Source organism: Paenibacillus cucumis (ex Kampfer et al. 2016), assembly GCF_019748695.1.
Classification (GTDB): Bacteria; Bacillota; Bacilli; order Paenibacillales; family Paenibacillaceae; genus Paenibacillus; species Paenibacillus polysaccharolyticus.
In genome coordinates this window covers 1-327,982 of record NZ_JACLIC010000020.1, presented here as the reverse complement: position 1 = coordinate 327,982, position 327,982 = coordinate 1, and the positions used below count along the sequence as shown (strand labels likewise).

General features: G+C 45.0%; 257 protein-coding genes, 2 pseudogenes and 1 other annotated feature. Of the genes and pseudogenes, 49 read left to right on the top strand and 210 right to left on the bottom strand.

Annotated elements, in window-relative coordinates:
- Nucleotides 1-117: 117 nt before the first annotated feature.
- The 9 genes from H7T88_RS12945 to H7T88_RS12905 all read right to left on the bottom strand — a co-directional run bounded on the left by H7T88_RS12945 (nt 118) and on the right by H7T88_RS12905 (nt 10,767).
- A complete protein-coding gene (locus H7T88_RS12945) occupies nt 118-465 on the bottom strand; it encodes a DUF4260 domain-containing protein (protein ID WP_154889033.1) in 348 nt (115 codons plus the stop codon).
- Nucleotides 462-1,121 carry a TetR/AcrR family transcriptional regulator gene (locus H7T88_RS12940; protein ID WP_221788785.1) on the bottom strand — a complete coding sequence of 220 codons (660 nt, stop codon included), beginning with the start codon at nt 1,119-1,121 and terminating at the stop codon, nt 462-464. The genes H7T88_RS12945 and H7T88_RS12940 overlap by 4 nt, the downstream gene beginning before the upstream one ends.
- Nucleotides 1,122-1,421: 300 nt before the next feature.
- Entirely contained in the window at nt 1,422-1,853 is a 432-nt protein-coding gene (locus tag H7T88_RS12935; protein ID WP_312027618.1) for a DUF3237 family protein, read from the bottom strand.
- Between the two features lie 224 nt (nt 1,854-2,077).
- Nucleotides 2,078-3,052 (bottom strand): sensor domain-containing diguanylate cyclase, encoded by a 975-nt coding sequence (locus tag H7T88_RS12930; RefSeq protein ID WP_221788783.1) that lies wholly within the window; start codon nt 3,050-3,052, stop codon nt 2,078-2,080.
- 2 nt (nt 3,053-3,054) lie between these two features.
- Entirely contained in the window at nt 3,055-3,681 is a 627-nt protein-coding gene (locus H7T88_RS12925) for a chemotaxis protein CheC (protein WP_090915994.1), read from the bottom strand.
- Nucleotides 3,671-4,045 carry a response regulator transcription factor gene (locus tag H7T88_RS12920; protein WP_090915992.1) on the bottom strand — a complete coding sequence of 125 codons (375 nt, stop codon included), beginning with the start codon at nt 4,043-4,045 and terminating at the stop codon, nt 3,671-3,673. The genes H7T88_RS12925 and H7T88_RS12920 overlap by 11 nt, the downstream gene beginning before the upstream one ends.
- Before the next feature lie 356 nt (nt 4,046-4,401).
- Complete coding sequence (locus tag H7T88_RS12915) at nt 4,402-8,877, bottom strand: carbohydrate binding domain-containing protein (RefSeq protein ID WP_221788781.1); 4,476 nt, start codon at nt 8,875-8,877, stop codon at nt 4,402-4,404.
- Nucleotides 8,878-8,919: 42 nt separating this feature from the next.
- Entirely contained in the window at nt 8,920-9,798 is an 879-nt protein-coding gene (locus tag H7T88_RS12910) for a carbohydrate ABC transporter permease (protein WP_221788779.1), read from the bottom strand.
- Between the two features lie 18 nt (nt 9,799-9,816).
- Nucleotides 9,817-10,767: an ABC transporter permease gene (locus H7T88_RS12905; protein ID WP_423246133.1), complete on the bottom strand. Its 951-nt coding sequence runs from the start codon at nt 10,765-10,767 to the stop codon at nt 9,817-9,819.
- Nucleotides 10,768-10,912: 145 nt separating this feature from the next.
- On the opposite strand from H7T88_RS12905, the gene H7T88_RS12900 reads away from it, so the two are divergent.
- Nucleotides 10,913-12,622 (top strand): sensor histidine kinase, encoded by a 1,710-nt coding sequence (locus H7T88_RS12900; RefSeq protein WP_221788775.1) that lies wholly within the window; start codon nt 10,913-10,915, stop codon nt 12,620-12,622.
- 9 nt (nt 12,623-12,631) lie between these two features.
- Nucleotides 12,632-14,272 carry a response regulator gene (locus H7T88_RS12895; protein ID WP_090915981.1) on the top strand — a complete coding sequence of 547 codons (1,641 nt, stop codon included), beginning with the start codon at nt 12,632-12,634 and terminating at the stop codon, nt 14,270-14,272.
- Nucleotides 14,273-14,389: 117 nt separating this feature from the next.
- Here the strand turns inward: H7T88_RS12895 and H7T88_RS12890 are convergent, their stop codons facing one another.
- The 7 genes from H7T88_RS12890 to H7T88_RS12860 form a co-directional block, all read right to left on the bottom strand.
- Nucleotides 14,390-16,027: an extracellular solute-binding protein gene (locus H7T88_RS12890; protein ID WP_186809677.1), complete on the bottom strand. Its 1,638-nt coding sequence runs from the start codon at nt 16,025-16,027 to the stop codon at nt 14,390-14,392.
- 219 nt (nt 16,028-16,246) lie between these two features.
- The gene (locus tag H7T88_RS12885; protein ID WP_260510878.1) at nt 16,247-16,825 is read right to left on the bottom strand and encodes a hypothetical protein; all 579 of its coding nucleotides are present in this window, start codon (nt 16,823-16,825) and stop codon (nt 16,247-16,249) included.
- A gap of 173 nt (nt 16,826-16,998) precedes the next feature.
- On the bottom strand, nt 16,999-17,712 hold the full coding sequence (gene bglS, locus H7T88_RS12880) for a beta-glucanase (RefSeq protein WP_090916502.1): 714 nt from the start codon (nt 17,710-17,712) through the stop codon (nt 16,999-17,001).
- A gap of 251 nt (nt 17,713-17,963) precedes the next feature.
- A complete protein-coding gene (locus tag H7T88_RS12875) occupies nt 17,964-18,806 on the bottom strand; it encodes a formylglycine-generating enzyme family protein (protein WP_221788773.1) in 843 nt (280 codons plus the stop codon).
- Nucleotides 18,807-18,899: 93 nt separating this feature from the next.
- Nucleotides 18,900-19,532 carry an endo-1,4-beta-xylanase XynA gene (gene xynA / locus H7T88_RS12870; RefSeq protein ID WP_154889082.1) on the bottom strand — a complete coding sequence of 211 codons (633 nt, stop codon included), beginning with the start codon at nt 19,530-19,532 and terminating at the stop codon, nt 18,900-18,902.
- Nucleotides 19,533-19,570: 38 nt separating this feature from the next.
- Complete coding sequence (locus tag H7T88_RS12865; RefSeq protein WP_221788771.1) at nt 19,571-20,338, bottom strand: alpha/beta hydrolase; 768 nt, start codon at nt 20,336-20,338, stop codon at nt 19,571-19,573.
- A gap of 56 nt (nt 20,339-20,394) precedes the next feature.
- A complete protein-coding gene (locus H7T88_RS12860; RefSeq protein ID WP_221788769.1) occupies nt 20,395-21,678 on the bottom strand; it encodes an SGNH/GDSL hydrolase family protein in 1,284 nt (427 codons plus the stop codon).
- 291 nt (nt 21,679-21,969) lie between these two features.
- On the opposite strand from H7T88_RS12860, the gene H7T88_RS12855 reads away from it, so the two are divergent.
- On the top strand, nt 21,970-23,112 hold the full coding sequence (locus H7T88_RS12855; protein WP_221788767.1) for a family 8 glycosyl hydrolase: 1,143 nt from the start codon (nt 21,970-21,972) through the stop codon (nt 23,110-23,112).
- Nucleotides 23,113-23,186: 74 nt separating this feature from the next.
- Here the strand turns inward: H7T88_RS12855 and H7T88_RS12850 are convergent, their stop codons facing one another.
- From H7T88_RS12850 to H7T88_RS12780, 15 genes are all read right to left on the bottom strand, one after another.
- Nucleotides 23,187-24,845, bottom strand: a complete 1,659-nt coding sequence (locus H7T88_RS12850) for an ABC transporter substrate-binding protein (protein ID WP_221788765.1) — start codon at nt 24,843-24,845, stop codon at nt 23,187-23,189.
- 16 nt (nt 24,846-24,861) lie between these two features.
- The gene (locus H7T88_RS12845; RefSeq protein ID WP_090915965.1) at nt 24,862-25,788 is read right to left on the bottom strand and encodes a carbohydrate ABC transporter permease; all 927 of its coding nucleotides are present in this window, start codon (nt 25,786-25,788) and stop codon (nt 24,862-24,864) included.
- 27 nt (nt 25,789-25,815) lie between these two features.
- Entirely contained in the window at nt 25,816-26,670 is an 855-nt protein-coding gene (locus H7T88_RS12840; RefSeq protein ID WP_090916500.1) for an ABC transporter permease, read from the bottom strand.
- A gap of 288 nt (nt 26,671-26,958) precedes the next feature.
- The gene (locus tag H7T88_RS12835; protein WP_221788763.1) at nt 26,959-29,274 is read right to left on the bottom strand and encodes a helix-turn-helix domain-containing protein; all 2,316 of its coding nucleotides are present in this window, start codon (nt 29,272-29,274) and stop codon (nt 26,959-26,961) included.
- A 318-nt stretch (nt 29,275-29,592) separates the two neighbouring features.
- Entirely contained in the window at nt 29,593-31,305 is a 1,713-nt protein-coding gene (locus H7T88_RS12830; RefSeq protein WP_221788761.1) for an RICIN domain-containing protein, read from the bottom strand.
- 91 nt (nt 31,306-31,396) lie between these two features.
- Nucleotides 31,397-31,558: a hypothetical protein gene (locus tag H7T88_RS12825; protein ID WP_221788760.1), complete on the bottom strand. Its 162-nt coding sequence runs from the start codon at nt 31,556-31,558 to the stop codon at nt 31,397-31,399.
- A 69-nt stretch (nt 31,559-31,627) separates the two neighbouring features.
- The gene (locus tag H7T88_RS12820) at nt 31,628-32,575 is read right to left on the bottom strand and encodes a carbohydrate ABC transporter permease (RefSeq protein ID WP_090915961.1); all 948 of its coding nucleotides are present in this window, start codon (nt 32,573-32,575) and stop codon (nt 31,628-31,630) included.
- 17 nt (nt 32,576-32,592) lie between these two features.
- Nucleotides 32,593-33,438, bottom strand: coding sequence for a carbohydrate ABC transporter permease (locus H7T88_RS12815; protein ID WP_154984047.1), 846 nt, complete (start codon nt 33,436-33,438; stop codon nt 32,593-32,595).
- 53 nt (nt 33,439-33,491) lie between these two features.
- Nucleotides 33,492-36,062 carry a DUF5696 domain-containing protein gene (locus tag H7T88_RS12810; RefSeq protein WP_221788759.1) on the bottom strand — a complete coding sequence of 857 codons (2,571 nt, stop codon included), beginning with the start codon at nt 36,060-36,062 and terminating at the stop codon, nt 33,492-33,494.
- Nucleotides 36,063-36,078: 16 nt separating this feature from the next.
- Nucleotides 36,079-36,714, bottom strand: coding sequence for a YIP1 family protein (locus tag H7T88_RS12805; protein ID WP_145412998.1), 636 nt, complete (start codon nt 36,712-36,714; stop codon nt 36,079-36,081).
- Nucleotides 36,698-38,122 (bottom strand): NHL repeat-containing protein, encoded by a 1,425-nt coding sequence (locus H7T88_RS12800; RefSeq protein ID WP_221788816.1) that lies wholly within the window; start codon nt 38,120-38,122, stop codon nt 36,698-36,700. Before H7T88_RS12800 ends, H7T88_RS12805 begins: the two co-directional genes overlap by 17 nt.
- A gap of 66 nt (nt 38,123-38,188) precedes the next feature.
- Nucleotides 38,189-39,064 (bottom strand): carbohydrate ABC transporter permease, encoded by an 876-nt coding sequence (locus H7T88_RS12795; protein ID WP_090915952.1) that lies wholly within the window; start codon nt 39,062-39,064, stop codon nt 38,189-38,191.
- A 2-nt stretch (nt 39,065-39,066) separates the two neighbouring features.
- Nucleotides 39,067-39,984 carry a carbohydrate ABC transporter permease gene (locus H7T88_RS12790; RefSeq protein ID WP_423246135.1) on the bottom strand — a complete coding sequence of 306 codons (918 nt, stop codon included), beginning with the start codon at nt 39,982-39,984 and terminating at the stop codon, nt 39,067-39,069.
- Nucleotides 39,985-40,042: 58 nt separating this feature from the next.
- Nucleotides 40,043-42,940, bottom strand: coding sequence for an extracellular solute-binding protein (locus tag H7T88_RS12785; protein WP_221788758.1), 2,898 nt, complete (start codon nt 42,938-42,940; stop codon nt 40,043-40,045).
- Nucleotides 42,941-43,046: 106 nt separating this feature from the next.
- Nucleotides 43,047-44,402, bottom strand: a complete 1,356-nt coding sequence (locus H7T88_RS12780) for an extracellular solute-binding protein (RefSeq protein ID WP_145412997.1) — start codon at nt 44,400-44,402, stop codon at nt 43,047-43,049.
- A 274-nt stretch (nt 44,403-44,676) separates the two neighbouring features.
- Here H7T88_RS12780 and H7T88_RS12775 point away from each other — a divergent pair, with 274 nt between their 5' ends.
- Nucleotides 44,677-45,441 (top strand): helix-turn-helix transcriptional regulator, encoded by a 765-nt coding sequence (locus tag H7T88_RS12775; protein WP_221788757.1) that lies wholly within the window; start codon nt 44,677-44,679, stop codon nt 45,439-45,441.
- A gap of 128 nt (nt 45,442-45,569) precedes the next feature.
- Here H7T88_RS12775 and H7T88_RS12770 read toward each other — a convergent pair whose 3' ends face one another.
- The 5 genes from H7T88_RS12770 to H7T88_RS12750 form a co-directional block, all read right to left on the bottom strand.
- Nucleotides 45,570-47,207 carry a response regulator gene (locus tag H7T88_RS12770; RefSeq protein ID WP_221788756.1) on the bottom strand — a complete coding sequence of 546 codons (1,638 nt, stop codon included), beginning with the start codon at nt 47,205-47,207 and terminating at the stop codon, nt 45,570-45,572.
- Nucleotides 47,192-48,949, bottom strand: coding sequence for a sensor histidine kinase (locus tag H7T88_RS12765; RefSeq protein ID WP_221788755.1), 1,758 nt, complete (start codon nt 48,947-48,949; stop codon nt 47,192-47,194). Before H7T88_RS12765 ends, H7T88_RS12770 begins: the two co-directional genes overlap by 16 nt.
- Before the next feature lie 38 nt (nt 48,950-48,987).
- Complete coding sequence (locus H7T88_RS12760) at nt 48,988-50,679, bottom strand: extracellular solute-binding protein (RefSeq protein WP_221788754.1); 1,692 nt, start codon at nt 50,677-50,679, stop codon at nt 48,988-48,990.
- 144 nt (nt 50,680-50,823) lie between these two features.
- Nucleotides 50,824-52,404, bottom strand: a complete 1,581-nt coding sequence (locus H7T88_RS12755; RefSeq protein WP_312027614.1) for a glycoside hydrolase family 43 protein — start codon at nt 52,402-52,404, stop codon at nt 50,824-50,826.
- 45 nt (nt 52,405-52,449) lie between these two features.
- Nucleotides 52,450-53,979, bottom strand: coding sequence for a glycoside hydrolase family 43 protein (locus H7T88_RS12750; protein WP_221788753.1), 1,530 nt, complete (start codon nt 53,977-53,979; stop codon nt 52,450-52,452).
- Nucleotides 53,980-54,185: 206 nt separating this feature from the next.
- Here H7T88_RS12750 and H7T88_RS12745 point away from each other — a divergent pair, with 206 nt between their 5' ends.
- Genes H7T88_RS12745 through H7T88_RS12735 form a run of 3 tightly spaced genes read left to right on the top strand, consistent with a single transcriptional unit; the run spans nt 54,186 to nt 55,827 of the window.
- Nucleotides 54,186-55,067 (top strand): AraC family transcriptional regulator, encoded by an 882-nt coding sequence (locus H7T88_RS12745; RefSeq protein ID WP_221788752.1) that lies wholly within the window; start codon nt 54,186-54,188, stop codon nt 55,065-55,067.
- A gap of 32 nt (nt 55,068-55,099) precedes the next feature.
- Nucleotides 55,100-55,540: a ribonuclease domain-containing protein gene (locus tag H7T88_RS12740; protein ID WP_221788751.1), complete on the top strand. Its 441-nt coding sequence runs from the start codon at nt 55,100-55,102 to the stop codon at nt 55,538-55,540.
- A gap of 11 nt (nt 55,541-55,551) precedes the next feature.
- Complete coding sequence (locus H7T88_RS12735) at nt 55,552-55,827, top strand: barstar family protein (protein ID WP_221788749.1); 276 nt, start codon at nt 55,552-55,554, stop codon at nt 55,825-55,827.
- Nucleotides 55,828-56,014: 187 nt separating this feature from the next.
- Here H7T88_RS12735 and H7T88_RS28735 read toward each other — a convergent pair whose 3' ends face one another.
- The 9 genes and pseudogenes from H7T88_RS28735 to H7T88_RS12695 all read right to left on the bottom strand — a co-directional run bounded on the left by H7T88_RS28735 (nt 56,015) and on the right by H7T88_RS12695 (nt 69,673).
- Nucleotides 56,015-57,325, bottom strand: a complete 1,311-nt coding sequence (locus tag H7T88_RS28735) for a carbohydrate-binding protein (RefSeq protein ID WP_423246134.1) — start codon at nt 57,323-57,325, stop codon at nt 56,015-56,017.
- Nucleotides 57,317-57,655: pseudogene (locus H7T88_RS29250) on the bottom strand (hypothetical protein); the annotation flags it as partial. The pseudogene H7T88_RS29250 and the gene H7T88_RS28735, both read right to left, overlap by 9 nt.
- Nucleotides 57,656-57,748: 93 nt before the next feature.
- Nucleotides 57,749-58,669: a carbohydrate ABC transporter permease gene (locus tag H7T88_RS12725; RefSeq protein WP_221788745.1), complete on the bottom strand. Its 921-nt coding sequence runs from the start codon at nt 58,667-58,669 to the stop codon at nt 57,749-57,751.
- 15 nt (nt 58,670-58,684) lie between these two features.
- Nucleotides 58,685-59,626 (bottom strand): ABC transporter permease, encoded by a 942-nt coding sequence (locus H7T88_RS12720; RefSeq protein ID WP_312027617.1) that lies wholly within the window; start codon nt 59,624-59,626, stop codon nt 58,685-58,687.
- A gap of 157 nt (nt 59,627-59,783) precedes the next feature.
- Nucleotides 59,784-61,463: an ABC transporter substrate-binding protein gene (locus tag H7T88_RS12715; protein ID WP_221788741.1), complete on the bottom strand. Its 1,680-nt coding sequence runs from the start codon at nt 61,461-61,463 to the stop codon at nt 59,784-59,786.
- Nucleotides 61,464-61,582: 119 nt separating this feature from the next.
- A complete protein-coding gene (locus H7T88_RS12710; protein WP_221788739.1) occupies nt 61,583-63,322 on the bottom strand; it encodes a sensor histidine kinase in 1,740 nt (579 codons plus the stop codon).
- Entirely contained in the window at nt 63,319-64,887 is a 1,569-nt protein-coding gene (locus H7T88_RS12705) for a response regulator (RefSeq protein ID WP_221788737.1), read from the bottom strand. Before H7T88_RS12705 ends, H7T88_RS12710 begins: the two co-directional genes overlap by 4 nt.
- 289 nt (nt 64,888-65,176) lie before the next feature.
- The gene (locus H7T88_RS12700) at nt 65,177-67,501 is read right to left on the bottom strand and encodes a glycoside hydrolase family 95 protein (protein WP_260510877.1); all 2,325 of its coding nucleotides are present in this window, start codon (nt 67,499-67,501) and stop codon (nt 65,177-65,179) included.
- Between the two features lie 183 nt (nt 67,502-67,684).
- Nucleotides 67,685-69,673 carry a hypothetical protein gene (locus H7T88_RS12695; RefSeq protein ID WP_221788735.1) on the bottom strand — a complete coding sequence of 663 codons (1,989 nt, stop codon included), beginning with the start codon at nt 69,671-69,673 and terminating at the stop codon, nt 67,685-67,687.
- 157 nt (nt 69,674-69,830) lie between these two features.
- Between H7T88_RS12695 and H7T88_RS12690 the strand changes: the two genes are divergently transcribed.
- The 3 genes from H7T88_RS12690 (at nt 69,831) to H7T88_RS12680 (ending at nt 73,038) form a co-directional block, all read left to right on the top strand.
- Nucleotides 69,831-70,691, top strand: coding sequence for an AraC family transcriptional regulator (locus tag H7T88_RS12690; protein WP_221788734.1), 861 nt, complete (start codon nt 69,831-69,833; stop codon nt 70,689-70,691).
- 59 nt (nt 70,692-70,750) lie between these two features.
- The gene (locus H7T88_RS12685) at nt 70,751-71,632 is read left to right on the top strand and encodes an AraC family transcriptional regulator (protein ID WP_221788732.1); all 882 of its coding nucleotides are present in this window, start codon (nt 70,751-70,753) and stop codon (nt 71,630-71,632) included.
- Between the two features lie 116 nt (nt 71,633-71,748).
- Complete coding sequence (locus H7T88_RS12680) at nt 71,749-73,038, top strand: glycoside hydrolase family 27 protein (protein WP_221788730.1); 1,290 nt, start codon at nt 71,749-71,751, stop codon at nt 73,036-73,038.
- A gap of 124 nt (nt 73,039-73,162) precedes the next feature.
- Here H7T88_RS12680 and H7T88_RS12675 read toward each other — a convergent pair whose 3' ends face one another.
- From H7T88_RS12675 to H7T88_RS12650, 6 genes are all read right to left on the bottom strand, one after another.
- Nucleotides 73,163-74,575 (bottom strand): MFS transporter, encoded by a 1,413-nt coding sequence (locus H7T88_RS12675; RefSeq protein WP_221788728.1) that lies wholly within the window; start codon nt 74,573-74,575, stop codon nt 73,163-73,165.
- A gap of 81 nt (nt 74,576-74,656) precedes the next feature.
- Nucleotides 74,657-75,247 (bottom strand): TetR/AcrR family transcriptional regulator, encoded by a 591-nt coding sequence (locus H7T88_RS12670; protein WP_221788727.1) that lies wholly within the window; start codon nt 75,245-75,247, stop codon nt 74,657-74,659.
- Nucleotides 75,248-75,332: 85 nt separating this feature from the next.
- Nucleotides 75,333-75,695, bottom strand: a complete 363-nt coding sequence (locus H7T88_RS12665; RefSeq protein WP_260510876.1) for a hypothetical protein — start codon at nt 75,693-75,695, stop codon at nt 75,333-75,335.
- Nucleotides 75,696-75,862: 167 nt separating this feature from the next.
- Nucleotides 75,863-76,591 (bottom strand): amino acid ABC transporter ATP-binding protein, encoded by a 729-nt coding sequence (locus H7T88_RS12660; protein ID WP_221788725.1) that lies wholly within the window; start codon nt 76,589-76,591, stop codon nt 75,863-75,865.
- Nucleotides 76,584-78,032 carry an amino acid ABC transporter substrate-binding protein/permease gene (locus H7T88_RS12655; protein WP_221788724.1) on the bottom strand — a complete coding sequence of 483 codons (1,449 nt, stop codon included), beginning with the start codon at nt 78,030-78,032 and terminating at the stop codon, nt 76,584-76,586. Before H7T88_RS12655 ends, H7T88_RS12660 begins: the two co-directional genes overlap by 8 nt.
- Nucleotides 78,033-78,362: 330 nt before the next feature.
- The gene (locus tag H7T88_RS12650) at nt 78,363-80,444 is read right to left on the bottom strand and encodes a serine hydrolase domain-containing protein (protein ID WP_221788723.1); all 2,082 of its coding nucleotides are present in this window, start codon (nt 80,442-80,444) and stop codon (nt 78,363-78,365) included.
- A 245-nt stretch (nt 80,445-80,689) separates the two neighbouring features.
- Between H7T88_RS12650 and pdxR the strand changes: the two genes are divergently transcribed.
- Nucleotides 80,690-82,117, top strand: coding sequence for a MocR-like pyridoxine biosynthesis transcription factor PdxR (gene pdxR / locus H7T88_RS12645; protein WP_221788812.1), 1,428 nt, complete (start codon nt 80,690-80,692; stop codon nt 82,115-82,117).
- A 71-nt stretch (nt 82,118-82,188) separates the two neighbouring features.
- Here pdxR and glyA read toward each other — a convergent pair whose 3' ends face one another.
- The 9 genes from glyA to H7T88_RS12600 all read right to left on the bottom strand — a co-directional run bounded on the left by glyA (nt 82,189) and on the right by H7T88_RS12600 (nt 91,353).
- Entirely contained in the window at nt 82,189-83,448 is a 1,260-nt protein-coding gene (glyA, locus tag H7T88_RS12640; RefSeq protein ID WP_221788722.1) for a serine hydroxymethyltransferase, read from the bottom strand.
- A 26-nt stretch (nt 83,449-83,474) separates the two neighbouring features.
- Nucleotides 83,475-84,680 (bottom strand): benzoate/H(+) symporter BenE family transporter, encoded by a 1,206-nt coding sequence (locus H7T88_RS12635; RefSeq protein ID WP_221788721.1) that lies wholly within the window; start codon nt 84,678-84,680, stop codon nt 83,475-83,477.
- Between the two features lie 20 nt (nt 84,681-84,700).
- Entirely contained in the window at nt 84,701-85,444 is a 744-nt protein-coding gene (locus tag H7T88_RS12630; RefSeq protein WP_090915889.1) for a YggS family pyridoxal phosphate-dependent enzyme, read from the bottom strand.
- Nucleotides 85,445-85,674: 230 nt separating this feature from the next.
- Nucleotides 85,675-86,607 carry a ribose ABC transporter substrate-binding protein RbsB gene (gene rbsB / locus H7T88_RS12625; protein ID WP_090915885.1) on the bottom strand — a complete coding sequence of 311 codons (933 nt, stop codon included), beginning with the start codon at nt 86,605-86,607 and terminating at the stop codon, nt 85,675-85,677.
- A 15-nt stretch (nt 86,608-86,622) separates the two neighbouring features.
- Complete coding sequence (locus H7T88_RS12620; protein WP_418792753.1) at nt 86,623-87,585, bottom strand: ABC transporter permease subunit; 963 nt, start codon at nt 87,583-87,585, stop codon at nt 86,623-86,625.
- Between the two features lie 10 nt (nt 87,586-87,595).
- Nucleotides 87,596-89,077 carry a sugar ABC transporter ATP-binding protein gene (locus tag H7T88_RS12615; RefSeq protein WP_221788719.1) on the bottom strand — a complete coding sequence of 494 codons (1,482 nt, stop codon included), beginning with the start codon at nt 89,075-89,077 and terminating at the stop codon, nt 87,596-87,598.
- A 14-nt stretch (nt 89,078-89,091) separates the two neighbouring features.
- Nucleotides 89,092-89,493 (bottom strand): D-ribose pyranase, encoded by a 402-nt coding sequence (gene rbsD / locus H7T88_RS12610; RefSeq protein WP_154889159.1) that lies wholly within the window; start codon nt 89,491-89,493, stop codon nt 89,092-89,094.
- Nucleotides 89,493-90,371 (bottom strand): ribokinase, encoded by an 879-nt coding sequence (rbsK, locus tag H7T88_RS12605; RefSeq protein ID WP_221788718.1) that lies wholly within the window; start codon nt 90,369-90,371, stop codon nt 89,493-89,495. Before rbsK ends, rbsD begins: the two co-directional genes overlap by 1 nt.
- Entirely contained in the window at nt 90,364-91,353 is a 990-nt protein-coding gene (locus H7T88_RS12600; protein WP_221788717.1) for a LacI family DNA-binding transcriptional regulator, read from the bottom strand. The genes rbsK and H7T88_RS12600 overlap by 8 nt, the downstream gene beginning before the upstream one ends.
- A gap of 267 nt (nt 91,354-91,620) precedes the next feature.
- Here H7T88_RS12600 and H7T88_RS12595 point away from each other — a divergent pair, with 267 nt between their 5' ends.
- Nucleotides 91,621-92,655, top strand: a complete 1,035-nt coding sequence (locus H7T88_RS12595; protein WP_312027613.1) for a DMT family transporter — start codon at nt 91,621-91,623, stop codon at nt 92,653-92,655.
- Between the two features lie 234 nt (nt 92,656-92,889).
- On the opposite strand, the gene H7T88_RS12590 is transcribed toward H7T88_RS12595, so the two are convergent.
- Both H7T88_RS12590 and H7T88_RS12585 read right to left on the bottom strand, forming a co-directional pair.
- Entirely contained in the window at nt 92,890-94,023 is a 1,134-nt protein-coding gene (locus tag H7T88_RS12590; RefSeq protein WP_090915870.1) for a serine hydrolase domain-containing protein, read from the bottom strand.
- 221 nt (nt 94,024-94,244) lie between these two features.
- The gene (locus H7T88_RS12585) at nt 94,245-94,442 is read right to left on the bottom strand and encodes a hypothetical protein (protein ID WP_145330658.1); all 198 of its coding nucleotides are present in this window, start codon (nt 94,440-94,442) and stop codon (nt 94,245-94,247) included.
- Nucleotides 94,443-94,623: 181 nt separating this feature from the next.
- On the opposite strand from H7T88_RS12585, the gene H7T88_RS12580 reads away from it, so the two are divergent.
- Nucleotides 94,624-95,295 carry a cyclase family protein gene (locus tag H7T88_RS12580; RefSeq protein ID WP_090915866.1) on the top strand — a complete coding sequence of 224 codons (672 nt, stop codon included), beginning with the start codon at nt 94,624-94,626 and terminating at the stop codon, nt 95,293-95,295.
- A gap of 86 nt (nt 95,296-95,381) precedes the next feature.
- Here the strand turns inward: H7T88_RS12580 and H7T88_RS12575 are convergent, their stop codons facing one another.
- Nucleotides 95,382-96,254, bottom strand: a complete 873-nt coding sequence (locus tag H7T88_RS12575) for a YitT family protein (protein WP_090915864.1) — start codon at nt 96,252-96,254, stop codon at nt 95,382-95,384.
- A 143-nt stretch (nt 96,255-96,397) separates the two neighbouring features.
- On the bottom strand, nt 96,398-96,754 hold the full coding sequence (locus tag H7T88_RS12570) for a MerR family transcriptional regulator (protein WP_090915862.1): 357 nt from the start codon (nt 96,752-96,754) through the stop codon (nt 96,398-96,400).
- Nucleotides 96,755-96,867: 113 nt separating this feature from the next.
- On the opposite strand from H7T88_RS12570, the gene H7T88_RS12565 reads away from it, so the two are divergent.
- Nucleotides 96,868-97,650, top strand: a complete 783-nt coding sequence (locus H7T88_RS12565; RefSeq protein ID WP_221788715.1) for an SDR family NAD(P)-dependent oxidoreductase — start codon at nt 96,868-96,870, stop codon at nt 97,648-97,650.
- Nucleotides 97,651-97,781: 131 nt separating this feature from the next.
- Here H7T88_RS12565 and nspC read toward each other — a convergent pair whose 3' ends face one another.
- Nucleotides 97,782-98,909, bottom strand: coding sequence for a carboxynorspermidine decarboxylase (gene nspC / locus H7T88_RS12560; protein ID WP_154889175.1), 1,128 nt, complete (start codon nt 98,907-98,909; stop codon nt 97,782-97,784).
- A 1-nt stretch (nt 98,910) separates the two neighbouring features.
- Nucleotides 98,911-100,155, bottom strand: a complete 1,245-nt coding sequence (locus tag H7T88_RS12555) for a saccharopine dehydrogenase family protein (RefSeq protein ID WP_154889177.1) — start codon at nt 100,153-100,155, stop codon at nt 98,911-98,913.
- Nucleotides 100,156-101,273: 1,118 nt separating this feature from the next.
- On the opposite strand from H7T88_RS12555, the gene H7T88_RS12550 reads away from it, so the two are divergent.
- Entirely contained in the window at nt 101,274-101,891 is a 618-nt protein-coding gene (locus H7T88_RS12550) for a TetR/AcrR family transcriptional regulator (RefSeq protein ID WP_260510875.1), read from the top strand.
- Nucleotides 101,892-101,972: 81 nt separating this feature from the next.
- Entirely contained in the window at nt 101,973-104,294 is a 2,322-nt protein-coding gene (locus H7T88_RS12545) for an MMPL family transporter (RefSeq protein ID WP_221788713.1), read from the top strand.
- 170 nt (nt 104,295-104,464) lie between these two features.
- Here H7T88_RS12545 and H7T88_RS12540 read toward each other — a convergent pair whose 3' ends face one another.
- The 6 genes from H7T88_RS12540 to helD all read right to left on the bottom strand — a co-directional run bounded on the left by H7T88_RS12540 (nt 104,465) and on the right by helD (nt 112,134).
- Entirely contained in the window at nt 104,465-104,890 is a 426-nt protein-coding gene (locus tag H7T88_RS12540) for a MarR family winged helix-turn-helix transcriptional regulator (protein ID WP_154889184.1), read from the bottom strand.
- Between the two features lie 121 nt (nt 104,891-105,011).
- Nucleotides 105,012-105,716 carry a response regulator transcription factor gene (locus H7T88_RS12535; protein WP_221788711.1) on the bottom strand — a complete coding sequence of 235 codons (705 nt, stop codon included), beginning with the start codon at nt 105,714-105,716 and terminating at the stop codon, nt 105,012-105,014.
- Between the two features lie 25 nt (nt 105,717-105,741).
- Complete coding sequence (locus H7T88_RS12530) at nt 105,742-106,092, bottom strand: DoxX family protein (protein WP_221788810.1); 351 nt, start codon at nt 106,090-106,092, stop codon at nt 105,742-105,744.
- Between the two features lie 337 nt (nt 106,093-106,429).
- Nucleotides 106,430-107,179 carry a gamma-glutamyl-gamma-aminobutyrate hydrolase family protein gene (locus H7T88_RS12525; protein ID WP_221788709.1) on the bottom strand — a complete coding sequence of 250 codons (750 nt, stop codon included), beginning with the start codon at nt 107,177-107,179 and terminating at the stop codon, nt 106,430-106,432.
- Nucleotides 107,180-107,399: 220 nt separating this feature from the next.
- A complete protein-coding gene (locus H7T88_RS12520; RefSeq protein WP_260510873.1) occupies nt 107,400-109,385 on the bottom strand; it encodes a methyl-accepting chemotaxis protein in 1,986 nt (661 codons plus the stop codon).
- A gap of 328 nt (nt 109,386-109,713) precedes the next feature.
- Entirely contained in the window at nt 109,714-112,134 is a 2,421-nt protein-coding gene (helD, locus tag H7T88_RS12515; RefSeq protein WP_221788707.1) for an RNA polymerase recycling motor HelD, read from the bottom strand.
- Between the two features lie 467 nt (nt 112,135-112,601).
- On the opposite strand from helD, the gene H7T88_RS12510 reads away from it, so the two are divergent.
- A complete protein-coding gene (locus tag H7T88_RS12510; RefSeq protein ID WP_221788706.1) occupies nt 112,602-113,582 on the top strand; it encodes an aldo/keto reductase in 981 nt (326 codons plus the stop codon).
- Between the two features lie 193 nt (nt 113,583-113,775).
- Here H7T88_RS12510 and H7T88_RS12505 read toward each other — a convergent pair whose 3' ends face one another.
- Nucleotides 113,776-114,816, bottom strand: a complete 1,041-nt coding sequence (locus tag H7T88_RS12505; protein ID WP_221788705.1) for an NAD(P)-dependent alcohol dehydrogenase — start codon at nt 114,814-114,816, stop codon at nt 113,776-113,778.
- Between the two features lie 211 nt (nt 114,817-115,027).
- Here H7T88_RS12505 and H7T88_RS12500 point away from each other — a divergent pair, with 211 nt between their 5' ends.
- Together H7T88_RS12500 and H7T88_RS12495 are read left to right on the top strand one after the other, a co-directional pair.
- Nucleotides 115,028-115,450: a MerR family transcriptional regulator gene (locus tag H7T88_RS12500; protein WP_221788704.1), complete on the top strand. Its 423-nt coding sequence runs from the start codon at nt 115,028-115,030 to the stop codon at nt 115,448-115,450.
- 23 nt (nt 115,451-115,473) lie between these two features.
- Nucleotides 115,474-116,388, top strand: a complete 915-nt coding sequence (locus H7T88_RS12495; RefSeq protein ID WP_221788703.1) for an AraC family transcriptional regulator — start codon at nt 115,474-115,476, stop codon at nt 116,386-116,388.
- Nucleotides 116,389-116,502: 114 nt separating this feature from the next.
- Here H7T88_RS12495 and H7T88_RS12490 read toward each other — a convergent pair whose 3' ends face one another.
- Nucleotides 116,503-117,543 (bottom strand): ABC transporter substrate-binding protein, encoded by a 1,041-nt coding sequence (locus H7T88_RS12490; protein WP_260510872.1) that lies wholly within the window; start codon nt 117,541-117,543, stop codon nt 116,503-116,505.
- 299 nt (nt 117,544-117,842) lie between these two features.
- On the opposite strand from H7T88_RS12490, the gene H7T88_RS12485 reads away from it, so the two are divergent.
- Nucleotides 117,843-118,655 (top strand): undecaprenyl-diphosphate phosphatase, encoded by an 813-nt coding sequence (locus H7T88_RS12485; RefSeq protein ID WP_090915833.1) that lies wholly within the window; start codon nt 117,843-117,845, stop codon nt 118,653-118,655.
- 143 nt (nt 118,656-118,798) lie between these two features.
- Here the strand turns inward: H7T88_RS12485 and H7T88_RS12480 are convergent, their stop codons facing one another.
- Nucleotides 118,799-119,488 carry a DUF8426 domain-containing protein gene (locus H7T88_RS12480; RefSeq protein WP_221788702.1) on the bottom strand — a complete coding sequence of 230 codons (690 nt, stop codon included), beginning with the start codon at nt 119,486-119,488 and terminating at the stop codon, nt 118,799-118,801.
- A gap of 301 nt (nt 119,489-119,789) precedes the next feature.
- Here H7T88_RS12480 and metE point away from each other — a divergent pair, with 301 nt between their 5' ends.
- The 3 genes from metE (at nt 119,790) to H7T88_RS12465 (ending at nt 122,920) form a co-directional block, all read left to right on the top strand.
- Entirely contained in the window at nt 119,790-122,087 is a 2,298-nt protein-coding gene (gene metE, locus H7T88_RS12475; RefSeq protein ID WP_221788701.1) for a 5-methyltetrahydropteroyltriglutamate--homocysteine S-methyltransferase, read from the top strand.
- A 304-nt stretch (nt 122,088-122,391) separates the two neighbouring features.
- Nucleotides 122,392-122,646: a (4Fe-4S)-binding protein gene (locus H7T88_RS12470; protein WP_260510871.1), complete on the top strand. Its 255-nt coding sequence runs from the start codon at nt 122,392-122,394 to the stop codon at nt 122,644-122,646.
- Entirely contained in the window at nt 122,639-122,920 is a 282-nt protein-coding gene (locus H7T88_RS12465) for a GNAT family N-acetyltransferase (protein WP_221788700.1), read from the top strand. Before H7T88_RS12470 ends, H7T88_RS12465 begins: the two co-directional genes overlap by 8 nt.
- Before the next feature lie 103 nt (nt 122,921-123,023).
- Here the strand turns inward: H7T88_RS12465 and H7T88_RS12460 are convergent, their stop codons facing one another.
- The 8 genes from H7T88_RS12460 to H7T88_RS12425 all read right to left on the bottom strand — a co-directional run bounded on the left by H7T88_RS12460 (nt 123,024) and on the right by H7T88_RS12425 (nt 130,808).
- The gene (locus H7T88_RS12460; protein ID WP_221788699.1) at nt 123,024-124,955 is read right to left on the bottom strand and encodes a fructose-1,6-bisphosphatase; all 1,932 of its coding nucleotides are present in this window, start codon (nt 124,953-124,955) and stop codon (nt 123,024-123,026) included.
- Nucleotides 124,956-125,389: 434 nt separating this feature from the next.
- Nucleotides 125,390-125,959 (bottom strand): redoxin domain-containing protein, encoded by a 570-nt coding sequence (locus H7T88_RS12455; protein WP_221788697.1) that lies wholly within the window; start codon nt 125,957-125,959, stop codon nt 125,390-125,392.
- Between the two features lie 31 nt (nt 125,960-125,990).
- Nucleotides 125,991-126,704, bottom strand: coding sequence for a heme ABC exporter ATP-binding protein CcmA (ccmA, locus tag H7T88_RS12450; RefSeq protein WP_221788695.1), 714 nt, complete (start codon nt 126,702-126,704; stop codon nt 125,991-125,993).
- On the bottom strand, nt 126,697-127,518 hold the full coding sequence (locus H7T88_RS12445; protein ID WP_221788693.1) for an ABC transporter permease: 822 nt from the start codon (nt 127,516-127,518) through the stop codon (nt 126,697-126,699). The genes ccmA and H7T88_RS12445 overlap by 8 nt, the downstream gene beginning before the upstream one ends.
- A 24-nt stretch (nt 127,519-127,542) precedes the next feature.
- On the bottom strand, nt 127,543-128,151 hold the full coding sequence (locus H7T88_RS12440) for a nitrous oxide reductase accessory protein NosL (RefSeq protein WP_260510870.1): 609 nt from the start codon (nt 128,149-128,151) through the stop codon (nt 127,543-127,545).
- Nucleotides 128,148-129,236 carry a right-handed parallel beta-helix repeat-containing protein gene (locus H7T88_RS12435; protein WP_221788691.1) on the bottom strand — a complete coding sequence of 363 codons (1,089 nt, stop codon included), beginning with the start codon at nt 129,234-129,236 and terminating at the stop codon, nt 128,148-128,150. The genes H7T88_RS12440 and H7T88_RS12435 overlap by 4 nt, the downstream gene beginning before the upstream one ends.
- A gap of 529 nt (nt 129,237-129,765) precedes the next feature.
- Nucleotides 129,766-130,443, bottom strand: coding sequence for a bacillithiol biosynthesis deacetylase BshB2 (gene bshB2, locus H7T88_RS12430; RefSeq protein ID WP_154889229.1), 678 nt, complete (start codon nt 130,441-130,443; stop codon nt 129,766-129,768).
- Between the two features lie 20 nt (nt 130,444-130,463).
- Nucleotides 130,464-130,808: a YojF family protein gene (locus H7T88_RS12425; RefSeq protein WP_090915805.1), complete on the bottom strand. Its 345-nt coding sequence runs from the start codon at nt 130,806-130,808 to the stop codon at nt 130,464-130,466.
- A gap of 225 nt (nt 130,809-131,033) precedes the next feature.
- On the opposite strand from H7T88_RS12425, the gene H7T88_RS12420 reads away from it, so the two are divergent.
- On the top strand, nt 131,034-131,804 hold the full coding sequence (locus tag H7T88_RS12420) for a DUF817 domain-containing protein (RefSeq protein WP_154889231.1): 771 nt from the start codon (nt 131,034-131,036) through the stop codon (nt 131,802-131,804).
- A gap of 22 nt (nt 131,805-131,826) precedes the next feature.
- Here H7T88_RS12420 and H7T88_RS12415 read toward each other — a convergent pair whose 3' ends face one another.
- From H7T88_RS12415 to H7T88_RS12380, 8 genes are all read right to left on the bottom strand, one after another.
- Entirely contained in the window at nt 131,827-132,546 is a 720-nt protein-coding gene (locus H7T88_RS12415) for a hypothetical protein (RefSeq protein ID WP_221788690.1), read from the bottom strand.
- A 209-nt stretch (nt 132,547-132,755) separates the two neighbouring features.
- Complete coding sequence (murB, locus tag H7T88_RS12410) at nt 132,756-133,649, bottom strand: UDP-N-acetylmuramate dehydrogenase (protein WP_090915799.1); 894 nt, start codon at nt 133,647-133,649, stop codon at nt 132,756-132,758.
- Nucleotides 133,650-134,143: 494 nt separating this feature from the next.
- On the bottom strand, nt 134,144-135,133 hold the full coding sequence (locus tag H7T88_RS12405) for an SDR family NAD(P)-dependent oxidoreductase (protein ID WP_154889237.1): 990 nt from the start codon (nt 135,131-135,133) through the stop codon (nt 134,144-134,146).
- Nucleotides 135,134-135,379: 246 nt separating this feature from the next.
- The gene (locus H7T88_RS12400) at nt 135,380-137,431 is read right to left on the bottom strand and encodes a serine hydrolase domain-containing protein (RefSeq protein WP_221788689.1); all 2,052 of its coding nucleotides are present in this window, start codon (nt 137,429-137,431) and stop codon (nt 135,380-135,382) included.
- Nucleotides 137,432-137,542: 111 nt separating this feature from the next.
- On the bottom strand, nt 137,543-138,841 hold the full coding sequence (locus H7T88_RS12395) for a sensor histidine kinase (protein ID WP_090915792.1): 1,299 nt from the start codon (nt 138,839-138,841) through the stop codon (nt 137,543-137,545).
- Nucleotide 138,842: 1 nt separating this feature from the next.
- Nucleotides 138,843-139,583: a LytR/AlgR family response regulator transcription factor gene (locus H7T88_RS12390; protein WP_154984092.1), complete on the bottom strand. Its 741-nt coding sequence runs from the start codon at nt 139,581-139,583 to the stop codon at nt 138,843-138,845.
- Between the two features lie 299 nt (nt 139,584-139,882).
- Nucleotides 139,883-140,455, bottom strand: coding sequence for an esterase/lipase family protein (locus H7T88_RS12385; protein WP_090916475.1), 573 nt, complete (start codon nt 140,453-140,455; stop codon nt 139,883-139,885).
- A gap of 212 nt (nt 140,456-140,667) precedes the next feature.
- Nucleotides 140,668-140,976: a hypothetical protein gene (locus tag H7T88_RS12380; protein WP_090915790.1), complete on the bottom strand. Its 309-nt coding sequence runs from the start codon at nt 140,974-140,976 to the stop codon at nt 140,668-140,670.
- A 213-nt stretch (nt 140,977-141,189) separates the two neighbouring features.
- Between H7T88_RS12380 and H7T88_RS12375 the strand changes: the two genes are divergently transcribed.
- A complete protein-coding gene (locus H7T88_RS12375; RefSeq protein ID WP_221788688.1) occupies nt 141,190-141,615 on the top strand; it encodes a hypothetical protein in 426 nt (141 codons plus the stop codon).
- Nucleotides 141,616-141,714: 99 nt separating this feature from the next.
- Here the strand turns inward: H7T88_RS12375 and H7T88_RS12370 are convergent, their stop codons facing one another.
- Together H7T88_RS12370 and H7T88_RS12365 are read right to left on the bottom strand one after the other, a co-directional pair.
- Entirely contained in the window at nt 141,715-142,947 is a 1,233-nt protein-coding gene (locus H7T88_RS12370; protein ID WP_221788687.1) for a sialidase family protein, read from the bottom strand.
- A 19-nt stretch (nt 142,948-142,966) separates the two neighbouring features.
- Nucleotides 142,967-143,335 (bottom strand): hypothetical protein, encoded by a 369-nt coding sequence (locus H7T88_RS12365; protein ID WP_154889250.1) that lies wholly within the window; start codon nt 143,333-143,335, stop codon nt 142,967-142,969.
- A gap of 178 nt (nt 143,336-143,513) precedes the next feature.
- Here H7T88_RS12365 and H7T88_RS12360 point away from each other — a divergent pair, with 178 nt between their 5' ends.
- Complete coding sequence (locus tag H7T88_RS12360; RefSeq protein WP_221788686.1) at nt 143,514-144,797, top strand: stalk domain-containing protein; 1,284 nt, start codon at nt 143,514-143,516, stop codon at nt 144,795-144,797.
- Nucleotides 144,798-144,919: 122 nt separating this feature from the next.
- Here H7T88_RS12360 and H7T88_RS12355 read toward each other — a convergent pair whose 3' ends face one another.
- The 8 genes from H7T88_RS12355 to H7T88_RS12320 all read right to left on the bottom strand — a co-directional run bounded on the left by H7T88_RS12355 (nt 144,920) and on the right by H7T88_RS12320 (nt 153,835).
- A complete protein-coding gene (locus tag H7T88_RS12355; RefSeq protein ID WP_154889254.1) occupies nt 144,920-145,138 on the bottom strand; it encodes a hypothetical protein in 219 nt (72 codons plus the stop codon).
- Nucleotides 145,139-145,208: 70 nt separating this feature from the next.
- Nucleotides 145,209-146,399 (bottom strand): Ger(x)C family spore germination protein, encoded by a 1,191-nt coding sequence (locus H7T88_RS12350; RefSeq protein WP_186812301.1) that lies wholly within the window; start codon nt 146,397-146,399, stop codon nt 145,209-145,211.
- Nucleotides 146,400-146,403: 4 nt separating this feature from the next.
- Nucleotides 146,404-147,519: a GerAB/ArcD/ProY family transporter gene (locus H7T88_RS12345; protein ID WP_221788685.1), complete on the bottom strand. Its 1,116-nt coding sequence runs from the start codon at nt 147,517-147,519 to the stop codon at nt 146,404-146,406.
- A 43-nt stretch (nt 147,520-147,562) separates the two neighbouring features.
- Nucleotides 147,563-149,404 carry a spore germination protein gene (locus tag H7T88_RS12340; protein ID WP_260510869.1) on the bottom strand — a complete coding sequence of 614 codons (1,842 nt, stop codon included), beginning with the start codon at nt 149,402-149,404 and terminating at the stop codon, nt 147,563-147,565.
- 165 nt (nt 149,405-149,569) lie between these two features.
- Entirely contained in the window at nt 149,570-150,451 is an 882-nt protein-coding gene (locus H7T88_RS12335) for a carbohydrate ABC transporter permease (protein WP_090915782.1), read from the bottom strand.
- A gap of 15 nt (nt 150,452-150,466) precedes the next feature.
- A complete protein-coding gene (locus tag H7T88_RS12330; protein WP_154889262.1) occupies nt 150,467-151,357 on the bottom strand; it encodes a carbohydrate ABC transporter permease in 891 nt (296 codons plus the stop codon).
- Between the two features lie 238 nt (nt 151,358-151,595).
- Entirely contained in the window at nt 151,596-152,873 is a 1,278-nt protein-coding gene (locus tag H7T88_RS12325) for an ABC transporter substrate-binding protein (protein ID WP_154889264.1), read from the bottom strand.
- Nucleotides 152,874-152,959: 86 nt separating this feature from the next.
- A complete protein-coding gene (locus H7T88_RS12320) occupies nt 152,960-153,835 on the bottom strand; it encodes an AraC family transcriptional regulator (protein WP_221788684.1) in 876 nt (291 codons plus the stop codon).
- 196 nt (nt 153,836-154,031) lie between these two features.
- On the opposite strand from H7T88_RS12320, the gene H7T88_RS12315 reads away from it, so the two are divergent.
- On the top strand, nt 154,032-154,457 hold the full coding sequence (locus tag H7T88_RS12315; protein ID WP_221788682.1) for a MaoC family dehydratase: 426 nt from the start codon (nt 154,032-154,034) through the stop codon (nt 154,455-154,457).
- Between the two features lie 75 nt (nt 154,458-154,532).
- Here H7T88_RS12315 and H7T88_RS12310 read toward each other — a convergent pair whose 3' ends face one another.
- From H7T88_RS12310 to H7T88_RS12215, 20 genes are all read right to left on the bottom strand, one after another.
- Entirely contained in the window at nt 154,533-155,132 is a 600-nt protein-coding gene (locus H7T88_RS12310; RefSeq protein WP_221788680.1) for a TetR/AcrR family transcriptional regulator, read from the bottom strand.
- A 16-nt stretch (nt 155,133-155,148) separates the two neighbouring features.
- Nucleotides 155,149-156,000, bottom strand: a complete 852-nt coding sequence (locus H7T88_RS12305; protein WP_260510868.1) for a CPBP family intramembrane glutamic endopeptidase — start codon at nt 155,998-156,000, stop codon at nt 155,149-155,151.
- A gap of 254 nt (nt 156,001-156,254) precedes the next feature.
- Nucleotides 156,255-157,445 carry an aminotransferase-like domain-containing protein gene (locus tag H7T88_RS12300; RefSeq protein ID WP_221788677.1) on the bottom strand — a complete coding sequence of 397 codons (1,191 nt, stop codon included), beginning with the start codon at nt 157,443-157,445 and terminating at the stop codon, nt 156,255-156,257.
- A 178-nt stretch (nt 157,446-157,623) separates the two neighbouring features.
- The gene (locus H7T88_RS12295; RefSeq protein WP_221788676.1) at nt 157,624-158,763 is read right to left on the bottom strand and encodes an NAD(P)/FAD-dependent oxidoreductase; all 1,140 of its coding nucleotides are present in this window, start codon (nt 158,761-158,763) and stop codon (nt 157,624-157,626) included.
- Nucleotides 158,760-159,488: an SAM-dependent methyltransferase gene (locus H7T88_RS12290; RefSeq protein WP_221788674.1), complete on the bottom strand. Its 729-nt coding sequence runs from the start codon at nt 159,486-159,488 to the stop codon at nt 158,760-158,762. The genes H7T88_RS12295 and H7T88_RS12290 overlap by 4 nt, the downstream gene beginning before the upstream one ends.
- On the bottom strand, nt 159,475-160,632 hold the full coding sequence (locus H7T88_RS12285; protein ID WP_221788672.1) for a type III polyketide synthase: 1,158 nt from the start codon (nt 160,630-160,632) through the stop codon (nt 159,475-159,477). Before H7T88_RS12285 ends, H7T88_RS12290 begins: the two co-directional genes overlap by 14 nt.
- Nucleotides 160,633-160,818: 186 nt before the next feature.
- Entirely contained in the window at nt 160,819-161,721 is a 903-nt protein-coding gene (locus tag H7T88_RS12280) for an alpha/beta hydrolase (RefSeq protein WP_221788670.1), read from the bottom strand.
- Nucleotides 161,722-161,789: 68 nt separating this feature from the next.
- Nucleotides 161,790-162,143 (bottom strand): MmcQ/YjbR family DNA-binding protein, encoded by a 354-nt coding sequence (locus H7T88_RS12275; protein WP_221788668.1) that lies wholly within the window; start codon nt 162,141-162,143, stop codon nt 161,790-161,792.
- A 106-nt stretch (nt 162,144-162,249) separates the two neighbouring features.
- Nucleotides 162,250-163,797 (bottom strand): DEAD/DEAH box helicase, encoded by a 1,548-nt coding sequence (locus H7T88_RS12270; RefSeq protein WP_221788667.1) that lies wholly within the window; start codon nt 163,795-163,797, stop codon nt 162,250-162,252.
- Between the two features lie 105 nt (nt 163,798-163,902).
- Nucleotides 163,903-164,532 carry a pentapeptide repeat-containing protein gene (locus tag H7T88_RS12265; protein ID WP_221788665.1) on the bottom strand — a complete coding sequence of 210 codons (630 nt, stop codon included), beginning with the start codon at nt 164,530-164,532 and terminating at the stop codon, nt 163,903-163,905.
- 54 nt (nt 164,533-164,586) lie between these two features.
- Nucleotides 164,587-165,396, bottom strand: coding sequence for a class I SAM-dependent methyltransferase (locus H7T88_RS12260; RefSeq protein WP_260510867.1), 810 nt, complete (start codon nt 165,394-165,396; stop codon nt 164,587-164,589).
- A 235-nt stretch (nt 165,397-165,631) separates the two neighbouring features.
- Nucleotides 165,632-166,735: a threonine aldolase family protein gene (locus H7T88_RS12255; RefSeq protein WP_154958656.1), complete on the bottom strand. Its 1,104-nt coding sequence runs from the start codon at nt 166,733-166,735 to the stop codon at nt 165,632-165,634.
- The gene (locus H7T88_RS12250; protein ID WP_260510866.1) at nt 166,732-167,193 is read right to left on the bottom strand and encodes a MarR family winged helix-turn-helix transcriptional regulator; all 462 of its coding nucleotides are present in this window, start codon (nt 167,191-167,193) and stop codon (nt 166,732-166,734) included. Before H7T88_RS12250 ends, H7T88_RS12255 begins: the two co-directional genes overlap by 4 nt.
- A gap of 179 nt (nt 167,194-167,372) precedes the next feature.
- Nucleotides 167,373-169,091 carry an ABC transporter ATP-binding protein gene (locus H7T88_RS12245; protein ID WP_221788664.1) on the bottom strand — a complete coding sequence of 573 codons (1,719 nt, stop codon included), beginning with the start codon at nt 169,089-169,091 and terminating at the stop codon, nt 167,373-167,375.
- A gap of 120 nt (nt 169,092-169,211) precedes the next feature.
- Complete coding sequence (locus H7T88_RS12240; protein ID WP_221788663.1) at nt 169,212-171,395, bottom strand: serine hydrolase domain-containing protein; 2,184 nt, start codon at nt 171,393-171,395, stop codon at nt 169,212-169,214.
- A 181-nt stretch (nt 171,396-171,576) separates the two neighbouring features.
- The gene (locus H7T88_RS12235; RefSeq protein ID WP_221788662.1) at nt 171,577-172,947 is read right to left on the bottom strand and encodes a sensor histidine kinase; all 1,371 of its coding nucleotides are present in this window, start codon (nt 172,945-172,947) and stop codon (nt 171,577-171,579) included.
- A complete protein-coding gene (locus H7T88_RS12230; protein ID WP_221788661.1) occupies nt 172,940-173,617 on the bottom strand; it encodes a response regulator transcription factor in 678 nt (225 codons plus the stop codon). Before H7T88_RS12230 ends, H7T88_RS12235 begins: the two co-directional genes overlap by 8 nt.
- A gap of 105 nt (nt 173,618-173,722) precedes the next feature.
- Complete coding sequence (locus H7T88_RS12225; protein WP_221788660.1) at nt 173,723-174,265, bottom strand: GNAT family N-acetyltransferase; 543 nt, start codon at nt 174,263-174,265, stop codon at nt 173,723-173,725.
- Between the two features lie 46 nt (nt 174,266-174,311).
- Nucleotides 174,312-174,560 (bottom strand): hypothetical protein, encoded by a 249-nt coding sequence (locus H7T88_RS12220; protein WP_221788659.1) that lies wholly within the window; start codon nt 174,558-174,560, stop codon nt 174,312-174,314.
- Between the two features lie 24 nt (nt 174,561-174,584).
- Nucleotides 174,585-175,718 carry an NAD(P)/FAD-dependent oxidoreductase gene (locus tag H7T88_RS12215; RefSeq protein WP_221788658.1) on the bottom strand — a complete coding sequence of 378 codons (1,134 nt, stop codon included), beginning with the start codon at nt 175,716-175,718 and terminating at the stop codon, nt 174,585-174,587.
- A gap of 235 nt (nt 175,719-175,953) precedes the next feature.
- Between H7T88_RS12215 and H7T88_RS12210 the strand changes: the two genes are divergently transcribed.
- On the top strand, nt 175,954-176,769 hold the full coding sequence (locus H7T88_RS12210) for an AraC family transcriptional regulator (protein ID WP_221788657.1): 816 nt from the start codon (nt 175,954-175,956) through the stop codon (nt 176,767-176,769).
- 4 nt (nt 176,770-176,773) lie between these two features.
- On the opposite strand, the gene H7T88_RS12205 is transcribed toward H7T88_RS12210, so the two are convergent.
- The 7 genes from H7T88_RS12205 to H7T88_RS12175 form a co-directional block, all read right to left on the bottom strand.
- Nucleotides 176,774-177,415 carry an HAD family hydrolase gene (locus H7T88_RS12205; protein ID WP_221788656.1) on the bottom strand — a complete coding sequence of 214 codons (642 nt, stop codon included), beginning with the start codon at nt 177,413-177,415 and terminating at the stop codon, nt 176,774-176,776.
- Nucleotides 177,416-177,455: 40 nt separating this feature from the next.
- Nucleotides 177,456-178,049 carry a DUF1349 domain-containing protein gene (locus H7T88_RS12200; protein ID WP_221788654.1) on the bottom strand — a complete coding sequence of 198 codons (594 nt, stop codon included), beginning with the start codon at nt 178,047-178,049 and terminating at the stop codon, nt 177,456-177,458.
- A gap of 79 nt (nt 178,050-178,128) precedes the next feature.
- Nucleotides 178,129-179,421, bottom strand: a complete 1,293-nt coding sequence (locus H7T88_RS12195) for an MFS transporter (protein ID WP_221788651.1) — start codon at nt 179,419-179,421, stop codon at nt 178,129-178,131.
- Between the two features lie 84 nt (nt 179,422-179,505).
- Nucleotides 179,506-180,537 carry a zinc-dependent alcohol dehydrogenase gene (locus H7T88_RS12190; protein WP_221788650.1) on the bottom strand — a complete coding sequence of 344 codons (1,032 nt, stop codon included), beginning with the start codon at nt 180,535-180,537 and terminating at the stop codon, nt 179,506-179,508.
- 44 nt (nt 180,538-180,581) lie between these two features.
- The gene (locus H7T88_RS12185) at nt 180,582-181,868 is read right to left on the bottom strand and encodes an aminotransferase class III-fold pyridoxal phosphate-dependent enzyme (RefSeq protein ID WP_221788648.1); all 1,287 of its coding nucleotides are present in this window, start codon (nt 181,866-181,868) and stop codon (nt 180,582-180,584) included.
- Nucleotides 181,869-181,923: 55 nt separating this feature from the next.
- Nucleotides 181,924-183,078: a glycosyltransferase family 2 protein gene (locus H7T88_RS12180; RefSeq protein WP_221788646.1), complete on the bottom strand. Its 1,155-nt coding sequence runs from the start codon at nt 183,076-183,078 to the stop codon at nt 181,924-181,926.
- 317 nt (nt 183,079-183,395) lie between these two features.
- Nucleotides 183,396-184,301, bottom strand: coding sequence for a LysR family transcriptional regulator (locus H7T88_RS12175; protein ID WP_312027612.1), 906 nt, complete (start codon nt 184,299-184,301; stop codon nt 183,396-183,398).
- Nucleotides 184,302-184,423: 122 nt separating this feature from the next.
- Here H7T88_RS12175 and dapA point away from each other — a divergent pair, with 122 nt between their 5' ends.
- Nucleotides 184,424-185,293: a 4-hydroxy-tetrahydrodipicolinate synthase gene (gene dapA / locus H7T88_RS12170; RefSeq protein WP_154889314.1), complete on the top strand. Its 870-nt coding sequence runs from the start codon at nt 184,424-184,426 to the stop codon at nt 185,291-185,293.
- Nucleotides 185,294-185,448: 155 nt separating this feature from the next.
- On the opposite strand, the gene H7T88_RS12165 is transcribed toward dapA, so the two are convergent.
- From H7T88_RS12165 to H7T88_RS12060, 22 genes are all read right to left on the bottom strand, one after another.
- Nucleotides 185,449-186,015: a TetR/AcrR family transcriptional regulator gene (locus H7T88_RS12165; protein WP_090915751.1), complete on the bottom strand. Its 567-nt coding sequence runs from the start codon at nt 186,013-186,015 to the stop codon at nt 185,449-185,451.
- Between the two features lie 120 nt (nt 186,016-186,135).
- The gene (locus H7T88_RS12160) at nt 186,136-186,741 is read right to left on the bottom strand and encodes a pentapeptide repeat-containing protein (RefSeq protein ID WP_090915749.1); all 606 of its coding nucleotides are present in this window, start codon (nt 186,739-186,741) and stop codon (nt 186,136-186,138) included.
- A gap of 86 nt (nt 186,742-186,827) precedes the next feature.
- Complete coding sequence (locus H7T88_RS12155; protein ID WP_154889316.1) at nt 186,828-187,436, bottom strand: GNAT family N-acetyltransferase; 609 nt, start codon at nt 187,434-187,436, stop codon at nt 186,828-186,830.
- Nucleotides 187,437-187,483: 47 nt separating this feature from the next.
- Nucleotides 187,484-187,846 carry an Asp23/Gls24 family envelope stress response protein gene (locus tag H7T88_RS12150; protein WP_186809671.1) on the bottom strand — a complete coding sequence of 121 codons (363 nt, stop codon included), beginning with the start codon at nt 187,844-187,846 and terminating at the stop codon, nt 187,484-187,486.
- Nucleotides 187,847-188,049: 203 nt separating this feature from the next.
- Nucleotides 188,050-190,161, bottom strand: a complete 2,112-nt coding sequence (locus tag H7T88_RS12145; RefSeq protein WP_221788644.1) for a S9 family peptidase — start codon at nt 190,159-190,161, stop codon at nt 188,050-188,052.
- Between the two features lie 18 nt (nt 190,162-190,179).
- Nucleotides 190,180-191,112, bottom strand: a complete 933-nt coding sequence (locus H7T88_RS12140) for an ABC transporter permease (RefSeq protein WP_090915740.1) — start codon at nt 191,110-191,112, stop codon at nt 190,180-190,182.
- Nucleotides 191,113-191,127: 15 nt separating this feature from the next.
- Nucleotides 191,128-192,045 (bottom strand): ABC transporter permease, encoded by a 918-nt coding sequence (locus tag H7T88_RS12135; RefSeq protein ID WP_145412920.1) that lies wholly within the window; start codon nt 192,043-192,045, stop codon nt 191,128-191,130.
- 104 nt (nt 192,046-192,149) lie between these two features.
- Nucleotides 192,150-193,721: an ABC transporter substrate-binding protein gene (locus H7T88_RS12130; protein ID WP_221788642.1), complete on the bottom strand. Its 1,572-nt coding sequence runs from the start codon at nt 193,719-193,721 to the stop codon at nt 192,150-192,152.
- Nucleotides 193,718-194,929, bottom strand: coding sequence for a M20 metallopeptidase family protein (locus H7T88_RS12125; RefSeq protein ID WP_221788640.1), 1,212 nt, complete (start codon nt 194,927-194,929; stop codon nt 193,718-193,720). Before H7T88_RS12125 ends, H7T88_RS12130 begins: the two co-directional genes overlap by 4 nt.
- Complete coding sequence (locus H7T88_RS12120) at nt 194,926-195,678, bottom strand: FadR/GntR family transcriptional regulator (RefSeq protein WP_221788638.1); 753 nt, start codon at nt 195,676-195,678, stop codon at nt 194,926-194,928. Before H7T88_RS12120 ends, H7T88_RS12125 begins: the two co-directional genes overlap by 4 nt.
- 267 nt (nt 195,679-195,945) lie before the next feature.
- Nucleotides 195,946-196,659 carry a glycosyltransferase family 2 protein gene (locus H7T88_RS12115; protein ID WP_312027611.1) on the bottom strand — a complete coding sequence of 238 codons (714 nt, stop codon included), beginning with the start codon at nt 196,657-196,659 and terminating at the stop codon, nt 195,946-195,948.
- Between the two features lie 169 nt (nt 196,660-196,828).
- On the bottom strand, nt 196,829-197,914 hold the full coding sequence (locus tag H7T88_RS12110) for a Gfo/Idh/MocA family protein (protein WP_154889579.1): 1,086 nt from the start codon (nt 197,912-197,914) through the stop codon (nt 196,829-196,831).
- A 12-nt stretch (nt 197,915-197,926) separates the two neighbouring features.
- A complete protein-coding gene (locus tag H7T88_RS12105; protein ID WP_260510864.1) occupies nt 197,927-198,850 on the bottom strand; it encodes an AraC family transcriptional regulator in 924 nt (307 codons plus the stop codon).
- 135 nt (nt 198,851-198,985) lie between these two features.
- Entirely contained in the window at nt 198,986-199,990 is a 1,005-nt protein-coding gene (locus H7T88_RS12100) for a Gfo/Idh/MocA family protein (RefSeq protein WP_221788636.1), read from the bottom strand.
- Between the two features lie 258 nt (nt 199,991-200,248).
- Nucleotides 200,249-203,053: an alpha-mannosidase gene (locus H7T88_RS12095; RefSeq protein WP_221788634.1), complete on the bottom strand. Its 2,805-nt coding sequence runs from the start codon at nt 203,051-203,053 to the stop codon at nt 200,249-200,251.
- Nucleotides 203,054-203,065: 12 nt separating this feature from the next.
- A complete protein-coding gene (locus H7T88_RS12090) occupies nt 203,066-203,890 on the bottom strand; it encodes a carbohydrate ABC transporter permease (RefSeq protein ID WP_123063799.1) in 825 nt (274 codons plus the stop codon).
- Between the two features lie 27 nt (nt 203,891-203,917).
- The gene (locus tag H7T88_RS12085; protein WP_090924060.1) at nt 203,918-204,784 is read right to left on the bottom strand and encodes a carbohydrate ABC transporter permease; all 867 of its coding nucleotides are present in this window, start codon (nt 204,782-204,784) and stop codon (nt 203,918-203,920) included.
- A gap of 301 nt (nt 204,785-205,085) precedes the next feature.
- Entirely contained in the window at nt 205,086-206,465 is a 1,380-nt protein-coding gene (locus H7T88_RS12080; RefSeq protein ID WP_154958680.1) for an extracellular solute-binding protein, read from the bottom strand.
- Nucleotides 206,466-206,485: 20 nt separating this feature from the next.
- The gene (locus H7T88_RS12075) at nt 206,486-207,787 is read right to left on the bottom strand and encodes a glycoside hydrolase family 125 protein (RefSeq protein ID WP_221788632.1); all 1,302 of its coding nucleotides are present in this window, start codon (nt 207,785-207,787) and stop codon (nt 206,486-206,488) included.
- 248 nt (nt 207,788-208,035) lie between these two features.
- The gene (locus H7T88_RS12070) at nt 208,036-209,223 is read right to left on the bottom strand and encodes a GntR family transcriptional regulator (RefSeq protein WP_312027616.1); all 1,188 of its coding nucleotides are present in this window, start codon (nt 209,221-209,223) and stop codon (nt 208,036-208,038) included.
- 247 nt (nt 209,224-209,470) lie between these two features.
- Complete coding sequence (locus H7T88_RS12065; protein ID WP_221788630.1) at nt 209,471-214,750, bottom strand: S8 family serine peptidase; 5,280 nt, start codon at nt 214,748-214,750, stop codon at nt 209,471-209,473.
- A gap of 650 nt (nt 214,751-215,400) precedes the next feature.
- Nucleotides 215,401-216,861: an alpha-L-fucosidase gene (locus H7T88_RS12060; RefSeq protein ID WP_221788628.1), complete on the bottom strand. Its 1,461-nt coding sequence runs from the start codon at nt 216,859-216,861 to the stop codon at nt 215,401-215,403.
- Nucleotides 216,862-216,980: 119 nt separating this feature from the next.
- Here H7T88_RS12060 and H7T88_RS12055 point away from each other — a divergent pair, with 119 nt between their 5' ends.
- Together H7T88_RS12055 and H7T88_RS12050 are read left to right on the top strand one after the other, a co-directional pair.
- Nucleotides 216,981-217,811: an AraC family transcriptional regulator gene (locus H7T88_RS12055; RefSeq protein ID WP_154889345.1), complete on the top strand. Its 831-nt coding sequence runs from the start codon at nt 216,981-216,983 to the stop codon at nt 217,809-217,811.
- Nucleotides 217,812-217,911: 100 nt separating this feature from the next.
- A complete protein-coding gene (locus H7T88_RS12050; protein ID WP_167375824.1) occupies nt 217,912-218,049 on the top strand; it encodes a hypothetical protein in 138 nt (45 codons plus the stop codon).
- Between the two features lie 168 nt (nt 218,050-218,217).
- On the opposite strand, the gene H7T88_RS12045 is transcribed toward H7T88_RS12050, so the two are convergent.
- Both H7T88_RS12045 and H7T88_RS12040 read right to left on the bottom strand, forming a co-directional pair.
- The gene (locus H7T88_RS12045) at nt 218,218-218,511 is read right to left on the bottom strand and encodes a DUF3817 domain-containing protein (protein ID WP_090924080.1); all 294 of its coding nucleotides are present in this window, start codon (nt 218,509-218,511) and stop codon (nt 218,218-218,220) included.
- A gap of 201 nt (nt 218,512-218,712) precedes the next feature.
- Entirely contained in the window at nt 218,713-219,681 is a 969-nt protein-coding gene (locus H7T88_RS12040; RefSeq protein ID WP_154958686.1) for a LacI family DNA-binding transcriptional regulator, read from the bottom strand.
- 168 nt (nt 219,682-219,849) lie between these two features.
- Between H7T88_RS12040 and H7T88_RS12035 the strand changes: the two genes are divergently transcribed.
- On the top strand, nt 219,850-221,283 hold the full coding sequence (locus tag H7T88_RS12035) for a glycoside hydrolase family 1 protein (RefSeq protein ID WP_154958687.1): 1,434 nt from the start codon (nt 219,850-219,852) through the stop codon (nt 221,281-221,283).
- A 173-nt stretch (nt 221,284-221,456) separates the two neighbouring features.
- Here the strand turns inward: H7T88_RS12035 and H7T88_RS12030 are convergent, their stop codons facing one another.
- The 3 genes from H7T88_RS12030 to H7T88_RS12020 form a co-directional block, all read right to left on the bottom strand.
- Entirely contained in the window at nt 221,457-222,026 is a 570-nt protein-coding gene (locus H7T88_RS12030; RefSeq protein WP_154958688.1) for a sugar O-acetyltransferase, read from the bottom strand.
- Nucleotides 222,027-222,280: 254 nt separating this feature from the next.
- Nucleotides 222,281-223,444, bottom strand: coding sequence for an MFS transporter (locus H7T88_RS12025; protein WP_221788626.1), 1,164 nt, complete (start codon nt 223,442-223,444; stop codon nt 222,281-222,283).
- 154 nt (nt 223,445-223,598) lie between these two features.
- Nucleotides 223,599-224,351, bottom strand: coding sequence for a TrmB family transcriptional regulator (locus H7T88_RS12020; RefSeq protein WP_090924049.1), 753 nt, complete (start codon nt 224,349-224,351; stop codon nt 223,599-223,601).
- A 183-nt stretch (nt 224,352-224,534) separates the two neighbouring features.
- Here H7T88_RS12020 and H7T88_RS12015 point away from each other — a divergent pair, with 183 nt between their 5' ends.
- The 3 genes from H7T88_RS12015 to H7T88_RS12005 all read left to right on the top strand — a co-directional run bounded on the left by H7T88_RS12015 (nt 224,535) and on the right by H7T88_RS12005 (nt 227,006).
- Nucleotides 224,535-224,663: a DUF4023 family protein gene (locus H7T88_RS12015; protein ID WP_090924048.1), complete on the top strand. Its 129-nt coding sequence runs from the start codon at nt 224,535-224,537 to the stop codon at nt 224,661-224,663.
- A gap of 296 nt (nt 224,664-224,959) precedes the next feature.
- Nucleotides 224,960-225,622: a potassium channel family protein gene (locus H7T88_RS12010; protein WP_154889357.1), complete on the top strand. Its 663-nt coding sequence runs from the start codon at nt 224,960-224,962 to the stop codon at nt 225,620-225,622.
- Nucleotides 225,609-227,006 carry a TrkH family potassium uptake protein gene (locus H7T88_RS12005; RefSeq protein ID WP_154889359.1) on the top strand — a complete coding sequence of 466 codons (1,398 nt, stop codon included), beginning with the start codon at nt 225,609-225,611 and terminating at the stop codon, nt 227,004-227,006. The genes H7T88_RS12010 and H7T88_RS12005 overlap by 14 nt, the downstream gene beginning before the upstream one ends.
- A gap of 108 nt (nt 227,007-227,114) precedes the next feature.
- On the opposite strand, the gene H7T88_RS12000 is transcribed toward H7T88_RS12005, so the two are convergent.
- On the bottom strand, nt 227,115-227,672 hold the full coding sequence (locus H7T88_RS12000; protein ID WP_221788624.1) for a helix-turn-helix domain-containing protein: 558 nt from the start codon (nt 227,670-227,672) through the stop codon (nt 227,115-227,117).
- 130 nt (nt 227,673-227,802) lie between these two features.
- Between H7T88_RS12000 and H7T88_RS11995 the strand changes: the two genes are divergently transcribed.
- Entirely contained in the window at nt 227,803-228,393 is a 591-nt protein-coding gene (locus H7T88_RS11995; RefSeq protein ID WP_221788622.1) for a LysE family transporter, read from the top strand.
- 58 nt (nt 228,394-228,451) lie between these two features.
- Here the strand turns inward: H7T88_RS11995 and H7T88_RS11990 are convergent, their stop codons facing one another.
- Complete coding sequence (locus H7T88_RS11990; RefSeq protein ID WP_221788620.1) at nt 228,452-229,429, bottom strand: MBL fold metallo-hydrolase; 978 nt, start codon at nt 229,427-229,429, stop codon at nt 228,452-228,454.
- Nucleotides 229,430-229,637: 208 nt separating this feature from the next.
- Between H7T88_RS11990 and H7T88_RS11985 the strand changes: the two genes are divergently transcribed.
- The gene (locus H7T88_RS11985) at nt 229,638-230,618 is read left to right on the top strand and encodes an alpha/beta hydrolase (RefSeq protein WP_221788618.1); all 981 of its coding nucleotides are present in this window, start codon (nt 229,638-229,640) and stop codon (nt 230,616-230,618) included.
- Nucleotides 230,619-230,733: 115 nt separating this feature from the next.
- Here the strand turns inward: H7T88_RS11985 and H7T88_RS11980 are convergent, their stop codons facing one another.
- The 3 genes from H7T88_RS11980 to H7T88_RS11970 all read right to left on the bottom strand — a co-directional run bounded on the left by H7T88_RS11980 (nt 230,734) and on the right by H7T88_RS11970 (nt 233,993).
- On the bottom strand, nt 230,734-232,215 hold the full coding sequence (locus H7T88_RS11980) for a DHA2 family efflux MFS transporter permease subunit (protein WP_221788796.1): 1,482 nt from the start codon (nt 232,213-232,215) through the stop codon (nt 230,734-230,736).
- Between the two features lie 70 nt (nt 232,216-232,285).
- On the bottom strand, nt 232,286-232,873 hold the full coding sequence (locus H7T88_RS11975; RefSeq protein ID WP_154889367.1) for a TetR/AcrR family transcriptional regulator: 588 nt from the start codon (nt 232,871-232,873) through the stop codon (nt 232,286-232,288).
- A 199-nt stretch (nt 232,874-233,072) separates the two neighbouring features.
- Complete coding sequence (locus H7T88_RS11970; protein ID WP_090924042.1) at nt 233,073-233,993, bottom strand: NAD(P)/FAD-dependent oxidoreductase; 921 nt, start codon at nt 233,991-233,993, stop codon at nt 233,073-233,075.
- 433 nt (nt 233,994-234,426) lie between these two features.
- Between H7T88_RS11970 and cyoE the strand changes: the two genes are divergently transcribed.
- Nucleotides 234,427-235,344, top strand: a complete 918-nt coding sequence (gene cyoE, locus H7T88_RS11965) for a heme o synthase (protein WP_251503345.1) — start codon at nt 234,427-234,429, stop codon at nt 235,342-235,344.
- A gap of 162 nt (nt 235,345-235,506) precedes the next feature.
- Here the strand turns inward: cyoE and H7T88_RS11960 are convergent, their stop codons facing one another.
- The 3 genes from H7T88_RS11960 to H7T88_RS11950 all read right to left on the bottom strand — a co-directional run bounded on the left by H7T88_RS11960 (nt 235,507) and on the right by H7T88_RS11950 (nt 240,918).
- Nucleotides 235,507-237,276, bottom strand: coding sequence for an ABC transporter ATP-binding protein (locus tag H7T88_RS11960; protein ID WP_221788616.1), 1,770 nt, complete (start codon nt 237,274-237,276; stop codon nt 235,507-235,509).
- The gene (locus H7T88_RS11955; RefSeq protein WP_221788613.1) at nt 237,273-239,018 is read right to left on the bottom strand and encodes an ABC transporter ATP-binding protein; all 1,746 of its coding nucleotides are present in this window, start codon (nt 239,016-239,018) and stop codon (nt 237,273-237,275) included. Before H7T88_RS11955 ends, H7T88_RS11960 begins: the two co-directional genes overlap by 4 nt.
- Nucleotides 239,019-239,679: 661 nt before the next feature.
- Entirely contained in the window at nt 239,680-240,918 is a 1,239-nt protein-coding gene (locus H7T88_RS11950) for an MDR family MFS transporter (protein WP_221788612.1), read from the bottom strand.
- A gap of 158 nt (nt 240,919-241,076) precedes the next feature.
- Here H7T88_RS11950 and H7T88_RS11945 point away from each other — a divergent pair, with 158 nt between their 5' ends.
- On the top strand, nt 241,077-242,846 hold the full coding sequence (locus H7T88_RS11945) for an ABC transporter substrate-binding protein (protein ID WP_221788610.1): 1,770 nt from the start codon (nt 241,077-241,079) through the stop codon (nt 242,844-242,846).
- A gap of 178 nt (nt 242,847-243,024) precedes the next feature.
- Here H7T88_RS11945 and H7T88_RS11940 read toward each other — a convergent pair whose 3' ends face one another.
- The 4 genes from H7T88_RS11940 to H7T88_RS11925 form a co-directional block, all read right to left on the bottom strand.
- Complete coding sequence (locus H7T88_RS11940; RefSeq protein ID WP_418792752.1) at nt 243,025-245,421, bottom strand: polyprenyl synthetase family protein; 2,397 nt, start codon at nt 245,419-245,421, stop codon at nt 243,025-243,027.
- Nucleotides 245,422-245,541: 120 nt separating this feature from the next.
- Complete coding sequence (locus tag H7T88_RS11935) at nt 245,542-246,339, bottom strand: sulfite exporter TauE/SafE family protein (RefSeq protein ID WP_154984141.1); 798 nt, start codon at nt 246,337-246,339, stop codon at nt 245,542-245,544.
- A 489-nt stretch (nt 246,340-246,828) separates the two neighbouring features.
- Nucleotides 246,829-247,584, bottom strand: coding sequence for an SDR family NAD(P)-dependent oxidoreductase (locus tag H7T88_RS11930; protein WP_154889381.1), 756 nt, complete (start codon nt 247,582-247,584; stop codon nt 246,829-246,831).
- Between the two features lie 365 nt (nt 247,585-247,949).
- On the bottom strand, nt 247,950-248,390 hold the full coding sequence (locus H7T88_RS11925) for a DUF6376 family protein (RefSeq protein WP_090924035.1): 441 nt from the start codon (nt 248,388-248,390) through the stop codon (nt 247,950-247,952).
- Between the two features lie 172 nt (nt 248,391-248,562).
- Between H7T88_RS11925 and H7T88_RS11920 the strand changes: the two genes are divergently transcribed.
- Nucleotides 248,563-249,531, top strand: a complete 969-nt coding sequence (locus H7T88_RS11920; RefSeq protein ID WP_221788606.1) for a bile acid:sodium symporter family protein — start codon at nt 248,563-248,565, stop codon at nt 249,529-249,531.
- Nucleotides 249,532-249,631: 100 nt separating this feature from the next.
- On the opposite strand, the gene asd is transcribed toward H7T88_RS11920, so the two are convergent.
- The 4 genes from asd to H7T88_RS11900 all read right to left on the bottom strand — a co-directional run bounded on the left by asd (nt 249,632) and on the right by H7T88_RS11900 (nt 254,441).
- Nucleotides 249,632-250,717: an aspartate-semialdehyde dehydrogenase gene (asd, locus tag H7T88_RS11915; RefSeq protein ID WP_221788604.1), complete on the bottom strand. Its 1,086-nt coding sequence runs from the start codon at nt 250,715-250,717 to the stop codon at nt 249,632-249,634.
- Nucleotides 250,718-250,881: 164 nt separating this feature from the next.
- Nucleotides 250,882-251,177: a binding site (T-box leader), on the bottom strand.
- A gap of 157 nt (nt 251,178-251,334) precedes the next feature.
- Nucleotides 251,335-251,634 (bottom strand): hypothetical protein, encoded by a 300-nt coding sequence (locus H7T88_RS11910; RefSeq protein WP_154958700.1) that lies wholly within the window; start codon nt 251,632-251,634, stop codon nt 251,335-251,337.
- A 144-nt stretch (nt 251,635-251,778) separates the two neighbouring features.
- Nucleotides 251,779-253,587: an ATP-binding cassette domain-containing protein gene (locus tag H7T88_RS11905; RefSeq protein WP_312027615.1), complete on the bottom strand. Its 1,809-nt coding sequence runs from the start codon at nt 253,585-253,587 to the stop codon at nt 251,779-251,781.
- Complete coding sequence (locus H7T88_RS11900; protein ID WP_221788600.1) at nt 253,584-254,441, bottom strand: energy-coupling factor ABC transporter ATP-binding protein; 858 nt, start codon at nt 254,439-254,441, stop codon at nt 253,584-253,586. Before H7T88_RS11900 ends, H7T88_RS11905 begins: the two co-directional genes overlap by 4 nt.
- 113 nt (nt 254,442-254,554) lie before the next feature.
- On the opposite strand from H7T88_RS11900, the gene H7T88_RS11895 reads away from it, so the two are divergent.
- Nucleotides 254,555-255,142: a biotin transporter BioY gene (locus H7T88_RS11895; RefSeq protein ID WP_221788598.1), complete on the top strand. Its 588-nt coding sequence runs from the start codon at nt 254,555-254,557 to the stop codon at nt 255,140-255,142.
- Between the two features lie 152 nt (nt 255,143-255,294).
- Here H7T88_RS11895 and H7T88_RS11890 read toward each other — a convergent pair whose 3' ends face one another.
- The 4 genes from H7T88_RS11890 to H7T88_RS11875 all read right to left on the bottom strand — a co-directional run bounded on the left by H7T88_RS11890 (nt 255,295) and on the right by H7T88_RS11875 (nt 261,119).
- A complete protein-coding gene (locus tag H7T88_RS11890) occupies nt 255,295-257,220 on the bottom strand; it encodes a beta-glucoside-specific PTS transporter subunit IIABC (protein WP_221788596.1) in 1,926 nt (641 codons plus the stop codon).
- Between the two features lie 210 nt (nt 257,221-257,430).
- On the bottom strand, nt 257,431-258,261 hold the full coding sequence (gene licT, locus H7T88_RS11885; RefSeq protein ID WP_090924027.1) for a BglG family transcription antiterminator LicT: 831 nt from the start codon (nt 258,259-258,261) through the stop codon (nt 257,431-257,433).
- Nucleotides 258,262-258,556: 295 nt separating this feature from the next.
- Entirely contained in the window at nt 258,557-259,999 is a 1,443-nt protein-coding gene (locus H7T88_RS11880) for a 6-phospho-beta-glucosidase (RefSeq protein WP_221788594.1), read from the bottom strand.
- A 289-nt stretch (nt 260,000-260,288) separates the two neighbouring features.
- The gene (locus H7T88_RS11875; protein WP_260510863.1) at nt 260,289-261,119 is read right to left on the bottom strand and encodes an amidohydrolase family protein; all 831 of its coding nucleotides are present in this window, start codon (nt 261,117-261,119) and stop codon (nt 260,289-260,291) included.
- Between the two features lie 211 nt (nt 261,120-261,330).
- Here H7T88_RS11875 and H7T88_RS11870 point away from each other — a divergent pair, with 211 nt between their 5' ends.
- Nucleotides 261,331-263,058, top strand: coding sequence for a cellulase family glycosylhydrolase (locus H7T88_RS11870; RefSeq protein ID WP_423246132.1), 1,728 nt, complete (start codon nt 261,331-261,333; stop codon nt 263,056-263,058).
- A 58-nt stretch (nt 263,059-263,116) separates the two neighbouring features.
- Nucleotides 263,117-264,016: a manganese catalase family protein gene (locus tag H7T88_RS11865; RefSeq protein WP_090924024.1), complete on the top strand. Its 900-nt coding sequence runs from the start codon at nt 263,117-263,119 to the stop codon at nt 264,014-264,016.
- Between the two features lie 161 nt (nt 264,017-264,177).
- On the opposite strand, the gene H7T88_RS11860 is transcribed toward H7T88_RS11865, so the two are convergent.
- The 20 genes from H7T88_RS11860 to H7T88_RS11770 form a co-directional block, all read right to left on the bottom strand.
- Entirely contained in the window at nt 264,178-266,166 is a 1,989-nt protein-coding gene (locus tag H7T88_RS11860; RefSeq protein WP_221788590.1) for a sucrose-specific PTS transporter subunit IIBC, read from the bottom strand.
- 26 nt (nt 266,167-266,192) lie between these two features.
- Nucleotides 266,193-267,683, bottom strand: coding sequence for a glycoside hydrolase family 32 protein (locus H7T88_RS11855; RefSeq protein WP_221788588.1), 1,491 nt, complete (start codon nt 267,681-267,683; stop codon nt 266,193-266,195).
- A 176-nt stretch (nt 267,684-267,859) separates the two neighbouring features.
- Nucleotides 267,860-268,843, bottom strand: a complete 984-nt coding sequence (locus H7T88_RS11850) for a LacI family DNA-binding transcriptional regulator (RefSeq protein ID WP_221788586.1) — start codon at nt 268,841-268,843, stop codon at nt 267,860-267,862.
- Nucleotides 268,844-269,076: 233 nt separating this feature from the next.
- Nucleotides 269,077-270,750 carry a ribonuclease J gene (locus H7T88_RS11845; RefSeq protein ID WP_221788585.1) on the bottom strand — a complete coding sequence of 558 codons (1,674 nt, stop codon included), beginning with the start codon at nt 270,748-270,750 and terminating at the stop codon, nt 269,077-269,079.
- A 562-nt stretch (nt 270,751-271,312) separates the two neighbouring features.
- Entirely contained in the window at nt 271,313-272,569 is a 1,257-nt protein-coding gene (gene rhaA / locus H7T88_RS11840) for an L-rhamnose isomerase (protein ID WP_221788584.1), read from the bottom strand.
- A gap of 14 nt (nt 272,570-272,583) precedes the next feature.
- Complete coding sequence (locus H7T88_RS11835; protein WP_221788583.1) at nt 272,584-274,653, bottom strand: bifunctional aldolase/short-chain dehydrogenase; 2,070 nt, start codon at nt 274,651-274,653, stop codon at nt 272,584-272,586.
- 244 nt (nt 274,654-274,897) lie between these two features.
- Complete coding sequence (locus H7T88_RS11830; protein WP_260510882.1) at nt 274,898-275,833, bottom strand: glycoside hydrolase family 5 protein; 936 nt, start codon at nt 275,831-275,833, stop codon at nt 274,898-274,900.
- A gap of 352 nt (nt 275,834-276,185) precedes the next feature.
- Nucleotides 276,186-278,561, bottom strand: coding sequence for a beta-galactosidase (locus tag H7T88_RS11825; protein WP_260510862.1), 2,376 nt, complete (start codon nt 278,559-278,561; stop codon nt 276,186-276,188).
- Nucleotides 278,562-278,622: 61 nt separating this feature from the next.
- Nucleotides 278,623-281,946: a DUF5107 domain-containing protein gene (locus H7T88_RS11820; RefSeq protein WP_423246131.1), complete on the bottom strand. Its 3,324-nt coding sequence runs from the start codon at nt 281,944-281,946 to the stop codon at nt 278,623-278,625.
- Between the two features lie 236 nt (nt 281,947-282,182).
- The gene (gene treR / locus H7T88_RS11815; protein WP_221788582.1) at nt 282,183-282,893 is read right to left on the bottom strand and encodes a trehalose operon repressor; all 711 of its coding nucleotides are present in this window, start codon (nt 282,891-282,893) and stop codon (nt 282,183-282,185) included.
- Nucleotides 282,894-282,950: 57 nt separating this feature from the next.
- Nucleotides 282,951-290,441 (bottom strand): fibronectin type III domain-containing protein, encoded by a 7,491-nt coding sequence (locus H7T88_RS11810; RefSeq protein ID WP_221788581.1) that lies wholly within the window; start codon nt 290,439-290,441, stop codon nt 282,951-282,953.
- 176 nt (nt 290,442-290,617) lie between these two features.
- Nucleotides 290,618-291,640 (bottom strand): SDR family oxidoreductase, encoded by a 1,023-nt coding sequence (locus H7T88_RS11805; protein WP_154958717.1) that lies wholly within the window; start codon nt 291,638-291,640, stop codon nt 290,618-290,620.
- A gap of 147 nt (nt 291,641-291,787) precedes the next feature.
- On the bottom strand, nt 291,788-292,213 hold the full coding sequence (locus tag H7T88_RS11800; RefSeq protein WP_154984154.1) for a cupredoxin domain-containing protein: 426 nt from the start codon (nt 292,211-292,213) through the stop codon (nt 291,788-291,790).
- Between the two features lie 102 nt (nt 292,214-292,315).
- Complete coding sequence (locus tag H7T88_RS11795) at nt 292,316-293,281, bottom strand: EamA family transporter (protein WP_221788580.1); 966 nt, start codon at nt 293,279-293,281, stop codon at nt 292,316-292,318.
- A 353-nt stretch (nt 293,282-293,634) separates the two neighbouring features.
- On the bottom strand, nt 293,635-295,842 hold the full coding sequence (locus tag H7T88_RS11790; protein ID WP_221788579.1) for a DEAD/DEAH box helicase: 2,208 nt from the start codon (nt 295,840-295,842) through the stop codon (nt 293,635-293,637).
- The gene (locus H7T88_RS11785) at nt 295,839-297,230 is read right to left on the bottom strand and encodes an ATP-binding protein (RefSeq protein WP_221788578.1); all 1,392 of its coding nucleotides are present in this window, start codon (nt 297,228-297,230) and stop codon (nt 295,839-295,841) included. Before H7T88_RS11785 ends, H7T88_RS11790 begins: the two co-directional genes overlap by 4 nt.
- 5 nt (nt 297,231-297,235) lie before the next feature.
- Entirely contained in the window at nt 297,236-298,816 is a 1,581-nt protein-coding gene (locus tag H7T88_RS11780; RefSeq protein ID WP_221788577.1) for a TerB N-terminal domain-containing protein, read from the bottom strand.
- 217 nt (nt 298,817-299,033) lie between these two features.
- Nucleotides 299,034-299,429 (bottom strand): diguanylate cyclase domain-containing protein, encoded by a 396-nt coding sequence (locus H7T88_RS28720; protein ID WP_260510861.1) that lies wholly within the window; start codon nt 299,427-299,429, stop codon nt 299,034-299,036.
- A gap of 12 nt (nt 299,430-299,441) precedes the next feature.
- Nucleotides 299,442-301,574, bottom strand: a complete 2,133-nt coding sequence (locus H7T88_RS11775) for a PAS domain-containing protein (RefSeq protein WP_260510860.1) — start codon at nt 301,572-301,574, stop codon at nt 299,442-299,444.
- 87 nt (nt 301,575-301,661) lie between these two features.
- The gene (locus H7T88_RS11770) at nt 301,662-302,258 is read right to left on the bottom strand and encodes a biliverdin-producing heme oxygenase (RefSeq protein ID WP_221788576.1); all 597 of its coding nucleotides are present in this window, start codon (nt 302,256-302,258) and stop codon (nt 301,662-301,664) included.
- Between the two features lie 381 nt (nt 302,259-302,639).
- Between H7T88_RS11770 and H7T88_RS11765 the strand changes: the two genes are divergently transcribed.
- The 4 genes from H7T88_RS11765 (at nt 302,640) to H7T88_RS11750 (ending at nt 305,502) form a co-directional block, all read left to right on the top strand.
- On the top strand, nt 302,640-303,464 hold the full coding sequence (locus tag H7T88_RS11765) for a Nif3-like dinuclear metal center hexameric protein (protein ID WP_260510859.1): 825 nt from the start codon (nt 302,640-302,642) through the stop codon (nt 303,462-303,464).
- A 367-nt stretch (nt 303,465-303,831) separates the two neighbouring features.
- Nucleotides 303,832-304,257 (top strand): DMT family transporter, encoded by a 426-nt coding sequence (locus tag H7T88_RS11760; RefSeq protein ID WP_090924008.1) that lies wholly within the window; start codon nt 303,832-303,834, stop codon nt 304,255-304,257.
- A gap of 33 nt (nt 304,258-304,290) precedes the next feature.
- Complete coding sequence (locus tag H7T88_RS11755; protein WP_221788574.1) at nt 304,291-304,989, top strand: Crp/Fnr family transcriptional regulator; 699 nt, start codon at nt 304,291-304,293, stop codon at nt 304,987-304,989.
- Nucleotides 304,990-305,007: 18 nt separating this feature from the next.
- Nucleotides 305,008-305,502, top strand: coding sequence for a DMT family transporter (locus H7T88_RS11750; protein ID WP_221788789.1), 495 nt, complete (start codon nt 305,008-305,010; stop codon nt 305,500-305,502).
- A gap of 190 nt (nt 305,503-305,692) precedes the next feature.
- Here H7T88_RS11750 and H7T88_RS11745 read toward each other — a convergent pair.
- From H7T88_RS11745 to H7T88_RS11695, 11 genes and pseudogenes are all read right to left on the bottom strand, one after another.
- Nucleotides 305,693-305,875: pseudogene (locus H7T88_RS11745) on the bottom strand (YebC/PmpR family DNA-binding transcriptional regulator); the annotation flags it as partial.
- Nucleotides 305,876-306,312: 437 nt separating this feature from the next.
- Nucleotides 306,313-307,338 carry a DUF4062 domain-containing protein gene (locus H7T88_RS11740; RefSeq protein WP_221788572.1) on the bottom strand — a complete coding sequence of 342 codons (1,026 nt, stop codon included), beginning with the start codon at nt 307,336-307,338 and terminating at the stop codon, nt 306,313-306,315.
- A 399-nt stretch (nt 307,339-307,737) separates the two neighbouring features.
- On the bottom strand, nt 307,738-308,274 hold the full coding sequence (locus H7T88_RS11735; RefSeq protein WP_221788571.1) for a hypothetical protein: 537 nt from the start codon (nt 308,272-308,274) through the stop codon (nt 307,738-307,740).
- Between the two features lie 84 nt (nt 308,275-308,358).
- Nucleotides 308,359-309,645 (bottom strand): hypothetical protein, encoded by a 1,287-nt coding sequence (locus tag H7T88_RS11730; protein WP_221788570.1) that lies wholly within the window; start codon nt 309,643-309,645, stop codon nt 308,359-308,361.
- A 9-nt stretch (nt 309,646-309,654) separates the two neighbouring features.
- A complete protein-coding gene (locus H7T88_RS11725; RefSeq protein ID WP_221788569.1) occupies nt 309,655-310,206 on the bottom strand; it encodes a hypothetical protein in 552 nt (183 codons plus the stop codon).
- Between the two features lie 492 nt (nt 310,207-310,698).
- Entirely contained in the window at nt 310,699-310,932 is a 234-nt protein-coding gene (locus H7T88_RS11720) for a hypothetical protein (RefSeq protein ID WP_221788568.1), read from the bottom strand.
- A 637-nt stretch (nt 310,933-311,569) separates the two neighbouring features.
- Nucleotides 311,570-312,286: a YebC/PmpR family DNA-binding transcriptional regulator gene (locus H7T88_RS11715; protein ID WP_090924069.1), complete on the bottom strand. Its 717-nt coding sequence runs from the start codon at nt 312,284-312,286 to the stop codon at nt 311,570-311,572.
- Between the two features lie 152 nt (nt 312,287-312,438).
- Entirely contained in the window at nt 312,439-314,160 is a 1,722-nt protein-coding gene (gene cysI / locus H7T88_RS11710; RefSeq protein WP_221788567.1) for an assimilatory sulfite reductase (NADPH) hemoprotein subunit, read from the bottom strand.
- Between the two features lie 53 nt (nt 314,161-314,213).
- Nucleotides 314,214-316,049 (bottom strand): assimilatory sulfite reductase (NADPH) flavoprotein subunit, encoded by a 1,836-nt coding sequence (locus H7T88_RS11705; protein ID WP_221788787.1) that lies wholly within the window; start codon nt 316,047-316,049, stop codon nt 314,214-314,216.
- A gap of 273 nt (nt 316,050-316,322) precedes the next feature.
- Nucleotides 316,323-321,575 (bottom strand): fibronectin type III domain-containing protein, encoded by a 5,253-nt coding sequence (locus tag H7T88_RS11700; RefSeq protein WP_221788566.1) that lies wholly within the window; start codon nt 321,573-321,575, stop codon nt 316,323-316,325.
- Nucleotides 321,576-321,979: 404 nt separating this feature from the next.
- Nucleotides 321,980-323,536, bottom strand: coding sequence for an ABC-F family ATP-binding cassette domain-containing protein (locus H7T88_RS11695; protein ID WP_090924001.1), 1,557 nt, complete (start codon nt 323,534-323,536; stop codon nt 321,980-321,982).
- 193 nt (nt 323,537-323,729) lie between these two features.
- Between H7T88_RS11695 and H7T88_RS11690 the strand changes: the two genes are divergently transcribed.
- Nucleotides 323,730-324,185, top strand: a complete 456-nt coding sequence (locus H7T88_RS11690) for an SET domain-containing protein (RefSeq protein ID WP_221788565.1) — start codon at nt 323,730-323,732, stop codon at nt 324,183-324,185.
- A gap of 240 nt (nt 324,186-324,425) precedes the next feature.
- Here the strand turns inward: H7T88_RS11690 and H7T88_RS11685 are convergent, their stop codons facing one another.
- The 4 genes from H7T88_RS11685 to H7T88_RS11670 form a co-directional block, all read right to left on the bottom strand.
- Complete coding sequence (locus tag H7T88_RS11685) at nt 324,426-325,034, bottom strand: DUF1349 domain-containing protein (protein WP_221788563.1); 609 nt, start codon at nt 325,032-325,034, stop codon at nt 324,426-324,428.
- A 288-nt stretch (nt 325,035-325,322) separates the two neighbouring features.
- Entirely contained in the window at nt 325,323-326,177 is an 855-nt protein-coding gene (locus H7T88_RS11680) for an ergot alkaloid biosynthesis protein (RefSeq protein WP_221788561.1), read from the bottom strand.
- The gene (locus H7T88_RS11675; RefSeq protein WP_221788559.1) at nt 326,167-326,613 is read right to left on the bottom strand and encodes a nuclear transport factor 2 family protein; all 447 of its coding nucleotides are present in this window, start codon (nt 326,611-326,613) and stop codon (nt 326,167-326,169) included. Before H7T88_RS11675 ends, H7T88_RS11680 begins: the two co-directional genes overlap by 11 nt.
- Nucleotides 326,614-326,693: 80 nt before the next feature.
- Nucleotides 326,694-327,278: a TetR/AcrR family transcriptional regulator gene (locus tag H7T88_RS11670; protein ID WP_221788558.1), complete on the bottom strand. Its 585-nt coding sequence runs from the start codon at nt 327,276-327,278 to the stop codon at nt 326,694-326,696.
- 164 nt (nt 327,279-327,442) lie between these two features.
- Here H7T88_RS11670 and H7T88_RS11665 point away from each other — a divergent pair, with 164 nt between their 5' ends.
- The gene (locus tag H7T88_RS11665) at nt 327,443-327,808 is read left to right on the top strand and encodes an iron-sulfur cluster biosynthesis family protein (protein WP_221788556.1); all 366 of its coding nucleotides are present in this window, start codon (nt 327,443-327,445) and stop codon (nt 327,806-327,808) included.
- Nucleotides 327,809-327,982: the final 174 nt, after the last annotated feature.

The window sequence follows — 327,982 nt, the reverse complement described above, 5'->3', positions numbered from 1 at the left end:
TTTAAGTGTCCATCTTATAGGGTACATTTTAAACATCTCGATGATGTGAGAGAGATCCTTTTTCGGGTGTCTATTTTTAAAGTAAAAATACTAATCTATCATAGATACCCTATTAGATTATACACGCTGGAGATGGGTATCCTTAAACTCCGTTTCATATTTCAAACCAAAACCAAACATGCGATCCATACCAATGTGAGCGATCCAGATGAAGCTGATCAACGTCAGTACTTCCATTTTCAACACGTACCCCGCTGCCAAAAATACCATAGGAATAATGTACGTATGTCCCACATTGTAGATTAGTGCGCCCAGTTTATTGTTAGCTACGTAGCCAATCATGAACACATCCGGGACGAGAAGCAACAGCAGGAAGAGCCACCAGGAATAATCATTGTAAAAGTAAATCGTTGTCGCTGCTGCGAGCACCAGCAAACCCTCTAATCGAATCCATAATCTAGTCATTTGGTTTGATCTCCTTTGTTTAAATGTAATTTATTTTGATTTTTATGTTCTCCATTGGGAGATTTCATTCCACTCAGCATCCACCCAATGCCCCGGGATACCTGTTCATGTGAGAGCGGCTGGGCTGACAGCAATACAGGCGATTGTAGCGTTAATCCGTCGAACACAGCTTGAATTAAGACTGCGAAGGTTTCTTTTTCACCTTCGTCCAGAGGCAGATCCAACCGATCAATGATTAATCGAATACCCGATTTCATCTCTTGATAGAGCTTTACTAACTCGTGCGCGAGTTTCTCATTACTGACACTTTCCGTCCAGAGACTGATTAACAGTGTAAACCACTCCGGGTTTGTTTTACGAAATTCAACGACGTGTTGTAACGCTTGCTGGAGCAATGCTGCAGGTTGTGCTGACATATCCAATTGTTGCAGGGCTTCCTTCATCCCCCGGTTAATCATCCATTCCCGCACAACCTCCACCAGAAGTGTTTCTTTCGTAGTAAAATGGTAGCCGATCAGTCCTTGTGCCACGCCAGCTTTGGCTGCAATTTCTTTCATGGTAGCTTTTGTATAGCCCACCTGACCGAACAATGTAAAGGCCGCTTGTAAAATGGCGTTTCTGCGCTCATCTTGATTTTCGGATTGTTGCTTAGACATTTAATTTCAACTCCAATACTGTTTGGTTGAACAGTCAATTTATGTCCTTATCTTAAAACTGTTTGGTCGAACAGTCAACATGTTTTTGACATTTCAAATTGTATGTTGATTATGCTGATTCGAAGAATATTGAAACGATGAGAAAAACAAACTTTATTAACATGGGTTACTTCCGTGAATACATGCTGTTAAACATGAAGAAAGCGTTGTTTGCCATAACAACGCTTTCGAGATATAAAGTGTCTCAACCAATTTTGCAAGATGTGTTCACGCACCGCCGTTCCCTTCAGCGACTTAAACTTATGACTTCACCTTGAAAATCTTAATATCTACACCGCCCTCTGCCGGATAACCCTCACCAATAAGCGCATCCACGTTCAAATATGATAACGCCTGACTGTTGGTTATAATTCGAGGTGAGGTGCGAAACAGCATGTCACCCTTTACTTCTCCGATATACCCATTATTTTCGATGTACATCTCACAAGCTTGCCCCGTATAATCTTGTCCCTGTAACATATATCTGGCTGACAAGCTGTGACGTCCTCCCGCTTTTCCAATAATTTGTGTATCCACGCCTCCCTCACGAACGAAGCCTTCGAAACAGGTTCCGGTGACATGTCCTGTAAACATAATCATCACTACTGAGTCTCCCTCTGCGCTCTTTAGCTCAATTGAATTTTCAATCTTAACGTGCACAGTAAACAACTCTTCCATCTCTAGCTTCGTCACCAATCATTGTCATCCTCTCTTGTCTGTTATTTCGTGATTCTACCCATGTATTGACCCTACCTTTCTTCACTTCGTCAGTTACTTAAGGACTCCTGCTAACAAGCGAGCTAATGAACAGCTTCTCTATGAAGCCTAACAAAAAAAGTTGCCAGAATAGCAACTTTGAGAGGTTGATCATATATTTTATAAGGATTGGAAGCAGACGCTTATAAAAGAACAATATATTACCAGACTTGATCCAGCTCAGGATGAAAGAAGGCATAACCACACTTTCCATTTTTCTTGATTCTGTACATGGCCATATCCGCAAGTTTGAGAAGTTCCGTTGCATCTTGTCCATGCTTTGGAAACAGACTGATGCCAATACTGGCAGACAGATGGATCTCAATGGCATTAACATGAATCGGGGCTTCAAACGCAGCAGTCAAGTTCCTGGCAACGATCTCCGCATCATCATCTTCCTTAAGCTGGTTCAAGATAATGCTGAATTCGTCACCTCCCAGTCTTGCTACGCAATCCGTACTACGAATATTGCCCTTCAATCGACGGGAAACTTCCATTAACACCTGATCACCTATATCATGACCATAGGTATCATTAATCTGTTTGAACCCGTCCGTATCGATATACATTACTGCAAACCGCGACTCACTTCTTAGCGCATTGCTGACAGCCCATGCAAGACGATCTTTAAAGGCTAAACGATTAGGAAGACCTGTCAAGGAATCATGCAATGAAAGATGTTTGCTGATTTTCTCGGAAACTTTGATCTTGGTATACTCCGTATCCAGTTCCTTAATCAGGTTTTTGAGTTTGTACACGCGAGTGCTCGTATTGGTTGTGTCGCTAATCTGCAGCAGTGCATAACTGTGATCATTTTCATAAAGGGGTTCAACATGCAGATTCTGTCTGTAAAAACTCTCATCTCCTCCATCCTTCGGAAGGACAAAAGATTTATGTAAAGCGCTGGAGCAGAATCTGCTCTGCCCGTGATACAGCGCATTTTGTATGATGTTCATGTACATATTAGCCTTGAATCTGGGGCAAATCTCGAGCAGGTTTTTACCCAGCACGTCTGCAGCGAGCATACCTGTTAAACGTTCCAACCAGCCGTTCCACACGAGAATTTTCAATTGTTTGTCGACAATCATAATGCCCATTTTGGTTTTGTTCAGCGCCTGTACAATGAGATTATCCATGGTTATCCTCCCAGTAGAGCATTTATCTTATCCAGCAGACTGGAGATGGAATCCATGCTCAATGCAATAACGATAATTCCTTTTATATCTGTATCCGCAAGTAAAAAGGAGGTATGCAACACCAATATGTACACTTCATTCTGAAGCAAAATTTGCGGGTCAGTTCGTGTAACATGAAGCAGCTCAATATCAGGCAGTACATACTCCAGCTTTATTTCGAGAAAATTTCCGAATTCGCCAATAATGGCATTGAGCAGCACATTGCTGATTTCCTGCAACACATCGAGATCCGTATCCATTAATAGACAATCGTTTGCATCCACGTTCTCTGTCAATTCTCCGAGACACATATTCGCTAACACTTTTGCCTGCTCGGCAGGAAACATCAGGAAAGCTTTGCCTTGGAACTGATACCCGAACTGCAACGATGACCGAAAGAGATGGCCTTCCGCAAATAAAATGTTGTACCTACGATCCTCGGGGTCTACTTCTTTAATGGAGATTAGATCAACCTCGGGGATATTGAGTACAATATGTTTGTCTACAATTTCCGATAACATATTAGCAGCTTGTCCGACGTAAACATTGACAAGTTCAGTAAGCAGATCTTTTTGTAGCTCATTCAGCATAACGTGCCACCTGAATCATTTGGAGCAATGTACCTGCTCTTTCTGCAGTTAAAGGTTTATTCAGGAATCCTGAAATGCCCAGCTCCTCCACTTCCTCACGGGTAGCCTTCTGAATATCGGCAGACAAAATAATAATTTTGACATTCTGATCATTCTCTCGAATCAAACGCAACATATCCTGACCATTCAGTCCTGGCATCAAAAGATCTGTTGTTATCAAATCAGGTTTGTAATCTTGATAAAGTTGGTAACCGTCTTCTCCGTTGGTGGCCGTTCGAATTTCGCAATCCGGAATATGATCGCTAATCAACTTGCTCATCAATTTCTGCACAAAAATCGAGTCTTCCACAATTAATACTTTCATGATTCTACTCAGTCTCCTTGATAAAGTTTTAAGGGCGCAAAGATATCAGGCGCTGTAGACAGTTTCTTGAGAAGGAGCTTCGCGCACAGGTGGAACCCCTTAAAAGTGACTGACGAATGAATTAGGCAAAACAATATAAATTATAGTTACTAGAAAAATAGATTGTCAACAATATTTAAAAATAAATTAAAACGTATTCATTTGTCAATGGAAGGGAATTTCCAAGGATTCACAAAGCAAAAAGGACGAGCAGATAATCTCCGCTTCGTCACTTCTTGGACTATATGCTTGATAATTGTCTTACATTTGGGAACATCTCCATTAATCATCGTTCCTTTACATCTTATAATAACGTTTTATTGTGTCTTCCCCATATTAACCAGCTGAACATCCGATAGTGTAATCGTGGTATCGGCTTGCTCAGTACCGTCGATCTTACCCATGTCAAACACAATCCGGCTGTTCGCATAACTCGCCTCTGTCGCCTGGAACGTAAATGTGAACTCTTGTTCTTCAGTGGTCAAATCCATTCGATCACCGTAGAATCCAGTCCATTTATAGTTTGCATCAACATCTACCCATCCAATCCCAACACCCAGCTTGCGTGCTTTATCCGCTTTTGCTTTGAATGTCAGTTTATATGTGTATCCTTGCTGCATGGCAAAGCCTTCCTGAATCAACTGCCGGTCCCATGGATTCTCCCCAACTTGCCCAATCCGAGCCTGCAACTTCTGATTGTCAGCGCTAAGCATCAAGTCTTCCGGCTTATTGCTGGCCGCATACGGGAACCAGCCGTTCGTTCCTTGCGTAAAGTCACCATTTTTGATGAGATTGACATGTACAGGTTGCCCACCCTCGTCTGCGCCGGGGTTGACCTCGAACAGCATTACATTTTGAATGGATACCACATGTTCGGCTGCCGGCTCCAGTGAATTACCCAGGCCGAAGTTTAATAAACCCGCCTCATCCGCAGTATCTCCCATCGTAAAGGTATAGGCATATGGCTGTTTCGTTGTGGCCAGTTCAGCTGCCTGCTCCAAATACTTCACATCATCACTTCCCGTTTGTGACACAACCACTTGCATTGGTTTCGGTACTGTAGCCGAAGCATCAAAGCTTAGACGATACGTTTTCCCTGCTTCAAGCGCTAGCTGTCCTTGCTGTAATATAGCATCCCACCAATTCTGGGTTGTACCAGGTACAGTTAAGCTAATGCCTTGGTCGTTACTATATGTCGCCGTAGTGACACTAGCAGGTACCATCCAATCCGATGTTGCTGTACTCAACTCGCCATTCTTTACTATACTACGAGAGATGTCCAGCCAGCGTGTGTTGTACTCGTTTCCTTCAAAATTCACGTAATACGTTGTTCCTGCTTTCAAAGATACCGACGGAAAATATACCGTTTTATATGTTTGCCAGCCGCCAGTATCTCCTAACGTAAGATTAGAACTTGCAACGGTATAGCCTTCTTCATCTTTGACTGTAAAACGTACCTTTGCATCAGCTTTTGCACTTGCCATCCGTGTGGAGAAGGCATATGCACCTTCATTCGCTGCAGTAATTTTGAATTGAAGTAGATCCCCTTCATCCATATAGCTAACATGCTCGCCGCCTTCATCGGAATTCTCAAGCTGTAATCCCTGCATCACGTAAGCATCTGCGGCAGGAATATGAGTATAATTCTGAATCGCTACCGGTTTACCACGTTTCGTCAGCCGCACATTATCTACATAAAGCTTGCCAGTAGCCCCGCCAAATAAAAGCTTTAATGTAGATGTTGCTGTAGCTTCACCTTCTCCGATCACAATTTCACCAGTGTATGTTTTCATATCAGACCCAATCTGAATCTGCTGGCCTTGATTAACTTGCACGTTATGGCCCTCCTCGGTAGATAAACCGATATCCATAACGCCTGTCGTATCTGCCTTGGCATCAAACGAGAACCCGTAGGTCGTGTTACCTTCTAACTTCATACCGGGCTGAACAACAGCTACCTGCTCAGGTTGACCATTTGTTTTCTTCACATCGACAACGAGTTGTCTCTCCATGATCGGGAATTTCAAGAAGTTATTGACGGATACCTGTGCTTCAGCATCGGACTGAATTTCAGTGTTCCAGAAGCCGAGCCGTTGTTTCCCTTGATCAAATGTACCATTGAATACGTAATTGCCATCCGGGAGTGCTTTTCGTTCCACTGGGAGTGGGTCAGCCTCCCCAATCTCTGTCAGTCTCACGTTGGTTACCGATACTTCGCCTTCGTTTAATCCCAGATTAAATTCGAAGCGTGCATTGTTGTCGGAACCATTACGCATGTTGAATTCGTATTCATACGGCTGCCAATCCGTTGTGACTGAAAATGCTATTTCTTCAGAGTAATTCGTCCAGCTTTTCTCAAACTGAGTTACTTTGGAGCGGATAATCCGGTTTGCAGAAGCTTTTGCATCAAACTGAACTTTATATTTTTTGTCTTTCTTGATATACATCGGCATTTGAGTTAACTGAACCGAATACGTTTCCGTTCCTGCTTTGGCGATTGTTACTTTGGCAACTTTGTCTTTCATCGGATCATCGACAACTTCAACCTTGCCCTCTCCGCCAGCATTTGTAATGAACTTCCAGTCCGCAGGAACACCATTTGCATCTGCACCTTTGGTGAAGCGTTCATTGTAAATCTGGTTACCGTCCGCTTGCGGTGCGCGCTGTTTCTCAGGCTCAATCGGACTGGAAGTCACGTCAGGCCATTGATCCATATTTTTATATGAATACACGCGTACAAAATCCACATTCATCTTCTCGGAAACAAAATCATTCTCCGGTGATCCCGGCCAGTCTCCGCCAACCGCAAGGTTGAGAATGAGATAGAACGGGCGATCAAACGGTGCAGGGAACGTGTAGCTTTCCGGCTGTCCAGCCGCTGTTGTCTGCCAGTTGTTAATCTGATGATGCAGTTTGCCATCTACATAGAACCGGATCATACCAGGTAACCATTCCACCTGAAAATCATGATATTCATCAGCAAATGATTCACCTTGTGGCAATGTAAATTTGCCCTGATCATGTCCGTGAGAGCCGTCTGGTTTCTTTGAATCGTAATGGATCGTGCTGTAGATTTCATGATCTTTGTTTTGGCCGCCAATCAGCTCCATTATGTCAATCTCACCGGAAGCAGGCCATCCACCATAATGCGCTTCATCCGTAGGCATCATCCAGATTGCTGGCCACATGCCTTGCTGGATAGGAAGCTTCGCTCTCACAACCACTTTTCCATACGTCCAGTCGCCCTTCTCTTTCGTAATCAGTTTGCCGGATGTATAATTTTTACTGCCCTTCTGCTCCCGCTTTGCTTCAATCTGCAACACATTGCGGTTGCCATCCTTCACAATACGTGTGTTATTCGGGCTGTAATATTGCAACTCATTGTTGTACACAAGCTCCGTATCCTGAACGGTCCATTTGGATGCATCCACGGAAGGCGCATTGAATTCATCATTCCAGACCATTTCCCACTGCTCATCCGGAATCGTTGTTGCCGGAATTGGTTTTTCACCTGAAGGAGTGCCCGGAACGGATGGTGTCGTTCCTCCTGAATTGGAAGATCCGCCCCCGCCTGAGCTAGAACTACTGCCACCGTTAGAAGTACCTGGTGTAGCAGTGTTTGGTTGCTCGGACTGTCCTGTCCCAGACGTAATGTTATCCTTATATTGCCCTGGTGCAACCGCTTTCCCATTTAGCAATACGTTGGTGGCATCTACGTCCAACAGTTTGATTTTACCTTTGCTGTCAATCATCGTATTACGGGCTTTACTATTTACCTTTAAAGTATTAATTGTACTCTCGGCAGACAATTCAACTGTAGCCTTGCGTTCGACAAATAGCTCTTCAACCTGTGTTGTCCCTCTGATCTTCACATGTACTGGACTCCCGTTTTTGTCGACCACAACTCGATTCAATTTGGAGTTATGAATATCGATCGAGTGGCTTCCTCCGCCCTTCACGATTACACTTCCAGTGACCGTTACTCCGTCGAGCATCACTGTACCTTCTCCAATGGCTTCAGTAAGTAACAAGTTTCCGTTAACTGTTATATTTTTCAGCGTCACATCTGTTGAGCGGACAATCAGATTTCCGTCTACATTGGATTCATAGGTGCCGGGTTTGCTATGAATATCTGCTATCAAAGTAGACATCATCGTAGCAGCTTCCGCTCTCGTAATGTTGGATTCAGGTGTTAGATTTCCATTGAATCCGTTTACAATTTTATTATTTACGAAGTAGTTCATCGCATTTCTTGCGTATTCAGCTACATCTTTTTCGTCTTTAAATGTAGAATCAAGCGCTTTATTCTCACTGCCTGTCGATAACTGAAACGCACGATCTGCCATCACGACAGCATCCTGCCGGGTAATCGGAAGCTGGGGAGACAGATGTGATGCATCGGTTCCCTGAATAATGCCTGATCCGCTTGCCCGTGTGACTGCATCATAATACCAGTCTTTTTCACTAACATCTGTGTATGACGCCGCTCCTGAGCCTCCCGCGAATCCGAACACCCGATCAAGCATCACAACAAATTCGGCACGGCTGATACGTTCACTCGGTCTGAATGTGCCATCCGCATAACCTTTAGTTAGCGCCATAACCTGCATACGCATCACAGCATTTTCAGCCCAATGTCCCTGCAAATCTTTGTACGGCGCCCGAAGCAGGCCTGATGCCTGCCCCTGCTCCGTTACCGTTTGTTGCTTCATCTGTTCTGCCCCGACTACTGCCGGAGCTGTTAGTGAAACCATCATGCTTCCTGCTACGAGACAAGCCAACCCTTTTTTCACTCATATTCCTCCCTAGAATGTGTGGTCACTTGCAGGGCAGTACTACTCTTTTACTGCCCCAATGACGATACCTTTAACGAAAAAGCGTTGCAAGAATGGATATATGACCAAGATCGGCAATGCCCCGATGAAAATCTGTGCTGCGCGAACCGTACGCTGGGAAACATTCTCCAGCATGGACGGGTCCACGTTGATTTTACTGAGGTCTTGTTGCACGATAATGGTTTGTAGCAAGGAAGCCAGCGGATAATTTTTGACATCGGACATATAGATCATGCCGTCGAACCAAGAGTTCCACTGACCTACCATGGTAAACAATGACAAGGTTGCAATCGCTGGCATGGACAGCGGTATATAAACCAGCGCGAGCGTTTTAATATGACCTGCCCCATCCAGGTAAGCCGCTTCTTCCAGCTCTTTAGGCAGACCGCGGAAGAAGTTCATCATCAGGATAACATTCCACACGGACAGTGCACCTGGCAGTACCAGCGCCCAGATCGTATCCATCAGACCCAGCTTCTGCACCAGGATGTAACTTGGAATCAGACCTCCGCTGAACAAAATCGTAAATACAAAGAACCAGGTGTAGATCGAGCGGCCTTTGAAATTCAGATCTTCCTTCGACAGCGGAAAAGCTGTCAGAAGCATAATCACCATACCGATTATAGTAGCAATGACTGTTCGTTTAACCGAGACCAGCAAGGAATTAATGAAATTGGAATTACCGAACGTTTTGACATATGCATCTGTCGTAAAGCCAATCGGCCAGAAGCCGACCAGATTGGATGAGGCCGGTGCCATGCTACTGAACGAAACGGCCAAAATATGAATGATGGGCAGAATGCAAAGCAGTGATAAGACGCCCAGGAAAATATAGTTCGCAACGCTGAATATTCGATAGCCTTTTGTTTTGTAATACAAGCCCTTTTCTCCTCTCTACTAGAACACGCGATAATTCGCCAATTTGTAAGCCATGCGATATGAGATAACGATCAGAATGGTTGCCACGACAGATTTGAAAAGTCCTACAGCCGTTGCAAAGCTCATTTTGCCGTTCAGGATACCAAGACGGTATACGAAGGTATCGATGATATCACCTTTGTCATAAACGAGCGGGTTGTACAGGTTGAACACCTGATCGAACCCAGCATTCAAAATGTTTCCGATCGAGAGTGTCATGAGTACGATCGTGATCGGCATCAGGGCAGGAATCGTAATGAACAGCGTTTGCTTGAACCGGTTTGCGCCATCCACTTCCGCAGCTTCGTACAGTGCCGGATTAATACCGGACAGAGAAGCCAGAAATACAATCGTGCCGAAGCCAAATTCTTTCCAGACATCACTAACAATGAGTGTTATCCGAAACCATGTTCCATCCCCCAGGAAAAAGATCGGATCTCCGCCCAGTGCAACGACCAGTTTATTCACCATACCGCCCTGCGGCGAGAGAATATCGAGCAATATTCCGCCCAGGATAACCCATGACAGAAAATGCGGCAGATACACCAGTGTTTGACTGACCCTTTTAAAAGCAGATATACGAACTTCGTTTAACAAAATCGCAAACAGAAATGGAGCAACTAAACCTGCGATAATTTTGAAAAATGCAATCACCAGTGTATTCCAGATGACCTGGCCTACGTCCGGGTATAAAAATAAATACTTGAAATTATCCCAACCTACCCATTTGGATTCGGTAAATCCGAGGTATGGTTTAAAATCCTGGAAAGCAATCACAATCCCGCCCATTGGTATGTATTGAAATACAATTGCCAGCAAAACCGCTGGTACGAGCATCATATGCAAGGACCAATTCCGTTGCATGTTCCAGCGCTGTCTTGCCTTGATGGCACGCCCTTTGCGAGGCGTTTCTAACGTATGTTCCTTCACCCCTACATCCCCCATGTTCTAAAATTTGTATTTTACAAGTGGATATGAACTTGTATATTAAAATTATAGCAACGGTTATTAGCAATCTATATCCTAATATTGCAACAACGATAACAATATTTTAATGAGTTGAGGAGGCCACGCATTGTTCGCTCGTCTGAATGTCTTTACCAAAATTACACTGTTATTTGTAGCATTGCTTGTCCTGGTTTTGTTTCTGTACACCTATTCGAACCGGGAAAGTGTACGGGTGATCGAACACGAAATTCAGAACAATACTATGAATCATTTGTCCACTTTTGCCGATTCTGTAGAATCCAATATCTACCAACTATCTCTCTATGGAATGTCCATTGGGCAAGATTCGAGCATACAGGAATATCAGCGGCCGGATTACACAGATGTGCCTTATGAACGTGTCAAAGTTGGAAGCGCTATTCTTGAAAAGATGAATCTGTATAATGCAGCCAGCAAATGGCATTCCACCATCACCCTTTATTTTCCAAGGTTGCAAAAAGTCATTTCTACGGATTATTATGCTTATATCCCGTATGCGGAGGATGAATTTTCCAAGCCACTTTCGAAATCATGGGCATATAAGCATAATCAATTCGAGTGGTACACGACCGATCCAACGACAGCGATTGACACCCCTGGGAAGTCGAGACTGATTACCAAGATCAGCTTTCCAGTACATCATTTGATCAATATGCTGGATCAGAACAAATTGAATAACAAAGGTGACCCCTTTATGTTCCATCCCGAGTTTGGCTTAATTAGCAACAGTAGTGGAAATGGCACATTGACTGCGATTCAGTCCAAGCTGAAAGAGATGTCGTTGCAGGGAAAAGGCGGATTCACCACGACGCTCGACCGCACAGAATACTATGTTTCGTACATAGAGTCAGGCAGTCTAGGATGGTACTATGTTGACTACGTGCCTATGCAGCAAATTCTAGGGCCGATCACAAATAGTCGCAATCTCTTCTACGCTTCCATAGCCGTTTTAATTGCCATGAGTGTTGTTGTGTTGTATGTGCTGTATCGTAGTGTGCAGCTTCCATTGCTTCAATTGGTGAAGGGAACGAACCGTTTGTCGACCGGAGATTTCTCTGTTCGATTACATCATTCGTCACGTAATGAGTTCAGTTTATTGTTTGCACGATTTAACATCATGGCACAGCGAATTCAGGAGTTGATTGAGAATGTGTACGAAGAACAACTCCGAAGACGTGAGGCCACACTGAAGCAGTTACAATCACAGATTAACCCGCATTTCCTATACAATTGCCTCTTCTACATCAAAAATATGGCGAGGATGAAAAATGAGAAAGCCGTTGTGGCGATGGCTCTTAATTTAGGTGAGTATTATCGATACATCACCAGGTCGGAGAATGATCAGGCCACCATCAAAGAAGAGTTGAACATGGTGAAAAATTACCTGCAAATCCAGGCACTCCGGCTGGAGCGAATGCATTTTACCATCGATGTACCGGACGATATGCTTCATAAAACGTTACCCCGTTTGAGCTTACAACCTATCGTTGAGAACGCTATCATTCATGGCATTGAACCCCGTACAGAAGACGGTCATATCAATATAACGGGTTATCATACGGATGAAATGTGTACGATCACCGTCGAGGACAGCGGGCTGGGTATGACCAAGAATCAGATGCAAGAATTGGTTGATAATCTGAACAAACCGCTTGATGGCAACATGGGATGCGGAACTTGGAATGTTCATCAGCGTTTGTCTTTTTTGTATGGTGAAGATGCGGGTCTAAGCTATGAACATACGCCTGGCGGAGGCGTTAAAGTAAGCATTACATGGTACAACAATATCAATGAGTAGGTGAAGTACATGTTACAGATTTTGTTAGTTGATGATGAACGTTCGGTAGTAGAAACGCTGGCGGAGACCATTCCGTGGGAAAGCTGCGGAATCGGCACTGTACACGAAGCGTTGTCAGGTGCTGTAGCGCTGGAAATTATGGAGAATCATGATATTGATATCGTAATCACTGACATTCGGATGCCGGAGATGTCCGGTATTGAATTAATCACGGCAATTCACGAAAAATGGTCGCATGTGCAGACGATTTTACTCTCGGGCTTTGCCGACTTCGAATACGCCAAACAAGCGATGGCTCAGGAAAGCTTTGATTATTTGCTGAAGCCTGTAAGTGATGAAGATCTGATCGAAACCGTACAGCGACTCGTTGACCGGATCAAGCAAAAATGGGAAGCGGCGGCCTCCTATCAACGTGCCTTACATGCATTCCAGGATAACTTGCCGTTATTGCAATCTACGATGCTTCATGAATTGCTGACAGGAAAAACCTATACCCCCTCCGCACTCGCGGACAAGCTGGAATTACTAAATCTGCCCTACTCGGTAGGTGAGGAGCTGGGCATGCTTGTCATTCGAATGGAAGAGCATCTATCCGAGATGGCTGACCATGATCTTTCACTGATGCAGTATGCCATTAGCAACATTATCAGCGAGGTGACGCAGCACCATTTTCATATGTGGCATACGCGGGATGTCCATGATTATCTGGTTGTACTGGTTAGTGTCAAAAAAGGCGGTATGCATAATGTGAGCAAAGAGGAGAAACCTCAAGCTTTGCTGGAACATTACGCTGCCCAAATTCAGACAAACGTTCAGTTATATTTAAAAGGGGCTATTTCAATCGCAGTCTCTCACTGGGGCAAGTTTCCTAATGAGATCGGAGAGATTTATGAGAGTGCTGTCAGATCCATGCGGAAGCGTATGGGACATGCTCAGGGCTTGTTCATTACGGCATCAGATGATAAGGATGTACATCCCCTTCCTGCCATCCGCTCTCTGTACAAACCCCCAACCTTAATTAGTCTTCTCGAAGCTGGTCGCTTTGACGATGTGGAACAGAAGATTGAGATCATTTTCGAAGAATTGCTCGAATCGGCCCAACATCATGATATCGCGGAAACAACGATTGAGGTTTATCATGCATTGGCTGGAGCCTTTGCTTATATCATCCACAAGAACGGAAAACAGATCTCTTCTGTCCTTCCTGCCGAAACGTATAAATACTTTCAGGCTCCAAGCTATGCTACCGCCCAGCAGTTGAAAGACTGGTCGATCCGCACACTTCATTCCATCAGTGAAGACGCAGAACAGGAGCTTAAGGATAATCACAGCACCATCGTTCGCAGTGTCAAAAGCTTTGTGGATTTGCATCTGGCTTCCGATGTTTCCCTACCGGCTATTGCCGATCATGTCCATCTGCACCCGGTGTATCTTTCCAAAGTGTATAAGGCAGAGACTGGAGAAGCGCTGACAGCCTATGTCTATCGGTTACGGATGGAAAAAGCAGCATACTATTTGCGTTCATCCAGCGCCAAAGTATTCGAAATTGCGGAGCTTGTGGGCTACAACAACACGGCGTATTTTATTCGGGTATTCAAAAAGTTTTACGATCTGACACCGCAGGAATATAGAGAGAATCTGCCGGTGTGAAGCAAAAAGGCCTCGCTGGAATGTTTCCAGCAAGGCCTTTTCTTTGTATTTTTCTACCTGCCTTAGCAGCTTGGTTAGAATGAAATAACGGACAAAATCAAGTTACTTCGCTCGTACTTACTTGCCGCTAGTTACGGATTGATACCACTCATTAACTTCCTTCGTATTTTGATCTCCACCGGAAGAATTCCACTTCTCTACAAACGTATCAAAAGCATCAACCGGAGCTTTACCATAGATGATTTGTGAGAACAGGTCCTTCTCCATTTTGGTTAAGATGTCGTTGTTCATTTGCATGGACATCGTTGGTGCACCTGTGAACATCTGTTTTAATGCGATATCTTTTTGATCCTGAACAATCTTCGCCGCTTCCACCATTGGTGCTGGTACACCAGACTTGAGTTTTTTCTCGAAAGGTGTTGTAGCTTCTTCACCGTTAGCAAACTTCGCAAGCGTAGTCATGTTCAGACTCGGGATACGTGCACCGTCAAACGTTAATGTGTATTTCTCAGGTGCATAACCGCCTGTCACACTAGCATCCGTTGTTACTTTGCCGTCTTTCATTGCCCAGTCGTAGCCTTCAGCGAAGCCGTGTTCGAATTCATCACCTGCTTTTGGATTTGCATAGTGATCAAAGAGATAGTTTTGATATGTGAAAAAGACTTCCGGGTTCTTCATATCTTTGTTAATCAGAATTACACCGTTGTCGTTCGCGGTACCGCGTCTGCCTGCTTTGCCATCAGGTCCAGATGGAATAGGGTAAGCTTTGTACTCCGCTTCCGGATTGTTTTTCTTCACATCTTCGAGCGGCCATGACGGCATCCAGTGAGGTCCGACAACAATTCCTGCTTTACCTGCTGTAAACTCTTCTGCTGCTTTGGTTTCATCATAGACCCCGGCTTCTTCTGGAATGTATCCTTTTTTCATCCAGTCAGCCAGTGTTGCCAAAGCTTGTTTTGCTCCTGGATTTACAGAGCCATACTCCAGTTTGCCTTCTGCGTTCAGATTCCACTGATTTGGCATCGTGCCATAGGCTCCGAAGACCCAACCAGCATCAGACATCCATGTGCTGAGCCAGTTTTTGAATCCGATGGTCAGACCGTAAGTGTCTTTTTTACCATTGCCATCTGGGTCTTTATTCGTAAACGTATCCATGATCACTTCAAGATCAGCCAGCGTTTCGGGCGCTTTCAGATTAAACTTCTTCATCCAATCCTCACGGATCCACATCACTGGATCACTGTTGTAGGAGTAATCCAGAATCGGAATACCAATTCGTTTACCATCCTGCATATACGGATACCATACGGAAGGATCTTCATTCACGGCAGCTTTCCAGGTATCACTTGCGTATTTGTCAAACAACTCTCCAGCATCGACGAACTTGCCCGTTTCAATCAGCTCACGTGCCAGATTGAAGTCGCCGCGATACGAGATGATGTCCGGCATTTCTGCATTGGAAGCCAGCGACAGACGAAGCTTCGTTTCAAACGCGTTGTTGGTGGATGGTGACACCCATTGATTTTTCAATTCAATGCCGAGCTTGTCTTTTGCCCATTTCGTGTGTACGTTATTGTCCTGATCTTCACCAGATTTGAATTTGATTTCGGGTCCCCAAGGACGTAAATAAGTAAGTTTTACGGGTGGATCATACTTCCCGTCCTTCAATTCCAGTGCAGTACTCGGTGTGCTCGGTGCAGCCTCTTTACTTGCTCCACTGTTACACCCGCTCAGAACTGCTGTAAGCGCCAACATTCCGGCCAAAGCCAAACCGCCAATCTTTCTTTTCCTGATTGTTCTCAACTTGTGTGTCCCCCTGTATGTAGTGATGTTGTCTACAGAGTCCATCATAATGAATGAACCATATGGATGCCCATACTAATATTGCAACATTTATTGTATTTATTTAGGATATTAAAAAGTGAATACATATGTTGCATTAGTACAATGTCTTACTTCTGTCTCTCTTGTTAATTAGGGGGAAAACACTTCCGGGTAATCACTCTTCCAAGCGCCCATACAGCCAATTAAGCAATACTTAACACATGTGATCACACTGCTGTCCTCATCCGTTTCATATTCAACAGAAATATTGATGTCGGATTTACGCCAAGCCAGATAAGGGCCACTGCCGCCAAGCCAGTCACCCTGCTCATAGATATCCGGTTGACCATATGCTTCAATCCATTCGTCAGGTGTTGCATTCATCGTTATGCCTTTGGGCAATTGTCCTGCAAACGGTTTTTTAATTCGATCGTCCGAACCCGGTGCAAGAAAATAAATCGCTCCAATGATCCACTCATCCGCAGGGAGATCATCACGTCCGGTTAACGTATTGATTTTGGGGGAGCGATACACATCAATACGCACAGATGCTTTAACAGACCAGATGATGTCATCCTGAAAAGGACCGTCTGGCTTCGCTATTCTTTTTACACCGAAAGATTCCAGTAAGGTTTGTACCTGCTTAGCATCATATGGTTGACCCAACAGTTCGATAAACTGCTCAGATGATTGATTGTTATTGGTATCGTTGTTGTTACTCATGTTCATGTTTTTCCATCCTCTCGAGTGAGATCGATTTTGCCCTTTTCTTTCATCATCTTACGTTTTATTCGTTCTGTAAAGATTGAAAATGAACATAAAAAACAGAGGAGCATGGGATGAGATCCCCTCCTCTGTTTCATGTGGCTATATGGCTACTCCTGAGTAGTCATAAGCTCCTGTTAATTACTTGTATATTTCACCCAATCATATTCGGCATGCAATGGATTAGCACCGTTATATGACCCCAGCCATCCGTCCACGCCAGTTCCATTCCAGATATTCATCATAATTTTACCCGGTGTTTTCGGAATATTGGTTGTAGCCGTATGTTTAAGCACACCGTCGACGTACCACTTAATGTGACCTGGCTGCCAATCAAACGCATACGTGTGGAATCCCTGGGACGCATCAAAGCCCAGATTTACGATTTTCTCATGATTTCCAACGCCGTTCGTATAATAATTGAATTGGACTTTCGTTGTGTCTTTGCCCAGGAACTCGATATCAATCTCATCCCATTGTGTGCCATGAGCAGGACCGGTATAGGTGAAAAAAGAAGATACAATTCCTGTATTTTTAGCAGGCTTCATGCTTACTTCGTACAGACCATACCCGTAAGTATTCGTTGACCGATATTCACCACAATCAAACTTGTTGTTTGAAGGACTTGTCAGACTCAACCGCAGCTTGCCATCATTCGTAAAATTAGCATTATTTGCCCGCCACGTACAATTGAACATGGAACCGTTGGAATACCCATCCGCCTTCTGCCAGGTACTTGCATTGTGATACGTTAACGGTTCCCAAAACACCCATCCCGCGAAAGCGCTTACCGAAATAAATAATGAAACCACTCCCGATACCATTAATGTGAACCATGTCTTCCTCTTCATCAATACACCTCCACCTTTGATTCCAACCATGTAAACAAATGAACACAACTCCTTTTCGTTCTTAGATTCAACAGCAAGTTAATCGATTTAATTATTTTTGTAAAGCGCTTACATTGGTTGGTATTTCCATTTTATATGCTACATAATGGACGAACTATAGCAAAGTTTAAAGAACTCATATTCATTTTTTAAGATTGCTTCCCTTTACCAGGCGAAATGCCTGAAGGCCCATTTTAAATGAACAGGCCTCGTTATTTACTACGTACGACTCGCAATCCCTGATCGGGACCAAGGCCATTCGCATCGAATTTTCCTGGATATGAAATCTCTTCTGTATTTACACTGCTGACCCAGCCGCCTCCCTTGCTGACTCTCCAAGTGTTATCCGGGGTTTCCGGGTGGCTGTGCCAGTCCCAGCACCATTCTCTAACATTACCAGACATATCATAAACGCCTAGTTCATTGGCCTTCTGCTGACCGACTGGCTTGGTTTGATTCCGATTGTTTTCAATGGCAGGCCAGTTCCAATCTCCTGTTAACGGTTTTTCACCGGCATTCATCCAGTACCACGCCACTTCGTCTGGATTGTTGCTTCCGCTATAAGTAAAATTCTCACTCTTTTGTCCGCCACTTGCGGCATATTCCCATTCTTCTGCCGTTGGCAGCCGATATCCATTCGCATCTTCATTGATGGTTACAGTCCATTTGACATTATCGTTTTCATTCTTATTATTCGTATCCATCGTTTCTTTATCAATGGTGTAATACGGTTTGAGATTTTCCTTCATGCTACGTGCATTACAGTATTCGATTGCATCGTACCAGCTCACTCTTTCCACGGGCCGGTCTTCACCTTTAAAACCAGAGGGATTGTCTCCCATAACGTCAGCCCATTGTTTCTGGGTTACTTCATATTTGCCGATATAAAAGTCAGACAGTGTGATATCTTTCCCGCTATAACTGGTTTTACTGCTCTTAAATGCTCCACCCTCTACCAATACAAGATCATCGCTCACGGTTGTACTGCCACCTGTCGAACAAGCACTTAATCCAACAACAGTTGCGATGAGCAGAAATACCATCCACTTTCTCATCTGGAAGTCTCCTTTAAAACGGGAATTGAGAGCAAGACAGATCCGTAGACCTGTCTTGCTTGAATCTAGGCTGGAAAAAAACGATAATGACGACTACCAGACAGTCACATTCGAGCTACCGCTACTTTGATATCCTTCAGTTGCCATCACTTGATAGGACCAGCTGTTCCCTAAGTACATTCCTTTGCTCGCCCACGCATTTACGTGATTCTGGAACGTAATTTGGGAGTTCACACCGATTGGACGTTTAGATTGTCTAACACTCCAGTATTGCGGGAATGTTGAATACCCGTCAATAGATGGCTGATTGTATCTCATGGTTGTATAGATGTCATACGTACCACCGTCACTAGTCATCGTGCCTTTGTAAGTTCCTGTCGGGCGGTATGTGCCCCAGTTATCTACCACATAGTATTCAATAAGTGCGTTACGGGTCCAGCCATAGAACGTCAGATAACCATTGCCGGAAGGTGAAAATACACCAGCGTTATAGTTAACCACACGATTAGGTGTGCCGTAAGTCCAACCTTTACCAACAACGAAATTCCCTGTATTTTGCCAATTGACACTGTAATTACCACCCGAACCGTTCACAGCATTAACGTAACCCCCGCCATCCGTCCAGTTCTGCCAGTAATCTGTAGCACCCGTCGTAGCGGCGAATACACCAAAACTCATGGAAGCTGCAAGAACAACGGTCAACAATTTTTTGCCGAATTTGAACATAGGGAAAAACCTCCTGATATTTTATTTTTTTAATTCACTTACCTGAAGAGACGCTGGGAAAAAAGATACAGATCATTTTTCCATACGGGCCAGTCGTGCCCTCCGCTTTCTTCATACCAAATATGAGGTACGCCATGCTGCTTCATATACTCATGAACATCAACACTAATCTGAATCAGATTGTCCTGATCACCACAAGACACCCAGAGCAATGACAGAAGCGATGTCGCTGTAGCGGGATCTGGAACAAGTACTTCCGGCGCTTTAGTGTTCGGCGCTGCTGAAAAAGCACCAACCCATGCAAAATGATCCAGATTACGTAGTCCAATGTTTAAAGACTGTCCTCCACCCATAGACAAGCCAGCAATGGCTCTTTTGTCCCTTGTTTGAGCTACCGGGTAACGGGACTCCATATACGGGATAAGATCCTGAATAAGATCCGATTCAAATCGTTCAAATGCCCGAATTTTCTCAGGATCAAAGAGGTCGCCTTCCGCAAGGTCGTTAGACATTGCACGCCCATTAGGACAAACAACAATCATCGGCTGGATGAGATGATCGGTGTAGAGGTTGTCCAGGATGATGGCAGGAGAACCATAGGTATGCCACTCCTTCTCATCCCCTCCAATTCCGTGCAGCAGATAGAGTACAGGATAGGTAAGCTCCGAAGAAAAGCCTGGCGGCGTATATACCATCGCTTTACGAACGTTGCCAACCGTCTTGGAATCATACTCTATCGTTTCAACTACGCCGCGTGTTATGTTATCACGATACTGGTCAAAACCAGCAGATGCTGAAGCTATCATTGGTCTTACTCCTTTCACGGTTAGCAAAATCCTCTAAACCTCAAATCAAGTTCCCGCTAATCAACGTAACCAAAACCCAGAATGGTGAACTGCTTGTCCTTCTGTCCAGGTGCCATGTCAATCTCAATAACATGTTTCCCCACTTCCTTGTTACTAAATAGAAGCATGGCATGGCAATGAGTCCAGTTCACTCGGTGCGGATCCGCCTCTTTGACAAGTTCACCATCTACTTTAATATGGGCCGTTCCGAAGCTATCACTGTCCGAGTCTTTAAAGATCAGGATGAGCCGGCTGCACCGCAAATGCAGCTCGAAACCTTTGTCACCAGCTGTTTCGCCAGGAACATACATCCAGTTGTTCGGAAAAAGCGGTGTACCATAATCATGATCGTCCATCTCGGTCATCTGGAGCTCTGTGTCTATGAGACTGAAGCTTCCTGATTCAATCTGGCCGATCTGCTCCCCGTTTTTCCGATCCAACAGTTTGACATTCACATAATCATTTCCAATAATAGGTAACTTCGTTAATTCATCTTCTTTCTGATCGAGATTCGTACGATCTGTTACACGAAACAAATTCGCCAGTGCATCCGCCATGATCCGATGTCCCACATTGGTGGGATGATAAATATCATGGAAGTACTGCTCTTTGGTTATTATGCCACCTTCATCTTTCGTCTTCTGAAACTGCTCTACAAGAGCATCCTTCATGCTCACCATAGGCAGATCATAATGAAAGCCTACAGGAGCGAGACGATCCTGAAGATTCCAATCATTTTTAAACACACTGAAAAGCAGGATGACCGCTGGTTCGTCACTAGAAGCAAGCGCTTTCAATACTAAGCTTTCGTAACAGTTTCCTCGCGTCTCATCGTCAGCATCGTTTACCGCAAACTCGATAATGACAATGTCCGGTTGCACGCTGCCATCCCGGAGCACATCCCGCTCATAACGAATGACGCCAAGTTGCGAAGGCGTCCCGCCTACACCCGCCTTGATCAGCTTTACTGCACTGCTGTCCATCGAAGCGAACATTTTTTTAAAGTGTTCATAAGAGTGGTAGGCATAACTTTGGAGATGAATCGGTGCTGCACCAGCGCCATGAGTAATCGATCCCCCAATAAAAGCAATGACAACAGATTCACCACGTCTGGCTTTCTCGATCGCTCTCTTTAATCTGACGTTGTTCCCCAAATTCAGGAGTGATCTGTCGATCATGTCAAGATAAGTCGGAGAGTTATAATCAAATTCAGCCTCAAATGATGAAACGGTAACTCCTACGGGATCACGTGGTGCATGGGTTCCTTGATTCTCATCTACATCTCCTGAATCGCCAAGCATGTTACATCCTCACCAACCTTCCAGCGAAAATTTACACTCTGAGTATTGCCATGTGAAGAAACCTGGACTTGACTGATGTCGATATCAGGCGGTTCCTTCTCTCCGAGTGTAGCGCTTACATAATTTAACAACAACCTGATAAACTATAGGACTTGCCTAAATATATCATCCGTATCACAAAATGGAAATAGATGGAATAACACACCTATAATTTTCCATGTAAACGCTTTAATTTGAGTAGTATTACGAATGATATACTTTCATATATAAGCATTTTAGAAGGAGGATCTCATGAATATCACAGGAAAAGGCGCTTATGAGACAGGTACATATGTCAATCTTTTTCACAAATCGGGGTATTACGAAGAAGAAATCAACGCAAGGCTGGAACAGACTTGGAATGATCTTTTTTATGGAGATGAACATACACGAATCTACTATCCTGTTGGCGAAGACAAAGCTTATATGTTGGACACGGGTAACGATGATGTTCGTTCCGAAGGTATGTCCTATGGCATGATGATGGCTGTACAGATGAATAAAAAAGAGGAATTTGATCGTCTGTGGAATTATGCTCATACCTATATGCAACATACGGAAGGACGATACAAGGATTATTTTGCATGGCATTGCAAACCGGATGGAACCCGTCTATCTCCGGGGCCTGCTCCTGATGGTGAAGAGTTCTTTGCCATGGCGTTATTTTTTGCCTCGAATCGCTGGGGTGATGGGCCGGCCCCTTATGATTACAGAACTCAAGCTCAGAAGATTCTACATGCTTGTCTGCATCAAGGAGAACAAGGTGAAGGCGATCCCATGTGGGAAGCGAGTAACCGACTAATCAAGTTTATTCCAGAGTTACCTTTCAGCGACCCTTCCTATCATCTTCCTCATTTCTATGAACTGTTTGCCGAATACGCGAATGAAGCAGATCAGACGTTCTGGAAAGAAGCTGCCGAAGCAAGCCGGGTTTATTTGCGTACAGCCTGTCATCCGGTAACCGGGCTTTCGCCTGAATACGCCAATTATGACGGCACTCCTGCTCCGATTCAGCCGCACGGGGATTTCAGGCATTTTTACAGTGATGCCTATCGCGTAGCAGCTAATATTGCCCTAGACTGGGAATGGTTCCGTAAAGATCCGTGGCAAGTGGAACAATCCAATCGGATTCAGGCCTTTTTCAGTGATATCGACGTAGCGGATTATCGCCGGTATACGATCGAGGGTGAGGCTTTTGACGAACCTGCACTGCATCCTGTAGGTTTGCTGGCAACCAATGCGATGGCTTCACTGGCAGCAGAGGGCCCTCATGCAGATGATTTTGTTCGGTTATTCTGGAACACACCGCTTCGCCAGGGAAAACGTCGTTATTACGATAACTGTCTTTATTTCTTCACCATGCTCGCCTTAAGCGGAAGATATCGGGCATATTAAGACGCAAATACGACAAAAAAGACGGGCCCACCGCATGCTGCGAGTAAGGTCCGTCTTTCCTTTAATTTGTTCTGTTATTTGGATGACACGGATGAAGCATCATACGCAGACTGCATAATTTCCAGATAACGATTCATATTCAACCCTTCCAGTCCTTTCACATACTCATCCCAGTCTTTATCCAAACTCTTTGCTCCTGTAACAAATTGTAACGCATTCTGGTCGATATAATCCTTGATATTGGTTTGCATCATGCTGGTTTCATCCGCAAGGGATGGATCAACCCACAATGCCCAATGCGGGAAAACCTCTTTAGGTTCTTTACCTTCCATCAACAATGTTGCTTCGTACAGGCGACGTTCATACCCATCGTTGGCATAGATATCTGTTCCCTGTACTTCTGCATCGCGATATGCCCGGTGATGATTGTACTGGCTTAATGCAGCCCAGCTGTCATTACGAGGTTCTTCTCCGGATGGAAGCGGAATCGCTTTATAGAGCGGCTGTACCTGATCATTCAGAGCCACTTCTCCCTCTTCCGGTTTGCGCCAGCTTAGGCCTTCTTCGCCCAGATATGAAGCCATAGCTCCTTCTTGGGTATAGAAGTAATCCAGCATTTTTATGGCTGTAATCTGCGTTTGCTCACTGGCTTTGTTGGTCAGTACAAATGTTGCACCAGGATCGACCGGATAGTTGTACGAAGCATATTCAGCATTTGGCCCTTTTAATGGTGGAATCGGATTGTAATCATTGCCGTACGGTGACCCTTCAGCCGTGGTTACGAACAAGGATGGATGCATAGCCGCTCCTGCACCCAGAAGCTGTGCGTCAGCATTGTCTCCAATTTTCTTGAAGGCACCTACATTTTGCGTAAAAGCACCCGGATCAATCAACCCTTCATCATATAAGGATTTGATGTACGTAAGACCTTCTTTCCACTCCGGTTTATTCGCCACCGTTTCAACTTTGCCTTGATTCAGGATGAGGTAATTCCGGTCATCGTCATAGATGAAACCATTCATCAGATAGGGAATAATGTGTACACCAAAGTTCTCCGTAGAACCACTCAGAGGTACTTCATCTGCCTTGCCGTTTCCGTTCGGGTCTTTCGTTTTAAACGCTTTCAGCATTTCCCGGAAATCTTCTGTCGTTGTTGGTTCTTTGATATTCAGCTGCTCCATCCATTTGGTATTCACCCACATCTTGTTTGGATACGAACAGTGGAAACACTCATTCAGCCCGGTCAGTCCATAGATTTTACCGTCAGGTGCGGTATTCATTGCTTTGTAGTAATCATTGCTATCGAGCACCTTCTTGATGTTAGGCGCATGCTGATCAATCAGATCATTCAGCGGCAGGATCACACCCTGTTGCCCGAACTTCAACAAGTCAGTCTGTGAGAAACGATCTACCCAAGGGATGAGCAGGTACAGATCCGGATAATCCCCGGAAGCCAGGGATATCTGTCTTTTTTCAGCTGCTCCATCAAAAGGAACTGTCGTCCAGTTGAACTTGATATTGAACTTTTCCTCCATTTTCTTCGTGAATTTATTGGTTGCGAGGTTCATATCCGATCCTTGGTGCACAAACACATTCATCGGGACTTTCCCGTCCGCATCCACTTCCCCATTGCTCTTATCGGATGACGAGCAGCCTGCTAGTACCAACGTAAGAACCAGCACACCTATTAATCCAAGCGCACTTATTTTCTTCAATAAAATCCTCTCCCTCATGAAAGTTGTAATTGACTTATCCTTTAACTGAGCCGATCAACATGCCTTGTACGAAATAACGTTGTACAAAAGGATAGATGATCAGAACCGGTAAGCTGGCCATGACAATCAAGGAGTACTTCATCAGTTCAGCCATTTGCTGTTGTTTGATCATTTCGGAAGCATCCATATTGCCTGAGCTACCTAGAATAAGAATACTTCGTAAAATCAGCTGTAGCGGGTAGAGCGACTGCGATTTCAGATAAATAAGTGCGTCGAAGTAAGCGTTCCATTGACCAACCGCATACATCAGCGACAGCACCGCAATAATGGGTTTGGCAAGCGGCAGGATGACACTGAAGATAAACCGAATGTCACTACAGCCATCGATATCAGCCGCTTCGGATAGCTCATCCGGTATGGAATTTTGAAAGAATGTTCGTGCAATAATGACTTGCCACACCCAGATCGCATTGGGAATCAGAAGCGCCCAGCGTGTATCGATGAGCCCCAGGGATTTAACAACGAGGTATGTTGGAATCAAGCCTCCGGCAAAGAGCATCGTAAACGTGATGAAGATCATCAGCGTACTGCGACCAACAAAGGTCTTTTTAGACAATGGATAAGCGATCATAATTGTTAATGCTACGCTGATGAATGTGCCACATGCCGTATAAAACAATGAGTTGGCGTATCCCATCAGCACCTGTTCATTTCTCAATACAGCCTTGTATCCTTCGAATGACAGATCAACTGGCCATAGCCAGACTTTGCCTGAAGAAACGGCTGACGGACTGCTGAGTGACGAACTTACGATGTAGATCAAAGGATACAGCACGGCAACCAGCACGAGTGACAGAATGATGTAGATTGCCGTAATAAACAAGCGATCCCCAGGCGATTCTCTAATGACAGGGTTTTTGTTTGCTCGTGAACGACCTGCCTGTGATTGTAAATTAGACATCCTTCAAGTCTCCTCTCCTCCGTGTGGTTACCATAGGCTTGTATTGGACAGCCGTTTTGCGGCTGCATTGACCGTTAACAACAAGATGAGATTAATGAGAGAGTTGAACAAACCAACCGCTGTAGCAAAGCTGTAATTGGCGTTTAATAGTCCCATTTTGTAAACATATGTGGAGATGATTTCTGAAGCAGACAAGTTTAACGGGTTTTGCATCAAATATATTTTCTCGAATCCTACCGCCATAATGTTCCCGACGCTCAAAATTAAAATAATGACGGCTGCCGGCAACAAGCCGGGCAAATCCACGTTAATAATCTTCTGCAGTCGATTGGCTCCATCCACTTTGGCCGCCTCATATAATGAAGGGTCAATGCCCGCAAGCGCAGCCAGATAGATGACTGCTGAATATCCCATGCTCTGCCATACATCAGAAAAAACATAGATTGAGCGGAACATGTCTGGATTACCAAGGAAATTCACCGATTCAAAGCCAAGTGCACCTGCAATGGTGTTGACAATACCAAGCCTCGGCGAGAGGAATAGCATAATGATCGATACCATAACCACCGTGGATATGAAATACGGTGCGTAGGTTACCATCTGCACGGTTTTCTTAAACTTCATGTTTTTGATTTCATTTAAAGCTAGTGCCAGCAAGATCGGGATCGGAAATCCGACGATGAGGCTGTAAAACGAGATGAGAAGCGTATTTTTGATTAAAGTCATAAAAGCGGGATTCTGGAAAAGCAGGTCGAAATACTTGGTGCCAGCCCAAGGGCTCCCCCAAATTCCTTTGATGACGTTATAATCCTTAAATGCAAGGACCGTATTCACCATCGGTACATATTTGAAAACGATAAAGTACACCACCGGAGGCAATATGAGCAGATATAACTGCCAATGCCTCCTGAAACTTCTGGCTAGCGCATGCTGTAATGTTGATCGCTTGCGCTCCTTCACACCGGACTTGCTTTCACTTGTTATTGTTGTTCTCAGAATCATCCCCCCAGTCAGTGAACCCTATGGTTGAAGTGAGCGTCACCTTGTTTTGGTAGCGCTTTCTTTGTGCCCATATCATAAGTTCGACCTGAGGGAATCGTAAAGGTACATCTCGGAAATCAGCGTACATTATACGCATAGATACTATATGAGCAGCGTACATTTAGCGACCTAATTATCCATCTTCCGAAATACACTTGGTGAAATGCCGCGTACACGCTTGAATGCTCTGCGGAATGAATGCGCACTGTTATATCCCGTAGAAAGTGCGATTTCATCGATGGTTTGGTCACTTTCCCGAAGCAGTCCAGACGCTGCATTGATCCTCACCCGCTCCACATAATCGGAAAGATTCTCTCCGGTATGCTCTTTGAATAGTTGGGAGATGAATTTTTCGGATTTCCCCATATGCTCGGAGATTCGGCAGATCGTCAAATTCGCGTCGCCATAATGATTTTCAATATAACACGTAATTTCTTGTACGGTATCCGCATGTGTGGATGATCTTTTTCGCAGCACTTCTTTGCACATATCTTCGGTTAAGCGCTTGAATTTACCACGTAATGCGGCAATGGAATCGGTAATCTGGATACTGGTGACACCATTTTTGTATTCTTCTGCAAAGGAATCATCGTGTTTGATTTTGGGCTCATCCAGCTTCAGGTATGTTCCCTTTAACTCCATAATAAATTGTTGTGCCATCTCATAGGAAAGTTCGCGCTCTTCGAAATTGCGTGCAAACAGCTGATCCAAAATACGAAGAGCCTCTTCCAGTTCTCCTGCCTTGATCGTATTCAGCAAGCGCTGTTCTGACTCAATGGGATAATAGTACATTTCATTTTCCTTCAATGTATCTTCAAATCGGACGAGCTCATCTGCTCCCATATGAATCGCATATTCCATGGCCTGTTTGGCTTCATCAAATGAACGGCCTGCATCATTCCAAACTTCGTATGCGGCTCCGGTACCGATTGTTGTTGATATCCGGTATTCCTTATAAATGAGTTCGGTTAATCTGCTGAGTTCAGACTCACAATGACGTATTGCTGTTTCCAGCGGCATCTCGGTTACGGGACATATAAAAGCAATCTGATCTGTGCCCCAGTCCGTCATCAGCAGACCTTCGTTCCATTCTGTCATCGTCTGTCTGATAATTAATTTCGCCACACCAAGCTCCTGAATCGTTTCTTCGCTATCCAGACTCGCATAACCGTTCACCTTGAGCAAACCAGTGATCCCCTGGCTGTTCTCAATGGATAGTTGTGTCTGAGAAGAAATAGCTTCCAGTTCACGAGTAGTATAGAACTCACCCGTAAGCAGACGTTTGATGAATCCATCGCGCAAGAGCGGAATTTGTTCATTCAGCGCGTTCTCCAGCGATTGATTATTGGCGATTAAATGATGAATATGGCTTGCTAGAAAATCATACTCATTACGCCTTTTACCTGAAGGTTCACTGACTTGTTCTCGGAAGGCAGACAACAGTTTGTAGATGGGGGCACTATTTCGATAGGCCAGGATCAGTCCAAAACCTAAACCAAGCGTCAATGTTGCAAGCGTAAAGGCCAATGTCACTTTCTTGATCTGATCCGCATTGGTCATAAGTGCTTTCTCGGGAATACCTGCCATGTAACTCCAGCCGTTTCGATCTGAATGAATGGATATAAGCAGTCGGCCATCTTCAATAGGCTGTACCTCATTCGAATCGTTACCCACATTTTGCGCCAAACGCTGCGCTTCTGCTTCTTCAATACCGCGTGAGAAGATAATTTCGCCGTTCGCATCTCGAACCAAAGTCCAGCCGCCATACTGATCAACGATATGCTGGGTCAGGCTAGCCATCTCATCTTCATCAATTAAAACACCAATGGTAGCCTGTGGTTTATTGAAACTATTCAGCGGCAAGGATTGCAGAAAGGTAATTGCCGGTGCGGTGGTACGCAAGTTGCTGCTTATTTCACGTTTGTAATTCTGAAGTGGAATAATCTCATTAAAGTGTGGCTTTTTCAATATGTTTTCGCTCCACTCTTCGAAGGTCATACCCTCCATTGCATTGGCTGCATAATAATGTTCTGGCCTGTAATAGACCGTATTCGGTGTAATAATGACGTTATAGTTTGGAATGTAAATAAAAAAATGGGATAAGTATTCGTTTGTACTGCTGTACATGGATAAACTTCGCTGCATTTTACCTATGCCATAAACATTGTAGGAATCCAGTGGTTTGGGATCGGCAATCAAACGGTACAGCTCCTGATTAATGGCTAATTGCCTCGTAAACGCTTCGACCTGTAGCAGATTCCGTTCAATGATTTCTTTGCCCAGATTCAGAGACTTCAGACTGTTCTCTATCGAGCTGGCCCTTGCCGCTTCAATGGATGCCCGATAAGAGGCGTATCCGGCGATCTGTGGAATCATTAGAATGATTAGATACGAAATCAAATAACGACGGAACATCGGTGAAAATTTGGACCATAGGAGCTTCAATGTACTCCCCCCTTTTTCTAATCAAGCGCTTACATTTAACGGTGTATGATCATCATTTCATGATACAACGGGCATTTCTGAACAGTGAAGGTACAACTTCTTCCCTATGGTACATTTACACCTGTAGCTATACAATACTTGATTTCTCCAGCGTAATGTGCAACTTCACGAGACAAAGGCAATGAATAACAACCTTTCAGTCATCCCATTTCGTTGTATCCATACATAGGTACAATAAAAATAACCTTCTCAAGTCATCAGATGACCTGAAAAGGTTATTTGTTGCCACTAATTTCGTGATGGAAATGTTGAGGTTAGTTAATTACTAACCGCTACGAATTTCCACTGTTGGTTCGTTGCGCCCGTGTAGGTGTTCTGTTGAAGTTTGGCTCCATCCGATGTGGAAGCGTTCTCAACTTCAATGGCTTTATTGCTGTTCACATTGATAATGCTGTAGTACCCATTGCCGAGATCATTCACTTTGAAATGCTGTGCCGTTGTATTGAGATTAGCCATAAGTTGCACAGCTTCACCATTGGTCTGTGTACCGTTACGAATGTCGATCACTTTATCAGGTGAATTCACACTCGTCAGCGTGTAGTTGCCCCCACCAATGGAGGTTAGCACCCACTTCTGAGGATTACCGCCCAGATCACTCCATTGTTGTAATTGGAGATTGTTCTGATTTTGCCCACCGGGAACATCAATCACTTTATTGGAATGGCGTGCTACAATTTTGTACGTTGCACCAGACACCAGACCTGTAGACGGATTTGTTGGATTGGTTGGAGTACCGCTACCATAATTCTGGGACCGTTCATTGTACCAGTTGAACAAGAAACGTCCCATCGCACTTCGAGATGCATCTCCATCCCACTTCAGTCCTGCGGTTGGATCAGCGAATGAACTGCGTGCTCCCGGTTCGAGGATAAAACCATTCATATGAGCCGCGATACTGACATTGCCTGCTGCATTGAAGATGGTTTTGGTATTCGTCCCAAAACCTTCATTACTACCATTGAACAGATTCCAGTAAGCTGAATCACCTGGTTTATTTTTGAACCATGTCACTTCCGTGATGTTAATTGGATATTTATCCGCAGCAGCCTTCACATTGGTGTTCCATTGATCTTGCAGAATGTTGAAGTTGTCATAGGCTCCGTACCCTGGATACCAGTGAACCGCATAACCGTAGTTATTCAGAGGGTCCGTCAACGGATGACTTGCTGTCAGGCTGTAGAACTGATTGTAACCCAGACCCGCAGCCCAGATGACGTTGTCTGCACCCTGATTACGAATGGTGGAGATCATGGAATTTTGGAAGTTACGCAAGTCATTCCAATGATCCACGAAATCATTTTCTCCGTTGTATCCACCCCAGTGTCCGTTGGCATACGATTTCACCGGCTCATTAATCAGTTCGAAGTGAACATTGTCTGCACTTTTAATCTCTGGACGGGAGGCAAGATAACCCCAGATTTGATTGAACTTCTGCAAGTTGGCAGCTGTCGTAGCCTGATCATCCTTCAAGGTGAAGTCCAAGCCCAGAACGACATATACCCCTTTGGTTTTTGCATACTGGATATAAGGAATGATGACGTTCTGCGTCACAGTCTGCACACCGGCAAAGTTATATGTACCTGCCGCCACATCTCCCATGTCCTGACGGTCAATGAACAGACGCACCTGATTCATTTTCCAGCCATGATTGCTGCCATATTTCGGACTGGTATCTGCAAATGTGTCTGTGATGTCTTTCAGATAGGCCAATGTTGCGGCATGACGATTGTTACCATGAAGGTTGAGGTAATAATTGCTGTCCTGATACGTCCAGTATGCGCCGGAGGGTTGATGCCAGCCATTAAGGAGTACAGGTTGATTGTTGCTGTTGACCAAGTGTTTGCCACTCACTTTTAGTTTCCCCATAGGCATACCTACCCAGGCATCAGCTTGGCTACCGCCCCAGGGAGCAATCGTAATCAGTAATGCCAGAACGAGTAAAAGCTTGCAAGACATCATGAACTTTTTCACTGCTATTCCTCCTGTTTGATTAAATTGGCTTACATTACTGCGATAGGAAGCTACCGTCAAACCTGATATTTAACAAGATCAACATTTAACCTCATCTAGACTCGGTTGGCGCGCGCTCCCTTAAGCCATTCCATATCCAATGATAACGCGGGTTGTAACACATAAGATTAGCTGTACGCCATTCGGTGAAACTCACCTCATTGAGGTAAGCTTCCTTGGAATAGTCCTTAATATAATTCTTGGAATCACTCATGAGATATGCCTCCTTTCGTTTAGGAATGTTTGAACATGTAATAGCTGTACACTTCTTCGCTCTAAACGGCTATCCTACGATACCTGTACGCTCCACACTTTCCACGAAATATCGTTGTACAAATAAATAAATGATAATTAACGGGAGAATTGCAAGCAGAATACCTGTATCCTGAATCATGCTCAGATAGAACGGATCGGCCTGAGAGGCTGCACCGTCTGTAACCTGTTGAGCGAGATTGTACGGCAACGACGATAACTGTGTTGACATGACTTTACTCGAAGTCAGATATGTTGTTGTGTAGAAGCTGTCGTTCCATTGCCATACGAAGGAAAACAGCATGACGGTGACCATGGATGGAATGGCATTCGGCAACATGATGCGAGTGAATGTGCGACTGATGCCTGCGCCGTCAACATATGCAGCCTCCTCTACTTCTTTCGGGATGCCTCTGAAAAATTGGCGGAATATGAAGATATACAAACCTGCCTTTAGTGAATTTGCGGTAACGGCTGTCAGAATAAACGGCCAGTACGTATTGAGCAAGTTCACCGGCTTCCCGGAAAACAGCGTCATCAGCCCCATCAAATCAAAGCTTTTCAGGTTCAGATACACCGGAATGAGAATGGTTGTTGGCGGCACCAGAATCGTCAGTATGACCCCTGCAAACAACCAGTTGCTTCCTTTGAACTTCAGTCTGGCGAATCCATAACCTGCAAGCGCACATGAGGCTGTAGTCAACAGTGTTGTTGTAGCGGACAATGCAAACGTATTAAACAGCGTTACCCAGTAATCCATGACACGAATGGCCTGCTTAAAATTGTCGATCGAGAAGTTCTGCGGAATCCATACAACTACTGCCGAATAGAGATCGCCCTTGGCCTTGATCGATGTGGATATTTTTTGGAATATCGGAAATAAAATAACAAAGGAAAGTCCGGTGATCAGAACAAATCGGATGATAGACCACAGCCAACTCTTCCATTGCTCAAGCGATAATAATCGTGATGTCGTCACGCGGAATGCCCTCCTTTCTAATCTTGATAGAAGACTCGTTTTGAGAAAATGATCGATACGATCACAAGAATGATAGCAATCGCTACGAAATATACCCATGCCATCGCGGAGCTAAGACCAAAGTCAAATTTCACAAATCCCGTGTCCCGAATCAATTTGGTCATCGCATTATTCGCAAAGGAGTCAATAATCGTATAGATCGCGTTCACAAAAATAAGCGGGCTGACCATCGGAAACGTGATTTTCCAGAAAGCCTCGTATCCTGTCGCCCCTTCCATCTTGGACGCTTCATAGAGCTGCGGGGAGATCGTTTGAATACCGGCCAGGAAGATCAAAATTTGTACACCCGATTGACTGACAATCTGGTAGATTCGATCAACTGCACCACTTAAATACGTAACAATCCATTCGCTTACGCCTGCATTAAGCATCAGGCCTTCCAGTTCCAATGTGCCAAAAGCACTTCCGCCTGTGCTGTTCTGGTTCACAGCTTCAATCAAACTTGTGCTTTCGAGCGACATAATGACGCCGGATGCCAGAATAACAGGCAAGAAAAAGATCGATCTTGCCACAGCTCGGCCTCTGAATTTCTGATTCAGAATGACTGCAAGAAACAAACTGAAAATGACAATAAGCGGTACATTCACAAGTACATCTGTAATGGACTCAATCAGTGCCCGGTTAAAGCTTGTATTTACGGTAAGTGCCTGAATATAATTGGCGAACCCCGTAAATTGAATCGCAATTCCTTCTGCGTTGGCTTGAATGGTGCTCATGCTGTATCGCAGAGACGCCAGTAGCGGAACGAAGAAAAACAATACAAATCCGATCAGCCACGGAAGTACGTAGATGACACCCCACATTGCTTTTTGCTGAGCATACGTACGACTTCCCCATTTCGATTTCAGGAGTGTCTTCAGAGCTGCTCACCACCAGTCACATAACTTAGGGCTTCAACGGTATGATTCTCTACTTCAACAGAAGAGTCATTGTAATTGACAATTACATATCCTCCGCCTTCATAGGTTGTTCGAAATACACCTTCACTCAAAGATTCATGAGTAATCATTGGACGCCCGGTGAACGACTTGTTTACTTGGCTAACTTCGGTATAAACCTCCGCTGCCAGATCCATCCATTGCTCGTAATTCGCGGCATAGAGATGGTTGTAATCCGTTTCTTTCACCACATGGCCCGGGGCATTAAACCAGGCAAAATAAGGGCTCGCTCCATATTCAATCAGCTTCAGCACATACTGTCTTGCATCGGTATACGTGGACAGATTATACGGAGAACCGGTATAAGGAATACGGCCGTGAACGACCAGCTGAAAAAACGGAACTTCTTCATCCTCCAGTTTGAACCGACTACTGCTCATCGGAGCATCCGTAAGGCCTGTAATGTAAGGAAGCGCGTAAGCGTTACCGCCTTCAGCCACAATGGAGCCTGCTTGTTGTTTAATTTGATCCAAAGATTTTCGAACCGTATCCAGTGCTTGTGTACGATCAAGCAATTTCTTCGGATTCATATCGCTGTTTAACTGTTCTGCCATATCTTTCAGAGAGATGCCTCCCGCCTGGAGTGGTTCCATGTCCTTCAGCATATCTGTTGTCACATCGTCAATCTCATTCGGTGAGAGGACATAGGAAGCCGATACATCCTTCGTCCGTCGCTCCAAAGCCAGATCCATTGGATAGAGGACCGCTGGTTCCTGTGTTAAAGACCGGGAAGCCTCATTCGATGGACTGAATCCTTTTTTCGATTGCACGTTAAGTACAGCTACATCCGGATAAAATCCGATTCCCGCTTCACTCGTAAAAGCGCTGAAATCTTTCATTCCTTTTTTTCCGCCAATTACTCCGTCCACCTTAATGGAATCCGGCAATCGGTGGTGCAGTCCGCCATTGAACCATCCGGCATAACGCACTTGAATGTTCGACACATTTTTTTCCATCAGCTTCGAAAGAATCTCTTTTCCTTCATCAAACGTCGTCAGAGCCTCCGTGGAATTATAAGGTATGCCGAGCATATGCTGTCTTGTTGTCATGCCTCCGAAAAGCTTGAGATAAAACGGGATCGTAGACTGCTCCTCAGACGATTTCATTTCAGGAAGTCCCCCGGTTTGCACCAGGTACTCCCGGTACAGTGAGGCCAGACCAGAATACGAAGCCTGCTCCTCGCCTACAAAAGCGTAACGAACCACAAAATCAGACGACGTCGGTTTATTCTGGAACTTCGGTAATGTGCGAACCATGTCACTGGACTGAAGTGTAATATCACTTTTGTTCACGACATAAAAACTGGGATATACGTTATTGTAGCTGTTCAGCTTCCCACTAATATCTGCATTCACTACAGCCACCGCATCCCCTTCTTCGATAATGCCCAGGAAAGCACCTTCCGGACGAATCACGCCAAAGACAGGCAATCTTGCTTTGCTTTCACTGGAACTGGCTTCACGCAGCTTCATCGTTAAGTCTGGACCGTAAATATCCTGCTGGTAGGATGGGTACTGTAACTTACCATTGTTGAAGTGGATGAGCGCTCCCGAACCATCTGGTACGAGAATCGATCCTTCTTCTTTGGAGCCTCCAGCTCCGAAGTACTCCAGCACAGACAGAGTGTTGATGGGATACTCTTCTGGAAAATGGATACCTGAAGCTGGCACTCGCACTTTAAGCTGCTCTCCGTCCAGTTCATATTCCATCGTGAGCATGAATAGACGTGGCCCGCTTCGTTCCTGCTCAATGCCATGCTCGGTGTGATCTTTGACAAGATCTTCTTCTGTGTATCCGGCGTCTTCGAAAGCTTTCAGTGCACGGGTAAGTTGCAGACCTTGCATAGCTTTGTCAATCCGATTGTATACGCCTTCATCTTTATCTTCTGCATATCCGACTTTCAAGGCCCGTTCGCCGGATTTATCGAGCTTAGCCAGCACATATTGTTCGAAACGCTCTTTGCTGATCTTCACTGGCAGATCTTCAATAGATCGCTCCGTGTTGCCAAATTGATAGTGAACGCGTACCCCGTTCGGTAATGTTTCGTAACTCACTTGTTTATGCCGAACACTGTCCGTGAACGAATTCACCATACTGCTCTGGCCTGAACTGTTGAAAAAGCTCAGTCTGGATTGGGAGGACAGAAGGTCCTTGTTAATTCCGGCTGCAATGCCATCCTTCTCGCGTTCTTCCGGGTTACTGCGCCAGATTTGTCCGCTTTTACTATGGATAACGGCAATTTCAGCAGTCTCCTCGTTGATCAACAACTGCAAAGCGTTGTTTCGGGCGATGCCGATCATGCCGGGAATGCGTGTATCACTAAAAGCAGATTTCAGTTTTTCTCCGGGAGGCAGGGAAGGAGTCTCCACTTGACTAACATCTGCTGCCGTCTCGCGAGCCGCCGTAGATGGCGAGAACTGACAACCGCTTAGAAGCAAGCTACTCACCAGCAGTATTCCGGTTATTTTTTTGGCTGCGGCATATTTCATTCTGATTTCCTCCTTCCTAGCCCCGAAGCACTAATTCCTGATAGATCGTGTAGACAAAAGAGACAATCTGCTGCACAAGGCTAAAGAACAACAAGCATAAGAAAGCCATAAATGCCATAGCTACAAGCGTGAGCAGCATCGTTAGAATCGTTTTGGCTGGGGTGTACTGATGCACAGTCATGTTGCCTACAAATAACAGGTACACGGTCCAGCAAACCGCAATCGCATTAGAGAAGTAATAAAATGCCGTTTCCTGTGCAGAAATAGCGAGACTCAGCCAGATCCACGGGAAATGCACCAGAAACATCGGAACCAGGGCAAAACACGTTGACATGAAAATTTCAGAGAACTTGCCCTCGCCATCCATCAATGTGGTTAGAGACCAGTTAGCCACACACCAGAACAACACGGGAATGACAACGTACACCATCTCAAGCAAGCTGTTCAGATATTTTGGATTGTTAAAGTTAATCAGAAAGCCACTGTACTGGGCTTGCAAAATTTTAGTGAAGACGAGCAACACCATAATCATTAAAGAGATCAGCAGTGTCGTTTTTTGATTCCGCTCATATTTCAATTCCCAATACCCGTCAAAGGGATGAAAAATAAGATGCAGCGGATACTGGTACAATTGTTTACTTGATGCCTGCATTCGTTGTCCTCCTTTTCTGCCTGCGAACGATGACGATGGTGACGAACGCAGCTACAGCCAGGAATATACCGGACATCACCCATGAAAAGTGTTCACGCATCAGTTCCTTCCGATAGAGAAGAAAAGCTTTGGAGTATCCTTGACGCTCCATGCTTTGCTTGAAGTATTGCGCCGACTCGGCATATTCTTTCTGGCGAAGCAACGCTTTACCAATACCTGCATAGGCATATTCCAGATTGGCATTCATCTCGGCAGCCTTCGCAAACAGTTCCGAAGACTGATCTTCTTCGCCATTGTAATAACTGCGCACGGCATCATGTAGTGTGCGTCCATACTCTGTCGTCTGGAATACGGTAATTTCACCAAGCGCTTTGTCCAGAACAAGCATCCGGTCTCCCGCTCGCTCCAGCGCGACAGGTGTATTAAACATACCCATCCGGTTCCCGATGCCGCCAAAAATATGGAGCAGATAACCGTCGCCATTATAGGTAAAGATGCGGCCCCTGTTTGAATCGAGTACAGAGTACATATCGCTGTCACCTACGTCGACATCAATCAGACGTGATGGTCCAGCTTCCGTGGTATACCTTAGATCACCTTGAGGTGCTGAATATCCTTCTCTCCGCAAAATGTCTGTTCCCTGAGCATTCAACTTCTTGATCGGATCTTTGCCGCGATCACCACTGGTGGCGTAGATGAATCCTTCTTCGTCCATATCCAGATTGGTGAACTCGGTCGGGGTAAACATGACCATCTGACTTCTCTGCTCCCGAGTAGCGAATCGTTTCCAGAGATATTCGACCGGATCAACCTGAACCCGATTTGCACCAATGAAGGAGGAGAACTCGCCATCGGCGCTGAATTCCATGAAGCCGTCAAATACACCTGCGGCCATTACGTAAATTCGCTCACCCTGATCCATCACAATCCGCATAGGTTTGAATTGAAAGTCCTCATTTAACAAGTCTGACTTCGGTTCAGATACAATTTTCACGAGCTGTCCCTTGTTATCCAAGTGCACAACCCGCTGATTATCCGAATCAGCCACCAGTAAATCCCCTTTTTCCGTTACAAACAATCCTTGCGGGTTTTTAAATTGATCTGTTTTGCCGTCATTTTGGAACGACTCAATTGTCCGTACTAGCTTGAAGTTGCGATCCATCTCGACAATTCGTCCATTACCCGAGTCAAGCACATAGACACGCTCATCTGCGGTAACATGCATATCACTCGGTTCCTTGAAAGGCGTTATATTCAGCTTCTTACCTGTAATAATCGTTGTGGCTTCATAAGCAGCCGGAGCTGGAACGGTATCTCCGTAATAGGAATAGTGATAGGCATCTGGATCACCGTCTGCGCTTGCAGGCAGTGCTGCTGAACTGAACAACAGGAGGCAGACCATGCCCATGATGACCCATTTACGTTCTTTCCATGTGCTTTTTCGCGTGCTATGCTGCACTTTGCTGCCTCCTTTCTATTCTTTCATGCCTGAAGTAGCCATCGTCTGCATCACACTGCTCTGAGAGATAACAAACAACGTGATCGGTACGATCATGAGCAGTAGCGCTACGGCAGCACCAACCCCTGCTCTGGCAATCCCGCCTTGTACGATCTGACTGAGTGCATAATGCAACGTTTTGAGATTTTCACTGTAAATAAAGCTACCGCCGTCTGTTCCCCATAGGGCAGGGAATTGCAAAATCATAAGTGTGAGCCATGCTGGCTTCACATTAGGCATCACAATGCTCCAAAAAATTCGATATTCATTCGCGCCATCAATTTTCGCTGCTTCCAGCAACGCATCAGGAATCTGTTCCATGAACTGTTTCATTAGAAATAGTCCTAGTGAGAACGCCAGCGAAGGAACAATGATGGAAGCGTGTGTGTTGATCCAACCAAGCCAGGACATCACCATGTAGTTCGGAATTGCCGTAACGTGCGGCGAGAACATCAATGACAGAATAACAATGGTGAATAATATTTTCGACCCCGGAAAACGATATTTCGCCAAGGGGTAAGCTGCTGCTGAAGCAAGCAAGATGTGCCCAGCTGTGCCCACTAGTGTAATGAGTAGTGTATTGGCAATATATCGAGATAAGGGGACCCAGGAATTGCCCATCAGATTAATCAAATCTGCGAAATTTTCTGTCGTCGGATTGTTCACCCAGAAGCGCGGCGGGAAGATAAACAGCTCATCCAGCGGCTTAAAGGCATTGTTGACCGCATAAATCAACGGAAGCACCATAAATGATCCGAACACAGCCAGTAGCGCAAACAACATGAAACTGACGGTAAATGACCGGTTAAGTCTCTTCGGCATGCCGAAGACGGCACGTACTTTGCTGGTCATCGTCATTCACCTATCTTTCTCAGCATTTTTTGCGTGAAAATGTTCGTTCCAAGCATCAATGCAAACAGCACGGTTGCGATCGCTGAAGCATACCCCATCTCAAAGCGAATCGTACCAAAGTCCATCAAATGGGTGACTACCGTATGCGCTGCATAGTTAACACTTGGGAATCCAGCCAAGGCAATCGAAATTTCGGCTACTGCGAACGATGCTGTAATCTGCATGACTGCACCAAACATCAACTGAGGTCTCATGGATGGCAGCGTAATATACCAAAGCTCCTGCCAGCGGTTTTTGATACCGTCCACCGTTCCGGCTTCCACGAGTGAGCGATCGATGGTCTGCAGACCTGCAATAAAAGCCAAAAAGCTGGTTCCGAGACTAAGCCATAGCTGCACCAATATAACGATGCCCAGTACATACTTCTCGTTAGAAAGCCACTGAATCGGCTCCAGAATCACGCCAAGGCGCATGAGGAAACCGTTCATATATCCGTAGCTGTCACCAGAGAAAATGATCAGCCAGATGAAAAATACATTACCTGAGATCGATGGGGCGTAGAAAACCAATGTCATAACTGCTCTGACTTTAGGAGACAGCTCATTGATAATCCAAGCAAATAAAAAACAGGCAATATAACTGACTGGACCCGTGATCACTGCAAACAACAACGTGTTTTTGAGTGCAATTAGGAATACGTCGTCGTTCAGGAACAACCGGGAATAGTTTTGCCAACCAACAAAACGTGGAAATTCAAGCATATTAAAGTGAAAAAAGCTGAGACCGAGCGATATGCCGACCGGAATAACCGTAAACATGAAAAAAATCAGCATAAATGGTGCCATTAAGACGTAATAATGCCTGCTGAGATACAGATTCCTTTTCAATAAGGACCACCAGCCGACCTGGCGTGTATGCATAACAGGAGCGGCGGCTGTCTTGGATGTTTTAGCTTGCAACCGTTACCCTCCCTTTCCTTTATTTCAGATTAAATTCCTTGCGTTTCAGTTCAATCTCATCGTCAATATACAGTACATAGTCTGATAAAGCCTCACGTGGATTTTCATTCGCATTAACGACTTTTCGGAAAGCATTATCCAAATGTCGACCTGTAAAATAACCCCCTGGCATCTGCGGAATCCCTTGCACCCATTCCCACTGCTTCTCCAGGTTCTGGTAATCCTTCACTGGCCAAGGTAACTGTTCTAATGCTTCAATGTTCGCTGTAGGGTAACGGGCAGCCGCGCCCATCAGACCTTCCATTTCTCGTCCGTACTCGATCTGGGTTGACTCATCCGTCCACCACTTCATGAATTTCCATGCCGCTTCTTTGTTGCTGGCATTTTCGAGCATCATGACTGCACTGCTCGCGCTAGCTACCTCATGCCGTATAGAACCATCCGGAAGCTGTGTGCCAGGCACAATCGTGAAGTCCCACAGGTTGCGGATTTCCGGTGCTAATACAGTCAGCATGTTATAGGTCGTGTAGTCGGCTATGCCGATTGGCATTTCTCCTGTACGGAAACGGTTTGGAAAATCGGCTTTCAACGGGAACTTGTAATTCGTATAAAATTGCGTCCAGCGTTTGAATGCCTCCATCGAAATTTCTGAATCAAGCGCACTCTTTTTCCCATCTTCGTTGTAGAACTTTCCATCATTCTGATATAAAAGCATTGCAAATGTGGCGTTAGGAACCATGTTGGCATTGTTCAGCGTATCTTCAATCGGCAGATAGAACTCCATATTGTGTTTCTGCAATACAGCGATCGCATTATACACGTCCTGCCAAGTTTTTGGTGGCTCCAGACCTAATTCATTCAATATATCCTTGCGGTAAAATAGCATTGGGAAATGTTGCTGCTCCGGTAGTGCGTACACTCCACCGTCATACTCATAAGGTGTTATTCCACTTGCCCGGAATCTGCTAGCCACCTCTTTGAAATCCGGAAACTTGCTTAGATCTGCTGCCGCATTTCTCATCGCATAGTTCACAGGAATATCTTCGCCCATTTGCATCGCCACATCGGGACCTTCTCCGGCCAGCGTTGCGGGCAACAAAATATTTGGCGGCACAAGTCTCAGCTGCACAGACACATCGGTATCCGGTGTAAACGTATCGTCAATCATGCCCTTAAGCACTTGAGCCTGATCCCGTCCGGTGGTGATCCATACGGTGATTGAGTCCTTCTTTTTCTCCACGTTACCGATACTGTCATAGTCTTCCGTGTAGGAAGCGACATAAGCACCCAGTTCATGCTTCACCTGTTGGAACGCAGACGCTTCAGCCTTTGGCATTTCTTGTCCTGAAGGAGCTACAACCAGGTAATCCATCGTAATCGGTTGCTCACGTACAGTCAGAATCCATGTGCCCAGGCCACCGACATTAATTTTGAATGTATCCAATCGTTTCGGAACGGTTTCCGGCCTTGCCGCCATATCCTTGAGCTGTACAACCATGGCATTCAGAATAGCTACTTTGTCACTCTGTTCTCCGGTTGCTTTTTCGAGATACTCCGCGACAGATGTGAGTACCACAGCTTGTTTTTCAAAAACCTCTATCATCTCTGGAATACGCTTCTCCAACTGATAATCCCGAAGTGGATCAGGTTTGTTGGAGGTAATCATTAGAATTTTGCGGTACATTTCATTCAGTTCAAGTACGCTTGATTCCACCGTTCGAAGTAACGGGGCAATATCGCCAAGTGTGACTGTCATCCGTAAGCGGTGTTTCCCCTTCTCCAGATGGAACTGATAGGGTTCTTCTTCACTGTTTCCAAGCACTTGTGTCTGCCAGGACGGACTATAATTGAAGCGAATTCGCTTCATCTCTTCAAACGGAACTTTGCCGTTAATGGTAAGACTGCGTGTGGCATAGATACCCCGAAGCTGATCCTGCTTCACTTTTAACGCAATCTGGTACAGTCCATCTTCAGGCACATCAATCTCCCATTCAACCCATTCCCCCGGAAGTTTCCAGTTCACGCCTCCGATGGCATTGATCCGAATTTTGGATACGTCGTAGGGTTCAAGTGATGGACTGGATCGATCCGAGATGGGCGCAAGTGTAGGTGAAGATTTGGTGATCGCTTCTTCGCCTTGCACTTTCAGCATGATGGGACTGGCTGGTTTTAAACCTAACGAATCATACGTCTTCTGGATTTCGGCATACGTAGGAACGGCCTCTTCCTGATACAGTTCGATGTAATCAATCGCCATACTCTCTCTGAGAGAAGTCAGAGATAATTGCTGGTTGCCTTTTTCAAAATAAAACTGAAACGGTTCCTCAAAATATCCGGCACTATCTCGAAACGAAGCGAGCTGCCATTCCGGCTTCTCCACCTGCCTTGGTCTGAGATCGTTGCCTCGATCATCCTGACGGACGTGATCTTCGCGATTGCCCCATACCCTGTCGAACAAAAGTACATCCGCTTCCCGGAAAGGAACTTCCCCGTTTAACTCCAGCTTGCGCTCAATTCCAGAACTTTTGCCTTCGACAGGATAATAATGAATGCGAACCTGATATAAACCACTCACTTGAACGGGAACATCCCAGCGAATGGTTCCGGATTCGGGTGTAATGACTGCACTGCCTTCCAACCCTTCATATCCTTGCACCACCTTGAACTCTCCGTTATCCGCCTCCGTATAAGCTTCACCTTGAATCCTTACGGTAGTGTCCGGTTTGGCAGTGCTCGCATACGTTTCCTGATAATGTTCATAACTTCGTGAATCCCTGGTGCCCGCTACAGCTTCAAAATCCTCAAGTGCATGCACTGTCCCGGGGCTCTGATTCTTGGATGGATAGATCACGATGATCGAGAACACCAAAGCCAGAACAAGTGCCAGAATCAGTACCTTTTTCTTACGTGACCGCATGTTTGCATGTATCCCCTTTCCTGTAAGCGTATCAGCAAAAGAATGATTGACTAACCCGGGCAGACCGCACTTGGTACTCGCGCGTTCTGCCCGTATTTAGCAGTGCTTATTTGTATACCTCATCAATAGCGGCTTGGAAAGGAGCCTTGTATTTCTCAATCAACGTAGATACGGATACGCCTTCTTTCAGTTCACCATCAAAATCCCAATAAGGAAGGGACGGGAACGTGTTATGGTCAAGAACAAGCATGCCAGCTGCCACTTCTCTGGCGTTGTTAATATCTGCTTCATCCGTCAGATGTCTTTCGAGCGTGGATTGTTCCGGATAGTCATAGATGGAATCAATCTCATTGATTTTTTCCCAGATGTACATCAGTTGCTCTGGATTCTCTACAGCTTTAGGGATCGTGATCGCTTGATAACGTGATTCACCAGAATGGTAGGCCGAAGCGCTTGGGCCTTTAGGATAAGGCAGGAAGCCGATATCATAGTCAGGCATATCTGTTTTGATGCCTTCAATCTCGTACATTGCGCCAGAATACATGAGTGTATTGCCTTGACGGAAGAAAGTAGCTGGTTCAGTCCAGTCGCCGCCTTCTGTTGGTCTGCCCACTTTCTCTGTAGCCAGTTTGTTCAAGAAATTAAGCGCTTCTTTTGTTTTCGGATCTTCAAGGTTCTGTTTATCCTCTTTGGTCAGTGAAGCTTCGTTGGAATACAGGATTGGTTCAAGCAGGCCCGTTTGAGCAAGGCCCCACGTATCCAGCTTGCCGTCATTATTCCGGTCTTTGTTGGCTTGTTTGGCTACAGCCAGGAAGTTATCCCAATTCCATTCGTCCGCATCAACATATTCCTGCAGTGGCTTCAGGCCAAGCTCTTGCATCAGAGTACGGTTGTAGAAAATACCGTTGATGAAGGAAGACTTATCTTCCGTAAATCCGTAACCTTTCCCTTCGTATTGCATATATTCCTTGGTTGTTTTTTGATTGAATACCTGATCGTTCTTGATATAATCATCTACCGGCCACAACAGATCCTGTTTGGTCAGTGCCGGAATAGCGTAGTTTTTACCGAGTCTGACAAAGTCGCCGAGCGGCTCGCCAGCCATTAATGAGGCTACAACTTTCTCCTGATATTCACCAAAATCGATGGATACATATTCGATATTGAAATTATGTTTTTTCTTCAAAGCTTCGAGATTCTCGAGTCGTTTGATATTGTCCGGATTGTTATCTGTAATTTGCATATCCCACCACGCCACAACCTTAATCGTTCTACCACCCATGTCAAAATCCATCTCCGGTGTAGAATTTTCATTTTTCGGCTCAGTTTCGGCTGGTGCTTGCTCCTCTTGTGGTGCCGGTTTTTCGGGTGCCGGCTCAGCAGCAGGTGCAGAACTACAAGCATTGATCATTAACATGACCGCAAACAAAAGACTCAGTAGCATAAACTTGTTTTTCTTCATTGTCTTCCCCCCTGATTGTCGTGTGCTACCAAAGTGTATCGTCCAAATGTAAGCGCAAACAACCCGCTTAAATACAGGTGTTTACCCGGGCAGATTATAGATCAGGTTCATTTGAGGAGTGAATTAGGGTATTTCACCTGCAATTGGTAAAGAAATGCACTATCTGCAAAATAATGCACATTGTATGCGCTTTCTTTTCTTCCCATAATGAAACTAAGCCTTATTTCAGTTAAACAGTGGATCGGAATATCAGGAGAAGGTGAGGTCATGCTTCATGTACAGTGTTTTACTTGTTGATTATAGCCGCCGCTTGAGTAGAGAGCTTGAACAGCTTCTGGAAGAAAACAAATTCCCATTTACAATTACAGATTCGGTTTCCTCTTCAAACGCTGCTCTTGCAGCACTATCCGATCGAGATTTCAGTGTTGTCGTCGTGCATACAGAGCAGTATGATACGGCAGGATTATGGTTGTGTCACCACATTCGAAAAACAAACGATATCCCTATTCTCCTGCTTGGTGGAAGGGATCAATTCAGACTAGTCCGCAAAGCATTAACTTATCAGGTGAATGATTATTTACCCTCACCTTTTAGCGCTTCCGCTCTTGTACACAGTTTATATGAACTTCTGAACAAACTTGGGCCTGTTCCTGTGAAAAAAAGCCCTGCCGTCAAGCCTACGATTCAGCTCAACGGCAAAGCGATGGATTCCAAGCATGTGATTCGGATCGTGAAAGCTTATGTAAGAGATCATCTGAATGAAGAAATTACGTTGAAAAAGATCGCTGACATGTTGCATTTCAATTGTGCCTATCTTGGTCAGAAGTTTAAAATGCAAGAGAACGTTTCCTTTAATGACTACATGTTGAAGGAGCGAATGAAAAAAGCCAAACAACTTCTCCTGTCCACCGACCTGCGGATTTACGAAATTGCTCTGGAGGTCGGATATCGGGATATCGATTGGTTTTATAAAAAATTCAAAGCTTACGCTGGGTCAAGTCCCAATGCCTATCGCAGACAAAAGGCTCACACCGCTTAATTAATTAAGTAATATACGGAGCCGTTTGTATTCGGAGCGTATCCCAGGCTACATATATATTGAAAATCTATCTAATAAAAAGCACGCAGGAGATGCTACTCCTGCGTGCTTTATTACGTTCTTATCACTTACCGATCCACCGAGCGAATCAGTAAGGATTCTCGATACTCCTGAGGAGTCATGCCCGTCTGTTTTTTAAACAGCCTGGTAAACGAATGAGCAGATTCATAACCGACCTGAAGGGCCACTTCCCGCACCATTAGCTCATGGTTCATGAGCAACTCCTTGGCCTTGCGAATTCGGCTATCATCAATAAATTCGGATAGATTAATGCCCATCTCCTGTTTGAAAAATCTGGATAGATACGAAGGATTAAAGTGATGCAGTTCTGCCAGTCGTACTAACGTAAGATCTTTTTCCAGATTACTCTTGATATAATTACATAAACTCTGTACGACTATATTCGCACGTTCCTCTTCGTTTGATCGTTTGAAGTTGACCAGTTCATCGGCTGCCAGATAGAGATATTGAACGGCATCTTTCATGCTTGGAAAATGGTCCAAATGCAGAAAACTTCGCTGATCCGGGGTTTTCTGCTTCAGTCCCCAGCGATTAAATGCTGCGTAAAAGGTCAATGCCAGATGATAGTATGTCTCCATGGCTCGCTCCATCGTCATATCCTGTTGAAGGAGCTCTCCCACAAGCTCTTCGAAGATATCATAGAAGGATTGAAAGCGTCCTGTCTCCAGAAAACCATTCATTGCTTCTACCCGGCTTGATATCCGCGGTGATTCCTTCGGCGTACCCGCTTGAGGCTCCTTGTAATTGTCTGTCAAAACCATCGACATGCCATCCCCGACTTTCATCCACTGTAACAAGCGCAGACGCTCGTATTGCTGCGGGAGTTGGAACCACTCACACCCCCGTCCACTAAGTGTGCATGCAATCGACACGCCCAGTGAAGCAAGACACGACTCCTGGACAAGCTCTAAGGTACCTTCCATGTATCTCGCAAAATGCTGGTCTGCATCTCGCTGGCCATCTTTAGGCTGAAGTAGCCACACCGTATCACCATAGTGATCCGTAGCACTGACACATTCCGTATATTCACTCATCAATGATGTTCCAATGATCCGAATAGATGATTCAGTACACCCTTGTTCAACTTCTGCCGGTTCATGTAGCTTATTCAATCTTGCAAGCACCAAAAACACCGGAGAATCAGCTTTTAGATGAATCTGCCTCTCTAGTAGTTCAGCCTGAAGTTCAATTAATGAAGCAGCAGTTGAACTTTCCTGAAGAAGCTTTCGGATGTATTCATCCTGCCTAAATGCGGTCAACCGGGATGTAATCTCGCTTTGTTGTTCCAGAAGATTATGCATATCATGACTTTGCCTGATCTCTTCCATAACCTGCTCCACCATGTGCATCACTTTATCGTACCCTTCTGTCTTAAGCAGGTACCGTACATTGTTCATCTGAAAGGCTTTGTATGCATATTCAAAATCACTGTGACCCGTCAGAAAAATAACACGGCACTGCGGCCAGCGGCTTTGAATCTCTTCCGTCAGCTCCAGTCCGCTCATGCCCGGCATACGAATGTCCGTCAACACAATATCAATTCTGGAGCGTCGCATCCAGGAGAGTGCTTCTGTAGCAGAGTATGCTTTGCATACATCCAGCCGATCCGGCATATGTCTCGCAAATGTTTCATACAAACTATCCGTAATGATCTCCTCGTCATCTACAATCAGAAGTCGATACATTCGTTTTCCCCCTCGTTCCACTGGATTCGGATGACAACCTTTAAACCTTGTAGCTCACTTCGTGACAAAAACAACCCGCTTCCTTCGCCAAAGGTCAGAAGCAATCGCCTATGAATGTTCATTAATCCCGTTATGTCATCTGTCGTTGCCTCACGATGCATGTTATGTTGCAACTTCTCTATATCTTCTGTCTGGAGATCATGCCCGTTATCTTCCACCGTAATTTCCGCCCATGATGACTCCATATGGAATTGGATACGTAGCAGACCTTCGGACGTATTTTTTTCAAGGCTATGCTCATAGGCATTTTCAATAATCGGCTGGATTACAAGTCTGGGAACCTGAATCTGTTGCATTTCCAGCGGAACCTCACCGAATTCAACCTTGATTCGTCTGGAGAATCGCAGTTGCTGGATATCCGTATAGATTCGGGAATGATGTACTTCTTCCTTCAGTGGCACATGATCTGTCCCATTGCGTGTAATGAATCGAAAATATTCACCGAGCATATTCGTAAATTGTTCAATACGATCCGTTTCTCCTGTTCGTGCAAGCGAGCTCAGAATGAAGAAACTGTTGTACAAAAAGTGTGGGTTAATCTGTGATTGAAGCTGCTTTAATTCAGCTCGCTGCATCATCATCGTTTTTTTGAAATCACGGTCAATCAGCAATTGCAGATTCTCGATCATATGATTAAAGCGGCCATACAAGAATCCGAACTCGTCTTTGCGATGATGTACAATCGGGATATCCAGCACCCCGCCCTCCATCTTTTTGAACCTTTTCACCAGCAATAATAAAGGAATGTGAATCAGTTTGTACGTTGAATAGAGATATGCTGAAATCGCAATAAACGATGTGATCGCAAATATCCATGCCCATTTATAAAATTTGCTCAAGGGTTTGGTGACCATTTTCTCAGGCAAATATGTAGCAATGGATAAACCAAGAGGTTCCATATGATGTTGGTTCACATGGTACGCTGTATCCTCAACATTTACGCGAAAGCTCTCAAGGGAGTTCTTTTGACTATATTCACGGTAGTTGGCAAGAATGATCTCGCGCTCTTCCCGGTCTAAAATAGCAAAACCTGTTTTGTCTTCAATAAGGAGGGAAGCACTTTCAGGGTATAGATTAAGTTGAGATAATTCATTCTGAAAAGCAACATTATCCAGTTCCACCTGAACAACAAACAACGGTGCGTCTCCCATTTTGCCTGTTAAACGGACAGCACTCAGATTCAGGGTATCGTCTTTAACTGTGAATCGAATGCTTTCTTCGTGCGTGAATGAACTGAAATAATCGTATGAGGTACTATTAAATTCATCAATTCCCTGCACCGCGGAGATACTCTTGTTGACTGTAGGAATATGTACATAAACGTTCTTGATATAAACGCTGCTGTTTTTGAAAGAGGCCAGCCGTTCGGACAAATAGTTTAATATTTCCCGTTTTTCAATCTGGTCCATATTGTTCCAGAGGATCGCCAGCCGATTCAGCTTGCGGTCCTCTGCAATGTCAAACTGCTGCAACTCCATCCACTCGATCTCCCGGTTAAGTTCTGTCGCGTATTGACTTAACCGCCTCTCTGTCGATAAAGAAATTTCCTGACTTGCCGTATCATAGCTCCAGTGGTACAGATACACGCCCAGAAGAATCAAAGGTATGACAAAAACCAGGTAGGTCATAATCAGCCGCGCAAATATACTGTTAAACCACGACTGTGCCGGTATCTTGAACAACGAACTCCCCTCCTGATTTCAGATCAAAGACACCTGCCTTAATAGGATAAAGCGAACGCCTGGTGATCCCTGGCGGCTTGCGTTCTATACCATGCGTTCACCTCCGATGTAATCTCTTTTCCGCCCAGTTCAAGCCAATCTACTACAAATTGATCGAATTCTTCGATAGGTGATCCATAAATAATATTCATAAATACTTCAAGCTGCAGATCCCGAAGGATAATCTGCCGATCTACCATCGTTTCCGTAATTCCGCCTGTGAATTGATCATACAGAAGCTGTCCATTCAGATCGTAATCATCCGCGATGCTAAACGCACCTGTTGGCCCGTAAGTCTGCTTCCATCCCCACCCGCTCTTCAAACCTTCTGATTCATAAGCAGCAATTCGCTTGTGAATCGCCAGCGCTTCGTTCTCCAGCACAGAAAAGTCACCTGTTGTACGTGCATCCCGAATATCTCGATATGCATCTAAATTTTTGGTTCCCGGAAAAGGAGTGACCGGAGACAGCATCCACACCGCACGTGAGTCGTCATTATAGTACGTTTCATATTCCGCATTCTGTCCCCAGTTTTTGTCCAGATGCAAATTCATCAGTTTAACGACGACTTCAGGATGGGCAAAACCTTTTCTCACAGCAAAGTAGTTTCCTGTATTGGAACGCAGCGGTACAACTCTGTTTCGACCTGTCTCAGCTACGATCGGATATGCCTGCCATTCTGCTTCCGGATCTTCATCACGGGTAGACTGGACAACAAAAGGAGTCCACTGCTCACCATAGAGCATGCCAATTTTCCCCTGATCAATGAGACGGTATGCCTTGCTTCCATTTTTGTAAGCAAAGTCCGGATCAAGCTGTCCCTCAAGGTACATGGTCTGTAATACTTCCAACGCCTTACGTACCTCAGGCTGTATGCCTCCATAGGTCAGACCGCCCTCAGGATCTTTAATCCAGATATTCGGAAACGCACCATACCCCGCCATAAATCCAGAAACGCCCATAACCGGGTCCCATAGATAACTCGTTAGCGCAAGTCCGTAGGTATCTTGTTCTCCATTACCATCCGGATCACGTGATGTAAACGCTTCCGAAACTTTCAACACGTCTTCTATCGTTTCAGGTGCCTGCAGCCCCAATTTATCCAGCCAATCTGTTCTGATCCACAAATACTGTGCCGTTTCAATGGAAGAAGAAGATTCGGGAATAGCCATTAGCTTGCCGTTAATCGTAGCTGCATCAAACGCCCCTTTCCCTTCGGCCTCCAAAATATTTTTGGTTAGTGGCGTGGCGAAATCACGATATACTTCCGTCAAATCTTCAATTAGATTGGCATTGCTCAGCTGCCTTAGCTGATATGGGTTAACTCTGACGACATCCGGGAAACGGCCGGCAGCAAGGGAAACCCCTAACTTTTGATTATACACATCGCCCGTTGCAATCCAGTCATACCGAATCTGAATACCAAGTTCCTGTTCGTACAAACGAGTCCAGCGGTTATCGACCAGTGTCTCACCGGGCAGTTGCTCAATCATGCGCTGTAAGTCTTCTCCCGTTTCTCTGACAAAAGAAACTTGAATGGGCGGGGAATAGGCCGCCAAAGATGAGGTCTGCTGATCCTTAGATAAGTTGTTGATATGACCGGAGTCTCCCTGCGTATGTCCAGTAGGTATACATACGGTTAGAAAGATAATAATCGTCCATCTTGTTTTGTACATCCATCGCTTATGCATGGTGACATGCCCCCATTTTGATTGAATGAACGTATCTATTTCTTTTTTCCATAATTGTTATCATTGTACAACATTTAATCTGTCATGAGTACGAAAAAGCCGCCGTTTGGCGACTTTTATTTATAACTCTGAGCAAGAATTGATTTACGGAGAGATATGATATTCAAAATTCGAAAAGTCGGCCATGCCCCCTATTTCTTGTGTGGAGATCAGAAACAATCCAATTCTACAGCCCATGAAGTGATCCAGCTTGTAGACCATTTTGTGCGGAATCCCGAGGCTCTTCCAATCTGCCCCATCCACATAGGCAAAGCGGCATTCATCTTGATTATCTATAAAATTGGCTGAGGCTTGCAGCTTCACTACAGGTCCTGTTACAGGTATGCGGGCGTACTCCGTGGCAGGCTCCTGGTCAATCATACTGCCAAATATGCTGTTATCCTGACTTACTCTGGCCTGCATAACGAGATAGTACTTGCCTTCATTTTTTGTCATTGCAATCAAACCATACGTGCCAATCAGAAAACATAAACCTGCATAATCACCATCGTTCAGGCCACTGCCATCCAATGTTACTGACGCTACACAAGCCGGCCCCATGGCCCGCTGAGTGAGTGTATTCACTGTAAACGTCAGGTTAGGGCTAAGTTGACCCGTTCGAATTCGGTACACTCCCGGTACTTCCGTAACAGACCACAGATCATCATGCGGTGTATGATTCCACTGCCAAACATCCCGAAGTCGCACATTACCCTGACCATCCAGCGTATATTCGAAACGATCGCTTGCAACCAGCGGTTGGTAACGGTAGCCCGGCCTTGTGCTGGCCAGATCGATTTGTTTCGGAGCCTCTTTTGCAAATACAGGTACGCCTTCCTCGAAACGCATCGGGACCAGAACCGGAATTCGCCCTACGGCCCCATGGTCTTGAAAAAGCACAGCGTACCAGTCACCATCCGGTGTATCCACGATTCCGCCTTGAGCAACCCCTGAATTAAAGTATCCCATATCATCATTGAACACTTCTCCGCCAACAAATGTACCATCCAGCATATCCGCCCTGTAACAAGCTTGCGTTCGTCGCCCTGCTTCCTTCGTCATATGAATCAGGAAGACATAATAGATACCTTCAATTTTGTAAAAATGTGCACCTTCATACCCCAAGTAGTGCGGCTGATGGTCTGTCACTAGGATGCGATGCCTCCCTTCCGGCTTGGGGCCGGAGAGATCGGTTTTTAATTCAGTTAAGTGAATCTCTCGATTACCATGTACCAGATACACCCGTTCGTCATCATCAAAAAATAACGAGCAGTCATGGTAGAATCCTTCTACAATCTGTTTATTCCAAGGTCCGGTTATCGTTTCAGAAGTATACAGATACGTTTTACGAGTATCATTGGCTACAAAAATGACGTAGAACTTGCCTTGATGATAACGGAGTGAAGCCGCCCACATGCCTTTTCCGTAGATCTGCTGCCCGTTCTCCAGCCGCTGGGCTGGTGTATTATCCAGTCTGTCATATACATACGAAGCGGTTTCCCATTGAATCAGGTCATATGACCGGAGAATAACACATCCAGGCATCATATGCATGGTCGTACTTACCATATAATACGTATCTTCTACCCGAATGACGTCCACATCCGGATAATCGGCCCATATAATCGGATTTGAATACATCGTGTAAAACACCTCTTTTCGGAGTTCAGCATCATAGCTGTTCACTCTGGCTCCAGCTCTCCAATCAACAGGAAAAATCCCTTCCTGATGTTAGGCTTCTTCAAACATCCATTGGTTTAAAAGGATGCATGGGTTTTCTTCTGATGGTTTCAGTACAAGATACAGGTCGTGTTCATGCTGAGCGCCAGTTATTGAAGTCGATGCCTCCATCCATTCTTGACCCTCCGCTGATGCAGGAATATGCACTTTTCCAATTAAATTACCGTCTTCTCGCCCTAGTCGAAGTTCAAGAGTACACGATCCACCTTGACTGCATACGGTTGCAGTAAAGCTTGCCGCCCCTTTTTGACCAAAATCCACACGCGAGATAGCAATCCAGCTTCCTTCATGCATCACACTGACAACTTCATCTGGTTTTGGAGACTGGCCTTGTGCCGCTTGCTCCGAACCCGAGCCACTTATTTGACGGGTGATCACTCCCGCATTCCAGCCAATCGTTGACCCGCTGACCTGTTGATATGGATTGAATGATTTCAGTTGATCTACACCTTCGTAGTCCGCTTGAATCGCTTTGATTCTTCCACTTGTCTCTTCGTACTGCACCTTGTTCAGATGTGTGGAACGATACCCTTCCGGGATATCCATCGCCTGGCACAGAGTCTGCGCATGATAAGCAATATACCACTCATTCCCCAGTGGGAAAATAGCATGATGATTGTTACCGCCAATCCCGAAGAAGTGGCCCGGGTTTTTAAGGATTGTTCCCTGATACGTCCATGGACCCATAGGCTGCGCACTTGTCATGTATACAATTTCTCCCGGCGGCGGGCTATCCTCGTCACGTTCAACTTGAAAAAAGTTGGAGCAGTAAGTGTAATAATAGATGTTATCATATTTATGTATCCCCGAATTTTCAAACATAAAAGGAGCAGGAATGATCTTGGCCTTACCCTCAACACTGACCATATCCTTTCCAAGTCTCATCACTCGCGCCGTATCCGGACGCTCTGGTTTCCCCTCAGGCACGCCTCCACCAAAATAAAGATAAGCTTGATGGTCATCATCCACAAGCACAGCAGGATCAAATAACCACGTTACGTCTTCAACACCCGGCGTTTCTCTTGTCACCAACGCTTTTCCGATCGGATCTGTCCAAGGCCCTATAGGTGTTGGTGCGCTCAGAACACCAATACCGCTGGCATTATTGGCAAAATATAAATAAAAACGATCTTCACCATTCAAATTGCGATGTGCAGCTGCTGGAGCCCAAGATTGGGAAGCCCAGGTAGCTGCCCCTTCTGGACCTGCTACTTTGATTTCCCCATGATCTGTCCAGTTGATCAAATCATCCGATGAGATGACTGTAATTTTATTGATCGACTGATAACTGTTTTTCTGAGGAATCTCATTCGCATCATACTCCAGTTTATCACTGGTCATATAGAGGTAGACCCGGTTATTAAACACGAGTGCATAAGGATCAGCTCCGAATTTGTGTGCCATTAGAGGATTAGCGTTGGGACGAAGCTTTCCAATCTCCTTTGGTGTATGCCGCAAGTGACCCGTTAAGCCAGCTTCAGTCTTCTGCTCCCCATTTTGTGCCATCGTTTCGTTGTTCATTTCATTTCCTCCCGCAAATAGAATGGATCTTGCATTATTTTCATATCTAATCAGGTATCCATATATTAGGGCACAACAAATAGAAAGCGTTTGCAAATCAAACGTTTTCATGATAGTATGATTACATTTTAAGTGAAACTAAGTCCAATTTCATTGCGTAGTTTGCATGTTTTATTGCGTGAAATGACAGGAGGTACTTCTACCATATGTCTTCTGATTATTTTTATGATGCGATTCAGCCAGAGCTTTTGTACCGCCATCCCCTAACAACCTACAGGTATGATTCCAGTTATCACCGCCACAACGCGTATGAAATCTACTTATTCCTGCAAGGAAATGTACACTTCTATGTCGATCATCGTTGTTATCCCATGCAGCGTGGTGACTTGCTTGTCATATCTCCTGAGGAGATGCATCGGACACTTATTGTGGACGAGACTGAATATGAGCGAATCACGATTAACCTCAAGAAAACCTATGTGTGCCAGCTATCCACAGTTTTGACGAATTTATTATCTTGTTTCGATCATCGCCCTGACGGAAGTGGCAACATCATTCATCTGAATGAGAACCAGTTAAATCAGCTTCTGTATTGGACCCGTCAGATTGAAGAATCTGCTGATTCTAACAAATATGGTGCAGACGTGCAGACCAATGCTGCTATGGCACAACTACTTGTTCTGATCAACCAGTGGTTTCAGCATAATTCCTTTGTACCCCAAGACATCATGCCTGAACTGGTACGCAGAACGATGGAATATATCGAAGCACACATCACGCAACATATTACTCTCGGACAATTGGCCGAACAATTTTATATGAACAGCACCTCCATCAGCCGGCAATTTAAAAAGCATACCGGGCTTACGCTTCGCTCCTACATTCTAGGTAGACGCATTGAACTTGCCAAAACACTTCTTACAGATGGACTGAGCATCACAGATGTTTGCTTCCAGTCAGGGTTTAGTGACTACGCCAATTTCATTCGTAGCTTTACCAAGATCGTTGGAATCTCACCGGGAAAATATATGAAACATCGGCAAGCCGAGCTTAGAATTGATTTGTTGCCGGAAACCGATTACCATTAAGAGCATTGTCATCATTAAAAGGAGATCAGAACATGCTTTTAAAAAAATGGTTGTATCCTCTATTCGTCTTGCTTTCCGTATTATTGCTTGCAGGTTGTACCTCACAGATTATTACCAATACCAGTTCTCACGCTGGTCAACCCTCCAAAGAGATGGGATTTCAGGAGGTCGCCGATTATATCAAAGAGCATCATGAACTTCCGCCCAATTATATTACGAAAAAAGAAGCTCGTAAGCTGGGCTGGGAGCCTAGTGAAGGCAATCTGGGTCAGGTCGCTCCAGGAAAGAGCATTGGCGGTGACGTATTCAGAAATCGCGAAGGGCTGCTTCCCAATAAAAAAGGTCGGATCTGGTATGAGGCGGATATCCATTATACTGGTGGAAAACGCGGAAGCGACCGAATTCTATATTCGAATGACGGTCTAATCTATCAAACCACCGATCATTATAAGACTTTTCAACAGATCAAATAACGGAGGAACACATGAATATCATTCAGATCGACGGTCGTTACCTTCTTAATCGGGAATCACTCCATAAGTTGTTACAAGATAAATTGCAATTGGATGAACATTACGGACACAATCTGGACGCTCTATGGGATGCCTTGACAGGTGAAGTCAAGATGCCGCTGACGATCCGCTGGAGTCACTTTGATATAAGCAGAGAAAAGCTCGGTGATTATGCAGATCAGGTTCTTGATTTAATGCGCGAAGCAGAGCAAGAGATTGACGAATTCTCATTAGAGTTATGGTCATAGTAAAACAGGCTGCCTAAGGGCAACCTGTTCTTTTTTCTTCTACTAAATTCTGCTATCTTATTTTAACTTCTTTTGACTTCAATTCCCTTCTATTTACTTCTTTGCCTCGTTCTTCTCGTTCTTCTCTTCCTTATATCTATACTTGCTCTTTTGCTTCTTGCCTTGTTCTCTTCATTAACATCTGTCCTTACGGTTGCACAACAAATGTTGTTACACTTTGGGCTGGCAGGTCTGCCGAGAATCCGTTGCCGGATATCTGCAACGCAGAGCCAGCCCCCAGATTACGTGTGCTGTCCGTTACCCAAGAGGATACAGTAGAGGCTGTTCCATTCTGTACAGTAAATCGCTGATTCACGCCTGATGTATTTTTGTTAATAGCAACGATAACGATTTTGTTGTTCGCTCCCTTGTATGCCGAGACATATACACCATTTGCCGGATTTTTGGTTGCATCTACTCTGACATCACCAGGGCGCACGAATTTGGAGTAATGAGCCATACTATAGCCACGTTTACTTATCGTTCCATCCTCTTTGATCGGTCCATAATGTCTACGGATATACCACCATACATACGTCTGAAAATTACCTTCAACCATTGCGTTATACATATGCTCCGCTACTCCTAAAGCTTCAGGCCAGCGATCTGCAGAATTGGTCTCGCTGTTCGGATAGTATACCTCTGTCATCCAAAGCTCTTTTCCTGCTCCCTTTTGTTCAAATAACGGATATGGAAAGTCGCTGTATTGCGTACCATACGTATGTGCACCCAAAATATCCATATTCGCAAGGGCTTGCGGATCATTCAAAATAGGGTCCGACATGTTTTTCACATAAGAGAAGGATTCCGGGGCAATGACCCGATTGTTGATGGAACCCGCGTTTTCTTTCATGAAACGAAGCATTTCCTCCGGAGACCACCATGTCCAGTCATGGGCATAGTCAGGCTCGTTTTGTACGGAAATCGCATACAAGTTGACGCCGTTATTTTTCATAAATGTATCGAATTCATTCAAATATTGAGCGTAAGCCGCGTATTTGTCGTACTTGAGTCGTTTGGCCTGTGTAATCTGCGTATATGCGGTTACGTTGATGTTATCAATGTTCGGTCCACCCGTTCCTGTAGTAACCAGCTTCAACGTGCTTGTGCCATTCACCATCGGTACCTGAATCGATTTGTCCTTCCAAGTGTTTCCACTGCCTGTAGCTTCAAATGGTACGTTACTAAGCGCTAATGTGCCGTTCACGTATACATCCAGGTTACTCGTTCCTGAAGGAAGTGAATACCGAATTTTAATGTTTTTGGTGCCGGTGCTGCCAATCAGAATCGTATTCCACTGAACAGCCGAGCCGCTCGCATTTTGGAAAGTAACATAACCTGATCCTGTATATCCTGTCAAAGAACTCCCCGCTACAGCCCCGGTCAACGTTGTCGAGGATTCAGCTTCATACGTTGAACCACCGCCCGAAGTAGTGCCGATGGTGACCAGTTCCGTCATATCTGTTGGTGGATTCCAAGGAGATGCAAATACAATCGCATCATGTTCAATCGCCTTTTTGGCTGTATCCACTTCCCGTTGCCAGTTGTTCTTGTTCTCATCAATCGGAATTCTTAGAACAGAGAAGCCCAGCTGGTTAGGCCCATTGCCAAAAGCGGTTTCCCTCTCAGAGGCAGTGAGATCACCAATCCAACCGGAATGTGTCATACCGCCAAAACCCCGAATCACTTGTTTGGGTGAAGTTACGTTAATTACAGCATCGTTCGCCGCCATTACTTTGGAGGAAGCAGGTACATAAAACAGGGGTAGTGCTGTTAACGCTGCAAGCATCGTACAGAGTGATTTTTTGAACATAGAATTCACGATTTCTCATCTCCCGACCATTCAAATTCAAACACAACAATCTTAACCTTAACCTAACTTTTATCCCTTTACGCCTCCGATGGTCATACCTTGAACGAAGTATTTCTGCAGGAAAGGATATACCATCAGAATTGGAACACTTGCAATAATAGTCATCGTTGCCCGAATAGAAGTTGGTGTCACGGCAACTCCGCTGTTCTCGGCAGACTGATACACATCACTTGCCGATGACGTTGCCGCCGTTGTTGACGTCTGCAAAATCTTCATCAATTCATATTGTAGTGTACTTAGCTCCTTGTTAGATGAGTTATAGAGAAAGACGTCAAACCAGGAATTCCATTGACCTACTGCCACGAAAAGAGAAACGGTTGCCATCGCTGGAATCGTTAATGGCAGTACCACTCGAATAAATGTCGTAAATTCTCCTGCTCCGTCAATGCGGGCCGACTCCAGAATGCCTTCAGGCAAACCTTCAATAAACGAGCGAATGACAATCATATTGAACACACCGATGACACCCGGAATGATATAAACCCAGAAAGAGCCAATCAGGCCGAGATCACGGATCAACAGATAACCCGGAATCAATCCTCCGCTGAAGTACATTGTGAAGACAAAAAACATCGTCACAAACTTACGAAGTACAAATTCCTGCCTGCTGAGTGTATAAGCAAGCATCGCCGTACAGAAAACAGACACGATCGTTCCGATAATCGTACGAAGCGCCGAGATCAGTGTGGCATGGTAAATGTCGGATTCTCCAAAAATATATTTGTAGTTATCCAGTGTCCACTCCCGAGGCCACAGATAAATGCCTCCGCGAATCGCATCATTTGCATTATTCAGCGAGACCGCGATCATATTAATAAACGGATAAATTGTAACAATCATCAAACAGATCATGAATGTGATATTAATGGCATCAAATGCCCGGTCCCCGGCACTGCTGTTCCGCAAGCGGGATGATTTTGCTTTTGGCATGGCCTAGGCCTCCTCTTAGAATAGTCTGCTTTCTCCCATTTTTTTGGCGATATAGTTGGCGGTAAAGAGGAAGATGAAGCTGACCACAGTTTTGAAAATCCCTGCTGCTGTACCCAAAGAGAAGTTCCCCATTCCCAAACCATACTTCAAGACAAAGATATCCAGGTTCTCAGAATAATCCATATTCATTCCGTTGCCCAGCAAATATTGAGGCTCAAACCCGGATTCAAGGATGCTTCCCATATTCATGATCAGCAAAATCACGATAACCGGTTTCAAACCTGGCAGTGTAATGTACAACATACGTTTGAAACGACTGGCTCCGTCAATCTCAGCTGCCTCGTACTGAGCAGGATCAATGGCTGTAATCGCCGCCAGATAGATGATCGTGTTCCAGCCGACATCTTTCCATACTTCGGTGGCCCCCAATATGCCCCAGAAATACTCCCCTTTGCCCATCCACAGCACAGGACTGTCGATCAAGTGCAGCTTCGTAAGAATGAGGTTGATGATACCATCAGGTGAAAGTACAGTAAGCACAATACTTGAAGCAACAACCCAGGAGATAAAGTGAGGCAGGTAACTGACCGTTTGTACAAAACGTTTAAAAACGATATTTTTCAGCTCGTTTAACAGAAGTGCCAGCGTTATCGCTGTAACAAATCCGAGTACCAGCTTAATAGAACTCATCACCAGCGTATTTCGCAACACCCGATAGAACGTATTATCTTCAAACAGGGTTTGGAAATGCTTCATTCCTACCCACTGTTGATCTGCGAAAGCTCTTGCCGGTTTGAAGTTCTGGAACGCCATCGTCCAGCCCCATAACGGCAAATATTTAAATACAAAAGCCCAAATCACAAAAGGAATACACATAAATGCCAAGCTGCGCTGCTGCAGCAGTCGTTTGTAGAAGCTGTTTCCTCGATCACCTTTTGGACGGGAAGCCCGTGGAATCGATTGAAGGGGTACATTTGGTTCCTCCACGATGCAGATACTCCTTTCCCTTTTCTGTTATTCGTGTGCGGAGAAAGATTTTATAGAGGGTTGTTCCCCTTTTTCTCCGGCACACGTAACAGTTTGTTTTATATTTTTTTGTATTTGTTGGATCGAATTACCACTTACCTGCAACCCGATTTTGAATGACTTCAGTCATTTTTTTCTCGTAACCTGCTTTATCCAGTTTGCTGAATTCGGCCATGTAAGCATTCCAAATATTATCGAAGTTGGAAGGCGCGCTCAGAATCATCTCAGGCAAATACTTGCGCTGTATATCATCTGATTTGGTGGTGAATACCTGTTCAGGTGAACCCTGCTCAAGAGCAATGGACCATGCAGGGAACCACGGACGCTCTTCCGGCTTGTTGAACAGTTCACTGAATGTTTTGATGCCATAAGCATCGAGGAATTTTTTATCACCTTCTGTATATGTTGCTGCGACAACTTCCGGCTGATTACCTGGATTGTATGCGTTCCCATCAGACAGCGTGGATTCTGTACCATAACGCGGCCAGTCATTGGCGAAATAAGCAAAGCCGAATTTGCGGCTCAGTTCTACATCGTCATGCATCTTCCGCTGTTCATCATTGGCGTAATAGAAGCGGCCCTTTTCATCTACGCTATATGTTTGATCCTTGATGCCCCACTGCACAAGGATCTGATTCTCCTCTTTGAGCAAATTATCAAAATACTTGATGATCCGTTCAGGGTCTTTCGCATTCACGCTAATTCCGGTTGCATAGTTGTTTACGAAACCGGGAGGATCAATGTATTGATCTTTGATGTTTTTGTCAAAGACGATTGGCAGAGGTGCGTAACGCTTTTCGTCAATCCCTGCTGCAAGAAGGTTATTGGTTGCATCTCCAACCTGCCATGCGTAGTTAAAATAACCGAGAACCCGCCCCGAGGTCAGTTTCGCTAAATACTGATCCTTATTCATCGTGAATGATTCCGGATCAAGTAAACCTTTTGCGTTAATTTCATTCAGTTTTTTGATCCAGCGTTTCTGTTCTTCCGTGCCTGAAACCGTTCTTGCGACATGGGTTTTCATATCTACCATAACGCCGCCGTCGTTAGGATATCCTGCAAGGTGCATAGCCGGATTCTGCAGGGTGAAGAAGTTATTGGCTACACCAGCTAGGGAAACAAACCCGATCGTTTCGGCTCCATCCACTGTAGGGTGTTTCTCCTTATAATCCTCGATCAGATCAAAATATTCATCCAGCGTCGTAATTTTAGGATAGTTAAATTCCTTCAATACAGAACGTTGAATCCAGAAAGCTCCCCCGCCAATGTTAGGACTGCCTGAATATTCGCCCTGGTTGGCTGTATAAGGCAGTGCATATATTTTACCGTCTTCCGGGTTTCTCATTTTGTCGAAGTACGGTCCATACACTTTCTTAATGTTCGGACCGTATTTTTCGATCAGATCATCTAACGGGATGTAAGCTCCGGCATCCAGCAATTTGGACATCTCTCCGCTGGAGGCGATAACATCAGGATAGTCACCGCTAGCAATCATAACCCCTGCCTTTGTGGCACTGTCACCAACGAGATATTCCATTTTAAAGTCCACACCCGTCTGCTTCTGCAGCTCTTTACCAATCGCCGTTTCACTTGCCAAAATGTCCTTCTTGCCAGAAGAAAACATATAATACGAGAATGTGACAGGGCTGTTATCATCTTCTTTTCCTGTAGATGAGACCCCTGGAGATGAGCTTCCAGACGAGCACCCAGCCAACAGGGATGCCAGCAATACGGCTAGTCCTGTCGTTTTCAAAAACGGTTTTAACATGTGTTTTGTTCCCCCTTTTTAGTTAAACGATGTATGTAAGCATTTTCAATATATCAAGATAACGCTTTCATAGTTACCCACAAAACTGTACATTGTTCTTAAAAAAGTATATCGAACTATCATTTACCTTCCGCCTCATCCCCATCAAGTGGAAGCCAGATTTGAATACATGTCCCCTTGTCTTCCTCTGATTGAATAGAAAAAGAGAATCGATCTTTGTAACAAAGCTTCAACCGGCTATAGGCATTTTTCATCCCTACATGCTCACCTATATCCATATTCTGTTCCAGATATCCTGCCAATTCTTTCAATCTGGCTTCGGACATACCAATACCGTTATCCTCCAGCCCGATATGAAGATTCTGACCCTCCAATTGAACCAATAACCGAATAATCCCTTCACCCGGTGTAGATTCAATACCATGTATGCTGGCATTTTCCACAAACGGCAGGATGACCATTTTCGGAATTCGGTACTTTAATGCGGCAGGATCAGCCTCAATGTAATACTGAAGTTTTTCTCCAAAGCGATATTTCTGGATTTGCAAAAAGCTGTCGATTAGCTCCAATTCCTCCTTCACAGTCACGTCATGCTGATTCCAGCTAATGGACTTACGGAACATTTTGGCCATATGATGCACAATCTTAGCGGTCTCTTTCTCGCCCTTGATCAGACTGCGCATCCGCACAGATTCAAGCGTGTTAAACAGAAAATGTGGATTAATCTGACTATGTAATGCATGAAGCTGCGCCTGCTGCTGTTTGAGCTCCAAATCTTTTTTTTGAATATCCGCAAGGTATACTTCATCAATCAGGTTCCGAATCGTCTCAGTCATCCGGTTGAATTCAGTTGTTAATTGACCAATCTCGTCCCTTGCATCTTCAGGAGGAATGGTCTGAAAATTTTGCGTTTTTACTTTTTTCATATGTTTGAGAATACGTACCAGTCTAACGTGAATGGATCGGGACATCGCCGCAATGATAATAGAAGGCAGCACAAAATTGATGCAGGCCAGCCAGACGACGAAGGATCGTGATTTACGAACTTCCTGTAACACAATTTCCTCGTCCATCACACCTTGCAGGGACCATCCTTGTAAATAGTTAATGCCAGAATAAACACGATCAAATCGAATCGTTTTATTAGGAAATTCCATCTCCCGGTATAGTTGTCCAACTGAAACATTCTCTGTTTTCGGATCATTCGAAAAGCGTATGTGACCTCCTGGATCAACCAAATACACTTTGCCATCAAAGCCGCTGTTACGAAACTGCTCATGAAGTAGATCCATATTAAAGTCAATTTTGAGTAGCTGTTCGATTCCACCCGTATCCATATTGTTTAACCGCTGCACGAGACTTAACATCTGATCGGTCGCAATCAAGGTTGGATAAGGAACAACATTATCCTGTAATTGCTTGTACCAGCTACTGTTGCGAACCGCTTCATTTAAGTGTTCAATGTAGCCTGAGGACAAAATCGTTGGATTGTCGGTATACACTTGGTACCAGCGAATGCCTTGACTCAGTTGACCGGAGAACTCTCCTTTGAGATAGGAGTTATATGCCCGAATATACTCCGAGTTACTTTCAAATGAACGAGATAACGTGTCATTGAATACAGGATCAGCATAGAGCGAATAAGACAGACCTACCCCTTGATCAATCGTCACACGTAATTCGTTTTTCAGGTTGTTTAACGCCATTCCGGCATCACGAGATTTCTGGTTACGGATATTGGCTGTGGTTACTTGATAGAAAACGACATTCGTCACAACAATCGGAATGAACACCGATAACACGTACATCAGCAACAATTTGTCCCGAAGCTTCATGTAGTTCCACTTCCACCTGATCATTGGGCCCCCCGCTGTCCATCCTCTTTGAGAAGATTACGGTAGGCTGTTGGCGTCATATTAACGATTTTCTCAAACTGAGTCACAAAATAATCCGCATTCTGAAATCCGATACGAGCCGCCACCTCATACATTCGCAGATCCGTCTGGCGAAGCAACTTCTGGGCTTCCTGAACCCGAAGATTCAGCAGATACTCATTAAAATACTGGTTGTAACTTTTACGGAAAAGTCGACCCAGATAGACCGGATTCATATAGAACTGGGCCGCTATACTTTTGAGACTGATATTCTCCATGTAATGGGAATCGATATATCGTTTGATCTTGTTGATATCTCCTTTGGACTGCTCCATCCGCAGTTGCGCAATATACTCCTCTGCTTCCTCCAATGCAGTCAAAAATGCAATTTTCAATAGTCGCAAATTCCATCCATCCTGACCTTGTTCGGCTAATAACTTGAGTTTCTGCAACCCTGCGTCCGTACCTCCCATTTCATGCACAACCGCGAGTATGCCTGTAATGCAGCGCAACAGAGAACCTGTAACTGCCTGAGTAGAAAACCGGCGAGAGTGAAACTTGTTGAACATATCGTGCACAATCTCATGACAAGCCTCACGATTTCGCTCTTCCAGACTTAGAATCAGGGGATCAACCTCTTCCTGATTTATGTTAAATACGTATAACGCTTTATCCTTCACTTCTGCATAATGGACAACACTTCCAGGCTCTGCAAACTTATGCTTGGATGCTTCCTCTGCTTCCGCATAAGACCGAGGTGCATCGCTCATGTCATCTATTAATGTACCTGCGTACAAGCCTACATCTGCGCCAAGGTGGTCGCTGAGCATGTTTTTAATCCATTGAATTTTATCGACTACACGTTGTTTTGGTGAGGGTTCCTTCAATAGAACAATCAAGGCAAATCTACCTAGCTGTTCCTCAATAACGTATAGGTTGAACCGATGATCCGCCAACGAATGAAGGATTTCATTAACCTGGTGAAGAGTCACTTTCCGGTGCTCTGAGCCTGTTTGTAATTCAAACAGCACAATGATCAATGACGTCTGATGGTCAATACCTAACATTTCTGCATACCGGATCTCATCTTCTTTTCGAATCTGACCCTTGATCATATCTTTTAACATAATTCGACTGGCTTGTCCTTCCTCCAAAAATGCATGTTTTCGCTTATTCTGGATCAGGTTAGCCGCCTTTTGCAGCGTTGCGGTCATTTCTTCGTCATCAATCGGCTTGAGGATGTAATCCTGAACACCGTACCTTATTGCTTGTTGTGCATACTTGAAATCATGGTAACCGCTAATGATAATAAATACAGGCTCTAGCGTAGGTGACTTGTCAACGGCACGGATGAGCTCGAGTCCATCCAATATAGGCATTCGGATATCGGTAATAATGACATCAGGATGTAAACACTCTGCCTTATTCAGCGCCTCCAGTCCATTCTCTGCTTCCCCCGCAATCTCCATGCCAAGACTGTGCCAATCAATCAGTTCATGCATTCCTTTACGGATATACATCTCATCGTCGACCAGAAGTACTTTTAACATATGATCTGCCCCTTCCCTTCAAGCGAAAATCGTTGAATGAAATCAACAAAAAACGGTATATTCCAATTATAATTAGAAACCGCTTACAATTCTGCAGCTATTTATACAAGATGGTTCTCATTCTATCCTTTGCCGTGAGCAAATTCATTGCGTGAATCGTTGATTTTATTGCGCGAAAGTACAGACATCAGCTTCATAATATAAAAAAAGCGAAACAGAACCGAGTTTAACCCGGACGTTTCGCTTAAGAAATAGAGGTGAATTTTATGCTATATCCTTATCCTTCTAATCAAGAGGTTACTTTCCACTTTTCCCCTTTTAAAATAATTGAATCTTGTGCACTCTGAAAATTCAGTTCTATATGTTGATCCAGATAAGAAACGCTGACTTTACTTGCCTCGCTTGCACGTATGCTGGCATGAAGCAACTTCCCTTCGCTCCATTCCATATCCACTTCAAATCCGCCGCGCGCTCGCAGCCCTCGAACGGAACCTGTAGGCCATGCTTTTGGCAACGCAGGAAGTAAACGAATCTCACCGCCGTGACTCTGGAGCAACATTTCGGCTATGCCTGCCGTACCTCCAAAGTTTCCATCAATCTGAAACGGAGGATGATCACAGAATAAATTAGGCAGTGTCGAGGAACGAAGCAGCTCCATAACGTTATCATGTGCCTGTTCAGCCTGCTCCAGTCTTGCCCACATGTTCAGAATCCAAGCCCGGCTCCAGCCCGTGTGTCCCCCGCCATGTTGCAATCTGCGCTCCAGCGTGATCCGGGCGGCAGTTGCTAATTCAGGAGTCGTTTTCGGAATAATCTGTGAACCCGGATGGAGCGCAAACAAATGTGATATATGTCTATGACCTGGTTCAAGTTCATCATAATCCTTGCTCCATTCTTGAATCTGTCCGTGTTTTCCCACAGCGATATCCGGAATGCGAGTTAATGCTTCTTGCAACTGTGATGCAAATTCCTGATCTTGTTGCAGCATGAGTGCACTTTCAATACACCGCGTGAACAGCTCCCGAATAATCTGGTTATCCATCGATGCCCCGTAACAAAGCGCACCCGACTCTCCATTATCCAGGATGTAGATATTTTCCGGTGAGGATGAAGGACATATCGTGAGATTCCCCTCCGGGTCTTGTACAAGGAAATCCAGAATAAACAAAGCTGCCTCTTTCATCGTGTCATATACTTTTTTCAAAAAAATCTTGTCCCTACCGTATTCATAATGATCCCACAGGTGAAGAGACAACCACGCGCCGCCCATCGTCCAGAAGGTCGACGTTAGACATACATCCTGCGGGGCAGGATCTGCCCATATGTCAGAATTATGATGTGCTACAAATCCGCTACAGCCATACATCTTGCTGGCCGTTTCCCTTCCACGTTCCTGTAGTCGCTCGATAAAATCAAATAACGGGATGTGACACTCCGGCAGATTACAACTCTCGGCTGGCCAATAGTTCATTTCTGTATTGATATTAATGGTGTATTTACTATCCCATACCGGAAGCATGTCTTTGTTCCATATGCCCTGCAGATTGGCAGGTAACGAACCGGGCCGGCTGCTGGAGATTAGCAAGTATCGCCCGAACTGGAAGTACAAACCTACGAGTTCAGGATCATCACCGCCTGCTCTAAGACGCGCGAGCCGCTCATTTATCGGCAGACTCATATAACTGGTATCTGTGCGTTCACCCTCCAGATGCAGATCCATTCGTGTGAACAGCGCCTGATAGTCAGTGATATGATCCTGAAGTAACTGCTCATATGTTTTGGCGGAGGCCATATCTATTCTTCGTAAACATTCCGACTCCAGATCTTCCTTGGCATAACGAAAATCGGTGCATGATGCTATTAGCACAGTGGCTGAATCCGCATTTAAAAGTGATAGTTGACCGCTCGAATACTGAAGTTCTCCTTGTTCGTTCATGACCCGAATCGCACAGCAAAAACGGATCCCCCCTTCTCCCCCGCTTCTTCCCCGGATAATCATATCGCCATTACTGCGTTGTTCGATTCGATCGATCAACGATTGGAATCCGACCGGATGTCTTAGCGCCCCCGATAACGGCGACCAATGTAACACGGAACCTCTGCCAAACAAGGCTGTGAATGATAATTCGCCCGGCACGCTACTAGACAGACGGACTGCCATGACCTGATCAGGATAACTTGAAAAATATTCTCGCTTGTGTTTTGTGTTGCCTGATGTGTACTGAACGCGAGCGATCCCTTGTTCCAAATCAAGATATCTCTGATACTCTGTTGCCTCCTCATCTGCATGATGCATGGCCATATAGAAATCACCAAGCGGTTCATAATGTCGTTGTCCATCAGGCACACCCACTAATGAGGTTAACGCTAGTTCCTCTGCCTGCCCAATCTGGCCTTGAAACAGAAGTTCCCTTATGTTATCCAGTGATTGAAGTGAATGCGGGTTGTTCCGCTCCATCGGTCCGCCGTACCAAAGGCTATCTTCATTTAACTGTACTCTCTCCAGTGCTGTTCTTCCAAATACCATACCACCAAGGGTTCCGTTTCCAATTGGAAACGCTTCTTCCCACTGCTCGGCAGGGTGATCAAACCAAATTTTATTCGTATTCATCATTATACCTCCAACGAGAGATGCCAAGGTTCACTGCTGCACTAGCAGCATGACGAACAGGACTCAATATGACCCATCTTACAGGCCGTATAATCAGTTTACTTTGTTCACCCGGCTTCGTTGAATGAAGAAAACTAACCTAAACCTTCACAATGCTAACCCGTTTGGAGGCATGATCATATCTATTCAATCGCTGGAGGTGACTTGATCCCAGTAGTCACCAACGAGACCTTCGATGATGGAGCCGCTGGCCCACGGCATCAGACAGAACCAGGTGCTTGCCGGCGTACCATCGGCATAAGTCTCCGTAACGAGTCCTTGCGAGTGACAAAAGCGCTCGGACATCCATCCTTTTTTGCCATAACCATATTCACCATCAACACGATTATAGGTTTGACAGCCCCAAGCGACCGTATCATTCATACGCTGACGGATATAGTCATCCTCACGTTGCTGAAGATAATATAAAAGCTCATCGACGAGATTGCTCGACATGGGATGAATGTGCGGATTAGCTACCGAAGTGACGCTTCCCCCCGAACTTGACCAGTTCAATGTACTTAGCGGCGGAATCTGCACTGGCGAGTTATAACAAAATTTAAAACTGAACTCGTAGCTGATGGCGTCTCTCATATGATTAAGGAACGTCTCCTCACCGGAGAGTGCATGCAAGAAACGGAGAGCTTTGATATATGCCAGAATGCCTTCCGAATCCACTGCTTTGTCCGCATCAAGCGGAGCACCGTAACATTCCATCTGTTTCACATAGGCATTGTAATAATGTGTTTCACTGCGTCTCATTTCCTCCAAATCGGATAAATCATTGATCAACCAGCTGTAATAAGCTTTCGCAGCAAGACACCACGCCCCGCTAAAAGCGTCATACTCCAGGCCTGCACCCGTGCGCTCGGATAATATCGTCGGATATTCGCCATCCGCATTTTTGCTCCGTTCCAGGCATTCAAGTACTTGCTTCACATAGGCGAGCCAGTCATCATGTCTAATCTGCCTTATGCGACATTCATAGTCATAACATTTGAGGATATAAAACATGGCTTGTGCAACGAGATAGGATGAGTGACCTGGTGTACGCATACCGTCAAACCACCAGCCTTTAATGCTCCATTTTCCATCCTGATAAGCATCATACGGAAGTCCTGACTCGGAATTCATCGCATTTTCGATAATGTTTGTGATACAGGACAAAGCCTGCTGACGCATGGGTTCATCGTTCTGACGCAATGCTGCAAGCAGCATGGGGGTTGCAATGGTCATGCCATTGGTCCAACTGATCGAGATGATTTTGTTATATCGATACCCCCCGCTCTCTGCGTCTTCGTACACAAAAGTAGAATAGTGACGGTCATCTGGAAGCCACGCGTAGTCTCGAACAGCAGCGGACATGTCGGATACGGCTGTGCGGATGTCGCTTCCTTGTCTAGGGTGTTCATGGTACTTTTGGTAGACATGCTCTAATGCAGGGTTAATACCCAAGGGCGAAGAGGATTCATAATCATATAATTCAAGGGTGAACGCCACCGATTCTCCTGCTTCCAACACAAAGACGCTCTCTGCCAAGGCTGAGCGCTCGTGCACAAGTCTTGATTTGATAAACAGCAACGGAGCATTCTCATACCCTAAGGTATAACCAACGGTGCCTTTCTCTATTGAACATGTGAAACCTCCATATTGTAGAAAAGTTCCTGTTTGACCCGGATACCACGGCTGCTTCTGTCCACTATGCTTGCTTTCCACCCAATATGGGCTTGCGCTGAGCCCGGCAATTCGGCCCGAATCATATACAAGTGCAGCCGGATGCGATAAACGATCGCTTCGAACCATCCACCACAGGGATGAAGGACGGGAAGGTGTTCCTTCACGAATTCTTGGAAATTCGTTAGGTACATTTTGGGGGGCTTCTCCCCGATTACGACCATACATAAAGGCAGGCAGAAAAAATCTGGGCTGCTGTTTGTCAAAAGCAAGTTCTACATGAATCACTCCACTCCACCGTTGACTGCCTTCATTCTTAATGGTAATCTGTGCCTGCTTTGGATCATCTGCACTTCCTGTCCCGGCACTCATATTTACGTTAGTCTGAAGATTATGCGTTCTCATTCCAGTATAGGCTGTCCCTTCCTGCCTTCTACTGCGTGCGGTAAAGATCAGTTCCATACAATCCTCCCTTTCTGTTTTCCCTACTCCTTCAGAAAACGCTTGCAAATTTTAAACCAAGATGCTAGGATGGTACCATTTTATAGGTTCAGGTTCGCAATTTCATTGCTTAGATCGTGATATTTATTGCGCCAAACGATTAGGAGGCTTTCATGATATGAATGAATCTCAGGAGTACCAGTATGATCCCATTCAGTTGGATCTGCTGTATCTGCATCGTGTCACGACCTACAATATGGGCACATTCTACCATCGGCATAATGGGTATGAGCTGTACATTTTTCTTCGCGGCAATGTGAATTTCTATATTGAGAATCGATGTTACCATCTGGAGCGAGGTGATCTTATTGTTTTAAGTCCAGAGGAAATGCATCGGTCTTTTGCACTCGACAAGAATGAATATGAACGAATCACAATTAATCTGCAAAAATCATATCTTAATCGATTATCCACATCATCTACCAACCTCTCTGCCTGTTTTGATCATCGGCCTAAAGGTAAGGGCAATATCATTCATTTGAATGAAGAAGAGTTAGAGCAATTTCTCAAACTTACAACCCAAGTGGAGCAAATGTTGCTAATCTCAGACTACGGTGCGGATATTATGAGAAATATGCTGATCGCCCGACTGCTTCTTATGACCAATCTGACTTTTAAACATACAAATTTTGTGCCCACCGACATTATGCCTGAACTGGTTCGTAATGCGATGGAATATATCGAAACGAATCTGACCGAATCTCTCACACTACAGCAATTATCAGAAAAACTATTTACCAACAGCAGTTATATCAGCCGTCAATTCAAAAAACATACCGGACTAACGATTCGAAACTATATACTTAACCGCCGCATCGAGCTCGCCCAAAACTGTTTATCGGAAGGTATGAGTATTACCGAGGCCTGTTATCATTCCGGATTCGGCGATTATGCCAACTTTATTCGCACTTTTACCAAGATGGTCGGAACATCGCCCGGCAAGTTTGCACGCAAACCTTCAGATCCAGAACTTAAATGATAGATAAATAGTGAACATAAGTGTACATTGAGCAGAGTATTCAAGATTGGAGGAAAGCGATGGATATTATAAAAGGGACCTATGGTTTTCGATTCGCTGAAGATCGTGAACTTGAGCTATGCAAGCTGTATGCAACGGGGAGCGATATCATTACTGATCCGTCGTATTACTGGGATGGGCTGGAACGAACGGATGGTCCTCTTCTTTTATTTCAGTACACCCTTGCGGGAGAAGGTATTTATGAAACAAATGACCGTACATACCGTGTGACCTCCGGACAGGCTTTTCTTACTGAGATCCCGAGCGCTCATCGATATTATTATCATCCAGAGTCTGATGAGCCATGGCATTTCATCTTCCTACTATTCCGTCCTGATCTCATTCAGGCTCATTGGCAGAAGTTTGTGCGAGAAGCAGGTGAGGTCGCTTTTCTCTCCATGGATTCTGCTCCCATCCGTCTGCTGCGAATGATTGTAACGGATGCGGCGGCAGGAAGGATAACGGACCCTTTGATTGCCTCATCCAGTGTGTATCAGTTCATGACAGAGCTTGTTCGTTTACAGACGACAACACGCCATAATCGGGAGAACTGGCCGGAACATATTCAGCAGGCTACGAAGTACATGGAAACCGATTACGCCAGTATGATCAGCGTGGATCAGCTTGCAGATCGTGTTGCTCTATCCAAATACCACTTTATTCGCAGATTCTCGGCTAGCACAGGTCACACTCCAGGTGCCTATCTTACCCGCGTTCGAATCGAGAAAGCGATGGAGTTGCTTCGCGGCACGACATTAAGCATTGAACAGATTGCGGTACAAGTGGGATACTCCAGTGGAAGTTATTTTATCAAAGCTTTTCGAGGATTAACTGGACTTACACCTGGGGAATTTCGAAGCGGTGGCGAAAGTCTCGTATACCGCAGATTATTTTTTGACTGACCGCAATATATTGCTATTGAAGACTTAACATTACTGTAGATTATTGTATTTTACTTCATTATGATGAATGTGACTGAAGCAATAATTTAAATTACGTCAGGTAAAGGAGCCTTCAAATGGATCATACTCTTGTTGCACCAACACCCCCTCTTGGCTGGAACAGCTGGGACTGCTACGGGGCTGCCGTCACTGAAAAGGAAATTCGCGGTAATGCGGAGTATATGGCTACACACTTGAAAGAATATGGTTGGAGTTACATCACCGTTGATATTCAATGGTATGAACCTCTGGCTAACTCATCGCAATACCGCCCTTTCGTTCCACTGATTATGGATGAATACTCACGTCTGATGCCTGCAGAAAACCGCTTTCCTTCAGCTGCGGATGGTCAGGGATTCAAACCACTTGCTGATTATGTTCACAGTCTGGGACTTAAATTCGGCATTCATATTATGCGCGGAATTCCAAGGCAAGCAGTTCATTCCGACACAGCTCTATTAGGAACAAACTCCACCGCCCGTGAGATCGCTCATACCAACTCCATCTGCCCATGGAATACCGATATGTATGGGGTGGATCACCACAAAGAAGGCGCGCAAGCCTACTATGATTCATTGTTTGAATTGTATGCTTCATGGGGTGTTGATCTGGTCAAAGTGGATGATATCGCTGCCTCCAGATTATATGACACACATCAGCCTGAGATTGAGATGATCTCGAAGGCGATCAAACGTGCCGGACGTCCCATGGTATTAAGTCTGTCTCCCGGTCCTGCCCCCGTGGAATACGCTGAATTTTTCGCGGAACAGGCTAACATGTGGCGGGTAACGGATGATTTCTGGGATCAATGGCCACTTTTGCTAGATATGTTCGACCGCTGCCGTAAGTGGCAGGGCCTTCCTAAGGAGGGATGTTGGCCGGATTGTGATATGTTGCCTCTGGGGCACATTGGTATTCGCTCTGTGGATGGAGGTGGAGCCGATCGGTGGACAAGATTCACTAAGGATGAGCAATTGACGATGATGTCTCTGTGGAGTATCTTCCGTTCTCCTCTCATCTTTGGCGGTGAGTTGCGGGATAACGATGACTGGACGCTGTCCTTGCTGACAAACCGTGAGGTTCTGCGTATGCATCGTGAGAGCCATAGTGCTAGAGAAGCGCTACATCAAGGCGATCTGATCGTATGGACGGCATCTCATGTCGATGGTTCCACTTATGCAGCTGTGTTTAATGTTGGCGAGCAGTCAGTACTCTCAGTGGAACTTAATCTCAATACAATTGGTTTATCCCCTTCTGTTGCAAGCCATGGAATTGAATTATGGAGTGGCGATGTGACAGAAGTTAACGAGGATATTTTACGCACGGATGTGCCTTCGCACGGTGTGCGCCTGTACCGTTTTGCGTGAACCATTTCGCCTGAACCGTTCCATAAAGAAGTGGCCTGTCGTTTATGACAGACCTCTTCTTCTCTATTTCTTTGAAAAAAAAACGGATTGTAACTATTGGCTTGGAAGAGCATTTTCGGCTTTATTAGAACAATGTAGATGATCCATTCATTTGTCCTTCGGGCTTACGATCAAAATGCCATCTATACACAAAAGTCATTACCACAACCAACATGGCAAGCACAATAAATAGATTACTATATACAAATGCAGATGATCGGCTGATAAAAGGATTGAAACGCATCTGCTGTGCTCCCCCGTCGATGACCTTGCCAAGAACGGTTGTAGATACAGAAGCCGCGATGAAATTAAACATCGACAGTAGTCCCATACCAATGCCGACCTGTTCTTTGGGAAGGGTCTGTGCGATCGTATTAGACAGCGCAATTTGCATATATGATTGACCAAGAACCGCCAAGATTAGAAAGGATGAAACGAAAAACAATGACACGCCGGCAGCAAACGATAGACTTATGAAGCCGATAACAAGCATCGTCGAGGCTGTATAAATCAAAAAGACATTGCCTTTATCATCAGCTAACGTTCCTCCTCGTCTTCCCAGTAATGCTGCAATCAGGGCCGATGGTAACATAATTAGACCTGTCAGAGCCGGATAAGCATCATACACATGGGTTAACAGTTGCGGGATAATAAATGGAATGCTAAATCCACATGCAACTAACACAAATGAAATAATCATTCCCCATGTATAGGAGCGGTTGCGAAAAACAGCTGGTTGCACAAACGGTGATGCTGCGTGGAGAATACGAAGGATAAACAAGGCTAAAACTACAATGCCCATTAGCAAATACCACAAATTTAATTGAGTCAGTGCGAGCAAAATGGCTCCAATGCTTACGGCGAGCAGTATGCCTCCGAGATAGTCCATCTTTTCATCCCCTCCCCTCTCATCATTCAAATACTTTCTATAGAAGGGGAGCGTCAACAGCGAAAGTAGCGGAATCGCAAATAGGAACTTCCAATTAAGTGCACTGGATACGAATCCGGCAACAATAGGACCTAACGCAGATCCCAGGGCGATTCCGATCGCAGAAGTACCGAGTGCCTGACCACGCTTGTTTGGCGGAAAATATCGAACTGGTATAATCATGGCCAGAGCTGGAATGACGGCAGCCCCTGCGGCCTGAATCAGACGAGCCAAAATAATCATAAAGTAGGAAGTAGAAAGAATTCCTATAACGGAGCCAGCAGCCAACAATAAGAGTCCAAATGTGATTAAATGTTTAATGCTATATCGATCTGTTAGCTTCCCGTAAGTGACTGTACCAACGGCGTATACAATTAAATATCCGGTAACGATCCAGCTTGTCTCAGAAGCTGACCGTTCGAATTGATCTCCAATGACGGGTAAGACAACATTAAACATCATTCCGTTCATTACGGAGATGATCAAAGTGAAGACAAGCACGCGAAGTAGTGCAGTTTCTTTGCCCGTTGCAGATGTATCCTGGATCTCTAAACTCTCTGCGGTCTTCATCGTTTCCCTCTTTTCCTTACGTTACTAAAAAATACGCAAAATTTACTGTCAGTACTTACTGTCATAATATGACTTAAAATACTAGGGCGTTAGCGCCCTAGTGAACGTCCATACACTTTCGGTAATCACATCTTCTAATGAAAGCCACGGAAAATGTACATGATCCTCCATATGGTTAATAAACAAGCCATAATTCAATGCCATGAAGGAGAAAGCCTGTAATTCAGCGTTGATCTGAATCACCTTGCCTTGCTCGTACATCGTTTGCAGATATCGGGTTAGAAGCTCAAGTAACTGCTGAGGATGTCTTATCGTTCGTGTTCTTAACTCCGGCAAATGATTCATTTCCTTCAGACTGATCATAAACAATTTACGGTTCTTATGCATGATTTCATGATAGGTTCTGCTGACTAACAATAAGTCAGAATGCAGATTCCACACGACTTTTTCCTCAAAAAGTCTTGTCATTTCCTCGACATAATGATATTCGTCAAATGCGCTCTCGAGCAGATTTAGTTTCGTACCAAAATGGCGAAATAACGTCTTCTCACTTACTCCCGCGGTTGAGGCAATCTCCTGCGTTGTAACACTTTTATATCCCTTTACCGAGATCAGCTCAATCGCCGTTAACATTAACTTCTCTCTTGTGTTCCGTTTACTTGAATTGGACATGAAGCTCTCCTTCTGCTCAAATGTCAGTGATCACTGTCATAAAAGAAGGTTACCTTTTGAATCACTCTTTGTCAAGTACTTCAACTCATTTCTGTTCCATCGCCTGCACAGCAAGTTGAAAAGCTCGAATTCTTCTCTCCAGTAAAGTATGTTGCGGTGTTCCAACTGTGGATTTATCCATCATCCGTTTAAGAGAAGGCAGGAGATTATTCATCACATGACGTGCCTCGGATATCTCCAGGCTGCCATAATGTTGATCAGCTCTCCCATTCCAGGTGTGTTCCAATATATACAAACTGACAATTAGCGCATGAAGTCGTTTTTCTAAAACCGATGTATTGGCTTCTTTCCCCAACATGTTCTTGAGAGCGTTCTCCGATTTTCGGATCACGGACTGAAAGGCTTCAATGGATTGTCGTTGTACAGTCTCAGATACGGATTCAATCATGGGCAAATACTCCTTTTCATAAAATTTATAAATGGTTTTATGTAGATGTTATATACAATATATTCACTGTTTCAGGAATCCTATTATAGTCTCTTATGGAATCAATGTACAAAACAAAAAAAGCCGCATATCGCGACTTTTTTTGTTGAACTAAGAAAAAACCGGGATTAGAGCACCTTTTCCAAAAAGCTGATTGTACGTTCGTGCTGCGGTTTGCCGAAGATCTGTTCAGGATTTCCTTCCTCAACAATATATCCGCCATCCATAAAAATAACCCGATCCGCAACTTCGCGGGCAAAGCCCATCTCATGCGTAACAATCATCATCGTCATGCCTTCGCTCGCGAGATCCTTCATGACACCAAGTACTTCCCCAACCATCTCCGGGTCAAGTGCCGATGTAGGCTCATCGAACAACATCACATCCGGGTTCATCGCGAGTGCGCGAGCAATAGCTACGCGTTGCTTCTGTCCGCCAGAGAGCTGGCTTGGAAAGCTCTCCGCTTTGTCTGCCAGACCGACACGGTCAAGCAAGCGAAGCGCGGTTTCCCTAGCCTGTTCTTGATTTAATTTGCCAAGTTCCATCGGCGCAAACATAATATTTTTGAGCACACTGAAGTGTGGAAACAGATTAAAGTGCTGGAATACCATGCCAATGTTCTCCCGAGCTTTGTTAAGATCGGTATCACGACTGTTCAAGTCTTGATCATCGACGATCACACGGCCTGCGGTAATGTCCTCCAGACAATTGATGCAGCGAAGAAATGTACTTTTACCCGAACCGGATGGGCCGATGACACATACAACCTCGCCTTCATTTACAGCCATGTCGATCCCTTTCAGCACCTGATTGGAACCGAAGCTTTTCTTCAGCCCTTCTACTTTAATTTTAGTCACGGCGAATCTTCACCTCCAGATAATCGGCAAGTCTAGTCAGTGCAATAATAACGATCAAGTACATTACAGCTACCGTTAACCATATGTCAAACGAGGATAAGGTTCTGGCAATAATGATTTTACCCGACTGTGTAAGCTCAACCAGCCCGATAACGGACAAGATGGACGTATCCTTAAGCGTAATTACCATCTGGTTAATAAACGAAGGAATCATAACACGAACCGCCTGAGGAATGACAATTTTCATCATCGCTTTGCGATATGGAAGACCTAGTGAACGAGCGGCCTCCATCTGTCCACGATCAATCGATTGAATACCCCCGCGAATAATCTCAGTAACGTAAGCTCCGGCATTTAAGCTCAGCGTCAGAATCGCCGCAAGGAACAGCGGCATCGTAAAGCCAAATGCCTGAGGAATACCGAAGTAAATGAAGAACGCGAGTACAAGCAACGGAATACCACGGAAAATATCAACGAATACGGTGGCAATGCCTCGCAAAACTCTGTTACGTCCTACTTTCATGAAGGCGAAGATCAAACCAATAATAAACGCGAAGAATAGAGACACGATGGTGTATAAAAGTGTATTCCCCAAACCTTTCAACAAGGCTGGAAAAGATTTGTATATAAGTTCCATACGCCCCAATTGTGCAACGGACTCCGCATTGTCACCTATATACTTATCTACAATACGCTTGTATTCACCGCTTTCCTTGATATTAGCAAGGCCTGCGTTAAACTTCTGCAGCAGCTCGGCGTTTTTACCTTTACTTACAGCAAACCCGTAAGGCGCACCTTTTTCTGGTTCTGTAACAACCTTCAGTCCGTTTTTCTGATTCTCCCCATATTTCAACACAGGGAAATCATCAAAACAGGCTGCAGAATTTCCCGTTTTCACATCATCATACATCTGTGCTGAATCATCAAAAGGTACAATGGTAAACCCATACTTTGATGCATTCGCTTCTGCAAAACGATAGCCTTCCGTCCCCGTTTTTACAGCTACCTTTTTACCGCGGAGATCTTCATAGCTTTTTACCGTATCATTGCTCGCTTTAACGCCCATGACAACGCCTGATTCAAAGTACATATCGGAGAAATCAAATTTGGTTTTGCGTTCATCCGTAATACTCATACCTGCAATGACGCCATCCACCTGGTTCGATTCCAGTGCCTGAACGGCAGCGTTAAATCCTAAGGCTTTGATCTCGTATTTAAAATTCTGATCCTTGGCGATTGCTGCCATGATATCCATATCGATGCCGACAAAATCGCCGTTAATTTCCTGAAATTCAAACGGTGCAAAGGTAATGTCGGTACCGATAACATAAGTTTTGCCCGAATCCGACTGTGCCTGCACACTTCCCGTCCAACCTGTAAAGCCGGACACCAGAAGCAGCACCATGGTAAGTATAAGTAATGTAATCCTGTTATTCTTCATATGTCCTCCTCGTCTTGACGTCATGCCATACGTATGTCCCGAATCATGCTAAGGTTATTATTCTCAGCTCTTGACCAATCAATGCTCTTTCTACCCACCTTCATTTTTGTTTCCATGGCATTTCTTCAATCCACTTGTAAAAGTCCTCTTATACTTACCCTGGTGGTCAGGTTGTCGAAACTTAAATTTTAAATTTGAAACATTAAAATGCAAAAAAGCCGCAAAATGCGACTTTTTGGCTATCTTATAGATAAGCATTAATTATAATTCTTAATAACGATCAGCAGTGTTTCAAAAACATATCATTTCGTTTATATCGTGGATTCATGCTTATTTTAACGTGATCTCAAAGACTGATCCTGCTTCACCTGCAAAGACAAGATAGCCTTTCTCGGGCAGTACCATTGTCGTCTGACCACTGACTACGCTGTGATTCAGACTGGCACCAGACGCATCATACACAACAAATGAACCATCGGAGGGTAAATTCACTTTCATTTCTTTTCCTCCGGCCGTAGTCGGAATCGAGAACCATTTGGCGTAACCATTCGACTGGATTGTCGTTTTTGATTGCTGACCTGCATAGATCGGTTTCACGATATCCTGGCTACCATATATATTGCCTCCTTGCGAGACATATTCCACACCGTCTTGTTTGAAAAAGGTAAATTCCATCGAGTCCCGACCCGCTACACCCGGAATCTGCAATTGATTCACAGCCTGATCCCCATCCGTAATAGCATTCGTATAAATATAACCTGGTAACTCACTTAACAACTGAATAGGTATCAGCGGCATTGCTGTATTATATAGAGTCGAGGTATGTTTCTCATTCACGAGTACATACGCTTTACCCACACGCGCTTGCCACGCAGCTTTGGCTTCGTCTGACAATAGATTGGCTTGAAGCTTTTCAGCCTTATACTCCGAAGAAGCAAGCTGACCGAGCCCAGGAGCCGATTGATACGAACGTGTCCAAAGATACGTATTTCCGTTATCTTCCTTAACAAATATCACTTTCTCCGTACCTGCCTCATTCACAAAAGAACCGTCAGCAATATAGGTGTACGTCTGTTTCGGGCTATTTGGTGTCGCTAACATCGACATCGTGAGTTGCCCATTCTCCTGAACATCCAGCTTCATCAACATGTTGGCTCCGCCACCATAGATTCCTGAACGTTTCATCTCTTCCTTCGGCATCTCTGCTTTCACAGGTACTCCATGTGACTTCTCCGGTTTACGCTCCGGAATCAGCTTCTTTTCTTCCAGGCTACTTAGCAACAGCTCTGTTGCAATCAATTGATTCGTTGAACTTGAACCTCCCGAAGATGTAACGGCTGCAGCCATATTATACTCAGGCAATACAATCAGAGAGGAATGATAAGCAATTGTATTTCCGCCTTTAGTCCATGCCTTGATCCCATACTGATTGAACGGAAACAAGTTTACACTATCCCACCCAAGTCCATACGCAATGGATGAATCACCGTCCTCTGGCCACATTCCCCTCTTGTACTCTTCCTGTCCGGTAGCTTTCGCTGATTCTTCGGAAAGAACACCATTCTTCTCGTTCGTGAATACTTGTGACAGCTTCACTAAATCTTCGGCTGTGGAATAGATGCCACCTGAAGCAATCATATTGGTTGTCTCCAAAGGCTGCCGTTCCTTCTTGGGGGAGTATGTCGTTGCCATGTGTTTCACATCGAGCGGATCTTGTGGCGTCTTGGTATGATTCATGCCTAGAGGTGTGGTGATATGACGATGCATGAATTCCGTAAAACTCAACCCGCTAACTCGTTCTACCAGAATCTCAGCTAATGAAAACCCGTCATTACTATAAACCGAGTAAGCTCCAGGATCTGCCTTCAAATGTTGTGAGGCTAGCTGTTCCAGTAATGTATCATGTGCGTGTGTATCTGGATCTTCGAACAGAATCGCGCTATTACTGGATGTGCCAAGTAATCCCGATGAATGATTTAACAGCATACGTACTGTAATCTGAGCATAACGCTTGTCCTTCATTTTAAATTCAGGAATATAACCCACTACAGGATCGTCCAATTTCACTTTGCCCTCATCCACCAACTTCATGACAGCGGTTGTGAGAAACATTTTACTTGTCGATCCTATGCCATACATGGTGTTTGACGTGAGTGGCACACGATTCTCCGGGTCATTCATTCCTGTCTGTCCAGAGAGAACGATCTCCCCTCCATCGATAAGTGCGTACTGTACACTCGCGACACCGTAGGTTTCGGTCAGTGTTTTCGTTTTCGCTGCAACTGATTTTTGAGTCAATCCGTAGTCTAGTTTACCTGGAAGCTCGGTAGCATATGCAGCTGTGGGCGTTAACATCGCAAATGCCAAGGTCATGGCAACGATGGACATTCTTTTTTTTCGTGTCAAATTCATCTTCTCCTATTCTGCTCTGTGGTCGTCGTGTATGAGCTGTTACCTAACGCAGTATAAACAAAGAAAATGAACTACCCACGTCCTGAATATGAACTGGAGATGAACAGGAAAAATATATTCATCGTGATTCATCATTGCAGCTTGAACCATTGTCATGATAATATTCCCTACAATGGAAGGCCCAAATTTTCATTATGTGCTATTAATATACAATCCATAAATTCAACAACAACGGAGTTGTTATGATGTTAAAAGTGAACCGAAATGATGACCGTCCCATCTGGCAGCAGCTGCTTGACCAGGCTATTCACAACATTACAACCGGGAACTGGCCTCCAGGTGAGCTGCTACTTCCGTCACGTGAGTTAGCTGGGCGAATCGGTGTTTCACGATCTACAATTCAGATCGTTTACGAAGAATTATTCAGCCGGGGTTATACAGTAACTTCACGTCGCGGTGGAACAAGAGTCAGTAGCTCGATCCAAGTGCTCCCTTCATTAGAAGAGGAGCCGCAATCCGGGCCTGTGCCTCCCGTATTGCCTTTAGTACACGAATCCATTGCCAAACTACAGAGTTGGTTTGGAGATCATGATACAACGCAGGTGGACATTGATTTTAACCCGCATGAGCCTTACATCGATGAGACGTTCACCCAATCCTGGAGAAAATCATTTTTGCAGGTATCTGCTGAACCCAACCTTGATATCTGGTCGTATGGCGATGCCAGAGGTTTCCTGCCGCTACGGGAACAGATCCAGCGCTACTTGTCATTAGAACGAGGAATTCATATTGAAGCTGATCAGATTTTGTTAACTTCAGGTGCACAGCACAGCATTGATTTGATTGCTCAGGCACTTCTGACTGAAGGAGACAGAGTGTCCGTGGAGGACCCCGGTTTTCCTGCTGCCTGGACCACCATGAAATACCGCGGTATGCAGATCGATGCCGTACCGGTAGATGAGCAGGGACTATGTGTAGATCGCATCCACCCGGAATCGAGGCTCGTATTTGTCACCCCTTCGCACCAATGCGCGACCGGAATCATCATGTCAGAGCCACGAAGACAGCAATTCATGCAGTTGGCTGGAAAACGTGGAATGTGGATTATCGAGGACGATTACGATAGCGAATTCAGATATCGTGGAGACCCGATTCCTACCCTGTTCAGCCAGTTGCCTCAGAATACGCTTTATATGATGAGTTTCTCCAAAATGATTGCGCCCGGTATACGTTTATCCGCAATTATAGGACCTCAAGCAGCGATTGAGCGGCTTACCCAGATTCATGAACTGACTTATCGCCATCTGCCCATAATGGAGCAGCTGACGCTGAATCATTTTATTGAGCGGGGGCAATTTATGCGCCACATGAGAAGAGTTCGTAACATTTATCGCCGCAGACACGAGGTCATGACCAAAGCGATCCATTCTTCCGGTCTTAGTTCGCGTTTTAGATTAAGCGGAGTAGAAACGGGATTACATATCCTTCTTGAAGCAGATGCGTCATGTGATGAAGCAGCAATAACCTCTGCCGCCCGCAAGCAGGGTGTCTGTGTTTATCCGTTGAGCAGATACTGTCTGGAGAGTGATCGTAAGGGGTGGGTATTAGGTTTTGCAAAAGTGGATGAGGCACGAATTGAAGAAGGCATCTCCCGATTTGCCCGCACCGTATAATAACAATTGAATAGAGCCCGCCGGCAATGCTCATGGATCATTAGAGAAGATTGCAGACGGGCTTTATCTATTTATGAGGTAAACGATGTCCCTGCTTCGTAGAGAGGAAATCGTGATGTGATTTCGCGCACACAGCCTGATATGTGCTGTTTTACTTTAGTGTTCGTTGGATTTTTAAAAGCAAGCGCGATAAGCTCGGCAATTTCTTTCATCTCCCCAGCACCAAGTCCTCTGGTTGTCATGGCAGGCGTTCCAAACCGAATACCGCTTGTAACTAACGGACCTGCTGTATCATGAGGAATCGAATTTTTGTTTGCCGTGATGCCTACTTCATCCAGCATGATTTGAGCGTCTTTACCCGTAAGACCAACGCTACGCAGATCAACGAGAATGAGATGATTATCAGTACCCCCAGAAACAAGTGAAAGCCCTTCATTGATTAGCGTTTCCGCCATTACTTTAGCATTATTCAGAACGTTGCTCATATATACAGTGAAATCAGATTGCAATGCTTCCCCAAAAGCGACCGCTTTTCCCGCAATAATATGCATAAAAGGCCCGCCCTGCGTTCCGGGAAATACAGCTTTATCGATGGCCTTTGCCCAAGATTCTTTACACAAAATAGCACCTCCACGCGGACCTCGCAGCGTCTTATGTGTCGTGGTTGATACAATATGTGCATGCGGTACGGGGTTAGGGTGTAATCCTGCTGCAACAATGCCCGCAATGTGTGCCATATCTACAAACAGTAAGGCTCCCACTTCGGAAGCAATTTGAGCAAAAATCTCAAAATCAATACGCCTCGGGTATGCACTTCCGCCTGCGACGATCATTCGTGGACGATGTTTGTGAGCCAGTTTTCGAACTTCGTCAAAGTCAATAAGACCTGTTTCTGGATCGACACCGTAGGGAACAAAGTGATAAAATCTTCCTGAAAAATTAACAAGATTCCCATGCGTCAGATGACCGCCATGAGAAAGATTCATTCCAAGAATCGTATCCCCCATCTGGACTGAGGCAAAGTATACTGCCATATTCGCCTGTGAACCGGAATGAGGCTGCACATTCGCATGTTCAGCACCAAATAATTGTTTCAGGCGATGATTAGCAATATCCTCTACCGTATCCACATGCTCGCATCCACCATAATATCTTCTGCCCGAATAACCCTCTGCATATTTATTGGTTAATACGCTGGCCGTGGCCTCCATTACGGCTTGGCTCACAAAATTCTCTGAAGCAATCAGTTCTATCGTATCCCTCTGCCTTGCAAGCTCGTGACGGGTTGCTGCTGCCAAAATTTCATCTTGGCTCTCTATATGTTTTAACATTCTGATCATCATCCCTTCCAGGTTTCTTAACCATTTGTTCCAAGTGGTTTTTTGGCAAATTTAAAATGAATTAGTAGATGCGCCATGACTCCAGCCACAAGTCCCCAAAATGCTCCGCCGATGCCAAACAAAGTTACATTAGCCGCTGTTGCTAAAAATGTAATTAATGCCGTCTCCCGTCCGTTCGGGTCCGCCAGAGCGTTAGCCAGGCTGCCGCCGATCGTTCCAAGTAAAGCTAGCCCTGCTAATGTGGCGATAAAAGCTGCGGGAAGAATCAAAAATAATGCGGCTAAAGTCACGCCAAAAATTCCGACAGTTATGTAGAAGATTCCGCAGGCAATGCCCGCAATATAACGCTTGGACTTATCTTCATGAGCATCTTTCCCTGTGCAAATGGCTGCGGTAATGGCTGCCACGTTAAATGCATGTGAGCCGAATGGTGCAGCGATTAGTGAACCCAGTCCGGTTACCGTTAATATAGGGTTAGCACTCGTTCGAAAACCATCATTGCGGAGGACCAGCATACCTGGCATGTACTGCCCCGTCAGCGTAATAATAAATAACGGCAGGGCCACACCGAGCAACGCTTGAATTGAGAATTCAGGCGCAGTGAATACAGGTAAAGCGACTGCGAGCTGAATGGAACTGAAATCCGTTTTTCCCATAATCACCAGGTAAATCAGACCGAGAACCAATATACCAACGATGGCATAGCGAGATGTAAACCGTTTTAATACGATATAGGCGGTGAACAACAGAATAACCAGTACAGGTTCGACCTTGGCCCCTTCAAACGCGGAGATACCAAACTGGAGTAAAATGCCTGCAAGTAAACCCGAAGCGATCCCTGGCGGGATCAATCGCACGAACCGTTCGAACAAACCAGACATGCCCAAAATGATAAAACCCACGGCTGATATCATATAAGCACCTACGGCTTCTGAATAAGGAGTTACAGCCAGCATGGAGACAAGGAAGGCTGCAGCTGGAGTAGACCACGCAGTAATGATAGGTTCTTTATAGCGGTAACTAAGCCATATCCCCGTGATCCCGACGCCAATCGAAATGGACCATATCCAGGATGCGGTCATTTCCGGGCTCAATCCAGCTGCTTTGGCCGCTTGAAACACAAGAATGAACGTCCCTCCGTAATTGACAATTACAGAAATTAAAGCAGCGGTCACTGGTGATATCAGATCGCGCCCGCGAATCTTATTAGATGCTGTTTTCAATGTAAACCCCTGCCCCTCAACTAATCTTCTATCTTTTTATGTTCGTTCCAGTAATATTCATCGGGCAGATAACGTGGGCCAAACACATTGGTTCCCACACGAACGATGGTCGCTCCCTCTTCAATCGCCATACTGAAATCACCGGACATACCCATCGATAACATTTCCATCTCGACGCGTGGGATGTTTCTCTCTCTGATCTGCATGCTGAGCTGTTTCAACAAGCGAAAACATTGGCGGGTCTCATCAGCTGATGCATGCAGCTTCCCTATCGTCATTAATCCTTTTACATGAAGCGTTTCAAATTGAGACAATTGTTCAACGAGCTCCACTGCATCCTCTGGAGAAGCACCGAATTTACTTTCTTCATAGGACGTATTAATTTGTACAAGAATGTCCATTGTCCGCTGTTCTTTGACAAGCTGATCATGCAAGACCTGCCCGAGCTTCAGACGATCCACCGAATGGATCATTGTCACATACTTAACTACCTCCTTAACTTTATTCGTCTGCAGATGGCCGATAAAATGCCATTCCAACGCTTTGGACTGCTCCATAAGAGGATATTTATCTCGCAGTTCCTGCACCTTGTTTTCTCCAAACAGATGTTCACCTGCCTGCACGGCAATCTGTAACTTCTCCAGCGGTACCGTTTTCGTGGCTAAAAGTAGCTGCACATCGTTAACATTTCGTCCAGAAGCCTTGCAAGCCAGTGCCATTTGTTTTCTAACCATTTTTAAATTTTCTTCAACCGGATAATCCAAGCCGGATGCCCCTTTCCACTCACCATTTGAATGACAGTATAACAATCTATGGATTGAATACATATATCCAAAGATATGATTTTTGAGCAATCCAAAACTCTGCAATATGCAATTGGAGTCACGAATGAGCTTGATTCCAGTTAAACCAACTATAATTCTCACAATAAAAAATCCCGCCTCCGGCTTTCTCAGCCAGAGCGGGATTCATACAATACCTTATAAATATTTGATTATTGATTCACGTTTTCCTTGGTTACCAGCTTCAATTCAGCCGGGATGGATTTCTCCACTTGTTTACCGCTCAGCACATCGAGTGCGGCTTGCAATGCAAGCTGTCCGATCAACTCAGGTTGTTGAGCTACAGTTGCTGTTAGTTTACCATCCTGAATCGATTTAATGGCATCATCATTACCATCAAATCCGATCACCGGGATATCTTTCCCCGAACTTTGGATTGCTTCAATGGCACCAAGAGCCATTTCGTCATTATGGGCAAACACGGCTTGCACTCCTGGATTACCTTGCAATAAGTTCTCCATGACATTCAACCCTTTGGAGCGGTCAAAGTCAGCGGATTGTTTCGCAACCACGTCCAGCTTTTGGTCTGCAATCTCGTGGAAACCTTTGCCACGCTCACGGGTAGCTGATGCACCCGGTACACCTTCAAGTTCAATCACTTTAGCACCTTCACCAAGCTGTTTCACGATATATTCAGCAGCCATGCGTCCACCCTTTGCATTATCGGAAGCAACAAGTGCTGCAACTTCACCTTTATCCGCAGAGCGGTCAAGCGTAATTACTGGAATGCCCACACTATTAGCGGATTGAACCGCTGTAGAGATTGCAGCGGAATCTGCCGGGTTAATCAGCAAAGCATCAACGCCTTGCTGAATCAAATCGTCCACATCATTCGTTTGCTTCGCAGAATCGTTCTGTGCATCTACGACAACAACCTGAATACCTTGTTTCTGTGCTTCGGCTACGACACCATCTTTCAGTGAAACGAAGAACGGGTTGTTCAGTGTCGAGATCGACAAACCGATTTTCTTCTGTTCCTTACCTCCGGCTGACTTTGGTTTCGCCCAGCCTGGCGGCTCCAGCGAACATCCGGCTAGAACAACGATCAGTATCATGCTAACAAGCGTTAGTGTCCATTTTTTCATGTTGTTTTCTCTCCCTTAAGCGGTTTTCTTGCGGTCCAGCAGGACTGCGATAGCAATAACGACACCCTTCACAACCATTTGGTAGAAGGAGTTCACACCGAGCAGGTTCAGACCGTTATTCAGCACACCAATGATCAGCACACCAATCAAAGTACCTACAATGCGTCCGCGGCCGCCGGAAAGGCTTGTTCCGCCCAGCACAACCGCCGCGATGGCATCCAGCTCATAAGATGTACCTGCCGTAGGTTGAGCGGAGTTCAGACGCGATGTCAGAATCGCGCCGGCCAGCGCAGCAAGCATACCTGCAAGGGAGTAGATCATAATTTTGACGCGGGATACTTTGATACCCGAGATGATGGAAGCTTTTTCATTACCGCCGATGGCGTACGTTTTGCGGCCGAAGGCCGTTTTATGCAAAATCGTCCACAGAATTACAAACGTAATCAGCATCGTAATTGCTGGTACTGGAATACCGAGCAAGTATCCGCGTCCAAACAATTGGAACAGCAGGCTATCGCCCAAACCTGTAATCGGATTACCATTGGTATATACCAGTGTCAGACCTCTAAAAATGGTCATCGTTGCAAGGGTTGCGATAAATGGAGCCATGTTACCCTTGGTAATCATCAGTCCATTCACCATACCCATGACTCCACCAAGGGCTACCCCAATGATGATGGACAGGATTGGATCAAGACCGGATAACATCATATTGGCTACGAAGGCACTAGATAGCGCAAGTATAGAACCAACCGACAAGTCAATCCCGCCAGTAAGAATAACAAACGTCATGCCAAATGCAATTAAAGCATTAATGGAAACCTGGCGTAGCAAATTTAGAATATTAAGTGGTTCCAAAAAGCTTGGATTGAGCACGGAAACAATCACAATTAGAATGATTAATCCGAGAAGTGGGCCGAGTTTTTGTGTTACGCTAGACAAGCGGAACCCGCTTTTGGCTGTTTTAGTATTCTGCATCGTTGTCATGTTACTGTCCCCCTGTAGCTAGAGTCATAATGTGTTCTTGTGTCGCTTGTTCCTTCGGTAGAACGCCGGTAATGTGACCTTCATGCACAACGGCAATGCGGTCGCTCATACCCAGCACTTCAGGCAGTTCGGATGAAACCATGATAATAGCTACCCCGCGATCCGTCAGTTCGTTCATGAGCTGATAGATCTCACGCTTCGCTCCAACGTCTACCCCGCGTGTAGGCTCGTCCAGAATGAGCACGCTTGGACCGATACCTACCCATTTGGCAATGACAACCTTCTGCTGGTTCCCACCGGACAAATTCCGGGCTGCGGTTTCCGAGGATTGGGTTTTGATCTGCAACCGTTTGATGAGTGTGTCTACAAACTCCTGCTCTTTCCCATTCGAGATGAAGCCTTTGTTGGAAAAACTGAATAGGTTCGTCAGTGCCATATTTTCACGGATGGAAAAGTCGAGCACCAGCCCTTCATCCTTCCGGTCTTCTGTTATAAAACCGATACCGTGCTTCACCGCATCCGCCGGTTTGCGAATGTTTACCTTTTTGCCACGTATCTTGATTTCTCCGCTGTCCAATCGATCCAGACCAAAGATCGCTCTCATGATCTCCGTACGCCCCGATCCCATCAGACCGGAGAAACCGAGTACTTCACCGGCTTTTACATCAAAGCTGACATTTTCAAATAATCCCTTCCGATTCGCTTCCCTCACCTCAAGCACGACTTCACCATATTTCGGATGACGGGACGGATAACGCTCAGTCAGTTCACGACCTACCATCTTGCGTACAACTTCATCAAAGTTTGTCTCGGGAATGGCTTTGGTATCCACGGTTCGCCCGTCACGCATAATGGTGATGCGATCACAGATCGTGAAAATTTCCTCCATTCGGTGAGAGATGTAAACAACGGATACGCCATTTTTTTGCACAGAACGAATGACCTCAAACAATTTCTGAATTTCACGTTCAGTCAAAGCCGCTGTAGGCTCGTCCATGATAATGACTTTGGCCTCGGTCATAAGCGCTTTAGCTATCTCAATCATCTGCTGCTGTCCGACAGAGCACTCTCCTGCAGGGCGTTCTAGCGGAATGTCCACCGAAAGTTTGGCGAATTGTTCACTAGCAAGCGCTTTCATTTGTTTTGTGTTCAGCAACCCCACGGAGGACGATATCTCTTTACCGATAAACAGGTTATCCAGTACCGTCATCTCAGGCCAGACATTCAATTCCTGGTGAATAAACGTAAGCCCAAGCTGCTCTGCTTCTTTTGGACTACCGAAGTACGTCTCTTTGCCATCAATCTCTATGGTTCCTTGATCCCGTTGGTGCAGACCGATCAAAATGTTCATCAGCGTTGATTTCCCGGCGCCATTCTCCCCCATCAGGGCATGAACCTCGCCTTCTTTTAATTCGAAATCCACACCGCTTAACACTTGATTTGTGCCAAACGCTTTATGGATATTATGCATCTGAATGTGCATGGTGCTGCCTCCTTTTAACCGAAATGAACTCCCGATTGTAAAATGCAATTGGCATACGGTGTAGCCTCGCCTGTACGAATAACGGCCTTCACTTGCCGGGTTAACGCTTTAAACTGCTCATGGTTCTGGCTATCATCTATGATCTGTGAATCAAATTTCTCATTCAGGTACGCAAGTGTCTGCGGATTCCCTTCATGGATTTCACTAGCGATGATCACTTTCTCAATGACCATGTCTTCCGCAATGATGTCCAGCACTTCACGAAAGCTTGGTGTACCAAGTTTGAGTGCCAGATCAATCTTGGGCACACCATCCGGAACGGGCAAGCCCGCATCCGCAATGGCAATTTGATCTGTGTGACCCAGATCAGACAAGATTTTAGAGATGTGACTGTTCAAGATGCCGTTTCTTTTCATTACAAGCTCTCCTCTACTTCGTCCCTGGTTGGCATACCGCCCTGTGCACCAAACTTGGTTACGGATAACGATGCCGCCCGATTGGCAAAACGCACACTGTCCTGAATCGACTTACCCTCAGCCAGAGCGACTGCAAATGCTGCATTAAATGTATCGCCAGCTCCGGTTGTATCTACAGCTTCAACTTTATAGGTTGGCACAAGTACCTCTTCATTACCGTCATAATATCGAACACCCTTACTGCCTTCCGTAATGAATAATTTGTTTGGATGTTGACGTAGCGCTTCCGCAGGCTTCATGCCTTTGAACAAAATTTCGGCCTCATGCTCATTAGGTGTAATATAAGATGCATTGTCGATCACCTCTTGTGGAACCGCACGGGCAGGAGCCGGATTGAGCAGTAAGGGTGTCTTGTATTTGGCACATAATTGGCTGACATGAATCACCGTTTCTTCTGGAATCTCTTGCTGGATCAGCACAATATCCGCGTTACGAATCGCTTCAGCAGCTTCATCCACATAAGCAGGTGTCACTTCGCGATTGGCCGCTTCGACCACCACAATGCTATTATCTCCCTCTGCCAAGATGATATGAGCTGTACCACTCTCCGAATGTGTAACCGGTTTCACATTGCTTGTATTTACACGATTTGCTTTAAAGTTTTCTAAAATGTCTGTACCGAATGTATCATCTCCAACACGGCCGATCATGACAACCTCGGCTCCCAAACGAGCTGCCGCCACAGCTTGGTTGGCGCCTTTCCCGCCGGGTACTGTCTTAAAACTTTCACCAAGCACGGTTTCTCCCGCGCCCGGTCTTCTGGAGGATGTCACAACCAAGTCCATTGAACTGCTACCAATAACACAAATGTTAGCCATCGTTTCTCACCTTTCTCGTTGTTCCCCGTTCAATGAAAGACACGGGCAACTGTATGTTTTTATTCTCCATCTTATTTTGCTCTACTAACTGAATAAGTAATCCTGCTGCTTCTCTGCCCATTTCATATGCTGGCTGCCTGATCGTAGACAATGCCGGTGACAACAATCCACTCATTGGAATATCGTCAAACCCGATAACCTGTACATCATTCGGGACGTTCCTCCCAATCCGGTAAGCTTCATGCAAAACCGCCATTGCGGCGATGTCATTACTGGCAATAACGCCGTCCGTGTCCGGAAATTTTCTGAACAGTTCCTCCGCCCATACACCTGCCTCATTAAATGAAAAAGAGGTGGTTTGAATGACCTCATGATCCAGTCCTGCTTCCCGGATGACTTCAATCGCTCCTTCAAACCGATCTTGAGCCGGCCGAATATGGGATGGTCCTTGCATAACGGTAATTCTTTTGCTGCCCCGTTTGATGATCTCTTTGGCAGCAAGCCTTCCGCCTTCTCTGCCGTCGGCATAGACCGAAGGTCGTTCCAGCGAAGTTCTGTCCAGAAAGACAACGGGAATCTTCAGCTTTTCATATATCGAAGAGTGAGGGTAATTGGTGGATGAGATCACACCCACTACGTTATTCTGGATAAACGTCTGGATGTAATCATGCTCCTTCCGTTCATCCTCATCACTGTTTCCAAATATTAAGCGGTAATCCTGCTCTTGCATCCGATCCTCCACCCCCCGCGCAAGCTGAGGGAAATAAGGATTCGCAATGTCTGGAAGCAGTAGACCAATCAGTTTCGACTTGCGTGTGTATAGTGAACGTGCCACTTCATTCGGTGAAAAGTGAAGTGCCTTGACAGCCTCTTCAACTTTCTTGCGAGTATCTGCGTGCACATAGCCCCTGTCATTAATCACTCTGGATACCGTGGCTACGGATACACCGGCCAGATTTGCTACGTCTTTAATTGTTGTCATGGAATGTTCTCCTTATGTGTAACCGGTTACAGACATAAATTATCACATTATTTTTCATTTGGCAAGCGCTCTGTTGTTGGAAATAAAATCCATACACACTTTTCTCGCGATCATCTCTGTAATTTCTCTCATCACTTCATAACAAGGTTGCCTGCTCCAATCCATTTTTCTTCCAACACAAAAGCAGGTTTTTATGATATGGTCTATAAGGCATGATTGTTTATTCTTACATACAGATGTGCACAACAAGCGAGGAGAAGATTAAGCGTGATCGAGAGAGATTCAACACTCATTAGTCCAAAGGCAACAGAACATACGCAAAGTGAAAGTACAGCACGAGAAAACAAAAATCAAGGGGAACAGGAGAATCTGAGCAAATTAAGCGATCCATTCATTGTGATGCTCATTGCAGGCTTATGCTGCTTATTATGGGGGAGTGCCTATCCTTCCATCAAACTCGGCTATGTTGCTTTTCACATTTTACCCGAAGACATTGCTTCAAAATACGTTTTTGCCGGGTATCGATTCAGTTTGGCAGGTATATTGCTGTTACTTCTATATCGCGTTGGTTTCAGACGCAAGCCAAAGCTTAGCGGACGTGAATGGGCAGGTTTGAGCATGCTAGGCGTACTGCAAACAGGACTGCAATATATGTTTTTTTATGTAGGCGTAGCCAACACCACCGGTGTCAAAGGGTCCATCATGAATGCAACAACGACGTTTTTCAGTGTTGTATTGGCCCATTTTATCTATAAAAATGATAAGCTGAGCCGTAACAAAATCATCGGCTGTGTAATCGGGTTTATTGGAGTCATTATCGTCAACTTTCATGCAGACTTACTTACCTTTTCATTCTCTTTCACAGGAGAAGGATTTATCATTATGGCCGCTCTCGTTTTCTCGGTAACAGCCATTTACGCGAAGCGTTTAACTGGAACAATTGATGTTATGGTGATCACCGGCGTTAGTCTTCTAGTTGGCGGATTGGTGCTGACTCTGCTCGGTCTGTCACTCGGAGGTCAAGTTACTCATTTTACATGGGAATCCACACTGAATCTGGTGTATCTGGCTTTGCTGTCATCCGTGGCCTTTTGCCTGTGGAATCTGCTTCTGAAGTACAACAAAGTAGGCAAAGTATCGGTTTATAATTTCTTAATCCCCATCTTTGGTGCCCTGTTATCCGCATTGTTTCTTGGAGAAACGATCTGGGAACTAAAAAATCTTGTTGCGTTAATATTAGTATCTGTTGGCATTTATCTGGTCAACCGTGTAAACGCACTTCGAATGACAAAAAGCCGCTAATCAGCGGCTTTTGTTTATAATATCACAATATGATCATGTAAGAGGAAACATCTCCCTCTAGTTCCAATTACCTAAACCATAATATCATACTTTCTCCCACGGTAAATGTAAATAATAAGGAGTACGTGGCCCACTCCTTATACCATTAAAACAAACAAAAACCCTGCTGTTTTTCCTTAGCAGGGTCCAAAATAAGTTAATATTAATCAGAATAGCATTCGAGCATACAGCTTTTTATAGGCAAGAATACACTACGTTGCGTAAACGGCGCTGCACATAATGCTCCTGGCTGTTCAAGAGATGTTGTGCATACATCACCGTCAGTCCAGAATCCGGATCGATAATCGCCATACAGCCTGCCGCACCGGCCCATCCAAATTCACCAACCGGACTCAGTGATCCACTGCCTGCTGGGGAGATATGTGTACGAACCCCGAGACCATAACCGTATCCATACATATGATCCCATGAAAAGTCTGGTCGTGTCATGTCATTTAGATGATCGGCTCTCATGAGCTCCACGGAAGCTCGGGACAAAATCCGCACGCCTTCAGGGCTTGTGCCAAATCCGGTCAGTGCATTCAGGAACTTGGCGTAATCGTTCACAGTAGATAACAATCCGGCACCGCCACTATCCAGTTCTGTACCTACACGGAAACCGTTGCCGTCCATTCGTACCGCTTTATCTTGCTCTTCATCAAAAAGATATTGCGGAATCAAACGAGATTGTTGAGCTTCATTCAGGTCAAAGGTGGTATCATGCATACCAAGTGGTTTAATGATCTCATCTTGCAAATACGTGCCGAATCGTTTGCCACTTACGACTTCGACCAGTGCACCAAGCACATCATGACACATGCTATAATTCCAGTGGGTACCCGGCTCAAACATGAGTGGTTCTTTGGCCAAAGCTCTCGCAAACTCTCGCGTTGGCAGTGTTCCATTCGTGCGTTCTACGGCTTCCTTGATACTTGGCGAATGGATATCATATGAAAAACCAGCAGTCATCGTAAATAGATCACGCACCGTTATTGGTCTTGTCGCTTTCTCATAGTACACCTCGCCATTCGGAAGTGCCTTTTTCACCTGCATTTCCTCAAATTCAGGTAAGTACTGAGAAAGCGGGTCAAGTAAAAGGATATCCCCTTTCTCAACCAGTTGCAGTGCAGCAACACAGGTCATAATCTTGGTCATGGAGTACAAATTAAAGATGGCGTTATCCCGAATTGGAGTCTTCTCCTCCAGATTCTCAAATCCATTGCGATACTGGAAAACGGTTTCGTTTTGATGCATAATAAGCACTTCTGCCCATGGAACTCTCCATGAGGTTAAACGATCAATTAATGAAGCAACCGGTTTAAAGTCCATATTTCCCCATCCTTATATGTAAAATTGTGTTGTTTGTGCCATGAAGAGCACTTAGCGAAATATACTTCTCTTCCCTACGACATATACTACTATACGACCTTTTGAACCTGTTGACTAGTTTGATTAAATGTTAATTTCGTCAGGCCAGATATTGCATTTCAAATGGCAAAAAGCCGATCCATAACTGGACCAGCTAATAACCTTAATATCATATTCGCACGTTAATTTGGATAAGATCGTCTATTCTCAACCGATTTCATACGATTCTGGTCATCCGTTACGTGATCCTGACTAAATTCCTGCCCTGCCTCCATCTCACCATGACCGGATACGTTGCGGGAGAAATTGGTAAATTGTCTTTTGTGCTCATCCTGTTCGTGCTTCTGTTTCAAAAGTTCCTGCGGGTCTTGCTTTGTCATCGCACTAACCTCCATATTGAAATGTCTTGTACGTCTTCTCACTACATAAATCGAACTAAAGAGAATTTGCACACCAATCCAGTTCGACTCATATACAAAAGCTTTCCATACAGAAGCCCCACTTATGCAAGTAAATGCAAGTAATCCAGGTTAACGCAAAGGAAAGGAGATCATTCCCAATATGACGCGCCTTCTCTTGTCTTATCCGCTGGGTGTGAACACCCCGGTGTACAAAGGTAATCCTCCCGTCGTGATACAGCAACAATCCAGTATCGCTCAAGGTGATGCCTACAACCAGTTTATTGTCTCAAGCCTTAATCATAATGGTACACATATTGATGCGCCGTGGCATTTTAATCCTCAAGGCAAAAAGATCAGTGAGATTCCGATAGATGATTTTATTTTTACACACCCCGTGGTGATTGATATTCCCAAAAGTGATGATGAGTTGATCACCAAAGCTGATCTGCAGCCTTATGAGCATCAGATCGCTGGAGCTGACCTGCTGCTGATTCGCACGGGATTTGGCAGAATTCGCTCATCTGATCCTGACAGATACGCCAATCATAACCCGGGTTTATCCGCCTCGGCAGCACAGTACCTGATGATTTTCAACTCCTTGCGTGCTATTGGTATCGATATGATATCCGCTGGTGCAGCGAATCATCCAGACGAAGCCGTTGCTTTTCACCAGATTATTCTGGGTAAAGGTCGGGTCGACGGTAAGTACATTCTCGTCATTGAAGATCTGAATCTGAATCAGGATCTTTCCCATATCTCTAGGGTCTACGCGATCCCTCTGTACATTGAAGGCGTCGACAGCAGCTTTGCTACTGTTTTTACGGAAGATTAAGGCTGGCTAGCGGAATGATTATGGTTTTGTGAAAAAAAGATAAGAAAAAGCGCCGACAAGAGGGCTGCTCTTATCAACGCTTGTTCTTAGTGAATGTCTTTCTTCTTGAAATTGCCGCCCTTCACTTCGGCTACATCGTAGACAACAACAAAGGCTGTAGGGTCAATCTCGTTAATGATTTCTTTGATTTTACTCTCTTCCATCCGGTTGATGACACAAGTGATTTCCTTGAACTGCTCGTTGGAGTATCCACCATATGCCTCGGTGTACGTTGCTCCGCGTCCGAGTCGATCACGAATAGTCTCCACCATGACTTCCGGTTGTGTCGTAATAATTTTGAATGTCTTCGAACCGCTCAAACCTTCTTCAACAATATGTATCACTTTAGAGGCAATGAAATAAGCGAGTCCTGACAAAATCGCACCTTGCAGACCAAATACGGTCGAAACAACGATAAATACAAACATGTTCAGGAATAGAATCAGGTCACTCGTTCCGAACGGAAGCTTACGAGATAACAATACGGCAAGCATATCAATCCCATCAAGTGCTCCGCCGTTACGTAGTGCAAGACCCATACCAAAACCGATAATGATACCACCCACAACCGTTACCAGCAACGTGTCCCCTTTAATAATCGTGGGCACATGATGCATCAGACTGGCACTAATCGCCAGTGACGCAATACCAATTACAGAGTAAAGTGCAAAGCTTTTACCAATTTGCTTGTAACCGAGCCACACAAACGGAATGTTTAGCAATCCGATGAGTAATCCGAGTGGCAATCCGAACAAATTCGAGCCGACGATACTGAGACCGGTTACGCCACCATCGGATACCTGGTTTGGAATCAATATGGCCTCCAGACCATAGGCCGTGATGAATCCCCCGATAATGATGAGTAGCGCTTTGGAAAGGATTTTGAGCTGGTTCGACTTGTGTGGTTTGTGTTGATGCATTCCATTTCCCCCTTGATAAACGATAAACACGATAGATTTTAACAAACATAAAAAATAGTCTATAACAAAAATCACACATTTGGCAATAGAAGGGCAATCCAAAAGTTAGTTCAGTCTTCCGATCGCATTCTTTCTACGTTACATTATTTCCCGATAAAGGATCGATATGCCGTGATTTTAAGTTCAAGCATTTCATTCGCCGCATGAAGGGTATTCATCTGATCTTCAACGGCTTTTTTATGGTTCTCGAGCAACTTTAAACGTTCTGGAGCCGTATGCTCACCTTCTTGAAATAAAGAAGCATACTGTTTGATTATCGCAATCGGCATTTGTGTTTCTTTCAGCTTGATGACAAACTGCAGCCATTTAAGATGCGACTCATTATAGCGCCTGTCCCCACTGGAGTCACGCAAAGGAATTATAATTTGTTCCTTCTCATAATAACGCAACGTATGTGCACTGATGCCCAGCATCTCGGCGACTTCTCCGATCGTATGCATGGTTGTTTCACCTCCTCCTTCGGATGGCTTGACTTAGAGTAAACTCTAATCAGTATAATCAATTCGTGGTCATCCCACAATATAGATTGAATTTATCTCAGGAGGAGTTTCATATGAAATATACCGTTATTACCGGTGCCAGCTCAGGTATCGGGTATGAAGCCGCTTTGGCTTTTGCAGCCAGAGGCAAACATCTCATTTTAGCAGCCCGCAGAACCGAAGCTTTGGATTTGTTAAAAAATAAAATCGCCGAACTCAACTCGGAACTCGATGTTGTTGTTCGTACAGTGGATTTGTCCATTGCCGCAGATGTACATGCTTTCTATGAAAGCTTGAAAGGTTACTCCATTGAAACATGGATCAACAACGCAGGCTTTGGCAACTTTGCTTCGGTCGGTGAGCAAAATTTGCCTAAAATCGAGCAAATGCTTCATCTGAATATTGAAGCACTGACGATTCTCTCCACTCTGTATGTTCGGGATTATGCCAATACTCCGGGCACGCAGATCATCAACATCTCTTCAGGGGGCGGCTACACTATTGTTCCAGATGCGGTGACCTATTGTGCCACGAAGTTTTATGTCAGTGCCTTTACCGAAGGGCTAGCACAAGAACTCCAAAGCAAAGGCGCTCCAATGCAAGCCAAAGTGCTGGCACCTGCGGCCACAGAAACTGAGTTTGCTGAACGTGCCTTTGATCTGGATCAGTTCCAGTATGAAGGCCGTGTGCCCAAGTTCCATACAGCCGAGCAAATGGCTGGATTTTTACTCGATCTCTATGACAGCAAACATGTTGTAGGTATTGTGAATGGTCTAACGTATGAATTCGAACTGAAGGACCCAATCTTCCCCTATGCCGCAAGAGCTGCAAGCAAACCTGTCGATTCTAACGAATAATAGAAGTAGCCAAAAAAAGGCTGTCCTCTGGTCATACGAAGCCTGTGACCTTGGACAGCCTTTTACTTGTACTGCACTATTATTACTCTCTATTGTAATATCTCTATATTGCTCGGATATATAATAAAGTATTATGCCAAACGCATTTTGAAATCCTGATATCCGAATTCACGTACAACTTCGCAATCTCCATCTTTGCGTTTAACCGCAATGGCAGGAAGCGGCATGCCGTTAAACGTATTGGTTTTAACCATGGAGTAGATCGCCATGTCTTCAAATACGAGACGGTCGCCTTCTTTCAAAGGCTCATCGAATGAATAGTCGCCAATCACGTCACCAGACAGACATGTTTGACCACCTAGACGATACAGGTGAGCTTTCTCGCCCACTTCACCCGATCCAATCAATGGCGGACGATACGGCATCTCCAGAACATCTGGCATATGACAAGTTGCTGAAGTATCCAAAATGGCAATATCCATGCCATTCTTGTGGAAGTCCAGTACGGAAGTCACCAGATAACCTGCGTTGAGAGCAACCGCCTCTCCCGGCTCCAGATACACTTCCAGACCATAATCATTTTGCATCCGTTTAATACAAGCTTCGAGTCTTGGAATGTCGTAATCTTCACGGGTAATATGGTGTCCTCCGCCGAAGTTAATCCATTCCATCTGCGGCAACCATTGTCCGAACTTCTCAACAAATGCATTCAACGTTGTTTCCAAGTCGTCCGAGTTTTGCTGGCACAGCGTGTGGAAGTGCAGTCCAGACACCCCTTCAAGCAACTCTGCACGGAAATCCTCCTGCTTCGCGCCGAAGCGTGAACCTGGAGCACACGGATCATAGATCTCGTGTCCTTCCTGAGTGGAGCATTCCGGATTCACACGCAAACCAACCTTACAGCCCGCTTGCAGTGCTTTATCCTTGAATTTTGCCAGTTGTGAAAAGGAATTAAAAATGATGTGATCACAGATCGAAACAATCTCATCCATCTCTTCCTCACGAAAAGCCGGAGCAAAGACATGATTCTCTTTGCCCATCTCTTCGTGACCGAGACGCGCTTCATACAAACCGCTCGCAGTCGCACCGCTCAGGTATTCTCCAATAAGCGGATACATCGCCGTCATGGAGAACGCCTTCTGCGCAAGCACGATTTTCGCTCCTGTACGCTGCATTACACCGTTCAGGATTTTCAAGTTTTTCTCAATCAGACCTTCGTCAACAACAAAACAGGGTGTCGGTAATTGCTCGAACCGCATGTTAGCGAACAAGCTCCGATTCTTTAGCTTTAGACTCTTCTGGCAGCTCATCCACGAGAACCGGATTGAAGTCTTCTACCCAAGGAAGTCCCCATTTGTTCAGTTCTTCCATGAACGGGTCCGGGTTGAACTCTTCCACGTTGTATACGCCTGGTTTGTTCCATTTTCCTGTCATCACCATAGCCGCACCGATCATAGCCGGAACACCAGTTGTGTAAGAGATCGCTTGGGAACCTACTTCTTTATAGCACTCTTGGTGGTCACAGATGTTGTATACATAATATGTTTTGTCTTGACCGTCTTTTTTACCTTTGAAGATACAACCGATGTTCGTTTTACCTACTGTACGAGGTCCGAGGGACGCCGGATCAGGCAGAACAGCTTTCAGGAATTGCAAAGGAATGATTTGTTTTCCTTCGAACTCGATCGGCTCGATGGAAGTCATTCCTACGTTTTCCAGAGCTTTCAGGTGAGTCAGATAGCTTTGACCAAATGTCATGAAGAAACGGATACGTTTCAAGCCAGGCATGTTTTTCGCCAGAGACTCCAGCTCTTCATGATACAACAGGTACATATCTTTTTCGCCAACTTCTTTGAAGTCGTACACACGTTTGATTTCCATCGGTTTAGTTTCGATCCATTCACCATTCTCCCAGTATCTGCCGTTCGCAGAAACTTCACGAATGTTGATCTCAGGGTTGAAGTTTGTTGCAAATGGGTAACCATGGTCGCCGCCATTGCAGTCGAGGATATCGATATATTCGATCTCGTCAAAATAGTGTTTCAATGCGTATGCGGAGAATACGCCCGTTACGCCAGGGTCAAATCCGCTACCCAGCAGTGCAGTGATGCCTGCTTTTTCGAAACGCTCTTTGTAATCCCATTGCCAGCTATATTCGAATTTCGCCGTATCTTCCGGCTCATAGTTTGCTGTATCCATGTAGTTTGTTTTCGTAGCCAGGCAAGCATCCATGATCGTCAGATCCTGGTATGGCAATGCCAAGTTCATTACGATATCCGGTTGGAACTCGTTGATCAATGCAATCAGCTCTTCTACATTGTCCGCGTCCACTTGAGCTGTTGTAATTTTTGTTTTGCCGCCATCCAATTTTGCTTTCAGTTCATCACATTTGGATTTGGTACGGCTTGCGATACAGATTTCTTCAAAAACCTCGCTGTTTTGAACGCATTTGTGTACTGCTACAGAAGCTACGCCGCCGGCGCCGATGATTAGTGCTTTTCCCATTTTCTCATTCTCCTATCCCCATAATCAGGTTTTTTAGTTTTTGTTTTTTTCGTAAAATTCCATGACGTTCGCAGTTGTATTGTTTCATTATGCAACGTCCACCCGCTCCTGATACAATAAAAAAAGCAAGGTGAAAAATGTCGCACTTTTGCGCACACCATCACACTTGCTTGTCGATATACATCATAAAAAAGACGTGAAGACTCCTTGACCAAAAAAGTCCATAAGAACCCCTTCAGCGGAAAGCTTCTTCATGTATATCAATATTGGATCAGAGTCTATATAGCAAATAATTCGCCTTTACCACTCTTATTGACCGTTTCACAAGTTGATGTGCAGATGCACTGGTTGTAAAGTAACCAACTTATAAAATTTGAGCTTTGAACTCAATCAATAAGGCAACAGAAGTTGCCAATCGGCATTTGACCCGGCTGTCCGTATGGCCTTAACTCCTTGGTAGAAGTGGTCAAAAATTATCTGCTGGAAAGCTCTAATTCATATTGATAAATCAACTTTCCAAAATCACAGGTATTACACTATCAGACGTTTCCCGAAAAATCAAGGGATATTTTAAAATTTATTTTTTATTTTATTAGATCAGGAATGAACTGTTCATCATAACCTTTAAAGTCAACTTCAGCGTTCTTCACTTGAGATCAAACTTTTCTGCATAAATATGCCCCCTCTTTTATTCAAGTCCACTTCTCACGTAATTATAGATAAAGTCATGACTGTTATATTTTAACTTCAGCCTCTACCCTTCTGTATTGATTTAATCGATATATCCTCCTAATGAAGCCATACTTTTTCGAAAGAACGTTTCTCCATTTGTCAATATAGTTCTCTGATGGTGGTTTACGAATAATTCAAACAATCTACAGGGATGTAATCCAAAGAGCATCAAAGCATGCACTGTGTCTATAAAGTACAAATTTTAAATCGAAATAAGGTGCATATTAATAAACTATTATTGGATATTCATTCACACCATTAATTTGCACAATGAGTAAATTTGCACATTGGGCAAATTGTTGTTATGATTATTTTCACAAAAGAGATACTGTGGATATTTTCCTTTAATCCATCTTAAGGAGGTGAACGCATAGGCGGTATAAATTATGAAACGAACGTTGCGACACTTAAAAAAAGAAGCCACGGAGAAAGCCCTTGCCGGAGTTGCTTTTAATCTGACGCTGGAGCATGGACTAGATGGATTTACGGTAGAAGATATCGTGCGACAGGTCGGATGCTCTCGTAGAACATTTGCCAACTACTTTACGTGCAAGGAAGAAGCTGTTGCGCTTGGAGCTCTATCTGTACCAAATACAGCCGAGCTTGAACATCTGATCACAGAGATTCCGGATCATGCCTCACTGCTGGAAATTATGTATGAACTGGTTAAAATGCAACTCACGTCCGAATTGATTGGCAGACTGCATCAACTTGTCATCTTGTCCCGAACCTATCCCGTGCTTGAACCTCACTATTTGGCAGCGATGCACAGACTGCAAACTCAGGCGCAGGAAACCCTGCTTGACCTGTCGAACGGCCAAAACGACGAAATCTATACTTACTTGTTGATCAGCGCTATTTATGGCACCGTGTTGCCCTTAATTGAAGGAAGACTGAACGTACTGTTGCCCGGTAAGCAAATTCCTGCCGACTCAGGTTCAGATGCAGTCCCGTTTGAGCAGTTTATGGAAACGGTGTTTGATCATTTGCGAAAAGGATTTTAAGCTCCTTCTTTTATCGTCTTTTAATCATAATCCACCATTAGAATTGTCATACTTATAATAGAAGGAGTGTAAAAAAGAGAAATGTCTACCTTATTATATAAAATAGGAAAAACTGCTTTTCGCAAGCCGGGATATTTTATTATTGGCTGGGTGATCATTCTGGGGATCGTCATCTCCATGATCAGTATCAACGGCGTGCACATCAGCTCGGAAATGAAAATTGAAGGAACAGAATCACAGAAAGTTTTGGATCAGCTTGCAAAAGAACTGCCTGCCGCCTCCGGCGGTCAAGGAAGCGTTGTGTTCAAAGCGCCGGACAACGAGCGGCTGGATACACCTGAACGTACCGCTGCCATTATGAAAGGTGTCAGCGAAGTATACGGGCTGGATAAAGTGATTAATCCAGCCGACTATGCAGCTGCGCAGGCGAATAACTCAGGGGCATCTGCGGACGCGGCTCAAGCGATGAACATGGCCCAGTCGGCTACAGCCTCGCCGCCTCCATACGGACCATTCATGGTAAACAACGTTCCCGTACCAGGTTTGTTAATCTCATCGGATGGTAGCACAGCACTGTTTCAGTTCCAATTCACGATTGAACAGTCTGCTATTACGCAAGATGTGTTTGATTCTGTTATTCAATCGGTCATGAAGGTTGAAGAAGGCACACAGATTAAGGTATTGCCTGGTGAAACGCTTAAATCCGTATCCATCGGGGTTGGTTCCGCCGAAATTGTAGGGCTGGTTATCGCGGTCATCGTACTGCTCATTACCCTTGGTTCCGTTGTTGCAGCAGGCCTGCCGCTGATCACAGCCCTTCTTGGTGTCGCTATTGGGGTTGGGGGAGCATTCTCGATCTCCAAATTTGTTGATATGCCAAGTGTGACATCCGTTTTGGCTCTAATGGTAGGTTTGGCTGTCGGCATCGACTATGCACTTTTCATCGTCAATCGTCAGCGCCGGATGATTATTGACGGGCGCCTAAGCGCACAGGAAGCTACAGCGCGGGCAATTGGCACATCAGGCAGTGCTGTATTTTTTGCCGGCTTAACCGTCATTATTGCCCTCTGCGGTATGCTCGTCATCGGACTCACTTTCTTGTCCACGATGGCACTCGTCGCAGCGGCAACGGTACTGATCAACGTATTCGTTGCATTAACCTTACTGCCAGCCTTGCTCGGCCTTGTTGGTGAACGAATCTGCTCGAAGAAAGCTCGTGCGAAAGCTATTAACTCATCAGAAGCGTCAAGTCATGGCGTGGCTAACAGATGGGTCAAATTCGTTATTAAACATCGCTGGGCAACCGTTATTGCGATTATCCTTGTCCTTGGTTTTGCCGCAACTCCGATTACTAAAATGGAAATGGGCATTCCGGGAGCTTCCTCAGCAAACCTGGATACGGATGCAAGACAGAGCTATGATGCCATTTCGAAAGGTTTTGGTGAAGGCTTTAACGGTCCGCTAATCCTGGTGGCCGAACCACGTAATGCCTCTGCCAAAATGACACCAGAGCTTCTGGGTGGACTCGCCATGGAGTTGCAGGGTCAGAATAACGTGGCTCAAGTCTCTCCTTTAGGGATGACGGAGGATTTGGCTATTTTCAGTCTCATTCCCAAGACAGGTCCTAACGATCAATTGACTAAGACGTTGGTTAACGACCTGCGGTCAGCAGACTCTAATATGGCTAAGACCTATGACGTCAAACTTGGTGTAACCGGACTTACCGCCGTAAATATTGATATGTCCGCCAAGCTGGCTCAGGTTTTCCCGATCTATGTAGGTATCATCATTCTACTTTCATTGATCATCTTGTTGCTTGTGTTCCGTTCGATCATCGTTCCGATCAAAGCAACGATTGGTTTCCTGCTTAGCATTCTAGCTACATTCGGCATGACAACCGCAGTGTTCCAATGGGGCTGGTTGCACTCCCTTTTTGGTTTCGATACAGGCGGCCCGTTACTCAGCTTCATGCCTATAATCGTAACCGGGATTCTCTACGGTCTTGCCATGGATTATCAGGTATTCTTGGTTAGCTCGATGCGCGAATCCTATGTTCATGGTCACCGTGGAACGGAATCCGTTATACATGGTTATAATCAGGTTAGTCGTGTCGTTGTTGCCGCTGCGGTTATCATGGTTTCCGTATTCGCTGGTTTTATCTTTACTGATGATGTCATGATTAAACAGATCGGCTTCACACTCGCGGTAGGTATTTTAGTTGATGCTTTTATCATTCGCATGGCTCTGGTTCCGGCCATTATGGCGATGTTTGGCGATAAAGCTTGGTCTCTTCCGAAATGGCTGGATCGCATCCTGCCTAATCTCGATGTGGAAGGCGAAAAACTGATTGCTTCCCTCAATGCCCAAAACGAAGTTAAGTCACAGTCGGGTTCCAAATCATAACGGATTTTCAATAATATATCTTCAACAAAAGACCTCCTCAGTTCATGAGGAGGTCTTTACATTAAGCCTATTATCTAACACAAAACTATCTAACCCAAACAACTCTCGCACATCAATATACATGCTATAGCATGTATTAAATGTTCTTTAACTCTCTATCTTAAATTCACTTAATCCTCTTGCACATTCATGTACAGCTTTTCTAATATTGCCTTTAATTGTTCCAGTTCCTCAGGCTCTATCCCTCGTGTAACATAGTTATGAGCGTCTTGGACCGTTAACAACAACTTTTCTTTCACTTCTTCTCCTTTGGGAGACAAATATAAATGGTGTGAACGTTTATCTTGATCATTAACGATACGTCGAACCATTCCTTTACGCTCTAGTGAATGGATCATTCGAACGACAGTCGTTTGATCCCGATCGATAGCCTCTGCCAGCTCTTTTTGAGTCGTAGCTTTATCGAGATCCATGAAAGATATAATACTCCATTGTTCAGGTGTGACCTCGTAAGGCTTCAATTGTTTGATAAAATAATTCGTAAGCTTGAGATCTGTCCGGTGAATTAAAAAACCAGTCACACTGTATAAGTCCATTGTTGTACCCTCATTCATCATTTTCTTACACCCAATTATAGGTGATCTGAACGAATGTTACAAACGACACTCATCAAGGAATGAAGCGGCTAAACTGATTTTCAATCAGATGCTTGCTTAATTAATCGATTTCAAATTTATATCCTAACCCCCATATCGTTTTGATCATAGAGGAGGAACCCGCCGAAATGTCATCCAGCTTTTCCCGAACTCGTTTGATGTGTGTGTCTACGGTACGATAATCCACACTATAATCATAATTCCACACATTTTGAAGTATATTCTCTCTCGAGAATAACTTATCTGGTGACGTCGCTAAATAAAATAACAATTCGTATTCTTTAGGAGTTAAATGAATCTCTTTCCCCCTAGAAGACAATTTGTGATCGTCTTCCAAAATGAAATCACGCAATTTCAATCTTCGATAAAAAGTAAGGTTGTCGTGATTCCCCGCTTGTCTTCTCCGAACGACACTTCTAATACGATGAACGACTTCACGTGGACTAAACGGTTTGGTGACATAATCATCCGCTCCTGACTCAAAACCTTGAATAACATCCTCTTCACTATCTTTTGCAGTTAAAATTAAGATGGGAGTTGTCTTATATTGACGTATTCTTGAAGTTACGAAAAAGCCATCCATGCTAGGTAACATGACATCAAGGATCAACAGATCGTAGTCATAACGAAGTGCTTTTTCCAGACCAATCTCTCCTGTGGTAGCTTCATCTACTTCGAAACCTTCTCTCTCTAAATACAACCGTAGAAGATTTCGAATTCTCAGCTCATCTTCAACAATTAGAATTTGTTGGGATTGTAGTCCCATCTTACGTCTCCTCCTTATTCAGCGCTTAGAAGAAATAATACAGTGATACAATCAAGCTAAGAACGAATAGAACAATGGCAGGAATGGCTTTTTGTATAGGATCTTTAGCTAAAACAATCAAAGTAAAGGCTCCAGCAATCATTGTACCCCCCAGTAACAATCCTGCCCAAAATGCAACACCAGGTACCCATATGCCAGCAAGCATACCCATAGCTCCAACAATCTCAAACGATCCGGTCAAAATATTAAAGAATGAAGGCAATCCAAAACGTTTGAATTCATCGGCCATCTTCCCCGAAATAATTTTGCTTCCTGTAACCAGGAAAAAGAGGCCTAACAGAACCTGTAAAACCGTAATAAAAATGAACATCGCTATCCTTCTTTCATTCGTTATTACATATAGATCGCGCAAATCAATTACATGCTATACCATGTATCTGGTCTGTGACTCTGCTTATGAAAAAGGTTATTTAGTTGCACTGACAGCTCTCACGTTTAACAACAACCATCAATCCCATTGGCATTCTATATGCTATAGCATATATTTTGTTTTAAATTTAATCTAATGTCAACCCCGGAGTATAACTTTATTGAAATGTAACCATTCATACGTTATCTCGAATAAAAAAATAAGAATCACTTTCAAGCGTATGCTCTAATCTATACTCGAAAGTGATTTTTGTGTTCAACCTTTCATATCCATCGAACTAGAATCAAGCCGTAATGTCCTGCACAGGGCTCTTAAATCGTGCTGAACTGCATGCTCTGACGAAAGCTGCAAATAACTGCTGACTGTACCCGTCCACGGCATAACTATACTCCGGATGCCACTGAACAGCGAGTACAAACGAATAACCTGGCATGACGACAGATTCAACTAATCCATCCTCCGCAATGGCAACAGCCACTAATTGATCGGATAACGTTTTGATGCCCTGATGATGATAGCTGTTAACCTGAATCTGATCCGTCTGCAAGATATCATGAAGCAGATTATCTTTTTCAATATGTACGGAATGTACGAGATTGGTGTATGGGGGTTTTTGCTGATGAACAATCTTCTGCTCTGCTTCCATATCTGTAGGAATATCCTGATATAACGTTCCCCCTAATATGGCGTTAAACAGCTGTAATCCGCGGCATATGCCAAAAGCTGGTTTACCAAGCGCTATTACTTTATGAAAAAGAAAAGCCTCCATCTGATCCCGCTCCATACACAACTCGCCACAGACGCTCTGCATCCGCTCATCATAAAGTTCCGGATTAACATCATGGCCACCAGTAAACAGAAATCCGTCAAAGGCGTGCGCTAGCGTTGTGATCATGTCCTCGTCTGTCGTTAATGGCAACATGACCGGTATACCACCTGAATCTTCAATGGCCTTCATATAGTGAGGAAGCATCCAGTAACTTTTTTTGTCCGTATCGTACAAAGGCAGTACCCCTATCATCGGCTTGTTCATCTCAAGCCACCTCCTGATTTATATTAGATTCAACGCTTCATTCGTTGTTTATGTTGTAATGGGGTTTACATTCAAGTTTGTTTTATTTTATCAGAGTTTTCGCTGAACAACATGCACAAAACCTTGCATTCCCTTACCTGTTACATCCTCTGTTAGCATGAGAAAAAATAGATTTCAACGTAAAAAAAGCCGCTAGATGCAGCGACTTTCCTTTGACGTCTTAGAGTGTAAATCGTTGAACCAGCTGTTGCATATTGTCAGCCGTTTGGGCCAGCTGAACCGTGGATGCCGAGATTTCCTCCATTGCAGCCATTTGCTCCTGTGCCGCTGCCGAGGTTGTCTGAGCACTGTCCGCAGACAGCTTCGAGATGTCCGCCATCTCGGTTACTGCAGCCGAAACTTGTTCGGTACTCGCAGACAGCTCTTCAGATATACTGGAGATATCCTGAATCTGATCTACTATTTTAGACGTGTGCTGTTCAATGTTTCGAATGGTTGTGGAAGCTTCTATGCTAATGCGCATACCCTGACTTACCTGATTCCGAACCTGCTGATTCATCAGCATTGTCGACTGTTCAATCAAGTTCAGCATGTGCTCAATAGTACTGCCAATCTGTTCGGCGCTTTGTTTGGACTGCTGGGATAGCTCGCGAACTTCCGAAGCAACAACCGCAAACCCTTTGCCATGTTCTCCAGCTCTGGATGCTTCAATGGAAGCATTTAATGACAACAGATTCGTTTGACGAGAAATATCTGCTATGGCATCGTTCATCTGACTTGCTTCCGAGGAAAGAGCAGACAATTGATTCATCAGTGAACTGGTTTCTTCCACGACTTCCAATATGAGTCCCATCTGTTCTTCCACTTGTTTAATCGTATCGCCACCGCTTACTACTGCACGTTCCGTCTCTTCGGCCGAATCCACAATCGTCGTTGCAGATGCTGCTATGGTGCTGATTCCTCTTGCCATCTCTTCCACAGCATTAGCGGTTTGACGCGAGCTTTCAGCTCCATTTACGGCTGTCTCAGCCGTTTGTTGCATAATCTCGGCTACATGCTGAACAGATTGGGTCGTCTGCTCTGTGCTCTCTTGAATCATCTGTGAAGATTCCCCCAGCAACGAAGAGGTCTTGTTCAGTTCAAGGACAACAGATTGAAGGGATTGAGTCATTTCATCAAAATCCTGAGCCAGCATACCAAATTCGTTAGCAGAATTCAGACCAACTCGCTCAGATAGATTGCCCTCACGTACTTTACGTGCAGCCACTCTGAGTTTTCTCATCGGAACAATAAAGGCTCTCAATATCAGAAAAATGATCCATCCGGCAATAAGGACCGAGATGCCAATGACCGTCAGACTTGTAATCAAAATTGGTTTGGCTGCAACAATAAAGTCTTCATGCCCCATAAGCACAATCACATTCCATCCCGTTAAGGCGTTAACACCGTTATATACATCCAAATCATATTCCAGGTCTGTACGTACAAAATGAGATAATGCCATAGGCTCATCCACATCAGACGCCGTATTAGGGTTTACCGGGATGCCTTCGATCAGCGGTCCACCCAGTTCACCGCCCCCTCCTTTGGAAATAGCCCCTGACCAAGCCGCTATGGAACGATTGCGATCCACAACAATTAAGCTGCCATTACCGCCAACCTCTATCGCGGCTATCTCTGTTGCTAATGAAGTCAGATCCAGTTGAATGCGTACAGCCCCTTTATCACCCGAAAGTCTCTTTGATATTTCTACGTATATTTTTCCGGAAGCTGCATCTTTGGTAATGTTTGAAAAATGAATTTTGCCACCATCGCTAATGGCGCTTTTGTACCATTCGGTATTGCGAACATCGGAGGTTGTTTCTTCGATATTGGAGTTCGTAATAAACTTCCCTTGTTCATTCGCCATGGAGAAATCCAGAATCTCCGGATATGTAGTCGAGAAACGATTCATGTCTAGCCTAACTTCTTCATACTGCTCCGTTCCTGGGTTTGTACCCACCAAATCGTCTATATAATGAAGTAACTTCACTCGCTCACCAACGGTGTTGTTAATATGCTGCCCTACCATCGTTAAGATCGTTTGGATGGGTGCTGTCATTTTTTGCTGAACCTGATCCTTGGCACTGGTATACGAAAAATATCCGATAAGTGCGGTAGGAATCAAAAGTACAGCAAGAAATGCGATTGTCAGACGTGTGCTCATCAAACGTAATGCCGAAATCCCTTTTTTCCAAAATGAAACCTTTCTCTTGTTCTGCTTCAATCCAATCTCCCTTTCTGAATCAAATCAGTTGACTTTTATTTAATAAACTCAGCTTCAATTTCGCCATCATCCTGCGTTAAAGACGGGAATGGAGCCAAGTTGATCATTGGATAAACGCAAAAAAACCCATGCATACACACACTCAGAGAAAAACTGAGTGCATGTAAACATAGGTATTGCCTGAAAAAATCAGTAACAAGCCTTATTTGAACCGTATCATAGCATAGACTGTAAAATATGTTAAGGATAAATATGGAAAAAGAGGCTCTTATACATTTTTCACATCATACAAGTTCTCAGGCAATGCCTGCAAAAAAGGCGACCAGTCCTTCGACGTATATAGATTCAACCGATGCATCGCGCGAGTACAAGCCGTGTAAAGAAGCTTGCGGTCATATTCTTCCCCATATCGAACTGCGGAGGCATCATATACAAGCACTGCATCGAATTCTACACCCTTGGCGAGGTAGACGGGAATGACCATCAGGCCTTTTTCAAACTGCTCCGTGTCTTTCGTAATCAGCCTTAGTCCCTCTACACCGACCTCTCGCAAACATTCATATGCAAGGTGACTCTCGGCTGCCGTTTTGGTTATGATCGCAATCGAACGAAAACCCTCTTTTTGAAGCGCCTCAACGTCAGATCGAATGAACTCATCACGCTCGTTCTCTCCTGCCTCCACCCGGATTAAAGCCGGCTTCTGGTCCCTTCTGTCAAAAGCAACAATCTCATCACCGCCAGGTAGCATCGCCTTCGTGAATTCAACAATTTCACGAGTTGAGCGATAGCTCTGTACTAGCCGAATAAGCGTCGTTTCTTTGTCCCCATATAACGAAATTAATGGCGAATCAGTAGCGGCAAGTTCTGTCGCCTGCATATAGATCGCTTGCCCGAAATCACCTAGTACCGTCATGCGGGCACGAGGGAACAGCTTTTTGAGATATTCATATTGAAATGCCGAGTAATCCTGACCTTCGTCGACGAACACATGACGGATATCCGTGTTGATTCGTACCCCTTCGATGATTTCTTTTACATATAAATATGGGGTAGCATCTTCATGGAACAGCTTGTTCTGACGCAACATATCTTTGGTTTGGGTACAGATTTCATCCCAGTGAGGTGGAACTGCCGCTCCATTCGTACGTTCTTGATAGGCTGCGGAATCTACAAATAGTTGTTCATAGGCTGATTGTACATTGACGAACTTGAACTTTCGGACACGCTGCCTTAGAGGCTTGAACCTTTGCTTCACTATTTTTCGCCGTAGCAATTCTTCTTCCCTCTCGCCAAAATCGAAAGCACCTTCATCCAGATCAGCACGCTTGCTTGCATTCTCTCTTGCCGCATACTGCTCCGCCACTTCGAACACAGCCTTTTCCTTGTGCAACTTACCGTACGCGTCTGCGTAGTCGTCCGTATCGAGATAATTCAACTCTTCCTCCACCCAGTCCGCTTGTCGTTCCTGTTGCTCTAGAACAGCCAGCTGTTTCAGCAACCATTCCTGCAATAACAATATGCGGCTTGGCAACGGAAGATGGACGTCATAAGTTGAAAATTGTGCCTTCATCTGAGCTGAAGTAATGAACTCTCGTTCACGGAACCGAATGCCGATAAATTTTAACCCTTCCCGACCCAGCCATTCCCCATAGTTCTTCAAAGCTTTCAGAAATTCCGCGGATGCTTTATAGCGAATGCCTTCCATACGAGCAGTGTAACCTGGTTCCGCACCAGCAGTAAGTACATACTCGATCTGATCAAGTGGATCTTCCGGACTCAAGCTCGATCCGAGCCAATAATTCAAGTATTCCTGAAACGTCGTCTGTTGAATGTTCTCTTCACCTAGCTCTGGCAAAACGGTCGAGATATAACTCGCAAACATCGGATTTGGCGAAAAAAGAACCATCTGATCTGCCTTGATCGTCTGGCGATGTTTATATAATAGATAGGCCACTCGCTGGAGCGCAGCGGATGTCTTTCCGCTACCTGCGGCGCCCTGAACAATCAGCATTCGGCTGCGATCATCACGGATAATGGCATTCTGTTCCTTTTGAATCGTTGCTACAATGCTTTTCATCTGAGAGTTCGCACCTTTGGAGAGCACTTCCTGGAGCATGGCATCCCCAATGGTTTCACTAGCATCAAACATGCCCAGCAACTGGCCATCCTGAATTTGAAACTGACGTTTCAGTTCAACCGTCCCCTCGATTTTCCCCATAGGTGTCTCATAATCTGCCGTACCGGAGCCATAGTCATAATAGAGACTCGCGATCGGCGTACGCCAATCATAGATGAGAAAATCCAAGCCTTCCTTGTCTGTAAAAGAAGACACCCCAATGTAAATTGGCTCCGTAAAACCAAGACCCTTTTCCTTAAAATCAATACGTCCGAAGTAAGGTAGAGGCAATAAACGATTTACATTTTTCCACTGCTGTACTAATAACTTATGCCCACGTTCTCGTTCAGCCAACACTCTCGCTTGCTGATTAATGGTATAAAAGGCTTCTTCAAAATCCGTGTATGAACCCGTATTAATCGTGACTTCTTCCCAGAAACGTTTACGAATTTCCGTAGCCTGATCCGCAAGACCTTTAACTTGGGGTTCAAGTTCAGCAAGTCTCGCCTGCAGTTCATTTCGCACGTAAGCCAATCTTTCTTTTTCCAATTGCCATTCGTTCGTTTCTGTCATATCGTTAACCACACTCCTCAGTCCATTTTCTTTGGAGAAAAAAAGCGCGTTGACAAACCGAAGAATCCGATGTATGATTAATTTAGGAGAAATAATGATACATCAATTACATATTCAACGAAATCAACTGCGCTCATGATTATATCACAGCGTATTTTTGCGTTCAATCTTTTTTTATTGTATTTACGGTCATGAGACCTCTGCATATCAAAGTTTCAACATTTAAACGATAGCTCCACTCTCTTTAAAGCCCTTTGGTCTGTTCCAAGGGGCTTTATTTTATTAGGTGCTCTACGTTTCTATACGTAAAAGAGTGCTACTCCCATTTTGATCGGATCAGGCAAACTTTTGATTGAAATGAACTACAGTTTCAATAGAGAATCATGACATAATAGAACAGAAAACAGCCATCCTATTAGATATGTGGAATACGTGGTAACTTTGAGTAGAAAGGAAATGTGATTACGATGGAATACGTTAAACTTGGTAATACAGGACTCGATGTCTCGCGCTTTTGTCTCGGATGTATGGGATTCGGGGACGCCAGTAAATGGGTTCACGAGTGGGTGCTGAACGAAGAAGACTCCCGATCCGTGATTCGCAAGGCACTGGATCTTGGTATTAATTTCTTCGATACAGCCAATATATACTCTCTTGGTACGAGCGAGGAATATCTGGGACGGGCTTTGAAAGACTACGCAGACCGTGATCAGGTCGTGATTGCGACCAAAATTCATGGACGAATGCATGAAGGCCCCAACGGCTCCGGGTTGTCCAGAAAAGCCATTTTAAGTGAAATTGACAAAAGTCTCAAACGCCTCGAAACGGATTATGTAGATCTATATATCATTCACCGCTGGGACTATAACACCCCTATTGAAGAAACGATGGAAGCACTCCATGATGTAGTGAAGTCAGGTAAAGCCAGATATATTGGCGCTTCAGCCATGTTCGCATGGCAGTTCCAGAAAGCGTTATATACAGCGGAGAAAAATGGCTGGACCAAATTTGTTTCCATGCAGAACCATTTGAACCTGATTTACCGTGAAGAGGAACGGGAGATGCTGCCACTTTGCAAAGAGGAAAAGATTGGCGTTACGCCATACAGCCCACTCGCTTCCGGCAGGTTAACAAGAGATTGGTCGGTGACGACGCATCGCTCTGAAACGGATATGATTCAGAAATCAAAGTACAATGCCACAAGTGACGCGGATCGCATTGTTGTCGAACGGGTGGCGGCTATTGCCGAGAAGTATGATGTGCCTCGTACACACATAGCGCTGGCATGGCTGTTACAGAAAGAGACCGTGACTGCTCCGATTATCGGCGCAACGAAACATTCACATCTCGATGTTGCCATAGGCGCATTGTCGGTAAAGCTTACCCTAGAGGACATCGCTTTTCTGGAAGGGCCTTATATTCCGCATCCTGTCGTGGGCGCACAGTAAACAACATTGATGGAGCACAAGAAATATTTATGATCTGTCAATGATATGGTCGTAAGGTTTACGGTCTTCAAAATGTTATCGTAACAACAATAGCCCCTCCTTTCCTTATGCGGAAATAGGGGCTATTTGCTGATGCATCAGTTTTATTTATTAAAGGCGAAGGCGTTAACTGAACTCCTTCCCCTCTGCTCTGTTAAATGGTGCTTGTATCAATAACAAAGCGATATTTCACATCTGAAGCGAGCACACGTTTATAAGCTTCATCAATCTGATCTGCCGAAATAACCTCAATGCTAGGGGCAATATCATGCTTAGCACAGAAATCAAGCATTTCTTGTGTCTCACGTATGCCGCCAATCATGGAACCTGCGAATGAACGACGATGTCCGATCAGCGAGAATGCATTGACGGGCAGTGGCTCTGGCGGAGCCCCTACATTAACGAGTGTGCCGTCCAACTTGAGCAGCGAGAAATAAGCGTTGATATCAATGCTGGCACTAACCGTATTAATGATCAGGTCTAATGAGCCTGCAAGCTTTTCAAATGTTTCCGGGTCGCTCGTTGCGTAGTAATGATCTGCGCCAAACTGCAATCCGTCTTGCTTTTTACTCAGGGATTGAGAAAGAACCGTAACCTCAGCTCCCATCGCATGTGCGATTTTAACCGCCATATGACCGAGACCACCCATCCCTACGACTGCGACTTTCTTACCCGGACCAGCGCCCCAATGATGCAACGGAGAATAAGTGGTAATTCCAGCGCATAGCAGAGGTGCGGCAGCATCCAGCTCAATATTATCAGGAATGCGCACTACAAAATCCTCGGTTACCACGATATGGGTGGAATAACCGCCTTGGGTTGGCTCACCGTATTTGTCTACTCCTGCATACGTTGGAATGTTACCTTTCAGGCAGTATTGCTCTTCTCCTTTACGGCAATTCTCACATTCGCCGCAAGAGTCGACCATACATCCAACACCTACGCGGTCGCCTACTTTATATTTCGATACACCACTACCTACTTCAGTTACAATCCCGGCAATTTCGTGTCCCGGTACGAGTGGATAATTAACGGGTCCCCACTCCCCATGAGCGGTATGAATGTCCGAGTGGCAGATGCCGGCAAACTTAATCTCAATTAATACATCCGTGGTATCCAGATCACGGCGGTTAATCTCTGCGGAACGGAAGGGTTTATCGGGTCCATCCACGGCTCTGGCTTTAGCTGTAATCAATAGTATAACCTCCTCATGATTTTGGAATCTTCTTTATCTTACGCCCTATAGTTAACTCTAGGTCAAATGTTTTGCTCTACTTTTTCTAAAAAAGTGTTCGTTTTGACATCACTCCTGACCGCATGATAGAATTCACTCGCGTCAGCGAATGCCATGCAGCCTATCGGCTTTAATCTCGATCTGATCTAGAACTGAAAGGAACAAACTCGATATGACCTATTCCATTAGTGAAGTCGCTAAAAAATTGGATCTGACTGTGTATACATTGCGCTATTATGACAAAGAGGGACTCATGCCCTTCGTCGAACGTAATTCGACCGGAACGAGACAATTCAAGGACTCCGATATTGATTTTCTGAAAATAATCCAATGTCTGAAAGCTACCGGAATGCCTATCAAGGATATCCGGGAATTCATAGCCTGGTGCTCGGAAGGTGATGCAACCTTGCATCAGAGGTACGATATGTTTACCGAGCGCAAAGCCAGCGTCGAGGCTCAAATGGAAGAACTCCGAAGAACAATGGCCGTTATTGAGCATAAGCGCAGTTATTATCAGCAGGCCATCGAAGCTGGAACGGAGAACATTCATAAAACTGCACTGGCTCCCAACCCAGAGCATGTTACAAGCTCCTAGAGGAAACGAAAGGAACTTATGTTATGACTATGCTATATCAGCAGCAATTAGATGAAGTTGCCAGACTTATTCACAAGTACACGGTCAATGAAGGTGTCCATTCAACCGAACTTCGCTCCCTTTCTCTGATTCGTGAATCTGACATCACTGAACCGATTTTCAGGTTGAACGAAGCTTCTTTTTGTATCGTCGTCCAGGGTCAAAAGGAAATGTTGCTGGGACAGGAACGTTTCCAGTACGGACCTGGCAGCTATATTGTAGCTACGATGGATTTGCCTGTAAGCGGCCAAGTCATAGAGGCTTCGCCTGTCGCTCCTTATCTCGCATTAAAGCTTGAATTCACAGGCAGTGAAATTTTGGAGGTAATTCAGCATACCCGTCTCTCCCCTAATTCGAACGATACAAACGATGTTACCAGACGAGCCATGTATGTGAGCAAAACTTCTCCAGAGCTGCTGAATGCCGTGATCCGATTAGCTCAGTTGCTTGAAGGGGATGCGGAGGATATCTTCATGCTCTTTCCATTGTTTAAAAAGGAGATTTTGTACAGAGTACTCAAAGGACCTCAGGGCAGTGCGCTGAAGCAGATGGCACAAGAAGGATCTCACGCGTACCGTATTCGTAACGTGATTGAACACATGGTGACACATGTTAGTCGGCCCGTCCGGATTGAAGAACTGGCAGAGCTGGCGAATATGAGCCAGGCTTCCTTCCATCGACATTTTAAAGCAGTCACTGCAATGAGCCCGCTTCAGTTCATCAAACAACTGCGGCTACAAGAAGCACGTCGTCTGTTAATGTCTCAAGCTGTAGACGCATCAGAGGCTGCTTATCAGGTTGGATACGAGAGCCCGTCACAATTCAGCCGTGAGTATTCACGCATGTTTGGTTGTCCGCCAATGGAGGATATTAAACGTTTGAGAGGCAGTACGTACTAATTTCATCTCCAGAAAATAATCCCGTTCCACGTAAAGAGACTCACACCTAAACGGTGAGAGCCTCTTTTTTTTCTTCGTTCCATTTGCTCTAAAATACAGTCTGCCTGCCCGAAACTACTTGGATGCCGAAAGTAAGCTATCCGTAATAAATTTAAGCTGTCCTTCCAACGATACCGGATCGTTATACGTATCAGACGATGGATCTAGCTGAAATACATGATTGGCTTTGACAGCCGGGAGGTTCTTCCATAACTTATTTTCGTAAATCTTTTTAGAATCACTCGTGTCCCCGGACCACGGGCTGGTGAAAATAATGTCTCCTGCATAATCCGGCAGCACTTCTATCGAAATGGAAGCCCAGCCTGTTCCGCTGTCAATAGCTTCCGCTTGAGCCTTGGTTGGTGCTTTCAGTCCAAACTCACCATAAATAATCTCTCCCCCGCGGCCATAGTTATGACCGAAGACATACAACCCTTTATCATACGGATTCAGGATCGATACGGTACGATTGCCTACAGCTGCTTCTACCTTCGGTTTCAACTCGTTAATCTGAGCTTCCCACTTGCTTATCCAGGCCTTAGCTGCTTCTTCCCTGTTTGTAAGTTTGCCCATCTCCAGCATTAAGTCTTTGTAGTTACGTTTACCGTACTCAATCTGAACCACAGGTGCAATCTGTGACAGCTTGTCGATGCCTTCTGTACCTGTGTACACAATAAACAGATCGGGTTTCAAAGCAAGCAGTTGCTCCGGTGTTGGCGGCTGATCACCTAAATCTGCTGTTCCTTGTGCAGCAAGCTGCTCTTTGATGTATTTGTTGTTCATCGCACCTGTAGTTGCTCCCACCACTGGAGCATCCAGTGCGACAAAGTATCCCGTAGAGAAGGCCGTCAGATCCACAATCCGTTTAGGATTTTTCGGCACTTTCACTTCACCAGCATCAGACTGGAATGAAACCATCTCATCTTCTGCACCTGCTCCTGTGTCTGTCGTACCATCTGAATTGTTACTGGTTTTGCTTCCCGCATCGGATGATACAGTAGTCTTCTCCGCCCCATCTTTAGCTGTATTTGAAGCTGACTGACCACATGCACTCAAGATCAGCATGAACACAAGCGCCATCATGATCCAAATTGAACTTCTTTTTGTACTACGCAAAAATAACCCCACCTTTAATGTATTGGATTCAATCAAATAAATGATATTGATAATCGTTATCAACGATATCACGACTCTAGCTTTTTTACAATACAAGTTTAATATATTCATTCCAAACTTCGTCTATTAAGTGAAAAAAGAGAATATACATCCCATTTCTACTGACAATTTCATTCCAAACTTGCCATCTAGTAAGTTAAAAGGCTATCATCATTAGAGTGGATAGAGAGATTTAACAAAGAGAATGATTTTAGAACATGATTTTTGAGAATGTAGAGAAATGTTTCAAGGAGGACAAGATGGATCAGATTATACTGTGGTTAAAGTACTTTTTTTTGGGTATCGTTCAAGGGGCAACGGAGCCGATTCCGGTCTCCTCCAGCGGTCATTTAATTATTGCCCAGCGACTAATGGGACTGAAGCAAAATGGCCTTTCGTTTGAAATTTTGACGAACACCGCTTCATTAATTGCCATTGTTTTTATTTTTCGGGAAGACATCATGAAGCTGATTACCGGTGGATGGGGTTACTTAACAACTCGTAAACCGGAATATCGGGCAGACTTTATGTTTTGCTTATATATCGTCATCGGTACGATTCCTGCTGCCGTTGCTGCTGTGCTGTTCAAAGATCAGATTGAGAGCATCTTCTCGTCAGTTTATACGGTTGCAGTCGCTCTGCTAATTACGGGTGTTGCACTCTGGCTTATTCGTAATCTGCGCGGTCGCAAACAGGACGGCGATTTGAAGATGAAAGATGCTGTACTGGTTGGACTCGCTCAGGCCGTTGCACTTATTCCGGGCATCAGCCGTTCGGGTGCTACCGTTATTTCGTCCATTGCGGTCGGTATGAAACAGGAAACGGCGTTAAAGTTCTCCTTTATGCTCTACATCCCGATCAGTATCGGCGGTGTGATTCTGGGTGCTTCAGATATAGCGCATGATCCTAACCGTGCTCAGCTTGCTATTCCTTACCTGATCGCGTTCATCACGACGCTGGTCGTTACCTATTTCTCAATGAGATGGTTTATGGGCATTATGGCCCGTGGCAATCTGAAGTATTTTTCATATTACTGTTTTGCGGCAGGAACATTGTTACTTATCTTTTTATAAAAAGGATCTCTATACACAGCAAAGGGACAACCATGGCGGTTGTCCCTTTGTGCTTGCAATTCGTTTTATCCGCTGGTTTCCTCTCATTCGCTCGGTTATAGCTTTTACTCTTACTAGTTCTACACTCCACTTTGATGCTGAGCTTACGGTTTGGCATATTGCAAAATGGCGATAGCCGCTTGTACTCGCAGTCCTTCATCTTTACTCAGCAATGCCTCTTGAAGTACTTGCAGCGCGCTATCAATCGTGGATTGCTCAACTCGTGGAAGTGTGTGATCATGTGTTAACGTTTTGAATAATTCTGGTGCTACCCGCTGAGTTTCTTGGTTCAATGCTGTCCCAACACTCCCCGCTGTATCGCTATTCCCCCTAAGAGCTTGATCCAGCCTCGCCTGCTTTACAGGCAACTTAAATTGGGCAACAACATTGGGTTCTTGCAGCAAAGTTTGCATGTGTTCATTAATATCCTCCAGCGGTACCCGTCCAAGCCAGGTTACACCCCTGCGGTGGCATATTAAGTCTTCGCTTGTGCCAATGGAGTCGTCATAATAATAATCACCAAGGTCTCCGACATACATCCAATCCTCATCCTTAATCACAACATAATCCCCGTCACTCATCCCGTCTGCAAACAGTTGGATCGTCTCCAAAACTTCGCCTGAATTATCAGCAATAATTCCATAGCGTTGCTCCAACAGTTCACATAATTCCTCCGATGACGCCCGCTCCAGATCGCCAAGCGCTGACCACGGAATGCCGATATAGTTATCCTCCAGAAAATTTTTTACTTTACTGACTCCGCCTACAATCGACTGCACATAAAACAGATTCACGGATGCCGCCTTCCCTTCCTGCTTGCCATAAGCTTAGTTAACCATTGGAACGCTCCTATGTCTACTTACATAGCAGATTATCTTCCTTCAATGGCGGTCACTGCTTCAAATCACCTTCGCTATCTCACCTTCCCTATCAAACAAACCATTCCTAATTAACTCTCTTGTCCCCGCTACTCAATCTTGTTAGTCCGGTCTGTTATAGCCCATAGCTATAGCTGGATATAATTTAATGGAATTACTTAATAACCATACTTCTGTGATACCTTGTTGTTAACACATTGCAGAGGGGTTATGGCAAATGACAAAAAGTAGCGTATTGGGATACCCGCGAATCGGAGCCGATCGGGAATGGAAAAAAGCACTTGAGGCCTTCTGGTCAGGAAAATTACAAGAAAACGAACTCCACGCGAGATTGCAAGAAATTCGTTTAGATCATTTGCGCAAGCAACAAACCAAAGGTATCGATCTGATCCCAGTGAACGATTTCAGTTATTATGATCATATTCTGGATACAGCCGTGATGTTTGGTATTGTGCCAAAACGCTTCGCTTATAACGGAGGCGCTGTGCCTCTCTCCACCTATTACGGCATCGCCCGTGGGACGAAAGATGCCGCAGCCAGTGAAATGACCAAATGGTTCAATACGAATTATCACTATATTGTACCTGAACTGAATGATGCTTCGCCGATTTTAACCGAGAATAAACCACTAATCGCATACCTTGAAGCCAAAGAGAAAATCGGCATTGAAGGTAAACCAGTCATCGTTGGACCGCTGACCTTCCTGAAGCTCTCCAAAGGCTATGACGCATCCGAAACGGACGCTTGGCTGGATCAGTTGCTTCCTCTCTACACTCAAGTGCTGCAAGAACTTGCAGATGCTGGCGTACAGTGGGTACAGATTGATGAGCCGGTGCTCGTAACGAAATTGAATGATGCGGATCTACAACGCTTGAACAAAATCTATACCGCTTTTGCATCAGCTGCTCCAGGTTTAAATATTTTGCTGCAAACGTACTTTGAATCCGTTGAAAATTACAACGAAATCATCAGCTTGCCAGTTCAAGGTATCGGTCTTGATTTTGTACATGGACTGGAAGGTAACTTGCAATCCGTTCAAACGAATGGTTTTCCGGCAGACAAAGTGCTTGGCGCAGGCATTATTGATGGACGTGGGATCTGGAGAGCATCCCTTCAAGACAAGCTGACATTACTCCAGACGCTTACTTCACTCGTTACCCCTGAAAGGTTAATTGTGCAATCCTCCTGCAGCTTGCTGCATGTACCTGTCACAACAGCACGCGAAGCTAAACTTGCTGCTGAGCTCAAAGATGCACTTGCATTTGCGGATGAAAAGCTGGATGAGATCGTTATTTTGACCCAAGCAATCCGCAGCACTGATGCGGACATCACCGCTAAAATTAAAGACGCCGAGCAAAAACTACAGGCATTGCAAAGCTCCGGAGATCGTAACCGCAAAGCCGTGCAGGAAGCCGTTGCTTCCATCCGTGTACAAGAGCCTAACCGCTTACGTCCATTTGCAGAACGTCACGCAGCACAGCAAGAAAAGTGGCAATTGCCTTTGTTCCCGACAACAACGATTGGCAGTTTCCCGCAATCCACGGAGGTTAGAAAAGCTCGCCAACAATGGCGTAAAAACGAACTGAGCAATGAACAATACGCTTCCTTTATCCGCGATCAGATTGACAGCTGGATTAACATTCAAGAAGAGATTGGTATTGACGTGCTGGTTCACGGTGAGTTTGAACGCACCGATATGGTTGAATTTTTCGGCGAGAAGCTGGCTGGATTTGCCTTTACGCAATATGGATGGGTGCAATCCTATGGCTCACGTTGCGTAAAACCACCTGTTATTTTCGGAGATGTTGAATTTGTAGGTGAAATGACGGTCGAGGAAACGAAGTACGCACAGTCGAAGACAAACCGTCCTGTTAAAGGCATGCTGACAGGCCCGATCACCATCATGAACTGGTCCTTTGTACGGGATGATATTGAACGGGAAACCATCGCGTATCAATTGGCATACGCACTCAGACAAGAGGTTGAAGCGCTCGAACAAGCAGGTATCGGAATGATTCAGGTCGATGAACCTGCCGTTCGTGAAGGCTTGCCGCTCAAGGAGAATAAACAAGCTAATTATCTGGATTGGGCGGTCAAAGCGTTCCGTATTACAACATGCACCGTACAGGAAACCACCCAAATCCATACCCATATGTGCTATTGCGAATTCCACGATATGATTGATTCTATCGAAGCAATGGATGCCGACGTCATCTCCATTGAAACATCGCGTAGCCATGGAGAGTTAATTCACAGCTTTGAAGAGAATACGTATGAGCTCGGTATTGGACTTGGCGTATACGACATCCATAGCCCGCGTGTACCAAGCGTCGAAGAAATGAGTAACATGATTGACCGTGCTTTGCGTGTGCTCGATCCGAAACTGTTCTGGATTAATCCAGACTGTGGTTTGAAAACGCGCGGACAGGAAGAAACCGTGGCTTCTCTGAAAAACATGGTAGATGCAACCCGGATTGCACGGGCGAAATACAGTGCTACTCCTGTTCTGAACTAGATAAGCTGAACAACTGATGGTTTATATGTACGTACGTTTCAATAAAAGATTAACTTAATCAGTATAGTCTCTGTTTTGTTCTAATAGGAACACTTATAAGCCGGAATCCTGTATCATGCAGGATTCCGGCTTTTTAACTTAAAATCAGTATAACATCCACGTATTAGGTAATTCGTCACCGTTGACTAATACATGATTCGTCATTATAATTCGGACATCGAGAGCCCGGCAGGCATGATTTCCATGAATGCATGGGTGAGCGATCTGTATAAAATTCTAACTCTACAGTGAAAGATGTGAAGAGATGATGGGTAAGGAGAAGTTATACTACGGTAAAGATATCGAGGTCATGTTTAATTCGGATGTATGCATTCATTCGGGTATCTGCGTAAAGGGCCTCCCTGCTGTTTTTGATTTGAGCAAACGTCCTTGGGTTGATCCCGATGGTGACACTTCGGAGGCTATTGCCCGGCATATTGACGCATGTCCAAGCGGAGCATTGACGTATAAGCTTCTAAATGATGAATTCACAACAAAGAAAGAGGATGAACATGCATAATGTAGAACATGAAGTTGCCAATAAAAGATTTCTTATTCAAGATCACGACGACATTGCTGCGGTGATGACATATGTAATTTCAAACCCAGAGCTGTACATTATTGATCACACGTTGGTCGAAAATGCATACCGAGGACAAGGACTTGGTGACGAGCTTATTAAAGCTATGGTGGAATACACGCGGGAAAACAGTATTAAGATTTTACCTTTATGTCCTTTTGCCAAGGGACGTTTCGAGCGTATCTCTGAATATGCAGATGTTCTCCATCAGTAATACGAATAATTGCAATTGATTTTTATAAGTGCAGAAAAAAAGTACAAAAATCCTCCCTCGATGGTCCCTAGTATGGAGGCTTTTTGTACTTTTGCATTTATTCTCATTTCATGTATCGATAGTCTAGTAGATCCTTCAAATTCGAGATTTTCTGCAGCAGTTTCTCCCCTACATTGGTTTCTTTCACCAGTTTTCGTTCCAGCTCTTTATCAACCAGTCTTTTTAAAGACAATACGTCCGTTCCGTTGCATAACACATCTTCTTTTGAATTGAATTTTTGATGGGCGACGAGTTGCATGCCAAAAGAGTTGTAAAGCAAGGTATATCCGGCAATGCCTGTTGTGGATTGATAGGCTTTGGAAAAACCGCCGTCAATCACGATCATTTTTCCGTTTGCTTTCACAGGACTCTCTCCACTGATTTCTTTGACTGGCGTGTGGCCGTTAATGACATGTCCATGATTCGGATTCAAATCAAACTCCTGCAAGATTCTTCGACAGATCTCTTCATTTTCACGTAAATGGTAATAAGGATTTTTTCTCTCCTTATGTGCTTCTTTTTCTTGAATAAAATAACGTTCAAAAGTAGTCATTTCTCTCTTGCCAAAGAGTGAGGAACATTCTCCTGTCCAGATGTACCATACCATATCCGTCGCCAGATCTTCTGTCTCTTCCGGATGGGCAAAGGCATAACGTAAATAATCTTCAAAAACATCAAGCAATTGACGTCCCGCATATGTCTTGTCTTCAATCTGCATTTCTTCCATATTTCCTTCTTCATCCATAGGAATACAGCCGTGGATTAACAAATTTCCGTTGTATTTTAAATAAAGGCTTCCCTTTTTCATGAGGAAATTCATATGTCTGGCCAGCTTTTCGGAATGCTGAACGGAGAACAGAAGTTTCTCCATCACTTGGCGTTCTTCCTCTAACAATTGCTCAGGCTTTTGCGGATTTACGGTTGTAAAACAGGTGTTTTCCAGCTTGTACGTTTTTCCACAGATCGTGATTTCATTTTTGTCGTAATCAATCTGTTCCAGCAAAAGTCTTTCAGACATATTAAAGTATGGGCGTCTCTTGATAATCGGGCTTTCAAGTTTAAACTGGATCATGGCAATGGCTTGGTGGATTTTGGTGATCTGCAGAATTTCCTGCTCTGAACCATTATGGCCAGTCTGCAGCTTAGGTCTGAAGGGCAGATTGTCTTCATAGTATTTCTCCGCCAAGTTTAGCAGTGGGCGCAGATTGATTCCGTATATATCCTCTATGATGTCCAGATTATTGTATCTGGCGCAGATCCGGATAATATTCGCAAGGCAGACCAGAGAACCCGCGTACGCACCGATCCAGAGGACATCATGGTTCCCCCACTGAATGTCTACAGAATGGTAATGGATTAACGTATCCATAATTTTATCAGGGTCCGGACCCCGGTCATAAATATCTCCAACCACATGAAGATGGTCAACCACCAGGCGCTGGGTCGTATACGCAAGGCCAATAATGAGCTTGTCCGCTTGGCCCAGGGATATTATTTGTCGATATATTTCCTCATAATAAGGATCTTTATTGTTGGTCGAATCCGTCTTGTATAGAAGCTCCTCTACAATATATACATACTGCTCCGGCAGAGCTTTACGCAATTTCGAGCGCGTATACTTGGAAGAGGCATAAGAAATAAGCTTAAGCATGTGTTCAATTGTTTGTCTATACCACTGGTTTAGAGCCGTTTTATTGCTCAGTTCTCCTATAACCAGCTGTATTTTTTCTTCCGGATAATAAACCAACGCTGCAATATCATTAATTTCCTGATCCGTCCATACCTCCCGGAACAATTCCTTGATTTTTTCTTTGACAGTACCTGAGCCGTTTCGTAGTACGTGCTGAAAAGCCTGGAACTCCCCATGCAAATCACTGACAAAATGCTCGGTTCCCTTTGGGAGATTGGAGATCGCTTCAAGGTTGATGATCTCGGTGATGATTTTTTCTTCAGTATCATATTTCTGGGCCAATAAATCTAGAAACTGCTCATCCAAAACAGATGTCCCCCTTCAAAGAAGTTATGTGGTATTGATTTTATAGTAAATTTCCAAGGGACTTTTACTTTTATGATTATCAGCGTTGTCCTCCCTAATCATACTCCAGTTCATCAACTATGAACAAATGGAACGAATTTGGATTGAGATTAGATTGAGACGTTCTGGAGTTAATTTAACCGAAGCAATAGCTCACCAGGTTAATAATGTATCGCTTGACCTAATTTCACCATAATCAATAAGAACATATCTTTGGGTTGAGGTAAAATAAAAACCGATGGGCATCTACATAAGTAAAGTTCCCATCGTTTTTTTTAGTTTCAGGTAGTTATTTGCAGGCCACAAAGGCAGTGAATCTTAAAAATAAGTTTAAAAATTATCCCTACTGATCATGAAAAGTTTACGCACTTGTAAGGCCCACCAATCGTCAACATTCACATGCTTTCCTCCAGCCATTGCTGCAAAGGAATATCCTCCGTCAGTTCACCGAGCAAAATATGGCTAAACTGTCCAGCTTGGTCAATAACCATCGTTGCTGGCAGGCCAGTGATACGGTACAGCTTGGATACTTTGCCCGTTGCGTCAATGATCACTGGGAAATCGAACTGATGACTTTTCATAAACTCGTTAATTGTGCCCTTGCTCTCCCCCACGTTAACAAACAGTGTCTCCACCTTATTTTGATTTTGCTGCGCTAGCTCGTGAACCAAGGGCATTTCCCTTACACAAGGCGTGCACCATGATGCCCAGAAGTTAATCATCACGGCTTTGCCCCGGTAATCAGACAACTGGACTTGCTCCCCTTTGGAATTAACTGCTGTAAACTCAGGAGCCTCGACTCCTGTACGAATTGGATTCCTACTTTTCGAATCAGAGTCCGATAAATTTGCCAGCACAGCCCATATACCTGTAGCCAATGCTGCCAGTGCAATCAACATCGTAAAAATCCGTTTTATTTTCGAACCCTTCTTCTGTCCGTCTTTTAGCCCACTGTTCCTATCCATTCTCTGCATCTTGTTTTGCATGAAATCACCTTCACTTTATTCCCAGACTCTGATGAAAAGCAGCATGAAGTGAACCATACTGATTCCGAATATCTTCTACGGTGCCTTCCCCGACATTACAACCTTGATTCATAAACATCACCTGATCTGCGATATCATTCGCCACTTCAAGCTGATGTGTGGAGAACACAACAATATGCCCTTCCTGTTTGATACCTCTCAGCAAATGTACGAATTCCTGCATCCAGAAGGGGTCCAGTCCATTGGTAGGCTCGTCCATGATCAGAAGAGCAGGCTTTGCAAGCATCGCCTGAGCAAACAATACACGCTGCCGCATCCCTTTGGAAAAGGTAGTTACCCGTTTATGTTTTTGCCCGTCAAGTCCAACCATCACTAATACTTCCTGCACCCTATCTCGGGGAAGTTTACGCAGAGATGCCCAGAATAATAAAGATTCCTCGGCCGTAAGACCTTGGCTGAACTGATAATCATCCGGCATATACCCAATCTGATTCGCATACCGTTTGCGATCCTGTGACCAGCGGACGTTATTCACCTGGATCTCTCCTGACGATGGACGCAGAATGCCTGCCAGCATACGTAACAAGGTGCTTTTGCCTGCACCGTTCCCGCCGCATACGGCAAGTACCTGACCAGAACCAAGATGAAAGGAGATTTCTTCGACAATGGTTTGTTTTTTGATTTGTTTGCCTAGTCCCTTCACAATAACTTCCGCTTCAAGCACGGGAACGCCCCCTTTCCCATATAACGTAAACAACAAGGATCGAGCAACTCACCCATAACAAGCACATTCCAACAAATATGGCACTGCCGCTTGGCTGTTGCACCCACGAAACCCATTGATAATACTCGGGCCCCAGTATAGAACCACCACCGAGCTTGATCACAATAAACAGCCGTACCAATTCAGCCGGGTTCAAAAAGGTTAACACCACCAGCAACGGTTTTATCCAGAGGTACGGCATTTGCCCTAATATCGCAAGTAATAATGTAGGCCAGCCAATAACGGCGAAAAACCAGATCGATACGGAAATCGTTAAAGCTTGCCAGCGATTGCGAGACAGTGAGCCGATCAGCAATGCAACACTTAGGAATAACAGCACAAGTCCACAAGAAAACGCTAAAAACAGTAGATAGGTCAGTAGATCGATCGGATTGCCAAGCAACCCGCTAACGAGCCCCATCAGGCCGTAGCCAAATGTCACGATGAGTAGCAGCACCGCGGCTAGTCCGAGATATTTGCCTGTAATGAACGATAACGTACCGATGGGATACGTCGATAGAAGCTGCCAGCTTCCGTCTTCCTTTTCAGCAGTCAATGAGAATGAACCCAGAAAAAGCGTCATTAGCGGCAAAAGATAGAGGATAAGGTTCAGCATAGAACCTGTCGTGCCCGAGTATCCTTCTACTGGATTCTGTGCATTTAGTAGTAATAAACTTAAGCTAAATGTGCAAAAAAGAACGAGAAACGAATATGACCAGGAGTTACGAAACCCCGTTTTCAACTCTCGTTTTGTTATTTGTAACATATCAGACATCGGCTTCAGCACCCCCCATCAGCATCAGTGGCTGCCTGATCCTTCTTTCGACTCACCTTCTTGATGCATATCTTTGCTCATATCTTCACCCATATTATGCTTCGAGCCTTGATCCGTCCCGCCCTCATCGTGACCATGTCCGTGCCCGTCTCCGTCTCCGTCCATATTCATGTTATCCATATTCTGAGTCCAATCATGAGAAGCAAGTTCATCCGCAGTCATAACCTTGCCTACACCCTGCTCGGCCACGAATGCCTCGGCAGAAGCTTTATCCTTGAAGTTAACAATGCCATACGCCATGGGTGTTCTGAGTGAAGGGTCATATACATAGGTCGCTTTATTGAATTCGATCCATTCCTTATCGTTATAATCACGCACATAGTCCATGCCAATGTTGTCTGTGCCGTTTTCTTTTTTCCATTCATTCATGCAGCCAAGGTCATCAAACTTGAAGTTTTTACCGTCCTTCGTTGTAAGCTGTGTGGCAAACGCATCATCCTTCACCTGCATGTTACAGATCGCACAGATATCCACGTCCTCGTTAATTGGCACAGCCGCATACTTCTGTCCACATGCCGTTAACATCACAGTACCTAAAAGCAACACCATTGCCAAAATCCATCGTTTATTCATTTTCTCCATACCCCCATATAGATCATCGTACTTGCAGACAAGCCAAGTAAAAGTAAACCAATTATCGTAACCGGACTTGGCCGGGTTCCCACATTTGTTCTATCTGTCCCGGATGTTCCCGATGTTGCTGCAACTTCAGTATGCTTTTTCACAATGCTCATCTGCGGTGATTCATCTGTTGTCCAGTTGCTTTTCCCTTCCGAGTGCAATTCACTGAGAAAGACCATGCCCGGGGATTGAAAAAACAGTTGATATGCTGCATTTCTGCTTATTACTTGTTCGTAGAACGGGTTGAGCGCATAGGAAAGCTCGCTGATTCCATCCTGATTCAGATCCAACCCCTGAAAGGAATCCCAATAGTTTTCTTTCAAAATATTATCCTTGCTGTCCATTGTCGAGGCATCAATAACGTTGGAAACAAATCGATTTTGCGTAAATTGATTTCCCTCAGCGAGCACCATCTGGATTCCAACGAAATTACTGATTACACCGTTGTCATCAATTTCATTGCCTGAGGACTCAGCGATATTCATGCCCACACGATTGCCCTCTACTGTATTGCCGTAGATCTTGGACTGATGCACGTCATAGAGCAAGATACCTTGCGAATGAACATTTGAACTTTGTTTGCGAAAGGTATTGCCTGATATAACTGTATTTTTAACCCCCATGATCATGGCACCTGTCATGTTACCTTCTCCTGTGTTATTCGTAACAGATGATCCATCGATATACATGCAATGAATACCGTACCTAGTTTGAATGAAACGATTATTGTTCACCGCTACGTTTCGGCTGTTCTCCACATAGATGCTATCGAGCACGCCCTCAATCTGATTCCCTTCAATCCTACTGTTATGCGAATTGTAGAGATCGATCCCGTTGCCTTTTTGACTGCTGGATACTGTACTTGCACCTGCCCATTGAATTGAATTATTTCGTATTACAGAAGTAGTCGCATCACGTAGAAGCAAACCAGCTCCCTTGGTACGAAGCTTAAGGTCAGATACTTCGTTATTGCTGCCCGTAATCTGCACAGCTGCTGCTGGCTGACGGCCGTTATGTTCGATTGTAAACCCTTCCAATTTCACACCTTCCGCCTGAATGGATATCGCACTTTGTTCCTGTTCATTATGGATGATAGCCGAATCATCCCCAATTAAAGTGAGTGCTTTAGAGATGAGAACGGGGGGCCTTCATATCGACCAGGTTCAAGATGAATAACCGCTCCGGCATCCGCTTGGTTTATGATGGGCTGAAGCAGGACGGGTTCACGATCTCCAGTGACTCCAGTAGCATTCACGGTAGTTTGAAACACTAGAAGGAGGCCCAGTCCGATCACGATCAGAGTATTCGCTGCAAGCCTACGGATATTGAATCGTTTATTAATGTTCATATTTTTGTTCCTGCATTTTTCATCCATATCATCCCCCCTTTCCTCCGTTCCTTCTTTTTGGTGTTACCTTAATGCGTTATCCCAGTCCTTCACACAGTGTATCGAAAATGATAAATTTCCCATATAGCCCCATCAGGCTATAGCTTGCTTACTTTTGTGTCCAAATTGTGATTGAATGAAAAAAAGCCGCCAAATTGGCGACTTTAGTAAGTTTCAACTTATGCAAATCGATAGGTCCAGAACCGCTCACGTCCAAAGCGTGCTTGAAGTTCTTCGTCGTTCAGCTTGCGATTACCAAGCAACTCTGCGGCTTGAAATTGCGAGCGGTGGGCACGAATCGAAGCCAGCTTTTGCGCCAGAAATTGGGAGACATCTACGGTTACATCTGGCTTGCCAATATGCTGCTCATGATTATTAGAAAAAGCTACGCAGTGAACGACAGGACGCTCTTCCAGCGGTAGACGGCTAACAACCCTGATCACCGCAGCTCCTGTCGCATCATGATCGGGGTGAACACTGTATCCAGGATAAAATGTAAAGATCAGTGATGGCTTAATCTCCTCAAGAAGAGCCATAATGCTGCCATCGAGCAATTGAGGATCTTCAAACTCTACCATTTTATCATGAAATCCGAGCATTCTTAAATCTTGAATACCAATCGCACTAGCCGCTTCAATAAGCTCATCTTTGCGGATAGATGGCAGGGTCACGCGGTTCGCGAACGGCGGAATACCCATGTTACGTCCCATCTCACCCAGCGTCAGACAAGCATATGTAACGTGTGCTCCAGAATCAATGTATTTGGCTAACGTGCCCGATACGGAGAATGCTTCGTCGTCTGGATGAGGATAAACCACCAGGATGCGTTGATGCTCATCGTGTGCATTCTTTGTCATATGTTGTTCCTCCACTTCCATTAGAACTTCTCCCGGCTCAGCTGCAGAGCCACAACCAGTTTGCCCTGGGTGTCATGGCCGGCCATAATCAATCTATCTTGTTCCTGCTCATCAATATGGGTTAGCCCTTCAGCATACACCCAGCCATCTGTCGTCTTGAGACCGACACGGTAAGGTCCCTCACCTGAAATGGAGCCCTGTGTATATCGAATGGCGGCATTGGTGATAAAAGCTGAAGCCGGATGCCGTGAACTATCGTAATGTTGAGCGTAAGCGCCCGTTGTCATCTCAAGATGCATATATACATCCTGATCAACAAGGCGATCGAGCCGAAGCTGGATATCTTGTGGTTGTATCAGTTGCATGACGGCCTCCTTGTTTCTTGTAAAGTATGAACTCCATTTTATCATATGCATCAAAGAATATACATTTAAAGCTGCTCAGTTGCATAAAATGACAGACAAAAATATGAACTTTCTTCTTTATTTTTTTCTATTTTTCAAATGGGACAAAATCGATTAGATTAATATAAGTGATCATGCACACTCAAATTTACTCCAGATCAGAAGTGTCAAAAGGAGCTACTTCCTATGAAATCAATCATTCAGTTATTGCATTTTGGCTATCATCAGGCCATGAGCTGCATTTTTCCCGTAGCCATTTTCGGTACACTGGCTCTTTCAACGATCATTCCATTTCCTTTTATCCACCGCTATGATGCCATTCTGCTTATTCTGCTTGCTGTTCAATATTTGATGTTTCGCACTGGACTGGAAACGTTGGACGAAATCAAGGTTATTTGCGTATTCCACGTAATCGGTCTCTTACTCGAAATTTACAAAGTACATATGGGATCATGGTCTTACCCGGAGCCCGCATACAGCAAAATATTTGGCGTTCCGCTTTACAGCGGATTTATGTACGCCAGTGTAGCCAGCTTCATGTGTCAGATCTGGCGAAGACTGCGTATGGATATGACCGGCTGGCCGGGCATGGTTCCCTCCATGTTACTCGGCGCAGCAATCTATCTTAATTTTTTCACCCACCACTTTATCCCGGATTTTCGCTGGTGGCTGACAGCCCTTGTCTTTGTTGTCTTCTGGAAAACGTGGATTATCTACCGGGTGCGCCATACAACCTACCGTATGCCATTGTCTCTTGCTTTCATTATCGTAGGTTTCTTTATCTGGCTGGCAGAAAATATCGCTACCTTCTTCAATGGCTGGAAATATCCGGATCAACATGAGAGCTGGCAACTGGTGAGCTTCAGCAAGATCAGTTCATGGTTTCTACTGGTTATTATCAGTGTAATCATCGTCGCTCAGCTCAAACACGTGAAAGCCAATCGCACAGCAAAATAATTTAAAGAAGAACATGTCCGGATCACATTGACGCTGACCTTTTCCCCAGCGTCAATGATCCGCTATCGTTTACCATTTCATTTTGTTTGCTGCCCACTTGTTTTCCCTCTTCATCATATATTTTAATGGTATAGGGTGTACCCTCCGATGAAGGCAGCATCACAAACCAGATATACTCTTCCATATCTGTTCTGATCAACTTGGCTTCAGTAATGGACATGGAGCCGTTCTGTTCTGTTTCAGCAGTTACACGCTGGATACCCGGATGCTCGATTGTACCAAACACCATTGGAAAAGGAGTTTCTATCCCTTCAAGCTTCGGTAAGTTCATATAATACAATGCATACTCAGACGGATCTATGTCTCCTATTCCATAACCTCCGCCCCACACCCACTTCCAGCCAAAACTATTTTTTCGTACGTACTCCAGCTGCATATTACTTGATGCTTCACTGTTCGTTCTCTGCGTAAACACGATCATACCGTCGTCCACAGGCTCCTGATGAACTACACGGACATTAGGAGTCGACGCTCTTAATTGTTGAACTGCATCCTCTGGCGTACTGCCGATCGGAATCGACATGGTTTCGTCCAGCCCCATAGCTTTGGACAATGTCTGATCCGCCAGACCACCCGGTTTTTCTTTTAAATACATATATGTGTTTACGGATATCACTGAGAGTACTAAGAGCGCTATCGTTGCGACTATAATATTGAGAGTCATTCCTTTTTCTTTACTCATGTTCGAGCCTCCTTCTTGAAAACAGATAAATTAACAATATAACATATAAACCCATCTAATATTACCAAAATTATCATAATCGTTTTTTCGCTTCTTATAAGATATAGCAAAAAAGCCGCCATATGGCGGCTCCATCTTATTAACGACTCATATTCTAGTCATGGCTTACACGTGCTTTAGTACCCCAGTCTTCATAAACTGTGCCTGAATTAATATTCTCCAAGGAATATCACTTCAGTTTCTAATTCCACCTGGAACGTGTCCCACACCTTTTTCTGAATAAACTGAATCAGATCCTCATAATCCTTGGCAGTGGCGTGATCCACATTCACGATAAATCCAGCATGTTTAGTCGAGATTTCAGCCCCACCGATGCGAGTGCCTTGCAATTGACAATCCTGAATTAGTTTACCGGCAAAATGTCCTTCTGGACGTTTGAACACACTTCCGCAAGAAGGGTATTCCAATGGCTGTTTCGATTCTCTCAGGAACGTTAATTCCTTCATCTTGCTAGAGATCTCCTCCTGATCCCCTTCGTTAAGCGTAAACTCGGCATCTAAAATAATATAATGATCCATCTTGAAAAGACTGTTGCGGTAACTCAGCTTCATCTCTTCACGAGGGATAACAACAACGTTGCCTTCACGGGTAATGACCGTCGCCTTTTCAATGACATCCGCGATCTGACCGCCGTAAGCGCCAGCGTTCATGTAAAGAGCGCCTCCTGTACTGCCAGGAATGCCACAGGCGAATTCCATACCCTTCAGGCTATGTGCCAAAGCGGCTCTGGATACGTCAATAATATCGGAGCCGCTCTGTGCCATGATACGTGTTCCACTGACTTCGATCTGATCGAAGCGGCTAAGCGAAATCGTGACTCCCCGGATGCCTCCGTCCTTAATAATAACGTTGGAGCCTTTACCAATAACGGTCAGCGGCAGCTGATGGCTGTTCGCAATTTCAACCACTTTGGTAATCTCCTCCACCGTCGTTGGATGCACGAGAATATCGGCCTTGCCTCCAATTTGGATAAACGTATGATTTTTTAGCGGTTCATTAAATTTTACTTTTTCGTTAGGTATGTGATTTTCAAAAATATTCATGATTTTCTCTCCCTGCGTTCTTCAAAAAGAACATGATTCCTACATTGTAAATCGAAACACACTCCAATGACAATCTATATAAGTTGAACCAAAGAATTTACACTATCCACTCCGATGACAGAATAACCTTCCAATCGCTGTTATCCCCAGATTTTTTTGATTCCCTTTTCCAAAGGAAAAAATCCGCTGATAAAGGCGACCGCTTTGCTTTTTCAGGTTTTTTCTGTCCTCTTCGTTCATGTGTAAATAAATAGTTCAACTTATATTTCCTTATATTTCCCTTTACAGGCCGATGAAATTCAACCGTATACTATCATGATATTCGCCTGTTTACTGAATAGATACTTGAATACAAGTTAAATTATACATGAACAACCATTTTCAGATTGTACGGCATCAAAAAAAGCAATAGCGCTGCGGATTTATCACCCGCAGCGCTTGAACATTCTAACACATATTCTTAAACTTCTCTATCTTCTGAATAGAAGTCCGCTTCATCCACGATCGTTATCCGGAATATCCGTCTTTGTCAATTCAGCAGATAACGCCCATAAGCGCTCCGCCTGTTCTGCATCAATCGCATATGGCTTCACGCCGTAAAAACCGCCATCTTCGGGAGCCATCTCACTGATATTGCAATCTTCACAGTACACACCGCCCATGCCTTCAAGCTTGGGAGAAGTCGCAGCCCACACCTGGGTTGCTGCACCCTGCTCCGGTGATTTGAACCCCGGATTAGCCACGTTGCCGGATTCATCAATCCAACCGAGAGCAACCATCTCATCTTTGGGCATATAACGCTGTAATGGAGTCATGATTCCACCCGGATGTACAGCAAATGCACGAACTCCATGCTGCTTGCCAAGTCTGTCGAGTTCTACCGTGAATAAGCTGATCGCTGTTTTGGACTGACCGTATGCCGGAAACTTCTCGTATCCCTGTTCAAAATGAATATCATGCCAGCGGATTGGGGAGAAATGATGTCCTGCAGAGGAAAGCGAAACGACACGGGCTCCACCTTCACTGACCAGCGCAGGCCACAATTGATTGGTTAGCGCGAAATGTCCCAGATGGTTCGTAGCAAACTGCGCTTCCCATCCCGGACCAATCCGGGTCTCTGGACAGGCCATGATACCTGCATTCAGGATTAACATGTCAATACTGCGTGCACTTGCAAGAAAACGTTCCGCAAATGCAGCAACACTGGACAAGTCAGCCAAATCAAGCTCGTCCACTTCCACGTTCTCAAGATCAGCCAGAGCTTCACGGGCAACATCTGGTCTGCGCGCAGTCACAACAACGTGTGCTCCCGCTCGAATCAATGCACGTGTTGTTTCCAATCCCAGACCGGAATATCCGCCTGTCACTAAAGCGAGATGCCCTGACAGATCCAGTCCGTTTAATACCTCATCCGCTGTACTACTCTTGTCAAAACCTGAATGTATGTTATGCTGAACTGTTCTTGTCTCTTTGTTTATGTTCATCTGACTCAGCTCCTTCATATTTGCACTTGTAACTGCTTATAGTATTTATCCCTATTAGGACTTCTATAATCAGTCTACACCCTAGAGTAAACTCGAAGTCAAATCATGCCCCTTAAAACGTCTATCCTGAAAATTCACCATTGATCTTCATTCGCCATCAGGATGAACAAAAAAGCCGCCATTCGGCGGCTTTATCCATATACATATATTTAAATGTACTGAAACATTTAACCATTTCTATTCTCTTTATTTCAGACGAATGTGGAAAACATCACCGGCGTTACCTCCAAATACGATAAAGCCTTTCTTCGGAAGTTTCGTGGACTGTTCACCAGTCGCGATAGAGAACTGTAGCGCCTGACCTTGATCATCATAAACCGCATAACCGCCGTGCTTAGGAGAATCCACCGTTATCGTTTTTTCAGCTGATTTCCCGTCAATCGCATACCATCGAGCTTGACCGTTAGCTGGTATAGTCGCAATTCCTGATTTCCCACTGAAAATAGGCCGAATCGCCTTTTCCGAGATGTACTGCTGTCCGTTCTGCGTGAGAATCTCAGCATCTTTTTTCATCATTAATTCCAAGTCGAATGCATCTCGGCCATTCATGACTGGAATCTCCGCAACATTAACGGCATAATTGACATCCTTGATTTGCGTCCCATTTACATAGCCATGCTCTGCGTTGACCTTAAAATTTTTAATAAGCTGTGATGGAACCAGGTAGAAGAGCGATGTGATTTTTTCGTCCAGCGCAAAATAGTTCACACCGTTCCGTGCAGCCCACTTCTCTTGGGTAACTGCATCCAGCTTGTTAGGCTCCAGCTTTTGATAATCGTACGTGCTCATGCCCATCTGTCCCAGTCCCGGCAAGCTAAGATATCCTTGGACTTTAACATAGGTCTTGGCGTTCCGCTCCTTTACAAAACTCACCTTCACGCTTCCGTCCTTGCCGGTAAAATACCCGTCACCTGTATACACATACTTTTGTTCAGCAATTAGTCCGCCCAGCATAGCTGGTAAGGTGAATGCTCCGTCTTGAATATTAATCTCCGTTGTTGCACCAACGGTCCCATACAAACCGGAGTAATCTTTCAACTCAGCAGGCATCTCGGTCTGGACTGGGACAGAGAAGGTGCGATCCGGTTTAATGTTGTCAATAATGCCCTGTTCCTTCAGTACTTCCAGCAACACTTTAGAGGCAAACATCTGGTCAAAAACAGAAGATCCACCTGAAGATAACACAGCCATGGATATGTCGTGCTCTGGAATCGTAATTAATGAAGCGTGATACATGATCGTATCGCCGCCCTTGGTCAGTGCTTTAATGCCATACTCACTGAATGGAGCAAGTTCTACTGCATCCCAGCCGAGTCCGTAGTTGAACGAATTGATTTCGTCAGACACCCATATGCCTTTGCGATATTCTGGACTTTGCATCGCTTTAGCCGAAGCCTTGGATAGAAGATCCGGGCGGTTACCCATCAGTACCTCAGCAAATTGCGTTAACTCCTCAGCCGTTGAATAAATGCCACCCGTACCGATGATATTGGCATTTTCAACAGGCATCTTTGATTTAAAAGTTGGCCAATAGGTTCCAGCTAATTTGTCTCTATTGAAAGAATCCAGTGGTGTCTTCGTAGAACCAAGTTGCAACGGCTTGCTGATAGACTGTTCCACATATTTACTGTAACTTTGCCCACTCACGCGCTCAACTAGAATCTCCAGCAATTGAAAGCCATCATTGCAATAAACGGAGTATTCCCCGGGTCTAGACTTGAGACGTTCGGCCTGAAGTTTGATCAGCAGTTCATCATGATTGCGTGTGTCGTTATCATCAAAAAGAATGCTGTTTCCATACTGCGAACCGTACAACCCGGATGAATGATTCATTAACATACGCGGTGTGATTTCTTTATAGCGGGGGTCTGCCATTTTGAAATCGGTAATATACGTAGTAAGTGGCTGGTCCAGGTCAACCTTACCAGAATCGACCAACATCATGACCGCAGTTGTCACCACCATTTTGCTTACGGAGCCTATACCGTACATGGTATCTTTGTCCACGGCTTTCTGGCTCGCCTTATCATGAAATCCAGCACCGTCAGATAAAATCATTTCACCTTTGTCCATAATCGCATATTGCATACTTGTGACGCCATAATTCTGAACCAGCATGTCAGCGAGTTGTTTAGCTTTCGCTTGGGTTGTCTGCTTTTCTGTCGCCTCAGCTTTAACATCTGCTACAGGCATGATGACAAGCATAAACGCACATAAAACCGTAATTATCCTTTTCATTCAGATTTCCTCCTTCAGATCGATATACTTGAATGAACTCATCATACCTGGCAAAGACGTGGCCTGCGGAAAAGAACCCCGAATGGAAAAAAACAACCCCTGAACGACAGTTCAGACGTTGTTTGTGTTGTAAGGAAGAACGACCATATTGTTAAAAGACCCTTGTCCTTGCTCAATGGTCATATGTCCTCCATATTTGCTACATATTCTGGATATATTGGTCAGGCCAAAACCATGAAATTCTGAATCCGTTTTGTCACTTTTCAGATCCGTTGCCGGTTGGGCGGTATGGTTCATAATCTGGATTACCAGAGCAGAAGCTGTAGAATGAATAGATACTACGATATAACGATCCTCGGCGACCCGTACTTTCTTGGATGCTTCAACAGCATTGTCTAGAATATTTCCGAGCACCACGCACAAATCATAACGCTCAATGCCTATGTGTTGAGAATGGAGATTGATGCGGGTATCGATTCGAATGCCGTTTGCCTGCCCGACGGTTAGCGTATTTGTAACGAGAGCATCAATGACCAGATTACCGCTATTCACACGTTGGTACGCATGCTCAATGGTGTTCATCGTAACATGCATATGCTCTGTTGCTGCCGCAAGTTCGTTACGTTTCACACACTCTTCGATATATAGAAACTGCTGATTGATATCGTGGATAATACTTTTAATGCTTTTGAAACTGTGCACGGTCTTCTCGTAGTTGGCATCCTGGTAATCCATCTGCCGCTGCAATTGTTCATTTTCATGAGCGAGATGCGCCTTCTCCACGATATTATCAAACACATACACAATAAATACGTTTAGAAAAAGGGAGCCCAGCACCGAAAAAATATAAAAGATATTTTTTTCGCTATATATTGAAATGACATTGATCTGGTACACCGTAATCGCAGTAACGATCAAAAATAAAAGATAAGACCTATGGTGCACCCGGAAGCTCCTGCGTTTGGCAATGAGATGAACAATGGGGATCACAACAAACATAATGCTGCATCCTAGCAGCAGAACTTTGGAGAACAACCATATCGCTTCCGGGCCATAGACAGGCACTTTCAGGTAGTCGATGCCGTCAATCACACTAAAAACATAAACTGAAATGATATTTACCGTGGTTAACAGCGCTGCATACATAACCGTAAACATAATCTTCAGTTTTAATTCTACCCGGTAGGATTGTGCCAGAGTGAAGATAAAAATCAATGCAAGCAAGGTCGAAAGAAAAGAAGGTAATCGCGTAGCCAAATAAAAGAAATTGAGCAGGACAAACACAACAAAATAAATCGTTCTGCGAGGTTTACGTCTGGATTTTCCCAGCACAGCATCAAAGTAATAATTGGCTTGAAAGGTCATGAGCAGGGTCAACAAAATGACGGGTACTAGATGCAAAATATTCATTTTATTGAACCCTCATGATCATATATTTGGTATACGTATCCTTGACTTCTTTGATTTTGGAACGACCTATCGGCAGAGAGGTTCCATCCAGCATCGTGACTTGTGCCCCCGTGAACTTGTGTACATGCATTAGATTAATAAGCACGGATCGGTGAATTTGCATAAAACCATGCTCTGTCAGCGTTGCAGCATAAGCCGATAGAATACCTTTCGTTTCATAAGAGTTATCACGAGTAATTACCTTTAGTTTGTTTTTAACCGTGAGGCTTTTGATTACCTCAATCCATAAAATATCTTCATATTTCAACATCAAATCATCGTAATCTGATTTAATCACCAGATACTTTTTATCCATAGCTTGATAATACTGATGCAGTTTGATCAACTTCTCTTCCAGCACAGCCTCTTGAATCGGTTTGATCAAATATTGGAACGTCATCACATCGAAACTTTGAACCATATACTCGGGATAACTGGTCAAAAACATGATCTGCACATCCATGATCTTGAGTTTTCTGATTTCCTGTGCCGTCTGTATGCCATTCAACCCACCCATCTCTACATCCAGAATAAGCAGGTGAAACGTCTCTCTCTGATCCTTATAATGAGCCAGGAGTTGTTCTCCTGAACTGAACATGGTGATATGAAACTCGATATTGGTTTTGAGCGAGAACGCTGTCAGCATATGTCTCATCAATTCTCGTTGCTGCTCGTCGTCGTCACATATCGCTACCTGATACATTTCATCCCGCCTTTCTCGAACACAAACCGTTTTTATTCATTCTAATATACTATCTTATCACGCTCAGATCGTTAAGAATGGATTGAAAAGCATTTACACTACCCTGAAATGCAAACGTAAAAAGAACAACGACGTGATCATGCGTCCTTGTTCCATCCTTTGGTTGTTTTTTGATCTTTCCACTTCCTTGGTTGTAAGCACCACCTTACTCTTGAACAAAAAAAAAACGACTGACCAGGAGTGGTCAGTCTTGTTAATACCGCTAATATAGGATGAGTATATAAGTTCTTCAACCACAGCTATTCGATGAGTGCGGCCTTAATCAATGCATTTACCCTTGAGTTATAGAGCAATCCGATATGAGTTACCAGACTAACGGAAATATTGTTTGCCCCGTCCAGTCTGGATAAAAGAGGCGAAACAATGGTGTCGCTGGTGGAGTAGATTGAGGTAACTTTAATGCCGCTTGGTGCGCTGTTCGTTGTCAACCGATTCGCCCCACCCAGCGTAATCAATTTATCCACCTTATCTATGCCACCGCGATTCAATATATAGTACAGGCTGTTAGCTCCACCCATGCTATGTGCAACGATATGAACTTTGGAATGCCCCGTTTGGCGAAGAACATCGTCCACAAATCGGCTTATCGCCGCAGAATTCAACAATTGATTCCCTGCTTTGCTCGGGAGATCAATGGCAAATAGCTCATTATTCGACCATCCTTCACCGCGCAGATACCTTTCAATTAAGGCAAAATTACTGTCCGAGCCTGTCAATCCATGAACAAAAACAATGGGTGTCCGCGCAGTGGCAGCAGAAGCTGTCGTACTCTGCCCAATTCCTGGTAAAGCAAAAGCAAAAATCGCACTCATCAAAACAATTAGCAGTGGTCTTAACCTTCTCAATCAGATCATCCTCCTGTAAATGGAATATCCACATTTTACAATTTAAAAATTGTAAAATAAATGGTATTTTAGTCTCATTTAACCAATGGAGTATGATGTTTACTGCTAATTATTTTGTCGAAATACAGAGGTTCTCCTCTTTCAGCCTGGCTCATCGTACGACTCGGAGCACGAGAAAACTATCCCTCTACAATATCCGCATGCAGCTGCGATGCCGCTTCCATCATAACCGGAACAATCGCTTCATTCGAAATAGCAACGTACAACTCCCCCATATACAATCGGAATGGGTATTGTTGTCCTTCATGCTCCCACATAAAAAAGTCACCCTCAATGGTCATCGTGCTCTCCGCGCCAACGATATTTAGCACTGTGGAGTAAGTAAACTCCGGCTTGGTAGCAAAATATGTGCTGCACTCCTCCAAAGAAATATGTTGTTCCGGATTGTTTTCCTGCATCGATCTCGTTATTTTAAAACGCTGGTTCATCTCGTTATGCCTCCAACTTCAAATTATTTGTTTTTTCTTCATATCATAGAAAGGTATTTTCTCATTTCGTTCTTAATGTGTCAAAACATACGTTCAAAATTGCTTTAATACTCCATCTAACTTTCCTAATTTGGCTAGTCCTGAGCGCTCGTCCATGCGAATGTGACCTCATTGAATATAGTATTCTATCTGAATGTGAAGGAGGAATATCACATGACCCAATTACTTGATGCAAGGGTGTCATTGAATGCAGCTACATTTAATTCCATTGCCATTCCTATTCCTGTCATCAATACACCTACATTATTTGCACAAATCGGGTTACTAACTGCTGGGGCAGGTCTTAATCCAAGAGTTTCTATGAAAGGAACGATTACAGTTCAGCTTCCACTCGCTCTCTTCCAAGTCCGAATTACGATTGTCCGTGGCACGGTTGCGACAGATCCTCTCATATATTCAGCCAATCACACGTATGGTCTGAACGGATTGCTTGTACCTGAAGTCATCATTTTTTCCGCCAATGATTATAATCCGCCTGTAACTCCGCAAATCACCTACACCGCTTTTATCAGTACCAATCTGCTTGGTACGGTCCGGGTAGGTCCTGAAAGCTTCGACGGATTTATCGTTTCGGATTAACGTTTAAGATTAAGGTCTCGTATGTAATCCTTAGCGCCCCCAAACGTGTAATCTACATCTGCATTGTAGATTACACGTTTGGGGCTTTTATATGTCCAGCTAATTTCCGAAATAAACATCCAGCTTACCTGTCGGAGGTGTAGTAGCCATCCACACGGCAGCCAGGTTATCCGGAGCATATGTAGCTGCTGTAATATAGTCACCGATTAGAACGGTTGGCACTGGGGAGACACCATTCGGATTAAAGGAGGTCGTTGTTAGCCGGCGATTACTGAAGCTTGCTCCGCCATCAAAGGACTCGGCAACAAAAACATCAAGCAGGAACCCGTCAATTTGATTGGAGTAATAGATTACCCGAATGGTTCCAGCAAATGGAGACACCGTGATGGCAGGAAAAAAGTTCTGTGTACCTGGCGGTGCGCTAGTAATGCTTATTGGATCTGACCAAAGAAGTCCATCGGGAGATTCACAAAGCAAAACATCGGTATACCCCGCGCGAGCGTCATTCCATACGGCATAAACGGTACCGCTGTTCGGTCCAATGGATATGTCTGCTGCCAAACTCAGATTGGTCTGCACTCGAAAATTATAGTTCGGAACAGGGAGCGGCGATGGCGCCGGCACAACGGAAGATATGAACGTAGACTGCCGTTCTATGGGCGGTTGATAATTGATTCCCCCATCATACGATATGCGTAGCAATGCCGAAGGGCTGGCTGGCCCTGTAATGATATAACCTGCATAGACTTCACCGGAGAAGCCAACGGCCAAAGCTGCCCGGTCATGGATTCCACGAGGACTCGATTGTCGATCCGGGGGTTCCCACGAGATTCCTTGATCAACAGATCTTTGAGTAAAAATAGCAGAAGAAGTTGTTGCAAGCGGTGTATAACCTACATACGCATGGCCTCGATATGGACTGCCAGGAGAGCGATCTACAGCAATGAAAGGTTCATCATTATGCACGATTGTTCCAAATCCTAATTGTACAATGACAGGCGGCTGCCAAGTTGCACCGTCATCAAATGAAGTATAACTTACAATGGTCCCGTCATTAATCCCGTTAAACACATGCACCGTGACGATAAAAGTGCTCGGAAACGTATAGTCGATGGTTGGTGCTTCCGCCCCCGAATAGCCTGCGGGTTGCGGAAGCACCGTTGTGGACCATGTCGTTCCACCGTCGATGGAGCGATAAAATCCTGTTAACGTTGGTCCCGTACTGGTATCTACAGCAACAACACACATAATATTAGGATTTAAAATATTTACTGCAATAGAGGGTTCAAACTGATTTCCCGCCAAAGCACCAGTAATATTTACAACGGCCATTCTCTTCACCTCTTTTCTTCTAAGGGATATTGGTGAATCGGTCAATTAACGTCATTTCAGATTGTAGAATGCGCTGTATAATCTGACCCGTAGAATCAACGCCATAGACATGGATTACCGTACTGGTTGCGCTAAAGAAATCACTTTGAACTTCAAAAAACGCAGCATTAATCAACGGATAGATGAAAGTCCTTGTTGCTTGCGGCAAGATTTCAACTAAATCATGACCAATAGGAATCCGAGTCAATTGAGTTGTATCCCACCTGAATACCTCCAATTCAACACTGACAGGAGCATTCAACGAATCGTTAATGCAAGTGACGATAATTTGTGTAGACTGTGTAGGACCTGAAGTTGGATTGTAGATAAACCCTGTAGAGTTCGGCAAAGAGTCACACTCCTTTCACACCATATACTCCACTATACTTTCCATTCAGCTTGTGTTATGCAGATTCTATGTTTTCTTGTATTGGAACAATATGAAAATTTTGTTATGATAGATTTGCCAAATTTCATTAGTTTGGTAGATTTACGCCAAACCACAACGCCTGGAGGTCCACCTATTTATGTTTATACAACGTACTGGGAAAATCGCTGTGGCAGCCGCCATGGTAATATCCATGATGGGCAGTATACCTGCAACTCAATCCCAAAAACTTCAAGCAGCCCCTGCGATCTCTGTTCAATTGGATCATGTACCCTTAACCTTCGATGCAGCACCCCGGATTGATAAAGGAGTAACCTATGTTCCATTCCGGACGGTCGGAGAAGCACTCGGCATTGGTATTAGCTGGAACAACAAAACACAGACCATGACCGCGGTGAACACATCCAAAGGAAAAACAACGAAAGTTGTTCTTCAGGTTGGAAGCAAGACAGCTACTGTAAATGGAGAGAAAGTGAATCTCCCTGCCGCACCTGTGCAACGGGAAGGACGTGTACTTATTCCGCTGAGTTCATTCAGTAGCCAATTCGATGTCCGTACAGGCTGGGATCAGGCTACACGAACCGTCTCTATGGTATCACCTCAACGTGAAATGCATCTCCGAGCGTTCTATGCCGTAAAAGCCTACCATGAAATCGATCTGTTACCTTCTATGAATTCGGTTGCTTTTGGATGGAGCCGCATTGACCGGGATGGTACGTTTACACTGGAAGGGAAAGAATATCAGGTTCCTGCTGCCGCGGGTGAAGTAACCCCTAAATCCATTGTAGCTGACGCGGCAAGTCAACAAATCCAGCCCAGTTTGATGGTGTATGCGCTGGATGGAAATGGCGAGCTAACTAAAGTACTGGGTGACAGCACTTTAAGGCAAAAATCCATTGAAGGCATTCAAGCAGCCATTCAGGAGTATGGCTTTGGTGGGGTTGTGCTTGATTTTGAGGGACTCGGCTTCAAACTGGACGCTGTAGAGCAACAACAATTGCTGAATCAGTATGTGAAACAGCTAAGGGAATCGCTACCTCAAGAGATCGCCATCTCTCTGGCTGTTCCTCCGCTCAATAGCGCCTACAAAGGGTATGATTACAAAACACTGGCTACGCTGGCGGATGACCTTATCATTATGGCCTACCAATATAATCCTGCAGGAACCAAAGCTCAAGTTGCGGAGCCGAACAGTCTGGTCAATCAGGCAATTGCACTCGCACTCAAGGCAGGAGTGCCCAAAGAAAAGATTTTGCTTGGCATCAACATCAATAGTGAGACACCTGCATCTGTCGGGGACAAGCTCGGACTTGCCAAGCGTTACGATCTGAAGGGTGCAGCCTTCTGGCGGCTTGGCCTATTCCGCACGTACAGCGCTGATATGCAATCTGCTGTGCAAGCATCGGTAATTAAGGAAGAATAAAGCTACCTTTTCATAGCTATATTGAACTTCATAATCTAATTCAAAATAAGCAGGAAAAAGCACGCTCCTTGACTGACTGTACAAGGAACGTGCTTTTTTGTGTACTTCATCACCTTCTCTTCTTATTTCATGACCTTATCTATACCGCCAAACAGCAGTTTAATGATCACACCCGGTCCCGGCAACTGGGGATCAAATAACAGGACCATGCCAATGACCGCACTGATAGCGCTGACTCCTGTTGTAATCATCCGGACTTTTTTTTCTTCGCTATGTTTCCATTCCACATAGATGATCGTTCCGGCTAACAACAGAATACCTAACATAGAAGCAATTTTCATAACTTATCACCTTCTGTCTATCATATCTCGTATCCCCATGAGTGATGGCATTACTTCCACAGTTAATCGCTCATCTCCCCTGCTCATCCGGGATGCCCTGAGGCCCGGCAGATTTACCTGTACGTACAACCTGCGCATGAATCTGGATATCCACATCAAGCTCAGAGTAGATCTGCTCCCATCTCTTCTCCTGCTCCTTCCACTGTTTCGGATAATATCTGCGGAACTCCACCGCGAACTTGAACAGATCCGTTCGCATCTCTCGCTGGGATAATCGAAGGGCCGACTCTGCCATGTCTTTCAATTGTGACGCCCAGGTTTCCTCCAGCTTTTTCAACACAGCAGGATCTGTGAGATCCCCGTTGGTTGTATTCAACAACACCTCTCCCCTTGCCTGTACATCCACCTGCATGCTCCACTGTGAACCCGAAATTTTCGGCTTCAAAATCGTCTTCACTTCTAGCGGCTGGATCGAAAAGGAACCTCTCTCAGGCTCTACATTTACAGGCATGATGATGTTGTTTAATTCATTAGCAAGCATTAAAATGCCAACGGTTAACGGCTCCTGTACACTCCGATTAAACCTATCGCCCTTATAAAGACTTAGTCCTTTGATATATGGCGTCGTTGTTAATTTATCCTGTCCCTCGTCAGGTGCAAGAGTCAACATACGGGACAAAATGACAGATTGGTTAGGGCCTTCAATGGATTGAGCGAGTTCCAGAACGGTTATCCGTGTACCTAGTTTCATATTGGCCATCTCACGCAAAGATTCCGCAGAGCTTCGTTCCAATGGGTCCAGCAAGGCAAGAATGTTTTTGGCAGGGTCAGGTGTTGAAAAAACATAAGCATGTTCCCTGATCTGGGGGTATCGAAGGAAAAAATCGATAAATTCGCGTATGCCTTTTTTTCCGGCGTCTTCGCTAATCACAATTACTTCGCAGTGTCCCCAAAACATATTTCTCGGCACTTTCCGTTGCAAGCGATTCAAAGCCTCTGCAATGGTATGACCTTCAGCCGATCGAGTTAGTGTTACCCCGCTTGGACTGCCTCCACTCCCCGTGCTGTCTCCTCCCCCAGCTTTACGGGGAATAAAGATCTGTGATGTCAGTTCGATCTGATCATTTTTGTAATCCACTCCGGTTGCCAGTACTATCGCGAGATCATTAATCTCAATCCGATCCCAGCATCCCGTGAGTAATGTGCAACAAAAACAGATAAGAAGCCAAGTATTGCATGCAGAGATCATTCTTTTTTTCATGGGATCAGCCATCCGTACGTTTTTTTCGCACATAAGCCCACCCCTTTTTCACCCAAGCTATCCCGTAAGTCACCCCTGGAAGAACCAGTAAAACGGCGATCGTATACAAATTGGCTGAAGGACTTACCAAACTGGATAACCCCGAACTGCTCGAAGCTACCCAAAACGAAAAAATCATACAGAGAAAAGAAAGCGGGCTCACTAGGGGCTTGTAATCCTTCAGACCGAACCATTCCGCTGTGGACGTCACAGATATATATAGAAATACGGAAACCTTCACAAACATACCAAAGATCCACACCGCAATTATGAGGGATTCAATATGTTGTAGAAAGTCTGCAATCGTAATGTACCGGGCAGCGATCATCACCGGGAAAACAAACGTATCTGTCAAATCTCCAATTAAAAAGAGACAAACCACATTAATAACGGTCATCACTATCGTTGTTGTCAATAAAGAGCCTAGCATCACACGAGCGGTTCTTTTTTTGCGATTTACATACGGCAGGAGAAAGGCAATTACGATATATTCACTGAACCAGGCGGCAGGAGCGAGCGCTCCTTTGACGGCAGGCATCGGCCCATTTTCCATAAAAGGAAACAATTCTGACGGGTGCAATTCCCCAATGAGCAGTACGAAGACGAGACCCAGCATAGCCATGACCAGTGTTACAAAAACCTGGGCTGTCCTGCCAACCACTTCTATGCCAAGTCTGACATTAATCGCACAAACGAGCATCATCGTGCCCATGATTACAAACATCGGTGTGCGCGGAAGTGCATTATTGGCGATAAACTCACCATATTCTCTTATAATCAGCCCGGTTAGATGAGGCATGAACAAAATATAAATAAGTCCGACTAGCTTGCCTGGAATGAGACCAGCCACGAGCACACTGGATTCAATGAGCGATTTTCCGGGGTACATCCGTGCTAGTCCAAGTGATATACCAATGGCGGCAAGTCCTATAACCGATCCAATAATAGGAGATAACCACATATCATGTCCGGCATAATGCATTGTAATTCCAGGTACAGACAAGATCGCAGTGGCAATAACAGCCGGGAAGATCATGAACGCCAGCTGTGTCTCCGATATTCTTCCTTGGTCAGTTAACATGAATCTTCCCGCCCTCTCCTACATCCTTTATGCAATCTAATCCCTATCGCGGCTTGTTCCAAGGTGCTGGACGCCACCACAGATCCTTCAACCCTTTGGCATTCGTTGGTGCAACCGGAGACAGATACGGCGCACCAAATGAGCGAAGACTGCTCAAATGAATGACGATCAAAATGATGCCCAACATAACACCGATTAAGCCCAGCGTTCCAGCCAAAATCATAATGGGAAAACGAAGAAGTCGTGTCGATATGCTAGCAGAGTAACGAGGGATCATAAAGGACGCAATCCCTGTGATCGCAACGATAATAATCATCGGAGCGGAGACGATACCCGCCGTGGTTGCAGCTTGTCCAATGATCAGTGCGCCAACGATACTGACCGCGGAACCTACCTGTTTCGGCAGGCGAACACCGGCTTCCCGGAGCGCTTCAAAGGCGATTTCCATAATCAGTGCCTCTACAAGTGCGGGAAAAGGAATCTCCTCTCTGGCTCTAGCGATACTGAGTAGCAGCACTGTAGGGATCATCTCCTGGTGATAGGTCGTGATCGCGACATAAGCCGAAGGCAACAACAAGGACAAAACATAAAATACGTATCGTAACCAGCGGAGGAATACGCTCATAAACACATATTGATAGTAATCTTCAGGTGACTGCAGCATGGAAAACAGCGTTACAGGAGCGACCAGTGTGAACGGTGTTCCGTCCACCAGTATCGCAAATCGCCCTTCCATCAGATTGGAGGCCACCACGTCGGGACGTTCTGTAGCAATCATCTGAGGAAAAGGAGAGAATCGCTGATCGATGATATCTTCCTCAATATACTGACTTTCCAGAATGTCCCGGACTCTTAACCGATCCAGTCGCTGCTCCACCTCTTTCACCAGTGAGGCATCAATAATACCCTCCACGTACGCAAGTGCAATGCTGGTATTGGAGCTTTCTCCAACGGTGCGTGTTCGGAATTTTAGTGCAGGTGTTTTGAGCCGTTTACGAACCAAAGAAAGATTCGTTGCGAGCGATTCAGTGAATCCGTCCCTTGCACCACGGACCGTTGATTCAGCTAGAGGCTCTTCTGTCGAACGATTAGCTGCTTTATACAGCGGATACGTTGTTGCGACATTGGAGCCTTCCAGTAACAGAAGTGCTTCGCCTGCCAATATCGCTTCTGCGGCCTCTTTCGACGTTTCAACGGTTTTTACGGAAGATAGAGGAACCTGAGCAGCCTCCATGCCAATCTCCTGAACTGGCGTTAGCACCTGACGCTCAAGCCGCTCCGTATCACATAAACCCACACAATATACACATAGTGCGGAGGTGAAGCCCGCGGTCTCGAATGAATGAAATATGACATCGGAACAGTCCGTAAATACGGCGCGTAATGTCTCTTCATCAATAACCAAATCTCCTGTTAAGGGCAAGTCCTGCTGCGTTTCTTGTTTTTCTTGATCCGATTGTCCCTCTTGATCCGATTGATCCTTGCCTTTGTTCTCTTTGTTCTCTTTGTTCTCTTTGTTCTCTTTGTTCTCTTTCTCTTTCTCTTTCTCGTTTGAATCCTGATCCGTATTTTTCTTCGCGTTTTGATCATTATTCTGTTTTGATTTTTCGCTGTTTTCGCTGTTTTCGTCGTTTTCTTTTTCTTTTTCTTGCTGATCTTGATCTTGTTCTTGTTCTTGTCTTTTTTCTTCTTTTGTATCCTGTTTCATATTTTGTTCGGTTGACCGCTCTGCACCTTGCTTCGAATCCTGTTGTTCCGTGGTGCTTGAGTTGGAATTGGAGTCTGTATTATTATTTGTGCTTGTGTTGGTATTGGTACTTGAGTTCGTATTCGTGTTTGAGTTTGTTCCTGAGTTGGTATTTGTATTTTGACTGTTTTGACTCATGGGCTCCACCTCCTTTCCACCGATTCGTCCAAGTATTCTCAGTAAAAGATATCATTTGCTTCCTTCACCAGAAATATGCAATCCGAACGACGAAAAGAGCCGCTCCGTGAGCGACTCTCTTCTAAACTAACATTTAACTGCCACTGCACAGATTGTGTGTATTAGCTATCCTTTTACAGCACCCAGTGCAACGCTTCCGATAATCTGCTTCGAAAATACGGCGAACACAACAATAATCGGCAATATCGAAATCGCTACGCCCAGATACAACAATCCGTAATCCATACCGTAGTAGCCCTGAACGAGAGCGACCAAGACGGGTAGCGGATACTTATCTAAGGAGAAAAAGAGTACGAGTGGTGTCAGAAAGTTATTCCATGACCCGATAAAGGTGAAAATCCCCAGAGCCGAGATCGCTGGCCCAAGGATGGGCAGTACAATCTGATTAAACGTCCTGAACTCATTTGCACCGTCTACTCTTGACGACTCAATGATCTCATCCGGAATACTGCTTTCCATAAACTGTTTGATGAAAAATACGTTAAAGGCATTCGCCGCCGCGGGTAAAATAATCGCCGCATAACTGTCCAGCAGGCCAAGCGTACTGAACAACCGGTATACCCCGATTAGCGCCAGTTGACCCGGAACCATCATCGTGGCGAGCAGAAACAGAAACAATCCGGTGCGTCCTTTGAAGTTAAACTTGGCAAAACCATAAGCCGTTAAAGCACCGATATACAGCGACAACACAGTAGAACTGCCAGCGATAAAGAAACTGTTGGCAAAGCCACGCCAAATGTTGATTTTTGAAGCCATATTCACATAATTGTCTATCAGAAACGCACCCGGAAGAAACGTAAAGCTTGAAGCAATCGACGCATTGTTATGTGTAGAATAGATCAGCATCAGGTAAAACGGAATCACACACAATACAGCGAGGGCGATCAGAAACAGATAAATGAGGATTTTCCCCAATGTCAGCCGCTGACGAAGCGCATGGTGTTGAACTACGGCCTCTCGCTGCGCGGCAACTTTAGCAGTTTGCATACAATCTCTCCCTCCCTATGAACGGCTCTTCCGTTTGGTCATGATGAAGGATGCAACCGATAACAGAATAATAATGATGAACAGACAAAATGCAATGGCAGCTCCATAACCAAAACGTGTACTTTGGAACGCTACATTATATAGGTACATGATGCTGGTCATTGCCGCACGGTCCGGCCCTCCTGTACCATTGGTCAACGTAAACGGCTGGTCAAAGATCTGAATGCCCCCAATGATCGAGGTAATAATCTGAAACAATATAATAGGTTTGAGCATCGGCACGATGATGTGCAGAAAAATATGTTTTTTCTTGGCACCATCGATTTGTGCAGCTTCTTGCAGCGCTGGATCTATCCCTTGTAATCCAGCCAGATAGATGACCATTGAATAACCAAAGTACTGGAAGAACAGAATGGATGACACGATTAGCCGCATAAACCAAGGGTCATCTTTCCAATTGATCGGGTCTTGAATTATCCCTGTCTGCACGAGAAAATGATTCAGTCCACCCGACTGCCAATCAAAGATCAGACTGACAAGCAAACCGAGCGAAGCAGCCGTAACGATGTTAGGGAAGAAGTATACCGCCCGGAAAATATCCCGTCCTTTTAACAACTTGTCGTTCAAAATAAAAGCAAGTACAAGGGAGACCGTCAGTTGTGGTACTACCGATACACCCCAAATGAAGAGTGTATTAAACAATGTTTTGTAGAAAAGCGGGTCTTGAAGCACCGCGACATAGTTACCGATCCCGACGAACTCAGGCGTGGTGATCCCGTCGAAATTCGTGAAACTGATATATAGCGAGTAGAGAATCGGATACAGTCCAAAGATGGCAAACACGATAAAAAAAGGAGCAATAAAGTAGTACCCGTAATGGTCTTTTCGAATTGTTTTGGCAAACATACGCTGTCCCCCAATCATCAACCTGGAAATGACTACTCTTATTAATTTATCTTCTAGTAAGTTCAACTAAGAGTTTACACAATCAACGGAGAGGACAGAAGAAAGCTGGAAAAGCGAAGCGGTCGCCTTTATCACCGGATTTTCCCCCTTTAGAAAGGGAATCAGAAAAATCTGGGGATAACAGCGATTGAAAGACTCTTCTGTCATCGGAGTGCTTGTGTAACCATATTTGTTCAACTTACTCTACCTCTAATTCCGGGAACCTTAAGCGCACGTCACGTTTGATGCGTTTTACCACTTCTTCCTTCGTCTGAATATCGCCGTTTAGATACAACTGCAGCAAGTTTCGATAGATATCATTGCTGATGATACCGTCATATTTAGTGCGTTCATACACCGGAACCTGCTTGGCGGCCTCTGAGAAAAATTCAAAATGCTTTTGTCCACCCAGATAGGCTGAAGTCAGCGAGTCTGCAAGCTGGTCATTCACGACCATGTTGCTCGTAAAGTAATCCTGCTCCTTGGCAAGTCCCGTCAGAAATTCGTGATTAAAGTTGTAAAATTCAATGAATTTCCAGGCGGCATCCTTCTGATCACTCTTGTTATACATCGCGATATAAGTCCCTCCTGAACTGAAGGACGAAGGCCCGTGTGCCAAACCCCATAACCCTTCGGTATCGGGTGCGTTTGCTTTGAATGTAAACTGCAATCCCCAAGTCGCCGCAGGATAGAACATCACTTCACCTTTTTGCATCGAGGCTGCATAACCTGCACTTCCATCCTCGTACTCACCAAGTACACGGCGCTCCCTTGCCTCACGCACCAGATCAAGCACCTTCATATACGTAGGATCAATGACGAGCTTCCCATCTTTCACCCAAGGAATGCCACCGTACGAGTTGGCTATCCCGTTCCAGTTCGCCAGTGCATGTACCTTGTTGCCACTTTGTTCTTGTACCTTTTCTCCGATAGCAAAAATCTTCTCCCATGTATCAATCTGGGCGCTGACTTTCTCTGGATCATCGGTACCCAGATATTCCTTCGCCAGATCACGGCGATAATAGATGCCACCAGGTGTACCTTGATATCCAATGGCGCGAACGTTCCCCTCACTATCCTGCTCATTAGCCTGAACAAAAGGGTACTGCTCCTTAATTAACTCGTTTGCATTGTATGGTGCAGCTGATAAATTTTCCAAATATGGTACATCAATAAGTTCCCGAATATTTGCATTTTCAATCATAAACACGTCGGGTGCTTTGGAACTGGTCTGAAGTGCTGATTTGAGCTTGGTCAGGTAAAAGTTGCCTGGAATATTAACGAAATTCACTTTGATATCTGGATACTTCTCTTCGAATTTCTCAATCGCATAGCCTGCCTCATCCGTAAAACTCCAGACCGTAATCTCCTGTTGCTTCGCTTGATTGGATGCACCTGTCTGACAACCGACGAGCAAGAGTATAGAACTTGCAAGCAGCGTGACTGGTACAACAAACCGCTTAAACCATCTCTTCATAAAAGTACCCTCCCTAAAAAGGAAACGCTTACAATTTATTTGAGTATAAGAATTTGAGCGGTGGCTTTCTCCACAAATATTGTCAATCATCCTTGATATTTTGCGATATTGGAACGATGACGTTTGCGAAATTCGGACGGCGTGCAGTTATTGTATTTTTTAAAAAGACGATTATAGGAGTTCACATTGTTGAATCCGTGACTGATCGCAATCTCCAAAATGGATTCCTGACGAAACAAAAGCGCCCACTCCGACTTAATAATGCGAAAATGATTCAAATATTCCATTAACGTGATGCCCTTGATTTCTTTGAATAGTTTGCAGATATGGAACTTACTGAACTTCATATGTTCTGCCACCTGCTCCAGCTTAATCGGCTCGGCATAGTGCTCTTCCAAATACTCGCATACGGATTCGAGAAACTCGAACTTTTTGGAAGATACGCAAGGCCAGCATGGCGACGAATCCGTTTGTGAAGCCGGGGGCGTGGTACGTAGTAACAAGACGATTAGATCATATAACCGGGATACCATAAGCCAGCGGTAACCGGGTTTCTGATTTGTTTTCTCCACGGCAATCGCATCAATATAAGGACCCGGGTTGGACTGACTGCCCGACGGAATGATGGACGTTTGATTCAAAAGTGTTCCCAGCTCTTGCATCTCCGCTTCACTCGTAAAGCTCCCGGTTAACAATTCAAGCCGAAACAGCAAAATCGTCAGCCTTCCGGTGCCTGGCATAAAATAATGCACGTCCCCCGGCTTGATTAGAACCATATCCCCTTGGTTCAGTTCAAATATTTGCTCATTTACACCGATTCGTGCATGTTTTCCAGTCACGATAACAAGTTCCACTTCATCATGCCAATGTGCCGCATAATTGAATTCTGCACCTGTATAAATTAACCGAATGGGAAACCCTTCGGCCATGTGACCTGTTTCGAGAAAAGTAGGTACGCCCATGTCATTTGCCTCCTCTTTTTTCCATACACATCTGCCTCATGTTTCTATACTTATGCCTGAATGTACTTCCCCGTTTCTCATATTCTATCTAAAATAGGACCAAACATCCAAATTTCTGATCTCAATGGTTAGGGAGATTGAACATAAGCATGTTAATATATGCTAAGTAAATCCAAAGAAATCGGAGTGGTCAAACATGAAATTCAGCGATTTTAAACTAGGACAGCGTTACGAAACCGGATCGGTTCTCTTAACGAGGGAGGACATTCTTCATTTTGCCGAACTTTACGATCCGCAATATATGCATCTGGATGAGGACAAAGCAAAAAAAGGACGCTTCGGAGATCTGATTGCATCAGGCATGCAGACCCTGAATGTCACGTTCCGACTATGGATCGATGTTGGCGTGTACGGTGAGCATATTATCGCTGGCACTGGCATGAACCATATTCAATTTTTGAAACCTGTCTATCCAGGGGATGAACTTCACGTTATCGCTGAAGTCACTGGACTTCGTCCGAGACGAACCGGGAATGGCACGGTGACGGTATTGCTCAGTACATATAACCAAAAGGGTCAGAATGTATTTCGGGCAGAATTGAGTGCGCTGGTGGACAATTAAAAGGCTAAAAAAAGAGTCGTCTACTCGGTAAAATGTTTGTATCCTACAAACAACCGAATAGTGACGACTCCCTGGTCAACCTATAGCAATGCCTTTTAGTAGCAACTTAACCGCTTTGACATGCAGAGCCGCGTATTCATCCCCGCTTAGATTTGGCTTAGTTAAGCAGAGTTGGGTTGCTCCAGCCAAGGTTGACATGACCCCAAAGCTCAATGTTTCGATGTCCTCATTCATAAAAATACCTTGATTAATCCCCGTCTGCAACACCTGCCTAATTGCAGTATAGGCTACTTCTGTGATCTCCTTTAATGTAGTCAATGACTCGGATTCACTAGAAAGTGTTCTGGAATACTCTTCAAGCGCCTGGATTAATGGACTTTCACAGTCTCTTCCGAATAAATCAGCCATTTCAAGCAGCTGTTCGCTGGGGGACGAAGTATGCTCCATCAAACGAAGCCATTTTTGTGACATTTGTTCAGTATGCTGAGTAAGCAGCTGGAGAAACAGTACCTCTTTATTTTTAAAGTGATGGTATAAGTTTCCTTTGCTCATCTGTGTCAATGCACATAAGTCATCCATCGTAGCTCGGTCATAGCCTTTTTCGATAAATAACTGTTTAGCATGGTTTAAAATGATTGTTTTAGCTTCCTCTGCTGGCAATCTTCTTCTGGTCATGAGTCCTCCCGAAACCTTACGAACGGTTCCTTTTATGCTTGAATAATTGAAAAGCAACATATGAGATAACGATAACAAAAATCCCAAAGAATGCAAATGGCATGTCTAATGTGTGGCGGTATACAACATTTTGCAGACCCATGTTTTCCAAAGTCGATGTTCCATATCCCCAGATGGATGTATTAAACATGTTCGTGGCAAAATGAATACCGATGGGAGCAGCTAGACCATTCGTATGGTAAGCTACGATTCCCAAAAAGAGCGCTACCAGCAAATAATACAGAGGTCCAAAAATCCCGTAATGCAGCATTTCGGGGTTAAACCCATGGAGCAGAGCAAAAATTAGGGAAGTGACCAAGATAGACCAGAATGCACTGCCTCTTAATGATCTGAACATACGGTACATATAACCTCTAAATAAAATCTCTTCAGCAGCACTTTGAAACAAAACCAAAGGAGCAGTTACTACGAGTACACCTAACCACGGAATCGGATCAAAATTAAGCGTAAAAGCTTGAGGATGCAAGGCGACATCGACAAGTAAATACAGGATAAGCGCAGTGAAGTACCATGCAAAATAAATAGCAAACTTGCGGAAATCAGGTCTTTTACCTTCAAACAAAAATGTTCTAAACGGGATTTTAAAGAAATACCTGGTGATCATGTAAACGCCGAGAATCAGGAAAGAAAAAGACAAATATAGTGTGATCAATTGAGGTAATCCGGAACGGGTAGCAGGAATCAGAGTATTTACTAAATGAAACCATAATATAGTACCACCCTGCCAAATGATCAAAATAAGTACGAAGCCTGCTACGGATTTTAAACTCAATGGGATCGGCGGCTGAAGGCCATAATTCCTTTTCATGATACACATCCATCTCTTATTGTATTTACCGACTATTTAGTCGGTAAATACAATATATATAGTCACGTAGACTTCTGTCAACATTGAACAAAATTTTAATGTTTGCTGTCGTGCAGATAAATATTCGGTTATGAAATGCTGTACCAGACTCACAGCCTCTATTTTCCCTTGTTATGCGAACCGTCTAGTAACGACTGGCTAATCTGATCATACAAAAAGCCGCCCATGGGCGGCTTCGTCATAAATTTGTTTTTTTACGAGAACGAGTTCCTTAACACTTGTCCAAGGATCTCCACACCTTTGGCAATTTGCTCGTCTGACGGTGTTGAGAAATTCAATCGAATGGCATTGCACGGATCTTGCTCATTCACGAGGAACGCATTTCCTGGTACTACAGCTACACCTTGCGCAGCAGCAGTTTTGGCATAATCCACCATCGGTACATGAGTAGGCAGATCACACCATAGGAATAGTCCACCATCTGGACGAGTATAGGTCACAGCATCGCCTAGATGCTCTTGTAGCTTGTCCATCATAAGTGTAGCCTTTCGGAGGTAGACATCACGAATAAGATTGATATGCCCTGCATAATCATATTCCGTCATAAAACGATGAGCCAGAATCTGCGGAAGCATCGCTGTATGTACGTCTTCTCCCTGCTTGGCTACAACCATCTTCTCCACGACTTCATGCGGCGCCTGTACAAAGCCAACTCGCAGTCCGGCCGACAAAATTTTGGAGAACGATCCGACATAGATGACCAAGCCGTCTTCGTCCATAGACTTAATCGTTGGCACATCCTCACCCTTAAATCGAAGCTCCCCGTATGGATTATCCTCCAGAATCATAACACCATATTTCTTAGCCAGTGCATAGATCGCTTGGCGCTTCTCCAGACTGGTGGTTACACCTGTAGGATTTTGGAAACTAGGAATAACATAGATCATTTTTACATTCGGCTCGGTTTGCAGCGCATGCTCCAGTTTATCAATGTCCATACCGTCCGTCTCCATCGGAACCCCTGCCAGCTTCGCACCGGAAGCACGGAAGGAATTCAGAGAACCGATAAAGCTGGGACTTTCGCAGATAATTGTATCGCCTTCATTACACAGCACTTTACACGCAAGCTCAATCCCCTGTTGTGCCCCTGACACGATAAAAAGCTGGTCGGACGGCTTACCTGTGTTGAAATTCTGCTCCAGGTGTTGCTGGAGTGCTTCACGAAGCGGTACGTATCCTTCCGTGATGCCATATTGCAACGCTGTAACCGGGTCTTGTTCCAGAATCGACTGGGTGAAGGTACGAATCGCTTCAATCGGGAACGTTTCTGGCGCAGGATTGCCTGCTGAGAATGGGATTACATTTTGACCTGAAGAAGCTTTCAAAATCTCACGAATAATAGACGGTTGCAGTGATGCAATCCGGTTGGAAAAGGTATAATTCATCTTTAGTAACATCCTCTCGGCATCTAATCTATCTGAGTTCTAGCTCTAATGATACATTAGACTCTATTATACGAGCATTTTTCAATTTGCCAAAGAGTCCTGCTCCTTTTTCATACAAAATGTTGTGAATCCTTGTTTCGAACACCTGTAGTAACGACAAAAAGCTGCTCTCGGCAGCTTATTTCATCTCAGACAGTCTCGTCGCTTTTACAACGTAGGTCGCAAGCCCAGGAAACATTCGAGCTAGAGCAGGATAAAAGCGGTTGGTTTTAGCAAAGGCAAGATTTTGAATCGTTCTGGCTCTTCGAAGCAATGGTGCGAACTCCCGATTCGCTTCGAGTGTATACTCGCTTTGCCATGTGGTATAGTCAACCTCGTCCTTAAGGTATGCATCTGTCCACCGCGCGCACACGATTGAAGAACGAAGGGCAACGGACATCCCGTCTCCGCACAGAGGTGGAATGACCATCATCGTATCCCCAATATGCGGATAATCGGACCACGGTTCCGGGACATTAGACAATTGCAAAGGCGCAACAGACACTTGGGTTCCCTGAATGGCTTCCCCTTCTGCTAAACGAGCCGTCAGATTTGCATTCGTCATCGCGGCCGCCTGCAAAATCTCTGTTACGGACTTGCCGCTCCCCTGTACAGAATCAAGTGTTAACAATGCGGCAACATTAACCGTGTCGTTTTCAATCGGGGATATGCCCACATAACCACCATCACAAAAATATAATTCTACCCTCGCCGGTATGTTAATACCTCTGTAATGAGATTTGACACCGACATATATCGTCTCGTCCCGAACCCCTTCTTCGCTACTTGTTCCTCTCAACTTTTTGCTGCCATATGCCCCGATAACCGCCTTGGCTTGATAACATCTCCGTTCATTGCCCTGCTTCACCTCGACTTCATAACTCTGATTTTCAAGTTGCCGGATCGAAGCAATATTCACTTTCGTTAAAATTTCGGCCCCGGCGGTATATGCCTGCTGATGCAGTAGTTGATCCAGCTCATATCGGCTTATTCCATAGGCAGATCCAGGCAAAGGTGCTTCAATCTCACCACCATCCGGCATCGTAATTCGAGCATGATCCATACTGCTGGATCTCTTCTCCTGATTCAATAGATGAATGCCAAGACGCTCCAGCATCTCCTTCGTTTCAGGTGACATGAACTCCCCACATGTTTTATGTCTGGGAAACTGTTGCCGATCGAGTAACAACGTTCGATGACCTTGCCTGGCCAGTTCGATCGCACAACTACTGCCCGCAATGCCAGCTCCAACAATGATTACATCGGTTGATTTCATCATGTTACGAGGCCTCCCTTTCGCGGAATCACCACAGAATATCGGAATAACGGTTTCCACTCATAGGTCATCGTGTCATGGTTCAACCGCTGCTTGAGTTCCTGCCAATCCTGATCTGTAAATCCCTTGGCTACCGACAACGGTCCGTCATGACGAATATAACGGTTACGCGAGATAAGTCTTGTTGTAATCCATACCGCTTTATAAGACACCGGATGACGGTGAATATCGTTGATAACCACACCATATCTCGAAGCACGAAGCATATGACCAACCATGTCCACAAGCTGTTCTCCTTCGAAATGGTGAATGAACTGTGAGCCTGTAACAATATCGGCTGAATCATCAGGCAACGCTGTTAGATCGGCACGCTGTACTCGAACACGAGGCTCGCTCTGAAACAACTGTCTTGCTTCTTCACAAGCCTCTTCGGTCAGATCCACTAGCGTAATTTGCATATCTATCCCTTGTTTTTTCGCCCAATGTAATAGCTTCTGATTCACATCTCCTGAACCCGCACCAACATCCAGCAGTGTTAGGGTATCCGGCTTACCGACGGATTTCCATAACTTCTCCACACCGGACACAGTGGGACCAGGAGCAGCAAATATTTTGTTCAACCGCCGTAAATGTCGCAACGCTTCACGCAGTTCTTCTCCACCCATCGAAAAGTCATCCATCAACTCTTCTTCCTTGGCACGACTGTTTAATCTCCTAAAGAAGGACATGATCCTGCTCCTCCATGACCGATGTTAACGCCGGAACATACGTGAATTTCATTAATTCTGCAGTAAGTCCGGGACCAAAAGCCATGGCTACGCCTTCCGTCGAGGATTGTTCCTGCTTTTTCATATCCATGCGCATCGCTTGCAGTACAAACAAGATCGTATTCGAAGACAAGTTGCCGTAATCTCTCAAAACATCCCGACTGTACTTCGTCTGTTCCGACTTCAAATTCATCACTTCCTGAACAGAATCTACGATTCCTCGTCCGCCCGGATGTATTGCCCATAGTTCGGGGAGCTGTTCACTTTGCAGCAAAAGACTCAGTTCTTCTTGCAAATGATTGCCAAGTAACTTCGGGATGCGTGGCGACAGATGCAAATCATATCCGTAATCGGCCACTTTCCACGTCATGTCCTCCGTCGAATCCGGTAGCAACACCGAATAGCCGGTTCCCAGACTCAGGTAGTCTCTGTGCTGCGCTTCTGGCGTACCCACGATGGATGCAGAAGCCGCATCTCCAAAGAACGACGCAGCAAACAGTGCCTCCCGATCTTGCACCGGCTGGAAATGAAGCGTGCATAATTCCACGCAAACAACCAACACTTGCGAGCCTGGAGCACCCTGTACGACGTCACGAGCCATCTGGATTGCTTTTAATCCTGCTGCACAACCCTGGAAAATAAGTGGTAATCGGTTCACTCGAGCAGAAAGTCCGAAATGTTGGATCAGTTGCACATCTAGTCCTGGCAGATACTGTCCGGTGCAGCTAACCGTTATCATATGAGTTATCGCTTCGGGAGAGATCTGCGCGTCTTGCATCGCTTCTTCCGCTGCTCTGATCGCCAGAGGAAGCGCCTCCCGCTGGTATGTATCCATGCGTTCCCTTGTCGTTGGAATATCTGTCTGTTCACCTAAGGGGATATAACGGCATTCTTCCAATGTTCCAAGATAACTCGGTTCCACGGTATACCGTGTCTCTACACCACAAGATTTGAAAATTCGCTTGGCAAACCTCGCCAAATCCGGTCGATCAAGCAGTGAAGAAGCGATAAGCTCCGCAATGTCCGGCTGAGCTACCTTGTGTACGGGGAGAGCCGTTCCCATGCCAAGAATGGCGATATCATTCAAAGAATGTTTTGAATTCATATGAACCTCCTGTTTTTTTGGTTATGATTACCTGCAATTAACACCTCTTACCCTTTATGAAAAAGTTGTAATCCCCAATTGTATATTTTATTAAGATGATGACATACTCAGAAGCCCCGTTTGACGAACTTTATAACTTCACACAAAAAAGCCGCCCATAGGCGGCTTCAACGTCATCGTTCTATATCAAACTTCTGCGCGGCTAAAAACGTTCCTCAACTTGTCACTCATCAAATACCAAGCATCTTCAGCCATTTCAACATCGCCATGATGTGTAAAACCGTGCACTGCCCCTGCGTACTCTTTGTGGGTCACCTTTACACCGTCTGCTTCCAGCTTCGCGGCATATGCACGCGCTTCTTCAGCTAGAGAATCTCTCTCCGCAGTAATAATCAGAGCCTCAGGCAAATTAGAGAGTGATTCGGCAAGCAACGGAGAAGCTAAGGGGTTCGAAGCATCCTCTGGTTTTGATAAATACATTGCATTAAACGTTCTAGCCACATGGGCTGGGATAGCTTCCGGAAAGTCAGGTTTCTCCCCGGGTTCTGTAGCCACGTCCAGCACAGCATAATCAATAATTTGGAGCAGTATTGGTAATTCGCCCCCACGTTCCCTATTCAGCAAGCATACCGATGCTGCCAGATTGCCTCCCGCACTATGACCACCAATAGCAAACATAGCTGCATTAGCGGAGAACTGATCTGCATTGGAATGCATCCATTTCACGACGTCATAACACTCATGGACAGCCGTGGGAAATTTGTGTTCAGGTGCTAACTTATAATCAATGTTTACGACGAGGCATGCTGCACGATCTGCAATCAAACGACACCAAGGGTCGTCCCCGTCAGCCTGACCCAGCACAAAGCCGCCTCCATGCATGTTAAAGAACACGGGCCAAGTTACGGCTTGTTCGTTCTTCTTGCGGTTCGGCACATACACCAACACCCGGGTTTCTCCGGCGGAGGTAGGAATCGTGTATTCTTTTACAGTAACATCATATGTAAGACTTGGTTGGAGACTCTGATCATTTCCCGAGCTTTGCTGACGCATTTGTTGAACCATGGCGATCTGCTGCTGTTGATCCATTCACATACACTCCTCATCATCTTTGTGTATTCCGAAAACTGCTACAACCGTATCTGGTCTCACTAAATCTATTCGCTCAGTGTCTCCTGAATCCTCTTTGGAAGCTTCTGCACGATCAAGTCATAGGAGTGATCAATCATGGCATATATGTCCTCATTCGGTAGGGAACCATCCAGTTTAACGGTATTCCAGTGCTTTTTATTCATGTGGTAACCGGGAATAACAGCCTCATGCTGCTCTCTCAGGTTCTCCGCAATGATCGGATCACATTTCAGATTCAAACGACTGTTCTCTCCATTGCCTTCAAACAGAAGTGCAAACATTTTATCGGCTACCTTAATCACTGCCGCTTCAGGCCCGAATGGAAATTCCTTCACAGCACCTTTTTTGCCAAGACAATAATTCATAATACTATTAGTCACAACATTTCCCCCTCTAAACTGAACTCGTTTATCTTCCATTTTAATCGAAGCCTTACACAAAGAAAACCTCCTCCAATAGATCGGAGAAGGCTTCGTTCCTAGTATGTTAATTAACTTTATCATTGCGCGTTTTGCTACGGCGCTGTTGGCTCTGATAGGAAGAACGGCTACCTGTTTGGCTATGATCTGCTTTACGCACTCTCTCAGATGACGATGCACCCTTAACTTTGGCTTGAGGGTTGTCGCTACGTCCGGAACGTGAACCATTCGAGCTACGCTCTTCGCTTCTACCACCGGATGCTACTTTGTCTCGTTTGGTAAACCATTCGGACTTTGGCTTACGCGCCGGATTGGCTTTGGATTTCGCCGGTTTATCCGCAGTAGCGCGATTAAATCCAGATCTACTGTCAGCTGTTCTGGAATTTGGCTTTGTCCGTTTACCTTGATTCGTTTGATTCATTGGTACAAACACAGGCATGTTCGTCATCGGGTAAGGATGATCCTTCACTTCGGGAATCGATTTTTTGATAACTTTCTCGATATCTTTCAGGAAAGGAAGTTCATCCTTCTCACAGAACGAGATCGCCATCCCGCTTTTCCCCGCTCGGCCTGTCCGTCCAATACGGTGGACATACGTCTCAGGGATGTTCGGCAGATTGAAGTTGATGACATGAGTCAACTCCTCCACGTCGATACCTCTCGCGGCAATATCAGTTGCGACCAGCACACGAGTTACACCACTTTTAAAATTATTCAGCGCCCGTTGGCGTTCGTTCTGTGACTTGTTGCCGTGAATCGCTTGCGCCGTTACATTAATTTTGGCCAAATCTCGCGTGACCCGATCTGCTCCGCGTTTCGTACGAGTAAACACCAGTGCAGTAGCAATCGATTTATCTTGCAAAATATGATTTAACATGTTCTGTTTTTTGCCTTGCTCCAGCAAATATACAGACTGTTGAATACGATCTACCGTTGATGATACCGGGGTAATCTCCACTTTCACAGGGTTCACCAATAGTGTTTGCACCATCTTCACAATCTCTGGCGGCATAGTTGCTGAGAAGAATAAAGTCTGTTTTTTGTTCGGCATCTTGGCGATGATGCGCTTCACATCGTGGATAAAACCCATATCGAGCATACGGTCAGCTTCATCGAGTACAAGAATCTCTACTTTGCTCAGATCAATCTGCTTCTGATTCACCAGATCCATCAGGCGTCCAGGTGTAGCAATGATAATGTCTGCTCCTTGTTGCAACGCGCGTTCCTGTACTTTTTGAGATACGCCCCCGACAATTGCCACAGAGCGAATGTCGGTGTATCTGCTGTACATTTTAATATTATCGGATATTTGAATGGCTAGCTCCCTTGTTGGGGACAAGATCAGTGAGCGAATCGCGCGGACGGATTTTACTTTTTGATCTGACTGTTTACCGGGAGACCCTTGTTTCTGCTTGCTGCCTTGACTCAACAACTGGATAATGGGCACCGAAAATGCCGCTGTCTTACCTGTTCCCGTCTGCGCACAACCAAGTAAATCTCTGCCCGCAAGCACGGCAGGTATGGATTGCTCCTGAATCGGAGTAGGTTTACTGTAATTTGCTTTTTTCAATCCTTCCAAAATCGGAGGGATAATATTTAATTCCTGAAATGTCATGTTATCTCCTTCATCTACGCACATCTCTACATAAAACGAATCTTTATGTCACACGTAACAGTTAAGGATAACACTAAATCACGATTCTGTATATCTTTTTGAACGTTATTTGATGATCAGTCCCATTAATCCGGCAAACGTTGCAGCTTGATGCGGTGCGATTGCGCACCCGGCCAGGTCCTCCAGCGTAAGAACAAGAGCATCAAATTCACTATCACTGAGGTCCAATCCTTTCATTGGTGTTCCGGTAAACGTCACCTGATCCAGTCTACACGCACCGAATGCGATCTTCTGTAATTTCAGATAGGCAAAGTCTGCACCGATCATACTACATTCGAGGTACTGCACTTGTTTAAGATGGGTAAAACGGAAATTGCTATAGTCACATATACTCTGCAGAATGCTAACGTTCTGCCACCTGCTGCCGGAAAAGTCCGTGCCGACCAGTTTGCAATTGACCCACTCCGTGCGATGCATAAACGTATTTTGCAGATTCACATTGGAAAAGTCGCAGTGCTCGAACCGCACATCCGTAAACTCACAATGTTCAAGTGATGACTCCAGAACGGTTACATGCCGGAACACCACGTTCTCGAATGATGCTTTGCTCACCTCCAGCATGTCCAGTGTCATATGTTCAAACAGTCTGTCCTTGTACTCTGTCTTCGAATCCAAAGTATAGGTCGGTTCAGATTCAAGCAACTGCAAGGTCAGCTTGGGTTTCTCTATTTTCATGCGAGCCTCCTCGGATTTTTGTGTGGTTTATGCCAGCCGGGCTATTCTCGTTCGTTAACCTTTTACAGCGACAACTCGCAATCTGGAGATATCCAGATTCCACTGCCCATCATGATAAAGCAACGGTTCTACTTTCTTTTCGACGATCCCCATAATCATCTCCTGCTCCGCTCTTTCAATATCATGGAACAGATACGATGCAAAGCTGCTCAGCCATTGACGGACTCCTTGTTTCAGCGGCCTCATCGTGTCGGTATGCTGTATGAATAACACTCGAAATCCATGTTGCTCCAGTAAGCTTGAAAATTCCCCCACAGTAGGGTGATACCACGGATTCCGCCCTTCCCATGTGTATCCTCTTGTGAGCAACTCGTCCCGAACCGCATGAAGAAGGATCGCCGTATTACCGCTTCCTGCAAACTCAGTAACAAGACGTCCTCCTTTCTTTAACGCTAATTGCACGGTTTTCAAGGCAGCTGGAGCATCAGCCATCCAGTGAAATGCAGCATGAGAAAATACAGCGTCATAACGTTCCTTTGTCCGATAATGAGCAGCGTCTGCGATCTGAAAATCCAGTCCGGGATGTTTCTCCATAGCCTGCGCAATACTCTCTTTCGAAAAATCAATTCCGGTGGTGATCGCTCCGGTTGCCGCAATTTTAGCTGTCAGTATGCCATTCCCACATCCCAAATCCAGAATCCGTTCTCCTGGAGATGGCTGTAACATCGTTAGGAGAGGCATGGATTGTATAGGAAGCATCGCTTGTAGAGTTTGGATCGCTTGAGTTGATTCATTTAAAGAAAAAGCAGACTGATTCCCAGCCAGTGAATTATTCGTTGAAAAGGATTTCTCTTCCGGTTGCATAACATCTCTCCTTCATATTAAAGACATAAAGTATCTACAATAACTTAAATCAATCAGAGAATGATGTCAATCTAATCTAACCACTTCTACATAAAATCCGGATTGGATCATTTCCATATAAAATAAAAAGAAGTGCCCTACAGGTTACATCTCACCTGCAAGACACTCTCCATTTCTATCTTAGGCACATCTCATCCTATAATTAGCTATAGAATGATCGTATGCACGCCTCTAATTATACCATTGCCGCTGTCTCTAACACCGCAACCGCTTCAGCGAATTCAGCTGGATCTTTATCCTTCTGCAGCAGTGATACAATATCACGCGTTAGTGCTTCTACGTTTTCTGGACGAGTGGCCCAACTGGTACAGAAGCGAACGGCACTGCGGGAATGGTCAACCTTTTCCCAAAATGTAAATGTGTAGTCTTGGCTCAATTGTGCCAGCAAGGAATCCGGCAAAATCGGGAACTGCTGATTCGTTGGAGAATCATACAAGAACTGCACACCATGTTGCTTAAGGATATCATAAATTTTCAAAGCCATATCTACGGCATGACGGGAAATTTCGAGATACAGACCATCTTCAAACAACGTTTCAAACTGAATACCTAGAAGTCTTCCTTTCGCCAATAATCCACCCTTTTGCTTGATAATATAACGAAAATCGCGTTTCAACGCATCATTGAGAATAACAACTGCCTCACCCATCAATGCACCAATTTTGGTTCCGCCAATATAAAATACATCGCAGAGTCGAGCAAGATCGGCCATCGTCATATCACAATCTTTGGATGCAAGAGCATAACCGAGACGTGCTCCATCCACAAAAAATGGCAGACCACACGCCTTGCTTACTGCATACAGCGCTTCAAGTTCAGCTTTGCTATACATTGTGCCATACTCGGTCGGTTGGGATATGTATACCATGCCCGGTTGCACACTGTGCTCTGGTGACGATTCCTGTGCATGTGCATCATAGACAGCTTTCACTTGCGCAGCCGTAATTTTGCCGTCCGGACTCGGAACCGTCAGCACCTTGTGTCCTGTCGCCTCAATCGCACCTGTCTCATGAACAGCAATATGGCCAGATACCGCGGCAATGACGCCTTGATGTGGACGAAGAATAGATGCAATTACCGTTGTGTTGGTCTGTGTACCTCCGACGAGAAAATGTACATCTGCCTCTTCTTGACCGCAGGCCTGCCGGATCAGCATACGTGCACGCTCACAATGATCATCTGTGCCGTAACCACTCGTTTGCTCCATATTGGTTTCCATTAATCGCTGCAAAATGCGTTCGTGCGCACCTTCGTTATAATCACATTCAAATCGTATCATCGTGCTCTCTCTCCTGCTTTCTTGTTCAGCTTCTCTTGGATGTTCATCATAGAGGCATATACCTCTTGAATCTCTTCTTCGTTTAAATTTTGCATTAATTTCATAATCTGCTGGTCGGATCGGTCATTCAGCTCATTAAACAACACTTGCCCTTTTTCCGTCAGGCGAATGAGGCTAACCCGGCTGTCTTCTGTGGAATCTACCTTAATGAGTAACCCTTCCTTCGTCAGCTTGTTCACGATGCGGCTCATATAGCTGCGATCAATGGTGAGGGTATCGACCAGGTTGTTCGCAATGCTTTCGCCGCGCATGCCAATCTCGATGATGACGCGTACCTCGGCAAAAGAATATCCTGTTCCGAGAATATGCTTATCAAGCACCCCGAGAATATTGGTATAAAAACGGTTAAACCGCCGCATGTCTGCCAGAACTTCCGGTTGAATATGTTGAGAGCTCATTACGAAACCTCCCTTTTAGTGGACATTGTCAACATTATATTAGTCAGGATTGTGGACACTGTCAACATTATTCTTCCAGTTCAACATCTCCAGACATCGAATATCTAAAAAAACACAAAAAAGCCGCGCATTGCGCGGCAACTTTAATGAATTTGAATCAATTTGTTGAAATTCCCAACCTAGGAGTGATTGTGTTGAACCTGATGCAGGCGGCTGTAGATACCTCCGGCAGCAACCAACTCTTCGTGATTACCTTGTTCAGCGATGCCATCGGTGTTCACCACGATAATACGATCTGCATTTTTGATCGTGGTCAGTCGGTGAGCAATCACCAACGTTGTTCTGCCTACCGACAATTCGGCGAGAGATTGCTGAATGAGTGCTTCTGTTTCCGTATCCAGGGCAGATGTCGCTTCATCCAAAATTAGAATGGGCGGATTTTTGAGGAACATGCGGGCGATGGACAGACGTTGTTTTTGCCCTCCAGACAGCTTCACCCCACGTTCTCCAATAATTGTGTCCATGCCGTCAGGCAAGCTCAGAATCAGTTCTTCCAGTGAAGCACGGCGAGCCGCCTCCCAGATCTGATCCTCGGTTGCGGTCAGATCGCCATATGCGATATTTTCCTTGATCGTACCCGAGAACAGAAATACATCCTGCTGCACGATCCCGATCTGTTTACGTAGAGATTGCAACTTAATGTCTCGAATATCCATCCCATCCACCGTAATTCGGCCTTCTTCTACTTCATAAAAGCGCGGAAGCAAGCTACAGATCGTCGTTTTCCCTGCACCTGAAGGCCCGACGAAAGCAACGGTTTCCCCAGGACGAACCGACAAGCTAATCTGATTCAAGATACGCCGACTGGACTCGTAACCAAACGACACATTTTCGAAACGGATCTCTCCCTTCACCTCACGCAATTCGACCGCCTCTTTGCGATCCGCAATCTCAGGCTCGGTGTCGATGATCTCCAGGTAACGTTTGAACCCCGCGATCCCCTTCGGGTAACTCTCAATCACGGCATTAATCTTCTCGATCGGGCGGAAGAAAATATTCGACAAGAGCAGGAACGCCATGAAATCGCCCATGTTGATTCTGCCATCGATGTAGAACCACGCTCCGCTGATCATCACAAACACGGTCACCAGACGCATCATCATATAACTGACCGAGATGCTTTTCGCCATCGTTTTGTACGCGAGCAGTTTGGTTAGACGGAAATTGGCATTATCTACAGCAAACAGCTTTTTCTCATGATCTTCATTGGCAAAAGACTGAACGACACGCATCCCGCCTACGTTGTCTTCAATACGTGCATTGAAGTTACCGACGTCTCCGAAAAGTCTGCGGTACGTTTTGGTCATTCGACCACCGAATACAATGATCACCCATGCCATAATCGGAATGATGATAAATGTCAGCAAAGCCAGCTCCAGATTGATATTGGCCATCAGCCAGAATGAGCCAATCAGCGTCATCACGGCGATGAATACATCTTCTGGTCCGTGGTGGGCCACTTCGCCAATATCATTGAGGTCATTCGTGAGATGACCGATCAGATGCCCGGTTTTGCGATTGTCAAAGAACCGGAACGAAAGCTTCTGCAGGTGAGCGAACATTTTCTCCCGCATATTCGTTTCGATGTTGATGCCCAGCATATGCCCCCAGTATGTAACAACGTAGTTCAATACCGTATTGAGTGCATAGATCGATAACAGCACGATACATGCCAGTAAAATCAGCGGCCAGTCTTGGCCTGGTAGCAGTTCATTGATAAACTTACTAACCGCAAGCGGAAATGCCAGCTCCAGCAAACCCGCAAATACAGCACAGCCAAAATCGATCAAAAACAGTTTTTTATACGGTCGGTAATACGAAAAAAAACGACGAAGCATTTCGATTCACACTCACTCTCCACATTCATATTTCGTTATACAGTGTATACCATTCTATACAGTCTTCCAAAACATGTAAACCTATTCTCGTTGATCGATAGCTAAAAAGCCTCCCCCATATCATAGAGAAGACTTTTTACATGTTGATTCTGTAAATACGTGCGAATACGCTTTCTTTTTTTTCAATGAAACTTCAAATCGAGAACCTGTCTCACCCGCGAATACAATACGCCCGTTTTCAGGTAGAATAACCTCATTCTTGCCACTAACCACTGTATGATTCACACAAACTCCTGTCTGATCATATACAGCAAAGGCGGCATTTGCAGGCATCTTCACTGTCATAACCTGACCTACGGCAGCTGATGGCACGGAGAACCATCTGTTATAACCTTCTGGCTGGATCGTTATCTTAGATTGATTGCCACTGTAAAGTGTCTGCACAATCTCTTCACTGGCGTATTCATAGCCTGTAAAATGAATATACTCTATACCATTTTTTCTGGAAAAGTAAATATCCCTCGCATCCCTGCCAGCCATGCCGGGAATCTGGAGTTGGTTCACTGCATGGTCGGCTCCAACAATTTTGTGGTTGATCATATACCCGGGAACGCCATTCCCTGTATCCAATGGAATGATTGCTGAAGAATGGAGATATGCCGTGGAGGTATATTTTTCATTCATCAAATAATACCGCTGCCCATCACGCTGATCCCATGCCGCCTGAATATCCTTAGGCAATTCATTGTTTTCGAGCTTTTGTGCCGTATATTCCGAGAAAGCAAGTTGTCCTAAGCCAGGTATAGACAGATAGGATCGAGACCACAAGTAGATATGACCATTTGACTCTTTAACAAATTTTAATTTTTTTGTGCCTTCCTTATTAACAAACGTTCCATCCGACGTATAGATATATTGATCCGAAGGACTATTCGGAACCATTTGGGGAGTTATCGACAGTTCTCCAGTAGAACCTACATCCACCTTCATAACCGAATTGTTGCCACCATAGATTCCCGCATACTCAGACATCTCTTTTGGCATATCCGCCTTTACAGGCATGCCAAACGACTTTTCAGGTATGCGTTCTTGAATGATACCTTTGGTCTCGAGTGCGCTAAGTAACAGTTCGCTCGCTATCAATTGGTCAATTGCGCTCGAACCTCCTGAAGAAGTAACGGCTGCAGCCAGATTATGCTCTGGAAGCACGATGAGGGATGAATGGTATGACACCGTATCTCCACCTTTTGTAACCGCCTTGATGCCATAATCATTGAATGGGAACAAGTTCACACTATCCCACCCTAATCCATAAGAGATAGAGGAATCACTCTCTTCTGGCCACATGCCTCTCTTGTATTCTTTTTGCTCCATGGCATGTACTGATTCACTAGAAAGAATCCCTTTAACCTCACCTGTGAAGATTTGCGAAAATTTCACAAGATCCTTAGCGGTGGAATATATGCCTCCGGTAGCGATGATATTATAATTCTCTTGAGGGAGCTGACCTTTATACAGCGGTGAATAGATTCCCGCCATATTTGCCGGGTTAACCACATCCTGCGGTGTTTTCGTATGCTCCATTTTCAAGGGCTCTGTAAAATGTTTGTGTATATATGCCGTAAAGCTCAACCCACTGACTCTCTCAACCAGATGTTCAGCTAATGTAAAAGCATCGTTAGAATATACCGAATATACACCTGGCTCTGCCTTTAGATGCTGCGTTGCTAGTTGATCCAAGAACGTATCATGTGAGAGCGTATCATTATCCCCGTACAAGGTTGCATTGTGACTTGAAGTACCAAGAAGACCCGCCGAATGATTCAATAACATGCGTGGTGTAATCTGATTATAACGTTGATCTTTCATCTTAAATTCTGGAATATAACGCGTCACTGGTTGATCCAGATCTACCTTGCCTTCGTCAACAAGCTTCATCACAGATGCTGTAAGAAACATTTTACTAGTCGACCCTATGCCATAGATGGTATCGGATGTGAGTGGAACTTCCCCTTTGGAATCATTTTTGCCTGTCTGGCCAGAGACTATAATCTCTCCCTGATCCATAAGAGCATACTGTACACTGGTTGTCCCGTATATTTCGGTAAGTAGGCTAGCCTTCTCCACCACTGTTTTTTTGGTAGTCTCATACATCAGGTCATTGCTCTTAGTGACAGAAGGTGCAGCCATAATAGTACCTGGTGTTAACATGATTATCATCAGACTCAACGCAACAATTGAAGTCCGTTTCTTAACTGTTGTTTTGATCATGCCCTTGTTGATCTTGATATCTTGGGTTATCATTCACATCTCCTCCTGTTCTGTGGTCAGACCTTCACCTCTCGATATGAAACAAGCTTAATTGATTCAGATGTACTCTTCATGAAGTCTATATGAACGGAACATGAACAAACTAAAAAAGCTACGTCACATACAAGCGAACTTGTACATGAACGTAGCAAAGAACCACACAAAAAGAAGTTGACTATCCTGCCGTCGGTGGACTAATTGGCAAGCTTACTATAAATGTTGTTCCTTGGCCCATTTTACTCTCCACCGCGATATCCCCTTTATGTAACGAAATAATCTGTTTCACGATCGCAAGCCCCATCCCGCTACCATCATATTTCCGACTATGGGAACGATCGGCCTTAAAGAAGCGCTCAAAAATACGCTTTTGATCCTCAAGAGGAATACCAATTCCCTCATCCGTTATATATGCTGTTACAGTCCTGACATCCCGTTCCATCCTGACGTGAATTACGCCTTTATTCTCTGAAAACTTAATCGCATTGCTGAGAATATTCGTCCATACCTGATTCAACTGATCGTGATCTGCGATGACTTGAACCTTCTGTAAATCCAGCTCAAAACGAATATCTCGAGCGGACCATTGGGGCTGTAATGCAACGATAACCCTTCGGATCTGTTCATCAAGATCACGCGTGGCGAGTTGCAACTGATGAGATTGTGATTCCAGCATACTGAGCTTAAGCAAATTATCACTCATTTTAGACATGCGTTTTGCCTCAGAAATAATAATGTCGAGATACCGTCCTCGTTCCTGATCTGGTAACTCTACATTTTTCAAAGCCTGAGCATAGCCTGATATGGAAGTAAGTGGTGATTGTACCTCGTGTGAGACGTTGGCTACAAACTCTCTTCTCATCTGCTCCAGTTGCTGTAGATCCTTCATCATATCTTCGAAACTGCGAGCGAGCGTGCCCAGTTCACTAGATTGCTTAATATTCAGTTTTACATTGAAATCACCTGCTGCGATACGTTTGGTTGCCTGGGTTAATTTTTTGATGGGTCTAACCAAAAACATGGAAGCAATCAGAATGATCAGACTTCCGGCGGCCAGAGATGAGGTGGCAAAGATTGTACCCCATTGAATCACAGCAGCGGCAGCAGGCGGCGACAGCGTCTCCAGAAACATGGCTCGAGTCCCGCCAGCAGTCTGGACTGGCAATCCCAGTAGAACTGTACCAAGACCATTCGGAGTCGCCTCCACCACGGCTCCTCCAAGTACTTTCTGAAGTTGCTCTTCCGTCACTGAAATCGGCTTATGATCTATAGCCTTTCCGTACGTTTGGAACTGTCCTGACGGCTCATACATCCGAATATAGTAAAGATCGAGCTGCTTCATGTTGTTGACGAATGCATCCGCTTCGGAGAGTGGCAGCGTTTTGTATATCTGTACAACATCCTGACCGAAGTTGCGTATGTTGATATGTGAATTCTCATTGAGCTGATCTTCAAAAATCCAGGTGGATAAGAGGAAAGCAATTACGGTCCCGGCAATCACAGAAATGAGAAAAGTCACAACAACCCGGATATACAAAGACTTAATCATGCTTGACCTCTAACCGATATCCTAAACCACGAACCGTTTCAATCTGAAAATCAGGCGTCGTCGCAAACCGTTCACGTAAACGTTTGATATGTACGTCCACTGTCCGATCATCCCCTGTGTAATCCAGCCCCCAGATCTGATCGATCAATTGCTCTCGTGTATAGACCTGCCCCGGTGTTCCGGCCAGCTTGTATAACAATTCAAATTCCTTGAGTGGCAAAGTTAACGACTCTGTACCCAGAATAACTTTGTAACTCTGACGATCCAGTGTCACGTCCCCAAACTGAATCATATGCGTGGAGCCAATCTTGTATCGTTTCAGCAGAGCTTTTACACGTACAGTTAACTCCAACGGGTCAAATGGTTTTGTTAAATAATCATCTGTTCCCAGTTCGAAACCTTTTACCTTTTCCCATGTCTCACCTCTAGCTGTCAACATAAGTAAGGGTAGATCTGCGTTCATTTGTCTCAATTCTCTGCACAAAGCCCACCCGTCCATCACTGGCATCATAATATCCAGTACCACTAGGTCAATGTGACGTTCCTTGTATAGCGTTAGCGCCTGATGGCCGTCCACAGCCTCTACGGTGTCGAATCCGTCATTTCGCAAAAACAAGCAGACCAGCTCACGAATATTCGCATCATCGTCTGCAACTAATATGGTAGCCATATGCTTCTCCTTCGGCAACATTATACGAATTGTTATGCATTTATATCGCCAGTTTGTTAATTTAGTGAATCCTCGATCTTTGCAATCTCATTCGATCCTCTTTGCTTATTCCACATCCGTCAGAGATATCGTGAACATCGTATGTTTTTTCATCACTCCTTGAATAGGTACATCGTGTGTGCCACTTTCCTGGAAGCCTGCTTTCAAAAGCACACGAATGGAGCCGATGTTGTCTGGAACAGCACCAGCTTCAACATGCGTAATGCTCATCTCATGTTTGGCATATTGAAGCACACGTTTCAACGCTTCGCTCATATATCCTTTACCGTGGTGTTGCCGATCGGTTGCGTAACCTATCACCCATTTATCTGCACCGTTCAGTTCAATTCGAAATAATGAGATTTCGCCCACCAGTTCATCGGTATCTTTAAGAAAAATGCCAAAAGAATGTCGTTTTCCTTCTTTTCTCAGCTCAAGCCATGTCTCAATCAGACGGGTCTGTCCATCCAGACTATAAAATGCTTCATCTCGATGACCAGCCGAAGTCCTCTCTATATCTTCTCTATTGCCCATTTGAAACTCCTGAAGCAACGTAGCATCTTCTAACGTCCAAGCTCTGATATAAATTCGTTCCGCCTCATATTTCATCTCAAGTTACTCCTTAGAAGTTCAGTTCAAGTCATCTGAAAACGGCCTAATCCACTAGTTCATCCAATGTATTCTCCAGCTCTTCAAGCCGAGCTGACAGCATATTCACATGTTGTTTCGCGTCAGCAATCTTTTTCTGTAAAACCTTTGTCTGCTCGTTCTCTGCGACTTGTTCATACTGCTTCAGTTTTTCAACAGCTGCAACGTGTTCTTCTTTTATATGATCGATCTGCTGTTCCAGATACAATACTTCGGACAGGCTTACTCCGCCTGATAAACGCTGTGAATACGTCATTTGCTCACCTCATTCATGCAGCTATTATTCTGCCTTCGACTCAATCGCTTTACTTACATTATACGCGTCCATGTTGATATCCGGTGCCATGTCTAACGCCAATTTGGCAAGCTGACTACCAATATAAGGCCCCATGGTTAGACCGGAAGCACCCAATCCATTAGCTGTGATCAGACCTGACCATCCCGGGACATGTCCCATAACGGGCAAAAATCCTGGGGTGAACGGGCGAAAACCTACACGAACCTCATCAAGTGTACTGCCTGCAAGCTCAGGTGCCAGCTCTAAACCCTTGTTCAACACTTCTTGCATGCCTCCAGCAGTAATTCGTGTATCGTAACCGTGAACATCATTTTCATGTGTGGCGCCAATAACTATTTTCTGATCTGCAAACGCAAGTAAATACTGATCAGTAGGCGGCATAATGACAGGCCACTCTTCTGTATTTTGCTGATTAGAAGTACGCAAATGCACAATCTGACCCTTCTGATAATGGACGTTAAAAAGAATCCCCAGTGGTTTCATTAACTCATTCGCCCACGCACCTGCACACACAACCACACGATCCGCGACATAATGCTTCGATTGCACTTCAACACCAGTTACTTGCTCATTCTCATAGAGCACTCTGGCTTCTCCCTCAATCAGACGAGCGCCGTGCCGCTGTGCAGAGCGGATCAATGCATCACGCAGCGCTCTTCCATCCACACGCGCAGCACCGCTGATGTGTACAGATGAATAACCTTCCCCAAGTAAAGGGAACCGTTCACGGGTTTCGTTTTCATCCAGACATGTGATTGTACCAATCTCAGGCGCATCTTCCCTGCGCAACTTGGCACGCTCCGCCATTTTGTTAATCTTCTCCTGATCCGTATGTATGCTGAGTGCGCCTGTCTGTGCATACCCCGTCTCGGTTTCCCCAGTACGTTCTAATTCGGTTATAAGCTCAGGGTAATAACGAGCACCTGCTTTGGCTAGCTGATACCAATCCTGATTCCTACGCTGAGACAACCAAGGACAGATGATACCAGCAGCCGCATCCGTGGCCTGCCCTGCATCTTTCCGATCGATAAGCAGCACTTCTGCTCCTGATTTTGCTAAATGATAGGCTGTTGATGCTCCTAATATGCCCGCTCCGACTACGATGACTTTTTTCATGCGAGTATTCCTTTCCTTCGTTCATTCATCTATATAGCGTACCCTTTTTGGCATTCTGTTGGCAAGCTGAGTCACCTGGATAACGCAGATACCGTTATCGGTAAAATACGATGTTAAGATGTTGATTCATTTAAAATACTCCCATTTATGTAATATAATTCTATTCAGGTTTCTTTCACGCTCTAATCATGCTACCTGCACAAGACCTTTTAACGAAAAGAGGAATTATTCAACGATGCTGAAACCTAACATGGGAAATCTGCTAGTGCCCGATATGCCTCTCATGATTACTGGGCAAAACCGGTTAACCGTTAATGAATTAATGGATTGGAGCGACCATTCACGGGATTACACCATTGTACAATGCATCGGCGGAACAGGGAGAATCGCTGCCAAAAATCTCGAGCTTTCTGTTCGGAAAGGAACAGCGCTTATCATGTTTCCTGAAGTTCCCTACCGTTATAACAATTCAAGTAACACATTACAGTTTGATTGTTTGTCGTTTAATGGCTACATTTTGCCGCGTTTCCTGCACTCCTTGCAGATCGGGGAACTGCGCGCCTTCAAACCGGAAGGCATACTTGGCCTCCTGTTACGTGAGATCACACTGGCGCTACAGTCCCATCACAAGGATTATATCTGGCATGGTTCTACACTGCTCTATACTCTTTTGGTTCGTTTAACCATTGAGAGTGAACGCTACAGCAAGGTAGAGCGCTCTGAGGCTCGGTTGCGTCTGACAGAGCTTGTTGCTTTTATCAAAGAAAACTATCAACAAGATCTCTCCCTCTCCCTACTCGCGGATCAGATGAATGTGACCGAGCAACATCTGAACCGCATCTTTAAAAAAGAGTTCCATATGACTCCACTCGATTACCTGGTTCGCTATCGCTTGCTTAAGGCCAAGGAGATGCTTGTGCAGCAAGAGGATATCACCGCACATGAGATTGCAAAAGCCGTCGGTTTTAACAGTGCCAGTTATTTCGGTTCCGTGTTCAAAAAATATGAAGGCATCTCACCCATTGAACTGCGCAAAAAGTTTCAGAGATAAAAAATCATATCTTCATCTCAGCCAGCGAGGATAACCGCCGTTCATGCATGGTGAATTCCAAACCGCGTGTTACCTCGTTCGGCACGATATAACAACGGATACCTGCGGCATTTGCTGCCTTTAGTCCATTGGGAGAATCCTCAAAAACAATCGCCTCATCTGCCTCCACACCAAGTTTCTGCAGCGTCAGCAGGTACAGCTCCGGGTCAGGTTTCACCCGTTTCACATCATCCGAGGTATGAATGACTTCAAAATAATCAAACAACCCAAGCTTTTGCAAGTACCCGTGTACCCAATCACGAGTGGAGCTCGAAGCAACCGCAAGCCGAATTCCCTTCTCCCGGGCAGCGTCCAGTAATTCAAGTACGCCCGGGAGTATGCTTGCTTGTCCCAAATATGCTTCGTACTTCTGTTCAGAGAGCAAGCGGACTTGCTCATGATTGATCTCTTTTTGCAACATCTGCTCCAGATATCGATACGGATGAAATTCCTCGAAGGAGGTGCCTACGTTTTTAGACCAAAGCTCAAGTCCCAGCTCCACACCATGCTCTTCATAAATATCACGAAAAGCATAATACCAAGGCGTTTCTGTATCGACAATCAGGCCGTCAAAATCAAATATAAATGCTTTTAACTTCTGTACCATTGTTCTATTCCTCTCTCTCAGCCATCGCTGGAGAAACGGATCAGAAGCGTGCAGTCAAATCCGGCTGGGTCATGCTTACGGATAAAAAGTGGCAAGTGCAACCCGTGCCGGTCGGTGACTGAGCAACAACTCCAGCTCTAAGCTCTCCATCCATCGGCATGCCAAAGTATCGAATTAACTTCCATTCTTCCCCATCGGGAGAGTAAAAGAAGGACAGACATCCCTCCACTTTTCGTATACGCAGGTAAGGATCTGACACAGGCACCTCTGTCGAGTTACAATCATCGGATGAACCATCGCGTGTAACGACAGATACGATCGTTGCGGCCTTACCATCATATTCAAAACACAGTTTGCACCAGTTACGTTCGTCGACCATCACCATCAAACAACCGGAATCATATTGATGCTTCATCTCTACCGTCAGCTGTGCAGTCATTTCGAAATCACCAGCCACGGGCATCGACAAGAATGGTGCGGTCGCTCGAATATGCTTGCCTGCCGGGTCTTGGAAAAAATCCGAGTCGGCTTGCGCCTCTATGATCAGTCCACCTTGATCCGTATATGACCAGTTGTGCGGCTCATTGATCCAGCTCAGTTTCTCCCTTGCTTCCGTTGTCATTACATTCATCATTCAAAACCTCCCAAGGATTGTACTATTAACTGCATTTTACCGTTTTATATATTCGGCAACATACAGAAAAGCCCTTCTTCTACATATTTTTGTAAGATTCTATCCCTTGGGGGCGTTGCTGTGGATCATGTAAAAACAACATAGTAATCATCAAGAAAATATACAGTGCAAGAATAACGCCGAACAGAAGGACCGGATGATAATGATACAGCAACCCGGTTAGATACCCGGAAGGTATTGCTGTTAACGTCATAACCGTCTGTACAGCCGAGAACATATCCGCCTTCTCATGTGTGCCCAGTCGGTTCATCAGTAATGAATCACGGTACGTTTGCAGAATGAAGTTCCCGGCAGCAAGTACAATAAGGGTAAGAAACAGCATCGCTATATTACCGGCCGGAATCAGAAGAAATAACACAGCACCCGCGGTACTAAGCACAATGGAGAAGCTAACATACTTTTCTTCCGATCTCTGCTTCAAGCGCGGAAGAATAACTAGATAGAGCAGCATAACGGTAACCGCTGTCACGACCGGAACAAACGAGATCACTCGATCACCAAAGCTTAACTGCTCTTTAAAATAGATGACCTGAAAGAAGTTTAACTGTAGAACCAGATTGGACAATACCGTAATTAAAATGATCGGAAATAACCTGCGCTTGTAGAACGACCTTCCAAACAGACGAAGGCTGGTGACGAGGCTGCGAAATACATGCGTTTTGCTGTGTATGCCCATCAATTCCTTGCCAACCTCAGTCTCTTCCGTGTAGCGATTACGAATAAAAAACATCGCTGTCATCAACAGCCCGCCCACAAAATAAATGCTTGCTAGCGTAGGCGCGATGCCAAAGTCTGCAATCACAACTCCCGCAATCGGTGTAAGCACTCCCGCACCGGTAATAATCATGTTCAACATGGCGAATACCTTGGATCGTTTATGTTCTTCTACATCTTCAATGATCAGACAATTGAAAGAGACCGTGACAAACTTTGATGTCGCATTGAGCAAATAAGCCATGAGAAACAGCCAGAAATTTTGTGAAAATGCCCAGATGAACATGGGTACACTCCAGGCGAGTAAATCAAAGATCAGTGTCGTTCGTTTACGTCCCAGCTTATTGGTCACTGACCCTGCAAATAGTTGAAAAATGAAGGCAAAATACAGATTCACCGAATTAATGATGCCTATCTCAATGTCGGACAAACCGGCCTCTTTCATATACAAAGGAGCGTAAAACAAAACAATCGTTCCCGGAATGGCCCACACCGGTTCTAGTAAAATGGAATACCGCGGATTTCTCGGCAAATCCCGAAGCAGCTTCACTCCATATCCCTTCTTTCTCTCTGCGGATCGCTCCGCTGTAACCTGCAAGATCCAATCGAAAACACATCTCACTTGCGCTTAACGCCTTATACCTCACTGGTCACAGCGGAGAACCCCACAATATCTACATTATTACAGAATCAATGCGGTCTTCACCGAATTCATCGGCAGCTTCTCCCCGCTTCGCAGGTCATAACCGATGGTGCCATTGAAAGCTTGCTCATAGTCCGTCAAAAATTCTTTGGCTGTTACCATCTGCTCTAGCTCAGGAATGCTTTGCGCGAATTTCAACGCCGTGCTGATCATGGAGTGTACAGCTACCGCACCAATAATACTGAGTCCATCGTTAATGACATGGGTTGATTTAAAAGTCACTTCGTAACTGTCGTCATACCCCATTGGAATGATCCGGCCGCCTTTAGCAATCATCTCAAATCCGACATGAAGCTGATTCCCTACAGCATCGACAACAATATCAAACTTTTTGTTATTGTTGATCTCATATACTTTGTCCAGTGTTAGATCCTCAGGATAGTAAACATAATCAGCGATCCCTTCTGCGAATTGTTTGCGATAAGGATCAATCTCAGTTCCCACCGTAAGTCTTGCCAGTCGTTTGCTCACCAGCTGACACAGCGAACCAATGGCGCCTGACCCCAGCACGAGTACAGAATCACTTGGCTTCACGCCTGCTTTCATGAATGTTTGCAACACACAACCCAGAGGTTCAATCATCATGGCCGCTTCCCAGCTCATGGAATCGGGAATAGGATAGATATATTTTTCATCTCCCACAAAGTATTCGGCAAACGTTCCGTGTGTGGTCATTCCTACTTGGTAGTCATCGAAATTTTCACAGTAAATGAACAAGCCTTCGCGGCAATACGAGCAGTGTCCGCAAGATTGCGTCGGGTCCACGAGAACCCGATCTCCTACGCTAATACCCCGTACTTCATCTCCCACCTCGACCACAGTCCCTACACCCTCGTGACCGATAACGGTTCCTTTATTTGCTGGGACTTTACCTTTAACAATGTTCAAATCTGTTCCACAGATCCCTGATCCATAGATTTTCACTTTGACCTGATTCGGTCTTTGAATGCTAGGCTCCTCAATCTCTTGTAGCTCCACCTGTTTCAAATCTTGATATACGAGTGCTTTCATGAGATATCCTCCTGGTCATATCATAAATTTTCGTGTTACTTTCCTTACAGATTGGCATATTTCAGATGTTCAAGCTTCTGCATTTCTTTCCAGTCCGACAAGATCTGAAGCAGTGCATCCTCCACCCAAATCAATTCCTCCCGCGTATGCGTATCCGAGAAAATAAAGTAACCTTTGGTGAAAATGCCGTAATGAGCCATCTTCTTCACCATAAATTCGCGGAACGGGTCCGTCTGAAAATTTTGCTCATCCAAAGATTGGATGTAAAAGCTCGCGTAGGTTCCCTTTAAGGCTAATTGTTCCGTGAGACCAAGCAGCACAAGTTCCGATTCCAGTCGTTTCATGATCCGTGTAGCGGGTTCACGCCAAGTGGGCCAGACTTTTGCATTTTTTATTAACCTTTCGCAAGCAATAGCCGCCGCAAGTGCTGTTGTCTCGCTGGAATGCGCATTGCTAAATCGCACCTGTCCTGCGAGGGACATGAGATGCTCTGGCCCCATTACTGCTGCAAGCGGAAGTCCGTTGGCCATGCCCTTGGAAATGCAGAGTAAGTCCGGCCAGATGTCATACTCTCCTGCAGTCGCCTGTTTGCCCATTCGAATTCCCGAAGTAACCTCGTCAAAGATAATAATGATGTCTAAGGAACGGCATAAATTCACTACTTTCTTCAGTTCTTCCTTATTCCACTCGTTGGGGCACAAGACAATACAAGCGATATCATCCATGGATGAAGTGTGTTCCCGAATGTTAGTATAGGAAGGCTTATTCACCCAAATCGTGGAACGCTCAATATCCACCGGAATGCCGCGTTCTTTGGTCTGACTGCCGTAATAACCATACGCGGACCAGTCATGCCACCCGTGGTAAGCTGTTGCAATGACCTTGCTTTTACCACTTCCCGCACGGGCCAGCCGCACCGCTCCGCTTACCGCATCTGCACCGCTCTTGGTGAAGCGCAGGGACGGATAACGTCCCTCGAACCGCTCCAGAATTAACTCGGCACACTCCAGTTCAATATCCGCTGGGAGTGAAAAGCCTGTCCCTTTTTTCAACTGATGAATGACCGTAAGCTGAATTTCTCGTCTGGCATGCCCCCAAGGAACCGTGCCCATGGCCATCTCACAATCCAGCCATTCATTACCGTCAATGTCTGTGAATCGGGAATGATATGCTTCCGCACAGCAGACCGGGGTATGTCCCGGAAATAAGCGTTCTGGCGCTTTGGCTAGTGTACTGCACCCGCTCGGAATAACTTTTTCAACCTTCTCCAGCCACTCCAGATTTTGAGTGAATCTTGCGGCACGATCCAGCGTGCTTTTTCCATCGCTCACTTTGAAGTACCTCCCTAAGGCTTAATAGTGGTGTATCACAACCTGAATGATTAAGTTATCGCACTTTCGTGCCCGGCCAACATCCATCATAGATGCGATCCATCGTAATCACGTTACCGTAGAGGTCAATAATTAGATCCTTGGCTCTATGGGCATGCCTCATTTCGATCCAATAGCGGTTCTCCAACAATCGGGTGAAGTTGTCCACCAGAAACAGCAACCGATTTTCGCTATGAATTAACTCCTTGCCTAATACTTGGGGCAGCCATATGGCTCCATTCGAGTTAAAGCGGTTGGAGTAGTCTCGCACGTCGGCAAGGGGCGCGATACCTGCCTCGTCAAGCTTGCTCCAGAACGTGTCCGCATCACTTCGAACCTCGGCAAGATCGATACCGATCATTGGCAGATGCTCGTATTCGCGTTGATGATGCAATTGCTCCTTTAGATGACTGAATACGAAGGGCCATACATCGGCTTCGATCTGACTTCCCCACTTTTTCCAAAATCGTGCCAGATTGTTCTTGCGGTTAAAATTGCGATGAATGCCGCTACTGCGTTCCCAGTGATAGGCTTGAATATTAGGGTTAATAACCGTATCATAACCCGCTTCTCTGGCGCGCATCTGATAATCAAAATCTTCATATCCGTTGAAAAACTTTTCATCCAGGCCGCCAATCGTCTCATAGACTTCCCGTTTCATGCCAAACATCGCAAATACAACAAGTTGCACGGAGAATGTCTCCTTCGGGATATCATCCGGGGACGCGTTCAGAAAAAGATGGCGTCCAATCGAGTCTGCAAAGGCGATACCACAATGCTGCACACCGCCAGTCTGCGGATACAACAGTACGCCTCCGATCATACCGATCGTAATATCCGTGTCGAGCGTCTCCTTCATCATCGTTTGCCAGTGGGACTGCAATATCGTGTCGGAGTCGAGGAAAAAGATATATTCTCCCTTAGCAAGATTCAGGGCGCTGTTAATGGATACGGCGCAGCCAAGTGGAAAGTCATGCTGAAGAATATCAATGGTCACACCTTCTCCAACCTCTTGTTTGAGTTTATCCAGGTGCTGGAAGACGGCAGAGCCAGATCCGTCGTTGATAAAAATAATTTGTGTTGATGGGACGACTGTTCGAAGCAGCGAGTCTGTAAACAGGTTCAGAATGTTATAGTCCTGATTGACCGGTACAATAATGGTATAAAGCATACAATTCCTCCTCATGAAGTTAATTTTGATGGAACCCGTTGGCCAAGATTATGAAGATGTGCAAGATATAACTACTTGTTCTCTGTCGTCCTCCTCCACTCAAACTTTGTCTTAATTTGGTAATGATTTGAATCTAATAGAAATTTATATCATTTTTTGGAAGTTTTAAATCTTAAATTCTGAACTCTATTAATATCTGAATCTCTTTAAAAATCAAAAAAACTCTCAATGGGTCCCTCGCATCTAATGCGACAAACCGATCAAGAGTTTTTAGAAGTTGCTCTTCATTTATTAAATACGCCAATAATTGCTTAACTTTATGCCTTTGCAGGCAACCAATCGGACTCTTTGGCACCCAGATTCGTGATGAATTGTTGCAGTGCATGCGATATCCATTTGCGGGCATGAATAACAAGCTGAATTTCCAGTGTAAAGTCCGTATGAACCAGTGGTAATACCGAGAGCTTCTGTCGTTGGATCTCATCCATGGCAATCATGCGAGGTAAAAGCGAGATGCCCGGCCCAGCCATAATACTTCGTTTAATGGCCTCAGGACTTCCCAGCTCAAGTCCCACTTTGTAGGGAATAGCGTTGGTTCTAAGCACTTTCTCCAGCAACTGCCTGTAATTGCACGAATCCTCCGGCATGATCCATTCTTCATCGGCTAAATCACTCAATGTTACCTCGGATTTAGCTGTAAGTGGATGGTCTGAATTCACGATAAGCACCAGCGGTTCCTCGCGAATCGTAATCCATTGTAATCCGGATTCCGGTGAAGCATTGGCCAGAATAAGACCCACGTCTGCCTCCCCTTCTCTGACTTTTTGTAGAATCAGATCTTCCCGATCGGTCTGTAGCCGAATGCCTAGCTCGGGATATTGTTTACGTGTCGTTTGAATGGGCACCGGCAGATAATAAGAAGCAAGCGAGTCCATCGTAGCAATGGTAAGTGATCCGCCGCCCTGTTTGGTCAGCTTCTCCTGAGAATGTTCAAATATCTCCAGAAGCTGTCCAGACAACTTAAACAGCTCTTCTCCAGCCGAAGTCAGCCGGATTTTATTGTTATTAAAACGTTCGAATAGTTTGACCTGATAAATTTTCTCCAGCTTTTGAATCTGGGTTGTCACACTTGACTGCGCGTAACCAAGCTCTTCGGCTGCTTTGGTAAAGCTTTGCCTCAATGCCACCTCACGAAAAGTTTGAAAATAATTCAAATCCATCATTTATTCCCTCACATCATCGAAATTATTGATAACACCTATCATCTATTATAGCTAACTATGATACCTTTTCCCATGGTAAAGTGAATGAAATGGAATTCCAACATACATTTGGGGGTAATACGATGTTAACCGAACAACAGATTCAAGGTATTTATATACCTGTAATCACACCTTTTACCAAAGAACGCGAACTTGATCTTCCTTCGTTCCAAAATTACATTAAAGTTATGGCTAACAGTGGCATTCATGGCTTGGTGATTAATGGTACGACTGGGGAGTCACCTACCGTGACATGGGATGAAGTGGAACAGCTTGTGAAGGCCGCGAAGGAAACTCTGAGCAGCATCAACTCCTCCGTACCCATTATGGTTGGAACTGGAACCAATGATACCGCTTCAACGGTGGCAAGAACAAAGAAAGCTGCCGCACTCGGAGCCGATGCTGTTCTTGTCGTTACTCCATACTATAACAGACCCACGGAAGAGGGCATTTACGAGCACTTCCGCATGGCAGCCAGCGTGGGCATACCCGTGATGGTATACGAAATCCCAGCCCGCACAGGGGTTAGAGTTTCCATAGATATGATGAAAAAAATTATGAACATCGATGGTGTTATTGGTCTTAAGGATAGCACAAATAACCTCGATCTTATGACCGAACTGGTACGTTGCGGCTCGAAGCCCATTTTGTGTGGAGATGATACCTTCTTCTTCGATATGTTAACGAGAGGTGCAGCCGGCGGCATGATGGCATCGGCTAGTATTAATCCAGAGCGTTTCCTGGAAGTGTATAACCGTTTTGTGGCTGGTGAAAAAGAAGACGCCTACCGTCTCTATACGCAGTTGCTTCCGTTCATTAAAAATCTCTTCGAAGAGCCTGCGCCTGCCATGCTGAAACATCTGCTTGCACAGCAAGGCATTATCGCTTCCGCACAGTTGCGCCTGCCTCTCATGCCAGCATCTGAACAATTAAAAGCAAAGATTGCACTGTAAATTATGCGGAACACCTCTATAGAACATAGCCACAGATAGCCATAGGTCGAAATATAAAAAGCCGCAGTTTCATCTGCGGCTTTTGCTGTGCACTTGTTTAACACTCCATAGAAGCAACAACGTAAAAATGCTTGATATCCTGCTTCTTTTTCAGCTCATCTCGTAACAAAACCGTGATAGAACGTGTCCACAACAAGTGCAGGCGCAGCATTTCTGGCGATATTGCCATGGATCACTTGTTGCCACGTCAAGAAAAGAATTGAATACAGAACATCTACAATCCACGTTTTGTCCACATCCGAACGAAAAAAGCCTTTTTCTTGAAGTATACCAATGGCATGAAGCACCGGTTGTCTCAACTTCTGATCGGCCCCTTCAATCTCGGCATTATAATTGACGGTTGCATCGTGAGCCAGAAAATATATCTTATCCCCAAGTGGAATTAGCGCTTCAATCAGCTCCGGGATATAGTGTTCAACCCGCTCCTCATCGAGCTTAACGTGTTGCAACGTCTCGTTAACAACATCAATTGCACGCATCGCCAAGTGAATCATCAGTTGCTCACGGCTCTCAACATACCGATGTAATGTGGCAATTCCGATGTTCGCGGCTTCAGCAATGTCGTTCATCGACGCATTGGGCTTCTCGATCAGTAATTTGGTGGCTTCATCCAGAATGGCAAGCATTCGATTTTGCTTAAATGTTAACTTCTCATTTTTCATCTCTAACGGCACCTCGGAACGAATAGACTATTACTTTTTATTTTGGTCATAGGTACGTGACTTTGGTTCTTTTTCTGATTAGTCAAAAGTGATGATGGCCATTTCAAATCAGAGGTAAAACTAGTCCACTTTCGCTCCATAGGAGCGTGCAATCAGAACCGCCTGTTCGCGATCCATACGTACACCCTTTAAATCTAGTGATTTCAGATCAATGCCATCCAAGATTGCCCCCCGCAAATCCGCACCCTGTAGCTTCACCTTACTCATGGATACTCTCGTGAGGTCACAATCACGCAAATCCGCTTTGCTTAAATCGGATTCAGCCAGATCCGCTTCAAAAAAACGAATCCCTCGCAAATCCTGTCTCCCAAGTCGCGTATATCTCAGATTGGTATAAGACCAATCTCCTTTGACAAGTGTAATGCCGTCCATCTGGGCACCGGAAAAATCCGATCCCGTCATCTTGCAAGCTGTAAATTTGGAAGCAAACAGGTTGGCACCGCCAAACAGGCAATTCTCAAATGCAGACTCCGTATGTATGGAACCATTCATGGATGCCCCTTTGAAATCACATTCAATAAAACGGCAATGGCTTGTTTCGACTTCTTCCATGGAGGCATTCATGAACGTGCAATGCTTGAACACACAGCTAATTAGCTCGCCGTAACGCAAATCCCGTCCCTCAAAGTGAACGCCCTCATATTCCTGATCCTTATATTGATACATGGATTACACCTCATTTGGTATCGTGTTAACGTCGTAGTCATTTTAAATAACAACTCATTCTACTATACCATATGAGATCACTTCATTCAGTGAAGTGCTTTCGACATTCGATACATGGATACAGCAGGTTTACTAATCACTCCCACTTTGTTGTACCCCAGACGTTCATAGAGCTTGATGGCACCTGCATTCTCCTGTTTGACGGTTAAGGAAGACTTTGCAAACCCTTGCAGAAGCGCCTGTTTCTCCGCATGACGGATCAATTCTGTCCCGATCCCAAGCCCCCTGCTTTCTGGTAGAGCAGCAATAATTCCGATGTGATATTCATCGTTCTCTGCCTCTTTTAACGTCACCATCGTATAAAACTCCTTCCAGTTACGCAGATTGTATCCAATCAGCTTCCATTTGTGTATGTCAAACAGCTGTGAAAACGTCGGCCATGCCAGCTTATTCATCAGTGTCGTTGGATAACACATGATCATGCCAAGTGTTTTCCCCTCCCGAACCGCTTCATAAGCGTATTCGTGACTAAACCGATTATTTCGGGACTTCCAAAGCTTCTGGAAGGTCTTATCTATAACTGCGGGCTCCCTGGAACCCGCCAATGAATATTTCATGTAATCAAGCGCCATCTCCGTTAGTTTTCCTCCGACGGCGGTTTGCGGATTTGCTTTTTGAATAGATATTTGGCTCATGGTGATCACTCCTCATGTATGCTTAGTAAGCTCTCGTCTCTTCGATCTTAAGATTTGGACGGATATGCTTCGGATGTCATGCCATCTACAAAAACGTTCACCGCTTGAATGGATATCCCAGTAAGATGTTCTACCTGGTCAATGACCTTTTGCTGTAACTCTCTGCAAACCTCGTGTACTTTACTACCGTAATGAACGATGATTTTCACGTTAATCTCCACGCTATTGTCTACTCTGCGAATGACAATGCCGTTATGCCCGCTACGACCGCTCCATATTTTGCTAATACTTTCAACCAATCCAGCCGACATGGAAGAAATTTCGCGGGTAGCACCTGTTATTTTACCGACCATTTTGGAGATGACTTCATCGGATATTTGGATCTGACCTAACGTTTGTTGATTCATCATATGAATCGCCTCCATTTTTTTGATAGCAAATACTATCATTTAATTAAAATATATATCATTCAACAACTGAATTCAACTATTTCTCCATAAAGCAAAAAAAACCGCATCAATTGCGGTTTTTTTTGCTTCTCTATATTAGGTGTTCATTCTATAAAAAGATTCGCCGAAAGGCTAACTCCCGAATTCATTCTGCATTTGATGAGCTACAGGTACTCGTTAAACCAGGCATTCACCTGTTCGAAGCTATCGACTCGAAGAGAAGGTTTTCCACTTTTGAGCAGTGAATGATTAGAACCCGGGTAGCGGATCAGCTTGGTTGTTTTTCCATAACGCTTCAATGTCGTGTACAATTCCTCCGCCTGAGCTACCGGTGTTCGGTAATCCTGTTCCCCGTGCATGATAAGCAACGGAGTTTCGATGTTGTGCGCATGAGCAAGCGGCGATCGAGACCAGAGGTATGCAGCATTCTCCGCAGGATTACCCCCAATAACACCCTCCACGTAAGAAATCCCGATGTCGCTAGTGCCGTACATGGATAACCAGTTGGAGATACAGCGTTGTGTCACAGCTGCTTTGAAACGGTTTGAGTGAGCGACAATCCAGTTGGTCATGACCCCGCCATAACTACCGCCAGCAACACCCAAACGAGATACATCCAGCATTGAATTCGTTGCCAGTGCGTCATCCACAGCTTCCATCAGATCCCGATAATCACCGCCAGCGAAGTCTCCACGACAAGCTCTGGCGAACTCCTGGCCATAACCTATGCTACCTCTAGGATTAACCCATAATACAGCATAACCTTCTGCGAGAAGTGTCTGCATCTCATGACTGAATGCTCCGGTATACATCGCGTGAGGTCCACCATGAATCTGTAAAATCAAAGGTAACTTACGATCAGATTGCAGTTTATCTTCAATCTGAATTCCGGACGATGGGGCCGTTGCACCCGTAGCTTCAGTCCAATCTGCATCTTTCGTTAAATCAGGCATCGCTAGCCAGCCTTGAATCAGCAAACCATCCGATGAGGTGAATTCCACTCTTGCCGGTACGTTAACCATTCGTTGCCCCATAAATTCATCATTACGATGAGTGAGTCTGACCATTTTACCGCTTTTCATGCCCACGGTGTACAACTCTCCTGGATGCTTATCCGTGAGCGCAGCTACAACCAAAGTCTCTTCATCTGTAGAGATCGTATACTGATAAACATCTTTTTCTCCTGCAGTTGTGATCATTTCGCAGTTTCCATCGGACTGAATTCGGTATACATCGACATTTCCTTGATGTGTGCCTAGTACATATACTCCCGGTTGAGAAGATGAACGACTAATGATTGGCGAAGGAGAGGCGCTTGCCGACTTCATATCCCCCAGTGCAGCATTACCGATGTGCATATCTAGCTCAGGTGCGAATAGCCTGGGTATCCCCCGATTCACGGGAAGTGTAAACAGTTGATGATGACTTCCACTTCCGTATTTACGATCGCTTGCAATCAGAATCAGTTGTTTTCCATCGGCTGTAAAAGAAAATTGGGTGATCTGGAGACTGGAATCCGTAACTTTGAAAGGTTCTTCAACTTTTCCTGAGTTTGCTTCAATGCTGGTCATATACACGTCCGTATGATGAAGCAAATCCGGATCTGATCCTGCTTCTTCTACTTGTTTGGAGATAAAGGCAAGTTTCAGGCTGTCCGGTGACCAGACGGGGGTAGTGATGTTCCATAACCCGGAGGTTATCTGCTTGATAAGTCCACTCTTGATCTCGTAAAGAAACAAATGGCTGTACTGACCATCCCACCAACCAGATCCTTCAGCTTTCGGCGTAGTGCGCTCGTAGACTTTTCCCCGCAATGTCGCTTCTGGTTGCCGGGTTGCTTCATCGTTAGCGTCTTTCGCCGACTCATCGGTTGATAATTGAGCTGAATTCATCTGAGCTTTACTCGTAAACGCAATATACTTCCCATCGGGAGACCAGACGTAACTCATGATTTTACGTTCAGGAGATATGAGCATGGACGGTTCTGTACATTCCGTATGAACAGACCAAAGTCCTTTTCCAGCCTGAGTCGATCGAATAAACGTCAACTTGTTGCCGTCTGGTGACCATGCAGGAGAGGAATCCTTCGTTCCATCCGTCAGCGCTACATCTTCTGTCCCATCCAGCGAAATTCCCCGAATTTGTGTGTTATATTCGTTCTTCGCCCGATCAATCGTTTGTTCAACGTAGGCTACTTGTCCATTTGCACTGATCACCGGCTGACTGATCCAGCGGTAGTGATAGAGATCCTCCGGCGTAATCTGGCTTTTTTTCATATCCATAACTCCCTTCCGTTATGATTTCTGAGCTGACTCTGTTCGAGGATCAAGCACATCCCGCAACCAATCGCCGAGGAAAATAACACCCAGCACAGTAAACGTAATAGCTAGTCCCGGAAATGTAGCAACCCACCAGCTCGTGGCTACATACTGCCGTCCGTCACTTAACATGCCGCCCCACGATACATCCGGTGGTTTTATTCCAAGTCCCAGAAAACTCAGCGACGCTTCCATGATGATTGTTGTGCCTACATTCATGCCGCAGATGACAATAAACGACGACAATACGTTAGGCAAAATATGCTTGATAATCAGCCGTCCATTTTTGGCACCAATCGATCTGGCGGCAAATACAAAATCCCGCTCTTTCATACTAAGCACTTCACTACGAACTACACGGGTGAATGGCACCCAGTTGGTTACACCGATAACAAAGATCAACGTGGTCATACCTGGACCCACAATAGCCATCACTACTAACATGAACAGAATCGTTGGTATCGCCATGAATGCATCACCCACACGCATAATAATGGCATCCAGCCACTTTCCATAGAATCCGGATATCAGACCCAGAACGGCTCCGATTATTCCGGAGACAATGACGGCGCCCATACCTACAATTAAAGACACGCGTGCGCCATATACAATACGGCTCCACATATCTCTGCCCAGATTGTCGGTTCCCAGCCAGTATTCGGCCTTTCCGCCTTCGAGCCACGCAGGCGGTTTGAGACGGTTCAGCGGGTTGACCGCTGACGGATCATGACTCGTTAGCAGAGGTGCGGCTATTGCAATCAGGACAACAACCAATACAAGCACTGCACCGATGAATCCGGTCTTGCTGATGATTAGCTGTTGCCAGATGGATCGAATTCCGGCAATCGTACGCGAACTTCTGTTGTCCGGTTCGGTAACCAGAACATTTGTTTCATCGTTGTCTCTCATAGATCGCACCCCCTTCTAGTCATATTTGATACGTGGATCCAGCAGTCTGTAGGACACATCCGTGAGAATATTAACAACCACTACAATGAATGCAATCACAAACACGGCTGCTTGCACAATCGCCATATCATGTGTATTTACGGCCACAACTAACAGTTGACCCAAGCCTGGCCAGGAAAATACGGTTTCTGTAATCAAAGTACCTCCGATCAGACTGGTAAACTGCAGACTCATAATGGTCACAACCGGAATTAAACCGTTACGGAACGCATGCTTCGCGATCACTGTCATTCGTCCCAGTCCTTTACTGCGTGCCGTGCGAATGTAATCTTGATTCAGAATCTCCAGCATGCTGGATCGGATTAGCCGTGTCATCTGTGCAGCAAGTCCCACCCCCAGCGTAAAAGCGGGCAGAATCAGATGGGATAAACCTCCGCGACCCGAAACCGGTAAAACGCCCAGCACAACGGAGAATAACAGAATGAGCATAATGCCCATCCAGAAGTTTGGCATCGCTTTGCCAATCACCGAAATACCTGAAATGAGAAGATCGGTAAATGTATTTCTTTTCACTGCCGAGATCACTCCCAGCGGAACAGCCATCAATACTGCAAATAACATGGCAGCCGCGGCAAGTTCAAAGCTTGCAGGCAATCGCTCTAACACAAGCTCAAGTGCAGGCTGACCGTAACGGAAGGATTGACCAAAATCTCCCTGAATGGCATTACCGAGAAATTTCATATACTGCGCGTATAAAGGCTGGTCGAGTCCCAGTGCCTGCGTCAACACAGCCCTGTCCTCTGCTGTAGCGGTCTCAGGCAACATCAGAGCCACAGGATCACCCGTGACCCGAACCAGAATAAAAACAATTAATGAGACAATAAACAGCACCGGAATGACCTGCAGTAAAGATTTGAATACGTATTTTCCCACTCCCGGCTCACCTCCTCTTTCCAAAAAAGAACGGCAGGAACTTGTTCATCCAGTCCCTGCCGTTCACGGCTTACTCATGCAATGACAGGTGGTATTAGCCTCTGTTACTTTGCAACAGGTGTAATCTCATCCGCATAGAACATCTCATCACTGCGTGGTGCAAAGTTCACTTTGTCATTGGTTCCATAGACGCCTTCCATCTGATACAAATATACGGCAGGGCGCTCTTCTGAGAAAATCTGTTGCACTTGCTGATATTCTTTCTCACGAGACTCAGGATTCATGTTTACAAGTGCAGATTGCAGCAACTTCTCCACTTCCGGATTGTTGTAGTCTGATTCCCCTTTGGCTTCTTCCACCATATAGCGGTTATAGTTGTTGGACGCGTCAAACAGGGAGTTACCGATTCCGATCATGAAAATTTCTTTAAATGATTTGGAGCTATAACGCTCGCTGAATGCACTCGGCTCAAGCACGTCCAGATTGATTTTGAATCCGGCCTGATCCAGCATGGCTGCAACAACCTCAGCTTGTTCCTTGTACTGAGAAGATACGGAGATAGTCATCTCGGCCGTGCCTTCAGCGTAGCCTGCCTCTTTCAGCAACTGCTTTGCTTTTTCCAAATCATACAATGATGTCTTATACAGTGACGGGTCAGCTCCGAAGTTCCCAGGTGTTACAGATGTACGTGTAACGATCCCTGCTCCCCCGGCAATGCTGTCTACGATCCCTTGTTTATCAATCGCCAGATCAATGGCTTCACGAACTTTTGGATCAGCTGTAATGCTGCCTTCCGTTTGACGGAAGATCAGTTGCAGAACACGCTGAATAGGTGCTTTCACAATTTTTTTGTCTGCTTCGCCTTCAATACGTGCAATATCTGTTGATGGGATAGATGACGCAACGTCAACTCCGCCAGCAAGTAATTCAGATACACGTGTGGAAGCCTCAGGGATGACACGGAATACCACTTCATTCCACTTCGGCTCACCGCCGAAATAGTTTTCATTTTTCACAAGCTCAATCCGGTCGTCTTTGGTCCATTTGCTGAACTTGTATGCGCCAGTACCCACCGGCTCTTTCAGGAACGTGTCCATGCCCTTGTCTGCAATATATTTGGAAGGCAGGATGCCAGCGCCCATTTTGGACAAGCGATTGAGCAACAATGGGTCTGGACCATCGGTAATGATGTCTACCGTATGCTCATCCACCGCTTTGACTTCAACGATGTTTTTGAAATAACTATTTTGCTTCAGCGTATTATCTTTAGCGACTCTCTCCAGCGTGTACTTCACATCAGCGGAAGTGAACGGGTCGCCATTGTGGAACGTTACCCCTTCACGCAGCTTGAATCTCCACGTTGTATCGTTCACTTGCTCCCATGAAGTAGCGAGCGCAGGAACTTTTTTCTGCTGACTGTCGTTTTTGATCAAATAATCAAATACGTTCACAAGCACAGCTTCACTCGCGGTATTGTTATTGTTGTGTGGATCAAAGCTTTCGATATCCGTTGCCGCCGCAATTGTTAACGTGCTACCGGCAGCCGCACTTTCACTTCCGCTTCCTTCAGAGGTAGCATTGTTCGTCGTACCTTTACTGCCCCCACCACAAGCACTTAACACCATCACGATTGCCAGCAAAGTAATCCACAAGCCTGTCCATTGTCTCTTTTTCATTGTGATTCTTCCCCCTTGGAAGTTGTATTCCTTGCCAAAAATTCAAGTGCAATTGCTGACAACAAGCCTACGCCGTAAGGCATGACCGTTTCGTCAAGATCAAATCTCGGATGATGAAGCGGATACCGTGTACGCTCCTCTTCATTTCCCGATCCTAACCGGAAAAACACACCAGGCACATGTTCGCAATAAAAAGCAAAGTCTTCCCCGCCTGTCGACGGTTTGATGTAACTCCACCCCTTCTGCGCATTCACCTCTTCACAGACCTCTGTGAGCAGATCAACCATGCCAAGGTCATTCACAACAACCGGATAACCGTCACCATAGGTGACTTCACATGCCGCTCCGAAAGAACTGCAGACACCGTTCACGACTTGTTTGATCAGAGATGGCATCCGTTCACGCACTGCAGGAGATAATGTGCGGACTGTGCCAATCATCTCGACTTCAGGCGCTATAGCAGTACCCATATAACCTCCGGTGATTTTACCAATCGTGACAACTACAGGTTCAAGCGGGTCAATCATACGGCTGGCGATGTTCTGTAGCGCAGTAATCACCTGAGCGGATACGGCGATCGCATCAATACCTTCATGCGGACGAGCCGCATGACCTCCCTGACCCACAATCTTGATGACGAGCGGATCAGCCGAAGCAAAAGCAACTCCCTGGCTCACCCCAACTGTTCCCGTATCCTGACCAGGTGTCATATGCAAGCCAGCAATGGCATCCACCTTTGGATTCTCCAGCACGCCGTCCTGAATCATGGCTCTTGCACCGGCTAGTCCCTCTTCCGCAGGTTGAAAGATGAACTTAATGTTACCGGATTTCGGTCTGCCAAGCCCTGTGAGTAGTTCAGCAGCACCCATCAGAATCGATGTATGTGCGTCATGACCACAGAGGTGTGCCTTGCCTTTCACCGTTGAGCGATATTCCACTGATTTTTGATCTTCAATCGGCAATGCATCCATATCTGCTCGAAGTGCAAAGGTAGGGCCATCTGTTTCTCCGCGAAGCAGGCCAGTTACACCTGTCTTCCCAACATGACGAGTAACCTCAAGTCCAAGGCTCTCCAGATGCTCGGCCACAATGGCAGAGGTACGATGCTCCTCATAACCAATCTCCGGATGGCGATGCAGGTCTCTGCGCCAGGCGCTTAACTTCGCTTGTAGCGGCTGAGCCAGTTGTATTAATTCAGCTTGCTTCATTGCATCTCATTCCTTTCCTGTTGCTCGGATTCCGACACCAAGCGCGCATAGATGGCATCAGCCGAGAATTCGATATGCCTTTTCATCGTATCCCGTGACCTTACGCTGTCTCTTGACTTCAGTGCTTCAAGAATCTCCATATGTACTTCGTAGTTTACGGAACGAATTCGGTCATCGTAAGGCATCAGATCGAGCGCCGGGTTAATCTTCGTTCGAATTTGTCTGACGGCTGTTTCACAGTATGGATTTCGTGATGCTTTGGCTATGGTTAGATGGAATTTCACATCCAGTGCCCTGAACCATTCACGTGTGCAATCCGGCTCGATACTTTGCTCCATATAGTTATACAGCTGTTCCAGTTCGCCTGCGGTGATCCGCTCAGCAGCCAGAAAAGCCGCCTCCGGCTCAATAATGGTCCGGTACTCAAACACCTTGAGCATCTGAGCCCAGCCTCGTTTGATCTCTTCTCTTGTCCGTTTATGCGAATTAGTCGTGAGTGGCAGAACAAAAGTTCCACCTTTGGCTCCAACTCTTTTTTCTATCAGTCCTTTATCTTCCAGTGCTGAGAGCGCTTCGCGAACCGTAATACGGCTTACATCAAACATCTCGGCTAAATCCCGTTCAGCGGGAAGCTGCTCCTCACTCATCAACTCTTTTAGAATAATGGCTTCTTCCAGTTGTTCCCGAATAAATTCACTAACCTTTTTAGTCGATACTTTTTCGAAATGAAAGGAGAATGGATTAGACATCTGATCACTCCGATCTGTATATGGTCTAGACCTTATACCATTAATATAATTCCGACTAAACTGATATGCAATACTTTTTTTGCTAAAATCCAACATTTATTTTAATCCCCCATATAGATCACTCTCTCCACATCGAAATTAAACTCTATCTATAAAGAAAAAAGACGCTCTGCACCGGTCAGAACCTCTCTGGATCAAATGGATGTTATACTTTTTTCTGAATGACGATATCCGACTCTTCGCTTAAAAATGCAGTGTCTCTCTTTTCTACAACTTTTTGTTTGCAAAAGGTTTAAAAGTCCTGGTTACAGCCAGTCGCTCGCTTCCTTCAAGGTAGAACTGATCCTCTGCTCTCCACGTATGACTTGCTTTGTTCTGCCTGCGCAGATACACATAGTTGTAAGGTGATGTTGCATACGTTTTGTACCCTCTCTTCCTGCATTGCCTTAGAAACGTAACATCTTCCCCCACCGAACGATCCGTAAATCGAACCCTTTTTAACACCTTTTTTCTGAATAACAGCGTGCCTCCCTGGATAAATTCCACAGGTTTATTGCTCTCGCCCGGTGACCTCATCAGCAATGTTCGGGAAGCTTCCAGATAAACCAGACAGGAGTGTTTACCCACAATATCACTGCCGGTTTGCCTGAGCGCACGTACCTGTTCTTCCAGATAATAAGGAGAGTAGTAATCATCATCATCCATTTTCGCAACGAGTGAAAAACGAGCTCTGGTGATGCCTGCATTTAGACACTGTCCTAGTGAGATACGTTCGGGTACTTGGTATACGTGGACATTCGCGTATTTCTGCACCTTTTTCCGAATTAAACGACTGTTCATGCTGTCGAGATTCAGAATGATAATCAATTCCTTGACCTTGTAACGCTGGCGAACATAATTCTGCAGGATGTTATCCAAAAATTGTGGACGGTTGGTGCAAACAACGATGGAAACTCCCATAGGTGTAAGATACCTAGACACAACATCCCCTCTTTCAGCTTATTTCCATTCATCCTATGTGTTTGATCCATATCAGGTATGGACGGCTCCCTCTATTATGGAAAAATAACAAAAAACCTCTGACCGGATAAACGGACAAAGGTTTAGGAATCTAATTATGTTAACAGAACAATCTATTGAAGCTTCTCCGTTAATTATTAAAGTATACTGCCTTGCCCGTGTGTGCCGACTCGTAAATAGCTTCCAAAATCTGTGATACCACCAGCGCCTGTTTTGGTGTAACTACGGGCTCCAAATCTTTATCGATCGCTTCAATCCATTTGCGCATCTCCACATCCGGTGCATTTTCGGACTGTCCTTCATAGAAGTCCACACCACCAGAGCTGAGTTCAATTTCATTGGTATACAGACGGCTGAACTTCTCGCCATTGATACGCAGTCCGTTTTTCATGTCAGCGCCTGCCTCGGTGCCACTCAGACTGCATTTAGCTTCGTCCACATCAAGCGAGTTCAGCGCCCAGCTGGATTCCAGCATGATCGTTGCCCCATTTTCCATGACAATCATACCAAAGGCGGAATCCTCCACCGAAAATTTCTGTGGGTCCCACGGACCCCAAGCATTCGCTGCATTTTCTCTCTGGGAGAGCTCATGATGCGTAGTGCCAAGTACTACTTTCGGCTGATAATTGTCCATCATCCATAAGGTCAGATCCAGTGCATGTGTTCCAATGTCAATCAGCGGTCCACCGCCTTGTTTCTCTTCATCCAGAAACACACCCCAAGTCGGCACGGCTCTTCTTCGAATCGCATGGGCTTTGGCAAAATAGATCGAACCTAGCTCGCCCGCTTCACACAGTTGCTTTAAGTACATGCTGTCCTGACGGAAACGGTTGTTATAACCGATCGTCAATTTTTTACCTGTACGTTCGGCCGCTTCCAACATAAGCTGAGCTTCAGCCGCAGTCTTGGCCATCGGTTTCTCACACATCACATGTTTGCCAGCCTCCAGCGCCGCAATTGAAATCTCTGCGTGGGAGATGTTCGGGGTAAGCACATGCACAATATCGAGTGTCTCATCCTTCAACAGTTCCTGGTAATCCGTGTATATCTCGGCATCGGCAGAACCGTACTGTTTCTTCGCCTCTGCGGCACGCTCTTCCACAATATCACAGAAAGCAACCAGTTCAACGTTCTCCAGCTTGCTCAGACTTGGCAGATGTTTGCCGTTTGCGATCCCGCCACAGCCAATAATTCCAATGCGATATAATTTACTCATCATAAGTCACCCTCACTTTAGTATTGGTTGTTTCATTTTGCGAAAAGCCGACGGGGTCATCCCAAGGCGTTTTCGAAACACAGCATGTAAATAGTTGGCGTTGTTAAAGCCTGAGCCAACCGCAATCTGTTCAATAGACACGTTGCTTTCCTGTAAATTACGGCACACCGCTCGCAGGCGAATGTCCTCCAGCACTCGGCTGAACGGCATATCAGGCTGTACCTGATAAAAAATGCGTTGCAACTGGCGGCTGCTGATGTGCAGCTTCTCGGCGACATGCTCCAGCGTCACTACAGAAGCGTGATTAGCTTCCATGTACTGTACAGCATAATCGTATCGATACACTGTCATATCCCTTACAGGAGCTTCAGCTCGAATTCCGCCCGTATCGTAAGCGCGAACTGTTTTTAACAAAATGCTAACAACCAGCTGCTTAATCGAAGTATAATATCCGACCATCTTGTGGTCACATGCTTCATACGCTTCGAGAAAACAGAGCATTGCACGGTGATAATCCTGAACCGGTTTATGCGGAAGTGTCTTTAGTTTTTCAATGGTCTCTTCTGATTCCGCAACTTCCCATGGATCGACATGCTCTCGTGGTTTATGCACGATATCTACATGAAGACACAACTCATCCATATCCTGCTCGGCGTCGGCTTCCTGATAATGAACAACCCCAGGTCCGGTCAGATACAATAACCCTTCCGATAATGCATGGGACTGATCATCAATAATAACTTTACCTTTCCCTCTAGGAATGAAATGGAACTCATACTCCGCATGGTTATGAAAATCGACAATCCGCCCCGCTGGAAATGTCGTCAGATGAAATCGCAGCACACGAATCTCGTAATGCCCCCATACCACGGTAATATCAAGCCGCTCCAGGAGATCCTGCCGATCCAGCATTTTCTCATACGGATACAGACTCAAGATGCCTTCCTCCTTAACGCCTTACAGGACGAATTTATATTGAGTAGAACTGAAGATTTTACACAGTCCACTCCGTTAAAGTGTAAGTAATTCATTCAACTTATATAATCCAATCTATCCTGTCTAGCTTGATATCTAACTTTGCAACTCAGTGAGTGCAACTCGTCTACCTTCCTTCGCTGAGCGATTCGCCGCTTCCATCAACCGGGTCAATTCCATCGCCATGTTGATATTTGCGCTGTCCTCGGTATCATTTTGAATGTGTCCTACCCATTGATTGAATGCGCTTTCTACATTTTCAGCAACAGGAAGTTCGGTCCATTCCGTATACTGACCTTCCGCTACTTTCGTGCGAATCAACAATGTGGAATCCGGCGTTCCATATAACAAAGTACCCTCTGTGCCATGAACTTCAATGGTAAAAGGCGAGTGACTGTTCACAAATCCCGCTTCCACTACCCCAATAGCTCCTGTTGATGTAAAGAGTGTTGCCACTGCATTATCCTCAACTTCTTTGCCTGTAATATAACCAAAGTGTGCGCTCACATCGGTAATTGGCTGATTTAGAAACAATCTCGTTAGATACATCGGGTGACAGCCCAGATCAATCAGAGCTCCGCCTTGACAGTCATGCAGATCATAGAAGTGCTGAGGCAGCCAATCCGTGATCGCTCCATCATGGGATAATCGCGCCCTCACGTATGTAACTTGACCGAGTAATCCGCGCTCAAGCACGTCTTGAATGGTCAGCGTATATCCAGCATATAGACGAGGAAGAGAAACGGTCATTTTGACTCCGTTTGCCTGAATCTCTCTCAGAATAACATTAGCCTCCACTTGCGTCGCGGCAATGACTTTTTCGGTAAAAATATGTTTACCCGCCTTGGCAGCAGCCGTAATCACCTCTTCATGGATACGTGTAGGCGCATCTACAATTACCGCATCAATGTCATCTTGTGCCAGCATATCCGCAAGCGATGAATAAAAGGGCACGTTCAAGCGGTCAGCGGCTTCCTGCCCACGCTTCGGGTCTTCGTCCCACACGGCGGCGATTACTGTATCCTCATGTTCCTGGGCTTGCTTGATGTAATCCCATGCATGTACATGCCACAAACTGATTTTTCCAATTCGAATGGTCACGGATGTCTTCCCTCCATAGTATATAATATTCTGACAACGTATCTATAAGGTATCACATGATTTATTTATTTTTAATCGAAACTCACGACAATTCATATATAAAATTACGACATATAATATTATTAAACTATCACAGTTGCACTTTCCCTCATTCTCCTAAAATATGAAAAAGCCGCTCACAGGCGGCTTCTCATCCAACAATTAACGCTTTAAGCTCTAAAGCCTAAACTTCAGCTGACTCTGTTGATTCGTTCGGTATCACAATAGCTCGTAACCATGCGTAACAATTTTATATCCCGCTACCGTCCGATGATTATTTTCAAGCGCACCCTTCACCCGCTCCAGCACATCACTCTCATATGTGGAGACACACTCGAAGCCAGTCTGTACATGCAAATCAGCCGGATCAGCACTCAAATTGAACCAACGTGCAATCACATCTCCTGTTTCTTCTGCAATCTTCAAAGCGGAAAATGCCAGCGTCGAATTCTCGGCTTGCCAGTCCAGCCACTGTTTGCTCAGTGGTAATTTCCGTTGGCCACCTTTCATTCCATGTACAGGCTGCGCTTCTTTTTCATACGTATGAGCCAGTTCCCCAAGCTGCACCGTCGTCCACGGGATAGGATACGTGTATGCACTTGCACAAGCACCTGATTTCGCCGCATCGCCTGCAAATGGAATAATAGCATACTCCACCGCCTGAGGTCCCAGACATTGAGCCTCCGGTGTGTCGAATACACCCCAATCTCCCAATTCGGATGAAGCGCGGAGCAGCGTAACCGCAATCGTACTTCCTGCATTCTCCTGTAAAATCTCATATTCATTGAGCCCTTTGTTCGCAACCATCAGCCCGGTGCTCCCATCCGTCACATGAACAAATGCTTGCTGATGCTGTGCATTGCTCGGATTCACCCACTCCTTCGCCGGAATGTTTGGCCGTTTGGCGACTTCAAAGATGGAATCAGCATAATGATGGTCCGTGACCAGACCGGACGGGAAAAGCGCGCGTAGACGATGATCTTTGGCCTGATTGTTAAATTCGGTCTTTACCTTGACCATATTACTGCCTGCTTCCAGTGTATATGTTGTTGTGATGTTAAGAGGAACGGTATCCTGAACACGCTGAGCCTTACGCTCCGTGAACGGAACCATGTAACGTTTCTCCTGCTCAAACAGCTCATCTGCCCCAGCCGGAATGTTCCAACGCAGCACACTTTCCATTACGGCATGATAAGGGGAATGCTCCACAAGACGTAGCTCCGCCTTGAGTTGTTTAGTGGATAACGCTTGTTCGCCTTCAGGCTGACGGTACACATATTCGTTGCCGATATCCCCGGTATTTTCGTAGACGTTCAGTCCGTGATATTCTGTTCCAGAGCGTTTATCGAGCAAAGTGATCGCGCCATTCTGCTCCACACGCACTCGCAAATATTCGTTTTCCATCATGTTCGCTTCAATCTCAACGTTAACTTCAACGCCAGCCGCCTGTCTTTCTTCCTTTTCTCCGACTGGAACCAGACCATACGTCTGATAACCCAGTGCAGGAACATTCTTCGCCTGGAAAGTCACCTTAACCTTACGTGCCATATATGGCTGACGGAAGCGATCTTTCGGAAGCTCGTAACCGAAATGAACACCTAGATCAAGGATTTCGGCTACGTATATATTGCCTTCAGCATCGATCACTTGATATGTCGGTAGTACGACTTCTTCCAATTTGCGCGCAAGAGCCTGTGGATTCGGACCTTCCGGGAAAAAGGATTTATCTACGATCAGTTCTTTCTCTATGATACCGCTTCGCATCCACCCAGCCGTATTAAACACGGTGAACAACACGGCATCCTCGGCCCAAGCTTCGATATTCTGTACGTCAATGCATTCCGCAATGGCTTGCGACGTCTGGGATACCAGCTTCTCGGCGAGTTGCCGGCTCTTGGCAAACCGGGTCACCATCTCCCGATGCACCTCATCTACACTACAGCCACAGATGCTGTCATGTGGATGATTCTGCATAAGCATCTTCCAGGCATGGGTAAGCAGATGATGCGGGTATTCCTTAACCCCGGCTACATAGGCCATGGCTGCCAGGGGTTCTGCTACTTTTTCCAATAACGTCTGACCTTGCTGGTTTAACTGTTTCAGATAGATCCGTGCAGAGGCTGTATTCACCAGCGTTCCCCATCCATCCGTATGCTGACTGCGAAGCTCTCCTTCAATCGTTGCCAGATGATCAGGAACCTGCTGCGAGACTGCTGCGATATAGTCATCAAAATTGGAATGTACAAATTTTACTTCAGGGTACAGCTCGGAAGCGGTACGAAGTGCCTCAGGCAGATCCGTCTGAATAGGTTGATGATCACATCCGTTCATGAAGAGAAGATGTGGTGTTGATGCAAATTTTTCAGCTTCCTGCAGATTTTTGTCCCAGTACACTCGTGCTTTCTCCGGGTCCACAGGTACTTCCATCCCGTTACAATACCAGTTGGCAAACAGAATACCGAGCACTTCGGAGCCGTCCGGAGAACGCCAGATCATCTCCGAATAGGGAGATTCATACGCTTCTGCATCCACAACAGCGTTGTTGAATCCGGTAGGTTTTACCCCGCGCCCAAAGATCGCATTCTGGATATCCGCCTGCTCTAAAATCTGCGGGGCTTGTCCCATATTGCCGAACGAATCCGGGAAATACCCGGTTTTGGAGATGATTCCAAAAGGTTTGGCGTCCCGATGCCCTATGAGCAGATTGCGCAGGTTAGCCTCGCTACTCGTCAGAAACTCGTCCTGAAGCACATACCACGGACCAAATTGAATGCGTCCCTCACGAATGTACCGATCCAACCGCTCTTGCTGGTCTGGACGAACTTGTAAATAATCTTCCCGAATGATGGTCTGTCCGTCGAGATGAAAGTACCGATATTCCGGGTCCCGGTCGAGTGTGTCCAGCAACTTGTCCATCAGTTCAACCAGTAACACATGATGATGCTCGTATGGCATATACCATTCCCGATCCCAATGCGTGTGTGAGATCAGATGCGCTGTTTTTTGATTCGTCGTATTCGTCATATGTGTCTCCTCCTATCCCTTTGTCGCTCCACCCATACTAAATCCTTTGGACATATAACGTTGGGAGAAAATATAGAGTACTACCGAAGGCATCGTGTATAACATCGAAAATGCGGCCAATCTGCCGTATTCCACCATGCCATGACTGCCGAAGAATTGATAAATCGTGACCGATGCCGGCAGTTTTTCCGGGGTTTGAAGCAAAATGTAAGGTACAAAAAAGTTGCCCCAGCTGCCTGAAAAAGTAAAGATCGCAATGGTTGCAATGCCTGGCAGCATCAGCGGAGCAACAATGCTTCGCAAGCCTCTCCAGACCGACGCACCATCAATCCAGGCCGATTCTTCCAGATCAATTGGAACAGAATCCATGAAGTTCTTCATCATCCAGATGCCGTATGGAAGAGATGAAGCCGTCAGGAACAGCATCGTAGCAATGATGGAGTTCTGCATTTTGAAGAACAGAAACATCTGGAACACTGGCACCATCACAGCCGTAATCGGCAAAGCCGTCATAAACAGAATGGATAATAAAAAGCTTTTCTTAAACCGCATCTCGTAGCGTGACAACGGATAGGCCGCCAGCACAGATACTGCGACAACAAGTGCCGCCTGTCCTCCTGACAGAATCAGACCTACCCCGAACGAGCGCAGGTTACTTTCATCCCCAAGTACATCCTTGAAATTTTGCAGTGTCCACGTTGCAGGCATCTTGATGCCTTGCTGCGCGTTCGGATCAAAGGATGCCAGAATAATCCAAAGTAGCGGCAATAAAAAACATAGACCGAGGAAAACCAGAATACCGTACTGGATTTTGCGTTGAATACCGTGTTTGACCATCATAAGAACATGACACCTCCTTAATCCTTACACTTTTACTTTCATCGAACGGATGTAGAACAGGCTGGCGATAATGCCAATGAACAGTAACACAAGAGAAATGGCTGTTCCGTATCCGAACTGATAATTCACAAAAGCCTGATTATACATAAATATAGGCAAGGTTTGCGTAGAGGTACCCGGGCCACCGCCCGTCATCGTATAAATCAGGGTAAACACACCCAGTGTCTGCAAAGTAACCAGCATCATATTGGTAACGATTGAGCCTTTCACCATCGGAATCGTAATATGGCGAATGATCTGGAATCCGGTGGAGCCGTCAATAATAGCGGCCTCTTCTACTTCCTTCGGAATATCATCCAGTGCAGACTGATAAACCATCATGGAAAAAGCCGTTCCATGCCAGATGTTAGCGATAATGACACTCACCATGGGAAAACTGAACAGCCATGAGATCGGACTTACGCCAAACCAGCCCAGAATCTGATTCAATGAACCATTGTCACTGAAAAAGGCTACCATACAGAATGCCACGACAATTTCGGGCGTGACCCAGCCAGCAATTACGATTATGCCGATGATCCGGCGGAACGTTACATTTTTTTCTTTCATGAGTAAGGCAAGAATAAATCCGAGCACGACCTGACCGATCACTGCGGAGAAAATCAGAAATACAAGTGTACGCCATACACTGATCCGAAAGTCAGGGTCCTGGAACATGTTAATAAAGTTTTGGAACCCTACGAATTCCAGGCTTTTGGCTGCGGCACCGGTTAATGCCATATTCGTGAACGCAAAGCAGATTGTGAGCACAATCGGCACGATAAAAAACACGAGTAACAGCGTTACGGAAGGCATCAGAAACAGAAATGAGCCCGGGGCTTTTCTTTTCATACGTCACTCTCCATTCGAACCGGAAAAAGAGGAGTTTTTCGCTCCCCCTCCGAATCTATCGATGTTGTTATCCTCCCTATATAAGTTGAACCAAAGATATATTTACACGTCCACTCCGATGACAGAATGACCTTCCATTCGCTGTTACCCCCAGATTTTTTTGATTCCCTTTCCTGAAAGGAAAAATCCGGTGATAAAGGCGAGCGCTTTGCTTTTCCAGGTTCTTTCTGCCCTCTCCGTTTTTGTGTAAATGACAAGTTCAACTTCTATAGATATCTAATTCACATCTCTTGCAAGTAAACTATTTTTCTTCGATATGCTCCGCTCCAACTGCTCGGGAGACATTATCCTTGAACTGTTTGATGGCATCTTCCGGCGTAAGTTTTCCGGAGGCAATGCTCTCCACGATGCTTTGCAATTGTGCGGATACCGATGCATATTGATCATTGGCCGGACGGAAGTGAGCCACATTCAACAGCTCTTGTGCTTCCTTCGTATAAGGGCGATTCGTGTACCCTTCAACTTCTGTCGAATCGTTGCGTGGACTGAGACTGCCCTCGGCAACGACACGTGCTGTTGCGTTTTCTTTGTTCATCAGAAACTCAATAAACGTCCAGGCTGCTTCTTTGTTTTTCGCCTGAGCAGGAACGGACCACGCCCAGCCTCCAGACATTGTGGTCGCACCTGGCTCCTGTCCATTCTGTGTCGGGAACGGTGCGAAACCGATTTTTTCTTCTACATTCGGAATCGGAGCAGCTCCATTTTCCGCCCATGTAGAACCTGCCCAGCTTCCATCGACCGCCATTGCCAGCTTGCCTTGCGGAAATTGCTGCTGGAACGCAATGCTTCCTGCCTGTCCGTTAAGCGCTACTTGCATGGTTGGTCCGGTTTTGTCCTTGTTGAAGACCTGATCAATAAACTTGAAGGAATCCAGCAATCCCGGACTGTCCACAACCCATTTCTTCGTTGCATCGTCGTAGAGCGTATCTGTTGTGCCGTATAACAGCATCTCCAGCGTCTGCATCGTTACGCCTTCGCCGTTCGCTTTACCGACAATAAGATTCAGCGGCGTTACGCCAGGCAGCTTCTGCTTGATCGTGCGGGCCGCTTCCAGAACTTCATCCCAGCTTGCCGGTTTGAACGGTACAGGTAGTCCAGCTTGCTGGAACAGCTCTTTGTTATACCAGATGCCGCGTGTATCCGAAGTCGCTGGTATACCATAGATTTTGCCGTCCTCGCCAGTTACTCCGGCTTTCAGGTTGTCGATCATTTTGCCGCTCCAATCTGCCCAGCCTTTCACTTGCTCGTCCAGAGGCTCCAGGTAACCTGCAGCTGCGTCCGATTTAATAATAGAGGTATCCTCGGCAATGACGTCAGGTGCAGTATCCGGTGATTTCATCTGTAACACCATTTTGGAAGTGTAATCGCCTTCACTAGCAAGCACAGGTGCTATGTTAATCTTGATATCGGGATGATCTTTCTCAAACTGCTCGACCAGTCCGGATTTGAAAAACTTCGTAAGGGTGTCCTCCGAACCAGAGGAACGGAACGATACGGTTACTTCTTTTTTCCCATCGCTAGTCGTGCCTGTGGAAGAACTTCCACTTGAGCAGGCAGTCGTCAGAATAAGCAAAGAAGTCATCGCAGCTGCCACCGGCAGTTTCATCGAAAATTTTCTCATGTCTCGATCTCCTTTTTGTCCTATTTCTGTATGCGGAATCCGCAATAATCCATAACTAACTCGCTATATAACATGTTGGACCAGGAAAACCATGGACGGGTATACTCATGTGGATCATTCGCCGAGAAACCTTCATGCGTCAGACCTGTATCCGCATCCGTCCGCTGGATCAACTGAAGCATGTTCATTTTTTCATTCCGATCTACAGAAGTCAGTCCCTGCATAGATAAGGCGATATGCCATATATATCCTTCGGGTGTGTGCGGACTACCAATTCCGGAAGCCGAAGAACCTTCATAAAAATAAGGGTTCTGTGCGGACAATATGAACCGGCGTGTGTTCTGATAGATCTCGTCATCTTCTGTAACATATCCGAGATAGGGTAAAGATAAGAGACTTGGTACGTTGGCATCATCCATCAGGTTGTGGTTGCCTTTCCCGTCCGTTTCATACGCGTAGATCGTCCCGTATTCAGGATGCTCCACCATTCCATATTTCCGAATTCCTTCGTCAATCTGTTCCGCCAGCTTTCGAGCTGTCTCGGCCAGCACAGGTTCATCCAGTAACGCAAGTGCAATCTCCTCTACATATCGGAGAGCTACTACCGCGAACATGTTGGATGGAATCAGATATCCATATTCACATCTGTCATCACTTGGGCGGAAACCCGACCAGGTCATACCCGTATAAACGGTCTCTGTGCCTCGCCCTTCTCTTCCGAGCGTATCCGTCTCGGGGGCGTCCAGTCGCTGGAATGTATATGGAGAACGGGTCTCATGATGTTGCTCTACTTGCCATAAAGAGATGATCTCGTTGACGGCGTTACGAAACGTGGCATTAAACTGATCCGTTCTGCCTGTATTTTTCCATAGCAGATAACTGAGCTGAATTGGATACGCCAGTGAATCAATCTCGTATTTCCGCTCCCAGATCCAGTCATTCATTTCTGTAAGATCCGATTGATGTCCATTGCCACTCTCTGTTTCGTTAAAAGCGTTTGCATAAGGGTCTAACAGAATGTATCTAAGTTGCCTTTCAACCAGCCCGGCGATCATATCCGACAGTTCCTGATCTTCTGAAGCAAGCATCAGATACGGTCTGACCTGAGCCGCAGAATCCCTGAGCCACATGGCGGGAATATCCCCGGTGATGACGAATGTTGTCCCGTCTTCCTTACGCTGAATCGTCGTTGTTAATGTATTGGTAAAGCAGTTTTCAAACATCTCCACAAGCTTGGGATGGTCTGGCAAACTAGCCTTCACTTTGCCGATCATCTCCTGAATGGAAGGAGAAATGTTCTGATCTTTTCTCGTTATGTGCATGAGTCCTCCTTAAACATCAAAAGTTTAACCGCTTTCATCATCCTAAAACGAATTAAATGTTATGTCAATATATTTAATTATATAACATCATGTTATTTACATAAAATAAATCAAATGGTATGTTAACTTTTGTCATTAAAGCCAATAAGAACATATGCACAACAAAAAGAGACTTCGTCACCAAAGCCTCCGTTATATTCATCTGATCTTATCCATCTGGTGCATCGAATTCCACAAATTCAATACCCTTATTTCGGTTGAAAAACAGCACGCTCTCTTACCTGACTTGTCGAGGTTCCCTTTACGATGGACGCAGGAAGGACAACTCGCTTAACCCCGCCTAGTTCTTGACCTTGCATATGTTGCAAGACCATTTCAAACGCCTTTTCTCCCATATCAAACTGGTTCTGCTTGAGGTGGGTAATTCGCGAATACCTTTCGGTATGCGGACTGTCAAAACACAGGATGGACAGTTCTTCGGGTACACGCATATCCAACTGTTCTGCGGCCTCTAAAGCAAGTAATGCAATGTCATATTCAGCTGCAAAAACCGCTGTAATCTGCGGGTATTTTTTAAAATGCGCAACAAGCTTCTCCACGTCACGATGCTTGGCTTCAGGATCGAATTCATTCGGCAAGGACGAAAGGATAGACTCCACCCACATTTCTCGATTCACAAGTATACCCTGATCGTTGTGCGCCTCAATAAAACCTTCAATTCGTTCCTCAATGGTCGTTGTGTTCACTGGAGGCTGCGTAAGAAAAGCAATATGCTGATGCCCCAGATCGAACAAATACTTTGTACCTTCTCTTGCTGCTCTGACATTGTCCGTGCTAACCGAGGAAGCGGGAATCCCTTTAAGATATCGGTCTATCATTACAAACGGGAACTTGCCAACCACCAGTTTTAAAATCTCGTCACTAAAATATTCCCCCTGTGCAGGGAAAATAATTAAACCGTCTACCCCAAGCTCCAGCAACTCACGGATACACTGTTCCTCCTGCTCGGGAATACCGAAAGAACGTCTAAGCACAAGAAAGCTGTCATGTTTTCGTGAAGCTTCCTCCATACCATATAAAAGCTCTGTTCCATACATATCGCTGAAATTGGTAATGACCAGACCGATGAGCAGTTTACGTTCCTGCTTCTGTCCTTTGTTGGCTACAGACGTAACATCTCGTCCTAACTCATCCAAAGCGGTATCGGCCACAAATGAACCACGTCCCGGCTGTCGAACAATCAGCTGTTCATTGGCCAGCATTTCCAGCGCCTTCTTCGTTGTAATCCGGCTCACGCCGAATTCGTCACATAGTTCTTTTTCCGATGGAACACGATCACCAATTTTATATTGATGTTGCTGTATTCGTTCTCTCAACGACTCAAAGATCTGTTCATACATCGGCTTGGAAGCCGAGTCTTTCGCCAATACAAGCACCTCCATAAACACTTTACTTCATAATTCTTATACCCTAATATATCATGTTATATCATTAAAGTGAAGGAGAGATGAAAATTATTGTATGTGTGCATAGTTAAACCCCAAAAAACGGCAAGCCCTGATTCCAGGCTTACCGTTTTTTAGCAGATACTGAATTTAGCTGACAAAGCCTATATATAGCTTACAAAACTTCCATTCAGATGATGTCAAAGCATGGACAGGTTATGCCCCCTGACGGATCAGACTATGGTTCAAGACTTTCAGCGGGATTAGAGCCTGTATCGGTTGGGACCGATTTCAGGTCACTCCCTGCCTCAGCTTCCTTCTCTGGAGCAGGTTGCCCTTCTGCTTTGTTTTCTCCTTGCTCTGCATGGACAAACAATTTTCCAGCGGCTTGAGCTTCAGCCTTGTTGCCTGCGGCATCCTGTGCCCGGATCACAATGACTCCACCTTCAAGCACAAGATTAGCAGGTGTTGTGTAAGAGCCTGTGTATACACCCGGTTCTGTTTCCACCAGAGGCACCTCTCCCGCACCGTCCGCGTTTAGATTCAAAGGCAACTGAACTCGGAAAGAGGCTTGCAATCCCGGTTTGCTTTTGAACGAAACGTTGAGACTTTCCCCTGATGTAATTCGTACATCTTGGGCTGGCGTGATATCGGTAAGTTCAGGCGCTTCCGTTTCCACATAAACCTTACGTGTTACTGTCGTTTTATTTCCGGCAAGATCGGTTGCCACAATTGTGATGATGTTTTCACCTTTATTCACCAGTACGCGATGACTGAACTTTCTGTCTCTGTCAACCTGCACGGTTTGACCATTCACGGTGACTTTGTCGAGGAATTGTTCCACCACACTGCCTGTCACATGAACGACCTCGGTATTAATCCGGCTTCCTTCCGCCGGACTGACACCATTCACTTGCGGATTGGTCTGGTCAAGAATGATAATGACTGGAAGTGAACGATCTGTCGTTTTACCATTAATGACAGCTTCTGCGGTAATCACATTAACGCCCGCCCGCAGCTTTACTCCATAAGAGAATTTTCCGTTATTTACGGTTGTTGTTCCTGCAGCATCCTTGCCATTGTAAAACTTGATCTGTGCTCCAGAAGCAGGAGATGTTCCAGCGATCGTAAAGGTAGACTGATTGGTATACGTATTCGCTGGTGGTGTAAGCACCGGAGCATTCACCGGATATTGTACCACTGCGCGGATCATGTAGTTCCCCTCTTCAGCAGGGGAAGCACTCCATGCCCCGCTTACACGCTGCCAGCTACGGGTCGCATAAGTTCCATCCTCGTCCGTAGCCAGACCAGGAGCAGCTGTACCCGCTAAACTCTGGATATAAACGATGTAGAAATCACCTGTCACAATAATTGGCTCAGGGAATTCTACGGAAGTCCACTGATCGTTCCGCAGTGCCGTACCATTGAACGGTCCAGCAAGCTTTTTGCCTGGTGCTCCACCAGCACCTGATGCATCATAAACCGCGTATTGGAAAGCAGTCCCACCAGGTACAGGCCACTCCGTATTCCAGAATCGGAACGAAGCTCCCGTGACTTGAGCTGTTTCGAGCTCTGGAGTCATTCGAACGGCCCATGCATTATCAGCAGCATTAAAAGCTCTTGCATTCTCGGCTGTACCGTCGTCATAAGCAATTTCACCTGGGAAACCGATAAATGGTTTCAAAGCGATATTACTATCTACTGTGCCGTTGCCCGGAACAGTCACCGTAACTTTTTTGCTGTAATAGTCCGCCGCGCGAACCGACAATGTGTAACTTCCCTCTAACACTTGAAGCGTAAAACTTCCGTCTGCTCCTGTACGAACTTCTGCTACTTTAGCATCCTCCACAACGAGCACCGAGGCATCCGCTACCGGTTGACCTGAGCGTTCATCCTTAACCACCCCTTTGATCTGTCCATAAGGGATCGTTTCCAGGTTGAAGTTGGCTTTGGCTCCGCCACCATCTGTGATCGTCACCGTTTTCGTTTGCGGATAATAACCGTATGCCTCCGCTTTTAACGTATACTCTCCTGCAACATGTGTGAAGTTGTACTTCCCTGTTGACGAGTCTGTTTTCACAGAACGCCCGGTCTCAAGCACGGTAACCGTTGCACTAGCCCGCAGACTTTGCGGCTGAACTGAACCCGTGCCCGGTTTTTCGATAGCAGGCTCTTGTTGTTTCGTCTTATTGAATTCTGCTTTGTCTGTACGCGTAACTTTGTACCATGGATTATCATAGTCCGGTTTAGGTTTGTCACTCGAAAGCACAACGGCTTCATCCTTTGTTACCGTTGGTGTAGCAACACCCAGTACACGGAAATCATCGATAAACCAACCTGTTCTCACCACACTGTTATCCGAGGTTAATCGGAAACGGAATTGAACTTCATTCCCCGTTAGTGCATCCAGTCCATAGAAGACAGGTGTCCACTGTTTTCCGTTGGTGTTATGCGAGAATTTGCCGAGTTCTGTCCAGGTTGTTCCTCCATCTTTGGTAGCTTCGACATAACCGAAGTCATATCCACCTTCAATCTCATACCAGTGATTAAACGTAAGTGTCGCATCAGAGACATCCGTCAAATCAATCACCGGGGATACCAGCGAGTAGTTGGAACCATTCTCATACGTGTTGTCGAGATCGGTTGCCCACACATTAGGCGGGGATACCGCACTTAAAGGACCCGTTAACGGGATACCTCGCTCCCACTCATCCTTGGTTCCGGCGTGAGTCCAGCCATTATCATCGTTTCCATCAAACGAATCGATATAAATATCTTCCGGCACCTCTACGGTGATGGAAACTTCATTTGATTTCTCACTTTCGTTACCACTATAGTCACGTGCCGCCACGGTGTAATAATACGTAGTATTTGACTCCGTAGCCGTATCTGTAAATGTGGTTTTCTTCACCGTGCCGACAGCCTCATAACCGGCACTAGCCGTTTCGGAACGGTAAACCACATAAGATTCAAGATCCTCATCATTCGAACCCGTCCAGTTCAACGTTACGTTCCCCAGAATATCCGCTGTTGCAGACAAAGCTGAAGGCGTTCCTGGAGCAATATCGTCTAGTTCCTGAACGGCAAAGTCATCGATATACCAACCAGCTTTCTGAACTGAAGCATCACTGGTCAGATTAAACTGGATGAACACCTGCTGTCCGGCATAATCACGCAGATCAATGTACTGTGTTTTCCATCCACCACTCGTTCCTGTGTAACTAAGCAGTTCTTCAAATACATAGTCGTTATCTTCAGAAGCAATGTATACCTTGCCAAAATCGAGATTATTCTCAATATCATACCAATGTTTGAATGTTAACAATGCCCCTTCAGGGCTTTCTGTCAAGTCGATCGGAGGAGCAAGCAAGTACGCATTACTATTAGGCAGATACGTGCCTTGCAGATTGGTAGCAATCACTTTCTCACCTGAGTAAGCAGCCTTCGGCCCGCTTACAGGTGCCCCCCAAACCCACGTACTGCCTGTGCCGCCCGTAGTAAAGCCAAGCTGATCGGCCTCAAAGTCCTGCAAATATCCAGGTTTGACACCATTAGACACCGCAATGTTATATACCTTACTCTCAAATCCATTGTTGCCATAATCATTCACTCGAATGTAATACTCCACACCTTCTGGCTCAATCAGGAAAGCCGGAATCGTCGCAGTATACGTACCTGCTTTACTGTCTCCTTCAATCCGATTCATTGGAAGATAGACGTACTGCTTCGTGCCTTTGGTTCTGGCAAAAGCTTCGACGGAAACTACCGCTACATTATCTGTCACATGTGCCGTTAAAGGAATGTCCAGACCCCTAAACGCCGTATTTACAGGCGTGTGCTCCAGCACCGGCTCTTCCAGATCATCTCCAGCCGTAACCACTCTTCCGGAGACAGTACCGATGCCTTCGAGAACCGAACCAACCGCATCCAGTGCGTTAATGATTCCGTGACCATAGCCGTTATTCGGGGTAACCGGAAATTTGCTATCGGTTCGCGGTGTCGCCGTATCCATGATGATCTGTTCCAGCTGATCCACGTTAAGAGAGTGGTTCGCTTGAAGCAACAATGCTGCGAGCGCCGTCGTATGCGGACCTGCCATGGATGTGCCGTCCCATCCACCTTCATATGTACCTCCAGGCACGGCTGAACGAATGTTCACGCCAGGGGCGGATACTTCTGGTTTGATCTCACCATACGGGGATGGTCCCAGCAATGAGAATGAACCTAAATTGCCGTTAATATCGGTTGCTCCTGTAGCAAAACTCTCAGGATAGTTGGCCGGGTTCGCAACGGAACCAGGACCGCCCGGATTCCCCAATCGTACATTCCCTGCAGAGAATTCAGGGAAAATCTGAGCATCACGCCAAGCCTGAACCATCGGTCTAAACCATTCGTCGAGCCCTGCGCCTCCGCCCCATGAATTATTTACAACGTCCGGTGCGAGTTCAGGATGCAGATTGCCTTCGGCATCCACTGGGGCAATGAGCCATTGTCCGCCATCCAGAATAATGGCATCTGTTGTTTCCGGATTAAAAATACGCACTCCGATCCACTTTGCACCAGGTGCAACGCCGATCTTATTCGTGCCGTTCGCTTCGGAACCAACCATCGTTCCCATGGTGTGGGTACCGTGTCCGTCTGCATCAGCAGGAAGAGTCGCGCCGCTATGCGGATCGTACCAGCTTAGCTCTGGATCAACGACATTGCCTGAAGCGTCCAGACCACGCCATTTACTGCGAAGCGCAGGATGCGTGTAATCCACGCCACTGTCCAGATTGGCAACCACGATGCCTGTTCCATCAATGCCTCTCTCCCAGATCGCAGGTGCATTGATGTAATCTATATTCCATTCGACATTTTCAGTCTGTTTCTTCACCTTGGAATCCGCTTCTTTGGTTGCAGTTCCTTGTGAAGCTGACTCTTTAGCCGGTGATTGGACGGAATCCTTCGCTGGCGACACACTCGCTGGCTGCTTACTTACTTCCGCCTTATCGAGATATCGCGTTTCGTTCGGCAGAATTTTCTCTACCTCTGGCAGCAACGCAATCTGTTCCATGACTTCTTTGGTACTGGTGACCGCGAGTGAATTCACGATAAAGTAACTTTTATATTCTTTGACCTTCCCCAGGTCAATTTCCTTTTCCAGATAATTTTCAATTGAATATTGTGTCCGCGAAGCCGTTTCACGAAGGGAACTCACCACAGAGTTCCGCACAGACAGCTTGGTTGCCGAAGGTGTTTCCTTGGCAATCGTTGCCTTTTCCATCGCTTGTTTGGAGACAGCCTTGGTATCCACCTGTTCCTTCATTTTGACAAGATAGGTGACATATTCGCTACCTTCAAAGGCTTTGGTCAGTTTGGCATTCACTTTAGACGTTGAAACCTCAGCCAAGCTGGACTTCATATCGATTTTAGATGAGGATGAGTTCTGTGCAGAAACCGGAAGTGCCATTGATAATGCAAGGAGAAGCGAGAGCCCCATGGAAACGGGCTTGCGTAACGGTTTTAATTTTATCAAACTTTTCCACTCCCTTTACCCGGCTTTATTATTTGGTCTAGTACAAGTACCCTTCTCTGTGAATGAATGCAATTGTTGATTTCGTAGCGGTGTAGTGACCATCATCGGACATCTTTTACGTCACCTTACTTACTTTCTTTTCACTTCACATACGGCCTCACCTCCTTTACAGGTTTGGTTAGGGGAACATAGGGAACTGAAACATTTGGAAATTGTCCATAGGTTAAATAAATGTGAGAAAATGGCACTTTAGATAAAGGTTTTTATGTTGACTGAGGTCATCAATAATTAGTGTGGGTGTCATAAGAGAGTAACTGGGATGTCGTAAGCATTCGTGTGGAGGATATTCGGAAGTGTTCGTATAACGCTCGCCATGAAGTGGTAAGTGAATCAGTGTGATTCGTACGGGTTGATTAACAGAATACATCTTGAATTACATATAAAAGTTAAATTTAGGCTTAAATTGGATTTTATTGGTATAGTATAGTTTCAAAGTGGGAACTGCACAAGTCCTTATTTGAAAAAAATAGAAAATAAGTCTATATCATGCTTTTTAACTTCTAATGTCTACACCTTTGACCTATACACCTTTCGCATTTGCGCATAATCCACAAAAAGAGAACCAGCTCTTACGCCGGTTCTCTTCACACTTAGTCCAGATCAATTTTAAATACGACAGGTACATTGCTCTGCACACCCATAGTGGTAAGCGTTAAAGCATTTTCATCTCGCTCCCAATTTGGCTGCTCCTCATATCCCAGAATCTGAACCTGCTCAACTATTCCATGAAAATGCGGAGATCCTTCTTTCAACGATTGGATGTGCACGATCCCGTTATCCGGGTACACCATTACCGTCGCATACAGACTACTGCCTTTTACCGTAAATCGTATATCTTCACTTGTAAAAACCTTCGTATCTCCGTCAGTGAACTGACCTTCCTTCACCTCTGTAGGCCCTTCACCATACGTACGCCAGTACGTGGTCTCGTAGATCGCCTCTCCGTTCACTTCCAGCCACTTCCCGATACGTAGCAGAATATTGCGATCCTCGTCTGGAATCGTTCCGTCTGCACGTGGCCCGATGTTGAGCAGTAGACTTCCATTTTTACTGACGATATCCACAAGATCCCGAATAATCTCTTCTGCCGTTTTGTACTGATTATTTTCCGTATAACACCAGGAATTTCTCGCAACTGCGGTATCCGTCTGCCAAAAATAAGGCTTAAGCTCAGCGAATTGTCCACGCTCTACATCAGGAACCGCTGCACCAAACATAAACGCATCATGCTTGTAATTGATGGCAACGGGAATGCCCCATTCCTCGCCTTTGTTATAATAATACGCTGCGAACTTTTTCAGATAGGGCTTGAACGCCACCGTGTGAATCCACCAGTCAAAATAGAACACCCTCGGTTGATACTCATCTACCAGTTCACAGCATCGAATGAGCCAATCTTCCAGAAATTCGTCCGAAGGCGGTGAACCGTACAGGTCTTGAAAATCGGGCGGCTCCGGCATGGCGGGCCAGTAGAAATCCCCGCACTGCAACGGTTCCTTGATATCGGAATCGAATTCTTTGCCATGAGACATGAAGAACCAGTGCTCGGCATGGTGGGACGACACACAGAAGGTTAACCCTTGCTTCTCATAGGCGACTTTCATCTCACCTAACACATCACGTTTAGGGCCCATTTCATATGTGTTATAGTGAGAGATAGAACTTTTATACATCTGAAAACCGTCATGATGCTCGGCAACCGGCATAACATATTTTGCACCTGCTTGTTTAAATAGAGTCGCCCATTCGTCTGCATCAAAGTTCTCTGCCTTAAACATCGGGATGAAATCCTTATATCCAAACTCCTTATGGTCTCCATATACCTTAAGGTGGTGTTCATAAGCCTTGGACCCTTGAATGTACATATTACGGGAGTACCATTCACTATCATAAGCCGGAACCGAATACACGCCCCAATGGATGAAAATGCCGAATTTTGCTTTTGGATACCACTCGGGAACGACGATTTCACGAAGCGAAGTCCAGTTGTCCTTGAATTTTCCGTTAGCAATACTGGTATCGATATGTCGCAAATATTCATGTTTGTTCATGTGTTATCCCCATCCTTTCCTGGTTGACTACATTTGTATTGTAGTGTGGCAGGATTCCGATGCACATGCAGAACATTAACGTTTAGATGGACGATAATAACCTTCAGGGAGATATGCTCATGGATCATCAAACACTGCTGACCAACTATTTGTCGAATCTGGAAGTGGATCTGTTTATGGTGAATTACAACCGTTGCGGCCCGGATTGGAGAGATCTGGACTACACACCGGACTATAGCAAATTGTATTGGATTTGCGAGGGAGAAGGCTGGCTGCGAATCGGGGATCAGGAATATTACCCCAAACCAGGACAGCTTTTTTTGATGCCGGAAGGAATAAAACAATCCTATTCAGTAATCAGTGACAAACCTTTTCTCAAATACTGGTGTCATTTTTCCGCCAAAGTCGGGGGAATCAATCTATTTCAGATTCTCAAATTCCCACACGTTGTTGACGTGAATCAGCCCGAACGATTTCAGGACATCTTTGGCAGTGTGTTAACCTATGCGAATTCCAATGAAATTTACGCCCGCATGATGGCCAAGAGTAAACTGACAGAATTGCTTTCCTATTACATCATGAACTTGGATGTGAACCAGATTACCTACTTGAACGTGCCCGTGGTTGAAAAATTATCCACCTTGCTCACCTATATTGATACTCATATCGAAGAGAACATGTCCGTTCAAGATTTGGCTAAGATGCTGCATATGCATCCGAATTATTTCATTCGTTTTTTCAAACAGCAAGTAGGAATGCCCCCCATTCATTATCTCACCAGCCGAAAAATAGATAAAGCCAAAGAGATGCTTCACTGCACCTCTCTAACGATGACTCAAATCGCGGACAATCTCGGATTCAGCGATTCGTATTACTTTTCCAGACAGTTCAAGAAACACACCGGATTGAATCCCACTGAATATCGCAAGCAAACGACGGTGGTCAACTGAATTGCAAAAGATAGTTCAGCTCCGAAAAAACATCCCCACAAATTTCATTTTTGGATTAAAATGGATGTGTGGTTCATTCTTGCAGAAGGGAGGTTTGTATATGACGAAGAAAACGCTCCTGCTCCTTGCTGCCCTGTTTGTTGTCTCCTCATTCGCTGCTTTTGCTTCGGCGGCACCGACAGACAATGGATATAGCGTGTTATCTGATCGACAAACGGGAACCGTTAAACCGAGATAACGATTGATCGTTCCATGCTGAACATCTGGACATACATAACTGATGCAATTCCTAATGTGCAAAAGATTATACAAAAACAACCTCCTGCTTTCTGTTCAGGAGGTTGTTCGTTCGCGTTACTTTGCAATGTGTACCATACGCTATGTGTTATGAGCTATGCGTTATTCGTTACTGCCAATCTCTTTTTCTGAGATAAGACTCAAATACAAATGTTCCAAAAGGAAGCAGCCCGGCCAATAGCCCCATAATCCAAAGTGATATCTTCCACTTTTTGACCAAACCTACATGTACCAGTGCAATGAGATATAGAGGAAATAAAATACCATGAATCATCCCCAGTATGGCTACAGCTGAAGAAATATCTGCAAAATATTTGAGTGGCATTGCAATAAATACGAGTAGTAGAAGGGATACCCCCTCCCAAATACCTGCAATTCTGAAGCGACCTGTGACCGTGTTCATTCCGTATGCTCTCACCTTTCCGCTAAATTGTTTGTGAAATATGTAACTTATAACATGGCGCTTTACAACGCTGTATTCGATTCTCACACAACGTATGTAAGCTCCTTCTCCGTATTATAAAACATGCATCCGAATCAGATTTACTTTAAATTTGAATAATTATTGAATAGAATCGAATCAATATCATCCGTTTTGCTTCGCTCAAGTCGTAGCTCGTTCAATCAAACGGTATGCCAGTGATGTCGCCTTATGTTCCTCGTTCCCCAGCACTCTCCACAAATGATAAAAAGCCTGTTTCGCTTGCTCCGCAATTGGATTATGAATGGTTGTCAGCTCAAGCACACGTGACAATTCAATATCATCAAATCCAACAATAGCCAGCTGATCTGGAACCTGTATGTTCTGTCTGCGCGCTTCACTCATGATGCCTATTGCAGCATAGTCGTTGGAACACAGCACCGCTTGCGGTAGCTCTCCTCCGTTGGCCATACGTCGTAAGGCCGTTTCTCCGTCTGATGAAGTAAATACGGAATACTGATATGCTTCACGCCACACGGGAAGTCCTTGGCTCGTCATGAATGTCTCATATGCTTCGCGGCGGCTTTTCGTATTCAGACTATTACTGCGGCCAAACACATTCGCAATACGTGTGTAGCCTTTCGATACCAAATGTTCCAGCGCCAGTCTATACCCTTGTGCCTGATCCATTGCAATCGAAGGAATCTCGTCGTTCCCCATGCGTTGCCAGGACACCATCGGTCCATATTGCAGATATGTTTTCAATTCCCCCGGATCATTCACACAAGTCACGATTAACAAACCATCCACACGTTTACTCCGCAAATCCTCGAATGCCTGTAGCTCAATTTGTTTATCACTGCGCGACATATATACAATCGTCTGGAATCCGTAGTCCATCGCTGTATCCATAAATTGGTTAATGAAGGTCAAACTCAGTTCATCAATCATCGCAGTGACAATCCCGATCTGTTTCGTCTGCCCTGTAGACAGAGAAACTGCATTCCGGTTAGGTATGTAGTCCAGCTCATTCATAATTTCTGTAATAATGCGTCTTGCTTCATGACTGACGTGTGGTGAACGGTTAATGACCCGGGATACCGTAGCCCTCGAATAACCGGAACGTTTCATAATTTCATCAAATTTGGACATCCCGATGCTCCTTTCCTGCGAATAAACGCCAAATATAGTATGCCTCATCTGCTCTGTAAAAGTAAAACTTGACGTGTAACCCGTTACAACGTGTAAGCTTTTTTTGAGAGAAAATACTAATGTGAACGCAGCACGTTCACCATGAATTCAATGAATGGAGCGATCTATATGAGTAAATCTTCGAATCATACGTATTCATTTCCTGAAAACTTTCTGTGGGGCGGTGCCATTGCGGCGAACCAGGCTGAAGGTGCATACAATCTAGGCGGCAAAGGTTTGTCCACTCAAGACGTTGCTCCCCGGGGTGTCATGGGTTCGATTACGGAAGAGCCAACGGACGACAATATGAAACTGATCGGTATCGACATGTACCACCGTTATAAGGAAGACGTGAAGCTGTTTGCCGAGATGGGTTTCAAAGTGTTCCGTACTTCTATCGCATGGTCTCGCATTTTCCCTAAAGGGGACGAGCTTGAGCCGAATGAAGAAGGTCTGCAATTTTATGATAATCTGTTTGATGAATGCCGCAAGTACGGTATTGAACCGTTGGTCACATTATCCCATTATGAGACACCTCTGCACCTTGCCAAAGAATATGATGGCTGGGTTAACCGTAAAATGATCGGCTTCTATGAGCGCTATGCAACAACTGTTTTCAATCGATATAAAAATAAAGTCAAGTACTGGCTTACCTTCAACGAGATCAACTCTATTCTTGAATTCCCGTTCATGAGTGGTGGGATCTACACACCCAAAGAAAAGCTAAGCAAGCAAGATCTGTATCAAGCGATCCACCACGAACTGGTGGCAAGTGCATCTGCTGTGAAGCTGTGCCATGAGATCATCCCTGATGCTCAGATCGGATGTATGATTTTAAGTATGCCGACATATCCACTAACTCCGAACCCCGATGATGTCATCAAGGTGATGGAGTACGAACATAGCAACTATTTCTTCGGTGATATGCATGTGCGTGGACGTTACCCTGGATACATGAAACGTTACTTCCGTGAAAAGGGCATTGAAATTCATATGGAAGAAGGCGATCAGGAGATGTTGCTTAACACCGTTGATTTCATCTCTTTCAGCTATTACATGAGCACTTGTCAGACAGCCGATCCTGCCAAACAAGTGGCTGGTGAAGGAAATCTGATCGGAGGAATCCCTAACCCGTATTTGCCTGCAAGTGAGTGGGGCTGGCAGATTGATCCACAAGGACTGCGCTATGTGTTGAATATGTTCTATGATCGTTACCAGAAACCGCTGTTTATCGTGGAAAATGGTCTTGGTGCAGTCGACGAGTTAATCACGGGTCCGGATGGCGAGAAAACAGTGAATGATGATTATCGAATCCAGTATTTGAATGACCATCTCGTTCAAGTCGGTGAAGCATTGGAAGATGGCGTAGACATTATGGGATACACTTCTTGGGGTTGTATTGATGTCGTGAGCGCCTCCACTGCGCAACTGAAAAAACGTTACGGTTTCATCTATGTAGACCGTCACGATGATGGTTCAGGTACGCTCGAGCGTTATCGTAAGAAATCCTTCCATTGGTACAAAGATGTTATTGCCAGCAACGGGAATAGCCTGAAGCGTTAAGCTCCAAGATTTAAACTTCAGGGCATAAACTTCAAGGCGTAAATTTCAGGTTTTAACTTCAAAACGTAAACTAGTTAAACCCTTCTTTCGGCAGCATGATGTCAGCAAAGCCATAGCATCCAAGCTTGGCATGCTGACTGTTCTGCCGAGGAGGGTCTATTTTTCATATCGCGCTACTCCACATTAATCTCCTTGATCATTCTTGCGGGATTCCCGCCTACAATCATATTACCCTGCACATCTTTCGTAACTACCGCTCCCGATGCAATAACCACGTTATCACCGATGGTAACTCCTGGATTAATAATTGCTCTACCGCCAATCCATACATTGTTACCAATGGTTACAGGTTTACCGAATTCCGCTCCGGTGCTGCGCTCATGTGGGTTAAGCGGATGAGTTGCTGTATAGATATGTACATCTGGTCCCAACAAACAGTTCTCTCCGATTCGGACTTCGCATACATCCAGAATCGTACAGTTAAAATTGGCATAAAAATGATTGCCTACGTGGATGTTATATCCATAATCGACATGGATATTCGGTTCCATGCTTAGATGCTCACCTGTCGATCCAAATAGTTCCTTTAACAGCTTTTGGCGTGTCTGTTGTTCGATCTCCGTCGTTTGATTAAATAGACGTGTCATCTTCCGTGCAATCTCTCTGTCTCGGGATAACTCGGCATCATTAGCCATATACAGTTCCCCGTCCATCATCTTCTGTTTCTCTGATTTGATCGTCATGTAAATCTCCTTTGTAAGATCATATATGTGAAGTCTTTGGAAGTAAGTAGCGACGTTTAGCTAAGCTCGGCTACTTATGCTTATACTTTTTAAAACTATTTTAATTATATGAGTTCATGATCAAAAATCAAGCCTCTTTTGTATTTTCAGCCTACGGACTCAGTCTATAAATGACGAAAAAACCTCTGTACTTCCGCAAAAATGCTGGAAACACAGAGGTTCTATTTGAGTTGCAATTATGAATCATTGTATCCTCATGCGATCGCATGAGCATGTTTTTCTTTCATACTAATTGCGAGAACGGCAGTACCAAGTCCAACACATACAAGGATAGAGCCGACCCATCCGGTGTTCATAATGGAAGAGTGATCAATAACCAGACCGCCGATATACGTTCCCAGTGCGATCCCCGCATGGGCTATACCTGAGTTCGTGCTGATCAGAATTTCAGATGTCTCAGGCGAAGTCTTAATAATCAGACTATTTTGTACGGGTGTAACCGTCCAGCTTAGAGCACCCCAGATACTTAACAGTAGCAGAAAAGCAATCAAAGGCAGTCCCGTGCTGAGAGGAATCACAGCCACACTGATCATGAACGGGACTAACACGATGATAATGGCTTTAGCAGGATGAAGCCGATCGGATAACATGCCCCCCATGCCTCCGCCTGCTACAGCAGCGAGTCCAAACATCATATAGATTAACGTGATTGCTGTTGAACTCGCACCGATGGTTTCCTGTAGAAACGGGGTGAAATAAGCATATAACGTTAAATGCCCAGCCAGTACGAGCAATGTAGTAGTGTGAATCGCCAGCATCTTCGGATTCCATAGTGCCTTCAGTTGGTTCTTCAAACTCACGGCAGGAGCAGGTTGTACACGATCCATCGCAAGGCCAATCGCCACCATGACTAGCACGGTAAGAACCGCAATCAGCATAAATACTTCACGCCATCCAAGCGCATTACCAATAAAGATGCCAATCGGTACGCCGAGAATCAGAGATGCACTTCCTCCCATCGTTATCGTACCCACCGCACGTCCTTTATACTCAGGTTTCACGATACGTGAGGCTAGTGTCAATGATAATACAAAAATAAGCGAACCTGTTGCGGCTCCAAGCATACGCCCTGCCATTAACATATAAAAGTTCACACTAAACGCTGAGATCAGATTACTGATCAGAAATACAAATAACGTAACCATGTATACCTTTTTACGCTCAAATCGGGCTGTCATATTGAGTAGTATGGGTGCGGATACCGCATAGACCAATGAAAAGATTGAAATTAAATAACCAGCTTTCGCCAGAGACAGATGGAGATCCGTTGCAATCAAATCCAATATGCCTCCCAATATCAGTTCAACCGTTCCGACCACAAAGGCTGCAATGGCTAAAACATATACCTTTTTGTTCATATCATAAAATCCCCCTAACAAGTTACAACTACGATAGTAACCTAATGAAATAAAAAGTTCAATGGATATTTTTAATTTTTTTTCAGATTGTTTTTCATCTTATTTACAAAAAGATAAAAAAAACAAAAAGACTATTCTTCGAAAGAATAGTCTTCTAATAGATCAATCTCGTAAGCAAACGTTCAATTTCTTCGTCCTGCAACAGTTGCTCCCCGTATTTTTTGGTGATCTGTGTCAGAGCCACATCGTGATAGAAATAATCCGTCATCGCTTTAACAATCGGTTTGGACATGGTCTTGATCGCTTTCCACGATTCATTTTCCAATCCGGCGAACAGCAGATAGGCATGATCTACAATAAGCAATTGTGATGGCTCTGGCGCATCAAGTAACGGAATAAGTGAGTATTTGCGGGTTAGCGAACTTTCCAGACCACCAACCGCGAGCACTTCTACATACACACCCTGTCTCTCCTTCTGCTCCAGCAAACCACGGTATCTCTCCAACCGCTCATTCCAGGCCAGAAAAAGAATCGATGAATCTGCCTCTTCAATCAGCTGTTCTATGTTTGAAGCAATGGATGACTCATCCTTTAATGTCCAAATATGCTCATCCGTGAACGTACGCTTGATTTTATATTGTTTCAAGGTTTCTATATCTTTGTCGAAATCAAGCTTGATTTTGTGAATCACCGTTTGCAGATCCACCGCCATGTACAGTTTTTTCTTGCCATCCATCGTTGTCAGCACGATGCCTTTATCGATCATTCGATTAAGCACTTCATAAATTTTAGCCTTGGGTACATTCGAGGCGCTTACAATCGTCGTCGCATCCAGCGGTTCATCCTGCGCAAGTATAGCTTCATAGACCTGACTTTCATATTGAGTAAAACCGAATTTTTGCAACATGTTTTGTCCAGAACGTCCCTTCGTTCTTAAGTGTGTAAAAGAATAGTTCAACTTGTATCCAGTTTAGAGACAAGTTCAGCACCTGTCCAGTTTCATGGTGTCTGTTCAAATAAAATGAGTTAAGCCTGGTTATATTAAGCTTGAATTACCCATTCCCTGTTTTGGAAAGGAGCATGAATCCGAATGGAAAGTACACAAGAATTCGTGAAAAAGGTCAATGAAAATGCCGAGAAAGCACGTCATAACAAAAACAATGGTAAAGGTACGCCCGGTGATAAATTGCCGAACAAACAACACTCCACGAACAAATAAGTCCACGATTAATATGCTTCGTCTAAATTTTTAACCAAGTATAACAGCCTCAAAGCAGACAAAATATGGTGCCTTCTCTTATCGAGGCACTGTTTTTTTATTAGATCTCATATTTTCAGCCCTAGCAATATCGATTTCACACTTTATCACTAGATCATATTATTATATATTTCGAATTTCATTGTTCTCCAGCTTTGTTGTTCTATTGCTGAAACTTATTATACAATGAAACGTAATATTTACCTGTTGATTTCCGAGAAAATATGGATTAATTCTGATAACAAATGAGGGAGTTCATGAAAAAACAATTTATGGTTCTTGGTCTTGGACGATTTGGTTCAAGTTTGACACGCACTCTAATTAAAAACGGACATGAAGTGCTTGCCGTTGACAAGAATGAAACTCTGGTACAAGAAATCTCGTCGATAGCAACTCACGTGGTACAGGCTGATTGTACGGACAAGTCAGTCCTTCAAGAGCTTGGAGCAAGTAACTTTTCACATGCTATTGTAGCCATTGGTGAAGATCTTCAAGCCAGCATATTAGCTACACTCTTACTTAAAGAGCTTAATGTTCCCAAAGTTACAGCAAAAGCGAAGAACGAAAACCATGGTAGCGTGCTCAGCAAGATTGGCGCTGACCAGATCGTTTACCCGGAACGTGACATGGCAACCAGATTGGGAAATCAACTGAGTTCTGACAACATGATTGATTCGATTGAATTATCTCCTGATTACAATTTGGTTGAATTAAAGGCTCCGGCGAGTATGCATCAGCAAACATTACTGGAGCTCAATATTCGAGCTAATTACGGTTGCACGATCATCGCTATTAAAACGGGGGAGGAGATCAATATCTCTCCCCTTGCAGAGGATCAGATACAGATGGGAGACACGCTTTTGTTGATTGGAAGTAATGATAACATTCGGAGCCTGGAGCGTGATTATGAACGGAGCTAATAACAATAACATAAAATCTTCAGTACTAACCAAACTTGAAAACATTGTTAATATCCTGAAAAATAAGACAAGTCCTCCACAGCTTATTATGATGATTTTCTTTGCACTCATATGGGTAGGTGCTATATTGCTGGCATTACCGATTTCCTCCAAAAGCGGTAACTCTGTAGGTTTGCTTGATGCTTTATTCACAGCTACCTCGGCAATATGTGTTAATGGATTGGTTGTCCTGGATACAGGGAGTGTTTTTTCTACGTTCGGCCAAGTAATCATTATGATACTAATTCAAGTGGGTGGGCTCGGTTTTATGACCTTGGGTGTGATGGTCGCTATCATACTCGGTAAACGAATCGGTTTAAAGCAACGGCTTCTTATTCAACAAGCGGCCAACGCTTCCTCCGCCCAAGGACTTGTGAAACTTTCATTGTATATCGTTCTGATTGCCTTTGCTTTTGAAGCACTTGCCACCTTGATTTTAACCTTACGCTGGCAAAGTGAATTAGGGCTGGGTCAAGGTTTCTATTATGCGTTGTTCCATTCAGTATCTTCATTCAATAATGCAGGGTTCTCTTTGTGGCCGGATAGTCTATCTCCGTTTGTCGGTGACCCGATCGTTAATATAACAGTTATCCTCCTCTTTATCATGGGAGGGTTGGGTTACATGGTCGTAGTCGATATTTTCCGTAAACGATCTTGGCGTAAGCTATCATTACATTCCAAAATTGTTTTGGTGGGTAGCTCCTCGTTATATGTCATAGGTTTCATTATTATTTTTTTGCTAGAGAACTGGAACCCTGCCACATTCTCCAACTTATCATGGGGTGAACGTGTCTGGGCTGCTTTATTTCAAGGCACTGCACCTCGAAGCTCTGGATTTAATACCATTGATATCGGGAGCATGCTTGCAACTTCTCAGTTCTTTATCATCATCCTCATGTTTATCGGCGCGTCCTCTGGCGGGACCGGTGGAGGAATCAAAATCAACACCTTCGTCGTTCTTGTATTAGCAACGATTCAAACCTTTCGAGGTGGTGGACAAGTTCATGCCTTTGAGCGGCGAATTGCAGGAGAAACTGTAATGAGGGCTCTCGCGGTTGTTATGAGTTCGTTAGCATTTGTATTAGGTATTTCGATACTGTTATCCATCACGGAGGGAATACTAGAAAATCACTTCCTAGATGTTCTGTTTGAAGCAACCTCTGCCTTTAGTACGACTGGGCTTTCAATGGGATTAACCAGTGAATTAAGCGTGCCAGGTAAACTGATCGTGATCTTCACCATGTTTGCAGGTCGATTGGGGCCATTAACGCTTGCATTTGCTTTGGCACAGAAAAAACATAAGTCCAAAATCGGTTATGCCGAAGACCATGTACTCATTGGTTAAGGTAATGAAAAGGTCTTACCCCGCCAGCATGAACTCTGTTATTGAGCAGAATTTATGCTGGCGTTTGAATATATACGCATGTGTGAAGCTATGTGTATGTTCTTAAACCTATGTATGATTATAGTGTATCACCATGCATAGTTTATTAGTGCTTGCCCCAGAATTATCGTAACCATGCGGCTGATCCGCTTTGAAACAAATCGAATCTCCCTGTCTTAACTTGTATTCTTCTTCGCCTACTCTGATCGTAAGCTCCCCTTCATACATCGTGATGAATTCCTCAGCTCCGTCAATATGCGGTTCAGCAGTCAACGATGCCTGTTCATCCATCTCCATCATGTACATTTCAAACCGGCGCCCCTCTTCCAAAGAAAAATGAGGATAGATTCGGATTCTTCCCTCATCTTCTCGCATGACTTTGATGTCTTCCCTCATGAGAACGGTTGTATCCGACTTCGCTTCATGAATTAATTCACTGAATGAAATTTTTAACCCGTTTGCAATTTTCCAAACCGTTGCAATCGAAGGATTAGACTCCCCGCGTTCAATCTGACCCAGCATCGTCTTGCTAATGCCCGACAGATCTGCGACCTTGTCCAGACTAAGTTTTCTTTGCTCTCTGATTTGCTTCAAGTTGTGAGCCAAAACCAAATTAATATTTTCCATCCAAAATACACCTCTCTCCTCGCGCCCTCTTGTGCACTATATAGCACATATTGTACAATTAAAACATACATACGTTATAACGACCATATAGTTCATTATAACATACAATATATACCCACAAGGAGAGCATATGGATATTTTATCTTTAGTAACGTACGCAATGATTTCTTCTTTTACACCCGGTCCCAACAATATCATCTCCATGACCCGTGCGAGGGAGCATGGATTCAGAAGCACGTTTCCTTTTATTCGTGGAGTCGCTGCCGGATGCCTTCTGATCATGATGTTATCCAGTTATTTCAACCTTGCTCTATATCAATACATTCCGGCCATCACCCCGTTCCTCAATGTATTCGGATGTATCTACATGCTCTATCTGGCTTTCAAAATCATGAGGAGCACATCTTCCAAGAGTGAGCCAGAGCACAATTCGAAAAAGACCCGTTATTCATTTTGGTTCGGATTCAGCCTTCAACTTATTAATCCGAAGGTTATTCTATACGCGCTTACAGCTTTATCCGTGTTTGTCCTGCCCCACGCGCAGTCACATCATCAACTCTTAGGGTATTCGTTACTGCTCACCCTGATTGGAATAAGTGCGAATCTGACATGGGCATTGGGTGGACGTTTATTTCAACGGTTCCTGTTAAAATATGAACGCCCTTTTAATATCGTTATGGGTCTTTTATTGATCTGGACCGCGGTTTCGTTGATCACATAAAACTAAAACAAAAGCGTCCACTCATCTAATGAGCGAACGCTAGCTTTGTTTAAAAACGTTACTCCTGATTTCTTTTCCACCATGACCGAGTAGCATGAGCTACATTACTCAACATAACCGTCTCGCCTATGACCGGTGTAATGACAGATACATTCAAGGCCCGTGCGGCACGAGTTACCCGTTCAGCTGGTTCGTTCCAGGCATGATAGGCGAGGGTGAATGCCCCCCAATGAATCGGAATCAATACATTTCCGCCCACATCCAGATGGGCTTGTACCGTTTCTTCAGGCATCATATGGATGTTGGACCAGCGTTCGTCATATTGTCCGCATTCCATCAAGGTCAGATCAAACGGTCCATACTTGCTTCCAATCTCCTTGAAGTGTGGACCGTAACCGCTGTCTCCACTGAAAAACACTTTCGTTTCCCGCCCAACAATAACCCATGAGCACCATAACGTGGAGTCCCGATCAAATAATCCTCTGCCTGAGAAGTGACGAGCAGGTGCACAAGCGAATGTTAAACCCTTGAAGAAGAATTCATCACCCCATTGATGCTCCGTAATCTGGCCAGCTGGCACTCCCCATTTGATTAGGCGTTTGCGTACACCAAGAGGAACGATAAAACGATTGGTCTTGCTTTTTAATTTTCGAATAGAAGAAGCATCAAGGTGATCATAATGATCATGAGAGATCACAATCGCATCCAAAGTAGGAAAGTTTTCAGGCTGCATAGGCAGATCCTTGCGGAAACGTTTCGTTCCAACCCACGACACGGGTGACGGCCTGTCACCCAACATGGGGTCAAAGAGTAGTCTGTGACCTTCGATTTCGAGCAGAAAAGCCGAATGTCCAAACCATGTCACCTGTGAATGTTCAGACACCCCCTCTGTTGTAGCAGGTTGATAGTGTTCCATAGGTATATTCCCTGACGGCCTCCGTTCTACATGTCTGCGCATGGAATCTCTCAATATACTTGTGAGTGACTTGATGCTCATTCCGGCGGTCGTTGGAATCTGATTTTCGTATTTCGTCATATTTCACCCTTCTGTTCTCCATACTCCATGGCTAGTCTTGTGGAGAAATGCTAATCTTACTTCATCTTAATTCAACGCTTGCCGATATTCAATTTTGTATGAACCAGAGGAACTACGATGCCGTTAAGCTAGAATTAAGATACTGTTTCCACTCGTATAAGACTGGGCTTATATGATATAGAAAAAACAAGAGAGAGTGTGAGCTACCATGAGCAAAAAATGGCGTAAAAGACTTGTTAAATTTCTGATATTCGACCTGTCACTGATTATTATTCTATTAAGTACCGGATTGATCTATCAGCAGATCAGTTCTTCACAAGATGAAAAAACATTTACATCTCCGGGTAAACTGTATGAAGTACATGGAGATAAAATGCACCTGTATACAGGGGGAGATGGCGATGTGACCGTCGTTCTTGCTTCAGGTTGGGGAACAGCTGATCCTTATGTAGACTATTATCCTTTATATGAAAAGCTTGCCCCTAATACGAAATTCGCTGTATACGACCGCTTCGGCTATGGATACAGTGACAGAACCGATAAGAAACGGGATGTAGACACGGTAGCGGATGAATTGCATGAACTGCTACAGGTTTCCGGCCAAAAACCACCTTACGTGCTCGTTGCTCACTCCCTTGGTTCATTGGAGACCCTTCGATTCGCACAGAAGTATCCTGACTTGGTAAAAGGTATTGTGATGATCGACGGTGGCAATCCTGAATTCTACGCAACGGGTCAGGATAACCTGGCAGATACGATTGGTGGTTTCGCGAACCAATTCCGTATCAAAACCGGACTTTTCCGGCTAAGTATGCAAGTCCCGGCTGTCGTTGATGCCTCTAATACCAATCGCAATGAATTAAAACTGGTACCAGAAGATTTGAGAAAAGTAGATAAAACGGCGCTACTTCTGAACTATGGCAATGCTAACACGATTGATGAGTTACGTGAAACGCAACGGAATGCCAAAACGGTGATTGCCAATAAGCATCCCTTATCCGTCCCTCTCACAATTCTGACCGCAGATTACTTTGGTAAACCGGAACCAGATTGGGTGAAAACTCAGAGTGAATTCAAATCATGGTCAACGTTGTCCAAACAAATTACTGTCAAAGATACGGAGCATTACATTCATCAATACCACCCGGACATTGTAGCTGATGAAATCCTTCAGATTGTTAAGAAATAATTAATCCGGGCGGAATAACAGTAATCATCCGAAAAGGTACTTCCGGAAAGTAAACAAGAGAGCGATGTCCCCTTGCATTAGGGAACATCGCTCTTTTCAAATGATTCATTTCATTTTAGTGCATCGGACTCTGTTGTTTGTCAGCCGATCCAACCTTCACTCTTTTTACAAATAAAGCAATAACAAACCCAACGAGGGCCAGAACAAGCGCAAAGACAAACGCATTCTGTACACCTGATGTGAATCCTGCAAGGATATTTTCCGGACTTTGCGGATTCTCAACACTGCTCAGGAACCGCGTCTGTCCAGCACTCAAAATACTTACGGCAACAGCTGTACCGATAGCACCGGATACCTGTTGAAGTGTGTTCATAATCGCCGTACCGTGAGGGTAAAACTCACGAGGCAACTGATTCAATCCGTTCGTCTGTGCAGGCATCATCACCATTGAAATACCAATCATCATGAACACATGTAGCATAATAATCTGGATCAGAGGTGTTGTTGCTTCGATACCTGTGTACAGGAACAAAACAACCGCAACGACTGCCATCCCGATAATAACGAGCCATCTTGGACCAAACTTATCAAACAATCGTCCCATCACCGGAGACAAAAATCCATTCAGCAAACTACCTGGCAATAAAACGAGTCCGGCAGTAAGTGGTGTAACAGCCATTCCCTGCTGTAAATACATCGGCAAGATCAACATGGACGACAGAATCATCATCATACAGATGAAGACTAGAAGCAGTCCCGTCGTAAACATCGGATATCTGAACGCTCTTAGATTCATCACTGGCTCTTTCATACTTAATTGACGGATACTGAACAAGAGCAATGCAACGATACCAATGGCCAACGTGGCAATAACAACCGGGCTGGTCCAGCCTCCGCCAGATTCACCATGTCCACCTGCACTACTGAAGCCATAAACGATGCCACCAAAACCAAGTGTGGACAGAACAATCGACAACACATCAATCTTGGGCTTGGTCAACTTGGAAATGTTCGGCAGGAACAACAACCCACATACCAAGGAGATCAGAAAGAACGGCAAGGAAATCCAGAAAATCCAGTGCCAGCTCAAGTTAGCCAGAATCAGTCCTGAAATACTCGGGCCGCTTGCTGGTGCAAACATAATAACGAGACCAATCAAACCCATCGCCGCTCCACGCTTTTCAATAGGGAAGATCACCAGTATCGTATTAAACATTAACGGGAGCAACAGTGCCGTTCCCACCGCTTGTAACACGCGGGCTACGAGCAAAATTTCGAAGCTGGGTGCCAGTGCAGCAACCAATGTTCCTGCAATCGAGAAAATAAGTGACGTTGTAAACAGCTGTCTGGTCGTAAACCATTGCAATAACAATCCTGAAACTGGTACCAGAACACCCAGGACGAGCAGGTATCCTGTAGTTAACCATTGAATCGTAGTTGGTCCAACCTCAAGCAGACCCATTAGTGGTGTCAAAGCGACATTCAAAGCCGTTTCACCAAACAAACCGATAAACCCGCTCAGTAGCATGGCAAACAAAATCGGAAATACCTTATATTGCTGTGTTTCTTGCTGGTCTTTTGCTGTACCAGCCTTCATGGAAGCCTCCACGATCCCATCCTCCTCAAACATATCCTGCGATTTCTATTTTCTCTTTCTCTTGGTACAACTATTGATGCTGCTGGACATTCTTCGCTACAACTGACAAATAATCCGCAGCCGTCAGCATCGGCTGTTTATCCTGATTGGTCAGCGTAATGATCAAAGCGCCTTCCATCAGAGAAATTACGAGCATTGCCGTCTCACGAGCCTTCTCTTCACTAATACCGTCCAACATGAGATGCCTTGCGATAATATCCTGCCACCCTGCAAATACGTTCTGTGAAGCCGTACGCAGCTGTTGACTAATACAGGAAGTCTCTACAGCAGCCCAGAAGCTGAATGGCAGAAAACCCGTATAACCACAGGCTTCGGCTTCATTCGCTGTTTCATAAATGAATTGCCGAATGCCTTCTGCAGTCGTCTCATGGGCTGCAAAAATTTCCTCGAACCTTTGCAAGATATGGGCATTGGCTGATTGAATGCATTCGAGAGCCAGCTCTTCTTTCCCCTTAGGAAAATAATGATATAACGAACCTTTCGGCGTGTTACTCTCCTTAATGATCTGATTCAGACCGGTCGCATGATACCCTTGTGAAAAAAAAAGTCTCGCTGCTGTGCCAACAATAAGATCTCTGGCATTCGACTTTTCACTCAAAGAAAGCCACTTCCTTCAATAAATTATAACAATCGGTCTATATAATTAAAGTCGCTCGCGGGCAACATGTCAATGCTTTTATTTTAAATTTTACGAAAAAATAACACTTCCCTACTATATAGAGACATAAGTAAAACCGTCAGCCTTATCGACTTGTAATCGAGAATTAGCTGGCGGCTTCACTTCGTGTATTTACGCTTTAGTTAAAATCCCAAGCTTCAACGTTTAACTCATTGTTAATGCTAACAGCGGTTAATGCACCTAACGATGCCGCCGTGATCGCCTGATACAGTTCAGATGCGGCATCTCCAGCACTAAACACACCAGGGACAGATGTTCTTCCTTGTGCATCAACGACGATGGTTCCTGTCTCCGTCATCTCACAACCTATGACTTTGGGCAAATCTGAACCCGTCTGAAGCTTGGGCTGGAAGAAGATGCCCGTACAAGGAATCAATGTTCCATCACTCAGTTCAACTGCGCTTACCATTCCATCCTCCGATCTGATCGATTGAATAGGAGCTTCATAAACCTGCACCCCATGATGTGAAAGATCTTGCTTCTGTTCTGCTTCTAAAGGATTATCATCTTGGATGCACAGCGTAAACTGACTTGTCCAGCCGGAGATTAATTTAGCCATATGTAATGCATGGTTGGCGCTGGTAATGATGACAAGCTCCCGATTCCTGAGTTCCCATCCATCACAGTACGGGCAGACAAATGCGCTTTTTCCGTAGACTTCGGATAAACCTGTAATCTCCAAAGGTAAATCTCTTTTACCAACAGCAAATAAAACCTTTTTCGCGTCATACTGCTTTCCTTCGACTGTTCTAACAACAAACTCACCATGTTGTCCGGTAATCTCCATCACGGTATCAGATGCAAATTGCACGGAAGGATACGCAGCGATCTCTTCTTTTGCAATTCTACGGAATTCCTGCGGACTTACGCCATCTCTGGTTAAAAAGCCGTGTGTCTCTCGGGTAACCCAATTACGAGGTTTTTGATCATCAATCACAAGTACCTGTTTCCGGGCTCTCCCAAGTACCAGCGAAGCGTTAAGTCCAGCAGGCCCTCCCCCCACGATCACGACATCAAATGCATTACGATCTTCATTCATATATAACACCCTTTCCAGACATTTAATATCTCTAATAGTAACAAAAAAAATATTCTCTCTCTTCTGCACACTTGGTACTTAAGAAGCAAAGACATGTGAGATATATAATAGCGTCCCTTCTAACAGATAGTGGAATCCAGACTTTATGTCTCTTGAACAAGACCATTAGAGATATCTTATATCTACAATACAGTTATTATTTCGTATTTGCAATATCTTTGTTTCATTTCTACAATTAAACGATGACAATCTTTTGAAAATACGCGCGTAGCACAGAACGGTTGTTTTAACAATTAAAAAAGTTCTTGTTTTTAAATTGTTCACAATCAAATGACATTATTATAAATACTAGAATGTAATTTAAATCACAACGCGAATTGAATGATATAATGGACACATATTATATTAAGTACAAACAATAGGAAGTGAGTATTTGAAAACATTAAATAATGAATCACAAGCCAATATCAGCCTGGAGTACAGCTCGATTCCAAAAGTATTTTTAGATACGATCAAAATTGGAATCATCAAGTCCAACTTGATCGCCATGTTTGCAGGTTTAAGTTTAGCTTTATATGTATTTGATGCATCTATCGTTGCTAATATTGTTCCGATTTTACTATCATTTCTCGGTTCTTCATTAATCATCGGAGCAGCTGGAGTGTTCAACAATCTGTATGACCGGGACATTGATGCGATTATGGAGCGTACGAAGAAACGTCCTACCGTTACAGGGCGGGTCGATACCAAGTCTGGTCTGATTCTAGGGTTTTCGATTACGTTGATTGGTGCGATTATGCTGTACATCGCATCTCCATCGGCCGCTGTTTTTGGCCTTCTTGGATTGTTCCTGTATGTTATCCCATACACCATGTGGACCAAACGCACAACAATCTACAACACTGAGGTAGGTAGTCTGTCAGGTGCTGTTCCTCCGCTGATTGGATGGGCAGCCATCTCTCCGGAACTTGGACACTTTGAAATTTGGGCACTGGTCGTAACGATGTTACTATGGCAAATGCCCCACTTCTACGGTATCGCTATACGTCGCTTCGATGAATATAAGGCGGCAGGCGTTCCGATGTTACCTGTGGTAAAAGGGATTGGACGTACTTATGTACAAACAAACGTTTATCTGGTATTGTTGTTACTTTCCAGCTTCCTGTTCTGGCCAATGAGCCCGTTTGTTGCCATCGTGGCTTTTCTGGTAAGTCTGGCTTGGCTTATTCTTAGTGTGGCTACGTTTGACAAGAAAGAAACCAAAAAATGGTCACAGCGTATGTTTATTTTTTCCATTAACCATATCACTATCATTTTCTTGGTTATCATTGCATATTCCTTGATTGCTTAAAGAAAATAAGACAATAGACATTTCTACCGGGCTTTATTAAAAGTGAAGAAACCGTACAGATCCTACGCCTGCATTCAGGCATGATCTGTACGGTTTTTTGTCATTATTTTATAACATCTGAATTATCATATTGTTGCTCTATCCGTTTCGTTAAAACCTATACTATCCTGCCTTCACTGGCACCTGCTCTCCCTGCCATAGCAACTGCATCTCTTCATTGCTTTCAAGTAAATCGGCCAGGTTTCCTTCGGCTTCAATACGACCATCTTTCATAACGATAATGTGATCTGCCTTGGTAAGAGCGGCCTTGCGGTGAGATACGGCAATACATGTGACATCTCTCTCTTTAAAGAGTCCGTCCCATACCAGCTGCTCTGTTTCCACGTCAAGCGCACTGGACAGATCATCAAAGATAAACAGATCTGCCTCGGTCATCAGCATTCGCGCTGTTGCTGATCGCTGAATCTGACCTCCGGATAACATGACACCTCTTGGTCCTACAGGTGTTTCCAATCCTTCATCCAACTGTTTGATATCTTTATCCAAAACAGCCAGTCGAATGGCTTTTTCCAGCGCTTGATCTACATTCCCCTGTTTACCTTGAACGATATTTTCTCTGAGCGTGTCACTGAACAGCCTTGGAACTTGAGGCGTATATGCAGCTCTAGGTGGCATAAGAAATGTTGCCGGATCTACGTGCTCTCCATTCCAGAGAATTTCACCCTGTTGCTTGGGCAGAAGTCCAAGCAGTGTACGAACCAGTGTGGATTTACCAGAACCGATGCGTCCTGTAATGACAAGAAATTGTCCCTGTTTCAGCTTGAAGTTGATGTCTTGTATACCGTTTGAGGATTGCTCATAGCGATAGCTAAGACCATTCACTTCAAGTTCACGCAATTTCTCCTTCGGATTTCTTGCTTCGTTTACTGGCTCTGGCGGCTCTTCATTAAGATAGATTTCCCGTTTCTCCATAATCCGATCCTCTTCACCTGGACGAAAAAGTGTTCGCATCCGATCATAAGATACTTTGAGTCTTTTATGCTGGAATACCATGTATCCGAAAAGTGAAATGCTGAACCCGATATTAACGAGATAACTCGTAAATAAGGCAAAATCACCTACCGTAAAGTTACCTGCCTTCATTTCCGCAGCACACATCAACAAAATAAGCCCGGTACATATACTTAGTACATGCTGATTAAGTGACTTCATCCATTGCTTGAAGAGATTGTCTCTTAAGGCAGCCTGACGTCGTTCTTCATTCAGCCGATTGAACCGTGTGGAGACATGCTCTTCTGCCTGACCCAGCTTCAGTGCCTGCACAGCCCCAAACGTCTCGGCAATAAAACTGGTAATACGACCTGTGGCTTCACGATTAACCTGTGCATACTTTCTTGCACGATTACCTGAGAGGTTATTCAGAAGCGTTACCACCAAAAGCGGTAAAACAGCAACAAGTGTAATCTTCCAGTTAATGTTGGCCATGATCGCAATGGATACCACTGCAAAAACCAATCGACCCCAAAAATCCACCCAGGATTCGATATATTCAACCACTTCATCGACATCATCCCGGAAACGACTCATCGCTTCACCCGGAGATGCAGGAAGATTCCGTCCCGGCCAGCGCATAATGCCAGCCAGCATATTCGTCCGCAAAATGGCCTGAATATGATACATATAGGTCACCCAAGCATGGAAAGCGACAAAGAACGTGCCTACACGGGTCAAGCGGAACAACGCGATAACAATGAGCGGTACAGCAAGCCACATATAGTCCGCCCTTCCTGTTGATGTCCGGTCAAAGAACCACTGCATCCCAAGCCCCATTGCTAGGGGAAGCGAATGAAAGATACACCATAACAAACCGTTAATAAGAAACAAATAAGGCTTAAAGCGAAACAAGCGCCCTATAAATCCTGTTACATTCATGCCAGTTCCTCCTCTTGGCCCGTGACCAGAAGTCGTGCATAATGGGAGGACGGATTATTCGCAAGCTCCACTCTTGATCCGAATTCCAGCAGCTTGCCTCCACCAAGAACCATAATCTTATCCACCTTCTCCAGCGTGGCTAATCTATGCGCAATAATGATACCTGTTGATCGTTTCATTAATTCATCAATAGCAGATTGAAGTAAATTCTCGGTCGCTGCATCAAGCCGTGAAGAAGGCTCATCCAGTATGACCAGACTCGGCTCCGTTAGAAATACACGGGTCAAAGCGAAGAGCTGCGCTTCCCCTGCGGATAATGAAGCACCTCCTGCAGTTAGATGTGTATCCAAGCCTTCCGGCTGTGTATCAATCCAGTGATGTAACCCCAGTCGCTCTGTTGTTTGCTTAATCATGGCATCCGATACTTCTGAATTAAACAAAGTCAGATTGTCACGTAGCGTACCATCAAACAACTGCACATCCTGTGTCACCATCCCCACTCTGCGATACAGAGCCTGCATGGATAACTTCGTAATATCAGTTCCACCGATACGAATCGTGCCCTGATCCAGATTGTACAGACGTAGAATAACACGGCTCAGACTTGATTTTCCACTTCCCGTTCGACCGATGATGCCTAGCCGTTCTCCCGGTTTCACCGCAAAGGTGATATCCTGAAGCACAGGTTTATCCTCATTGTAACTGAAATACACCTGATTAAACTCCAGTCCAAGCGGGCCATCAGGTAACCTCTCTTCGCTTCCGTCCTCAATCTCGCTTCGTAAAGACAATAATTCGCGTGAACGAAGCATACCTGATTTTGCCTTTTGAAACTCCTGTACCTGATCGCCAAGCAACTCGATAGGTTCATTCAACATCTGGCTGTATTGATAGATCAAAAACAAGGTTCCAATGCTGATTGCACCTTCGATATAGTAGTGCACACCCAGAAGCAAAACGACCGTAACGGATACAATAAACATGACCACCGTGGTGTTCCAAGGGATAACCCTAAGCATCCATGCCTTCCGGCCTTTGAGGAAAACGGTGCGCATCGTACGAAAGAATCGGTTCATCACATATGGTACGTGTCCATTCGCCTGCACGTCCTCAATACCGGCAATTCGTTCCTCAATCAAGCTGAACAAGGAAGCACTGGCGGCGCGCTCATTTTTGGAAGACTCCACTCCAAGATTGCGAATAATGACCATGAACAGAATAGATAATAACGTAAATACGGTCATAACCAGTGCGATTGGCACATTAATCGTAAACATGAATCCCAGAATACCTGCGAGCAGAACAAAACTGCCGATGACCTGTACGATAAACATAGCGAAGAAGTTCGAAATGCTCGTTACATCGCCATCCACGCGTTCAATCATCTCTCCAGGTGTTTTGACGTTATGAAAACGCATATCCAGCCTCAGGCAATGTTTCAGTAAATCTCCACGCATCCGGTTGGTTGCCCGCCAGGCTACATCGTTTCCTAAATAACTGACCGCGATCGTGATCAATTGATTGCTCACGGCAATGAGCAGGAAGAGCCCGGCAAGCTGTACCAGATCACCCAGAATCCCGCCGCTTGCAGCCGTATCAATGAAACGTTGAATAATCTGTGGATTGAGAAGCTGCAGCCCTGTTGACGTTAACAACATGATCAGCAACACGGCCAGCTTGCCTTTCACCGGCTTTAAATATCGTAGCAGCCATGACATGGAGCGTTTTTCTGTTTTGGGCACCAGCCCCACCCCTTTAATTAAAAATTTCACTCGGATTTATACTTTGTCGCGCGCATAATTATCATTTGAATGTTGAATCTTCCAACTACACTTTTGATTACCTTCGCTATGACGAATCATGTATGAGCGTATTGTAATCAGCAAGGCCTCCCGAAGAAACACATTGTTTGCATGCATTAACCATAGTTTATTCTTCCTTTCTTATGGATATAGATCGAACTTAAGTAACAACTTGGAATCGATTTCAATTCTTGCTTTTTTCCTTTCACTTTTACTTTTACTTTTACTCTTACTCATGCTCCTTTCCATGTGAACCGTCTGGTGGAATGAAAAAAAAGCCATAGATGAACGAAGTTCATCTACAGCTTGATTGGATCGAAAAGCCAGCCAGAAAATGTGACATTTCAGCTTCTTCTCTAACATCGCAGTATGAATGAGCGTCCAGACAGGATTGCAGTAAGCTGGACTGTCCAAACATGGTCAATACTCTACCTGGATAATGTCACTATGCTCATGCATATTCAATTATTGGTTGAAGCACCTGCGCTGGCTGATCCATCATTGTTTATCCCACCCGTTCCACATATTTGTTGTTTATTGTATTCGCTCATTCTTTATACGTCAACATAATTATTAACTGAATTGTTATTTACTTCATCTGTTAGAGTCCAATGTGTACAGATTCAGGTGTTTGCTTTTCTCTGCTGACAAGTCGCTTATGTGCTATCAGTAGAAAAGGAACCCCGAGTGCAGTCGTTATAGCAATGGGAATAAAGACGGCAAGTCCATTTCCCGCACCAAACTGGCTTAACAGCAACCCACCAATGACCGGAGCCGCAACATTTCCAATATTGTTGAAACCGATTGTACCAAAATACGTTCCTTTCCATTCAGGCTTTGCAATTCGGTCGATAAGCATATCCATCATGGTAAAGAGCAGCACTTCCCCTACTGTAAACAAGATGACACTGATCATCATCAGTACAATCCCTTCGGCTAGACCAAATAACAACAGACTTGCGGCAACGAGCAGATTCCCCAAAATAAGCGGTACAAGCGGCGGTGCATTCCGGAAAGTACGAACGAGTGGATACTGGATGATGAGCACGGTAATCGCGTTGAGTGAAAGCATATACGAGAACATCTGACTTCCATTTTCAAAGATTGGACTTCTCGCCAGATACTGAGCTAACGTAGAGCTGAAGTGGCCATAACCTAACACACAAAACGTCGTCCCAATTAGCACAGGCAAGAATACCCGATCCCGTCCGGTGGTCATGAGGGCTTCGCGCAGACGAGGTGCAATAACCTCTAGACGTCCGGGCAAATTGGCGTGATGCAGTTTAAATTGAAGTCCCAGAATCAGACCATACGCAATATAAACGAGCCCCGAGATGACAAAAGGAAACGTCGATTCCGATGATCCCAGCTGAAATCCGATAATTGGCCCGAACACGACCCCCAAGTTAATCGCTGCATATCTCAAATTAAACACTAGCAGTTTGTTCTGCGGTGAAGTTATGTCAGATAACAACGCTCTTGAGGTTGGCTCAAACACAGCCCGGCACAAACCGTTTAACGTGTTTGCAACAAAGAACACCCATAGATGTTCAGCTGCCGCAAAAATGAAAAATACAGCGGCCCAACTAAATACCGAGACGAGCATAACGATTTTGCGACCGATTCGATCAGAGATATATCCCCCGTAAAAGCTGACGAGCACTCCCGCCAGTGAACTTACCGCAACCGTGATTCCCGTCTGGTTCGGCGTGGCTTCAAGCACACGTGTCAGATAGATGGACAGAAACGGAATGCTCATCGACGTTACGAGGCGCCCGAACATCGTCCCAATAATAATGGTCCAGGCCAGCGGGTGAATTTGCTTCAAAATATGCTTCATCTTTCATTCTCCTATCTTGCTGCGTTCTCTATCTATCCTGTTGCTACGAAAATGGATGAATTCTCTCATCCTCATAGGTATAATTGTAAAGATAAAAGGGGGAAGTAAAAGTGTAATGTTTCATTCTCACTTTTCACCTTTATGGAGGATCTATACACATGGATACGATATACACTCACTTTTTAAGACTTGCTGGCTCTGATATGCTCTCGATTAAGATCAATGAACCTGTACCCGTAACGATTGAGAATCTGTCCTCCATCCTCTGTTGCACTCCACGCAATGTAAAATTCATTCTACGAAAGCTGGAAGATCAGAATTTTATCCATTGGAAACCTGGACGTGGACGAGGCCATCATTCCGAGCTTACACTACTGCGAAGTCTGAATGATGCTTTAGAATCCAACTTTACTGAACTGTTATTCAAAGGCAAACTGAAAGAAGCCATCGAGTTGATTGGAAGTGTGCAAATCGATGACTTGATGCGGGAAAAACTGATGCTTACTCTTCATGACCAGATGGGATTTCGCAGTTACACCGAAACCGCCTCTGGACAGGATACACTTCGCATGTTGAGATCACGTCAACTGGGTGATCTGGACCCGGCTTCGGTTTATACGGCTTTTGAAACCTATCTTCTTGGCCAAATATGCAACACACTGATTACTTATAACGCCCACACCGATACCTTCTTACCCGCACTTGCACATACATGGGAATCTAACAAAGACCATAAAGAATGGGTATTCTATTTGCGAAAAGGGGTTCGTTTCCATGACGGACGTGTGATGACATCTCATGATGTTCAGGCTTCATTGATGCGTTTGTTTGATACAAATTGTTCGTCTTTGTGGCTGTACCGTGATATTAAGCGAACAGAAGTGAACGGTGATTATTGCATCAGGTTTATATTGCATCGGGCGAACCGTTTTTTTCTGCATCTGTTCAGTTGTATTCGCATGACGGTACTGCCCGCGGATTATGACTCGAACCAGAATTTGGTCGGCACAGGCCCGTTTCAGATCACCGAGATGAATGAAGATGTGATTAAATTGAAGGCATTTGATGCTTATTTTGGTTTCCGTCCTCATCTCGATCAGATCCACATCTGGTTTCTCCCTGAGCCGGCTTCAAGCGACGGTTATTATGATATGTCTGGTACTGACCGGCTTAGTCTGCCTGGAAGCAGTCATGAGCGACCTCATTATATCGACTATCCTGCACTGGGATGTCAGTATATGCTTTTCAACTTCAATGTCCCGGGTTGCCATCATACACTCCCTTTCCGTCAGGCCATGCGCATCGTCTATGATCCGGTCAACCTGGTGAACGATTTGGGTGAAAATCGAATTACACCCGCCAGCAGTTTTCTCCCCTGGAAAAGCGCTGCACAGAGCTGGGAAGCCACATCACTCGTCGATGCTCAAGCATTGCTTGAACAATCGGGTTATCAAGGGGAATCCTTCTTGTTATCTTATAAGAAGAACAAAGATTCCGATGTGGCGGAGTGGATACAACAACGCGCACGCCAAATTGGATTACGGATTGACCTGGAGCCTTTTGACGATTATCTGGATGTCGTGAAGACCTCAGATGCACCTTTGATTCTCAGAGAAGAAATACTGGAGGACGACTGGCAGTATGGCATGATTCACTTTTTCAAAAACCAAAGCAATACGCTCCATGAGTACATGACTCCCGAGCTTCAATCCATATTGGATTCCCTGCTGGATCCCTTTCCACAGCTTCCTCACTCCGAGCGTAGCGATCTTCTGGAGCAGGCTGAAGAATTACTGCGGGAAAATAGCTGGATGTTGTACGGATGTCATATGAACAAAAAAGCGGAATTGCACCAGAGTTTCTACGGCATGCAAACTTCAGAGTTTGGATTCCTGGATATCTCGAAGCTATGGATCAAAAATCCATAATTTTCACACGCTGAGAGATTGACATCCAGCAATACAAAATAACCCTCAGCCCTGTTAAAATACGGGTGAGGGTTTCCTTTAATATACATCGAATAGCAGTTATAAGTACGGTAATTCGTTGTAATTTCCATTAAGAAGATCATGCAAGTCATCTACATCTGTTGCGTCCATATTAGCCTTACCGTTCACGGCCGACGAGATAATCCAGCAGATGTTTTAAAAATGGAATCGGTTTAGGCATTTGACGTAATGCATCCGTAGCAAGACAGTAATGCTCCCACATCGCTTTTTGAGCACCTGTCTCTCCCAGAATGGATACAAAGGTTGAATTGTTATTTCGCTCATCCTGACCAGCAGGTTTGCCAAGGGTTTGTTGATCTCCTCCATAGTCCAGCAAGTCGTCCCTGATCTGAAAAGCAATGCCTGCATGATACGCAAACGCTTTTAGCGCGTCAATCTCCTCATCTTTTACTTCTGCCAAAATCGCTGGCATAACCAGCGCCGCCTCAAAGGCAATGCCTGTTTTGTAAAAACAAATCGTGTTTAGCTCCTCCAGCGAGAGCAGCTTCCCTTTCGAATCAAGATCCATCGCCTGACCCATACACATATCTTCTGCTTTTATAGCCGAATATTGAATCAGCTTCAGCACCGTTTGCGCATCAAATCGGTTCAATGAAGACTGCTCACGAATCGCTCGCTGAATCAGGAATAGTCCTGTGAGTTCTGCCGTCGCGCTATTATGCAACTGATGAAGCGTAGAACGTCCACGTCTTATCTCGGCATTATCCTGTGTGGGCAGATCATCAAAGATGAGTGAAGCGGTATGCATATATTCCATGGAGCGTAACAACGGCATGATTGCCGACTCGCTAAGCCCGTACTCCTGAACACCCATGACCCAAGTCAGGATCGGACGCAGACGTTTGCCATCCCCTTGCAGACTGTAGTTAGCCGCGTCCATCAGCTTCCCCTTCATTTCGAGCTCTTCAGTAGCTTTGTTAATCTGCAGTTCTACATTGATCTGCTCACGTACCGTTCGGATCGTCTGCTGGAACGACTCTTTCTCTTGTTTATCATTACTGAGCTGCGAAACAACCTGATCCCGTAACAATTTATCCAGAAAGTCCACGTCATCTGCTTTTCGCACCATTTGTTGTACTACTTGATTAAGTCCCGGTTGGGCTGAAGCAAAGATCGTCATGACCTCGTCATACTTCGCCTGACCGAGCCGCTCTCTGCAACGCTTCAGCCCGTTAATCGCACGATCCAGTATAACTTCCCTCGCCTTGGCATTGGAATGGTAGACATCATGGATTAAAAACGAGATGACTGCCCAGTACAGCTCATACGGGTTAATCAAATCCGGACGCAGGTCACGATATTTCAAATAATACGTGTAAGGTGTCACGGCCTCGTCCTGCATATCATCGAACATATCCGCAAAATCATCCGCAAGTTGATTATAAATCCCGTAATGGAAGGTGCGCAGATCAAACCCTTCATCTTCCGGTGCGCTCAGAACAGAACGAACAATCAATCGCGACGACGCCGACTTGATAATGATCGGAATGTACAGCTCTTCATTCGTATAATGCGCATTGGATAACTTCTTGCCACGATCGATCTCCTGCGATTGAAAGAACACATAAGACTGTTCAAAAAAAGTGTGTCGCATCTCTTCATGTTGATAGTTCCGAATATATTCAAAGGCCTCTCGAAGCTCGGAGTGTACATACCGAATCACTTCAAGCTGAGGTCCCTTCCATTCTCCAAGATCAGGCACAATGCCGGTAAGCAGAGCTTGTTGTATCATCGCCGAATACTGTTCCTTTTCCTGTGTAGTCAGCGCCTGAGAATCGAGAAGATCATCCACAAAAGGGTATGTTAAACCGTAGGAATAACCCAGCCTGATGGCTGCATCAAGCTTTGCGATCCGTTCCTCCCGCGGCGTGTCCTCTGTAAGCTCATCATCGACGTGAAGCACGACACCCAGAATAATCTTGATCAGTTTACGTTGAGCCTGTGCCGCATCGAGTTCTGGTGGGATGTTTGCTGCAACATGTTTTAATTTGTCCATCACCCAGATGACTGCCTCTTCAATCTGTTCTCGCTGTCCCCACCGATATAATGCTGCCGGGCTTATGTAGTCAGCCTGACGTTGTTGTTCACTTGCGACACGCATAAAATATGCTTGGGTATCCTTAGCGATACGCTGAATCTTGTCTTTTGTTTTCGGGTTATCCAGCGCCTGCCCCAGATCGCGCATGTAGATATATGAGATGCTGCGATCCAGATAATCATCGATCTTGCCTGTCGCATTGAGCCAATGCATATATTTCTGAATATCAGTGGCATCCGGTTTTCTTTTGCCAGCGAACCAGGATAACCAGCTCCAACGATGGATATGTTTTTTTTGCCAAATTCTAAAATCTTTCGTAAGTGTATCTATATGAGTATTATTCAGCAGTTGCTGAGAGAGTGTCACAAAATACTGAGATGCTTTCTGCTCTGCGTGACGATAAGCTTCATCCGCATTAGCCTCGGCTTTCGTCTGATTCATAAGTACGTTGTTCATCGGTCGATCCCTCAACTTCAGTTAAAGTTAAACATGGTCCGCTCATGTTCATATCCTATATACGGCACTTCGGCCGTTTGGTTACGAAATCGCTAATGTCTGAGAGATAAGAGCGTTAAATTAGAATATCGAAGACCATACTTTAACCGCAGTAATCGCGATCAGAAGAAGCAACGCATATCGAAGTAGCCGCACATTAACCATTGAACTTACTCTCGAGCCAATCGAAGCACCAATCAAACTTCCCAGCACCGTGTAAATAATCGGCTCCACCGGAATGTCTCCCGCAGATAACTTCCCTATAACCCCTCCTATTGCAGAGATGAAAACAATCGCAAGGGATGAGGCAATCGTTGTCCGAACCGGAATCTTCAGAACAGTCAACATAACAGGGATGAGTACGAATGCACCTCCAGCCCCGACAATTCCTGAAACGATCCCCACAGCAAGCGAAGTACTTGAAGCAATCATTTTATTAAACGTTAACGGTTGGTCCAGATCCAGCCGCCCCTTGCTCGGGATGAGCATTAAAACAATCGCTATGATCGCCAGAATGCCATAAACCAGATGAATCATACGTTCAGCCAGCATGCCTGAGATAAAACCACCAATTAAACTGCCCACCAGAATACTGCTTCCCATGTACAGTACCAGTTTGGAATCGATCACAGCGCCGCTAGTTTTGCCTGCTTTTGCTTTTCTGCGAAATGCAACTACGCCCGCAAGCGAAGCAAAGAACACTTGAAACATGCTGATGGCTGACACCTGATGAGCCGTGAACGGTTCGAGCCCTGCCATTTCCGGCACATACAGCAGGAGAGGGAAATTGATGATCGCCCCACCAATGCCAAGCAATCCGGAGAAAAATGAACCGATTAGACCCAGTATAAACATGATGAAGAACAGCAAAAGATCCATCGGCTATAACCTTCCTTTCATGAAGATAATACGAAGATACGAAATCAAAAAAAAGATAAAATTTCATTCCAAAAAACATATACAGGACACTTGGATTCGGGTATAATACTTTAAAACCAAGTAATTTAATCAGAAATGAGTGATTAAGCATGTTGAATGTGTTGAAGGCACTTTTTGTGAATACATGTCCTCGCTGTAACGAAAAATTACAAACACATCATGATGAATTATGCTCAGTCAAAACCTGCACTCATTGTCACTATAAAGAAGAAAGTTATGGCTCACTCGGAGTCCGTATTGTGTACGACACCACAAATGGATAAAACGAGCAGCCCTTATATTGTATCATGAACTCCTAAATTTCGGGATGATTCGACACTATTGTATGATGAATTTATTACAAGAGTGAACATGAAAAGGCACAGGATGATTACATCCTGTGCCTTTGGTTCATTTTAAATGCAATATGATTTAGAGTTAGATAACCCGTTATTTCGTTTTGAAACTCAGGAAGCCATCATCAACTGCCACTGTTGTACCGTTCATTGCATTCGCGGCATCACTGAACAGGAAGGTCACCACACTTGCTACTTTTTCCGGCTGGATCAACTCTCCGCGCATATGTTGAGTGGCCAATGCATCCTTCATGGCTTTGTCATTTCCCAGAATGGGAGTTTCGATGAACCCAGGCGCCACACCCAACACGCGAATTCCATGCTCGGCCAGTTCAAGTGCACCCGATTTGGACATCATCACTACTGCTGCTTTCGCCGCATTGTAGTTGAAGCTACCTACAGCTGCCACGCTTCCATAGATCGATGCTGTATTAACAATTGTGCCCCGTACGTTTAATTCAACCATTTTCTTCGCGCCATAATACATACCGTAGTATACGCTGTGTTGGTCTACATCAATAACTTTGTGATAGGATTCCGGGTCCATCTCCAGAAACGGCTTTACAAGACCGATCCCAGCGTTATTGAAAATTCCGTTGAATGTTCCATACTTTTCGACAGTCCAGTCAATCAAAGCTTTAATCTCATCACCTTTGGATACATCTACTTTATAAGCTCCGGCTGTGCCACCGGTTGCTTCAATCTCGGTCGCAACCTGTTTGGCTCCTTCTTCGTTAAAATCCGCGACAACGATTGTTGCTCCCTGTGCAGATAGTTGCAGTGCTGTTTCTTTTCCGATCCCGCTTGCTCCACCTGTGATAACAATGACTTTTCCCGTATGTTCGGACATAACATAGATCTCCTTTGCTAAATAAAATTGGTTTCAATTTACTGAACTAATGTTAGTTACTAAATAAACGTTTATATAATAACCATACTAGTCTATCATTCATTTGTCAAATGGGTCGATCATACGATGGGATTACGATAGACCGCATGTTATCCAACAAACAATTAATCACTATCATGGTATTCCTGATTGATACACGGCCAGCATTTTGGATCTTTGTCGTGATCCATATAGTTTTTCTTTCTTCAAAATAAATATGCAGAAAAGACGAGTAACCCTTCCAGATCACCCGTCTTCTGTAACTTTCCTGTTCAAATGCTCCTTAAGGAGAAGGAAAGATTATTCTTATATTTGAATTAAACCGATTATTCCGTTTGTAATCCACTCAGTGGTTCCTTCAAGCTGTTGATGTTGTTGATCAATTCCGGAATACCTGTTTTTTCCCAATTCTCTGCGGTAATCCCTTGCTCCGCAATGGATGTTTCAAATTGGTTCATTACCTCTGTCAGCTGATTATTATAACTAACCAGATTCTCATGAATGTTTTCTCCAATAGCAGGCGCACTCATCTCCGAAAATTCTGCGGCTTCTGCTTGAATCAGATCAATCTTCTCTTGAATCTGACCCGTTACATCTGGGTTGTTGATGGCATCCGTTGCAAGTTGTTGTAACTCGGTTCCAGCACTCGATACCTGATTAATATAATCCGTAGCACCGCTTACATAACTCAAACTTTGATTGGCTTGCTCTACAATCGAACAAGCGGATAGCATCAACATACTGGAGGCCACAATGGCTGTGATCATCGTCCTGTGTCTTCTTTTTCGCCTTCGCATGATTATCTTCCTTTCTTCATCTCAGAATGATGGTACCTTACTTCATGATACTTGTTCACAAAGCTACATTGCAAATCAGCCTGCATAGCCGGACATTCCGATGTATAATAGGAGAATCACACAATAAAGGGATGTCGACATTATGCTTCAGGCCTTGAATCAACGCTTGAACCGCATCATGCCACTGATTACCCCCGCTAGTATTATCATTGGTGTTTTATGCGGCAGTTTTTTATCTTCTTACACGTATTTGTCGCCTTGGCTATTTGCCTTCATGACGTTCGCGGGCAGTATTAGTCTGAGCGTACGAGACTTTGTAAATGTCTTAAAAAAGCCTTTTCCGCTGTTTGTTTGCCTTCTGATCTTGCATTTGGCCATGCCTCTTATTGCGCTGGGCATGGGTCATCTTGTGTTTCCAACCGATGCTTATACTATCACAGGACTTGTTCTCGCTGCGGTCATTCCGACGGGTATTAGCAGTTTTATATGGGTAAGCATCTACAGGGGGAATATTGCGCTTACGCTTTCGATTATTCTGATTGATACCTTGCTGGCTCCGTTTGTTGTGCCCGGCGTGTTATCCCTGCTTGTTGGCACAAGCGTCACACTGGATACGGCAGCGATGATGAGCAGCCTATTCTGGATGATTGTTTTCCCTTCACTGCTGGGTATGCTCCTGAATGAATGGACTAAAGGTGGGATCGTTCCTGTATGGGGACCTCGGCTTAATCCATTATCCAAATTGTTTATGGCTTCGGTCGTTGCCATTAATGGCTCGGTTGTCGCACCCTATCTGGCTGACTTCAACTGGCGCTTGGCTGGGCTGGCGGTAATTATCGTTTTTCTGGCATCCTTCGGCTATGCACTCAGTTATTTCATTGCGAGATGGCTAGGTTGGAATGAAGCGGATCAAGTGGCTCTTGTTTTTAACGGAGGAATGCGTAACATTAGCGCTGGTGCCGTTCTTGCAGTTACTTATTTTCCGCCGCCCGTTGCTGTCCCCGTCGTACTTGGGATGGTATTTCAGCAAATGCTTGCTTCCCTTTCAGGGTACTTACTCGGCAGACGTTCTCAGCTATTGCGCAACACGGATAAAACCTCAGCAGCTTGATATCGATTTCACTTGCAGAAAATGGAATAAAAAAGGCTCCTGAACTGTCACTTGGAGACGACAGATTCAAGAGCCTTTTCACATTATATAAAAAAATCGCTTATTTCGGTTGAATATATCCTTCTGCTTTGAGCAGTTCAGCAATCAATACGGCTCCACCAGCTGCTCCGCGCAGTGTGTTGTGGGACAACCCAACAAATTTATAGTCATAGAGTGAGTCTTCACGCAAACGGCCTGTAGAAACGCCCATGCCACGCTCGATATCACGATCCAGCTGAGTCTGCGGTCTGTTCTCTTCCTCAAAGTACGTAATGAACTGCTTCGGCGCGCTTGGCAGAGCCAGCTCTTGAGGACGGCCTTTAAACTGAGACCAACGCTCCAGAATTTCATCTTTGCTCGGTTTTTTCTCGAAGTTCACAAAAACCGTTGCCAAGTGTCCGTCTGTTACCGGCACACGAATGCATTGTGTTGTAATCAATGGTGCAGATGCTTTAACAATCTGATTATTGTCTACACTACCCCAGATGCGAAGTGGCTCCTGCTCACTTTTTTCTTCTTCGCCACCAATGTAAGGAATTACGTTATCCAGCATTTCAGGCCAGTCCGTAAAGTTTTTGCCTGCTCCAGAAATCGCTTGATATGTGGAAGCTACAACCTGTGTCGGGTTAAACTCACGCAATGCATGTAGAGCCGGCACATAGCTTTGGATGGAACAGTTTGGTTTTACAGCGATAAAACCTGTCGTTGTACCCAGACGTTTTTTCTGAGCTTCAATAACCGCCAAGTGACCTGGATTAATCTCAGGAATAACCATGGGCACGTCTGCTGTCCAGCGGTGTGCGGAGTTGTTGGACACGACAGGTGTACCTGTTTTGGCATAAGCCTCTTCCAGCGCCTGAATTTCATTCTTTTTCATATCCACCGCACAGAAAATAAAATCAACCTGGCTTGCAAAAGCTTCAACCTGAGATGCATCTTGCACCACAATGTTTTTCACAGGCTCAGGGATTGGAACCGCTAGTTTCCATCTTCCCTTTACAGACTCTTCATACGTTTTACCTGCCGAGTTGGCACTTGCTGAAATCGCTGTTACCTCAAACCACGGATGTTGATCCAGCAGGTCTACGAAACGTTGACCTACCATTCCTGTTCCTCCGACAATACCGACTTTTAATTTTGCTGACATGGAATCATCATTTCCTTTCAATTTAAGTTAGATCATCTGTTACTGTCATCGTACATGGGATATTTGAAACTTGATTACCCTATCATTCACACTATTCAGGTCCATCCAAAGCGTGTAATCCCAGCTCCGGAAAAACCAAAAAACCCCATCCCCAAGACAAAAGTCTCAGGGACGAGATTGAACACTCGTGGTACCACCCAGATTCGCAAATATGTCGCCATATTCACCTCTTCAAGTATGTGAAGGATGACCAGATCACATCTTAGAAAGATGCTGTCTTCATTCGTTTATACTCTAGCTCTATAACAGGAGCGCCTGTCACACCATCCTTCAGCGTAAGCCGATTCCGATGTGCTGCTCAGAGTCTTTATTCGATAAAAGGTTCTTTGCTCCTTTTCAGCTACCGGAGCTCTCTGATGAAAGAATGATTTTTATCTACTCGTCTCGTCGTTGCATTTGATATTGCGATTATAATATCAAAATTCCAGTACGGAAGTAAACACATTTTTTAAATTTGCTTGAATTGGATGTAATAAGACAGAATGAAAAACAGCCCTCGCACGAACCGTTCACGCCGAAGGCTGCGTATATGGATTTCAATTGGACAAAAAACGTTATTACATTTTACCCGGGTATTGAGGTTCGTGCACATCATCTGGCACCGTTTCGTCAAAGACATCCTGACCCGGATAATCCCGTTCTTCACCCTCGTGCAACTCATGGTTCTCATAGTCAAAACGGTGTGCAGTTCTCTGATCTGCTCGCCACGGAGAGCTCTTCCCAAGCGACTCAGACAGCAAGGTTGAACCGTAAGGACCCTCCGGAAATTCTTCAAGCGTAATGTCATTCCGCTGCGACTCTACAGTGGACACGTCTGTGTATTCTCGTCTATCTTCCTGCAAAAACTTCTCTTCCATCACTCGTCCCTCCTGATCGTCTTGAGATGATCAACGCACCTTTAAGGTGAGCGAAACGTGAAGTTTTTATGCATTTTTTCAATGGAAAACACTACGTTTCTGCTGCTGATACGACAGCGAAATCAGCACCTTCATCTACGCCACTTACCAATGGCGCAACGATACCAGCACAACAAACACAAGCAGTCCAAGGATACTGATCCAGGTATCCCGCCTGCTCCAGGACAGAAGTGAGGAACGAGCGCCAAGCGCGCCGTTTTCTCTCACCTTGCGCATCTCCATCGCAATGGTCATGTCCTCAGCGCGCTGGAACAACGCCATGATCAGAGGAATAACCATAGGTCCTAAATCTCGTACCCGAACCGTATTTGGCTTCAAAGCCGCTTTTCCGCGTGCCCTTACGATCAGTGAGAACCGTTGCCACTCACTCCAAATCATTGGAATAAATCTAAAAACCAAGGATACAGCCAGTGCAAACGAAGCTACAGGTAGCTTGATTTTTCGCCCGTAAGCCAGCACCCAGTTCAGTCCTTCAACCATGCGTCCATATGGCGTCGTAAGTGAGAACCACAGACTTGCAAGGGTTACGATGAACAAGCGGTAGAGATTAAGTAATGTTCCCTCGGCCTGAGTCAAGGAAAAGCCCAGTTGAATCCCGGTTTCTCCTGTCGTCAGGGTACTGCCCGATAACGCTGTAGAAAGAACAAAAAACAAAACAAGTGGTTTCATCAACTTGATACATCCTATCAGCATCTGACGAGGCAAGATTGCCAAAGCACCAGCCACAGGAATCAGAGTTAACGTTAGTCCTCCCCAATGATGCTGAAGCATCGCCGCTGTAACAAGCAACATATACAATATCCATTTCAGACGCGGGTCCATCATGCTTTTCAGACGGCTGGAAGAACTGAATGAACTCGAAGAAGGGACTGTACTTTCAATACCGTTCAACAAAGAATCTGTTACGGCAGAAACAACAGACCCACGTCCATCTGCTTTGGAATTAACCGTTCCAGATGTCCTTGTACATGTCTCTTGTGTCATCGCAACGGTGTCATGGCCACTCTCCGCGTTGAGAGAAGCATCCTTCATCTTCAACTCCATCCCGGATCGTAAAATGGATTCTGCCATCTCTTCTGGGGTCATCGCTTGAGAACTGATCGGTATCCCTGCCTCCCTCAGCTGTGCCGCTAGTCGCATGGATGGAGGCAGACCGATTCCCGCTTGCACTAATATCTCCGGATGCTGATACAGTTCCAGCGGCGTCATGTCTGCTTCCAAGCGCCCTTCCCTTAATAAAAGTACACGATCTGCATGCGGCAGGAATGTATCCAGGTCGTGCGTCGCAATGACCGCTCCTCCGCCTTCCACACGATGCTCATGCAATGAATCAAGCAGCAACTTGATACTCTGTGCCTCAAGCCCTGCGCTAGGTTCATCTAACAAAAGCCAGTCTGGCTGGGTCACATAACCAAGTGCAAGTCCTAATCTACGCTTTTCTCCACCACTAAGTGCAAAGGGCGACCTGTCCAAGTGAAAACGTCGCTCTGCATCATCTCCTCTATGCGGGTCCCAGTGTGCCAAGGTTGCTTCGATCCGCTGTTCTTGCTCAGCTTCACTCAAACGATAAGGGCGAAGGGAATATAACAGCTCTCGCTTAATATTTCGGGCAAACAATTGTTGCTCTGGAAACTGGAACACAAGTCCCATCTGAAACAAAACGGACTTAGGTACCTTGCCGTCATGCCACATCGGCTCTCCTGCAAGCGTAATGTCCCCGGAATCCGGCTGCTTAAGACCAGCTATCGTCTGCAGTAGCGTTGTCTTGCCAGAGCCAGTGCAGCCCAGAAGCAGTGTGATTTCACTACGGTTCATTGTTACCGAAATATGATCAAGTAAGGTTCGTTTCGTTTCGTCATGAACTCGCACGTATATATTATTAAGTGCAATCACCAACGCGCAGCCTCCTTCGCAAGCTGCTCAGGCCGGAGGAGGTTAACACCCTTCAGTCTTCCCCGCTGTTTCAAGATCAGGCATGTCTTCACTGTGAAAGGCGGTTCCAGCCCGACCTTTTCACAAGGAGATTCAAGCCTTTCATACGGGTTCGTATCTGATGATGTCTCCATAGCTGTAGCCTCTGGATAGAAAAAAGATTCCGGTATGCCGTCATAGATACATTTCCCCTTACTCATAGCCATAATCCGATCACATAAGGTCGCTTCCTCCAGATGGTGAGTAATCCAGATTACTGCCGTACCGTTCCTCGTGACGGACTGCACAATACGTTCTATGCGGTCTCTCGCATCAGGATCAAGCATCGCTGCAGGTTCATCCATAATCAGTACATCCGGCTTGGCCGCAAGGGCTGTAGCAATGTTAAGTAACTGTTTCTGTCCACCGGACAAACGGGCGATCACCATATCCAGCGGGTGGTGAAGTCCCACAAGATGTAGCGCTTCTTGTCTACGTCTAGCTTTCTCTTCGCTCGATATATGTAAATGCGATAAAGCAAAATGAAATTCTTCTTCAATCGTATCTCCCAGCACCTGTGCATCGGGCTGCTGTAACACACCGCGAATGGTCAGGTTTGCAGGCACATTTCTCTCTCCAGCGGATAAGGGAATGAAACCAAGCAGCAATCCGGCTAACGTGCTTTTTCCACTGCCATTAGCGCCCACGATACTTAACCACTCTCCCGCTTTGAGATTAAGCGAGACACCGTCCAGTGCCTTTTTAACTTCACCGCCTTCAGTAGCGTAGTGAACACGGACATCTAGCAATGAAATGATAGGTAACTTGTCTTGCATTTCGAAATTAGTCCTTTCACATTCTGAAATTATATGATAATATCCTAATCGTCAACCACATTCATTTATTTGGTTAACAATAATTCTATCAAAATCGAAAGGATTGTACAAACATGAAATTATCTTTGCGAGGCATTGTATTTAGTGCACTTATGGCTGCCATTCTCGTTATTTTCGGATACATAAGCATTCCTCTTGGCTTTTCACCTGTACCCATCACATTACAAACTTTAGCCGTAATGTTGGCTGGTGGACTGCTCGGGCCACTCTATGGCTTTCTCAGTATAGCCCTTGTCGTTGTTCTTACAGGACTTGGTTTCCCTCTATTACACGGTACAGGCGGTCTTGGTGTACTACTGGGACCAACCGGGGGATACGTAATGATGTGGCCGTTTGCCGCATTGCTCATGGGTCTATTCCTCTCCAAAGTGCAAATCCGGGGATTTAAAGGATTTTTGTTTGCTTTTATCATCATTGAGTTGTTTGGTTCCCTGTTAATCTATGTTACAGGTGTTCCTTGGCTGGCTTATCGATTCAGCATGTCGTTATCGGATGCGATGATTCAAGGTTTCTACCCTTATATTATCGGAGATCTGATCAAAGCCATCTTCGCCACAATCATCATTGCTCCAGTTCGCATCGTATATCCGCCTTCGCGGCTGACAGGTCATATGCACTCTAATGTAGTAAAAGCAAGTTAACAGCAAGCTTCCTTCCCTAACCAACTATTTATTATGAACGAACCACAAACAACCGCTACATTTTTCTTGAGCGGTTGTTTGTTTAATATGAAGATAAATTATTGCAATTCTTCCATTAGTGAATCATCGAAATGTGTATCGTTAAGCTAGACTTAGGCTTTACTTGCTTCTGTTCCGACAATTTTCAAAAGCATATCCTTATTGCTTACTTGTCCAGTAGCTTGCGGGATAACATCATTGTAATCTGCTGAATTCGTTACAATAATTGGTGTTACGGTATGATAACCAGCCGCTTTAATTTGTTCAATATCGAATTCCAGCAGCAGATCACCTGCCTTTACTCTATCGCCTTCCTCGATGTAAGAGATAAAATGCTGTCCATCAAGTTTAACGGTATCCACACCCACATGTACCAGAATCTCCGCACCGGAATCCGAAACCACAGCAAGCGCATGTTTCTTTTTAAAAGCGACGGTTACCTTTCCATCAAAAGGAGCAACAACCCGTCCAGTTGACGGCTCGATTGCAATCCCTTTACCCATTGCGCCTGAAGCAAACGCCGGATCTGGAACCTCGGCCAAATCAACAATTTTACCTTCAATCGGGCTTAATACCTCTTGATCGGAAGTAGCTGTAGCCTGAGCAGATGACTTCGAAGAAGCATCTTTACTAGGTGTAGCCGCTGCTACAGCGGATGGTACGGATTCTGCCTTTGTCTCTTCATCATCGACAGGGTCTTTGAAGCCCATGATATACGTTAATACTGCGGAAACAATGAAAGATGCGACGATACCCATAATCAAGCCTGGAAAACCTTGACCACCCGGTCCGTAAAAGATTGGTAAAGTCAGCAATCCAGGCGCACCGGAAGCAAAAGCCTGCGTACCTGCCTGACCGATAATGGCACCACCGACGGCACCACCGATAACCCCTGCAATAAACGGACGTTTTAGCGGCAACGTTACACCGTAAATGGCCGGTTCTGTAATCCCGAACAGAGCTGTAAGTGTTGAAGAACCAGCGAGTGTTTTCAATTTTTTATTTTTTGTTTTGAGCATGACACCAAATGCTGCACCCGTTTGAGCAAAGACAGAAGCTGTCGCTGCTGGCTTCACACCGTCCTGACCGTGTACGGCAATGTTATTAATAAATACAGGCACCAGACCCCAGTGTACACCGAAGATCACGAGCAGTTGCCAGCTTGCACCCATTACCGCTCCGGCAAGTAGCGGGCTGAATCCGAATGCAGCCACCATCGCGGATGCAATGCCGTTACCGACATATACACCGAATGGTCCGAAGACAAGCAGTGTGAGCGGCACCATAATAACAAGCAAAAATAGCGGTGTAATAAAGTTTTTGAGACTTTCATGAAGAAGCTTGTTGAAGAATTTCTCCAGCTTGCTCATCACAATAACGGCTAGAATAATAGGAATAACAGTCGAAGCATAACTCATCAGGACTACGGGAATACCGAAAAAGTCTGTTGGCGTTCCGTCCGTTTTCAACTGAATAATCGTTGGATAGATCAATGCACCTGCTATGGTCAATGCAACAAATGCATTACCTTGGAACTTACGTGCTGTTGTAACCGCTAACAGCAACGGCAAGAAGTAGAACAAACTATCTGCTGCAGCATACAGAATGATATAGGTCGTGTCTGTCTTTTCAAGCCAACCGACATTGTTGGCAATCAGCAACAGCCCTTTTAAAATACCGGCTCCCGCCATTACACCAAGGAGCGGTGCGAAGATGCTGGAGATGACGTCAATGATACCGCCTAACCCTTTAACCTTTTTGCTGCTTTTTTCTTTACTCGATGAATCATCCAAAATATTGCTGATTTGACCAATCGCCTGGTAGACTTCAGGAACCTTGTTCCCCACGACAACCTGGAATTGTCCACCGTTCTCCTTAACGGCAATGACACCTTCTGTTCTCTCCAAACCTGCTTTGTCAGCCTTGGAGTCATCCTTCAATACAAACCGCAACCGAGTTGCACAGTGTACCAGTGATTGTACGTTTTTCTCACCGCCAACCCGTTCAACAATCTCTCTAGCCAATTTCTCTTGACTCATGATATGCCCCCTACGTTTAGTCTAACAGGCTTTTTACCGATTTTTTTGCACACAAAAAACCTAAGCCTTGCGTAAATGGACATAAAATGCCGAAATACACATGACTTAGGTTTTGCCTGCATAACCAGTAACAATCCCAGTTAAATCGTATTCAATTCCTGTTACAAACATAATATTATAATATACCCATTTATGTCAATAATTAAAATGTTAACGGTTCACAACACGTTCGATGTGTACCGTAAGATATAACTTTTCCTCATTGGTGAGTTCATGATCATATTCTTTTTTGACAAACAATGCGATTTTCTCTACACATGCTGCTGCTTCGGGATGTTTCTCCTTAATCATGTCGTAAAAATGATCATAATTGTTGTCATAATGCGTCCCACTAAGCACTCGCTGGGAGAAAAACTTCAGATGAGTGATAAAACGGAAGTAGCTGAGAGACTCCTCATCAAACTCCATTTTGAAATGATACTTGGCGATATTAATAATCTGCTGGATAAACTTCGTAATATTCATCGTCGTAATCACTTCTTCGTTCATTTCCGCATTCACAATATGTAGCGCAATAAAAGCCGCTTCATCTGGTGGTAGCTCGATATTCATCCTACTATTGATCTGCTCCAGCATGCGAAGTCCCAACCCGAATTCCGCTTTGTACAATTGCTTGATCTCCCACATCAAGGCATTTTTAATTTCGATTCCCTCATGATAACGCTCGATGGCAAAATGAATATGATCTGTAAGCGAGACATAGATGTTCTCGTTCAATTTCCTCCCCAAATTGTCACGCGCATGGGCAATCATTTCCTCCACAATCTCAACAAGTTCCATCGGAACTTCGCGCAGCAATGTTTTGAAATTATCGGATGTCTGTTTATTTTTCAAGGCAAATACTTTTTGAATGCGGGTCTCGTCTACTTTATCTCCCGGCTTCTTCTTAAAGGCAATCCCACGTCCCATCACCACAAGCTCTGCCCCGTCGGCCTGATAGATGCTAATGACGTTATTGTTGATAACCTTTGCTATTTTCACTTCAATCCCCCCGTCACGTTCCACTCTCTAGTCGCCAAGATATATCCAAGTTATTGGCATGCAAAAAAAACCTGGAGCATCACAAAATAAACAAGACGTGGCGGTCTGCTTTTTTTGGTGCTCAGGTTTTGCCTACGCGTGTGATGTAGTAACAATCCCAGTAACGATATATTTGCGTCAAGTATAGCGTGAACTGCGTTATATGTCAACGCTTTCAACGGTCAGACATGAGGAAGTTGCATGTATCCTGCAACTTCCTCATCCTTGGAGACAGCTGTTTTAAAAAACAATGAGATTAATTGTCTCCCAGGTCTGTACCGCCAGACGCAATGACATTTTTATACCATTCGAAGCTTTTCTTTTTGATCCGAGTCAATTCGCCCTTACCTTCATTGTCACGATCCACATAGATGTAACCGTAACGTTTTCTCATCTCCCCAGAAGAGGCACTGACGATATCGATAGGCCCCCAGCTGGTATAACCGATGATGTTACATCCATCCTGAATGGCTTCACCCATCTCAGCTACATGGCGTTTCAAATAATCAATTCGGTACGAGTCATCGATTTCACCCTCAGCATTCACCTCATCATGTGCACCAAAGCCATTTTCCACCACAAACAGCGGCTTCTGATAACGGTCATGTAGCTGATTTGCCGTAATACGGAAACCTTTGGGATCAACCGTCCATCCCCATTCCGATTTGGCCAAGTATGGATTCGCTATGGAACCGAACACGTTGCCACTGGTCATATTTTTGTTCACTTCTGGGTCAGTACTGGTTGTCCGACTTGAATAATAGCTGAAGCCGATATAGTCTACCGTGTGATTTCGCAAAATGTCTGCATCCTGCGGCTCCATCACAATGTTCAAATTGTGATCCTTGAAGAAACGTTTGGCATAACCCGGGTACTCCCCGCGTGATTGCACGTCAATGAAGAAATAGGACTCTCTGTCCTTCTCCATCCCCTGGAATACATCTTCCGGGTTACATGTGTACGGGTAGAAGCTACCTGCTGCGAGCATGCAGCCAATCATGGCATCAGGAATGATCTTGTGGCAAGCTTTAACGGCAAGTGCACTCGCAACGAGTTGGTGATGTGCAGCCTGGTACTGAATTTCTTTAATGTTGTCACCTTCATTAAACGCCAGTCCAGCACCAAGAAAAGGAAGATGAAGCAACATGTTGATCTCGTTGAACGTCATCCAGTATTTCACCTTGTCTTTGTAACGAGTAAATACCGTTTTGGCGTAGTTCTCAAACAAATCCACCAGTTTGCGACTTCTCCAGCTGCCATATTTCTCAATCAGATGTACAGGCACATCGAAGTGAGCAAGCGTAACCACCGGCTCGATGCCATGTTTCAAAAGTTCATCGAACAGATCATCGTAAAATTGTAAACCCGCTTCATTCGGCTCTGCGTCCTCACCTGTCGGGAAAATCCGTGCCCAGGCGATCGATACACGTAATGCTTTGAACCCCATTTCGGCAAAAAGAGCAATATCTTGCGGGTATCTATGATAGAAATCAATCGCTTCATGTGATGGGTAAAACTCGCTAGCGAGCGGTGTAAACGCTGGAACGTTGCCTTTCATAATGCTTCTACGGTTTTCTCCCGTTGGCAACAGGTCAACGATGCTCAGCCCTTTACCACCTTCAAGGTATGCTCCCTCTGCCTGATTGGCCGCAATCGCTCCCCCCCACAGAAAGTTTTCAGGAAATTTAAATGTTGTCATTTTTATTCTCCTTTCAAATATGTAACTCCATGATCCGCCCCTTTTCTGCCCTCCAGATCTGCCACTTGGAAAATAGAAAAAACCCGAACCAGCCTGTATACACGATTGCGTGTATCACAAGCCAGCTCAGGTTATGCCCGTATTCGGTAACATTCCCAGAAAACATTATGCGGATTAGATAAAACATTACCAAGAAACAGGAAATATGTCAACGCGCGCATTTTAATTAGACATATCTGTTGGCTCATCAAAGGTTTACTTTTTTATGTCAGCCCCGTTTCTCAAATGCTTATAATTTGTAAAATGTAGCACAGTTATCACCAAAAATCAGCTGCCGCTCCGCTTCTGGCAAGCTCTGAACATGCGTTTGCAACAGATTGAAGACCTGTGCGTATGTACCAGCTACGGTACATACCGGCCAGTCTGATCCATACATCACTCGCTTTGGTCCAAAGGCTTGAAGCACGGTATTTATATAAGGCGCAAAGTCTTCCTGTGTCCACTGGTTCCAATCCGCTTCGGTGACCATGCCAGACAATTTGCAATAGACATTTGGATATGCCGCAATCGCTTCCATGGTTTCCTTCCAAGGCGAACCGATTCCAGCCTTAATGTCCGGTTTAGCCAGATGGTCAATGACAAAGCGCTGCTGTGGGAACTTTTGAACCAATTCTACCGCATAAGGAAGTTGCTCCTTCGATACGAGCAAATCGTAGGCTAGATCGTGCTGTTCCAGTAGGGCAATGCCTCGTTGGAAGTCCTCACGCAACACGAACTTTACATCAGGCTCGTCCTGAATGACATGACGAACCCCCTTCAGCCACGGGTTAGCCGCAAACTTTTCCAGTTGAGATGAGGCTTCCTCAGAGCGTAGATCTACCCAGCCAACTACGCCTTTAATGAAACCATGCTTGTCCGCAAGTTCGAGAAGCCACTCGGTTTCTTCAAGAGTTTGGCGCGCTTGAACAGCTACACAGCCCGAGACGCCGGAATCCGTAAGTATTGGCTCTAGGTCTTCTGGCAGAAATGAACGCTGAAGCACACTCATCTCTTCACCGATCCATCCATAATCACGAATGTTATAATTCCAAAAATGTTGATGTGCATCGAGTTTCATCATAAGTGCCCTCCTGTATTGTCCACGTTAGTTCAGTGTACTACATTCATATAAATATAAATCAAATGCAGCAGATAAGCACTAATTATCGAATGAATTTTATTCCAATTGTAATGGTATTTCCTTCCTGTTAACTGTGATATATTTACTGTTCAGAAAACGCTTTCAGTATTTTAGGTTCATCATCTTGATTTTAAAAAAGGAGATGTTATTGATGCCAAAAAAACGAAAGTCCATCCTCTCGATCACCGTTGTTGCCGCCTTGGTTCTGTCTATGTTCTCCACGGCCATGGCCTCTGCTGCAACAAGCTCCCACGAACCCGACAGTAAACCAGCCCCCGTAAGTAAAATGCAAACTTATGTTAATGCAATGGAACCAGGCTGGAATCTGGGTAACTCGCTGGATGCAGTCGGGGATGATGAGACGGCTTGGGGCAACCCGCGCATTACGAAAGAGCTGATACAATCGATTGCCGATCAAGGGTACAAAAGCATTCGTATACCCGTTACCTGGGAAGCGCACATCGGTGACAAACCGGATTACAACATTGACGCGTCTTACATAAATCGGGTTCAGGAGGTCGTAGGCTGGGCGCTTGATGCCGACCTCTATGTCATGATCAATCTGCATCATGATTCCTGGCGCTGGATCAGCACCATGGAGAAAGACTATGATCACGTTCTTGCGCGTTACAATGCCATTTGGACGCAGATTGCAAACAAGTTCAAGGATGCACCCGAGAAACTGATGTTCGAGAGTGTCAATGAACCCCGCTTCACCGAAGGTGGCACTACGAATGCAGATACCGGATACCGCATGCTGGATACGTTAAATACTTCTTTTCATCATATCGTAAGATCGTCCGGCGGTAACAATGATACCCGTCCACTTGTATTACCCACTATGCATACTTCATCGGCTCAGCCTGATCTGGATGCGTTGAGTCGGACGATTCAAAAGCTGGATGATCCTAATCTCATCGCTACCGTACATTATTACGGGTTCTGGCCTTTCAGCGTGAACATTGCGGGATTTACCAAATTCAACGACGAAGTACAAAAGGACGTTACCGACACGTTCGACCGTGTGCACGATGCCTTTACAGCCAAAGGTATTCCAGTCATCATCGGTGAGTACGGTTTGCTCGGATTTGACCAGCATACAGGTGTGATTGAACAAGGTGAAAAATTAAAGTTTTTTGAATTCGTTGGACATTATTCCCGGCAAAAACAGATGACCACCATGCTTTGGGACAACGGACAACATTTTGGACGCACTAGCTATACTTGGTCAGATCAACAACTGTTTGATATGATCCGGGCGAGCTGGAATGGACGTTCCTCCACCGCAGAGACCGATCAGGTTTATCTAAAACAACATGAACCCGTTCAGGAGGTGAAAATTAATCTCCATTTGAATGGAAATCGCTTCTTTTCTCTGAAGAATGGCTCAACTGCACTTCTACGAGGTAAAGATTACTCGATTCGAAACGGTGTACTCACTTTAAAATCAAGCCTGCTAACCCGATTAACCGCTGAAAGCAAGCTGGGGGTAAATGCCACACTGACAGCCGGGTTCAGTGCAGGTGCAGACTGGACGTTGAATATTATTCAATACAACACACCTGTTTTAAATGACGCGCAGGGTACAACCAGTGCTTTCGCTATTCCTGTCACATTTGGTGGCGATCAGCTCGCAACGATGGAAGCGACCTATGCCAATGGAGAAAATGCCGGCCCTCAGAATTGGACGTCATTTAAGGAATTCGCCTATACGTTTAGCCCGGATTATGATCGTAACGTCATTGAACTGAAACCCAACTTTTTTAACGAAACCAAAGATGGCGAAATCCAGCTCAAGTTCCATTTCTGGAGTGGTACTGTCATTGAATATACCCTTACGAAAAAAGGCTCCATCGTAGAGGGCGCAACATTAGATTGAATAACGTACAAGTCAACCTTCATACCTTGATTGTAATGAGGATTGAGGAGGAATTGACATGTTTAAACGTGTAGATCGTCTTGCCATTGAATTGCCTATATCGAATAATCCCGACCCCAACGGAGCCAGTGCCGTACAGGAATTGCTCGGTGGAAAATATGGCGAGATGTCAACGCTGAACAATTACATGTATCAGTCGTTTAACTTCAGAGGCAGATCCAAGCTACGTCCCTTCTATGACATTGTTGCCAGTATTACAGCAGAAGAATTCGGTCATGTCGAACTTGTCGCGAACACGATTAATTTGATGCTTGAAGGTTCAACGTCACCTGGCGAACCAGACTCCACACCGCTTCGCATAGCTAAGGATTTACGTATGACTTCGCATTTTATTGAATCCGCGCAGACGGCACTGCCCTATGATTCCATGGGAAGACCTTGGAATGGCTCGTATGTTTTTAGCAGTGGTAACTTGATTTTGGATCTGCTGCATAATTTCTTTTTGGAATGTGGTGCAAGAACACACAAAATGAGAGTGTACGAAATGACCGACAACAATACGGCTCGTGAGATGACAGGTTATCTGCTTGTCCGGGGCGGTGTGCACATTCTGGCATACGCCAAAGCGCTGGAGATTGCGACCGGGGTTGATGTGACGAAGCTGATTCCCATCCCCTCTCTTGACAACAAAGCGTTTGAGACCACCCGCAAATGGGAAGCGATGGGTGAACAAAGACGATTGTACACGTTCAGTGACAAGGATTATCAGCAGATTGCCCAGATATGGAAGGGTGTGCATCCTACCGACGGAGGTAAACTGGAGGCCTTTGCAGGTTTACCGGGTTACGGAGGGCCCATTCCCGAGCTTCCTGATCTACCGGAAGAATTTGCTCCTGGAATATCACCGGAGGACTTTCTTCAGATTGCTGAACGACTTAAACGGAATGCCGGACTGTAATAACATTAGAAAAAGGGAAACCCGTGGAGGATGTCTCCAACCGGTTTCCCTTGATTTTTGTAATTCTTTTCTTATAAAACTGAATACAATTCTTATTATATATTCATCCGAGAATGTTCTCATGGTAATATAACGGTTAAGCTGCTATCCGAGACATTTACTTATTGCGGCTCCGTAAACTCCACCGTCAGTACCTTTTTCTCATTCGCCTGCACGATACCACTTGTTATCGCTCTCACAGAAGCAATAAACTCATTCCCGCTCGGGATCAGCACAGGAGTAATCAACGGCAGTCCAGCCTCCTCGATGATATCCATATCAAATTCAATGAGTAGTTGTCCAGCAAGTACGGAATCCCCGCTTTTCACATGAGTAACAAAGCCTTTTCCTTTCAGACCGACGGTATTGATACCGATATGAACCAGCAGTTGAACTCCTGTCTCGTGCTCTAAAATAACCGCATGTTTACTCTTATCCATGACATGGGCAACAACGCCATCAAACGGAGCATATACTTTGCCTTCGGAAGGCTCGATGGCGAAGCCCTCTCCCATATGTTTTTCCGCAAATGCCGGATCAGGTACCTGCTCCAGTTCAACGAGTGTACCATGGATCGGGGATGCAATCTCAAGTAGTTTCACTTTGGGACGAGATGCGGTGTTGACCGATTCCGTTACCGATGTAGAAGTAGATGAAGTTACGTTCGATGCGGATGACTCAGTCGTTGATTCCATATTTTTCGAACCAGTGTCGGAAGTTGTCTCAACAGATTGATCTTTATAACCAAAGAACCATGTCAGTGCAAAAGCAATCGCCATTGCCGTTACGTTGGACACAATGTACAAAGGCAATTGACTATTCAGATATAGCAGTGTCCCGGGAATTACCGTTACTGCCATACCCGTACCTTGCAGATGAAAGAGTGAAGCGATGAAACCACCAACGGCTCCCCCGATCAGGCCCATTACAAATGGTTTCATATAACGCAGATTCACACCAAAGATGGCGGGTTCAGTGATACCAAGGAATGCAGATAACGATGAAGGAAGCGCGAGTGCTTTGAGCTTCATATTTTTAGTTTTCAGACCCACCGCAAGACATGCCGCTCCTTGTGCAGCCATTGCACATGTAATAATCGCGTTAAACGGATTGAAGCCCGTTTTTTCAAGCAATTGAATCTCCAGAAAGTTAAAGATATGATGTACACCCGTAACCACAATGATCTGATGGAAGAAACCGATAATAATGCCTGCGATTCCGTAAGGCAGATCGAGTACAGCCGTTGTTCCATGTAGAACCCACTCTTCAAGTGAGTGAAATACAGGACCAATAGCGAATAGTCCAAGTGTAATCATCACCGTTAGCGTAATGAATGGAGTCAAAATCAAATCCAGTGCCTCAGGCACACGTCTACGCAGTACTTTTTCAAACTTTGCACCGAGTAAACCTACAAAAAAGGCAGGCAGTACCGATCCCTGATACCCTACGACGGGGATAAACCCGAACATATGCAAGGGTTGCGCCGAGCCATCGGCTACAGCATAAGCATTCGGCAGCGCTGGATTCACCAGCATCAGACCAAGTACAATCCCGAGCACGGGGCTCCCGCCGAATACGCGGAATGCAGACCAGGCAACAAGTGCAGGCAGAAATGCAAAAGCCGTATCCGTTAGAATCTGCGTGAACAGCAAAAAGTTTGGCGATATGTCATCAGGCGTTGCGCCGAACCATGCCAGAATTTCATTTTGCGTAAGCAGACCGCGCAGACCCATGAATAGCCCTGTCGCTACCAGTACAGGAATAATCGGAACAAAGACATCACCAAATGTGCGAATAGCCCGCTGGAATGCATTGCCTTCCTTTTTCCCCTGACTCTTCACATCTTCTTTCGATGTCCCTTCAATCCCCTGCTTCTCAACCTCTTCAAAAATTCGGTTGACCGTACCTGTGCCGAAAATAATCTGATATTGGCCCGAGTTGAAAAAGGCACCCTTCACCTTGTCAATATTCTCAACTTGTTTCTGATCAATCTGCTCTTTATCCTTCACCATGATGCGAAGCCGCGTTGCACAATGTGCAAAGGAGGCGATATTGTCTTTTCCCCCGACAGCCTGGATGACCTCTTTAGCAATACGCTGATTATCCGACATGTTGTCTCATCCCTCTCTCATTCAATCTAAACATTCCACATAACCGCTCTGAAATCCGCCTTGCCTCCGTGTGCAAAAAATCGAATATCCGTACTGTCCCGGCTTGGGAAGATTCGGCTAGTGAAGACTTCCTGTCCATCGTTGACAAATATCTCAACCGAGGACGAATCCACGAACATATGCAGCTTAATAACAGCATCTACATCTATATCTTCATTTAAAGTACAGGTGCGAATGGTACCACTCGCTTCGGATAGTGCCGCACCAGACTGACTGCGATCCAATATAAGTTTGCGCTGAAGGCGATCATACTGAATGACCGTTTTCTCCGTATCGCTCGCCCGGAACTCAATGCCCACAAGGTCTGCATCGTTCTGGCTAATCTCACATTGGAGTTCGTAAGCGATACCATTAAAGCCTGCAAAGGATCGGCTTTCATTGCTAAGCGAGTCCTGAATCCGAATACCTTGCTGATCCTTGCGCAGCTGAGCCATTTCAGGAACGGGTTGCTGAATAAGCTTGCCGCCTTGAATCGATAATTGCCGTGGAATCGTTAAACAATGGGCCCAGCCACTGTCATCTGTGGGATACGCCAGATCAGGAAGTCCCATCCATGCAACCATGATTCGTCTTCCGTCTGGGGAATGCATCGTTTGCGGCGCATAAAAGTCAAATCCACGATCCAGTTCCTCAAACTCCCCATGTGTGAATTCTCTCGTCTCCAGGTTCAGTGGTTCACCAATGAGGTATCCCGATTGATAGATGTTTTGGTATCGGTCTGATTCGGCCGGAATGCCTTGTGGTGAGAAGATGAGTACTCCTTGGCCTTCCAGCTCCAGATAGTCGGGGCATTCCCACATGTAACCGAAGGAAGACAATGTTGTGCCGATCTCACCAAGAAACTGCCAATGTTTCAAATCTTCCGAGCAATACAGTACCGTGCATCCTGTCTCATCCGTACGCTGGGCTCCAATGACACCATAATAGACATCTTCGTGCAGCCACACCTTCGGATCTCGGAAATGCTCGGTATATCCAGTCGGTACGTCAGAAATGACAGGATGCTCGAATTTTGTGATTACATTCTGCTCATCCATGAACGCCAAGCACTGAAACGGATGTCTTATCCAATTCTCATCTCGCGTATTGCCTGTATAGATCAGGTTTAACTTGCCATCTTTTTCAATCGCACTTCCGGAATACGCTCCATGAGAGTCATAAGGAGTTCCGGGTTCAATCGCAATACCAACATTCTCCCAAGTCACCAAATTTTTCGAACGGGTATGATACCAGTATTTCATGCCGTGCTCTGTTCCAAGAGGGAACCATTGATAAAATAGATGGTAGTAACCTTCATAAAAGGAAAATCCGTTCGGATCGTTAAGCAAACCGGTTACGGGCTGAATATGGTAACCCTGTCTCCATGGACATGCAGCGATCTTAGCTTCCAGTGCGGCAATCTCTCCCGGTTCAGCTTGCTCAATCCGCCGATAGAGCTGCTCTCTTGTCATTTTCATACGTCATATCAATCTCCAATCATGATGCAAAATCAGAAGTTCAACTTTTAGAGGAACCGGTTCCAAATTAGACAAAAAAATAATTCCATACAACCATTGTTGCTGACCGGTGTCATCATTCTCGAACTAAACACTAGAATGGAACCGGTTCGATGGAATTATCATAAAGGATCGATTTATATTTTGTCAACGCTTTCTCGGGGAATTAATTCAACATCCATAACGGTGTACTGACTTACACTCTCCCCTTTAACAAGCTTGCTAATATGACTTGCGGCGAGTTTTCCGGCCTGCAAATAATGATATTTTACCGTAGTCAATGTCGGATGAATCATTTCCGTGATATCGTATCCGCCGAACCCGGCTACTGACATTTGCTGCGGGATGCGGACTTTTTGAAAGGACGCGGTTTTCATGACGCCCATCGCAATATTATCTGTCGCTGCAACGATAAGAGAGGGCCTGTTTTCTTGCAAAATCTCCGCTGCCGTAAGCACTGCCTCTGACATTTTGAAGCTCGTTTCATAATACCTCACCGTGCAATCACTGCACTCTTCAATGGCACGTTTAAACCCTTGTTTACGATGGATACCTACAGCCTGGTCCTTCTCGCTTACCCCCATGTACACGATGTCCCGGTGTCCTTGTTCCACAACATATTTGCCCATCAGATACCCGGCTTGTTCGTCGTTGTGAATGAGACTATGCAGTAACTCATGCTGCTGTCCTACCAGTAACACGGGAAGCTGGATGTCTTCTATGGCCTTCAGATGTGCATCCGTTATTTCAGCGGCAAGCAGAATGATCCCGGACACTTTTTGTCTGGCAAAATCATAAATAGCATCTATCTCACGCTGCATATCCTGACTCGTATTGGCAATGAGCATCTGATATTGCAGCCCTCTTAGCTCCTCATCAATGCCGATTAGCGTCTGTGATGTCGCATAGGAATCCAGCCTTGGAACCACTGTACCGATAATGCTGGTCTTTTTTGCTTTGAGACTCTGCGCAAAGGTATTCGGAACATAATTATATTCTTTAATAATACGCTCAATCTTCTGACGGGTATCCTCACTGACCGAACCGCCATTCAGGAAACGAGATACGGTACTCTTCGCCACGCCTGCCATTTGAGCAATATCTGAAATCGTTTTATTCATAAGAAACTCCTCTAGTGTCAATAAAATCATTCATTTATGTATTATAACGCAAATCGCAAAGCTCATCGAATATGGGCAGGATAACATAGCAAAAAAGCCCGGTTCACGCAGAAGCACACGACGTCGTGTGCTCCATACGAATCGAACCGAGCTTGGCAAAGTCATTTTGTAAACACATACGTATAAAGAGATCAGGAACGGATAGCCTTCCGTTCTGCCAGCAAACATTGAGTTCAAACCTCAATAATAATCGGTAAAATCATCGGTCTGCGCTTGGTTTGTGCATAAATGTAATGACCGATCTCATCCTTCAGCTTCCGTTTGATCACATTCCACTGATTGACCCCGGCACCCGTTAATTCATCCATGCGGTTAACGACCCGTTCGTGAATCTCCTTCATGAATTGTTCTGAGTCCTTCACAAAAACAAAACCTCTAGAGATGATCTCCGGGGAGGCAACCATTTGTTTTTCTGTTTTGCTAAGCGTGGTTACAATGACTAGCATCCCATCCGATGATAGCTGCCTGCGATCCCGAAGCACAACATTGCCAACGTCACCGATAATAAGCCCGTCCACCAAGCTGTTACCTGAGGCAATCTTCGGACCCAATGAAGCTGTTCCGTCTCTGTATTCCACCATATCTCCATTATTGACGATAAACACATGACTTTGCTCAATTCCTACAGATTCCGCAAGCAATCTGTGCTGGTACAGCATCCGGAATTCGCCGTGAATCGGTACCAAATAATCCGGTTTCATCAGTGTAAGCATCAGTTTCAGCTCTTCCTGACTTCCATGACCGGATACGTGCATACCCGCCGCTCCGCTGGAGCCATAAATTACGCGAGCGCCCAGAACATACAGGTTGTCGATGACATGGGCAAGGTTTCTTTCGTTGCCAGGTATGGCTCCTGCTGCAATAATAACCGTATCTCCAGATTCAATGCTAACTTGAGGATGTTTACCCGCAGCTAACCGGGACAAAGCCGCCATCGCCTCTCCCTGGCTTCCCGTACATAGCACAACCACCTGCTCCCGCGGAAACTGTCCTGAATCAGCGGCCTCAATCAACAGTCCATCCGGAACGTCGAGATAACCGAGTTCACTTGCAACATTCACGACGTTAATCATGCTTCGTCCAAGCAGTGCAAGCTTGCGACCAGTCTGAAATGCAGCATTCACGATCTGCTGAACTCTGCTGATATTGGATGCGAAGGTAGAGATAAACACTTTTTGCTTCGCACGAATAAAGGCATCCAGAATATGATCTCCGACTACACGTTCTGAAGGAGTGAAACCCGGTCTTTCGGCATTGGTACTCTCGGAAAGAAGCACATGCACCCCTTGTTTCCCAATCTCAGCCATGCGGTGTAAATCCGGGAAAGGGCCGTTTACAGGGGACATATCAAATTTGAAATCGCCCGTGTGAACCACATTGCCTGCCGGCGTCTGAAAGAAAATACCCAGACAGTCCGGAATACTGTGACTCGTTGCGAAAAATGAGACGGCGATACTCCCAAGCGTGATCTGAGAGTTTGCGTCAATGGTGTGCAGGTCAGATTGGCGCAACAAGTTATGCTCTCTTAATTTCAACTCAATTAGACCTCGTGTAAGCCTGGAAGCGTAGACCGGAATATTGATTTGTTTTAAAAGATACGGAATTCCGCCAATATGATCTTCATGTCCATGCGTGACAACAAGGGCCTTTACTTTATCCTGATTTTCGAGCAGATACGTCACATCCGGCACGATGAGATCAATGCCCGGCATCGTTTCATCGGGAAACTTCGAACCACAGTCAATCACAATGATGTCTTGATCATATTGAATCAAATACATGTTTTTACCGATTTCATTCACGCCGCCAAGTGCAGCTATATAAAGTTTGTTATGAGCAAGTTTCAAAATGCTTTCACGCTCCTCTGTATAGTGATTCTCAATTTCTTTATGTGTATTCCTAGTATGGAAATAAACGCTTTGGTTATGCATAAGTATGTATGTACACCAAAAAACCATATACGGAACGTTCGTTCCGACGTGGTTTAGGAACGTTAGTTAATTTATATGACCAAATGAGAATTCAAGTTATTATTAAATATTAAACAAGAAAAAAAGCCTTTCTTGAAACAAGGCTTAATCAGTAACTGCTCTGTATTTTATAATCGTTTATTATCATTCTTCTTTCTCTTTGAAACTAACCAGGTAATAACAACGACTAGTGCGATTAAAAAAATAACGGCTCCAGATACACCCACTACAATTATCGTATCTGCACTAGAGATACCAACCCCACCTCTCCTTTAAAGACCTCTTTGATCATTCATTAAGGACCTAGTTATAGTATGACAAATACTGGGCCTGCAAGCTACCATTCAGCTGTCGACAAATGACATCGTTCAAGCTGTATGATCAAATTATTCTATATGTAAACAAAAAAACCCTGTAATAACAGGGTTTTCGCATTATTTTACCTTGATTGAAGTATATCCTGCTCATAAGACTTAACTTCTTTAATCCACTGCTCACGGACAGGCACACCTTGCTGAGCACAATAGTAGTCCCATACTGCGCCAAATGGATAGGATTTGAACTCCTCCGTCAAAGCCAGGCGTGTCGTGTAATCTCCATCCAGTTCCGCCTGTTTTAAAGCGTCTACCGGTTCCAGCATAGCTCGCAGCAAAGCTTTAATTGTATTACGGGTGCCGACCACCCATGCTGCCACACGATTAATACTGGCGTCAAAGAAGTCCAGTCCGATATGGGTTGTGCCGAGAAGCTCATGACGTACCAATTCACGGGCAATTTCAAGCAATTCGTCATCCATAATAACGACATGATCGCTATCCCAGCGCATCGGACGACTAACGTGAAGCAGAATACCACTCGTAAACAATGCCAGAGAGGACAGCTTGTTAGATATCACTTCTGTTGGATGAAAATGACCAGCATCCAGGCAGATTAACGTATCATTTTGCAAACCGTATCCCATATAAAACTCATGTGAGCCGACAACGTAAGCTTCAGAACCAAGACCAAACAGCTTGCTTTCAACCGCATCCAGATTATGCTTCGGATTCAGTGGTTCTGCAAATACTTCGTCCAAGGATTCCTTCAAACGTTTGCGGGGAGCCATCCGGTCAACAGGGGTGTCCTTGAATCCATCCGGTACCCATACGTTGGTCACACAGGTTTGGCCCAATTGTTCGCCGAAATACGCACCAATTCGCCGTGAAGCTTTGCAGTGATCAATCCAGAATTTGCGAATCTCCGGATCAGGATGACTAAGTGTGAAGCCGTCGCTTGATTTTTCATGTGAGAAACACGTTGGGTTGAAGTCCAGTCCAAGCCCGTGCTCTTTCGCCCACTTTACCCAATTTTCGTAATGTCTTGGCTCGATCTGATCCAGTTCCACTTGTTCGTCTGTATCCGCATAGATCGCGTGCAAATTGACTTTATGTTTACCGGGAATGAGAGCAAAAGCTTTCTCCAGATCCGCACGAAGCTCCGCAGGGGTTGTTGCTGCGCCCGGATAGTTTCCCGTAACCGATATACCACCCGTCAGTTCACCTTCCTGGTTGAGGAAACCTCTGACATCATCTCCTTGCCAGCAGTGTACGGATACTTTAATATCTGCAAGCTTATTTAATACATCGTCTGTATTGATGCCGTGTTGTGCATACAAAGTCTTCGCAGCTTGATACGCTTGTTCCACTTGATTTTGCATCAATCTAACCTCCCTTAACGTGTAAATGCTGCTGGTACACCACCATCAATGGTCAGCATACAACCTGTTGTTTTCTCCGATTTCGATGAAGCGAAGAAGGCGATACCTTCCGCGATATCTCTCGGATAGATGTTAACGAGCAATGTCGTGCGTTTGCGATAATATTCTTCCAATTGATCCGGTTCAATGCCATATGCGGCCGCACGCTCGTTTCTCCATGAACCGTTCCAGATCGCGGAACCTTGCAAAATGGCATCCGGCAGAATAGTGTTGACACGAATACCATATTCACCGCCTTCTGCTGCAATACAGCGCGCCAGATGGGCTTCGAGTGCTTTCGCTGAGCTGTAAGCAGAGGCACTTTTACCTGCATATACCGAGTTTTTGGAGCCGATGAAGACCATGCTTCCACCGATGCTCTGCTCTTTCATTAATTTGAACGCTTCGCGAGCGACCAGGAAATAACCTGTGCCCAGCACACTCATATTCAGATTCCATTCCTTCAATGAAGTTTCGTCAAATGGACTGGATGTGGCCAGGCCCGCATTATTCACGATGATATCCACACCACCGTATTGCAGAGCCGTTTCTGCATAAGCTGCCTGTACCGCTTCTTCATCTGTCACGTCCATCTTGAGCGCGTATGCACGATTGGCACCATATTGATCGTTAATTTCCTGTGCTACCTTCTGCGCGCCTTCCAAATTCAAATCTGCAAGCACAACATGGGCGCCTTCCGAAACGAGTCTGCGTGCTGTTTCACTACCGATACCACCTGCACCACCCGTAATAAACGCTACTTTGCGAGAAAACTCCGTCTCTGCAGGAGCCAGCGACAATTTATATAACTCCAGCGGCCAGTATTCCACATTGTAAGATTCATTCGCACTGAGCGAAACGAATTTACCGAGGCTTGTTGCCCCACGCATAACTGCAATTGCCCGATGGTACAGCGCACCGCTTACTTGTGACAACGCCCAGCTTTTGCCGGTATTAATCATCCCTACGCCCGGAATGAGAATAACGCGAGGAGCGGCTTCGAACATTACGTCGCCTTCATTTTTATTCTCCTCAAAATATTGCTTGTATTGCTCTTTGTACGTAGCAATGCCTTCCGCCAGCTTGGCTTTCAGTCCGTCAATATCATCCGCATTCGGCGTCCAGTCAATGAACAGCGGCACCACTTTGGTATGCACCAGATGATCCGGACAAGCCGCGCCAACCTGAGACAACTGTGGAGAATCCGTTCCACCTGCAAAAGCAAGCACATCATCCTGATCGTCAAAGGACAAAATCATTTTTTTGCTGTCCGACACCGCTCCGCGAATGACAGGCATCACCCGAGCAGCAATCTGACGACGAACTTCAGCAGGAAGTGCAGGATGCTTCACGCCGCCAAACAGATTAGCTTCATTGACACGTGCCTCGATGAATGCTTCCGCTTCATTAATGATTTTGATCGTCTGAGCGTAACATTCCTCAGAGGTCTCTCCCCAAGTCACCAGACCATGTTTCTCCATAAGTACAAGCTCGGCATTCGGATTGGCGAATACGCTTTCAGCAATCATCTTGGACAGTGTAAAACCTGGGCGCACATAAGGAACCCATACAAAACGATCGCCATATATTTCACGTGCCAGCTCTTTCCCGTTATCCGCACAGCAGAGGCTGATAATTGCATCCGGGTGTGTATGATCCACATGTTTGTACGGAAGGAACGCATGTAACAACGTTTCAATGGAAGCTCGCGGATGTTTCGCATCAATCATGCAATGCCCAAGGTATTCAACCATCTCTTCATCCGACATCGAGTCACGTTCCATGAGGGGGCCGATATCTTCAAGCGCCAGTCCGGTAAAATGTTTTGCTTCCATGGAACCGAGATCCGATCCGCTCCCCTTCACATACATCACTTCGACATCACGACCACGAAAATCCTTTACTGTTGTTTTAGTAGATGTGTTACCCCCATAAATATTGCAGACCCGACGATCTGCTCCGATCAGATTAGAGCGGTAGACTAATTGTTCAAGCCCTGTTGTTTTCTCTGATGCCTTCGCTGCATTCCATAAACTCTGTACCATTTGTTCCCCTCCGATAATGTTTGTTTTCTTCCTAAAACGAGTTTATCATCTTTGTTTTGTTTTGAAAACAAAAACTTTATCAGGAAAAACAAAAATATACAAAGAATCTAAATAGATATCTCCTTCAACGGTGTTCCTTCTTTAGAAATGTGCAAAAAACAAACAGGACATCGCACTATAGTTCATGCTTTGTCCTGTTCTTTGCCGATCACATTTTGTTTTATTTTTTCATTAAATTTGTTATCTATTGAAATATCCCTGCTTTTTGGGACGTATTTTTGATTCCGTATGTGTCATTAACTACCGTATTGCCATAACTTGTGAGACTTCCGTTCGGACCGGTAGCCAGATCCAGATAACCCAGACCGGAACTGTTGCCGTACCATGACCATGCAAGCCAGCCTACACCCTTCTCTTGTCCATATCTCATAATGGCATATTCATCCACATCACCATTTGTGTGATATCCACCGAACTCACCAATGATTACTGCAAGTCCTTTGTTCAGCACATTCTCCATATTAGCTTTCACCGTTGCCGCATCCTTACCTGCATATTCATACATATGAATGGAAAACACCGTATTTTTGAGCGTATCTGTTGCGAATACGCTTTGACCATAATCGACAATCGATTGTGGATATTGACCCCAGCCTGCAGCATCAACAATCAAGGTATTTTTGATGCCTGCGTTTCTGAGCTTCGGAATAGCCTTTTTGTAACCGTCTGCCCAAGCGCTGCCGTTCCAGGTTCCATACCATTCGTTGGCGATATTAACGATCACTCGATCTTCCTTGCCAATCAACGCTTCTTTGATGCTGATCCAGTAATTCACGGCTGCATCCAGCGAGTTATAATCGTCTTTGCCTGTTGCATCATGCACTTCAAGCACGGCGATCATCTTATTCTGATTGACCAGATTGATTATGTTTTTAACTGAATTCAGATCATCTTTGGTGTACAGTGTTCCATTCGAGAGAACAATTCGTACCGTGTTGGCGCCTGTTTTCGCAATAGCAGGTATGGCTGTATTCAGATCATTTTTGAACCAGGAATGGCCGTGATTGATTCCTCTCATGACAAAAGGCTTGCCCGTCGAGTCATATAACTTGTTCCCGCTTACATAAAAACCGGATGCAGCAGCTGCCTTGGGCGTAACACTCCCCAGAGCCATGAACATGAGCGCAGCAATCAACGTAAAGATCGTACATTTCTTCAGATTGACCATTCGTTTGAAACCTCCTGTTATGTTTTTATTTTAATTCACTTTGCACTAACAAAGCGAATCAAAACCATGAGCGTATTTGCACCTTCACTGAACAAAATCTTTTCAAATTAACTTTAGAATCAGAATCAATATAAAGTTTTTGAATCAAAAAATTACTGTATAAATAAACTTATCGTTAAAGTAATATATTTATTTTAAAATGAAAACGCTTACCAGTCAATTATTTTTTCCATTTTCAGGTTTTTTTGAACAAATAAAAAGACTTTTACTCCATACGGACAGAGTAAAAGTCTTTGGAACACATTCAGGAAAACTTTAGAGCCACTCGGTAATGCGGTACAATTCGAATCTGCTCAAACCTGCCCAGTTCTACACCGTGGAACCTTTCCACATACGCTTGATTCACAAAATGCTCTGTCTTTCCCCTACGAAGAGGTGTTATTAATAACCTCAGAGCGTGGTCATGTAATAAATGTCGGGATTGCTTCAGTCCAATGTTCCAAGTGTGACCATACTGGATATGATCCGTCAATAACTGTTGATGAATGTAGGCTGCCGCCACATCCCCTTCATAATCAATCTCCACAAACAGGTCATGAACCTGTTCAGGCCAGCACGTATTTATTTTTAAAGAAGCTGCATGCTCTTTCGGATAATTGATCTCCACTTCCGGCTGATATACACATACCTGCAAAGTATAGGTTACAAACCACCGTTGCTGCTGCATCCGGGAGATGATTGTATATTCAGGGGCCGTTATCCTCTCAGGTGCAGGATATATGGAAACCTCGATCTCACTCTGTCCAACAGACGTGCTTATTAACTGCTCATTTTGTTGATATATATGACTGCTACTGATCACCAATCTTTTTTCTCCACCTAGTTCAAAAAGATAACTTTGCAAGGCTTCCTCACGCGTTAACGTAACGATACGAATCACTTTCCCATCCATCGTGCTAACACTAAAGCCATCATTTTTGCCAGCCACCGGATGAAGGACGTACTTCCCATCCTGTTCACGGACTGTACCTGCTGTCATTTGCACACTTGCTACAGAGGATGCATCAATTACATATTCGGGAGTCATGCCTTCATGAGCATAAAAGACAGCCGTAAGCTCCTCTTTTACAAGAAATTTAGTCAGAGGTTGAACCGTAGCACTTATAAGCTTTATCTCCCCGAGATCCAGATGAAAAGGCAGGATTACTGCTTTGCCAGAATTCAATTGCATGGTGCCCTCTTCATAAGGAAACATCGCATTTCCTTGAGAGGTAAGAAGCTCCAGTCGAATGTCACGCGCTGGCATTTGAATATGATCCTGATAGTTATTTATAAAAAGAAACCCTGCTCCTGACCGCTGGCGGACCGACCAACGAAGATCCAACGTATTTTCTGGCGCAATAGTCAACTGATCCTCAGAAATGACACACCCCATCGGTGCCAACTGCTCCCCATATGCCTCCAAGAACATGGACAAACTCCGGATTCGATCATACGATTCTCCGATACGTCCAAACTCTCCAAGGGGTGCTTGATAGTCGTACGTCACCTTCGGTAATCCTCGTTCGTTCATGTACGTTTTGCGACCAATGGGATTGGAACCTCCGTGATACATATAATAACCCACCATATTGCTACCATTCGCCAGCTTAACAATAGTCATCGCCTCTACACTGTCTGCATCGACCACAGGGCGGGCATGATAACTAACCTGCATTCCGCCGGCAAGTTCGCAATAGGCCGCTGGGTAGCGTTTACTATCATAATCCAGTTCTTCTGCAGGATTTAGATGCAAATCACGAAACAGATACTCCCCGCTAGGTGGCTGATTAGGTATCCAAGGGGTATAAGCATATCCTGCAAGCATTGGTAGCGTACCTTGCGCGGGAACTGCCGCTTTCCCCCAAGCAGTCGCCGTGTAAAACATCGGTTTCATACCCGCTTTTTCCGCAATACGGCGAAGCCGCTCCATATGTTCTTTTCCATCACGTCCTGAAGAGATATATTTATCCTGCGAATAACCCCACGAATCCATTGGCGCACCAGCATGCATATATTCATTCTCCAGCTGGATACCGATAATCGGCCCACCATCTTGATAAAAACTGCCTTCAATCTGACGAGTAATCTCCTGATATAACCGTTTCGCATAGAATAAATACCCTTCGTCATTAGAACGGACCTCAAATGCATAGTTGAACAGCCAATCCGGCAAACCGCCATTCCGAACTTCTCCGTGACAGAACGGACCAATCCGAAGAATTAAAGCCAGCTCATGTTTACCACATAACTCCACAAACTGCCGCAAATTCAAGTTACCCGACCAATTAAACTCTCCCTCTTGCTCCTCATGAAAATTCCAAAAGATATAGGTTGCTACGATATGCACTCCTCCTGCTTTCATCTTCAACAATTCTTCTTCCCATTGAAGATAAGCAAATCTTGAGAAATGAAATTCCCCGACGACCGGAATATACGGTTTATCATTATGCATCATATAAAAATTAGTGAAATCATAGGACTCTCCGCGCGTGTTGTAACCTCCATAGCCTTCCATGTGGCCCGGTTGGATCAGTTTATCCTCGGCTTCCAATGTGTAGCGAATACAACGATGTGAACAAAACTTGTCATCTGGTTCGTTGATGTGCTTACACATATCGGCGTTTATCTTATCTTTCATATTGGGAGATCAACTCTTTCTTCAATAGAATAGGCAGGATGTCACGATGTGAAAATCCAATTTAAATCCCTTTTGCCAAAAGTAAAAATGCCTGCTGATGATTTGCATTGTTTTCCAGCACTCGTTGCAATTCCTGTGAAGCTTCCTGTTTCTTACCCAGACCGAGGAGGCCTAAAGCCCGCATATAATGGCAGTGCTCTTTATTTCGCTGATCCAGATCATCATCGAATACAAGGAAGTCTGGCAAAGATACGGCAAAATAATCGATCTGAATGGAGTCATGCATATGCCGTTCGGCGTAATCAATCAGTTTGTTAAAACGTCTGTTTGTTTCCTTAATATTGCCCAGCTTCTTCCAGGCAAGTCCCTGATAAAATATAGATTCTGGTGGCTGGTCGTTATAAAACATCGCACTTGCTGGTTCATGCAAACCTGTGCAAGCTCTGCGGAAGCTCTCTTCAGCGGCAGCAGTCTGCTGCATCTGTTCATATGCACAGCCCAGAACATAATAAAGTGCATTGTCTGCACTGCCTTCAAGCTTGCCTTCCCCCAGATTTTCAGGATACTTCTGAGCTCGAAGCAACAATTCTATAGCTTCTTCTGGATGCTTTTCCGTGAGTTTTTGCTTAGCAAGTTCCGTCAGAGCCGTCACATACTGACCCGTAACTTTACCTTCTCCGCCCTCCCATGGATGAAATGTTCTTGTTTGCAGTGCATTGTAAGCCTCCTGATGATGACTTAACATATTCAACAACGTAACCCACTCGATGTATAAGTCATCCCGTTGATGTACCAGCTCCATCTGAGCCTCAAACCGCTGCAATCGTTCTGCTGGAGGGCATCCAAGCTTCTTCTGTAATTGATCCAACTCGTAGAATACACGGGCATCCTGCGGCTCCAGCCGAAATGCTTCCTCCAGCGAGATCAACGCTTTATGAGGCCGATTCATCTTGTTGTAATAAGCCAGACCTAGATTTCGGTGTACCGTAGGGAAGGCCGGGTTTATTTTACAAGACATCTCCCAGTGGTTTATCGCATCCTCGTAACGTTTGTGGTCGTAGAGCCAGTTACCCATATAATAATGTGCATGTGCATCCTCTGGGTCCGCTTCAAGCGCATCTTGAAGAATCATGCATTCGAACGGTGTATTCGGAAAACAATACTCCGTCTCTGCGGCACTCGCCTGTGCCTGACATTGAGATGCTTGATCCAGTTGATCCAACTGCCGATACAGATATGCCTGAGCATAACCAAGCATCGGGTATGGTCTGGTCAAATCGGATTCTATTGAGGAAAGTACACTTCGTGCTTCCTCCCACATGCCACTCTCTGCATAATCTGCAGCCAAGTGCAAGTAATTGTGAACATCCCCGCTCATCATCCGCACGAAATACTCCTTCGCCTGCTCCGCAGACAATAACATCAGTTCATATGCCGTGCCATATTCCATCGGGTCTATATCCAGTGTTTCACGAGCAAACGAAATGGCTTGTGAGTTACACCCCGTTTTTCGAAGCAATGATGTCTTCAAGTGACGTGCTTTGAGATTTCTGCTGTTTCGAATTAGCGCACATTCAATGTGTTCGAGTGCCTGTGCGTACTGATCCTGAGCTACATCCATCTGGGCGAGAGTGAAATATCCGATATCCTGAAACTGTGCCGACCAAACGGATTTATATATTGCATCATAGGATTCTTTCATCTTTCCTTGAAGCTTCAAACTCAAACCAAGCTGGTAATAAGCCTCACTATCATACGGATTGGTGTTTTTCCATGTGAGGGACTGAACGGCCTGTCTAAAATGAGTCTCTGCCTCCTGAAATAGGCATCTTCGTAAGAGTAAAGTCCCATATGCAACATTCAAGCGGATGTCAGTACGATCACGTTTCAGTCCTTCTAGATAATATAATTCCGGTTCATAGGTTGCATGTCGATACTGCTCCAGATGAAGACCTGCGAGATAGAGCTGTTCGTTGGTCTGGATCTCTGAGGGGAGCGGTAGCGGCTTCGCAGGATCAGGCACTTCCTGAATGCGCGTCTGTTCTGGCTGATACGCCACAAGTACTCTTCCCTCTTTTGTACATACACTCAGTTTTAATTGATGCCATTCTTCCTCTTCATTCCATGGGAATGTACCTGTATAAGATTGTGTTGGCGAGATATCGCATATGTCTTCAAAATAATTCCCTGCAGCACCCTTTACTTTAATAGAGACTTTCTCATAATTAGCTGTCGCGTAAACCAGAATCTTGGCCGTTCCCGTCTGCTTATCCAGCGCCAGATTAACCGCTGCGTCAATCGTTGCATTTTTTACTACACCGACATCTTTGTAAGGCATGAAATATTGAGTAAAAGACTTGCTTTCATATGGCTGTAGCCAACTAAAATCAGGCTGATTATCCGTAAAAATGCCTGTCATCAGTTCAATATACGGCCCATCTTCATCCGTCAATTGCCTGTCCCATGCTTTGCCGAAATCCCCATTACCCCAGGTCCATTGTTTCTTGCCTGGAGAGATATGATGATTGGCAACATGTAACAGCCCTGCCTGTAAACGATGATCATATCCACCTACAAAGTTATATTCGGACTTGTATGCCATGTAGGAAGTAGGCACCGGAATATTCTTGTACCGCGAAATATCCACCCCCTCCGAATAATCCATCTTATAATACGTTCCTGTAGCAATGGGAAATCGGGAAACATCACGTTTACCATGATCCATTACGGCGTTTACATCTGGTGGAAACACAGATTGCGTATCATCGTTCGCAGCGACCGCTGGATTAGCCCACCATAGAAACGTCTGGGGTTCACTTGTCCGATTGTATACTTGGGAATGAATCTCCAGGTAAGCTCTCCCGGGATACAAAGTAAAACCAGTCGTCACCTTGGTACCGTACATTCGATCGATCTCACCCACCCATACAGTAGCGCTTCCGTCCTTATTGCTACTATAAGTGCAATCTACTTTGCCAAATGTGTTTGGCCTATGGTGCTGTGGCCAGTTGAACTCAATGCCTCCTGATATCCAAGGCCCAGCAAGACCAACCAAAGCAGGTTTGATCACTCGGTTGTAATAGACGAAATCATACTGGTTTGTCAGATCCAGCGCACGATAGATACGGCCACCGAGTTCTGGCATGATCTCGATGCGGACATATTCGTTTTCAAGAATAATCAATCGATACGATTGCAGTTTCGCCTCATTCTCGATTCGATCAATGACGGGATAAGGATATACCTTACCCGAACTGCCCTGATAGATTCGTTTTTCAAGAAACATTGGATTTTTATCGGGTTTACCTGTGCTATACGTTGGAATGTCTCTATTCTCTTCCCAGATCCGAACGGACGTCTCTGCACTAACCTGCTTCAATTCCAAATTCGCTCACTCCTTGCTTCGAGATAGGATGATCATACGCTTAGATAAGCGAGACTGACATTGACATTTAACGGTTAATGATGGACGATCTTCGGATCATGACTGGAATGTTGCATGGCAAAAAGAGTACCCGATCACCTCTGATTACAGTGACCTGATACTCTTTTCTTGTCGACATTAGGTTATGGGTTCAATTACTGAATTCGCATTACATATATTCTACCTTTCTACCCCGTTTACTTGCGTCTGGCAAAGTCCACAAATGTGAACTTGTCCGGTCGATGCCGTGATTCCGTATACTGGAACTGGCTAGTATCTTCTAAATACACCTGACTTCTCACGACAACAACATTGTGAAAACCGTCAAGATCAAGTAACTCGCGATCCTCAGCCGTAGGCTCCTCCACCAAAATTTCTTTCTTGGCATAAGAAATCGATAGCCCAAGCTTCTGTTCAATATACTCATAGATGGAGTCATTACAGATTTCCTGGTTCAGCCCCGGAATTAAGCGCTGACTGATGTAGTCTTTGTCCAGAATGACATGTTCTCCATCCACAATGCGAACACGATTGATCTGCCACACTTGTTCATTCAGACCAAAGCTGGTCTTTTGGCTGAGCGTCTGATCAATCCCTTGTTCCTCAAACAGCTTCACAACCGTTTGTGCGCGGTGTCCCATCTTTTGTGCGAGCTCCTTAAAGCTAACGAGACCTGACACGGGAAAATCAATTTTACGGATATCCAGTACAATGGAACCCTTACCTTGAATCTTCTGAATATAACCTTCTTCATATAGCATTTTCAGTGCTTTACGTATCGTTTCTCTGGATGTTTGATATCGTTCTGATAAATCCAGTTCTGATTGAAGCAGTGTGCCCGCTTCGATGTCTCCGTTCCGAATACGTCCAGCGATATCTTCGTATATTTGGATAAATTTATTATTCATTTTTCATCACCATAATTCATTACCTTTTTTGAAACCAATCATAACATTAAAACCAATTCAAAGGGAATCTGCGTCGCTGGCAATAACCTGCATCAGTTTATTCAAACGGAATATTAACGCGGCCGCTTCAGCTCTACTCAACGCTTGTAATGGGCGGAAACTGCCGTCCTCGTATCCGTTAATCATATAAATACATGCTAACTCCGCGACCTCCTCCCTGGCCCAGTTGGAGACATCGACCTGGTCAGTGAATGTCTTATGTGAGGTGATCGGCTCGCTTCTAATCTGATGAACCACATTGGCTATAATTTTGGAGGCTTGCTCGCGAGTCACCAGAGCATGTGGAGCAAATTTTCCATTCCCCATACCTTGTACAACATCACGCTCGGCTGCTGTGTTAATCTCAGGTGCAAACCAATCCGTGTCATTCACATCCTGAAAAACATGTGATGGTTTCAACGAGATATCCAGCCTCATTAAACGCACAATAAGTGCTGTAAACTCTGCTCGAGTAATGGGACGACGCGGTTCGTAACGCGTTGAGCTTACCCCCTGTATAATATTGTGCTCGGCAAGCCAAGTAATCTGGTCTTTATTAAACGTTTGGTCAATATCTAAAAAAGCAACTCGCCTACTTGTTATTCCTCCAGGCTGAGTATTCGTTGTATCCTTATCTTTTTCCTCATTCTTGTCCTTGGAATCATTATCATTGGTACTGGTGTTATTTCCTGCACTTCCACCGTTTGATGAAACTACTGGAACCGAAATGGTTACTGCTGCTGCGCTTTTCTTCTCACTTGCCTCACCAGCCGTATTTTCCGTCCACGCTGAAATCTCGTAATGACGTTCTGCATTTAAGCCTTTCCAGACATATTCTCGCTCTTGACCGCGATAAATCTCCTGATCCTTATAAGCAATTACAACAATCTCATTTTGGGTTTCCAATCTCCACGTAAGCAGGATATGATCAGGCCCTTTTGCGGTGGTTGTAATCGATTCAAGCAACGAGGGTAACGTTTCAAATTCCCGCACCTTCATGCCTTCACCTTCACCGGCCTCATTATAAGGAATAATACTAAAATCATCATATTTTGCAGCACTATTCAATCCGGAGATTTGAAGTGACGTTTCAGCTGTTGTTCCGACTACTTCTTTATTTTGATAAATCCGATAACCCTCTGCACCGGGTACAAGTTCCCAAACGAGCGTCGCACCAGATACGGAACGGTCCTGCACAATTGGCGGTACATTTAACTTACCAGGTAAAGTCACAGCTTGCAGCATAAATCCGTCATCACTTGTGCCCGAAGCGTTGATCGCTCGAATAACATAGTTGTATCGTGTTCCGCGCTCAAGATCCGTATCTTCATACCTTGTCTCCTTAGCGCTAATACGGGCAATCTCCAGGCCATTCCTTTCAATTGAAAACTGCTCGGCACCAGCCGCACGTGTTTCTTCCAATAGAAGATGTACTTGATCCTTGGTGGCTTTATATGCAACTTTTATCGGGGAACCCGGCTTGGTTAAGAAGGAATAGCTTCTTTTGTCCGATGCAGTCTGCTCACCATTTTCCGTGTATACCTCAAGCTGATATTGTTTGCCCGCGTCCAGTCCATCAACTACATATTCTTGATTCCGTCCCCGATATCGCTCCACACCATCCAATACAATCACAAACGTTTCGTTAGGATAGGAAAAGTCCCACTCCAGTTTGATATGATCAGATTCTGGAAAGACTCTCATATCGAGCGAATCAATGCGAGGCAATGTATAAAAAGGGGCAACCACAATTGCGGCGCCTTCTCCTGCCGAGTTGATCGGAATGACTTTAATTTTGTCGTACACGTCCGCACTACTCAAATTCGTTAACCTGAACTCAGTCGTGTTCGCGTCATCTAATCTAGTAACTTCCTCATTATTAATGCGAACAATGTAGCCTTCTGCCCCCTGTACCTTAGGCCAGACCAGTACTGCATCTTCTTCCCCAATCTCTTGTGCACTCAACACTTCATCCACCGTTGCTGGCAAGGTTCTCACATCAAGGTTAAATCCGGTTTCACTCTCGCCCGATGTATTAAATGTATGAATGGAATAAGTATAGCGCTCTCCAGGGACGAGCCCACTGTCTTCAAACTGCTTTTGACCTGTCTGATTTGCAGAAATTCTGGCAATCTCGACATCATCCCGCCGAATAATAAATTGCTCCACACCTCGAACAAAAATTTCTGATAAATCCAGCTTGACTGCCCGATCTGTGAACTGCTCTACACTGGCAGTCTGCGGCGCTAAAGGCTTCGTTAACGTTTCAATCTGAACAGGTTTGGAGCGCTGTCCCTGCTCATTTACAGCCACAATTTCTAATCGATACAACGTGCCGTCCTCCATACTCACGAGATGTGCATGAGGCTCAGATACACTTGTGACCTCACCTGTGGCCTGGTTTCGAATTTCATAGGCAACAGCCCCAGTGACCGCTTCCCAGCTTATGTCTTGTGAATAGGTTCCTGAAATCACTTCAATCGTGTCTGTTGTGAGCGGTAGCGTTTGTGTCATCGTTCTGATCGTCAACGGTGCACCGGTACCGCTTGCATTCACTGCACGGATAACGTAAGTGTACATTGTGCCCGGTTTCAAATGTTCTTCTACAAACTGAGTTTCGCTTGCTTCCATACGAGCCACTTCTCGCCCATTACGTTCAATGATATATTGATCAGCTCCACGTACACCCGTATCAGTAAAATCGAGTGAAAGCCCATTCTCGGTTACGTCACGTACATCCACCTTCTCCGGTTTAATAGGCAATGTCAGAAACGATACTTCTGCCGCTTCAGAACGGGAGGACTGCCTGTTGACCGCGAATAGTCTATAATGATGCCATCGCCCAGCTTCAAGCCCTGTAATTACGGCATCTGTATCCATGCCTCTGTATACTTCTTTATCCTCTTGCAATATGACATATTCAGAAGCTCCCGGAACGGCAGACCATGACAAGCTGGTGACATGTACATCTGGTTGCATCGTAATGTTCGTTGGACGACGTGGTTTGGACAATCGCACAAGCTCTGCTTGTGCACCAGCACCCGCTGCGTTTACCGCTTGCACCTGCAATGTGTATTCTTGGCCGGGTAACAATCCCTCCGCCCTATATTCGAGATCGGACGTTCTGCCTGTCTCTGCACCATTAATCATAACGATATACATCTCCGCTGTAGGAACAGCTTGCCAGCGAATACCGATCTGCGTTTCTTCCGTTAAGCTGACCTGCAATCCTTCCGGCCTCCTTGGCAGCGTCAGAACAGTGCTCGTTACGCCCTCACTATACCCCGCAGCATTCCCTGCTTGCACTTCATACGTATACAGATTGCTACCTGACAGGTTCTTAACAGTCAGCTCTGTACCCGACATCTCGTATGTTTGCCCATCAATGGTCACGCGGTATTTGTCTGCTCCAGCCACAGCTTCCCAACTCAACGTCGCTCCCTGTTCCGTAGCCCTTACAACGTGAAGTCCTATTGGACTTTTGGGAATAGTTAGTCCCGTTATTGAACTACTCATTCCATGCCCAGCTCTGTTTACCGCCCGAACTTGCAGTTGGTACGCCGATCCCGGATTCAGATTCGTCAGTGTCCATGCATTCTTGTCAGCTGTAATCTCGCCCACTTTCTCTCCGTTACTCCATACCTCATAAGCTTCTGCTCCACGAACGGTTTCCCAGTTCAGATGCAAACTTGAGTGCGAGGCATCCGTGACGTGTAAACCCGTCACCTGCGCAGGCAACGTTCTTAGCAATGGTAAACTCGCATAAGGACCTGAGCCTGTTTCATTTTCTGCAACAACGGTATAACTGTAATCTGTTCCACTTTCGAGTCCAGCATCCTTGAAGGAGAGTTCCCCTCCCTCGTAGATCGTATCTCCGTTACGTGCAAGTGCATAATACGTAGCCGATGTTACGGTCTCCCACGTCATGGAGATATCATGCTCACGAATCTGCACTGCAGCGAACTCACCCGGAGCGGCAGGTAGACTCATAAATGCGGCTACACAACTTACACCAGCACCACTCGCATTCATAGGCGTAACAGATATCGTATGAACCATTCCGGGAGCAAGATTGCTAATGTAAGGAAGACTTTCCGGATCAGAGATGGTTTCTTCAAAAACGATTCTTCCGTTAGAATCCGTAGCCGTCACCCGATATGCTGTGGCTCCTTGTACGTGATCAAAGTCTACTTTAGCCAGACTTGGCTCTGCGTCCACTTTTTGTACGCGAACCTCAGTTGGAGATGGCGGTAAAGTTAAAACACTCATCATCGCCGGCTCACTTACACCCGTATGATTTCTTGCTCTCACTTCATACTCATAAACTCGCCCTCCGCTCAATGTGTCATTAACTAGACTATTGTTCGGATATTGCAGTGTCCAGGATTGCCCGGTCGTTCTATTTTTGATTTCATATTGGTAACCTGAAGTGTAAGTTTCACCTGAAGGTAAATCAGCTGTTAATGTTACCGATGTTTCACCAACCGCACTCCACTGGACTTGAGTTGGTTGATTAGGCTTCCGTTGAATTCGATAAGGAGAAGATGTCACCTGAACGGTATTGCCTGCTCTGTCAGCGGTCTTGGCGTGGATGTACCAAGTACCTTCAGACGATATGGATATGCTCTGCTGATCGGATTCAGCCTCCAGCCAGTCTCCTTGAGCTTCTGCCTGAGCTGTGATCTGATAGAAACGTTGTGTTCCATCTATGCCAGAATGGCTGTCTGCGAATTGTACGGTAGCCGTTATATTTTCATCTGTCCAAGCCGCTCCCTCAGGAGTAAAGCTAATATTCGGTAGAGTTTTATCCACATACACCGTCCTGCTGACTTCTCTGCTCACATTACCGACTGCATCTTTGGCCCGAGCATAGATTACAGTTGCTCCATCGGTATTGACCGTACCTTTATTTCCGGTCGTATATGGCTCATTTTCCAATCGATATTCATATGTAATTTCTCGATCATCCACACTTCCAGCGATCGTAAACTGTACAGCTTCTTTACTCCAGCCGGTTTGGCTCAACGAGATCTCCGGTTCTGTCGGAGCCGTCTTGTCGATCCGAGCCGTGGCTTGCGCCAACATACTTACATTGCCTACGCGGTCAAATGTACGAGCATAAACTACGGTTTCACCTTCATCTTTAATCGTGACCTCACCTAAATAATCTAACCAAGGCCCATGCTCTGTTAACTGATACTGCGTTTTGCTTGTCCCGCTTCCTTCATCTGTACCACTTGTAATGACAAAAGATACATCCTCTCTCGTCCAGTCGGCTTCACTTAATTGGATCACAGGTTGTTCAGGTGCTGTTTTGTCAATTCGGGCAACGGTTGACGTCACTGCACTTACGTTCGACGCCCGATCTAAACTACGTGCGTAAATTTCGGTTACGCCCTCATCTTTCAGAATGAACGGTGTTTTGTAATCGATCCATTGCGCACTCTCACCAACTTTATATTGTGTTAAGGCGATACCACTTGCATCATCCGTACCTTCCGTCAAGGTAACGACAACCGATTCCTTCGTCCATTCCGCTGGATTCAAGGAAATCAACGGCGGGGTTGGAGCCGTCCGGTCAACTCGTGCAGTCACACGGCTTTCCTGACCCAAGTTCCCGAATGCATCCACGCTCCGTACTGTGATTGTTGTACTTCCCTCATCGTTCATCGTGAATGGCCCGGTATATTCTCTCCATTCACCAGTGAGGCCAATCTTCACTTCCGTCTTCTGTGTTCCACTCCATTGATCCGTCCCCGCTTCAACCGTGACAAGAACCTCTTCTTTTGTCCACGTTGAAGGGGTGAGGGTAATGGAAGGAGCAGAAGGTCCGGTTGTATCTTTCATAATCTGCCCTGCCAAGACAAAGGCTGTCTGAATACCTTCAGCATTCAAAGCTGCTACATGCAGTTCATAACGTCCATCCTCCAGTCCTGTTAAGGCTGTAGTCATCGAGGTAGAAGTTGTCGTTGATGATTGAAGCACTTGTCCATTCACATTGCGGATTTCCGTTTTGTATCTGGTACCGACAGGATTACCGTTTGTGGTCCAGCTGGCTGTTACGTTATTTCCGATTTGTGAAGCAGCAACATCCGCAGGTGGATTTGCAAGTGTGTATTTGGAGGATGTAGCTGAGTAGCCCGTATAAGCACCGCTTGAATTTTTCGCGCGTACGGCAAACGAATAACTTGTATTGGGTGTTAGACCCGTCAGCTGTCTCGTGTTGGATGTGCCTGTATCGTAGGTCTGATTCGTTGTCATATTTTTCAGTTCATACGTTACAGAAGCATCATTTACTCTTTTATCCCAGTTCACCGTCAGATTATTATTATTCACCAGGGTATACGTCGGAGTTCCGGGTACGACAAAACTTCTGACCAAGAAGTTAACTGTTCCCGCGGAGGATACTCCGCCCTTATCGTCCATAACCCATACTTGCAAGTAATGAGATCCGTCCGGCAATGTATCAGGCAAGGTATAGCTGGTGTTAAAAGCCTGGTTCGAACCTGTTGCCGTTATTTGCGTCAGAACATTCTCAGGCCCGCCATCAATGGACCACTTGACCGTTAACAGATCGCCTACGTCGTTATCCCGTGTTGTACCTGAAATCTGCAACTGTTCCCCTTTGTAATACGTTTGACCTGATGCAGGTGCTGTTAATGTAAAAGAAGGCGGAACGTTTTGTGGCCCAATGCCTACAATGGTTGAAAATTTCCGTGATCCCTGATTAGCCGTTGATCTCGCGTCCCACCAGAACTGAGCTGCAGTATCACTCGCATTCACGATCTGTCCAGGTGTATAGGCTGATGGAGCTGAGCCCCCTGTCAACTGGGCACTATCCGGGCTTTGATATTGTCCCATGAATACACGATCAGCATTAACGACGTTGTACGTGTTGGCATAAAAAGCCGTCACCTGTACGCCTCCGCTATAATTGCGCCACCCGTTCTGAATGACTTCAAAAGGAGAAGCATCGTTGCCGTTCACCATCGTATCCCAATAAAAAGTCCCCCCAAGATTCAGCGCTGAGCCGCTTCGATTTATCGCTTCCAGTTCCACCTTCATATATCCGCCTTGAGATGTCGCATTTACGATGGAGACTCGCAAAATATACTCTACATTGTCTTTTTGTCTGGACATCTCGATGACATTGTTGTTAATTCGATAATAATTCAGCGGCAATGATTTGAAATTGATTGCTGTGCCATGATGGTCAATAATCGTCGATACATTACCGGTGTCACCTCCGTAAAAAACGTTCGTACTTGGTAGTAATACGATTCGGTATTTTCCATCACTGTTCATCTCCACTTTCACTTTGGAGGATTGTACCGCCTTTAATGAGGATGTATCGGATACCACCCCAATATTCTCTACCGTTGCTGCCATTGCCGTGCCCGCTTGGCTCCATTCAGGTATTAATGACTGAGGCGACAATAATGCAAACGCTAGCATCACTTTAGACATTTGCTCCGCTTGCTTTTTCAACCGTTTTCTTGAGTTTTTCAATACCTTGCTCTCCTTTTTATGCACACAAAAAAAAGGAGGCACCCCAACCAAGGAACAATGTCCTGAGTTGGGGTGCCTCCCCTAAAGTGTTATTTTTTATTGATTATAACGATTCGGAAATCGAATGTAAATACCTGGAATGGGGACGTATATAAAAAGTTATTCTCTATCTAGTTTTACTTTCCATCTCTGATTTTCAGCAACGCCTCGTCCAATGTGCTAACAACAAGGTCACACCATTGATCAAACTCAGGGTCCTCCATCTGTAATTCCGGGTGCTCCAGAATATGCTCAATCGTGCTGCGAATGCCCTGGTCAGCCCTTGTTGTAGCTACAAATTCAGGAACCAGTCGTTTCAGTTTGCTGTTGTCAAAAACAACCGTGTTGGCCTTATCTCCAAGCAAACCACCCCTGAAATCCAAATTACTGCTAGCCGCCAAAAAATCCGATGGCACATGAACTGCATGTAACTTGACCCCGAGCACATCAGCAATGATTTCATGAATCTGGTTCCATGTGACAGACTCATCCGAAGTGATATGTACAGCCTCTCCGATGGCGTGGATATTGCCCATTAAGCCGATAAAGCCTTTGGCAAAATCGGTGTTGTGTGTAATCGTCCATAACGAAGTGCCGTCACCGTGAATGATCACTGGTTTATTTTCAAGCATACGCTTCAGAACCTGCCAGCTTCCCTTCTCGCCATGTACACCAAGCGGTACGGACTTATCCCCGTAAGTATGGCTTGGACGAACTATGGTCACGGGAAAACCTTCATCCCGATATAATTTCATCAGGTAGTCTTCACACGCAATTTTATTTCGGGAGTATTCCCAGAATGGATTGGATAATGGCGTTCCTTCGGTAATTCTGTAATCCGACAGCGGCGTTTGATAGGCCGATGCGGAGCTTATAAAGATGAACTGCTTGGTCTTGCCTTGAAACAAACGATAATCTCTCTCCAGCTGAGCGGGTACAAAAGCAATAAAGTCCGCAACGACATCAAATTGTAAATCGGCAATCAGATCGGCTACCCGCTTTTCGTCATTAATGTCGGCTTGAAGAACCTTGACTCCCGCAGGCAAATTGTCATTATGATTCCCGCGATTCATCAAATACAATTCACAGCCTTGCTTGGCAAGCATGTCGGTAATCGCTGTACTTATAGTGCCTGTTCCTCCGATAAATAGCGCTTTCATTGCAACACCTCCAGATCGATTATGTTCCCCGTTCATGATATCATGCAGGTGAAAAAGGAGCAAAGTCCGGTTGCCCAAACTCTGCTCCTCTGTATGAGTTGAACTAATGATATCTGGCGTACATTCCCTATCCGTTACGCTGACTCTTTAAATAACCTTAATCGTACCATAGATCATGTACATCCCGCAGTGAAGCTCGTATTCCCCTGGAGCGACGTTCTGATCAACCGTGTAGTAGTTATCTCCCTTTTGCATATAAAGATCCATGCCTAACTTCTCTGCAGCGACAGATTTGACGTGTGTCACGCTTCGGGTCAGGATAAAATTAATTTTCGTAGGCACTCCAGATTTCACCTCAATGACATTCGGCTCAAATCCATCGTTGCTCACGTTCACATTAATGACCTCATATCCTTTCAAATCCTCCGGTGTCTCGATCTTTGCTGTTACTGAACCGCCTGATCCCGGGGATACGTCCTTACCCATGAAATATACAAAAAATCCACCGAGCAGAGCAACTACAGCCACGCCCAGAGTTAAGAACGGCCACGCTTTTTTAAACCAGCTATTCATATACACACTCCTTATTCCGTTGTCCCATCTTCATTCGTAAGTGGATGGATGTACTCTACAAGCATACCCCATTATGCACTTAATGAAAATGACCCCTCTGGGCTATCCGGAATATACAGGTGTGCTCCGACTTCGCCGTGCCCTCATTTTATACAATTCCGGGAGAGCCACACCAATCAGTACGATAACGACACCAAACCACTGTAGAGCGCTGACATGCTCATGCAGTACGATGGAGGATAATAACACGGCAACCGGAAGTTCAACTGCCCCCAGAATCCCCGCCATATCTCCACCAATATGAGGTACGCCGATGGCGAACAGCACTGGCGGGATAAAAGCTCCAAAGAATCCAAGTAACAATCCAAAACCAAGCAGTTGACTCCAGATCAGGCCGTTAAAGAGGAAAGTCGGCGGGAATAAAATGCAAAGCAGAATCAATCCGCCTGTAACCATCCAAGCACTCCGAAATGCCGGGTGTGCAGAAGGAACTGCTTTACCGCTGAATAATACAAACAAGGAGTAGCTAACTGCTGCCATTAATCCGAGCGCAATCCCGATCCCACTTACATTACTAATGCCCTGTTCCAGAAAACCTGCTGCCAGCAAGGTTCCACCAAACAAAATAAAGAGGGTCAGAAACGTGATTTTGTCTGGACGCTGACGTTTGCTAATCGCCTGAATCAGCACGCTGATCCATGTAAATTGGAAGAGCAGGATGATCGCAAGCGATGCCGGAATGTAACGTAACGATTGATAATACACGAGTCCGGTAATTACCGTTGGCGTTCCAGCCGCCATCAGCATCAAACGCTGTTTCCAAGTTAAACGTGTGAAGATGTTTGAAGGACTAGCCGATGTAACCTTTACTTGGCTAACAGCCTGTGCTTTGCGTTTAGCTCTAAAACGCGTGTATAAAGCCAGCATCCACGACAAGATGAAACCGGTAATCAGCTGTGTTCCCACAACCTCACCAAGTTGATATCCCTGGCCATACGCCAGTACAACAATGGTGGACAGAATACCATAACTCATCGCGCCTGCAAGGACTGACAAATAATATTTCATGTGCAATTAACCTCCCGATGATTCAATAATGCGCCCCGTGTCCGGGTTCATGTAAGGTCACAACCACGTATTAAATGCAAAAAAATCCTAACTCCGAGCAAGGAATATGTTGATTCCCTGGCATCGTAGTTAGGAAGTATAGGCTTCCCGTAGAGACCCTCGCCCTGTGTACACTTTCGGCCTGCGAGGTTATACGAAATGAAGTATGCAATTTAAATATCGCTCATGTGTGACGACTTTTCATATATTACATGGGAGGTCAAGTGGTGTCAACCCATTTCTTTTCAATTTTTAAACGTTAAAAAATGAAAGCTTTACACGGCCACTCTCATTTGTTCACTCCAATGTCTCCACTAGCTGTCCCACTCCAGCGTCTTTTGCAATCCTGATTTCAATCCTTCGAGATCTAGCCCATCTACTGCAAAAGCTTCACGAATCAAGGGTGGTGCTATAAACTCATCATATTTTCCAAGATACGGTGCTTCATCGGCAGCAAGCAAATCAGATGCATCCTGAGCCGTTCGACACTCACTCATCATCTCGGCTAACAAGGTTCGTTCATCCACTTTGCCTGATACCACAAAATAATATGGTTCCATCGGCACAACGGAACGCAAAGCGAGCCTTTCAGACAAATTATGTTTCATCAACCGCTCCAGCGTGCGAAACGATTTGCTACCCACCCAAGGCAACACATACATGGAATCCCCGCCTGCCGGAATGACAACCTGTTTGAGCAATCCGCTCTCGCGAGCCAAGCGACGTGCACGCTCCAAGCGGTTCACCGCTTGTGGAGACAGATACGGGTAGATCACGGATTCGGACAGCACCTCGCGCATTTTTTGTACAACCGCCGTATGAATATCTCCTCCTGCACCAAGCCACAGTGTATCGACTTTGCCTTTCGCGGACTTCACGTACACGGCCTTGTGCTTGTGATCGACCTCTTCTACCTTCCACAGCTTGCCTGCGAGAGAGAAACAATAACCCGGCGGCGGCACGGTCGTGATTGACCCGATCTCTTCCGAGCCGTTCAGTACTTTATGCTCTTCATCGTCTTTAAACACGGCATAGAAGCGGTAGTTGTTTACAATCTTTTCACCCGTGAGTCCGATAATCAGCGTCTGTTCTTCCGTCCATTGCAGATGATCTGTCGCGATCAGGTAATTCAGGAACGTTTGATATTGATCCGGTGTAATCTCTGAAAAAGGCGCCAGGGAGAGGATTGCGGCTGCAAGCTCTCTTGGCTCAGCCTCCCCCATACTTTTCAACATGCTCATCGTCTGGTGATAGAGAACCCCAATAGGCATTTTCCGAGCTTCAAGTGGCTCTACCCATTTGGTTTTAACGTACAGCTCAATCACCGCTATTGCACGCATTAATGTCCATGGCATACGGGCCGGCAGCTGCGCTTCCTCGTCTTCTTCCTCCGGGCATACAAAAAGCATCTCCGATGCCATATCATCACGCCTACCCGAGCGACCCAGCCGCTGAACGAAACTCGAAGCACTATAAGGTGCCCCAAGCTGAACGACACGCTCCAATTCTCCCAGATCAATGCCAAGTTCCAGCGTAACCGTCGCAGCAGCGACAGCCGGACCCGGACCTGTCCGCAAAGCCGCTTCGGTTTCTTCTCTCAGCATGGCCGATATACTTCCATGATGCACATGGAACACATCCCGTTCTTCTCTACGTGCTGCAACACGGCGCATCTCCAGAATCGTGACTTCCGCATCCGTGCGGCTGTTGGTGAAAATCAGAGCCTTTTTGCGATGTGTGCTCTCATAAATGAAGTCGTAATAGGCTTTACGCGCATGATGAAGCTGCTCAGCCTGCTCTTCGTTCTGTGCATCCGGAAATGAAAAATGCTCCACCCTGAGCCGCAGCTTACGTCCGCCCGGGGAGGATACGACATCGACTCCTTGCCGTGTTCCTGCTGCAAGCCAAGCTGTCGCTGCTTCATAATCGCTAAGTGTAGCGGATAATCCAACTCTTCTAGGAGCACAGCCAGCCATGCGTTCAATTCGAGCCAGCTGGCTTAACACCTGAATGCCCCGATCCGCTCCCATGAACGCATGCACTTCATCGATAATGATATAGCGCAGATCATGAAAAAGCGCAGGAATCGCATTCGGTCGATTCATCAACAGCCCTTCCAGCGATTCGGGCGTAATCTGCAGCACACCTGACGGATTTTTCATCAGCTTGGTTTTCTCAGCCTGCGGCACATCCCCATGCCAGTGCCAGACAGGAATATTGCCTTCCGTGAGCAAGTCTTTGAGTCGTTCGAACTGGTCGTTAATCAATGCTTTTAAAGGGCCAATATACAGAATACCCACCGACTTGGAAGGCTGATCATAAAGCTCAGTCAACGCTGGAAAAAAAGCGGCCTCCGTCTTGCCGGAAGCCGTCCCCGCCGCAATCAGCATGTGGTGCGGAGTGTGAAAACAAATGTTACACGCTTCAATCTGCGCAGGACGTAGCGATTCCCATCTTTTTTTATAAATAAATTCCTGCACAAACGGAGCCAGTCTATAAAATGGATTTGGGTTCTCACTCATAGTTCGAACTCCGCAAGAAAATCATCAAGCTCATCGGATTCCTTTTGGGAACCCTTGGCTCCACGAGCCAAACCATCGGAAAGAGCCGCACGCTCACCAAGTAACTGCTCGTAAGTCACATCAGGATTCTGATGTAGCGTATGCAACACATCCATAAAGTCACGCACCACTTCTCGTGTTGTCAAAAGTTCATCCGCACCCAAACGATTCACAGCCATTTGCATAAAACCTACTAATTGTTCATCGCTCAAGCTAGCGGTATATGCAAAATGAAGGGCATGAATCTGGCGTAGCTTTTGTAGCAAAATCAAAATTTCTTCATGCGACAACATCGCGAGTTTGATAATGGGGCCCGTATAATTCGCATACGCACTTGCGGCATAACGACCGTCAATAAGTCTGGATCGAAGCGCTTCATAGCTGTACAAACCACGGCGTTCATCCTCCACAAATTGAGGGGTTCCCCCCACAAAAATGCCCAGATGCTCGGCTTTCCCCTGCATCGTATCATTAAACATCGTTAGCAACTTCTCGTAGTTGCTTTGACGCGAAACGCTGTTTGTAATTTTATACAGATTCACAGCTTCGTCGATAAAGAGTAACAGCCCTTTGTAACCGATACGTGCCGTAAATTCAGACCATAATTTGAAATAATCATACCAGTTATCATCATCGATAATGACACCCACGGAAAGCTCTTTCTTCGCCTCCGTTTTGGTAGCGAATTCACCCCGAAGCCAGCGGAGTGCAGACTGTTTCAGGTCATCATCCGCAAGTTTGTAACCATTCCAGTAAGAGGCCAGCACTTTGGCAAAATCAAAACCGTGAACCAGGTTCTGCATTTCACCCGTCACGAGGTAAATCTGTTTTTCTACCTCCAGCGGTAACGCAGGATCATCTGGACGTATATTCAACTGGGTCATCGCTGTTTGCTGCAAGCCTGCAATCCATTTTTGCAAAATAGGCTCCAAAGCCCCACCATCCGGGCGTGTTCGTGTAGACAAGCGTGTCATCAGCTCACGATAAGTTGCCAGACCTTGCCCTTTTGTGCCGACAAGTCTACGCTCTGGAGAAAGATCCGCATCCGCAACCACAAACTCACGATCCATCGCATAATTTCGAATCATTTGCAAAAGAAAGCTTTTACCGCTACCATAACGGCCAGTAATCAGTTTAAATGCCGCACCGCCCTCAGCAATGTTATCCAAGTCTCGTAGGATCGCTTCCACTTCCGACTTTCGCCCTACAGCAATTTGCTCCAGTCCAATCCGTGGCACGACGCCTGCCGTTAATGAATTCACAAGTGCGGTGGTCAAACGTTTTGGAATCTTAAGCTGGTTTGGTTGATGTTCTATCTTTTGATGTTCATTCACTGTATGCTCAGTCATGTCAATCACCTCTTCACATGTTCAAATACATCAATATAATCAGCAACGATTCGGTCACCATCCACCAGCAGATCTCCGATGGTTTCCATAGCGATATCGTTCATTTCATCTAGTAAAAGAGCTGGCATCGTTCCCGTTTCTTCGGCAAGCCGCATCAAATCACCATCCGGATGTTCACCAAGTAAAGCGTGGATGGCTCTTACATGCCGGGCATCCAACCTCTCAGCAAATTCTCGCCACTCCTCTGGTACATGGGCTTCCGCAGCTTCGTCCCATATAAGCACTTCATTCCAACGATCCGAACTCATGGATGGCTGACTCCCGTTGTCTAGGATCGATAATGAACCACTTTGCTGTTCTTGGAAAAGCGGCTCATCCATTCCGTGTCTTTCATTCTCGTCTGCGTTTTCTTCAAGGTCAGATTCAGCATTATCCGATTCGGAATGTGCGCTATCTTCAATGCTCAACGCCTTACGCACATATTCGCTATCCTTCTGCAAAGAAGCCAGTTTGGCCGTATCAATCTGAATGACTGGCGCAGTTACAGCCTCAGCTTGTTCCATGGCAAAAGCTCTTTCCAGATAACGCTCAATCACACTGGCAAGCTCAGGCTCCAGCGTTTTACCTCGCAGACGGCCCCGGAAGCCTAACAGTTCACGCAGCTTATTTTCCGTACAGCGGTAAATCCCGATTAACCTCCGCACAAATTCACGTTCCAATATGAGAGGAACATGAGTGAACGTAACAAATCTGCCGTAAATGGACTCGTCATATACCGCTTTATGAAACAGCGTGCGTTTCACCGTCTGCTCGGCTTTCGATTCAAGCTCAGGCAACAGCCCTCTTTGTTGCGTCCGCTGCAAATACGAATCCATCACAGCCATCACTTTGGGCACATATCGTGCCATCCATTCTTTGCCGCCATCCCGGTAAAAGGCATTTAAAGTAACATCATAGTCAAAGTACCATTTCAGCATATCCAGCGTTACCTCAGCGACATTATCCTGTAACACCCGTTTTAATTCCTTGTCCATCAATGATGCTGGCAAATAACCATCCGAGAGCATCATCACATCATGAAGCAATGTATGAAGATCGTGAACCAGAACGTAATCGACCATCCATTCCTGCATATAAACATGAAGCTGAGGAAGCCGCTCTCGGTAATTCAACCATAATCGTTTTAATTGGTGATAACCATCCTCTGGATGTAACCAGCCGATCCCGTTAATCAACTCGTAAACATGAACAAACAGATACGACAGGTCGACATCCAGGTATCTTTCCTGGCGCACCTCCGTTCTCCAGTACAAATACCATTCCAGCTGTGCATCATTCATCACCCCATACGTCGGCCAGTAACTCATAAAGGGAACAGGTGAAGTTTCTTCTCCCGTAACTTCTGCAAGGCGTCTAGCTTCCTCCACAAATCGCTTCTCCGAAGACAATACAGCTCCCTGCGACTTGTGTGGTTGACGAGTCTGGTTCTCTATAGATGAACGATCAGGTATACGAATCGAGGTTGTCTCTGTATCTTCACTTAGATCAATCTCCATGAATTCCAGCTGTTCCGAATGATCTCTCATGGAATTGAATCCACCTCTTTCAGGGCAAAATACGAACACGTGTATCCATACGCAACATTATAACACTTGTCCAGCTTCTATGGGCGGCAAAATCATACTTTCTTTTCACACAAAAAAGAAGGCATCACTGCCCTCTTCTCTATTTTGTATTTCCTATCTATTTTACAGGTAATTGAATCTCTTTTTTTGATACACAGTGCGGACTTATCCGTTCAACTCAAACCACTCGCGTACGATTTTTGCCTTCTTCCTTGGCTTGAGACAGGGCTTGAGTAGCCAGCTCGATCAAATCACTTGCGACAGTATTCTCATCAGGAAGCAGAACCGCCCCGCCAACGCTGACTGTAACCACACCACTCTGACCCGTGAGCTCTCGCTGGATATGCAGAGCAAGCACATGTTGCCTGATCTCCTCAGCCAGTTCCATTAAATGCGCTGACGTTGTGTCTTTTATTTTCAACATAAACGTACCTCCGCGCTGGCGGGAAATGAGAGCATTATGCTGCTCACTAACCACCGTCAGCACCTCTCCAATCCACTGTAAACACAGGTCGCCACCTTGCAGGCCATACGCAGTATTATAAGAACGAAAATCGTCAATATCAATGATCAACAGCCCCAGACTTCAGTTGTCCTGCAAGCAATCATTCCAATCCTCTTCAAGCTGCTGCTTGAACACCGTTTGAACAGGCATATCGGTTAACGGATCAGTGGTCAGGTAATTGCGTAATTGGTTTGTTGTTTCGCTATAATCATCCTGCTCTTGCTGTGAAGTTCTGCTGCGAAGCAACAACATGACGGAAGGTTTGCCTGCATGAACGACGGAGGCCATCGTAATCTCAAAGAGCAAAGACATGCCAGAAGCTGTTGTAAAATACAACTGATTGTTCATCAAACTTGTGATGTCGAGCTGCAATTTTTCAAAGTCTTGCCGTAGTATGTCCCTTGTATTATCAGGCAAAAAATCGTTGAAACTCTTCCCGATCAGACTGCCTGTACTTTCATATCCAAACAGTTCGGCCGCCATCCTGTTACAGTAAATAATCCGCCCTTCGGTAAGTGTGAAAAAGGCAACAGGCGAGAAGTCCATCAATTGCAAATAACGTTGCTCGTTCCGCTTCAAAATACGGGCATTCTGAAAAGCGTGCTCCTCCGCTTGAGCCAGCTGATTTTCCGTCTGACGACGCACAATAGACTTTAGCAAAGGTAATATGCTCAGTTCTCTCGTTGTCCATGGATAGGAGGTCGATTGCACAACCTCCCTCCATTTTTCAAACGATTTCCGCGGAGACAAACGTACACCATCATCCGTCTTCAGCACGGCTTTCGCCGGATCACCAGCCCATTCGACCACCTGAACTACCTCGGGACGGAACCATAACATATAGTTGTGGTGACCCGGTGAGATGGCAACATAAATAACCCCGGAGGCTACATCTTGATATCGCTTGGCTGTCTCGTATTCCAGACTCAGCTTCGACGTGTGATAGCTGTGATCCTCTGCCTGTCCAGCCAGCCATCCGGCCAATTCACGAATCTGTCCATTTGTCGGAGTCTCACCGAATAACAGCAACTTGTCCTGGTAACAAATTGCCGCACCGGATGCATTCATTAACCTAAGAATGGTTTCCTGCTCTCCTTGCAGCTCTTCCACCACTCGCGCCGGGCTTGTATTGCCGATGAAAATGTTAACGATCCGCGTAGCAGCCTCACGGGAGTTGATCTCTGCCTGGTAATCATCCAGCTGTTGACGCTGGAACAATTCATTAGAGAAAAAGGCTCCCAGGAAGTTACACAGATTACGAACACGATGCGGGACGTATCTTGCAGAATAATGATGACACGTAATAAGTCCCCAGAGTTGATTATCATGGATGAGCGAAATGGTCACGGTAGCTCCCACGCCCATATTTTGCAAATATTCAATATGAAGCGGAGATACACTCCGCAACACAGACAGACTTAAATTCAAAGGTTTGCCTGTAAGGGGCTGCAACGTTGGTACGATTTCAACAGACGTATAATCCACGTTGACAATGGTACGTAGCCAGTTACGAAGATATAGTTCCCTTGCTTGCTTGGGAATGTCCGAGGCCGGATAGTGATGCCCTAGAAATGGTTCGAGTTCCGGTTCGCGCGCTTCCGCAATCACTTTGCCGTTCCATTGCTCGTCAAATTCATAGATCATGACTCTGTCATATCCAAGCATTTCTTTGACTTGTTCAGCCGCAATCTGGCTCGCATCCACGCGGCTGTCCGTGCTTTTGATTCTTCCGAAGAAACGGGATATCCATTCAAAATCGTTGGATTCGATGTTTTCTTTTTCATAATAAGGCTCGATTTCAAGAATTAACAGACCTTCGCTCTCATGCAGGACCGTTGAAAAAACTTTCTCTTCCCCTGCCACTTCTATAATCAGATCCATATAATGCAAGTCTGACGTTACAGCTGCGTTCGAGCGGTTGTTCAGGAGCTTGTTTACATCTTCTTCAGCGATCAAGTCGCTTAGAGGCATACCTAAAATATCTGAGTAATCTATGCCCAGATGATCATGTGTATTTTGGCTACACTGCACAATGGTTGCTGTCCCTCTGGGATCGATAGCCAGAAGCACGCCATGTGGCTGGATAAAGCCAGGAATATGAATAGGCTCCTTGTCGCAGTTATTCAGGTCGATCGGATCATTGGTATATGTCCCTTGCGGGAGTAAGGTGCGGTTAAGCAGACTCATTTCTTGCCTCGACCTAGGTTCAGCCATGAACTTAAATATCCCCTCTCAGCATGTGTTGTTTCATTGTTACAGAACTTACGTCGGGTAGCTAATCGGGTGTTTTTGGCGTAATTCTTACGTATTAATCCACTGATCCAGTAGCCTGAATGTCTCCGAAGCCGTATGCAAAACGCTGTCTTCATCCTCGGATGTCTGAATCGATTGTTGTAACAATTCCACAAACTCGCTCCATCTTGTGCGTGTCTGTGTGCCGTATGCGTTGAAATATTGCAGTCCACGATCCGCCTCTATAGGCAAAAATTGTGACAACCGTTTGGTCATGATCTGTCCACCGTTGGTTGAGCCCTCAATGACATAGAGATATCCGAATAGTCGTGCAGGTGTTGAAATGTCGGGTAAATTCTTGCCGTCGCATTGTGGAATTTGCTTGATCTGCTCCTCGCTTAAGCCAAGATCCCTCAGATCTTGCTCTAATAAACCAGCCTTGCCTCGTACATCGATATCCAATCCTGTTTCCGCCCAAAAAGACTGCGCTATCGCTTGATCCTCCAAAGGTTTTAGGAAACCGTAGAATTTCTCCAAATACACTCTATATTGTTCAATCGTTATGGTTGAATCCATAATTGCTTTCGCATAGGGGTTCTGTTCTACTTGTCTATGATAATGTGCTGTCTCACTCTTCAGGCGTTCCATAATACTAACTGCCGTCATGTCGTTATCCCCTTTCGTATCGTGATGTGAATCCAGGCTATGATTAGCGTAAGAATCTATTGCGAATATAGTAAATTTTACCTGATTCAAAAAAGACTCTATGTAAGTATACGGTTTCTCGTATCAGAAAACTACATGAATTCAAGAGGCTTGTGAGCTGGTTGTAAACTTACGTTGTTAGGTTAACTGCGGAATGGATGGATGTGCTGTAAGCCTGGGTTAAACATAGGGTAGACACGGACCTGAGCATGCCTAGAGCACCATAGAGTCTATCTGAAAATCGTTCATTTTCAGGGTAATGAAGTATCGTATGTATAGCTGGTTTTTACCTATGAAGATGATACACTAACACTATATCCTTATTTTGGAGGAATGAAGCTAATGGAAATTAAAGATATGACAGGACCTAAGGAACTCACGGTTCAAGAGATTATACTGCACCTCACAGAGGGGATAACACTTCCGGAAAATACAGTGGATCAGCTGATCACGGGTTCACCGAATCAGTTTGTGACTGGCATTGTAGTTGCTTTTATGCCTACACAACAGGTCATTGAACAGGCTATTCAGGTCGGAGCTAATCTGATTATTGCCCATGAATCCCCATTTTATAATCATCACAGTGCGACCGACTGGCTTGTGAACAATTCCGTTTATACGGATAAAAGAACATTGATCGACCAAGCAGGCATTGCTCTTTTTCGTTGCCATGATATAATCCACCGTTTCGAGCCAGATGGCATTACAGATGGACTCATTCAGGAGCTTGGCTGGATTACATATCTGAGCGGGCGAACGGCAGAGTCGGATATAGTTACATTTCCAGAAGGAATGACCGTTCAGGAAATTGCTCAACATTTAAAGCAACGTCTGGGTATTGACTATGTCCGCATTGCGGGCAATTCTGAAATCGTTTGCAGACGCGCTGCCGTTCTGGTTGGATTTCGTGGAAATGGACCCGTCACGATACCTCTTCTTCAGAATGAACAGGTGGATCTGATTATCGCAGGGGAAGGATTTGAATGGGAAACGCCTGAATATGTTCGTGATGCTGTGCAGCAAGGTAAATCCAAAGCACTCATCATGGTTGGACATGCCGAAAGTGAGGCCCCGGGAATGAAGCTTTTGGCGGACAGACTGAAGGAGTCTTTTCCAGAGACCAAAATTACTTTTGTGAAGGAACAGCCTGTATTTAAGGTGTTTTAATGTTAGGCTAGGTTAGAGAACATATTGAACTACAGCTGACATACCTTTTTAAGTAACTTGTCTCATTTATAAAAATGACGATCCTCATTGACCCTATCTCCTCCATTTTTCCACATATCCAGCGTTTTGACCTCGTTTGGTGGAATAGCGTTCCTGGGATCGTTAATCCACTTCTTTCTTCCTCCCCTTCCTCCCCTTCCTACCTTCCATAGCTACTTCTTTTCTTGCTTTTCTGGAATATCCTGAAGCTTTAGTGTACGCTAGATGCTGTAAATTTCAGACTCAGGACATTTGTCCTTGGCTGTTTGGAGATATTTATCATTTAATAGAAGTCGAAGTCATGCATTGAAGGAGTGTACGGAGAAAGATGAGAGGGATTATTTTTGCCTTGCTGGGCGGAGCCTGCATTACGCTACAAGGGGTTGCTAACACCAGAATCAGTACAGATATAGGCACATGGCAGGCCGCCTCGATCACCCAGTTAACGGGATTTATACTCGCGGCGATCATCCTGATGTTTGTGCGGGACACCAATCTTCAGGGAATTAAACAGGTTAAACCGATGTATCTTGCCGGAGGCGCATTTGGTGCGGTTATTATTTTCAGTGAAGTCTCTGCGATTCAGCAAATTGGCGTCACTTTTACGATCTCGGCATTGTTGATTGCCCAATTGTTTCTAACTTTTTTGATCGACAGCAATGGATGGTTCGGCGTGCTTAAACAAAAAATGAAACTGCCGCAATTCCTAGGTATTGCTCTAATGATCGCCGGTGTCATCATCATGAAGCTGTAGTTTCATTACAATTAACGCAGAGGTGAGAACCGCATGGAAGAGATTCATCAATCCCAGCAAATTATGGACTATTTGAAACAGTATCAATTGGAGGCGGTTTTTCACGAACACCTGCGTCCTCATATGACCCTATGTCAATTCGATAAATGTGAGCTGATCTGCCGCGAAGGCGAAGCTTCCGAATACTTATATGTCCTGGTAGAGGGGAAAATTAAAATTTTCACCACCTCTCCACAAGACAAAACACTCGTGCTCTGTTTCAAGACACCGCTTGAAGTGGTCGGAGACATCGAGTATGTGCGTGAAAGTAACATCGTTAACACCGTTCAGGCGGTGTCCCCCGTTGTGATGCTACGTATTCATTATCGCTGGCTTACTGAGCTTGCCCATGATTACGCACCATTACTGCAATTTTTGCTAAAAATCATCTCACACAAGTTTTACATTGATTCGAACTTTTCGAACTTTAATCTGATGTATCCGGTAGATGTTCGCTTAGCCAGTTATCTGTTATCCATCTCAACGGATGAAGGCGGAACCGTACTGCATGAGGAACTGGATGCTTTTAACCTGACGGACATCGCCAACCTGATCGGCACCAGTTATCGCCATTTGAATCGGGTGATTCAGAAGCTATGTGCTGACGGTTATATTCAACGGGATCAAGGATTAATCCGCATTAAAAATCGTGCAGGCCTTAGACACATTGCGGGACACAACATTTATGAATAAGGAGTTAGGACATACATGATCATTACAGGTATTTTACTTGCGCTTCTGGCAGGTTCACTGGTCAGTCTGCAAACGATATTTAATAGTAAAGTCAATGAACGCACCGGTTCATGGTCGACCACAACGATGGTGTTATTTACCGGATTTATTGCTTCTTTTGTAATCTCCTTACTCGTTGAAGGAAAAAATACATTTAGCATTCAGCACATGCAGTCGTGGTACTGGCTGAGTGGTGCGATTGGTGTAGGCGTCGTCTTCTGTCTCGTTCAAGGCATGAAGTTACTCGGACCAACTTATGCGATTTCCATCGTATTAACCTCTCAGTTAAGCTTCGCTTTACTATTTGATTCGATGGGCTGGCTCGGTCTGGAGCAAATTCCGTTCTCATGGAACCAACTTATTGGTGTACTTGTCATTGTAGGTGGCATCGTGCTCTTCAAATTTGGCGGACTAAAAATAGAAACATCCGATTCATCGGATAAGCAAGCCCACACTGTGCCGAGTAAATCTTAAACATAAACTAAAAGAGTGTCTCCCAATCGAAATGGATTGGATAGACACTCTTTTTAATTCAAACATTTTAGAGCATAAATAAATAAGTTAAGTATCTTGCTCGAAAAATGTGTAAACCAATCAAAATATCAAAAGGCGTTAGTCGTAGTCGCTTGACCGCTTACACAAACTTCACGTTATGGTAGACCTACTACACATCTTCCAAATCTTCAAGTGCATCAATCAGCTTCTCGAATTGAACTTGGGCATCCGCAGGCAATTCAACGTGGTTTTGCGCCAGCATCGTCAGCTCGGCTACTGTGAACTCGTTCACACCAGCAACCTTAAATGCTTCTTGTACCGCGTGGAATTGGTCTGGTTCTGCGTATACAATCTATAGTTTGTGATTCTCACTTTTTGTATGAAATTTATACGTTTATCATACCAAATTATGAATGATTTTACCATCATAGCATGTGTATCCATCTTCAAGAAAGCCAGTTAGTTTGGTCAGTATTAACCACTTCTGTAGTCAGCAACATTGCTAGTACGGAAGCATCGTTTTGCAGAACGAATTACTATCGCTGGGTCAACTAAACCCCGCTTAGATCATGATAACTCACTGCGCCAGTAGCTGCGTTGAAACCTACACCCACTTATTCTGACGCTATGTAGAAATAGTCTCTATTATTATATTAAATTGATTTACAATGACCACTTATTTTACAAATTTTCTCAATTTCCAGTATAAAGTTATTGTTGTTCTTTGTTTACAATAAGTGGTTTCCCCACAGTATTCGAATATTTGTTGAACACAATAAAAATGTCGAGTTATTGGTAGAGTTCAATTCTTGACTGATGGACAAATTCTCTTATAAAGGAAATAGTTTCTCTAGACAAGGCATTTAACTTAGACAAATACCCATCATACTTTTCCATCGCTTCTATATTAGCGTTTGATAAATCTATGTTTAAATCAGGATATAGATATTTCCTACCATCTCTTGAACCAGCACCTCTTATAGTGAAAAAATGTGTAACCAAGAATAAGTTGTATTTTTTTAACTGTTTAATCAATACTTCGAAAAGCTCTTGCAGCCCTTCAGTATAAAATCTACTTGAAGGTTCTTCTGAAAAGATAATTAAGTTTTCAATATCTTGTCTTGCTTCTGACTGATAAGCACAATAAGCATCTATGATTTCAATATTTTCGATAAAAGAACCATTCTCAATTTTAAAGATAACTTTTTCTAATAAACTCTCGTCCTTTTCAAGCAACTTAGGATTAATACTAGAAGCAACATTCTCTTTTTCAATCTGCTGTGCCCTAACCCAACCTCTAAAATTGTATTCGGTAGCATCTTTAGCCATAAATCGATGAAGTACAAGAGTAACTTCATTAGAAATTTGATCAATATTTGTGATTGATTTATACAAATTTCTTGAAACTTTCAGTTTAAATTCTTCATATTTTACAATCTGAGGTTCTTTAACATCTTTTTCATAAATTTCAAGCTTATAATCATCTGCCTTCTTACGTGCTAAATATTGTTCTCCTAAAACAATTGCGAATACAGGAATATGGTGTTTTATTGCAAATTCATATTCTAATTGAGTATAACTCTTGCCGCTGTCAAGCTCAACACTACCATATTTCCCACCAAAAATAAGCATCAATATGTCAGATTCCTTAATCCACTCTTCAATGACTTCCCACTGACTTTTACTCGATGCTGTGAATAGTTCCATGCCTGCAGGAATATGACCAGCTCTTAGCACTGCTTCTACTGCTTTTTGTCGTTCTTCTTTCAAGTCTAAATATGTAGAAGATATGAAAACTTGTAATTTCTTTTCCATACAACAATCTCCTTAACGATTCATAAGATTTTATAATTTAGAAGTTCCCTTTATATAAACAAACACAATTAATGCGATGGAGTCCACAACCTTGCTCTATAGATTTGACCATAATGCTTAAACACAAAGTAGATATAAAGTGGTACAGACGCTCGACTCCACATAAAAGTGGACTTGAAAAGCTTCAATTTAAGCTGTTCTTAATACTATCATTTCAACAAAGTTACTATTAGGTAGTGATGAAAATCATGCTTGCTTACCATCTCAAATTTTTCCTTTGTAGTAAATGAAGAAAGCATTCTATAACTCACTTCCTAATTTGTTCATCTTGACTAGCATTATCAATATCGTATCTAAAGTCAGACGTTCATCTCATCACTACCCTTATAAAAAATACCTTTAATTATTCTTTTCTAAAGATTGAAACAGCTTATTTATTTCTCCTACTATCTGAAAAACAGTGTCGTAGGCAATTAGCCCCCATTGCGATTGCATGGACGGATGAAATGACATGTTTCTTAGTCCTCTAATAGCATCATACTTGGCTTTATTTTCATGTGGGATAATCTCTCTGTTTATAAGCCTTTGGATCATATCTGAAAGCTGAAGTCTTTTATTACCTCTAGTGCTATAATTAGATCCATAAACTGTTTTATGTGCAATAGATATTGAAGCTTCAAACGCTTTATAAGTTTGCTCTTGTGAAAGAGTAAAAAAAGTCCAATATAAGTAACCATAAGCATACAATGCCTTAGAAACTTCAATCAATTCTTTTATATCATCAGGAACTTTCTCATCAATTTTGATTCTATCAACATAATTTAGAATATCGACCTCAGTAATAGTCCACTGCTCACCTGTCTCAAAGTTCACTACTCCAAAGTCTTTAATTATAGCATCCGGTTTAAAGTAATTCTCAGCGGTTATTTTCTTCATATGTGAACCTCAGTCCTCTTTAAAATAATACAGCTAAAATTACACAGGTATCGGGAAAGTCATATTAAAAAAATATCAATGACTCTATAAGAATACTTTCCAATCATTACTAACCCATATTGCATTTTTATCGTTTCTACTAACAATTCTTCCATTTTCATCTTGAGACAACATAATAAAACGGTAATTTTTCTTTTCTACTCGTGTTCTTTTTTCTATCTCTAGATTTACCTCAATAGTTGTATTTCCCAGAGCAACATCATCAATTGAATTAAATTTAAATGATTTAAGGAATCTTTCCTGAAAATGTTTTTTAATTCGTAAAGGCGGTTTCACCTCACTTTTACTTAGCGGGAGTATCTCTGCCATTTTCCCATAATTCTTCTTCATCCAATAATTCAAAAATTCATTCAGTGCATATTCTGGAGAACCCACTTCAAAATTTTCTGGATCAATAGATATGGAACTTCTAGGTATCCAATTTTCCAACTCAACATTAAGTGACTCGCTTTTTTCTAATCTCTCTGCTAAGTCAGATAACGTCATTGGTGGAGCCTCTTCTGGGGCATCAATTTCTCCTTTTTCAACTTTTGTTGCCCAATCACCTACGGCAAAAAGTAGTGCCCATGTTTTCGCTGCTACAGTAATATTATCGTAACCTAGATCAGTTCCATGAAGTATGCCGTGTCTGTAAGGAAGTGTAATTTGTTCTGTTCTAGTTTTTCTTCTACCTGTAAATAATATGCCCTTTAGTTTATCTAGCCCTTGACTATTGGCAGCAATAGAATTCCATGCCTGCAACGTGGTTTTTTCTGCTGAAATCCCACTATGGTCTGGATGTAGATCATTTACCAGTCCATCCGTTAATGCTAAGACAACTGGAATGGAGGCATGATACCTTCCTGCTAGATAGTCATCTAATGCTAATTTTATTAAACGCATACGAGGCTCGAATGCTTTTATTTTATTCAAGTCAACTAGTAGTTTCATTTCAATTGTTTCTTTATTGTAGTAATTACTCAAAACCTCTTCTGCTCCTGCAAAATCTCCTGCTTCTGCTTTTTCAATAGCATTTTCTGCTACAGTAACGCTCATTGTGTCGTAGATAATCCATCCGTGATCCGCGAACAATTCATTAAATCGATCTGGCAAACTCAATAATTTTTCACCTTTTTCAAAATCAATATTCCCGAACCCCTCCTTTACTTTATCTACATCAACACCAATCACATCTAAAAAGGGTCCAAGCACTGGTATCGCTTGTTCAAAGGCTTTTGCACCCTGAACCAATTCATCAATTTTCTTTATACTTGGGATATCTCTAAGTTTACTTGTTAACCCGGTTGGTTTTAGTTTTTTTCTTTGGCTCATTTTTTCCCCCTATAAATTGTAGTCAATCTGATCATCAAGTAACTTTTTCGTTGTTTCGTTTATGATTACTATCGGACTATGTGACTCTATTACAAGTCGAGCAGCACTTATAAACCACCCATTATTTATATATTTTTCAGTGTAAATTTGTGCACGATTAAAAAAAATCGAATTAAATTCATTTAATTCCACATTCACATAATCATAAATTCCATCTATTATGTAGTTTTCTGCTTCTCTTCTTGAATTGAACCTAAAAGCCCCCGTTATACCGTCATAGTTAAGGAGATCGTTTACAACAAAACTAATCACTTTCGATAGTGTCTCTTCATCAACCTTTTTTGAGATTTCAACAATTCCAGAAGAGCTACACATAATAAAAAATTCTCGTACTAGAAACGTTTCTCTAATTACCTTAGTTTTCTTAATGAACTTTGTGAATAACGCTCCTCTTTTGGGTCTTTTTTTATAACCGAAGACTCCCCATGTCCAATCATCTAAAACCACTTTAGCCGAAATACCTGTAAGTTCTGTTAGTATTTCTTTTAGCTTCTGTGCCATCCTTTCACTCTCCTCAGAATGCTTTTGTACTTTATTCTTAATTTCTTTTACCTACCAGCTATTCGATTTTTCGCAACAACTTGTTGTAAATTGTTAAAACTAAATATATGATCAATTTACTTTCTCTCCCCCAGAAAAAGAATGGGCTATGAGAAAAATGAGTCACAAATTGAAAGTAACAACAATATCAATGGTACGAATGCAAAAAAACAGCAAGAAAAGTTTAATAGATGTCTTGGGGATTTTGAAACCAACTTCTGATTAAATACAATATGAAATAGACGATAAACATTTTATCAACTCAGAGGAGAAGCTCAAGAATATGTTGCACGAAATTATAAAAATAGTGAAACACTAAATTTAGCCAAAAACATGACATTTATGGAATCAGCTGCTCTCAGAAAATCAGTGATTCTTAACTAATCCACATAACTGTTCCATTGTAAGTGGTTCATTTCTACGATAATGTACAATGCTATGACAGTTACGGGATTAAAGTGTTTTCAGTATTTTTTGGGTTTGTCCCCCGTCTCCATCCCCAGTGTAGTTCTCATGGGTAGTACTATAATATCCGATAAATTTGCTTGGTGCAAAAATATCTAAGAAGGGGTGATAATACCAGTGATAGAACTTTGTAAATCGCTTGCTTGCAAGACCTCCACTATGCAAACTTCTGTTAAACTCAACCATGTTGAGTTCAATATAATCCCATCTCCATTGTTCCATAGGCATTTCTTTCTAACACACCTTTTTATTAGTTTTAACTTTGGATTCTAGAATCTCATTCAGTAAAATGAATCAGATTAGTTGACTAAAGTGTTAGTAAATTATTTACTCCTATTATTAAAGGCTTATACCCTTCTAAGATAAAACAATCTAATTAAATTAAATTTATTATATCATTCATCCTTAGATTACCCCCCCCCTAAAATATCCAATAATCTTAAAACCTCTGATATTTACTTCTCAGAATCTCCTAATCAGGAATTAGCATTACGAACAATTAAAGGTTAAGTTGTTTTAATTTTATGAAAATTTTGTAAATATAATCTCTTTATTTTTTCTGTAAACATTTATGGTACATATACAGTAATTCTTAACCCCCAATTCAAAGAACAACTCTTTGTAAACATCTTCTGATAACAAAAAACCCACTCCTTATATGGATAATTTCCATACAAGAGTGAGTTTAGATACAATACCTTTCGATCTTGGATAGTAAAAGCTACATCATCATATATCACCGAACAATTGAAGTATACCCTCGCTGAGTGAGAAAATTGATGATTGCTGAACATTATCCAATCCTTAACTGGGCTAGAAAGACTCTAAACCGCCGTTATCACCGCAGTCTCTTGCTCGCTTACACAAACTCCACATTGTGATATACCTGCTGCACATCTTCCAGGTCTTCGAGCGCATCGATCAGCTTCTCGAACTGAACTTGTGCATCTGCAGGCAGTTCAATGTGGTTTTGTGCCAGCATCGTCAGCTCGGCTACCGTGAACTCGTTCACGCCAGCAGCTTTAAATGCTTCTTGTACTGCGTGGAATTGGTCTGGTTCTGCGTATACGATAACCGCTTCATCTTCATCCACGATATCACGCACATCCACATCTGCTTCCAACATGATTTCCAGCACTTCTTCCGCATTTTTACCTTCAACGCCGATGACTGCTGTAGGATCAAACATGTAAGCAACAGAACCACTCACACCCATGTTGCCCCCGTTTTTGTTAAACGCAGAACGCACTTCAGGTGCTGTACGGTTTACGTTATTCGTGAGCGCATCCACGATGACCATCGCACCGTTTGGTCCGAAGCCTTCGTAACGCAACTCTTCATAGTTCTCATCGCCGCTGCCTTTTGCTTTTTCCATCGCACGGTCAATGATGGCTTTAGGTACGTTATACGTTTTGGCACGCTCCAGAACGACCTTCAGTGCTCGGTTCGCTTCCGGGTCCGGTTCACCCTTTTTCGCCGCTACATAGATCTCAACGCCAAATTTCGCGTAGACCCGGCTTGTGTTTGCGTCTTTTGACGCCTTCTTTTCCTTAATATTATTCCACTTACGACCCATATCGTTTCCGCTCACTTTCAACATGTAATCTGCTTTCTACTTTGTCATTATATCGTGTTGCGCTTGGTTCAACAAGTTCATCTCATCAAACGATTCTGCTTCTGAGAAACAAAAAGCACTCCGTAAGGAATGCTTTTTGGGTAAACGTCAAGTTACGCGTGGAACTGTCTTCCGTCCAGCACTTCAGGCACATAACCCGCACGGATCACGAAATCTCCGAAATGCTCGCCTTCATTGCGCTCTTTGGCATATTGATTAATCATCGGTGTCAGTGTGTCCAGAATCTCATTTTCACCGATATTTTCGCGGTACAATTTGTTCAGACGATGACCTGTAAAACTACCACCGAGATAGAAATTGTACTTGCCTGGTGCCTTTCCGATAAAAGCAATCTCTGCCAGCATCGGTCTGGCGCACCCGTTCGGGCAACCTGTCATACGAATGACAATCTCTTCATCCCTCAAACCCGCTTCATCCAGTACAGGCTCCAGTTTGTCGATTAAGGACGGCAGGTAACGCTCGGACTCAGCCATGGCAAGACCACAGGTTGGGAGTGCGACACAAGCCATGGAACTTCTGCGAAGTGCTGAATAATGCGCGCCATCCGTCAGATTGTATTGTTGCATCAATGCTTCAATCTTTTTCTTTTTCTGACTGCTAATGTTACCGATAATCAGGTTTTGGTTCGCCGTCAGACGGAAATCTCCGGTGTGTATTTTGGCAATTTCACGCAAACCCGTCATGAGCGGATAACCCTCTACATCTTTTACCCGTCCATTCTGAATGAATAACGTGTAATGCCATTTGCCATTACTGCCTTTCACCCAGCCATAACGATCCCCATTATGGTCAAAATGATATGCACGTGCCGCTTCCAGACTCCAGCCAAGACGACTCGTTAACTCATCAACAAACCACTCCAGACCATGGTCATCGATTGTATATTTGAAACGCGCATGTTTACGAACCGCACGATCCCCGTAGTCACGCTGAATCATAACCGTTTTCTCTGCAACATCAATCATCTGCTCCGGCGTGCAGAAACCAATGACTTTGGATACCTGAGGATATGTCTTCGAATCTCCGTGAGACATGCCCATTCCTCCGCCAACAGATACGTTAAATCCTTGCAGTTTGCCGTTCTCTACAATGGCGATAAAACCGAGATCCTGTGAAAATACATCCACATCATTGGAAGGCGGTACCGCGATACCAATTTTGAACTTACGTGGCAAGTATACTTTGCCGTAGATCGGTTCAACCTCTTCGTCCGAATCCTGGGAGTCAATGATCTTCTCCCCATCGAGCCACAGCTCATGATATGCACGAGTTCGCGGATCGAGATGATTACTCACCTGACAAGCCCATTCATACACTTCAGCATGAACTTCAGACTGATTCGGATTCGGGTTGCACATCACGTTACGGTTAACGTCTCCACATGCAGCGAGTGTACTTAGCAAAGAGTCATTTACCTCACGAATCGTATTTTTGAGATCCCATTTCAACACCCCGTGCAACTGAAACGATTGACGAGTGGTCAGACGGATCGTCTGGTTCGCATATTTATGGGCAACACGGTCCATCATCAGCCACTGCTCCGGCGTTACGATTCCCCCGGAAGCACGCACACGTAGCATGAACTGATATGCAGGCTCCAGCTTGGATTTATTGCGCTCATTGCGCAGGTCACGATCATCCTGCATATAGCTGCCATGATGTTTCATCAGCCGGTTATCATCTTCGGGAATTGAGCCAGTAATGCGATCGGCCAGTGTCTCCGTGAGACTTCCACGCAAGTAATTGCTCTTGATCTTTATATCTTCCACATCGCTGTTGGTACGTTGCGGATTAAGTAAGTTATTATAAGCCATGCCGCTTTCTCCTCTCGTTTCTGCGGAATATAACCTTTCGGCTTAGCCTTGGATTAATACACATCCCGCTGATAACGTTTCTCCTGTTGTAACCGTGTCATGTATTCCACAGCCTGCTCGGATGACAAGCCGCCTTCCTGCTGTAGAATCGTAATCAGCGCCGCATGTACATCATGAGCCATTTTTTTCTCATCGCCGCAGATATACACGCTTGCCCCTTCCTGAAGCCATTGATACAATTCCTTGCTATGTTCCAGCATACGGTGCTGTACATATACTTTCTGTTCCGTATCACGAGAGAAGGCAACATCCATTTTCGTCAGAACGCCATCTTTGAGCCAACGCTGCCACTCCGTTTGGTAAAGGAAGTCTGTAGAGAAGTGCTGGTCCCCGTAGAAGAGCCATGTTTTTCCTTCTGCACCCGTTTCTTCTCTTTCACCAAGGAAAGAGCGGAATGGAGCAACCCCTGTTCCAGGTCCAACCATAATGATTGGAGTATCCGGATTCTCGGGTAATTTGAAGTTGGGATTATGCTGAATATATACTGGCAAAGTGTCACCGGCTTCGATACGTTCAGCGAGATGTACCGAGCATACGCCATAACGTTGTCTGCCACGTGCTTCATAACGTACAGTCCGAACCGTTAGATGAACCTCGTCCGGGAAAGACTTCGAGCTGCTTGCAATGGAATACAGACGTGCTGGTATTTTCCGAAGAACCGCTAGAAACTGAGCGGCTGGAATGCCCTTCAGTGCGTAGTCCTGAACCACATCTAGCAGATCGGAGCTGTTCATGACGTTACGGAATTCGGAATCATTGGCGAGTAATGCTGTTAATTCGTTTCCTGAACTCAACTTGGCGAGTTGCTCCGCGACCGGTTTGGTTACTGCTGTAATTTCGTAATGACGCAACAATGCTTCATAGACCGATACTTGATCTCCATTTTTGTTCACCGTAACCTTTTCATCTGCATTCCAACCCATTGCTGCAATTAATTCATCTACCAGACGCGGGTGGTTCTCCGGGAACACGCCCAGGCTGTCGCCTGGCTCATAATCCAGATTAGAGCCTTCCAAAGACAGCTCAATATGGCGTGTCTCACGATCCGATCCTCGACCGTTCAAGTTGAGATTTTCCAGCACCTCTGCCTTGAACGGGTTGGTACGGTTGAATTCCGATTCTCCACTGCTTACCGCTGCTGTGATTGCTTCACTGGTTACCGCACCGGCTGTAGTTGCTGCGCCGCTAAGCGAAGCAAGCACATCGTTCATCCACGCTGCAGCTGGCTCATCAAAATCAACATCGCAGTCTACGCGCGGAACCAAGGCTGTTGCTCCCAATTCCTGTAGTCGTTTATCAAAATCCTTACCCGTTTGACAGAAGAACTCATAAGAGGTATCTCCAAGCGCCAATACGGAATAACGAAGTCCGTCCAGCTTTGGAGCACGTTTGCTGTTCAAGAATTCATGAAAAGGAATTGCATTATCCGGCGGTTCGCCTTCTCCATGTGTGCTGACCACAATCAGAAGATTTTCAATTTTTTTCAGTCCGTTCGGTTTGAAATCTCCCATGGATGACAAGGTTACTTGCAATCCCTGTTCCTCCAGCTTCTTACCGAGTTTTTTCGATAAACCAATGGAATTGCCTGTCTGGGAACCGTACAGCACCGTAACTTCACGGGAAACGGCAGGAGCACTGACTGGAGCTGCTACCGGATTTTGTCCAACTTGCCCAATCAGACCAGTCTGTGCTGTTGCCACACCTGCTTGATACGCTGCGATATACCCACCAAGCCAGAGTCTTTGTCCGTCCGTTAATGTAGGAATAAGTCGATTGAGCAATTCTACCTGCTCTTGATTAAAAGGACTATTTGTCACTTGAAGTTCCACCATCTGCCACCTCACGCATTACTTCGATTTTAATTCCTACTAAAATGATCATATTAATTTCTTCTCTCTAGAACCTAACACACCGGGGGGTGAGGGTCAATTTCAATGATTTTATACCATTTATCAGTTTCACTGATAAAGGAACAAAACGTGAAAATCACCTCGTTGCAAATACATCAACAACAATCGACAATGAACAGCAAAAAAAGCTTGCTTTGACCTGACTTCAGGTGAAAACAAGCTTCTTTCTATTTTATAAGTTACAGTGATTCATCACTTTTTCCAGACCAGCTTGCTCATCATTGCATAGATCAGCGTAGCAGATTCGGCTCGGCTGGCTTCAACCGCAGGTTTTACTTCACCGTTGTAACCACCTACGATGCCCAGGTTCACAAGCGCAGCTACACTTTCTCTTGCATACGAGTTGATCTGACCTGCGTCCCGGAAACGAGCGAGATCAGTTGCGGAAGAATTCTGTGCTTCATCATCAATGAGTCCAGCTGCAACAAGCGCTCTTACTGTTAAGGTCATCATCTCCTGACGAGTAATCGTGGACTCTGGCTTGAAACGTCCATCTCCAGCCCCATCCGTAATACCGAGTGATCGTGCTATGTTAACAGCCTTATAATAAGAAGATTGTTCACTCACATCTTTGAATGGATCAGTAGAACCCCCGTTTAGACCAAGCGAAGCTACAAGCCACTGCACATATTGCCCGCGTGTCATATCTTGTTTTGGATGAAGCTGTCTGGTGTCCTCACTACCTGTTGCATCCACCACGCCCCGAACAGCGAGTGCCTCCATCGCTTTTTGTGCCCATGGCACTCCGGTTAGATCCAAAAAGTTCTCTTCCATAGATAAGACTGCATATGCACCAGTAAAGGATAAAGCTTTTGCAGAAAATATAATCTCACCGCGTTGCGGATCGTAATAACTCTGTGGCAGCGGTATGATTTCCCCGCTTGCTCCAATTTGCACAGCAATCACTTTATCAGCCACGGTATCTTTCGATGAGGTATACGGTAATTCAATTGAAATCTCTCTATCAGGCATGAAGTTCTGATGATTAAGGCTAAATTCGATTTGCACACCATGTCCTGCTCCCAAACGATCCGTTATCCCTTGCGAAAGCGGTGTTCGGATCAATCGAATAATTGCCGTACCCTCATTGGCCCCCTCCTTAGCCAACAAATCAGCAGGAAGCTTAACCGTTGCAAACGCAGACACGATACGGAAAACATCGGATGGCTTCTGCTCCAGCAGGGATGAAACTGGCAGGGCCAGCTCGTAAGCAGCCGCTTCCGGAACAGACTTCAAGCGAAATTCAACCAGACGTTGGCCTGTACCTGTAAGAGGTGCAGCTTTGACCGCAGCTTCAATCGCTGAAGCATCCACTTTGGACTGTGCATTTCCTTCTGGAGCCGAAGAGGCTTGCAGTTCAAGAACAGCGCGGTCCTTTTCTGTGACAGGTTGAGTTGACGACTGCGATTGACCTGTGCCTGAGGTACCATTATTGTTGCCTATCTGACCACCATTGCCCGGGTTTGAACCATTTCCATTATTGCCGCCTGAGCTATTTCCTGATCCTCCGCCAGAATTCCCTCCCGAATCATTGCCGCCTGGAGATGTTGTACGTGCAGGCACTTTAATGATCAGAGGTGTCGTTATCGCTTTGCTCCCGTCGGAGGTTCGTGTGATGGCAAGTTCAATCCAGACCGTCGTCTCACTCGCTGGTAAAATAATGCTTCCGTCCAGTTGGACTACAGACGGAGCTGTACTTGAATGAATGGATGCCGTAAAACCTTGAGGCAACACCGGCAGTTTAATTTTTGCAGAAGCTGCCGTTGGCTGTTCGAGTGTTGTAATGCCTGAAGCCACGTCAGCAGCCGTCTGGCGAGTTGTTGTGACTTGATAAGGATCAGACAATCCTTTGATGGATTGGCTTGCATCGTCCAATGCCTCGACTTTGTAATAGTAGACCGTATCTTCACTCAGCCCAGAATCCGTATACTCTGGAAGTGCGCCGGAATAAACTATCTCGTAAGTGCCTTGTTCTTGATTGGAACGATACAGCTTATAGCTCGCCGCACCGGGTAATGTATCCCAGCCAAGTGTTACACTTGAAGCCGTGGCGGAAACAGAGTGCAGACCCCCGCTACCGTAACCAGGGGACGATATATCAGGTTTTACAATCATGATCCAGCTGATCAGCGGGTCCTGGGATGCAGTATTACGCACCGTGATATCCAGTTTACCGCCAGACACCTCGGCGCCCTTCTTAGCCCGAACACTTGCAGGGATATACGTAACCGCCCCGGTGTTCGTACCGTTAATAATCAAATCCGCACGACGAGAAGTATTCGTCCAAGGGTCATTGAATCCTGCATATACATCATATTCACCATTTGGCACATCAAAACTATACGTCAAATCTTTGCCTTTCGGAGAATTGCTGATATTGCCACCATTCAGATAACGTACGGTCGAGAAAATATCCCCGCCGTTCGAACCGGAAGGGAGCGCATCGGCACTAACATATCCCCAGGATTGACCTTCAGCCGGAGCATACATCTGATCTATAATTCCCGGATGCATAAGCGTATCTTTCATATAACTACTCATCAGCTTGTAATCTGCCGTATCATAACCACCGCTGTTCACAAAGTATAGTGTATTCTCGGGAATGACAAACACACGAACTGCCTGCGTTTTGTTGTTATACTCAGGGGTCGTGATCTGTAGCGTAAGCGGTCCAGGCTTGGCAAAATCCTCCGCTGTCATCGCACGATGATTAATCGTCCAGACGGCTGGCGTTGACACGAGATTATCTCCATCACGCACCTTTACCGTGGAAGGGAGCACTGGAACTTCGCCAAGCTTCACCGCTTCAGGCAGTTTATCAGCGATATCTACCTTACCCATGGAATTCAACAGATCGGGTGTCCAGCTGTCATACCACTTGATCGCAATGTCTGACCCTATACCGAATTCGATCGGCAAAAACACGTACTTAGCTGCATCGTTGGCGAAATTGCCTCCGTTCCACATATCTCCTACATAAATAAACTTGCCCTTTTCCGGATCAACCGGGATGACTGAAGTTGACTGTGTACCAAATGCCTTCCCGGGATCAGGATCACTCGGCAGTGTGCGGACAAACGGATTTGTCATCGCCGACCAAGGTCCGAAGATGTGATCCGCGACCGTAACTTTGTTCTCATTAGGAGCCCAGCCTGTTGCACCCGATGTGATAATATAGTATTTGCCCTGATACTTGAACATGGCCGGTGCTTCACGCTGTCCACCTGGGAATACCCGGACATAGTCTACGCCGTATTCCGCCTGATACACGCTATCGCGAACAGGATTGCCTTTATCATCCTTAAGACCTTGCTTATGCCAGCCTGTGACGTCACTGTAATCCTCGGTGAGCTTGGAAATGTATAACGTCAGATTTTCTTCGCTGGAGTAGATCAGATAACCCGTGCCGTCATCATCCTTAAATAGCGTCATGTCACGGGCCATACCTCTGTCACTTGGGAAATAGTCCTTCTCGCCTTCAGGGGCCATGTCCATACGGTAACTTTTCTGATATATAAAAGGTCCAGCAGGTGAGTCACTGATTGCATAACCGGCCTTCGCTTTACCGTAATTCGCATTATTGTTGTAAGGGTCCTTGTCTCCATCCATATGAGCCCACATGACATATTTTTTCGTTTTATCATTGTAAATGACCTTTGGCCGTTCGATAATCCGTCCTTTGCGAATATCGGCCCAGATGTCCACACGATCCTCGCGACCTGCATAGAGTTCCTTGATTAACGGGTTTGTGTCAAAATCATCCATCGATTGCAGCATCGTCAATGCCATGCCTTCGTCTGTCCAGTTCATCAGGTCTTTGGAAGAATAGACACGCACACCCGCAGCAGGCCACCCCCCCGTATGATATTCGCCATACCAGTAATATTTTTCTGTTTTTTCATCGTAAAAGAAACCTGCGCCATGGGCATCAATCGGTTTGCCGTTTTGATCCGGCCACATTTGTCCTGGCGTAATACTTGTGCGCACCGTGGATACACCAAGCGGTGCGGATACAGGAGTGTCCATTCCGTCCACTTTGGCCTGAATCGTATAAAAGTATCCCGTACCCATCGTCAAACCTGTGTCATCAAACGAAGTCGCACTCCCTGTATAGATTTGCTGATACGTCCCCGAAGCGCTTGTCGCCTTCGACACCGTGTAGGAGACTTCCGATCCGGGCAGTGCAGCCCATCCTAAGGAAATGGACGTATCCGTTGTAGCAGTAACACCAAATCCTGAAGGAGAATCTACCGTGTACGTCTGCGCTTCCGCTGCACTAAATGCCGATTCACCCGCAGCATTGTACGCCGTCACCCGATAACTGTAGTTCTTTCCAGGCTCAAGTGCCTGATCTGTAAAAGACAATAGGTTGCCGTTATATACCTGTACATAATCTTCCGTTCCTTGTTCGGCGCGAACGACACGATAACCATTCGCCTTACTGACCGTATTCCAGCTCAATTTGACACTTGTCGCTGTCAACGCTGTCGCTTTCAGGTCCCCCGGTGCTTGTGGTGCCTCGGCAGCCGTTTTGGCTTCAAGCGGGGCAGACCACTGTGACTCGGTTAATGCCCCGTAGTCATATGCAAGTCTGTAATAATAGGCCGTATCCGAGCTTAGTCCTTCATCCACATAACTTGTTGATGACGTCTGACTTACATAAGAGTAGCTACCTTCCTGCGTGTTCGAGCGATAAAGACGGTAACCTGTTGCCCCTTCAATCTCCGGCCAATGCAATGAAATTGAAGATGCCGTCTCTCCATCCTTTACAAGCACAGCTTCATTCATTCGAGGCGGCTCCGCAATCATTACATCATCAATATGTACGGTCTGCCACTTATTTCGAATGCCAACGGTACCGGTTGCAATAGATGTATCGTTCAGATCAAAAACCAATCGGTCCATCCCATTTTCGACGATATAACCGCGGATGGAGGTCCCTGATACCGCCACTTTAAGCGTATACCATGTATTTTGGCTGAACTTATAGTCCACCGATTTCAGCGTGGTGTCAGTGCCATTTATTCTTTTACTGAAAACGAGTTTATTGCCGGGCACCTGCATCTGGAAATAGTAGAAGTTGCTCTTGTCTTGAAACCGCGGCAAAATACCGGGAAATCCCTCACCCGCTCCTGTATAAAAACGCATCGACACTGTCTTGTCCGGTGTGGGCTCCCCCGTTGTGATAAAACCTTCATCGGTACCATTTTGAAAAAGAACCTGGTTGGATGCGTCAGCCGGATCTGATGTCACTTGCCACTGGCCTGAGATCACATGCCATTCAGGTGAAACGGTATAGTCTCCATCGGAAAAATCGTCTTGAATTAACAATCCGGGAATAAGAGCTCCATCTGCAAGAACCTTGTTCGGGTACATCAACGGTCCAGAACTCAACATCAGTGCAGCGGATAATAGAATTGCAACCGGTTTTCTCAGTTTATCCAATCTCGATTCGCTCCTTTGCGCCTGAAAATATAAGCAGGTTCCTTACATATTCAGCGTAGTGGTTTAACACGCCCTAGTACACATGAATCAGTCAATTGAGCCTCAGACCATGCTTTCTCCGCTGATCACACCTCCCCATTCAATGAAACCGGTTTCATTCAAGAGCAAAAAAGCCCCGTTTACTCAGGCAGGTGCAATCACGCACGTTACGGAGAACAGAGAACCGTTTTTTTCTTGCCCATGTCGTAAACAGGTTTCTTCAAACAAAATGTAACCGCTTTCTAAAATTAGAATATCGTTTGCTTTTAAGGCTGTCAACCATTCTTTTGTCCTATTTCATCCTCCGTGTAATATGACAAAAAACGCGTATTCCACATGCTCTATGCAAGTGAAATACGCACCTTTTAGAATACTTTGGTCGTCCAGGATTCACAGTTCCATGTGTCTGTCACGACGTCACGGTAAAATTCAGGTTCGTGTGAAATCAGCAAAATGCTGCCTTTGTACGCTTGAAGCGCACGTTTTAACTCATCCTTCGCATCCACGTCCAAGTGGTTCGTCGGCTCGTCAAGCACAAGCAGGTTGGTCTCATTGTTGATCAGCTTGCAAAGACGCACTTTCGCTTTCTCTCCACCACTGAGAACTGCGACCTTACTCTCGATGTGTTTCGTTGTCAGTCCGCATTTGGCAAGTGCGGCACGAACTTCAAACTGGGTATAGGAAGGGAACTCCTGCCAGATCTCTTCAATACACGTATTGTAGTTGGCATCCTTCATCTCTTGCTGGAAGTATCCGATCTCTAGATGTTCTCCGCGCTGGACATTGCCTTCCAAAGGCTGAATCTCCCCTAAAATGCTACGCATCAGCGTTGTTTTACCGATACCGTTCGCACCGACAAGAGCAATTTTCTGCCCGCGCTCCATACGCAGATCAAGCGGTCTGGACAACGGTTCGTTATAACCAATAACCAGGCCTTTCGTTTCAAAAATAAGCTTGCCTGACGTTCTCGCATCGCGGAAGTTGAACTGTGGCTTCGGTTTCTCCTTGGCCATCTCGATGACATCCATCTTATCGAGTTTCTTCTGTCTGGACATCGCCATATTCCGAGTGGCAACGCTGGCTTTGTTACGTGCTACGAAGTCTTTCAGGTCTGCAATCTCTTGCTGCTGACGCTTGTACGCCGACTCCAGCTGTTGTTTCTTCATTTCGTAGACTTCCTGGAAGTGGTTGTAATCGCCCACATAACGTGTCAGGTCTTGATTTTCCATGTGGTAAATGAGGTTGATTACGCTGTTCAGGAACGGAATATCATGCGAGATGAGAATAAATGCATTCTCATATTCCTGCAGATATCGTTTCAGCCATTCAATATGCTGTTCATCCAGATAGTTCGTCGGCTCGTCGAGTAGCAAGATATCCGGTTTTTCCAGCAACAATTTGGCGAGCAGTACTTTGGTCCGTTGTCCACCGCTCAGGTCGTTGACGTCCTTGTCCAGACCAATGTCGGTCAAGCCCAGACCACGCGCGGTTTCGTCGACTTTGGCATCGATCATGTAAAAGTCCTGGTTTGTCAGTGTATCCTGAATTGTACCTACATCCTCAAGCAACTGCTCCAGTTCCTCTGGCGTAACGTCGCCCATCTTGCCGTACATGTCATTCATTTCCTGTTCCATGTCAAACAGGTATTGGAATGCGCTGCGCAGCACATCGCGAATCGATTGTCCTTTGCTGAGTACCGCATGCTGGTCGAGATAACCTACACGCATACGTTTGGACCATTCCACTTTACCTTCGTCTGGCTGTAGCTTACCTGTAATAATATTCATGAAGGTCGATTTACCTTCTCCATTCGCCCCGATCAGACCAATGTGTTCGCCTTTAAGCAAGCGGAATGAAACGTTGTTAAAGATAGCACGATCACCAAAACCGTGACTTAATTTTTCTACATTTAATATGCTCATTCATGACACCTTTTCTATATAGACTTAATTCTTTGTATATTATAAGCGTTATCTGCCGCACAACTCAACGCCCTATTTAAAAAATGTGATGTTCGATTTGCCTTATCCCGGCGTATGCGGTAAAATTTTGCCTTAAACGAATTACAACCATTATATAGAACGGAGCTCTCAGCGAGAGCATCAGGTGAATGTCATGATTGAAGTAAAACAGTCCAGGCTGGGTGACGGCGGTGAGTTTAATCGCGGGGTATTTGCTACAGTGGATATTGCAAAAGGTCAACTGATCCATCAGGCCCCCGTGGTGCCTTATCCAAATGAAGATCACGAGCATATTGAGAAAACAATTCTGGAGGATTACGTCTTCGAATACGGTGTTAATCATACGGCGATCCTGTTAGGATACGGCAGTCTGATTAATCATTCCTACGAGCCTAATGCCACGTATGATATCAACTTCGAAAATCACACCTTTGATTTCTATGCTTATAAAGACATCAAGGCTGGCGAAGAAATCCTCATTAACTATAACGGCGAAGAAGATAATATGGACCCGCTATGGTTTCTGGACGATTACGAAGAACGTATGCGCGAAATGCAGGACAAGGAAGAACAAGACGACGAGCCTACTCAGGAATCCGAGAAAAAATAATGCGTAGTTCTGCTCTCTAATTCCGGTTTTATGGTTGTTCAGAGCATATATAAAACGTCATGCTCACTCACTCATTAAGCTTGAGTATTCATTGAGAGAAGCAAAAATACAAGAAAGCCAGTTTCCAATAGAGAAACTGGCTTCCTTTCTTTTTTATGCCATTGGATTGCATGTTCTTGTGACAACTCATCCTCTTCGCATAGTATAACTTTACGATAATGTTCATGCACCATTCCCTGCTTAATCATGGATCGGTGGATCGGTATGCAAGTCTGCATCTGGTGCAGTGTATATCCATCTTGTAAAAGCAACTTCAAACCCGGCCCGTTTGGGCGAGCAAAGGAACGGTCCTGCCTGCTTATCGGTTGGATAAGCAAATCTCGCCACTCGAATCGTACGCCAAGGATGCTCATCTGTACGCGCACGAATGACAACGGATTCCTGGTGATACGATGCACGAATGGTAACGATTCGTCCCCCCCACTCCGGTACAGGTGAGAGTGACCAATCTGAAAATTGATCTGTGACAACAGCGCCCACATGCACAATGCCATCATTTACTTCAACCCCGGCTTTAATCCACTGATGTTCTCCATGCCACAGCATTAATCCCGCCTGATCATATAATTCTGTAAAAGAACTTAGATCAAACGAAACTTCAACAGCTTGTTCCCCATCCCACGGCGCAAGCAAGGCATGACCATTTCGGTGACAGAAACCATAGAACGTCTCTTCCCAGAAATCGCTACCCTCCTGAGCCTGTACAATCAACCTCTCTCCATCATGTTGGGTATGAACAGGCTCGGTTGTCCAGCTTCCTCGTTCAAGGTTTGTAAAGTTGACGGACATCTTCATTCTCATCCTCTCTGCCATTCCTTGCAAAAGCGAATCTTGCAACCCCCATATATCCAGTACTCCTATGTGCGAAGAATATAACAGTTGCAATTTTTACTTCCAATTTTGCAAGAACATATTTTTCAAAGTTTCGTCTATACATGTACGAATTCGACGTATCCTGTATATTTACCTTGTAAACTACCTTGTGTGCTTCACTGATGTGCTTATCCCTTGTAATGATAGATCATGTATGCATCTAATATCCCCACAAAGATTTCCTCATCAATTTTCTCATCTATGCTACTCCACCAACTGTTTTGAAAACAAGCGCTCAATGGATCGTGGTTGATTACCCGTTACGCGAAGAACAGTATCCGTTACCTGATCTTCTCTCCCTTCCTCTCTAATATGAGTATCCAGACCTGCAAGCATCGTCGCATATTCCTCTGGCATCCCTGCTTGAATCATCTGGTTCCTTAAAGTCTCCTCCGATAACGATTCATGCTGGATCGGCTGATTTAATGTTTCACTGGCTTTCTGCGCCACCTCTGCATAGGATAACGATTCCGGTCCCGTTATGATGTGCTCTGTATTATGAGGTAAAGTATCGGTTAGGGCATGGAAAGCAACAGCTGCTATATCGTCCGCACTTACAAAACCGATTCTCCCCTCACCCGTTGCACTATATATTTTGCGAAACTGGGCAATCGACTGTCGATGAGGACCCTCCGTGAAATTTTCCATAAAATAAGAAGGACGTAACACAGCCCACTCTGGCGCAAGCTTTTTCAAGGCTTGATGTACTTTGCCAAAAACGGGCCCTTCTTCATCGACAGATGCACTTCCCAGCAATACAAAACGCTTCACTCCACTCCATATCGCTTCCTGAATGAAAGGAACCATCACTTTCTCTGGATTCATATCCATCTGTGGCACAACAAGATAAATTTGATTAATACCCTTTAGTGCTGCGCCATATGTCGCAGGATCATACCAGTCAAAGTAGACATGATTCCCACGAGAATCTGTGGACGACGGAAGCTTTCTTCCAGCCAAACGTACCGGATAACCTTGTTTCTGTAGCTGTGTAGCCACGCGACTTCCTGTCTTGCCACTCGCTCCGGTAATGAGTGTAAGAGGTTTCTCATTGCTCATCTACAACACCTCCCATTTCCGATTCCATTACGACAAGAGGATTCCAATAGTCTCTGTAATGCGTAATTTTGTCACCATCATAGCTGACGACAGAAATATATGTTTGATTGTATGGCTTCCCTGTACTCAGAAATACGCCTTCACAAGTGAATTCTGCTACAAATCGTTGTTGGTCTGAATCGATTAAAATGGTCGGTTCGCTAAATTGATGAATTTTGAGAAATTTAAACAATGCATTCACATGATTGAAAATGGCTGATTTCCCTTCCAGCCGCTGCGGATAACCCGGAGGTGAATAAGGAAATTCAAAAATGGCATCCGTGGTAAACAGCTCTGCCCACTCATCAAGTTTCCCCTCAAGCAAAAGCCCTGTGAAGTGTTGCATGATTTGCTTGGGCACATTTTGCTCATTGTCCACCTGTTGTTGTTCTTTCATTTTAAACCCTCTCCTTTTCGGACTATTCAGTCTAGAATAGATAAAAAAATAAACGCTTAAGGCGTTCATTTATTAAACGTTTAATCCAAAACCTTCAAAGTCGTTTGCACAAGTTCCCGCATTTCTTCCTCACTAGCACCACTCTTCGCCGTATATGTGAACGAAAGCCTTGAATAGTTAAGAAACCGTGCGATACGATGCAGTTCTTCTTCTTGTAACTGTAACTCTCCCGTATTACACCCTCGTAAAAGTGCTGTGTAAAATACGTTCTCCATCCAGCGATTATTCGCCTGTATAAACTCAGCGATCTCATGTTGCTGAGGTGCCTGTTCTATCGCGCTGTTAATGATAAAACATTCGTTGCGCCGCTCCGGATCGGCTAACACGTTTACCACCTCTTCAAACAATTGTTGCATACCCTCACGTACACTGCCGCTTTGTTCTAACAGTTGTGTCGATGCTTCTGTTTTCTGCTGCACATAAAATTTCAGAGCAGAGACAAACAAATCATGTTTTGTTCCGTAGGTGTCATAGAGGCTTTGCCGGGCAATGCCGAGTTCATTAAGTAATACCGTTAACGAGGTCCCTTCATAACCATAAGCGCCAAAAACAGAAGTCGCTTTTCGTAATACTTGTTCTGTGTCAAACTCTTTCGCTCTTCCCAACTGGTGTCCCCACCTCCTCTTCGTTAAACACATCTTACACTTTCCAGACTGATCAGTCAAGAAAATGAATGATTTAATTTTCGACAAAGTGGTATAATGGCATTACAGGCTGAATGTTCCTTAACCATTTATGACGAGGTCAATATATAGAGGAGTGAAGCGATATGCATATGCAAATTACTGATCTGGCGGCACAACGTTTAACAACAAGTTTGAATGATCAACCGGGTTATTTCAAAGTATTTTACGATATGGAAGGCTGTGGATGTAACGGTGTTGTCGTACTGCTGATTGTTGATGAACTGGCTGCGCTGGATGAGCAGATTGAAACCAACTTTGTTCCATTCTACGTGGACCCCAAACACCAGCTTAACCTGGAATCAAACATGAAGCTGGATGCACAAGAAAACTATCCTGCCTTTACTTTGAGCAGTGATTCGGGTGTAATCAGCAGGAATCTCAGACTCCGGGATGCACGTGCCGCCGCAGTAGGTACACCTAGTGCTGAAAATGCATGTACACTATCCTAAACAGCAGGTAAGCAGAGTATTGTCACCCTTGTAGGAAAGCCTGCAAAGATGATTTTTCCAGCTTTCTCAAGCACCAGATGCTTGGAGCAACTTCTAATGATCATGAGGAACCTTATTTAGCTCCAAAATAGTAAATTGAAAATCTAGCTATGATGAACGTAAACAAGGATAGCC

Bases quoted from the DNA above. Each gene is read 5' to 3' on its own strand.
- H7T88_RS11930 (WP_154889381.1), bottom strand. From the start codon at position 247,584: ATGTCCGAACATACGGGAAAAGTCATTGTTATCACAGGTGGAGCAAGC.
- metE (WP_221788701.1), top strand. From the start codon at position 119,790: ATGACAAAAAGTAGCGTATTGGGATACCCGCGAATCGGAGCCGATCGG.
- H7T88_RS12245 (WP_221788664.1), bottom strand. From the start codon at position 169,091: ATGCTTCGTCGTTTTTTTTCGTATTACCGACCGTATAAAAAACTGTTT.
- H7T88_RS12540 (WP_154889184.1), bottom strand. From the start codon at position 104,890: ATGGACTTATACAGTGTGACTGGTTTTTTAATTCACCGGACAGATCTC.
- H7T88_RS12225 (WP_221788660.1), bottom strand. From the start codon at position 174,265: ATGAAATATGAGGCGGAACGAATTTATATCAGAGCTTGGACGTTAGAA.
- H7T88_RS11830 (WP_260510882.1), bottom strand. From the start codon at position 275,833: ATGTTCATGGCTCTGGGGAGTGTTACGCCCAAGGCAGCTGCTGCATCC.
- H7T88_RS12400 (WP_221788689.1), bottom strand. From the start codon at position 137,431: ATGAAAAGGATAATTACGGTTTTATGTGCGTTTATGCTTGTCATCATG.
- H7T88_RS12500 (WP_221788704.1), top strand. From the start codon at position 115,028: ATGACCTATTCCATTAGTGAAGTCGCTAAAAAATTGGATCTGACTGTG.
- H7T88_RS12535 (WP_221788711.1), bottom strand. From the start codon at position 105,716: ATGGGACTACAATCCCAACAAATTCTAATTGTTGAAGATGAGCTGAGA.
- H7T88_RS12570 (WP_090915862.1), bottom strand. From the start codon at position 96,754: ATGCATACGATCGGAGAAGTCGCCGAGATGCTGGGCATCAGTGCACAT.
- H7T88_RS12760 (WP_221788754.1), bottom strand. From the start codon at position 50,679: ATGCATAAGCGATGGATGTACAAAACAAGATGGACGATTATTATCTTT.
- H7T88_RS12085 (WP_090924060.1), bottom strand. From the start codon at position 204,784: ATGAAAAGAAAAGCCCCGGGCTCATTTCTGTTTCTGATGCCTTCCGTA.
- H7T88_RS12345 (WP_221788685.1), bottom strand. From the start codon at position 147,519: ATGTTAACTGACCAAGGAAGAATATCGGAGACACAGCTGGCGTTCATG.
- H7T88_RS12700 (WP_260510877.1), bottom strand. From the start codon at position 67,501: ATGATGAATACGAATAAAATTTGGTTTGATCACCCTGCCGAGCAGTGG.
- H7T88_RS12920 (WP_090915992.1), bottom strand. From the start codon at position 4,045: ATGAAAGTATTAATTGTGGAAGACTCGATTTTTGTGCAGAAATTGATG.
- murB (WP_090915799.1), bottom strand. From the start codon at position 133,649: ATGAATATTTTTGAAAATCACATACCTAACGAAAAAGTAAAATTTAAT.
- H7T88_RS12815 (WP_154984047.1), bottom strand. From the start codon at position 33,438: ATGTGGGGTGTCATCTACGTACTTCCGTGGCTGATCGGATTTGTATTG.
- H7T88_RS11985 (WP_221788618.1), top strand. From the start codon at position 229,638: ATGAGCAAAAAATGGCGTAAAAGACTTGTTAAATTTCTGATATTCGAC.
- H7T88_RS11735 (WP_221788571.1), bottom strand. From the start codon at position 308,274: ATGAAGAAAATAACCGCTGAGAATTACTTTAAACCGGATGCTATAATT.
- H7T88_RS12305 (WP_260510868.1), bottom strand. From the start codon at position 156,000: ATGAAAAGGAATTATGGCCTTCAGCCGCCGATCCCATTGAGTTTAAAA.
- H7T88_RS12220 (WP_221788659.1), bottom strand. From the start codon at position 174,560: ATGACGTATTCACAGCGTTTATCAGGCGGAGTAAGCCTGTCCGAAGTA.
- H7T88_RS12150 (WP_186809671.1), bottom strand. From the start codon at position 187,846: ATGATGAATCAACAAACGTTAGGTCAGATCCAAATATCCGATGAAGTC.
- H7T88_RS12380 (WP_090915790.1), bottom strand. From the start codon at position 140,976: ATGAACCAGCGTTTTAAAATAACGAGATCGATGCAGGAAAACAATCCG.
- H7T88_RS12925 (WP_090915994.1), bottom strand. From the start codon at position 3,681: ATGCTGAATGAGCTACAAAAAGATCTGCTTACTGAACTTGTCAATGTT.
- H7T88_RS12825 (WP_221788760.1), bottom strand. From the start codon at position 31,558: ATGAGTGATTCCAAGAATTATATTAAGGACTATTCCAAGGAAGCTTAC.
- H7T88_RS11850 (WP_221788586.1), bottom strand. From the start codon at position 268,843: ATGAATAAAACGATTTCAGATATTGCTCAAATGGCAGGCGTGGCGAAG.
- H7T88_RS12130 (WP_221788642.1), bottom strand. From the start codon at position 193,721: ATGAAAAAGAGACAATGGACAGGCTTGTGGATTACTTTGCTGGCAATC.
- H7T88_RS11790 (WP_221788579.1), bottom strand. From the start codon at position 295,842: ATGAGTGAGAACCCAAATCCATTTTATAGACTGGCTCCGTTTGTGCAG.
- glyA (WP_221788722.1), bottom strand. From the start codon at position 83,448: ATGTTAAAACATATAGAGAGCCAAGATGAAATTTTGGCAGCAGCAACC.
- H7T88_RS12320 (WP_221788684.1), bottom strand. From the start codon at position 153,835: ATGGGCGTACCTACTTTTCTCGAAACAGGTCACATGGCCGAAGGGTTT.
- H7T88_RS11835 (WP_221788583.1), bottom strand. From the start codon at position 274,653: ATGGTACAGAGTTTATGGAATGCAGCGAAGGCATCAGAGAAAACAACA.
- H7T88_RS12270 (WP_221788667.1), bottom strand. From the start codon at position 163,797: ATGACATTTCAGGAATTAAATATTATCCCTCCGATTTTGGAAGGATTG.
- H7T88_RS12775 (WP_221788757.1), top strand. From the start codon at position 44,677: ATGTACAGTGTTTTACTTGTTGATTATAGCCGCCGCTTGAGTAGAGAG.
- H7T88_RS12290 (WP_221788674.1), bottom strand. From the start codon at position 159,488: ATGTCCTTCTTTAGGAGATTAAACAGTCGTGCCAAGGAAGAAGAGTTG.
- H7T88_RS12510 (WP_221788706.1), top strand. From the start codon at position 112,602: ATGGAATACGTTAAACTTGGTAATACAGGACTCGATGTCTCGCGCTTT.
- H7T88_RS12575 (WP_090915864.1), bottom strand. From the start codon at position 96,254: ATGCATCAACACAAACCACACAAGTCGAACCAGCTCAAAATCCTTTCC.
- H7T88_RS12020 (WP_090924049.1), bottom strand. From the start codon at position 224,351: ATGTTGCAAAAATTCGGTTTTACTCAATATGAAAGTCAGGTCTATGAA.
- H7T88_RS12545 (WP_221788713.1), top strand. From the start codon at position 101,973: ATGTCTACCTTATTATATAAAATAGGAAAAACTGCTTTTCGCAAGCCG.
- H7T88_RS12615 (WP_221788719.1), bottom strand. From the start codon at position 89,077: ATGCACATTCAGATGCATAATATCCATAAAGCGTTTGGCACAAATCAA.
- H7T88_RS12650 (WP_221788723.1), bottom strand. From the start codon at position 80,444: ATGAATTTGACACGAAAAAAAAGAATGTCCATCGTTGCCATGACCTTG.
- H7T88_RS12495 (WP_221788703.1), top strand. From the start codon at position 115,474: ATGACTATGCTATATCAGCAGCAATTAGATGAAGTTGCCAGACTTATT.
- H7T88_RS11960 (WP_221788616.1), bottom strand. From the start codon at position 237,276: ATGAATGTAACAGGATTTATAGGGCGCTTGTTTCGCTTTAAGCCTTAT.
- H7T88_RS11945 (WP_221788610.1), top strand. From the start codon at position 241,077: ATGGATACGATATACACTCACTTTTTAAGACTTGCTGGCTCTGATATG.
- H7T88_RS12895 (WP_090915981.1), top strand. From the start codon at position 12,632: ATGTTACAGATTTTGTTAGTTGATGATGAACGTTCGGTAGTAGAAACG.
- H7T88_RS12790 (WP_423246135.1), bottom strand. From the start codon at position 39,984: ATGCATACACGCCAGGTCGGCTGGTGGTCCTTATTGAAAAGGAATCTG.
- H7T88_RS12705 (WP_221788737.1), bottom strand. From the start codon at position 64,887: ATGTTAAAAGTACTTCTGGTCGACGATGAGATGTATATCCGTAAAGGA.
- H7T88_RS12710 (WP_221788739.1), bottom strand. From the start codon at position 63,322: ATGATCAGGTGGAAGTGGAACTACATGAAGCTTCGGGACAAATTGTTG.
- H7T88_RS11875 (WP_260510863.1), bottom strand. From the start codon at position 261,119: ATGATGAAACTCGATGCACATCAACATTTTTGGAATTATAACATTCGT.
- H7T88_RS12725 (WP_221788745.1), bottom strand. From the start codon at position 58,669: ATGCCAAAAGCAAAATCATCCCGCTTGCGGAACAGCAGTGCCGGGGAC.
- H7T88_RS11675 (WP_221788559.1), bottom strand. From the start codon at position 326,613: ATGAAAGAACAACAACAGGTGGACAATGAGCAAAATGTGCCCAAGCAA.
- H7T88_RS12485 (WP_090915833.1), top strand. From the start codon at position 117,843: ATGGATCAGATTATACTGTGGTTAAAGTACTTTTTTTTGGGTATCGTT.
- H7T88_RS11865 (WP_090924024.1), top strand. From the start codon at position 263,117: ATGTTTAAACGTGTAGATCGTCTTGCCATTGAATTGCCTATATCGAAT.
- H7T88_RS11895 (WP_221788598.1), top strand. From the start codon at position 254,555: ATGAAATTATCTTTGCGAGGCATTGTATTTAGTGCACTTATGGCTGCC.
- H7T88_RS11775 (WP_260510860.1), bottom strand. From the start codon at position 301,574: ATGGCTGAACCTAGGTCGAGGCAAGAAATGAGTCTGCTTAACCGCACC.
- H7T88_RS12805 (WP_145412998.1), bottom strand. From the start codon at position 36,714: ATGCAGGCATCAAGTAAACAATTGTACCAGTATCCGCTGCATCTTATT.
- H7T88_RS11755 (WP_221788574.1), top strand. From the start codon at position 304,291: ATGGAAGAGATTCATCAATCCCAGCAAATTATGGACTATTTGAAACAG.
- H7T88_RS11720 (WP_221788568.1), bottom strand. From the start codon at position 310,932: ATGGAACAATGGAGATGGGATTATATTGAACTCAACATGGTTGAGTTT.
- H7T88_RS12205 (WP_221788656.1), bottom strand. From the start codon at position 177,415: ATGGTACAGAAGTTAAAAGCATTTATATTTGATTTTGACGGCCTGATT.
- H7T88_RS12665 (WP_260510876.1), bottom strand. From the start codon at position 75,695: ATGATTGAATCCGTATCTGAGACTGTACAACGACAATCCATTGAAGCC.
- H7T88_RS12875 (WP_221788773.1), bottom strand. From the start codon at position 18,806: ATGAGAAAGTGGATGGTATTTCTGCTCATCGCAACTGTTGTTGGATTA.
- H7T88_RS12425 (WP_090915805.1), bottom strand. From the start codon at position 130,808: ATGCAACTGATACAACCACAAGATATCCAGCTTCGGCTCGATCGCCTT.
- H7T88_RS11970 (WP_090924042.1), bottom strand. From the start codon at position 233,993: ATGAATGAAGATCGTAATGCATTTGATGTCGTGATCGTGGGGGGAGGG.
- H7T88_RS11725 (WP_221788569.1), bottom strand. From the start codon at position 310,206: ATGGCACAGAAGCTAAAAGAAATACTAACAGAACTTACAGGTATTTCG.
- H7T88_RS12250 (WP_260510866.1), bottom strand. From the start codon at position 167,193: ATGAGCTCTCAACATATTCAACCGGAAGTTCTGGCAGACATGCGGCGG.
- H7T88_RS28735 (WP_423246134.1), bottom strand. From the start codon at position 57,325: ATGACGGAACTGGTCACCATCGGCACTACTTCGGGCGGTGGTTCAACG.
- H7T88_RS12890 (WP_186809677.1), bottom strand. From the start codon at position 16,027: ATGTTGGCGCTTACAGCAGTTCTGAGCGGGTGTAACAGTGGAGCAAGT.
- H7T88_RS11765 (WP_260510859.1), top strand. From the start codon at position 302,640: ATGGAAATTAAAGATATGACAGGACCTAAGGAACTCACGGTTCAAGAG.
- H7T88_RS12025 (WP_221788626.1), bottom strand. From the start codon at position 223,444: ATGAACAAAAAGGTATATGTTTTAGCCATTGCAGCCTTTGTGGTCGGA.
- H7T88_RS12860 (WP_221788769.1), bottom strand. From the start codon at position 21,678: ATGCTTGGCGATTCAGGAGATGTAGATGAGAATCAAGGAACCCATGCA.
- H7T88_RS12000 (WP_221788624.1), bottom strand. From the start codon at position 227,672: ATGGAAAATATTAATTTGGTTTTGGCTCACAACTTGAAGCAAATCAGA.
- H7T88_RS11665 (WP_221788556.1), top strand. From the start codon at position 327,443: ATGCATATGCAAATTACTGATCTGGCGGCACAACGTTTAACAACAAGT.
- H7T88_RS12090 (WP_123063799.1), bottom strand. From the start codon at position 203,890: ATGGTCAAACACGGTATTCAACGCAAAATCCAGTACGGTATTCTGGTT.
- H7T88_RS12045 (WP_090924080.1), bottom strand. From the start codon at position 218,511: ATGAACACGGTCACAGGTCGCTTCAGAATTGCAGGTATTTGGGAGGGG.
- H7T88_RS11805 (WP_154958717.1), bottom strand. From the start codon at position 291,640: ATGAAAGCGCTATTTATCGGAGGAACAGGCACTATAAGTACAGCGATT.
- H7T88_RS11800 (WP_154984154.1), bottom strand. From the start codon at position 292,213: ATGAATAGCTGGTTTAAAAAAGCGTGGCCGTTCTTAACTCTGGGCGTG.
- H7T88_RS12670 (WP_221788727.1), bottom strand. From the start codon at position 75,247: ATGTCCAATTCAAGTAAACGGAACACAAGAGAGAAGTTAATGTTAACG.
- H7T88_RS12780 (WP_145412997.1), bottom strand. From the start codon at position 44,402: ATGAAGAAAAACAAGTTTATGCTACTGAGTCTTTTGTTTGCGGTCATG.
- H7T88_RS12080 (WP_154958680.1), bottom strand. From the start codon at position 206,465: ATGAGAAAATTTTCGATGAAACTGCCGGTGGCAGCTGCGATGACTTCT.
- H7T88_RS12310 (WP_221788680.1), bottom strand. From the start codon at position 155,132: ATGACCAGAAGAAGATTGCCAGCAGAGGAAGCTAAAACAATCATTTTA.
- H7T88_RS11920 (WP_221788606.1), top strand. From the start codon at position 248,563: ATGCTTCAGGCCTTGAATCAACGCTTGAACCGCATCATGCCACTGATT.
- H7T88_RS12550 (WP_260510875.1), top strand. From the start codon at position 101,274: ATGAAACGAACGTTGCGACACTTAAAAAAAGAAGCCACGGAGAAAGCC.
- H7T88_RS11825 (WP_260510862.1), bottom strand. From the start codon at position 278,561: ATGAAAGATAAGATAAACGCCGATATGTGTAAGCACATCAACGAACCA.
- H7T88_RS12590 (WP_090915870.1), bottom strand. From the start codon at position 94,023: ATGGACTTTAAACCGGTTGCTTCATTAATTGATCGTTTAACCTCATGG.
- H7T88_RS11995 (WP_221788622.1), top strand. From the start codon at position 227,803: ATGGATATTTTATCTTTAGTAACGTACGCAATGATTTCTTCTTTTACA.
- H7T88_RS12255 (WP_154958656.1), bottom strand. From the start codon at position 166,735: ATGATACGATTTGAATGTGATTATAACGAAGGTGCGCACGAACGCATT.
- H7T88_RS12455 (WP_221788697.1), bottom strand. From the start codon at position 125,959: ATGGATAGGAACAGTGGGCTAAAAGACGGACAGAAGAAGGGTTCGAAA.
- H7T88_RS12075 (WP_221788632.1), bottom strand. From the start codon at position 207,787: ATGCACATAACGAGAAAAGATCAGAACATTTCTCCTTCCATTCAGGAG.
- H7T88_RS12230 (WP_221788661.1), bottom strand. From the start codon at position 173,617: ATGGCTACCATATTAGTTGCAGACGATGATGCGAATATTCGTGAGCTG.
- H7T88_RS12585 (WP_145330658.1), bottom strand. From the start codon at position 94,442: ATGACAAAGCAAGACCCGCAGGAACTTTTGAAACAGAAGCACGAACAG.
- H7T88_RS11950 (WP_221788612.1), bottom strand. From the start codon at position 240,918: ATGAAGCATATTTTGAAGCAAATTCACCCGCTGGCCTGGACCATTATT.
- H7T88_RS11900 (WP_221788600.1), bottom strand. From the start codon at position 254,441: ATGCAAGACAAGTTACCTATCATTTCATTGCTAGATGTCCGTGTTCAC.
- H7T88_RS12140 (WP_090915740.1), bottom strand. From the start codon at position 191,112: ATGAGAGACAACGATGAAACAAATGTTCTGGTTACCGAACCGGACAAC.
- H7T88_RS12795 (WP_090915952.1), bottom strand. From the start codon at position 39,064: ATGACCAGCAAAGTACGTGCCGTCTTCGGCATGCCGAAGAGACTTAAC.
- H7T88_RS12695 (WP_221788735.1), bottom strand. From the start codon at position 69,673: ATGGAACTGATCTTTACCGCACGCAGTAGAAGGCAGGAAGGGACAGCC.
- rbsD (WP_154889159.1), bottom strand. From the start codon at position 89,493: ATGAAAAGAAACGGCATCTTGAACAGTCACATCTCTAAAATCTTGTCT.
- H7T88_RS12355 (WP_154889254.1), bottom strand. From the start codon at position 145,138: ATGAAAATTGCTTCTATGTTAGGTATTCTGTTGTTAGCCGGAACGATC.
- H7T88_RS12175 (WP_312027612.1), bottom strand. From the start codon at position 184,301: ATGATGGATTTGAATTATTTTCAAACTTTTCGTGAGGTGGCATTGAGG.
- H7T88_RS12240 (WP_221788663.1), bottom strand. From the start codon at position 171,395: ATGATAACCCAAGATATCAAGATCAACAAGGGCATGATCAAAACAACA.
- H7T88_RS12810 (WP_221788759.1), bottom strand. From the start codon at position 36,062: ATGAAATATGCCGCAGCCAAAAAAATAACCGGAATACTGCTGGTGAGT.
- H7T88_RS11880 (WP_221788594.1), bottom strand. From the start codon at position 259,999: ATGACAACATTTAAATTTCCTGAAAACTTTCTGTGGGGGGGAGCGATT.
- H7T88_RS12155 (WP_154889316.1), bottom strand. From the start codon at position 187,436: ATGAGCCAAATATCTATTCAAAAAGCAAATCCGCAAACCGCCGTCGGA.
- rbsB (WP_090915885.1), bottom strand. From the start codon at position 86,607: ATGAAAAAATGGACACTAACGCTTGTTAGCATGATACTGATCGTTGTT.
- H7T88_RS11780 (WP_221788577.1), bottom strand. From the start codon at position 298,816: ATGAGAGATCATTCGGAACAGCTGGAATTCATGGAGATTGATCTAAGT.
- H7T88_RS12215 (WP_221788658.1), bottom strand. From the start codon at position 175,718: ATGAAAAAAGTCATCGTAGTCGGAGCGGGCATATTAGGAGCATCAACA.
- H7T88_RS11890 (WP_221788596.1), bottom strand. From the start codon at position 257,220: ATGAGTCAAGAGAAATTGGCTAGAGAGATTGTTGAACGGGTTGGCGGT.
- H7T88_RS12125 (WP_221788640.1), bottom strand. From the start codon at position 194,929: ATGAAGCAAGCTGAATTAATACAACTGGCTCAGCCGCTACAAGCGAAG.
- H7T88_RS12335 (WP_090915782.1), bottom strand. From the start codon at position 150,451: ATGCAAACTGCTAAAGTTGCCGCGCAGCGAGAGGCCGTAGTTCAACAC.
- dapA (WP_154889314.1), top strand. From the start codon at position 184,424: ATGTTAACCGAACAACAGATTCAAGGTATTTATATACCTGTAATCACA.
- H7T88_RS12235 (WP_221788662.1), bottom strand. From the start codon at position 172,947: ATGATTAAGTCTTTGTATATCCGGGTTGTTGTGACTTTTCTCATTTCT.
- H7T88_RS12210 (WP_221788657.1), top strand. From the start codon at position 175,954: ATGCTGAAACCTAACATGGGAAATCTGCTAGTGCCCGATATGCCTCTC.
- H7T88_RS11680 (WP_221788561.1), bottom strand. From the start codon at position 326,177: ATGAGCAATGAGAAACCTCTTACACTCATTACCGGAGCGAGTGGCAAG.
- H7T88_RS12180 (WP_221788646.1), bottom strand. From the start codon at position 183,078: ATGCTTTATACCATTATTGTACCGGTCAATCAGGACTATAACATTCTG.
- H7T88_RS12315 (WP_221788682.1), top strand. From the start codon at position 154,032: ATGAAATTCAGCGATTTTAAACTAGGACAGCGTTACGAAACCGGATCG.
- H7T88_RS12300 (WP_221788677.1), bottom strand. From the start codon at position 157,445: ATGAATTATACCTTTTCCAACCGGATTGCATCACTGCAACCGTCTATT.
- H7T88_RS12445 (WP_221788693.1), bottom strand. From the start codon at position 127,518: ATGTCTGATATGTTACAAATAACAAAACGAGAGTTGAAAACGGGGTTT.
- helD (WP_221788707.1), bottom strand. From the start codon at position 112,134: ATGACAGAAACGAACGAATGGCAATTGGAAAAAGAAAGATTGGCTTAC.
- H7T88_RS12015 (WP_090924048.1), top strand. From the start codon at position 224,535: ATGGAAAGTACACAAGAATTCGTGAAAAAGGTCAATGAAAATGCCGAG.
- H7T88_RS12465 (WP_221788700.1), top strand. From the start codon at position 122,639: ATGCATAATGTAGAACATGAAGTTGCCAATAAAAGATTTCTTATTCAA.
- H7T88_RS12005 (WP_154889359.1), top strand. From the start codon at position 225,609: ATGAACGGAGCTAATAACAATAACATAAAATCTTCAGTACTAACCAAA.
- H7T88_RS12555 (WP_154889177.1), bottom strand. From the start codon at position 100,155: ATGGGAAAAGCACTAATCATCGGCGCCGGCGGCGTAGCTTCTGTAGCA.
- H7T88_RS12885 (WP_260510878.1), bottom strand. From the start codon at position 16,825: ATGAACATGAGTAACAACAACGATACCAATAACAATCAATCATCTGAG.
- H7T88_RS12735 (WP_221788749.1), top strand. From the start codon at position 55,552: ATGAATATCATTCAGATCGACGGTCGTTACCTTCTTAATCGGGAATCA.
- H7T88_RS12675 (WP_221788728.1), bottom strand. From the start codon at position 74,575: ATGAAGACCGCAGAGAGTTTAGAGATCCAGGATACATCTGCAACGGGC.
- H7T88_RS12740 (WP_221788751.1), top strand. From the start codon at position 55,100: ATGCTTTTAAAAAAATGGTTGTATCCTCTATTCGTCTTGCTTTCCGTA.
- xynA (WP_154889082.1), bottom strand. From the start codon at position 19,532: ATGTTCAAATTCGGCAAAAAATTGTTGACCGTTGTTCTTGCAGCTTCC.
- H7T88_RS12295 (WP_221788676.1), bottom strand. From the start codon at position 158,763: ATGATGAAATCAACCGATGTAATCATTGTTGGAGCTGGCATTGCGGGC.
- H7T88_RS12600 (WP_221788717.1), bottom strand. From the start codon at position 91,353: ATGACAACAATTAAAGACGTAGCAAATCTGGCCGGTGTATCCGTAGCC.
- H7T88_RS11940 (WP_418792752.1), bottom strand. From the start codon at position 245,421: ATGAACAACGTACTTATGAATCAGACGAAAGCCGAGGCTAATGCGGAT.
- H7T88_RS11855 (WP_221788588.1), bottom strand. From the start codon at position 267,683: ATGAAAATGACAAGAGAGCAGCTCTATCGGCGGATTGAGCAAGCTGAA.
- H7T88_RS12440 (WP_260510870.1), bottom strand. From the start codon at position 128,151: ATGAATAAACGATGGATTTTGGCAATGGTGTTGCTTTTAGGTACTGTG.
- H7T88_RS12280 (WP_221788670.1), bottom strand. From the start codon at position 161,721: ATGGATCAACAGCAGCAGATCGCCATGGTTCAACAAATGCGTCAGCAA.
- H7T88_RS12095 (WP_221788634.1), bottom strand. From the start codon at position 203,053: ATGACGAATACGACGAATCAAAAAACAGCGCATCTGATCTCACACACG.
- H7T88_RS12030 (WP_154958688.1), bottom strand. From the start codon at position 222,026: ATGACGATCAAATCAGAGAAACAGAAGATGATGGACGGGGAACTGTAT.
- H7T88_RS12060 (WP_221788628.1), bottom strand. From the start codon at position 216,861: ATGAACAAACATGAATATTTGCGACATATCGATACCAGTATTGCTAAC.
- H7T88_RS12340 (WP_260510869.1), bottom strand. From the start codon at position 149,404: ATGAGTCAAAACAGTCAAAATACAAATACCAACTCAGGAACAAACTCA.
- H7T88_RS11730 (WP_221788570.1), bottom strand. From the start codon at position 309,645: ATGAGCCAAAGAAAAAAACTAAAACCAACCGGGTTAACAAGTAAACTT.
- H7T88_RS12690 (WP_221788734.1), top strand. From the start codon at position 69,831: ATGAATGAATCTCAGGAGTACCAGTATGATCCCATTCAGTTGGATCTG.
- H7T88_RS12325 (WP_154889264.1), bottom strand. From the start codon at position 152,873: ATGAAGAGATGGTTTAAGCGGTTTGTTGTACCAGTCACGCTGCTTGCA.
- H7T88_RS12520 (WP_260510873.1), bottom strand. From the start codon at position 109,385: ATGAGCACACGTCTGACAATCGCATTTCTTGCTGTACTTTTGATTCCT.
- H7T88_RS12800 (WP_221788816.1), bottom strand. From the start codon at position 38,122: ATGGGCATGGTCTGCCTCCTGTTGTTCAGTTCAGCAGCACTGCCTGCA.
- H7T88_RS11770 (WP_221788576.1), bottom strand. From the start codon at position 302,258: ATGACGGCAGTTAGTATTATGGAACGCCTGAAGAGTGAGACAGCACAT.
- cysI (WP_221788567.1), bottom strand. From the start codon at position 314,160: ATGGCTTATAATAACTTACTTAATCCGCAACGTACCAACAGCGATGTG.
- H7T88_RS12370 (WP_221788687.1), bottom strand. From the start codon at position 142,947: ATGGCCGTTGTAAATATTACTGGTGCTTTGGCGGGAAATCAGTTTGAA.
- H7T88_RS11785 (WP_221788578.1), bottom strand. From the start codon at position 297,230: ATGACTGAGCATACAGTGAATGAACATCAAAAGATAGAACATCAACCA.
- H7T88_RS12420 (WP_154889231.1), top strand. From the start codon at position 131,034: ATGAAATCAATCATTCAGTTATTGCATTTTGGCTATCATCAGGCCATG.
- H7T88_RS11990 (WP_221788620.1), bottom strand. From the start codon at position 229,429: ATGACGAAATACGAAAATCAGATTCCAACGACCGCCGGAATGAGCATC.
- H7T88_RS12165 (WP_090915751.1), bottom strand. From the start codon at position 186,015: ATGAAAAATGAGAAGTTAACATTTAAGCAAAATCGAATGCTTGCCATT.
- H7T88_RS12145 (WP_221788644.1), bottom strand. From the start codon at position 190,161: ATGAAAAAAAGCCAGATTACGCCGGAGGATCTCTATCACTACCGCTGG.
- H7T88_RS12415 (WP_221788690.1), bottom strand. From the start codon at position 132,546: ATGAGTAAAGAAAAAGGAATGACTCTCAATATTATAGTCGCAACGATA.
- H7T88_RS12855 (WP_221788767.1), top strand. From the start codon at position 21,970: ATGAATATCACAGGAAAAGGCGCTTATGAGACAGGTACATATGTCAAT.
- H7T88_RS12285 (WP_221788672.1), bottom strand. From the start codon at position 160,632: ATGAATTCAAAACATTCTTTGAATGATATCGCCATTCTTGGCATGGGA.
- H7T88_RS12770 (WP_221788756.1), bottom strand. From the start codon at position 47,207: ATGTATCGACTTCTGATTGTAGATGACGAGGAGATCATTACGGATAGT.
- pdxR (WP_221788812.1), top strand. From the start codon at position 80,690: ATGTTAAAAGTGAACCGAAATGATGACCGTCCCATCTGGCAGCAGCTG.
- H7T88_RS11690 (WP_221788565.1), top strand. From the start codon at position 323,730: ATGATTGAAGTAAAACAGTCCAGGCTGGGTGACGGCGGTGAGTTTAAT.
- H7T88_RS11760 (WP_090924008.1), top strand. From the start codon at position 303,832: ATGAGAGGGATTATTTTTGCCTTGCTGGGCGGAGCCTGCATTACGCTA.
- treR (WP_221788582.1), bottom strand. From the start codon at position 282,893: ATGAATAATAAATTTATCCAAATATACGAAGATATCGCTGGACGTATT.
- H7T88_RS12190 (WP_221788650.1), bottom strand. From the start codon at position 180,537: ATGAAAGCACTCGTATATCAAGATTTGAAACAGGTGGAGCTACAAGAG.
- H7T88_RS12385 (WP_090916475.1), bottom strand. From the start codon at position 140,455: ATGAGTGCGATTTTTGCTTTTGCTTTACCAGGAATTGGGCAGAGTACG.
- H7T88_RS12655 (WP_221788724.1), bottom strand. From the start codon at position 78,032: ATGAAGAATAACAGGATTACATTACTTATACTTACCATGGTGCTGCTT.
- H7T88_RS12395 (WP_090915792.1), bottom strand. From the start codon at position 138,841: ATGAATATTTTGCATCTAGTACCCGTCATTTTGTTGACCCTGCTCATG.
- H7T88_RS12745 (WP_221788752.1), top strand. From the start codon at position 54,186: ATGTCTTCTGATTATTTTTATGATGCGATTCAGCCAGAGCTTTTGTAC.
- H7T88_RS12040 (WP_154958686.1), bottom strand. From the start codon at position 219,681: ATGTCCAAATTTGATGAAATTATGAAACGTTCCGGTTATTCGAGGGCT.
- H7T88_RS12940 (WP_221788785.1), bottom strand. From the start codon at position 1,121: ATGTCTAAGCAACAATCCGAAAATCAAGATGAGCGCAGAAACGCCATT.
- H7T88_RS12035 (WP_154958687.1), top strand. From the start codon at position 219,850: ATGAGTAAATCTTCGAATCATACGTATTCATTTCCTGAAAACTTTCTG.
- H7T88_RS12200 (WP_221788654.1), bottom strand. From the start codon at position 178,049: ATGATGAATGTAATGACAACGGAAGCAAGGGAGAAACTGAGCTGGATC.
- H7T88_RS12470 (WP_260510871.1), top strand. From the start codon at position 122,392: ATGATGGGTAAGGAGAAGTTATACTACGGTAAAGATATCGAGGTCATG.
- H7T88_RS11715 (WP_090924069.1), bottom strand. From the start codon at position 312,286: ATGGGTCGTAAGTGGAATAATATTAAGGAAAAGAAGGCGTCAAAAGAC.
- H7T88_RS12945 (WP_154889033.1), bottom strand. From the start codon at position 465: ATGACTAGATTATGGATTCGATTAGAGGGTTTGCTGGTGCTCGCAGCA.
- H7T88_RS12525 (WP_221788709.1), bottom strand. From the start codon at position 107,179: ATGAACAAGCCGATGATAGGGGTACTGCCTTTGTACGATACGGACAAA.
- H7T88_RS12850 (WP_221788765.1), bottom strand. From the start codon at position 24,845: ATGAGGGAGAGGATTTTATTGAAGAAAATAAGTGCGCTTGGATTAATA.
- H7T88_RS11935 (WP_154984141.1), bottom strand. From the start codon at position 246,339: ATGGATCTTTTGCTGTTCTTCATCATGTTTATACTGGGTCTAATCGGT.
- H7T88_RS12010 (WP_154889357.1), top strand. From the start codon at position 224,960: ATGAAAAAACAATTTATGGTTCTTGGTCTTGGACGATTTGGTTCAAGT.
- H7T88_RS12360 (WP_221788686.1), top strand. From the start codon at position 143,514: ATGTTTATACAACGTACTGGGAAAATCGCTGTGGCAGCCGCCATGGTA.
- asd (WP_221788604.1), bottom strand. From the start codon at position 250,717: ATGTCAGCAAAATTAAAAGTCGGTATTGTCGGAGGAACAGGAATGGTA.
- H7T88_RS11925 (WP_090924035.1), bottom strand. From the start codon at position 248,390: ATGATCACAGCCATTGTGGCCTCCAGTATGTTGATGCTATCCGCTTGT.
- H7T88_RS12845 (WP_090915965.1), bottom strand. From the start codon at position 25,788: ATGTCTAATTTACAATCACAGGCAGGTCGTTCACGAGCAAACAAAAAC.
- H7T88_RS12685 (WP_221788732.1), top strand. From the start codon at position 70,751: ATGGATATTATAAAAGGGACCTATGGTTTTCGATTCGCTGAAGATCGT.
- H7T88_RS12050 (WP_167375824.1), top strand. From the start codon at position 217,912: ATGACGAAGAAAACGCTCCTGCTCCTTGCTGCCCTGTTTGTTGTCTCC.
- H7T88_RS12620 (WP_418792753.1), bottom strand. From the start codon at position 87,585: ATGCAGAATACTAAAACAGCCAAAAGCGGGTTCCGCTTGTCTAGCGTA.
- H7T88_RS12565 (WP_221788715.1), top strand. From the start codon at position 96,868: ATGAAATATACCGTTATTACCGGTGCCAGCTCAGGTATCGGGTATGAA.
- H7T88_RS11740 (WP_221788572.1), bottom strand. From the start codon at position 307,338: ATGGAAAAGAAATTACAAGTTTTCATATCTTCTACATATTTAGACTTG.
- H7T88_RS12750 (WP_221788753.1), bottom strand. From the start codon at position 53,979: ATGAACAACGAAACGATGGCACAAAATGGGGAGCAGAAGACTGAAGCT.
- H7T88_RS11910 (WP_154958700.1), bottom strand. From the start codon at position 251,634: ATGGAAGAGAAGTTTTTGCAGGAAGATAGACGAGAATACACAGACGTG.
- H7T88_RS12680 (WP_221788730.1), top strand. From the start codon at position 71,749: ATGGATCATACTCTTGTTGCACCAACACCCCCTCTTGGCTGGAACAGC.
- bshB2 (WP_154889229.1), bottom strand. From the start codon at position 130,443: ATGACAAAGAATGCACACGATGAGCATCAACGCATCCTGGTGGTTTAT.
- bglS (WP_090916502.1), bottom strand. From the start codon at position 17,712: ATGAAGAGGAAGACATGGTTCACATTAATGGTATCGGGAGTGGTTTCA.
- rbsK (WP_221788718.1), bottom strand. From the start codon at position 90,371: ATGGCTAACATTTGTGTTATTGGTAGCAGTTCAATGGACTTGGTTGTG.
- H7T88_RS12055 (WP_154889345.1), top strand. From the start codon at position 216,981: ATGGATCATCAAACACTGCTGACCAACTATTTGTCGAATCTGGAAGTG.
- H7T88_RS12260 (WP_260510867.1), bottom strand. From the start codon at position 165,396: ATGCAACCGGAAGAGAAATCCTTTTCAACGAATAATTCACTGGCTGGG.
- H7T88_RS12330 (WP_154889262.1), bottom strand. From the start codon at position 151,357: ATGTTTGCCAAAACAATTCGAAAAGACCATTACGGGTACTACTTTATT.
- H7T88_RS12390 (WP_154984092.1), bottom strand. From the start codon at position 139,583: ATGTATCAGGTAGCGATATGTGACGACGACGAGCAGCAACGAGAATTG.
- nspC (WP_154889175.1), bottom strand. From the start codon at position 98,909: ATGCGGTTCGAGCAATTACCGACACCCTGTTTTGTTGTTGACGAAGGT.
- H7T88_RS12350 (WP_186812301.1), bottom strand. From the start codon at position 146,399: ATGAAAAAAAGAATGATCTCTGCATGCAATACTTGGCTTCTTATCTGT.
- H7T88_RS11695 (WP_090924001.1), bottom strand. From the start codon at position 323,536: ATGAGCATATTAAATGTAGAAAAATTAAGTCACGGTTTTGGTGATCGT.
- H7T88_RS11870 (WP_423246132.1), top strand. From the start codon at position 261,331: ATGCCAAAAAAACGAAAGTCCATCCTCTCGATCACCGTTGTTGCCGCC.
- H7T88_RS12405 (WP_154889237.1), bottom strand. From the start codon at position 135,133: ATGAACATAAACAAAGAGACAAGAACAGTTCAGCATAACATACATTCA.
- H7T88_RS12120 (WP_221788638.1), bottom strand. From the start codon at position 195,678: ATGTCTAATCCATTCTCCTTTCATTTCGAAAAAGTATCGACTAAAAAG.
- H7T88_RS11685 (WP_221788563.1), bottom strand. From the start codon at position 325,034: ATGTCCGTCAACTTTACAAACCTTGAACGAGGAAGCTGGACAACCGAG.
- H7T88_RS11795 (WP_221788580.1), bottom strand. From the start codon at position 293,281: ATGAAATATTATTTGTCAGTCCTTGCAGGCGCGATGAGTTATGGTATT.
- H7T88_RS12865 (WP_221788771.1), bottom strand. From the start codon at position 20,338: ATGATAGCTTCAGCATCTGCTGGTTTTGACCAGTATCGTGATAACATA.
- H7T88_RS12580 (WP_090915866.1), top strand. From the start codon at position 94,624: ATGACGCGCCTTCTCTTGTCTTATCCGCTGGGTGTGAACACCCCGGTG.
- H7T88_RS12930 (WP_221788783.1), bottom strand. From the start codon at position 3,052: ATGGATAATCTCATTGTACAGGCGCTGAACAAAACCAAAATGGGCATT.
- H7T88_RS12375 (WP_221788688.1), top strand. From the start codon at position 141,190: ATGACCCAATTACTTGATGCAAGGGTGTCATTGAATGCAGCTACATTT.
- H7T88_RS11860 (WP_221788590.1), bottom strand. From the start codon at position 266,166: ATGTCGGATAATCAGCGTATTGCTAAAGAGGTCATCCAGGCTGTCGGG.
- H7T88_RS12265 (WP_221788665.1), bottom strand. From the start codon at position 164,532: ATGAAAATAGAGAAACCCAAGCTGACCTTGCAGTTGCTTGAATCTGAA.
- rhaA (WP_221788584.1), bottom strand. From the start codon at position 272,569: ATGCAAAATCAAGTGGAACAAGCGTATCAAGCTGCGAAGACTTTGTAT.
- H7T88_RS11980 (WP_221788796.1), bottom strand. From the start codon at position 232,215: ATGAAGGCTGGTACAGCAAAAGACCAGCAAGAAACACAGCAATATAAG.
- H7T88_RS12160 (WP_090915749.1), bottom strand. From the start codon at position 186,741: ATGTATCAATATAAGGATCAGGAATATGAGGGCGTTCACTTTGAGGGA.
- H7T88_RS12110 (WP_154889579.1), bottom strand. From the start codon at position 197,914: ATGAGTAAATTATATCGCATTGGAATTATTGGCTGTGGCGGGATCGCA.
- H7T88_RS12715 (WP_221788741.1), bottom strand. From the start codon at position 61,463: ATGTTAAAACCGTTTTTGAAAACGACAGGACTAGCCGTATTGCTGGCA.
- H7T88_RS12785 (WP_221788758.1), bottom strand. From the start codon at position 42,940: ATGCGGTCACGTAAGAAAAAGGTACTGATTCTGGCACTTGTTCTGGCT.